The following is a 453,632-nucleotide window of genomic DNA, read 5'->3' as shown; positions in this document are numbered from 1 at the left end:
TGTCGTGAAGGTCCTCGTCCGGGTCCAGAACGACCTCTTCGACGTGGGCGCGGATCTGTCGACTCCGGTGGTCGAGGACCCCAAGTACCCGCCGCTTCGCGTCGAGCAGTCGTACATCGACAAGCTCGAGTCGGACTGCGACCGCTTCCTGGAGGAGGTGGAGAAGCTGCGGAGCTTCATCCTGCCGGGGGGTACGCCGGGAGCGGCGCTGCTGCATCAGGCGTGCACGGTGGTGCGGCGGGCGGAGCGTTCGACGTGGGCGGCGTTCGAGGTCCACGGCGAGGTGATGAACCCGCTGACGGCGACGTACCTGAACCGCCTGTCCGACCTGCTGTTCATCCTGGCCAGGGTGGCCAACAAGGAGGTCGGGGACGTGCTGTGGGTGCCGGGCGGCGAGCGGTAGGGACTCGGTGCGGGTGGGGGGGGGAGCCGCGCGCAGCGCCCCGCACCCGCACTCCACCCGCAGCCCGCCTACCCCACCCGTTCCCGCTCCCCCGCCGGCTCCCGCTTCGGGAAGACCGTGTACATCGCCGCGATGACCGCGTTGATGCCGATCACGAAGAGCATCTTCTGCTGCCACATCCGCAGGGACCCGATGTCGCCGCCCCCGCCGACGTACCAGATCGCCGCCTGCAGCAGCCCGATCGCGATCCCCGCCGCCAGCATCCACTGCCCCGCCACCTTCCACTCGTGCACCGCGCGAGCCGTCCCGTACTTCGGCGGCCGCACCGGCGCCGGCCCGCCCGCGAAGCGGTGGGCGACCCGGACGTCGACCCACTTGATGGTGCGGTGGCCGAGCGCGACGGTGAAGCCGATGTAGACGGCGGCCAGGCCGTGCTTCCAGTCCGGCTCCGCGCCGTTCTTCAGGTCGACGGCCGTGACGACGAGCAGCACGACCTCCAGCATCGGCTCCATGAGCAGTACGGCCGCCCCGGCGCGCGGCATCTTCGCCAGGTAGCGCAGGGCCAGTCCCCCGGCCAGCAGGATCCAGAAGCCGACTTCGCAGATGATGACCAGCGTGACGATCACGGTTCACTCTCCTCCCGTTACGCTCCCACCCTCCCGTCCGCGAGGCCCCGAATCGTCGTCGCCAGTGACGAACCCGCACTGCATCCTTCGATGTAGCCCCGGGTCACCCCGCACGAGGACGACGAGCCGGTCCGCACCGTGTTGGATGGTGCCGTGACCCGCTTCCCCCGCCCGCACCGCGACGGCGTCCTCCTCGCGGTGATCGGCCTGCTCGGCGGAGTCCTGCTGTGGGGCCTCGGGCTGCACACCACCGCCGTCCGCGACCTCATGCCGTCCTGGGTGACCCTCGTGCCCCTCACGGTGATGGCCGGCCTGGAGCTGCTGCGCAGGTCGTGCCCGAGTACGGCCCTGCTCGTCGGTACGGCCGCCCTGGTCGCGGACCAGTTCACCCACGGCAACCTGGCGACCGTTCTCATGTACACGGACCTGATGTACGCCGCCGTGGTGTACGGCACCCCCGGAGCCGCCCGCCGTATCCCCGTCATCACCGGCCTGATCACCGTGACCATGACGATCGCCGCCCTCGCCTGGCTCCGCCGCCCGGAAGCCCTGCTCATCGGCGTCGTCACCGGCCTGGTCTCCTTCGGCCCCGCGCTCACCGGCGCCACGCTGCGCAACCACCGTCAGGCAGCGGTGGCGGCCAGACTGCGCGCCGAGCAGACAGCGCTGCTGGCCGAGATCGACCGCAGCCAGGCCGTCATGGCCGAGCGCTCGCGGATGGCGCGCGAGCTGCACGACATGGTCGCCAACCACCTCTCCGCCATCGCCATCCACTCCACGGCCGCCCTGTCCATCGACAAGCCCAGGGCGTCGGCCGACGCCCTGGCCGTCATCCGCGAGAACAGCGTCCAGGGCCTGTCCGAGATGCGCAGGCTCATCGGTCTGCTCCGGGACACCGGCGGCGACCAGGAGCCGCCCGTGGCCCCCGTACTCGACGGGCTCGACGCCCTCGTGGCCCAGGTCCGCAGGGTCGGCGCCGACAGCGGACTCGTCTTCGCCCTCGACGACGCCCGCGAACCGGGCGGCCGCCTTCCGGCGCCGGTCGAGATGGCCGCGTACCGGATCGTCCAGGAGTCCCTCACCAACGCGCTCAAGCACGCCTCCCCAGGCCCGGTCACCGTGTCGCTCGCGCACACCGACCACACACTGACGGTCGAGGTGACCAGCCCGTACGGCGAACGGCCCGGCCCCCGCGCGCCCGGCTCGGGTGCGGGCCTGGTGGGGATGCGGGAGCGGGTGACGCTGCTCGACGGGGCGCTGGAGGCGGGTCCCGTCACCGCGGCGGACGGCACGAAGATCTGGCAGGTACGGGCGCAGCTGCCCGCAGAGGACGATACGGAGCTGTCCGCATGACGATTCGCGTGCTGGTCGCGGAGGACCAGTCGGCCGTACGGGCGGGCCTGGTGCTCATCCTGAACAGCGCCCCGGACATCGAGGTGGCCGGGGAGGCCCCGGACGGCGAGGCGGCGGTCGCCATGGCGCGCGAGCTGCGACCCGATCTGGTGCTGATGGACGTACAGATGCCGCGCCTGGACGGGGTGTCGGCGACCCGGCAGGTGGTGGCGGAGCAGCTCGCCGACGTCCTGGTGCTGACGACGTTCGATCTCGACGAGTACGTCTTCGGGGCGCTGCGCGCGGGGGCGGCCGGCTTCCTGCTGAAGAACACCGACGCGAAGGACCTGATCGAGGCGGTACGGACCGTGGCGCGCGGCGAGGGCCTGATCGCGCCTGCCGTCACCCGCCGGCTGATCGCGGAGTTCGCCTCGCCCGCGCCCGTACGGTCCGTGAACGCGCCCGCTCCCGAGGCGCTGGATTCGCTGACCCGTCGCGAGCGCGAGGTGCTGTCGTGTCTCGGCGAGGGGCTGTCGAACGCGGAGATCGCCCGGCGTCTGACCATGGCCGAGGCCACGGTGAAGACCCATGTGAGCCGTCTGCTGGGGAAGCTGGAGCTGCGCAGCCGGGTGCAAGCCGCCGTGCTCGCCCAGGAGTTGGGGATCTGACCGCACGGGTCCATGGGGTGACCACCGACCACCCTCCGCTGGTCCAGACCTCTTGACGATTGGTCCAGACCTTCCTACGCTCACCGCACCGCAGTGGTGAGCGTGTCATGTCAAAAAGTGCTCGCCAGGCGGCGCAGGTCCCATCCCCGTTCACCGCCGGACCTCTCTCTTGGGAGCACCCTTGAGTACAACAAACCCCCTGCGCACCCGCTTCAGAACCAGAGCGGCAGCCGGTCTCACCGCGCTGATCGTCCCGCTCGCCGCCATGGTCGGCCTGGCCTCGCCCGCGCAGGCCGCCACCTCCGCGACCGCCTCCTACACGAAGGCCTCCGACTGGGGCACCGGCTTCGAGGGCAAGTGGACGGTGAAGAACACCGGCACCACCACCCTCAGCACCTGGACCGTGGAGTGGGACTTCCCGGCCGGTACGTCCGTCACGTCCGCCTGGGACGCCGACGTCACCAACTCGGGCAACCACTGGACCGCCAAGAACAAGTCCTGGGGCGGCAACCTGGCCCCCGGCGCCAGCGTCTCCTTCGGCTTCAACGGGACCGGCACCGGCTCCCCCAGCGGCTGCAAGCTCAACGGCGGTTCCTGCGACGGCGGTTCCGTGCCCGGCGACACCCCGCCCACCGCACCCGGCACCCCCTCCGCGGGCACCATCACCGACACGTCGGTGAAGCTCTCGTGGACCGCGGCCACCGACGACAAGGGCGTCAAGAACTACGACGTGCTGCGTGACGGCGCCAAGGTCGCGACGGTCACCACTGCGTCGTACACGGACACCGGACTCAGCGCGGGTACGGACTACTCGTACTCCGTCCAGGCCCGTGACACCGCCGACCAGACGGGTCCGGTCAGTGGCGCCCGCGCGGTCAAGACCACCGGCGGCGGCACCGACCCGGGTCCCGGCCCCGGCGACCAGGTCAAGCTGGGCTACTTCACCGAGTGGGGCATCTACGGACGCAACTACCACGTGAAGAACCTGGACACCTCGGGCTCCGCCGCCAAGATCACGCACATCAACTACTCGTTCGGCAACGTCCAGGGTGGCAAGTGCACCATGGGCGACAGCTTCGCGGCGATGGACAAGGCCTACACCGCCGACCAGAGCGTCGACGGCAAGGCCGACACCTGGGACCAGCCGCTGCGCGGCAACTTCAACCAGCTGCGCAAGCTCAAGGCGAAGTACCCGCACATCAAGGTGCTGTGGTCGTTCGGCGGCTGGACCTGGTCCGGCGGCTTCACCGAGGCCGTCAAGAACCCGGCCGCGTTCGCCGACTCCTGCTACAAGCTGGTGGAGGACCCGCGCTGGGCCGACGTCTTCGACGGCATCGACCTGGACTGGGAGTACCCGAACGCCTGCGGACTGTCCTGCGACACGAGCGGCCCGGCCGCGTTCAAGAACATGATGCAGGCCATGCGCGGCAAGTTCGGTACGAACAACCTGGTCACCGCCGCGATCACCGCCGATGCCTCGGCCGGCGGCAAGATCGACGCCACCGACTACGCCGGAGCCGCCGCGTACTCCGACTGGTACAACGTGATGACGTACGACTTCTTCGGCGCCTGGGCGGCCAAGGGCCCGACGGCCCCGCACTCCCCGCTGACCTCGTACGCCGGCATCCCGCAGGCCGGTTTCAACTCGGCCGAGGCCATCGCCAAGCTCAAGGCCCAGGGCGTCCCCGCGAAGAAGCTGCTGCTCGGCATCGGCTTCTACGGGCGCGGCTGGACCGGCGTGACGCAGAAGGAGCCGGGCGGCACCGCGACCGGCGCCGCGACCGGTACGTACGAGTCGGGCATCGAGGACTACAAGGTCCTCAAGACCAAGTGTCCGGCGAACGGCACGGTCGCCGGCACGGCTTACGCGCACTGCGGCACCGACTGGTGGAGCTACGACACCCCCACCACCATCGGCTCGAAGATGAGCTGGGCGAAGGGGCAAGGCCTGGGAGGCGCCTTCTTCTGGGAGTTCAGCGGTGACACCGCCAACGGCGAGCTGGTGACCGCTATCAACAACGGCCTGAAGTAATAAAGGCCTGAAGCAGTCGGGGGGACGGTCCTGGACCCGTCCCCCCGACTGCTTCTTACGTCTGTGCGGCTACGCCACGTTGACGCGCTGGCCAGGAGGCGCGGCCTCCAGCCAGGCGAGGAAACCGGTGAGAGCGTCCTCGCTCATCGCCAGCTCCAGGCGCGTACCGCGGTGCGAGCAGCCGAGGATGCAGGCGTCGGACAGCAGCGCCAGCTCTTCCTCACCCTCGGGGACGCGGCGCGAGAGCACCTCGATCGCCGAGCGTTCGAGGACGCGGCGCGGACGGGGGGCGTACGAGAAGACGCGGAACCAGTCGATGCGGTCGCCGCTGTAGCGGGCGACGCCGTAGACCCATCCCTTGCCGGAGCGGTCGGGCTCCTCGGGGATGTTCCAGCGCAGACTGCAGTCGAAGGTGCCGCCGGAGCGCTGGATCAGCCGCCGGCGCAGTCCGAAGACGAACAGCCCCACCAGTACCAGCGCGACTACCGAGCCGCTCACGAGCAGAGCGAGGAACATCTCCACCGACCTCCTCGCATCATCCAGTGCCAGTACCAGTAAGAGAACAGAAGTTCCCGATGTATCGCTTCAGCCGCGACCCGCCCTGGAGAGTCCAGTACGGGCCGCGGCTGAGGTCAAAACTCGTTGTTGCGGAACTCAGTGTCCCGCAACCGCGCGCAGTCGGACGTCGGCGCGGCGCTCGGCGGCGGCATCCGCCTCCGACTTCGCCCGCTCCAGCGCCCGCTCGGCACGTGCGGCGTCGATCTCGTCAGCCAGCTCGGCGATCTCTGCGAGCAGAGACAGCTTGTTGTCGGCGAACGAGATGAACCCGCCGTGCACCGCGGCGACGACAGTGCCGCCGTCGCTCGTACGGATCGTCACCGGGCCCGACTCCAGCACACCCAGCAGCGGCTGGTGACCGGGCATGACGCCGATGTCGCCGGACGTGGTGCGCGCGACGACCAGGGTGGCCTCGCCGGACCAGACGTTACGGTCCGCCGCGACCAGCTCGACGTGCAGCTCAGCAGCCAAGGTGGCTCCTCGGGTCACCACCCGGCGGTTGTGCCGGGTGTTGGGTCAATTCTAGGGGGCGTACGGAGAGGGGCGGGACGTACCCGCCCCTCTCCCACGAGTCGCGTGAGTCACTTCGGCCCACACGGCTCACTGCGTTCAGGAGACGCCGAGCTCCTTGGCCTTGGCCTTGAGGTCGTCAATGCCACCGCACATGAAGAACGCCTGCTCGGGGAAGTGGTCGTAGTCACCGTCGCAGATCGCGTTGAACGCGGCGATCGACTCGTCGAGCGGAACGTCCGAACCGTCCAGGCCGGTGAACTGCTTGGCGGCGTGGGTGTTCTGCGACAGGAAGCGCTCGACGCGACGGGCACGGTGGACAACAAGCTTGTCCTCCTCGCCCAGCTCGTCGATACCGAGGATCGCGATGATGTCCTGGAGGTCCTTGTACTTCTGCAGGATTCCCTTGACGCGGCTGGCCGCGTCGTAGTGGTCCTGCGTGATGTAGCGCGGGTCCAGGATGCGGGACGTCGAGTCCAGCGGGTCGACCGCCGGGTAGATGCCCTTCTCCGAGATCGGACGCGACAGAACGGTCGTCGCGTCCAGGTGGGCGAAGGTGGTCGCCGGCGCCGGGTCGGTCAGGTCGTCCGCGGGGACGTAGATCGCCTGCATCGAGGTGATCGAGTGACCACGCGTCGAGGTGATGCGCTCCTGGAGCACACCCATCTCGTCAGCCAGGGTCGGCTGGTAACCCACTGCGGACGGCATGCGGCCGAGCAGCGTGGAGACCTCGGAACCGGCCTGGGTGAAGCGGAAGATGTTGTCGATGAAGAGCAGCACGTCCTGCTTCTGCACATCGCGGAAGTACTCCGCCATGGTCAGGGCGGACAGGGCGACGCGCAGACGCGTGCCCGGCGGCTCGTCCATCTGGCCGAAGACCAGCGCGGTCTTGTCCAGAACACCCGAGTCGGTCATCTCGTCGATGAGGTCGTTGCCCTCACGGGTGCGCTCACCGACACCGGCGAACACCGACACACCCTCGTGCAGCTTCGCCACACGCATGATCATTTCCTGGATGAGGACCGTCTTGCCGACGCCCGCACCACCGAACAGACCGATCTTTCCACCCTTGACGTACGGGGTGAGAAGGTCGACGACCTTCAGGCCGGTCTCGAACATCTCGGTCTTGGACTCGAGCTGGTCGAAGGCCGGAGCCTTGCGGTGGATCGGCCAGCGCTCAGTGATCTGAGCCTCGGCCTCCGGGTCGTTCAGGATCTGGCCAAGGGTGTTGAACACCTTGCCCTTGGTGATGTCACCGACGGGGACGGTAATGCCCGCACCCGTGTCGGTCACCGGGGCCTGGCGGACCAGACCGTCGGTGGGCTGCATCGAGATCGCGCGGACGACGCCCTCACCGAGGTGCTGGGCGACCTCGAGGGTCAGCAGCTTGCGCGCACCCTCCTCGGCCGGGTCGTCGACCTCGACGTGCAGTGCGTTGTAGATCTCCGGCATCGCGTCGACGGGGAACTCCACGTCGACGACCGGGCCGATGACCCGGGCGACGCGGCCCGTGGCGGCGGCCGTCTCAACAGTGGTCGTCATTACTTGTCACTCCCCGCGGTCGCGTCGGCCAGAGCGCTGGCGCCACCGACGATCTCGCTGATTTCCTGGGTGATTTCGGCCTGGCGGGCCGCGTTGGCAAGCCGGGAGAGGCTCTTGATGAGATCTCCGGCGTTGTCGGTCGCCGACTTCATCGCACGACGACGGGCGGCGTGCTCGGAAGCGGCGGCCTGCAGCAGTGCGTTGTAGATACGGCTCTCGACGTAGCGCGGCAGCAGGGCGTCGAGGACGTCCTCCGCCGACGGCTCGAAGTCGAACAGCGGAAGGATCTCGCCCTTCTTGCCGTCTTCTTCTGCAGCCTTGTCGAGCGAGAGCGGCAGCATCCGGTTCTCGACCGGGTTCTGCGTCATCATCGACACGAATTCCGTGAAGACGATGTGCAGCTCGTCCACACCGCCCTCGGCCGTCTCCGTCTGGATGGCCTCGATCAGCGGTGCGGCAACCTTCTTGGCGTCCGCGTACGTCGGGCTGTCGGTGAAGCCTGTCCACGCTTCCGCGACCTTGCGCTCGCGGAACCCGTAGTAGGCCACACCCTTGCGGCCGACGATGTACGTGTCGACCTCCTTGCCCTCACCGCTGAGCCGCTCACGGAGCCGCTCCGCCGCCTTGATGGCGTTGGAGGAGTAGCCGCCGGCCAGACCGCGGTCGCTCGTGATGAGCAGAACCGCGGCGCGGGTCGGCGCCTCGACCTCGGTGGTCAGGGGGTGCTTGGTGGTGGAGCCGGTCGCCACCGCGGTCACCGCACGGGTGAGCTCGGTCGCGTACGGCATCGATGCCGCCACCCTGCGCTGCGCCTTGACGATGCGCGAGGCGGCGATCATCTCCATCGCCTTGGTGATCTTCTTGGTCGCGGTGACGGCTTGGATGCGACGCTTGTAGACCCGGAGCTGCGCTCCCATGAGTCAGGTCCCTTCCGTCGTCACTTGGAGACGTTGACGGCCGGCGCGTCCTCGCCCAGGAGCTGGCCGTCCGAGGTCTCGAACTGCTGCTTGAAGGCCTTGATGGCGTCGGCGACGGACTGCAGCGTGTCGTCCGACATCTTGCCGCCCTCGCGGATCGAGGTGAGGAGGTCCTTGCGCTCGCGGCGCAGGTAGTCCAGCAGCTCGGCCTCGAAACGGCGGATGTCCTCGACCGGTACGTCGTCCATCTTGCCGGTGGTGCCGGCCCAGACGGAGACAACCTGCTCCTCGACCGGGAACGGCGCGTACTGCGGCTGCTTCAGCAGCTCGACCATGCGCTTACCGCGCTCCAGCGACGCCTTCGAGGCCGCGTCCAGGTCGGAACCGAAGGCGGCGAACGCCTCCAGCTCGCGGTACTGGGCGAGGTCCACGCGCAGTCGGCCGGAAACCTGCTTCATGGCCTTGTGCTGGGCGGAGCCACCGACACGGGAGACCGAGATACCGACGTTCAGCGCCGGGCGCTGGCCCGCGTTGAACAGGTCGGACTCCAGGAAGCACTGGCCGTCGGTGATGGAGATGACGTTGGTCGGGATGAACGCCGAGACGTCGTTCGCGCGGGTCTCGACGATCGGCAGACCGGTCATCGAACCGGCGCCCATGTCGTCCGAGAGCTTCGCGCAGCGCTCGAGCAGACGCGAGTGCAGGTAGAAGACGTCGCCCGGGTAGGCCTCACGGCCCGGCGGACGGCGCAGCAGCAGCGACACGGAGCGGTAGGCGTCGGCCTGCTTCGACAGGTCGTCGAAGATGATCAGGACGTGCTTGCCGGCGTACATCCAGTGCTGGCCGATGGCCGAACCGGTGTACGGGGCGAGGTACTTGAAGCCGGCCGGGTCGGAAGCCGGGGCGGCGACGATCGTCGTGTACTCGAGCGCGCCCGCCTCCTCCAGCGCACCGCGAACGGACGCGATGGTGGAGCCCTTCTGGCCGATGGCGACGTAGATGCAGCGCACCTGCTTGTTCACGTCGCCCGAGCGCCAGTTGTCGCGCTGGTTGATGATCGTGTCGACGGCCAGAGCGGTCTTGCCGGTCTGACGGTCACCAATGATCAGCTGACGCTGGCCACGGCCGATCGGCACCATCGCGTCGACGGCCTTGTAGCCGGTCTGCATCGGCTCGTGGACCGACTTGCGGACCATGACGCCGGGGGCCTGCAGCTCGAGGGCGCGACGGCTTTCGGTCGCGATCTCGCCGAGACCGTCGATCGGGTTGCCGAGCGGGTCGACGACGCGGCCGAGGTAGCCCTCGCCGACGCCGACGGAGAGCACCTCACCGGTGCGCTGCACCGGCTGGCCCTCCTCGATACCGCTGAACTCGCCGAGGACGATCGCACCGATCTCCCGCTCCTCAAGGTTGAGGGCGAGACCGAGGGTGCCGTCCTCGAACTTCAGCAGCTCGTTCGCCATGGCCGAGGGAAGACCCTCGACCTTCGCGATGCCGTCGCCGGCAACGCTTACCGTTCCGACCTCCTCGCGCGAGGCCGCGTCCGGCTGGTACGACTGGACAAAGTTCTCCAGCGCGTCCCGGATCTCCTCCGGCCGGATCGTGAGCTCCGCCATCTGGGTTCCCTGCTCTCCTTGTTGGGCCCGAAGTTCTTGGGGGTCTGGGGGCCGTCCCCCAGGAATCTTCTGCAATCTCTGCACGGCCCAACCGGGCCGCTAGCGATACGTGTTCAGTTGCTGGCTGGTCAGCCGGCCATGCGGCGGGTCGCCTCTTCGAGGCGGTCCGCGATGGTCCCGTTGATGACCTCGTCGCCGATCTGTACCTGAATCCCGCCGAGGACTTCGGGGTCCACTTCGAGGTTCAGGTGCATCTGGCGCCCGTACAGCTTCGCCAGTGCGGCGCCGAGGCGCTGCTTCTGCTGGTCGGACAACGGCACCGCCGTGGTGACGACGGCGACCATGCGGTCGCGGCGCGCCGCGGCGAGCTTGGACAGGGACTCGAGTCCCGCCTCCAGGCTACGTCCACGCGGCTGTGCCACGAGACGCACCACCAGACGCTCGGTGACCTGCTGGGCCTTGCCGCCGAGCAGGCTGCGCAGCAGCTCGGTCTTGGCGGCCACCGACGCCGACCTGTCGGTCAGCGCGGAGCGCAGCCCGGTGTCGGACGCGACGATCCGGCCGAACCGGAACACCTCGTCCTCCACGTCGTCCAGGACGCCGGCCTGCTGCGCCGCGGTGAGGTCGGCGGTGTCCGCCAGCTCCTCGATCGCGTCGACCAGGTCGCGCGACCGCGACCAGCGGCTGCGGACCATGCCGGAGACCAGGTCGGCGGCTTCGCCACCCACCTGACCGCTCAGCAGTCGCGCGGCCAGCAGGGCCTTCGCCTCGCCGGCCTGCGCCGGGTCGGTCAGGACCCGACGCAGCGACACCTCGCGGTCGAGCAGCGCGGTGACGGCGGCCAGCTCGCCCGCGAGCTTCGCCGCGTCGACCGACGAGTTGTCGGTCAGCGCGTCGAGACGCTCACGTGCGGCAGCCAGTGCCTCGCGGCTCGCTCCGTTCATCGGGCGGCCTCGGCCTTCTCCTCGAGCTCGCTGAGGAAACGGTCGATGGTGCGGCTCTGCCGGGCGTGGTCCTCGAGGGACTCGCCGACGAGCTTGCCGGCCAGGTCGGTGGCGAGCTTGCCGACGTCCTGGCGCAGCGACAGTGCGGCCTGCTTGCGGTCGGCCTCGATCTGGGCGTGGCCTGCGGCGATGATTTCCTCGCGCTGGCGCTGACCCTCTGCGCGAAGTTCTTCCTTCAGCACAGTGCCCTGTTCCAGCGCCTCCTGGCGCAGGCGGGCGGCCTCGTGGCGGGCCTCGGCGAGCTGAGCCTTGTACTGCTCAAGCACGCTCTGGGCCTCGGTCTGAGCTGCATCGGCCTTCTCGATACCGCCCTCGATCGCCTCACGGCGCTCATCCAGAACCTTGTTGATGTTCGGGAGAAGCTTCTTGGCAAGGAAACCGAAGACGATGAAGAAAGCGATCAGGCCGATGACGATCTCGGGGACCGCCGGGAGGAGGGGGTTCTGGGTCTCCCCCTCTTGCGCCAGCTCTAGCAGAGCGATCACTTCATTGCCTTTCGTCGAATCGGGCAGTTGGAATGCCGCGATTAGTCGACCGGGTAGACGAACGGCATGACGAGACCGATGAGGGCAAGCGCCTCACAGAGAACGAAGCCGAGGATCTGGTTCGCACGGATCAGACCGGCCGCCTCGGGCTGGCGGGCCAGCGCCTGGGTGCCGTTTCCGAAGATGATGCCGACGCCGACGCCGGGGCCGATGGCGGCGAGGCCGTAGCCGATCGCACCGAGGTTGCCCGTGATGTTGACGGCGGCGAGGGTCTGGAGAGCGGACATGCCGTTTCTTCCTTCTCTTTCAGAACCGGTGGGGGTTGGCCACCGGACGACTATCGGGGGTGGGGCCGGCTGGTCAGTGGTGCTCGGCGAGAGCGCCCTGGATGTAGTTGCAGGCCAGGAGGATGAAGACGTAGGCCTGCAGCGCCTGGATGAACAGCTCGAAGGCGGTCAGCAGGATGACCATCACGAAGGAGATACCGGCGTAGGCGATGCCGATGCCGTTGAGCAGGTACCAGCTCGCGATGGTGAAGATCAGCAGCAGTACGTGACCGGCGAACATGTTCGCGAACAGTCGCACCGCGTGCGTGAACGGCCGGATCAGCAGGTTCGAGAAGAGCTCGATCAGCATGACGACCGGCAGGACCGGGCCGAGCGACTTGTCGTAACCGGCGATGTTCTTCCAGCCGCCGACGAAGCCGTGACGCTTGAAGGTCACGCTGACCCAGAGGACGTACACGATCAGAGCCAGCGCCACCGGGAACCCGATGATCGACGGCACCGGGAACTGGGCCACCGGAACAATGGCCCAGATATTCATGATCCAGATGAAGAAGAACATCGCGACCATGAGCGGGACGTACTTTTCGCCCTCGCGCTTACCGAGGGTCTCGTAGACGACGCCGCGGCGGACGAAGTCATAACCCGCCTCGGCCACCATCTGGAGCTTTCCGGGAACCAGCTTCGGCTTGTTGAAGGCCGCCCAGAAGAAGCCGACGACGAGGATTGTGCTCAGCGCCGCCAGCAGCATCGGCTTGTTGAACTCGATGCCGCCGGCGGTGAAGATCGGCTCGAACAGAAAGGAGTGCAGGCCAGGAGCCGGGAAGCCGCACCCATCGAAGATGTGGCAATCGGTCTCGAAGGCGAGCACCGTCGTCGGGTCAGCACTCACCGCGGGCTCCTTCAGCGTGGCGCATAGGTACGGCAACCTCGTTGTGTCGGCGCGGCAAGCAGCCGCTGGTCGGCACTGGACTGGTGTTACGGATGTGGGGGCGGCTCAGGCACAGAGCCTCGCGATTGAGCAGGCGTCAGCTCGGATGCCCGCGCCCGCAGTGCCGCAGTTGGCACCGGACGATAGCAGGATCTCGAACGCGCGCTTATCCCGGCCCTACCCCTCACGTCGACGGCCCCGAGTTTCCGGGCTTCTTGCCCTTGGACGCGTCCGGATCGACGTACAGGATCTTGGCCTTCATGTGTGCACGGATCTGGGCCGCGACCCAAACAACAGTCGCGACGATCAGCGTGATGGCGAAGGCCCTCGGATTAAACAGTGTCGTGTTCTTGAACACGGCAACAAAGATGAAGAGCAGCAGCAACTGTGCCGTATAGAGCATCAGCCCCATGGCCTGGAACAGGTGCGGCAAAGATTTGGCAGTGCGTTCCAGGACGAGAAGTCCAATGCCCATGAAGAGGATTACGACCAGCGTTCCGACGACTGCCCCGACCGCTCCCTTGCCGCCCGCGACCACAGCGCTGACCGCGACGGCGACGGCGCCGGCGGCAGCGGTGGGCAGGGCGACAGGAAGAAGGGTCCGGGCGTCATTGGACGGCATGGCGGTAACTCCGCTTGCTGGTGGGGGCAGTAGGGGTCGTCATGGACGAGCGTATGTCGGGACCGAGGTGTCACCTCACGTCCAAAGGGCCGTCGCACTGCGGCCCTTCGGCTCTGTCGCCGGGTCTCGTGAACGGTATCACAAACTATTTGATGAGGTCTTTACCAAGAGGTGTGCCAACTGTCACACATGAGAGTGACGGCGCCCGTCTGTGCGCGACACGGCGACACTATGTCTGGTATTGGGATCTCGCGCGGCAAATCGTCAGCGCGGCGTTCCGGCCTTACGCCGCTCGGGGAACCGCGATCGGGGCCCGATGGCTGTCGCCCCGTTGACGCCCGCCGGCACGGGGGTGCGCTCCTGCGGCTCATCTGCCGCCCCGGCGGTCCCGGCCGTCTCACCGGCCTCGTCCGTCCCGCCGCCTTCGGAGAAGGCCCTGCTGCTCCGGCGGTAGCGCGGCGGGATGAAGGACTCGGCCCAGCGCGGAGCACGCGGCGTGAAGCGCGGCAGGAGCAGGAGCACCAGGCCCACCGCGCTGAGTACGACGATGCCGAGCACGATCCACATGCTCGCCGAGTGCACGGAGTACGCGACGGCGCCGAAGGCGATCAGGGCCGACCAGAAGTACATGATCAGCACGGCCCTGCTGTGCGAGTGGCCGATCTCCAGGAGCCGGTGGTGCAGGTGCCCGCGGTCCGCCGCGAACGGCGACTTGCCCTGCCAGGTACGCCGCACGATCGCCAGCAGCAGGTCCGCGACCGGGATCGCGATGATCGTCAGCGGCAGCAGCAGCGGGATGAAGACCGGCAGCATCGCGTGGGTGACCTCACGCGTGCTGCTGCCCGGGAAGAGCTTCATCGCGTCCGGGTCCACCTGACCGGTGACCGAGACGGCGCCCGCCGCCAGCACCAGGCCGATCAGCATGGAGCCGGAGTCGCCCATGAAGATTCTGGCCGGATGCATGTTGTGCGGCAGGAACCCCAGGCACATGCCCATCAGGATCGCGGCGAAGAGCGTGGCAGGTGCGGCCTCCTCGATGCCGTACCCGTACCAGATCCGGTAGGCGTACATGAAGAACGCCGCCGACGCGATGCAGACCATGCCCGCGGCCAGGCCGTCGAGGCCGTCGACGAAGTTCACCGCGTTGATGGTGATCACAACGAGCGCCACGGTCAGCAGGTTGCCCTGCCAGGCGGTCACGGAGACCTGCCCGACGCCGGGGACGGGGAGCCACAGGATCGTCAGACCCTGCATGACCATGACGCCGGCGGCGATGAACTGACCGCCCAGCTTGATCAGGGCGTCGATCTCGAACTTGTCGTCCAGCACGCCGATGAGCCAGATCACCGCGGCGCCCGACAGCAGCGCGCGCGGCTCGTTCGACAGCTCGAAGACGCTGTTGAGGTTCTGCAGGTGGTCCGCGACCAGCAGGCCGGCGCACAGACCACCGAACATCGCGATGCCACCGAGCCGCGGTGTCGGCTCCCGGTGCACGTCGCGGGCTCGGATTTCTGGCATCGCTCCGGTCGCGATGGCGAACTTCCGCACCGGTCCGGTCAGCAGATAAGTCACCGCCGCCGTGACGCAGAGCGTCAGCAGGTATTCACGCACGGGCTGCCCCACAGGTATCGCCGGCCATCTCAGCCCCACACCCTAGCTTTGCGACCACATGCTCCAGGACATTCGGGTACCGGTTGATGGTTGCACGACTCGCTGTCAGGCGGGATACGGCGGAAAACTGCCGGCCAGATCGTGTACTTCCGTTGCGGCTTTCCTGCCCTCCCCCCGCAGAGTCAGCGAGAAAAGTTCCGAAATGCGCGCCATCTCCGGCTCGCGCATGCCCTGGGTGGTCACGGCCGCGGTCCCCAGGCGGATGCCGCGCTCGTCACCGTACGGGAGGGCGCAGCAGTCGAGCACCAGGCCGGCCGCGGCGAGCAGCCCGCGGGCCGTGCGGCCCTCCACACCCAGCGGGGCGGGGTCCGCGGTGATCAGGTGGGTGTCGGTGCCGCCCGTCGTGACGGCGAAGCCCTCCGCCGCCAGTGTGTCGGCGAGTGCGCGCGCGTTGCTGACGACCTGGTGGGTGTACGTCGAGAAGGCGGGCGTCGCCGCCTCGCCGAAGGCGACCGCCTTGGCGGCCACCGAGTGCATCTGGGCGCCGCCCTGGGTGAAGGGGAAGACGGCCCGGTCGATGCGCTCGGCGAGCTCGGCGCCGCACAGCAGCATTCCGCCGCGCGGACCGCGCAGCACCTTGTGGGTGGTGGCGCAGACGACGTCGGCGTACGGGACGGGACTGGGAGCCGCTCCCCCGGCGACCAGGCCGATGGGGTGCGCGGCGTCCGCGATGAGGTAGGCGCCGGCCTCGTCGGCGATCTCGCGGAAGGCCGCGTAGTCCGGGTGCCTCGGGTAGGCGATGGAGCCGACGACGATGGCTCTGGGGCGGTGTGTACGGGCGAGGAGACGCACCTGGTCGTAGTCGATCAGACCGGACTCGTGGTCGACGCCGTAGCCGATGAAGTCGAACCAGCGGCCCGAGAAATTGGCCGGGGAGCCGTGGGTGAGATGTCCCCCGTACGGGAGTCCCATGGCCAGGACCTTGTCCCCGGGGCGCAGCAGCGCGGCGTACGCCGCCAGGACGGCGGCGGAGCCGGAGTGCGGCTGGACGTTGGCGTGCTCGGCGCCGAACAGGGCGGCGGCGCGGTCGATGGCGATGCGCTCGGCCACGTCGACGAGCTCGCAGCCGCCGTGGTGGCGGGCTCCGGGGTATCCCTCGGCGTACTTGTTGGCGAGCGGGGAGCCGAGGGCCGCGAGGACGGCGGGCGAGCAGAAGTTCTCGGCCGCGATCAGCTGGAGGCCGGCGGCCTCGCGGCCCATCTCGCCGAGGATGACGTCGGCGATCTCTGGATCCTGGCGGCTCAGTGCTGCGAAGCCCGCCCCGAGTACGGCGTGCTCCTGCTGAACGGGTGCGACGGTGACCGGCATGGCTGGCTCCGGGCCTGGCGAAGGGGTGCGGCCCCTCCAATGTAGGCCGCCCCCGGTCGCACTGCCCGCCGTACGACGCGCGTTCTTTCCGCGCCGGGCCGCCCGGGGGGACACAGAGCGGTCGCGTCGGGACGGTCCGGCCGGACCGTGGAGGAGGGAAAAGTCCCTCAGGTGCGGGCCGATGTCCCCGTGAGCGCCGTGACGACCGGGTCCAGCGCCGTGTTGATCTCGTCGCCGATCGAGCGGAAGAAGGTGATGGGCGCGCCGTACGGGTCGTACACCTCGTCGGCCTCGACGCTCGGGGCGAGCAGCCAGCCCCTGAGGGCCGCGGCGGCCCGTACAAGGGCGCGTGCGCGCTCCACGACGCCGTCCTGGAGGGGATCGGGCAGGGTGGCCGGGTCGATCGCCCGTACGAGCCGCGTGAACTCCTTCAGCGTGAAGGTGCGCAGGCCGGCCGAGTGCCCCATGGAGATGACCTGCGCGCGGTGGTCGCGCGTCGCGGTCAGCACGAGGTCCGCGCGGATGACGTGCTCGTCGAGCAGTTCGCGCCCGGTGAAGCCCGCCGCGTCCGCGCCGAAGTCGGCGAGCACGGCGGCGGCGTTGGCCTCCATGGGCGCGCCCTCGTGCCCCCAGGTGCCCGCGCTCTCCACGACGAGGCCCCGGGTGAGCGGGTCGCCCAGGCGGTCGCTGAGGGCATGGCGGGTCAGCCGCTCGGTGATCGGCGAGCGGCAGACGTTGCCGGTGCTGACGTGGAGGATTCGGAAGGTGTTCCCGGATATACCTTCGGCTGTGCCACGCCCGTCAAGGGCGGTCAACTGGCCACCTCGAGGTCGGGTACGACCTTGCGCAGCTCCTCGGCGTCGAGGGCGCCGGCCCGCAGCAGGACGGGGACCTTCCCGGTGACGTCGACGATCGACGACGGGACGATGCCGGGCGTCGGACCTCCGTCGAGGTACACGGAGACGGAGTCGCCGAGCATCTCCTGGGCGGCGTCGCAGTCCTCGGGCGCCGGGTGTCCCGTGAGGTTGGCGCTGGAGACGGCCATCGGGCCGAACTCGGTGAGCAGCTCGATCGCGACGGGGTGCAGCGGCATGCGGACGGCGACCGTGCCGCGCGTCTCGCCCAGGTCCCACTGGAGGGACGGCTGGTGGCGCGCGACGAGGGTCAGGGCGCCGGGCCAGAACGCGTCGACCAGCTCCCAGGCCTGCTCGGAAAAGTCGGTGACCAGGCCGTGCAGGGTGTTCGGGGAACCGATGAGGACGGGCGTGGGCATGTTGCGGCCCCGGCCCTTGGCCTCCAGGAGGTCGCCGACGGCCTCGGCGCTGAAGGCGTCGGCCCCGATGCCGTAGACGGTGTCGGTCGGCAGGACGACCAGCTCGCCACGACGGACGGCGGCCGCGGCTTCGCGAAGACCGGTCTTGCGGTCGGTCGCGTCGTTGCAGTCGTATCGCCGTGCCATTTAACGGGCCTCCTCGTGCGGGAACTGGTTTCTGCGGCCGGCGGTCACGGCATGGCCTTGCGGGCGGTCGCGAAGCGGGGCCGGTTGTTCAGGTCGGGGTGGTCGGCCGCGTCGGCCCAGCCCCGCTCCTCGGTGAAGATCCACGGCACCTGGCCGCCCTGGGTGTCGGCGTGCTCGATGACGACGACGCCGCCGGGACGCAGGAGCCGGTGGGCGGTGCGCTCGATGTGGCGGATCAGGTCGAGGCCGTCCTCGCCGGAGAAGAGGGCCATCTCCGGGTCGTGGTCGCGGGCCTCGGGGGCGACGTACTCCCACTCGGTGAGCGGGATGTACGGCGGGTTGGAGACGACCAGGTCGACCTGGCCGTCGAGCTCCGGGAGCGCGTCCCTGGCGTCGCCCTGGTGGATCGTGACGCGCGACCCCTCGGCGTTCTTACGGGTCCACCTGATGGCGTCGTCGGACAGCTCGACGCCGTGCACGCGCGAGCGCGGCACCTCCTGCGCCATGGCGAGCGCGATGGCGCCGGAGCCGGTGCACAGGTCGACGATGAGCGGCTCGACGACGTCCATGGCGCGTACGGCGTCTATCGCCCAGCCGACGACCGATTCGGTCTCGGGGCGCGGGACGAATACGCCGGGGCCCACCTGAAGCTCCAGGAAGCGGAAGAAAGCGCGTCCGGTGATGTGCTGCAGCGGTTCGCGCGCCTCGCGGCGCGCGATCGTCTCCCAGTAGCGGGCGTCGAAGTCGGCGTCCTTGACGTTGTGCAGCTCTCCCCGCTTGACGCCGTGCACGAACGCGGCGAGCTCCTCCGCGTCGAACCGCGGTGAGGGCACGCCGGCGTCGGCCAGCCGCTGGGTGGCCTGGGCCACCTCGGCGAGCAGCAGATTCATCCCGGTCCTCCGACTTGCAGGGGGCTTTGCTGGCTTTACTGGGCTGCCGCGAGCTTGGCGGCGGAGTCGGCGTCGACGCACGCCTGGATCACTGCGTCCAGGTCGCCGTCGAGTACCTGGTCCAAGTTGTACGCCTTGAAGCCCACGCGGTGGTCCGAGATCCGGTTTTCCGGGAAGTTGTACGTACGGATCTTCTCCGAGCGGTCAACCGTGCGGACCTGGCTGCGGCGTACGTCGGAGGCTTCCTGCTCGGCGGCCTCCTGGGCCGCGGCGAGCAGCCGCGAGCGCAGGATGCGCATGGCCTGCTCCTTGTTCTGGAGCTGGCTCTTCTCGTTCTGGCAGGAGGCGACGACGCCGGTCGGCAGGTGCGTGATGCGGACCGCGGAGTCGGTGGTGTTGACGGACTGGCCGCCGGGGCCCGACGAGCGGTAGACGTCGATGCGCAGGTCGTTCGCGTGGATCTCGACGTCGACCTCCTCGGCCTCGGGCGTGACGAGGACGCCGGCGGCGGAGGTGTGGATACGGCCCTGGGACTCGGTGGAGGGAACGCGCTGCACGCGGTGCACACCGCCCTCGTATTTCATCCGCGCCCAGACGCCCTGGCCGGGCTCGGTCGCGCCGTTGCCGCCCTTGGTCTTCACCGCGACCTGGACGTCCTTGTAGCCGCCCAGCTCGGACTCGGTGGCGTCGATGATCTCGGTCTTCCAGCCGACGCGCTCGGCGTACCGCAGGTACATGCGCAGCAGGTCGCCGGCGAACAGGGCCGACTCGTCGCCGCCCGCGCCCGCCTTGACCTCGAGGATGACGTCCTTGTCGTCGCTGGGGTCGCGCGGGACGAGGAGCAGCCGCAGCTTCTCGGTGAGCTCGGTCTGCTGCTTCTCCAGCAGCTTGAGCTCGGCGGCGAAGTCCGGGTCGTCGTGCGCGAATTCGCGCGCCGTCCCGATGTCCTCGTTGGTCTGCTTCCAGGCCTTGTACGTCCCGATGATCGGGGTCAGTTCGGCGTAGCGCTTGTTCAGCTTGCGCGCGTTCGCCTGGTCGGCGTGGACCGAGGGATCGGCCAGCTTCTTCTCGAGATCGGCATGCTCGCCGATCAGATCCTCGACCGCCTCGAACATCTTCGGGCTCCTGGGTAGCGAAAAACGAGTGGGAAGTGCGGACTGTGCGTCACGACAAAGCGCCGGTCCTCCCCACCCCTGTACGGAGCGGCCGAGGACCGGCGCAATGGCTCGCTACTTCGCGGCGGCAGCCTTGCCGAAGCGGGCCTCGAAGCGGGCCACGCGGCCACCGGTGTCGAGGATCTTCTGCTTGCCCGTGTAGAACGGGTGGCACTCGGAGCAGACCTCGGCGCGGACGGTGCCGCTGGAGATCGTGCTACGGGTGGTGAACGTCGCGCCACAGGTGCAGCTGACCTGGGTCTCGACGTACTCGGGGTGGATTTCGCGCTTCAAGGTGTCTCCTAGTTTCGGGAGGGCGCCGGGTCGCACGCGCGGATTGCGCATACGTGAACCGGGGCCGACGTACCAGTCTGCCAGCACTGGCCGCATCTCCCAAAACCGGGGACGGGCCGGAACTATTCCCCGGCCGCTACCGGCTCCGTACGACCTTGCCCGCGTCGCCCTGGTCGCCCGCCGAGCCCTTGGTCGCGGAGACCGGCACGGGCTTGTCCTGGCGCAGCGCGGCCCAGACCTGCCGGGACCGGCGCTGGAGCGGGAGGACGCGGTTGGGGTCGGCCGGGTCGTACCGCACGGGCAGGGTCACCATCTTCATGTCGCCCGGGCCGATGCCCTTGAGGCCGCCCGCGAAGCTCACCAGTTCGTTGACCGAGGCGAGGTCGGAGTCGGTGGTGACGGCCCTGGTGGCGCTGTCGGCCAGGCCGAACAGCTTCTTGGGGCTGGTGAACACGCCGACGTCCTTGACCTGGTTGATCAGTGCCTTCATGAAGGCCTGCTGGAGCTGGATGCGGCCGAGATCGCTGCCGTCGCCGACGCTCTTGCGGGTCCGTACGAGACCGAGCGACTTCTCGCCGTCGAGGGTGTGCGTGCCGGGCTTCAGGTGGAGGTGGCTCTTGCCGTCGTCGATGGCCTGTGTGGTGGTGATCTCCACCCCGCCCAGATCGTCGATGAGCTTCTTGAACCCGGTGAAGTCGACCTCGACGTAGTGGTCCATGCGGATGCCGGACATCTTCTCGACGGTCTTGACCGCGCAGGCCGGACCGCCCACCTCGTACGCCGTGTTGAACATCTGGTGCCCGGCGCCGGGGACGGTCCCGCCGCCGCTGTCCGAGGCGCACTTGGGGCGGTCGATCAGGGTGTCGCGCGGTATCGAGACAACGCTGGCCTTCTTGCGGCCCTCGTACACGTGCATGACCATCGCGGTGTCGGAGCGGGCGCCGCCCTCGTCCTCGCCGTACTTCGCGTTGTCGCCCGAGCGGGAGTCGGAGCCGAGCACGAGGATGTCCAGCGAGCCGTTGTCGACGTCGTCGGGGCGGTCGGTGCCCAGCTGGGTGTTGATGTCAACGCCCTTGAGATTGCCGTTGAGTTTGAAGTACACGTAACCGAGTCCGGTGCCGCCCAGCAGCACCACGCCCGCCGCGGCCCACGCGGTGACGGTCAGGGCCCTGGGGCGGCTGCTGGGCTCCGGTGCCTTCCGGCGTCTGCCGGTGCCCCGTATTCGGCTGCTCCTGCTCTGCTGCTCGGCCATGCTCTCCCCAGCGCTCGTTGGTTCCCGGTACCCCCTGCCGTGGTGATCAGGCACGGTATGTCGGCACTTACGACACTTGCGTCAGACGACGGATCACCGTGAAGGGTTGCACAACGCCCTGTGGCCCCTGCTGGGGGCAGGGACCACAGGGCGCGGGTGAACGATCCTGGAGAGAGGGACCAAAGTCCCTCCTCACGAGGGATTTCAGCCGAAGATGTTGTACTGCTGCCAGCCTGTGCCGATCTTGATGCGTGTGGCGAAGATCTCCGACGAGGCCTTGCCGGTGCCCGGGTAGAGGTACATCGTGCCGCCGGGCGTACGGGCCATGTAGTCGGCCTTGCCGTCACCGGTGACGTCACCGGCCGCGTCGAAGGCGTTGTAGCCGCTCCACGTACGGACCTTCAGCTTGGCGGCGAAGGCGCCGGTGCCGGCCTTGCCCGTCCCCTTGTAGAGGAACATCTCCGACGTGCTGCTCTTGCGGGCGATCAGGTCGGTCTTGCCGTCGCCGGTGAAGTCACCGTTGCCGCGCACCGAGTTGAACTGGGTCCAGCCGGTGCTGACCTTGACGCGGGGCGAGAAGGTGCCGTCGCCCTTGCCCGGGTAGATCCACAGGACGCCCGCGGAGTCGACGGACAGCAGGTCCGGCAGGGCGTCGCCGGTGACGTCACCGGGGACGACGATCTGCCTCCTGGAGCTCCAGCCGGACGAGATCTTCGTGTCGGCCCACTGCTGGGTGGACGGCACGTAGTGCGACCACCAGACGTCACCGGACGTGGTCCGGATGACGCGGTCCTCGAAGCCGTCCCGGTTGAGGTCGGTCTGGAGGACGACGTTGGTGCCGCTGTAGTCGCCCTGGTTGACGCGCTCGGCGAACGAGGTGCCCTTGGAGGCGTACGAGTACAGCGTGCCGCCGGAGCTGCGGCGGGCGAGGACGTCGGACCGGTGGTCACGGGTCAGGTTGCCGTCGTCGACGCGCGGGACGACGGATCCGGCGTACGAGCTGACCTTGGAGTAGACGCTGTACGCGCCCTTCTTCACGCAGTCCTCGATGCCCCACGAGACGACGCCGACGATCTTTCCGCCGACGACCAGGGGGCCGCCCGAGTCGCCGTTGCAGGCGGTCGCCGTGCCCCTGTCCTGGCCACTGGCGGGCTTGCCCGCGCAGACCATGTGGCCCTTGATGAACAGGTCGCCGAGCTCCCAGTCCGCGCACGTGGCGTCGGAGTTGAGGGGCAGGTCCGCCTTGCGCAGCGTCTGCGAGATCTCGTCGTTCGTGGACGTGGTGCGGCCCCAGCCGTAGACCGTGGCGACCGTGCCGGCCCGGTACGACGTGGTGTCGTCCGACTTCGTGATGTTGATCGGCTTGGCCTTGACCGGGGAGGTCAGGGTCAGGACCGCGATGTCGTTGTCGAGCGTGTAGTCGCTGTACTTCGGGTGGTTCCACTGGCGCGACACGGCCGACTTGGTGCCGCCGGACGCCAGCTTCTCGGTGCCGGTGACGACGACGCCCTTGCTCTTCCAGTCGACACCCTTGACGCAGTGCGCCGCGGTGAGGATCTTCGTCGGCGCGATGACGGCGCCGCCGCAGAAGAAGGAGTTGCTGCCGTCGTTGTAGAAGAGCTGGGCCACCCACGGGGCCGAGGTGATGGCCGTTTCCGTACCACCGATGACCATCGGTTCGATCGAGCCGCCCGAGGACAGCCTGTCCGCCTTGGGCGGCTGCTCGGCCTGCTTGACCGCGGCCGCGAGGCGCGCTTCCAGCTCCGCCTGGGAGGGCGAGGTGACGGCCGGCTTGCTCGTGGGCGTGGGAAGCGGCGACGCGGCGTTGGCCGGGGCCATCAGCATCACACCGGCGACCGCTGCCGCGATCGTGGCGGCTGCCGCCGGCACGGCTATGCGTATACGTCGACGGTGTTTGCCGCCCTGCTTGCCAGAGATCACTCGGGACTCCTGATTCAGATGTACATGAAGGCGCCCCAAATGGATCCCCCCACCTGCGGCCGAACGATCGTACGACCGACTCCCGTACATCCGCAGTCACTTGTGACCAACCAGTGAACACAACTTGGCAACACCTTTGCACTGACCGGGTTTAGAGCCACCGGACGCGACAAAACCGCCCCGCCACTTTCGTGACGGGGCGGCTCAGTCGGTGCTGTTGGTGCTATTTGGTGCTGCGGCGGTCAGTCGCTGCCGTTGCCCGAAGGAGTCGTCTTCGCGATCTGCATCAGGAACTCGGCGTTCGACTTCGTCTGCTTCATCTTGTCCAGCAGAAGCTCGATCGCCTGCTGCGAGTCGAGCGCGTGCAGCACCCGGCGCAGCTTCCAGACGATGGCGAGCTCTTCCGCGTTGAGGAGGATCTCCTCCTTGCGGGTGCCGGACGGGTCGACGTCGACAGCCGGGAAGATGCGCTTGTCGGCGAGCTTCCGGTCGAGCTTGAGCTCCATGTTGCCGGTGCCCTTGAACTCCTCGAAGATCACCTCGTCCATGCGCGAGCCGGTCTCGACCAGCGCGGTGGCCAGGATGGTCAGCGACCCGCCGTCCTCGATGTTGCGCGCCGCACCGAAGAAGCGCTTCGGCGGGTACAGCGCGGTCGAGTCGACACCACCGGACAGGATGCGTCCGGAGGCGGGGGCCGCGAGGTTGTACGCACGGCCCAGACGGGTGATCGAGTCCAGCAGGACGACCACGTCGTGACCCAGCTCGACGAGACGCTTGGCGCGCTCGATGGCCAGCTCGGCGACGGTGGTGTGGTCCTCGGCCGGGCGGTCGAAGGTCGAGGAGATGACCTCGCCCTTCACCGACCGCTGCATGTCGGTGACCTCTTCCGGACGCTCGTCGACCAGGACGACCATCAGGTGGCACTCGGGGTTGTTGACGGTGATCGCGTTCGCGATCGCCTGCATGATCATGGTCTTACCGGTCTTCGGCGGAGCCACGATCAGGCCGCGCTGGCCCTTGCCGATCGGCGCGACGAGGTCGATGATCCGGGTCGTCAGCACGCCCGGGTCGGTCTCGAGACGCAGTCGGTCCTGCGGGTACAGCGGCGTCAGCTTGTTGAACTCCGGGCGGCCACGGCCGGATTCGGCCGCCATGCCGTTCGCGGAGTCGAGGCGGACGAGCGCGTTGAACTTCTCGCGGCGCTCACCGTCCTTGGGCTGGCGGACGGCGCCGGTGACGTGGTCACCCTTGCGCAGGCCGTTCTTGCGGACCTGGGCCAGCGACACGTACACGTCGTTCGGGCCGGGCAGGTAGCCCGACGTACGAATGAACGCGTAGTTGTCGAGGATGTCCAGGATGCCCGCGACGGGGATCAGGACGTCGTCGTCGGAGACCGGCGGCGCGTCGCTGCCGAACTCTTCACGGCCACGGCGGCCACGGCGGTCGCGGTAGCGGCCGCGGCGGCCACGACGGCCACCCTCGAAGTCGTCGTCGTCCTGGGGGCCGGCGTTCTGGCCGCCCTGGCCCTGGCCCTGGCCACCCTGGCGCTGACGCTGGCCCTGGTCGTCGCCCTTGCCGCGGTCACGACGGTCACCGCGGTCCTGGCGGTCGCCACGCGCGCCGTCACCACGGTCGCCGCGGTCACCGCGCTCGCCGCGGTCACGCTGGCCGCGCTCGCGGCGGTCGCCGCGCTGACCGCGCTCCTGCCGGTCGCCCCGACGGCCCTCGGCGGTGTCGACGGCGGCCTCGGCCTTGGCCTCGGGCTGCGCCTCGGTCCGCGTCTCGGTCTTGGTGTCGGCCTTGGGCTCGGCCTTCACCTCGGTGGCGACAGCAGTGTCGGGGCTGCCCGCCTGGGCCGTGGCGCGGCGCCGGCGGCGCTCGCCGGCCGGCTGGTCGTCACTGGCCGGCTGGCCGGGAATCTCGATCTGCTGCTGGGCAACGGCCTTCTCCGCGGCGGGCGCGGCGGCCGGGGCCGCGGCGGTGTCGTCACCCGTACGGGCCTTGGAGGTGGCGCGGCGCTTCGGCTTGGTCTCGGCGGCGGTGCCGGCCGTGTCGGCGCTCTTCGCCGGGGCGGAGCCGCCGGCCTGCGCTTCCTTGATGACCTCGATCAGCTGGCTCTTGCGCATACGCGCGGTGCCCCTGATGCCGAGGCCGGACGCGACCTGCTGCAGCTCGGCCAGGACCATGCCGTCGAGGCCGGTGCCGGAGCGGCGGCGCCGTGCGGCACTACCAGTGGCAGCACCTGCGGCGGACGCGGTGTTGTCGACATTCTTGTCGGCAGTCACGCCCATCAGATCGGTGGTGTCGCTCACGAAGGGTCCTTCCCTGGAGCGGACGTCGGCCTGTCTGGCTCGGCGACCGGTTGTGCTGTCCGACTGCGGTCTTGGTAAACCGTGCCGGGGCGGTGGTCCGCCGGGATACGGCGGAAAGAAAATGTGCAACGTGCTGGGGGTCCGGCTCTTGCATGTGCCGGTTCCGGAGCGTGCTCGAAACTGCTCAGGCAGGCTGCTCAGGCAGTTGGGGAGGCTCCCGGAAGAATGGTGGTCCCGAACGGGGACACGATGCACCGCGCCACGAGGACGCCGGGTGCAGACTTGAGATTAACACTACCGGATCCAACAAATATTCCCCCTCTCGTTCACCGGCAATCGTGTGTCACTGCGCCCCGAGGGGCAGGACACTCGCTCCCGCGGCGTCGAGAGCCAGCCGGTTGGCCGCCCACCCCTCGCCCGCCAGCTGTGCGACCTTGTCGGCCGCACTGTCCTCGACCAGCGCGAGGACCGTGGGGCCCGCGCCGGAGATGACCGCGGGGACGCCGTCCGCGCGCAGTCGGTTGACCAGGGCCAGGCTCTCCGGCATCGCCGGGGCGCGGTAGTCCTGGTGGAGACGGTCCTCGGTCGCCGCGAGCAGCAGCTCGGGACGCCTGGTCAGCGCCTCCACGAGCAGGGCGGCGCGGCCCGCGTTGGCAGCGGCGTCCACATGGGGGACGGTGCGCGGCAGCAGTCCGCGGGCGGTCTCGGTGAGCACCGGCTTTCCGGGCACGAAGACCACCGGAACGATGGAATTCGCTGGATCCATCCTGATCGCCCTGGCCGCCCCCCCGTCGGTCCAGGCGAGTGTGAAGCCGCCGAGCAGGCAGGCGGCGACGTTGTCGGGGTGGCCCTCGATCTCGGTCGCCAGCTCGAGCAGCGCGGCCTCGTCGAGCCGGGCGTCGCCGCCTATGGTCACGGCGCGCGCGGCGACGATGCCGGCGCAGATGGCGGCGGAGGAGGAGCCGAGGCCGCGGCCGTGCGGGATGCGGTTGGCGCAGACGACCTCGAGGCCGCGCGGCTGTCCGCCGAGCAGGTCGAAGGCCGTGCGCAGCGACCGTACGAGCAGGTGACTCTCGTCGCGAGGCAGCGTCTCGGCGCCCTCACCTGCGATGTCGACATGCAGCCCGGAGTCGGCGACCCGGACGACGACGTCGTCGTACAGCCCCAGCGACAGGCCCAGGGCATCGAAGCCGGGACCAAGATTTGCGCTGGTGGCGGGGACGCGCACCCTTACGGCGGCGGCGCGGAACGCGGGACCGGCCATCGCTCGACGACTCTCCTTGTGGGACTGCGAAATTTGGGGACTGCGACATTTTGCAGGACGTACGAACACCCGAAGGCCATGACGGCAACAGCACCGCGGCATATGCGGCGGGGCGGGTTCAGTACAGCCTATCGAAGGAAGGTTCTGTGACGACATAGGGCGCACAGGAGGCGCACGATGCGTGTCGCGGGCCATCCTGTGCGCCTATGTCTGGTCTTACGGGGCCTTACGGGGCTTTACGCCGCCTGCCGGCCCCCGCCGGGCGCCCCTACGCGAGGCCGAGGCGCTCCGCGGCCGTGGCGGCGTCCACCGGCACCGTGACCGGCTGCGGCGCTCCGGCCACCGCCCAGTCCGGGTCCTTGAGGCCGTTTCCGGTCACCGTGCACACGATCTTCTGGCCCGGGTCGACCTTGCCCTCGTCGGCCGCCTTGAGCAGGCCGGCGACGCTGGCCGCCGACGCGGGCTCCACGAAGACGCCTTCCTGGGCCGCCAACAGGCGGTAGGCGGACAGAATTTGGCGGTCCGTCACCTCGTCGATGAAGCCGCCCGACTCGTCCCGCGCGGCCAGGGCGTACTGCCAGGAAGCAGGGTTGCCAATGCGAATCGCGGTGGCGACGGTGTGCGGGTCCTTGACGACCTCGCCGCGCACGATCGGCGCCGACCCGGAGGCCTGAAAGCCCCACATGCGGGGGGTGCGCGAGGAGATCTCGTCGGCCGCGTACTCGCGGTAGCCGCGCCAGTACGCCGTGATGTTGCCGGCGTTGCCCACGGGAAGCACGTGAATGTCCGGGGCATCACCGAGGCGGTCGACGATCTCGAACGCGGCGGTCTTCTGGCCCTCGATGCGGACCGGGTTGACCGAATTGACCAGCGCCACCGGGTAGTTGTCGGAGAGGCTGCGGGCGAGCGTCAGGCAGTCGTCGAAGTTTCCGTCGACCTGGAGGATCTTGGCGCCGTGCACGAGCGCCTGGCCCATCTTGCCGAGCGCGATCTTGCCCTGCGGCACGAGGACGGCGCAGACCATCCCGGCACGTACCGCGTAGGCGGCGGCCGAGGCCGACGTGTTGCCGGTGGAGGCGCAGATGACGGCCTTCGCGCCCTCCTCCTTGGCACGGGTGATCGCCATGGTCATGCCGCGGTCCTTGAAGGACCCGGTCGGGTTGGCGCCCTCGACCTTGAGGTACACCTCGCAGCCCGTGCGCTCGGAGAGGACCTGCGCCAGTACGAGCGGCGTGCCACCCTCGCCGAGCGTGACGACGGGCGTCGTCTGCGTCACCGGAAGACGGTCCCGGTACTCCTCGATGATGCCGCGCCACTGGTGGGTGCCGATGCTGGTCATTGGGTCCTTACTCCCCTTCAACACGCATGATGCTGGCGACACCGCGCACGGTGTCGAGCTTGCGCAGCGCCTCGACGGTCCCCGAAAGGGCGGCGTCGGGCGCGCGGTGGGTGACGACGACGAGGGATGCCTCGCCGACTCCGTCCTGCCGGCTCTGCTGGCGCACGGTGTCGATGGAGACTCCGTGCTCGGCGAAGACCGTCGCGACCTGGGCGAGAACACCCGGTTTGTCGGCCACATCGAGGCTGATGTGGTACCGCGTGACGACCTCCCCCATGGAGCTGACAGGAAGCTGGGTGTACGCGGACTCGCCGGGTCCGGTGGTCTCGGCGACCAGGTTCCGGCAGACGGCCACGAGGTCGCCGAGTACGGCGGAGGCGGTCGGAGCGCCGCCGGCGCCCGGACCGTAGAACATCAGCTGCCCGGCCGCCTCGGCCTCGATGAAGACCGCGTTGTACGCCTCGCGGACCGAGGCCAGCGGGTGGGTCAGCGGGATCATCGCCGGGTGCACGCGCGCGGTGACGGACTTGCCGTCGGCGGCGCGCTCGCAAATGGCGAGCAGCTTGACCGTGCAGCCCATGCGCTTGGCGGAGGCGATGTCCGCCGCGGTGACCTCGGTCAGACCCTCACGGTGTACGTCGCCGATCCGCACCCGGGTGTGGAAGGCGATCCCGGCCAGGATGGCGGCTTTCGCGGCGGCGTCGAAGCCCTCGACGTCGGCGGTGGGGTCGGCCTCGGCGTACCCGAGGGCGGTGGCCTCGTCGAGCGCCTCGGAGTAACCGGCTCCGCTCGTGTCCATCTTGTCGAGGATGAAGTTCGTCGTGCCGTTGACGATACCGAGCACCCGGTTGACCTTGTCCCCGGCGAGGGACTCGCGCAGCGGCCGTACCAGCGGAATCGCACCCGCCACAGCGGCCTCGTAGTACAGATCCCGCCCGTGCTCCTCGGCGGCGGCGTGCAGGGCGGCGCCGTCCTCGGCGAGGAGCGCCTTGTTCGCGGAGACGACGGAGGCGCCGTGCTCGAACGCCGTGGTGATCAGGGTGCGGGCCGGTTCGATGCCGCCGATGACCTCGATGACGACGTCGATGTCGCCCCGTTTGACCAGGGCGGTGGCGTCGGTCGTGACCAGAGCGGGGTCGATGCCCTCGCGGACCTTGGAGGGTCGCCGTACGGCGACCCCGGCCAGCTCGACCGGGGCCCCGATGCGGGCGGCGAGGTCGTCGGCGTGCGTCGTCATGATGCGCGCCACCTCTGAGCCGACCACACCACAGCCCAGCAGCGCCACCTTCAGCGGACGCGTACGCATCATCCGACCTCGTTTCTTTCTTGCTTGAGTGTGAACCAGTCTCACTCACCGGACGGGAGTTTCTGCCCCCGGTCCAGATTGCGAGACGTCTATTTCATCAGCCGACATCGAGACGCAGGAGATCTTCCTCCGTCTCCCGCCGGACAATCACGCGTGCCTCACCATCATTCACGGCCACGACGGGCGGGCGCAGCGAGTGGTTGTAGTTGCTGGCCATGGAGCGGCAGTAAGCGCCGGTCGCGGGCACGGCGATGAGGTCACCGGGCGCCAGGTCGGCGGGCAGGAAGGCGTCGCGCACCACGATGTCACCGCTCTCGCAGTGCTTGCCGACGACGCGGACGAGCATCGGCTCGGCGTCCGAGGTCCGCGACACGAGCGCCACGCTGTACTCGGCGTCGTACAGGGCGGTGCGGATGTTGTCCGACATGCCGCCGTCCACGCTCACGTACGTCCGCAGACCCTCCAGCGGCTTGATCGTGCCGACCTCGTAGAGCGTGAAGGCCGTGGGGCCGACGATGGCGCGTCCGGGCTCGACGGAGATACGGGGCGTGGTGAGCCCGGCGGACTCGCACTCGCGGGTGACGATCTCGGTGAGCGCCTTGGCGATCTCGTGTGGCTCGCTCGGGTCGTCCTCGGAGGTGTACGCGATGCCGAGGCCGCCGCCGAGGTCGATCTCGGGCAGCTCGACGCCGTGCTCGTCACGTACCTCGGCGAGCAGCTGCACCACGCGCCGCGCGGACACCTCGAAGCCGGCCATGTCGAAGATCTGCGAGCCGATGTGCGAGTGGATGCCGATGAGCTCGAGCCCGTCGAGCCGCAGGGCCCGTCGTACCGCTTCCGCGGCCTGTCCGTCCGCGAGCGCGATCCCGAACTTCTGGTCCTCGTGGGCGGTGGCGATGAACTCGTGCGTGTGGGCCTCTACCCCTACGGTCACGCGAATCTGAACGCGCTGCCGCTTGCCCATGCTCTGCGCGATGTGGGCGACGCGGACGATCTCCTGGAAGGAGTCGAGGACGATCCGCCCGACGCCGAGGCGTACGGCCCTTTCGATCTCCTCGACCGACTTGTTGTTGCCGTGGAAGGCGATGCGCTCGGCGGGCATGCCGGCGTCGAGCGCGGTGGTCAGCTCCCCACCGGAGCAGACGTCGAGGTTGAGCCCTTCCTCCCGCAGCCAGCGGACGACGGCCCGGGACAGGAACGCCTTGCCGGCGTAGAACACGTCGGCGTCCGGCCCGAACGCGTCGGCCCAGGCCCGGCAGCGGGCGCGGAAGTCGGTCTCGTCGAGGAAGTAGGCGGGGGTGCCGAACTCCTCTGCCAGGCGGCTCACTTCGATGCCGCCGACAGTGACGACACCGGCGTCGTCCCGCCGGACGGTCCGCGCCCAGACCTTCTCGTCGAGAAGGTTGAGGTCGGCGGCCGGAGCGGTGTAGTGGCCCTCGGGGTAGACATCGGCGTGACGGGGCCCGGCGGGGTGTGCGGAACGGCTCATGGTCCTTCTGTCTCTCTCACAGATGTTCGGGTGCGCTGATGCCGAGCAAGGACAGGCCGCCGGCGAGCACCGTTGCGGTGGCCTCGGCGAGGGCCAGCCGGGAACGGTGGGCGACCGAGGGTTTCTCGTCGCCGAGAGGCAGGACGGGGTGTGTGTCGTGGAAGCGGAAGAAGCCCTCCGCGACCATGTCCAGGTGCCGGGCGAGCCGGTCGGGCGCGCGATGGCGGGCGGCGGCTTCGAGCACGGCGGGGTAGTCGGCGAGGAGGCGCGGCAGGACGGCGTCATGCCGCTCGTGTCCCGCGGCACCGTCGTGTCCCTCGCGTCGCTGACGTCCCTCGCATCCCTCGCGTCGCTGGCGTCCCTCGCATCCCTGGCATCCCTCGCATCCCTGGCATCCCTCGCGTCGCTGACGTCCTTCGTCGCCCTTGTCTCCCTCGACCCACTCCGGCGCGAAGCCGAGCCGGGAGGCGTTGCGCACGAGGGCACGGGCGCGGGCGTGGGCGTACCGGACCCGGAAGAGGGGGTTGGCCTCGCGCTGCACGAGGAGGCCTTCGGGGGCGGGGGTGGCGGTGGGCCAGATCAGCCACCAGGTGGCGGCGTCGTGCCCGAGGCGGGCGACAAGGGGGGCATGGCGCGCGTCGTCGGCGTCGTCCGCGTCGTCCGCGTCGTCGCTCATGTCCGGCGCTTCCGCCATTCCGGCGGCTCCTGTCACAACCGTGACTCCGGCGACTCCCGTGACTCCCGTGACTCCCGTGACTCCCGCACGAACGACGCTCCCACCCATCGCGTGCGCCAGACGGGCGACGGCGTCGGCGAGGGGCCCGCGCCCGACCCGGACGAGGTCGCCCGTGAGCGCGTCTCCGTGCCCGTACCTGTGCCCCTGGGCGAGGACGGTTCGTACAACGGAGGCCTGCGCGTCCTGCGCCAGTGTGAAATTCAGGAATCCGGGCCCGGTGACCTCGACGTCGACGATCGCTCTCTCGTCGAGGAGCCGGGCGCGGAGGATCTCGGCGACCTCGCGGGCGGGGCGGCCGGCGGGGCCGGCGAGCTTGAGGGCGACGCTGGTGGCGTAGTCGCCACGGCCGCCGGGCCGCGGCCGCTCGACGACTGCGCGCTCCGGCACCGGCGCCCGCAGCACGTCCTCGTCCACGGCGCGACGCACGGCGCGCAGCACGGAACGGGAGAGCTCTGCGGGGGTCACGGGACAAGCGTATGGGAGGAGGGGGGTCGCAACGCGAACCGGTTTCGCTATGCGGGCACTACAGGCGGCACTGACTCACCTCGGCCACCGGAGGCAGGGCGCCGGGGCGGGGGGCCGGTGGCGGGCCTGGGGCATGGCCCGGGGCTCAGCCGACCGTACGCCCCGCCCGCCCGGCTTCATGTCTGCCGTCGGCGGACGGCGGGCCCTCCTGGTGCATCAACTGCCGTACGAGCTTGACCAGCTCGGTGGGCTCGAAGGGCTTGGAGAGGAAGGCGTCGACGCCTGCGGCGAGGCCGCTCTCCACCTCGTGCTGGGTGCAGGCACTGATGATCGCGAGGGGCAGATGACTGGTGCGGGGATCGTCCCGGAGGCGGGCGGCCGTAAGCAGCCCGTCGAGTCGCGGCATGACGACGTCCAGCGTCACGACATCGGGGCAGACCCGGTGAACGATGTCCAGTGCCTCGGCACCGTCGGCCGCGGTCACCACCTCGAAGCCCTCCAGCTCGAGGTTGACCCTGATCAGCTGCCGGATGACCTTGTTGTCGTCCACAACAAGCACGCGGCCGGACACGCCTGGCACAACTCGAGAGTAGGTCGCCCCCCACCACCGCGTCCGGCTTTTGCCGACTTCCACCCCGGGAGGGGGACGGCGACGACGACGGCCGCCACGTCTTACGTCCCGAGGGCGGCCAACCCGACTGAGCACGCGGCGCGCGAGGCACGGCCGCTCACCCGACGGACCTGGTGCGGCACCGCACCCGGGCTCACAAAACCTGTTCATGGACACCCGCCCGGAGCTGGTAGTGTTCAACCCGTCGCCGCTTAACCACGGCGGTACGCCCCCGTAGCTCAGGGGATAGAGCAACGGCCTCCGGAGCCGTGTGCGCAGGTTCGAATCCTGCCGGGGGCACTTCGCAGGAAGTGCCCAAAGACCCCGCCATCAGCACTTTCGCTGAGAACGGGGTCTTCGCGTATGCGCAGCCGTAAGCCACCCGAAGTAGCCGTTATGACGAGCCCTGTGGACTCTTCGTGGACGGGTTGAGGGGCGTCCTCAGCCAGTGGCCTTGGCGATGATGCGGTCCATCTCCTCCCGGCCGAAGGCCCGCAGGGTCGTGGTACGGACGTTGCCCAACCCGCCGACCTGCAGGAGTATCGCCGTGGCGGTCTCGTCGTCGGGCGCCTCCACGACGGCCACGAGGTCGTACGAACCGACGGTCCAGTAGATGTTCAGGAGCTTCGCCCCGAGCTTCTGTGCCGCTGCGGCGAAGGCCTCGGCACGCTGCGGGGTGTCCTTGTAGCCTCGGATCCCCTGATCGGTCCAGTTCAGCAACGTGACATACGTCGGCATGGCCTTTCACCCCTTATGGAAGAAGACGCAACACATCGTGGGTCGATTCTGGACATCGTCCGCGTAATGCGCACATGAAGCGCACCAGACGAGTGATGCCAGCGGCCAGCGACCGCACTCCCTCCAGCACGCGTTGTACGCGTGGCTGACGCGCAGGAGGTACGCCGAAGACCCCGCCCTCAGCGTTGTTTTGGTGAGGGCGGGGTCTTCGGGTGCCGTGGGGGTATGAGCCGGCCCCGGCCTGGCCTTGCGGGGGGTTGAAGGCCGGCCGGGGCCGGGTTCTGGGGGTCGCCCGGGGGAGGGGCGGCGCCCAGCTCGGGTGGGTGGGGCTCCCCGCAACCCCGTGGTGGGGAGGGATGCGAAGGGGTGTGCCACCCAGGTCTGGGGGGTCTGGTTCGCCTGGCCGTCTGTGGTCAGCGTGCCTGTCCGCCGGGGGTGTTGGGGTGGGCGGTTACCGGGTGCCCGTGCACTGCCAGTGGTCCGCCGCGTCTTCCGGCATGGACCAGAGCGCTGTCTCGCAGCCGCAGTAGCAGTGCGGTCCGGTGGTGGAGGGGCCCGTCTGCGAGGGCGTGGTGGTGGTCGTGGTCATGGCTTCGCCTTTCGGGTGGTGGGGACTGGGCTTCAGGCCGCGGCGTAGGGAGCGGCCGGCTGGGGGCCACTGCCTTCGCGCGCCGCGATCCACTTGTCGTGCAGCCACATCTGGGTGGCGCGCCGGTTCGCCGCCCCGTCCCACCGGATGTCCCGTTCGTACGTGACGATCTCGCCGTTCCCGTCGACGATCATCCAGGTGTACAGGCCGTTCTTGTGGTGGGTCTTCACCTTGGCGCCGGAGACCGTGTGTGCGGCGCCCGCCTTGTCGCGGATCTCTTCGTCGTGCTTGTCCACCCACTGGACCGACAGGCCGTCCGCGTGGTCCGGAGCGAAACCCTTCAGCCAGTTGAACGCCGTCTCCTGCGCCTTGTCCTCGGCGGGGACCGGCGTCCTGGCGCCGGCCACCGTCATCCGCGTGTAGCCGTACAGCGTGCCCTTCGCGTCGACGACGGTGGTGATGTGCTCGCCGCCGAGTTCGCGGGTGGTGTCCTGCTCGTAGCGGACCACGGTGACGGACCGGTCCTCGTGGTACTCGTCGCGGATCTGGGCCGGGTGCCAGCCCGCCGGGATCGAGAGGCCCGCCTGTTCCAGGGCCGCCTGCGACTGCTTCGTGGCGGCCTTGGCCTTGTCGCTGCCCTTGGCTACCGGCTTCACGTTCTTCTCCTTCGGGGCGGTCGAGTAGGTGGTGGTGGGAGTGGCGGCTGCCGGGCTCGGGTCGCTGTCGTCGGCCGTCACCAGCACCGCCGTGCCGAGTACGCAGGCTCCGCCGAGGGCCAGAGCCGCCGTGAGGATGCGGTATCGCATGGCTTGATCGCTCCTTCCGTGAAATGCGCCTGGTGGTGCGGATCAGGGGGTCAGCGGCGTACGCGGTGGCCCAGGGCGGCCAGCAGCGCGCCCGTGCCCAGCACCCCGGCGATCACCGTGAACACGGTCGAGTAGTCACCCGCGGCCGTCGCGAGCTGCGGTCCCACGCTGGCGCCGATGAACAGGGCGAAGGTGTAGAGGGCGACCGCCGCGCCCCGCGCCGGACCCGCCTGGGAGCCGATGGCCTCGACCAGCGCGGGCGCCGTCACCGAGATTCCGAAGACGAAGACGAACAGCAGCGCGGCCAGCAGTACGACGTTGATGTCGCCCCCGCTCGAGAGCAGCGCCGATCCCGCGCTCACCACGGCGGCGAGCAGCAGTGCGCCGACCACCCGGTTCACGGCCGGCAGCCGTACGAGGAACGGCGTGACCAGCGGCACGAGAACCATGGCGGGGAGCGAACTGGCGCGCAGCAGGAGCATCGTGTCCGGGTTGCCGGCGAGGCTGTCGGGGCCGGCCACCTGCAGGCCCGTGTACACCGCGACGAAGCCGCACAGCAGCGTGACCGTGGTCAGGAGGAGAAGGGCGAGGGACGGCTTGGTGAGGAGTCGCGCCATCGCCCGGTAGGCGTCGAGGGAGGAGCCGGTGGCCGAGATTCGGTCCTCGTCCAGCACGGCGCGCAGCAGCAGGGCGCCGCCGATCATGCCGAGCGCGCAGATGAGGAAGACCGTCCGCCAGCCGGCCGCGTCGGCGACCGACTGCGAGTACACCTGGCCGAGCACGCCCGCGGAGAGGAACGAGCTGGTCAGCCAGGTCATGGCGGCCACGCGTCGGCTCGGTTCGATGCGCTCGGCGATGTACGCGAAGGCGGGCGGCGCGAAGGTGGCCGCGCTCAGTCCCTGTACGACGCGGATGGTGCAGCCCACCGCCAGGTTCGGCGCGGCGGCGACGGCGGCCGTGGTGAGCGCGGTGAGGAACAGGCCGAGGACGATCAGCTTCCGGCGTCCGAAGCGGTCCGAGAGCGGGCCGGAGAAGAGGAATCCGGCGGCGTACCCGAAACCGAAGGCGGTCGTGGTCCAGCCCGCGGCGGCCGCGGTCGTGGACCACGAGTCGGCGAGCAGGCCGAGGACGGGCAGGACGGTGTAGAGCTGGCCGACGATCAGGACGCCCACCGCGCACAGGGCCGGCACGGTCCTCACGAAGGACGCGGGCTCGGGCGCTGCACCGGGTGCGGCACCGGATGCGGGCTCGGGTCGGGGCGAGGGCGTGGCCCTGGCCGGCTTGGTCTCGCGGAGCGGCTTCGCCGCAGGCGTGACGGTCGAGTCGGTGGTCATGGCGACATAAAACCAACCAACCAGTTGGATGTCAACGAGTCCCAACTACTTGGTTGGGTAATCTGGGCCCATGGCTAGAGACACAGCAGTGACGAAGCAGAAGCTTTTGGGGGCGGCTCGCCAGGAGTTCGCAGCCCTGGGCGTGGCGGGGGCCCGGGTCGACCGCATCGCCGAGCTCGCCGGGGTCAACAAGGAGCGGGTCTACGGCCACTTCGGCAGCAAGGAGGGCCTGTTCGCGGCCACGGTCGGCGCCGCCATGGACGAGCTCACCGAAGCCGTGGGCAAGCCCGGCGACGACGTCGCGCAGTGGGTGGGTTCGGTGTACGACTTCCACCGCGAGCGGCCGGAGCTGCTGCGGCTGCTCCTGTGGGAGGCCCTGCACCAGCGCGAGCCGGCGGTCTCCGGCGAGAAGGACCGCGCGGAGCGTTACGCGCTGAAGGTGGACGCGCTGGCCGACCGGCTGGGCATCGCGTCGGGACCGGAGGCCGCCGTGATGCTGCTGTCGCTGATCGGACTGGCCGCCTGGCCTAGCGCCGTACCCCAGCTGACGCGCCTCATCGTCGGATCGCGCGTCGAGGAAGGGGACTTGGGGTCGGTCGTCCGCGCGTGCGTGGTCGAGCTGGCCGGGCGGGTGGCGGTCAGCGGCGCGGGCCGCGAGCAGGCGCCGGGCGGAAGCAGAGCCGCCTCAGAATCGGTGAAGTAGCAACCAACTTACTAGCATTCGCAAAGCGTGTGGCGTGGGTCACCCTGAGGGAGGTTGTCAACCAACTAGATGTTTGGCAGTGTTCAACCTGTCGCGGGGCTGAAGGAAATGGCCTCGCGGCGGGGGAACGCGTAAGCATATCGCCGGGGGGAAATATGTATTTCTTGTGTACTGAGTGTTGCCGTCACCGACGTATTGGCGCGTTGATTCACCGCCCGCCCAGGTCATAGACCCTCGCTGTGGTCATAGACCGCCGGTGACCTCTCAAATCGTACACATCATCTCTCTCCGGCACGAACTCGCCGCGCAGTAATCGGAGTTGACCACTCCGTTTACTCGCGATTTCGGCGAGTCCGGAAAGACCGGCGAGTTCCCAGGCCGACGCACGTACGGGCCCATTGACGCGCCCACGATCTCGCGCGGCCAACTCCTCATCACCCTGATCACCTTCATCACCCTCTGCTCACCTTCGTGCGCCGGCCGTGCCGTGCCGCAACGCATCCGCACGGCCGGAATCACCCGAATCCTTCGGAGGACCCATGTCCGAGCACCTTCTGAAAAGCGTCTGCATCGTCGGGGACCGCTTCAGCTCCTTCGCCAAGCACGAGGCCGTACGCACCGTCAGCGGCTTCGTGTCCGCCGTGACCTCCGGCGTGTACGACGATCTCGCGACCCCGCTCCTGCTCTGGGAGGGGCAGGGCGTCGACGACTTCGACCGCGAGTACGTACGGACCGCGCTCGAGAGAGCCGGCCTGTCCCGCAAGATCCTCACCCAGCCCAACAGCCCCGTCGTAGTACCGCGGGCCGAAGCGCACAAGAACCGCGAGGTCAACGTCCTGCTCGCCGGTCTCCAGCAGCAGGGCGAGGACACCTACCGCGCCACGCTCCGGCTGCACTCCGACAACGAGCTGCTGCTCGACCACCAGACCGGTGAGCACGTCCAGGGCATGGTCGCCATCGAGGCGTTCCGCCAGATGTTCATCGCCTTCTGCGAGAAGTTCGTCGCCGCGCAGTGGCCGGAACTCCGCCACTACTACATCTGGCACGGCATGGACATCAGCTTCGACAGCTTCCTGTTCCCGCTCGACGCGGACATCACCTGCACGGTCGTCGAGTCCGAGACCAGCGACCCGGCGCGCCTGAAGTTCACCGTCGACCTGGAACTGCACCAGGCGGGCAGCCGCGCGGCGCACTCCCGCATCAAGTTCACCGCGTACGACGCCGACCGCCTCGGCCCCAAGGAACACCGCCTGGCCGCCACCGCGGTGGCGAACGTACTCAACGGCGCGGCGCCCGAGCCGGCCGCCGCCCGCACGGCCTGACAGGCACGGCCGGACCATCACGGCCCGACCCGCACGGCCTGCCCGCCCGACCCGCACGGCCCCGAAGAACGGAAGTCCACCATGAGTTCGACCACCCTCAGACGAAGCGAAGAGCAGAGCACCGCCCCGGCGCACAGCCGCAGCGGACTGCTCCTGCTCACCGTGGTGCTACTGGCCGGCGTCACCGCCTGGCTGACGCTCATCGCGATCAACAACATCACCGACTTCGGTACGAACAAGGCGCTGCTCCAGGCCACCATGAACATGAAGGCACTCGTCGACGACCCGGTCCGCGGCAACGGCCTTGAGGCGCGTGCGCTGCCCAACAGCCTCGCCGCCCCGGCGCTCATCGCCGTGATCGTCTACCAGCTCGGCACGGTCGCCATGATGTGGCGGGCGGTCGCCACCGGCATACGCGTGCTGCGCTCCCCCTCGCTCGGCCTCTTCGCGTACGTACGCCAGGTCAACCACTCCCTCGTGCCGTTCCTGCTGCTCTTCGCCGGCTTCCTCATCAGCGGGCTGTACTTCGGGTACTGGCTGCACCTCGGCCCTGTACAGCAGGTGCACTTCACCCTGCTGATGATCGGAACCCTGGTCGCGCTGCTCACCAATCTGATGCCCGTCGCCTCGCGCGCCCTGGAGCAGGAGCAGTCGCGATGACCGCACTGATCAGCACCGGGGCCTGGGTGCCCGAGCGGGTGGTGACCAACGCGGAGAGCGTCGCGCAGACGGGCGGTCCGAGCGAGTGGATCACCCGCAAGACGGGGGTCGTCGAGCGCCGCTGGGCCGACCCGGGCACGACCACCGCGGACGCCGCCGTCGCGGCCGGGCGTCAGGCCCTCGAGCGGGCCGGCATCGAGCCCGAGCAACTCGGCCTCATCGTGCTGGCCACCTCGACGCCCGACCGGCCGCAGCCGCCCACCGCGACCGCGGTGCAGGCAGCGCTCGGTGCGACCGGAGCGGCCGCGCTCGACGTCAACGGTGTGTGCACGGGCTTCCTGTTCGCGCTGGCCACCGCCCGCGGCATGCTCGCCACCGGTGACGCCGGCAGGTACGCCCTGGTCATCGGGGCCGACATCTACTCGCGCATCCTGGACCGGACCGACCACCGCACGGTGGTCCTGTTCGGCGACGGCGCCGGCGCGGCCGTCATCGGCCCGGACCCGGACAGCGGGCGCGGGGCGGTCCTCGCGACCCAGCTGCGCAGCCACGGTCAGCTGGGGCACCTGATCCACATGGAGCCCGGCGACGCCTTCCGCATGGACGGCGGCGGAGTGCGCGACTTCGTGATGTCCGAAGTCCCCCTCGCGGTCAAGGGCTTCCTCGCCGACCACGATGTGGACGGTCGGCAGGTACGCCATCTTGTCGCGCACCAGGCGAACGGCGTGATGCTCGACGCGCTCGTGCCGTCGCTGGGGCTCGCCGAGGACGTCACGGTCCATCGCACCATCGACCGCTACGGAAACACGGCGTCGGCCTCGGTGCCGATCACCCTGGACCACGCATTGCGCCAGGACGCCATCCCCGAGGGCGAGTTGGTCCTGCTGCTCGCCTTCGGCGGGGGCATGGCCACCGGCGCGGCGCTCATGCGGCGCTGATCGAGCGAAAGTAGCGAAAGAATGAATGCTTACCGCCTTTTCGAAGACAGGTCGACAAACCTTTTCTTCGAGCGCGGCTACGGTGCGCGGACAAGCATTGAACGCTTTCTCGAAACCTTCGGCGACACCGCTTTACGCCCGGGTCCCGGATCGCGGACACGCCTTCGCGTCGTGCCGCGGCCCGGGCCCCAGCTCGGACCACAGCAAACGGACCACAGCAAACGTTGCAACAGTAAATTTATTCCATGTGAAAGGAGAGTGCGGCGATGCCCACTCCCCCGTACCTGGTCTTCGCCGACGTGGACGAGACCCTCATCAACTGCAAGAGCATGTTCGAGTTCCTGAGGTTCCAGCTGGTGGCCGAGCACGGCCCGTACGGCGCCACCGAGTACGCCCGCATCCGGGCCGAGCTCCAGCAGAAGGCGGACGAGGGCGTCCCGCGCGAGGAGATCAACCGGCAGTACTACTCCCTGTTCGCCGGCGATTCCGTCGCGGAGACCCACGATCTCGGGGCCCGCTGGTACGCCGAACGGAACGCGGCCGGACTCTTCATCGAGAGCACGCGTGAAGCCCTGCGCGCGCACCGGGCCGCGGGGGCGGAGATCGTCCTGGTCTCCGGGTCGTTCGCGGCCGTACTCACTCCCGTGACGGAGGAGGTCGGGGCCCATCACCTGCTGTGCACCCGTCCCCTGGTCAGCGGCGGCCGCTACACGGGCGAGGTCGAGAAGCCGATGATCGGAGCCGCGAAGGCGGACGCCGTGCGCGAGCTGCTGGAGGCGCGCCCGTGGATCGATCCGGCGGACTGCTACGGGTACGGCGACCACGCGTCCGACCTGCCGATGCTCGACTGCGTGGGCCACCCTGTGGCCGTGGGCAACGATCCCGCGATGATTGCGTACATCGCCGAGCGCCGTACGGCCGCTCTCCGACCGGTATAGCCGCTACAGCCGCTCGTCGGTCAGACGGTGCAGCAGATACAGCAGGCGCGGCCGGCACGGCCCGCGGTGAAGGCCCTGCCGGCGATCAGGAGCGCAGGAACGTGAGCACCGCCAGCACCCGGCGGTGCGTTTCGTCGGCCGGCGGCAGGTCCAGTTTGGCGAGGATGCTGCCGATGCGCTTGCCCACCGCCGCCTCGGACACCACCAGTTGACGGGCGACCGCCGCGTTGGACCTGCCCTCCGCCACCAGCGCCGGCACCTCGCGTTCGCGGGGTGTCAGGCGCTCCAGGGGGTCGCGGCGGCGGCGCAGGAGCTGGCGCACCACCTCCGGGTCGACGACCGTGCCGCCGACGGCGACCTCCTGAAGGGCCGTCGCGAACTCCTCGACCTGGCCGACCCGGTCCTTGAGCAAGTAGCCGATGCCGGTGCCGTCGCCGGAGTCGAGCAGCTCGGAGGCGTACGTGCGCTGGACGTACTGACTGAGCACCAGGACCGGCGGCGACGGCTGCGCCTCGCGGAGCTTCACGGCCGCGTGCAGGCCCTCGTCCTGGAAGCCCGGCGGCATCCGTACGTCGGTGACCACGATGTCCGGGGTGTGGTCGGCGACCGCCGCCAGCAGCGCGTCCGCAGGTAGCCGGGCCGGGCGAGGGCCTGCCACGCGTTGATCGGTCGCATGGCCCCCACCGTAGAAGCCGGGGCGGGCCGTACCCAGCCCACCAGACGGAGGGCTGGGGTATGGCCGGCCCTACCCTCGGTCTCCGTCAGGCGGTGCGGGTGGCCGGGTCGCTCACGCCGGACGCGCCGGTTTCCACATGGCCCGCGAAACGGCGCAGGAAGGTGGTGTTCGTGTCGGAGACGACGGACACGTCGTACCAGCGCTTGGTGGCGCGCAGGTCCACCGTGTGCGTCACCGTGGCGCCCGCGCGCACCGTGAACGTCTGCGGCCGGCCGCCGTAGGCGTTGGCGACGGTGAGGTGAGCGTCCTTGCCTGTGGGGTTGGTCAGCGTCAGGTCGAGGTTTCCGGTGGTCGCGTTGTGGCGGGCCGTCGCCTCGGGGCACGCGGTCCTGTCGGGGCTCTTGAAGGCGCGCAGGAAGCCGTTCGGGCCGTGGACCGTGAGGTGGTGGGTGCCCTTGGAGTACGCCGAGTTCCAGGTGTCGGAGATCTTCTTGCCGGCCTCGGCGGTGTACGTCCACGGGGCGTCGGTGCGGTTGGCCGACGTGACGTAGAACTGCGCCCCGGCCGCCGCGCCCGGGCTGAAGGTCAGGGCGATCCGGCCGTCGCCGGTATTGACTGCGCCGTCCACGTACGGGGCGTACGGCAGCGCACGGGCCGGGCGCGCGCCCGGCTCCTGCTTGGGCAGGCTGCCGACGGCGGGCGGGGTGGGCCGGTAGTCGGGGTGGCGCTCGTGGTCCGGCGGCTCGTACGCGGCGGTGTCGGGCAGCTCGGCGGGCTGCGCGTCGGGAGCGGCGAAGTCGAAGGCCGAGGTGAGGTCGCCGCAGATGGCGCGCCGCCACGGGGAGATGTTGGGCTCGTTCACACCGAAGCGGCGTTCCATGAACCGGATGATCGAGGTGTGGTCGAAGACCTCGGAGCAGACGTAACCGCCGGTGCTCCAGGGGGAGACGACGAGCATCGGGACGCGCGGGCCGAGGCCGTAGTTGCCCGCCGCGTACGACGTGCCGCCCGCGTAGAGCTCGGTGGCGGTGTCGACGGTGGACTTGCCCTGCGCGGCGGAGGCCGGCGGGTACGGCGGCACGACGTGGTCGAAGAAGCCGTCGTTCTCGTCGTACGTGATGAACAGGGCCGTCCTGCTCCACACCTCGGGGTTGGACGTCAGCGCGTCCAGCACCTGGGCGATGTACCAGGCGCCGTAGTTCGAGGGGAAGTTGGAGTGCTCGGTGAAGGCTTCCGGAGCCGCGATCCAGGAGATCTGCGGGAGGTTGCCGGCCTGCACGTCGGCCTTGAGGTCGTCGAAGTAGCCGTCCCCGTTCTTGACGCTGGTTCCGGTGCGGGCCTTGTCGTACAGCGGGTCGCCGGGCTTGGCGTTGCGGTACTGGTTGAAGTAGAGGAGCGAGTTGTCGCCGTAGTTGCCCCGGTAGGCGTCGCTTATCCAGCCCCAGTGACCGGCGGCGTCCAGGCCGTCCCCGGTGTCCTGGTAGATCTTCCAGGACACCCCGGCCTTCTCCAGCCGCTCCGGGTACGTCGTCCAGCCGTACCCCGACTCCTCGTTGCCGAGGACGGGGCCGCCGCCTGCGCCGTCGTTGCCGGTGTGACCCGTCCACATGTAGTAGCGGTTCGGGTCGGTGGCTCCGATGAACGAGCAGTGGTACGCGTCGCAGACGGTGAACCTGTCGGCGAGGGCGTAGTGGAAGGGGATGTCCTCACGCGTCAGGTACGCCATCGTCGTCGGCGTCTTCGCGGGCACCCACTGGTCGTACTTGCCCTTGTTGATCGCCTTGTGGCCGCCCGCCCAGTCGTGGTTCAGGCCCTGGAGGAACTGCATGCCCAGGTCGTCGGCCGTCGGGTGGAACGGCAGTGTCTCCTTCTTGTTGGCGTCCGCCTGGTGCCAGACCGGCTTCCCGCTGGGCAGCGTCACCGGGCGCGGGTCTCCGAAGCCCCGTACGCCCTTCATCGCGCCGAAGTAGTGGTCGAAGGAGCGATTCTCCTGCATCAGGACGACGATGTGGTCGACGTCCTGGATCGTTCCGGAGACGCGGTTGGCGGGGATGGCGGCCGCTCGGTCGATGCTGCTCGACAGGGCTGCGAAGCCCGCGGTCGCTCCGGCGATCTGGAGGAAGCGGCGCCTATTGAGTTCTGGCATGAGTGTGGGGCCTCTTGGGGTGTGAGGAGTCAGAAGCGATCAGAATGTTCCAAGAGGACCCGCTGGAAAGGAAGAGGTGGTGACGGCACTGTGAAAAGTCGCGGTATACGTCGCCAACGCGGGTGCGGGGGGCGGAGGAACGCTGACGGCGGTCCGCTGTCAGGCTGACGTGCGCTTCCTCTGAGCCGCCTTCTTGGCGGTGGCCTTCTTCGCCGTGGACGCCCGCGCCTGCTTCTCCCCGGCGGACTGCTTCCGCGCCGAGGTGGTCTTCTTGGTCTCCGCGCCCTTCTTCGGCGACGCCGTCTTCCTCGCCGCAGCCGCCTTCTTCGCCGCAGTCGCCTTCTTCGCGGCCGGCCTCTTCTTCGCATCCGCGGCGGACGCCGCCGCCTTGCCCCTGTCCTTGCCCCTCGCCATCTGCGTGACCTCGGCGACCGCTTCGCCCCCGCCCTCACTCTCGCCCTCGCCGCGCGACTCCTTCGCCGCCCGCACGCTCTTCTCCAGCGCCGCCATCAGGTCGATCACCCGGCCGCCACCCGCCGTCGGCGCCGACTCCACCGGGAGCTCGCCACCGGAGGCCTTGGCGGCGATCATCTCCTCGACCGCCTCGCGGTAGTCGTCGTGGAGCGATTCGAGATCCACGTCCCCCAGGGTGTTCATCAGGGCGTCGGCCAGGTCGAGTTCGGCGTCGCGGACCGTCACGTTCGTCTCCGGTGCGACGCCCTCGGGTTCGCGTACCTCGTCGGGCCAGAGCAGACCGTGCATCACGATGGCGTCGTCCACGACGCGCAACATGCCGAGCCGCTCACGGCCGCGCAGCGCGAACTTGGCGACGGCCACCTTGTCGCTGCGCTTGAGTGCCTCGCGCAGCAGGACGTACGGCTTTGCGGCGGGCACACCGCTCGCGGACAGGTAGTACGCCGCGTCCATCTGGAGGGGGTCGATCCGGTCCGCCGGCACGAAGGCGACGATCTCGATCGTCTTGGCCGTGGGCAGCGGGAGCGCGGCCAGGTCGTCGTCCGTGATCGGCATGATCCCGCCGCCCGGTTCCTCGTACCCCTTGCCGATCTCGGACGCCGGGATCTCCTCGCCGTCGAGCTCGCAGACCTTCCGGTAGCGGATCCGGCCGCCGTCGGCGGTGTGGATCTGGCGGAACGAGATCGAGTGGTGCTCGGTGGCGTTCACCAGCTTGATCGGGATGCTGACCAGGCCGAAGGAGATGGCGCCGTTCCAGATGGATCGCACGTTTCGCCCCCTTGAGAAGCACTTATTGATGAATACGTGGGATTCTCATCGTATGTCGCCTATCACAGAGGTGGAGGGGCGGCGCCTGGCGCTCAGCAATCTGGACAAGGTCCTCTATCCCGCCACCGGGACCACCAAGGGCGAGGTGCTGCACTACTACGCCACGATCGCGGAGGCGTTCCTCCCCCATCTGCGCGACCGGCCCATCTCGTTCCTGCGGTATCCGGACGGTCCCGACGGGCAGCTGTTCTTCACCAAGAATCCGCCGCAGGGTACGCCCGACTGGGTGCGGACGGTGGAGGTGTCGCGCACCGAGGGCCAGCTGGCGCGGCAGGTCGTCATCCAGGACCTGCCGACGCTGATGTGGGCGGCGAACCTGGTGGTGGAGTTCCATACGCCGCAATGGCTCGACCCCGAGCCCGGCATCGCCGACCGGCTGGTCCTCGACCTAGACCCCGGCGCGCCGGCGAGCGTCGCCGAGTGCTGCGAGGTCGCGCTGTGGCTGCGGGAGCGGCTGGCGGCGGACGGCATCGAGTCGTACGCGAAGACCTCCGGCTCCAAGGGGCTGCATCTGCTGGCGGCGCTGGAGCCGACCCCTTCCGCGGAGGTGTCGGCGTACGCGAAGGGGCTCGCGCTGGAGGCGCAGGAGGCCCTCGGGGAGCTGGTCGTGCACCGGATGACGCGTGCGCTGCGCCCCGGGAAGGTCTTCGTCGACTTCAGCCAGAACGCCGCCGCGAAGACGACCGCGGCGCCGTACACCCTCCGGGCGAGGACGGAGCCGACCGTGTCGGCGCCCGTGACCTGGGACGAGGTGGAGAAGGGGCGGTCGGGGCCCGCGCGGCTCGTCTTCCGGGCGGCGGACATCGGCGTACGGCTGGAGCGGCACGGCGACCTGCTCGGCCCGCTGGTCGATCCGGACCACGCCCATCCGCTGCCGGCGGGGTGAACGCCGTGGTCTCGGTCGTACCGCCCGTCGACGTCATGCGGCCCCGGGCGGCCGCGGAGATCCCGGCGGCAGACGGGATGGCGGGCGGGGTGCAGTACAGCATCAAGCTGGACGGGTTCCGGTGCGTGGCGTTCGCGCGCGGCGGCCGGGGCGCGGCCGCGCCCGTCCTCCAGTCCCGCTCCGGGCGGAACATGGCGCTCGACTTCCCGGACATCGCGGCCGCGATCGGCGCGCTGCCCGCGGGGCTCGTGCTCGACGGGGAGGTGTGCGCGTGGGCGGGCGGGGCGTTCGACTTCGTGCAGCTGATGCGGCCGCACGCCGCACGGGTGGCGGACGGGGTCGTGGTGGCGTACGTCGCCTTCGACGTCCTGGCCGTGCCGGGCCGCGACGTACGCGAACTGCCGCTGGAGCAGCGGTGGGAGCTGCTCACCGCCGCGCTGGAGGAGGCGGGTCCGCAGGTGCAGCGGGTACTGGCGACGACCGACCGCGAGCAGGCGCTGGTCTGGTACGAGGCGCTGGTGGACCAGGGGGTGGAGGGGCTGGTGTGCAAGGGCCTGGCGTCGCGCTACCGGCCCCGGGACGCCAAGTACTGGGTGAAGGTGCGACATTCGGACACGCGTGACGCGGCTGTCGTCGGCTACACGGGCCCGGCGCGGAACCCCCGGGCGCTGGTGCTGGTGCTCCCGGGCGACGCGGACCCGCTGCTGTCGAGCCCGCTGGGGCCGGCGGTGCGGGCGCAGGCGGCGGAGGCCCTGGTCGGGGTGGCGGACGAGGGCGAGGAGCGGATCGTCGCGATCGGGCTCGGCGACGTGCCGTACCGGCGGGTGGGCGCGGGCCTGCTGGCCGAGGTACGCCAGAATGTCGGCCGTCACGCGACCTCCACGGTCCAGCGCCTGCGCTACGGCGACCGCTGAGCGGGACCCGGCCCCGGGCGGCGGGGGCGGTGCTCCTTCCCGGCCCGCTTGGTGCAGACTCGACAACAGGGCACGCGCTGATCACGGCACGGCACGGCATGGAGGGGACCATCCCATGATCATCTTTGGCAGCAAGAGCTACCTCTACCAACTGGCCATACTCACCCTGGTGTGCGGGCACTGCGGCAATCCCGCCGCACACACGCTCAAGAAGCGCGTCAGCAAGTTCACGCTGTTCTTCGTCCCGCTGTTCCCGTTCTCCACGAAGTACACGACCCAGTGCACCTTCTGCGGCGCCGAGCAGCAGGTGGGCAGGGAGCAGGCGGAGCAGCTGGAGGCCGCGCAGGCGCAGGGCGGCGGCCAGACGCACCTGCAGGCGCCCCAGCACGGACAGAATCCGTATCAGCGCTGAGCCGCCCCTGCCGCACAGCGCTAGAAATGCCACTTTCCTGCACATAAGGTCTACGGGACGACCGCACGACCTCGGCCCCGCTGAGAGGGGAGCCTTGAGCGCGCACCGCCCCGCCCGCGCGGCACTGCTGCTCCTGACCGCCGCCGCGCTGTCGGCACTGCCGGCACTGTCCGGCTGCGCCGACGCGGGCGAACTCGAGAGCGCCGGGCCCACGCCCACGGCCATCGGCCCCACCCGCCTGTGGCCCGACCGGCCGCCCGCCACGGTCCCTCCGGTGGACTACGGCGAGGGCGAGACGGAGACGGTCCGCGGGATCAAGGTGCCGGGCGACAACGTGCGGGAGGTGCAGCCGGTGGCGGTCGCACAGGCCGAGCAGGCCGCGCATCCCGACGCCCTCAGCGGGCCCGACGGCATGTACGAGGAGACGGCCCGCCGGCTCCGGGAGTGCGACACGCGACCGAAGTCGTGCCCCGTGCTCAAGGCGTACTACCGGGACCTCACCGGCGACGACAAGGATGAACTGATCATCGGCGTCTCCATGCCGAAGGGGCAGCTCGCGGTGCGCTGCTACCTGGCCGAGAAGGGCCGGCTGACCCGCGTCATGGGCACCAGCGACGCCGTGATCGGCGTCGCACTGGCGGGCCGCGACCTGATCATCCGGGCGCCGTCGAACCTGCCGGGATACGAGTTCAGGACAGCCTGGTCCTGGGACGACCACCAGCACGCCATGCTCCCCACCCGCGACGAGATCCTGCGGGTGGACAAGGAGAGCGGCGAGACACTGCCGTCCCACTCGCACACGACCGTCCCCACCCCCACAGCGGCGGCCACCGCACCCGGCGGCCGCCCATGAGGCCCAAGCTGCCCGCCTGGACCGCGCGCCTCACCTGGAAGGCCGCGGCCTTCATCACCGTGATGTGCTGCGCGCTCGCGGCGCTCCTCGGCGCGCTCGTGCACGTCTCCGTGACGCACCAGACGCTCAACCAGGCCCGCGAGAAGGCGCTCACCCGACTGGAGGAGGCCACGCGGGCGTACGAGGCCGGCGATCCGCTGCCACCGGACACCGGCGTCGACCCGGAGGGACTGCCCGCCTCACTGCGCGACCTCGCCCTGTCCGGCCGGCACGGCACGCTCGTCAGCGAGCACGACGGCCACCCCACCATGTGGGCGGCGGCGCCGGCCGACCGGCGCGCCATGGCCGCCGAGATCGACTACAGCCAGGGCGCCGGTACGATCATGGGCCTGGACCGGGCCATCGTAGGTTCGTCCCTGCTCGCCATCTCCGCGACGCTGGTCGTCGGCGTCTTCGCCGTCACCCGCGTGACGCGCCGCCTGCACCAGACCGCCGGTGTGGCGCGCCGGATCAGCGCGGGCGACCTCGACGCCCGCGTCAACGACCCGCGTACCAGATCTCGTTCGCGACCCCAGGACGAAGTGGCCACCGTCGCGGGCGCCCTGGACGCGATGGCCTCCACCCTGCAGAAGAAGCTGCAGAGCGAGCAGCGTTTCACCGCCGATGTGGCCCACGAACTGCGTACCCCGCTGACCGGCCTGCACGCGGCCGCGGAACTGCTGCCGCCCGGCCGGCCGACGCAGCTCGTCCAGGACCGGGTACGGGCGATGCGGCTGCTGACCGAGGATCTGCTGGAGATCTCCCGGCTCGACGCGGGCAGTGAGCAGATCAGCCCGGACGTGCACCGCGTCGGCCCGCTCGCCGAGCGCGTGGCGCGCGGTCCGGTGCGCGGGCCCGGGACGCCGACGGAGGTGCGGATCGTACGGGACGCCTTCGTGGAGACCGACCGGCGGCGGCTGGAGCGGGTGCTGGGCAACCTGATCGGCAACGCCCACCAGCACGGCCTCGAACCGGTCGTACTGACCGTGGACGGGCCCGTGGTGACGGTGCGCGATCACGGCGAGGGCTTTCCCGAGTACCTCGTCGAGCACGGCCCGCAGCGCTTCAGGACCGAGCCGCGCACCGGAGCCAAGGGGCACGGTCTGGGCCTGACGATCGCCGTGGGCCAGGCGGCGGCCATCGGCGCGGAACTCACGTTCACGAACGCGGCGGACGGCGGGGCGCTCGCGACGCTGAGGCTGCCCGAAATCGCCGAAGACCCGGCGGATCCGACCGCCCCGGCGGACTCGGCGGCCCCCGACAGGCAGAACCGGCCCGGCCCCCTGCACACAGAGTGACGGATTGCGATCAGCGAGTGTCGAAATTAGTGTGAATCGGGCGAGTCGAGGGCCGGTTCGTTACTGACCGGAATCCCTCGCCGCCCTTCGCCGCGCGGCGAAGGCCTCTCACCCTGTCAGGAGCCAACATGCCCCTGCTCTCCCGGTCTCCGCTCTCCAGGCTCGGCCTGTCCGTCGCCGCAGGCGCCGTCGCCGCCCTGACCGCCGCGGGCCCCGCGCTCGCCGCAGCGGACCCCGCGAAGCCCAGCGCCGAGCGTTCCCACTCGTACAAGGGGCGCGTCATAGCCAAGTCGGGCCTGCTGCTGCGCGACAAGCCCACCCGCAGCAGCCGGGTCATCGGCAGCAAGCCGTACGGCGCGATCGTCCACATCTTCTGCAAGACCCGCGGCGGCAACGTGCTGGGCAACGACCGCTGGTACCTGCTGACCAACGGCACCTGGGCCTGGGGCTCGGCGCACTACATCTCGAACATCGGCGCCGCCCCGCGCTGGTGCTGACGCACCCGTAGCGCCGGCTGTCGGTGCGGCCCATCCACGGCCCGCTCACGGCCCGCTCGCGCCCGGAGAGTTCGGCCCCACGCCGCTCGAACTCCTCGGGCGTGAGCAGACATATACGGAGATACAGCCCGCTCGCTTGCTACGTTGCCTGACATGACCGCAACGACGGTGGACGCTCCCCCGCCCGACGTACGCCTCCCCCGGCGGCGCGGCGTCGAACTCTCGCTCCTCGTCGGCGCCGTCCTCATCGCCGTGTACGGCTACATCGACGTGGGCCTCACCAAGAACGACGCCGTACCCCCCGACGCCGCCGGCTACGGCGCCGGCCTCGGCGTGCTCGCGCTCCTCGCCCACCTCGCCGTCCGCTTCCGCGCCCCGTACGCCGACCCGCTGCTCCTGCCCATCGCGGTCCTCCTCAACGGCCTCGGCCTGGTGCTCATCTTCCGCCTCGACCTGGAGACGCCGAGAGACCAGGCCGCGCCCACCCAGCTCGTCTGGTCCACCCTCGGTGTCGCGCTCTTCATCGGCGTCGTGATCCTCCTCCGTGACCACCGCCTGCTCCAGCGGTACGCCTACATCTCGGTCGCCGTCGCCCTCGCCCTGATGACCGTGCCGATCTTCTTCCCCGCCGTGAACGGCGCGAAGATCTGGATCCGCGTCGGCGGCTTCTCCTTCCAGCCGGGCGAGTTCGCGAAGATCCTGCTCGCCGTCTTCTTCGCCGCCTACCTCGCGGCGAACCGCAACGCCCTCGCGTACACCGGCCGCAAGATCTGGAAGCTCCAGCTCCCCACCGGCCGCGTGCTCGGCCCGATCGTGGCGATCTGGCTGCTCAGTGTCGGCGTACTCGTCCTGGAGCGCGACCTCGGCACCTCGCTGCTCTTCTTCGGACTCTTCGTCATCCTGCTGTACGTCGCGACGGGCCGCACCGGCTGGATCGCCGTCGGCCTGCTCCTCGCGGCGGTCGGCGCCTTCGTCGTCGGCTCGCTCGAACCGCACGTCCACAGCCGCGTCCAGGACTGGCTGCACCCCTTCGCCTCCATCGACGCCGGCCGGGGCCCCGGCCAGCTCGCCCAGTCGCTCTTCGCCTTCGCCGCCGGCGGCATGCTCGGCGCCGGGCTCGGGGCCGGCGAGTCCATCCTGATCGGCTTCGCCGCCAAGTCGGACTTCATCCTGGCGACGGCGGGCGAGGAGCTGGGCCTGTCCGGACTCACGGCGATCTTCCTGCTGTACGCCCTGCTCGTCGCCCGCGGCTACCGGGCGGGCCTCGCGCTGCGCGACCCCTTCGGGCGGCTGCTCGCCATCGGCCTCGCCTCGATCCTCGCCCTCCAGGTGTTCGTCATCGCGGGCGGCGTGATGGGTCTGATCCCGCTGACCGGCATGGCGATGCCCTTCCTCGCGCAGGGCGGCTCGTCCGTCGTCACCAACTGGATCATCGTGGCGCTGCTGATCCGGGTCAGCGACTCGGCCCGCCGGCCCCAGCCCGAGCACGTCGAGACCGGCATCATCGCCCCCGTCGTGGAGGACGACCAGTGATCCGCTACATCCGCCGCGCGGCCGGATTCTGCCTGCTGCTGCTCGTCGCGCTGCTGCTGAACACCGCCCGCATCCAGATCTTCCAGGCAGAGGCGCTGGACGACAACCCCGCCAACCGCCGTCAGACCATCGCCCGTTACGCACAGAAGCGGGGCAACATCGTCGTCGACGGGAAGCCGGTCACCGGGTCCCGGGACAGCGGTGAGCAGTTGCGGTATGAAAGAACGTATCCGCACGGGCCGTTGTACGCGCCCGTCACCGGCTACGCCTCCCAGACGTACGGCACGACCCTCCTCGAGAACGCCGAGGACGACATCCTCTCCGGCACCGACTCGATGCTCGCCCCGCTCCCCCTGTGGAACGAGGTCACCCGCTCACGGCAGCCCGGCGGCAACGTCGTCACCACCATCGAGGGCGCGGTCCAGCGGGCGGCGTACAACGGGCTCGACGGCAGGAAGGGCGCCGTCGCGGCGGTCCAGCCGACGTCGGGGAAGATCCTGGCGCTGGTCAGCAGCCCGTCGTACGACCCGGAGGAGCTGTCGGGCACCGGGAAGCGGGTCACGGACGCGTGGGCGCGGCTGAACGGCTCACCGAGCCGGCCGATGCTCAACCGGGCCATCCGGCAGACGTACCCGCCGGGGTCCACCTTCAAGATCGTGACGGCGGCCGCGGCGCTCGACACCGAGGTGGTGACGGACATCGGCGCGCCGACGAAGACGCCCGACCCGTACGTCCTGCCCGGCACCAGCACCACACTTCCCAACGAGGCGAGCGGCTGCCGCAACGCGTCGCTGGAGTACGCGATCCGGGTCTCGTGCAACACGGTGATGGCGAACCTGGGCGTCCGGGTGGGACTGGCCGGAATGCTCGACACGGTGCAGAAGTTCGGGTTCAACGACGACGGGCTGAAGATCCCGCCCGGTGTCTCCAGGAGCAACTTCGACACCACCATGACCGCCGACCAGCTGGCGCTCTCCTCCATCGGCCAGTACGACACCCGGGCGACGCCGCTCCAGATGGCGATGGTCGCCGCGGCGGTCGCCAACGGCGGCGAGCTCAAGTCCCCGTACCTGGTGGACCGGACGACCCGGTCGGACGGTGATGTCGTGGCGCAGAACAGCCAGAAGTCCCTGCACCAGGCGATGAATCCGGCCACCGCCACCCAGCTCCAGCAGATGATGGTCGACGTCGTGCGGAACGGGACCGGCACGAACGCCGCGATTCCCGGCGTCAGGGTCGGCGGCAAGACGGGCACGGCGCAGCACGGCGTCGACAACACGGGGACGCCGTACGCCTGGTTCATCTCCTGGGCGCACGAGGACGGCGACGGCCAGCCGGCGGTCGCGGTGGCGGTAGTCGTGGAGGACGCGTCGGCGGACCGCGCCGACATCAGCGGCGGCGGCAGCGCAGCGCCGATCGCGCGGGCGGTGATGCGTGCGGCGCTGGACGACTCAGCGCGTGGGCGTCTCGGTCCGCGAAACGGCCCGGGGGCGCCGACCGTACGCGTCTATCGCGCGGCCCATGCCTACTGACTCGGCAGCCGCTCCCGCGTACGAACTCGCCCAAGTGAACATCTCCCGCCTGAAGTTCCCGCTGGACTCGCCGGAGCTCAAGGACTTCGTGGACGCGCTGGACCCGGTGAACGCGGTGGCCGACAGCGCGGACGGGTTCATATGGCGGCTGCAGAGCGACGCGGGCAACGCGACGGACGTGCAGATCTTCGGGGACGAGTGGCTGATCGTGAACATGACGGTGTGGCGCGACACCGACGCGCTGACCGCGTTCATGTACCAGGGACAGCACCGGGAGCTGCTCACCAGGCGCCACGAGTGGTTCGAGCGCGTCACGGAAATGAAGACGGCGCTGTGGTGGGTGGAGGCGGGCTGCCGCCCGGCGGTGGCCGACGCCGAGAAGGCGCTCCTGCGCCTGCGCGAGCACGGCCGACGCCGGAGGCCTTCACGTTGCGTACGACGTTCCCGGCCCCCGGCGGCGCCGCGTGATCAGCCGATCGGCTGCCGGGCCTCTTCGCGCACCTTGAGGGTGGTCTCGGCCACCTTGCCGAGGTCGACGGACTCGGGGTCCTGCTTCGAGGTCTCGGGGGTGACGACGGCGACCGAGGCGCCCGTGTTCTCGTCCGCCCAGGCGCACATCGGCATGGTGACCGTGCTGCCGTTCTGCGTCGAGGTCAGCACCTGGCAGGTCACCGTGATGCCGGAGCCGGCCGGAGTGATGTCCTTGGCGGGGACGGCCAGGCTCGCGCCCTGTCCGTCCTCGGCGCCAGCCATCATCTTCTCGCGGGCGCTCTCCGGGTCCTTGAACTGGCCGTACATGCCCGAGATGACCAGGACGCTGAGCTCGGTCGGCGAGCCGGACGTGTACTGGCCGACGGCCGGCCGGGGGTTACGGACCTTCGAGTCGTACGTCCCGGCCAGGGCCTCCTTGCCCTTGGTCTGCGACAGGTCCTGGGCCAGCTTGAAGTCGCCGTCCAGCATGGTCTGCGGAACCGTCAGCTTGTACTCGGCCTTGGGGAAGCCGGCTCCACTGGCCACGGATCCGGCCTCGGAGACCAGGCTCACCGCGAACCCGACGGCGGCCAGGCCCACCACGGACGCGGCGACGATCCCGATCACCATGCCGGTCCGCTTCTTGGGCGGCGGCGGTCCCATGGGCGGCTGCCCCCAGGCGCCCTGGCCGGGGTGCTGCTGCGGCGGGTAGGGCTGGCCCGGGTACGGCTGCTGCTGCGGGAACTGCTGCGACTGCGGGGCCTGCTGGGGGTACTGCTGGCCGTACGGATTCGGCGGCTGCGGGGGCCCGTACGGGCCGGGGGGCTGCTGGGGCGGCGGCATGGTCATGCCCGGAACGCTACTTCACGCACCCGGCCGGAAACCGCCCAGGCCCCCCGAGGTCCCCGGCGCCTCCGCCCGCCCGGTCCTCGCGAAGGCCGCTGCTGGCACGCGCAGTTGCGTGCCCCATGCAGGCGGATGTCAGGCCGCGCCCTCCGCGATCGCCCTCTCGATCTCCGCCACCCGCTCCGCGTCCTCCGCCTCGAAGCGCTGCCTGTCGAGGGCCTCCGCGATCTCCTCGTCCTCGGTCATGAGGAGGTCCAGGTTGGAGTCGCCCATCTCGAAGACGCCCATGTCGAGGTACGCCTTCTGCAGCCGCTCGCCCCACAGACCGATGTCCTTGACGCACGGGACGATGCGGCTGAAGAGGAGCTTGCGGAAGAGGTGCAGGAACTCGGACTGCTCCGTGTACTCCTCGGCCTCCTTCTTCGACACACCGAAGTTCTCCAGCACCTCGACGCCGCGCAGCCGGTCGCGCATCAGGTAGCAGCCCTCGATGACGAACTCCTCACGCTCCCGGAGTTCCGCGTCGGACAGCTGCTTGTAGTAGTCGCGCAGAGCCATCCTGCCGAAGGCGACGTGCCTGGCCTCGTCCTGCATGACGTACGCGAGGATCTGCTTGGGCAGCGGCTTGTCCGTGGTGTCGCGGATCATGCCGAAGGCGGCGAGCGCCAGGCCCTCGATGAGCACCTGCATGCCCAGGTACGGCATGTCCCAGCGGGAATCGCGCAGGGTGTCGCCCAGCAGCCCCTGGAGGCTGTCGTTGACCGGGTAGAGCATCCCGACCTTCTCGTGCAGGAAACGGCTGTAGATCTCCGCGTGCCTGGCCTCGTCCATGGTCTGGGTGGCGGAGTACAGCTTCGCGTCGAGGTCGGGGACGGACTCGACGATCCGCGCCGCGCACACCATCGCGCCCTGCTCGCCGTGCAGGAACTGGCTGAACTGCCAGGAGGAGTAGTGCCGGCGCAGATCGCCCTTGTCCCTGTCGGTCATCTTCGCCCAGTGGCGGGTGCCATAGAGGTTGAGCGCCTCGTCGGGGGTGCCGAGCGGGTCGTACGGGTCGACCTCGATGCCCCAGTCGATGCGGGTCGCGCCGTCCCACTGCTTGTCCTTGCCCTTCTGGTAGAGCGCGAGGAGACGTGCGCGCCCTTCGTCGTACTCCCAGCTGAAGCGCGCCGCACCGGAAGCCGGCACCTGCCACAGCGGGTCCGACGGGGCCTTGGTGTAGAGCTCGTGCGTCGACACTGACGCCTCCTTGCCTCATATCCCGTGACACACCGGACAGTTGGCAGACTCACACGTTGATAGACGGCGGGTCAACAAGCGCGTCAACAAGTCGTGCGCGAGGGGTTGACCGCCTTGCTGACAAGCAGTCTCATAAGACCTGAACGCAGCCGTGACCCCCGGTAACCCAGCCCGTGAGGTGCCCCCCGCCATGACGACAGTGACCGAACGCGACGTACTCAGGGACGCACTCGGCCTCCTCAAGGACCGTGAGCAGGTCGCCGAGCGCCTGCTGGAGTCGTCCGCCAAGCACTCCTTCGACCCTGAGACGGAACTCGACTGGGCCGCACCGGTCGAGGAAGGCAAGTGGTTCTGGCCGCCCGAGCTCGTATCGCTCTACGACACTCCCCTGTGGCGGAGGATGTCCGAGGAGCAGCGCATGGACCTGGCCAGGCACGAGGCCGCGTCGCTCGCCTCCCTCGGCATCTGGTTCGAGATCATCCTGATGCAGCTGCTGGTCCGGCACATCTACGACAAGTCCGTGACCAGCAATCACGTGCGTTACGCGCTCACCGAGATCGCCGACGAGTGCCGCCACTCGATGATGTTCGCCAAGATGATCCAGAAGGGCGGCGCCCCCTCGTACCCGGTGCCGCGGCTCTACCACAACCTCGCGCGCGTCCTGAAGACCGTCTCGACGACGCCGGGGTCCTTCGCGGCCACCCTGCTCGGCGAGGAGATCCTCGACTGGATGCAGCGGCTGACGTTCCCGGACGAGCGCGTCCAGACCCTCGTGCGCGGCGTGACCCGCATCCACGTCGTCGAGGAGGCCCGCCATGTCCGGTACGCCCGTGAGGAGCTGCGCCGCCAGATGGTGACGGCGCCGGCCTGGGAGCGCGAACTGACCCGGGTGAGCTGCGGCGAGGCCGCGCGCGTCTTCTCGACGTGCTTCGTCAACCCGAAGGTGTACGAGAACGTCGGCCTCGACCGGCGCGAGGCCGTCGCCCAGGTGAAGGCGAGCGGCCACCGCACGGAGGTCATGCAGAACGGCGCGAAGCGGCTCACCGACTTCCTGGACGACATCGGCGTGCTCCAGGGCGTCGGCCGCAGGCTCTGGAAGAGCTCGGGACTCCTCGCGTAAACGGTCAAATGTGGGGCTACGCTGCCGACATGACCCCGGCAGCGACCACACCCGCGTACCGCAGGCTCAGCGTCGAGGAGCGTCGCAGTCAGCTCCTCGACGCCGCCCTGTCGCTCTTCGCTCACCGGGCCCCCGAGGACGTCTCGCTGGACGACGTGGCGGAGGCGGCCGGGGTGTCGCGACCGCTCGTGTACCGCTATTTCCCCGGCGGCAAGCAGCAGTTGTACGAGGCCGCGCTCGGCTCCGCCGCCGACGAGCTCAAGCTGTGCTTCGCCGAGCCGCAGACCGGACCCCTCACCCGGCGCCTCACCCGCGCCCTCGACCGCTACCTGGCGTTCGTCGACGAGCACGACGCCGGATTCAGCGCGCTGCTCCAGGGCGGCAGCGTCGCCGAGACCTCGCGTACGACCGCTACCGTCGACGGGGTGCGGCGGGCCGCGGCCGAGCAGATCCTGACGCATCTCGGAGTCGCGGGGACGGCCGGGCCCCGGCTGCGGATGATGGTGCGCACCTGGATCACGGCCGTCGAAGCGGCCTCCCTCATCTGGCTGGACGAGGACAAGCAGCCGCCGGCCGGCGAGCTGCGGGACTGGCTCGTCGACCACTTCATCGCGCTGCTGACCGTGACGGCGGCGACGGACGCGCAGACGGCGGACGTCACGCGGGCGGCGCTGACGACCGAGACGGCGGACGGCCCGGCGGGGGTACTGGCGCGGCGGGTGATCCCGGTGATCGCCGAGGCGGCGCACCTCCTGTGACCTCCGGCCCTGCGAGACTGGCCGGGTGAGAAGCGAGAACACGCCCTTCGAGGGCGGCCCCCTGGACGGGCGGGTGCTGCCGGTCCTCGTCGGGCCGACCGGACACCCGCCGAAGTGGTACGAGGTGCCCGTGCCGGACGACGACGGCGGGCCGCCGACCGTGCACGCCTACCTGCGCGTTCCCGCCGGGTACAGCAAGCGCCTCGGACTCCAGCGGGGCTGGAAGTACGCGTACGCGCCGGACGGGCGTGAGCGCCACCGGCTCCGGTGGCCCTGGTCGAAACCGGACAGCACCCCATAAGATCGGCGGTTGTGCCGGACGTGGCCGCTGTGACCGGAGGAGCGGCCACGGCACGGTGACCACGGTTACCACAGGGGGTGCGCCTTGGAGGCGCTGCGTCAGGACGATCCACGCCGAATCGGGCCGTACGCCCTGCTGTTGCGCCTGCGCGAGACCGCGAGCGCCGTGCAGTACGTGGCGCACGCTCCCGACGGTGCGACGGCCGTGGTCGCGGTGGCCCGGCCGGAGCTGGCCGGCCTGCCGGCGTTCCGCCGCCGGTTCCAGGCGGAGGCACAGACTGCCGAACGGCTGGCCGGTGGCTGGGTGCAGGCACCGCTCGACTCCCGCGCCGACGCCGCCGAACCGTGGACGGCGACCGCGTACGTCCCCGCGCTCACCCTGGCCGAGGCGGTCGCGCTGGCCGGGCCGTTGCCGGAGCGGGCCGTACGCGTCCTGGGCGCCGCGCTCGCCGAGACCCTGTCCCGGGTGCACGCCACCGGCGCCGTGCTCCACGGCCTCGCCGCCGAGACCGTGCTGCTGGCCTCCGACGGGCCGCGCCTGACGGCGTTCGGCGCGCTGGGCGCTGCTGCGGCGGCCGAAGCGGGCCCCGGCGGCCAGTTGTCCGTACGCCTCGGATACCTCACCCCGGAGCAGCTGGCGGGCCAGGAGCCCGGCCCCGCGTCCGACATCTTCGTCCTCGGCCTGCTCCTGGCGTACGCGGCGACCGGGGCGACCCCGTGGGCGGCGGGCCCGCAGGACGGCGCCGCCGACCGCATCGCGCACGCGGAGCCGGAACTCGCGGCCGTGCCCGGTGAGTTGCGTACGCTGATCGCCCGCTGCCTGGCCAAGTCCCCGGCGGACCGCCCGGCCCCGGGCGCCCTGGCGGCGGAACTGGCCCTGGAGGGCGCTGCGGCCCTGGCGCGCCCCGGCTGGCTCCCGCACCCCGTGACCACCGCCCTCGCCACCCAGGCGTCCCAGGCGTCCTGGGCCCGGGCGGAGCAGCCCGCGGAACCACTCCTGCCACCGAACCCGGCGCCGACGCCGGGCCCGCCCGGCCCGGCGGCCGGCATCGGTGCGGGGGCGGGCGCCCCCGCGGAAGCCGGCCGGGTAGCCGGTGGTGCGCGGAATGGGCGGGCACTGGAGCCGACGGGGCTTCAGGACAGTGCGATGCCCGGCAGCGGTCGCGACGCCGGGGCGGACGTTTCCGGTGGGCTGACCAGGCGCCTCGTGGCGCGACGCGGGGCGGACGCCCCCACAGAGGACCTCAGCGGCGTGACCCGGCGCCTGGTGGCGCGACGCGACGCGGGCACGCTCCCCGGAGCCCCCGACGCCGGGCAGCCCGCCGGAGCGGCGCGAAGCACCGGAGGCGTAGGCGGAGGCGTACTCGTCCCCGCTCCGCCCCTGTCGCACCCCGTCGGCGCGCTCACCCTGCCGCCGGCCACCGTGGGCCCCCACGCCCCCGGCTCCGCCCCAGCGCAGCTCCCCGGGCCCGCGCCGATGCCATCCACCGCGCCCGCACCCGCCGCCCGCACCCGCACCCCCGGCGGCCTCGCCGACCGGATCGGCGGGATCAGCAGGCGCGGCCTGTTGGCCGGGATCGCGGCGGGCGCCGCCGGTCTTGTGGTGGGCGGGGGCGGAGTGCTGGCCCTCTCCGACGGCGAGGACGACGCGCCCCCGCCCCGGGCCGACGACCCCAAGCCCGCCGCCCGCCGCAAGCCGCTGCCCGGCGTCGCCCCCGATCCGCTCTGGCACTACCAGCACCCCGTCGCGCTCGCGGCCGGCGGGCCGCCCGCCCGCCTCTGGCGCGAACAGGTGCTCCTGGTTCCCGGCGAGGAACTGACGACCGGGCTGGACCTGCGTACCGGCCGCCCGCTCTGGGAGCAGAAGGCCGCCGGTACGAAGTACGGCCCGGAGGCGGCCGACGGAACGCACTGCTTCGTCGTCACCGCCACCGACTTCGTCTGGCTGGCGGCGAAGGACGGGCAGGTCGAGCACCGTACGCCGTACACCCCCATCCTGACGAGGGGCCAGAACAACACCCGGGCCACCCTGGGCGGGAGGGTGACCGCGGACGGTCCCGTCGTCTGGTTCTCCGGAAGGGTCGAGACCCTCGGCGGGAAGAAGAACAAGGTGACGCGTACGCGTACCTACCTCCTCGCGTACGACATGGCCGCGCGCAAGGAACTGTGGCGCACGGAGATGCCGAACGGCCGCCCCGGCCCCGTTCCCCGCTACGAGGCCGTCGGCCTCCGCCCCGGCAGCCTGCTCGTCCGCCAGGACACCGACTCCCTCACCGCGGACCAGAAGAAGAAGGCGAAGGGCAAGTCGGCCTTCATCCTCGTCGACCGCAGGACCGGCAAGACTCTGTGGCGCAAGTTCTTCCCCGGCGTCCGCCCCGACGCGGGCACCACCGACGACCCCGCAGGCCGGCTCTACGCGGCGGTGGACGGCGGCCTGCAGGCGTACGACACCCGCAACGGCAAGAGGCTCTGGCGGGCCAAGGACACGTCGGGCCCCGCCGACGACGCCCCCTTCGGCTTCGGCCGCGGCGTCCTGGGCGGCAGGACGCTGTACGTCCCGAGCGGCGACAACGACGTGTACGCCGTCGACACGGCATCCGGCGCCCGGCAGTGGAAACGCGCCACGGAGTACCCGGGCCGGGCCACCCCCCGGATCTCGCTCAGCGGCAGCGGCCGCACCGTCCTGGCGCTCAACGACACGCAGGCCACCGCGATCGACGCACGCGACGGCCGACGGCTGTGGAAGTTCCAGGACTCCGGCGTCACGGCCCCGGGCGCGGAGGACGCCTGGGCCTCGTACCGGGCGCAGACCCTCGCCGGCAAGGCGGTGCTGTGGCGCGGCCGCAACTTCTACGGGCTGCCCCTCGCCTGAGGCCGGATCCGGCGGGCCGGGCGGAGCGAGCGGTGCGGGGAGCCACGCCGGGCGCTCCGCTCATTACCCCTGGGCGGGTGACGGTGTTCGCCCATCCCGCCCAGTCACCCGCTCGTGGCCTCGACGCCGCCGCGCATCATCACCTAGGGGCCGGACCGCCCGGCCGCGAACCGGAGGTGATGACGTGTCAGGCAGACTTTCCCAGTCCGTCTGTACGGTGGCACTGGCCGCCGCCACAGTGCTCACTGCACTGCCGGCCCCAGCGAGCGCGGCGGTACCGGGCGCTCCCATCCCGCGGCCTCCCTCCCCAGCGTCTCCCGCGCCCGCGCCGCCCGCGCGAGGCGAGGCGACCGTCGCGGAGCTGCTGACGGAGCTCCAGAAGCTGTACCAGCGGGCCGAAGAGGCCAGCGAGACGTACAAGGCGACCGAGGAGTCCGTCAAGGAGCAGCTGGGCGAGGTCAAGAAGGTGACCTCCAGTCTCTCCAGGGCCCGGATCGCGCTGGCCGAGAGCCGGGGCGCGGCAGGCCGGCTGGCGCGCGAGCAGTACCAGGGGCGGACCGGTCTCTCCCCCTACCTGCGGCTGCTGCTGGCGCGGGACCCGCAGCACGCGCTGACGCAGGGCCACGTACTCCAGCGGGCGTCAGAGGACCGGGCGGCGACGATCGCGCGGCTGGAGAGCGGGGAGCGGCGGGCGGACGAGCTCGCGACCCGGGAGCGGTCGGCGCTCGACAAGCGGCAGACGCTCGCCAGGAAGCAGAAGAAGCAGCGCGACGCGGTACGGACGCGGCTCGGCGAGGTCGAGACGCTGCTGGCGTCGCTGACCGAGGAGCAGCTCGCCGATCTGGCCCGGCTGGAGGAGCGCAGGACCGGCGCGGCGCAGCGCGACCTGCTCGCCTCGGGGGCGCTCGGCAGCCCCGGGTCGGCCGCGACGCGCGCGCCTTCACGGCTGGGCGGGCGGGCGCTGGCATACGCCGTGCGGCAGATCGGGAAGCCGTACGTGTGGGGCGCGGAGGGGCCGGGGTCCTTCGACTGCTCGGGGCTCACGTCGCAGGCATGGGCGCACGCGGGGCGGGAGATCCCGCGCACGAGCCAGGAACAGTGGCGGCAGTTGCCGAAGGTGGCGTTGCCGGATCTGCGCCCCGGTGACCTGGTGATCTACTTCCCCAAGGCGACGCACGTGGCGATCTACCTGGGCAAGGGGCAGGTCGTGCAGGCGCCGCGCCCCGGGGCCCGGGTGAAGGTCTCCCCGATCGCGGCGAACCCCGTTCTGGGCGCGGTCCGCCCGGACCCGCAACTGAAGCCGCTGGCGTCGTACACCCCACCGAAGCTTCCGCGCGGCGCGGCGGCGGGGGAGGACAGGGGGTACGGGGAGGAGTCGGCGCCGGGGACCCGACCCTGACGAGCGCGTCCTCCCCCACCGGCCGGGCACGTGTGGAGCCCGGTCGGCGAGGGCGTCGGGGTTCGGGGGAACAGCGTCGCAGGCACCGCACACCGCACCCGCAGAGCTACGCTCCGGCGACCGAGGACACGCAGGCGTTCGTCTTCTCCGGGTCGGAGCAGTAGGCCCGCAAGTCAACGAACTCTCTACCTGCAACTCTCCTCAACGGGCGTGCTCTGGCGAAGCCTTGGGCCGTCTGTGGGCCGTCGATACGGCCAGTTCAGTACCCGTAGCTCAGGAGCAGTCCGAGCAACAGGGCGCGCGGACCGGGTCGATACGGCAGCGAGGGAGCTGCCAGCTGAACGCACTCCCCCATGGTGCGTCGAGCGCCACCAAGCCAGTCATGGACCCCGGCAAGCGGTCGCAGGGAAGCTGGAGAACTCCAAACCGAAAGGCTGACTATGCGACGAAAGCTGGCGAATTCACTGGCCTTATTGGCCACCGCGACCGCACTGGTGACGACTCTTTCGACGCCCACTCAAGCGTCGCCCTACCGCGACTGCCGGTACCCGTACGTGTGCCTGTACAACGGCGCCTACTACAACGGCAGCAAGCTCGTGCAGTACAGGGACGCCTACTACCAAACCCTTCCAAATAATCGGAAGGACAAAGCAGACTCCGCCGTCAATACGCGCAACGACGACTCGGTTTGGCTGATCGACACCCGCAGCCGCAACAGTCGCTATCTCTGCATCCCGGCAAATACGCAGGTCAACCTTGGAGACTACGCCCTCAATGGAAAGGGTACTTGGGCCAATGACGTCGACGCCATCCGCATCTGGAACGACAACGGCTTGTGTAGCGGAACGCGACACGTCACCCAGGGGATCATCCGTTGAGGCCAAGCAGCTCCCGAGCCGTCCTGCGAGCCGAACACTTGTAAGGGCGTGACGCCAGTCGGCAGTCTCGTGGTGGGGGCTCGCTCAGCGCGCACCCACCAATGACCCTCTGGCACCCGAACCGTCAAGCCGTCTTTTGACCCCTGTCGTGAACGGTCGCGATCGCCGTGCGCGTCCGCTCCTGGCTGCCTGGCATGAGGTGAGCGTAGATCCGTAGCGTCAAGGCCGCGTTGCTCGGCGCGGGGCGTGCTCGGGGGTGGGTAGAAAGACCGTCGTGGCTGGGGCGGTCCGCTCCACGGCTTTAGGCAGCCACGCTGGGGCGAGCCTCTGAGATCATGGCCCCGATTCGGGCTATTGCGGGCAGGCTGGGTGCTACCCGAATCGCGGCCAGCGTAAGGGGCCAAGCTAGAGCCTTCGATGTCATGGAGGCCACGAACCAGCGGCGGGAGTTTGCAACGTTCCCGCCGGGCCTACACCCGTAGTCCGAGCGCTCCGATAGCGGTCACCACACCCATGCCGCCACGGATCCTGCTTGCACAACAGCGGCATACTGCAACCACGGCAACCACCACCGCCCAGTAGCGTCCCTCCGGCGCCTCCTAGCGACCCGTATGGCCGTCGCTGACCGATCCGGCTAGGGCCTGTCGTCCGGATGAGCCCGGCAAGATCCGGACGACAGGCCCCCAGGTCCCTCAGACGCGGTCCTGGAAGACGGTGTACCAGGGGTACGTCCCCACCACGGCGCCGTCGGCCGTCACGGCCTCCAGGGTGTAGAAGTACGTATTCCCCTTCGTCGCCGTGGCGTCCTCCCACGTCCGGGCGTCCGCCGGGAGCAGTCCGTCGTGCTGGGGCTCGTACGCCTTGGTCGTCGGGTTCCACCGGCTCACGCGGTAGCCGGTGACCGTGGCGCAGCGGGCCGTGTCGGTGCACTGCCAGTCGACGGACGGACGAGTGGCCGTCCGGTTGTGGCCCAGACTGCCGAGGCTCCAGTCCCGGGTGACGGTCACGGACGGCCGGACGTCGAGCTCGGTGGCCTCGACCACGGTGACCTTCGGGTCGCTCGGGTGCAGCGTGTTGCCCCAGTGGTCCTTGGCCATCACCGCGTACACGTGCGTCTCGCCGTCCGGCAGGTTGCCGCAGAGGATCGCGAGCCAGTTGCTCGTGCCCTCCGAGCAGGTGTCGGGGCCGAGCCACTTGACCGTGCCATCGGCCTGCCGGACGCCCTTCCACACCACGTACTCGTCGATGTCGTCCTCGGGCGAGGCGGCCCAGCTCACCAGCATGCCGTCGTTGCGCGGGGTGACCTTCACGCCGGTGACCGGGCCGGGCGCCACGGTGTCGCCGGTGCGGACGACGACCGGCGCGGAGTACGCCGACTCGTTGCCGTACGGGTCCACCGCCGTGACGGCGTACGTCACGTACGTGTTCGCGGGCATGTCCACGTCGTAGCACTTGCCGCCGTTGCTCGCCTCGTCGCTCTCCTCCGCGACGCAGGTCACCTGGGTGCGCGCGGTCGGGTCGAACGTCTTGCCGGGCGAGCGGTACACGCGGTAGTGCCCGCCGTTGTCCCAGTCCTCGGAGAAACCGTCGGGCTGGCTCCAGTGCACGTTGGTGTAGCCGGGACGGGCGCCGGCCGTGACGCCGGTCGGAGACTTCGGTGGCATCCGGTCGACGCCGTCGCTGGTGACCGTCGCGTACGCCCCCGGGTTGCCGGCTGCGTCGAGGGCCCGGACCCGGTAGTACGTGTTCGTGTTCACGGCGCCGCTGGTCCGGTACGACGTCGTGGTCGTCGTGCCGCGCAGCTCGAACGGTCCGGCAGCCGCGGACGAGGCGTACACCTCGTACTTCGCCGTGTCGGCGACTCCCTGCCAGGTCAGGGTGTCCCACCACCCGTCGCCGGTGGCGACCGTGAGTCCGGTGGGGGCGGCCGGCCCGGTGCGGTCGACGGTCGTCGCCGTCACGTCCGGGCTGCCGGTGGACTCGCGGCCGACCTTGTCGACGGCACGGACCTCGTACAGGAAGGTCTGGCCCGTGGCGGGCGTCGCGTCCACGAAGGACGGGGAGGTGAGCGGCGACGCGCCGCTGACCTTCGCCCACGAGGTGGTGCTCAGCCGGCGGTACACGCGGTAACCGGCGAGGTCCATCTCCTTGTTCGCGGCCCAGCGCAAGGTGGTCTTCGAGGTGTCTCGGCTGTACGCGGCGGTGAGGCCGGCCGGGGCGAGCGGCTTGACCGTGTCGACGGCGGCCTCGGTGCGCGGGGTGTACGTGAAGGCGGCGTTGGCGACGCCGGTCCAGGCGACGTAGTCCACGCGGATCGTGTGCTTACCGGCCGACAGGCTCAGGTCGACGGTCTTGCGGGCGGTGGTGGAGACGTTCTTCCACAGGTCGACCGTCCGCTCTCCGTCGACGTAGACGCGCATGCCGTCCTGCGTGGCGGCGGAGAGCCGGAACGGGCCGCCGGAGCCGAAGTCCCGGGTGAGGGACCAGCGAACGGAGAAGTTGTCCTTGGGCAGCGTGACACCGGCCGGGTCGCCGGACCCGTAGTTCTCGCTGATGGCGGTGTCGCAGGCGGTGAGCTTCGGCGTGCCGCTGAAGGTGGAGTTGCCGAAGTACTGCGCCTTCCAGACGGGAGAGGTGCAGGTGACCGCCGCGGAGGCGGGGGCGGCGGTGATCAGGCCGCCGGTGGTGGCGAGCACGGCCGTCGCGGCCAGCGCGGACAGCCGGGTACGAGTCATCACAGAGAAAAGGGCCCCTTTCGGACCAAGGCGGATCACGTGAAAAGTCAGACGCCTGTGTGACTCGTGAGTCGGGGGCAGGGTTGTCCCCGACTCCCGCACGTTTTTTCGGGCAACGTCCCGACCGCTCACCCGTAGCGGCGCGGCGTCCAGGCGACACGCCTAGAGCTACGGATCGAAAGGCTGGCAGGCGGGGGTTCCCCCCAGCGGCCCGTCCGACGGTGTTTAGGGGTGACATGGCCCGATCCTGCCCCCGAGTGGGCAGCGTCGTCGTGTTTCGGCCGTGCACTGCCCGTCGTTGGTTGCTGGTTTCACCTGCCGTGCTGTCTCCGGTCTCGTCTGACGCCAGCACCCCCTTTCGTCCCGACTGGTTCGCGCTCTACGCATGTGCCGTCACACCGCCGACCCTCACGGTATGGGGGCTTTCAACGAGGGACCGCGGCGATTAGGGGGCGGCCAGACGCGTTGCCCGTTCTGCGGGATGCTGGCGGATCGGATGGCGACACTGGAGCAGGATTGGGTGTTATTGGAGCCGGACATGATGCCGCTGGCACACACGGTGCCAGCAGAGCACCGGTGGATCGTCCTGGCAGATGGCCGAGTGACGGTGTACGGGGTTTGTCCGCCGGATCCGTCGCAGCGGTGTCGGATCGAGCATCGCTTGGCGTGCCCGGCTCGGTCGCTGCCGGATCTGTGGCCGTGGTTGACGACGCTGCGGGAGGAGAATGCGCGGCGGGCGGCCCGGCAGACAGGTCCAGAGCCGCCAAAACCGCCGGAGGAGTGGCCGGACGCCGGGTAGGTCGACGCTTAGCCGAGGCAGCCGCGCTGGTGGCGTCAGCAACATGGACGCATGTGTGCGGTCAAAAGCAGGCTGCTGCGCTGCGGATGGTTCCGACCCCTGGCTTGGGCCGCAGATTGCTGGGGCAGTCGGTTGAACCTACAAGGCGGATGTCGACGGTCCGGAACCAACCGCGCCCCACCAGCGCAAAGACCCCCAGCCGATCAAGGCTGGGGGTCTTTGTCATCAGGCCTGACATCAACAGCGGCAGTCACTCACGGCCGGGCCTTCTGTGGGCCGTCCGAGGCCGGCCGACAACAGCCAACAACGACCAATGACGACTACCCCGCCGCTGGTCAGCGGCCGTCAGGCGCCGGCCACCGACGCCAGGTAAGCGTTCGTCTTCTCCGGGTCGTAGAAGAAGTTCTCGAAGTCCGCCGGGTCGTTGAAGCCGTTCGCGAAGCGGTCGGCCACCGGCTGGAGGCCGCCCGCCGCGCCGATCAGGTTCAGGACGTGCTCCGGTGGAACGCCCAGCATCGCGTTCGTCCACTTGGTGACGTGCTGCGCGGTGTCCCAGTACTGGTCGAACGCCGACTGCATCCAGGCCTCGTCGAACGGCTGGTCACCACGCGCCGTGATCGACGAGAGGTACGACGCGGCGCACTTCGACGCGGAGTTGGAGCCCTGCCCCGTGATCGGGTCGTTCGCGACGACCACGTCGGCGACACCCAGGACGAGTCCGCCGGACGGCAGCCGGCCGATCGGGTTGCGGACCGTCGGGGCGTACCGGCCCGCGAGCGTCGCGTTGGCGTCGGTCAGTTCGACCTTCGTCGCGCGCGCGTACTCCCACGGCAGGAACTTCTCCATCAGCTCCAGCGTGAGGGACAGGTGCTCGGAGGGGTCCTTCACCCCCTTGAACGCGTCCACGGGACCGCCGGGGACGCCCTCCCAGAAGAGGATGTCCGCGCGACCCGAGGTGGTGAGGGTCGGCATGACGAACAGCTCGCCGACACCCGGCACCAGGTTGCAGCGGACCGCGTCGAACTCCGGGTGCTCGGGGCGCGGGCCGAGCCCGTGGACGTACGCCACGGCGAGTGCGCGCTGCGGCGCGTCGTACGGGGAACGGGACGCGTCGCGGCCGAACATCGAGACCAGCTCGCCCTTGCCCGCCGACACCATGACGAGGTCGTACGTACGGGAGAAGTAGTCGAGGTCGGAAACGGCCGCCCCGTGGATGACGAGCTGCCCGCCGCGCTGCGCGAACGTCTCCATCCAGCCGGCCATCTTCACGCGCTGGTCGACGGACTGGGCGTAACCGTCCAGCTTTCCGACCCAGTCGACGGCCCGGGAGGAGTCCGGCGCGGCGACGGAGACGCCGAGGCCCTCGATCTTCGGAGCCTGCGACTCCCAGAAGTTGATCTGGAGGTCGCGCTCGTGCTGGAGGGCGGTGTGGAACATGCACTGCGTCGACATGACCCGGCCCGACCGGATCTCGTCCGCCGTGCGGTTGGACATCAGGGTGACCTCGTACCCGCGGGTCTGGAGTCCGAGGGCGAGCTGGAGACCGGACTGACCGGCTCCGACTATGAGTATCTTCCGCATGGCGGGGTTCTCCGTTGAGTAGCTGTTCGGGGGTACGGCGCTTCGGCGCTATTCGGGCGTGACGGCGAGCGCGTGGCCGACGAGGGCGAGCAGCGAGTCGACCACCGTGATCCGCTTGCGCGCGTCCATGATCACAACCGGTACGTGCGGCGGCACGGTCAGGGCTTCCCTGACATCCTCGGCCTCGTACGACGCCGTTCCCTCGAAGTGGTTGACGGCGACGATGTACGGCAGCCCGCAGCTCTCGAAGTAGTCGAGCGCGGGGAAGCAGTCGGACAGGCGGCGCGTGTCGGCCATGACGACCGCGCCGATCGCGCCGCGCACCAGGTCGTCCCACATGAACCAGAACCGCTGCTGACCGGGCGTTCCGAAGACGTACAGCACCAGGTCGTCGTCGAGGGTGACGCGGCCGAAGTCCATCGCGACCGTCGTGGTCGTCTTGTCCGGCGTCGCGGAGAGATCGTCGGTGTCCTCACTCGCGGCGGTCATCACCGCCTCGGTCTTGAGCGGGGTGATCTCGGAGACCGATCCGACGAACGTGGTCTTGCCGACACCGAAGCCGCCCGCGACCACGATCTTGGTGGCTATCGGGGCCCGGGTCCGGTCGGTCTGCCAGTCCCGTGCGCCCTCGTCCGCCTGCGGCGGCAGAGCCGTCGGGGGAGCCTGGGGCTGGGCCGGGACCGACAGCGTGTGGCTGGTGGCGCGGGCATGGAAGGTCTCGGTCTCAGAGACGACGGAGTCCACTCAGCACCCTTTCGAGCAGCGCGCGGTTCGGCTGGCCGGGCGCGTGCCCGGTCCCGTACACACGGATCTTTCCCTGGTCGGCCAAGTCGCTGAGCAGCACGCGGACCACGCCCAGCGGCATCTTCAGCAGTGCGGAGATCTCCGCGACCGTACGCATCCGGCGGCACAGCTCGACGATCGCCCGCATCTCCGGCATGACGCGCGTCTGGAGGCCGCCGTTGGTCAGCTCGCGCCGTTCCTCGGACGCTTCGATCGCCGCCACGAAGGTCTCGACGAGCAGGACGTGCGTGAAGCGGGTGCGACCGCCGGTGAGCGAGTACGGGCGTACGCGGGCGGGCCTGCGGCCGTCGCCCCGTACCGGAAGTTTGGCGGTGGTGGACGGCGTCACAGGGCGCTCTCCAACGATTTGCGCAGCTCACTGCGGAGTTCGGGGGTGAGGACGTGGCCGGCGCGGCCGACGAAGAGCGCCATGTGGTACGCCACGACGCTCATGTCGCAGTCCGGCGAGCCGTGCACGCCGAGCAGCGAGCCGTCGCTGATCGCCATGACGAAGACGCTGCCCGACTCCATCGCGATCATCGTCTGCTTGACGCCGCCGCCGTCCATCAGTTTCGCCGCGCCCTGGGTGAGGCTGGCGAGTCCCGAGACGATGGTCGCCAGGTCGGCGCTCGAACCTTTCGGACCGTCCTGGCGGACGGCGGGGGCGGCCGGTCCGACGTTCTGTTCCGGGTCGGAGGACAGGAGGAGTAGCCCGTCGGACGACACGACGGCCACCGAGAGGAGTCCCGGCACCTCGTCGACCAGATTGCTCAACAGCCAATGGAGATTACGGGCTTCGCTACTCAGCCCGAACGTGCTGGACGCAGTCAACTGCGTGCCTCCTCAACTGTGTCCCCCTTGGTTTCTGTCTCTTTGTCGCTGGCTTCGTTCGTACGGTCTCCGTGTCCTGAGATCTCTGCCTCGACATCGCGACGGCCCTTGATCGCGCCCTGGTGGAAGCCGCCGAGCCGACGCCGCAGGGCGTCCGCGTCGACGCTGCCGGAGCGCTCCTTGGGCTCGGCCGGGCCGGACTTGACGACCTTGGGGGTGCGCTTGGGCAGCCCCTTGTCGGTGACCGGCTCGACCTTTGTCCTGGCCGGGGCGGGTGCGGGGGCCGGGACGGGAGCGGTCGCCGCGGTGGCGTCGCCGGTGCCGGCGTCCACCTCCAAGTCCACCTCCGTGTCGGCGTCCATCTCGCCCTCGGGCGCGGCGGACTGCTTGGGCAGCCGCATCGTCCAGGTCGGTTCGTCGACCGGACCGTCGACCGGACCGTCGATCGGGGCCACGGTGTCCGCGTTCCCGTCGGCGGCGCGTTCATGTGTGTCGGGGCCGATGGCGTACGGGCCGGGAGCGGACGCGGCGTTGGCGGGCAGCTCGGTGCCGCCGTCGGCCGACTGTGTGATTTCGGACGATTCGGCGCCGCCGGCCGGCTCGGTCACGTCGGCAGTCGGCTCGGCATCTTCCGCCGGCTCGGCCTCGTCAGCCGGTGCCGCGTCCGCCACCGACTCGGTCGCGTCCTCCGTCGGCGCGGTGGCGGCCGGTGCCTCGGTGGCGGCCGGTGCCTCGGCGACCGTCTCCGCTTCCGACTGCTCCGCGTCCTCCAGGATCGTCCGCTCGGCCGCCTCCACCAGCGGGTCCTTCAGCCCCTCCCGCAGCGGGTCGCCGAGTACCGCACGCCCCTGCAGTGTGTTGGAGTTGGCCTCCGCGACCGATCCGGGCAGGTTCAGCGTGGGCGCGTCGCCGGCCACCGGCACAGCGGGCGGCGCCGCCATCGGCGGTGCGTCGGGCAGTAGGGCGTCGGGCAGTACGACGACCGCGGCCACGCCGCCCTGCTTCTGCTCGCGCAGCGTGACGCGGACGCCGTGGCGGGCCGCCAGCAGCGCCGCCACGTGCAGGCCGATGCCGCCGTCGGCGCCGTCTCCCGGCTCGTACGAACCGGGGTCGGCGAGGCGCTCGTTCAGGTCGGTGAGCCGGTCCGGCGCCACGCCGATGCCCGCGTCCTGGACGGAGAGCATGACCTCGCCGCTTTCCAGGAGCCATCCGGAGAGCTCGACCTTGGCGTCGGGCGGGGAGAACGAGGTGGCGTTCTCCAGGAGTTCCGCGAGCAGGTGGCTGAGGTCGTTGGCGGCGAAGCCCGCGATCTGGGCGTGCGGCGGGATCGACTGGATGGCCACCCGCTCGTACCGCTCGATCTCACTCACGGCGGCGCGCAGTACGTCGACGAGCGGCACCGGGCCCTGCTGCCCCTGCCCGTGCTCCGTACCGGCCAGGACGAGCAGGTTCTCGCCGTGGCGGCGCATCACGGTCGCCATGTGGTCGAGCTTGAAGAGCGTCGCCAGGCGCTCCGGGTCCTGCTCGCGCTCCTCCAGGCTCTCGATGACGCCGAGCTGGCGCTCGACGACGCCCAGGGTGCGCAGCGAGAGGTTGACGAAGGTGGAGTGGACGGTGTGACGCATCCGCTCCAACTGCGCCGCGGCCTCGGCGACCTGCTCCTGGAGTTCGGCGCGCTGGGTGGCGAGGGTCTCGCGCTGGCCGATCAGGTGCGTACGGTCACCGGCGAGCTTCTCCGCGCGGGCGCCAACCTCGCCGAGCCTGGCGTGCAGCGTGTTGAGGGAGCGTACGACCTGGGCGAACTCGTCGTTGCGGCCGTTGAAGCGGACCGGCTCGACCGCCTCGCCCCCGGGCTCCGGTTCGGCGGCCAGCCGCGCGGCGCCGAGGCGCAGCACGGCGAGCGGGCGGGTGAGCGTACGGGCGACGGCTGTGCTGACGCCGACGGCGACGAGCAGGCAGACACCGGCCAGGGCGATCCGGATCTCCAGCGCGGTGACGTCGTCGTCGCGCAGCTGGGAGAGCCGGTTGACCTGCGCCGAACCGAGGGAGGACTCGACGCCGCGCATGAGGTCGATACGGGCCGACAGGGCGGCCTCGGCCTTCGCGCGGTCGGTGGCGAGCTCGCCGTCGGAGAGCTGGGGCTGGTCGGTGAGGCGCGCGAGGAACTGCTCGGCGGTCTTGACCTCGGGGCCGGTGACGGTGGTCTTGAGGGACTCGCGGGCGGCGTGGCCGGCGGCCTGGTCGAAGTCGCCGAGGGCGGCGAGCTCGCGTACGCGCGACTGCTGGGCGGCGGCGCTGAGCGCGTTGCGGGTGCGCACGCTCTCGGAGTCCGGGTCCTCCTCGACGGGAACCAGGAGTCCGGTGACGGGGTCGACGCGGCTGCCGGTGTTCTCGCGCGGCACGGAGAGCGCGGCGAGCAGCAGCCCGCGGGTGGCGGCGGCCTGCTCGACGGCCTGCCCGAGCGAGGCGGGCGCGCGGGTGGCCTCGGCGGCTCGCGGGGGCGTCTTGTCGGCGAGCTCGTCGGCGAGGTCCTGGAGCTTCTCGATCGCGCCGGTGTACGCCTTGTGGGCCTCCAGCGCGGTGCCTTCGCCGGTGAGGGCGTCGCGGCGGATTCCGGGGATCCTGGCCAGGTCGCGGCGCAGGCCGGCCGGGGCCGCGAGCTCGATCTCGTCCATCTGCCGGTCGACGCGGGCGCTGCGGCTCTCGGAGAGGCCTTGGCTCTTGCCCTTACCACCGTCTCCGCTGCCTCCCGCGTTCCCGCCACCGCGTCCGGCCGCGATGAACGCGGTGACGTCGTCGCGTTCGTCGGCGAGGGAGTGGGCGAGCGTGACGGCCTGCCGGTTCAGTTCGGCGAGGGTTACCAGGCGCTGGGACTCGGAGAGTTCGGAAGAGGCGCTGAGGATGGCGGGCGTACCGGCGGCGAGGACGGTGACGCCGACGAGGGCCACGCCGGCGACCAGCCGACTGCGTACCCGTACGGTGCGTTCGGTCCGCTCGCCAATACCGCTGTCGCCACGAGGCCGCTTTTTCTGCACCGGTGCTCGCATTCTTGCTTGACTCGTCTGCTCACGTGGCCGAGGTGACGACTGTTCACACAAGAGCGCCCCCACCCCAGGAATGGCTTCGAACCATTCCAGTGCTTTTGGGAAGAAGGCTCGCATCACCGCGCTCCGCCACCTGAACGAGTGAACATCAATCGGGAGTTGGCGAACAACTCCCGAGGCGCTTCGCCTCACGAACGCACGGAGTGCCGGTTGGAACTTCAGCCCGGCCTTTGGCAGTATGCGCCCCCGCAGTTTCGCGGAGTGCCCCATTCCGCCCATAAACCCGCACCTCATCTGCTGGTACGGGCCAATTGGGCGCCACGGCAAAGCCGCCGGGCGGCACCGCGGCACCTCATGCAGACTTGGCCGCATGCGCTTCGAACTGGCCACGGCCCCCGGCGACCCCGAACGCCCCAACGAGGACTGGGCGTCCGTCGCCCTGCCTGCCGCCGGGCAGGGCGGGGCGCTGGTCCTGCTGGACGGCGTGACCCCTCCGGCGAGCGACTACGGGTGCGTTCACCCGGTCCCCTGGTTCACCGCGCGGCTCGGCGGCGCGCTGCTCGAATTGTCCGCTTCGCGGGGCGATTTGTCGCTCACCGAGATCCTCGCGGAGGCAATTCGCCGCACCGCCGACGCCCACCGCGACAGCTGTGACCTTTCTCACGTGCGCACGCCTCAGGCGACGGTGATCCTGGCGCGCTGGGGGGCGGAAGAGATCGAACACCTGGTGCTGTCGGACTCGGCGCTGCTGCTGGAGTGCCCGGACGGCACGGTGCGCCCCGTGCTCGACGACCGCCTCGACCGCGTCCCCCCGGAGATCCTGGCGTCGCTCACCGCGACCGATGCCCTGCGGAACACGGAGGGCGGCTTCTTCACGGCGGCCGCCGATCCGGCGGTGGCGGAGCGGGCGGTGACGGGGGTGACGGCCCGGGCGGAGGTACGGGCGCTTGCGGCGCTCAGCGACGGGGCGTCGCGGTGGGTGGACATGTTCGGGGAGGGGAACTGGGCGGAGTGCGTGGGCGTACTGCGCAAGGAAGGCGCGCAGGCCTTGATCGACCGCGTGCGGGCGCTGGAGGAGGGCGACACGGCGGCCTCGCCGCTGGTACGGCGGTGGAAGCGGCACGACGATGCGGCGGTGGTGTACGCGGAGCTGTGAGCGGTGCGGGATGGAGCCGTGAGTCCGTGGGCGGAGCCGTGAGTGGAATGGGGCTTCGCCCCGGGTCCCGCTCCCTCACGGGACGCACGCCCGAAGGCGGCCCGGGAAGCCCCGGGGCCGTGGACCTCCCCCTTCACCCACGCCCCCTCACCCCTCCGCCCGCGCATTCAACTGGTGCAGCAGCCGCGCCAGTTCCGCCACCTCCGCCCGGTCCCATCCCGCCAGCTTGCGTACGTACCGGGCTCGCCGCGCATCCCGTACCCGCCGGAAGCGGGCCCGCCCCTCCTCGGTGAGCGCGACCAGCGAGGCCCGGCCGTCGGCCGGGTCCGGCTCGCGGGTGACCAGGCCGAGGTCCTCGAGGGCCCGCAACTGCCGGCTCATCGTCGCCTTGCCCACGCCGAACCACGCGGCCAGGTCCGTGGCCCGCTGCCGGTCCGCCTCGTCGAGCCGTACGAGCAGCCCGTACGCCGCCGGCTCCAGCTCGGGGTGGACTTCGCGGGCCATGTCGCCGGAGGAAGCACGGGCCCGGCGCAGAAAGACGGCCAATTCGCGTTCCAGCGCGAGGAATTCGTGGTCCACACCACTCGCCTCCGACACGCGCCCCTCATCCGCTCTTCCGCTTCCGTGCACGTCAGAACTCATTTGCGCGCTTTCCTCACCCTGAAGTTTTCTTTCACCAGTGGCCATTGCCGCAGCTCTGTCAGTATTTCGCAGGAGTAGACCAACGGCGGTACCCAGCCCCCCTTCCTCAGCCCCGGTCTACGTGCGTAGCTTCCTTGATGACATGCCCACGCCAGTGGCCTTGTCGACAGGTCTCACCCGGGCCTGTTTCCGCATCCCCCACCGATGCCTTTCGGAGGCACGCAATGTCCGTGCACAGATCCGGAACGGCCCGCCGCCCGCACACCGCGGCGGCCGGGATTCTCTTCTCCGTCCTCTCCGCTCTCGCCCTCCTCCTCACCCTCCCCGGCGCGGCCACCGCCACCGACGCCCCAGCCACTACCGCCGCCGCCGAGAAGCCCGAGCGCGGTTCTGCCCACATGGGCATCGGGGTCGTCAAGCACGACGGCCAGGGCGGCCTGCCGCGCGACACCCGCGTCACGCAGACCGAAGGCGTGGACGTCAGCAGTCACCAGGGCAACGTCAATTGGTCCTCCCTGTGGACCAGCGGCGTCAAGTGGGCCTACGTGAAGGCCACCGAGGGGAACTACTACAAAAACCCGTACTTCGGGCAGCAGTACACCGGCTCGTACAACGTCGGCATGATCCGCGGCGCCTACCACTTCGCGACGCCCAACGACTCCAGCGGCGCCAACCAGGCCAACTACTTCGTCGACAACGGCGGCGGCTGGTCGCGCGACGGCAGGACGCTGCCGGGCGCGCTCGACATCGAGTGGAACCCGTACGGCGCGCAGTGCTACGGCAAGACGCAGAGCGGGATGGTCGCCTGGATCCGCGACTTCCTCACCACGTACAAGGCCCGCACCGGCCGCGACGCCGTCATCTACACGGCGACCAGCTGGTGGAAGGACTGCACCGGCAACTACGGCGGCTTCGGCTCCGTCAACCCGCTGTGGATCGCCCGCTACAACACGACCGTGGGCGAGCTTCCGGCCGGCTGGGGGGTACAGACCATGTGGCAGTACACCTCCACCGGACCCATCGTCGGCGACCACAACAAGTTCAACGGCGCCCTGGACCGCGTACAGGCCCTGGCCTACGGCTGACCGGCAGGCCGCTCCCGCGCCCGGTTCCCCGGTGAGCCCGGTCCCGCGTCCACCGGGGAACCTGGCGCGGTGGCGGAGCGCGTGCACCAGTGCCCTGGGGCCCCGGTGCCGCGAGTGCACCCGTGCCCTGAGTGAGTGCCCTGGGGCCCCGAGGCCCTGAGTGAGTAGTGCCCTGGTGCCGCGAGTGCGATTGCCCTCAGGCCCCGTCCCCCGGCAACCGGGCGACCGCCCCGACGACGCCCAGCAGGGACGAGCCGTCCGCCAGCGGATGCGTCGTCGCGGTGGCGATGAACCCCGCGTCGCTGAGGTGCGTGAGCAGCAGGCCCTTCACCTTGGCGACCTGCGCCGCGTCCGGGGGGTCGTAACAGAGCACCAGACTGCCCGTCGGCCGGAGCAGCCGGGCGACGGCCTCCAGCTCGCTGGTGGCCGGTCCGGTCCAGAAGACGTTGACGTCGACCGCGAGGATCTTGTCGAAGTGGCCGAGCGCGACGGGATCGGCGTCGGCCAGAGCCATGTGGATGAACCGGGCCCGGCCCGCGGCCACGGCCTCCGCGTTGCGCTCGCCGGCGGCCGCCACGGCCACGTCGGAGCGGTCCAGTGCCACGAGCTCGCCGCGCGGCAGGCTCTCCAGGATCAGCCCGGCGGCGGCACCGCGCCCGCAGCCGATCTCCAGTACGCGGTCGTCGGGGCGTATGTCGAGAAGACCGACGGCCACCGTGAGCCGCTCCGGTACGCCCATGCCGCCACCTCGCCCTCGCTGTAGCTCTCCCCCGCCGTTCCCGCCCTACCTCCGTTGTATCCGATTACCTGCCCTTTCGCGCGGAAGCCCCGCGCCGCGCCGGGCAGGCGGAGGCCCCCGCCCCCCTCGGACGAGAGGAACAGGGGGCCTGCCACGGCCGGGCCACCGGCGGCGTCCGTCACGCCGCCGCCGGCACCCGTACCTCTGCGCGAGCCAGCGCGATCTCCAGGACCTGACGGACGTCCGTGACCGGGTGGATCTCCAGCTTGTCGAGGATCTCCGCCGGTACGTCGTCCAGGTCGGCCTCGTTCCGCTTCGGGATCACGACCGTCGTCGTACCCGCCCGGTGCGCGGCAAGCAGCTTCTGCTTCAGACCGCCGATCGGCAGGACGCGCCCGGTCAGGGACACCTCGCCCGTCATGGCCACGTCCGTACGGACCAGCCGCCCGGACAGCAGCGACGCCAGGGCCGTCGTCATCGTGATGCCCGCACTCGGACCGTCCTTGGGCACCGCGCCCGCCGGGAAGTGGATGTGTACGCCCCGGTCCTTCAGGTCGGCGACCGGCAGCTCCAGTTCCGCGCCGTGCGAGCGGAGGAAGGAGAGCGCGATCTGGGCGGACTCCTTCATGACGTCACCGAGCTGGCCCGTGAGCGTCAGCCCCGCACCGCCCGTCTCCTCGTCCGCGAGCGACGCCTCGACGAAGAGCACGTCACCGCCCGCACCCGTGACCGCGAGCCCCGTGGCCACGCCCGGCACCGCCGTACGGCGCTCCGAGGGGTCCTGGGCCGACTCGGGCACGTGGTGTGGCCGGCCGATCAGGGTGCGGAGGTCACCGTCCGTGATCGTGAGCGGGAGCTTCTGCTCGCCGAGCTCGTGCCGGGCCGCCACCTTGCGCAGGAGGCGGGCCACCGAGCGCTCCAGGTTCCGTACGCCCGCCTCTCGGGTGTACTCGCCCGCCAGCTTGCGCAGCGCGGACTCGTCGAGGGTGACCTCGCCCGGCTCCAGGCCGGCCCGCTCCAGCTGGCGCGGCAGCAGGTGGTCACGGGCGATGACGACCTTCTCGTCCTCCGTGTAGCCGTCGAGCCTGACCAGCTCCATACGGTCGAGCAGCGCCTCCGGGATGGCTTCAAGGACGTTGGCGGTGGCGAGGAAGACCACGTCGGAGAGGTCGAGCTCGACCTCCAGGTAGTGGTCCCGGAACGTGTGGTTCTGCGCGGGGTCGAGCACTTCGAGCAGCGCCGCGGCCGGATCGCCTCGGAAGTCGGACCCCACCTTCTCGATCTCGTCGAGAAGGACGACGGGGTTCATCGACCCGGCTTCCTTGATGGCGCGCACGATCCGCCCCGGAAGAGCCCCGACGTACGTACGGCGGTGTCCGCGGATCTCCGCCTCGTCGCGTACGCCGCCGAGCGCGACCCGTACGAACTTGCGGCCCATCGCGTGCGCGACGGACTCGCCGAGCGACGTCTTACCGACGCCGGGCGGGCCGACGAGGGCCAGCACCGCGCCCCCGCGACGGCCGCCGACGACACCGAGACCGCGGTCGGCCCGGCGCTTGCGCACCGCGAGGTACTCGGTGATGCGCTCCTTCACGTCCTCCAGACCGGCGTGCTCGGCGTCCAGGACAGCCTTGGCGCCACGGATGTCGTACTGGTCCTCGGTCCGCTCGGACCACGGCAGCTCGAGGACGGTGTCCAGCCACGTCCGGATCCAGGACCCCTCGGGGGACTGGTCGGAGGACCGCTCCAGCTTGTCGACCTCCTTGAGGGCGGCCTCGCGCACCTTCTCGGGGAGGTCGGCGGCCTCGACGCGGGTGCGGTAGTCGTCGGACTCGTCCTCGCCGTCCTGGCCGTTGATCTCACGCAGTTCCTTGCGCACGGCGTCGAGCTGGCGGCGCAGCAGGAACTCACGCTGCTGCTTGTCGACACCTTCCTGCACGTCCTTGGCGATGGACTCGGCGACGTCCTGCTCGGCCAGGTGCTCGCTCAGCCACTTCACGGCGAGCTTGAGGCGGACCACCGGGTCGGCGGTCTCGAGCAGCTCGACCTTCTGGGTGGTGGTGAGGAACGGCGAGTAGCCGGAGTTGTCGGCGAGGGCGGAGACGCCGTCGATCTGCTGGACGCGGTCGACGACCTGCCAGGCGCCGCGCTTCTTCAGCCAGCTGGTGGCGAGTGCCTTGTACTCCTTGACCAGCTCGGTGACCGCCCCGGGAAGGGGGTCGGGCAGCGTCTCGTCGACACCGGCGCCCTCGACCCACAGCGCGGCACCGGGCCCGGTCGTCCCGGCACCGATCTGGACGCGGCTGCGGCCGCGGATCAGGGCGCCGGGGTCGCCGTCGGAGAGCCGCCCGACCTGCTCGACGGTGCCCAGCACGCCAGTCGCGGCGTACGTGCCGTCGATACGCGGAACGAGAAGCACCTGTGGCTTGTTGCCACTGGAACGGGCGGCGGCCTGCGCGGCCTCCACCGCGGCGCGTACGTCGGTATCGGAAAGGTCCAGGGGCACCACCATTCCCGGCAGCACGACCTCGTCGTCGAGCGGCAACACGGGCAGGGTGAGCGGGTTGGACGTCGATGCCATGATCTCCCCTTCGGCAGTGAACTTGAGCTATGCCGACTCAATGCTTGGGGCCTCCTGGATGTTCCCGGCCGGGTTCACGTTCGCTGTGAGCGATCAACGATCGCCGCGAACCGGGATGAGGTAATAACCTCTGGCGCAAGTCATCTATTACCTGGGGGCAGGATGCCGAACGACACGTCGTCCATGCGCAGCGCGTCAGTGAGCAGCACGTCGACGTGCAGCGGATCCTTCGATTCCACCGCCGACGCGATCCGCGCGTGGGTCGAGGGATGGGTCGTGTCGCGCGGTGCGGCGGACCCCGTGCAGCAGCCCTGGGGCCTCACGGTCGACGTGGGGCTCCCCCACCACGCCACCCGGCACGTGATGACCGACGCCGACGAGGAGACGGTCCGCAAGCTGGCCGAGGTGTACGCCGCGCCGGCCGTCTCGCTCAAGGTGTTCCTGGAGCCGGAGACCGTGGCGCCGTGGCTCGGCCCGGAATGGAAGTCCGACGGCCCGGGCTGGCTCATGACGACACGGCTGGGGCGCCGGTCTGGGCGGGGGTCGGAGTGGCCGCCGGACTGCGGGTCGGGGTGGGGGTCGGGACGGGTGTCGGGACGGGTGTCGGACTGGGTAGCCCCCGGAGCCCCCGAGGGCTACTCGCTCAAGTCCTGGCGGAGGGGCGGCGTGACCCGCCTCCTCGTCCTCGCCCCCGACGGCGGATTCGCGGCGCGCGGCCAGGTCTCCCCGACCGGCAGGACCGCAGTGGTGGACCAGGTGGAGACGGCCCCGGCGCACCGGCGCAGGGGCTTGGGGGCTCTGGTGATGCGCACGCTCCAGGAGGCGGCGTACGAACAGGGCGCCTCGGTGGGGGTGCTGGGCGCGACGACGGAGGGACGGGGGCTGTACGAGTCGCTGGGGTGGCAGGTGTACGCCCCGTTGGTCGGCGTAACGTACGCGGCCCACGCGCGTCAGGGGTGAGCCAGAGGGAGGTCGCGAGCCAGTACGCAACCGGCCTGTCCGGCGGCAGCCGCGCCGCTCACCCCGGCGGACTCAGGAACGAGTGGGAGCTGAGCCTCTCCGGTGGGGCGTAGCGCACGGCCGCGGCGGCCGAGCAGTACGCGTACAGCGCGCGCAACGTGGCTCGGCCACCCCGACGGGGGAGCCCCGCGTTCCGGTTCCTGCACGTGCGCTTGCGGGCGGAGGTGCACGCCCGGGCGACATAGCGCCACCCGGACAGTCACTTCGGGCCGGAGGGCGTGGGCGCTTCGGGCCGGAGGGCGTGGGCGCGATCGACGCGTTCGGGCCCGTACCCACGGCTTGGCCGACGACCGGCGCAACGATTCTCCCGATCGTTGATTCCCTGCCTGGCGCGCCCGTTCAGGGCCGCGCGCTCGCGGCACGTACATCGAGGCGCAGGTGCACGGCGACAGGCGACATCGAATCGGCGCGCGACGCGGCCGTTGGCGGCAAGGGTCTGCCGTTCGTACGCCCGAGAGGGCATGCTCAATGCCGAGGTACTCGGCCACGCGGCGGCTTCCGTCGTACGGGAGCCGGAGGGCCTGGACGGAGTGGGGTACGCAAGAGGAGGTGCTCCAGTACGTCAAGCAGCTGTGGCAGGTACTGGTGCGGTACGGAGGGGAGCTGGGCGACGCATGAGACGCGGCGGAATCGCCGGGGCGGTGGCCGGCGGGGCACTGGTGGCGGGGCTGCTGGTGACGGGATGCGGGGGCGGAGGGGCTACGCCGACGCCGGAGGACACGAGGCGGGCCGACTCGGCGCTGTCGAAGTCGCCGACTGGGGCAACGGGCACGAAGGAACCAGGGCTGCCGACGGGTTCGAAGGAGTCGAAGGGGTCGAAGGGGTCGAGGAAGCCGACGGACCTGGCGGACCCGACGAACCGAGTGGACCCGACGAACCCCCCGACGAAACCGGCGGACCCGACGAACCCGACGAACCCGGCCGACCAGCGGCTCGTGACGGCCACCGTGAGCGGGGGAATCGACGGCCGGCACGAGAGCGTGCTGGTCAGCGCGGACGGTTCGTACACGACGATGTCGGGCGCCAAGCAGGTGGCCGAGGGCAAAATGAAGCCCGCCGAACTCACCCGACTCCGCAAGGCCCTGGCCGAGTCCGACTTCCCGAACCTGCCCCGCCTCAACATGAGCAGCCAGCCGATACCGGACGGCCTCACCACCGCTGTCGTCCACCAGGGCCACGAGGTGGTGACGGACGGTTCAAGACCGGTGCCCGCCCTGGACAGAATCATCGCCGCCCTACCCCTGCCGTAGGGCCTCCTGCGATCGACAGGGGCCAGCGACTGCGACCGGCACTGACGCCTGTGAACCACGCGTTGCTGCTGGGGGTTTCGGGTCGTCCCTGGGCGCTCGAGTGTCGGTGGGCCGGGGTGGCGCGTCAAGGGCGCTCCTGCGTCGCGTCGCTGCGCGATGGGCCTGCGGCCCACCCTTGACCCACCACCCCGGCCCACCGCTAACGCTTATACGGGGACGGCCCAAAGAAAAACGCCCTGCACGGCAGGTGGGGGAGCGGCTCGGGTGGGATTGGTGACTGTCGGGTGTGTGGGTGGGGCGCACTCTCCTTCGGGAGCGGCTCGGCCCCTGGCTCGGCGGGTGCGGCGACGGTTGTTGGTGCGGCATCGGCATTCCTCCGCACACGCGCACCCTGGCCGGTGGGCGGCTGACTGGGCAGGCTGACCTGCGGACTCATGGCGATGCGGGTGGTGCGCGGCAGTTGAATGGGGGGACTCGTGCCGGTTCGGCGTCCGCCCCCGCCGGTGGCCGGTCGGGCCACAAGCACGTGGCCGGGCTTGGTGGGTGGAAGGGAGCCCGGGGGCTTTGTGGTCCTGCCGACGGCTCGGACCGATGTGATCCGACCGGACGGCTTCCGGATGGTGGGGCTTTCGGCGGCCTCGGTGGGCCCGGTGGGGCCGGTGGGGTGGTTGGAGGTGCCCGTCCCCGGCGGATGCGACGAACCCGGCAGAAGACGAACAAGCACGCCCACTTTGCCCCTTTTTCGGCGCATCGGAAGGCTGCGAGGGCGCGTCACGTGCCGGGTTAGTCGCATAGCAACCACTCGGCGTGGGCTTGGCGTGAACCGGACCCGACATGTGATGCCTGCCGACACCACACCAGCCCCACCGGCCCCTCCGCGCTCGACAAGCTGGCGGGAAGGGTGAGTTGGCGTGGCCTGGCAGGGCCCACTGTCGCCGTTGGTGCGCCTCGGTCGCTCCCGCACCCGGGTCCGGGACGTCGGAATGCGACTAACCCGGCACTCGGTGATCCGTAACGGCCCTCCAGCCCCACCAACCACAGCCGTATCGATTCCTGCCACCGCGGGAGTGTTTCCACCCACGGCAGCCGCAAGAGACCCGTGCGGACAACCAAGTGGCGTGACTGGTGTGAGTCGTGTGGCCTACGAGACGACGGCGCTGCGCCCTGCAGCCGACCGCGCATCCGTACGGTGATCCCCGCCGTGCGGAATCGGTGCCTCACCCCCCACCCACACCAGCAACCAGCTTGCAGCCCAACCGACCACCCGTCGGGGTGGACGCTGTGCCCACCCGAGTCGCCCCATTCAACTCTCGCGCTCTACCCGCACACCGGCCGCTCGCAGGTCGGCCCACCCACCCAGGCCGTCCACCGGCCCGGGTGCGCGTGTGCGGAGGAATGGGGGTCTCGCACCAACGACCGTTCCCGCACCCGCTGAGCCAGGGGCCGAGCCGCCCCCGAAACAGAGCGCGCCCCACTCACCGAGCCCGCCACCCGGCAACGCACCAGCAACCACTCCCCGAGCCTGACCCGTGGGCTCCCCCCGGGGCCGCCCCCCTCAAGCATTGCGGCGGAGGTTCGGCGGTCAAGGGTGGAGCGAAGCGCAATCGCCGCAGGCGACGCGACGTAGGAGCGCCCTTGAGGGCCGGGCCTCCGACGCCACCCTTAGCCAAGGCGGCCCCCACCCCAGAAGCAACCGCAGCCCCAGGACCATCGAAGCCCCCCATACATCCCCGGCCTGTCAGCCCGACCTCCCCTCACCCACATTCCGCATCATTCGGCGCAGCACCCTTACCGTCGTGGCGTAGTCCGCATCGTCGATGCCTGTATGGATTCTGGCGCGCAAGGCCGGTACGTGCTCCTTGACCCGGGCGTGGGCCACCTCGCCCGCCTCGGTGATCGTCAGGCGGCTGGTCGCGTCCCGGGTGAGCAGGCCGCGTACGACCATGTCCTCGGTATCCGTTGCGAGGTCGTCCTGTGGCGCGAGGTACTCCCGCATCGATTCGTTCAGTTCCTCAACCGTCCGGCCCGTACCGTCCTCGGACAGGTCATTGACCGAAAGGTGGCGCAGCGTCCAGTACTGGGGCTGAGATAGGCCCAGCTCCGCCAGCTCACCTCGTATGAAAGCCAGCACCTCCTCGTGCGCCACATGTGTCCAGTAGGCGATCGGCTGCTGAGCCAGTTCGGCCTCGGAAAGCGTCTCCGAAAGCCCCTCGGAAGGTGCCCTTACTGGTGCCTTGGAAGTCATAGCCGCATCCTCAGGTCGATGTGGTGTCGGTGTCGGTGTGGTGTCGGAACGGACAGGGCCGAAGCCGAAGCCGAAGCCGAAGCCGAAGCCGAAGCTACGACCTCAACTCCGCTTGAGGTCAATGACCGTCACCGCCCCACCCCCACCTCGCACGCCCCACCCCCACCTCGCACCCCCACCGCAACGCCTCCCCACCCGTGAACCATTCGCGCCACCCCCAGCGATAAAGAGAACGTGAGACTGATGCGCCCTTCGGGGGGAGACCGGAACGACGGCGACGACGCAGCCCTCCTGTGTGCCGTGGCCCAGGGTGACTCGCACGCGCTGGCCACGCTCTACGACCGGCACGCGGGGTGGCTCCACGCCCGGCTGACCCGACGCTGTTCGGACCCCGAGACCGTACGAGAAGTCCTCCAGGACACCTTCGTCACGGCCTGGCGGTCCGCCGGATCGCACCGGGGCCGGGAAGCCGGCGGGTGGCTGTGGGTGATCGCCGCGCGTCGTCTGGTCGATGCCCGGCGGGCTCAGGTGCGCGCGGAACGGGCCGACCGCGCCGAGTTCCCGCCTGCCGTGGCCGCACCTTCGGCCGAGGAACGGGTCCTGGCCGGACTGGAGTACGGGGACGTCGGCACCGCACTCGGCCGGATCTCCCCCGAACTGCGCGACGTCCTGCGCGCAACGGTCGTCGACGGGCTGACCACCCGCGAGACCGCCCGCCTCCTCAACCTGCCGGAGGGGACGGTGAAGACCCGGGCGATGCGCGCCCGGCGCGAGCTGCGCGAGGCGTTGGCGGACCTGGCCGCCGTCGCGGCGAGGGCAGCAAAGGTCGATGTGACCGAAGTGGTCTGCGGTGAAGAGCCGTTGGGAGGCACAGCATGACGGCACAACGGCGGACGCCGAAGCGCGACGCACGAAGGGCGGCAGGGAATCCTGTGCGGCACTCGGCGTGGCAGGCGGCTTGGCACGTGGACGACGCCCTCGCCGAGCGGTACGCCGATGGAATCGTCGCCGAGACCGACGCGTGGTCCCTCGAAAAGCACGTCGAGACCTGCGGGCAGTGCGCCCGCCGGGTGTCCGCAGCGGTACGGGCAAGCTCGGCCGGCCCCTCGCTGGCGTCCGTCCGGGAGGCAGTACTCGCCGCTGCCACGCCGATGGCGCAGAGGGGTGAGTCTGCCCAGAGGGCAGAGATTACCCAGCGGCCGGATGCGGCCCAGAGGGCAGAGATTACCCACCGGGAGGACACTGCCCACCAGGCGGATACGGCCCAGCAGGCGCAGAAGGTGCCGACAGCACCCGCCAGGCCCGCGCGAAGCGTCGGGGGGCGCTTCGCGCCGGGCGTGTGGGGGGCCGGGCCCGCCTTGCGGGGGGCCTGGGTGGTGGCCGTCGTCCTCGTCGCGGCCGGGGCTGTCGGGCTGGCGTACGGCGCCGGGTTCGGCGGGGCCCGACCGCTGCTCCTCGCGCTGGCGCCGCTGCTGCCGCTGGCCGGGGTCGCCGTCTCGTACGGCAGGCATGCCGATCCGATGTACGAGATCAGCGCCTCCACTCCGTCCGGCGGCCTGCGGCTCCTCCTGATCCGGACAGCCGCCGTGCTCGGCGTCAGCCTCCCGGTGCTGACCGCGGCCGGGGCCGTCCTGCCCACCGACCACGGCGTTCCCGGGGCGGCCGCCTGGCTCCTTCCTGGGCTCGCACTGACCCTCGGCGCACTGGTGCTCGGGTCGTACGTCGGGTGCCGGGCCGCCACCGGAGTCGTCAGCGGCGCGTGGATGCTGGCCGTCGCGCTGCCCGTGGTGACCGCGCCGGGGGGCAGCGGCTTCTGGCTGCCGGGCGACCTGGGGGCCCTTCCCCTCGCGCCCTACTTCGACGGGCCTCTGGCCCAGGGCTGCTGGGCCGCCGCCGCCGCTCTCTGCGCGGGGCTGCTCGCCCTGCGCCGTACCGCCTTCGACCGACTGGAGTTCTCTTGAGCGCCACCGCCTCGCCCAGCACCGTCCCGACCGACCCCCCTCCCGCCCCCTCCGTCTCCATAACCCGGCTGACCGTCCGGCACCGCAGGACCACCGCACTCGACGCCGTCGACCTGGACTTCGGTACCGGAGTGCACGGGTTGCTCGGGCCGAACGGTGCGGGCAAGACCTCGCTCATCCGGGTACTGGCCACGGTCGCCGCCCCGACCAAGGGCAAGGTCGAACTGCTGGGCAACGACATGTCGGGGCACCGTGAGCGCTCCGCCGTGCGGCGGCGGCTCGGGTATCTCCCGCAGGAGTTCGGCTACTACCCCGGCTTCACCGTGCGTGAGTTCGTCGCGTACGTGGCGTGGCTGAAGGACATGCCTGCCTCCGCCACCCCCGGGGCGGTGGAGCGGGCCGTCGAACGGGTCGGACTGTCGGACCGTATCGACGCGAAAGTGAAGTCGCTGTCGGGCGGCATGGTACGGCGGGTCGGTATCGCGCAGGCCATCGTCAACGAGCCGGACATCCTGCTGCTCGACGAGCCGACCGCCGGTCTCGATCCGGAGCAGCGTGTCGAATTCAGAGCACTGCTCCGGGAATTGGGCACCGCTTCCACCGTGATCGTCTCCACCCACCTGGTGGAGGACGTGACGGCGGCCTGCACCGCCGTCACGCTCATCGAAAGAGGCCAGATCGCCTACCGGGGCGCACCGGAACAACTGGCGGGGCTGGCGACCGGCGACGACGATCCCGCCCTGGGCGACAACCCGATCGAACGGGGCTACACCGCCGCCCTGCGCACCCACCGCGCGGCGCACCCGGCGACGACGGCCGAGGCGGGAGCGACCCGATGACCAGCAAGACCCACACCGAGACCCACACCGACACCGGCACCAACATTGAGGCCGCCACCACTCCCACCCCCAGCACCACTTCCCACCGCCCCGTCCAGCCCGCCCGTCGACCCGCACGTCTGCCCATCCCCCTGCGTGCCGAGCTGCGGCGCGGTATGGCGCCGTGGCTGGGAGTCGCCGTCGCGGTGACCCTGGTCGTTCCCATGCTCTCCAAGGCAGCCCAGTGGCAAGGCAGCTGGGGCGAGACACAGGGCCAGCTGCACTCCGCTTCCGCTCTGCTCGCCGGCCCGCTCGCCGCCGCCGCCGGCTGCTGGCAGGGCGGCCGCGAGCGCCGGCGGGGAACCATCGAGCTGCGCGGCACCACCGTCCGTACGCCGCTCGCCCAGTCCCTGCTCTGCCTCGCGCCCCTCGTGCTGTGGATCCTGGCCGGATACGTCGCCGCCGCGGCCGCCGTCTTCCTCGCCACCTGGCCGTACTCCCCTGTCGGCAGCCCGCTCGTGTCGTTCGCGGCGACCGATGCCACGTGGATCGGGACGGCCGCCACCCTGGGATTCGTCGCCGGACGGCTGATCCCCTGGCGGCTGGCAGCGCCTGTCGTCGCGGCGTTCATGTACGTCACTGTCGGGTTCCCCTCGTACGTCGACTCCAACATCCAGTACCTCAGCCCGGCCTCGTCGACGGACGCCGACACGTACCTCCCCGTCTGGTGGCACGGCCCGGTCATGATCGTGTGGCTGGGCGGTCCGGGTTTCGCCGCGCTGCTCGCGTACGCCGCACGCCGCCGCTCCACGGCGCTGCTGCCACTGGCCGGTGCGCTCGCCGCCGCCGGCCTCATCACGCACACGGGCTCCGGCATTTGGCAGAAGGCCCCGGCCGTGACCCGCGCGATGTGCAGCACCACGGTTCCAAGAATCTGCGTGAGCGGCCTCGACGGCGTACGGCTTCCCGACGTCAGCCGAGCCCTGGCCGGAGTCGTCTCCCGGTTGGAGGGCGTCGACGGGGCGCCGGTCGCCTACCTGGACCAGCACCAGAATCCGAAGGCGGCGGAGGGCGAGGCCACGCTGCCGTACGTGACGCGGGGGTGGGGCGTGGTGCGCAACCGTCTGACCGATCCCGACGACTACGCCCACCAGACCGTCATGTCGATGCTGTGGCGGACCTGCGACGGCAAGGCGTACGCGAAGGACAAGGCCGGCGCCGAACGCGTGGACCTGACCGACGAAGCCGTCCGGAACTGGCTGGCGCCTCTCGGCCACTCCCCCGACCGCCCCGCCGCCAACTTCGGCCCCAACAGCGCGCCCGACGCCACCGCCCGACTCGCCGCGATGGGCGAGGAACAGCGCAGGCAGTGGCTCGGCCGCTACCTGGCGACCCACAAGAGCTGCACGCCGAGCGAGGTGCCCGTCCTGTGAGCACCACCAAGCCGACGACCGCCACCGCACAACCCGCGACCACGACCACCACCGAGCCCACAACCACCGCCGCACAACCCGCGACCGCCGCCACGCGCGTCCTGTCCGCCGCGTACCACCGCCTCCCCTACGCCCGTTCCCGCGTCGTCCCCCTCACCCTCGCCTCGGTCGTGGGCATCGCGGCGGTGGCCGCCTGGGCCGCCGACTGGCTGGAGGACCGGCCGTACTTCGACCACACCGCCCGCGTCCCGGTCCTGGCACTCGCGCCGCTGCTGGTGACCGCAGCGGTCGGCGCCGGCCTGCACTCGCACTCCGAGGAGCTGGACCGCACCGCCGTACGTCCCTGGTGGCCGCGCCGCCTCGTGCATCTGCTCGCGCTCACAGCACTCGCCACCGTGCTGCTCGCCCTCGCCGTGCCCGGCCACCCGGAGGAGTTCGGCGCGCCCGCAATGGTGCGCAACGCACTGGGCGCGACCGGGGTGACCGCCGCCGGTGCCGCGCTGCTCGGGGCGCGGCTGAGCTGGCTGCCGATGACGGTGTACGGCGGCGCGGTGTACCTGGCGGCGCCGCGCACGCCCGGCGGCGCGGCCGCCGTATGGGCGTGGTCGATGCAGCCGGGGCCGCAAGGGGCCGCCTGGGTGGTGGCGAGTGCGGCGTTCGTGGCGGGAGTGGCGCTCTATGTGCGCCGAGGGGCGCGCCCCGAGGGCCGGCGCGGCTGACCGGCGCGGCGGACCTGGACGGTACGCCGAAACCTCACCGGAAGGTTTGTTCACGGCCTGCCACGACGCCAGGATGGCCTCCGAAGACAGAAGGAAGCAGCACCGAACCGTCACCCGGAGGTTCCCATGGCCATCCAGGCTCCGTACGCCATCACTGTCGACCGGCGCGAGGGCCCGTACGGCGAAGTCGTTCTGCGGGAGCGCGGGGCGCACTTCGAGATCATCGCCAACGGCTGCTTCCTGATGGACACGTCCGACGGCCGCTCCGAGCGCCTCCTCGTCGACGCTGCCCTCGACGCGCTACCGGCCACCTACGGGACCGACGGGCCCGCCCACCCCGCCCCCTCCCTCCTCATCGGCGGCCTCGGCGTCGGCTTCTCGCTCGCCCGCGCCGCCGCGCAGTCACGCTGGGGGCGGATCGTCGTCATCGAGCGTGAGCAGGCGATCATCGACTGGCACCGTGAGGGACCCCTGTCGCTTATCTCGGGCGACTCGCTCGCCGATCCGCGATGCGAGATCATTCACACCGACCTGGTGGATTACGTCCGGGAAAACCGGATCGGGAGCGTTGGTACGCACCAGGACACGTACGACGCGCTCTGCCTCGACATCGACAACGGACCCGACTGGACCGTCACCGACGACAACGCCAATCTCTACTCTCCGCAGGGACTTGCGGGGTGCATGAGACGGCTGAGACCAGGGGGAATCCTCGCCGTCTGGTCGGCCAAGCCGTCCCCGGCGTTCGAGGACGCGTTGCGGAATGCCGGATTCAACTTGGTTCGGACGGAAGAGATCCAAGTTGCCCGGGGCGTTCCTGACGTGGTCCATCTCGCAGTTCGCCCTGCGTAGCCGGGACGCTGTCAGTGCATCTACGCTGCTGCCCTACACGTGGGAACTAGCAGAGAACTCCCAGGGGCGGGGCAATGGAGCAGACACACACCAGCCACAACGGCCTCGCGGCCACTCCGGGCGCTCAGCGCCGGGTGCTGGTCGTCGAGGACGACGCGACCATCGTCGACGCCATTGCTGCGCGACTTCGCGCCGAGGGCTTCCAGGTGCAGACGGCGGTCGACGGTCCGGCGGCGGTGGACGCCGCCGAGGCGTGGCAACCCGACCTGATGGTTCTGGACATCATGCTGCCGGGCTTCGACGGGCTCGAGGTCTGCCGCCGCGTGCAGGCCCAGCGGCCCGTGCCGGTCCTGATGCTGACGGCACGCGACGACGAGACCGACATGCTGGTCGGGCTCGGCGTCGGCGCCGACGACTACATGACCAAGCCGTTCTCCATGCGCGAGCTCGCGGCCCGGGTGCACGTCCTGCTGCGCCGCGTCGAGCGGGCGACGCTCGCCGCCTCGACGCCGCGCAGCGGCATCCTGCGCCTGGGCGAACTGGAGATCGACCACGCACAGCGCCGCGTGCGGGTGCGGGGCGACGACGTGCACCTGACGCCGACCGAGTTCGACCTGCTGGTGTGCCTGGCGAACACACCGCGCGCCGTGCTCTCGCGCGAGCAGCTGCTCGCCGAGGTGTGGGACTGGGCGGACGCGTCGGGCACCAGGACCGTCGACAGCCACATCAAGGCGCTGCGCCGCAAGATCGGCGCGGAGCGGATCCGTACGGTGCACGGCGTGGGCTACGCGCTGGAGACCCCACCCGCATGACCGGGCCGGCGAGCCGCCCGGGAAGCAGGCCGGGGAACAGACCAGGGAACAGGCTGTGGGACAGGCTGTGGAGCAGGCCGGAGAACCGGCCCGGAACCAGGCTGCGGCCGTTCTCGATCAAGACCAAGCTCGGCACGCTCGTCGTCGTCTCGGTCTTCATCACCACCGGTCTGATCCTGGTGGCGCTCCGCACCAAGACGGAGCTGCGCTTCATCACGGTCTTCTCGGTCATCGCCTCGATGCTGATCACCCAGTTCGTGGCGCACGGCCTGACCTCCCCGCTCGACGAGATGACCACGGTGGCGAAGTCCATCGCGCACGGCGACTACACCCGGCGGGTGCGCGGCGCGGGCCGCCGCGACGAGCTGGGTGAGCTGGCCGCCACGATCAACCGCATGGCGGACGATCTCGAGGCCGTGGACCGGCACCGCAAGGAATTGGTCGCCAATGTCTCCCATGAGCTGAGAACCCCCATCGCGGGCCTCAGAGCGGTACTGGAGAACGTCGTGGACGGTGTGTCCGCCGCGGACCCCGAGACGATGCGCACGGCGCTCAAACAGACCGAGCGCCTCGGCCGGCTGGTCGAGACGCTGCTGGACCTCTCCCGCCTCGACAACGGCGTCGTACCGCTGAAGGCCCATCGCTTCGAGGTCTGGCCGTACCTCTCCGGCGTGCTGAAGGAGGTCAATGTGATCGCCTCGCAGCGCGGTCTTGCCTCCGGGTCCGGCAGTCACACGCGGACGGACGTACACCTGCACCTGGATGTCTCGCCGCCCGAGCTGACCGCGCACGCGGACATCGAGCGGCTGCACCAGGTCGTCGCCAATCTCCTCGACAACGCGGTCAAGCACAGCCCGCCGCACGGCCGCGTCACCGTGCGTGCCCGGCGCGGGCCGCAGCCGGAGAGCCTGGACCTGGAGGTGCTGGACGAAGGGCCCGGCATACCGGAGTCCGAGTGGCACCGCGTCTTCGAGCGTTTCAACCGCGGCAGCCTGCCGGCCCCGCACGGTCCAGGCAGTGACGGCGGTACGGGCCTGGGCCTCGCGATCGCGCGCTGGGCGGTGGATCTGCACGGCGGGAGGATCGGTGTGGCCGAATCCGCGCGCGGATGCCGGATACAGGTCACTCTTCCGGGAAGCCCGCGGCCCGTCGGTTGACGTAGGGTCGAACCGGAAGGGCACGTTCTGCGTGTCTGTCCATGGGGGTGCGGTCCAAAGTGGGCCGTAACCACGGTCCGTCCTACCCGGACCACAGCGGATTACACCGGAACCACGCTTGTTTCCCGCCATTCCGTGCGACGAAACCAGCTCTCCGATGTGACTTACGCGACGGAAGGCCCGCCCGGCCTGCACCTCTCGGCCGGGGAGGCGTAGCCTTTATTTCCGCTGTCCATCACCTTGCGAAGCGGAAGAGGGCGGTTAACGCCGTGTCGTCTCAGTCCCCCAGTAGCCCGAGCGTCTCGACCGACCAAGACGGGCAAGGGAAGAACCCTGCCGCTGCCTTCGGTCCCAATGAGTGGCTCGTCGACGAGATCTACCAGCAGTACCTCCAGGACCCGAATTCGGTCGACCGCGCCTGGTGGGACTTCTTCGCCGACTACAAGCCCGGATCCACCCCGGCGGCGGAGAAGTCCGCCACCCCCGAAGCCGAAGACGTGACCGGGGCCGCCGCACAGCCGGCCCAGGCCACCCCGGCACCCGCCGCGCCCGCCGCACCGGCGACGCCCGCGGCCACCCAGCCGGCCCCCGCCGCGGCGAAGCCCGCGGCGCAGGCCCCCGCCAAGGCCGCACCGGCCGCGGCACCCGCCGCCAAGCCCGCCTCCACCCCCGCACCGGCCGCCGCACAGCAGGCCGGCGCGAAGGCGAAGGCCGAGCCCAAGGCGGAGCCCGCCAAGGAGGCCCCGGCGGGCCCCGAGTACGTGACGCTGCGCGGCCCGTCCGCGGCCGTCGCCAAGAACATGAACGCCTCGCTGGAGCTGCCCACGGCCACGTCCGTGCGCGCCGTCCCGGTGAAGCTGCTGTTCGACAACCGCATCGTCATCAACAACCACCTCAAGCGCGCCCGGGGCGGGAAGGTCTCCTTCACGCACCTCATCGGGTTCGCGATGGTGCAGGCTCTCAAGGCCATGCCGTCGATGAACTACTCCTTCGCGGAGAAGGACGGCAAGCCGACCCTGGTCAAGCCCCCGCACGTCAACCTGGGCCTGGCCATCGACCTGGTCAAGCCCAACGGTGACCGCCAGCTCGTCGTCGCGGCCATCAAGAAGGCCGAGACGCTCAACTTCTTCGAGTTCTGGCAGGCGTACGAGGACATCGTCCGCCGCGCCCGCGCGAACAAGCTGACGATGGACGACTTCACCGGCGTCACCGCGTCGCTGACGAACCCCGGCGGCATCGGCACCGTCCACTCCGTGCCCCGCCTGATGCCCGGACAGGGCCTCATCATGGGCGTCGGCGCGATGGACTACCCGGCCGAGTTCCAGGGCACCTCGCAGGACACCCTGAACAAGCTGGGCATCTCCAAGGTCATGACCCTGACCTCGACGTACGACCACCGGGTCATCCAGGGCGCCGCCTCCGGCGAGTTCCTGCGGATCCTCGCCAACATGCTCCTCGGCGAGAACGGCTTCTACGACGACATCTTCGAGGCGCTGCGGATCCCGTACGAGCCGGTCCGCTGGCTCCGGGACATCGACGTCTCCCACGACGACGACGTCACCAAGGCCGCCCGTGTCTTCGAGCTGATCCACTCCTACCGGGTCCGCGGCCACGTCATGGCCGACACCGACCCACTGGAGTACAAGCAGCGCAAGCACCCCGACCTGGACATCAACGAGCACGGCCTCACGCTCTGGGACCTGGAGCGCGAGTTCGCCGTCGGCGGTTTCGCCGGCAAGTCGATGATGAAGCTGCGCGACATCCTCGGTGTGCTCCGCGACTCGTACGTCCGGACCGTCGGCGTCGAGTTCATGCACATCCAGGACCCGAAGCAGCGCAAGTGGATCCAGGACCGTGTGGAGCGTCCGCACGCGAAGCCGGAGCGCGAGGAGCAGCTGCGCATCCTGCGCCGCCTGAACGCCGCCGAGGCCTTCGAGACGTTCCTCCAGACGAAGTACGTCGGCCAGAAGCGCTTCTCCCTGGAGGGCGGCGAGTCCGTCATCCCGCTGCTCGACGCGGTCATCGACTCCGCCGCCGAGTCGCGCCTGGACGAGGTCGTCATCGGCATGGCCCACCGCGGCCGCCTGAACGTGCTCGCGAACATCGTGGGCAAGTCGTACGCCCAGATCTTCCGGGAGTTCGAGGGCAACCTCGACCCGAAGTCGATGCACGGCTCCGGCGACGTCAAGTACCACCTGGGCGCCGAGGGCACCTTCACCGGCCTGGACGGCGAGCAGATCAAGGTCTCGCTCGTCGCGAACCCCTCGCACCTGGAGGCGGTCGACCCGGTCCTGGAGGGTGTCGCCCGCGCCAAGCAGGACGTCATCAACAAGGGCGGTACGGACTTCACGGTCCTGCCCGTCGCGCTCCACGGTGACGCGGCCTTCGCCGGCCAGGGTGTCGTCGCCGAGACGCTGAACATGTCGCAGCTGCGGGGCTACCGCACCGGCGGCACGGTCCACATCGTCATCAACAACCAGGTCGGCTTCACCGCCGCCCCGGAGTCGTCGCGTTCCTCGATGTACGCGACCGACGTGGCCCGCATGATCGAGGCGCCGATCTTCCACGTGAACGGCGACGACCCGGAGGCCGTGGTCCGCGTCGCGCGGCTCGCCTTCGAGTTCCGCCAGGCGTTCAACAAGGACGTCGTGATCGACCTCATCTGCTACCGCCGCCGCGGTCACAACGAGGGCGACAACCCGCAGTTCACCAACCCGCAGATGTACACGCTGATCGACGTGAAGCGCTCGGTGCGCAAGCTCTACACCGAGTCGCTCATCGGTCGCGGCGACATCACGCTGGAAGAGGCGGAACAGGCGCTCCAGGACTTCCAGGGCCAGCTGGAGAAGGTCTTCGCGGAGGTCCGCGAGGCCACTTCGCACCCGGCTCCGGCCCACACCCCGGAGGTCCAGGCCGAGTTCCCGGTGGCCCTCGCCACGGCGGTCTCCCAGGAGGTCGTCAAGCGGATCGCCGAGTCCCAGGTCAACATCCCCGACCGGATCACCGTCCACCCCCGCCTGATGCCGCAGATGCAGCGCCGCGCGGCCTCGGTGGAGGACGGGACGATCGACTGGGGCATGGGCGAGACCCTCGCCATCGGCTCGCTGCTGATGGAGGGCGTCCCGGTCCGGCTGTCCGGTCAGGACACCCGCCGCGGTACGTTCGGCCAGCGCCACGCGGTGCTCGTCGACCAGAACACCGGCGAGGACTACACCCCGCTCCAGTACCTCTCCGAGGAGCAGGCGCGCTACAACGTCTACGACTCGCTGCTCTCCGAGTACGCGTGCATGGGCTTCGAGTACGGCTACTCGCTCGCCCGGCCCGAGTCGCTGGTCATGTGGGAGGCCCAGTTCGGTGACTTCGTCAACGGCGCGCAGACCGTCGTCGACGAGTTCATCTCCTCCGCCGAGCAGAAGTGGGGCCAGACGTCCGGCGTCACGCTCCTGCTTCCGCACGGTTACGAGGGCCAGGGCCCGGACCACTCGTCGGCCCGTCCCGAGCGCTTCCTCCAGATGTGCGCCCAGGACAACATGACGGTCGCCATGCCGACCCTGCCGTCGAACTACTTCCACCTGCTGCGCTGGCAGGTCCACAACCCGCACCACAAGCCGCTCATCGTCTTCACCCCGAAGTCGATGCTGCGTCTGAAGGCTGCGTCGTCGAAGGCGGAGGAGTTCACCAACGGCGGCTTCCGCCCGGTGATCGGCGACTCGACCGTGGACGCGGCGGCCGTCCGCAAGGTCGTCTTCTGCGCTGGCAAGGTCTACTACGACCTGGAGGCCGAGCGTCAGAAGCGCGGCACGACGGACACCGCGATCATCCGCCTCGAGCGCCTGTACCCGCTGCCGGGCAAGGAGCTCCAGGAGGAGATCGCGAAGTACCCGAACGCCGAGAAGTACCTGTGGACGCAGGAGGAGCCGGCGAACCAGGGTGCGTGGCCGTTCATCGCGCTCAACCTGATCGACCACCTCGACCTGGCGGTCGGCGCCGACATCCCGCACGGCGAGCGGCTGCGGCGCATCTCGCGCCCGCACGGCTCGTCGCCGGCGGTCGGCTCGGCCAAGCGCCACCAGGCGGAGCAGCAGCAGCTGCTGAACGAGGTCTTCGAGGCCTGATCAGCGCCTGTACGCCCCGGAGGGCCCGGCACCGCAGCGATGCGGTGCCGGGCCCTCCGGCGTACGACGGAAGCGGACGGGGACAGTGCCGGCTCAGCCGAGGTACGCCTCGAAGTCCCAGTACGGGCGGGTCCGCTGGCGTGCGGAGAGCGTGTGCGGGTGCTGGGCGCCGAGGGTGCGGGTGAGGGTCAGCAGGGCGTCCGCCTCGACCTTGTCCGCCTCCTCGTGCTCGCGCAGGGCCCGCAGATCGGCGGCGAGCGCGGTCTGGCAGGACAGGGTGAGCGGGTGTTCGTCGCCGAGTACCTGCCGGGACCTGCGCAGGGTGTCCCGGCTGAGGTCGGCGGCGTCCGAGACCCTGCCGTTGAAGTTGCGGCCGCCGGAGGCGTTGAGGGCGCAGCCCAGTACCCAGGGGTGGTCGCCCCCGAGGGTCGCGGTCAGGCCCGCGAGCGCGGACTCGAACATGGACATGGCCTCGCTCCGGTCACCGGCCGCCTGCATCACCAGGCCGGTGTTGGCGAGCATGCCGGTGGCGACGGGGTGGGCGGGGCCGAGGAGCGCCCGGTAGCCCGCTTCCGCCTCGGCGATCAGGTCCTTGGCCTTGGCCAGGTCGCCGTGTTCGCGCTGGAAGTTTCCGTAGTCGTTGATGAACGACAGCGTGTTGTGGTGGGTCCGGCTGTGCACCTGCTCCAGCTGTTCCATCAGGCTGTCCATCAGCGGACCGATGTCCTGCTGGAAGCCGCCCTCGCGGCGCCGGGCAAGCGCCAGGTGCACGCGGGCGGCGAGGGTCTGCGGGTGCAGCGGGCCGAGAACCTGCACATGGAGCCGCACGACGGGCTCCTGCCGGGCCACCGAATCGCGGTACTGGCCCAGCAGCCGCAGTCCGTGGGCGACCGCGTTCCCCGAGTTGAGCGTGGTGATGTGACGGGCGCGCAGAACGGTCTCGCGCCGGCTGAGGGTCTCCAGGTCGAGTTCGTACGCTTCCCGGTAGCGGCCCAGCAGGCGCAGGCCGACGCTGAGGTTGTGCCGGGCGTTGATGGAGGTCAGCTCGTTCTCGCCGAGCAGTCTTTCCGCGTCCTCCAGCACCCGCCACTGCAGTTCCAGGGCTTCGCTGTACCGGCCGAGCCGCCGCAGGCTGCTGGCGAGGGCGCCGTTGACACTGAGTTCGCCGAGTTCGTTCGGGGGCTCCGCCGTCCGCAGCCGCTCCCGCAGCGCGCGTTCGAGTTCGTACGCCTCCCGGAACCGGCCGGAGGAACGCAGCAGGTTGCCCTGCTGGATGGTCAGGTCCAGCATGTGCTGGGCCAGCGGGTCCATGAAGGCGGTCCAGTGCGTCCGGATCTTCTCGGCGAGCCGGTTGCCGGCCGTGGACTCGCCACTGCGGACGCAGTAGCGGAGGCAGTTCAGTACGGCGGCCTGGACCCTGCTGTTGGAGCTGCTGAGCGCCCCCGACGGTTCCAGGTGGGGCAGCAGCTCGGCGTACCGGGGCCACTGCCGGCTGTCGAGCGGGTTGCCGGGGTCCGCCTCGGCCAGCAGCGTACGGACGGCTTTGCGGTGGGTGTCACGGCGCTCGTCGCCGGTGAGCCGGGACACGATGTCGTGGACGAGCCGGTGCATGTGCACGGACTCCTGGTGCGGGCCCATTTCGGCGTTGACGGGACCGCGGCTCTCGCGGGTGAGCACCGAGTAGTTGACCAGGGTGTCGAGGGCCCGGGTCCAGGCGGGCAGGTCGGTGCTCATCCACCGCAGGTCCTCGGGCAGGTCGGCCTGCGGGTAGGCGCGCGCCAGACCGAGGGGGATGCGGCCGGGGGCGAAGGAGGCGCACAGGCTGAGCACCTCGACGGCCTGCGGCTGGGTGCGCCTGAGCCGGTTGATGAGGATCGACCAGGAGGTGAGCGAGGAGTGCGGGAAGCCGTCGCCCGCGGGCTCCTCGACGGTGGACAGCTTGCCCTCCCGGACCATGCGCAGGTACTCGGGAACTTCCATCCGGGACTCGCCCAGCCAGGAGGCGGCCTGCACGAGCGGCAGGGGGACGTCGCCGAATTCGGCGGCGACTTCGTCGGCCTGCACCGACGTCACGTGCGGGGCGCGGCGCATCAGATACCCGGTGGACTCGGCCCGGTCGAAACTGGGGACTTCCAGTACGTCGGTGTAGTCGCTCCAGCCCCTGTTCCGAGAGGTCACGATGACGTGTCCGGGGCCGTGCGGCAGCAGGACGTTCGCCCCCTCCGTGTCGTCCCAGCCGTCGAAGATGACGAGCCACCGGCCGTACGGTTCACCGCGCCGCAGCGATTCGCGCACGGCGCGGATGCGCTCACCCGGTTCGCTGCCGCTGTGCAGGCCCAGCTCGACGGCGAGCTCTCCGAAACGGTCGCGCTGGATGTTGCGGTCGTCGGAGTTGACCCACCAGATGACGTCGTAGTCGGTACTGAATCGGTGGGCGTACTCGGCGGCGAGCTGCGTCTTGCCGATGCCGGACATCCCGAGGAGCGTGCAGGCGGAGTTGCCGCGTTCGGCCTCGGTCAGGCGTTCCTGGAGTTCGGTGAGCAGGTCGTCGCGTCCGGTGAAACGGCCGTTGCGGCGCGGCACTTCGCCCCAGATCTCGGGGGGTGTGTTCGGGAAGCGTGAGCCGGTGACCGGGGGGCGGCGGCCGGAGGTGCGCCGGAAGTCGATGCCGAGCCTGCCGAGCAGGCGTTCCTCGGCTTCCTGCTCGCCCGCGCTCCACAGGCTGACCGGTTCGAGTACGGCGGTGGCGGGCGGCAACTGGCGGTTGGTGAGGTTGACGGCCGCGAAGCGTTCGGCGTTCGCGGCGACGTAACCCCTCAGGACGTCGTTCCACTCGCCGGGGGCTCGGGGGCCCAGCTCGAAGAACCAGTCGTTGAGGACGAGCAGGACGCGCCCGGTGGACAGCAGCAGGTCGCCCAGCGACTCCTCCAGCGGTACCTCGCGGGGCGGGTCCCAGCGCTGGAGAGTGACCCGCTGGCCGTGGGCTTCCAGGCGCTGCCCGATCCAGTTCGCCCAGGGCCGGTGGTAGCCGGGAAAGACCACGAGGAAGTGTTCCGGCCCGTCCTGGCCACCACGGTCCGCCGCACCGGCCCCGCCCGAGCGCCGCTGATCCACCATCTGTACGTCTCCCTGTCTTACGCTGCCAGTTCCCGCCGACCGACTGTTACGACCCATCGGCACAGTGTCACCCGAAGGCCTGTCGAGCCGCATCCAGGCTCGCGTGATGGTCTTGCATCTCCTGCGCGAACTGCCTGCCGGCAATGGTCAGTTCATCGGATTCGAGCAGGAGCAACAACGCTTGTGCCACTTGTCCGCGATGCTGCCCGAACTGTTCGGCGGCCCGGCGCCGCCACGCCGCCGGAGCATCGGGGCCGGTGGCCGCGCGCCGCCACAGATCGGTGAGCGCCAGATGGGCGTACGCGCCCTGGAACACGCTCGGCAGCGGTCGGGGATCAGGGCGCCAGCCGACCCGGTGCAGTCCCCCGCCGCCCGGCCGGTACAGCGGTACTCGTTCGTGGAGCGCCGCCAGCTTGGTGTGGTGTGTCTCGTGGACCAGTACCTCGGCCAGCTCCTGGGGTCCGGCCGGCAGAGACGTCAGCACGCTGCCGGGTGCGGCGCGCAGCGTGGCACTCATCGGGCGGTGCCCGTCGTACGCGCCCCGTCCTGGGGAGAGGGGCACCACGACACGCTGTACGCCGAGTATCTCGGCGGCCCGCTCCGGGTCCGTGCCCTCGATCAGCGCGAGCGCCTGCCGCCACAACCGCGCCCAGGGCCTGCGGGCGACGGCAGTCCGGTCCGCGGCGGGCAGGGTGACAGCGCCGGCGCCGGCCGTGGGGACCCGGTAGGGGTCGAGGTCGTCCAGGACCGCGGTGCCGCCGGGCAGCGTGCGCAGCCCGGACCATCCGGGGCCGCCGCCGAGAGGCCGGTGCGGGCCACCGCCGGTGCGCCGCAGCAGGAAGGCGCCGCCGCGGCCGCCGTCGATCCGTACGGTCCGGCCGCGCGCATGGAGTTCGGCCCGGTGGGCGGAGCATCGCAGGGTTCCCAGGCCCGGCAGGCTGAGCAGACCCGTGGGAGCGTCGAGGGTGAGGCGCAGGTCGCAGCCGGCGTGTACGGCGGCGGTGGCCGCTATGCCGCCGAAGTGGGACAGGTGCCGGTCCAGGGCCGGCCCTTCGGGGGCCGTGAGGGCCCCGGCCAGCCAGGCACCGGTCAGCGGATAGTCGACGGCGGCTCGAACGGCTGCGGGGTCGCGCCGTTCCGCGTACTCCAGCAGTGCCCAGTGCCGGCGGAAGCGTTCACGCGCGGTCGGGTCGACGGAGGGGCGCTGCCGTTCGAGGCGCGCCAGCAGGGACTTGAGGAGCAGGAGCCGCCGTGCGTGCAGCCCCGCCCGCAGGGCCGAGGTGCCCACTGGGTCAGGCCTGGTGCGGGCCAGTTGAGAGAAAAGAACGGAAGGTAAAGGGGCCACGGTCACTTCGGTCCCCCTTCGCCGGCACGCACACCGTGGCGGCTGCCGGGACCAGTTGGCCGTGCCACCCATCTGACCGGAAAGCGCCGCTGTTCAGCGGCGTCCGGGTTCATCGGTCGCCCACCACGCCTCGGCGAGGTCTCCCGACCGCCCGAGCACTTGATCGATGGCCTCGGTGAGTCCCGGATCATCCATGGTCCGCAAAGTCCGCAGGTCGACGTGGGTGAGATCGGGCACGGGCGGCGGCCGTCCGGCGTCCTGGCCCTGGCCGGCAACCACGGTGTTCCTGTGCGACACGCCCGACTCCCTCCTGCCGGCACCCGTCCCGCACGGCCGCAGCGGCTGCCCAGTTCTTCCCGACACCAGTGAAACAGAAACATGTTCGACTGCACTCCGGTCAACCGGCCTTCACCCCGGTGAACGGCCACCAGGGAGGCGCCAATCGCCGCCGGTCAGGGTCGGTCAGTGGTTGATCGTCCGCCGTGGCAGCGGCCCCTGGGGCCGCCTCTTCGAGACGGGCGAGGCGCTCCCGGGGGACCCCCGCCTCCCGCCAGTCCACCTCGACCAGTGACGCCGTCAGCCGCTGCCAGCGCTCGTGTGCGCGCTCGAAGGCGCGGTGGGCGGCTTCGGTACGACCCATGAACTCCAGCGTGCAGCCCTGCGCGTACAGCGCCCTGGCCGCCGTGACCGAGCCCGGCCGCTCCCCGTGCGCGGCGTCGGCGTCGCGCTGCGCGCTCTCGTACGCCTGGAGGGCGTCCGACAGCAACGTCGCGGCCGACACGTGGGCAAGTTCGAGCCGCACCCGGCCGAGCACCAGCCACGCCTCGCCCCGCACGCCGGTGTCCGTCAGCCGCTTGGCGGCCTCCTCCAGCAGGTGGCGGCCCTCGTAGAGGTCGGGGAGGAACCCGATCCGCTGGAAGCGGAGTGCCAGCGCGCTGCCGAGCAGGAGGTGCAGCCTGCTGCGGGACGGCGACCGGGCGGGCATCCCGGCGAGCGCCTCGCGCAGGACGCTCTCCGCCCGGCCCACGGTGTCCTCGCCTGCCGTCCCCGGCTCGGCGGCGGCCCGGCGCAGCAGTGACTCGCCCCATTCGGTGAGGAGTTCGCAACGCCGCGCGCTGTCGGGCGGTGCGATGCCCGAGGCGGTTTCGTACGCCTCGTCGGCAGCGGCGTGGTCACCGGCCGTGTCGTGCAGCCGGGCCTGGGCGGTGAGGCAGCGCAGGCGCAGGGCCGGGTCCTCGCCGGCGTGCCGGGCGGCGCGGGTCAGGACCTCGGCGGTGCCGGCGTGCGGGGCGCCCGCCGCGCGCAGGGCTTCGGCGAGGTCGAGGAGGGCGGGGCAGCGGAGGCTGTCGGGGGCGTCTTCGGCGTCCAGCGAGTCACATCCCATGCGGAGTTCACGTACCGCCTCCTCGGCCCGGTGCTGGGCCAGCAGCAGGCGCCCCCGGCGCAGGTGCAGCGCCCTGCGGGACGCGGCGGGCCAGTCGGAGGTGTCGCCGGCGAGCGCGTCCAGGCCGGCGGCGAGGTGGTGTGCGTCGCGCGTCTCGCGCCACAGGGCGTGGTGCGCGGCGGCGAGTTCCAAGGCGGCGTCGGCCCGGCCCGGACCGCCCTGGGGCGCGCGGTCGCGGGCTTCGGCGAGCGTCCGGGCCGCGCGTCGCAGCAGTTCGCGCCCCTGCTCGGTGCCGCGCACGGCCGGTGCCCCTGCTTCCGCGAGCAGGACCCGCCCCAGCACCAGTCCGGCCCGCCCCGCACCGGGCCCGCTCGCGGGCGTATCGCCCGCGTCCGGGCCACCGGGGGCCGGGCCGTCGGTGCGCAGGGCCGCCATCACGCGTTCGATCACGCCGTCATTGCGCAGCGCCGCTTCCGCGCGTTCGCGGGCACGGCGCAGCAGGGACGGGTCTGCCTGGGAGCGCCACTGGCCCAGGAGGCGTTCGGCTTCGGCCAGCGGGACGGGGGTGATCAGGTCGGGCTGGTAGAAGCGCAGGACCCGGGCGGGGATCTCCGCGAACAGCTCGGGCTCGGCGGCGGGGCCGTCGTCCTCGCCGTCCGTGCCCTGCTGCTCCCACGGGAGGTCGGGCGCAGCCGCCGCGCCGCGCTCGGAGAGCCTGGCCGCGGCGAGCGCCGAGAAGTTGCGCGCGCCCTTGCCGAAGTGGCGTTCGACGTACGAGGAGCAGTGCTTGAGCACCAGCGCCGCCGCGTCCTGGCCCAGCGAGTTCAGCAGCAGCTCCTGCACCCCGTCCGCGTAGACGTAGCAGGGCGACCCGGAATCCGAGTCCGTCCCCGGCAGCTGCCTGAGCAGCCCGCCGAGCAGGACCTCGGCGAGTTCCATCGGGCCGGTGTCGGGCAGCATCGCCCGCTGTACGAGCTGCATCACGGGCAGGGTCAGCGGCGCCGCCGCCAGGTGGACGGCGAGGCGGACACCGCCGGGCGACGCGTTCGCCCGGAAGGCGCGCAGCAGTTCGTCGGCGCTGCGGTCGGGCGCCGGCACGCGCCGGGCGGCAGGCGGGACGAGGTCCGGTGCGGGCGCGGCCGGCTCGTGGGCACCGGCCCAGGCCGCCCAGCCGCGCACGGTACTGCCGCCGTGGTCGGACAGCAGCCGCGCCCAGGACGCGAACGCCTCGGGTGTCGGAGGGAGTACGGGCACGGCCCTGGCCGTCGCCTCCAACGGCTCCCACGGCTCCTCGTCGGGCACGAAGGCCGTACGCCCGCCGGAACCCGCCGCCCGCACCAGCAGCCCCGGCTCGGCGGGCAGCGCGGTACGGGCCCACAGGCGCGGCGGCAGCGGCTGCACGACGGCCAGCGGGGAGCTCCGTGGCCACTGACGCATGAGCCGCTGCGCCCGGCCCTGCTGCCACAGCGGGCCGACGCAGTCGCTGACGACAAGGGTGAGCCTGCGGCCCGTCGGGTCGTGGAACTGGTCGGCGGGGCGCAGCCGCGTGTGCCCGCCGGGGCCGGTGGTGGTGCCGATGAGGGGTGCGCCGCCGTCCCCCGCGTCGTACAGCTGGTGGACCTGTACATCGCGGAAGACGCCGGACTGCTGGCAGGCCTGTCGCAGTTCCTCGACCATCCGCTCCCATACGGCCATCGCGGGCCCGGTGTCCATGAGCAGCTGGATGTCCACACGGCGGCGGTCGGAGGGGCGCAGCACGGGGCACAGGACGCCGGACTTGGCGCTGCGCTCGGCCGTGGCCTCCTCGTCGAGGCGCCCGTCGGCCGCCGGACGCACGGCGGTGGGGGTGTAGTGCCGCAGCGGGCGCAGGGCGCGTTGCAGGCCGAGGAGCCCGGGCAGCGCGGCGGCCGCCGGGGCGCGTACGGGGAACGCTGAGCCGGTGCTCGCGGAGCCGGTCGCCGTGCGGCGCCTGCGGCCGCCGGGCGCGTAGAGCGATACGGGGCCGGGGGCCGGGGGCGGGCCGGGCACGGCGAATTCCGGCGCGTCGTCGCCGGGGTGCGCTCCGTCCGGCGCGGGGTGGGCCGACCGCCCGCCGCGGCCGGTGTCCTCCGCCGCTTCCGCGGGGTCGCCGGAGGAGCCCGTCGGCGTGCGGCACGACGGAAGCCACTGAGCCAGCCAGACGGCGTCCGCGACCTCCTCGGCCGTCGGGTCGAGGCCGTTACTCCTCAGCCTGCCGACAAGTTCCCCCAGGTCCATCCGGCACTCACCTCGGGCGGTCGAGTGGTCGCATGAGCATTTCGGCGATGCGCTCACGCGTGACGCGCTCCGCGCGAGGGGCGTGCTGGGTGAGGTAGAGGGCGTTGAGCAGCTGGTCGGCGGCGATGATCTCGCCGGGTTCCCGTCCGAGGAACCGCTCGATCAGGTCCCGTCCCTCGGTCGCCGCGTTGCTGCCGAGGTGCGCCTCGACCATGGCGGTGAGCTGCTCCTCGCCGGGCGGTTCGAGCTCCAGCTGGATGCAGCGGCGCAGCAGCGCGGCGGGGAAGTCCCGTTCGCCGTTGGAGGTGAGGACAATGAACGGGAAGGTGGTGCAGCGGACCCGGCCGCCGCGCACCGGCACCTTGCGGCCGTCGTCGGTCAGGACGTCGACAACCGGCTCGCGGTCGGCGATGCGCTCCAGCTCGGGGATGGCGAACTCGCCCTCCTCCAGGGCGTTCAGCAGGTCGTTCGGCAGGTCGAGGTCGCTCTTGTCGAGCTCGTCGACGAGCAGGACGCGCGGCAGGTCGGACGGCAGCAGCGCGGTGCCGAGCGGTCCGAGGCGCACGTATGAACCGATGGCCGAGGATACTGGGGCCGCCGAGGGGCCCGCCGCCGCGCCCTGCGCCCGCTCCAGTTGTACGTCCTGGAGGCGGCCGATGGCGTCGTAGCGGTAGAGCCCGTCCTGGAGAGCGGAACGGCTGACGATGGGCCAGCGCAGGACGCGTCCGAGGCCCAGTTCGTGGGCGACGGCCTGCGCGAGAGTGGATTTCCCGGTGCCCGGGTTGCCCGTCACCAGCAGCGGCCGGCGCAGATAGAGGGCCGCGTTGACCGCGTCGACCTCCGCGGGCCTGGGGTGATGGTTCTCCACCAGGCGGCGCTGGACGCCGAGCCTGCGGGCGGCGCTCGGGTCGGTGGCCGAGGGGTCGGTAGCGTCGGCGTCCGAGCCCACCGCGGCGAAATCACGCCATGGAGGCGGGCCGGGTAACCGCCGCACTCCGTCGTGCGGCAGTCCGGCGCCGCGGTAGATCCGCCAGTCTGTCACTGAGATTCACCTCGCGGGTGGGTGGGGACGGAGCCGGCCCGGCGGCCCGGGGGGCTGACGTTACCGTTCAAGTCCTGCTCTGCCGAGCCCGGTTGAGGTCCGGTTCCCAGGATCTGGCCACGCGTCCGGGACGTCTCCTGACGGGCCGTCATGAGCCGGGCCCCGTCAGCGGCGGCGCCTGGAGGGGCACACCGTCGTACGGCGGACGGTCGGGCGGATCGAAGAGTACGGCGACGGAGGCCGCCCAGGCCGCTTCCGACGCCGTGTCGGGTGTCGCGTCGGGGTCCATCGAAATGATGCGCAGGGAACGTATGTGCCGGTGCAGGTTCTCCACCCCGTCGGCACGCCCCAGCAGTTCGTCGGCGCGCGCGTGGAACTCCTGGCAGTCGCTGTGCTCCTGGCCGCAACGGCGCCACAGCGCGAGCGGGTGCCCGGCGGCGAGCGCGGCGGCCATGGCGTCCAGCCCGTCGCCGCTGCCGACCGGTCCGCAGTACACCGGCACGGTGCCGTCCTCTGCGTCGGACAGCCGGGCGTACGCCGCCCTGCGGGACTCCCGGCGGGCACCGGGTCCGTGTCCGGAGGCGGGGACCTCGCCCCGCAGCGGCACGACGGCGAGCGGTCCCCGGACGGCGGCCTTCCAGCGGCGACGCCATTCGGGGCTCGCGGGGCGGTCGCGGCGTCTGCGGTCCCGTATGACGACGATACGGCGCTCCCCCAGCGCCATGCTGTGCTCGTCGAAGAGGTCGTCCTCGGGCGAGAGCCGCCAGGTGTCGAGGGGCTCGTCGAACAGCTCACGCGGCAACAGCGCCTCGACCGCCGCGAGATGCTCCCCGCTGTCGCCCCGGCGCAGGGCATCGGCGAGCGGTTCGCGCAGGGTCTCCCGGAGTTCGGCACGGGGTACGCCCCGGTCGTCGCCGGAGAGCGGGCTGACGGTGCGCCCCTCGTAGAGGAGCTTGACGCGCCAGGGATAGCGGTCGCCGTAGTGCACCGGGTCGATCTCCACGAGGACGTCGGCGCGGGCCTGCCCGGCGGGGCGTTCCCGTACGAACTGGAACGCGAACTCCGGCGCGGGCTCGGCCGCCGCTTCCCGGATGTCCAGCACCTGGGCGATCTCCTCGCGAATCGCCTGGTGCGCGGACTCGCCCTGCGTGGTGATCCACTCGGTGAGCTCGGTGAGGGCGGCGCGCCTCGGGCCGTCGGGCCGGTCCGGGCCCTGCCCGGCGAGGTGCCTGACGACCTTGGCGGCGTACAGCAGCACCGCGTCGACGTCCAGGTCGTGTCCGCTCTCCCGGCCGCGCAGGTCGTGCAGCAGTCCGACGCCGTCGCGCCAGGTGCGCGGGTCGTGCTCGATGGGTGACTGGTAATCACTGTGCAGGACACGGCGCTTGACGTCGTCGACGAGGACCATGACCTCGCCGGGCCCGGTGGGCGGCGGCAGTTCGGCGAAGCGGCCGAAGAGGTGGGCGCGCGCGGCGGGCAGGAAGCCGGGGGCTCCCTTGCGCAGGTCGGCCTGCGCCCGGGTCCAGCCGCCGCCTGCGGCCGCCGTGCTGCGGAAGCGGCGCAGGTGGTGCCGGTCGTGCTCGCGCAGCACCGCGTGCAGGATCTCGCCGCCCCTCAGGTCGTGCAGTTCGCGCAGAGCCGTGATGGGTACGGCCGCCCCCTCGTGCTCCCCGCGCCCCTTGTTCATGCCGATGACGGCGCCGTGCTTGAGGTCGACGACGGGGCCGCCCGAGCAGCCCTCGACGGGCAGGCTGCCGCGCAGCAGCAGCGCCTTGCCGTCGGTGGCGTGGGCCGTGCCGACTCCGTGCCGGATGCCCAGGTCGCCGGTCTCCCGGGACCAGCCGTGCAGGCTTACGTCGGCGGGGATGGCCGGGAGCCGCTCGCCGAGCCAGACGCAGGCGGCGTCCTGCGCGTCCGGGACGCGGACCAGGGCGATGTCGGGGAACTCCCAGCGGTACGGCGGTTCTCCGGGGTCGGCGGGCCGTGGCTTGGCGAGGACCACTTCACCCGTGGTCGAACCGCCCTGCCAGGTGATGCCGACTGCGCGCTCGCCCCTCCACACCGCGGCCTCCCCCTTTCCCACGACATGGGCGCAGGTAAGCACCCAGCCGGGGGCGATGAAGAATCCACTGCCCCAGTAGTGAGTGCCGTGCGGGTCATACCCGCCTCCGGGCGCGGCAATGCGTACGAGCGAGGGGCGCACGATCTCGTCGAAGGCGTTCACGACGCGCTCATACCGTGCCGGGGGCCGACGGTCCGGGCCCGGGTGCCGGACGCGCGGCGGGGTCCGCGACCGGTTGCGCCCCCGGATCCGCGGGGGGTCCCACGGGGGGTTCCGCGACCGGTTCGGTCCACGTCAGGGAGACGGAGACGGAGGCCTTGCCCCCACCGTCGGCAAGTACCCCGATGACTTTGCCGGACTGGGCGGACAGCTCGATGCCGAAGGTCACCGCGACCTCGACGGGGGCGGCCGGGTTCAGCCCGGCGCGCAGCGACCGCACCACGCCCTGGACGACGTCGGTGAGTCCGCCCGCCATGGAGACGACCCGGTCGCCGATGCCGGTGTCCCGGTAGCCGCCGCCCCGGTCGAGCTCCTGTGCCTCGCTGACACGTGCCCAGACGACGGTCCCGTCGTCGAGCCGAACCTGTGCGATCCCATTGGCCACAGCGTCCCCCGCTCCCCCATGCGATGAATGGTGAAGGTTAATCGCTGCTGGGTACGAGCGCGAGGGACTCAGGGATCAGTGCATATCCTGGCTGGGAACAACCGCTGTCCACCCCTGTCCGACCCCCTGTGCATCCCCACGGAGCAACACCTTGTACTTCACCGATCGCGGCATCGAGGAGCTGGAGAAGCGGCGCGGCGAGGAGGAAGTCACCTTCGAGTGGCTCGCCGAGCAGCTGCGTACGTTCGTCGACCTCAACCCGGACTTCGAGGTTCCGGTCGAGCGCCTCGCGACCTGGCTGGCCCGCCTGGACGACGAGGACGACGAGGAGTAGAGGAGCAGCGGCCTCCGGAAGAGGCGCACCACGGGCGCACCGCCACGGCCGCGCGCCGTCCCGGCCCCGGGCGCGCATCCGGGCGCACGCGGTCTCAGCCCCCGCCACGCGTCCGGTCGGCCGTACGCCGCCTCAGCGCCGGTCGGCCGTACCCAGTCTCAGCCCCGGTCGGTCCTCCGCAGCCTCAGCCACGGGCGCGCATCCGGTCGTACACAAGCCCCAGCGAACCCTGCGCGACCAGCACCCCGCCCGCGAACGCCCAGCCGCCGCTGCGTCGGCGCAGGCCCCACAGGGCGAGCGAGACACCGGCCGCCAGCTGGGCCGCGCTCAGCAGGCGGGCTCTGGGACCGCGGAGCCAGGGCCCGGCGGGGCCGCTCTCGACCACGTCGAGTTCCGCGCGTACGGCGTCGCGCCAGCCGGACCATTCGACCGGCTCGGTGCCCGGCCGTACTCGCGCCGCCTCCCGCAGCCGGTCGGCCGGTTCGCCGGGGGTCAGGCCCGCGGGGAGTGCGAGGCCGAGGCGGGACAGTACCGCGACCAGGCCGAGCAGCCGGGCCCGGCCGTCCGCGTCGGCGTCGGGGCGGGTGAGCGCCGTCAGGGCCTCCATGTCCAGTACGGGGTCGAGGCCCAGCCGCGCCGCGAAGGTGCGCATCGCCTCGTCCTCCCCCAACGGCGTCCCGTCCGTCAGCCATTCGTAGCCGACCTGGCGCCGGAAGCCCGAAGCGAGTGTGAAGCCGGCCCGGTCGGCGTCCCACCAGAGGGCGAGAACCGGCCAGGTGACGCCGACGGCGAGGGCCGTGGCCCAGCCCGCCAGGACCCGGTCGACCGGTTCGCCGCCGGCCAGCCAGGGTTTTCCCTCGGGGACGACGACGCTCCAGCGCTCCGTGGCACGTGAACCCGGAGAGGAGCCGGGGTGGAGGGCCGAGCCGGACCCGGGGCCGCCGTCGCCGTCGGCCGGCGCCAGGAGCAGCCTCTCGCGCAGGAGGTGGGCCGCGGGCCGGACCGCCTCGGGTTCGGCCCCGCACAGCAGCAGTGCCCCCACGGGTCCGGATCCGGATGTCGCGTTCATGCCCTCACGCTAGGCCACTTTGCCCCGATATGGCATGTGTGAGTGGGCCGCCCGCGCCACCACCTCCCCTTGACTTCGGTCGACCGCGATATATCGTGTTTGCCAGTAGACGCGATATGTTGCGTCGGGCAGGCCAGATCGGGGAGGACATATGACAGAGCCGACATGGGCGGTCGCCGAGCCGCGGAAGCTCACCTTCGAGGACCCGGTGACGGCGCTCGACGTGCGCATCGTCAACGGAACGGTGAACGTCGTCGGCATCGAGGAGGGCCCGGCCCGTCTCGAAGTCTCCGCGATCGACGGACCGCCGCTGACCGTGACCCACGAGGACGGCACGCTCACCGTCACCTACGAGGACCTGCCCTGGAAGGGCTTCCTCAAGTGGCTCGACCGCAAGGGCCCGCAGCGCAGCGCGGTCGTCTCCCTCGCGGTGCCCGCCGGCTCGTCCGTGACGGTCGGCGTGATCGGCGCCGGCGCCGTCGTCTCGGGGATCGACGGACGCACGGACGTACGCGGCATCACCGGCGACATCACCCTCGTCGGTCTCTCCGGCGCCGTGCGCGCCGACACCGTCGCGGGCAGCGTGGAGGCACAGGGCGTCACCGGCGACCTCCGCTTCCACTCCGTCTCCGGCGACCTCACGGTAGTCGACGGCTCGGGATCGTCCGTACGGGCCGACTCGGTGAGCGGCGACATGGCCGTGGACGTGGACCCGGCCGGAAAGCCCACCGACATCTCTCTCACCTCGGTCTCGGGCGAGGTCGCCATCCGCCTGCCGCACCCGGCCGACGCGACCGTCGAGGCGAACACCGCGAGCGGCGCGGTCTCCAACGCCTTCGAGGACCTGCGGGTCAGCGGTCAGTGGGGAGCGAAGCGGATCACGGGCAAGCTCGGGACCGGCAGCGGCCGGCTCCGCGCGACGACCGTCTCCGGTTCGATCGCCCTGCTGCGCCGCCCGCCGGTCGGCGACGACCTGTACGACGCGGACACTCCGGCCGACAAGAAGGTGCTCTGACATGCCTCCCGTCTTCGCCCACGGCCGTCTGCGCCTGTACCTCCTCAAGCTGCTCGACGAGGCTCCGCGCCACGGTTACGAAGTGATCCGCCTCCTGGAGGAGCGTTTCCAGGGTCTGTACGCCCCGTCCGCCGGCACCGTCTATCCGCGCCTCGCCAAGCTGGAGGCCGAGGGCCTGGTCACCCATGCCACCGAGGGCGGCCGCAAGGTCTACTCGATCACCGACGCGGGCCGCGCCGAACTGGCGGGTCGCGGCGGCGAACTGGCCGACCTGGAGTTGGAGATCCGCGAGTCCGTCTCCGAGCTGGCCGCCGAGATCCGCGACGACGTACGCGGCGCGGCCGGCAACCTGCGCCGCGAGATGCGGGCCGCGGCGAGCGAGACGCGCCACAGGGCCGCGCCGGGCGCCGGCACCGCGTCGAAGCCCGAGGGAGGGGACTGGGAGGGCGCGTTCGGCGACAGCGAGGCGTGGCAGGCGGCGAAGGAGGAGCTGCGCAAGGCGAAGCAGGAGTGGAAGGAGCAGGCGCGCCGCGCGAAGGACGAGAGCCGCCGCGCCCGGGAGGACGCACACGAGGCACGCCGCCAGGCCAAGGAGGCTCAGGAGAAGGCGCAGGAGAAGGCGCGCGAGCAGATGCAGCGGATCGCGCAGCAGGTGCAGGAGCAGGTGCAGGACCAGTTCGCGCGGGGCGACTGGCCGAAGGGGGTGCGGGACGGTCTCGCCGAGATCACCAAGCAGTTCGGCTTCTTCGGGCGCCAGCCGCAGCCGGCCGAGGCCCCCGGCGCGAAGCAGGCGGCGGAGCCGGCCGAGGTGGAGCTGGAGCGTACGGACGCACCCCCGGAACCCGAGTGGGCCAGGGAGCCCGCGTCCGGCGACCCGGCGCGCGACCTGGACCGCCTGCTGGACCGCTTCCGCGACGGCGTCCGCGACGCTGCCCGCGACCACGGCGTAACGGAGGCCGAGCTCCGCGAGGCGCGCCGGCACCTGTCCACGGCGGCGGCCCACATCGGCGCGCTGCTGCGCGGGCCGAAGGCGTAGGGCGCGCCAGGGGACGTGGGCACGCCCTCGGGGCGTTGGCACCGCCCCGGGACCAGGCACGGCCCCGGAACGTAGGCGCCGTCCGGAGGCGTCCTCGTTCGCCGGACGGGACGCGGATTAGCCGGCCCGGACCCGGCCGGGCCGGCTCGGGCCGTCCGGCGAACGGGGGGCGTCGGGTCGACGCCCCCCGCTTCCGGATCAGCCCGCCCTCACTCCCCTTCGAAGCCCTCGCCGAACAGCGCGCGCTCGCACGCCGCGTACGTCGCCCCGTGCTCCGCCAGTACGTCGGCGACCGCCCCCGGCTGCGCGGTAAGGGCCAGCAGCAGGTGCCCGTCGCCGATGTGCCGGTCGCCGCGGCCGAGCGCCACCCGCAGGGACTTCTCCAGTACGGACTTCGCCTGCGGCGTGAAGGGACGGTGCGCCGTCAGCAGTCCGCGCCTGACGCCGGGGCCGGACTGCATGGCGCCCTCACCGTGCGTCTCCTCGACCTTCGAGACGATCCGGGTGACGTCGATGCCGATTCCGGCGAGCGCTTCCTGGTCGGCCTTCGACAGGCCACCCCGGCGCCGCGCGTCGGCCAGCGCCTGCTCGACCGCTTCCCGGCGCCCGGCGATGCCCAGCGAGGCGAAGGCGAACGACGAGCGGGTGCCGTCCTGGTCCAGCAGGGCCAGCAGCAGATGCTCGTCCGTGACCGAGTCCGCGCCCGCCCGTTCCGCCTGGACGACGGCGCCCTTCACCACACCCCGGGCACTCTTCGTGAACCGCTCGAACATCAACGCCTCCCGTGCTTCTTGTGGACGGCCTGCCGACTGACTCCCAGCTCGGCCGCGATCTCCTGCCACGACCAGCCCTTGGCGCGGGCACTTCTCACCTGCACGGCTTCGAGCTGCTCCAGCAGCCGCCGCAGTGCGACAACCGCGCGCAGTCCGACCCGCGGGTCCTGGTCACCCGCGCGCTGCGCGAGATCCGTTGCATCGGTCATGCGTGTCAACCTACATTGACACCCCGACGACCGTCAACCGTAATTGACACAGAGACGCGTGCGCCCGGCCGGGCATGGATCCGGCCGTCCAGCACCCACGCCGCCCCGGTCACCCGTACCCGCCAGTCGCGGGCGCGGGACGGCAGCGAGAGCTCGGTGACGCCGGGCCCGGAAGCGGCGTACGAGAGGCGGTAGGTCCGCGTCGCCGGGTCGTACGACTGTGAGCGAATCCGGCCCGCGACGGCGGATGCGTACGGTGACGCCGTCTGCTCCTTGTTCGTACGGAACTTCCCCGCCGCGTCCACCGCGCAGTAGCCACCTCCGTAGCACCACACATAGCCCGCCCAGCCGGAGCTGTAGCGGTTCAACGACGCCAGGGCCTCGCGGTAGAAGCGCCCCATGTTGGGGAGGGAGTTGTTGAGCGGTCCCCACTCCCCCACGACCACCGGCACGCGGTACTTCTCCGGATACGCCGTGACGGCGGCCTCGTACGACTCGATCCAGCCGGCCGCCGGGTCGTAGTCCGCGCCCGCCTCCATCGCGGTGTTGTAGAAGTGCGGGGCGTACACGGCCTTCGGGTCCTTGATCTTTCCGAGTCCGGTCGGCACCCCCTCGCCCACGATCGGCGTCGGCTCCACGAACACCCAGGTGTCGCGGTCGACCGAACGGACGGCGTCGGCCAGGCGGTTGTGCATCGGCGTGATCTGGTCGCGCTCGATGCGGCGGGCGGCGGTGGGCAGGTCCTCGCCCTCCTTCAGCTCACCCATGGGCTCATTGATCAGGTCGTACCCGAGCACGGCCGGATGGTCCCCGAACCGGCCGGCGAGCACCCGCCACATGGCGGCCTGGGCTCGTTGGAGGTCCCGGTCCTCGTAGAGGTGCGTGAAGGCGCGCTGCACGGCCGGCTGGAAGTACTCCGAGAACCAGTCGTCGGGGTTCGGCGTGAACGGCAGCCCGTCGGTGCGCGTCGCCCACTCCGGGATGCCCCGGTGCCCGAAGGCCGGGCCGAAGACATCCTGGTGGGCGTCGATCAGCACGTGGATGCCGTACTTCTCGGCCCAGTCCAGGATCCGCTCGATCCTGCGGAGGTACGCCGCGCTGTACTGCCCGCGCCGGGGCTCCAGGTCGTCCCAGAAGACGAGCAGCCGGGCGAAGTTGAAGCCGCGGGCGCGCAGATCGCGGAAGTGCTTCTCGGTGATGGCGGACAGCGCCTGGTCACCGCGGTTCGTCTTGTCCTCGACGTTCCAGCCGCGCAGGGTCAGGACGCGGCCGCGGTCGTCGGTGAGCCGGGGGATCGCGGCACCGCCGCCGGCTTCACCACCGGCGGCTTCGCTCGTACCGGCGGCGGGAGCCAGGCCCCCGGCCGCCAGTACGACCGTACAGACGAGACCGCCAATGCCTCTGAACGTTCGCACGGACACCCCTCCAGCACGTGGTCGCGTACCGGAGAGGCAATCAGCAGAACTGACGGTCCATCAAGAGGTCGTCAGCACGATCTTTCCGAAGAGGTCGCCGCCCGCCATCCGCTCGAAGCCCTCACGGGCCCGGTCCAGCGGCAGCACCTCGTCGACGACCGGGCGTACGCCCGTCGTCGCGCAGAAGGACAGCAGGTCCTCCAGCTCGTCCTTGGAGCCCATCGTCGAGCCGACGACCTTGAGCTCCAGGAAGAAGATCCGGTTCAGTTCGGCGGACGGCGGGTTCGGGCCGCTCGTCGCGCCCGAGATGACGAGCGTGCCGCCGGGCCGCAGCGACTTCACCGAGTGCGACCAGGTGGCGGCGCCGACGGTCTCGATCACCGCGTCGACCCGCTGCGGCAGCCGCGCGCCCGGCTCGAAAGCCTCCACAGCGCCCAGCTCGACCGCCCGCTTTCGCTTGGCCTCGTCGCGACTGGTGGCGTACACCCTGAGACCGGCCGCTTTGCCGAGCACGATCGCGGCGGTCGCGACGCCGCCGCCGGCACCCTGGACGAGGACGCTGTCGCCGGGGCGGACGCCCGCGTTGGTGAAGAGCATCCGGTACGCCGTGAGCCAGGCGGTCGGCAGGCACGCGGCCTCCGCGAACGAGAGCTCCCTGGGCTTCGGCAGCACGTTCCACGCCGGGACGGTGACCTGCTCGGCGAAGGTGCCCTGGTACTTCTCGGTCAGGATCGACCGCTTCTCCCGGGGCCCCACACCGTGGCCGGTCTCGCCGATCACGGAGTGCACGACGACCTCGTTGCCGTCGGCGTCGATCCCGGCGGCGTCGCAGCCGAGGATCATGGGCAGCGCTTCCTCACCGAGGCCGACGCCGCGCAGCGACCACAGGTCGTGGTGGTTGAGCGAGGCGGCCTTGACGGTGACGGTGGTCCAGCCGGGTTTTACCTCGGGCACGGGCCGCTCACCCAGCTCGAGGCCGTTCAGCGGCTGGTCACGGTCGATGCGGGCGGCGTAGGCAGCGAACATGACCATGACGATAGGGCGGGTGGATGCGTGGCGGAACCACGCACGGGTGTGACACGCGTCGCTCACACGAGCGGGGGCGAGCGCCGACGCCGGGAACAGCGCCACGGCAAGCCGCACCCGGCCCACACCGCCCCGGCCCTCGCCGCGCAAACGCAAGGGCCGCGCCGCCCCCTCGTGGAGGACGCGGCGCGGCCCGTACAGGCGAAGCCGGAGCGCTACCGCCGCGCCACACCCTCCGCGCGCGCCGCCGCGGCCACCGCCGCGGTGACGGCCGGGGCGACCCGCTCGTCGAACGGCGACGGGATCACGTAGTCCGCGGCCAGCGCGTCGCCGACGACATCCGCCAGCGCGTTCGCCGCCGCGATCTTCATGCCCTCGGTGATACGGGTGGCCCGCACCTGAAGGGCGCCCGCGAAGATCCCCGGGAACGCCAGCACGTTGTTGATCTGGTTCGGGTAGTCGCTGCGCCCGGTAGCGACGACCGCCGCGTACTTGTGCGCGACATCCGGGTGGACCTCGGGGTTCGGGTTGGCCATGGCGAACACGAACGAGCCCGGCGCCATCGACGCCACCGCCGGCTCCGGCACCGTACCGCCGGACACGCCGATGAAGACGTCGGCACCGACCAGCGCGGTCTCCAGCGAGCCGCTCAGTCCGGCGCGGTTCGTGATCTCGGCCAGCTCGCGCTTGACGTCCGTCAGGTCCTCGCGGTCCCGGCTGACAATGCCCTTGCGGTCGGCCACCGCCACGTCGCCGAGCCCGGCCGCCAGCAGGAACTTCGCGATGGCGACCCCGGCCGCACCCGCGCCCGAGATCACGGCACGCAGGTCGCCGAGCGTACGGCCGGTGAGCCTGGCGGCATTGCGCAGCGCGGCCAGGGTGACCACCGCCGTGCCGTGCTGGTCGTCGTGGAAGACCGGAATGTCCAGCTCCTCCTGGAGCCGGCGCTCGATCTCGAAGCAACGCGGCGCCGAGATGTCCTCGAGGTTCACGCCGCCGAAGGACGGTGCGAGCCGCACGACGGTCTCGATGATCTCGTCCGTGTCGGTCGTCGCGAGCGCGATCGGCACCGCGTCGACGCCGCCGAACTGCTTGAAGAGGATCGCCTTGCCCTCCATGACGGGGAGCGAGGCCTCGGGACCGATGTCGCCGAGTCCGAGGACCGCCGTACCGTCCGTCACGACGGCCACGACGTTCGACTTCCAGGTGTAGTCGTTGACCAGATCGGGCTGCTCCGCGATCGCGGAGCACACCTTGGCGACGCCCGGCGTGTACGCGAGGGACAGGTCGTCCTTGTCGCGCACCGGCACGGTCGCCTGGATGGCCATCTTGCCGCCGCGGTGCAGGGCGAAGGCCGGATCGAAGGGCTCCTCATGAGCCCCTTCTGCACTGTTCTCCGTAGTGCTGTCGCTGCGAGGATTGACGATCTCCGCTGCCATTAGTTTTACCCCTTAAGTCTTCATCAGTTGAGGGTGGCCGCTCCTGGTTGAGGAGGGGTGGGCGGGCACCGCGTCCGTTCCCTGTACTGGGCGGTTGGCCCGCCCTCACAGGGAGGAGGTACGTACGCGCGGGCGCGCCGCACACGCGCCCTGAGCCCCGGATGAGGGGTGTAACCGTCTTTTCTACCTGATGGGCGGCATCGCCGACGAGCCCGTATCACCTCGGTGACACGACTCATGCACGCATGTAAGGACAAGTCCGTTTCGCGGCATGATTCGGTACCAATTGGCAGGACGAGCCGGAGATTTTCCGGCCGAAACGGCAGTGCTCAACAGAAGGTCCGGCCATGTAGTACCGGCCTGTTGAGATTCGGGGGTCACCCGTTACCCGATTTTGACATGACTGGAGCCCTGAATGGGCTAGTCCGAATGGCAAGATGCCGTAATCACACGAGGTCGCGATACTCGAAGTAGTGTGCCCGGCCTCCCAGGCCACTCCCTTTTCCCGCCGGAGGAACCAACCATGACCGCACGCACCACCCGTCGTACGACCGCCACCAAGTCCAGGACAGCCGCGGTCGGCGCGATCGCGGTCGCCGGTGCTCTGCTGCTCGCCGGTTGCGGCGACCAGACCGGCTCGGGCTCGGGCACCAAGGAGACCGAGGGCACGAAGTCGTCCAGCGCCCCGCTGTTCGACGAGCTGCCCAAGAAGTACCAGGACGCAGGGAAGATCAAGGTCGGCACGGACGCCGCGTACGCCCCGATGGAGTACGAGGAGGGCGGCAAGATCGTCGGCATCGACCCCGACATCGCCGCGGCCCTCGGCAAGGAGCTCGGCGTCGAGTTCGAGTTCACCAGCGGTACCTTCGACGGCCTGATCACGTCGCTGAACACCGGCCGCCAGGACATCGTCATGTCGGCCATGAGCGACACCAAGGCCCGCCAGGAGGGCCTGGACGACAAGGGCAAGAAGGCCGGCAAGGGCGTCGACTTCGTCGACTACTTCAACTCGGGCGTCTCCCTGCTGGTCAAGAAGGGCAACCCGGAGAACATCAAGTCCCTGGACGACCTCTGTGGCAAGAAGGTCGCCGTCCAGCGCGGCACGATCTACGAGGACACCTTCAAGGACCAGGCCAAGAAGTGCGGCGACAAGAAGCTTGAGATCGCGTCGTTCGACACCGACGCCGAGGCGCAGACCCGCGTGAAGATCGGCGGCGCCGTGGCCGACCTCAACGACTACCCGGTCGCGGCCCACATCGCGAAGACCGCGGGTGGCGGCAATGACTTCGAGGTCGCCGGCGGCCAGATCGGTGCCGGACCGTTCGGCATCGCGGTCAACAAGGACAACACGGAGCTCCGTGACGCGCTCAAGGCGGCCCTGGACGCGATCATCAAGAACGGTGAGTACGAGAAGGTCCTGGAGAAGTGGGACGTCAAGAACAGCGCCGTCACCGAGGCGACCGTCAACGCCGGCAAGTAAATCCCGGCGTTCCTCGCCCCGAGCTTCACTGAAGGGCAGTCACTGTGACTGACAAGTTCGACAAGGCGCCCGCCGAAGAGCCCCCCGAGGACTCCCCGGTCGCCAAGGAGGCAGCCACCGCTGCCACCGCTCCCCCCGAGCAGATCAAGGCCATCCCGGTACGGCACTGGGGCCGCTGGGTCTCCGGCGTGATCGTGATCGCGCTGCTCGGCATGCTGATCTACGCGTTCTCCCAGGGCAACGTGCAGTGGGGCACCGTCGGGGACTTCATCTTCGACGAGCGGATCCTGGAAGGCATGGGCCGCACGCTGCTGATCAGCGTGCTGTCGATGATCATCGGCCTGGTCCTGGGCATCGTCTTCGCGGTCATGCGACTGTCGAAGAACCCCGTCACCGGGGCGGTTGCCTGGCTCTACATCTGGTTCTTCCGCGGCACTCCGGTCTTCGTTCAGCTGCTGCTGTGGTTCAACCTCGCCTTGATCTTCCCGATCCTGAACATCGGGTTCTACAAGGACGAGATGGTCGACGTCATGACTCCGTTCATGGTCGCCCTGCTGGGCCTCGGCCTGAACGAGGGCGCGTACATGGCGGAGATCGTCCGGGCCGGCATCCAGTCGGTCGACGAGGGCCAGACCGAGGCGTCGCACGCCCTGGGCATGAACAACAGCAAGACCATGCGGCGCGTGGTGCTGCCGCAGGCGATGCGGGTCATCGTGCCTCCGACCGGCAACGAGTTCATCAACCTGCTCAAGACGTCGTCGCTGGTCGCGGTCGTGACGTACGTGGACCTGACGCGAGCAGCGCAGAACATCGGCTCCACCTCGTTCGCCGTGATGGAGATGCTGCTCGTGGCCTCCGTCTGGTACCTGGTGCTGACCAGCATCTTCAGCGTCGGCCAGTACTACCTGGAGCGCCGCTACGCACGTGGTTCGCTGCGCCAGCTGCCGCCGACCCCGTTCCAGAAGATCAAGGCGAACCTGCTTTCCCTCAACAGCCCCAGGGGGGTCTCCTCATGACCGCCATGGTCAAGGCCGAGGGCGTACACAAGTCCTACGGCGCCGCGCACATCCTCAAGGGCATCGACCTGGAGGTCGCCCCGCGTGAGGTGTTCTGTCTCGTCGGCCCGTCCGGCTCCGGCAAGTCCACCTTCCTGCGGTGCATCAACCACCTGGAGCAGATCAACTCCGGCCGGCTCTCGGTCGACGGCCGCCTCGTGGGCTACCGCGAGAAGGGCGACAAGCTCTACGAGCTGAAGGACCGCGAGGTCGCGGCGCACCGCCGGGACATCGGCATGGTCTTCCAGCGCTTCAACCTCTTCCCGCACATGACGGCGCTCGAGAACGTCATGGAGGCCCCGATCCAGGTCAAGGGCGAGGCGAAGGCGGTGGCCCGCGCGCGGGCCGAGCGCCTGCTGGACCGCGTCGGCCTGGCCGACAAGTCCAAGAACTACCCGTCACAGCTCTCCGGCGGTCAGCAGCAGCGTGTGGCGATCGCCCGCGCGCTGGCCATGGAGCCGAAGCTGATGCTCTTCGACGAGCCGACGTCGGCGCTCGACCCCGAGCTGGTGGGCGACGTCCTCGACGTGATGCGCGGTCTCGCCGAGGACGGCATGACGATGATCGTCGTCACGCACGAGATGGGCTTCGCCCGTGAGGTCGGCGACGCGCTGGTCTTCATGGACGACGGCGTGGTGGTCGAGGCGGGCAATCCGCGCGACGTACTGACGAACCCGCAGCACGACCGCACGAAGGCGTTCCTGTCGAAGGTTCTCTAGCGGTAGTGCGAGAGGCGGTACGGACCCCCGGGTCCGTACCGCCTCTCTCGTTTTCCTGCCTTCGCCTACTTCACGGCCAGTACCAGCGCGTCCGAGGGCGAGCGCCACACGGCCCGCGCCTCCCCGAACCCGCCGGCCTCGCGCAGCGTCCGCGCGTGCCACTCCGCGCTCGGGGTGTCGCCGTCCGCGTGCTCGCCGTAGATCTCGAAGCGCCTGGCGGTCGGTTCCGCGAGTACGGGGTCCTTGGCGGCCAGGGCCCACCAGTCGGCCCAGTCGACCGCGCCCCCGGCCCTGGCGCGGTCCATCCGGACGTGGCGGAGGGCGCGTTCGGCCGCGTTGATGCGCGGGGTGTCCTCGTCCTTCATGTGGTCGGCGTTCATGAAGACGCCGTCGGCGCGCACGAGGCCGCCCACCTGCTTGTACAGGGTGGTGAGGGGGTCGGTGTGCAGCCAGTGCAGCGCGGTGGCGGTGAGGACGGCGTCGTACGTCCCGTACGGCAGCTCGCGGGTCCACTGCGGGTCCTTCAGGTCGGCCGTCACGAAGGCGACCCGCTCGTCCCCGTCGAAGTACCCGCGCGCGATGGCGAGGAGCGCCGGGTCGAGGTCGACGCCGGTACTGGTGGCCTTCGGGAACCGCTTGAGCAGTCGGTCCGTAATACTTCCCGTACCGCACGCCAGATCCAGCACCCGCGGCTCGGGGCCGACCAGCGCCTCGACCATGTCCAGCATCACCCGGAACCGCTCCTCGCGGTCCGGCATGTACCACTCCTGCTGGCGGTCCCAGCTCTGCTGCCAGGCCGCCCAGTCCGTCCCCGACGTCGCCCCCGTGCCGGTCTCCGCCATCAGAACTCCTCAGCCCCGTTCCGTAATACCCTCGAACCACAACCAGCCATTACCCAGACTCTAGACCGCCCCCGTAAGGACTACAAGTGGAACTGGCCTATTACTCGGACTACGCCGTGCGCCTGGTCAACAGCGAGGAGCCGGCCCGCAACAAGGACACCCTCACGTCGGTGGAAGCGGTCAGGGGCCTCTTCGGCGTCAACGCGTCGGCGGCACGTCGCGCCACCGACGCGGACGTCACCCGCTTCCGGTCCGTACGGGCCCGCCTGCGCGCGATCTTCGAGGCGGCGGACGGGGGCGACGAGACCCTCGCCGTCGACCTGCTGAACTCGCTGCTGATGGAGTTCCCGGTGAGCCCGCAGATCTCCGGCCACGAGATGCGCAAGGAGGACGGGCGTCCCGACTGGCACATGCACCTCGCCGACCACCCGTCCAACGCGACCGCGGGCTACGCCGCCATCGCCTCGATGGGCCTGGCCTTCCACCTCACCGAGCACGGCGCGGACCGCCTGGGCCTGTGCCAGGCAGCACCGTGCCGCAACGCCTACCTCGACACCTCGACCAACCGCTCGCGCCGCTACTGCTCCGACCGCTGCGCGACCCGCGCCAACGTGGCCGCCTACCGGGCGCGCAAGCGCCTGGAGACGGACCGGTCGGCGAACACGGGCCGTACGGCGGACACCAGCCAGGAGAGCACTACCCCGGCCGACCGCTGACGCCCGGCCCGTATCGGGCGGTACCGAGCCCGGACCCGTCCCAGCACGAGCTCGGACGGCACCGCCCCGAAGGCCCGGCTGTCCACGGCCTCGGCGTCCGCGTTGTCGCCGAGCACCCACCAGCCGCCGTCCCGGCGGTCCACCAGCCGCTTCACGATGAGCAGATCCTGCTGGAGGGGGTGGCGCAGTACGGCCACATCACCCACCCTCAGCTCCGCCCCGTAGTGCACGAGCAGTTGATCGCGGTGCCGGAGCGTCGGCACCATGGAAAGACCTGTCACCTCGGCGACCCCGAACATCGCTGTCGGATCCCGCCCTTGATCCACCATCCGGCACCTCCCGGTCCGATCCTCCACCAGTCCCATACTCACCCTGGACTTTTGACCTAAGCCCATGGGGGCACCCGCGAAAACACGTCTCTCACGGAGTAATGTCCCACCTGAGAAGACGATCACGAGGAAGGAAGCTCTTACATGCTCTCCCGCCTGTTTGCCCCCAAGGTCAAGGTCAGCGCTCACTGCGACCTGCCCTGCGGCGTGTACGACCCGGCCCAGGCCCGCATCGAGGCCGAGTCGGTCAAGGCCACGCAGGAAAAGATGCAGGCCAACGACGACGCGCACTTCCAGGCGCGCGCCACGGTCATCAAGGAGCAGCGCGCGGAGCTCGCCAAGCACCACGTTTCGGTGCTGTGGAGCGACTACTTCAAGCCCCCGCACTTCGAGAAGTACCCGGAGCTGCACCAGCTCGTCAACGACGCTCTCAAGGCGCTCAGCGCGGCGAAGGCCTCCACCGACCCGGCGACGGGACAGAAGGCTCTCGACTACATCGCCCAGATCGACAAGATCTTCTGGGAGACCAAGAAGGCCTGATCCTGGCTCGGGCACGCCTGACCCGCACACCGGGTCACCCCGCCCACCTGTCCGCACCCGGTCCGCAGGCCGCCCACCACGGCGTCCATGACGGAGCGGGTGCGGTCTTCTTTTCCCGCCCCCGCCCCCGCTCCCGCGACAGCGCGACTGCGCGACTGCGCGACTCAGAAGAGGAGCTGGAGAGGTCTACGGCCGTGTCGCTGCAGGGCGAACGGGCGTGGCGCTTCCCGGGCGGAGACAGGCCCGGAGACTCGGACGACCCGTACGGGTGATCCGTGGGGGCTCTGCGGCGTGTCCGGGTGACAGATGTCGCTAGTACTGGTCCGTCCGTACGAGATGGAGGGATCCGTATGCGCAAGCTCCGCTTCCTTTTGCCGGCACTCCTTGCCGCCGTCACCGTTGTCGCCGGGACGGCGCCGGGCGCCGGCGCCGCGCCCGGTGACACGGTCAGCACGACGGTCGAGAAAGCCATCGAGAACCTGCCGATAGCCGCCGAGGACAACGCCGGGTACAACGCGGGGAAGTTCACGCACTGGACCGATCCGGATCAGGACGGGTGCGACACACGGGCCGAGGTCATCATCGCGGAGGCGACCACACCACCCACCATCGACGGGCGGTGCACCATCACGGGGGGCGCGTGGCACTCGTACTACGACAAGCGGGACCACACCGGCGCCGGGGCGCTCGACGTCGACCATCTGGTGCCGCTGGCCGAGGCGTGGCGCAGCGGTGCGTCGGCCTGGAGCGCCGAGGAGCGGCAGCGGTACGCGAACGACATGGCCGACCCGAGGGTGCTCGCCGCCGTGACGGCGGCCGAGAAGCGGCGCAAGGGGGACCGGGACCCGGCGCGGTGGGAGCCGTCCGACGACAGTGCGGACTGCCGGTACATCGCCGAGTGGGCTGCGGTGAAGGGGCGTTGGAAGCTGTCCGTGGACGCGGCCGAGCTGGCCGCGCTGCAGAACATGGTGGTGGAGTGCCAGACGGAGGAGATCACTTACGAGCTGGCACTCTGACGCGGGGCCGCTGACGCCTGGTCTCTGGCGCCGGGGGTCTCCGAGGCGAGAGCGGCGACGTCCGGGCCCTGACGTCCGGGCGGCGTCGTGCGGCCGTGACGTCCGGGCCGTGACGCGACGGCGGTGACGTGCGCGGCGCTAACCGGCCAAGTGCCGGTAGGTGTCCGGGTTCTCGCGGAGGAAGTCGGCGAAGGACGTGGCCGGGCGGCCGGTGAGGCGGGGCACCGCGTCGGAGACCTCCTCCATCTCGCCGTTCGCGAAGGCCTCGTACGAGGACACCCAGCCCTCGACCTGCCACGGTTCGGCGTTGTACACCGCCCGTGAGGCGTACGCCTCCTCACGCGTCTCCGGTACGTAGCTGACCGCGCGGCCCGTGGCCCGGCTCAGCTCCTCCGCGATCTCGGCGAGCGACAGGGCCTCGGGGCCGGTCAGGTCGTACGTGGCGCCGTCGTGACCGTCGAGGTCCTCCAGCTCGGCGAGGAGTACGGCGGCTGCCGCGTCCGCGATGTCCTCGTGTGCGACGGCCGACACCCGCCCTTCGCCGCCCGGCCCGCGGATCACGCCGTCCTTGCCGGCCATGGCGGGGAATTCGGCCTGGTAGAAGCTGTCCCGCAGGAAGGTGTGGCGCACGCCGGTGGAGCGGATGTACTGCTCGGTGTGCCAGTGGTCGCGGCAGAAGGTGAACGTCGCGTCGGGCGCCGCACCCAGCAAGGACACGTACACGATGCGACCCACACCCGCCGCGACGGCCGCGTCGACGGCGGTCTTGTGCTGACGCACGCGGTCGGGGTTCTCGTGCGCGGAGACGAGGAAGAGCGTTCCGGCGCCGTCCACCGCGGTCCGCATCGCCTCCGCGTCACCGTAGGAGGCGGGTGGCGCCTTGACGGCCCCCGGCAGGCCGGGCAGGCGGGCGGGGTCGCGGCCGAGGAGGAGCTGGGAGACGCCCGCGCCGGCGAGACGGCGTGCGACACGTCCGCCGATCCGGCCGCTCGCTCCGGTGACGGCGATTGCTGGGGTCATGTCGGGTGTCCTTTGCTGCTGCGTCGTACATCGCTGTCGGGCGGCGGTGGGACCGCCCCCTACAGCCTCAATGGACCGCGGCACGTGAGCATTCCTTCGTACGGCCATTGGCACCATCGCGGCGGACGATCACCACGGCGGCCAGGCCGGCCACCAGACCGGCCGCGGTCTGCGGGCCGAAGGGCTCGCCGAACATCAGCGCTGCCCAGACCGCGGTGACCGGCGCCATCAGGAACATCAGCGTGTTGACCGCGGTGACTCCGGAACGCCGCAGGACGAGCCAGTAGAGGCCGTACCCGCCGAAGGTCGCGAGCACCACGAGCCAGCCGATCGCCAGCCAGAACGACGGTTCGGCGGGCGGCAGCGCCGCTCCCCGGGCCGCGGCGAGTGCGGTGAAGACGACGGCGCTGGTGGCGCAGTGGACGGTCATCGCGACCGAGGGCGCGACCGCTGCGTGGGAACGGCCGTCCAGGAACGTCGCAGCCACCAGGGAGAGCATGCCGAGGAACGGTACGGCGTACGCCCATGGAGCGACACCTTCGGCGGCTCCCGCGTCGGCCAGCGTGACGACCGCGACGCCGGTCACTCCGAGGCACAGGCCCAGCCACTGCCGGGCGGAGACGTACTGGCGCAGGAGCGGGCCCGCGAGCGCTCCCGCGACGAGCGGCTGGGTGCCGTCGATCAGGGCGGTGGTGCCGCTGGATACGCCGAGCTGGATCGCGTAGTAGACCGTCAGCAGGTAGCCGCTCTGGGAGAGCGCGCCGACCGCCGCCTGGCGGAGCAGGTCGCGGGCGGTCATGCCGCGCCACGCGGCTCGGGTGAGGGTGGCGGAGACGACGGCCAGGACGAGCGCGAGCGGCAGGAAGCGCCACATCAGGATCGTCACCGCGTCGGCGCTCCCCGCACCGAGCTTCGCCCCGATGAAGCCGGAGCTCCAGCAGAGCACGAATGCGGCGGAGAGCAGGACGTTCATGCGGGGCCACCACCCGGCGGGCTCGGGTATACAGATCGGTCACGTATACAGGTCGGTCTACTTTCCTCCTCGCTACTATACAGATCGGTATAGTGGAAGGCATGAGCAGCAGCGCCGCGCAGCCCCGTCGCATCACCATGACCCCCGGCGCGCAGCGCGCCCTGGACGCCGCTTCGCGGCTCTTCTACGAGCGCGGCATCCACGCGGTGGGCGTTGACCTGATCGCCGCGGAGGCGGGCGTCACGAAGAAGACGCTCTACGACCGCTTCGGCTCCAAGGATCAGATCGTCGTGGAGTACCTGGCGGCGCGCGACGAGCGGTGGCGAGCCTTCCTTGCCGAAAGGCTGAAGTCCGAGCAGGGGCCGGAGCAAAGGATCGTGGCCGTATTCGACGCCTCGCGCGCGTGGATGGAGGAGAACAGCCCCCGGGGTTGCAGCATGGTCAACGCCCACGCCGAGATCAGCGATCCCGCGCATCCGGCGTACGCGATCATCACCGGCCAGAAGAAGTGGATGCTCGCGCTCTTCACCGACCTCGCCAGGGGCGTGGCCCCGGGCAGGGGTGGCCCGGCCCGGCTCGGGCGCACGCTCATGCTGCTCCACGAAGGGGCGCTCGTCGCGCACGGCCTCAACATCTTCAAAGACGCGATCGCCCGAGCCGGAGAGGAGGCGCGCCGCCTCGTGGAGGCCGCCAGGACAGGCAGGGCAGAGGGTTCAGCCGAGCCCGCGTAGACCCCGACCTCTCCCCCACCCCCGCCCCCGCTCCCCCCGGCCCCTCACGCCACCGCGCTTCCCGACAGCAGCGGACTCTCGTTGCGCAGCAGCCATTGCCGGTATCCGGGCGCCCGCATCGCCGCGTCGCGGTACGCCGCCTCCAGATCGGCGTACACCGCCGCCGCCTCGGTGAAGCCCGGCCGCCACACGAGCAGCAGCCGTACGGCCAGCGGGTCGCCCCGCAGCGGCCTGATCGCCATGTCGTCGCGCGGCCCGGACGTCGGCTGGCAGGGCGCGACGGCCTCGCCCATCACGATCAGGGACGTGGCGGTGTGGTAATCCCCGCGCAGGACGGGCGGATCGAGACCGGCCGTGGCGAAGACACGCTGCACTCCGTCCCATTCGCCGTCCACCGTGGGGTCGACCATCCACCGGTCGGCGGCCAGGTCGGTCAGCTCCACCACGGCCCGGCCGGCCGCCGGATGGTCCCGTGACATCGCGATGAACTGCGGCTCCCGCCCGACCAGTACGCGCTGCTCCAGACCGGCCGGCACCCGCAGTGCGGACCCTTCCACCTCGTGCACGAAGGCGACATCGAGCTGTCCGGCGGCGAGCAGCCGCAGCAGTGTATGGGCCGATACGTCGACATGCAGCGAGGTATCGGCCTCCGGCAGCCGCGTACGGAGTCTGCGCAGCCACCCGCCGATGACGCGGCTGGCCGTGGATCCGATACGCAGATGCGGGCCTTCCGGGGAACGGGCCGCGGCCGCTCTCGTGTCGGCCACGAGCGCGCTCATCTGCTCGACGAGCGGACGCGCCCTGCTGAGCACCGCACGCCCCAGCGGCGTCGGCCGGCAGCCGGTCCGCTCGCGCGAGAACAGCTCCGCGCCCAGTGCGTTCTCGATGCGGCGGAGCTGAGTGGTCAACGAGGGCTGGCTCATTCCGAGCGTACGAGCGGCTTTGTGCAGGCTGCCGGTGTCGGCGATGGCGCACAACGCACGAAGGTGCCTGACCTCGAGCTCCATGCCCTGACCCTAAGGCGGGTCCCCTGAGCCACACCAGACGCCATAAGCACAGGAATCACCTCTGCTTCGGCGCCAGTTGGCCGAGGTGATGCGTTCGCACTATCACCGTTTGGCATCATGCGCGGCCGACCTGTGAGCCACGACACTCTCCCTACCCAACCCGTTTGACATGAACGGAACGAGTAGGAGCCCCCCACATGAACATGCGGCACCCCAGAACCCTCCTCACCGCCGCCCTCGGCCTCGGCCTCGCCGCCGCGACCCTCGGCGCCGTACCGGCGGCGGCGGCGCCCTCGGTCTCGTCCGACTCGTACGTCACGTACGAGAAGTCCAAGGAGAACGCCGCCGCCAACAAGGCCTTCTTCGACGCCGTCAAGAAGTCGGTCGCCGAGAAGCGCGCCGCCAACCCCGACGCCCTGGCTGTCACAGTCGTCTACTCCGCGGCGAGCGCGCCGAGCTTCCGCACCCAGATAGCCAGGAGCACCCAGATCTGGAACAGCTCCGTCAGCAACGTGAAGCTTCAGGAAGGCTCCAACCCGGACTTCGTCTACCGCGAGGGCAACGACCCGCGCGGCTCGTACGCCAGCACTGACGGCCACGGCAGCGGGTACATCTTCCTGGACTACCGCCAGAACCAGCAGTACAACTCCACCCGCGTCACCTCCCACGAGACCGGCCACGTCCTGGGCCTGCCCGACCACTACTCGGGCCCGTGCAGCGAGCTGATGTCCGGCGGCGGTCCCGGCACGTCCTGCCAGAACGCCACCCCCGACCAGCGTGAGCGCAACCGCGTCAACCAGCTCTGGCAGAACGGCTTCGCCCCGGCCGACGCCTCCTGACCGTCCCGGCTCCCGGATGCCCCGTACACGTTCAGCCGGTCCCCCGCCGACGCCCAGGGGAGCGGCCTTGCGAGTACGGGGCATCGTCCTGCCGGAACGCGAAGAGCGGACCTGGCGGATCGACGGCGACCGCTACCGTGCCGCCTCGGCGGCCGCCGGCGCCGCGACCTCCCGTACGTACGGGAACGCGCCGCGGTACCCCGTCCCCGGCCCCTGGGCCGGCCGGCGCTCGAAGTCAGCACAGGCCCACGTCTCCTGCACGAACCCGGACCGCAGGTCCCACAGTTCGAACAGCTCGCGCTTGCCCTCGGCCGCCCGGTACTTCTCCTTGGCCCCCCGGAAGCAGGCCAGACTGCCGAACAGCCCGCCTCCCGCCGGGTGGTAGTCCGAGAAGGCGCAGGAGATGCAGGCCCGCAGGTACGCGCCCGGCGGCAGCCGCCGCTGGATCACCGTCAGCGCGTGCTCGAAGTCGTGCTCCGCACGCTCCGACTCGTACGCCGCGCCGTCGAAGTGCAGGGTCAGGGCCAGGTGTTCGCGGTCGATGCCGCCGGAGGGAAGCGGCCTTCCCAGCGTGAGCAGGCAGCTGAGAGTGGCCCGGTGGACCCGCCCGTCGGCGTACACCGGCATCGGGATGTCCCACTCGAGTACGCAGTCGCACAGCGAACCGCCCGCCAGCGCGAACCCTGTCCCCCCGGACAGAGGTCCCGCCACCGGGTCCAGCGCGTCGAAGCTGTCGCCCTCGAAGTCGACGCCCCTGATGCGGGTGCGCAGCCGCTGTCCGTCCGCCGCGAAATGAACGGCGACGGAACCCTCACGGTCGCGGTACCAGCCGGCCCATGGCTCTCCTGTCATGATCGGGACTTTAGCCCGTTCGGGCGCACGGCCCCGAACAGCCCTGGCAACAGCGCTTCTTGCGGTACGTCGGCACGATCAGCCCGCCCGCCCGAAACCACTCGCAGGTCGTCAGCCCACCGGCTCGCGCCACATGGGCCACATGTGCGGGCCGTCGGGCAGGTCGACCGTACGGCCGGTGAAGCCGAATCCGAGCCGTTCGTACAGCTTGCTGCTGCGCTCGCTGCTCGCCTCCAGATAGGCCGGTACGCCGTCGCGGTCGCACCGGTCGAGGACCGGCCGGATCAACGCCGTCCCGAGCCCCTCCCCCTGGCGGTCCGGGGAGACGGCGATGAGCAGCAGGTACTCGTGCGCCCGGTCGTGCGGGTGAGCCTCGCCGGTCAGCCGGCCGATGAGCTCCGCACGTTCGTTGTCCGGGTCCGCGATCTCCCTCATCCGTGCGGGAGCGTCGTCCTCCTCGTCCGGCAGCCCGGCCGGAACCTGGAGCCACAGGGCCGTGGCCGATCCGTCCTCGGTCATGTCGACCCGGCCCTCGCGCAGGGCCACGTCGAGGAAGACGCCCAGGAACGTGCCGTGCACACGGAGGCGGTGCGCCCGGTCGGGGAAGACCCAGCTGCTCACCGGGTCGTCGATGAAGGCCGCGTCCAGCAGCCGCACGAGCGCCTCACGGTCGCTCTCCCCCGCCTGTCGTATCTCCACGCCCACGGTCCGGCCCTCTTCTCTCCAGGATCACGATCGCCGTCTGAACTGACGTGACTGATCCTAGAGTTGACGCTCCGGAAGGCGGCGGGCGCCCGGGTGGTTCCCGGACGCCCGCCGTCGGTGCTCCCCCGGTCAGCGTGTTCTGCGGGTGACGAACTCGGCAAGCGAGAGCAGGTCGCCCGCCGCCGCCAGGTCGGGCACCGCCCGGGACAGGTGCTGCACGGCCCGGGCCATCCGGTCCGCCGCGTGCGTCTGCGCCCAGTCCCTGCCGCCCGCCCGGTCGACGGCGTCGGCCGCGCGCCGGACGGCTGCCCCGTCCAGCGGCCCCGCGTACAGGCCGGCCAGCTCGGCGGCGGCCTCGCCGTCCGAGGTCAGCGCCGCCACCACCGGGAGTGACTTCTTGTGGGCCGCGAGGTCGGCGCCCGCCGGTTTACCCGTGTGGGCCGGGTCGCCCCAGATCCCGATGAGGTCGTCGATGAGCTGGAACGCGAGCCCCGCCTCCCTCCCGAAGGCGTCCATGGCCGCGACCTCCTCCTCGTCCGCGCCCGCGTAGAGCGCGCCGAGCGCGCACGCGCAGCCGAGCAGGGCTCCGGTCTTCGCCTCGGCCATGGTGAGGCACTCGTCCAGCGACACCTCCCTCGGTCCGCGCCGTTCGAACGCGCAGTCCGCCTGCTGTCCGGCGCACAGCTCGATGACGCAGGCGGCGAGCCGCGCCGACGCCCTGGCCGCCGCCGGGTGCGGGTCCTCGGCGAGCAGCCCCAGCGCGAGGGCGCACATGGCGTCCCCGGCGACGATCGCGTCCGGTACGCCGAAGACCGTCCAGGCGGTGGGCCGGTTCCTGCGGGTCGGGTCCTCGTCGATGACGTCGTCGTGGAGCAGCGTGAAATTGTGGGCGAGCTCCACCGCCGCCGCCGCCCGTACGGCCCGGCCAGGGTCCCCGCCGAGCGCCTGCGTGGCGGCGAGCACCAGGGCGGGCCTGATCGACTTGCCCGCCTGTCCCGCGGCCGGGGCGCCGTCGGCCTGTTCCCAGCCGAAGTGGTACATCGCGATCCGGCGTATGGATGCGGGCAGACTCTCCACGCCCGTGCGCAGTTGGGGGTCGACGCTGCTGCGGGTCCGTTCCAGGAAAGCCGCCGCCTCGTGCCTTTCCGTAGCGGCCGCTTCCGCTCTGGTCATGGTCACGGTCACTTCCTCCAGCAGTGCTTGTACGGTGCCCCCGTCAGGGACCACGGACCGCCTGGGCGAGTGCCGGCTCTCAGCGCCACCTGCCGATCTCGACGTTCTCCAGGACCCCGAGCGCGTCCGGCACCAGTACGGCCGCCGAGTAGTACGCCGTGACCAGGTACCGGATGATCGCCTGCTCGTCGATGCCCATGAAGCGCACCGACAGGCTCGGCTCGATCTCGTCCGGGATGCCGCTCTGCTGGAGCCCGACGACGCCCTGTTCGGCCTCGCCCGTACGCATGCAGATGATCGAGGTCGTACGGGCGTCGCTCACCGGGATCTTGTTGCAGGGGAAGATCGGGACGCCGCGCCAGGAAGGCACCCGGCTGCCGCCGATCTCGATGCTCTCCGGGTACAGGCCGCGCTTGTTGCACTCGCGCCCGAAGGCGGCGATGGCGCGCGGGTGGGCGAGGAAGAGCTTGGATCCGCGCCGCCGTGACAGCAGCTCGTCCATGTCGTCCGGGCTGGGCACGCCGTCGTGCGGCTGGAAGCGCTGTCCGTAGTCGCAGTTGTGGAGCAGCCCGAACTCACGATGGTTGATGAGTTCGTCCTCCTGGCGCTCGCGCAGCGCCTCGACGGTGAGCCGCAACTGCTGCTCGGTCTGGTTCATCGGCTGGTTGTAGAGGTCCGCGACCCGGCTGTGGACCTTCAGCACGGTCTGCGCGACGCTCAGTTCGTACTCGCGCGGCGCCGCGTCGTAGTCCACGTACGTGTGCGGAACGACGGCCTCGCCGACGTGGCCGGCGGAGAGGTCGATGGGCGCCTCGCCGTACTTGTTGGTGCGCTGGCGGGGCAGCGACCGCACCCGCGTGAGGTGGTCGCGCAGCGACTCCGCCCGGTCGGCGAGCGTCAGCACGTCCTGCCGGGACAGGGTCAGTACGGTGCAGGCGGTCTGCGCACGGGCCGTGTACCCCCAAGTGGCGTTCTCCTCGACGAGGGCCTGGTCGCCGAGGTACGCGCCGTCCGCGAGGACGCCGAGCACCGCCTCGTCGTCGTAGGGACCGTCGCCCACCTTCTCGATACGGCCGTGGGCCAACAGGAAGACCGTTTCCGCAGCTTCGCCGGCGGTCGCCAGTACTTCTCCGGCCGCGTACTCCCGCTGGTTGCACCGCTGCGCGAGCTCGCCGAGCACGGCCTCGTCCGCGAAGGTGCGCAGGGCGGGGAGTTCGCAGAGCTCGTTGGGGATGACCTGGACGTTCTCCCCGGTCTGTACGAAGGTCACCCGCCCGTCGCCTACGGAGTAACTGAGCCGGCGGTTCACCCGGTACGTACCGCCCTGGACCTGGACCCATGGCAGCATCCGCAGCAGCCACCGGGAGGTGATCTCCTGCATCTGCGGGGCGGACTTGGTGGTGGTGGCCAAGTTCCGCGCGGCGGCCGTACCGAGACTCTGCTGCGGTTTTGCCTGCTCTTCGCGGATCTCGGAACCTGCCTCGACCGACATCTGACTCCCTCTCGATCATGTGCTGACCTGCGCCGAAGAGCCTTGCAGGCCGGAGAGTCACCGCGCCATTACACAAAAGAGTGTGACTAGATCACCGGTGGCGGGGCACATCGCGCGCCTCCGAGGCGACGGGCCCGCGCGAGAAGTGACCGAATCGGCTCGCACGCCGTCCGAACGGATAGCCGTGGCAGCGGAGTTCGGGTACAAGCAGCGGTACGAGATGATGCGCGACTCACCTAAGGAGGCGGCCATGGCCTCACCCATGTCCGCGAGCAGATTCCTCGACGTACTGAGAGACGAGGGCATCGACGTCGTCGAGGTCGGCGACTGGCCTACGCACAACCGCAACCACAAGGGCCCGTGGGGCCCTGTCCACGGCGTGATGATCCACCACACGGTCACCTCAGGCACCGCCAACACCGTCCGTATCTGCCGCGACGGCTATCCGGGACTCCCCGGTCCGCTCTGCCACGGCGTGATCGCCAAGAGCGGCTCCATCCATCTGGTCGGGTACGGGCGCGCCAACCACGCGGGCCTGGGTGACGACGACGTACTGCGCGCCGTCATCGCGGAGACGGCTCTGCCGCCCGACAACGAAGCCAACACCGACGGAAACCGGCACTTCTACGGCTTCGAGTGCGAGAACCTCGGCGACGGCGACGATCCGTGGCCCGCGGCGCAGCTCGAAGCCATCGAGCGGGCGGCCGCCGCCGTCTGCCGGCACCACGGGTGGAACTCCCGTTCGGTCATCGGCCACCTCGAGTGGCAGCCGGGGAAAATAGATCCCCGTGGCTTCTCGATGAATACGATGCGCGCGCGGATCCACGAACGTCTCACGTGATGCCTGTGGCGCCCGTGGCGACAATGGGTCCATGACCCCCGAAGCGCTCGACCTCTCCCGCCTGCGTCCGCGGCTGCCGTCGCCGCTGTGGCAGGCCGAGGACGAGCGCTTCAGCCGTCGCGGCGTACGGCTGCTGCTCAAGCGCGACGATCTGATCCACCCGGACCTGCCGGGCAACAAATGGCGCAAGCTGGAGTTGAATCTGCGGGCGGCCGCGGGACGCGCGGTGCTGACGTTCGGCGGCGCGTACTCCAACCACCTGCGGGCGACGGCCGCGGCCGGACGGCTGCTGGGCTTCCCGACGATCGGCGTCGTACGGGGCGACGAGCTCGCGGGCCGGCCCCTCAACCCCTCGCTCGCGCGGTGTGCGGCGGACGGCATGCGGCTGCACTTCGTGGACCGGGCGACGTACCGGGCGAAGGCGGAGCCGGAGACCCTCGCCGCCCTCGTGGCCGAGGCCACCACGACCGCCGCCACTGAGCGGAGAGGCGCCGCCCAAAGCGAGAATCCGGCCCGCCCGGAGAGCGTCTACGTCGTTCCCGAGGGCGGCAGCAACGCGCTCGCCGTACAGGGGTGCGTCGCACTGGGGCGGGAGTTGCGCGGGACAGCGGATGTCATCGGGGTCGCCTGCGGCACCGGCGGCACCATCGCCGGGCTGGCGGCCGGACTGGGGCCCGGGCAGCGCGCCATCGGATTCCCGGTGCTCAAGGGCGGCTTCCTGGGCGAAGGGATACGAGCCCTCCAGCACGCCGCCTTCGACGCCCCGGCCGGCGACTGGACGCTGGACGACCGCTTCCACTGCGGCGGATACGCCCGTACCACCCCGGAACTCGATGCGTTCGCCGCGGACTTCGAGGACCGGCACGGACTGCCCGTGGAACGGCTCTACGTCGCGAAGATGCTGCACGGGCTGACCACCCTCGCGACCGAGGGCGCCTTCCCGCCCGGGACCACCGTCGCGGCGGTCGTCACGGGCCACCCGGACACTGCTCGGCCCGACTCCGCTCAGCCCGACTCCGCGCGGTAGGCCGCCGCCTCCTCCAGGTCCAGCCTGCGCATCAGGCTGCGCAGCATCTCGTCGTCGATGCGCCGCTGGTCCCGCAGCTCGACGAAGACCGTCCGTTCCGCGGCGATCATTTCCCTGGCAAGGCGCCGGTACGTGTCGTCCGCCGATTCCCCGGTCTCCTCGTTGACCGCGCCGAGCCGTTCCCAGACGGCGTTGCGGCGCCTCTCGAGAACGGTCCGAAGCCGGTCCGCGAGCGGCTGCGGCAGCGCGTTCCGCGGATCGGCGAGCAGCTCCTGCAGCCGCGCCTCGGCGGCCGCCGAAGCCTCGCTCTGCGCCTGCGCCTCGGCGAGCGTCTCGGCGTACTCGTCGCGCTTGGGCACCTTCAGCAGGCGGATCAGCGGTGCGAGGGTCAGCCCCTGTACGACGAGTGTGGCGATCACCGTCGTGAACGTGAGGAAGAGGACCAGGTTCCGGGCGGGGAACGGCTCGCCGTGCTCGACGGTCAGCGGGATCGAGAACGCGATCGCGAGGGACACGACACCGCGCATCCCGGCCCACCCGACGATCACGGGTGACGTCCAGGTGACGCCCGGTTCCCGTTCCCGGATGCGTTCCGACAGGAGGCGCGGCAGGTACGTCGCCGGGAAGACCCACACGAAGCGCACCACCACGACCGCCAGGAACACCGCGAACGCGTACCAGACGGCCTGAGCGCCCCCATAGGGACCGAGTCCGCGCAGTACGTAGGGCAGCTGGAGCCCGATCAGCGCGAACACGACCGACTCGAGGATGAAGGACACCATCCGCCACACGGCGTGTTCCTGGATCCTGGTGGCGAAGTCGACCTGCCAGGAGCGGTGCCCCAGATAGAGGGCGACGACCACGACGGCGAGCACCCCGGAGGCGTGTACGTACTCGGCCGCGGCGTACGCCACGAAGGGGATCAGCAGCGACAGCGTGTTCTGGAGCAGCGCCTCCTTGAGGTGCGTGCGCAGCCAGTGCAGCGGCACCATCAGCAGCAGGCCGACGCCCACGCCGCCGATCGACGCCACGGCGAATTCCCCGATCCCGCCGGCCCAGCTGGCGCCCTCGCCGGCCGCGGCCGCCAGAGCGACCTTGAACGCGGTGATGGCGGTGGCGTCGTTCACCAGGGACTCGCCCTGGAGGATCGCGGTGATGCGCGGGGGCAGTCCGACCCGGCGCGCGATGGCCGTCGCGGCGACCGCGTCGGGCGGCGCGATGACGGCGCCCAGGACCAGCGCGGACGTCAGCGTGAGCCCGGGAACGACGAGATACGCGAAGTAGCCGACGATCACGGTCGCGAAGAGCACGTAACCGACCGACAGGAAGGCTACGGGTCTGATGTTCGCCCGCAGATCGAGGTACGAGCTGTCCACGGCGGCCGTGTACAGGAGCGGAGGCAGCAGCAGCGGCAGCACGATGTCCGGGTTCAGCGTGTAGTCCGGCACGCCCGGGACGTACGTCGCCGCGAGCCCCGCGGCGACGAGCAGCAGCGGCGCGGGTACGGGTGTTCTGCGGGCCGCCCCCGCGATCACCGCGCTTCCCGCGATGAGGACCAGCAGTGGCAATGCGTCCATCGGTTCCGGCCCGCCCAATCCGCCTGTACGTCGTAACCTGGCCATCATGAACGAGTGCCTCCATGTCGGCGGACTGCCGCACCCCGAGCCGGTCCCGCTGAGCGACACCTGCCCGGAATGCCTGGCGGTCGGGAGCCACCCCGTACAGCTGCGCCTGTGTCTGGAATGCGGCCACGTGGGGTGCTGCGACTCGTCCCCGTACCGGCACGCGTCCGCGCATGCCAAAGAGGCGGGCCATCCGGTGGTGCGCAGCTTCGAACCCGGGGACAACTGGCGCTGGTGCTACGAGGACGGTTCGATCGTCTGACGTGTGGGTACGTCAACCCGGCGCCGGTCGTTTCCAATTGGGCACCGCACACCCCTAGCCACTGTGCGTACTCATGTGCTTACCATGAGTGACAGGCCGGGGTGGGGGCCCGGCGACAGGGCAGAATGGATCGCGATAGCGTCACCGGCGAACGACGTAACGACGTACCGCGTGGCTTCGGGGGGCGCTGCCTCCCGGACCCCCGAAAGAGCTTGTGCCACCTTGGAGGTGAGGGTGTCCCAGATCGCAGGCGAGCCCGGGACCCAGGACTTCGTGGAAGTCCGGCTGCCCGCTGCAGGTGCCTATCTGTCCGTGCTGCGTACGGCCACGGCCGGACTCGCGGCGCGCTTGGACTTCACCCTCGACGAGATCGAGGATCTGCGCATCGCGGTCGACGAGGCCTGCGCGATCCTGCTCCAGCAGGCCGTGCCCGGTTCCGTCCTCAGCTGTGTCTTCCGGCTCGTCGAGGACTCACTCGACGTCACGGTCTCTGCCCCCACCACGGACGGACGCGCACCTGAGCGCGACACCTTCGCCTGGACGGTGCTCTCGGCACTCGCGGGCAAGGTCGATTCGACGGTCGCCGAGGACCGTACGGTCACCATCAGCCTGTACAAACAGCGCGGCGCGGGACCCGGGCCGGCGTGAGGAACGGGGACGGGCCGGTGCGCAACGAGGAGCTCAGCCCACAGGCGCCGACGGGAGGGCGCGCGGTCCCGGCCGGGCCGGCGCCCGCACCCTCGGGCATCCCTGAGCAGCAGGCCCGGCCCCACCCGGTCGACGGACCGGTGGACGGCGGGCCGGTGGCCGACGTACCGGCGGACGGCCTGGTGGGCACGGTGGCGGCGGAGCAGGCAGAGCGGGCGGGCCATATGAGCGAGCACGGACAGCACCCCACGGAGCACGAGCACGGGCGCCACGATCCGCACGACCGCAGTGCTGCGCGCGCCCTGTTCATCGAGTTGCGCAAGCTGCCGGACGGGTCGGCCGAGAAGGCGGAGCTGCGCAACCGGCTGGTGCGCATGCACCTGCCCCTGGTCGAGCACCTGGCCCGCCGCTTCCGCAACCGCGGCGAGCCGCTCGACGACCTCACCCAGGTCGCCACGATCGGCCTGATCAAGTCGGTGGACCGGTTCGATCCGGAGCGGGGCGTCGAGTTCTCGACGTACGCCACCCCGACTGTCGTCGGCGAGATCAAGCGGCACTTCCGCGACAAGGGCTGGGCCGTCCGCGTTCCCCGCCGCCTCCAGGAGCTGCGGCTGTCGCTCACGACGGCCACGGCCGAGCTCTCCCAGCAGCACGGCCGGTCGCCGACCGTGCACGAGCTTGCCGAGCGCCTGGGCATCTCCGAGGAAGAGGTCCTGGAGGGCCTGGAGTCCGCCAACGCGTACAGCACGCTGTCGCTGGACGTGCCGGACACCGACGACGAGTCCCCGGCGGTCGCGGACACGCTGGGCTCCGAGGACGAGGCGCTGGAAGGTGTCGAGTACCGGGAGTCACTGAAGCCACTCCTGGAGGACCTTCCGCCGCGCGAGAAGCGGATTCTGCTGCTGCGCTTCTTCGGAAACATGACGCAGTCGCAGATCGCCACGGAGGTCGGCATCTCCCAGATGCACGTCTCGCGGCTGCTGGCGCGCACGCTGGCCCAGCTCCGCGAAAAGCTTCTGGTCGAGGAGTAGGTCACACACCGGCACGGACCCTGCGGTGACCCGCGGCGCTGTCGCTACGCGTCGCGGGGACCGCGGATGCCCAGCGCCCGGTTCGTCTCGGGGTTGACCAGCAGGACCAGCGACGCCACGGCCACCACCGCGAGGACGATGCCGGCCGGGATCAGCAGGAAGCCCTCGGAGCGCAGCAGGGTCCAGGCCACCGGCAGCGCCATGATCTGCGTGATGATCGCGGGCCCGCGGCTCCACGCGCGGCACTTGAGCAGGCCCCGCGCGGCCAGCAGCGGCAGCAGCGCAAGGACAATCAGTGTCAGGCCGCCCATCTCCGCCTGCTCGGGCTTGTCGGGGCTGCCGAGCAGCCCCATCACGAGCATGTACGCGCCACCGGCAACCAGGGCCAGCCCCTCCAGCGCGGCGAGCCCCGCTGCGGCGGTCAGCCGGTTGGGGCGGGGTTCGGCGGCGGGTCCGGGAGTCTGCTCATTGCTCACCCCTGCAGCGTAACCGTCTGCCCCGGCGGACCAGGTCTGGGCCAGGTACCGCCAAGTAGGTAGTCTGGCGCCCATGCGTGCACTCCTCGTGGTCAATCCGGCAGCTACCACCACCAGCGCACGCACCCGCGATGTCCTGATCCATGCCCTCGCCAGCGAGATGAAGCTGGAAGTCGTGACGACCGAGTACCGCGGGCACGCCCGCGATCTGGGCCGGCGGGCGGCGGAGAGCAAGGACATAGAGCTGGTCGTGGCGCTCGGCGGCGACGGCACGGTCAACGAGGTCGTCAACGGTCTCCTCCACGAGGGCCCGGACCCGGACAGGCTGCCGCGCCTCGCCGTGGTTCCGGGCGGTTCCACCAATGTCTTCGCCCGCGCCCTGGGTATCCCCAATGACGCGGTCGAGGCGACCGGCGCCATTCTGGACGCGCTGAGCACACGCAGTGAACGAACGGTCGGTCTCGGTCTGGCGGCGGGTACCCCGGGCACGGAGGACGAATCAGTTCCCTCCCGCTGGTTCACGTTCTGCGCGGGATTCGGCTTCGACGCCGGAGTGATCGGCAGAGTCGAACAGCAGCGGGAGCGCGGAAAACGCTCGACGCACGCTCTCTACGTGCGTCAGGTGGTACGCCAGTTCCTGACGGAACCGCACCGTCTGCAAGGGCTGATCACCCTGGAGCGCCCCGGTCACGACCCGGTCGAAGATCTTGTGCTGTCCATAGTCTGCAACACCTCCCCGTGGACCTACCTGGGCAATCGCCCGATGTACGCGTCCCCGGAGGCCTCCTTCGACAAGGCCCTGGACGTGCTCGGCCTGAGCAAGCTGTCCACCCCCGCCGTGGCCCGTTACGCGACCCAATTGCTGACGTCGTCGCCCGAGCGCGGGCCGCACGGTAAGCATGCGGTGACATTGCACGACCTGACCGACTTCACCTTGCATTCGAAGGCCCCACTGCCCTTCCAGATGGACGGTGACCACCTCGGACTGCGTACTAGCGTGACGTTCACAGGCGTACGCCGTGCACTGCGTGTGATTGTGTGAGCGGAAGGCGCAAAAGTCCTTTAACTCGAACGTACGGGCTGGGTTACACCCCATAGAAGTACGGCTGTGACCTACCCGACACCGAGGAATCAAAAAAAACTTTCCGGAAGGGGTTGTATCCGCTGCCGAGGTTTGCGAATCTCTACATGGCGATCGGGACGGCCCGCAACACCAGCCTCCGCTGAAAGCCAGAACCCCTCCTCACACACAGGACCCACACCAGGCGACTGGCAGTCGGCCCTTCACCTGCGGGGGGATTCGTGAAAGCGTTCACATTCACAAGCAACGTGCTTGTAATACCTAGGAGAGGTAGCAGCCATGGACTGGCGTCACAACGCCGTTTGTCGTGAGGAAGACCCGGAGCTGTTCTTCCCCATCGGCAACACCGGTCCTGCGCTGCTGCAGATCGAGGAAGCCAAGGCCGTCTGCCGCCGCTGCCCCGTCATGGAGCAGTGCCTGCAGTGGGCGCTCGAGTCCGGCCAGGACTCCGGCGTCTGGGGTGGCCTCAGCGAGGACGAGCGCCGCGCGATGAAGCGCCGCGCCGCCCGCAACCGGGCGCGTAACGCGACCGCCTGAACCACCACCCCGCACGAGCCTGAGCTTGGCGGCGCGTACAGCGCGTACGCACCACCCGCCCCCGAGCCGCAGCGCGCAGTACCCCCGATGCGCATAGCAACGTGAGCTTTGAGCCCCGGACCGTACCCTCGGTCCGGGGCTCGCCGCTTTTGCGCCCCGTCCGGAACCATCTGAGTTACTTAGAGTTACTCGGTTACTTGTCGGCGCGTACGGGAACATCGAGTACGACCCGGGTGCCGCACTCGGGGCCGGGGACCATGTCGAAGGTCCCGCCCAACTCGCCCTCCACCAGCGTCCGTACGATCTGCAGCCCCAGGTTGCCGGTCCGCTTCGGGTCGAATCCCTCGGGCAGTCCGCGGCCGTCGTCCTGAACGGTGATCAGAAGCCGGGCGTCCTTGCGGTCGCCGCCGCGCACGGCCGCCACCTCGACCGAACCATGCTCCGCCGGCGCGAAGGCGTGCTCCAGCGCGTTCTGCAGGACCTCTGTCAGGACCATGGCCAGCGGCGTCGCGACCTCGGCGTCGAGTATGCCGAAGCGGCCGGTACGACGGCAGTTGACCTTTCCGGGCGAGATCTCGGCGACCATCGCGATCACCCGGTCGGCGATCTCGTCGAACTCGACGCGCTCGTCGAGGTTCTGCGAGAGCGTCTCGTGGACGATCGCGATCGAGCCGACCCGGCGCACTGCCTCGTTGAGCGCCTCGCGGCCCTTCTCCGAATCCATCCGCCGCGCCTGGAGCCGCAGCAGCGCCGCCACCGTCTGGAGGTTGTTCTTCACCCGGTGGTGGATTTCCCGGATGGTCGCGTCCTTGGTGATCAACTCACGCTCACGGCGGCGCAGTTCCGTCACGTCGCGGCACAGTACGAGCGAACCGATCCGGGTGCCCTTCGGCTTCAGCGGGATCGCGCGCAGCTGGATGACCCCGCTGTTGCCCTCGACCTCGGTCTCGCGCGGGGCGTAGCCGCTGGCCAGCTTGACCAGGGCTTCGTCCACCGGACCGCGGGACGGGGCGAGTTCGGCGGTGGCCTGGCCGAGGTGGTGCCCGACGAGGTCGGAGGCGAGGCCGAGCCGGTGGTAGGCGGAGAGCGCGTTCGGCGACGCGTACTGGACGATGCCGTCCGCGTCGAGCCGGATCAGCCCGTCGCCGGCGCGCGGCGAGGCGTCCATGTCGACCTGCTGGGCGGGGAAGGGGAAGGACCCGGCGGCGATCATCTGGGCCAGGTCGGAGGCGCTCTGGAGGTACGTCAGCTCCAGGCGGCTGGGGGTGCGTACGGTCAGCAGGTTCGTGTTGCGCGCGATGACGCCGAGTACGCGGCCCTCACGGCGTACGGGAATCGACTCGACCCGGACCGGGACCTCCTCGCGCCACTCGGGGTCGCCCTCGCGCACGATCCGGCCCTCGTCGAGGGCGGCGTCGAGGAGCGGGCGGCGGCCTCGCGGTACGAGGTGACCGACCATGTCGTCCTGGTAGGAGGTGGGGCCCGTGTTGGGCCGCATCTGCGCGACGGAGACGTAGCGGGTTCCGTCGAGGGTGGGCACCCACAGGACGAGGTCGGCGAAGGAGAGGTCGGAGAGCAGCTGCCACTCCGAGACCAGCAGGTGCAGCCACTCGAGGTCGGTTTCACTCAGAGCGGTGTGCTGGCGGACGAGGTCGTTCATGGAGGGCACGTGTGCGAGCGTACCCGCAGCTCCGGCAACCCCATGGCCGCGGCGCCTGGGAGGGACCCTCAGCCCTCCCGGCACCGCAGCCCGGAGCTACTCCGGCCATGCGGGTGTGCGGTCCCGCGCGGCCGACGGAGGCCACAGCGCAGTCAGGGCAGAGAGCGCCGGTGCCTCGATCCGCCCTCCTGTGCGGGGAGGGAGGAAGCTTTACCAGTACATTGTGGACTAGACCATTACGTTGTGTCTATGGCCGTACCCTGTCAGATTAGCGGTCACCTGGCTCAGCAGGCCAGGCGCGCATGGCCTGCTGGGCCACCGCCTCCAGTTCCTCCCTGGTCGCGCCGTCGCGCGCCTGCTGTGACATCCCCTGGAACACGGCGCCGCTGAAGCGCGCGAGACCGCGGGCGTCGGCGTTCCGCGGCAGCTCGCCCGCGTCGATGTCGGCGCTGACGAGAGCCTCGATCGCGGCGAGGTTGGCATTGCGCCGGTCGCGCAGCGCGGCTTCGACCTCCGGCGTCGCGCAATTGACCGCCGAGAAGACGACCAGACAGCCGCGCGGGTGCGTGGGGTCGGTGAACTCGGTGGCCGCCTCGTGGAGCATCCGGGCGATGCCGGCACGGGCGGTGGACTCCTCGCGCAGGGCGCGCGACGCGAACGCGCCGTGCCTCTCGCCGTACGCGCTCACGACCTCCGCGAACAGTGCCTTCTTGTCGCCGAAGGCGGCGTAGAGGCTGGGCGCCCCGATCCCCATGGCACGGGTGAGGTCGGCGACGGACGTCGTCTCGTAACCGTGCTCCCAGAAGGCCAGCGTCGCCTGCCGCAGGGCCGCTTCGCGGTCGAAGGAGCGTGGCCGGCCGCGCTGTTTGGTCGCCATGTTCTCAATTCTATAGCGGTCGTTAGCTTATCTGCTACGGTTCTTTCTGTAGCGACCACTAGAGAAATGGGGGGCGTCGCCATGAGCACGCTCACGGGCAAGACGGCACTGGTCACGGGCGGCAGCCGGGGCATCGGACGGGGCATCGCGCTTCGCCTGGGCCGGGACGGGGCGCGGGTCGCCGTGCACTACGGCAGTAACGAGGTGGCTGCCAAGGAGACCGTGGCCGCGATCGAGGCGGCGGGCGGCTCTGCGTTCACGATCGGCGCGGAGCTGGGGGTCGAGGGGGACGCGGCGGCACTGTGGGCCGAGTTCGACCGCCAGTCCCCCGACGGGCTGGACATCCTGGTCAACAACGCGGGCATCGGGGCGTCGAAGGGGTTCGCCGAGATCGGGGAGCCGGAGTACGACCGGGTGTTCGCGGTCAACACGAAGGCGCCGTTCTTCGTGACGCGGCTCGCGGCGGACCGGCTGCGAGACGGCGGGCGGATCGTCAACATCTCGACCGGCCTGTCGCGCGCGGCCGTCATGCCCGACCTCATCGCGTACGCCATGAGCAAGGGCGGGCTGGACGTGTTCACGCGGTACCTGTCCAAGGTGCTGGGCCCCCGAGGCATCACGGTGAACGCGGTGGCGCCCGGCATCGTCGACACGGACATCAACGCGGACTGGCTGCGTACGAGCGACGAGGCGTGGGCGGGGGCGGCGGCGATGTCGGCGCTGGGGCGGGTCGGGGAGCCCTCCGACATCGCGGACGTCGTGGCGTTCCTGGCGTCCGACGACGCCCGCTGGATCACCGGCCAGTGGCTGGACACCACGGGCGGCTCACTGGCCTGAGCGCCGGCAGGGCGTCAGTGGGTCTCCGTGACCTTCGCCAGGGCGCGCGGGGCGTCGGGGTCCTGCCCCCTGGCGATCGTCACCTCGTACGCCAGGAGCTGGAGCGGCAGGATCTCCAGGACCGGCTGGAGCTCCTCGGGGACGCCCTCCAGGGAGAGGACGAACCCCGCCGAGGCCGCGTCCACCTGCGCCTTGGGGCCGATCACCACAAGGTCGGCGCCGCGGCCGCGCAGGCGGTCGAGGACCGGCTGGAGCGCCTCGCCGCCCCGGCCGGCCGTGACGACGGCGATGACCGGGGAGATGTTGTCGACCATGGCGAGCGGGCCGTGCAGCAGGTCGGCGCCCGAGTAGGAGAGAGCCGGGATGTAGCTCGTCTCCATGAGCTTGAGCGCCGCCTCCTTGGCCGTCGGATAGCCGTAACCGCGCGAGGTGATGACCATGCGCTCGGCGAACCGGTAGCGGCCGGCGAGCTGCCTGACCTCCACCCGGCGCGCCAGGATCTCCGCGGCGAGGTCCGGCAGGACCGCTGCCGCCGAACCGTCGCCGCCGCGCAGTCCGTCGGCGAAGAGGTAGAGGGCGAGCAGGGACGCGGTGTACGTCTTCGTGGCCGGAAGGGCCTTCTCCGCGCCCGCCAGGATGTCGATGTGGTACTCGCTGACCGCCGCCAGCGGCGAGTCCGCGTTGTTGGTCACGGCGAGCGTGATCGCGCCGGCCTCGCGGGCCGCCCTGGTGGACGCGACGAGGTCGGGTGAGCCGCCCGACTGGCTGACGGTGACGACCAGGACGTCCCTGAGGTCGGGGCGGGCGCCGTACGCCGTCGTGGTCGACATGGAGGTCAGTCCGCACGGCAGGCCGAGCTGGATCTCCAGCAGGTACTTCGCGTAGAGGGCCGCGTTGTCCGAGGTGCCGCGGGCGGCGAGCAGCACGAAGCGCGGGCTTCTGGCGGCGACGGCCCGCGCGGTCTCGCGGATCCGCGGTGCGCCGGTTTCGAGGATGCGGCGCAGGACCGAGGGCTGCTCGGCGATTTCGGCGGACATGATCCTGCCCGGCTGTTCGACCATGCTCGGTGCCTCCAAAAAGGTGACGATCGGCGCCTCTCAGTCGACCATGGAAATGCGGGCATCCGCATGGTGAAGACCACCCGGCAGACGGCTCCCCCTCTGCTAGATTGGTCTATACCACAAGCGGCTCCCCCTCTCAGATCGGCAGGCTCAGCGTGGAAGTTGTCATCGTTCCGGACGCCAAAGCGGGCGGCGAGCTCATCGCGGCGGCCATCGGCCGGCTGCTGAGCCACAAGCCCGACGCGCTGCTCGGCGTGGCCACCGGTTCGTCCCCGCTTCCCATCTACGAGGCACTGACGACCAAGGTCCGCGCGGGCGAAGCCGACGCGTCGCGCGCGCGGATATGCCAGCTCGACGAGTACGTCGGCCTGCCGCCGGGACACCCCGAGTCGTACCGCTCCGTCGTGCTGCGCGAGGTCGTCGAGCCGCTCGGCCTGACCGAGGCGTCCTTCATGGGCCCCGACGGGTCCGCCGAGGACATCCAGGCCGCGTGCGAGGCGTACGACCGCGCTCTCGGCGAGGCCGGCGGCGTGGATCTCCAGCTGCTCGGGATCGGCACCGACGGGCACATCGGCTTCAACGAGCCCTGCTCCTCGCTCGCCTCCCGCACCCGCATCAAGACGCTGACCGAGCAGACCCGCGTCGACAACGCGCGCTTCTTCGGCAACGACATCGACCAGGTGCCCCACCACGTCATCACCCAGGGCATCGGCACCATCCTGGAAGCCCGCCACCTGGTGCTGCTCGCCACCGGTGAGGGCAAGGCGGAGGCCGTGGCACAGACCGTCGAGGGACCGGTGGCGGCGCTGGTTCCGGCATCGGCGCTCCAGCTGCACCCGCACGCGACGGTCGTCGTCGACGAGGCGGCGGCGTCCAAGCTGAAGCTCGCCGACTACTTCCGCGCGACGTACGCGGCAAAGCCGTCCTGGCAGGGGCTGTAGGACTCCTCGGCCTGCCCGGCCGCCCGGCCTGTCTGCCGTACGACGAAGTGCCGAGGTCCCCCCGGACCTCGGCACTTCGTCGTATCCCGGCCGGTGGGCGTCAAACGCCGGCGATAACCTCTGCGGCGGCCAGACCGCACACCCGCGCGGCGCCGTGCGTCGCGATGTACAGAGCCCCGCGCGGCTGCGCCTGCGGGACGCCCATCTCCACCACGACCGTGTCGGGCCGGGCGGCGGTCAGTGCCTCCAGCGCGACCGCCATCCACGGGTGGCGGTGGGCGTCGCGCACGACGGCGACGATCCGGCGGTCCCCCGCGGCCCCGATCACCTGATCCGGCGCGCAGTTCTCGCTGCCGTACATGCCCGTCGCGGTGTCCGGCAGCAGGCGCGCCAGCTCGGGGGCCACGCCCCACGGCGTCTCGTCGCCCACGGCGATGTTCGCCACCGGCGAGAAGGAAGCGACGTACGGAGCGGAAGTGACGGGCTCGAACCCGGCGCTCCGCGTGATCCGCAGCGCCCGCCGCGCGGCCACCAGGCCGATCTCGGTACGCGGGCCCGTGCCGGCGCCGGGCGCGGTCCCCTCCTGTGAAGCCGCGCCCGGCCCCGGGGCCCCCCGGGCCCCCCTGGTCTCCCGCGTCCAGCCCGCGAGCGCGCGTACGCGCGCGGCCGCGTCGGCCAGCCGCTCCTCCGGCAGCACGCCGTCCCGTACCGCCGCGACCAGCGCGTCGCGCAGCCGCAGTACGGTCTCGTCGTCCGCCAGTCCGCCCCCGACGCAGATCGCGTCGGCGCCGGCGGCGATCGCCATGACGCTGCCGCGCTCGATGCCGTACGTCGCGGAGATGGCCTGCATCTCCATGCCGTCGGTGATGATCAGCCCGTCGTAGCCGAGCTCCTCACGCAGCAGACCGGTGAGAATCTGCGGGCTCAGAGTGGCCGGACGGGACGGGTCGAGCGCAGGAAGCAGGATATGCGCGCTCATGACAGATTTGGAGCCCGCCGCGATCGCGGACCGGAAAGGCACCAGCTCACGGGCGTGCAATGTGTCCAAGTCCACGTCGATCGTGGGCAGCGCGTGGTGCGAGTCGACGGCGGTGTCGCCGTGGCCCGGGAAGTGCTTGGTGCAGGCGGCGACTCCGGAGGCCTGGAGACCTTCGACGTACGCCGCCGTGTGCCGGGCCACGAGCTGCGGGTCGGCTCCGAAGGAACGTACGCCGATGACAGGATTCCCCGGGTTGGAGTTGACGTCGGCGGACGGCGCCCAGTTCAGGTTGACGCCGCATTCGGCCAGCCTGCGGCCGAGTTCGCGGGCGACGTCCCGGGTGAGCGCGGCGTCGTCGACAGCGCCGAGTGCGAGGTTGCCGGGGAATGAGGAGCCGTGCCGGACCTCCAGGCGGGTGACATCGCCGCCCTCCTCGTCGATCGCGACGAGCACGTCGTCCCGCTCGGCGCGCAACTGCGTGGTGAGTGCGGCGAGTTGCTCCGGGGAGGCGATGTTGCGGCCGAACAGGCCGACCGAGGTCAGGCCCTCACCGACGCGGCGCAGCAGCCAGTCGGGGGCGGTGGCGCCCTCGAAGCCGGGCTGGAGCACCGCCAGGGCGTCGCGGGTCAGTGTGTCCGTACGGCTTACGAGTGTCGTCATCGCGGCGTTATCCCTTCACTGCGCCGGCCGTCAGACCTGCGGCCATCTTGCGCTGGACGAGGAGGAAGAGGATCACGATGGGGACGGCCATCATCGTGGCGCCGGCCATCATCGGGGCGTACTCGGTTCCGTGCTTGGTGGTGAAGTTGCCGAGCCAGACCGTGGCGGTCTGGTTCTGCTGGCTCATCAGCATCAGCGCGTACAGGTACTCGTTCCACGCCTGGATGAATCCGTAGACGGAGGTGGCCACCATTCCGGGGGCGAGCAGCGGGAAGACGACCCGGACGAACGCCCCGGAGCGGGTGCACCCGTCGACCATGGCCGCCTCCTCCAGCTCCTTGGGGATGTTCACGATGAAGCCGCGCAGCGTCCACACGGTGAAGGGGAGGACGAAGGTCAGGTACGTGATGATCAAACCGGTGATCTTGTCGTACTGACCGAGCTCGTTCAGGAGCAGGAAGACCGGAATGATCATGGCGACGAGCGGGACCATCTGGACCGCGAGGATCCCGACGATCACGATCTTGCGGCCGCGGAAGGCGAACCGTGAAATGGCGAGCGCGGCGAGCATGCCGACCACGATGCCGATGACGACCACGACGGAGGAGACGGCGAGGCTGCGCCCGACCGGGCCCCAGAAGTCGGCGACGTCGAACGCCCGCCTGAAGTTCTCCAGCGTGAACGGGCTGGGGAAGAACCGGGGGTTCGGGTCGATCGCGTCCTTGGCGGGCTTGAACGCTGTGTTGAGCATCCAGTAGACCGGGAAGCCCATGACGACGAAGACCAGGAGGCCGAGGGCGTTCCAGCCGGCCTTGCCCTTCCCGCCCTTGCGTGGACGGCCCTTGGGGCGCGGGACGGCGGCGGGAGCCGCGGTGGTCGAGGTCACTCCACCTCTCCGATCTTGAGCATCTGACGCATGTAGACGGCGACCACGCCGAGCAGCAGCAACACGGTGACCAGGGCGATCGCGGAGCCGCCGGAGTAGTCGTTGACGACGAAAGCCTTCTGGTACGAGTACGTGGTGAGCAGCTGGAACTCGGCTTCCGGGTTGCCACCCCGCATCACGAAGACCTGCGGGAAGACGCCCATGTCCCAGATGACCGAGAGGGTCGTCAGCATGACGATGATGGGCTTGAGGATCGGCAGGGTGACCCAGCGGAAGACGCCCCAGGCGCCGGCACCGTCGAGCCGGGCGGCCTCTTCCATCTCCTTGGGGACCTGGGTGAGACCGGCGCTCAACGTGATCACGACGAAGGGCACGGCGCCCCACACCACCAGCAGGGTGATGACGGCGAGGCCCTGCGGGCCGCTGGCGAACCAGTTGTGGCCGGCCATCTCGACTCCGGGCAGCTTGCTCAGCAGCCAGTTGAGCACGCCGTAGTCGGTGTCGAAGATCCACTTGAAGATGGCGGTGGCTACGATGATGGGCATGCCCCAGCTCGCCACCAGTGCGATGCTGATGAGCGCCTTCACCCAGCCGGACACCCGCTGCATGAGCAGGGCGATCACCATGCCGAGCACCATGGTCAGGATGACGGCGCCGGCGGTGAAGACGATCGTCCGTACGACGACAGCCCAGAACTCGCCGTCACCCAGGATGGCGGTGAAGTTCTTCAGGCCGACCCACTCGGCCTCCTTGAAGCCCCACAGCTCCGACTTGCCGAAGCTCTGGAACGACAGCGTCACGAGCCGTACCAGCGGATAGCCCATGACGAGCACGATGACCAGCAGACAGGGAGCGAGCAGCGCCCACGGCACGGCGGCTCCGCCGGTGGACGGTTTTCTGGCGGATTTTCCCGGTACTCCCGCCCCGGTCCGCGGTGATGGCGACGGCCGCGTCGGCGGCACCTTGGCGGTGGTTGTCTCTGCGGCACTCATCGCGCGCTCCTCACAGCTCCCTCTCCTGCTGCGGGCGGGCAGGGCCGCCGCCGGAAGCGGCGAAGCCCTGCCCGCTCGAAGGTCACTTGGTGTTGATGACCTTGTCGATCTTGGCGTCGGCGGCCTGCGCGGCGGCCTCGACCGACTTCTTGCCGGTGCCGATCTCCTGGAGCATTGTCTGGAGGATCTTGGCCTTCTCGACCTGACCCCAGCCGGGAGCGGTGGGAACGAACCAGCTGGACGCGGCGGCGGTGGCCGGGACAGCGGTCGCCGGGTCCGACTTCAGGGGCTCCAGGTCCGACTTGTTGTTGGGGAGGTTGCCCTTGCCGATGAGGCCCTTCTGGCCCTTGGCGCCGGTGAACGCGTTGATCCACTCACCCGCGACGGCCTGGGCGTCGGATTTGACCGGAACGGCCAGGTCGGAGCCACCGAGGAAGACCGGGAGGTTCTTGCCGGACGGGCCGGGCATCACGAAGCTCTCGATCTTGTCGGCCAGCTTGCCGACCTTGTCGTTCTTCGGGTCGGCTGCGGTCCCGCCCTCCCAGGCGGCGGCGAACATCGTCGCGGCCTTGCCCTGGCCGAAGACGACCGGGCGGTCGGCCTCGTCCTTGGTCTTGTCGGCGTGCATATACGTGTCGAGGATCTTCTTGTACTCGCCCAGGCCCTTGAGGGACTCCGCCGAGGACAGGTTGGACTTCCACTGGTCGCCGCTCTGCTCGGCGATGGAGCCGCCGGCGTCGTAGACGAACGACATGGCCGCGTACCAGTCGGGCGAGGGCTGGTACCAGGCGCTGAACTTGTCGCCCTTCTTCTTCTGGATCTTGTCCAGGGCGGAGGTGAGCTCCTTGTACGTCTTCGGCGCGGCCTTGACGCCCGCGTCGGCGGCGATGTCCTTGCGCCACGTGGCCACCCGGCCGCCGGCGTAGTACGGCACGCCGTAGGTCTTGCCCTCATAGGTGACGGACAGCTTCAGCCCGTCCAGCCAGTCGCCCGACTTGTCGAACTTCGACGGGTCGACCTCGGCGAAGGCGCCGGTGGACATGTAGCCGACCATTTCGGAGTTGCCCATCTCGACAACGTCCGGAGCCTTGTCGGTGGCGAGTACGGCGTCGAGCTTGGCGTTCTTGTCCGGCCAGCCGTAGTACTCGTGCTTGATCTTGATGCCCGGGTACTTCTTGACGATCGTGTCGTCGGCCGCCTTGACCAGTTCGGGCCAGTTGTTCTGCGCGTCGACCGTGAGCCAGACCGTGAGCTCCTTGGGCTTCGCCTCGTCGCCCCCGCCCGCGCTGTCCGAGCCGCCGCATGCGGCAATGCTGACCATCATGCCCGCGACGCCTATCGCCGCGATGAGCTTGCGCTTCACGCCACCCTCCTCAGGGATGCCTGCAACCCCCCTGCCCACCGCGAAGACTTACGACAAGTACTGCCCGGGGGTGGGACCTTGGTCTTTAATGGTTTAGACCAGTACCGGGAGCTTGGCCTAGACCTTTAGGGGTGTCAAGGGTGTATAAGAAGGGCTCTCGCGTCCGTTATCGGACCGACACCTGAGCAAGGGCGGCTACCTGCGACAAGGCCGTGCCACCATGTGAGCCGCGACAGTCGGAGGAGCCGGTGACGGCAGCAGCACAGAAGTCGGGAAGGCGGGTCATGGCCACGGACGGGGGCGGCACGGAGGCCGAGGGTACGGCGGCGGCAACGACGCGCACCGCGCGCGTGCCTAAGTACTACCGGCTCAAGCGGCATTTGCTGGACATGACGGAGACCCTCCCGCCCGGGACCCCGGTCCCGCCGGAGCGGACTCTGGCCGCCGAGTTCGACACCTCACGCACGACGGTGCGCCAGGCGCTCCAGGAGCTGGTCGTCGAGGGCCGCCTGGAGAGGATCCAGGGCAAGGGCACGTTCGTGGCCAAGCCCAAGGTCTCGCAGGCGCTGCAACTCACCTCGTACACCGAGGACATGCGGGCCCAGGGGCTCGAGCCCACCTCCCAGCTCCTGGACATCGGTTACGTCACCGCCGACGACACCCTCGCCGGCCTGCTCGACATCGCGGCGGGCGGCCGGGTCCTGCGGATCGAGCGCCTGCGGCTGGCGAGCGGCGAGCCGATGGCGATCGAGACGACACACCTGTCGGCGAAGCGCTTCCCGGCGCTGCGCCGCTCGCTCGTCAAGTACACCTCCCTCTACACGGCACTGGCGGAGGTGTACGACGTCCGCCTCGCCGAGGCCGAGGAGACCATCGAGACATCGCTGGCCACCCCGCGCGAGGCGGGGCTGCTCGGTACGGACGTCGGCCTGCCGATGCTGATGCTTTCCCGGCACTCGATCGACGGGAACGGCGAGCCGGTGGAGTGGGTGCGGTCGGTCTACCGCGGCGACCGCTACAAATTCGTGGCGAACCTCAAGCGGCCGACGGACTGACGAGCTCTGGTACGGCCCTGACCTGCGATGGTCGGGCCGTGTCCGTACCGATATGCGGACAGGGGGTTACGGACGGCGGTCACAGGACCTAGATTTCGCGCACGTTACGAGAAAGATCGCGCGAGGGGACGGACCGTCATGCCGGAGCCGCAGTCGACAACGCCAGCCCAGGGACAACGGGCTCTGTCCCCGAAGTCCATCGCCGTGTGGGGCGCCGTTGCCCTCATCGGCGCCATCGCCTGGGCCGTACTCGCCCTCTCACGCGGTGAAGAGGTCTCCGCTGCCTGGATGCTGGCGGCGGCTCTCGGCTCGTACGCCATCGCGTACCGCTTCTACTCGCGGTTCATCGCCAACCGCGTGCTGAAGGTCGACAAGAACCGGGCCACTCCCGCCGAGCGGCTCGACAACGGTGTCGACTTCCACCCGACCGACCGCCGTGTCCTGTTCGGGCACCACTTCGCCGCCATCGCGGGCGCGGGGCCGCTGGTCGGTCCCGTACTCGCCGCGCAGATGGGCTACTTGCCCGGCACGATCTGGATCATCGTCGGTGTCATCCTCGCCGGCGCCGTCCAGGACATGGTGACGCTCTTCTTCTCCACCCGCCGCGACGGCCGATCGCTCGGCCAGATGGCGCGGGACGAGATAGGACCGTTCGGCGGCGCGGCCGCCCTGGTCGCTGTCTTCGCCATCATGATCATCCTGCTCGCGGTACTCGCCCTGGTCATCGTGAACGCGCTCGCCCACTCGCCGTGGGGCGTCTTCTCCATCGGCATGACCATCCCGATCGCCCTGTTCATGGGCGTCTACCTGCGCGTCCTGCGTCCCGGCCGGGTCAGCGAGGTCTCCGTCATCGGCGTCGCGCTGCTGCTGCTCGCGATCGTCTCGGGCGGCTGGGTCGCGGAGTCCTCGTGGGCGGACACCTTCACGCTGGAGCCGGGCACGCTCGTCATCTGGATGATCGTGTACGGCTTCCTCGCCTCGGTCCTCCCCGTGTGGCTGCTGCTGGCCCCGCGCGACTACCTGTCCACCTTCATGAAGGTCGGCACGATCGGGCTGCTCGCGGTCGGCGTGTTCATCGCCCTGCCGACGATGAAGATGCCCGCGGTCACCGACTTCGCGACCAGCGGCACCGGACCGGTCTTCGCCGGCTCGATGTTCCCGTTCGTCTTCATCACCATCGCCTGCGGCGCGCTCTCCGGCTTCCACTCCCTGGTCTCCTCCGGCACCACGCCGAAGATGGTCCAGAAGGAGACGCAGATCCGGATGATCGGTTACGGCGCGATGCTGACCGAGTCGTTCGTCGCGGTGATGGCGATGATCACGGCGTGCATCATCGACCCCGGTCTGTACTTCGCCATCAACTCCCCCGTCGGCGTCGTCGGGGACAGCGTCCAGGCCGCGTCGGAAGCGGTGACGAACCTGGGCTTCTCCATCTCGCCCGAGGCGCTGGCCCAGGCCGCGAAGGACGTCGAGGAGCAGAGCCTGCTGTCGCGCACGGGTGGCGCGCCGACCTTCGCGCTCGGCATGTCGGAGATCTTCTCCGCTGTCGTCGGCGGCACCGCGATGAAGGCCTTCTGGTACCACTTCGCGATCATGTTCGAGGCGCTGTTCATCCTCACCACGGTGGACGCGGGCACCCGCGTCGGACGCTTCATGCTCCAGGACATGCTCGGCAACGTCTACAAGCCGTTCCGCCAGGTCAGCTGGAAGCCGGGCGTCTGGTTCGCCAGCGCGGTCGTCGTCGGCGGCTGGGGCTACTTCCTGTGGGTCGGCGTGCACGACCCGCTCGGCGGCATCAACCAGCTCTTCCCGCTCTTCGGCATAGCCAACCAGCTGCTCGCCGCCGTCGCGCTGGCCGTCTGCACCACGCTCCTCGTCAAGTCCGGCCGCCTCAAGTGGGCGTGGGTCACGGCGGTCCCGCTCGCCTGGGACGTGGCGGTCACACTCACGGCCAGCTGGCAGAAGATCTTCTCGGACGACGTGAAGGTCGGCTTCTTCGCGCAGCGCGACAAGTACCAGGCCGGCATCGACTCGGGCCAGGTGCTGCCGCCCGCCAAGAACATGGACCAGATGCACACCGTCGTCACCAACTCGACGGTCGACGGCGTCCTGTGCGCGCTCTTCGCGATCCTCATCGTGGTGGTGCTCGCCGACGCCGGCCGGGTCTGCCTCAAGGCGGTCCGCGACCCCGAGAGCGTGAAGCTCCACGAGGCGCCGTACGTCGAGTCCAAGCTGGTCGCCCCCGCCTCGATCATCGCGACCCAGGAGGAGAAGGCCGAGCTGGTCGCGGCAGGTGTCGGCCCGGAGGGCGGCAACCGCAAGGAGGCGGCGCCGGTCGGCACGGGAGCCTCGGAATGACGCTGACGGACGTACGCCGTGCGGCGGGCCGGATCCGCTGGTACGTCCGCGAACTGACCGGTGAGTCGGCGTACGACCGGTATGTCTCCCACGCGAGGTCCTGCGATCCCGGGGCTCCGGTCATGACCCGCCGCGAGTTCGAACGCAGCCGCACGGACGCCCGCGAGGCGGATCCCCGCGAAGGCTTCCGCTGCTGCTGACGGTTCCCACGGGCCGCCGCATCCCCTCCCGGGAAGCGGCGGCCCGTCGGCGTCAGCGCACCCACTCCTTCAGGGCCGCGGTCTCCAGGGTGATTTCGACCGGACCCGGCAGCGCCACGGGCCTGCCGAACGCGACGGTGCGCGCGTTCTCGCACCGGACGCCGTCGGGCCGGGGCCGCTCGGTGAACGCTGACATGGGGCATACCTCCTCGTGTCACGGCGCCGGCGGGGCCCTGTGACAACTGCGGCCGCTCTTCCCGCGCGACACAAGATGTGGGGGCTGCGTCATCCAACCGCCCCCACATGTATGCTCGTGCTCGCTGTCGCCGCAGGGGAATCCGGTGCGAATCCGGAACTGTCCCGCAACGGTGTGATCGGTGTGCATTCGTGCACTCCAGGAGTCCGACAACCTGCCGACGGCGTATCCGGCTCGACCGAACCGGATACCGACACGTCCGGGCCTCGCGGTTGGGCCGGTGGACGCTACGCGGTGTGCCGCCCTTCAAGGGTGACGCGTGCCCGTACGCCCCCCGCTCCCCCGTCGGCCCCGAGCCGAGCGAGGGAGAGCACCCCGTGACCATCGCGTCAGCCGATCCGGCAACTGCCACGGAGCCGACGGAGTCAACGGAGTCGTCGCAGTCGTCCGACGGACCCGGGACCGCACTGCTGCGGACCCTCACCGACCTGACCGCCGACCTCCCCGACACCGACCCGGGCAGAGTCGCCGCAGCCGCGCTGCGCGGCCGCAACGCGTCGTCGGACGCGGCCGAGCTGCGGGGTCTCGCCACCGACGCCGCCGCCGGGCTGATCTCCGAGGACCCCGCGTACTCCCGCCTCGCGGCCCGCCTCCTGACCCGCACGATCCGGGACGAGGCGGCGACGCAGGGCGTCCGTACCTTCTCCGAGTCGGTCGCCGTCGGCCACCGCGAGGGCCTCATCGCCGACCGTACGGCCGACTTCGTGACCGCCCACGCGGCCCGCCTCGACGCGCTGGTCGACCGGGACGCCGACGACCGCTTCGGCTACTTCGGCCTGCGCACGGTCTACAGCCGCTACCTCCTGCGCCACCCCATCACCCGTCAGGTCATCGAGACCCCCCAGCACTTCATGCTGCGCGTGGCGTCCGGTCTGGCCAAGGACGAGTCCCCCGCGGCCGCCGACGAGGTCGCCGCGCTGTACCGCCTGATGAGCCGCCTCGACTACCTGCCGTCGTCGCCGACGCTCTTCAACTCCGGTACGCGCCACCCGCAGATGTCGTCCTGCTACCTGCTGGACTCGCCGCTCGACGAGCTCGACTCGATCTACGGCCGCTACCACGAGGTCGCGCGCCTCTCGAAGCACGCCGGCGGCATCGGCCTCTCGTACTCCCGCATCCGCGCCCGCGGCTCCCTGATCCGCGGCACGAACGGGCACTCCAACGGCATCGTCCCGTTCCTGCGCACCCTCGACTCGTCGGTCGCCGCCGTCAACCAGGGCGGCCGGCGCAAGGGCGCCGCCTGCGTCTACCTGGAGACGTGGCACGCGGACATCGAGGAGTTCCTGGAGCTCCGCGACAACACGGGCGAGGAGGCGCGGCGTACGCACAACCTGAACCTCGCGCACTGGATCCCCGACGAGTTCATGCGCCGCGTGGACGCGGACGCCGACTGGTCGCTGTTCTCGCCGTCCGACGTTCCCGAGCTCGTCGACCTGTGGGGCGACGCGTTCGACCAGGCGTACCGCAAGGCGGAGGCGGACGGCCTGGCCCGTACGACGATTCCCGCGCGGCAGCTGTACGGCCGGATGATGCGCACCCTGGCGCAGACCGGCAACGGCTGGATGACGTTCAAGGACGCGTCGAACCGTACGGCGAACCAGACGGCGGAGCCCGGCTCTGTGGTCCACTCCTCGAACCTGTGCACCGAGATCCTCGAGGTCACGAACGACGGCGAGACGGCTGTCTGCAACCTCGGTTCTGTGAACCTCGGTTCGTTCGTTCTCGGGAACGGCGACATCGACTGGGAGCGGCTGGACGAGACCGTCCGTACGGCCGTCACCTTCCTCGACCGCGTCGTCGACATCAACTTCTACCCGACCGACCAGGCCGGGCGCTCCAACTCCAAGTGGCGTCCGGTCGGCCTGGGCGCGATGGGTCTGCAGGACGTCTTCTTCAAGCTGCGCCTGCCCTTCGACTCCCCCGAGGCCCTCGCCCTCTCCACGAAGATCGCCGAGCGCATCATGCTGGCGGCGTACGAGGCGTCGTGCGACCTCGCCGAGATCAGCGGCCCGCTCCCCGCCTGGGAGCAGACCCGCGCGGCGCGCGGCGTCCTGCACCCCGACCACTACGGCGTCGAGGTCACCTGGCCGGAGCGGTGGGACGCGCTGCGTGCCCGCATCGCGAAGACCGGGATGCGCAACTCCCTCCTCCTCGCGATCGCGCCGACCGCGACCATCGCGTCGATCGCGGGCGTGTACGAGTGCATCGAGCCGCAGGTGTCCAACCTCTTCAAGCGCGAGACGCTCAGCGGTGAATTCCTCCAGGTCAACGCTTACTTGGTGGAGGACCTGAAGAAGCTCGGCGTGTGGGACGCCCAGTCCCGCGAGGCGCTGCGCGAAGCGAGCGGCTCGGTGCAGGGCTTCAGCTGGATCCCCGAGGAGGTACGGGCTCTCTACCGCACCGCGTGGGAGATCCCGCAGCGCGGACTGATCGACATGGCGGCCGCCCGTACGCCGTACCTGGACCAGTCGCAGTCGCTCAACCTCTTCCTGGAGACGCCGACCATCGGGAAGCTCTCCTCGATGTACGCGTACGCGTGGAAGAAGGGGCTGAAGACGACGTACTACCTGCGCTCGCGCCCCGCGACCCGTATCGCCCGCGCGGCGGGCTCCGGCGCGGCGGCCGCGGCCCCCATCCCCGTACAGCAGGTCACGACCCCGGCCGCTCCCGACGCGGACGCGATCGCCTGCTCCCTTGAGAACCCCGAGTCCTGCGAGGCCTGCCAGTAATGTCGACCAAATCCGAGAAGAACCTGCTCGACCCGGGCTTCGAGCTGACCCTGCGCCCCATGCGCTATCCGGACTTCTACGAGCGCTACCGGGACGCGATCAAGAACACGTGGACGGTGGAGGAGGTCGACCTCCACTCGGACGTCGCCGACCTCGCCAAGCTCTCGCCCGGTGAGCAGCACATGATCGGCCGGCTGGTCGCGTTCTTCGCGACGGGCGACTCGATCGTCTCGAACAACCTGGTGCTGACGCTCTACAAGCACATCAACTCCCCCGAGGCGCGGCTGTATCTCTCGCGGCAGCTCTTCGAGGAGGCCGTGCACGTCCAGTTCTACTTGACGCTGCTCGACACCTACCTGCCCGACCCGGACGACCGCGCGGCGGCGTTCGACGCGGTGGAGGAAATCCCCTCGATCCGCGAGAAGGCGCAGTTCTGCTTCAAGTGGATGGACTCGGTCGAGAAGATCGACCGGCTGGAGACGAAGGCCGACCGCCGCCGCTTCCTGCTGAACCTGATCTGCTTCGCGGCGTGCATCGAGGGCCTGTTCTTCTACGGCGCGTTCGCGTACGTCTACTGGTTCCGCTCGCGGGGCCTGCTGCACGGCCTTGCGACCGGGACGAACTGGGTCTTCCGGGACGAGACCATGCACATGAACTTCGCGTTCGAGGTCGTGGACACCGTCCGCAAGGAGGAGCCGGAGCTCTTCGACGACGCCCTCCAGCAGCAGGTCACGGACATGCTGAAGGAGGCCGTCGAGGCGGAGCTCCAGTTCGGCCGCGACCTGTGCGGTGAGGGCCTGCCCGGCATGAACACCGAGTCGATGCGCGAGTACCTCCAGTGCGTCGCCGACCAGCGCCTGGAGCGCCTCGGCTTCCCGCCGGTGTACGGCTCGCAGAACCCGTTCTCCTTCATGGAGCTCCAGGGCGTCCAGGAGCTGACGAACTTCTTCGAGCGCCGCCCGTCGGCGTACCAGGTCGCGGTGGAGGGCTCGGTCGCCTTCGACGACGACTTCTAGACGCCGTCAGACCGCGAACGGGCGGTCGCGCCTGGCGTCGTGGAGGATCGTGCCCCACCAGAGCAGCTGGTCGGGCATGACCTTCGCGGCGCCGTTCGGCTCCTCGGGGTTCTTCAGGTCGCCGTCGGGGCTGAAGAGCTCGTAGTAGCGGGGGAACGAGACGTAGTCGCGGACCGTGTGGGCGTGCAGCTCGTTGAAGACCTGGCGGAGCTGCACGATGGCCAGGAGGCCGCCGCTGCCGCCGCTGCAGCCGACGAACCCGATCGGCTTGGCTCCACACGTGTAGTGCCGGTCGGTAACTCCTCCCCGCCCCGAAGGGGCCGGGCTTCTCGCTGGGCCTGGTTGCCGTTGCGACGGACCAGCCCGGCCCGTAACACGTTGAGTGCTCCAACTGTGTCGGCATGCGCGGTCCCCAAGTGGTCACCAGCCCCAAGAGCGCCAGATCCCTGCCCGCCGACGACGACCAGCGGCCGATCGTTCACCTGCCGGCCGACGACAGCACGTCCGCCGCGACGGACCGCCTCACCGGCCGCCGGCCGGGCGCGCTGCGGGCGGTCTCGGGCCGAGGTGACCGGTGGGGGTTCTCGGCCTCGCGGAGCTGCCGGTCGATCCGGCGGTCCCTGGCGTGGCCGATGAAGGACGGGAGCGTGAGGAGGGTGAAGACGACGATGACCGCGAGGTAGTTCAAGAAGGTGTCCATGCGTCCACTCTGGTCTTCGGAGCCGGAAAAAGTCAGTGGCAGGACTGTCATGGAACAGCGAATTACTGCCACACTGCGGGCATGCTGAAAAACGTTGCCGTGGCACTGGTCGACGGCGTGAACCCCTTCGAACTCGGCGTCATCTGCGAGGTGTTCGGGATCGACCGCAGCGATCAGGGGCTGCCGGTGTACGACTTCGCGGTCTGCGCCGCCGAGCCGGGCCCGATCGCCGCCCGTTCCGGGGCCTTCTCCATCGCCGTGCCGTACGGTCTCGACCGGCTGGACGGCGCCGACCTCATCGCCATCCCGGCCGACCAGCACTGCGAGGCCCGCACCTACCCCGAGCCGCTGCTCGACGCCCTGCGCCGGGCCGTCGAGCGGGGGGCGCGCGTACTGAGCGTCTGCTCGGGCGCGTTCGTGCTCGGGGCCGCCGGGCTGCTGGACGGGCGCCGATGCACAACCCACTGGCGGCACTCCGCGGAGCTGGCCCGCCGCCACCCGCAGGCCAAGGTCGAGCCCGACGTGCTGTACGTCGACGAGGGCGCGGTCATCACGTCGGCCGGGACCGCCGCCGGGATCGACGCCTGCCTGCATCTCGTCCGCCAGGAGCACGGTTCCGAGGTCGCCAACACCATCGCCCGCCGCATGGTCGTCCCGCCGCACCGCGACGGCGGCCAGGCACAGTACATCGAGCGTCCGCTGACGCACGTACGCTGCGACACGGTGGGCGGGGTGCTGGCCTGGATGGAGCGGCACCTGGACCAGGAGATGACCGTGGAGCAGCTGGCGGACCGGGCCCACATGTCACCCCGGACGTTCGCGCGGCGCTTCCTCCAGGAGACGGGTACGACGCCGTACCGGTGGCTGCTGCGCCAGCGCGTACTGCTCGCCCAGGAGTTGCTGGAGGCGACGGACGACACAGTGGACGCGATCGCGGGCCGCGCGGGGTTCGGGAACGCGGCGGCGCTGCGTCATCAGTTCGTACGGTCACTGGGGACGACTCCGAACGCGTACCGCCGCACCTTCCGGGGGCCGGCGCTGGCCGCGTAGGGCAGCGGCCGGTCCCCGGAAGGCCGGGGGCTCACGTCAGGAGACGCCGCAGCTGGACGCGGACCAGAAGCGGCTCGCGCGGTGGTCGAGGTGGGTGTGGTCGCTGTGGCCGGGGTAGCCCGGGCCGAGGATGCCGTTGAATCCGTGGTTACGGGCCTGCTTGGCCAGGGTGCACAGGGAGTGCGGGCCGGCGCCGAGGTCGGCGGCGTCGCCGTAGAGGTGACGGCTGCCGCTGGCACCGCCGACCGCGTCGTTGCACGCGTACGAGCGGAAGCCGCTGGTGACGGTGATGGGCCGGTCGCCCAGTGCGTGCCGCAGTGCCTCCAGCTTCCACATCGTGCGCAGGGCATTGGACTTGGCGGTGGCCGCACTCACCGCGCCGCCCGCCCAGGTGCTGTTGCAGTCGTTGAGTTCGGCGTAGCCGAAGTGGACGGGCGTGCAGTCGTCGTCCTGGAGGGCGTAGAGCTTGGTGAAGGTGGCGCTTCCCGCGACGCCGTCGGCGGTGAGCCCGTACGCCGACTGGAACCGCTTGACGGCGGCGGTGGTCGCGGGGCCGTACTCGCCGTCGATCGCGAGCACCGCGCCGTAGCCGGGGTAGCCGCCGAGCCGTATCTGGAGCTGGGTGACGTCGGCGCCGGTGGTGCCCTGGGAGAGGGTGCGGGACCAGGTGTAGCAGCCGTCGGCCTGCGCGGTGCCGGCGGTGGCGACCGTACCGGCCAGCACTGCCACCATGAGCATGACAAGACAGAGGCTGGATCTCAGCGTGCGTCGGAGCATGGGACCTCCATACCGAGGAGCGGAGGAGCGGGGCACGCCCGAGACTGACGCGCTCGTCGACGCGCGTCAACAGGGCGACTGCCAGGGTCATTTGTCGGACCAATGGCAGTCGCCCGGCCGCCCGCCGCGCGACGGCGGAGAAGATCAGTCGTTCGGGACGGTCTCGTACCGCGCCGTGCCCTCGGCCATCTGCTTCAGCGCGTCCTTGCGGTCGCGCTTGGACAGGCGGTCGATGTACAAGTAGCCGTACAGGTGGTCCGTCTCGTGCTGAAGGCACCGCGCGAAGTAGCCCGTGCCGCGCACCTTGACCGGGTTGCCCCGGGCGTCCTGGCCGTGGACCACCGCGTAGTCGGGGCGGGCCAGTTCGGCGTACGCCGTCGGGACGGACAGGCAGCCCTCGTTGGACTCGTCGAGCTGGCGCTGGTCCTGCGGAAGCTCCTGCAGGACCGGGTTGCAGACCACACCGACGTGGCGCACGCCGTCGTCGTCCGGGCAGTCGTAGACGAAGACCTTGAGGTCGACGCCGATCTGGTTGGCGGCCAGGCCGACACCCTCGGCCGCGCGCTGGCTGGCGAACATGTCGTCGATCAGCGCGGCGAGCTTGTCGTCGAACTCCGTGACGTCCTTGCACTCCTTGCGGAGGACCGGGTTCCCGACGACGGTGATGGGGCGGGCGGTGCCGCGCTCGCGGTACGCCTGCTCGCGCTCCTCGGTGTTCTCCGTGTCCACGACGAACCCGTCGTTGATGACCTGCTGGTCCGTCGCCTGCTGGTCCGTCTCCTGCTGCGCCATGTCCGCCGTACGCCTTCCTCAAAACCCAAGAACCCTGAAATGCCGAATCCGATGCCCGTACAGCCTACGGGCAGGTTTCGGGAGACTTCTCAGCAGACTTCTTCGAGGTCCCGCCACTCACGGCTGTCGGGGTTGTCGGCGACCCACCCGTCGAGCAGCCCGCGCACCAGTCCGGCGGGCGCCGCGATGCCGCACTCGCGCTCCGGCAGCCACAGCTCACCGGCGCCGGCGGTGCGGTGTCCGAGCGGCCCAGGGTGACCGGGCTCGCTGTGGTCGTGCGGGTCGAGGTGCTCGCCGTCGCCCTCGTCGCTGGGCATCTGCGACTCGGAACAGGACCGGCAGAGCAGCCGTACGGAGGACGACCAGTCCTCGGCGGCGAACCCCGCGTCGGCGGCCAGCCGCTCCAGGGCGTCCCGGTCGGCCTCGGTGGCGGCCTCCAGGAGCACCACCCAGGTCGGCACCGGTGAAGGCGCCCACAGCTCGATCTCGTCGAACACGGGGAAGGACGGGCCGGCGGCGGTGACGCGCTCGCCGTGCGGTACGCCGTCGTGCAGGACGACCTCGCCCCAGCGCCGCCCGGAGGAAGGCAGCGGGATCGAGAGCACCTCGATCCGGGCCGGGTCGAGCCTGCGGCCCCACACCACTTCGGCCTCACCCTCGGGCGACAGGCGGACGGCGGCACTGCCCAGCCCCATGCCGTGCGGCTCGCCGCTCTCGGTGGGCTCGCCGGGCACCTTCAGGCCGTACGCCTGCCAGGCACGGCGGGCCAGCGGCCAGTCCTGGAGCGCGGTGGCCGCGATACCGACGTTCCACCAGTCCGGTGCGCCGGTCTCCCGGTCGAGGAGCGCGACGGCGCGCAGGCCCGCGGAGCGCGCCTGCTCCCAGTCGTGCCGGAACTTGTGCAGCAGCGCGAGGTTGAACCAGGACTCGGACAACCAGGGTTCGAGGTCCGCCGCGCGTGTCAGCAGCGCTCCCGCGTCCTCGTACCGACCGTCACCGATCAGCGTGAACGCGCGGTCGGTGGCCTGCCGCCACGAGGCGGATGGCCGATGCCGTACCTTCCCGAAGATCTTCACGATTCCCGCCTGTCCCGCCTGCCGGTCGCTGAAGGTCAGTCCCCCCGGACGCCCTCTTGTTCCTCTTCTTCGCATCCAACCATGCCGGGTCGGAGGGCCGCTCATTACCCATGGGTTACCCAGGTGGGGACGGGGTCAGACCGCCCCGGGACAGGACGCGCGCCAGGGATTCCACAACCTCGGGCTGATAGTCGCGGCCGGTGCCCAGACGCAGCTGTTCCAGGGCGCTGAGCGGCCCGCCCAGTCCACCTCCGCTTTCCCCCGACAGATCGTCGTATGCGTTGACGGCGCGGACGATACGGGCGGAAAGCGGCTGCTCCCGGTAGGGGTCGGCCTGCCGCTCCACGACGACCGCGACCTCCGCCGGAACTCCGGTCTGGCGTACGACGGCTCCCCCCAGGAGAGCGATACGGCGCTGTTCGGCGGCCGGGAGAGAGGCGGTGGCCCCGGCCGGGACGGGATCGAGGAGGGAGAGCTGTCCGATGTCGTGCATCAGCGCGGCGTACTCCAGGACGGTCAGGTCCGGCTCGGAAAGCCCCAGCTCACGCCCCACGGCGCGGCTGAGCAGGGCGACGCGGCGGGCGTGGCCCTGGGGGGTGTAGCCGGCGATCTCGGTGGCGCGGGCGAGCGAGGTGATGGTCTGGCGGTACGTCGTACGGACGGCGGCGTACCGGCGGAAGGACAGCTGGGTGAGCAGCAGGGGTACGCAGAAGACGGGAAGCGCCCAGAGCCCGGCGACGGCGACACCGAGTGCGATGACGGCCCCGGTGGCGCAGACGGCCGACCCGATCCCCACCAGCGCCCGCATCTCGTCGCGCAGAAGCGGCCCGTAGGGGTAGCCGGTACGGGCGCGGGCCATGACGGCGGTGAGGACGGCGTCGCACAGGGCGGTGAGGACGAGCAGGAGCGCGAGGCACAGCGCGTGGTACGGACCGTGGCCGACCCACTTGCCCCACTGCCCCGAGTTGAAGAGCGGCTGGAAGCACGCAGCGGCGAAGGCGACGGTGAGGACACGGCGGACGACGTGGTCGAGTGCCGGCCCGTGCCCCGCGGCGATGTGCGGCACGGCGCCGACGAGGGCGGCCGCCATGACGACGGCCACAACCTGCAGAACGCCGTGGGTGGTGGGCTGCCCGGCGGTCTGGCCGAGCAGGGCGTACGCGAGGGCCCCGGCGGCTCCGAGCGGCGCGGGTTCGCGCTCGGCGGGCAGGGCGGAAGGGCCGCCCCGTCCGCCCCAGCGGGAGAGCTCACCGACGGCGATGAGCGCGCCGAAGGCGAGGGCGATGCCGGGCTCGGTGATGCCGTACCACAGGGTGTTGCCGAGCGCGTAGACGGTGAGGACGGCTGCGGCGCCGTACACGAGCCCGACGGCGTATCCGCGCCTGTGCCCCCTCACGCGGCACGCCCCGCACGCGGAGGGGCGACTCCCCCGGCTCCCCGGGCACCGCTTGCCCCGGTCTCAGCCCCTCCGGCGCTTGAGGACCGGGGCCCGGGACAGAGCTCGGGTCCGCTGAGGGGCGGGGCGGGGAAAAGCTCCGCAGGACACCCCCAGGGCCCGGCGGCCCGGACGACGCTCACCGGGGCCGGCCCGGGTCGTGCCGCGCCGCGGCGACGGCCGGCGCGACCGCCCCCTCGCTCGCGCCGGAGCCCCCGCACGCCTCACTCCCGCGCGGTGGCGGGACGTTTCCTCTCGGGTCGGACTGTTCGTCCGAGGTGACCCGATGGTGCCAGCCCTGCCGGGCCAGCGCCCGCGTCAGCGCCTCCACCATCCGCGGATCGAACTGCGTCCCCGCGCACCGGTCGAGTTCCCGCAGTGCCGTCGCCACCGGCCGCGCCCGCTGGTACGACCGCGTCGACGTCATCGCGTCGAACGCGTCCGCGACGGCGACCACCCGGGCGAATTCCGGGATCTGGCCGCCCGCCAGACCGTACGGATAGCCGCTTCCGTCGAGCCGCTCGTGGTGGTGCAGGATCGCCGCCCGCGCCTCCCCGAGGAAGCCGATGCCCCGCACCATCTCGTGCCCGTACTCCGGATGCAGCTCGATGACGCGGCGCTCGTCGGGGGTGAGCGGCCCGTCCTTGCGGAGCAGCCGCGTCGGGACCCCGAGCTTGCCGACGTCGTGCAGGATGCCGGCGAAGCGCAGGACCTCGATGCGGTCCTCGTCCATGCCCAGCTCGCGCGCGATCATCACGGACGCGCGGCCGACCCGTTCGCTGTGCCCGCGCGTGTACCGGTCCTTGATGTCCACCGCCTGCACGAGGGCGCGGATCGTAGCCTGGTGCGCGGCCCGTTCGCGGTGGTACTGCGCGAAGACCCAGCAGGAGATGTACATCGGCAGCAGCACGAAGAGCGCGGCCGCCGGCCCGTACGCACTGCGCCAGAGCACGGCCGTCATCAGCCCGGCCAGCCCCTGCACACAGAGCGGCGCGACGGACCGCAGCAGCAGCCCGCGCCAGGCCGTACGCGCGGGCAGCCGCTCGGCGATGGCCAGGATGCCGCCGTCGAGGGCGGTCAGCACCAGGCAGAAGGCGAGGACGGCGGCCCCGGCGGGCAGCAGGACGTACGGAAAATCGGGTGCGGCAGCCGAAGTCCCCGCCCCGCCTCCCAGCGACGCACCGCCGTCCACCACCGTGCACACGTGCGCCGCGGACCACGCGGCGAGCGCCAGCTGCGCCGCCCGCCAGAACCGCCGCACCGCGCGCGGCCGCCGCTCGACGTGGCCGACGAGGGCCCCCGGTACCGCCACGAGCGCTGCTGCCGCCGGCGGCAGCAGCAGTACGGCGGCGAGCAGCACCGGGAAGAAGGAGCCCGCGCCGACCCGCACCGCGCTCACGAGGAACGGCCGCCGCCCGAGCAGCTCGCAGGCGGCGTGCAGCGCGGCGAGCAGCGCGGCCGTCCGCCAGGGAGTGCCGGCGCCCGGCCGCAGGGAGGGTAGCGCACAGCAGGCGGCCGCGAGCAGCGCGCACACGATGTACGCGCGCGCCGCCACCGAAAGGGCTCTCACCAGTGTCGCTCCTGTTGTCCCGGTTCCCGGTTCGCCCGCCACAATTCGTGCGTCAGGCTAGCGAGTTGGGCGCGTCCGGATACGGCGAAGCGGCCGATTAGCACCTTCGAGTGATAATCGGCCGACTTCGTGACAAGCGGTGAGAAGAGTGGAGGCTATGCCTCGTTCGCGGTCGCCGGCAGGTCGGCGTCCCCCGTGGCCGTGACGTCCTGCTCGGGCACGGCCTGGCCCGACCGGATCAGGTCAATACGCCCCATGACCTTGGACCGCAGGTCGGCCGGTACGTCGTCACTGCCGCAGCAGCGCTTCACCAACTTCTTCACGGCCTGCTCGAGACCGTACTTCTCCAGGCACGGTGAGCACTCCTCGAAGTGCACCTCGAACTTGGTGCAGTCGCTGTCGGGCATCTCGTGGTCGAGGAACTCGTAGAGATGATCCAGGACCTCTGAGCAGTCAGTCTCGTGCGGCTCTCCGCAGCTCATGAGCCCGAACCTTTCCCGTCGTTCGACTCTCCGGCACCCGCCGGAACCAGCCCGCGGTCACGCGCGTAATCCTCGAGCATGCCACGCAGTTGCCGGCGGCCCCGGTGCAGCCGGGACATCACCGTACCGATGGGTGTACCCATGATGTCCGCGATCTCCTTGTACGCAAAGCCCTCTACATCCGCGAGGTAGACCGCGATGCGGAACTCCTCGGGGATTGCCTGCAGCGCCGACTTGACGTCCGAGTCGGGCAGGTGGTCGAGCGCCTGCGACTCGGCGGAGCGCAGACCGGTCGACATGTGCGACTCGGCGCGCGCGAGCTGCCAGTCCTCGATCTCCTCGGCGCCACTGCGCTGAGGCTCGCGCTGCTTCTTCCGGTACGTATTGATGAAGGTGTTCGTCAGAATGCGGTAAAGCCACGCCTTCAGATTCGTACCTTCACGGAACTGGTGGAAGGACCCGTATGCCTTGGCATAGGTCTCCTGCACCAGGTCCTCCGCGTCGGCCGGATTGCGCGTCATGCGCAGCGCGGCCGAGTACATCTGGTCGAGGAAGCCCAGCGCGTCGCGCTCGAAACGCGCGTTGCGCTCGACGGTGCTCTCCTCCGCCGCCTGGCCGTCGTCGGTCCCTGTGTCGGTCCCAGTGACCGGACCCACCTCCTCCAACGCCGTGGCGGGGCCGAATGCGGACCCGCTCGAATCGGAGGATAGACGACGATCCTGCCCGGCCGCCGCCCGACGGGGGGCGGTCTTGGCCGCACTGAGCACCGTCCACTCCAGGTCAGCGGTGTTCGAGCGGCTCGGGCAGATGGTCGATCCCATGCGACGGACTCCCTCTCCACGTACGTGCGGTGTATGTCGACGCACGCAATAACAGAGGTGTCGCGCTCATCATTCCCGCAGCCCGTCGATCCAGTTCCCGACAGCGTCCGTGATCGTGACGACGACCTCTTCCGCGGTGATTCCGGCCTTCTTCGGTACGGCGAACCCGTGGTCCCCGTACGCCACCTCCACGAGGTCGTATTCCCCGGCGGGGAATTCGTCCGGTTTCCCGAAGGGATCGTTTCCGCCCTGTACGACCAGCGTGGGGACCCCGGCGCCCAGCAGCTCCTGTGCCCGGGACTTCTCGGGCCGGCCGGGCGGGTGCAGCGGGAAGCTCAGCGCGAGTACGGCGTGCGCGCCCAGGTCCACGGCCGTACGGCACGCGACGCGCGCCCCGGCGCTGCGCCCGCCGGACACCACCGGCAGTCCGGGCCCGAGCAGGGTCGGCCAGAGCCCCCGCCACCCGGCGTCGAGCGTCTTGGGCGCGGGCGCGACCTTCTTCCCCGCCACCCGCCAGGGCTGCTCCACCAGGGCGACGGTCACCCCGCGCGCGGGCAGCGCGGCCGCGAGCCCCTGGAGGTCGCGCGCCCCGATCCCGCCGCCGGCGCCGTGGCTCACGGCCAGGACGGTCCAGGGCGCCTCTGCCTCGGCCCAGGTGATGCGCGCCCGGCCGACCTCTGTCTCCACCGTCTCACTGTGTGTCACGCACCCATCGTGCGCCTGCGGCGCCGTGTCCTCAAACACCGCACGCGCGCCGCACCGGTCGCCTCAGAACAACGTCTCCACCTCGGGCGCCGCCAGCTCCTCCAGCAGCTCCGGCCCGTTGTTGCGCACGTTGCTCACCGCCGTGGTCACCGGGTACGCCCGCATCAGCCCGCCCGGCGGCGGGGCCAGCAGCTCCCGCAGGCCGTCGATGTCCGAACGGGCCGGGTCCAGCCACGCGTCCCACCGGTCCGGCGTCAGCATCAGCGGCATCCGGGGGTGGATGTCGGCCAGCGACCCCGGGCCGATGGCCGGCGCGACCGCCAGCGGGCCCTTCTCGGCCTCGGTGGTGATGACGGAGCACGTCACCCACCACGCCTGTGAATGGTCGTCGGGCAGCGTCCGGTCGCGCCAGAACTCGTACAGCCCGGCCATCGCCATGACCGACCCGTCCGCCAGTGTCACGAAGTACGGCTGCTTGCGCGGCCGCTTCTTCTTCCCCTGCTCCTCCAGCTGCCGCTCGTCGGCGCCGGTGACCCACTCGTAGTAACCGTCGGCCGGGATGAGGCAGCGCCGCGAGACGAACGGCTGCCGGAACGACGGCTTCTCGTGCACCGTCTCCGCCCGCGCGTTGATCATCCGCGCCGCCCCCTCGGGCGACTTCGACCAGGAGGGCACGAGCCCCCACTTCAGCTTCCTCAGCTGCCGAACCGGGCGCGGGTCCCGCGCGTCCTTCACAGGACGCTCCAGCACGACGTGGACCTCCTTCGTGGGCGCCACGTTCCAGTCGGGGGCGAGCGCCTCCTTCGGCTCCCACTTCCCCACATCGAACAGCCCGACGAGATCCTCGGGCCGCCGGCTCGCTGCATACCGTCCGCACATAAGTGCCAGACTGCCACGACTGCCCAGACCGCAAGGAGCCGCCCGGAAAATGGACACCACTCAGCTCGGCGACCTGTGGGACCGCATCTTCGGTACGCAGCCCGATCCCGACCAGTGGCTCGTGATCGCAGCGGCCCTCGCCGCACTCGCCGTCGTCGTCCCGCACGCCGTCTGGCGGGTGGCACGCAATGCCATCACCATCGCCCACGAGGGCGGCCACGGCCTGATCGCCCTGCTCACGGGCCGCAGCCTGGACGGTATACGTCTGCACTCCGACACCAGCGGCCTGACCGTCAGCCGGGGCAGGCCGACCGGCATCGGCATGATCCTCACGGCCGCCGCCGGGTACACCGCCCCCTCACTCCTGGGCCTCGGCGGAGCATGGTTGCTCGCCGCGAACCACATCACGCTCTTCCTCTGGATCGCGACGGCCCTGCTGCTCGCGATGCTGGCGATGATCCGCAACGCGTACGGCGCCCTCACCGTGATCGTCACCGGCGCCGCCTTCCTCCTGATCTCGTGGCTGACGACGCCGGAGGTGCAGGCCGCCTTCGCCTACGCCGCCGTCTGGTTCATGCTCATCGGCGGCGTCCGCCCGGCCTTCGAGCTCCAGGCCAAGCGCCGGCACGGCGGCGCCCCCGACTCGGACGCCGACCAGCTGTCGCGGCTCACGAACGTCCCGGCCGTGCTGTGGCTGCTGTTCTTCCACACGGTGTCGGTCTGCGCGCTGCTGGGCGGCGGCCGCTGGCTGCTCGGGCTGTAGCCGGCGGCCGGCGACGACGTACCCCTCAGCGGCCGTCACGACGCGTCAACCCGATAGCACCCCTGAGTTACGTCCCGGTTTCGGCGTATTTGATCAAGATCCGGGTCCGCCGCGAGCCACTAAAGTGATGGCCATGACCGAAAGCTCCGTGCACCCCGCCCTCTGGCCCGCCCCGCGCGCGGGCGAAGCCGTCGACGCAACCGTCACCGTGCCCGGATCAAAATCGGTCACCAACCGCGCTCTCGTCCTGGCCGCCCTCGCCGCCGAACCCGGATGGCTGCGCCGCCCGCTGCGTTCCCGCGACACGCTGCTGATGGCCGACGCCCTGCGGATGATGGGCGTCGGCATCGAGGAGACCGTGTCGTCCAGCTCGTCGGCCACGGGCGAACTCAACGGTTCCGGCGAGGCCTGGCGCGTGATCCCGGCGGGTCTGCACGGACCGGCGACAGTGGACGTCGGCAACGCCGGCACGGTGATGCGCTTCCTGCCGCCCGTCGCTGCGCTCGCCGACGGCGAGATCCGTTTCGACGGCGACCCTCGTTCGTACGAACGCCCGCTCGGCGCCGTCATCGAAGCGCTGCGCACCCTGGGCGCCCGTATCGACGACGACAGCCGCGGCGCGCTCCCGCTGACCGTGCACGGCGGCGGAGCGCTGGACGGCGGAGCGGTCGACATCGACGCGTCCTCGTCCTCACAGTTCGTGAGCGCGCTCCTGCTGTCCGGCCCGCGCTTCAACCAGGGGGTGGAGGTGCGTCACACCGGCGCCACTCTCCCGTCCATGCCGCACATCCTGATGACCGTCGACATGCTGCGCGCGGTCGGCGCCCAGGTGGACACCCCCGAGTCCGGCGGTGAGCCCAACGTCTGGCGGGTCTCCCCCGGCGCCCTGCTCGGCCGCGACCTGACCATCGAGCCCGACCTCTCCAACGCCCAGCCGTTCCTCGCCGCCGCCCTGATCACCGGAGGCCGTGTCACGATCCCCGACTGGCCGGAGCGCACCACCCAGCCGGGCGACGCGCTGCGCGAGATCTTCACCGAGATGGGCGGTTCCTGCGAGCTCACCGAGCGCGGCCTGACCTTCACGGGCACCGGCACCGTCCACGGCATCGACGTGGACCTGGGTGACGTGGGCGAGCTGACCCCGGGCATCGCGGCGGTCGCGGCCCTGGCCGACTCCGAGTCCGTCCTGCGGGGCGTCGCACATCTGCGCCTGCACGAGACCGACCGGCTGGCCGCGCTCACCCGGGAGATCAACGCGCTCGGCGGCGATGTCACCGAGACCGAGGACGGCCTGCGCATCCGGCCGCGCCGCCTGCACGGCGGGACCTTCCACACGTACCACGACCACCGCATGGCGACCGCGGGCGCGATCATCGGCCTCGCCGTCAAGGACGTGCAGATCGAGAACGTGGCGACCACGGCCAAGACGCTGCCCGACTTCCCGCAGATGTGGACCGGAATGCTCGACGGAAACTGACGGGGCCTGACGACATGCGCCGCTACGGCAAGAACCCCGACGAGGACGACATCCGCGTCCGCCCCAACCGCAAGGGCAACCGGCCTCGCACCCACACCCGCCCCAAGCACGAGGACGCCGTCGAAGGCTTCGTCCTGACCGTCGACCGGGGCCGCATCACCTGCCTCGTCGAGGACCGTACGGTCATCGCGATGAAGGCCCGCGAGCTGGGCCGCAAGTCCGTCGTCGTGGGCGACCGCGTCGCCATCGTCGGCGACCTCACGGGTGACAAGGACACGCTGGCCCGCATCGTGCGGGTCGAGCCGCGCGCCTCGGTGCTGCGCCGCACCGCCGACGACGACGACCCGTTCGAGCGGGTGGTCGTGGCCAACGCCGACCAGCTGGCGATCGTCACCGCCCTGGCCGACCCCGAGCCGCGCCCGCGCATGATCGACCGCTGCCTGGTGGCGGCGTACGACGCCGGGCTCGAACCCCTCCTCGTACTGACCAAATCGGACCTGGCACCGGCGGACGCCCTCCTGAGCGCCTACCGTCCCCTCGGCGTCCCGTACCTCGTGACCAGCCGCGAGGACCTGGCGAACGGGGCCGCGACCGAGCTGGTGCGCAAGCACCTGGAGAACAAGGTCACGGCTTTCGTGGGCCACTCCGGCGTGGGCAAGACGACGCTGGTCAACACGCTCGTACCGGAGGACCGCTGGCGTACGACGGGTGTGGTCAACGCGGTCACCGGCCGCGGCCGGCACACCACCACATCGGCGCTCGCGCTGCCGCTCACCGGCGTGAGCGGCTGGGTGATCGATACGCCGGGCGTGCGTTCCTTCGGGCTGCACCACGTGGACCCGTCGCGCGTCATCCTCGCCTTCCCGGACCTGGAGCCGGGGACGGAGGGCTGCCCGCGCGGGTGCAGCCACGACGAGGCGGAGTGCGCGCTGGACCAGTGGGTGGCCGACGGTCACGCCGATCCGGCCCGGCTGGACTCCCTGCGCCGGCTGCTGGCCACCCGGGAGCGTCGCGAGGGCGACTGACCGCGCCGCGTTTACGGTTCCTCGCTCCTGGTAAGTGCATAATCGCACCAAGTCAGCCGAAGCAGTCACCGACACGGGAGGAAACCGACCATGGCGTGGCTGCTCGTGGTGGTGGCAGGACTGCTCGAAACCGGTTTCGCCGTGTGCCTGAAGCTGTCCCACGGCTTCAGCCGGCTGTGGCCGACGGTCGCCTTCTGCGCCTTCGCGCTGGGCAGCTTCGGCCTGCTGACGCTGGCGCTGAGGAAGCTCGACGTGGGACCGGCGTACGCGGTGTGGACCGGCATCGGCGCGGCGGGCACCGCGATCTACGGCATGGTCTTCCTCGGCGATGTGGTCTCGACGCTGAAGCTGATCTCGATCTCGCTGGTGATCATCGGCGTCATCGGGCTCCAGCTCTCGGGCTCGGCCCACTGAGTCCCGTCCCGCCGGGTCCCGTCCCACCGGGTGAGGCTCCACCGGGTCCGGCTCCACCGGTGCCCGCCACGCCGAGAGCCGTCCGCAGCAGCCGCGCCAAGCCGTCCCCCGACGCCGTGGGTGCGACGACGTACGAGAGCGCGAGGCGGACAGCCAGCTCGCAGCGGTACGCGATGTCCGCGGCCGCCTCCTTCGTACGCCCCGTCCCGAGCGCGGCGAGCGCCCTGCCCCGTACGGCCGCGACCAGGTCGGCAGGCCCCGGCGAACCGGCGTCGGCGCGGCGCTGGGCGGGCACCGGGGACACCGCGACGCCGAGCACGTACCTGACGGGGCGCGGCGCGGGCAGGCGCTCGCCCCAGCAGCCGGTCAGCAGGGCGCGTACGAGCGGGTTCGTGCGGGCGGCCCCGGCGGTCCACTCCGCGACGGCCACGAGCCGGTCCTCGACGCCCGCGGGCCGGGCGGCCGCCCGGTCGGAGGTCCGGCCGGCTGCCCGCGCGGCCGCCGGGTCGGCCGCTCCGCCCCCCAGCGCCCGCTCGACGCCCGCCAGATATCCGTCGGCCTCGCGGCGCACCAGCGCGCGGGCGAGGCCGTCCTTGCTGCCGAACTCGTTGTAGAGGGTCTGCCGCGACACGCGCGCCGCCGCGGCCACGTCGACCATCCGCACCGCGGACCACGGACGGGCCGCGAGCGCGGTGAGGGCGGCGTCCAGCAGGGCCTCTCGCGCTGTGGGCATCGTCGCCTCCCCGGCCGCACGCCTCCGGTTTCAGAGTTGACGCGCCGTCGGGCGCTGTCAATGGCCCGCGCGCCGCACCGTCCGGACGGGGGACCGCGCCAGACTGTCCGGACGGTGCACCGCGCCCGGTGTCCGGACGGTGGACCGCGCCCGCACAGCGAGACCGTGTGGTTCGCCCACAACACGGTCGATACTGTTCAGTCATGCCCGACTATCACGATGATCTGCGCTTTGCCCATGTCCTCGCGGACGCCGCGGACGCCACGACGATGGAGCGCTTCAAGGCTCTGGATCTCAAGGTCGAGACCAAACCGGACATGACACCGGTGACGGAGGCCGACAAGGCCGCAGAGGAGCTGATCCGCAGCCACCTGCACCGTGGCAGGCCGCGTGACGCCGTTCTGGGCGAGGAGTACGGGCTCCAGGGCACGGGGCCGCGCCGCTGGGTGGTCGACCCGATCGACGGCACGAAGAACTACGTGCGCGGCGTGCCGGTCTGGGCGACGCTGATCTCGCTCATGGAGGCCGGGGAGCACGGCTTCCAGCCCGTGATGGGCGTCGTGTCCGCGCCGGCGCTGGGCCGCCGCTGGTGGGCGGCGAAGGGCGCCGGGGCGTACACCGGGCGCAGCCTCACCTCGGCGACCCGCATCCACGTCTCCAAGGTCGACGAGATCGCCAACGCGTCCTTCGCGTACTCCTCGCTCAGCGGCTGGGAGGAGCAGGGCCGGCTCGACGGCTTCCTGGACCTGACCCGCGACTGCTGGCGCACGCGCGGATACGGCGACTTCTGGCCGTACATGATGGTCGCCGAGGGCTCGGTGGACATCTGCGCCGAGCCGGAGCTGTCGCTCTGGGACATGGCCGCGAACGCGATCATCGTCCAGGAGGCGGGCGGTGTCTTCACCAGCCTCGATGGAGTGACAGGACCGCACGGGGGCAATGCCGCCGCGTCGAACGGCCTGCTCCACGAAGAGATGCTGAGTTACCTCCGCGCCTAGGGACCTTCGCCCCCGCGCCCGGGAAACCGGCGCGCGGGGGCGTGTGATCGCCGGGCACATCCTCCCGCGCCCTCTTGTTGCCTTCCCTCCCGGCTGTCACTCTGTGAGTCCCCCCACTTGTGAACTTGTGAATCGGTTCTCGTATCTCTCGACACCCGCTTCACCAAGGAGGTGGCTCCGTCCATGCTCGTCCGTGACGCCATGAGCACGGTGGTCCTCACCATCGGCCCCGCCCACACACTCCGCCAGGCAGCCCGTCTGATGGCGGAGCGCCGCGTCGGGGCGGCCGTCGTCCTCGACACCGACGCCGGCGGACTCGGCATTCTCACCGAACGCGACATCCTCATCTCCGTCGGGTCGGGTCAGGACCCCGACCTCGAGACGGCCGGCACCCACACCACCACCGACGTCGTCTACGCGGCGCCCTCCTGGACGCTGGAGGACGCCGCCGACGCCATGGCGCACGGCGGCTTCCGGCATCTGATCGTGCTGGACGGAGACGGCCCCGTCGGCGTCGTCTCCGTACGCGACATCATCCGCTGCTGGGCACCTGGCCGCAGGCAGCTCCGCTCGCAACCGGGCGCGCTGGTGGGCTGAGCGCGAAAGAGGGCCGGACTCCCCTCGGGGAATCCGGCCCTCTGCCTACGACAAGCGGTCCGTACTAGCCGCGCAGGGCCTGGACCGCGGCTTCCAGCCGCTTGCCGAAGTCACCGTCGGCCTGACGGAAGTTGCTCACCGCGCGCTCCGCGATGTCGTCGCGCGACACCTTGGCGATGAACTGCGCCAGGTTGTCGACGAGACGGCCCCTCTCGTCCTCGGACATCAGGCGGTAGAGGTTGCCCGCCTGGACGAAGTCGTTGTCCTCGGAGTGGTCCGGGGCCTCGTGGTTGCCCGTGGCGCCGGTGACCGGGACCGGCTCCCACAGCGGCCTGCCCGTCTGCGCGGGGCCGCCGAAGCTGTTGGGCTCGTAGTTCTTGGTGCCCTTGTGGCGGCCGTCGTACAGGTAGCCGTCACGGGAGTTCGTCCGCGCCTCGGTGGCGTGCGGACGGTTCACCGGCAGGTGGTCGGCGTTGATGCCGACGCGGTAGCGGTGGGCGTCGCCGTACGCGAAGAGGCGGCCCTGGAGCATCTTGTCGGGGGACGGGCCGATGCCCGGCACGAAGTGCGCGGGGCTGAAGATCGACTGCTCGACCTCGGCGAAGATGTTCTCCGGGTTGCGGTTGAGCTCCAGCTTGCCGATCTCGATCGGCGGGTAGTCCGCGTGCGGCCAGACCTTGGTCAGGTCGAACGGGTTGAAGCGGTACGTCGCCGCCTCGGCCGCCGGCATGATCTGCACCTGCACGGTCCAGGACGGGAACTCACCGCGCTCGATGGCCTCGCGCAGGTCGCGCTGGTGCGAGTCCGGGTCGACGCCGGAAAGGCGGTTGGCCTCGTCGGTGGTGAGGTTCTTGATGCCCTGGTCGGTCTTGAAGTGGTACTTGACCCAGAAGACCTCGCCGGCCTCGTTGTTCCACTGGTACGTGTGCGAGCCGTACCCGTTCATGTGACGCAGCGTCGCGGGTATGCCGCGGTCACCGAACAGCCAGGTCACCTGGTGCGTCGACTCGGGGCTCAGGCCCCAGAAGTCCCACACGTTGTCGGCTTCCTGCGAGCCGGTGTACGGGTCGCGCTTCTGGGTGTGGATGAAATCGGGGAACTTGATGGCGTCCTTGATGAAGAAGACGGGCGTGTTGTTCCCGACAAGGTCGTAGTTCCCCTCCTCCGTGTAGAACTTCAGCGCGAAGCCGCGGGGGTCGCGCACGGCGTCCGCGGAGCCGAGGTTGCCCGCGACCGTCGAGAAGCGCAGGAAGGTCTCGGTCTGCTTGCCGACCTCGGAGAGGAACTTCGCCCGCGTCCACTGCGAGACGTCGCGGGTCAGCGTGAAGGTGCCGTACGCACCGGCGCCGCGCGCGTGGACGATGCGCTCCGGGATGCGCTCGCGGTTGAAGTGCGCGAGCTTCTCAAGCAGCGCCTGGTCCTGGACCAGAACGGGGCCGCCGACGCCAGCGGTCTCGCTGTTCTGGTTGTCGGCGACCGGCGCGCCGGCCTCCGTGGTGAGCGGTCCCTGCGTCACGTGCGCCTCCTGCGTCATACCTGCAAGTCCTGTCCCTTGGCGTTTGCCGCTCTCGATCCTACAATGGACATTGTCTAAGTCAAGCAATCATCCAAAGTCACACCTGTTCGGGACCTGGTCCCCCCACTGTTAGGCTGGTCCCATGAGTGACCTGTTGGAACGACTGCGCGGACGCGGCTGGCGTATGACCGCTCAGCGGCGCGTCGTGGCCGAAGTCCTCGACGGGGACCACATCCACCTGACCGCCGACGAGGTGCACGCGCGCGCCGTGGCGAAGCTGCCCGAGATCTCCCGGGCTACCGTCTACAACACGCTCGGTGAGATGGTGTCCCTCGGCGAGGTGCTCGAGGTGTCCACGGACCGCCGGGCGAAGCGGTACGACCCGAACGCGCACCGCCCGCACCAGCACCTGGTCTGCGCGCGATGCGGCGCCATACGCGACGTACACCCGGTCGGCAATCCGCTCACGGACCTGCCGGACTCCGAGCGTTTCGGCTTCACGATCTCGGACGTAGAGGTGACCTACCGGGGCACGTGCCCCAACTGCGCCTCCGCCTGACACACAGCGGTACGGAGAAGCGAAGGGCCCGGCACCAGATCCTGGTGCCGGGCCCTTCGGCTTCCTCACGCGTGCGCGAGTCCGTCTGCGTGTGCCGTGTCGGTATGCCTGTGTCCGTACACGACGAAGGCCCGGATCTCTTTCGAGATCCGGGCCTTCGGCTACTTCATCAGTAGCGGGGACAGGATTTGAACCTGCGACCTCTGGGTTATGAGCCCAGCGAGCTACCGAGCTGCTCCACCCCGCGTCGGTAAACACGACTCTACGTCGCACCGCCGACCAGCGCAAATCCGTTCCCCTGCGCAGTGGTGACCACTGGCGAAACGATCCGCCAGCAGCCGTGGCCAGGCCCGTCTACGCCGTGAGCTCCTGGTGCAGCGCCTCGCGCAGCCGCGCCGCGCGCTCGGCGACCTCGGCGGGCCCGAGCTCCACGGCCCGCGCGCACCACCGCTCGCCCTCGTCCAGCTCGCCGTGGCGGGCGGCGAGCAGCGCGAGGCGCAGCGCGGCGCGGCCGTGGCCCGCGTGCGCGGCGCGGGACCACCACAGGGCGGCCTCGGGCTCGCTGCCCTCGCGGGCCAGCAGCAGCCCGAGGTTGAAGGCACCGTTGCGGCTGCCGGCCTCGGCCGCCTCCCGGTACCAGCGTGCGGCGCCCTCCAGGTCGCCGCGCCCCGCGGCGAGCATGCCGACGCGCACCTGGGCGCGGCGGTGGCCCTGCTCGGCGGCCCGCTCGTACCACTCCTCGCACTCGGTCTTCTCGTTCAGCGTCTCGCCGAGCCCGGGCGCGCTCGGCGGGGGCTGCCTGCGGTCGAGCAGCGTCGCGAGGCGGAACGCCGCCTCGGCGCTGCCGCTGCCCGCGGCGCAGCGCAGGTGCCGCTCGGCGTCCTGCTCCTCGCCGTCGCGCAGCAGGGCGATGCCGACCTGGAGCGCGGCCTCCGTGTGACCGGCGGCGGCGGCGCGCTCGTACCAGACGAAGGCCGTACGGTCGTCGTCGCGACCCGCGTAGAGGATGCCAAGGTTGAAGGCGGCATCGACGCTGCCCGCCTCGGCGGCCTTGGAGAACCACGGCTCGGCGCCGGCCGCGTCGCCGCCCTGGAGCAGCAGGATGGCGAGCGCGTTGGCGGCCTCGCGGTGGCCGGCGTAGGCGGCGCGGCGGTACCACTGGTCGGCCTGGGCGTTGCGGCCCTGGGCGGCGCAGAGCAGCCCGAGATTGTAGGCCCCGTTCACGTCCCCGGCGTCCAGGGCGGCGCGGTACCACCGCTCGGCGGTCTGCTGCTCGCCCCGGGCGGCATGCAGGGCGCCCAGCGCGTTGGCGGCGTTGCCGTCGCCGTCCTGGGCGGCGCGCAGCCACCACACGGCGGCGCTCTCCTCGTCACCGGCGTCGCGCAGCAGGAAGCCCAGCGCGCACGCGGCGCGAGCCTCGCCGTCCTTGGCGGAGGTCAGGTACCAGCGCCCGGCCTCCTTGAGCTCGCCGCGCTCCTCGAGGATGGCGCCGAGGTGCAGGGCGGCACGGCGGTGCCCCCGCGCGGCAGCCTGCCGGTACCACTGCTCGGCCTCCACGGCAGGGGGCAGCTCACCCGCACCGATCCCCGCATGCCGCGTACCGGTACCGAACGGCCCGGCGCCGGTACGACGGCTCCCGCCACCGGCGGCGTGGCGGGTGCCGGTGGCCGGGTCCCCCCCGGGCTCCCCGGAACCGGAACCCGGCCCAGGCCCCTGCGCCGCCCGGCCGGCGTCGGCGGCCGCGTCCGTGCCGGTGCGTCCCGTACCGGTGGCCGGGCCCGTGCCTGCCTCGGATCGGGTCCCCACGTACCCGTAACCGGGGTAGCGGGTGCCCGAGGGGCCGAGACCGGCGCCGGCACCCGCGCCCGTGTCCGTGTCCGTGTGGAAGTCGGCGCCCGGGCCTACCCCGGGGCCGGGGTGCCGGGTCCCCGTACCGAGGTCGAGGTAGCCGCCGCCCCTGCCGGTACCCGTACCGGTGTCGGAGCCCCCGCCCGTCCCCGCGCCGGGTCCGGCCGTCCCCGCGTTACGGGCCGCTTTCGGGCCTCCCGCGCCCGTACGCCGCAGGCGCGCGTCGGTGCTCACCGGCGGGACGCCGGAGCCGGTCGCGCCGGCGTGCGCCTCGGCGGCGGCGCGGCGGTCCAGCGTGCGGGCCAGGCGGTACGCCGCTTCCCGGTGCCCCTGCTCGGCGGCAGCGCGCAGCCACCGCTCGGCGCCCACGTCGCTGCGGTGTTCCAGGAGGTCGGCGAGGGCGTACGCCCCCAGCGCGTGCCCCTGCTCGGCGGACTGGCGCAGCCAGTACTCCGCGGCGGGCTCGTCGCCCCGCTCGCGGTAGTGGCGGCCCAGCGCGTGTGCGGCGGCCGCGGACCCGGCCACGGCGGCGATGCGCCACCAGCCGGCCGCCTCGTCGGCATAGCCGCGCTGGTGGAGGAGTACGCCCAGGTTGTTCGCGGCGGCGCGGTCGCCGTCGGCGGTCGCGGCGCGCAGGTGCGGCTCGGCGCCATCGAGGTCGCCCCGGCGCAGCAGGAGCGAACCGAGCACGCTCATGGACTCCGTGTCGCCGCTCTCGGCGGCGCTCCGGTGTCGCGCCTCGGACTCGGCCTCGGCGGTATCCACGGTGTCAACAGCGTGCTCTGGATGTCGCTGCACAAACCGCCCTGTCTCCAACAGAGTTGCCCTGTCCCCCATAAAAACCATCGTCGCACCACCCGCAACCCGCGTACACCTGGTATACCGCAGCCAGTGAGGTCACTTCAGCGTTTTGTCGACATGCCCACAGAGAGACACTCCAAACGCCAAATCCCCAACTCCCCCCATCAGAAGGACGCTTCGTACAGGCGCGCGAGAGCTCCGGACACACACAACGAGGGCCCGGATCTCTTTCGAGATCCGGGCCCTCGTCTTCTTCTTCAGTAGCGGGGACAGGATTTGAACCTGCGACCTCTGGGTTATGAGCCCAGCGAGCTACCGAGCTGCTCCACCCCGCGCCGTTGTGTTCAAACAGTACCACGGCGCGGGGACGTCCCAGCTCAGCTGCCCTTCTGGTCGCCCTTCCCGTCCTGCTCGGCGGGCTTCTCGGGCTTCTCGCCCTCGGCCCCCGGGCTGGCCGGCGCCTCGGTCTTCTCCTCGGCGTCGGCGGCCCGCTGCAGCGCGTCCTGGAGCTTCTCCTGCGCCTTGCCGTACGCGGTCCAGTCCTGCTTCTTCAGCGCCTCCTCGCCCTCGTCGTACGCCTTCTGGGCGTCCTCGATGGCCTTCTGCAGCGACTCGTCGCCCTCGGACGGGGGCTGGGTCGTGTCACCGTCGCCATCACCCGGCGGCGGTGGCGTTTCGCCCTCCTCGCCGAAGACGGCGTTCAGCGCCTCGCCGAGCGTGTTCTTGAAGACGGTCTCCCTGCCGTACGAGACGGCGACCTTCTTCAGCAGCGGATAGGCGTTGTTTCCCTGGGCGTACACCGGCTCGACGTACAGGAAGCCGTCGTTCAGCGGGATCGTCAGCAGGTTGCCGTACTCGATGTCCGAGTTGGCGCCCTTCATGTTCCTGACGAACTCGGCGACCTCGGCATTGCTGTTGAGCCGGTTCTGCACCTGCTGCGGACCCGGGACGTCGCCCGTGACTCTCAGGAGCCTTATCGTGCCGTAGTCCTTGCTCGACGCGTCGGCGTCGACCGCCATGAACGCACCCAGGTTGGGGCGCCCGTTGGGCGTGAAGGTCGTCGTCAGCGAGAACTTCCGGTCCCGCTCCTCCGGCATCTTCAGGCTCAGGTAGTACGGCGGTACGGAGCTCTTCTCGCCCGTCGTCGGGTCGTCCGGCACCTGCCACGCGTCACTGCCGCTGTAGAACTGCGACGGGCTCTCGACGTGGTAGCGGGTGAGCAGCTCGCGCTGCACCTTGAAGAGGTCCTGCGGGTAGCGCAGGTGATCCATCAGGTCGGGCGCGATGTCGCCCCGCGGCTTCACCGTGTCCGGGAACGCCTTCATCCAGGTCTTGAGGACCGGGTCCTCGGTGTCCCACTGGTACAGCTTGACCGTGCCGTCGTAGGCGTCGACGGTGGCCTTCACCGAGTTGCGGATGTAGTTGACCTGGTTCTGCTGGGCGACCACCGCGCGCTGGCTGTCGGTCTGCGACAGCGAGTCGGCCGTCGTGTCCCCCAGCGTCGTGCGCGAGGCGTAGGGGTAGCCGTTGGTGGTCGTGTACGCGTCGACGATCCACTGGACGCGTCCGCCGACCACCGCCGGGTAGGCGTCGCCGTCGATCGACAGCCAGGGTGCGACCGCCTCGACGCGCTCCTTGGGCGTGCGGTTGTAGAGGATCCGCGAGCCGTCGCCGATGGCCCCCGAGTAGAGGATCTGCGGCTCGCTGAAGGCCACGGCGTACGCGGCGCGGTTCAGCGGGTTCGACAGATTGACGCCGCTCTTGCCCGTGTAGCTGGTGGTCGTGGTGGGCTCGCCGTTCTTCTCGTAGTCGAGCTCCTTCTGCGGGCCGCCCACGATCGAGTACTGCTGGGTCTTCTCGCCGTAGTAGATCCGCTGCTCGTACGTCCCGAGGGTGCCCTCGGTCGGCAGGCCGGACTCGGTGAAGTCCGGTGCGCCCTCGGTGTCCGGCTTGACCGCCGTGCCCTTGGCCGCGACCACGCCGTATCCGTGGGTGTACGTGAAGTGGTCGTTGATCCAGTTGCGCTTGGGGATGCCCTTGAGGTCGAGCTCGCGCAGACCGACGACCGTGTCCTGGCCCTTGTACCGGTCCACGTCCAGCGTCGTCGGGAACTGGTAGTACTTGCGCTCCTGCTGGAGCTGGTCGAAGGTCGGCGGAACGACGTTCGGGTCGATCAGCCGGTAGCTCGCCGCCGAATCGGCGTCCTTGCGCAGCTGCGAGTTGTCCTTGCTGTCGCCCACGCCCTGGTAGTCGTCCACCTTGGCGTCGTCGATGCCGTACGCCTTGCGCGTCGCGTCGATGTTCTTCTTGATGTACGGCGCTTCCTTGGCCTGCTCGTTCGGCTGGACCTGGAACTTCTGCACGATCGCCGGGTAGAGCCCGCCGATGAGGATCGCCGAGAGCACCATCAGGCCGAAGCCGATCACGGGCAGCTGCCAGGTGCGGCGCCACAGCGTCGCGAAGAACAGCAGCGCGCAGATGACCGCGATGCAGAAGAGGATCGTCTTCGCCGGCAGGTAGGCGTTCGCGTCGACGTACCGCAGACCCGCCCAGTTGCCCGTGGCCTTGAAGTCACTGGACTTCACAGCGAGGCCGTACCGGTCGAGCCAGTACGCGACGGCCTTGAGCGCCACGAAGATGCCGAGCAGCACGGACAGGTGGCCGGTCGCTGCGGCCGTGGCCCTGCCGCCCGGGCTGGTGATCCGCAGGCCGCCGTACAGGTAGTGCACCATCGCGGCGGCGATCAGGGAGAGCACCGCGGCCGCGAAGCCGAAGCCGAGCAGGAAGCGGTACCAGGGGAGGTCGAACGCGAAGAACGACACGTCCAGCTGGAACTGGGGGTCCTTCTGGCCGAAGGACACACCGTTGACCCACATGAGCCAGGTACGCCACTGCCCGGAGGCGGAGGCGCCGGCGATCAGCCCGACCAGGGCGGTGACCGCGACGAGCACCCACTTCTTGTACGGGGCGATGCCCATCCGGTAGCGGTCCAGGTTCTGCTGCTCGAGCGACATCGCGCTCAGCGGCGGCCTGAGCCGGTGCGCGAGCCAGATGTTCACGCCGACGGCCAGGGCCATCAGCAGCCCGAAGACGGTGAAGAGCCCGACCTTGGTCCACAGGGTGGTGGTGAAAACGGACGAATATCTGACCGAGCGGTACCAGAGCCAGTCCGTCCAGAACCCGGCGAACATGACGAAAGCCATGGCCAGGACGGCCAGGACGCCCAATGTCATGAGCAGGGTACGGACACGCCGGGACGGGCGGCCGACTCTGATCCGTGGCCCTGTCGGGCCTCCGCCGCGGTCCGGCATCTGGAAAGCCAAGGTGCGCACCTCGAAAGTTCGCTGTCGTAGAAGCAGGCTCCGCGATCGTAGAGCCCACTCATGCAACTTACTGAAGCTTTACTCAGTTCCCGCTTTGGGGTCCGAAGGAGGCAGGATGTCGACCATGTCCAACGTTTCCCCCTCCGGGCCCCCCATGGCCACGAGCCCGCTCACCCGCGCCGTGCTCGAAATCGACGAATACACCTCCGGCCTCGGCTGGGACCAGCCCGCCCGGCTGTTCGCCCTCGTCGACACCGCCCAGCTGCGTGCTCAGGAGCCGGGCCTCGCCGCCCAGCTCGGTCTCGCCGAGGGTGAGCCGGCTGCCACGCTCACGCCCATCGAGCAGGAAGAGATCCCGTCGGGCACCGCGCTCGACGAGTTCCTCGCCACGATCGCCTGGCCCGACGCGGTGGCCGGCTGCGCGCTGACGGTGGAGCGGCTGATGCTTCCGCCGTCCGCCGAGGCGTCCGTACCCGAGGGCCTCAACGAGGCCCAGCTGGCGAAGTGGGTCGCGAAGCACCCCGACCGTCAGGAGGTCCGCATGACGGTGGCCGTGCTGCGCAACGGCGTACGCGAGTCCGCGCTGCGGCTGCGGGAGAAGGACTCCCCGACCGAGGTGCTCACCGGAGCGATGCTTGTTCCGGGTCTCGCCGAGGCCCTGGCCGCGACCTTCGAGGCGTAGCCACCGCAACGCCCTGTGGGGGCACGGCCGCCGCTTGCCGGTGGTCGTGCCCGTCGTGCGCCGTCAGCCCGTCGTGCACTGCGGCAGGCCGGCCGTGTCCCCCTCGCGGATCTTCTCCAGCGACTTCTTCGCGTCGTCGATCGTCTCGACCTCCACCAGGGTGAGGCCGTCGGGAATGTCGGCGGCCGCGGAGGCGCAGTTCTCGGCGGGCGTCAGGAAGTACTGGGCGCCCGCGTTGCGCGCGCCGACGGTCTTCATCTCGATGCCGCCGATCGGGCCGACCTTGCCGGCCTCGTCGATCGTGCCGGTGCCCGCCACGAACTTTCCGCCGGTCAGCGGACCGGGCGTGAGCTTGTCGACGATGCCGAGCGAGAACATCAGGCCCGCGCTGGGGCCGCCGACGTCCGCCAGCTTGATGTCGATGCTGAACGGGAAGGTGTGGTCCGGACCCGCCTGGATGCCGACGATGGCTCGGTCGTCGTCGTCGGCCTTCTCCGTGGTGATCGCGATGTCCTTGGTGCCCACCGGCTCCTTGCCGGCCTTCTCCGCCGCGGCCGCGTCCTGGGCGGGGACGATCGTGAAGACGACCTTCTCCGTGGGCTTGTGCTTGGTGACGAGCTTGGCGACGTCCGCGGGGTCCTTGACCGCCGCACCGTCCACGGCCTTGATGACATCGCCCGCGTGCAGCTTGCCCTCGGCAGGGCTGTTCTTGAGAACGGTCGACACCACGACCCGGGTCTGCACCGGGATGCCCAGGGCCCGCAGAGCGGCGGTCTTCGCGCTCTCCTGGGACTGGCTGAACTCCTCGGCATTCTCCTGCGTCGACTGCTCTTCCGTCTTGCCGTCCGGATAGAGGGTGTCGTGCGGAACCACCACACTGTCGTGCGCCAGCCAGCCGTAGACCGCCTCGACGAGGTTCATCTTGTAGTCCGCGCCGGTGACTCTGACCGTCGTCATATTGAGATGGCCGCTCGCGGGGTACGTCTTGCGACCGGAGATCTGCAGTACCGGCTCGCCCTTGGCCTCGCCCAGAGTGTTCACCGTCGGACCGGGAGACATCTCCGAGTACGGGACTGTGATGAATACGCCCGCGCACAGCAGCGCGATCAGGATGAGGGTGGAGGCGAGCATCGTCGCTGTGCGGCGTGGCATGGAACGACAGTACGGGACGGGTCTGTCAGTACACCGCTGGGGCCGGTCCGTACGGGGCCTGTGGGCTCGGACGTACGGTCGGATCCGCTTCACGCGTCGTCAGACGGCACCGGTGCCGGAGTGGGACTTCTCCATCGCCTCACGGAACCGCGCGTAGCCGGCGAGTTCGGAGACGTCGCCGGCCGTTCGATTTCTGGCTGCCCAGCTTCCCCATATCGCAGCACCAAGTGCAGCGAACAGCGGAATCAGCAACCACGCGAGTGCCGCCATCCCGACCTCCCGACCCCTAGGGACCGACCGCATTCGGCCGATCAGCAGATTAGCCACCGGTGCGTCCAACGCTCACGGCAGGGGCCCGGTTACGCAAATCGGGGCGGCTGGGCGTCACCCAGGTTTCAGGGAAGATCACTCAGCATGCGCCGACCCACTCCTCCGTCCCGTCGGAGAAGGTCTGGTGCTTCCAGATAGGCACTTCGTGCTTGAGATCGTCGATCAGCCTGCGGCAGGCCTCGAAAGCCTCGCCCCGGTGCGGGCAGGAGACCGCCACGACGACCGCGAGGTCGCCGACCTCCAGGTCACCCACCCGGTGGACGGCCGCCAGGGCGCGTACGGGGAAATCCGCGGCGACCTTTTCGGCCACACGGCGTAGCTCGTCCTCGGCGGACGGGTGACAGGAGTAGCCGAGCTTGTCCACGTCGGCACCCCCGTCGTGATTGCGCACGGTGCCGACGAACAGCGCCGTGCCGCCCGCGGCGCCGTCCCCGACGGCTCTGAAGATCTCGTCGACCGAGAGCGGGGTGTCGCGGATCGCCAGCAGCCGGATGGGGTCCTGTGCCGCCTGCTCGCCCGGGTGGGAGTACGTGCCTGCCATGCTGCCCATCGTGCCGTACCGCACTGACATTGCGGAATAGCGCTTTCGACCGGCTGTACGGACCCCGGGTATGGAGGGTCCTACATGCGGCCCCTGGCCTTGCGTACGCGGCGTACCAGCGCGGCCGTGCCCAGCAGCGCGACCGTGGCGCCCGCGGCGCCCGCCGCCGTGGCGTCCTTGCGGCCGAGGCGGCGGCCCGCGACGGTGTGCCGGCCCGCGACCTCCTCCAGCAGTTCGGTGAGTACCTCCTCGTTGGTCCACTGAGGCCGCCAGCCCGCCTCGTGGAGCCTGCTCACGCTCACCACCCACGGGTGCATCGTGTACGCGAGGTCCCCGGCCGGAGACGGCGTGAGGCCGATCCGGTGCAGCCGGGCGGCGGCGCCCAGGGCGACCGCGGACGGCAGCTCCATGCGGCGGATGCCGCTGAGCTCCTCGACCTCCTCCTGCTCCAGCCAGCCGTCGCAGCCGACCGCCAGCTCGCCGTCGACCTTCTCCAGCGCGGCGTACTCCAGCGCGCCGACCAGGTCCTCGACGTGGCAGAACTGCCAGGTGGGGCGGGAGCCGGCGACGACCAGGAGGCGGGGCGACTCGAAGTACCGGGTGAGCGCGGTGTCCGTTCCGCCGACCAGGACGGCGGGGCGGACCACGGTGACGTTCAGACCGGGGTGCGCGCGGGGCGCCCGGCGGCCGAGGCGTTCGATTTCCAGGAGGTCGCCGACACCAGCCGCCTCGGCGGTGGCGCGCAGCTCCGCGTCCTCCGAGAGCGGGATGTCGTTGTCGGGCAGGGCGCCGTAGACCATCGCGGACGTGCACAGCACGACCCGGTGGACCCCGGCGGCCGCGGCGGCGGTGAGCACCGTCTGGGTGCCCCGCACGTTGTACGCCGTACGGGCGGCGGGGTCCGACTCGAGGTCGAGGTCGAGCGCGAGGTGCACCACGACGTCGGCGCCCCGCAGCTTCTCCGCGATGGCCGGGTCGCGTACGTCCAGGATGTGCCACTGCGCCTCGGCCACATCGCCGCGGCGCTCGTCGATGGCGACGACCTGTTTGATCTCCTCGGACTCGGCAAGGCGCCGGGTGAGCAGCGCGCCGATGCCCGACGCGGCACCCGTGACCGCGACGACGGGACCGCGGGCTGTCGGGGTTGAGTCGTTTCGCCTCTGGCGAACTTCAGCGCTCTGTGATGCGCGAACCTGCGGATCTGGGGAACTCACCGGGCGTCTCCAGCGGTTGTCTTCAGTACGTACACGCCTTGGCGCGTACGTACCAGGTGGCGTCCATCCTGCCGCAGGCAGAGTCCCGGCGAAGCACCGAGCCCTTCCCGGGCTTCGGTGTCTACGCTGGGTGGAGATGTCGGGCAGCTGCCGCCGGCCTGAGCCGGTGGCCTTACGAGCCGAGGAAACCCGTGAGTGACACCCCATTCGGATTCGGCCTTCCGCCGGAGGAGCCGGAGGACGGCGACGATGGCAAGAAGAAGGGCAGCGAGGGCGGTGGCCAGGGTGGCCAGGGTCCGGCGAACCCGTTCAGCGGGTTCGGCGGTCTGCCCGGCGGCTCGGGCGGCGCGGCCGGAGACAATCCGTTCGCCGCGATGTTCGGTTCGCTGAACCCGAACGACCTGGGCGCGGCCTTCCAGCAGCTCGGGCAGATGCTCAGCTACGAGGGCGGTCCCGTGAACTGGGACATGGCCAAGGACATCGCCCGCCAGACGGTCGCGCAGGGCACCGCCGACGGCAGCAAGGACTCCAGCGTGAGTCCCGGTGAGCGGTCCGCGGTCGAGGAGGCGGTGCGTCTGGCCGATCTGTGGCTGGACGGCGTGACCTCGCTGCCCTCCGGCGCGGCCACGGCGGTGGCGTGGAGCCGCGCGGAGTGGGTCGAGGCGACTCTGCCCGCGTGGAAGCAGCTGGTGGACCCGGTCGCCGAGCGCGTCGGGGCGGCCATGGGCGACGTACTGCCCGAGGAGATGCAGGCCATGGCGGGCCCGCTGCTCGGGATGATGCGGTCCATGGGCGGTGCGATGTTCGGCCAGCAGATCGGGCAGGCCGTGGGCGTGCTGGCGGGCGAGGTGGTCGGCTCGACCGACATCGGCCTGCCGCTGGGCCCGGCCGGCAAGGCCGCGCTGCTGCCGCTGAACATCGAGGCGTTCGGCAAGGACCTGGGCGTCGAGAAGAACGAGGTGCGGCTGTATCTGGCACTGCGCGAGGCCGCTCACCAGCGGCTTTTCGCCCATGTGCCGTGGCTGCGCTCGCATCTGTTCGGCGCGGTGGAGGGATACGCCCGCGGCATCCAGGTCGACACCTCGAAGCTGGAGGACGTGGTCGGCCAGCTCGACCCGTCGCACCCGGAGCAGCTCCAGGAGGCGCTCCAGCAGGGCATGTTCCAGCCGGAGGACACCCCGGCCCAGAAGGCCGCTCTGGCCCGTCTGGAGACGGCGCTGGCGCTCGTCGAGGGCTGGGTGGACGCCGTGGTGCACGAGGCGGCCAAGCCCCGGCTCACGTCGGCGGACGCGTTGCGCGAGACGCTGCGCAGGCGCCGCGCCTCCGGCGGTCCGGCAGAGCAGACTTTCGCCACGCTGATCGGCCTCGAGCTGCGTCCGCGTCGGCTGCGGGACGCGGCGCGGCTGTGGGCCTCGCTCACGGACGCGCGCGGCCTCGACGGCCGCGACGCCCTGTGGGAGCACCCGGACATGCTCCCGACGGCGGAGGACCTGGACGACCCGGACGGGTTCGTGCACCGGGAGCAGATGGACTTCTCCGAGCTCGACAAGATGCTCGGTGAGGCGGCCGGCGGCAGCGGGCAGAAGCCGGACCTGAAGAAGGACACGGACGGCGAGGACAACGACGACGCAGAGGGCGACAGCGACAAGTGACCCTGCACGACGACGCGCTCCTCGTACTGAAGCGCTACGAAGACCAGGAGGAAGTGCGCCGGACGTACCTGGATCACCTGTCGGCGCATCCGGACGGGATGTGGAAGGCCTGCGAGGCCGGACATCTCACAGCGAGTGCGCTGGTCGTCGATCCGGAACGCGGGCGCGTGCTGCTGACGCTGCACAAGAAGCTGAACATGTGGCTCCAGATGGGCGGCCACTGCGAGCCGGGTGACACCACGCTCGAGGACGCGGCGCTGCGCGAGGCCACGGAGGAGTCCGGCATCCCGGGGCTGACGCTGCTGCCCGTCGGCCCGGTGCGGCTGGACCGGCACCCGATTCCTGCGCCCTGCAACTGGCACCTCGACGTGCAGTACGCGGCGCTGGCGCCGGGTGGTGCGGTGGAGGCGATCAGCGAGGAGTCGCTGGACCTGCGCTGGTTCGCGTACGACGAGGTGGCGGGCGTGGCCGACGAGTCGGTCGTACGGCTGATGGAACGGACCCGCGCGGCGCTGTAGACGGACGTAGGCGCACAGGTAGGTAGGGGGCGGACTCCCTGGAGCCCGCCCCTTACCTATGCCTTTCGGGTGGCGATCAGTTCCAGGCGTTGTTCTGGTTCTGGCCACGGGCGCCCTGCTGGCCCGCGCCGAACTGCGCGGCGATGCCCTGTCCCAGCTGTGCGTCCTGCGGCGGCATCACCTCGCTCGGCTGCACGAGCGCGAAGCCCTGCCCGAGGAAGCTGAGTTCCCAGCCCTCGCCGGTGTTGCCACGCCGCCGACGCACGTTCGACGAGTGCGTCTGGGCCTGCATCTGCACTCGCAGGGAGCTGGACCAGGCGACGATCGCGTCGGCGTCGGCGTTGACGTACTTCTCCGGCGTGACCTGAAGCATCAGCGGCTGGCCCGAGGTCATCAGCGCGACCTTGCCCTGCCCGGTGATGTTGAGCTGGTACTTGCCCGTGCCGGAGATGCCGTACTGGCTGTCCACGGCGATGACCTCGGTGTGGAGTGCGGAGTCCAGCGCCAGGACGTAGGCGCTGTCCACGGTCATGCCCTCGCGGTCGACGTCCACGAGGTGGACGTACTGCGCGAGATTGGCGAGGTAGACGGTGCCCTGCCCGGAGCAGCGCATCAGGTCGAGGCCCTCACCGGTATTGGCACGGGCGCGCCGCTGGCCGTGCGACTGGTACTCGCCGTCGAAATCGATGAGCCCCTGGTACGCGACCATGGCGCCCTTGCGCGCGAGGATGTCGTCGTGGCCGGTCAGCGAGACCCGCAGGAGTTGCGGGTTCTGCACCGTGTACCGGTCCTGGGACTGCTGTTCGGTGTGACTGAAAAGCGGGCTCTGCATGGTGTGTTCTCGCTCCCCCTCAGCCCCGGACCCGCAGGCGGTCGGTGCTGTCCTCGCTCGGCTGTACGACGACGATTCCCTCGCCGGAGAAGGCCATCTGGTACGCCTCTCCGCTGCCCCGCCCGACGAGGGCGGACGCCTTGAAGCTGCGCTTGCCCTTCACCTTGAGGTTCGGGGACCAGGCGACAAGGGCGTCGGGGTCGACGTACGTCTCGTCCTCGCCGCGGCCGCACTCGACGACGATCGGCGTACCGCGCGAGGTCAGGGCGACCCATCCGGTGCCCGCGATCTCGACGTTCCACAGGCCCTGTCCGGCGAACTTCGCCATGCCCTTGACCTTCTCCACGCCCCACTGGAGGTGCGCGTCGAAGGCCAGCACGTTGCTGCCGTTGACCGAGAGCGAGTCGTTGTTGAGATTGATGACGACGACGTCCGCGCCGTAGTCGGCCAGGTAGAGGAGACCGTCACCAGCGCACTTCATGACGGGCGCGCCCTCGCCGGTGACCCACTGGGACGCGATCTGGCGTACGGCGGGCGGGTTCGGCTCGTACTGGATGAAGCCCTCGTACGCCACCATCGAGCCGGTGCGCGCGTAGAGGTCCTGGCCGGTCGCCATGGCGACCTTGAGCATCGAGCGCCCGTGGTTCTCCATACGGGCCGCGATCGGGGTCGGGGCGAAGCCCGCGAGTTGCTGATTCATGACGGGCTCCCTCAGACCTCGTAGGGCTGGACGACGATGAAGTTTCCGGGCGCTCCCCGGAACTGCAGGTTGACGGTCTCTCCGCTGTGGCCCGGGTAGGCGTTGCGGCGCAGCCGCACCTGGCTGGAAAGGATCACCTGGGACGCGGACGACCAGGCGACGACGGCGTTGGCGTCGGCGAACGTGGTCGGCGTGACCGGCAGGACGACCGGGATGCCGTTCGTCTTCACGACGACCGTGCCCGTTCCCTGGAACTGCATGGTGAACAGGGCACCGCCGGGGATGCCGTGGCCCTCGATGCGGCGGACCTCGTACTGCAGCGACTCGTCGAACGCGAGAACGTTCTCGGCGGAGACGCAGATGCCGTCGCCCTGGAGCTCGATGGGATGCAGGTTCGCGCCGTTCTCCGCCAGGAAGACCTGGCCCCGCCCGGAGCAGCGCATCAACTGCATCTCCTGGCCGGTCGCGTTGCCCACGATGCGGCCGGTGAAGCCGGCGCCCTTGTGGCTGAAGTCGACCTTGCCCTGATACATCACCATGCTGCCCTGGCGGGCGAGAATCGGCGTACCGCCCATGCCGAGTTCGACGCGCATGAGCTGCTGGTTCTGCGGGGTCCAGCGCTGGCCGGTGGCTGCCTCGCGGTACGGCTGGAGGGCCGCCTCGAGGCCACCGCCGCCCTGCGGGGCGCCCTGGGGCACGCCCGGCGGCATGCCCTGGGGCTGGCCGTAGGGGGCGGGCTGGCCGTAACCGGCCGGCTGGGCCTGGCCGGGGACCTGCCCCGGCACCTGTCCGGGGACCTGCCCGAACTGCGGCGGCTGTCCGTACGGCGACGGAGTCATCGGCGGTACGGCGCCACCCTGCGGCGGCATCGCCATCGGCGCCGCGACGGTCGGTGCCACGTGCATCTGCGGGGCGGGGTGCTGCTGCTGGGCAGGCTGCGGCGGCGGGGCGAAGCCCTGCGCCGGGGCCGGGGCGGGCGCGGGGGCCGGCGGCGCGGTGGGTGCGCCGAAGGACGGTGCGGGCTGCGCTGCCTGGGGCGGCGGGGCGAAGGCGGGGGTCGCGCCCTCCGGTTGCGCGGCCGACTGCTCCTCGGCCACCTCGCCGCCGAAGTTCTTCAGCAGGGCGTCGAGCCCGCCGTCGAAGCCCTGGCCGACAGCGGCGAACCGCCACACGTCCTTGAGGTAGAAGTCGCCCAGCATCACGGCGCGCTCGGTGGTGAATTCCGAACCCGTGAAGGCGTACCTGACGACCTCTTCGCCACCCGCGACGATCCGGATGTATCCGGGCCCCACCTGCGACATCTGCCCCGCGCCGTCGATCGTCGCGGTGAAGGAGAGCCGGTGGATGTTCGCCGGGATGCGGTCCAGCGTGACGCGGAACGACTCGGTGTCACCCGACTGCGTGCCGAGGAGCTGGATCGACTCCTCGGGCGACTTCGGCTGATTGAAGAAGATGAAATACCGGTCGTCCGAGAGCTGCTCGTTGGCGTCGAGCCCGAAGCAGCTGATGTCGAAGGTCAGTCCGGGCGCCGCGATCTGCACACCTACGTACAGATCCGTACCCGCTGTGAGGTCACTGATCTTGGCCTTGTGGCCGCGTTGAAATTCCCTGGCCATGCGTAACGACCGTCCCCCATCCCGAGGTGAATGCGTCGCGTCAGGCTAACCTGCGAATGCCGACATCCGGCCAAGCCGGTACACACTCGGTACAGAATCACCGAACGTCACTCGGTGCGTGCGCCCGGAAGGTGCGGCAACCGCTCGGCGGCGACCACTCCTTCGAGGTAGCCGCGGGCGCGCTCGGTGCGCGGGTACGCCTCCAGGAGCCGCCAGAAGCGGGGGCCGTGGCCCGGTACGAGCAGGTGGGCGAGCTCGTGCACGAGCACGTAGTCGACGACGTACTCGGGCATGCCCTGGAGACGGTGCGAAAGGCGGATGCTGCCTTCGGCCGGGGTGCAGGATCCCCAGCGGGTGTTCTGGTTCGTCACCCAGCGCACGGAGACGGGGCACGCCCTGCCGTCGAAGTACTGGACGGACAGCCGGCGGGCGCGCTCGGCGAGCTCGGCGTCACCGAAGACGCGCTTGTTCTCCTGAGCCGCGAGCTTGTCGAGCATCACGGTCACCCAGCGCTGCTCCTCTGCCTCCGACATCCGGTCGGGGATGAGCACAATCGTGCGGTCGCCCTCCCGGTACGCGGAGACCGTCCTGCTGCGACGGGCGCTTCTGCGGACCTCGACAGCGCTCGACCGCGCACCGCGGGGCGGCTGAGGTGTCGCACTGTGCAGAGGGTCGACGGGCACGCCACGACGTTACCCGCTGTCAGTGGCGGAAGTCCCACCTCCGGATGGTTCGAACGCGATCCACTCCCGGGAGTGCGGCATTTGAACAACCGGTACGACTTGTACGACGAATGCACAGCACCTGTGGACAACTTTCGTCACCCTTTGACCGCGCCGTGCATTCTGAGGTCCGAGAGCGGATCGTGCGACTGACCGACGGGGGACGGCGATATGCATCCGATGGTGAAGCCCGCGCTGCGGCGCGCATGGCGGGACCGGCAGACCGTGCAATTCGGCATGACGCTCACGCACGCGGTCACCGTGGGCCCGGTGGATACGGCGACGGGCAGCTTCCTCGGCCTTCTCGACGGGACCCGCGGCCTTCCGCTGCTGCGGGAGGAGGCACGGGCGATGGGGTTGCCCGACGGGCGGGTGGACGACCTCGTGGCCAGGCTGACGGCGGCGGGCCTGATCGACGATGCGACGGCGGGCGGCGCGGGGGCGGACGAACTGCGGGGGCGCGCCGAAGTGTTCGACCGGCTGCGCCCCGACCTGGCCTCTCTTTCGGTGGTCCACTGCGAACCGGGCGGCGGGGCACGGCGCTTGGCGGCGCGGCGGGCGATGCGGGTCCAGGTGCGGGGCGCCGGGCGGGTCGGCGCGACAATCGCGTCGGTGCTGGCCGCCGGGGGCGTGGGGCGGGTCGAAGTGCTGGACGGCGGGTGTACGGAGCCCTGGGACATCGCGCCGGGTGGGCTGGGCGCGGAGTCGGTGGGCGGCCGACGGGATGTGGCGGCACGGCAGCTGGTGCGGTCGGCGGCGCCCGGCCGGCCCCCTCGTGCGACGGAGAACGCGGAAGCGGCGGGGCCCGTGGCCGGGGGCGAGCCGGGCCTTTCGCTGGTGATCGTGGCCCCCCGGGACGGGGCCGCCGCGTACGCGCCCGATCCCCTGGCCGCGGAGCCGTGGCTGCGTTCGGGAACTCCCCATCTTTATGCGGGGGTCGCCGAGGCGACGGGGGTGGTGGGGCCGCTGGTGCTGCCGGGCGGAAGTGCGTGTGCGGGCTGCATGGCGCTGGGGTGGGCGGACCGGGACCCGGGGTGGCTGCGGATGCTGGCGCAGTGGCGCTCCGGCCGGGGCGGGCCCGTACCGGCCTGCGACATCGGCCTGGCGACCTCGGTGGCGGGACTGGCGGCGGCGCACGCTCTCTCCTTCCTGGACGGTGAGCTGCCCGCCACCACGGGGGTCCGCTGGGAGGTCTCGATGCCGCTCCTCGACTGGCGGCAGGAACGGATGTCACCTCACCACGACTGCCCCTGCGGGGCTGGTGGGCAGACTCGGGGGGAGTGCGCCTCGGGCGCTGGGGAGCCACAGGACACAATGGCCGGGTGACCGTCGCAGGCGGCCACGGGTGTCTGGGATTTGGAGGGGCGCATGTCTGATCTTCCCCGGAAGGCGGTCACCCGTACCGCCAAGCTGGCGGCACTGCCACTGGGCTTCGCCGGTCGAGCCACCTGGGGCCTGGGCAAGCGAATCGGCGGCAAGTCGGCCGAAATAGTGGGCCGCGAGCTTCAACAACGTACGGCCGACCAGCTGTTCAAGGTCCTCGGCGAGTTGAAAGGGGGCGCTATGAAGCTGGGGCAGGCCCTGTCCGTCTTCGAGTCCGCGCTCCCTGAAGAGGTGGCCGGCCCGTACCGGGCGGCGCTGACGAAGCTCCAGGAAGCCGCGCCGCCGATGCCGACCCGCACGGTGCACGCGGTGCTGGAGCAGCGGCTCGGAGAGCAATGGCGCGAGCTGTTCCAGGAGTTCGAGGACAAGCCGTCGGCGGCGGCCTCGATCGGCCAGGTGCACCGGGCCGTGTGGCACGACGGGCGCGAGGTGGCCGTCAAGGTGCAGTACCCGGGAGCCGGGGAAGCCCTGCTCTCCGACCTGAACCAACTGAGCCGGTTCGCCCGGCTGCTCGGCCCGCTGGTGCCGGGGATGGACATCAAGCCGCTCATCACCGAGCTGCGCGACCGGGTGTCGGAGGAGCTGGACTACGAACTGGAGGCGGCTGCCCAGCGGCAGCACGCGGAGCAGTTCGCGGACGACCCGGACGTGGTCGTGCCCGACGTCGTGCACCAGAGCGATCAGGTGCTGGTCACCGAGTGGATCGACGGCATACCCATGGCCGACGTGATCGCGGACGGGACACCGGAACAGCGGAACCGGGCGGGGCAGCTGCTGGCCCGCTTCCTCTTCTCCGGGCCGGCCCGCACGGGCCTGCTGCACGCGGACCCGCACCCGGGCAACTTCCGGCTGATCCCGCTGGCGGCGGACGCGGAACTCGAGGACGGTGAGGAAGGTGAGGGCCATAGGGACGGGGCAGTCGGGCAATGGCGGCTCGGGGTCCTCGATTTCGGCACCGTGGACCGGCTGCCCGGCGGGCTGCCCGACACGATCGGCGCCTCACTGCGGATGACGATCGACGGTGAGGCCGAGGGGGTGTACGAGCTGCTCCGCGAGGAGGGCTTCGTGAAGGATTCCATCGATCTCGCCCCGGACGCGGTCCTGGACTATCTGCTGCCGATCATCGAGCCCGCACAGGCGGACGAGTTCACGTTCACCCGGGGCTGGATGCGCCAACAGGCGGCGCGGATCGCCGACATCCGCTCCCCCGCACACCAGTTGGGCAAGCAGCTCAATCTGCCCCCCTCCTACCTGCTGATCCACCGTGTGACCTTGAGCACCATCGGAGTGCTTTGCCAGCTGGGTGCGACCGTACGGATGCGTCAGGAACTCGAGGAGTGGCTGCCCGGCTTCGTCGCCGAAGGAGAAGAGGACGGCGCGGCGGCCGGGGCGTGAGCGAGCCGTTCACCACCAGGGCGAATCGAGCCGGCCCTCGATCGCTCTGAGGTTGGCGCGCGCGCACTCGTCGCAGAAGTAGTGACGGCGGCCGTTCTCCACGGAGCAGGTCCAGGTCGGTGGTGTGTTCTCGGAGGGCTTGCCGCAGCGGGAGCACACGATGGTCTCGTCACCCGGCTCTGCGGGGTCAGGAGGCTGCTCGGGAGTCCGGGGGTCCTCCCCGGGAGAACTCAGCACTCCGTGACGATATCCCCGACGGGGGCGCGGCGGTCGGTACAACGCACCTCGGGGGCCGGTCTGTTCGGACCGGCCCCCGAGGAGGGCTTCACCTGCTATGGCCTGCTGGGGCCGCTGGGTGCCTGCCTGTTACTGCATGACCGCCATGGCCAGGGCGCGGCGGGCGCGCAGGGAGACGCGCTCGGCGCGCCGCTGCATCCGCCGGGCGGCGACCAGGCGCACGGCCTGGTGTTCCGCCTCGGCTTCCCGCCTGCGTTCTTGCATATGGGCCCGGGCCAGGGCTTCTGGGATGAGTTGCATCTCGCGGTTCCTGTTCTGACGCGAGTCGTTCGCGCCGGTGATCGTGACGTCATGGGTAGCGGAGCCGAAGGGCTCGCTGGGGGAAGAGGTCATTGGGGCCTGCTTCTTGGGATCGTGCGTATGGGGTCGGTCGATGGTGCCGGTGACGTTCATGCCGCGACCGGGTTCTTGCGCGGGCGGCCACGCGGCCGCTTGCGGGCAACGACGACACCCTGGACGAACAGCTCGCCGCCCCAGACGCCCCAAGGCTCGCGGCGCTCCTTCGCACCGGCGAGGCAGGCCTCGACCAGCGGGCAGGTGCGGCAGAGCGACTTGGCGTACTCGACATCGGCCGGGGACTCGGCGAAGAAGACTTCCGGGTCGTACGAACGGCAGGGGACGGGCACGCCGAGGTTCTCGATGGCGTCGTCGAGCGCGGAGAGCGCGGTGAGGGGGGCCGGGGCAGTCAAGGTGAAGTCCTCCGTGAGACCGGGCGGGGTGATCGTTTGGGAAGGCGGTACGGACGGGGCGTGCGTTTCGAGTTGCACGGTGGTTGTTTCCTCGTCGAGTCGTTCCGGCCGGTCGGCCGGGTGGCGGTTGCTGTCCCGAGGCCCCTCCGCTCTGTTTCTCCCGTTCGGGAAAAACAGAAGGGCCGCGGATCCCTGGTGGGGTTCCGCGGCCCTGGAGGCGCCTGCCTGATCCTGGATCAGGCTGGATCACTCCAGGGTTCGAGCCCACGGAAGGCCCACATCGTGTGGTGCTGCGTCGTCTGCTTCTTGGATCCGGCACCGGCTGCCGCAAAGGCATAGGCCTTCGCCTGTGCCGCTGCTACTGCTGCTTCCGGTGCCTTGGTCGGTCGCTCATTGCGCGCCAGGACCAGGACGGGGAGGCTCGCGAGAGACGCCGGGCGGACGGCAGCAATGCCGGACACACCGGTGCCACGGAGCGAGGAGCCGAGCGGGCAGGTGGCGACGACCGAGCGATCGGTCATTTTGGTGAAGTTCATGAAGCTGGTCACTGGGCTCGCCTCCTCTCGGCGTCTCGGGGACCTGGTGGCACGAGGCCGGTCCCTACGTATTCGGATAAGTACAGCACGGAATCAGGGCTTCAGAGAAGTCGCTGTTCCCGTGGTTAAGAACCTATGGGGATTCCCCGGGCATGCGCAAACTATTTTTTCGACGAGTTTGTATCAGTCTTCCTCGTCGGCCCCTCCAAGGTCCTGACCTGCGCAGAGGGCCAACACATCGGCTCCGAAACGCTCCAGCTTGCGCGCGCCGACCCCAGAGATGACCGCCAGCTCGCCCGGCTCGCCCGGCGCTGCCTCGGCGATCGCCATCAACGTCTTGTCGGTGAAGACGCAGTACGCCGGCTGGCCGAGAAGCTGCGCCTGGCCGGCCCGCCAGTCGCGCAGCCGTTCGTACAGCGCCTCGTCCATGTCGGACGGGCAGTCGTCGCAGCGCATGAGCTTCACCTCACCTGCGTCGGTGAGGGTCTTCCCGCACACCCGGCACAGGGCCGAGCTGCGGCGCCTGCGTTTCGCGGCACCGCCCGTGCCCACGTCGGCGCCGCCTACGCCGGCGCCGCCCGTGCCGGTGACGCCCGTGCCGGTGACGCTGCCGCCGCGCAGGACGCCGCCGCGGCCGCCGGAGGCGGAGGAGCCGGGGCGCAGCCCGTTCAGGAAGCGGCTCGGGCCCCGGGAGGCGCGGCCGCCCGGGGAGCGGGACAGCGCCCAGGACAGGCCCAGGTGCACGCGGGCCCGTGTGACGCCGACGTACAGCAGGCGCCGCTCCTCCTCGACCTGCTCGTCGGTCTTGGCGTAGGTGATCGGCATCATGCCCTCGGTGAGACCGACCAGGAACACGGCGTCCCACTCCAGGCCCTTCGCGGAGTGCAGCGAGGCCAGGGTGACGCCCTGGACGGTGGGCGCGTGCTGGGTCGCCGCGCGCTCGTCCAGTTCGGTCACGAGGTCGGAGAGCGTCGCGGTGGGCCTGGTCTTCGCGAAGTCCTCGGCAAGGCGGACCAGCGCGGCCAGCGACTCCCACTGGTCACGCACCGCGCCGGATCCGGCCGGGGGGTTCGTGGTCCAGCCGTTGCCGCTGAGGACGGCGCGGGTCTGCGAGGGCAGGTCCACGACGTCGTCGAGCAGCGGATCGTTGTTCCCGAAGCGGGCGGCGCTGCGCAGACCGTTGATGGCCTTGCGCACCTCCTGGCGCTCGAAGAACCGCTCCGCGCCGCGCAGCTGGTAGGGCACCCCGGCGTCGGCCAGCGCCTGTTCGTAGACCTCGGACTGGGCGTTGATGCGGTACAGCACGGCGATCTCGCCGGCCGGGACGCCCGCCGCGACGAGGTCGCGGATGCGCCGGGCCGTGCCCTCGGCCTCGGCGGGCTCGTCCGCGTACTCCGTGTAGACGGGCTCGGGGCCCGGCTCCCGCTGGGAGACCAGCTCCAGGCGGTGCTCGGCTGCCCGGCCGCGCGCCTGACCGAGCAGACCGTTGGCCAGGTGGACGACCTGCGGCGTCGAGCGGTAGTCGCGGACCAGCTTCACCACGGTCGCGTCCGCGTACTTGGTGCGGAAGTCCAGCAGGTAGTCGGGGGTGGCGCCGGTGAAGGAGTAGATCGTCTGGCTGGCGTCGCCGACGACGCAGAGGTTCGACCGGTCCCCCAGCCACAGTTCGAGCAGCCGCTGCTGGAGTGGGCTGACGTCCTGGTACTCGTCCACCACGAAGTGCTGGTACTGACTGCGCACGTGGTCGGCGATGTCGTGCCGGTCCTGGAGGATGCCGACTGTGAGCAGCAGCACATCCTCAAAGTCGATCATGGATCGGTCGCGCTTGAGCTGCTCGTACATCGCGTAGATCTGGGAGATCTCCGCCGCGTCCCTCGGAGCGTCCCGGCCCGCCTTGGCGGCCACGGCCGGATAGTCGCCGGGGACGGTCTGCGTGACCTTCGCCCACTCGATCTCACCCGTCACGTCCCGCAGCTCGTTGCGGTCGAGGCGGACCCGGCAGCGGGCGGCCGCCTCGGCGACCAGCTGGATCTTGCGCTCGACGAGCCGGGGCAGATCGCCACCGACTGCTTTCGGCCAGAAGTACTGGAGCTGGCGGAGCGCCGCGGAGTGGAAGGTCCGCGCCTGGACGCCGCCCGCGCCGAGCTGACGGAGCCGACCGCGCATCTCCCCCGCGGCCCGGTTCGTGAACGTGACGGCCAGCACGCTGGCGGGCTGCAGAATCCCGGCGCGCACGCCGTATGCGATGCGGTGCGTGATGGCGCGCGTCTTGCCCGTGCCGGCTCCCGCCAGCACGCACACCGGACCGCTCAGGGCCGTCGCGACCTGGCGCTGCTCGGGGTCGAGGCCTTCGAGCACCGCGTCCGCCGAGTCGGGGACCTGCGGGAAAAGAGAGGAGTGCGTTGCTGCTGTCACCCCGCCATGCTGCCAGGTCGGGCGAGGTGGGTGCGGCGCTTGTCCACAGGGCCCGGGCACTCGTCGTACTAATGCGGGAATGGCGGTCGGGTCCCGTACGTTCGACTCACTGGAATTTCGACGCACCGGGGACACGGACCCCAGCGACCCAGAGGAGCACATTCGACATGCAGGGCACAGTGACGATGTACAGCACGACGTGGTGCGGCTACTGCCGTCGGCTCAAGAGCCAGATGGACCGTGAGGGCATCGCGTACACCGAGATCAACATCGAGCTGGACCCTGAGTCGGCGGCCTTCGTCGAGAAGGCGAATGGCGGAAACCAGACGGTCCCGACCGTCCTCGTGGTCCCCGCGTCGGGTTCGCAGTCGGTCATGACCAACCCGAGCCTCGCCCAGGTCAAGCAGGCGCTGGCCGTCTGAGACGCGTACTCGCGCAAGTACACGCGTACGCGCGCAAATACGTACCGAACGCATACGGAAGGGCCCCCGGGCAGCAGCGCGGGGGCCCTTCCGTATGCGTGTGGGCGGGTGCGGGTGCGGGCTTACGGATTCAGCGGCTTCGGCAGGGGCTTGCCGTACCAGATCTCCACCAGGCGGGCCGCGATCGAGATGCCCGACGGGGGAAGGATCTCGCCGGACTCGATGGCGGCGCGCAGGTCGTCCCTGGAGAACCAGCGCGCTTCCTCGATCTCCTCGCCGTCCACGTTGATCTCCGACGACGTGGCGCGGGCCATGAAGCCCAGCATCAGGCTGGACGGGAACGGCCAGGGCTGGCTGGCGACGTACTCGACACGGCCGACGGTGACGCCCGCCTCCTCGAAGACCTCACGCGCCACCGACTCCTCGATCGTCTCGCCGGGCTCCACGAAGCCGGCGAGCGTCGAGAAACGGCCTTCCGGCCAGTGCACCTGACGGCCGAGAAGCGCGCGGTCCTCCACATCCGTGACCAGCATGATCACGGCGGGGTCGGTGCGCGGGTAGTGCTCCGCGCCGCACGCCTGGCAGCGGCGGATGTGCCCGGCGGCCGCGATGACGGTGCGCTCGCCGCAGCGCGAACAGAAACGGTGCAGCCGCTGCCAGTTCTCCAGGGCCACCGCGTGCACCATCAGGCCCGCGTCGCGCGGGTCGAGCAGGAGCCCGGCCTCGCGCAGACCGGCGGGCCGCGCGGACTGGTCCATGCGGCCCGGCAGCGAGTCCTTCTGGAGCGCGAAGTAGCTGACGCCGTCCTCGTCCGTACCGAGGAAGTAGCGGTGCGTCTCGGTGACCGGGGCCTCGAAGGCCTGGGTCATCACGAGCTCGGTGCGCCCGTCCGGGGTGTCGTCGATCAGAGCCTGTCCGCCCGAGACCACGAAGACACGGGTCGTCGGGTGGCTCCACGCCGCGGCCAGCCATGCCTCGTCGAGGCGGTGGTGCGCGGCCCGGTCGATGCCGCTCGGGGCGGTGAGCCCGATCGGCCGCTCCATGGTGTCCGCGGAGAGCGCGGTGTCCGTGCCGTCCGTACTGCCCGTGCCGGCCTCACCGCCGGTGCTTTCGGCGGTCAGGTCCGTGTGGTCGGTCGAGGTGCTCACAGGTGCTTCCAACTCCCCCTGGTGGATTCGGACGTGTTCAGGTTCAGGAGGCGCGCCAGTGCGCCGCGAGATCGCCCCACAGGTACGCGGTCGTTTCGACGCCCTTGAAGAGAAGATCGAGCTCGACCTTCTCGTTGGGGGCGTGCCAGCCGTCGGACGGTACGGAGATACCCAGGAAGAGCACTGGTGCACCGAGTACGTCCTGGAGGTCGGCCGCCGGTCCCGAGCCGCCCTCGCGCGTGAAGAGGATCTTCCGGCCGAAGGCGCGGCCCATGGCCCGTACGACGGACTGGAGGGCGGGATGGTCCAGCGGCGTCAGACACGGGCGGGTGGCGGAGGCGAACGTGATCGCATGGCGGATGCCGGCCGGGACGCGGGATGCGATCCATTCGCGTACGGCCGGCTCGATCTTGTCGGGGTCCTGGCCCGCAACCAGGCGGAACGACAGCTTCAGGTGCGCGGATGACGGGACGATCGTCTTGCCGCCGGGGCCCTGGTAGCCGCCGCCGATGCCGTTGACCTCGGCGGTCGGGCGGGCCCAGACGCGCTCAAGGGTGGTGTGGCCCGCCTCGCCGAGCGTGGCACGCGACTTGGCCGTACGGAGCCATACGGCCTCGTCGAAGGGGAGCGCGGCGAACAGCTCGCGCTCGCGGTCCGTGAGCTCGACGATGCCGTCGTAGAAACCGGGGATCGTGACGTGCTCGTTCTCGTCGTGCAGAGCCGCGACGAGGCGGCCGGCGACGGTGGCCGGGTTGGGGACGGCGCCGCCGAAGGATCCTGAGTGGATGTCCTGGTCGGGTCCGTACAGCTCGATCTCGCAGTCGGCGACGCCACGCATGCCGGTGCACACGGTCGGGGTGTCCTCGGACCACATGCCGGTGTCGGAGACGATCACCGCGTCGGCGGCGAGGCGCTCCGCGCGCTCCTCGACGAGCGCGCGGAAGTGCGGGGAGCCGGACTCCTCCTCGCCCTCGATGAGGAACTTGAGGTTGACGGCGGGGGCGGTGCGGCCGGTGGCGGCGAGGTGGGCGCGTACGCCCAGGGTGTGGAAGAACACCTGCCCCTTGTCGTCGGCGGCGCCGCGGGCGTAGAGCCTGCCGTCGACGATCTCCGGCTCGAAGGGACCGGTGTGCCAGCCGTCCTCGCGCGCGGCCGGCTGCACGTCGTGGTGCCCGTAGACGAGGACCGTGGGCGCGTCCGGGTCGCCGCTCGGCCACTCGGCGAACACCGCCGGAGCCCCGTCGGTGGGCCAGATCTCGGTGACCGGGAAGCCGGTCTCGCCGAGCTTCGCGGACAGCCACTCGGCGCTGCGCCGTACGTCGGCGGCGTGGTCCGGCTGCGCCGACACGGACGGGATGCGCAGCCACTCCGCGAGGTCGCCGAGGAAGGCCGCGCGGTGCGTGTCGATGTACGTACGGACGACGCTGTCCGGGGTGTCGCTCATGCTCACGAGCCTATCCGGCCGCCGGACCGGGCTCGTCCATCAGGATCCGTTCGAGCTCGGCGCGGCCGGGGAGGCGTGCCGGGCGCGCGATCTCGCCGGTGCGGACGTAGAGGAACGCGGCGCCCACCGAGTCGAGGGGCAGGTCGTACTGCTCGGCCCAGGCGAGGCGGTAGACGGCGAGCTGGAGGGGGTCGGCGGTGCGGGTGCGGCTGGTCTTCCAGTCGACGATCTCGTACGCGCCGGTGTCCTCGTCGCGGTACACCGCGTCCATACGGCCCCTGATCACGCGGCCCGCGAGGGTGAGGTGGAACGGGGCCTCGACACGGAAGGGCGTGCGGCGGGCATAGGGGGTGCGCTCGAACGCCTCCTTGAGCGCGGCCAGGTCGCGCTCGTCCGCGATCTCGGCCTCGGTCTCGTCGCCGCCGGGCAGCTCGTCCGGGCCGAGCATGGGCAGCGGCAGCTCCTCGAAACGCGATTCCACCCACGCGTGGAAGCGGGTTCCGCGGCGGGCGGCGGGCTGGGGCGGGCGCGGCATGGGGCGGGCGAGTTCATGGGCGAAGCCGTCGGGGTCGGCGGCGAGGCGCAGGAGCTGGGAGGCGGTGAGGGACGGCGGCACGGGAACGTCGCGAGTGCCGGCGCGGGCGCGGCGGAGCTCACCGGCGAGGGCGTCGAGGTCCCGGTCCCAGGAGGCCACGGCGCGGGCCTCTTCGGGGGTGAGGGCGGCGTTCCCCCCGGCGTCGGCCCGGGGGAACGACCGGTCGTCGGGGCGCCTTGGCCCTCCAGGCGCGCGGGGCCCGCCGGTCCCGGTGGCCGTGGCCGCCGACTCGGCCGGGCCCGTGGTGTGCGCCGGGTGCGGTCGGGCGGATGCGCTCTCGTGGCCGGGGGCCCCGGGGGCGGACTGGGCATGCTGCGGTACGCCTCCGGGCCGCTCCACGCGCGCGTGGGTGCGGGGTGCGGGTACGGCGCCGGGTCGCAACGTGGTCCAGGTGTCCCAGTCCGCCGCCGGGTCGGCGTCGAAGTCCGCGTCGAAGTCGCTTTCGTAATCCGCCCCGAAGGGCTCGTCCACGGGCTCGTCCACGGGCGCGTCGACGGGCGCGTCGACGAGATCGCCGAAGTCGGCGGCCGGCTCGGCCTCCGCATCGGCGGGGGCGGTCGCCAGGGCCGCCAAGTGAGCCATGACCGTCTCCGCCGCCCGGCGTCGCCGCGCCATCGACGTGGGGTCCAGCGGCAGCGGCCAGGCGCGGTCCGCCGCCGACTCGCGCAGGGACGGGTTCTCCTCGCCCTCCGCCGGCTCGTCCGCCCACGCCTCGATCTCGCCGAAACCGGCCGCGCAGTGGTCGTACAGCGCCCGCAGGAAGCCGGAGGGGCCGCGCGGCTTCTTCTGCGTCGGGCCCCACCAGTGCCCCGAGCCGAGGAGCAGTGAGCGCGGGCGCGTGAACGTGACGTAGCCGAGGCGCAGCTCCTCCGTGTGCTGGTGGGCCTTCATCGCGTCCTTGAAGACCTTGACGCCCTTGGCATCCCAGTCACCCACGTCAGGGAGCGTCTTCGCGTCGCCGCGCAGCGCGTGCGGCAGCACCTTCGCCTGGGACGTCCACGAGTCGCGGGACTGCTCGCTCGGGAAGTGGCCCGTGACCAGACCCGGCGCCGCGACGACGTCCCACTCCAGGCCCTTGGACTTGTGGGCGGTGAGGACCTTGACGGTGTTCTCGCCGCCGGGCAGGGCGTTGTCGAGCCCCTTCTCGTACTGCGCGGCCGTCCGCAGGAACGCGAGGAAGGCCAGCAGGTTCGCCTCTCCGTCGAGCGCGGCGAAGCCCGCCGCCGTGTCCAGGAAGTTGCTCAGCGTCTCGCGTCGGCGGGCGGCCAGGGCGTGCGGCGAGGCGGACAGTTCCACTTCGAGGCCGGTCGTGGCGAGCACCCGGTGGAGTACGTCCATGAGCGGGTCCGCGAGCGAGCGGCGCAGGTCGCGCAGCTCGGCCGCGAGGCGGGCGAAGCGGACCCGGGCGTCCGCCGAGAACGGCAGGCCGTCGTCCGGACCCCCGCCGGACTCCAGGAACGTGTCGAGCGCGTCCGCCAGGGAGATGACCTCCGCCGGGTCCACGCCCTCGACCGCCTCGGCCAGCCTCCCGTCCGGGTCGGCTTGCGCGTCGGCGCCCGGCGCCCGGTGGACGAGCAGCCGCGCCCGGCGCCCGAGCAGCGCCAGATCACGGGGGCCGATACGCCAACGCGGTCCGGTGAGGATGCGTACGAGCGAGGCATTGGCACCCGGGTCCTGGAGGACCTCGCAGACCGCGACGAGGTCCGCGACCTCGGGGAGGTGCAGCAGGCCGGAGAGGCCCACCACCTCGACCGGTACGTCGCGGGCCACCAGCGCGCCCTGGATCTCGGCGAAGTCGCCCGCCGTGCGGCACAGGACGGCGATGTCGCCGGGCTCCTTGCCCGTACGGACGAGGTGGGCTATCGAGTCGGCCAGCCACGCGATCTCCTCCGCGTGGGTGGGCAGCAGTGCGCAGCGCACGATGCCGTCGCGTTCCGCGCCCGGTGCCGGGCGCAGGGCCTCCACGCCCTCGTGCATGGCGCGCAGCGGGACGGCGAGGCCGTTGGCGAGGTCGAGGAGGCGGCCGCCGCTGCGGCGGTTCTCGCTGAGCGAGAAGCGGGCGGCGGGGCTGCCGTCGGCGTACGGGAAGTGGGCGGGGAAGTCGTCGAGATTGGCGACGGACGCGCCGCGCCAGCCGTAGATCGCCTGGCAGGGGTCACCCACCGCCGTCACCGCGTGCCCGGTGCCGCCGCCGAACAGCCCCGAAAGGAGGAGGCGCTGGGCGACGGACGTGTCCTGGTACTCGTCGAGCAGGACGACCCGGAATTCCTCCCGCAGGATCCGGCCGGCCTCCTCGCTGGTGAGCGCGAGCTCGGCGGAGAGCGCGATCTGGTCACCGAAGTCGAGGAGGTCGCGGCTGCGCTTCGCTTCGCGGTAGCGGGTGGTGAGGCTCAGCAGTTCGAGCCGGGCGGCGGCAGCCTCGGGGACCTTGCGCAGGTCGGCGTTGGAGAGCTTGACGGACGCGAGGGAGTTCAGGAGATCGGTGTCGTACGTCGCGAGGCGGGCCGGCTCCACGAGGTGCTCGGCCAGCTCCGCGTCGAGCGCCAGCAGGTCGCTGACCAGGGACGGGAACGACTTCGTGAGCGCCGGGTACGGTCCCGGCGCCTCGCGCAGCACGCGCGCGGCGAGCTGGTAGCGGGTGGCGTCGGCGAGGAGACGGGCGGTCGGTTCGAGGCCGATGCGCAGGCCGTGCTCGGCGAGGAGCTGCCCGGCGAAGGCGTGGTACGTCGAGATCCTGGGCTCGCCGGGAGGGTTGTCGGGGTCGATGACGTCGGGGTCGGTCACCCCGGCGCGCACCAGCGCCTTGCGGACGCGCTCGGCGAGCTCACCGGCCGCCTTGTTGGTGAACGTGAGGCCCAGCACCTGCTCGGGCGCCACCTGGCCCGTGCCGACCAGCCACACCACGCGCGCGGCCATGACCGTCGTCTTGCCCGAACCGGCTCCGGCCACGATGACCTGTGGGGCAGGCGGTGCGGTGATGCACGCCATCTGCTCCGGGGTGAAGGGGATGCCGAGGAGCTCTTTGAGCTGCTCGGGGTCGGTGATTCGGGCTGACACCCCAGAGAGGCTATCGGGCCCCACTGACAACGACGGTCCGTGACGACGGCACTACGACGGCAGGCGGTACGGAGCAAGCGCTTCGGAGGCAGGCGGCACGGCGCCGAGGCGCTTTCCCCGCACCGTCCTACTCGACGATGTGACGCCCCTCAGGCTGCGCGCTGCACGCGGCGCGGAACGCGCAGTGCGTGCAGTGCTGTCCGGTCGCCGGGCTGAAGCGTTCGTCGAGTACGCGGCCGGCGGCGGTGGCGAGCAGGTCGCCGACCCATTCCCCGGCGAGCGGCTCCTGCGCCTGGATCTTGGGGAGTGCCTCTCCGCCGTCCTTCTTCGCGGCCGCCTGGCGCAGCTGTACGAGTTCGGCGCCGCCGGCTTCGGGGCGCGTTCCGCTGAAGGCCTCGTCCACCGCGCCTTCCCGTACAGCCAGCTGGTAGACGGCGAGCTGCGGGTGACGGGCCACCTCGTCCCGGGTGGGCGCCGCCTTCCCGGTCTTGAAGTCGACGACGTACGCCCGTCCTTCGGCGTCCGTCTCGACGCGGTCCATGGAGCCGCGGATGCGCACCTCGTACTCGCCGCCCGCCTCCAGGGTCACGTCGAAGTCGTGCTCGGTGGCGACCGGCGTACGGCCCCCACGGTCCATGACGTGCCACTGAAGGAAGCGCTCGAGCGCCACGCGCGCGTGCTCCTTCTCCTGCTGCGACTTCCAGGGGGCGTCGAAGGCGAGCGCGTCCCAGACGGAGTCGAGGCGTTCCATGAGTACGGCGAGATCGGCGGGCGTACGGCCGGAGGCGACCTCGTCGGCGAGGACGTGCACGACGTTGCCGAAGCCCTGGGCGGCGGTCGCGGGCGCGTCCGCCTTTACCTCGCGTCCGAGGAACCACTGGAGGGAGCACGTGTTCGCGAGCTGGTCCAGTGCGCTTCCCGAGAGCGCCACGGGCTGGTCCCTGTCGCGCAGGGGGACTGCGCTGTGCGTCGGGTCGTACAGGCCCCACCAGCGGTAGGGGTGCGCGTTGGGGACCAGCGGCTGGCCGTCCTCGTCCGCGAGCGCTGCAAGACGGGCCAGCCTGCGGGCGGCGGCGTCGCGCAGCGCGGGCGCAGCCGCCGGGTCGACCGTGGTGGCGCGCAGTTCGGCCACGAGTGCGGACACGGCGAGGGGACGGCGGGGGCGGCCGGTGACGTCCTTGGGCTCGGCGCCGAGCTCGGTGAGGAAGCGGGAGGGCTGGTCGCCGTCGTCGGCGGGGGCCTTGACGGCGGTGACGACGAGCCGGTCGCGGGCGCGGGTCGCAGCGACGTAGAAGAGCCTGCGTTCCTCGGCCAGGAGGGCGCCGGGGGTGAGCGGCTCGGCGAGGCCGTCGCGGCCGATCCGGTCCGCTTCGAGGAGCGAACCGCGCCGTCGCAGGTCCGGCCACAGGCCCTCCTGTACGCCCGCCACGACGACGAGGCGCCACTCCAGGCCCTTCGACCGGTGCGCGGTCATCAGGCGTACGGCGTCGGGCCGTACGGCGCGCTTGCTGAGGGTGTCTGCGGCGATGTCCTGGGCGTCGAGCTCTTCCAGGAAGTTCAGGGCGCCGCGGCCGCCGGAGCGTTCCTCGGCACGGGCCGCGGTGTCGAAGAGCGCGCACACGGCGTCGAGGTCGCGGTCGGCGTTGCGGCCGGCCGCGCCGCCGCGCAGGGCGGCGCGTTCGAGCCGGCCCGGCCAGGACGTGCCGTTCCACAGCTCCCAGAGCGCCTCTTCGGCGGTGCCGCCGGCTTCGAGGAGGGTGCGGGCCTCGAGCAGGAGCGCGCCGAGGCGCTGGGCACCGCGTGCGTACGCCGGGTCGTGGGCCGCCAGGCGCTCGGGTTCGGCGACGGCGCGGGCGAGCAGCTCGTCGGAGGGCGGCGGGAGGCGGTTCCCGGCGGCACGCTCCTCGTCGCGCAGGGCGCGGCCGAGACGGCGCAGGTCGGCGGTGTCCATACCGGCGAGCGGCGAGGCGAGCAGCTCGGCGGCGACCTCGGTGCTGAGCCAGGTGGTGGCCCCGGTGCCTCCGGAAGCGTCGGCTTCGTGCGGAGCGACCGACGTGTCCACCGCTCCGGCGCCAGCGCTGTCACCGCCCCCGCCGAACACGTCCTGCCCCTCCGGCGCTCCGCCCCCTTGGCCGTCGGCAGACGGCGCCCGCCCGTCGTCCCGGGCGTCACCTCCCGCGCGGGCGTCACCTCCCGCGCGGTCGGCATCGTCCGCCGGGTGCGCCGGCGCCGTGAGTGCCGCCTCGGCCACCGCCCGCAGGGCCGTGAGCAGCGGGGTCACCGCCGGCTCGTGGCGCAGGGCCAGGTCGTCGCCGTCGATCTCCAGGGGGACGCCGGCGGACGTCAGAGCGCGGCGTACGGCGGGGATGGTGCGGCCGCCGGCTCGGACCAGTACCGCCATCTCGTTCCACGGCACGCCCTCCTCCAGGTGGGCGCGGCGCAGGATGTCCGCGATGTTGTCGAGCTCCGTGCCCGCCGTCGGGTACGTGAAGACGTCCGTGCGGCCCCCTTCACGCACCGCGGCCAGGTCGCGGTGCGCCCGTACCTTCTCGGCCGGCAGGCGCGTCAGCGGCATCCGGCGGGTGAGCAGACGGGTGGCCTCAAGGAGGCCGGCTCCCGAGCGGCGGGAGGTCGTCAGCACCTCCACCGGAGAAGGGCTGCCGTCCGTTCCGCGGAACGTGTCCGGGAAGTCGAGGATGCCGCCGACGTCCGCTCCGCGGAACGCGTAGATCGACTGGTCCGGGTCGCCGAAGGCCACCAGGGTGCGGCCCGATCCGGCGAGCGCGCGCAGGAGGCGGACCTGCGCCGGGTCCGTGTCCTGGTACTCGTCCACGAAGACCGCGTCGTACTGGGCGCTGAGCCGGCCGGTGAGTTCCGCCTGCTCGGCGAGCAGCACCGCGCGGTGGACCAGTTCGGCGTAGTCGAGGACGCCCTGCATGTCGAGTACGTCGAGGTACTCGGCCAGGAAGGCCGCCGCGGCCTTCCAGTCGGGCCGCCCGGTACGCGCCGCGAAGACGCCGAGGGAGTCGGGGCCTAGCCCCAGCTCCCTGCTGCGCGCGAGCACCGCGCGGACCTCGTCGGCGAAACCGCGCGTGGTGAGGCAGGCGCGCAGTTCGTCCGGCCAGTGGACGGGGGAGGGCCGGCCGTCCCGCTCCAGGTCCACGTGGCCCGCCAGCAGGTCACGTACGGCGACGTCCTGTTCGGGGCCGGACAGGAGCCGCAGCGGTTCGCTGAAGAGGTCGCTGTCCTGGTGCGCGCGGACCAGGGCGTAGCAGAAGGAGTGAAATGTGGTCGCCTGCGGCCCGTACGCGCCGCCGAGCCGCAGCGCCATCCGGTCGCGCAGCTCCACCGCCGCTTTGCGGCTGAAGGTGAGCACCAGGATGCGTTCGGGATCGGCTCCGTTGGCCACGCGCGCGGCGACCGATTCGACCAGGGTCGTCGTCTTGCCGGTGCCCGGCCCGGCGAGGACCAGCAGCGGGCCGCCGGCGTGGTCAACCACCGCACGCTGTCGTGCGTCCAGAAGAGGAGGGTCCACCGGGCCCGGCCGGGTGCGCACGAGTCGGTACGCGCCCGGAGTCCGCTGCCGCGCCCGACGGTGCGGCGGATTCCATGCGGGCCCTGGGGAACCTGCGGAATCTGGGGATGGGGAGGAGCTCACGTGGGTCGCCGGTCCTGGTGGGTGTACGGGTTTGCCTGCCGTCCCGCGCGGGACGCGGTGGATGCGGGATGAGCGGTGTGCGCGTACCGCGTGCCGACGACGCTACGCCAGTGGCCGACGGGGACGCAGCGAGTCCGCCTCCGGGGCCGCCCGGCGCCCCGCACGGTCCTGGCTTTTCCCACTTCGGCTCCGCATGCAGGAAGCTGTCAGGTGTGAGTCGTGTGAGTTTGTGCACTTCCGCCGGAGTCGGCCGTGCCGCCGTCCCACCGCGCCCGCCGCATGTCCAGGCGCGGCACGTGGGTCCCGGACTGCCGGGAGGCCGTCCGCAGCGGCGTGCCCTCTTCGCGGTAGTGCCCCAGTGCCCGCAGTTCGTGGCCGGGCAGGAGTACGCCGTCGGAACGCACCACGCGCCACCAGGGCGCCCCGCCGCCGTACAGCGCCATGACGCGTCCCACCTGGCGTGGGCCGCCCTCCTCGAGCCACTCGGCGACGTCCCCGTACGTCATCACACGGCCGGGTGGAATCGTCTCCGCCACCTCCAGCACGCGCTCGGCGTACTCGGGGAGTTCGGGGACTTCCGGTGCGTCGCTCATCCGATCCATCCTGCACCACGCCACCGACAGTCGGTGCTGCTCCGTGGGGCGTACCCAAAACACCGCACGCCCCCGCAATGCACCCTGATGCCCCCCTCTGTCATCCGGTCATGCCACCATCATCCGGGCGGTGACAGGTGATACGAGATCAAGAAGAAACGACGAAGGAGCAGGGCGTGCAGCCTCCCCCGGCGGTGAGCACCCCTGGGGCCGAGTCGCACCCTGACGCACGCGAGAGACCCACGGAGAACATGGACAGCGGGCCCGAAGGAAGCCACATCGACCGGGTCTCCGGCGACGAACCGCTGCTCTCCGCGCGCGTCCACCGCCCCTCCGACCTGGTGCGACTGCTCGTCGGCGTGCTCGGCATCATCTGTGTACTCGCCATCGCGGCCTTCGCGCACGGCACCGCCTCCGGGCTCGAACAGGACATCAGCAAGGGCACCGGGCAGACCCCCGACGTCTTCATCAAACTGGCCGGTCTGATCTCCAGCATCGCCGTATTGATCCTCCCGGTCGCCTTCGCGATCGAGCGGCTGGTCAAGCGTGACGGCCTGCGGATCGCGGACGGCGTACTCGCCGCCGTGCTCGCGCACGGTGTGGCGCTCGCCACCGACCTCTGGGTCTCCGAGGCCGCGCCGGACACGATCAGGGAAGCGCTCACACAGGCGACGGCGAACGGCGAACTTACCGATCCCGTGCACGGCTACCTCGCGCCCGTCATCGCCTACATGACAGCCGTCGGCATGGCCCGCAGGCCGCGCTGGCGCGTGGCGCTGTGGGCGGTACTGCTGCTCAATTCGTTCGCCGTACTGGTGGGCCGCCAGACCACGCCGTTCTCGATCATCGTGACCGTGCTGATCGGCTGGACGGTCGCGTACGGCACGCTGTACGCCGTCGGATCGCCGAACGTACGGCCCACCGGTCAGACGCTCCTCGCAGGCCTGCGGCACGTCGGCTTCCGCCCCGTGACGGCGATGCGCGCCGAGGACGTGCCCGACTCGGCCGAGCAGGGCGACCGCGGCCGGCGCTATCTCGTCACCCTGGAGGACGGCCCGCCCCTCGACGTCACGGTCGTCGACCGCGAGCAGCAGGCGCAGGGGTTCTTCTACCGCGTGTGGCGTCAGGTGACCCTGCGGGGCATCACGCAGCGCCGTTCGATCCAGTCGCTGCGCCAGGCCCTGGAGCAGGAGGCGCTCCTCGCGTACGCCGCCATCGCCGCCGGGGCCAACGCGCCGAAGCTGATCGCCACGTCCGAGCTCGGCCCCGACGCCGTGATGCTCGTGTACGAGCACCTGGGCGGCCGCTCGCTGGACTCGCTGCCCGACGAGGAGATCACCGACGAACTGCTGCGCGGCGCCTGGCGTCAGGTCAAGGCCCTGCAGTCGCGGCGGATCGCGCACCGCAGGCTGGTCGGCGACGCGATCCTGGTGGATCGTTCCGGCAGAGTGATCCTGACCGACCTGCGCGGGGGCGAGATCGCCGCCGGCGACGTGGTCCTGCGGATGGACGTCGCCCAGCTCCTGACCACGCTCGGCCTGCGGGCGGGCGCGGAGCGGGCCGTGGCAGCCGCCGTGGAGGTGCTGGGCCCCGACGCGGTCGCCGACAGCCTTCCGCTGCTCCAGCCGATCGCGCTGAGCCGCTCCACGCGCGCGACGCTGCGCAAGCTGGCGCGCGAGCGCTCGCAGCGGGAGCGAGAGGCCGTGATCGAGGCTTCGCAGGCTGCCAAGGCGGCGGAGGCGGCCGAGCCGGGCGCCGACGAGGCGGCGGCAGCCGGTGGCCGCAAGGACGTACGGGCCGAGAAGAAGGCCGAGAAGGGGGCCATAGAGGAGGCGCTGGAGCAGGCGCGTGAAGAGGACCTGCTGACGCAGATCCGTCACCAGGTGCTGCTCATCCGTCCGCAGGCACTGGTCGAGCCGGCCCGCCTCGAACGCATCCGGCCGCGCACCCTCGTCAGTGTCATCGCCGGCGCGTTCGTCGCGTACTTCCTGGTCTCGACGCTGATGGCCAACGACGTCAGCGACGCGATCGCGACGGCGGACTGGCGCTGGGCCGGGGTGGCCGTGCTGTTCTCCGCGCTGAGTTATCCGGCCGCGGCGATGAGCCTGCTGGGCTTCGTGCCCGAGAAGGTGTCCTTCTGGCGCACCGTCAAGGCGCAGGTGGCCGGATCCTTCGTGAAGCTGGTCGCGCCGGCGGCGATCGGAGGCGTGGCGCTCAACACGCGCTTCCTCCAGCGCGCCGGGGTACGCCCCGGGCTCGCCGTGGCGAGTGTGGGCGCCTCCCAGCTCTTCGGTCTCGCCAGCCACATCACGCTGCTGATGATCTTCGGCTATGTGACGGGCACCGAACGGACCCCGACGCTCTCCCCGTCGCGGACGGTGATCGCCGGCCTGCTGACGGCGGCGGTGCTGGCGCTGGTGGTGACAGCCGTGCCGATCCTGCGCCGGTTCGTGGTGACACGGGTGCGGTCGTTGTTCGCGGGCGTGGTACCGCGCATGCTCGACGTACTGCAGCGGCCGCAGAAGCTGATCACCGGCATCGGCGGGATGCTGCTGCTGACCGCGGCGTTCGTGATGTGCCTGGACGCTTCGATCCGCGCCTTCGACAGTGAGGTCCAGCTGAGCTACGCCACGATCGCGGTGGTCTTCCTGACGGCGAATGCGCTGGGTTCCGCCGTGCCGACACCCGGCGGTGTCGGCGCGGTCGAGGGCGCACTCATCGCCGCGCTGTCACTCGCGGGGCTGAGCGGTGCTGTCGCGACGTCTGCCGTGCTGCTGTACCGACTGCTGACGTTCTGGCTGCCGGTGCTGCCGGGGTGGCTTTGCTTCAACCACCTGACGCGCAAGGGCCAGCTCTAGGGGACCGCGTTCGGCGTGCGGTTCGTACGAGACCTGTTGTACGTACCGTTCCTCGGTACGCCCGTACGCCGTCCCGAATGGCGCTTCCCGGGGCGCACGCTCCGGCCGCCCGTCGCACGATGGACGTATGCCGACTTCCGCCGCCCTGCGTGCCACGGCCGTCTTCGCCGCCACCGCCGTTCTCGTGTCCCTCGCGGGCTGTTCCGACAACGGCGACAAGGGCAAGGACGGAAGCGGCGACTCCGGCCTCGCCGCCCAGAAGCTCGACTGGACGGACTGCCCCGCCCCGTCCGCGGCGGAGGGCGGCGGCGCCTCCCCCTCCGCTCTCCCCGGCGGCACCACCTGGCAGTGCGCCTTCATGGACGTACCGCGCGACTACGCGAAGCCCGACGGCGACATGATCGAGCTGGCGCTCATCCGCGCGAGGGCCCGTGACCCGGAGAACCGCATCGGCTCCCTCGTCTTCAACTTCGGCGGGCCCGGCGGCTCGGGCGTGACCGGCCTGCCCTCGCTGGCCGCGGACTACGAGCGGCTGCGCTCCCGCTACGACCTGGTCAGCTTCGACCCGCGCGGCGTCGGCCGCAGCGTGGGCGTCCAGTGCAAGGACGACGAGGAGCTCGACGAGTACTACGCCCAGGACAGCACTCCGGACGACGCCGCCGAGGAGAAGACCCTCACCGAAGGCCTCGCGCAGTACGCCTCAGCCTGCGAGGACAACTCGGGCGAGGAGCTGCCGCACGTCGGCACCACCAACGCCGCCCGCGACATGGACCTCATGCGCCAGGCCCTCGGCGACGACAAGCTGCACTACTTCGGCATCTCGTACGGCACCGAACTGGGCGGCGTCTACGCCCACTTGTTCCCGAAGAGGGTCGGCAGGGCGGTCTTCGACGCGGTCGTCGACCCCACCCAGACCTCGGAGCAGGGGTCGCTCGGCCAGGCCAAGGGCTTCCAGCTCGCCCTCGACAACTTCGCCAAGGACTGCGTCGAGCGCGGCGACGAGTGCGCGCTGCCCGGCAACAGTGTGAAGGAGATCGAGGACTTCATCGTCGACCTCCTCGAGCGGCTCGACAAGAAGCCCGTCAAGGGCATCGGCGACCGGGAGCTGACACAGACCCACGCCACCAACGGCATCGCCCAGACCCTCTATTCGCCGGAGTACTGGACGTACCTGGAGCAGGGCCTCGACGACGCCGACGGTGGCAACGGCGAACTGCTGCTCAGCCTTTCCGACTCCATGAACGGCCGGAACCCGGACGGTACGTACAGCAACATCGGCGCCGCCAACGCGGCGATCAACTGCGTGGACTACAAGACCCGATTCGACATGGCACAGACCAGGGCGAAGCTCCCCGGGTTCCGCGAGGTCTCGCCCGTCTTCGGCGACTTCCTGGGCTGGGGGCTGATGGGCTGCTCCGAGTGGCCGGTGGACGGCCAGTGGGACACCCCTGATGTGAGCGCGCCCGGCTCGGCCCCCATCCTCGTCATCGGCAACACCGGCGACCCCGCGACGCCCTACGCGGGCGCGAAGAGGATGGCCCAGGAGCTCGGCAAAGGCGTCGGCATCGAGCTGACCTACAAGGGCGAGGGCCACGGCGCGTACAACAGCGGCGACAAGTGTGTGCAGGCGGCGGTGGACGCCTACCTGCTGCGGGGCGAGGTCCCGGCCAACGGGACCGTGTGCCCGTAGGCGCCTGCCGGCCGGCTCCCGGCAGGTCTGTCGGCAGCGCTGCCGGTCGGCCGACCTGTCGGTGGTGCTCGGGGATCTCGACAGGGCTCTCGGCGGGGCTCCCGGCAGGGCTCTCCGTCGGGCTGTCGGGGCGGGTGTCAGTGGGGCCGCCTAGGATGACGAATCTGTATTCGAGTCCTGGGTGCTGGTGGGGGGCCACGATGGCGAATCTTGTACGGGCAGGCACCCTGGCCGCCGCCGCGTTCCTCACGGCGGCAACAGTCACCGGCTGCGGCAGCGGTTCCGCGGGCGGCGACAGGCCCACGTCGTCACCCACCGCCCCCGCGTCCGCCACACCCGAACACCGGGCCCCCGGCCGGGACGGCAGCGACCAGGCCAAGCGGCCCGTCCTGCCCGCGGCGCTCACCGGCCAGGGGCTCGACTGGAAGCGGTGCTCCGCGCCCCTCGGGGCCGGCGGCGGCGCCCAGCCGCCCGGCAGCGCCTGGCAGTGCGCCACCCTCACCGCGCCGCTGGACTACCGCGAGCCGGACGGCGAGACGATCGGCATCGCACTGATCCGCTCGAAGGCGACCGACGGCGACCGGCGCATCGGGTCCCTCCTGTTCAACTTCGGCGGGCCCGGCGGCTCGGGCGTGGCGTCGATGCCCGGCCACGCCCCGAGCTTCACGGCCCTGCACACCCGCTACGACCTGGTCAGCTTCGACCCGCGCGGTGTCGCGGCCAGCTCCGCCGTCGTCTGTCGCAGCGACCAGCAGACCGAGGCGTCCTTCCGGCTGGACTTCACGCCCGACACCCCCGCCGAGGAAAAGGCCTACCTCGACGACTCGGCCGCCTTCGGCGCGGGCTGCGCCGAGCGCTCCGGCAAGGTCCTGCCGCACGTCGCGACGAGCAGCGCCGCCCGCGACATGGACCTGATCCGCCAGGTCCTCGGCGACCGGAAGCTGAACTACTTCGGCTTCTCCTACGGCACGGAGCTGGGCGGGACGTACGCCCACCTCTTCCCGGAGCGGGCCGGGCGCATGGCGCTGGACGCGGTCGTCGACCCGTCCGCGGACTTCGTCCGTCACTCGCGCAACCAGGCGATGGGTTTCCAGCGCGCCCTGGACCACTACTTCAGGAGTACGGGCACGACCGCCGAGGCCGGCACAGCCCGTGTCGTACGGCTCCTCGACCGGCTGGACAAGAAGCCCCTGACGGCCGGTACGGACCGTCCGCTCACCCAGAGCCTCGCGGTCACCGGCATACTGTCCCAGCTCTACAGCGAGGACAGCAGACCGACGCTCACCAAGGCCCTGCGCGAGGCGGAGAACGGCGACGGCAGGACGCTGCTGCGGCTCGCCGACTCGTACAACAACCGCGACGGGAGCGGGCACTACGGCACGGATCAGCACGCCCAGCGGGCCATCCACTGCGCCGACGCCCGGGGGCGCGTGAGCGGCGACGAGGTCAGGGCGACGCATCTGGCCGACTTCCGTAAGGTCTCTCCCGCCTTCGGCCCCTACCTCGCGTGGGACCTGGCCGGCTGGTGCGCCTCCTGGCCGGTCGAGGGCGAGCACGTGACGCCCGAGGTCGGCGCGCGGGGCGCGGACCCTCTCCTGGTGATCGGCGGCAAGGGCGACTCGGCCACGCCGTACGAGGGCTCGGTGCGGATGGTCGAGGAGCTGGGCGAAGGCGTGGGTGTGCAGATCACGTACGAGGGCGAGGGCCACGGGGCGTACCTCACGGGCAACGGCTGCATAGCGCGCGCCGTGGACCGCTACTTCCTGAACGGCAAGGTCCCGGCGAACAACACCACCTGCTCCTAGCAGCCGGACAGCGCTGCCTCCGGCGTGTACGCGGCGCAGGCCCGCGCGCCACTGTCACAGTGACCGTAAATACCGAATGTCGGATTTGCGCGAATCAGGGAGAGTGGTCGTGGCACACGTACACGTGATCCTCAATCAGAAGGGCGGCGTGGGTAAATCCACGCTCGCCGTCAACCTCGCCGCAGTCACAGCCGACGTGCTCGGCGCCGGGTCCCAGGGTGAACGGCCGCCCGTCGTCGCCGTGTCGATCGACCCGCAGGGATCCGCCGTGTGGTGGTCGGAACGGGTCGGCGACGGCCTGCCGTTCGACTTCGTGCAGGCGCACGACGACCTCCCCGGTCTCGCCGCGCTCTCCCGTATCCCCTCCGCCCAGCACGTCTTCGTCGACACCCCCGGCTGGCTCGACCTCGCGGAGACCGACGGCGACGATCCGCTCGGGAAGGGGGGCGCCGCCGACGCGCTGCGCGCCGTCCTCGACAGCGCGCACGACGTGATCGTGCCGATCGAGCCCGAACCGCTCGGCTTCCAGCCCACCCAGCGCACCATCGAGCGCGTCGTGAAGCCGCGCGGACTGCCGTTCCGGGTGGTCATCAACAACTGGGACCCCCGCGACGGCAAGGCGGACCTCGACCAGACCCGGGCGTTCGTCGAGGCGCAGGGCTGGCCGCTCGCGCGCACCGTCGTACGCCACTACAAGCTGCACACCCGCGCGTCGGCGGACGGCCTCGTCGTCACGCAGTACGGCGCCAACCGCGTCGCCCTCCAGGCCCGCGAGGACTTCTTCCGCCTCGCCCTGGAGGTCGGCCTGGCGGTGATCCCGGCCCCGGCGAGGCCCAGGCGTACCCGGGCCGCCAAGAAGGCGGGGGTGCGCTGATGGGCCGCCGCACCGACCTCGCCACCCTGCTCGCACCGGGCGGCGAGCCCGCGCCGCCGGCCGGGCGGGACACGTACCCGCTGACCGTCCCCGTCACGGACCTCGCCGAGAATCCCGACAACCCGCGCCACGAACTGCGCGACCTGGACGGCCTGGCGGAGACGCTGCGCGAACGCGGAGTACTCCAGTCCCTCGGGGTCGTCTCCCGAGGCACCTTCCTCGCCGCGCATCCGCAGCACGAGGCGGCCGTCGGCGACGCCCCGTACGTCGTCCTGCACGGCCACCGCAGGCTCGCCGCCGCCAAGCTCGCCGGACTGCGCGAGGTGCCGGTTCTCGTACGCGAGGACGCGACGCGCACCGACGAGGACGCGCTGATCGAGAACGTCCAGCGCGACGACCTCACCGAGCTGGAGCAGGCCCAGGCCCTCCAGGGGCTGATCACCTCGTACGGCTACTCCCAACGGCAGGTGGCGGCCCGGATCGGCAAGACCCAGGGGTTCGTCTCCCAGCGGCTCTCGCTGATGAGGCTTCGCGGGGATCTCCAGGAGGCGCTGGCCGACGGCCGGGTCTCCGTCGAGGACGCACGGCGGATCGCTCGGCTGCCGCGCGACGAACAGCGGCTGCCCGGCCCCGCGCAGGACGCGCCCGCACCCGTGCCCAAGGCACGGCGGCGCGATTACGGCGTAATCACCCTCGACAGCCGCAGTACGCCGGAGGAGCTGGTCGAGGTGCTGCGCCGCAATCTGGCACCCGCCGCGCTCGAAAGGGTGGCCGAGCTGCTGGCCTCGGACCGCTGACCGGACGGCGAGGCGTACGTCGTCGGCACACGCGAAGGGGCCGCCCCGCACACATGACGTGCGGGGCGGCCCCTTCGTACGTACAACAGGACCGGCAACAGGGCCGGGAGACAGCCGGGCCTAGTAGATCGGCTTCTCCGGCTCGATCTGGTTGACCCAACCGATGACTCCGCCACCGACGTGCACCGCGTCCGCGAAGCCCGCGGACTTCAGCACCGCGAGGACCTCCGCGCTGCGGACACCCGTCTTGCAGTGCAGGACGATGCGCTTGTCCTGGGGCAGGTCCTGGAGGGCGCTGCCCATCAGGAACTCGTTCTTCGGGACCAGCCGCGCGCCGGGGATCGAGACGATCTCGTACTCGTTGATCTCACGGACGTCGATGATCTCGATCTTCTCGTCCGCGTCGATCCACTCCTTGAGCTGCTTGGGAGTGATCGTCGAGCCGAGCGCCGCCTCCTGCGCCTCCTCGGACACGACGCCGCAGAAGGCCTCGTAGTCGATGAGCTCGGTGACGGTCGGGTTCTCGCCGCAGACCGCGCAGTCGGGGTCCTTGCGGACCTTGACCTGGCGGTACTGCATCTCCAGAGCGTCGTAGATCATCAGTCGGCCGACCAGCGGCTCGCCGATGCCGGCGAGGAGCTTGATCGCCTCGTTGACCTGGATCGACCCGATGGACGCGCAGAGCACGCCCAGCACGCCGCCCTCGGCGCAGGACGGGACCATGCCCGGCGGCGGGGGCTCCGGGTAGAGGCAGCGGTAGCAGGGGCCGTGCTCGGACCAGAACACGGACGCCTGGCCGTCGAAGCGGTAGATCGAACCCCAGACGTACGGCTTGTTGAGCAGCACGCACGCGTCGTTGACCAGGTAGCGGGTCGCGAAGTTGTCGGTGCCGTCGACGATCAGGTCGTACTGGGAGAAGATCTCCATCACGTTCTCGGCTTCGAGCCGCTCTTCGTGAAGGACCACATTCACGTAGGGGTTGATGCCGAGGACCGAGTCGCGGGCGGACTCTGCCTTGGAGCGGCCGATGTCGGCCTGGCTGTGGATGATCTGGCGCTGCAGGTTCGACTCGTCGACCTCGTCGAACTCCACGATGCCGAGCGTGCCGACGCCGGCCGCGGCGAGGTACATGAGCGCGGGCGAACCCAGGCCGCCGGCGCCCACGGCGAGCACCTTGGCGTTCTTCAGCCGCTTCTGCCCGTCCATCCCGACATCCGGGATGATCAGGTGGCGGGAGTACCTGCGAACCTCGTCAACAGTGAGCTCGGCAGCGGGCTCGACCAGGGGTGGCAGCGACACGGGGACTCCGTAGGTCGGTCAATCAGTACGGTTGTTCTCCGCGTAACACTGCCACGCCCCTCCTCATTCCGAGACACCCGGTCCGATCCGCGAGACGATTTCGTCCCAGTACCCGGGCAGTGTCTCGAATGGGTCGGATTGTCCGTCACCGCCGCAGAGGTCTCCGGAGTCGCTGTAGTCGCTGCCGACGGTCCGGTCCGTCATGAAGACCGTCCCGGCGCCCTGCCAGCGGGCGATACGGACGGCCTCCTCCAGATGGGTCCGCGGCAGCCCGTGCACCAGGTGACAGAAGCGCTCCGGCGGGTGGTCCGCCGTCCATTCCGCCACCTGTGACCAGCGGTAGTCCGTCCACGGCCCCGAGAACGTCACCAGCTGCCCGGCGAGCTCCGCGTAGCCGGGATACGGGTGCGTGCCGTGGCCGAGGACCAGGTGTCCGCCGCCCTCGGCCAGCCCGGACACCGTCTTGGTCACGCGCCGCACCCCGGGCAGGTCCGTCCGGTCGCTGGGACAGCGGTCCAGATAGAAGCCGTCGACGCGGTACCAGTCGCGGAACCGGTGCGCGTCGGAGACCAGCTCGCCGAAGGACCGCCCCCCGTACGCCATGTCGAGCCGCCCGAGGACCCGCACCCCGGTGTTGCGGAGACGGCCCGCGGCCTCCAGGCAGTGCGGGTCGGGGCGGTCGCCCGGACCGTTGGACACGTTGAGCGCGACCCAGTGCAGCGGCGTACCCGGGCGGGTGAGTTCGCCCCATTCGACCGGGGCGACGAGCGGGTGGGCGTAGCCGGGGACACCGAGGCCCATGCGGTCGGCGGCGGTCGCGGCCTGTTGCCGCCGGGGCCTGGTCAGATGCGGCATGCCGCCTCCATCCAGATGTCGGCGAGCGACTCCTCCAGGTTGATCCGGGGCCGCCAGCCGAGCCGGTCGCGCGCGGTGCGCACATCGGCCTGCTGCCAGCTTCCGCAGCCGTCCGGGTAGGGGTACGGCGCCCCCATGTGCTCCGGGGACATCTCGCCGCGCGGCGCGCCCACCGAGGAGAGCACGCTGCCCACTCCCCCGTTGCGCGCCGCCGCTGCCGCGCTGCCCGGGACGTAACCGGAAGGCGCGTCGAGTTCGTGCAGGGCGCCGCCGTAGCCCGCGACCCTGGCCAGGACCGCGGCGGCGTCCCGCAGCCGGACCGCGCGACCGGTGCCGATGTTGACGGCGCCCTGCGCGGCGGAGAGCGAGGCGGCATGCACGGCGCGCGCCACGTCGCGTACGTCGACGAAGTCGCGCTGTACGCCGAGACCGCTGAGCTTCAGTTCCCCGTCCCCGGACTGCATGGCACGGCGCATCGCCTCGGCGAGCCTGCCGAGCGGCGAGCCCGCGGGCGTACCGGGACCCACCGGTGAGAACACCCGGAGCACGACGGCGTCGAGCCCCGAGCCGAGCACCAGCTCGGTGGCGGCGAGCTTGCTGACGCCGTACGGGCCGCCGGGGCGCGGCACGGCGTCCTCGGCGGTGGACGATCCCGGCTGCGAGGGCCCGTACTCGGCGGCGCACCCCAGCTGTACGAGCCGCGCTCCACAGCCGCTGCGGCGCAGCGCCTCGCAGACGGTCGCGACAGCGACGGTGTTGTGCCGGGTCAGCTCGCGGGCGCCGCCGCGGGTGGCGCCGGCGCAGTTGATGACGACTCCGGGGTGTACGGCGTCCAGGAAGCGGGTCAGCGCCCCCGGACTGCCGGTGGCGAGGTCGAACCGTACGTCGGCGTCGTCGCCCCGCCCGAGGGCGGTGAGCTGCACGGCCGGGTCGGCGAGCAGCCGGTCGGCGACGAAGCGGCCGAGATATCCGTTGGCTCCCAGCAGCAGCACCCTCATCGCGCGTCCCCTCGGTGCCGACCGGCTGAAGTTGGGGGTTGGGGGGTCATGGTCACGTTCTCCTTCGGGGATGTTGCGGTGAGTGCTGCGGTGTACGCCCGCGGCGTCGGCTCCGCGGGAGGCTGTGGCGGATCGGTGCGGTCAGTGGCGGCCTTCGGGCCGGGGACGGACGTCCGGTCCGTGGCGGCCGTCGGGCCCGGGCCGGCCGCTCGGTCCCTGACGGCCGTCGGGGCGCTGCGGCTCCGGGTCGGCGGTCACGGTCCGGCCGGCGTGCGCCGACGTCCGGGAGAGGGCCGCGGTGGCATGGACGAGCAGGGCGAGCGCGGCCACGGCGCAGGCGACGGCGGGGACGGCGCCCGCGCCGCCCGCGTCGACGAGGCGCTCGACGGGCCGGGCGAGGGGGTCACAACCCGGCAGGCGGGCGGCGAGTACGGCCGCGAGGGCGGTCGCCTGCAAGGTGGCCGCGGTGGCGAGCCCGGCGGAGGCGGGCCGGGGGAAGCCGTGGACGGTCAGCAGCCGGGCGACGAACAGCAGCGCGCCGAGGGCGACACCGGCCGCCAGGCCGGCCCGGCCGTTGCCGCCGGTCACGCTTGCCACCGCGAGCTGGAGGCAGAGGAGCGCGCCCACGAAAAGGCCCGTGACGGCGAGCAGCAGCGGCCGTAACGACGCCCCGAACTCCTCGGTGCCACGGCTCGCGACGAGTTTGCGCCGCGCCTGTACGGCGAGGACGTGCGCGCACCAGGCGGCGGGCCCCAAGGCTGCGGCGAGGGCCACGAGCGGAGTGGTCTCCATCGGCCAGGGTCCGTCGGGGCCCCCGGCGATGAGCGCGTCGAGCAGGCCGTCGCCGAGGACGGCGTACCCGAGCAGCCAGCACACCCACAGGCGTGCGGCGGGCGCCGTGCGCCCCTCGGCGCGCAGGGGCCCGTGGCGCAGGCACAGGGCGAGGGCGACAGCCACGACCAGCACCCCGGTCGCGGCGACCGCCAACCACACGCGCCCGGAGGTGAGTTCGAGCCCGGTGGCCGTGAGAGCGCACGCGGCTCCGGGCAGCAGCGCGTACGCGACCCAGCCGGCGCGCGCGGGAGCTTCGCGCTCGGGCTCCTGCCCTGCGCTGTCTCCGGCGCGCGGCACGCGTGCGTACAGTTCCTCGGCGAGCCCGAACACGTCCCGGTGCCGGAAACGGGCGGCGGTCCGGTCGGTCACCCCGTGCGCTTCGAGCCCCGCGGCGATCTCCAGCGGATCGACGGCCCGCTCGCACAGATCGCGATGGCGGTGCATGAGCGCCCGCACCGGATCGGCGGGCCCACGGCGCGGCGGCGCGGCGGCGCGACCGGCAGCGGCGGCCACGGACCCGGCCGCCAGTGCCTGCGCGTCACCCTCACTGCCACCGTCCCACCCGCCGGGGCTCGCGGGCGTACGGGTCCCGTCCCACGCGTCCCCGCCGGGGGCGGCCGGCATCCGGGATGCGCTCATCGGCGTACCTCCTGCGCTGACGGACGTGGTTACGGCTCCGACGGCGGCCGGTGCGCTCACAGCCGGCGCGCTCACAGCCGGCGCGGTGGCGAGGGGTGCGGTGGCGGTCGCCGCCGGGGCCGTCGTCGTCGCCGGGGGTCTCGCGGGGTCCTGCCCGCGGCGGCGCTCAGACATCGCGCTCCCCCAGCCCCGGTCCTGCACCCGCGCCCACGCGTTGCGAAGGGTCCGCGGCGTCCGCCCAGCCCGGGGCCGACGCCCCGCCGCCGGCCCACCGCCCCGGCACGTGCGCTTCCGCCGGGTGGGCGAAGAGCAGGGGTTCGCCGTCCGCGCCCACCGGCTCCCGCCGCACCGGGCAGTGCGAGATCAGCTCCAGGTAAATGCCTCGAAATGCCGCCAGGTTCTGCTCGACAGTGAAGAGTTCGAGCGCACGTGCGCGTGCCGCCGCTCCCAGCCGCTCCCGCCGCTGCGGATCGCGCATCAGCGCCCCGCAGGCGTCGGCCAGGGCGCGGGGATTGCGGGGCGGGACCACCAGGCCCGTACCACCGATGACTTCGACGACCGCGCCGACATCCGTCGAGACCGTGGCGCGCCCGCAGAACATCGCCTCGACGAGGCTGACCGGGAAGCCCTCGACGACGCTGGAGAGGACGACCACGCTGCCCGCCGCGTACGCGGCGGCGAGGTCCGGTACCTCGGGCCCGCCGATCTCCTCGAAGGAGACGGGGTTGTCACCGACGGCGTGCGCGTCGGCCGCCTCGTCGGGGAACAGCTGGGTGGCCAGCGCCTCGCAGTGCGCGAGATACGCGGCGGCCTCCGCACCCTGCCCGTGCCGACTGTGAACGATCCGCAGCCGCGCCTGCGGCTCCGCCTTTCGCACTTCGGCGAAGGCGTGCAGCAGCGAGATGAGGTCCTTCGCCGGCTCCACGCGCCCGACCCAGACCAGCGTGCTCGGGTCGCCGCCGTCGCCCCCCTCCCCGAGCGCCGCGAAGCACTCGGACTCCATGCCGGGGTAGACGGTGCGCAGTTTCGCGCGGTCGGCGCCGCACCGTTCCTGCCACCGCCTGGCGTGCGTGTTGCCCGGTGTGATGAGGGAGGCCCGGTCGTACACCTCGGCGGCGAGCTTGCCGTGGAAGGAGGCGAGCAGCGTCCGTACCGGCGCGCTCCGGGCCGTGTCGCCCGCCGCGAGGTAGCGCGCCCGCAGCTGTACGCCGTATTCGGTGACCAGCAGCGGAACGCCGAAGAAGCGTTTGGCCAGCAACCCCGGCAGGGCGGCGGACCCGCCCGACGCCGCGTGGCACAGATCGACGGCGCCGAGGCTCTCGTCGTCGTACCAGTCCAGCGAGAGGGGCCGCAGAGCGCGCTCGAGCAGGTCGGCGAACTCGAGGTAGTCGGGGACCTTGGCGGCGTGTACGGCACGGTTGGCGCCCGGCGCGCGGCAGGCGGCTTCGAGGGCGCGCACGGCGACTTCGGAGCGCAGGGCGGCGTGCAGCCCGCCGTGCTCCCCGGCCAGCTCCGCGAGTCCGTAGAGCCCGGCGGCGAAACGCCGGCCGGCGTCCTCTTCGTCCGGCGCACAGACGGCGTCGACCAGCTCCCGGTAGTGCCCGGCGAAGCGGCGCCGTTCGCGCCGGCCGTAGGTGCTGCCGTCGTCCTCCGGCGCCCACAGCGGCGCGGTACGCACCCGCTGCACCTGCGGCGGCAGGGGGATCCAGCCTTCCGCTTCCTGCCGGGCGCTGCGGCTCAGGGCGTAGATGTCGAACGCGTGCTGCGCGAGCCCGCGCACGAGCCGGTCGCACCAGAGCCTGGATTCACCTGTCGCATACGGGTAGCCACCCTCCGTGAGCAGTCCGATCCGCACGAGCACACCCCCGATCTCCCTTGTGGGCGGCCGCCGTTGGTCCGGCGACTCGCAGCGGGACCGACCGTATGCGGACATGCCGGTGACGCGACGGACGGTTGTCCATCGCGCCACCAAAAGGGGTGAACACGCGTAACTTTCGCCCCGCCGTAGCGTTCTGTCGCGCTAAGGGGCCTTTCGATTACGGGGCGTCAGGCTGTGGCCGGCGCGCAGCGGAGGCTCAACTGCCGGGGAACACCCAGGGGTTGGGCCTGCACTTGACGCCGTCGATGTCGAGCGACTTCGTCTGCTGCTGCATGATGGGCGCGAGTTCGCCCGGCGTCTCGCAATTCTCGTGACCGTGCCCGAGCCGGTGGCCGATCTCATGGTTGATGAGCATCTGCCGGTAGGCGAACATCTTGTCCTTGCCGAACGTATCGGCCCCCTGCGCCCACCGGAACGCGTTGATCATCACGCGCTCGGTCGCCGCCGAATCGCACGAGACGTTTCCGGAGAGCGTTTCGAGGCCGGACTTCGCACACCACACACCGGTGGTGCCCGGACTCGCGAGCGTGACGACGAAATCGGGCCGGCCCGAGGAAATCCGCTCGAACGTCATGGCCCCGTTGTGCGCCCAGCTCCGGTCGTCGTTGAGGGTCTCCTGCACGGCACGGGCGAAGAGAGCGCCGTCGAGGCCGAGTCCCTTCTCGACGTCCACCCGGTAGGAGTACTTCTGCCCCTTGCCCGGCGCCTTGTCGAACCCGCCGATCGCCTGGAAGTCGCCTCCGCCTTTCAGCTTCGGGTCGATCGGGTAGGTCCTGGCCATCTGCTGCGCGTACGTCGCCGGGGCATCTGCCACCCCCCGGGACGGCGTCGGCCGGGCGTCCGAACGCGAGGCGTCGCTCTCACGGGTGTTCCTGTCCCCGGTGGCCGGGGCCGCGACGGGGTCCTGCTCGCCCTGGGCGACCTGCCCGGCCACCACCACGGCGAGCACGGTGGTCACCGCGGCCGCGGCGATCCCGGTGAAGGCCCGCCCCTTGGCGCCCTTGGCGGGCGCGGCGTCGTATGCGTCGTGGGGATCGTCGTCGTGGCCGGCGTCAGCGGCGGAGGCCGTGGCAGCGGTCTCGTCCCGGCCGGTGACCGGGCCGTACGGATCGCCTTCCGGCGGAGTCCCGGACGGCGCGTCGAAGGCCTCGACGAACTCCTGCCGCGGTCCCGGAATCCGGGCTCCGGCCGCCGCGTAACGCGCCTGGGTCTGGGGCTGCGTGTGGCCCTGGGGCCGCATTCCCGGCGGGCCCTGTTGCGGTCCCGGCGGGCCCGGCGGCCGTCCCTGCGGCCCGCGCGGAGCACCCTGCCAGTCGCCGTACCTGCCGCCGGGCGCCGCACCCCAGCCGCCGCCCGACTCCCGCTGCTCGGGATGCCCGCCGCGCACTTGCGGCACCCCGTGAGCCGGAGTGCCGCCGTACTGCTGATGCCGCTGCTGCGGCCGCTGGGGCGCGGGCGCCGGCGCGGCGTCGTACCCCGCGTCTCTCACCCGTCCGCGCCGTCCGTCCCCCGCGTCCGGACCTGCCGCGGCTGCCTCACCGGTGCCCGGTATGGCGGGTTTCTCGGCAGTCCCCTTGGGTGCGGGGCCTCGGCGACTATGACGTCCCACGCGCCGGATCAGCTCCTACCGCTGTCATTGATCAGTTCCCGGACAGCGCTGGCGACCGCCTCCGGATATTCCATCATCGCCACGTGCCCGGCGTCGGGCATGGTCAGCAGCCGCGCATCGCGGAACGACGCGGCCGCCCTGCGCGCCATACGGTACGACACGAGCTGATCCCGCCCTCCGTACACCAGCAGCGTCGGCGCGAGCACCCGCTCCGCCTGCCGCCACAGACCGTGCTGTCCGCCCAGTGTGTACGCGTCGACGATGCCTCGCGCCGAGCGCGTCATCGCGTCCCAGAAGTACGGCAGTTCCAGCCGCCGCTCCATCTCCTGCACGGCGTGCTCGAAGGCCTCGGGCGTGATCGCCTCGGGATCGCCGTAACAGAGCGCCATCACCCCGCGCGTGCGCTGCTCCGCGGTCCAGTCCTTGCTGAGCCGGGCGAACAGCGAGGCGACTCCCGGCAGTGCGAGCAGTCCGGTCGGCACCGCCGTGCGCTGCACCCGGAGTTCGGGGAGAGCGGGCGAGACGAGCGTGAGCGTGCGCACCAGGTCGGGCCTGACGGCCGCGATGCGCGTGGCGACGGCGCCGCCCAGCGAGTTGCCGAAGAGGTGGACGGGGCCGCGGCCGCCCGCGTCGAGCAGCCGGATGCACGCGCGCGCCTGGCCGCTGACCGAGTAGTTGCCGTCGTCGGGCGGCGGGGAGTCGCCGAAGCCGGGCAGGTCGACCGCCTCGCCGTCGACGTGGTCGGCGAGCAGCGGCATCAGGGCCGACCAGTTCTGCGAGGACCCGCCGAGCCCGTGCACGTACAGCGCGGCCGGCAGGCCGGTGCGTGCCGGGGGCCGCGTGCGTAGGTTCAGCGTCAGTCCCGGCAGGGTGACGGAGCGCAGCTTCTCCCCGTCGGCGACCCGCACGGCGCTGACCCGCGGCACCGCGGTGGCGGCGGCGAGGCTGGACCCGGGCAGCTCGGTCGAAGGCATGCGGCAATGTTACGAGACGATCACGCACTGAATCGTGTGTTCGCCGTCACAGATCTACCCTCGGAGCAAAGGGCGTACGCGCCGCCCCGTGCTTCCTCCCGAAAGGCAACCAGATGTCTGTCGATCCGACCGACCCGGAGACCTTCGCAGACGTGGGGTCCTCCGACGAACCCGACGAGCTCGACGACGACGCCTCCGAGGCGGACGCCGCCGAGCAGCGCACGGAGTGGCAGCAGACGCACGACGACCGTCCGACCGGCATCGACACCGGGGAGGCTGCCGACGGGGACGCCGCCGAGCAGGCCCGCGTGGTCACCGTCGACGAGGACGACTATCGCTGACGGGGTCGGCCGAAGTCCCTGCTCAGCACCTGATCAGCATGTGATCGGTCCTTCCGCGGCCGTCCGGTCCGTGAAATTCTCCGTCCGCACCGCGCACACCCGGGTTACCCAAAAGTACGATGGCGGGCGCGGCGCACACGGCGCACGGAATGGCCGTGCTGTTGAAAGGCCGCGACACTGAAAGACATGGGAGGCGGCGTGACAGCCACCGAGCAGACAGAGGCGGCACGCCCACGCGGCACACGCCTGCCCCGCCGAGCCCGACGCAATCAACTTCTGGGCGCGGCGCAGGAGGTCTTTGTCGCGCAGGGGTACCACTCGGCGGCGATGGACGACATCGCCGAGCGAGCCGGTGTGAGCAAGCCGGTCCTGTATCAGCACTTCCCGGGAAAGCTGGAGCTCTACCTGGCCCTCCTGGACCAGCACTGCGAGTCGCTGCTCCAGGCGGTACGCACCGCCCTCGCCTCGACCACGGACAACAAGCTGCGCGTGGCCGCGACGATGGACGCCTATTTCGCGTACGTCCAGGACGAGGGCGGCGCGTTCCGCCTGGTCTTCGAGTCGGACCTGACGAACGAGCCCGCCGTGCGCGAGCGCGTCGACCGTGTCTCGCTCCAGTGCGCGGAGGCGATCAGTGAGGTCATCGCCGAGGACACCGGCCTGTCCAAGGACGAGTCGATGCTGCTGGCCGTCGGCCTCGGCGGCGTGTCCCAGGTCGTCGCCCGTTACTGGCTCTCCAGTGGCAGCACGATCCCGCGCGACACCGCGGTGCAGCTGCTGACATCGCTCGCCTGGCGCGGCATCGCGGGCTTCCCGCTGCACGGCAGCGAGCACTGACGTGGGAGTGAAGCGGTCCGTGCCGGTGCGTGTACGGGAAGTGTTCCCGATGCGTGTTCGCTTCTGGCGTGCGGCGTCGGAGCGTTGCGTGTCGCCTCACCGGGCTAATGTGTGCTGCGTACGGCGCGACGACCGCGCACCGCAGCACTGACCGTCGGAGGGACATAGCCGTGGAGGTCAAGATCGGCGTGCAGCACGCGCCCCGGGAGATCGTTCTGGAGAGCGGGCAGTCCGCCGAGGAGGTCGAGCGCGCGGTATCCGACGCGCTGGCCGGCAAGGCGCAGCTGCTCAGCCTCAAGGACGACAAGGGCCGTACGGTCCTCGTTCCCGCTGACCGGATCGCCTACGTGGAGATCGGCGAGCCGGCGACGCGCAGGGTGGGCTTCGGCGCGCTGTAGGCGTCGGCACCACACAGCACCACAGACGGAACCGGCCCGGTGGGACATCCCACCGGGCCGGTTCCGTCTGTTCGCATCCCCTCGTACGCCGGCCTCGTCGCCGGACCGGAGGAGGGGAGGGTTGCCTTCCGCTGGGCGGGGGTAGTACGGGCTACGACCGATTCGCACCCTGGCTGCACGGGAGGAAACCACGTGATCCTGGAAGCTCTCGGCTCCATCGCCCTCGGCTTCGCCCTGGCCTGGGCGGCTGCCCACCGGCTCGGGGACCGGCTGCCCTCACGGCGTGTCGTACTGGCCGCGGGGCCGCTCGGGGCCCTGTTCGGCGCGTACGTCACCCACTCCGCACTCGGCCCGGGTCATGTCGTGGCGACGCTGATCGGCGCGGTGGCGGTGGGAGCGGTTCTGCTGTCGCTCCTCATCCGCCCCAGGGGCCGCATCCGTCGTTCGGCGGCGGCGTAGCGTCCGTCCGCGGCGTTACGCCGCCAGGCCGAGCGCCGCCATGCGCTTGGTGTGGGCCTCGGTGATCCGCGAGAACATCCGTCCCACCTCCGCCAGGTCGAACCCGTCGGCGACGCCGCCCACGAGCATCGTGGAGAGCGCGTCACGGTCCGCCACGACCCGCTGCGCCTGCGAGAGCGCCTCGCCCATCAGCCTGCGCGCCCACAGCGCGAGCCGGCCGCCGCAGCGCGGGTCGGCCTCGATCGCGGCACGTACCTTCTCCACCGCGAAGTTCCCGTGGCCCGTGTCGTCGAGCACGGCGAGCACCAGTGCGCGGGTGTCCGAGTCGAGCCGTTCCGCGACCTCGCGGTAGAAGTCGCTGGCGATCGAGTCACCGACGTACGCCTTGACCAGTCCCTCGAGCCAGTCGGAGGGCGCGGTCTGGCGGTGGAAGTCGTCGAGGGCCTTCGCGAAGGGCTCCATCGCGGCTGTCGGCTCCTCGTCGATCGCGGTCAGCCGGTCGCGCAGCCGCTCGAAGTGGTGGAACTCCGCCGACGCCATCTTCGCCAGCTCCGCCTTGTCGGCGAGCGTCGGGGCGAGCTTGGCGTCCTCGGCGAGGCGCTCGAAGGCCGCCAGCTCTCCGTACGCGAGTGCGCCCAGCAGGTCCACGACCGCGGCGTGGTAGTTCGGCTCGGTGGACGCCGTGGCCCAGTCCTGGGCGGCGATACCGGTGCGGGGTGTCTCTTCGGGTGAAATGGCGTTGTCAGGCGTCTCCATGAACCGCACAATAGCCCGCTCTCCCCGGGGCGGAAGGGCCTGGTCAGCCACTGCTGTCACCCCGATCCGGGAAATCGTACCGACACACCTGCGCGATTCCGGGGTACAGTGGTAAAGCGCTAGCAGAGTGCCCAGGGCATTTCGCGGGCGCAATTGAATGAGGATGCCCGGTCGGTGGCCCGATCGGCTCCGACCCGACAGCCCTCCACGCGGGGCGTACCAAGGCGTACGACCGCAAGATGAGGGGCCCCCTCAGCGACACGAGCGCTTGAGCGACGGCACGTGGTCCCGCGCCTCCCGGCCCTAATTCCGGCCGGACGAAACCAGGCACGGTACGACCCCCTTCGTTCGCGTGGCGTCGCGTCTCACAGAAGAGGCAGCACCCTGACTACGTTCCGAGACCTCGGGATCCTTTCCGAGACCGCCGAGGCCCTTGAGGCCGTCGGCATCACGTCCCCCTTTCCCATCCAGGAGATGACGCTCCCCGTCGCGCTCTCCGGCAGCGACGTCATCGGCCAGGCCAAGACCGGCACCGGCAAGACGCTCGGCTTCGGCCTTCCGCTGCTCGAGCGCGTGACCGTCCCCGCGGACGTCGAGGCGGGCCGGGCGGCGCCCGAGAAGCTGACCGAGGCTCCGCAGGCGCTCGTCGTCGTACCGACGCGTGAGCTGTGCCAGCAGGTCACCAACGACCTGCTGACCGCCGGCAAGGTCCGCAACGTCCGTGTGCTCGCCATTTACGGCGGCCGTGCGTACGAACCGCAGGTCGAGGCGCTCAAGAAGGGCGTCGACATCGTCGTCGGTACACCCGGGCGTCTGCTGGACCTCGCCGGCCAGAAGAAGCTCGACCTCTCCCATGTGCGTTCGCTCGTCCTCGACGAGGCCGACGAGATGCTCGACCTGGGCTTCCTGCCCGACGTCGAGAAGATCATGAAGATGCTTCCGGCCAAGCGTCAGACGATGCTGTTCTCGGCGACCATGCCGGGCGCCGTCATCGGCCTCGCCCGCAAGTACATGTCGCAGCCGACGCACATCAGCGCCACGTCGCCCGACGACGAGGGCGCGACCGTCGCGAACATCACGCAGCACGTCTTCCGCGCGCACAACATGGACAAGCCGGAGCTCGTCTCCCGCATCCTCCAGGCTGACGGCCGCGGTCTCGCGATGATCTTCTGCCGTACGAAGCGGACCGCCGCCGACATCGCCGAGCAGCTCGAGAAGCGCGGCTTCGCCTCCGGCGCGGTCCACGGCGACCTCGGCCAGGGCGCGCGTGAGCAGGCGCTGCGCGCGTTCCGCAACGGCAAGGTCGACGTGCTCGTCTGCACCGACGTCGCCGCCCGCGGCATCGACGTCGAGGGTGTGACGCACGTCATCAACTACCAGTCCCCCGAGGACGAGAAGACGTACCTGCACCGCGTGGGCCGCACCGGCCGCGCGGGCGCGAAGGGCATCGCCGTCACGCTGGTCGACTGGGACGACATCCCGCGCTGGAAGCTCATCAACAAGGCGCTGGACCTGCCGTTCGACGAGCCGGAGGAGACGTACTCCACGTCTGCTCACCTGTACGAGATCCTGAGCATCCCGGCCGGTACGAAGGGCATACTGCCCCGGGCCGACCGGACCCGCGCGGGTCTGCGCGCGGAGCAGGTCGAGGACCTGGGCGAGACGGGCGGCCGCGGGCGCAAGTCCGCACCGGCCGCCGCCGCGCCGGCCGTCACCGAGGAGCGTGCGCCGCGTACGCCGCGTCAGCGTCGTCGTACGCGCAACGGCGCGCCGGTGTCGGCGGACGAGGCGACGGCGGTCTCCGCCGGCCCCTCGGCCACCGGGGCGCCGGAGTCCCCTGCGGCTCCCGAGGCTCCCGCCGAGGCCCGTACCCCCCGCCGTCGTCGCCGCACCCGTGTGACGGAGGCCGCGGTGGAGACGCTGGAGGCTCCGGTCCCCGCCCCCGCGGCGGAGCCCGAGGCCCCGAAGAAGCCCCGCCGCCGTACCCGCGCCGCCGTGGCAGAGACGGTGGAGACGGTCGAGGCAACGGTCCCCGCCCCGGCGGAGGAGCCCGAGGCCCCCAAGCGGACGCGCCGCCGCACCCGCACCGCCGACGCCACGGCCGAGACGGTCGCAGCGGTCGAAACAACCGAGGCACCGGCCCCCGCCCCCGCGGCGGAGCCCGAGGCGCCGAAGCGCACCCGCCGCACCCGCGCCCGTACCGCCGACGCCGTCGCCGCTGTCGAAACGGTCGAGGCGCCGGCCCCCGCAGCGGAGCCCGAGGCTCCCAAGCGGACCCGCCGCCGCACCCGCACCGCCGACGCCGCGGTCGAGACCGCCGAGGCCACGGTCCCCGCCCCCGTGGCGGAGCCCGAGGCCGCCCCCGAGAAGGCGCCCCGTCGCCGTACGCGCGCCGCGAAGCCGGCCGAGGCCGTCGCGTCCGCCGAGGCGGAGGCCGCTCCGGTGAAGGCTCCGCGCCGCCGCACCCGCGCGGCCGCTGCCGCTCAGCCGGAGAGCTGAGCGAGCGAGGCTGAGCAGCCGGCGTCGCCGATGGCCCGGTCCCCCTTCGCGGGGGCCGGGCCATCGGCGCGTAGCCTCGTCGCATGAGCCGGCCGCCCACGTTCACCCCGCCCCCCGGTACCCGCGCGCTGTCCCTGCGCACGTCGCGCGGCGTATTCGCCGCACTCGAAGCGGAACCCCGGGGCACGCGGCCCAGGGGCACCGCGCTGCTGCTGCCCGGGTACACCGGGAGCAAGGAAGACTTCATCGCGATGCTGGTGCCGCTCGCGGAAGCGGGCTACCGGGTCGTCGCGGTCGACGGACGAGGCCAGTACGAGTCCGAGGGACCGGAGAGCCAAGAGGCCTACAGCCAGGGCGAGTTGGCGCTCGACATCCTCGCTCAGGCCCGGGCCGCCGGCACGCCGGTGCATCTCGTCGGGCACTCGCTCGGCGGCCAGATCTCCCGCGCGGCCGTACTCCTCGACGCTTCGCCGTTCACGTCGCTGACCCTCATGTCGTCCGGCCCCGCGGAGGTTTCTCCCGCCCAGCAGCAGAAGATCTCCCTACTGACGGAAGCCCTCGGCGCCATGACCATGGATCAGGTGTGGGAGGCCATGCGGGCGCTCGATCCGCCGGAGGAGACCGACCTCGACGGCGCCGGCCTGCGTGCCCGCTGGCTGCGGCACAACCCCGCCCAGCTCGTCGCCACCGGGCGGCAGTTGACGGGCGAGCCGGACCGTGTGGACGAACTCGCCGCAGTGGGGCTGCCGGTGCATGTGATCTCGGGCGCCTCCGACGACACCTGGCCCGTGCCGCTGATCGACGAGATGGCCGGGCGGCTCGGCGCGTACCGGACGGTGATCGAGGGCGCCCAGCACTCGCCGAACACCGACCGCCCCGAGGAGACCGCGAAGGCGCTGGCGGGCTTCTGGGACGCCCTTTAGCACCGCGCGGGCACCGTACTCCAAGGCGGGAGAGAGCTGACTAGTACTGCGCCTGAAGGTGTTGCCAGAAGCCGTCCCGCAGCGCCCGCCGCAGGTCCGCGTGACCGCGCAGGGACCGCTGGAGGAGCCGCTCGGCCTCCACCAGGAGCTCCTGGTCCACCGATCCCGGCAGGTAGGGGTGGCCCGGCAGCAGGTCGGCCAGCGACTCCCGGCCCCGCGCGCCCAGCCAGGCGGCCGCGATCTGCGCTCCGATGAAGCGGACGTCCTCGCGGCTCGGCCGTGGGGTGCCCTCGTTCTCGTACGTCGTCACCGGGCGCCGCGTGACGTACGGCTTGCAGAATTCGAGGTCGAACGTGCGCTGGCTGTCGACCTCCCACAGGAGCGGCTCGGCCTGGTTGCGCCCCTCCCCCGCCTCGATCCCCCACAGGTGGACGCGTGCACCGTAGCCCTGCGCCGCCTCGACCGCCGAGACGAGGTCCTCGTCGCCGCCGACCAGCGCCGCGTCGCTGATGGCGCGGTGGCGGGCCAGCGATTCCAGGTCCGTACGGATCAGGGAGTCGACGCCCTTCTGCTGGTTGTTGGCGTTGAGGTTGCCCAGGCGGACCTTGACGTCGGGCAGCTCGGCGATCGACTGCTGCTCGGTGGTGTGGATGCGGCGCCTGGCCCCGTCGTACCAGTACACGCGCAGCAGCCTGCTGTCCGCGAAGATCGTGCGGGCCTTGTCGATGAAGGCCTCGATGATCCCTTCCGCGTCGAGGTCGAAGGACCTGCGGTCCTCGGTCCCGGTCACGAGCAGTCCGGCCGCCGCGTAGACATAGCCGGCGTCGACGAAGATCGCGTGGGTGGAAGGGGTCTTCGCCACCTCGGCAAGCATGCGCTGGAGCAGCTCGTTGGTGCGCTCCAGGCGGGCGGTGACCCTGGCGAGTTCAGAGGGGCCCGAAGGCTGTGCGTCGTCCATACGGCTCTCATTGTCCGTGGCGTGACCGAGCGCGCACAACCGGTCCGGCTACCAGCGAGTATTTAGAGAGCCGAAAGTTTTCTTTAGCGTAGGGAATGACTGTGGTGGGCACATCGTTGTAACCCATAGAGAACGCGAGGCGCCTAGCCTCGCGTTCCCATACATAGTTCTCCAGCAGGAGGATCAGACGAAGGGAGAAGCCTTGCGCTTCGAAATCATGCGCCTGGACGACGTCGACGGTTCCGCCGTTGACAGCACCGTCGTGGACGCCGCCTCCGTCAACCGGATCGTGCAGCAGGCCGCCTCAGTCGGCCAGCGCATCTACATCCGCCCGGCCGAGACCTCGGCTTCATAACACTCAGTAGAGGTTTGTTTTGAGGTAGGCGCCCCCGTGCACCGCGTACGGGGGCGCTCGTGCGTCCGGTCCCGGCTCAGCTGCCCTGGATCACCTGGGTGACCCCGTTGATGATCTGCTGCACCGCGATCGCGGACAGCATCATGCCCGCGAGGCGCGTCACCAGGACCACGCCGCCGTCCTTGATGACGCGGATGATCAACAGTGAGTAGCGCATGGTGAGCCACAGGACCACGTGCATGACGACGATCGCCGCCCAGACCGAGACCTGCGCTTTCGCGCTGCCGGCGTGCTGGACGGCCAGGATGACCGAGACGATCGCGCCGGGGCCCGCGAGCAGCGGCATCCCGAGCGGTACGAGCGCGACGTTGACGTCCTTGGTCTGCGTCGGCTCGTCTGTCTTGCCGGTGAGCAGGTCGAGTGCGATCAGAAGCAGCAGCAGACCGCCCGCGATCATCAGCGCGGGCACGGACACATGCAGGTAGTCGAGGATCTGCTGGCCGAGCACGCCGAATACGGCGATCACGCCGAAGGCGACGGCGACGGCCTGCCAGGCCATCCTGCGCTGCACCTTGGCAGGCCGGCCCGAAGTGAGGGCAAGAAAGATCGGGGTGATCCCAGGAGGGTCCATAATCACAAAAAGCGTGAGAAAGAGGGATCCGAAAACGGCAAAGTCGAGCACAGTGAAGCCTTGCGAGAAGAGGGTCTTACGAGGAAGGGGTGACCGGGAAAGCGGAGCCGCGCAGGCGGAGTTACGGCCGAGGGCTTCCGCCCGCGCCCGGCACGGGGAACGCGCCGGTCGCGCGCCGCGTGATCTCGCCGTAGATCTCGGGGTCCGTGGTGAACTCCCCGAGCCGTACGGTCTTCCGGCTGCCGTGGTAGTCGCTGGACCCGGTGGCCAGCAGCCCGAGATCTGCGGCGAGAGCGCGCAGGCGCGCGCGGGTCGGCTCGTCGTGGTCCATGTGGTCGATCTCGATCCCGTCGAGACCCGCGGCGGCCAGTGCGGCTATCGCGCTCTCGGGAACGGTGTCGCCGCGCTTGGCGGCGCCCGGGTGCGCGAAGACGGTGACTCCGCCGGCCGCCTTGACCAGGCGGATCGCGTCGAAGGGGTCGAGCTCGTGCTTCTCGACGTACGCGCGGCCGCCGTTGGCCAGCCAGTCGGGCACAAAGGCGTCGGAGACGGTCTCGACGACGCCGAGCTCCATCAGCGCGGACGCGATGTGCGGGCGGCCGACCGAGCCGTCTCCGGCGATACGGGCCACCCGGTCCCACTCGATCGGTACGCCCAGCTCCTGGAGCTTGCCGACCATGCCCTGCGCGCGGGGCACCCGGTCGTCCCGTACCAGCTCGCGCTCGCGCGCCAGCTCGGGCTCGTCCGGATCGAAGAGGTAGGCCAGCATGTGCAGCCCGATGCCGTCGAGGCGGCAGGAGAGCTCGGCTCCGGTGACGAGGGTCAGACCCGTCGGGAGCGCCCCGATCGCCTCCGCGTGCCCGCGCGTGGAGTCGTGGTCGGTGAGGGCCACGACGTCGAGTCCGGCGGCCGCCGCGTTGCGCACCAGCTCGGCGGGGGTGTCCGTGCCGTCCGAAGCCGTGGAGTGGGTGTGCAGGTCGATGCGCACGACGCTTGGCTCCGGGGCTCGGCGGGACGGGGGGACCGGTCAAGGATAGCCGGGAATCGAACACCCCCGGATCGGCCCACGCCCACCGCGGGGACCGGGGCCCCGGGTCGGACGCGGCCGGTCAGGTCAGCAGTCGCGGGGACAGCGCCCCGCACGGCACGAGGTCCACTTCCGCGCCCGCCTCGCGCAGGTCGGTCAGTATCAGCTCGTCGTACATCATCAGGCCCGACTGCTCCGGCCAGACGATCGCCCACAGCCACAGCCCGCACGCCTCGCCCGCGAAGACGGCGCGGTCGTCGGGGACGCCGGAGAGGTGCCACAGCGGGGTGGGCCGTCCGGCCGCGAGCAGTTTGACCTGCGGCGGCTTGTCCATGCTCATGTACGCACCGGGATCGGGACCCTCCACACCCGCGTAGCGCGCGCCGAGGCCGACTCCGAGCTCCTCCGCGACGAGCAATATTTCGCCGAGACCGCCGAGCGGTCCCGGGCCCGAGCAGGCGACGGCCGTGGCACGTGAGCCACTTCGGTCGTCACCCGCACAGGTCACCCCCGTGAACAGCCAGCCGACCGGCAGCGGCCACGGCATCCACACCGGCACCTTGGCGCGCTTCACCGCGACGGTGAGGGCCTCGACGCTGGGTGGGATCACTGGCTGCTGCGGGTGCACCGTCCCGTGCACGTCGCACTGCCAGGAGTCGGCAAAAAGACCGGGCGCCCTGACCCGGCCACCGCACTTCGGGCAACTGGGTTCGCCCCTCATAGGGCCCAACGGTCCTCCCCGGCCGTCCTCGCGTCAAGGACGATCACCCGTCCGGAGCGCGCCCTCGCCGGGGAAAACTAGATGCAACTTGCAATTATTGGAGCCTCTCGCTCACTCTATGCATGTTGCAACGATCTGGCGGAGGGTAGGCGACTACGCCTTCTTCACGGTGCTGGCCTTCACGCCGTTCGTGCTGAACATGACGCCGTACAGGTCGGGCGCGGTCTTCTTCGCCTGGGGCCTGCTGCCCGCCGTCTTCTCGGTGCTTGTCGCACCACGCCTGCGGAGGCGCTTCGGCTCGCTCAAGGCACTCGGCGGCTCCCTGCTGATGCTCGCCGCCGACCTGCTGATCCTCGGGTACGGCGACCACGCCGTGGCGGTCTCCGCCACCATCGCCTCCGGCGCGTTCATCGGCATGAACAACACCGTCTACACGAAACTGGCCCTGGGTGTGTCGGACGCGCCCCGGCCGGTGGCGAGCGCCGGCTACAACTTCGTCCGCTGGTTCGCGGCGGCCGCCGCACCCTTCCTGGCCCCCAAGATCGAGGAGTGGAGCGACATCCACGTCCCGTTCGTGGTGGCAGCCGTGACCGCCGTCGCCGCGGCCGCCGTCGTACGGGCCCGGCGCACGTCCCTGGTCCACGACGCACAGGAACTCGAGCCCGCGCACGCCACCGGCGACGGGGTCGCGGTCTTCACCAACTGACCGGCGCCGCCCGTCAGTCGAGAGGCACGGACGTGCGCAGCGGGTCGCGCAGGTCCGTGCCGTGGGACAGCCAGCGCTCCTGGAGCTCCTGGGCTCCCTTGACCCGCTTCCACGCCGCCTCGTTCGGCGTCATGGGCAGCAGGGGCAGGAAGCGCACCGGGTCCATCGGGGCGTCCAGCTCCAGGTCCTCGACCAGGCCGCCGGACTCCGCGACCAGTACGGAACTGAAGGGTGCCCCCGGCCACAGCGGCCCACCGAGGTCCAGCGAGGCCCCCGGAGCCACGATCACGCCCTCGACCTGCGGGGACGCCGCGAGGACCGCGAGCGGGCGCAGCACCTTGTCGGTGTCGGCGAGACCGGCCCGTACCGAGAGCACGAGCTCGGCGCGCGGGCCCTTCACCGGGTCGGCGAGGACGGCGGTCGGGTCGGCCATCGGCTGGGCCGACATACCGAGGGTGGCGTAGCGGATGACGTCGCCGTCCACAAAGCGCAGCACCTCCATACGGTCCGTACCGAGGAACGTGACAGCGGCGCGCGCGTCCGGTTCACCCAGTGTCGTACGCAAACGGGCTTCGACCAGCGCAAGAACATCTCCCATGCCGCGAGCATAAGTCGCGTACGGAACGGGCAAAGGGAGAGCCTTGACACAACAGTGGGCTGATACTCTTGGCCGCTGGTCAGGGCAGCACGCAGAAGCGTGGCTTTCGAGCCCCGACATCACGTCATCCCCCAAGGGGGACCGGCCGGAGGAGGTGGGGCTGCGGTGGATCGAAGTCGTCCCGGCAGTACCAACCGCTCTTCCACACCGTCAGTGTTCCCCGGGGCCTGAAGCCCTTCGTACCCGGCCGCCAACCGGTGAAACCTTCGGGGCCCACGGCACTTCGCGCGACGGAAGAGCACTTCGTTTTTGCCTGATCCGTGTCTGAGCGAACGCCGTCACCGCGTCCTTGCGGTGCCGCCCGCTTTGCCGACGTACGGCCGCCCCGACGCCGTGGCCCGCACGTCTCCATTCCGGGCAGTGCCATGCCTCGCAGACGGCTTCTCCGTGAAGGAGCCCGCCATGTCGATGATCCGTGACCTGCGCGCAGCGGTCCGTCCGTCCCTGCGCAAGAGCAGCACCGTCTACAGCAGTTACGACACCACCCGTGACCCGTCCGCGAGCAGCGCGGTCGTCGACTGTGCGGTCTACCGTGACGGTCGCCGGGTGAAGGACACCGAGTGCCTCACGCCGCACGAGGCGATGACACGGGTGCGGGAGGGCGGCGGCTTCGCCTGGATCGGCCTGCACGAGCCGACCGAGGCCGAATTCGCCGGTATCGCGGCCGAGTTCGGGCTGCACCCGCTGGCCGTGGAGGACGCCGTACACGCGCATCAGCGGCCCAAGCTGGAGCGGTACGACGACACCCTCTTCACCGTCTTCAAGACGATCCACTACGTCGACCACACCGAACTCACCGCCACCAGTGAGGTCGTGGAGACCGGTGAGGTGATGTGCTTCACCGGCAAGGACTTCGTCATCACCGTGCGGCACGGCGGCAAGGGGTCGCTGCGCGCGCTGCGCCACCGGCTCCAGGACGATCCGGAACTGCTGGCCAAAGGGCCTTCAGCGGTGCTGCACTCGATCTCCGACCATGTCGTCGACGGGTACATCGCGGTGGCGGCCGCCGTGCAGGACGACATCGACGAGGTCGAGATCGATGTCTTCTCCGCGCCGGCCAAAGGGAGCCCCCGGGGCTCCGACGCCGGGCGGATCTACCAGCTCAAGCGGGAGGTGCTGGAGTTCAAGCGGGCCGTCGCGCCGCTGCTGCGGCCGATGCAGCAGCTCAGCGAGCGGCCGATGCGGCTCGTCGACCCGGACATCCAGAAGTACTTCCGCGACGTCGCCGACCACCTCGCGCGCGTGCACGAGGAGGTCGTCGGCTTCGACGAGCTGCTGAACTCGATCCTCCAGGCCAACCTCGCGCAGGCGACCGTCGCCCAGAACGAGGACATGCGAAAGATCACGTCCTGGGCGGCGATCGTGGCCGTACCGACCATGATCTGCGGTGTCTACGGCATGAACTTCGATCACATGCCGGAGCTGCACTGGCGGTACGGCTATCCGCTGGTCCTCGGCTCCATCGTGGTGGTGTGTGTCTCCATCCACCGCACGCTCAAGCGGAACGGCTGGCTCTGACGACGAGCGCGAGGCCGGCCAGGATCACCAGCAGGGCGGGGTAGGCGGCCACCGGCGGCTGCTGCCCCAACCAGAGCGCGGCGATCAATGCGGCGCCGGGGGTCTCCAGGAGTATCGCCGTCGAGGTGACGGAGGGGCCCAGGGTGCTGACGACGCGGTTGAGGAGCGAGTGGCCGAGGAGCTGGGCGGCGGCGGTGAGCGCGGCGAGCTGGAGCCAGGTGGTGGCGTCGTAGCCGCCGAGGTCGGCGCCGGCCACCAGGCACGTCGCCAGCAGGATGAGCGCCGTCGTCGAGTAACAGATGTAGGTGTACGCGGTCGTGCTCACCGTCCGCCGCACCTCGGCCCCGAGCAGGACGTACCCGGCGGCCGCCACCCCGCCGCCGAGCGCGAGCGCGTCGCCGGCGAGTGCGCGGGGCGAGAGGGTCATGTCGACGCCCGTCAGGATGACGACGCCGACGACGGCGAGCACGGTGCCGGCCCACACCATGCGGGGCGGCCGGTGGCCTCGCATCCGCAGCAGGATCGTCGTCCAGATGGGCGTGGTCGTGCACAGCGCGGTGGAGGACGCCACTGACGTCATGCGGAGGCTGGGCAGCCAGAGCCCGAAGTGCAGGGCCAGCAGGGCCCCGGCGGCGACGGCGAGCAGCAGCGGCCTGCGCGCCATGCGGCGGAGTTCGGCGCGGTGCTTGAGCAGCACCACGGGGCTCAGTACGCCGACGGCCATGGCGTTGCGCCAGAACGCGATGGCGAGCGCGGGGGCGGCGGTCGCGGCGATGAGCGGAGCCGAGAACGACACGCTGGCGACGGCTACGCCGAGGAGGACGAGGTCGACGCGGGGGGCGCTGTGGAGGCCGGGGGGCGGCGGGGTGGGCGCGGGGGTTCTGATGCCGTCGGGGCGGCGGGCTGTTGCGGGCACGAGGGACACGGTAAGGGGCTTGATGCGGTTACGGAACTGTCCGGGTGTTGGCCGTCCCAGAGGCGGGGCCGCGAGTCCTGCGGAGCTTTCCTCCGCGGGCGGGGTGGGGAAAGGCCTCGCAGGGCACGGGGCCTAGGCTGGCAGGCATGACGCAGACCTTGCTCGACCAGGCCCTCGTCGAGGAGGCCACCAAGAAGTCCGGCCTCATCTGGGTACGAGGCACCGGTCCCGCCCGCTCCCTCTGGCACGTCTGGCACGACGGCGCCGCGTACGTCGTGGGGGACGGCCCCGGCGAGCAGCCGTTCCCGGGACTGACCGACGGCGCCGACGCCGAAGTCACCGTGCGCAGCAAGGACAAGGGCGGCCGGCTCGTGGCCTGGACGGCGACCGTCACCGAGCACCCGGCCGGTTCCGACGCCTGGGAGGCCGCGGTCGCCGAGCTCAAGGGCAAGCGCCTGAACGCGCCCGACGCCGAGCAGATGACCGAGCGCTGGGCCCGCGAGTGCCGCGTACTGCGCCTGGAGCCGCAGCGCGCGACCACCGACCTGCCGGACGGCTCGCTCGCCGCCAGGCCCCTGCCGACCGGCGCCACGACCCGGCTGCCCGTCCCGGCTGCACTCCCCCGCCTCCTCATGAAGCGGAAGAAGAAGAGGGGCCAGGAGGAGAGGACGGGCTAGGACGCGTCCGACGTCTTCGGCAGCTGGCCGCCGTAGTCGACCGTCTCGTCCTTGTCCGGCGCCTCGAGCCCGAACTCCTCGTCCCAGTCGGCCAGCCGCACCACGCCCGCCCCGCCCGCACGCTCCAGCTTCACCGGATACGGCGTGCCGAGCAGCGACACGGCGAGGGTCCCGCCGACGCCCTTGCCACCGGTGACCTCGATCGTGCGGACACCGTCGACCTTCAGGCGCTCACCCTTGCTCAGCTTGCCGTGCAGCCCGAGCAGGCCGTCGAGCAGGACGTCCATGTCCGTGAAGCCGCGCAGCTGGTCGTACGCCGGGTCGTCGTCCGGGACCTTGACGTACTTGTCCTCCAGCTTGCCCGCGGCCGCCTCGTCGGACTCGTCGGACTCGGACGGCTGCCCCGCCCCGTGGCCCCAGAAGTCCGCGCCCGCCTTCATGAAGAGCTCGTCGTCGATGCGCAGCAGCTCGAACGTGCTGCCCTTGGACGTCACGGAGCCCGTGCCGCCGTCCTCCTTCAGGCGCATGTCCAGTTTGTACGAGCGCCCCTTGCTGACGACGGTGCCGGAGAGCCGTACCGACTCCGCGTCGCGCGCCGCCTTCCGCGCCTTGGCCTCGATGGCCGGCGCCGAGAGTCTGCCCACCCCGTTGGTCCCCTTGTCCGGGTCCTGCGGTTCCTCACCACAGGCGGTGAGCGCCGCGGTCAGCCCGACGCACACGACGCCGAGTAGGGCAGCCCGGCGGGCTCGGGCGGCCGGGGGAAATGCAGTCACAAGCGCACTGCCTCTCATGCGGGTGTCCGGGGTGGCAGCAGGCAGCGTACCCGTGCCGTCTACGCCGTCCGGCAGAGAGCCGTCCGGACGCCCCGTTGGAGCGGCACCGACCGGCACGGGCTAGCCTGAACCCGTTATCGGCCCCGTTTTGTCCACAAAGGGAGGCGCACTCCATGGCATCAGGCGCCCCCCGGGTCTTCGTCTCGCACCTCGCGGGCATCGCCGTCTTCGACCCGAACGGTGACCAGGTCGGCCGGGTGCGCGATCTGGTGGCGATGCTGCGCGTCGGCAGCAGGCCGCCGCGGCTGCTCGGCATGGTCGTCGAGGTGGTGAGCCGACGCCGGATCTTCCTGCCCATGACGCGCGTGACGGGCGTGGAGTCCGGTCAGGTCATCACGACGGGCGTGGTCAACATGCGCCGCTTCGAGCAGCGCCCGACCGAACGCCTGGTCCTCGGCGAACTTCTCGACCGCCGGGTCCGTCTGGTCGAGAACGGCGAGGAGGTCACGGTCCTCGACGTGTCGATCGCGCAGCTGCCCGCCCGCCGCGACTGGGAGATCGACAAGGTCTTCGTCCGCAAGGGCAAGGGCGGCGCGCTGCGGCGGCGCGGGGAGACGCTGACCGTCGAGTGGTCCGCCGTCACCGGCTTCTCGCTGGAGGAGCACGGACAGGGCGCGGAGAGCCTCCTGGCCACGTTCGAGCAGCTGCGCCCCGCCGATCTCGCCAACGCCCTGCACCACCTGACGCCCAAGCGCCGCGCCGAGGTGGCCGCCGCACTCGACGACGACCGGCTCGCCGACGTACTGGAAGAGCTGCCCGACGACGACCAGGTGGAGATCCTTGGCAAGCTCAAGGAGGAACGCGCGGCCGACGTCCTGGAGGCGATGGATCCGGACGACGCCGCCGACCTGCTGTCCGAGCTGCCCGAGGAGGACAAGGAGCGGCTGCTGATGCTGATGCGGCCGGACGACGCGGCCGACGTACGGCGTCTCCTCGCGTACGAGGAGCGGACGGCCGGCGGTCTGATGACGACCGAGCCGATCGTGCTGCGGCCCGACGCGACGGTCGCGGACGCCCTGGCGCGCGTACGGCAGCAGGACCTCTCCCCCGCGCTGGCCGCTCAGGTGTACGTCTGCCGGCCGCCGGACGAGACGCCGACGGGCAAGTATCTCGGCACGGTGCATTTCCAGCGGATGCTGCGGGAGCCGCCGGGCACCCTGGTCGGCTCCGTCGTGGAGTCCGATCTGCCGCCGCTGTCGCCGGGCACGCCGCTGCCCGCGGTGACGAGTTACCTCGCGGCGTACAACATGGTCGCCGCCCCGGTCGTGGACGAGAGCGGTTCGCTGCTCGGCGCGGTCACCGTCGACGACGTACTCGACCACCTGCTGCCCGACGACTGGCGCGAGACGGAATTCCACGAGCCGCCGCCGCAGACGCCGGGGGTTGCCCAGGGCGGGGAGGCCGTCCGTGGGCGCTGACAAGAGCGGCGAGCCGAGGGAGCGCGGCCGGACCGCCACGGGCTCGAGCGCGCTGCCGCGCGCGTCCCGCGTGCGGCTGGACCAGCCGCGCCCCGCACGCAAGCGGCTGCTGCCGGAGTACGACCCGGAGGCCTTCGGCCGGTTCTCGGAACGGATCGCGCGCTTCCTGGGCACGGGCCGGTTCCTCGTCTGGATGACCCTGACCATCGCCCTGTGGGTCGTCTGGAACATCTTCGCGCCCCCCGCCCTGCGCTGGGACGAGTACCCGTTCATCTTCCTGACGCTGATGCTCTCCCTCCAGGCGTCGTACGCCGCCCCGCTGATCCTCCTCGCGCAGAACCGCCAGGACGACCGGGACCGGGTCACCCACGAGCAGGACCGCAAGCAGAACGAGCGGTCCATCGCGGACACCGAGTACCTCACACGGGAGATCGCCGCGCTGCGGATGGGCCTCGGCGAGGTCGCCACCCGCGACTGGATCCGCTCCGAATTCTTGGACCTGGTCAAGGAGCTGGAGGAGCGGCGCTCCCTATTCCCGCCGGAGCCCGCTTCCGAGAGTGACGAAGCCGACCGCTGAGAGGGCTTTCCCGGGGCGGCGGTACGCGCCGTACCATCACGGTATGGCTATGGAAGACGCGGTGCGCGAAGCACTGGCGACGGTGAACGACCCCGAGATCCACAAACCGATCACTGAACTCGGCATGGTCAAATCGGTCGAGATCGGGGCGGACGGTGCGGTTGCCGTCACGGTCTATCTCACCGTCTCCGGCTGCCCGATGCGCGAGACCATCACCACCAACGTGCGCGAGGCGGTCGAGCGCGTCGAGGGTGTGACAAGCGTCTCCGTCGAGCTCGACGTGATGAGCGACGAGCAGCGCAAGGAACTGGCGGGCGCCCTGCGCGGCGGCACTGCCGAGCGCGAGGTGCCGTTCGCCCAGCCCGGATCGCTGACCCGGGTCTACGCGGTGGCGTCCGGCAAGGGCGGCGTCGGCAAGTCCTCGGTGACGGTCAACCTGGCCGCCGCGATGGCGGCGGACGGCCTGAAGGTCGGCGTCGTCGACGCGGACATCTACGGGCACAGCGTGCCGCGCATGCTGGGCGTGGACGGCAGGCCCACCCAGGTCGAGAACATGATCATGCCGCCGTCGGCGCACGGTGTGAAGGTCATCTCGATCGGGATGTTCACCCCCGGGAACGCGCCCGTGGTGTGGCGCGGTCCGATGCTCCACCGGGCGCTCCAGCAGTTCCTCGCGGACGTGTACTGGGGCGACCTGGACGTGCTGCTGCTCGACCTGCCGCCGGGCACCGGTGACATCGCGATCTCGGTGGCGCAGCTCGTGCCGAACGCCGAGATCCTGGTCGTGACGACGCCTCAGCAGGCCGCGGCCGAGGTCGCGGAGCGGGCCGGTTCCATCGCCGTACAGACCCACCAGAAGATCGTCGGTGTCGTCGAGAACATGTCGGGCCTGCCGTGCCCGCACTGCGACGAGATGGTCGACGTCTTCGGCACCGGCGGTGGCCAGAAGGTCGCCGAGGGACTGACGAAGACGACGGGCGCGAACGTGCCGGTGCTGGGCTCCATCCCCATCGACGTACGGCTGCGGGAGGGCGGCGACGAGGGCAAGCCCGTCGTGCTGACCGACCCGGACTCGGCGGCCGGTGCGGCGCTGCGCACGATCGCGGGCAAGCTGGGCGGCCGCGCGCGCGGCCTGTCGGGCATGTCGCTGGGCATCACCCCGCGCAACAAGTTCTGACGCGTCCCCGGGCCGTTCCGGGTACCCCGAAGGGGGGCGCCGCTCCGCGTGGGCGGCGCCCCCTTCGTCGTACGTACCACCGGCGCCGGTCAGTCCTGGTCGTACGTCGTGATGTCCTTGATCACCGAGAAGCCCAGGCCGTACGCGCTCATCCCCCGCCCGTACGCCCCGAGGATCACGCCGCCCTCCCCGGCCCCGGCCAGTACCCAGCCGTACTCGGACTCGCGGTAGTGGAACGGCGTCGGTACGCCGTCGACCGGAAGTGACAGCGACGACCAGGCCGGACCGGACAGGTCGTCGGCCAGCTCGAAGGCCGTCTCGGTCTGCTGGTCCAGCCAGTCGTCGCGCAGCGAGTGGTCCAGCTGGGCGGGCCAGGTGCACAAGAGCAGGCCAGAACCGGCCAGCCAGGCGGCGGAGGAGACCGACGTGGCCTCCAGCACGCCCTTACCGTCCCCACTGTGCCGCACCGGGCTGCTGGCGACGGTGACGACCACCGCGAAGCGCTCCTTCTCCTGGGTTTCGTCGGTGGCGGGCCTTATGGACGGCTCTTCGCCGTGGCCCGTGGAACCGTGCTGCACCGTGCCGTCCGCGGCCGTGCCGACCTGCATCAGCCAGCGGGGCCCGGTGAACGCGTCATCCAGTCCGTACCAGGGGAAGGGCGCGCGCAGATAGCCGTCGACCGTACGCCGGGCTGCTGGCACCCCCTCCGCTGTGGACGTGCTGGGCGTCAGGGGTGCTCCCTGCGCTCCGACCCGACTCGTGGTCTCCATCTATCCGGCCGCCTCCTTGTTCCGTGGCGTCCGGACACGGCCCGCCCCCCTCGGGCGTCCTCACATCCGGACAGATGGAGGATAGCCACCTTGGTGCGGCTCGTCGGGAAGGGCGGGATTCAGGTGGCGTCGGCGTCGAACGGCGGGCGCTCGCTCTGAGCGGGCGTTTCGCGCTTCTTGAGCAGGTCGGGAGTGTCGGTGGAATCCTTCGACAGGTTCGCCTTGCCGGCCGAACCGTTCGCGGAGCCGGCCGACCCTCCGCTGTCGCGTCCGTGCACGGCGTCCGCGACCTCGGCCATCTCGCTCTTGAGGTCGAAGCTGCTGCGGATCTCCTTGAGACCGAGGTCGTCGTTGTCCATCAGCTGCTTGCGGACGAAGGTCTTGGGGTTCAGGTCCTCGAAGTCGAAGTCCTTGAACTCGGGGCCCAGCTCGGAGCGGATGTCCTGCTTGGCGCTCTCGGAGAACTCACGGAGCTTGCGGATCATCGCCGAGGCGTCCTGGATGAGCTTCGGCAGCTTCTCCGGCCCGAAGACAAGCACGGCCAGCACCACGAGCGTCACCAGCTCGAGTGCGCCTATGTCACTGAACACCTTGTTGCTCCTTGGGTTCTCCGCGCCCGCAGGTCGGGTGGGCCTCCCCCCGCCGCAGGCAGAGGACCGGTCCGGGCCCGGTCCACGGTACCCGCCCAATCTGTCCGGACGGTACCTTCACGTAACACTCATGTGGACGTCCGCGCGCCCGTCCGTGCGCCCTTGCCTCAGTTGCCGTCCGCGGAGCCGAGTGTCACCGGGACCGTCCGCTCCTTGCCCGCGCGCACCACGGTCAGTTCCAGCCGGTCGCCGGGGCGGTGGGCGCGGATCTTGACGATCAGCTCCTGCCCGTTGTGCACCTTCTGGCCGTTGACCTCGGTGATGATGTCGCGGGGCCGGATCCCGGCGCGGGCGCCGGGGCCACCGGGCGTCACAGAGGGCCCGTCGGCGCCCTTGGTGCCGACGCGGGCGCCGTCGCCCGCGTACTTCATGTCCAGCGTGACGCCGATGACGGGGTGCGTCGCCTTCCCGGTGTTGATCAGCTCCTCGGCGACGCGCTTGCCCTGGTTGATCGGGATCGCGAAGCCCAGGCCTATGCTGCCGCCCTGGCTGCCTTCGAGGCCCGCGCTGTTGTCGGCGGCGCGGATGGCGCTGTTGATGCCGATGACGTGGGCCTGGGCGTCCACCAGGGGGCCACCGGAGTTGCCCGGGTTTATCGGGGCGTCGGTCTGGAGCGCGTTCACATAGCTGACGTCGCTGCCGTCGCCCTTCTCGCCGCCCGCGGTGATCGGGCGCTCCTTGGCGCTGATGATCCCGGAGGTGACCGTGTTCTGGAGGTCGAACGGCGCGCCGATGGCCACCACCGGGTCACCCACCTGGACGTTCTCCGAGTTGCCCAGGGGCAGCGGCTTGAGCCCGTCGACCCCCAGGACCCGGACGACCGCCAGGTCGTAGCCGCTGTCCTTGCCGACGAGCTTCGCCTTCGCGGTCTGGCCGCCGCTGAAGGTGATGTTGATGGTGCCGTCGGCTCCGGCGGGCTCCACGACGTGGTCGTTGGTGAGGATGTGGCCCTTGGCGTCGAGTACGAATCCGGTGCCCGTGCCCTGCTCGCCGGCGCCGCTGACGTGCAGCGTCACGACGCTGGGCAGGGCGCTGGCCGCGATGCCCGCCACGCTGTCGGGGGCGCGGCCCTTGCCGTCCACCTGCTGCGCCTGGGGCAGTTCGACACGGGAGACGCCGCCGTTGCGTTCGACGTACGCCCCAACGCCGCCCCCGACACCGCCGGCGACCAGTGCGATGAGCAGCGCCCCGACGAGCGTCGTGCCCCGACGGCCCTTCCCCGGCCGTCCGCCGCCCGCCGGGTCACCGGGGTGGGTGAGCGGCTGCTGGGGGGCGCCCCAGGGGTCGTACTGGAGCCAGTGGGAGGGCTGGAGGGGCTGGGTGTGTGGCTGAGGCTGGTGGTGCGTGTGAGTGTGGGGCTGGGAGTGCGGCTGGGGCTGGTGGTGCCGCGACGGCGCCATGGGGACACCGGCCCCGTTCGTCGCGGGCGCTCCGGGCGCTCCCGGTGGCACGAACGTGCCCTGCGGCGGGGTCGGCACCGGACGCTGCACGGGTGGCGCGGGCGCCCAGGGCCCCGGGCCGCCGTAGGGCGGCGTGGCGTACGGATCGGGCGCGTGGAGGGGCTGCGGACGCGACTGCGGGCCGGGCTCGGCGGCCAGGCGCGGCTCGGTGCCGGATGCCACGGTCCCCGGCTCGCCGGCTTCGTCCGCCCGGGGCCCGGCCGCGGAGGCTGCGGCCGGGAGGACCACTTGCTGTGCCGGCTCCGGCTCCGGATTCCCGTCGACCGGTGCGGGACGGCTCCACCACTTCGCCTTCGGCCCGGTGGGCTTGCCCTCGTCCATGTTCTCCCCGCAACCCCACGAGCACGCCCGCAGGGCCGTGCCACTTCGTTGTCCGTGCCCCCTTCGGGGCACCCCTCCCAGGATTCAACCAGTCTCAGGGGGAAACGGGCAGCCCGGGCGGCAACGGAGTGGCCGGCTGAAGCGGCGCCGGCGCCACGGTCACCGGCGGGTGATGGCCGGCGTCGTAGGCGAGCGACAGGGCCGAAGCCGACCGGCGTACCAGCGGCAGCGGGACCTCACCGGTGAGCGCGGGCGCCGAGAACGGCTGCGTCAGGGAGTGCCCCTGGGCGCCGCCCTGTCCCGTCCCAGCTCCGAAGAGCCGAGACGGCACGGCGGTGTTCGTACCGGTGCTGGTTCCCGCGCCGGCGCCGACCGCGAGGAGGCCGTTGCCGGTGGTGCGTCGGCGGGTGTTCTCCGTGGCGGCGCCGCTCGGGCTCGCCGCGCGCAGCGGCGTGACGTTGTTGCCCGAGTTGCCGCCCCTCGTGGTGGTCTCACCAGCGGAGCCGACCGGCATGGCGCCGCCGAGCGCGAACGCGGCGAGCGACACGGCGCTCGCCGCCGCGAAGGCCAGCCGCCTCGTGCGTCCGCCCGACCGCTCCGCCTCCGCTTTGCCCACGTCGTGGATCCGGAAGCCGCGCCCGGACCCGGAAAGCACGCCGGCATGCCCGGCGGCCGGGACGTAACCGAAGTCGAACGTGGTGCCCGGCCTGCCGGGTCTCGCTCGCGGAGTGTCGGTGCCGAAGACTCCGTGTCCGAAGCCGCCCTGCCCGAACGGCCCCGCGTCGTCGCCGTCGTCGCCTCCGGGGCCGCCTCCGGGCAGCCCTTGGAGCCGGGCGAGCAGCCCTTCGGAGGGCGGCGGGGGCGCCGTCGTGGAGAAGACGCTCTTCAGGCGGCGCTGGGCGTCGGCCTCTGCCCTGCACTTGGCGCAGGTCGCCAGGTGGGACAGGACTCGCTCGCGGACATCATGACTCAGCTCGCCGTCCACCAGGGCGGCCAGCCGGTCACCCAGGTGCTGCTCGGCGGAGGTCGGTCGGGTGCCACTCACTCGGCTCCGCCCTCTCCGCCCACAGCGGCCACACCGGTGCCCACGCTCGCGAGCGAGCGCTGCTCGGCACGTGCTTCGGGAGACCGGTGCTGCAACGCCTTGCGCAGGTGGGAGCGGCCGCGGTGGATCCGGCTGCGTACGGTCCCGAGCTTGACGCCCAGCGTCGCGGCGATCTCCTCGTACGAGAGTCCCTCGATGTCACAGAGCACGACCGCCGCACGGAACTCGGGCGCGAGCGTGTCCAGCGCCTGCTGCACGTCCGCGTCGAAGTGGGTGTCGTTGAAGACCTGCTGCGGGGACGGCTCACGGCTCGGCAGCCGCTCGGCGGCGTCGTCACCGAGCGCGTCGAAGCGGATGCGCTGCTTGCGGCGGACCATGTCCAGGAACAGGTTCGTTGTGATGCGGTGCAGCCAGCCCTCGAACGTGCCGGGCGTGTACGTCGACAGTGAGCGGAAGACGCGGACGAAGACCTCCTGGGTGAGGTCCTCGGCGTCGTGCTGATTGCCGGTCAGGCGGTAGGCGAGGCGGTAGACACGACCACTGTGCGTGCTGACGATCTCCTCCCAGCTGGGAGGAGTCCACGCCTGAGATTCCGCATCTGAGGCGAACGTCGCGGTCTGTGCGGAGTACGTGGAAGGCGTGCGGTCAGCAATGTCGGTCACGGATTTCGGCTCACCCGCCGACCTGAGAAGGCGCCGCAGCACTCCTCCCCGATCCACAGGCGCAGCCGCACCTCCCCTATCGGCTCTGGTGGTGTCCAGTGGAGCCCCTACCATAGCCACCTCGCCCGTTAGCTCCGGATAAGCATCTTTACGTGAATTTGGAACCCGCATGCGGTCCTGATCCATGTCTCCCCCTGTCCTCTTTCAACGCCCGGTCCCATCTGCGGGTTCCCGACGTCAGCGGATACAGTCACGGGTGCGCCAACTACGGGGACAGGAGAGGGCCATTACCGCCAACCGGCAGACGAACTGGGCGTTCGCCGACGCCTATGTCGCCGAGGACGAAGCCCTGCACTGGGCGCGCGATCGGGCCCGGGAGGCAGGAGTCCGCGCGGTGTCACCCGGGACAGGTGCCGCGCTGCGGCTGCTCGCTGCCACGGCGGACGCCAAGGCGGTGGCCGAAATCGGTACGGGTACGGGCGTTTCCGGCATCTATCTGCTCAATGGGATGCGACCCGACGGCGTACTGACCACCGTGGACCCGGAACCGGAGTGGCAGCAGTTCGCCCGCGAGGCGTTCCGCGCGGCCGGCTACGCGGCGAACCGCTCGCGCTTCATCCCCGGGCACGCTCTCGACGTACTTCCGCGCCTCGCGGACGGCGGGTACGACCTCGTCTTCTGCGACGGCGACCGCCTCGAGTCCATGGACTACCTCGCTGAATCGTTGCGCCTGTTGCGGCCCGGTGGAATCGTCGTGTTCGAAGGCGTCTTCGCGGACGGCCGCACCGTCGACTCCGCCGCACAGCCCGCGGAGGTCCTGCGCCTGCGCGAGCTGCTGCGCGAGGTCCGCGAGAGCCACCGGCTCGTCCCTACGCTGCTCCCGGTGGGCGACGGCCTGCTCTGTGCCGTAAGCCGCAGCTGAGCCGGTCCGCGCCCACCCAGTCCCGCCCGCAGCGCCACCACGCCCCGCCCCGCCCACAGCGCTGGGCGAACAGCCCCCGGACATAGCACTGCCCCGGCACGCTTGCGGCGTACCGGGGCAGTGAAAAGTTCGGGCGCTTCCGCGTCAGCCGACGACCTTCTTCAGAGCGTCGCCGAGCGCATCGGCCTCATCCGGAGTCAGCTCGACGACAAGTCGTCCGCCGCCTTCGAGCGGAACGCGCATGACGATGCCCCGCCCCTCCTTGGTCACCTCGAGCGGGCCGTCGCCCGTTCGCGGCTTCATGGCCGCCATGCTCGTTCCCCTTCCTGAAACCAGCTCATCGCAGCCGACAACCCAGGTGTCACCGGCATCGAACACATTGCTTCCAGGTCATTATCCCGCATCGCAGGACCCAATGACCAACATCGCTCGGCATCGCTTGTGCAACGCGCTCTCTCAAAACCACTCAATTCGGCGGTCCGCCTGCGATACTTCGCCGCCGCGGGGCATCCAGCGACCTCACATTGTTAGACGCAGGTCACATGTGCAGCCCCGGTGATCTCCGCCATGCTGAGCAGGACATGCCTGCCCGAGCCGCAAAAGGGGACACAACGATGGCCGACACCGTGCTCTACGAGGTGACCGACGGACTCGCGACGATCACGATCAATCGTCCCGACGCCATGAACGCCATGAACACCGAGGCCAAGGTCGCCCTGAGGGACGCGGTGCAGGCCGCGGCCGCCGATCCGGCCGTACGGGCCGTCCTGCTCACGGCCACCGGCCGGGCGTTCTGCGTGGGCCAGGACCTCAAGGAGCACATCGAGTCGCTCGCCGCCGACCGCGAGACCGGCTCCGGGCAGACCATGAGCACGGTGCGCGAGCACTACAACCCCATCGTGCGGGCCCTGACCGAGATGCCGAAGCCCGTCGTCGCCGGGGTCAACGGCGTCGCCGCGGGCGCCGGCGCGGGCTTCGCGCTGGCCGCCGACTACCGGGTCGTCGCCGACACGGCCGCCTTCAACACCTCATTCGCCGGGGTCGCGCTGACCGCCGACTCGGGCGTCTCGTGGACGCTGCCGCGCCTGATCGGCCAGAGCCGCGCCGCCGACCTGCTGCTTTTCCCGCGCTCGATCTCCGCACAGGAGGCGTTCGACCTGGGCATCGCCAACAAGCTGGTGCCCGCCGCAGACCTGGCCGCCGAGGCGGCGGCCGTCGCCCGCGCCCTGGCCGGGGGCCCCACGCTCGCGTACGCCGCGCTCAAGGAGTCCCTGGCGTACGGCGCGGGACACAGCCTGAGCGAGACCCTCGAAAAGGAGGACGAGCTCCAGGCGAGGGCGGGCGCGTCGGAGGACCACTCCATCGCGGTCCAGGCGTTCATCGCCAAGGAGAAGCCGAAGTACCTCGGCCGCTAGGCCGGGGCCGGCCGGCCGCGCGCCACGCATTCCGCGAGGTGGTCGTCGACCAGACCGCACGCCTGCATCAGGGCGTAGGCCGTCGTCGGTCCGACGAAACGTATGCCGCGCTTCTTGAGCGCCTTGGACAGCGCGACGGACTCGGGAGTGATCGCGGGAACGTCCGAGATCGTCCGCGGGGCCGGGCGCGTCGCGGGGTCCGGGGCGTACGACCAGATCAGGGTGTCCAGCTCGTCGGCCTGCCAGCCGGCGAGCGTCCTGGCGTTGGCGAGGGTCGCCGCGATCTTGGCGCGATTACGGATGATCCCGGGATCGGCGAGCAGGCGCGCCGCGTCCTCGTCGGTGAAGGCGGCCACCGACGCGATCTTGAAATCGGCGAAGGCGGTACGGAAGCCCTCGCGGCGGCGCAGGATCGTCAGCCAGGACAGTCCGGACTGGAACGCCTCCAGGCAGAGGCGTTCGTACAGCGCGTCGTCGCCGTGGACCGGGCGGCCCCATTCCCCGTCGTGGTACGCCACGTACTCCTCGGTGGCCAGGCCCCACGGGCAGCGCAGGCCGCCGTCCGGGCCCGGCTCGGCTCCGCCGATCATGACTGCGGCTCCTCGCCCGGTGTGTCGTCGAACGGGCGGTCCTTGAAGAGATCCGCGCCGCCGACCGCTCTGGCCTGGACGCCTGCCAGTACGGCTTCGAGCTCGGCGATCCGCGCGTCGCGTTCGGCGAGCTCGGCGCCGAGGCGGCCGAGCACGTCGTCGACGTCGCCCATCCGGTAACCGCGGGGAGCCAGCGGCAGGCGCAGCGCCTCGACGTCGGCGCGGCCCACCGGCCGCGTGACGGGCAGCGGGTCCACCAGCTGTTCGGGCGCCGCTTCCGGCAGCACCCCGCCGCTGTCGTCGCCTCCGCCGACCACGGCGAGCGTGACCGCGGCGACCACGACCACCATCGCCACCACCAAGAACAAGAACACGAGCGTCTCCCCGGGCCACGCGCAAAGCGGAAACTGTCCAGTCCCGATCGTGCCATGCGGCACTGACAGTTAAGGTCGCAGGCGACCGACGCAAGGAGGAAACACGGTGCTCAGGCTGGGACGGCGCGAGTTCGGAGCGCACGAGCCGGTGATCATGGCGATCGTGAACCGGACCCCTGATTCGTTCTACGACCAGGGTGCGACGTTCCACGACGAGCCCGCGCTCGCCCGCGTCGAGCAGGCGGTCGCGGAGGGCGCCGCCATCATCGACGTCGGCGGCGTGAAGGCCGGCCCGGGCGAAGAGGTGAGCGCCGCCGAGGAGGCGCGGCGCACAGTCGGCTTCGTGGCCGAGGTGCGCAGGCGGCACCCGGACGTGGTGATCAGCGTCGACACCTGGCGGCACGAGGTGGGCGAGGCGGTCTGCGAGGCGGGGGCGGACCTGCTGAACGACGCGTGGGGCGGCGTGGACCCCCGGCTGGCCGAGGTGGCGGCCCGTTACGACGTGGGCCTGGTGTGTACGCACGCGGGCGGCGCGGAGCCGCGTACGCGGCCGCACCGGATCGCGTACGACGACGTGATGGCGGACATCCTCGCCGTGACCCTCGGGCTGGCGGAGCGCGCGGAGAAGCTGGGCGTACGGCGCGACGCGATCCTGATCGACCCGGGGCACGACTTCGGGAAGAACACCCGGCACAGCCTCGAGGCGACGCGGCGGCTCGGCGAGATGGTGGAGACGGGGCGGCCGGTGCTGGTCTCGCTGTCCAACAAGGACTTCGTCGGCGAGACGCTCGACCGGCCGGTGAAGGAACGGGTCGTCGGGACGCTGGCCACGACGGCGGTCTCGGCGTGGCTGGGGGCGCAGGTCTACCGGGTGCACGAGGTGGCGGAGACGCGGCAGGTACTGGACATGGTGGCGTCCATCGCGGGCCACCGCCCGCCGGCGGTGGCCCGGCGGGGTCTGGCCTGAGGAACGCGGGGAGCCGGGAGTGGCGGGCCACGCTGCGCGGGGCTTCCCCCCGACCCGCCCCTCCCGCCCGGGGCGGCTGCCCCGGACCCGGTCCGCGGACGCCGGAGGGGCAGGAAGGGCGGGGAGAGGCCCCGCGCGGCGAACCGGTTACCTCTCCGACTCCTTCGACACCAGCGCCACCGCTTCCTCCACGCTGTCCGTCACGTGGAACAGCAGCAGGTCCCTCTCCGACGCCTTGCCCTGTGCGATCACCGTGTCGCGCAGCCAGTCGACCAGGCCGCCCCAGTACGCCGTACCGAAGAGCACGATCGGGAAGCGCGTGACCTTGCGGGTCTGGACCAGGGTGAGGGCCTCGAAGAGTTCGTCCAGGGTGCCGAGGCCGCCCGGCAGGACCACGAACCCGTGCGCGTACTTCACGAACATGATCTTGCGCACGAAGAAGTAGCGGAAGTTGACGCCGATGTCGACGTGCGGGTTGATGCCCTGCTCGTAGGGCAGCTCGATCCCGAGGCCGACCGAGATGCCCCGGGCGTCCCGCGCCCCCTTGTTCGCCGCCTCCATCGCGCCCGGACCGCCGCCCGTGATCACCGCGAACCCGGCTTCGGCCAGCGCCCTGCCGAGCTCCACGCCCGTCTCGTAGTCGGGCGTTCCGACCGCGGTGCGGGCGGAGCCGAACACGCTGATGGCGGGCGGCAGTTCGGCGAGTGCGCCGAAGCCGTCCACCAGCTCGGCCTGCATCCGCATGACCCGCCACGGGTCGGTGTGGACCCACCCGGTGTCGCCTTCGGAGTCCAGCAGTCGCTGATCGGTCGTGCCCGGCTGGATCTGGTCGCCCCGGCGCACCACAGGCCCCAGACGCTGCTCTTCCGGTACCCGCTCCCCTTCAGGAATCGTCATGCCGTACTCCCTCCGCTGCCGAACATTGTCCGGTCAGCGTAGGTCCCCAGACGTGACGAACGGTGAAATTCAGGCAGTCAGCCAGGCGCGAAGTCGCTCCTCGCAGTGCGTGATCCGCTCGACGGCCACGTGCTCGTCGCGCTTGTGCGCGAAAAGGGCGTCCCCCGGCCCGTAGTTGACCGCGGGCACGCCGAGCGCGCTGAAGCGCGAGACGTCGGTCCAGCCGAACTTGGGCTGCGCGGTGCCGCCCACCGCCGCCATGAACGCCGCGGCGGCGGGATGCGAAAGACCGGGCAGGGCCGCCCCCGAGTGATCGTCCACGACGAATTCCGCGATGGCGCAGCCCGCGAAGACCTCACGTACGTGCGCGAGCGCCTCTTCCTCGCTGCGGTCGGGCGCGTAGCGGAAGTTGACCGTCACCGTGCACGCGTCCGGGATGACGTTGCCCGCGACACCGCCCTCGATCGCGACGGCGTTGAGGCCTTCGCGGTACTCCAGTCCGTCGATCACGGGCCGCCGGGGCTCGTACGCCGCCAGCGTGGCCAGGATCGGCGCCGCCGCATGAATGGCGTTGGACCCCATCCAGCCGCGCGCGGAGTGCGCCCGCTCCCCCGCCGTGCGCAGCAGCACCCGCAGGGTGCCCTGGCAGCCGCCCTCGACCTGCGCGTCGGACGGTTCGAGGAGGACCGCGAAGTCGCCCGCCAGCCAGTCCGGGTGGGCGTCGGCGACGTGCCCGAGGCCGTTGAGGTGCGCGGCGACCTCTTCGTTGTCGTAGAAGACGAAGGTCAGGTCTCGGTTGGGTTCGGGGACGGTCGCGGCGATCCGGAGCTGGACGGCGACCCCGGACTTCATGTCGCTCGTACCGCAGCCCCACAGGACGCCGTTCTCGTCGAGCCTGGACGGCACGTTGTCCGCGATCGGGACGGTGTCGATGTGCCCGGCCAGGATGACCCGCTCGGCGCGCCCCAGGTTCGTACGGGCCACCACGTTGTTGCCGTACCGGTCGACGGTGAGGTGCGGCAGCGCGCGCAGCGCCTCCTCGACGGCGTCGGCGAGGGCCTTCTCGCTGCCGCTCACCGACGGGAAGTCGACGAGCCGGGCGGTCAGCGCGGGGGCGTCCTGGGTGAGGTCAAGCGGAGTTTCGGCCATGCCCCCGAGCCTAACGGGCGCTGGCCGGAGCCCGCCGGGTCGTCCCCCGGGAAGCGCGGAAACGGCCTCCAGTACCTTAGGCAGCGTGCCTGAGTCCACCGCTTCCGTAACTCGCGCCCGCGTCCTGCGCATCACGGCGGGTGTCGCCGTGCTGCTCGCGCTGGCCGGGTATCTGGTGGCGCAGTACGTGACCGGCGGCGCGGGCGCACCGCGCTGCACCGTGCGCTCCGCCGAGGGCGACGGTGCGACGTACGAACTCAGCCCCGAGCAGGCCGTCAACGCCGCGACGATCTCGGCCGTCGGCACCTCGCGCGGGCTGCCGGAGCGTGCCGTGACGATCGCGCTCGCGACCGCGCTCCAGGAGTCGGCGCTGCGCAACATCAAGTACGGCGACCGCGACTCGCTCGGCCTCTTCCAGCAGCGCCCCTCGCAGGGCTGGGGCACGCAGAAGCAGATCCTCGACCCCGGTTACTCGGCCGAGAAGTTCTACGAGCACCTGGAGAAGGTCCCCGGTTACTCGCGGCTGCCGCTGACCGTCGCCGCCCAGCGCGTCCAGCGCAGCGGCTTCCCGCAGGCGTACGCGAAGCACGAGCCGGACGCGGCGCTGCTGGCCGCCGCCCTCACCGGGCGGGCACCCGCGTCGCTGACCTGTTCGGCGCCCCGGGACGCGCAGCCGGGCAAGCCGGCCGATGTACGGGCGGCGCTGATACGGGACTTCGGACCGGACGTACTGCCCAAGGCGCAGACCGGAGGATCCCGGGACAAAGCGGGCGCCGGGGTCGCGGCGGGCACAGCCGGCGCCGCCGCGAAGCTCAGCAGCACCCCGGCGACCGTGACCGTGCCCGTCCCCGCAGAGGCGGCAGGCGCCGGCGGGACCGTCGGCGACCGGCGCGGCTGGGAGCTCGCGCACTGGGCCGTCGCCCACGCCGCGGCGCTCCACATCGAAGAGGTCGCCTACGCGGGCCGCGTATGGACCACCGGTAATTCCGGAATGGCATGGCAGTCCGGTAACGCGCGGAACGGCTCCGGAGAGGTCCGGATCACCACCGCGCAGTAGTGCGGACGATCACCCGAAAGCGGTAAGGGGAGCCGTCGGCAACGGGGTGCGCACGCACCTGCGGGCCCTCACCCCTTCCTTGCCCAATTCCCTGGCGAACAAAGGGAACCGCCCCTCGGGCACCCCCTCTCGGCGAGCGCCATTTGCCCGGGTTCATCCGGAGCCGATTATGCGACGCATTGCAAACTCTTTACCTCGGCGCACCGCAACCAATCCCGCCCCTCGAGCGGTTGTCACGGCGTCTGATCGTCACAGACCGTCTCCATCACACGTCGTCTCTCCCGTCTAAGGAGCACCATGTCTCTCCCCCTGACCCGTCGGATCGCCCGCGCCGCACTGCTCATCGCGGCCGGCGCAGCCCCCGTGGTCGGTGCGGTCGGCTCCGCGAGCGCCGCTGACCTCCCCGCCGCCCCCAACCTGGGTGGCCTGACCGCCCTGGACGGCGCCGGTCTCGCCGAGTCCGTCGACAGCGCGGCGCAGAAGAGCTCCAAGACAGCAGGTGACACCGGCGGCAAGGCCGTCAAGAAGGCTGTCCCGGCCGCCGGCAAGACCGTCGGCAAGGCCGGCAAGACCGCCGCTCCCGTCGCGCAGAAGGCAGCCGGAAGCGTCGGCGAGGTACTCGGCGACACCACCTCGACCGCGACCGGCGAGGGCCTGCCGGTCGGCGCCAAGCTGCCCACCGGCAGCGCCCTGCCGACCAGCCAGCTGCCGACCTCGGGCCTGCCGCTCGGCTAGTCCGTACACAAGCAGAAGGGGCCCCGGGGAGGACGAACTCCCCGGGGCCCCTTCGCGCATGCCGTGGGCCGTGCCGCCGACCGTGGGCCGTCCAGCCGTCCGTCAGCCGCCGAGGCGCTTGACCGCCGCCGCGACGCGCTCGTCGGTGGCCGTGAAGGCCACGCGTACGAAACGGTCTCCGGCCGGCCCGTAGAAGTCGCCCGGGGCCGCCAGGATGCCCATCTCCGCCAGGTACCCGACCGTGTCCCAGCACGGCTCGTCACGCGTCACCCACAGGTACAGGCTCGCCTCGCTGTGCTCGATGCGGAAGCCGTGCGCCTCCAGCGCGCCGCGCAGCGCCGCCCGGCGGGCCGCGTACCGCTCCCGCTGCTCCGCCACGTGGGTGTCGTCGCCGAGCGCCGCGACCGTCGCCGCCTGGACCGGCGCCGGTGTCATCATGCCGCCGTGCTTGCGGATCTGCAGCAGGTCGCCGAGAACGCCCGCGTCGCCCGCCAGGAAGGCCGCGCGGTAGCCGGCGAGGTTGGAGCGCTTGGAGAGCGAGTGGACCGCGACGAGCCCCTCGTACGTACCGCCGCACACATCGGGGTGCAGTACGGAGACGGGCTCGGCCTCCCAGCCCAGTTCCAGGTAGCACTCGTCGCTGAAGACCAGCACGCCGTGCTCGCGCGCCCACGCCACGATCCGGGTCAGCTCGTCCTTGGCCAGGACGCGGCCCGTCGGGTTGGAGGGTGAGTTGAGCCAGAGCAGCTTGACGCGGGCGGGGTCGAGGTCCGCCACCGGGTCGTCGTACGCGACCGGTTCGGCGCGCGCCAGCCGGGCGCCCACCTCGTACGTCGGGTACGCGAGCCGGGGGTAAGCCACCTGGTCCCCGGCGCCCAGACCCAGCTGCGTCGGCAGCCAGGCCACCAGCTCCTTCGACCCGACGACCGGCAGGACGTTGGTGTGCGCCGCACCGCGTGCCCCGAGGCGCCGCTCCACCCACTCCGTGAGCGCGTCCCGCAGCGCCACCGTGCCCCACACCGTCGGATAGCCCGGGGAGTCCGCCGCCGCGACGAGGGCCCGCCGGATCAGCTCCGGGACCGGGTCGACGGGGGTGCCGACGGACAGGTCCACGATGCCGTCCGGGTGGGCGGCCGCCGTCGCCTTGTACGGCTCCAGCTTGTCCCAGGGGAAGGTGGGCAGGCGGTCAGTGACTGCGGACACGGTGGATCGCTTTCTCGTGCTCGTTCGGGCGCGGGCTCTCGCGCCGGCTCTGGAAACGCCTCGGTCCCGTACGGCGAGCAGGCCGTACGGGACCGGGGCGGCGCACTTGCCTCGTCGCTTACTGGTTCTGCGGCGGGAGCGCTGCGATGAAGGGGTGGTCGCGCTCGATCAGACCGAGCTTGGAAGCACCACCGGGCGAGCCGAGCTCGTCGAAGAACTCGACGTTCGCCTTGTAGTAGTCCTTCCACTCCTCCGGGGTGTCGTCCTCGTAGAAGATGGCCTCGACCGGGCAGACCGGCTCACAGGCACCACAGTCGACGCATTCGTCCGGGTGGATGTACAAGGACCTGGAGCCCTCGTAGATGCAGTCGACCGGGCACTCCTCGATGCACGCCTTGTCCTTGACGTCGACACAAGGCTGCGCGATGACGTAGGTCACGCTGTCGTTCCTCCTCGATAGGGCGCGGCGGGCCGATCTGCGGCTCCGTCCACGTGGCGCGCGGGAGCGCGGCGTCGTCGATGCCCGCCTCTAGTATCTCCGTTCCCGGGCACGATCCGAACAGGAGGGGCGGACAGAGCTGTGGAATTCACTACCGGCGGACGACTTGAGGTCCGTATTTCGCCTGATGACGTGGGCAAACGTGTATCAGTCAGGCGCCTCGACGAGGCCGGAGCGCCGGGAGGGAAGTTCACTGACACGGTTGGTGTTCTCACATCCTGGGACGGTGGTGTGCTCTCCATCACACGACGCGACGGCGCGTCCGTCCGGATCGCGGAATCCGCGCTGGTCGCGGGCAAGGTAGTGCCCGCCGCCCCGGCCCGGCGGCGCGGCCCCGCAGCGACCTTCGAGGAGCTCGCGCGGGTCTGCGCACGCGCCTGGCAGCCCGTCGAGAGCGAGCCGCTCGGCGAGTGGCTGCTGCGCGCCGCCGGCGGGTTCACCCGGCGCGCCAACTCAGCCCTGCCGCTCGGTGATCCCGGCATGCCGGTCGGCGCGGCGCTGGAACGCGTATGCGAGTGGTACGCCGCCCGGGGGCTGCCCGCGTACGTCCAGGTCTCCACCGGAGCCGAGGGCACGCAGGAGCGTCTCGCCGCCGAGCTGGAGCGCTACGGGTGGTCCCTCGACGTCACCGCCCAGGTACGGATCGCCCCGCTCGCCCCGGTCGGGGATCTGGACGCGGACGTCTCGCGGGTCCGGCTGGACCGGCGCTGCGACGCGGGCTGGCTCGCGCGGTACCAGCGGTTCCAGGAGCCGGGGCCGCACGTGCTGAGGGTCCTGGAGAGCGGGCCCTCGGTGTGGTTCGCGTCCGTCCCCGGCGAGGGCGAGACGCCCGCCGCGATCGGGCGCTGCGTCGTCGACGGGCGGTGGGCCGGCTTCATGGCGGTCGAGGTCGATCCGGCGTACCGGCGCCAGGGGCTCGCCACCGCCGTGATGACGGCGCTCGCGCGGCAGGCGCTGGACGAGGGCGCGTCGGCCGCGTGGCTCCAGGTCGAGGCCGACAATGACGGCGCGCGGGCGCTGTACGACGACATGGGCTTCGCCACCCACCACAGCTACCACCACTTCCGACCGGCCTAGGCGGGTACGAAACACGTATGCGACGAGCCACCGAATCCGAACGGCGCCAGCGGTTCGCCGAGGAGGCCCGCTCCGAGCGGCCGGACCTCGCGCTGCTGTGCCTGCTGGTGGGCGCGGAGGCGGATGCCTCGCTGGACGAGGCCGGGATGGACGCGGCCGAGATCGAACTCGACAGGCTGGCGGGTCTGCTCCCGTTCCGCCCCGCCGGGGCGCGGGCGTGGGCGTCCGCCGTGGCAGAGGTGCTGGGGGCGCGGTGCGGGTTCGGGGGCACTCCGGCGGACTACCAGCGGCTGGAGTCCTCGCTGCTGCACAAGGTGCTGCGGCGGCGGCGCGGGCTGCCGATCCTGTTGTCGGTGGTGTGGATCGAGGTGGCGCGGCGGGCGGGGGCGCCGGTGTACGGGGTCGCTCTGCCGGGGCACTTCGTCGTGGGCTTCGGCCCCCGGGACGAGCAGGTGCTGGTCGACCCGTTCGACGGGGGGCGGCTGCTGACGGGGGCGGACGCGGAGCTGCTGGTGGCGGGGGCGACGGGGGAACCGCTCGACCCGTCGATGCTGGCGGCGGCGGATCCGCTGGAGATCGTGCTGCGGATCCTGAACAACATCCGCGCGTGGGCGTCGGCCCGCCCGGAGCGTACGGACGTCCAGCTGTGGGCGGTGGAGCTGTCACTGCTGCTGCCGGCACATGCGGCGCGGCTGCGGTTCGAGCGGGCGCAGCTGCTGGTGCAGCGGGGGGATTTTCTGGGCGGGGCGGCGGAGATGGAGGCGTACGCGGACGTCGTCGCGGCGGTGGACCCCACGTCGGCGGAAACGATCCGGCGCCGGGCGCGGGCGGCTCGGGCCCGGCTGAACTGAGGGCGGGGCACGCTCCTGCGTCCGGCGCCGCGGCTTTCGTGCCGGGGGCGTGCCGCTCCGGGGGCCACATTCGGGACCGCATGAGTCAGCCGCCCAGCAGCTTCTCCTTGTACGACGCCCACTCCCTGCGCACACATCACGCTCTACGTCCCGAACACCGCCCCCTGCGCCGGTGGGCGGAGGGGGCGGGTCGTTCGCTGTGCGGCCCGAGTGCTGCGGCCGTCGCACGTCAGCTCGGGTTGAGGCTGATCTCCTGGACGCGCTCCGCCGGGGTCTTGCCCAGGAGCGCGGTGCGCATCGCGAAGGCGACGTCGTCCGCGGTGACCGGGTGCTTCTTGCCGTCGCCCTTGGTGATCTGAACGCCGTTGAACACACCCTCCAGCAGCTGCTCGATCGCCGGCTTGTTGTAGACCTCCACCAGGCGGCCGTCGATCGGCTTCATGGAGAGGATCTTCGGCAGGGACTTCGCCGGGCCGAACTGGATCGCCTTGCCGCCCGCCTTGATCGTGATCAGGCCGGACATCGCGGGCTGTGCGAATTCCTTCATCGCCCGGTCGAGTTCCGCCTTGCCGATCGTCGGTTCCTTCGTGACGACCGGGAGCTCGACGGTGTTCGGCTTGCCGGTCTCCACCTGGGCGCGGTACGCGTCCTTGACCCGGACCATCGAGCGGGCGACGTCGAGCTGCTTGCCTGCCTTGCCCGGTACGGCGACCGCCTCGCCGGGGACGAACTTGATCGTGCCCTCGCCTGCCGTGCCCGACGTACCCGCCAGGTCGGCCAGCGCGACGCTCAGTTTCTCCTCGTCGACCGGGATCACCGGCTCGGCGACGCGCTCGCCGCCGAAGAGGGAGCCGATCACGGAGACGGGGTTGTAGTCGCTGCCCGCGGCGCCGCGCACCGTTTCCTGGCTGTTCAGGGTCAGGCCGGCGTTGGACGGCGGGAGCTGCGACCGCTTGCCGTCCACGGTGAGCTGGAGCGGCGTGGTGGCGCGCTTGCCGAGGGCGGCCTCGAGCTTGCCGACCGCTTCCTCCTTGGTGCCGCCGCCGATGTCGACGCCGAGGACAGTGGTGCCCTTCGGTACGTCGGAGTGGTTCATCAGGAGACCCGCTCCGTACGCCACACCGGCCACGGCCACGACGCCCACGGCCACCAGGACCAGCTTCGAGCGGCCCTTCTTGGCGGGGGCGGGGGCGGAAGCGGCGGCGGGCGGTGGTGTCGTCTGCGCGGCGGGGCCAGTGGGGTCGCCGGGGAGGTGCGATCCGAGGTCCGGGGCGAAGCGCGCGTCGGCCTGCGGCGGGGCGAACGGCGAGTGCCGGTCGGCCGGCTGGACGACGGGGATGCCGCTGGTCAGCGTGTCACCCGAGACGTTTCCGCCCGAGGGAGGTCCCGTGATCGGGTTCTGCGGGGTCAGCACCGCCGTGTCGTCGCTCATGCGCGGCGGGCCCGAGACCGGAGGAGTGGCCCCACCCGCCGGGGAGCCGGGACCGGGGAACGGCGGGCCGCCGATGGACGGGCCGGGGAACGAACCGCTGCCGGTGACCGGGCCGGTGGTCGGACCCGAGGGACCCACGGGTCCCAAGTGGCCGGTGGGGCCGGGGGGACCGGCCGGGCGCGTGCCCGGGGCGCTGCCGTTCGCGGCGGGGGCACCGGGCGCACCGCCGGGGCTGCGGCGCGGCAGAGGCGCGGTGGCGCCCTGCCGCTGTGGCTCCTCCGGCGTGAAGTACGGGAGGTCGGGGCGCTGCCCGCCGCCCTGTGCCGGGGCCGGCGAGGCGGGGGCGGCCGGCGCGGCGGGCCCGGCCTTGCGCGGCGCGAACCAGTCGCTGGCCGGCGGCTTGTCCTCACCCGAGGCCGGGCCGGAACCGGGGACGGAGCCCTGGCCGGAACCCGGCTCGTCGCGCGACGCCGCCGGCGCGGTGTCCCGCGACGGCTCGGGCGGGCGCGGCGTGCTGCCCGTGCGCTCGCCGTTCGTGGGCGAGGAGGGCGGCTCCACGTCGCCCATGGGCGTACGCATGACGACCGGCGGGATCGGCCGCGACCCGGGGATGTTGATCCGGATGCGGGTGGTCAGCGTGGTCTCGGTTTTCGGCTCGTCCGGTTCCACCTGTCCGGCGGGATCGGCGCTGCCCTCCGGACCGCCCTGCCCGGGGTGCGACGACGGATACTGGCGGGATCCGTACGGCGGCGTACCCGAGGGGTACGCGGCTCCGCCACGCCCCTGGGGGCCGGAGGACGAACTGTCAGTTTCACGACTCAAGGCAGGTTCTCCCGGTTAGCTCCGCTCGCCCGCTCTTACCTGGTACTGCGGGCGGCTCGGCGGCGCGCACCACCATACTGGCCGCGGCCGACAGGCGCCCCGCGCCCTTGGCAGCAGGCTTGCGACGGCCGTGCGGACGCGGCCGATTCACGGACTCAAGTGGTGCGTCATTTGCCAAGTCGGGCGCCCGCCGTGCCCCGTTGCGGCAGTTGCAGGATCGTGGCGCAGATCACAGCAACCGCCATTCCGCCGAGCATGTAGGCGTACGAGACGGAGCTGCCGCCGATGAGCAGGTCGCCCTCGGGGCGGCTGACGGTCAGAAGGACGATGGCCACGAGCCATCCCGCGGCGGACGCGCCGACTCCGGACCTGGTCCCCGTGACGTACATGCCGCCGTAGAAGACACCCGCCGCGGCCAGCAGCCCGAGCAGCAGGCCGCCGGGGAACCACGCGGCGTGGACGAGGACGCCCGCCGCGCCGGTGACCGCGCCCAGCAGGGCGAGGAGGGCGTAGGCGCCGATACGGGCTGGGGTCAGGGTCATGAGGTCACTCCCGCGAAGAGGTCGGTTTCGCGGCTGCCGACGGCGCGTTCGCCTCGTACCAACTCGTAGTACTCGGTGGTCAGGACGGGCTGCGCCAGGTTGTTGGAGAGGGCGAAGAACTCGCCCTCCACCGCGATCTGCGTGGCGTGGGCGCGCATCGCGGCCGTCTTGACGCCGGCGTACTCCGTGCCGTCGATCTCGGTGGTGATCACCGCGTCGTCGACCACTCCGGGAATGTCGTCCACTGCCCCGGCGGCGGGGAAGCTCACGGTGGCCGCGCTCAGGCGGGCGAAGCCGTCCTCGGCGTAACCGCGCGGGACGCGGTTCCAGTAGATCTTGGCGAGGGTGTGCGGCGCGCCGAGGTCCGGGCGGAAGTCCGCCTCGGCCGCCAGGTCCGCGGCGCGCATGGCGACGCGGTGGGCCTGGATGTGGTCCGGGTGCCCGTAGCCGCCGTCCGGGTCGTAGGTGACGAGGACCTGCGGGCGTACGGAACGGATCACCTCGACCAAGTACGCCGCCGCCTCGTCCACCGGCGCGGCCCAGAAGGCGCCTTCGCGGTGGTTCTGCGGGGCGCCCATCATCCCGGAGTCGCGGAACCGGCCGGGACCGCCGAGGAAGCGGTGGTCGGTGACCCCCAGCCCCTTCATCGCGGCGGCCAGTTCGGCGACGCGGTGGGCGCCGAGGGTGTCGTCGCGGTCGGCGGCCAGGTGCGCGAGAGCGGGCGGGATGACCTCGCCCTCCTCGCCGAGGGTGCAGGTCACCAAGGTGACCCCGGCGCCCTCGGCGGCGTACTTGGCCATGGTGGCCCCGTTGTTGATCGACTCGTCGTCGGGGTGCGCGTGCACCAGAAGCAGACGACGGGCTGGGTGGTCCGTCATGGGGACCACCCTACGAGGCGCCGCTCAGAACTTGATGCCCCCGATCATCCCGGCCACGTTCGTGGTCAGTTCGTTGATCGTGGGTGCGATCGACGAGCTGGCGAGGTAGAAGCCGAGCAGGACGCAGACCACCGCATGTCCGGCTTTGAGACCCGATTTCCGGACCATCAGGATGACGATGATCGCCAACAGCACTACCGCCGAAATCGAGAGTGCCACGGCGGTTCACCTCCACTTACTCGGGTCGAAAACGGGCATGCGGACAGCCGCCAGCAGGTTCATACCCACCAAGCGCTACGGATCATAACTATCCGTGTGTACGCATTGATCGGTGCACGGCAGCACGAGGGGCGCATGCCGGGGCGGCCGGGGCGGTAGCTTCGGGCATATGACGTCGAATCAGCTCTCCTTCCCCCGGCAGCACGCGAGGACACAGCGCTTCACCCTGGGCGCGCCCCGCGCGTTCACGGTGTCGCCGGACGGGACGCGTGTGGTGTTCCTCCGCTCCTCCTCCGGCACCGACCGGGCCAACGGACTCTGGGTGCTCGACCTGGAGGGGGGCGCGCAGGAGCGCATCGCTGCGGACCCCGGGGAGCTGCTCGGCGGGGCGGCCGAGCAGCTGTCGGCGCAGGAGAGGGCGCGGCGCGAGCGCAGCCGGGAGGGGTCCGCCGGCATTGTGTCGTACGCCGTGGACGCGGCCGTCGAGCTGGCCGCGTTCGCGCTGTCGGGACGGCTCTTCGCGGCCGAGCTGCGGGCCGGCACGGCGCGCGAACTGCCCGCCACGGGGCCGGTTCTCGACCCCCGCCCTTCGCCGGACGGGCTGCACGTGGCGTACGTCGCCGGGGGCGCCCTGCGGGTGACCGGCGCCGAGGGCGACGGTGACCGGGTGATCGCCGGGCCGGAGGACGAGAACACGACGTACGGCCTGGCGGAGTTCGTCGCGGCCGAGGAGATGGGCCGCTCGCGCGGCTTCTGGTGGTCACCGGAGTCCGACCGGCTGCTGGTCGCCCGCGCCGACGACGCACCCGTGACGCGCTGGTGGATCTCGGACCCGGCCCGCCCGGAGCGCGAGCCCGCTCGGGTCGCGTACCCCGCGGCGGGAACGCCCAATGCCGAGGTGCGGCTCTTCCTGTACGGGCTGGACGGCGGCGAGCGTACGGAGGTGATGTGGGACCGGGCCCGCCATCCGTATCTGGCGCGGGTCCACTGGTCGGACGCCGGCGCGCCGCTGCTGCTCGTGCAGTCGCGGGACCAGCGCAGCGAGCTGCATCTGGCGGTGGACACCGGGACGGGTGCGACGCGGACCGTGCACGTGGACGAGGACGCGGTGTGGCTCGATCTTTTCGACGGGGTGCCGGCCTGGGCGCCGGACGGACGGCTCGTACGGATCGCGGACGAGGGCGGCGCGCGGGTGCTCACCGTCGGGGACCGGGCGCTGACCGGACCGCAGTTGCAGGTGCGGGCGGTGCTGGACGTGTCGGACAGTGATGTGCTGATCGCCGCTTCGGCGGGGGCGGAGGCCGCCGCTCCGGAGACCGGCGAGGTGCACGTCTACCGGGTCAACGAGCTGGGCGTCGAGCGGCTTTCGGAGGGGCCCGGGGTGCATTCCGCGGTGCGGTCGGGCGGAGTGACCGTGCTGGCTTCGGCGCGTGTGGAGAGCAGCGGCGCGGTGGTTCAGGTGTTGCGCGACGGCAAGCGCGAGGCGGTGGTGGCGTCGTACGCCGAGGAGCCGGTGCTGCGGGCGCGGGTACGGCTCGTGGAAGGGGGCGCGCGGCGGATTCCGTGCGCCGTCCTGCTCCCCGCGGGTTACGAGGAGGGGGATGGTCCGCTTCCGGTCCTGATGGACCCGTACGGAGGACCGCACGCGCGGCGCGCTGTTGCCGCCCACAACGCCCACCTCACCTCCCAGTGGTTCGCCGACCAGGGCTTCGCGGTGGTCGTCGCCGACGGGCGGGGGACGCCCGGGCACTCCCCCGGCTGGGAGAAGGCCGTCAGGGACGCGTTCACGCTGTCGCTGGACGACCAGGTCGAGGCGCTGCACGCGCTGGCCGAGGACTTTCCGCTGGACCTCGGGCGGGTCGCGATCCGCGGCTGGTCGTACGGCGGGTACCTGGCCGCGCTCGCGGTGCTGCGCCGCCCCGATGTCTTCCACGCGGGGATCGCGGGCGCGCCCGTGACCGACTGGCGGCTGTACGACACGCACTACACGGAGCGCTACCTCGGGGATCCGGGCGTACAGCCACAGGTGTACGCCGCGAACTCGCTCGTCACCGACGACGGGTTGTCGCAGCCGGCCGACGAGCACCGGCCACTGATGATCATTCACGGTCTGGCGGACGACAACGTGGTGATGGCGCACTCGCTTCGGCTGTCGTCGGCGCTGCTGGCGGCGGGGCGGCCGCATGAGGTGCTGCCGTTGTCGGGAGTGACGCACATGACGCCCCAGGAGGAGATCGCGGAGAACCTGCTGCTGCTCCAGGTGGACTTCCTGCGGCGCTCGCTGGGACAGGTGTAACCCTGCCACCGGCGCAGGCACCCGGCCGGGGACGACATGGCGCGCTCCCGGCCGGGCAACGGCACCCGCACGGCCGTACGCTGTTCAGGATGGCGCGTTCGTATATCGGAGTTGCGTCAGTCAAGTTGCTTGCGTGTTAACGAAATTGATCGGCATTTATGGTGGCATGTCGCCCACCTCCCCGCCCCGTCAAGCACGCACCCAACTCGATCTGCACAACCTTCGCTCAAGATGCGAAGGAACGTCACTTCCATCCCGGCCGGGCCCTTGACTCGCGCAGACCCGCATTGCCACAGTCCGCTCATCTTCGATGTGTTCCATCGATGGGGGCGTGACGCGATGACGAGTGCATCCCGGGCTGGTGCGAAGGAAGTTGACGCCCCGTCCCACCTCGCCGGGCGCTCTCCGGGCCGGCTCATGTGGCGGCGTTTCAAGCGCGACAGAGCGGGTGTCGTCTCCGCGTACGTCGTGATCTTCTTCTTCGCCGCGGCGCTGCTCGCGCCGGTCATTTCCCGGCTGTACGGAAAGAATCCGTACACCACCTACGGAATCGAGCGCCCCGGCCTCCTCAACGAATTCTTCTATCCGACGAAACCGAACGGCGGCATCGACGGAGAATTCTGGTTCGGCCTCGAACCCGGCCTCGGTCGCGATGTGTTCACGCAGCTTTTCTACGGGATGCGTACATCCCTGATGATCGCCACCGCCACGACGATCCTGTGCGTGGTCACCGGCATTCTGGTCGGCGTCACCGCCGGCTACCTGGGCGGCAGGACCGACTACTTCCTGGGCCGCTTCATCGACCTGCTGCTCGCCTTCCCCTCCCAGCTGTCGTTCGTCGCGTTCACGCCCGTCGTGTACGCCCTCTTCGTCAGCCCCGAGAAGGAGACGCCCACCTATCTGCGCGTCATCACGCTGATCATCGTGATGTGGACGCTCGGCTGGATGGGGCTCGCCCGCATCCTGCGCGGTCAGGTGCTCTCGCTGCGCGAGCGGGAGTTCGTGGAAGCCGCGAAGGTGACCGGTGCCTCGCCCTGGCGGATCATCCGCAAGGAGCTGCTGCCGAATCTGTGGACCCCGCTGCTCGTCCAGTCGACGCTGATGTTGCCGACGTTCGTGACGGTCGAGGCCGGACTGTCCTTCCTCGGCGTGGGAATCATCGAGCCGACGCCCGACTGGGGCCGGATGTTCGCCGCGGGCGCCCGCCACTACGAGAACGACATCACCTACATGTTCTTCCCCGGCATCGCGATGGTGATCTTCGTCGTCGCCTTCAACCTGCTCGGGGACTCCGTCCGGGACGCCTTCGACCCCAAGACGAAGCGCTGACCGCTGTACGTACGGCATCGGCACCACAGGGCAACGACGGACAGGCAGGTGCGACATTCCATGAGGACGTCCATGAGGAACAGAGGGCGGCTGGGGGCCGTGGGTCTCGCTGTGGGAGCACTCGTGCTCTCGGCGTGCAGCAGCGGTGGCGGGGGCGGAGGAGGCGGCAACGGCGACGGGCCGCCCAAGGGCCGCGACAAGAACAGGGCCGAGAACTATTCGCTCGGCACGAAGGCCGACTCCACCGGCCCCGCGCCGGAGGTGGCCGGCGCCAAGAAGGGCGGGACGGTCAACGTCCTCCAGCGTGACGCCTTCACGCACCTCGACCCGGCGCAGATCTACTACGCCGACCAGCTGACCGCGCAGATGCTCTACAACCGTTCGCTGACCTCGTACAAGGTCGACGAGAATGGCCAGGTAAAGCTGGTCGGAGACCTCGCCACCGACACCGGCAAGGTCTCCGACGGCGGCAAGACCTGGACGTACACGCTCAAGGACAACCTGAAGTTCGAGGACGGTACGCCGATCACCTCGGCCGATGTACGCCAGGCCGTCGAGCGGCTGTACGCGCCCTGGGCGACGGACGGGCCGCTCTACATCCCACAGTGGCTCTCCGGCGAGGGTCAGGAGTTCCGCAAGGCGCTCCCGGACGGCCCGTACAAGGGCAAGCACCTGCCCGCGAGCGTGCTGGACACGCCGGACGAGAAGACGATCGTCTTCCACTTCCAGCAGCCGCACGCGGACACGCCGTACGCCGTCGCCATGCCAAACGTCGGCGCCGTGCCGGCCAAGGGCGGCAAGGACACCGGGAAGAAGTACGACACGCACCCGGTGTCGTCCGGCCCGTACAAGATCGAGACGCTCAAGGCGGGCAAGCAGCTCACGCTGGTGCGCAACGAGAACTGGGACGCGAAGAGCGACCCGATCCGTCACCAGTACCCGGACAGGTTCGACATCCGCTTCGGCGTGCAGGAGCCCGACTCCGGGCGCCGGCTGCTGGCCGACCGGGGCAGCGACAAGAACGCGATGTCGTTCACCAACGCGGTCACGATCGAGGTCGGGCCGTCGGTGAAGAACAACGCGGACACCACGTCGCGGACGTTCAACGAGGTTCAGCCGTACGTCGACTACATGGCCGTCAACATGCGGCGCATCAAGGACAAGAAGGTCCGCGAGGCGCTCGCGTACGCGCTGCCCAACGGCCAGATCCTCGGCCAGTTCGGCGGCTCCAACGCCGGTCAGGTCGCGGGCAATCTGATGGCTCCCTCACTGGCGGGCTGGAAGGACAGCGACCCCTTCGGCAAGAAGGCCAAGCCGAACGGCGACCCGGTCAAGGCCAAGGCGCTGCTGAAGGAGGCGGGCAAGGAGGGGCGGGAGATCGTCTACGCCTACCCCAACACCACCGAGTACCAGAAGGTCTCGGTCGTGGTCGCCCAGGCGCTGGAGAAGGCCGGGTTCACCGTGCAGAAGAAGGAGATCGACTCCAACAACTACTCCACCGAGATCTCGAAGATCAACAAGAAGATCGACATCCACCGCGCCTCCTGGGGCGCCGACTGGCCGGTCGGCTCCACCGTCGTACCCCCGCTCTTCGACGGGCGCGGCGTGGCGGACGGCGGCCAGAACTACTGGCTGCTCGAGGACGCCGGGATCGACGCGGAGATCGACCGGATCAAGGCGATCCCGGACGTGAAGACGGCGTCCGGGGAGTGGGTCGAGCTGTCGGAGAAGATCCTCACCGAACATGTCCCGGCCGTGCCGATCTTCTACAACCGCCAGTGGTCCATCTGGGGCTCGGGCATCGGCGGCGTGAAGTACCACTCCGTGTACGGGACGGCGGACCCGACCGGCGTCTTCGTCAAGTAGCGCGACCAGCCCGTACGCATCCGCCCGCCGCACTGTCCGCCGCAGGCCGCACCCCGGGGCCTGCGGCGGGCGCCCGGCGCCCGTACCGGAAGACCTGCGACGCCATGCTTCGATTCCTCGTACGCCGCTCCCTCGGGGCACTCGTCATCATCTTTCTGATCTGCGCCGTCACCTTCTTCCTGTTCTTCGCGCTGCCGTCCGAGCCGGCCCTGCTGGCCTGCGGGAAGAACTGCAGCGACCCGGTGCTCATCGAGCAGATCAACCGGAATCTCGGGCTCGACGAGCCCGTCCCCGTGCAGTTCTGGCATTACGTCGTGGGCATCTTCGCGGGCCGCGACATGGAGGTCGGCACCTGCCCGGCGCCCTGCCTCGGCTACTCCTTCAACGACTCGCAGCCGGTCTGGGAGACGATCCTCGACCGCTACCCGACCACTCTTTCCCTGGCCTTCGGCGGCGCGGCCGTCTTCCTGGTCACCGGCGTCGCCATCGGCATGATCGCCGCCGCCCGCCGGGGCACGGCCACCGACAAGTTCTTCAGCTCGCTGTCGCTGATCGGCAACTCGCTCCAGATCTACTTCATCGGCGTCATCGCGATGTGGCTGTTCGTCGACACCTGGGGGGTCTTCGACCGGCCCGAGTACTTCCCGTTCACCGAGAACCCCGCCAAGTGGTTCGGGGGGATGCTGCTGCCGTGGCTGGTGCTGTCGATCATCTTCATCGCCAACTACAGCCGCATGACCCGCTCACAGATGATCGAGCAGCTGAACGAGGAGCATGTGCGGACCGCGAGGGCGAAGGGAATGAGCGGGCGGACCGTCTTCTTCCGGTACGCCTGGAGGGGCGCCATCGCCCCCATCATCACCATCGTCGGAATCGACCTGGGCTCTCTCTTCGGCGGCGCGATGATCACGGAGTTCACCTTCACGCTGCACGGCCTCGGGCGCCTCGCGGTCAACTCCGTCACCGAGAACGATCTGCCCATGCTGATGGGCGTGATGCTCTTCAGCTGCACCGCGATCGTCATCGCCAACATCATCGTGGACGCTCTCTACGCGTACATCGACCCGCGTGTGCGGCTGTCCTAGGAGACGGGGAACGACGACGTGACGACACTCGCCAGGACCGAGGGCACACCGGACGGCGCGGCACCGGGCCGCGCGTTTCTTTCCGTACGCGATCTGTACGTCCATTTCTCCACCGAGGACGGCGTCGTCAAGGCCGTCGACGGACTCTCCTTCGACCTGGGGCGCGGCCGCACGCTCGGTGTCGTCGGGGAGTCGGGCTCGGGAAAGTCCGTCACCAGTCTGTCCGTTCTCGGACTGCACGATCCGACGCACACCGAGACGCGCGGCGAAATCCTGCTCGACGGGCAGGAGATGACCGGCGCGGGCGAGAAGACGCTGGAGAAGCTGCGTGGCAACAAGGTCGCGATGATCTTCCAGGACTCACTGACCGCGCTGTCGCCGTACTACACGATCGGCCGCCAGATCTCCGAGCCGTACCGCAAACACACCGGAGCGTCCCGCAGGCAGGCGTGGGCGCGGGCCGTCGAGATGCTGGGGAGGGTCGGCATTCCGCAGCCGAAACTGCGGGCGCACGACTTTCCGCACCAGTTCAGCGGCGGCATGCGCCAGCGCGCGATGATCGCGATGGCGCTGGTGTGCGACCCCGAACTGCTGATCGCGGACGAGCCGACGACCGCGCTGGACGTGACCGTACAGGCGCAGATCCTCGACCTGCTGCGCGATCTCCAGCGGGAATTCGGATCGGCGATCATCCTCATCACGCACGACCTGGGCGTGGTCGCGAACACCGCCGACGAGCTGCTGGTGATGTACGCCGGGCGGGCGGTGGAGCGCGGGAGCGTGCGGGAGGTGCTGCGGGAGCCGCAGCATCCGTACACCTGGGGGCTGCTGACCTCCATGCCGCGCCTGGAGTCCGACGTCGGCGAGGCGCTGACACCGATCCCGGGCGCCCCGCCGAGCCTGCTGGCGACGCCCACGGGGTGCCCGTTCCATCCGCGCTGCGGATATCCGGCGGAGGTGGGCGGGACGCGGTGCGCGGACGAGCGGCCGCTGCTCGGAGCGGGGCGCGGCGCGGCCTGTCATCTGAGCGCCGGGCAGAAGCGGTCCGTGTACATCGACCAGATCAAGCCCCGGCTGGGTTAGGGAGAGTGACGAGACATGGCGACGCCCGAGGGCTCCGTTCCCGCTCCGCGCCACGACGCCGCTCCTGCGGCGGCCGGTGAGGCGCTGCTCTCCGCCGAGGGGCTGACCAAGCACTTCCCGATCCTGGGTGGCTTTCCCTTCCGGCGGAGGGTCGGCGCCGTACAGGCGGTCGACGGCATCGACCTGACCGTGCACGCCGGCGAGAGCTTCGGCCTGGTCGGCGAATCGGGGTGCGGGAAGTCGACGACCGGGCGGCTGCTGACGCGGCTCCTGGAGCCGACGGCGGGCCGCATCACCTACCGGGGCCGGGACATCACGCACGCCGGCCGCAAGCAGCTCGCGCCGATCCGTTCCGAGATCCAGATGATCTTCCAGGACCCGTACTCCTCGCTGAATTCGCGGCAGACGGTCGGCGCGATCATCACGGGCCCGATGGAGATCAACGGCCTCAATCCGCCGGGCGGACGGGAGCGGCGGGTGCGGGAGCTGCTGGAGACCGTCGGGCTCAACCCCGAGCACTACAACCGCTTCCCGCACGAGTTCTCCGGCGGCCAGCGCCAGCGCATCGGTGTGGCGCGGGCGCTGGCGCTCGAACCGAAGCTGATCGTGGCCGACGAACCCGTCTCGGCGCTGGACGTCTCGATCCAGGCGCAGGTCGTCAACCTGCTCCAGCAGCTCCAGCGGGAGCTGGGCATCGCGTTCCTCTTCATCGCGCACGACCTGGCGGTGGTACGGCACTTCTCGCAGCGCGTGGCGGTGATGTACCTCGGCAAGGTGGTGGAGGCCGGCGAGCGGGACGCGATCTACGACCGGCCGCGTCACCCGTACACGCACGCGCTGCTGTCCGCCGTGCCGGAGGCGGCGCTGACGGACGCGGACGAGGAGGGCGGGGGGCGCGAGCGCATCCGGCTGGCGGGGGACGTGCCGTCACCCGTCTCGCCGCCGTCGGGGTGCCGGTTCCGTACGCGGTGCTGGAAGGCGCGGGAGCGGTGCGCGCAGTCGGAGCCGCCGCTGGTGCGGATCGCGGGCAACGCGGCGGGGCACCTGACGGCGTGCCACTTCCCGGAGGAGCCGACGACGGCTGCTGACGCGCGCGAGGAGGCGGTGATCCTGGACCCGGCACTGCGGGAGCTGGAGGGGCGGTAGGGGGGCGCGGTGGGGCGCACCTGCGGAGCTACGGCCCCTCCCACCCCGCCTCCACCGGCACCACGTGCTTCTCCTCCGCGAAGTGGCACGCCGAGTCGTGCGCCGCCGGTGACGTCTCGCCCCGGAACGCCGCCGGCACCGCCAGCAGCGGCACCTCCAGCGCGCACCGGTCCTCCGCCTTCCGGCACCGCGTGCGGAACCGGCAGCCGGAGGGGACGTTCGCCGGCGACGGGACGTCACCGGTCAGCAGGATCCGCTCCCGGTGCTCGCGCGCCGTCGGGTCGGGCACGGGCACGGCGGAGAGCAGCGCCTGCGTGTAGGGGTGCGTGGGGTGGTCGTAGATCTCGGCGTTTCTGCCGATCTCGACGATCCGCCCCAGGTACATCACCCCCACCCGGTCGGAGATGTGCCGCACGATCGACAGGTCGTGCGCGATGAAGACGTAGCTCAGGCCGAACTCGTTCTGGAGCTTGCCCAGCAGGTTGATCACCTGCGCCTGGACGGACACGTCCAGCGCCGACACCGGCTCGTCGGCCACGATGATCTCCGGCTGGAGCGCCAGCCCCCGCGCGATGCCGATGCGCTGCCGCTGCCCGCCGCTGAACTGGTGGGGATAGCGGTTGATGTACTCCGGGTTGAGCCCGACCACGTCCAGCAGGTCCTGGACCCGCCGCCGCCGGTTGCCCTTCGGCGCCACCTCGGAATGGATCTCGTACGGCTCACCGATGATGTCGCCCACCGTCATACGGGGATTGAGCGAGGTGTACGGGTCCTGGAACACCATCTGGATGTTGCGCCGCACCGCCTTCAGCGCCCGCCCCGAGAGCCTGGTGATGTCCTCGCCCTTGTAAAGGATCACCCCGGCCGTCGGCTGCTCCAGATGGACGAGCAGCCTGGCGAGTGTCGACTTGCCGCAGCCCGACTCCCCCACGATGCCGAGCGTCTCCCCCGCCGCCAGGCCGAGGTCGACGCCGTCGACCGCCCTGACCGCCCCGACCTGCCTCTTGAAGACGATGCCCTGCGTGAGCGGATAGTGCTTGTGCAGCCCCCGTACTTCGAGGATCGCCTCGCCGCGCCCGCCCGGCTCAGCCATGGAGCGTCTCCTGCCAGAAGTGGCACGCGCTGCCGCGCCCGTCCGGTACGTCGTGCAGCGGCGGCACATCCGTCCGGCACACGTCACGGGCCAGCGGGCAGCGCGGGTGGAAGGCACAGCCGGGCGGGATGTGCGTGAGGTTCGGTGGCAGGCCCTTGATGGCGTACAGCTCCTGGCCCTTCTGGTCGAGGCGCGGGATCGATTCGAGCAGGCCCTTGGTGTACGGGTGGGCGGGCGCCTTGTAGAGGTCGTGCACCGGCGCGGTCTCCACGATCCGGCCCGCGTACATGACCGCGATCTTGTCGGCGACGTCCGCGACGACACCCAGGTCGTGGGTGATGAGGATCAGCCCCATGTCGAGCTCGCGCTGCAACTCCGCGAGCAGGTCCATGACCTGCGCCTGTACGGTCACGTCCAGCGCGGTCGTCGGCTCGTCCGCGATGATCAGCGAAGGTTCCAGGGCCAGCGCCATCGCGATCATGATGCGCTGGCGCATGCCGCCGGAGAACTGGTGCGGGTACTGGCCGACCCGCTCCCGGGCCGCCGGGATGCGCACCCGGTCCATCAGCTCGACGGCCTTGGTCTTCGCGTTCTTCCTGGACATGCCCCGGTGGACGACGAACATCTCGCCCAGCTGTTCGCCCACGCCGAGGACGGGGTTGAGGGAGGACAGCGCGTCCTGGAAGATCATGGCCATTTCCCGGCCCCTGACCTTCCGCCGCTCGTCCTCCTTCAGCTGCAGCAGATCGCGGCCCTGGAAAATGATTTCGCCGCCCGCGATCTTCCCCGGCGGCATGTCGAGGATGCCCATGATCGCCTGCGCGGTGACGGACTTCCCGGAACCCGACTCGCCCAGCACGGCGAGCGTCTCGCCCTCGGCGACCGAGTAGTCGACGCCGTTGACGGCCTTGGCGACCCCGTCGCGGGTACGGAATTCCACGTGCAGGTCGCGCACTTCGAGCAGCACCGGGGCCGCGGGAGACGCGGTGGGCGTGGCTGGCGTGGCGGTCATCGGCGGTGGCTCCTCAGCGCAGCTTGGGGTCCAGGGCGTCGCGCACCGCGTCGCCGAGCATGATGAAGGCGAGCACCGTGATCGCGAGCGCGCCCGCCGGCCAGAGCAGCATGTGCGGGGCGTTGCGGACGTACGGCGAGGCGGCGGAGAGGTCGATGCCCCAGGACACGGTCGGCGGCTTCAGGCCGACGCCGAGGTACGAGAGGGTCGCCTCCAGGGAGATGTACGTACCGAGGGCGATGGTCGCCACGACGATGACCGGGGCGACGGCGTTGGGCGTGACGTGCCGCAGCAGCATCCGCGCGTTGCTCGCGCCGAGCGCGCGCGCCGCCTGCACGTAGTCGTTCTGCTTGGCGGTGATGACCGAGCCGCGGGCGATGCGGGCGATCTGCGGCCACCCGAGCAGCACGATGAAGCCGATCACCGGCCAGACGGTGGTGCTCGTGATGACGGACAGGAAGACGAGGCCGCCGAGAACGACCGGGATGCCGAAGAAGACATCGGTGATCCGTGACAGGAGCGCGTCCCAGCCGCCGCCGAAGAAGCCGGCGAGGCCGCCGAGGACGCTGCCGAGCAGGGCGACCCCGAGGGTGGCGCAGACGCCGACGGTCACCGAGGTCCTGGCGCCGTAGACGGTCCGCGTGTAGACGTCGCAGCCCTGGCCGTCGAAGCCGAACGGGTGGCCGGGCTGGGAGCCCTGCTGTGCCTTGCCCAGGTCGCACTGGAGCGGGTTGCCGCTGGCGATGAGGGAGGGCCAGAGCGAGATGACGACGAGAAAGGCGATGACGAGCCCGGAGACGATGAAGACGGGGTTGCGGCGCAGATCCCGCCAGGCGTCGGACCACAGGCTGCGCGGCTTGCCGGCGGGCCCGGTGCCCAGCGGGCCGTCGCCGGGCGCCTTCTCCAGCGTCTCGCCCTCGTCCATGGCGAAGTCCGTCGCGACCCCGGCCCCGCCCGCCGAGACCGCAGCGTCGGGTTCGTAGTAGGGCTCAGGCATACCGGATCCTCGGGTCGAGTACCGCGTACAGGATGTCGACGAAGAGGTTCGCCAGCAGGAAGGCCAGGACCAGGACGGTCACGAAGCCGACGACCGTCTGGGAACTCTGGCGCAGGATGCCCTGGTAGAGCTGGTAGCCGACGCCGTGGATGTTGAAGATCCGCTCGGTGACGATCGCGCCGCCCATCAGGGCGCCCACGTCCGTACCGATGAACGTGACGACGGGGATCAGCGAGTTGCGCAGCAGGTGGCGCAGGACGACGCGGCGCCTGGGGAGTCCCTTGGCAACGGCTGTGCGGACGTAGTCGGCGCGGGAGTTCTCGGCGACGGAGGTCCTGGTGAGGCGGGTGACGTACGCCAGTGAGACGGAGGCCAGGACCAGGCCGGGGATCAGCAGTTCGTCGACCGTGGCGTCGGACGAGACGGCCGGCTTGATGATCCCCCACTGCACGCCGAGCAGCAGTTGGAGCAGCAGTCCGGTGACGAAGGTCGGGATCGAGATGACCACGAGGGTCAGGAGCAGTACGCCGGTGTCGACGGGCCGGCCGCGGCGCAGGCCGGTGAGTACGCCCAGGCTGATGCCGATGACGATCTCGAAGACGATCGCGACGATGGTCAGCCGGATGGTGACGGGGAAGGCGCTCGCCATCAGTTCGGTGACCTCTTGGCCGTTGAAGGCGGTCCCGAAGTCGCCGGTGAAGACGTTGCCCATGTACGTCAGGTATTGCTGCCACCCGGGCTTGTCGAGGCCGAACTCCGCGCGGAGCCGGGCGGCGGTGGCGGGGTCGCACTCCCGGTCGCCGCAGAGCCCCGCGACGGGGTCGCCCATGACGTTGACCATCAGGAAGATCAGCAGGGTGGCGCCGAAGAAGACCGGGATCATCTGCAGTAGACGCCGGATCACATAACGTCCCATGGAGGGCTCCTCAGAAGGGGGCGCCTACGCCTGGCCCGGTGTCAGTTGACCGTGATCTCGTTGTAGACGGGGACGCTGAAGGGGTTCAGGGCCACGTTGGAGATCCGGTCGGAGTAGCCCGCGCTGCCGTTCTGGTACCAGAGCGGGATGGCGGCCATCTCGTCGCGTACGACCCTCTCGGCGTCCTGGAACTTCTCGACCGCCTTTGCCGGATCGGACTCGGCGTTGGCCTCGTCGACGAGCTTGTCGAACTCCTCGTTGGTCCACTTGCCGTCGTTGGACGAGGCGTTCGTGTAATAGAGCGGCTGGAGGAAGTTCTGGATCAGCGGATAGTCCATCTGCCAGCCGGCCCGGAACGGGCCCGGCATCTTGCGGTCGGTGATCTGGCTGCGGAAGTCGGCGAACGTGCCTACGGGGTTGCCGGTGCAGGCCCGGTCGTTGCCCAGCGCGTTGTTGATGCTGTTGCAGACAGCGTCGACCCACTCCCTGTGGGAGCCTGTGTCCGCGTTGAACGTGATCTTCAGCGTGCCGCCCGGAATGCCGCCGCCCTCGGCGACGAGCTTCTTCGCCTCGGCCGCGTTGAATTCGCACGCCTCGCCGCACAGCGTGTCGTCGAAACCGCCCTCCTTCTTGAGGACCGGGGAGGTCGAGTCCTTGGCGGGGGTGCGGGTCTTCTGGAAGATCGTGTCGGTGATCTGCTGCCGGTTGATGGCCATCGACAGGCCCTTGCGGACCTTCTCCATGCCGTCGGCGTTCCAGCGCTCGTCGTAGAAGGGGAAGGCGAGGGTCTGGATGATGCCGGCCGGGGCGTTGATGTAGCGGTCGCCGAGGTCGGCCTGGACGTTCTTGAGCTGGGAGGCCGGTACGTCGTCGACCAGGTCGAGGTTGCCTGCAGTGAGGTCGGTGTAAGCGGTGTTGTTGTCGGTGTAGACCTTGAGGTCCACCCCGCCGTTCCGCGCCTTGTCCGGGCCGGGGTACTCCTCCCACTTGCGCATGCTCAGCTGCGAGCCCTTGGCGTACGACTCGACGGTGTACGGCCCGTTGCCGACGGGCTTGGCCACCCAGGCGTCGTGGTCGTCGAAGAAGGTTTTGGGGAGGGGGGCGAAGGCGGCGTAACCGAGGGTCTCGGGCCAGGTGGAGAACTTCTGCGTGAGCTTGACGGTGAAGGTCTTGTCGTCCTTGACCCGCAGGCCGGAGAGGGTTTCGGCGGTGGCGTCGCCCTTCTCGGGGTGGACCTTGTCGTAGCCCTCGATGTAGCCGAAGAAGTAGGCGTTGCGCTGGTTGTTCTTCAGGTGCGCGCCGTAGTTCCAGGCGTCGACGAAGGACTTGGCGGTGACCTTCTCGCCGTTGCTGAACGTCCAGCCGTCCTTGATGGTGACGGTGAAGTTCTGCGAGTCCGTGGTGTCGATCTTCTCGGCCAGCCAGTCCTTGGCCTCGCCGGTCTTCGGGTCGTACTGCTTGAGGCCGCGGAAGAGCATGGAAAGGACCTTGCCGCCCTGCACCTCGTTGGTGTTCGCGGGCTCCAGCGGGTTCTGCGGATCGCCCCAGGACGAACTGACCACCCCGTACGCGCCGCCACCGCCGTTGTCACCGCCACCGCAGGCTGTCGCCGCGAGGGCGACGGCCACGGCACATGCCGTCCACTTGGCGAACGTGGCTCCGCGCATGGAGTCCCTCCTAGGGGTCTGCAAGGTCTCAGACAGCAGTCATACCACCCAGAGAGGGACATATCGCTCTTCGACGGGCCCGTACGCACGGACGCGAAACGAAGGCGCCCCGGGCCGTAATGGCCCGGGGCGCCCCGGTGTACGTACGGGCTCAAGCAGCCCGGAAAGCTAGGACGCGTGTACGACGTCCTTCTCCTCGGCGAAGTGGCACGCCGACTCGTGCGCGGCCGGGGTGTCCGAGGACTTGAAGCGCTCGGGGACCGCCAGCAGCGGCATCTCCTCCGCGCACTTGTCCTGCGCCTTCCAGCAGCGCGTACGGAAACGGCAGCCGGACGGCGGGTTCGCCGGCGACGGGACGTCACCGGTGAGGATGATCCGCTCGCGGCCCTCGCGGGCATCCGGGTCGGGGACCGGGACCGCCGACAGCAGCGCCTGGGTGTAGGGGTGTGTCGGGTGATCGTAGATCTGCGCGTCCGTACCGATCTCGGCCATCTTGCCGAGATACATGACGCCCACGCGGTCCGAGATGTGCCGGACGATCGACAGGTCGTGCGCGATGAAGAGGTAGGACAGGTTGAACTCGTCCTGGAGCTTCTCCATCAGGTTGATGACCTGCGCCTGGACGGACACGTCCAGCGCCGACACCGGCTCGTCGCAGATGATGATCTCCGGCTGGAGAGCCAGACCGCGGGCGATGCCGATGCGCTGGCGCTGACCGCCGGAGAACTGGTGCGGGTACCGGTTGATGTACTCCGGGTTCAGGCCCACGACGTCCAGGAGCTCCTGGACCTTGCGGCGCCGGTCGCCCTTGGGCGCGACCTCCGGGTGGATGTCGTACGGCTCACCGATGATGTCGCCCACCGTCATACGGGGGTTGAGCGACGTGTACGGGTCCTGGAACACCATCTGGATGTTGCGGCGGACCGCCTTCAGCGCGCGCCCGGACAGCTTGGTGATGTCCTGGCCCTTGTAGAAGACCTCGCCGGCCGTCGCCGTCTCCAGCGTCATCAGCAGCTTCGCGACCGTGGACTTGCCACAGCCGGACTCGCCCACGATGCCGAGCGTCTCGCCCTGGTACAGGTCGAAGGAGATTCCGTCGACGGCCTTGACCGCGCCGATCTGCTTCTTGAACAGGATGCCCTGGGTCAGCGGGAAGTGCTTGACCAGGTTGCGCACCTGGAGGATCGGCTCCCCCCGCTCGACCGGGGCCTCGATCGCGGCGACCGCCTCCTGGGTGGTGGAGGCGTCGACGGTCTCGACCGCGGTGACGTTGGGGGTCGCGTCCACGGCAGCCTCGTCGTTCTTCTTCAGCTCAGCCATGGATCTGCTCCTTCCAGAAGTGGCACGCGCTGCCGCGGCCGGGCAACGCGCTGCCGTCCTGCTCGCTGACGTCCGCCAGCAGGGGGACGTCAGTACGGCAGATGTCCTGCGCCTTCGGGCAGCGCGGGTTGAATGCGCAACCGGCGGGAACCTTCAGCAGGTTGGGCGGCAGGCCCTTGATCGCGTAGAGCTCCTGGCCCTTCTGGTCCAGGCGCGGGATCGAGTCCAGCAGACCACGGGTGTACGGGTGCGCGGGGCGCTTGTACAGCTCGTGGACCGGGGCGGTCTCGACGATCCGGCCCGCGTACATCACGGCGATCTTGTCGGCGACGTCGGCCACCACACCCAGGTCGTGGGTGATGAGGATCAGGCCCATGTTGTACTCGCGCTGTAGCTCCGCGAGCAGGTCCATGACCTGGGCCTGGACAGTCACGTCCAGAGCCGTCGTGGGCTCGTCCGCGATGATCAGGTCCGGCTCGAGAGCCAGTGCCATCGCGATCATGATGCGCTGGCGCATGCCGCCGGAGAACTGGTGCGGGTAGTCGTTGACCCGCTCCTTCGCCGCCGGGATGCGCACCCGGTCCATCAGCGCGATGGCCTTGGCCTTCGCGTCCTTCTTGGACAGGCCCTGGTGCACCCGGAACATCTCCGCGAGCTGGTAGCCCACGGTGAGCACCGGGTTGAGGGACGACAGCGCGTCCTGGAAGATCATCGCGATCTTCTGGCCGCGGATCTTGCGCCGCTCCTCGTACCCCATGGTCAGCATGTCCTGGCCGCGGAAGAGGATCTCTCCCTGCGGGATGCGGCCGGGCGGCATGTCGAGGATGCCCATGATGGCCTGCGCCGTCACGGACTTGCCGGAGCCGGACTCGCCGAGGACGGCGAGGGTCTCGCCGGCGGCGACGCTGTAGCTGACACCGTTGACGGCCTTGACGATGCCGTCGCGGGTCTTGAACTCCACGTGCAGGTCGCGGACGTCGAGCAGCGGTGCGCTGTTGTCCGTCGTGCCGCGGGGGGCGGGAACATCCGCCGTCTTGTCGATGATGGTCATGTACGTACGCCTCCCTCAGCGCAGCTTGGGGTCGAGGGCGTTGCGTACCGCATCGCCGAGCATGATGAAGGCCAGGACAGTGATCGACACCATGATCGACGGCAGGACCAGAACATACGGCGCGTTGCGCAGCTGCTCGGCGCCCGACGAGATGTCGACACCCCACGAGACGGTCGGCTCGGCGAGACCGATGCCCAGGAAGGACAGCGTGGCCTCGGCCGAGATGTAACCGCCGAGCGCGATGGTGGCGACCACGATCACCGGGGCCACCGCGTTGGGGAGGATGTGGCGGAGCAGGATGCGGGAGGTGGAGGCGCCGAGCGCCTTCGCCGCCATCACGTAGTCGGCCTGCTTGATGGTGATGACCGAGCCGCGGGCGACCCGGGCGATCTGGGTCCAGCCGAGGAAGGCGAGGGCCAGGATCACGACGTACAGGGCGCGGTCCTCGAACGAGGTCAGCACCACCATCGCGCCGAGGATGAACGGCACACCGAAGAAGATGTCGGTGACGCGCGACAGGAGCGTGTCGATCCAGCCGCCGAAGTAGCCGGCGAGCATGCCGACGACGCCGCCCAGGAGGGTCACGAGGACCGTCACGACGACGCCGACCGAGATCGAGGCGCGGGCGCCGTAGATCACGCGGGCGTAGATGGAGCGGCCCTGGCCGTCGTAACCGAGCCAGTCCTCGGCGAAGACGTTGCCCCAGTTGGGTTTCTGGAGGTAGTGCTTGGCGAGGTCCGCGTAGCGCGGGTCCGCGCTGGTGAACATGCCCGGCGCGACGGCCATGGCGAGCAGCAGCACGATGAGGACCGCGGAGATCACGAACAGCGGGTTGCGCCGCAGGTCGTGCCAGGCGTCGGACCACAGGCTGCGCGGCTTCTCGGCCTTGGAGACGTTCGCGGCCTTGGCCTGGGCGTCGACGGCGTCCAGTGCCTCGTCCTTGACGGTGGCTTCGAGTGCGTCAGGCATAACGGATCCTCGGGTCCAGGACCGCGTAGAGCAGGTCGACGATCAGGCTGGCGACGAGATACACGACGACGATCAGCGTGACGATGCCCACGACCGTCGAGCCCTCGCGGTGCCTCAGTGCGTCGAAGACGGCGTTGCCGACGCCCTTGACGTTGAAGATGCCCTCGGTGACGACGGCGCCGCCGAGCAGGGCGCCGAGGTCGGTACCGAGGAAAGTGACCACGGGGATCAGGGAGTTGCGCATCAGGTGCACACCGATGATGCGGCGCTTCGGCAGGCCCTTGGCCACCGCCGTGCGCATGTAGTCGGAGCGGAGGTTCTCCGCGACCGACGTACGGGTGAGACGTGCGACGTAGGCGAGGGACAGTGAGCCCAGTACCACCGCGGGAAGCAGCAGTTCGTCGGCAGGAGCCGCTTCGCTGACGTTCGGCTCGACCCAGCCCAGTTGGAACGCGAAGAAGTACTGGAGCAGGTAGCCCAGTACGAAGGAGGGGATCGAGATCAGGAGCAGCGTCAGCACGAGCAGCCCGCGGTCCCGGAACGTGTCGGCCTTCAGACCGGCGAAGATGCCGATGGAGATGCCGACGAGCACGGTGAACGTGAAGGCGAACAGGGCCAGTCGGATCGTGATCGGGAATGCGTCCGAGATGATGTCGGCGACAGGCCGGCCGCTGGCGATCTGAGTACCGAAGTCGCCCTGGAACAGATTGCCCAGGTAGTTCACGTACTGGTGCCAGAGGGGAAGGTCGAGCCCGAGGTCCTTCTTCATCTGTGCGATCTGTGACGGGTCAACGGTCTGCTCGCCGGCGAGCGCGCGCACGGGATCGCCGGGCAGCGCGTACATCATGGCGAAGACCAGCAAGGTTGACCCGATGAAGACCGGGATCATCTGGAGCAGTCGCCGCGCGACATAACGCCCCATGTTTGCCTCCGTGTGGATAACTGCGGCACGGGGGCCGCTCCCTTTTGGTCAGGGAGCGGCCCCCGGGCCTACCGCCAATGCGGTGGCGGGTAATGGCCGAGTGGGGTTGGCCCGCAGGCTGGTTACTTGTTGACGGTCACGCCGGTGATCTCGAAGTCACCGTGGAAGTCGACCTTGACGTTGTCGACTGCCTTGGAGTGGCCACCGTTGATGCGGTACTGCCACAGCGGGATGGCAGGCATCTTCTCCAGCAGGAGCTTCTCGGCGTCCTGGTAGAGCTTGACCGACTCTTCCAGGGACTTGGCGTTGTCGCCCTTCTTGAACGCGGCGTCGATCTCCTTGTCGGAGAAGCGGCCGTTGTTCGCCTCGGCGGTGCTGCCGTACAGCTCGCGCATGAAGTTGACGTTCACCGGGTAGTCCGCCACCCAGCCACCGCGGTAGAAGCCCTTGACCTGGTCGTTGTCACGGGCTTCCAGGTCGGTCTGGAAGTCGGGCTTGGCGTCCGGCACGCAGTCGACACCCGTGGAGTTACGGATGGACTCGCAGACGGCCGTGATCCACTCCTTGTGGCCACCGTCGGCGTTGTACTGGATCGTCACCTTGTTGCCGGGAACGCCGCCACCCTCGGTGACGAGCTTCTTCGCCTGCTTCGGGTCGAACTTGAACACGTCCGTGTCGAGCTGCTGGTTGCCCTGGACACCGATGGGCGTGAAGCTCGTGGCAGGCGTACGCGTTTTGTTGAGCACCGTGTCGGTGATCGTCTTGCGGTCGATCGCCATCGACAGACCCTGCAGGACCTTCGGGTTGATGTCCTTGAAGGTCTTGCTGTAGAAGGTCGGGACGAGCGACTGGATCGCCGCGTACTCCTGGTCGATCGCGCGGTCGCCGAGGTCCTGCTTGTACTTCGGCAGGTCCTTCGGGCCGACCTGGCGGATCATGTCCAGGTTGCCGGAGATCAGGTCCTGGTACGCGGCCTCGACGGTCGCGTAGTTCTTGAACAGGACACCCTTGTTCTGGGCCTTGTTCGGGCCCTGGTAGTCAGGGTTGGCCTTGACCTGGATGAGCTTCTTGTGGTCCCACTTCTCGAAGACGTAGGGGCCGTTGCCGACGGGCTTCTGGCCGAACGCCTTCGGGTCGGCGTAGAACGACTTGGGCAGCGGGGCCCAGGTCGTGTAGCCGAGCTTGTACTCGAAGTACGGGACCGGCTTCGACAGCTCGATCGTGAACGTGGTGTCGTCCACGGCCTTCAGGCCGGACATCTTGTCGCCCTTGGGCTCACCCTTGGCCGGGTGAACGTCCTCGTAGCCCTTGATGTCCTCGAACCAGAACGCGTTCTGCTGCTTGTTCTTGGTGTTGGCGTACCAGTTCCAGGCGTTGATGTACGACTCGGAAGTGACAGCCTCGCCGTTGTGGAACTTCCAGCCCTTCTTGAGCTTGACCGTCCACGTCTTCGAGTCCTTCGTCTCGATCGACTCGGCGTTCGTGTAAACGATGCCGCCCTTGGAGTCGAAGTCGAGCAGCTGCGTGAACAGCGACTGGATGACGTAGCTGCCGAGCGACTCGTTCGTGTCGGCCGGAATCAGCGGCTTCTGCGGCTCGCCGATGTCGATCGACACGTAACCGGCGGGCTTGCCCTTTTCCTTGGCATCCGTGTCGCCGCTGTCCGAGCCACCGCACGCCGTTGCCGACAGAGCCACGACTATCGCACCTGCGACCCACTTGGCGCTCTTGGCACCGCGCATGGGTTCCTCCTCATGAGTCCACTGATCACTACAAGAGGGGTACGCAGACGTCGCCGACACCCCTGACGGCGATGAGTCGCATGTACCCCGAGTGTGCTCGTGAGTCGGCACTCCCCACAGTGCGTGACCCATTGACCCGAGCTCAATGGAGCCAACTATTAAGTAACCCCGACCCGTAAACCACACTTAAAGGGTCTCGTTTTGACAACATCGACCGGGCGCACCTGCCCGAAATCCGGACAAAGCGATCACAGACAGACACGTGCGAAACGGACTGTTAACGCAGCTTCCGGAGAGCGACGCCCGATATCCGGACGCACCCCTCCGTAAATGCGCTTGACGGGGAAGATCCCAAGTGTCACCCACGCCAGCGGCCCTGACACACCGAAGGCCGGTTTCCGACGCCCTGAGGGCGTCGGAAACCGGCCTTCGGGCCGGACTGGGTCAGCGCTTGGCGCGCGAAGCCGTACGGCCGCGCTCCTTCTGGTCCAGGACGACCTTGCGGATACGCACGGTCTCCGGGGTCACCTCGATGCACTCGTCGTCGCGGCAGAACTCCAGCGACTGCTCCAGCGACAGCTTGCGCGGCGGCACCACGTTCTCCGTGTTGTCCGCGGAAGCCGCACGCATGTTGGTGAGCTTCTTCTCCTTGGTGATGTTCACGTCCATGTCGTCGGAACGCGAGTTCTCACCAATGATCATGCCCTCGTAGACCTCGGTGCCGGCGTCGAGGAAGATGACACCGCGCTCCTGGAGGTTGATCATCGCGAAGGGGGTCACCGTGCCCGAACGGTCCGCCACCAGCGAGCCGTTGTTACGGGTGCGCAGCTCGCCGAACCACGGCTCGTGGCCCTCGAAGATGGAGTGCGCGATGCCCGTACCGCGGGTCTGCGTCAGGAACTCCGTACGGAAGCCGATGAGACCGCGCGACGGGACGATCCACTCCATGCGGATCCAGCCCGAACCGTGGTTCGTCATCGTCTCCATGCGGCCCTTGCGGGTCGCCATCAGCTGCGTGATGGCGCCGAGGTGCTCCTCGGGGGAGTCGATCGTCATGCGCTCGATCGGCTCGAACTTCTTGCCGTCGACCATCTTCACGACGACCTCGGGCTTGCCGACGGTCAGCTCGAAGCCCTCGCGGCGCATCTGCTCGACCAGGATCGCCAGCGCGAGCTCACCTCGGCCCTGGACCTCCCAGGCGTCGGGACGCTCGGTGTCGAGGACGCGGAGCGAGACGTTACCGATGAGCTCCTTGTCCAGGCGGTCCTTCACCTGGCGGGCGGTGACCTTGTGGCCCTTGCCGCCCTTGCCGACCAGCGGCGAGGTGTTCGTACCGATGGTCATGGAGATCGCCGGCTCGTCGACCGTGATGAGCGGCAGCGCGATCGGGTTCTCGGGGTCGGCGAGGGTCTCACCGATCATGATGTCCGGAATACCGGCGATCGCGCAGATGTCGCCCGGGCCCGCCTTCTCGGCCGGCTTGCGGGTGAGCGCCTCGGTCATCAGCAGCTCGGTGATGCGGACATTGGACATCGAGCCGTCACGCTTGATCCACGTGACGGTCTGGCCCTTGCGCAGCTCGCCCTGCTCGACGCGGCACAGCGCGATACGGCCGAGGAAGTTGTCGGCGTCGAGGTTGGTGACGTGGGCCTGCAGCGGGGCGGCGTCGTCGTACTCGGGGGCCGGAACGTGCGACAGGATCGTGTCGAAGAACGGCTGGAGGTTCTCGCTGTCGGCCGGGACGGTGCCGTCCTCCGGCTTGGTCAGCGAGGCGACGCCGTCACGGGCGCAGGCGTAGACGATCGGGAACTCGATCTGGTCCTCGTCCGCGTCCAGGTCCAGGAACAGGTCGTAGGTCTCGTTGACGACCTCGTCGATCCGGGAGTCGGGACGGTCCGTCTTGTTGATGCAGAGGATGACGGGCATCCGGGCCTGGAGAGCCTTGCGGAGCACGAAGCGCGTCTGCGGCAGCGGGCCCTCGGAGGCGTCGACCAGCAGGACGACCGCGTCGACCATCGACAGGCCGCGCTCGACCTCACCACCGAAGTCGGCGTGGCCGGGGGTGTCGATGATGTTGATGGTGATGACGTCGCCGCCATCCTTGGGGTGGTACTTGACGGCCGTGTTCTTGGCCAGGATCGTGATGCCCTTCTCACGCTCCAGGTCGTTCGAGTCCATCATGCGGTCGTCGAGGCTCTCAGCGGCGTGCGCGGCGAAGGCGCCGGCCTGCTTGAGCATGGCGTCGACCAGCGTGGTCTTGCCGTGGTCGACGTGGGCGACGATGGCTACGTTACGGATGTCGTGGCGCGTGGGCATGGGTGAGTTGCGCTTCTCTCGATCGTGGGATCGGGCGTCGTATTCGGTTCGTTTCCTCATACGCCCGCCGGGCGGTCGCGCCACGGCTACCCCCCATGGTACGGGGAGTGAGCCGCGCGGGCTTCCCGGGCGATCGTTACCGGCCCCGCACAAGGGCTCCGGGGGTCCGGCGGAGCTGTGGCGGGGGCGAAATTCGGGCCGTGTTCTGGGGGTGGGGGTGCGGAGCTGTGCCGGGTCAAGGGGCACACAGCACCTTGCCCGCCGAGGCACCGGCGGGCAAGGGACTTGAGCCAATCCTGAGGGTTCCGACCTGCTAGTTCTTTGCTCGCTCGGCGTTTTCGGCCCTCTTGAAGCCGATGTCCTGATAGCGGGGGGCGGCGAAGCTGAAGGCGCCGGCGTTGGCGAGGCCCGGTTTGACCGCCACCAGCTCGGGGCGCTGGAAGAGCGGGATGGACCCGGCCGCGGCCCAGATCCGGGCGTCGGCCCGTCTCACCAGGTCGCGGGCCGCTCCCTCGTCCAGCTCCGTCATGGCCTGGTCGAAGAGCTGGTCGATGTGGTCCGTGCCGACCCGCGTGTAGTTCTGCTCGACCACAAGCGACCCGTCGGCGGCCGGCTCCGGCTTGGCGAAGATCGGACGGGCGTCGGTGGCCGGGTAGGCGGTGGCCGGCCAGGAGTAGAGGGCGAGGTCGTAGTCGCCGGAGGCGATGTGGTCCTTGAAGTAGCTGTCGTCGGAGACCTTGACCATCTCGGCCCGTACGCCGACGCGCTCCAGCATCCTCGAGATCTTCTCCCCGACGGTACGCAGCGACTCGGAGCCGGGGCCCGACGGGAGCACGAACCGCAAGGTCAGCGCCTTGCCGTCCTTGGCGAGCGGCCCTCGGGCGGCGCCGGGAGCGGCGGGGGCGGCCGTTCCGAGTGGGGCGTAGGCGCCGGCGGCGCCGCCCTTCTTCTTGCCGTCCGCGCTGCCCTTGGCGCGGGCGTCACCGGCGGTGTCCTTCGCCTTGATGAAACGTGCCTGCATGCGCAGCGCCCGGCCCTGGAGCGCCGCGGCGGGCGCCGGGGCCAGGACGTACGTACCGGATTCGGAGCCGTAGGAGCCGCCGGGCTTGCTGTCGCTCTCGTCACCGACGATGTACATGCCCTCGTCGGCTTCCCTTTCCGTACTCTTCTCCTTCTTTTCCGCCGCGCTGCCCGCCTTCGCGCCGGCCGGCTTCTGGCCCTTCACCGCGCCGCCCGGCGTCCAGCCCGCGTCCGCGAGCAGCGCCTGCGCGGCCTGGGTGTCCTGGTTGCCGAGGGCGCCGCTGCTGTCGGCGTACGCCTCCTGGCCGGCCAGCGCGAGGTGGCTGCCGAGGGGGTGGGCGGGCAGACCGAGCGGCTTCAGTACGGCCTCGGCGAGCTCGCGGCGGTCGATGGCGCGGGCCACCGCCCGGCGTACACGGTCGTCGGTGAGCGGCCCGGAGGTGCCGTTCAGCGCGAGCTGCGTGTAGGCGGGCTCGAGCGACTTGCGGATGACGAAGCCGCGCAGTGCGGTCTGCTCGTCGGCGTACTTCTCGATCGCCTCGCGCGACTTCTTGCGGGCCTCCAGCTCGGCGGCGGCCGGCTCCTCGGCCGAGCCGTGGGCGACGGCCCAGGATCTGAGCGCGGAGGCGGGTGTGACAGCGGCGCCGGGACCGTGGTTCAGCTGCTGCCCCTTGGCCCCCGCGTCCCTGTCGGCGAGGGCGACGCGGTCGGCCGTGCTGCGGCCGATGTCGGCGATGTCGAGCTCACCGGCGGCGAGCGCGGCGGTCCGCTTGTCGCGCGCCACCGTGCGGAAGACGAGCGTGTCGAGCTTCGAGGGCTGCCCCCACCAGCGGGGGTTCCGTTCGAGCGTGGCCCTGCCGCCCGCGCGGTCCAGCTCCTTGAGCGTGAACGGTCCCGCGGTCGCCTTGAGCTTGGCGCGGGCCCCGTCGTTGAAGGAGTTCGCGGTGCCCATCACGTCCTTGGGGTAGAGCGGCGTGAAGAGCGAGCGCCAGTCCGCGTAGGGCTTGGCGAAGGTGACCCGGACCTCCAGGTCGTTGGCGCCGCGCTCGATCTTCTCGATGCGCTCGTAGCCGGCGTTGCGCGCGGTCCAGAACGCCGTGTCCCTGCCGTTGAGGGCGCGCCACTGCGCCAGGAAGTCCGGCGCCCCGATCTCCCTGCCGTCGCTCCACACCGCCTGCTGGTTCAGCTTGTAGAGCACGACCTGCTTGGGCTCGCGCTCGACGATCTCGGCCGACTCGAGGTAGTCGGCGTTGCGCTGCGGGCGACCGCGCTGGTCGAGCGTGAAGAGGGAGGGGAGCACGGCGCTCGCGATGCGCGTGGTGGAGGCGTCGGCGTCGGCCTGGAAGGCGTTCAGGGTGGCGGGCGTCGTGTCGACGGCCCAGCGGACCGTCCCGCCGTCGGCGACCTGCTCGCGCCCGGCCGGGGCGATGTCCTGGGGGACCGTCACCCCCTGCGCCTCGCCGTCGCCCGACGTGCAGCCCGCCAGGGCGGGCAGCCCCAGCACACCGGCGGTGACGAGTGCGAGACAGCGGGCCGCCCGCGCTCGCTGGTGCCTGCGGTGGCTTGCCGGGGCTGCCTCCCCGCGTGGGACGCCGACGTGGGACATGGCTGGTACCTCCAGGGCCGGCCCGGCTCATCCCCCGTCGGAATGAGCCCGGTTTTTCACATTTGGCGGCATATGATGGTGATCACATCTATTACCCCCCAACTGAAAAGGACCCCGCGCGTGAGCCGTCGGCGACACGGCGGCGAACGCTCCGAACCCCACCCGTGCGGCCCAACAGAGGGGGCGCACGGAGGGTCGCGCGCCGAGAATCGCTGCACATCCCTTCACAAGTGGGGACGTGACGCGCGACACTCGCAGGCGCATGAGCGTTACCACGCGCCACCGTGGAAATGAGGGCACCACATGTCCCTGCAAGACGACCTGGCAGCTGTCCAGCGCTGCCTCGACACCTTGGTCCAGTCGGTGGAACGGCTGGAGCAGCAGGTCGGCGGCGGCAGCCTGGAGATCAGGCGGGTACGCACCGACACCGGCCACCTGCGCGAGAGCCTGGCCCTGCTGAGCGAGGCCGCTCCCACGCTGCGCCACCCCGAGCCGCGTCCCGACCTGGTGGCCATCCCGGACGACCCGTACAACAGCGCGCTGTGGACCGACTCGGACGACGAGGGCCTCGGCGCGAGCGACCGGCGCGCGCCCTGACGGCCGCGTCGCAGCGGCACGCCCCCGTCCTGTCCCGACTGCCCGCTCCATACGGAGTCATCGTTGGCCACTGGCACAGAACCCCAGCCCCGCACGGGCGTCCACGGCGTTCATGACGCCTCACGCGCCGCGATCACCGCCCGGCATCTGCGTACGGACCGCTGGTGGCTGACGCCCGCGGCGACCGCTGCCGGGCTGCTCGCCTTCATCGTCTACTCGACCTGGCGGGCCTTCGCGAACGCCGACTACTACGCGGCGCCCTACGTCTCGCCGTTCTACTCGCCGTGCCTGGCGGAGAACTGCGTACCGATGAAGGGCGGCCCCAACTGGGAGATCTTCGGCAGCTGGTGGGGCCTGTCCCCCGCCCTGCTCATCCTGATCTTCCCGCTCGGCTTCCGGCTGACCTGCTACTACTACCGCAAGGCCTACTACCGGGGCTTCTGGGCCTCGCCCCCGGCCTGCGCGGTCGCCGAGCCGCACAAGACGTACAGCGGCGAGACCCGCTTCCCGCTGATCCTGCAGAACATCCACCGGTACTTCTTCTACGCCGCCGTCCCCGTCGCCGGGATCCTCACGTACGACACCGTGCTCGCCTTCCGCGACGAGCACTACGCGTGGGGCCACATGGGGCTCGGCACCCTGGTCTTCCTGGTCAACATCGTGCTGATCTGGGCGTACACCTTCTCCTGCCACTCCTGCCGGCACATCGTCGGCGGCAGGCTCAAGCACTTCTCCAAGCACCCGGTGCGCTACCGGCTGTGGGGCTGGGTCGGCAGACTCAACGCCCGCCACATGCAGCTCGCCTGGGCCTCGCTGATCAGCGTTGCCCTCGCCGACTTCTACGTCTACCTGGTGGCGTCCGGTGCCTTCGACGACCCGCGGCTGTTCTAGACGACCGATTGACCGGCTGAAAGGTGCCTGATGACGCAGCTCGAACGGCAGGGGTGGGACGTCGTCGTGGTCGGCGCGGGCGGCGCCGGGCTGCGCGCCGCCATCGAGGCTCGGGAGCAGGGGGCCCGTACGGCGGTCATCTGCAAATCGCTCTTCGGCAAGGCGCACACGGTGATGGCCGAGGGCGGCATCGCCGCGTCCATGGGCAACGTGAACTCCGGCGACAACTGGCAGGTCCACTTCCGCGACACCATGCGCGGCGGCAAGTTCCTCAACCAGTGGCGGATGGCGGAGCTGCACGCGCGCGAGGCGCCCGACCGGGTGTGGGAGCTGGAGACCTGGGGCGCCCTGTTCGACCGTACGCCGGACGGGAAGATCTCGCAGCGCAACTTCGGCGGGCACGAGTACCCCCGTCTCGCGCATGTCGGCGACCGGACCGGCCTCGAGCTGATCCGCACGCTCCAGCAGAAGATCGTCTCGCTCCAGCAGGAGGACTTCCGCGAATTCGGCGACTACGAGGCCCGGCTGAAGGTCTTCCAGGAGTGCACGGTCACCCGGGTTTTGAAGGACGAGGAGGAGCGGGTCGCGGGGACCTTCTGCTACGAGCGCGAGTCCGGCCGCTTCTTCGTCCTGGAGGCACCGGCCGTGATCCTGGCGACCGGAGGCATCGGCAAGTCCTTCAAGGTGACGTCGAACTCGTGGGAGTACACGGGCGACGGGCACGCCCTCGCGCTGCTCGCGGGCGCGCCGCTGCTCAACATGGAGTTCGTGCAGTTCCACCCGACGGGCATGGTCTGGCCGCCTTCGGTGAAGGGCATCCTCGTCACCGAGTCGGTGCGCGGCGACGGCGGCGTACTGCGCAATTCCGACGGCAAGCGCTTCATGTTCGACTACATCCCCGATGTCTTCAAGGAGAAGTACGCGCAGTCGGAGGAGGAGGGCGACCGCTGGTACGAGGACCCGGACAACAACCGGCGTCCCCCCGAGCTGCTCCCCCGCGACGAGGTCGCGCGCGCCATCAACTCCGAGGTGAAGGCGGGGCGCGGCTCCCCGCACGGCGGCGTCTTCCTCGACGTGTCGACGCGCATGCCGGCCGAGACGATCCGGCGCAGGCTGCCGTCGATGTACCACCAGTTCAAGGAGCTGGCGGACGTCGACATCACCGCCGAGGCGATGGAGGTCGGCCCGACCTGCCACTACGTGATGGGCGGCATCGCCGTCGATTCCGACACAGCCGCCACCCGCACCGTCCCGGGGCTGTACGCAGCGGGCGAGGTGGCCGGCGGCATGCACGGTTCCAACCGGCTCGGCGGCAACTCGCTCTCCGACCTGCTGGTCTTCGGCCGCAGGGCCGGTCTGCACGCCGCGCAGTACGCGATCGGGTTCGGGGAGGGCACCGCACGTCCGCGGCCGGACGCCGACCAGGTGGACGCGGCGGCCGCCGAGGCGTTGCGCCCCTTCAGCGCGGAGGGACCCGAGCCGGGTGAGGCCGAGGGGCGCCCGCCCGAGAACCCGTACACCCTGCACCAGGAACTCCAGCAGACGATGAACGACCTGGTCGGCATCATCCGGCGCGATCCGGAGATGAAGCAGGCCCTGCAGAAGCTGGCCGGGCTGCGGGTACGCGCCCGCCGGGCCGGGGTCGAGGGCCATCGCCAGTTCAACCCGGGCTGGCACCTCGCGCTGGACCTGCGGAACATGCTGCTGGTCAGCGAGTGCATCGCACGGGCGGCACTGGAACGTACCGAGAGCCGCGGCGGTCACACCCGCGAGGACTGTCCGGCCATGGAGCGGGAATGGCGCCGGGTGAACCTGCTCTGCCGGCTGACGGACCCGTCCGGCGGCCTGGGGCTCGCCGATCCGGCGCAGGGCCAGATCTCGCTCGTACGGGAGACCACCGAGCCCATCCGTCCCGACCTGCTCGGCCTCTTCGAGAAGGAAGAGCTGGTCAAGTACCTCGCCGAAGAGGAGCTCCACTGATGAGCAGCTACACAGCGGCCTTCAGGGTCTGGCGCGGCGACGCGGACGGCGGGGCCCTGGAGGACTTCAAGGTCGAGGTGAACGACGGCGAGGTCGTCCTCGACATCATCCACCGCCTCCAGGCCACCCAGGCATCGGATCTGGCGGTGCGCTGGAACTGCAAGGCGGGCAAGTGCGGTTCGTGCAGCGCGGAGATCAACGGGCGGCCGAGGCTGCTGTGCATGACCCGGATGTCGGTCTTCTCGCGCGAGGAGACGATCACCGTCACGCCGCTGCGGGCGTTTCCCGTCGTACGCGATCTGGTGACGGACGTGTCCTTCAACTACGCGAAGGCGCGGGAGGTGCCCGCCTTCGTGCCGCCTCCGGGGGTCGCGGCGGGTGACTACCGGATGCAGCAGATCGACGTGGAGCGCTCGCAGGAGTTCCGCAAGTGCATCGAGTGCTTCCTGTGCCAGGACACCTGCCATGTGGTGCGCGACCACGAGGAGAACAAGGCGTCCTTCGCGGGGCCGCGGTTCCTGATGCGGATCGCAGAGCTGGACATGCATCCGCTGGACGCGGCGGCCGGGGCGGGCCTCGACCGCAGGAAGACCGCGCAGGACGAGCACGGGCTCGGCTACTGCAACATCACCAAGTGCTGTACGGAGGTCTGCCCGGAGAACATCAAAATCACGGACAACGCTCTGATCCCCTTGAAGGAAAGGGCGGTCGACCGCAAGTACGACCCGTTGGTCTGGCTGGGCGACAAGATTTTCCGGCGCACGGAATAGAGATCGCGCGGCTCGCGCTACATCCGTCGTACACACACGTACACGGACGAGACGGCGGGGAATTGACGCATGTGGAACGGTGACGCACTCGATCTGGACGCCTACCTGGCACACCTGGGGTACGAGGGGGACCGCTCCCCCACCCTGGAGACGCTGCGCGAACTGCACCGCGCGCATGTGCTGAACGTGCGCTGGGAGAACCTGGAGGCGGTCCTGCGCGGGGGCGTCCCGCTCGACCTCGCCTCGCTCCAGAGCAAGATGATCGGCAACCCGCGCGGCGGCTACTGCTTCGAACACGCCTCGCTGTACGCCGCGGCCCTGGAGCGGCTCGGCTTCACGTTCTTCGCGGTGCTGGGGCGGATCAGGATGGGCTCGCCCAAGATGCTGCCGACCACGCACGCGATGATGATCGTGGAGATCGACGGGCGACGGTGGCTGAGTGACGTCGGCTTCGGGGCGAGCCCGCTGGAGCCGATCGAGCTGATCGAGTCGGCCGACGGGACCGAGACCTCGGACGGCGTCTGGGCGTACCGGCTGCGGCGCGGCGAGGTCACGCCGGGCGCGCAGGGGTGGACGCTCTACCAGCCGGCGGACACAGGCGCGGCCGAGGGCGACGACACCGGTGACGGGTGGATGGAGCGGCACACCTTCACTCTCGATCCGCAGTACCCGGTGGACTTCGGGATGGCGAACCACTTCATCGCAACGAGTTCGCACTCCCCGTTCAGCTACCGGCCCTTCATCCAGCGCGTACACCCGGACCGGCTGCACATCCTGGACAACCGCACCCTGACCACGGTCAGGCCGGGCGTGGGCGGGAAGCCGGACGCGCGGGAAGTGCGGGAGCTGGAGCCGCAGGAGGTACCGAAGGTCCTGTCGGACGTCTTCGGAATCGACCTGACCCCGGACGACACCGCCCTGCTCCTGACGAAGCTGGTCTGACCGCCTGGGCTCCGCCCCGGGCTCCGCTCCTCACCGCCGGACGGGCTGAACAATGAGCCCGTCCGGCGGTGGGGGCACGGCGCCCGTGCGGCGGGTGAGGGCGGCGCCCGTCCGCAGCGAGGCACGGCGCCCGTCCGGTCGCGGGCCACCCATCGCGGACATAGCCTCACAAACGTGACGCGAACCGCCACCGCCCGGGTCCTCCTCAGCACACTGCTGGCCGCGTCGTGCCTAGCCGTGCCCGCCGCCCGGGACGCCCGCGCCGACGACCCCATCGGCCTGTCCCGCGACGGCCAGATCACCGACAAAGTGGGCGCGCTCGGCGACCGTACGAACGACGTCGAGGCCGCACTGGACCGGCTCTACGACACGCGCCGCATCCAGCTCTTCGTCGCCTACGTCCGTGACTTCTCCGGGAGGTCCGCGCAGAGCTGGGCCGACGACACCGCCCAGCGCAACGGCCTCGGCCGCGACGACGCGCTGCTCGCCGTCGCCACCCACGACCGGCAGTACGCCTACTCCGTCGACCAGGACTCCCGCCTCACCGACGCCGAACTCGACGACGTAGCCAGTACCGCAGTCGAACCCGCACTGCGGGAGAACGACTGGGCGGGCGCGGCGATCGGCGCGGCGAACGGCTACGCCGCCGTGCTCGCCGGGCAGCCCGTCCCGGTCCCCACCATCACCCCGGGCCCCGCCGACCCGGGCGGGGGCCCGGACGACGGCGTGAGCGGCGCCGGTGACCTGGTGCTGCCCGTGGTCGTGGTCGGCGCGGCCGGTGCGCTGGCGGCGTACACGTACGCCCGGCGCAGAAGGCGGTCGAGCACCCGAACCACCCCCGCGCAGGCGCCCGGGGAAGTCCGGGAACCGCAGACCCCGCTGCCCGAGCTCGACGCTCAGGCCAGGCGGGAACTCGTCGCGGCGGACGACGCGATCCACACCAGCGACGAGGAACTGGGCTTCGCCTCCGCCCAGTTCGGTGAGGAGTCGGCTCGCCCCTTCGCCGAGGCGCTCGCATACGCCAGGAACGAACTGGTCGTCGCCTTCCGGCTGCGCCAGCAGCTCGACGACGCCCTGCCCGAAGACGACGCCACGCGCCGCCGCATGCTCGACGAGATCATCGCCCGCTGCACCGAGGCCAACCGCCGGCTCGACGCCGAGTCGGACTCCTTCGACCAGCTGCGGGCGCTGGAGCAGAACGCCCCACAGGCGCTCGCCACCGCCGAAGCCGCCTTCCGCGACCTCGTCGGCCGTACGAGCACGGCCGAGGCCATGCTGACCGCCATGCGGCAGCGGTACGCCGACTCCGCCGCCGCGCCCGTCACCGGCCACGCCGGGCAGGCCAAGGACCGGCTGGCCTTCGCGACCACCAGCCTCACCGAGGCCCGGCAGGCCGTCGACGCGGGCGACACCGGCAAGGCTGCCGTGTTCGTACGGGCAGCCGAAGGCGCCGTCGGCCAGGCCGCCACGCTCGTCGACGCCGTCGACCGCCGCGCCCGCGAGCTCGCCGAGGCGGCGGGCAAGCTCCTCGGGGCGCTGACCGAGACCGAGACCGACCTCGCCGACGCGCGCGGGCTCCTGGAGGGCGGGGGCGCGACGGCGGACCTCCAGGGGCGCATCGCCCGCGCCGAGTCGGTCGTCGCCGACGTACAGCGGGAGAAGCAGTCGGGGAGGTACGACCCGATCGACGCCCTGCGCCGCGTCGAGGAGGCCGACGCGGTACTGGACGAGGCTCTCGCGGGGGCGCGCGAGCGCGAGACGGCGGGACGGCGGGCCCGCGCGCTGCTCGACCAGGCCACGCTCACCGCCCGCTCGGCGATCGGCGCGGCAGCCGACTACATCACGACGAACCGGGGCGCGGTCGGCAGCCAGGCCCGCACCCGCCTCGCGGAGGCGCAGCGCCACCTCGAACGGTCGGCGGCGGTCGCGGCGTCCGACGCGCCGGGCGCGCTCGCCGAGGCCCAGCAGGCGGACGCGATGGCCCGGCAGGCGCAGAGCCTGGCCGAAGACGACGTACGCGGGTACACCGACCGGCTCGGCGATGACGGCGGCGGCTTCGGAGGCTTCGGCGGCGGGATCGCGGGCGGAGCCGGCGCGGGCGGCGGCCTGAACGGCGCCGTGCTCGGCGGCATCCTCCTCGGCGAGCTCCTCGGCGGCGGCCGGAGCCGCGGAGGCTTCGCAGGCGGCGGGGGCGGCGGCTTCGGACGCGGCCCCGGCAGCTTCGGCGGCGGCGGGACGCGGGGGCGCCGAGGCGGCGGCGGCCGGTTCTGACCCGTACCGACAGGCCCGTACCCCCGACTCCACACGCCACGCCCCACACCCCACGGAGACCAAGGAGACGCGCATGACGAAGCAGACCGTCCTCGGCCGCGTGACCCAGCTCGCGAGGGCCAACATCAACGCCCTCCTCGACCAGGCCGAGGACCCGCAGAAGATGCTGGACCAGCTGATCCGCGACTACACCGGCAACATCGCGGAGGCCGAGGAGGCCGTCGCCTCCACCATCGGCAATCTGCGGCTGCTGGAGCTCGACCACAAGGAGGATGTCGAGTCGGCCAGGGAGTGGGGCATCAAGGCGCTCGCCGCCAGCCGGAAGGCCGACGAACTGCGCGAGGCCGGGCCTGCGGCGGAGGCGGACCGGTTCGACAACCTCGCGAAGGTCGCCCTCCAGCGCCAGCTTCAGTCCGAGAAGGAGGCCGACGCGGCCGAGCCGGTCATCGCGATGCAGACGGAAGTCGTCGACAAGCTCAAGGCCGGCCTGGTCCAGATGAGGACCAAGCTCACCGAACTGACCTCCAAGCGCGACGAACTGGTGGCCCGCGCCAAGTCCGCCGAGGCGCAGAACCGGATGATGGACGCCGTGAAGAACATCGACGTCCTGGACCCGACCAGCGAGCTGAGCCGCTTCGAGGAAAAAGTGCGCCGCGAGGAGGCGAGGGCCCTGGGCAAGCAGGAGCTGGCCGCCTCCTCGCTGGACGCCCAGTTCGAGCAGCTGGACAGCCTGGGCGACGCCGCGGAGATCGAGGCCAGGCTGGCCGCCATGAAGACCCGGTGACCGGTGTCAGAACAGGCTCAGCAGCTGATCGACGGTGAGCTCGCTCTTGTCCGCCTTCCCCGTCGGCAGCGCGAGTTCGAACCAGACCGTCTTTCCGCGCGGTGTACGCCGCGATCCCCACGCGGCGCTGAGCAGCCCCACCAGCTGGAGCCCGCGCCCGCCCTCGTCGGTGTCGCGGGCCCGGCGGCGCCGCGGCTGCACGAGCCCCGCGTCCCACACCTCGCACACGAGCGTGCGGTCGAGCAGCAGCCGGAGCCTGATGTCGCCCTCGCCGTACCGCAACGCGTTGGTGACGAGCTCGCTGACGAGCAACTCCGTGGTGTCCACCAGGTCTTCGAGCCCCCAGGTGACGAGCTGCGCCCGCGCCAGTTCCCGCGCCCGGCCCACCGAGCGCGGCTCGCGCGGCAGCGACCAGTCGCCGACCGACTCGGCGGGCATGCCCTGGATGCGGGCCATGAGCAGGGCGATGTCGTCCTCGCCGTGCCGGGTGTCGAGGGTGTTCAGTACGTGGTCGCAGACGTCTTCCAGAGGACGTACGGGATCGGCGAGCGCGGCGCGGAACGCCAGCAGCCCTTCCTCCAGGGGATGATCCCGTGACTCGACGAGGCCGTCGGTGTAGAGCGCGAGCAGCGCACCCTCCGGCACCTCGACCTCGACCTCCTCGAAGGGCTCCCCGCCGACTCCGAGCGGCATGCCCGGCGGCACGTCGAGCAGCAGCGCCTCCTCGCCCGGCTCGACGAGGACGGGCGGCAGGTGTCCGGCGTTGGCGAACGTACACCGGCGGGTGACCGGGTCGTAGACGGCGTACACGCAGGTCGCGAGGTAGACCTCGGACAGGTCGGCCTCCCGCGCCTTGTGGGCGGCGCGGGAGGCGTGCTGCGCGCCGCTGGGTGTGCCGAGGCCGCGGGCGATCTCGTCGAGGGCGGAGAGGACTTCGGCGGGTTCGAGGTCGAGCAGCGCCAGGGTCCTTACCGCCGTACGCAGTTCGCCCATGGCGACGGCCGCGCGCAGGCCGCGTCCCATGACGTCGCCGACGACCAGGGCCGTGCGGTGGCCCGGCAGTTCGATGACGTCGAACCAGTCGCCCCCCACCTCGGTCGCCGTGTTGCCCGGCAGGTAGCGGCAGGCGATGTCGAGCCCGGCGGCCTCGGGGTCGCCGGGTGGCAGCAGGCTGCGCTGGAGGATCAGTGCTCGCTCGTGTTCGCGCCGGTAGAGACGGGCGTTGTCGATGCAGACGGCGGCGCGGGCGGCGAGCTCGGTGGCGAGAGCCCAGTCGCGCTCCCCGAAGGGCTCGCTGCCCTTCGTACGGGAGAACTGGGCGAGGCCCACGACGGTGTCGTGGGCGACCATCGGCACGGCGAGCGTGGTGTGGACGAGGCTCCCGTCCTCGCCGGGTACGGCCTGGACGCGGGCGGTGCGCAGGGCGCTCGCACAGGGCGAGTTGAAGGGATAGCGGTGTACGGCGCCCACTTCGGTCGGCCCGGGGTCGTCGCCGTCGGCAACGCATGCCGGTGCGGACAGCGGGCCTTCGGAGACGGCGCTGGCGAAGGCGACGCGGCGGAGCTCCGCGCTGCCGTCGGCCCGGCCCGGCGGGGCCTCGTCCCCGGCCAGGAGACCTTGGTAGAGGTCGACGGACGCGAGGTCGCAGAAGCCGGGGACCGCCACGTCGAGGAGTTCGCGGGCGGTGGTCTCCAGGTCGAGGGAGTTGCCTATGCGGGCGCCCGCCTCGTTCAGCAGGGCGAGGTTGCGGCGGGCGTCGGCGGCCTCGCGGGCGGCGACATGACGGCGGGTCACGTCAGTGGCGAGCCCGGCGACGCCGATGGGGCGGCCGGCTCCGCTGTGCACCCGGTAGAGGTTGACCGACCAGTGCCTGCGTTCCGTCTCGCCGGGGGCGGTGCCGACGATCTGCATGTCGGTGACGGCCTCGCCGGTCTCCAGGACACGCTCCAGGGCGGCGGTCATGCGGTCCGCCTCGGTGCGGCTGAGGTAGTCGTGCACGGTGCGGCCGCGGTGGTCCTCCACGGCACCGCCGAAGACGGTCGCGAAGCGCTTGTTGGCGCGCTGAACGGTGAAGTCCGTGCCGAACAACAGGAAGCCGAAAGGAGATTGGCCGAAAATGGCCTGCGAGGCAGCAAGATCGGTCTCTATCCGGCGTACGGCGCGTACGTCGACGACCAGGCAGAGCGCGGCCTGCTCACCGTCGGCCGTGACACCGGGCATCACGTAGATCTCCGCGACGCCGTGCGCCCGCGCCGCGCCGCCTTCGCGGTCGGGCATCCGGAACGGGACGAGGCCCGTCCACTCCTTGCCGTCGAGGATCTCGGAGAGCCGGTTGCGGCCGCGTACGCGCAGCTCGGGGGGCATGAACGCCTCGACCGGATCCTTGCCGACGACTTCGGCCGCGGGCAGGCCGAACAGCTCCTCGGCCCGCCTGCTCCACTGCTCGACCAGCCCGCCCGGGCCGACCGAGAAGGACGCGACTCTTATGTAGTCGTAGATCGAGCCGGGCGGGCTGTTCTGCCACATCACTTCGCCCGCTGCCGCTGATATCTCGTTCACGCGACCGTCCCCTCCAGCTCAACGCACCGGACCGGTCCTTCCCGCAGTATTCAGCACTACGGTCACAAGCGGCACGGCGTTCACGATCACAGCACGGTCTCGTTCCATTTCGGCCGGGGAAGGAGCCGCGAGGTGATCGTTGTCCCTTCACTCTTCTAACCAGGGAGAGCCAGCTCGAACCACACCGTCTTGCCCGTTGTGCCTCGGCGCGTACCCCAACGCTGGGCGGAACAGGCCACGAGCTGCAAACCGCGTCCTCCCTCGTCATCGGCGTCCGCGACCCGTTCCAGGGGCGGATCCGGAAGGGGGTCCGAGACCTCGACCACCAGTACGGGGCGCGCACCCGGGGTGTGGGCGTCGCCGCCGGGACGCAGGAGACGGACTCCGATCGGGCCGGAGGCGTACCGCAAGGAATTGGTCACCAGCTCACTGACCAGCAGTACCGTGACATCGCCGACGGTGTCGAGCAGGCCCCAGGCGCGCAGCGCGTCGCGGACCGCATGGCGGGCACTGCGGGCGGCGTCGGGCTCGGCAGGGAACGTCCACTCGGCGCAGTCGCCGTCGGTGTCGATCACGCCGACCACATCCCAGATCCCAGATCCCAGATCATCCGCAGACCCGCGTCCTATTTCGGGGGGTTAATCAGCACATACCCGATATAGGGCACTGGCTATCGCAGAGCCGCAAGCACTGTGCCGCGAACGGCGTACGGGGGTGGTCACGCACGCCCTGCGCCGACGGACCTCGCCAGGGCGCGTCAGGCCTGCGCGGCGGGCCCAGGCATGGCACTCAGGCGGCGTACCGCGTCGGCCACGGCAGGGCGGTCCTGCGGGAGCCAGTCCACGGCGTCCGCCTCGTCCGGACGGAGCCAGCGCAGGGCGTCGTGGTCCTGGAGGGGGGCAGGGGTGCCGGACAGCAGCCGGGCGGTCCATACGTGGAGGACATAGCCGGGCTTCAGCGGCCACTCGCCGGGGATGCGCTCCAGCACGTCCGTCTCGACGCCCAGTTCCTCGCGCAGTTCGCGCACGAGCGCCTGCTGCGGGGTCTCGCCGTGCTCCACCTTGCCGCCGGGCAGCTCCCAGCGGCCGGCCAGCTCGGGCGGGGCGCTGCGGCGGGCGGCCAGCAGCCGGCCCTCGTCGAACAGGGCGGCACCCACCACCACGACACGATCAGTCATGGCCGGAGCCTACGTCGTACGGAAGGGCCGGCCGCACGGCACCTGTGCGCCCCCCTGGGCACCTACTGGACGCTCTGGCCGATCCGCTCGACCCAGTAGAGCTGCTTGTGGCCGCGGTCGTCGAGGCTGTCTGCGATCTTCTGCGCCTCGGCCCTCGTCGCGTACCGGCCGACGCGATAGCGGTTGCCGTTGTCGTCCTGCCGTATGACCAGCCAGGGGAGCACAGCGCCGCTGTCGTTCATTGCGCGCCTCCGTCCGCCGGTGCACTCGCCTCTAAGGATCTCCAGGAAACCGCAATCCGCATATGCCCGAGCGTACGCCTGACCTTTACTCAGCGGATACGCTTTTACACAAAGAGGTACGCATCCAGCCAAGGCGAAGGGGGCGCACCCCGAAGAGTGCGCCCCTCTCCCCTTTCTCCGCGTCCCCGTGGCCCCGTGACGCCGTGGCCCTGCGCCCCCGTGCCCCTCCTTGGCCCCTTGACCGCCCACCCCTCACGCAGGGCCGCATCGCGCCCGCGCATCGGTCACTTCACGGGCAGGTGGTACGTGATCCGGTACCGGTCGGCGGGGACCACCACATCCGCCGTCTCGACCGCCATCCCCGACGCGTAGTACGTCCGCTCGATGACCAGCACCGCATGACCCGGCACGCCGCCGAGCCGCAGCAGCTCCTCCGCGAGTCCGGGACGCGCGCCGACCTCCTCGATGACGTTGTCCACGACGGTGCCGATGGCCGCCATCCGCTCGACGACGCCGCAGCCGGCCAGCGGTCCCTCCTCGGGGAGCATCACCGGCGTACGCCCCGTCACGGCCAGGGGCTCCCATGAGGTGGAGAGCATCATCGCCTCGCCCGCGTCCCTGAAGACGTACCGCGTGCGCATCACCCGGTCACCCTCCTGGATGCCGAGCCGCTTGGCGATGGAAGAAGTCGCTTCCTCCTGCTCGCTGCTGGACTCCCAGGTGCCGCGCGCACCGACCTCCGACTGCTCCTGACGGAACGGCGTCGAGGGCACGGTGCCCCGGTAGCCCCCGCGGGACACACGGCGCGGAACGGGCTGCTCCCGTACGTACGTACCGGACCCGGAGCGGCCTTCGACGAGGCCCTCCGCCATCAGGACCTTGCGGGCCTCCAGCGCCACGGTGTCGGAGACGCCGTACTCCTGGCGGATGCGCGCCTGCGAGGGGAGCCGGGTGTGGGGTGGCAGGGAACCGTCGACGATCTTCTGCCGTAGATCGCCCGCGACGCGCAAGTAGGCCGGCTGCTCACCGAATGTCACTGGCCACTCCCATCAGGTTGACACACAGCAACAGCGTGGCAACCGTGGGTTGTTGGCCGCAAGCGCAGGCCAAAGTTTCACCCGAAGTGATGACTTGTCTTTACGCAGGGGCTTACTGGGGTATAAAAGCCGGACCCCCGCACCGAGAGCCGTACAGCTTCGACCTTTCCTCCGCCTGCCGCACCCGCGTCCGACGACTCACTGTCAGGGTGCCGGCGTGCGGGCGCACGGCAGGGGGCGACCGCCGAAGCGACCGCCCCCACTCACGTGTTCGGTTGAACGTCAGCGCCGTCAGCGCCGTCAGCGCTTCAGCGCTTCAGCGCTCGGAACTGCGGCGCGTCAGAACTGCAGCGCCCACGAGTCGATCTTCCCCGTGTCGTACGCCGCGTTGTCGTTGACCCGCAGCTTCCATGTGCCGTTGGCGACCTCCGAGGAGGCGTTGACCGTGTACGTGGTGATCAGGTTGTCGCTGCTGCCGCCCGTGCCGTAGCCCTTGAGGGTGTAGGCCGTGCCGTCGGGGGCGATCAGGTCGACCTTGAGGTCACCGATGTACGTGTGCTTGATGTCGACCGGCACGCTCAGCGTCGCCGGCGCGTTGCCGGTGACTCCGCTGACAGTGACGGGCGACTCGGTCGTGGCGTTGTCGCTGATCGCGTAGTCGGTGAGGTTCTCGAACCGCTTGCCGGTGGGCGGCGGGGTGTCGCCCGTGCCGACGTACAGCAGCCGGTTCGGCGAGCCGGTGCCCGGACTCGTCACGACGCCCGTGGTGGCGGCCGAGGTCAGCGCGCTGGAGACCTGGGCCGGGGTGGCGGTCTTGTTGGCCGCCAGGTACAGGGCGGCGGCGCCCGCGACGTGCGGGGAGGCCATCGACGTACCGGAGATGGAGTTCGTCGCCGTGTCGCTGGTGTTCCAGGACGAGGTGATCGACGAGCCCGGCGCGAAGATGTCGAGGATGCTGCCGTAGTTGGAGTAGCTCGCCTTGGCGTCGGTGCTGGTGGTGGCGCCGACCGTGATCGCCTCGGCCACCCTGGCGGGCGACTTGGTGGAGGCGTCCGTGCTCTCGTTGCCCGCCGCGACCGCGTAGGTGACGCCGGAGGCTATGGAGTTGCGTACGGCCGTGTCGAGGGCGGTGTCGACGCCGCCGCCGAGGCTCATGTTCGCGACGGCCGGCTTGACGGCGTTGCGCGTCACCCAGTCGATGCCCGCGACGACCTGCGCGGTCGTCCCCGACCCCTGATTGTTGAGCACGCGGACGCCGACGACCTTGGCCTTCTTGGCGACACCGTACGCACCGCCCGCGACCGTACCGGCGACGTGCGTGCCGTGGCCGTGGCCGTCCTGCGCGGTGTTGTCGTTGTCGATGGCGTCGTAGCCGTAGGAGGCGCGGCCGCCGAAGTCGCTGTGCGTGATGCGAACGCCGGTGTCGATGACGTACGCCGTGACACCCTCACCGGCGGAATCCGGGTAGGTGTAGCTCTGGTTCAGCGGAAGGGCCTTCTGGTCGATACGGTCCAGGCCCCAGGACGGCGGGTTGGGCTGGGTCGCGTCAATGGTGAAGGTGCGGTTCTGTACGACCGAGTCGACGGCCGGGTCGGCGGCGAACTTCTTCGCCTGCGCCTCGGACAGCTCGACGGCGTACCCGTTGAGGGCTGCGGTGTACGTCTTCTTGATCTTGGCGCCGTACTCCTTCGCCAGCGCCTTGCCCTCCGCCGATCCGGCGTCGGCCGCCGCGTCGTCGAGGGTCACGATGTAGCTGTTCGCGATGGTTCCGGGGGCTCCGGCGTTCTGGATCCGTCCCTCGGCGGCGTCGGCCGCGTTGGCGGGGAGGGCGGAGACCGCGCCGAGCGCGAGGGCTACGACGGCGGTGGCACTGGCTGCGACAACTCTTCGCCGGGAATTACGCATCACGGACATGTGAGGGGTCCTCCTCATTGGCGGTGCGCTGGTGGGGGGCTGTGCGACCGTTCGACAGGGGCATGACAAACAAACGCTTCGGAGTCCGCGTCGTTTCCCGCACCTTGCTGCCAGGCGAAAGATTGGCGCATCCATAGGAATCCCACAAGAGTCAATTCGGACCCGCAATATGCCTGCCACACAGCCTTCATGAGCGTCCGCCGAGGACGCCGCTGCATAGGCTTCCCGCATGACGATCACGAAGGCTTCGACACCTCCGGCGGCCTCGCCGGCGTCCATGACGTACCGCTGCCCGGCCGACGGGTCCCGCGCGCCCGTCGAATCCCTCGCCTGGCACTGCCCCACCTGCGGCGGTCCCTGGGATCTCGATTTCACACCTTCGTCGCCCGTACCGCTCAAGTCCCTCGGGGCGCGGGTGAATTCACTGTGGCGTTACGAGGAGGCGCTGCCGCTCGCGGGCCCGGCGGCCGGCCTCACGTTGGGGGAAGGACGCACTCCGCTCGTAAGCCTCACGGGCTCCATTTCGGCCAAACTCGACTTTCTGATGCCGACGCTCTCCTTCAAGGACCGCGGCGCGGTCATGCTCGCGGAGCTCGCCCGCCGTCTCGGCACCGGCCGGGTGGCCCGGGTCGTCGCGGACAGCAGCGGCAACGCGGGCACGGCGATCGCGGCGTACTGCGCACGGGCCGGGCTGCCCTGCAGGGTGTACGTCCCCGAGGCGACCTCCCCCAAGAAGACCGAGCAGATCCGCGCCCACGGCGCTCACGTCACTCTGGTACCCGGTGACCGCGAGGCCGCGGCGGTGGCCGCCCGGGCCGCGGCCGACGAGCCCGGGACCTTCTACGCGAGCCACGTCTACAACCCCTACTTCCTGCACGGCACCAAGACCTACCTCTACGAACTGTGGGAGGACCTCGGCGGCCGCCTCCCCGACAAGATCGTGGTCCCCGTCGGCAACGGCACACTGCTGCTGGGCGCTTCGCTCGCCATCTCAGAGCTGCGGGCCCAGGGACTCGTCGACAGCCGCCCCGCACTGATCGCCGTGCAGGCGCAGGCGGTGTCACCCCTGGCGGCGGCGTTCCACGCGGGCGCGGAGGACCTGCCCGGCGACACGCCGCCGCCCCCGACGGCGCCCACTCTTGCCGAGGGCATCGCCATCCCGCGCCCGCCCCGCGCCCCGCAGATCCTGCGCGCGGTACGGGAGTCGGGCGGCACCTTCCTTACCGTGACGGAGGACCAGATCCGCGCCGCGCAACTGGACCTGGCGGCACGCGGCCTGTTCGTCGAGTCGACCGGAGTGGCCTGCTGGGCCGCGATGAGCGCACACCCGCCGCAGGAGGGCAGCACCGCGGTGGTCCCCCTGTGCGGCGCGGGCGCGAAGACGGGGCTCGCGGCCCCGTAGGGAAGCAGGGCGTGACGAGGCGGCCGGCTAGCCGATCGACGTATCGCCGAACGACACCAGCAGCTTGCGCAGCGAGTCCGCGAGGCGGTCGCTCTCCTCGCGCCCCAGTTCGCCGAGCATGCGGGCCTCGTTGGCGAGGTGGGCCGCCATGTACGCGCGGGTGACCTCGTGGCCGTGTTCGGTGAGGCGGATCCTCACGGTGCGCCGGTCGCCGCCGCTCTCCTCGCGGACGCGCTCCACCAGCCCCTTTGCCTCCATGCGGTCGATGCGGTTGGTGATCGCGCCGGACGTCACCATGGCGGCCTTGAGGAGTGCGCCGGCCGGGAGGGCGTACGGCGGACCCGAGCGCTGCAGCGTGGTGAGGACGTCCACTTCGCCCAGTTCCAGGCCTCGTTGGGCCGCGAAGGTCCTGAACTCCTTGTCCAGTACGCGCCCGAGCCGCTGGAGCCGCCCGAGGACCTGCACGGGCCAGAGGTCTTCCTCCAGGTCCGGGCGCTCCGCGGTCCACTGGCCGATGATCGCGTCCACCGCGTCGCTCATCCCAGATTCCTTTCGACGCACGTAATCTCAACGTTAAGAGACTTGACGTTGAGAGGCATGGCTTGCTTTTATCTCAACGTTGAGATTATCAAGCCTGAACAACTGGAGCTTCCATGCCCGAGCCCGCCGTCGCGCAAGCCGCCGCAGCACAGCCCGCCGCCGCTCCGCGCAGCCCTTCCCCGGCACGCCGGGTCCCGGCCCTGTGGCTCGCACTGCTCGCCACACCCGTCGCCGCCGGCGCCAACAGCCCCGTCCTGATCCTCCCGGACATGGCCGGCTCGTTCGGGGTCCGACCGGCGTCGGTCACCTGGCTCGTCACGGCGTTCGCGTGGGCCATGGCGGTCGGCACCCCGCTGATGGCGAGCCTGCTGCGCCGCCGCGGCCTGCGCACCACGCTGCGCGTGAGTACCGTCCTGGTGCTGGCCGGGACCCTGCTCGTCACCCTCGCCCCCTGGATGGCGCTTGCCCTGCCGGGCAGGGCGGCGCAGGCGGTGGGCGGCGCGGGTCTCGTCACCTCGGCCATGAGCCTGGCGGGTTCGGTCCGCCGCATGGGCGTCATCACCGCCGGCTTCGGCGTGCTCGGCGCGCTCGGCCCGCTGCTCGGCTCGCTGCTCGCCGACGCGTTCTCCTGGCGCGTGTCGCTCGCGGTCTCCGTACTCGCCCTGCTCGCCCTCCCCGCCGTGACTCGCGGCGCCCCGCGTACGGCGCCCCTCCCCACCGCCCCGTTCGACACCCGCGGCGCATCGCTCCTGGTGGCTCTGGCGACCGCCCTCGTGTTCGTCCCGCACCACCCGCTGCCGGGGGCCGGCGCGGCGCTCGCGGCGGCTGCCCTCCTGGCCGTCCACGTCCGCGCCCGCCCCGACGGCTTCGTCCCCGCCGCGCTGCTGCGCACCCCCGCCTTCCTCCTGGCCGCACTCCTGGCCTGCGCCCTGGCGACGTCGTACTTCACGCTGCTCTTCGCGGTCCCGCAGTTCCTCGCCGCCCGTACGGACTGGTCCACCGCCACCATCGGCACCGGGCAGCTCCTCGCCCTCCTCGCCGGCTCCTTCCTCTCCCTCGGCCTCGCCGCCGTCTCCGCCCGGCTGGGCAAGCGCCGGGTCCTGACGGTCCTGATCACCCTGGGTGCGCTGGCGCCGGTGACCGCCGCCGTGAGCCCCTGGGCGCCGCTGCTGCTCCTCGTGGCGGCGATGGCCGTCTTCACCACCACGGCGGGCAACGCCACCCTGGCGGTGTACGCGACCCAGGCCGCCCCCGACTCCCAACGCCCGACGGTGATCGGACTGTTCAACCTCTGCTACCAGCTCGGCGGCGCCTTCGGCCCGGCGATCGCGGCGCTGATCACGCTCACCTGACCGGCGCCCTCCCCCACGGCGGGGCCGACGGAAGCAGGCGCGTCATTCATCCGCTTTGTGGGAAAATGGTACGGACATGCCACCGCGCTCCATCAGGAGGTGGACCATGGGTCAGGCACGTGAGGTCATGGACCGGCTCACCGAGGCGCTCACCACGGGCACGGACCTCAAATCCGCCATGGAGTGCTTCGCGGAGGACGCGGTCGCCATCACCCCGGACGGGGAAATCCGGGGCCGCGAGAACATCGGCGAGTACTGGCGCCAGATGACCGACGCGATCCCGGACAGCACGTACGAGTCGGTGTACGCGCACGAGTCGGGCAACACGGCGATCGACGAGGGTTTCTTCACCGGCAGGAACACCGGCCCGCTGGTTCTGCCCTCCGGCGAGAGCCTGGAGCCGACCCACAGGGAGGTTCGCGTGCGCGGGTGCGACATCGCGACGGTCGAGGACGGCAAGATCGTCAGTTACCGGCTCTACTTCGACCAGCTGGACTTCCTGGGCCAGCTCGGTCTCCTGCCGAACGCACCGGTCTGAGCACGCCCCGCGCCCCCCGCCCCCTCGGCCTCACCTCACCGGGCCCGCTTGCGGGCCACGTAGTAGACATTGACGATGTCGCCCTCCACCTCACGCACGTCGACATCGTCGAACCCGGCTTCGCCGAGCATCTGCAGGGCGCGCTGCTTGCCCCACACCGTGCCGAGGCCCGCGCCGCCCTCGCCGAGCGAGACGGTCATGCAGTAGAAGACCGAGAAGGTGTAAAGGGTGGGGCCGAGCGGGAGGTCGAGGTTCTCCTCCAGATTGCTGGAGGCGGCGATGTCGCCCATCAGGAACACCCCGTCGTCCCGCAGCGCACCGGCCACGGCCGCCAGAGCGCGCTCCGGCCGCGCCAGGTCGTGGATCACGTCGAAGGCCGTGATCAGGTCGTACGTCCCGGCGATCTCGGCCGTGTCGGACACGACGAACCTGGCGTTGTCGAGCGCGAGCAGCTCCGCCTCCTCCCGCGCCGCGGCGATACCCGTGTCGGAGATGTCCACCCCGAGGAACTGGCTGGCGGGGAAGGCCCGCGCCAGCAGATTCACGGCGTGCCCCTGCCCGGTGCCGATGTCGAGGCCGTCGATTCCTTCGCTCAGCCGCTCCGGGAGGCCCGGCACCAGCGGGATGATCCGGTCGACGAGCGCCGCGTCGTACACCCGCGCCGTCTCCTGCGCCTGGAGTTCCTGGAAGCGCGGATACGCCGAGTACGGGACGCCACCGCCCCGGCGGAACGCGTCGAGCACCTTGTCCTCGACGGCGCCCAGCATCGCCAGGTCCTGCATGAAGGAGGCGAGGTTGTCGGGCCCGGCGGCCCGCACGAGGGAGGCGGCGTGCTCGGGCGGCAGCCGGTAGGTGGCGCGAGCCGGGTCGTACTCGATGAAGCGGCCCACGGTCATCCCGCCGAGCCACTCCCGTACGTACCGCTCGTCGAGGCGGGTGGCCTCGGCGATCTGCGCGCTGGTGGACGGCGGCAGACCGGCCATGACGTCGAAGAGCCCCGTCCGGTATCCGAGGCTGCACAGATACGCGAGACAGGAGTCGTTGAGCACCTGAAGCATCCGCTCCGCGAACTGCTCCTGCCGTACCGGGTCGAGCGTCTGCTCAGTCATGGCCGTGTCCCTCCGGAGCGGTCCGCGGGCCGGAACCGGCTCCGCTGTCCATGCTCCGCCGGTTGGACCACGGTCTCCACTCGGAGCGCTCGGGAGCTCGCGGAGTCACCCGAACGCCCCGGCCACCTTGATTCCCCCGTTCCGCAGCCGTCGCATGGATCTCAGGACGCGAGCCCACCCGGGGCTCGCCCGTGCCGGGCGGAACTCCTCCACAGGCGGACCGCCGGGCCGTGGGAAAGGGCGCCATGTACGTTCGCACCATCTACGCGACAGGTGATCCCGCCAAGCTCGACGGCGTGGCCGACACACTCAGCACCGAAGGGCACAGACTGGTGTCGGAGCAGCCCGGCTACCGGGGAATGGGTCTGTTCGTCGACCGCGAGATCGGGAAGCTCGTGGTGGGGTCCTGGTGGGAGGACGAGGCGAGCCGGCAGGCCAGCGACGAGCGCCTGCGGGAGCGGCGCGCCGAGATGGTGGCGCCGTTCGCGCGGACGGTGGCGATCGACAACTGGGAGGCGGCGGTGGTCAGCCGCCCCGACACGGTCGAGCCGGGAATGTGGTTCCGGCTGGTCCGCCTGGAGTTCGAGCCGGCGGACGCCGACCGGCTGGTGGAGACGTTCCGCGACACCGCGCTGCCCAAGCTCCGGAACATCACCGGATTCTCGGGTTCATCCCTGCTCATCGACCGCCCCCAGGGCCGGGCCACCGTGGGCGCCTTCTACGCCGACCGCGACGCGCTGGTGGCATCGCGCAGCGCCGTAGCGGCGGTACGGGAGGAGGCCACCTCGCAGGCGCGCGTGATCACCAGGAGCGTCGAGGAACTGGAAGTGGTCCTCGTCCATGTGGTCCGCCCGTCCTGACGGCCCCGGACGGACGGAGGCCAGCCTGCACCACGTGGGCGACATGGGCGGGACTACCGCTATTCGGGAGTGTTTTAACCGAATCGCACGTACTCGTCCGTACATAGTGCGGGCATGACACGCACCCCCTTCCCTGCGCGCCTGCGCACTCGGGCGCGCACCCGCAGGGCCCTCCTCTGCGCCGCCGTCCTCGCCGTCACGCTCCAGACCACCGCCGCCGCCCCCACGTTCGCCGGGGATCGTGACGGCCAGGGCGACCGCGACTGCGTGAAGACCCAGGGGCCCCTCGGCGGCGAGGCCCGCCAGATCCGGGGCATCGCCCGTAAGGCCAAGGACGAACTCCACCTGAAGTCCGTGGAGCTGAAGGTCACCGTCGACGGACACGAGGTCCTCACCGACGCGTTCGGCGAGTCCATGACCAACGTCCCGGCCGAGCCGGACATGCACTTCCGCGCCGGTTCCGTGGCCTTCGCCTACATCGCCACGACCCTCCTTCAGCTGGCCGAAGAGGGGCACGTCCGTCTCGACGACACCGTCGAGCGCTGGCTGCCCGATCTGCCCCACGCCAACAAGATCACCCTGCGCATGCTGGGCAGCAACACCACCGGCCTCCACGACTACGTCACCGACCCGGCCTTCCTGGCCGTACTGGAGGCACACCCGTTCAGCCAGTGGACTCCGAAGGAGCTGGTCGGGTACCCCCTCAAGCACCCGTTCTGGCACAAGCCGGGCACCAACTGGAGCGACTCGCACGCGAACTACGTGCTCCTGATCGCCGCGTTGGAGAAGATCACCGGCACCCCGATCGACGAACTGCTGAAGCAGCGGGTCACGGGTCCGCTGGATCTGCGCAACACTCAGAACAACTTCACCCCCGACATCCCGCGTCCGGTCCTGCACGCCTTCACCTCCGAGCGCGGCCTCTACGAGGAATCCACCTTCTGGAACCCGTCGTGGACCACCGCGCCGGGGGCGGTCATCACCACCCACATCTGTGACCTGGCCCGCTCGGCGCAGGCCATCGGCAGCGGCGAACTCCTCTCGCCACGCTCCTACCGCACCCTGCTCAACCCGGGCACGGTCGGCCTCGGCGGCGCGACCAAGACCTGTCCCGCCACGATCTGCCTGAAGCAGACCGAGGCCAAGCACTTCGGTTTCGGCGTCATCGTGGTCAACGGCTGGATCCTCCAGAACCCGTCGTTCTCGGGCTACGCGGCGATCCAGGCGTACCTCCCGTCCGAGCGCCTCGCCATCGCGGTCTCCGCCACCAAGACCGCGGACACACCCGAGGGCAACATGGCCGAGCAGGTCGCCGAGCGCATCGCGGCCGCGCTCGCACCCGACACCCCGCTGGTGATCAGCTGACGCACGCGATCTCCCGCATCACACATCACACCCCGCTGCCCGCGAAGCACACATCCGGCGGCGGGCACGGCGACGGGGCCGGACCCGAACGGGTCCGGCCCCGTCTGCCCGGCACTCTTCGTATCGCCGCACCGGGGGGCGGTGCAGTGGGCCGCTACACGTTGAAGCGGAACGTTCATGGGATCTCCTACTTCCCAGTGTTCCCAAGGGTTTCTGCCCCTCGAAGGGGCCCAGGGTCAGCACCAAGTCAGCACCGCGTCGATCAGTCAGCACGTCATGCCGCAAGCGCCTTCGCCGAGGCCGACGCCTGACGGGGGACGGACGGGCGCAGCGCCTCCTGCATGACATCACGGCAGCGGTCCCATGCCTCGGGCACCAGGTGCCCGTACGTGTCGACAGTCGTCTTGATGTTGCGGTGACCGAGCCACCGGCTCACCTCGTGGATCGGGACGCCGTTCGCCAACGCCGTCGAGGCGCAAAAGTGCCGCAGCGAGTGCGGCGTGTACTTCGGCTTCCCGTCCGGCGTCGTCACACCGGCCGCCTTCAGCGCCTTCCGCCAGTGGTAGCCGTACGTCGAGGCCGTGGGCATCTTGCCCTTGCCGCGCTCACGAGGGGCGAACAAGACTTCCAGGCCATCGAGCTCGACCGTCCCCCAGCGCTTGAGGTGCAGCCCTATCTCCTGGTCGAGGAAGGTCGGCGTGGGTACGTCTCGGAACTCCTCCGCCGTGCGGTGCTTGAGCGGCACGAAGCGGGTGACGCAGTCGCCCTGGTTCGCCTTGGCGCTGATCTGGCGACGCAGCCGGAGGAAGCCGTCGCGCTGACAGTCGGCCGAGAAGCCGAGGGCCTCGCTGATGCGCAGGCCCGCGCCCGCCTGGAGCCATACGGTGAGCCGGTACTGATCGGACATGGCCGCGGCGATGGCGTACACCTCGGCCAGCGTCGGGATCTCGTCCGAGTCGACCGCAGCGCCTGCCGTCTTGAGCGGCGGCACCTCGTCGCACGGGCTGTCAGGTATCCGGCGCTCCTTCACGGCCGCCGTCATCATGCTGCGCAGGATGTTCAGGCGGTCGTTGACCGTCGCGGCCGTCAGTCCTCGGCCCGTCATCGCGGCCTGGAGCTTCTTCACGTCCGCGACCGTAAGGCCGGCAAGGGTTCGGGAACCCAGCTCAGGTATCAGGTGGTTGGAGAGGAAGCCCTGGTAGTTGCGTCGCGTGGATTCGTTCACCTGGTGCTGCTCCAGCCACTCCTCGGCCCACTTCCGCAGCGAGATCTGCCCGAGCTGGGGGTCGATGTAGACACCCTGGCGCTTGTCGTTCTCCGCCTTGACGCCGAAGCTCTCGGCTTCCCTCTTCGTGGGGAACGACTTCTCCCGCTGTCGCGCGCTCCGCCCTCCCGGCTCCCGGTACCGGACCGTCCACCGGTGCCCGCACCGGGTCTTGTTCCGGCAGTCACACTTCTTCAGTACCTGCGCCACGCTCCAGCCTCTCCAGAATCTTGGTCGCCGCCTCCGTGAGGCGCCCGCCCGCCTTGCCCTCGACCTTGGTCAGGAAGCCCCGTTGCCGGGCAGCACGCAGATGCCCCTTCAGCGTGGGTTGCTTCGTCCCCGTCCACGTCTCCATCTCCTGCAGCGGAGCGCGCCGCCCGGCGTCGACGAAGTGGACGTAGAGGTTCGAAAGGACCGCCAGGTACTCGTCCGACACGCCTTTCGGGAGCGTCGCCAGGTCACGGCGAAACTCCTCGATCTTTCGATCCTGCATCTCGCTCAGCGTGCTCCGCGCAACGCGAGCGAAGGGCGCGAAGGCTGCCGCCTCCTGCGCCGCTGCCGCGAAATCAATCTTGCGTAGGACCGTTGTAGAGATACCGCGCGCAACCTCCTGAGCATCGGCGCCTTCACGAGCTTCGATCTGCACGGAACGGGGACCGCTCGCTTCCCCGTCCAGCGGCCAGTGCATGACGATCCGCCAGGGACCGACATCCTGTGCCGTCTCGACGAAGTGCTCGCCCTCCATGTGGGGCGTTGTCTCGTTCATGAGCGCAACAGTACGAGGAAGCGCCGTACTCGACAAGTCCGGATGTGTCAGAACCGGACTTGACTGAGCCTGAGTGATGAATCAGGATGCTCCACGACACCTCAGAGCTGCATCCCAAGGAGCCGCCCCTTGCAGAACAACCCACTGGTGAGCGTCAACGAGCTGGCCGAGTACCTGAGCGTTAAGCCCGCGTGGATCTACAACAACCACCGCGCGCTCGGCATCCCGTCGCGGAAGGTCGGCGGCAGCCTGCGCTTCCGTCTGTCCGAGGTCGACCGCTGGATCGACCGGGAGTGCCCTGCCTCAGCCTGACCCGCACTCCTTCACCTGCACCTGACCGAAAGGAGGTCACATGATCCCGCCGCCCGGCGGGAGGACACCGGCGCGCCTGAGCGCCGCACACGAAAGGACGGCCACCCAGCATGGGAGCCATCAAGACCACGGGGCGACAGCTCCACCAGATCGAGCGCGTCCCGTACGAGGACGCCTTCCTCATCGGCGATCTCCTCACGACCCGCATCACGGTGCTATCGGGTGAGCCGAAGGCCGGCAAGACGCTGCTCGCTGCGGGCATGGGCACAGCACTGATCAATGGCGAGCAGGAATTCCTCGGACAGCCCGTACTCCGCAAGATCGACCATGTCGTGTTCGGCCTGACGGACGACGGTGCGCCTGAGGAACTGAAGGAGCGCCTGCACGGCGCCGTACCCAGGGACTCCGTGACTGTGTTTCCGGTCGAAGACCTGGGCGATCCCGACTACTGGCCCGGCATCGTGGATGACCTCATCGCCCTCAAGCCCGGCCTGTTCGTCCTGGACAACATCATCGGCGCGCTGGCCCCCGGCGAAGACATCTCGTCCCCCGTCACGGCACAGCGCATCATGCGCAGCCTGAAGCCGATCAGCGAAGCCGGCATCCCCACGCTCCTCGTGACCCATACCCCCAAGGGCTCGGGGGAAGGCATGACCGTCGCCTCGTCGCCCATCGGAGGCCGCGCCATCGCCGCGGGTGCCCGTGCCGTCGTCGCCCTGCGCAACTCCGGGAAGCACGGACGTCGGATACACACCGCCATCAACCGCGCCACGGAGGACTTGGACCTGCGCGTTACCGTGCGCCCGGCCAGCGAGTCCAGCGAAGTGCCGATCTGGGAGCGCGTCGACACGAAGCCGCAGCGCGAGCCACGCATCCAGACAGCGGCTCCATGGCAAGAGCTCCTCGCCCAGCAGATCATCAAGGAACAGCCGGAAGAGACGTCCATCGCCGGAGTCGCCCACCGCTACGCCGCCTCCGCCGGCAAGGCCGTCAGCACCCTCCGGGCGGAGCTCCCGAAGCTCGTCGTCCACAACGGCGAGGAATGGGCAGCGGCGTAGTGAGCTGCTGATGATGACGCCTCCCCCTTATAGAGACATCATCATCAGCACCCACCTCGCTCCGCTCGGCAAGCCTCGCTCCATACATGACTTGCGTACTTACGTAAGTACGTCAGGCTCTCTGAACTCTGGCGGCCTCCGGCCGACCAGCACGCAGGCCGCTGGGGACTACGAAGGCCCGAAGCCTCGATGGCTCTCAGGCCAAGCAGCGGCTCCCGAAAGAGCCGCTGAAAGAGCAAGACGCCTTGCGTAACTACGCGAGAACGTCTAGCGGCGAAGCCGCGAGCCTATGCAGCGGCGAAGAGCAAGTACGAGAAGCGGTGAAGCAGTTCAACCAGGAAGCGGCCTGTCGGCCGTTCTTCAAGAGGACGGCTCGCCAGGCTCAGCTTCCCCTTCCGCGCTGGCCTCTTCGCCGCTGCCTTCCTCGGGCCGCAGGGGCGGCCCCCTCATCTGGAGACGTTCAAGCTCACGCCTTGCTCTAGATCTTCGACCTTGCCAGTCCGCCACTGCGTACAACGTCGATCTACCCCAAGACACCCCTCACGGGGTGACGGCAACTCCGACCGAATCGCTGTCCCCCGACCTCGCCGCGGGGACTGTGCCGTCGTTCACCAGGTCCACGACCGTATCGGCGTGCTCCCTGATCAGATAGTCCATGGCGTGCTCCGTCGAGGACTGGTACTCAAGCTGCTCGCTGTAGAAACGGAGCCGCTCCTGGGCGTCCTCGATGATCTCGCCCCAGGTGCGTACCCAGATCCGGAACGTCGGCTGCTCAACAGCGCATCCGGGGACCCGGCCTGACTGATGGGCGAGTTGCCGGAGACTGTCGTCCATGGCGTTACCGACGAGCCAGAAGTCCCAGGTCACCTTCGGATCCCGGAACCTGTCGTCGCTCATGACCGCTTGCGCATAGCTGTTGATCTGCGAGAACTCGGTCATACCAAGCACGACACTCGACCTCTTGAGTTCCACCACGAGATGGTGACGCTCTCCCTTCCGCTGCCGGGCGGCACGGGACAGCATCAGGTCGATGATGCCCTTGCTCCCGTCCTCTCTCAGGACGGGGTCCGGAGCCGGCGCATCCCGACCGAGAAGGCGGCAATGCTGCCTGAGCACCTCGTTCAGACTGCGGTCACTGACGTGAAGACCGTACTCCTCGCCGAAGATCCAGCATTCGTTTTCCAGAATTCGGTGCAGCTCCGTGCGCTCCTTGACCCGCCCCTTGGCCACGGGCTCGAAAACAAGGTGCTCCAGAGCCGACAGGAAGTCGAGACGTCCGGTCGTCGCCGTCGACGCCTTGATCAGGGCAGACAGCGGCGTACGGTCCAACAGTCGGCTGAGTTCCGTCTGCTCCTGCTTGGAGAGCGCGAAGAGCTCCTCGGCGATGCGCAGCACCTCGCCCGGCTCATGGGTCAGGACCGAGCGCAGAAGCGCGAAGGACACCTTCTGTGCCCTCTTGCTCGCCGGCAGGTGCCGGACGACCGCGGTGGCCACTGCATCGAAGGTCTCGCGTTCCGCACGCTCTTGGTCGTTGGCAGGCTCACCGGTATACGGGTAGAAACCTTCCGCGCGCCACGAGTCGACGAGTTCTTGACGACGCTCGTCGGCCCGGGAACGGAAGTGCTCACGCATCCGCTCCCGAGCTTCGGCCAGCACCTCGGCAGCGGGCCCTTCCGGTGTCCAATCGGCAAAGGCGAGGTCGCCGACCGAATCGTCCTCGAACCCCGACCAGGACAGGTACGCCGTGAAGTGGAAGCCCGGAGCCTGGATCTCCGGCTTCAGCTGCGCCAAGGACATACCTCGGCCGTCGCAAAGGATCAGGGCGCGGGAGTACGGACGCGACCATTCGATGATTTTCCTGACGGAGCGGCCACCTCGTACGTGTCGACGTGAACCTGCTCTGAAGCCGGGTCCAGCCGCGTCCCGTCGTAGGTGATGCAGATGTCCGGGTACGCCTCCAGATGAAGGGCGAAGGCGGCGGTCAGTGCGGTCCGGGCGGCGTCCTCGGTCAGCTTCTGGAGATCCTCGCCGCCGAACGCCTCGAAGGCAGTCCCTGTCACTTCGGCCGTCGGTTCTGGATCACTGACATCGAACTCATCCATAGAGCTGCGATCGGACTCGATGACGACACGACGACGGCTCCCTCGCACCCCGCTCACGCTGGTCCAGCGCACCTCACTGCCGAGAGCAAACGCCCGAACCCGGCCACGACCGTTCTTCCCGTGCAGCATGCGCTTCTTGACCTCGCTGGCCTGCGCCCGCTTCTTCCACGACGTACCGATCTGCTCGAAGTAGTCGCCGCACTTCTCCGCGTCGATACCGGTTCCATCGTCGATCACGGCAACTCGGTCGACGCCACCGAAGTCGTTGCGCTCAAGCTCCACGGTGACGTGTTCGGCATCCGCATCGAGCGAGTTCCAGATCAGCTCCTCGATGGCTCCAACGGGATGACGCAGCCGAGCAAGCTCCTCGACGTGGCCCCGCCCTACGGTCAACCGAAGCTTCGCCATGGGGTCCAGCACCTTCCTCGTCATCGTCATCTAATGGATTTCAGGAGGAAGCGGGACGCTTCCCTCATCATTAACTCGGATACCTGATAAACGTCACTCAAAGTCTTCCAGCGGCGGAAGTACGTCCACCGTCTCTGCGCCCTCCAGAACGGGTGCCGGACTGTTGCCGCAGTGGAGGCCCCGTCCATGCCCGAGCAACTCCAGCCGCACTCAACGTCCCGCCCACAGCTCGTCAGAGAGCGGTGCCGCGTTCAAGCCATCGCGGCGGCTGCGCCAGTCCGGCAGCAAGGCATCCATCAACTCGACAAAGCGCTGGCCATGCCCCCGTTCGAGATAGTGGACCATCTCGTGCACGACGACGTACTCAAGGCACTCTGGATGCTTCTTGGCCAGTTCGGAGTTGAACCACAGACGGCGAGTCTCCCGGTTGCAGGAGCCCCACTTGGTCTTCATCCGCCGGATGCCCCACCACGGCACCGAAACCCCGAGCTTCGACTCCCAGCGCTCGATGAGAGCAGGGATAGCCTGCCGGAGTTGCTCGCGGCACCACCGGTCGAGTAGTTCGCGGCGGCGCTCCTCACTCGTACCGATAGGCACGTACAGCAGCATCCGGTCGCCGTCGATTTCAACGTGCGGGCGCCCGGGTCGCTCAATAACCTTCAGGCGACGTCGCACGCCCCAGACGTAGTGGGACTCGCCACTGACCATCTCACGCACCGACTGCCGTTGGGCTGAACGCAGTTGGTCCTGCTGGCGCTTGATCCATGGCAACCGCTGGATGACGGCCAGGCGAACCTGATCATCATCCAGCTGCTGAGGGGCAGCTACACGAACACGACCTATGGGGGGGTAGACACCGATGTGCAGGTTCTTGATGTCCTTGTAGATCACCTGGACATCGATGCCCCGAACAGCAAGGTGGGAGCTAGTGGTACTCATGCCGTGCTTTCACCAGTTCGAAGAGCTCGTCAAGCCGATCGAAGTCATCGGGCAGTGTTCGCTTGAGCGCGTTGCGGACCCGCCGCTCCCTCAACGGGTTCCCCACCCACGCGTGCGGCTTGGAGTGAAGCACCGTCGTGTCGACCTCGACAGCCAGCCGCTCGTCGGGAAGGAAGAAGTCAACCAGCGCCCGCTGCGCCCCGTTATTGGCCCAGGCAGGGTACTTGTAGGCGTCGCCTGATTCTCCGCTGCCGAGCTGCGCGGCAGCCTCCAGGAGTTTGGCGAGGTAGTCCTGGTACTCGATCGCGCCCTTGCGCCGTTCCTCGATTATGGCGTCGAGCAGCTCGGACATCTTGTCGAAGTACTTCGGGTTCGTGGCATGCTCTTCAACGATCAGCTTGCGCATGTTGTTGGCGACCGTCTCGGCGACCGCTTCGGGACTGTTCTTGATTCCCTTCGGCAGCTTGTCGAGGGCTCCGGCGCCGAGTTCGACGATGAGCTGGACGAGCCCGGTCTCCTCGAAGTCGGACACGGTCTCGGACGCATCTGCCTGGATGTAGGTATCCAGGAGGAACCGCATGCCAGCCTCGTACTGCTTGAAGTCGACGTCTTCGCCGGCTCCGAGCTTCACCTCATCGCGGACAGCGGTGTAGTGCCGAATCTCAGCCCGGATGTCCTCAATCTCCTGGCTGGTGTACCCGGCTGCTCCCATGTCGTTGGCCAAGTTGGCGAAGGCCCGCGTGACCGCGGCTACGGCCTTGTAGAGCTCGACTCGTTTGGGCTCGTTGGCCTTGAGTTGCTCGGCATTGCCCGGCTCTGCCGCACAGAAGTACTGCTGGTACTGGAGCGTGTTCCGGGGTTGCGCGACCGCCTCGCAGAGCGCGCGGATTCGTTCCAGCGCCTCATCGAGAGCCTCTTTCGCCTTATCGATCCGATCGGTCAGCAGGCCCTCGATGTCCTGCGGGTCGTACCCATCAAGTGCACCAGAGGTGTAGTCGGTGATGGCGCCCTGAAGAGAGTTGAACAGGTCCCGGTAGTCGACGATGCCGCCGAATTCCTTGTCGTCCCCGTCGAGGCGGTTGACCCGGCAGATCGCCTGGAACAGGCCGTGGTCACTCATCTTCTTGTCGATGTAGAGGTACGTCGCGCTCGGGGCGTCGAACCCGGTCAGGAGCTTGTCGACCACGATGAGCAAGCGCATGCGGCCCGGCTCCTCGACGAACTGCCGCTTGACCTCCTTCTCGAACTGCTCGACCTTTGTCATGGCAACGTCTTCGGACTCTCCGAAGTGGTCGGCGAGCATCCTGCGATAGATGTCGTACTGGCGGAGCTTCTCCGTCTGGCCTGCGCCGGAGTCCTCCTTGGAGATGTCGCCGGGACGCGGGGCGTAACTTGTGACGATGGCGCACTTCCCCCGGAAGCCTGCGTTGCAGAACAGCTCGTAGAACTTGCACGCCTGGTAGATGCTCTCGCCTACGAGCATCGCGTTGCCCCGCCCGTCCATCAGGCGGGGCTTGGTCTCCATGTCGAGAAGGATGTCCTGCACGATCTGCTTCGCCCGGGGCTCGGAGGAGACGACCTTCTGCATCGTGCCCCAGCGCTTCTTCAGCTCCGCCTTGGACAGGTCGGTCATGCCTCTGGTCTTGGCCTCGAACCACTTGTCCACCTGCGCCGGCGACGTGAGGTGCTGGTCGATGGAGCGGGGCTCGTAGCGCAGATCAAGTACAACGCCGTCCTCGACGGCCTCGTCGAACTTGTACGTGTGGATGAACGACCCGAAGGTCTCCATGCTGGTGGCCTTGTCCGCCTTGAGCAGCGGCGTTCCCGTGAACCCGATGAACATGGCGCCCGGCAGCAGGTCCTTCATCGCGTCGTGCATTTTGCCGGACTGGGTGCGGTGGGCCTCATCGACGAAAACGAAGAGGTTTCCCTTAGCCTTGAAGCCCTTGGGGACCCTGGCCTTGAGCTCTTTGATGAACGCGTTGCTCGCCTCGGTTCCGTCCCCACCATCCGCTGAGCTAACGAACTTGTGGACAAGAGAGCAGATGAGCCACTCGGCGGATTTGTTCAGAGTGTCCAGAAGATCCACGCCACTACTGGTGCGATAGATCTGCTCGTTGACGCCGTTGAACACCTTCTCGATCTGCTCGTCCAGCTCGGTGCGGTCGGTGATCAACAGGACTCGTGCATCCTTCTGATGCTCCCGGATCCACTTCGCCAACCACACCATCGTGAGTGACTTCCCCGAGCCCTGGGTGTGCCAGATGATGCCGCCCTCACGTCGACCGATACGTTCCTGCGCGGCCTTGACGCCGAAGTACTGGTTGTGACGACATGCCTTGCGGACACCAGAGTCGAAGACGGTGAAGTCATGGATCAGCTCAAGCAGCCGCTCCTTGCCGCACATCTGGAGTAGCGCTCGGTCCAACGGCTCCTCGACGTCGGAGGGCTCCTTCCACTGCAACCAGTACTTCTCAGGCGTGTCGATGACGCCGTAGCGCAGGCCCTCCACGTCGTTGCCGGCGAGCACAATCTGGACGGTGGAGAAGAACGACCGGATGAACTCAGGCTTCTGATTCCCGATGGTCTGCCGGATGCCCTCGCTCACGGCGACCCGGGAGCGCTTGAGTTCCAAGGTCACCAGAGCCAGGCCGTTGACGTAGAGCACGATGTCGGGCCGCTTCGTCTGTTTCCCGACAACCGTCACCTCCTCCACGACGACGAAGTCATTGGCCTGTGGAGCGTTCCAGTCGATGAGCCAGACTGATTTGTACTGCTCACTGGCGCCCGGCTTCACCTTGACCCCGTAGCGCAGCAACTCATAGACGGCGCGGTTTGCCTCGTACAAGTCACGGCCGCCACCGAGCGCGGCAGCCTTCTTGAGCTGTTCAATCGCTTTAGTGACGAGCCCTCTGTCGTAGCCGCGGGCCTGGAGGTTTGACTCCAACAGCTCGACCTCAATGTTCGAGTTGCCAGTGCGGCGCTCCCAGTTGCCGAGGTAGCGGTAGGTCAACTGCTCCTTGAACAACCGGACAATCCGCTTCTGGGCCTCGCGCTCAACCTGCCCGACGTCACTCATTCGTCGTTCCCCTCTGGGCAGATAGGCGTGTCCGCCCCATGAGCAGCTCCTGCATCATGCCTTGCTTGAGATCCAGCGCCTTGGCGAGTCGACAGTGCAACACGGCAATCTCACTGTCAATGTCATCGAGCACCGAAGCAATCGCATGCCGCTCTAGGCGATCACTTGGCCACGCGATGGTAAAAGAACGGACTTCATTCGAGTTTACCGCAGTGAAAGTACTCCCCTGTTGGATATTTTCCCATCTCGACTCGGCATACACGAGGGCATGGAAGATAAATCGATTATCAGGTCCAGCGGTGACTGAACAGACGCCACGACCAAGGCATACATCGCGAGATGCGGTCGCCACATATCCAACTGGCGCCCTCACCGTGAGAATAATGTCATCTCTTTGACACCGCTTCGTTGGGTTCGTTGTCCATAGGCGATCGACAGTACGCCGATTTTTAATATCAGCGTTTCCTTGAACAAGCGGAAGCCCCCGCCGCTCCCTGTTGTATGACGAACCAAGCGGAGATTGCCCCATGTTGACAATGGCGACGTCACCCAGCGCAGCCTCTTGCCATCGGCCTGCAAAACCCGTCAATCTAGTCCGGCCCGTAAGGAGCTGCTGCATGAGCCCATCCTTGACTGCCTGCTTCTTAGCAATAACCCGTTCTAGAGAGGCAGTCAATCCATCGACATCAATAAGCACCTGAGAAATCAGACGCTGCTCTTCAAGATCAGGGAGCGGGACCGTGAGCTGCCGAAAATAATCGAGTCCGATGGTCTTGATCGTACTGCCGTTAGAAATCCGCTCAAACTCAGCCTTCATTGACTGAAAGTAGTAATAGAGAAACCAGTTATCGAGTCGAGGGCCGCAATTCCAGGCCATGAAGTGCTGACTTACGGCCATGTCACCCTGAAGAACGGCACTCTTCCCAATGCCAGCATCTCGGAGCAGAACTACCGAGCCCGAAGGGTGCATCACTGCTGAAGAATTAGCCAAGCCCGCACTCGTGATACTCTCGGTCGTTTCCGAAATCACCCCCCGGTCCAACCTGGATGTATCTTTGAGCGATACCCAAGGGATGTTTCCGTTCCAGTATTCTGCACGCTTCTTATTGGGAGTGTGTCCGCTCCCCCGCGTGGCAACTACATCAAGGGATACCCTGCCCCACCGGGGACCTCGCGCACGGGAACTACCACTAATAGCATTCACGCTTCAACCCCCAGCTTGGACAGATGCTGCGCAATCTTGGATTCGAGATTCTCCAACTCGACTGCGAGTGCACCAACAGTCTGCGCATAGCGGTCGCCAAGCTGCTGGATTCGGGTCACCAGGACGAGCGTTAGGGCCTCAGCTTCGGAGGTAACGCGCGCTGTGACCGTGAACCGCCACTTAGCATCCAGCACAAGCGCCTGCACATCCCTCTCGGTGAGGTCACCGTACTTCTTCAGCGTGGCAAGACTGAGCGCAGCTTCCGCCTCCTTGGCCGCCTTCTTCGCTACCGCCTCCGCGTTGTAGAGCTTGATCAGATGCGACAGAGCGGCCACTTCGTCTGCATCTGTATTCTCATGTCGCGCCTTCTTCAGCCGGGCCGCGGCGAGCGCCTTATTGATCTTTTCGTCATCCATCGCTTCCGCCAGGAGCCCGCCGTCGACAGCATGCTCATCGACGTACTCCTCGACCAGGCGACTCGCCTCCTCCCATACCGACATGAGCTCATCGACCTCAGCACGTTCCTTGGCGAAGTAGCGCTCAACGATCAGATTCGGCGGGAGGAGGTCCATCTTGTACTTCTCAGCGCTGCGCCCTGCACCCACCACGAGGTCTGGGGTCTCGGAGAGCTTTCGGTCCTTGTCCACCACGATCTTGCGTGGCTTGGCGGCTTCAAGCCAGCCGTCGTTCATGACCATGAAGACGTCATCGTGCATGACGTCGTGCCAGTACGTCATGAGCTGTTCGTAGATGTCGTACTCGTCCAGCAAAGACACCGGTTTGAATCGGGCCAGCAGGTCGTCACCGAGGATCGCGATGAGGTCATTTGGCCGAGTGGCCTCGTCGATCCCTTCAAGCTTCTTGCGATGGGCGGCGAACCACTCAGTGGTGAGCTCCCGGGCCTCTTCGGTGAACTTCTGAAACTCGGGCGAGTCAAGGATCGCCTGTTGAACCTGGCGGACGTCGATGGTCAGGTCGCTGTAGCCAGGACGGTTCAGCTGGAACAGCTGAGATCGCAACTGCGGGAAGGCATCCCAGTAGCCGCTGAGCGCGTCGAGGTCGCGGTCGGGGATGCCACCGTGCAGGTGTGCGTGGAGGTCTTGGATGTCCTCGGGCTCGGAGGAGTCGATGTAGCGCGGGATGTTGAGGTTGTAGTCGTTCCTCGGATCGGCGATCTCCGACAGCGGAACCATGCGCGAGTAGCGGTCGATCGTGGTCTGCCGCGTGAAGACGTCCACGATCCTGTGGATGTCCTGGCTGCGGAGACGGTTCTTGTTGCCATCCTTGATGAAGCCCTTGGACGCGTCGATCATGAAGACGCCGGTGCGGCCGACGGCGTTCTCCTTGTCCAGAACGATGATGCAGGCAGGGATACCAGTCCCGTAGAAGAGGTTCGCGGGGAGGCCGATGATGCCCTTGATGAACCCCTGCTTCAGCAGGCGTTGGCGGATGTCGGCTTCGGCATGGCCGCGGAAGAGCACGCCATGCGGGAGGATGATCGCCGCCTTACCCGTGCTCTTGAGCGACTTGAGGATGTGCAGCAAGAAGGCATAGTCACCGTTCTTCTCCGGCGGCCGGCCGTACTCGAAGCGGCCGTACTCCTGCTCCAAGCCGTTGCTCCAGGACTTGATCGAGAACGGCGGGTTGGCCACGGCGAAGTCGAACGTTTGGAGAGCGTTGCCGCTGGTGAACTGAGGGCTGGTGATGGTGTCGCCCTTGAGGATCTCGGCATCCTCGTTCCCGTGCAGGATCATGTTCATCTTGGACAGCGCCCACGTGGCGTTGTCCTTCTCCTGGCCGTAGATCGTGATGCCGCGTGAAGTCTCGGCAGCGACCTTCAGGAGAAGTGAACCGGAGCCGCAGGTCGGGTCGTAGACCGTCTGGTCCTGGCGGGTGTCCTTCGTGATGCCGACGACCTTGGCCAGGACACGGGATACTTCGGCAGGGGTGTAGAACTGGCCTTTGCTCTTGCCGGACTCCGTGGCGAAGTGACGCATCAGGTACTCATAAGCGTCGCCGAGGAGGTCGTCACCCTCGGCTCGGGAGCCTCGGAAGTCCAGGTCGCTGAAGATCGTGACGAGCTTGGAGAGGCGGTCCTGCATCTCCTTGCCCTTGCCGAGCTTCTCCTCGTCATTGAAGTCAGCGAGGTCGATGATGTTCCGCAGATCATTCGCCTCGGCAAGCCGACTGATGATCTTGTTGAAGCGGTCGCCGATCTCCTTGTCGCCCTTGGCCGCCACCATGTCGTCGAAGGAGCCACCGGGCAGGACGTCGATGAGACTGTCGGGGTCCGCCTTCGCCTTATCGGAGACGTACTTAACGAAGAGCAGCGTCAGGATGTAGTCCTTGTACTGGCCGGCGTCCATCCCGCCGCGCAGCTCGTCGCAGCTCTTCCAGAGTGAGCTGTAGAGGTCTGTCTTCTTGAGGGCCAAGGCTCTTCTTCCCGGTACGTCATGGCGGTCGCGCGGGCCGCCAACCCTGATGCCTGCGGCGTGATGCACGTCGCGCGGCCGTCTCCAGCCGTCGATGTGAGTTCCACACAAGCGGCGGCCGAGTCCACGCGGGAAGCGTAGTAGAGAATGGGGCGGGGCTGCCTTGTACGGGAAGAGACACCTCGCATCGTCTCCGAGCAGAGCCGCCCGGCGAGCGGCCCACAGAGCGAAGGCGGCAACGGATGTGGCGCTCAGGAGACCGCCCCTGGACCTAGCGAACCTTGGCAGGGCGATGTCGGGAATCGCCTGACAGCTGAGGTCTGGATCCGGTAGCTCTACTCGGGTGGACGACTTCCCAGAGAGCTCAGAGGTCAACGACCAGGCCGCTACCGGGCCTGACGAAACCCCGCGCAGGGGTAGCGCTGCAAAGAGGCGCGTTGCCGGAGTCGTGCGGGCCGGAAAGACCCTTCTCAAGAACGAGGCATTGGTCTCCGCGGTCTTCGTCGGGACGCTTGCCTTGCTGGAGATTCTCGCCGATGGGCGGGGCGACGACGAAGGCATCGAGCTGCCTCCTGTCGCTGTAGCCGAGGACGCCGATACGGCCCCCGCTCTTACGGCCGAGGGTTCGAAACGGAAGGGTCCCGAACCGCATCAGGTGAAGGGTGCCCTCGTGGACCTCGGCGATCGTCAGGCTAGTACGACGGCGCAGGAGAACTACCGCCGCGCTGGAGGAGGTGACTTGCCCCCTGGAAAGACCTATCGGAAACCACACTCCCGTGGCGGCCCCGAGCCCGAAGACTTCGGCCTGAGTGTGTGAGCTAGCTCTGCTAGCCGCAGCATTCCTATGCAGTGCCGAAGGCGGTGCTGCGAGGTGCCTCGCAGCCGCTGAGCTGCATATATCTATCGTCTTAACGCTGCGTGTGGGTGTGTCTTGTCGCCCCTGGAACCGTGGCAGATTCCGAGCTGCTAAGACACAGCGGCCAAGAAGCACACGGCCAAGGGGTCATACCCCACCCCCTTCGCCTCCTCCTCACTCCCTGCCTACGCCTCTACCATCCAGCTCATGATCAAGCTGTCATGGGCGCTGATAGTCCAGCACGTGGACGAGTGGACCGGGGACGACATCGCGCGGGGAGCGGACATCCTTGAAACCAGAGTGGGGGCTGCGGTCGATGCCAGCGGCATGAAGCCGGAGACCGTGCAGCAATGGCGGGCCGACTTCCTCGCGCCCGTGGTCGCCTCCCTGCGCACCGAGGGGGCCATCGCTCTCGCGCGGGGTGAGTCGTGGAGCAAGGCCGCCGGACCGTTCCTGGCGTGCGCCTCTTCCGTCACCCCGCCCTCACCACCAGGGCGAACGACGTACACACACGCCTGAATCCCTGGTGGCCGCTGCGTCCCGTATGCGCCATGCACTCGATGTCCACGGCCGCCCCGTCCTCCGATGGGCGCGCCGTCCACTCGCAACGGAGACACTCGGCCTCGAACGTCACGTCGGTGTCCGGGTGCTGGGTGATCCGATGCGTCACATACCGCAGCACGGCGCGGGTCATTATTCGCCCCCGTGCACGTCGCGCAGGTGCGCCCGCAGGGTCACATTCATGTCCGAGACCTTGGAGTAGTCCCCGACCGACCCCGCGTTGACCCGCTGCACCGCGAAGCCAAGACAGTCCCGGCAGCCCGCGACGGGCTCCGGGCGTACCGGTGGCAGGGACAGCGCCACCGTCTCGGACATCGTCGTCTGTGCTTCGTACGTATCGCGCATCTCGTACGCCTCCCCGCCTCGGTTCTCCGATGCCACGGCATCATTCCCGCAGGCAGGGACGTCATCGAGGTTCAGTCACGTCCTGGACTAAAGATCAGCTTCGGAAGGCCGCGGCCCAGTCCGCAAGGCGGTCCCGTGCGTCCTCACCGAAGAGCGCCCGCTCCTCGTACCCGGCGAACTCGTCGAGGTACATCCGGATGTCCCGTGGGTCGCGGAAGACCATGACCCCGGTGGTCGTCTCCACCGTCGCCAAGCGCTCGTCGTACACGGTGAACGTGTTCAGCGGGCAGCCCGGCAGCCGGTTGTTCAGGGGCAGCACGCCGAGGCGCAGGTTCGGCAGGTGCGTGAGCGACGCCAGCCGGTCCAGTTGCACGGCCATCGCGTCCGGAGGGACGAAGGGGGAGCGCGCAGCTTGTTCGGTGACGAGGAATGTGAACTGCTTGCGGCGGTCGTAGAGAACGTCCTGCCGCTCCAGTTTCTTCGCCACTGCACGGCTGTGGTCACCGGGGATGTGCTCCAGGCTGGCCCGGATGTACTCCGGGGTCGACAGCAGGGCCGTGAGCATGGACAGGAGGAAGAACCGGAAGTGGGCCGAGGACGCTTCCAGACTTGCCAGTTCGAGCTGCTTCTTGTCCAGGCCCTTGCGACGCATCGAGCGCGCGTCCTGCCACTCCGTCGCGGCGATACGGGCCAACGCCGACACCTCGGCCACCAGCGCCGGCGGGGCCTCCAGAGCGGTGAGCAGACGCTCTATGTCCACCAGCGTGGGGCGCACCTTGCCGTTCTCGATGCGGCTCACCTTCGACTGCGACATGTTGCAGCGCGCGGCAAGCCGGTCCCCGGAGAGACCGGCCTGCTTGCGCAGCTTCCGCAGCGTGGCGGCGAGTTCCTGAGCGGACTGGCCGAGCTGCTCGGGCTCGAACGTCACGCAGTCACGTACTCCAGGAACGGAACCGACTCAGCGAGCGCGATGCGCTGGTGCTCCAGGAACGGGGCGGGATCACCTTCGTACAGCTCCCGCTCGATCTGCGTCCCGTCGTCGGCGTACTTCATCAGGACGACCGTGGAGCGGTCGAACATCCAGAAGTCGTCGACACCTGCCAGGGGGTTGGTCCGGTCCGTGACGTCGAGGATGCGGATGTCCTCCCCGACCGGAGCCTGATGGCGGTAGTACCGCTCGAACTCGAAGCGCAGGTAGTCCGAGAGCGGACGCGTCACCACATGGACGCGGCCGATCGTCCCGCCGGTCTCGCGGTGCCTGCGGATCAGCGCCGTCCAGTCGTCCTCGTACGGGCCGGGGAACCGCTCCCCCGCGAGGAACCGGGAGAACTCGTCCGCCTCCTGTGGGACGCGGTAGACGGGGCGTGTCTCCAGCCGCCACGCCTCACTCGTGAACTCGCTGAACTTCGCCTGCCACTTCTCACCAGCCAAGAGCACGGACTGCCTCCCGCAACACGCTCTCCGGAATCTCCACCAGGCCCTCCCCCTGCGGGGGCGTGAAGCCGTCGAACAAGTCGCCCTGCACGACGATGCTCCCCTTCTCGGTGCGGTACACGTTCGGGCAGTCACCCTGTCCGCACGCCCCGCTTCCGCTGCCGTTCTTGTCGTCTCCGCCCGTCAGCCGGGTCAATCCAGTGCGCTCGGACACGTGAACCCCCAAGTCCGCGGCCCTCTGCCGGAGCCGTCCAGAACGACGGTACGGACGCCATGCACGGCCGTCTATGCACTCTCGTGACTATGCGCGTTCTTGCATAAAGAGGGCCCGCGAGCGGGCCGCTGAGGACTTCGGCCCTCCGCCTCTCGCCAGGGATGTCCCGGCGCCCTCGCTGCCCCTTCGAAAGCCCAGGTCATCACCGACCCAGCCCCCTCCCCAGAGTCAGCACCAAGTCAGCACACGACCCGGAAAAGGGCTGAATCCACCGGAGAAAACAGGAAGGGGCCAGATCCGAAGATCTGGCCCCTGACCTGGGGTTTCCTACCCTAACCAGCCACTTCGGCCGATCAAGGAATCAGGCACTACACGTTGAAGCGGAACTCCACCACGTCGCCGTCCTGCATGACGTAGTCCTTGCCCTCCATGCGGGCCTTGCCCTTCGCGCGGGCCTCGGCGACCGAGCCGGTCTCGACCAGGTCGGCGAAGGAGATGACCTCGGCCTTGATGAAGCCCTTCTGGAAGTCGGTGTGGATCACACCGGCCGCCTCGGGAGCCGTCGCGCCCTTCTTGATGGTCCAGGCGCGGGTCTCCTTCGGGCCTGCCGTCAGGTAGGTCTGGAGGCCCAGGGTGTCGAAGCCGACGCGGCCGAGGGTGGCGAGGCCGGGCTCTTCCTGGCCCATGGACTGGAGAAGCTCCAGCGCCTCCTCGTCGTCGAGCTCGATCAGCTCGGACTCGATCTTGGCGTTGAGGAAGATCGCCTCGGCGGGGGCGACGAGCGCGCGCTGCTCGTTCTTGAAGTCCTCGTCGACCAGCTCGTCCTCGTCGACGTTGAAGACGTAGAGGAAGGGCTTGGTGGTGAGGAGGTGGAGCTCGTGGAGGAGCTGCCCCTTCTCCGTACCGGCCGTGATGCCCGCCGCGAAGAGGGTCGTGCCCGCCTCGAGGATCTTCTGGGCCTCCTCGACCGCCGCCAGGACCGCGACCTTCTCCTTCTGGAGGCGGGACTCCTTCGTCAGACGCGGGACCGCCTTCTCGACCGACTGGAGGTCCGCGAGGATCAGCTCGGTGTTGATCGTCTCGATGTCGTCCTTCGGCGAGACCTTGCCGTCGACGTGTACGACGTTCTCGTCCTTGAAGGCACGGATGACCTGGCAGATCGCGTCGGACTCGCGGATGTTCGCCAGGAACTTGTTGCCCAGGCCCTCACCCTCCGAGGCACCGCGGACGATGCCGGCGATGTCGACGAAGTCGACGGTGGCGGGGAGGATCTTCTGGGAGCTGAAGATCCCGGCGAGCTTGGCGAGGCGGGGGTCCGGGACGCCGACGACGCCGACGTTCGGCTCGATGGTGGCGAACGGGTAGTTGGCCGCCAGCACGTCGTTCTTGGTCAGGGCGTTGAACAGGGTCGACTTGCCGACATTCGGCAGGCCGACGATTCCGATCGTGAGCGACACGTTGGCGACTTCCTGGAGTGAGGACTGGCCCGGGAGTGGACCGATCCCCCAGTTTACGGGCGGGCGGAGTGGGGCCGACGACGGGAACCTGGCGGGGGTCCGCAGGGAGCCCGGCGGGCCCCCTGCGGAGGCCTCCGATCGGCCACGTGGCATCGAACGCAGGGCCAAGGTCGGCCAAAGGGCGTGTCCTGCGCCTGATTCCTCCCTCCCCGCGACCTACGTTGTCCGGGTGGAGCAACACAGGGCACGTCCCCCTCGTCCCCAGCAGCGGTCGCAGACCCCCCTGCTCCCGTCGGGCGGGTCCGCCGACGCCGCCGTCTACCGGGTGACGGCAAGACCGGCACGTGCGGTCCCGCCCGTCGTGCTGGCCCTGCGACGGCTGCCCAATCCCCGGCTGACCGGGCTGGGCAGCGGGCTGTTCGCCTCCGCCGTGATGCTGGTGCTCGGCTGTCTCGACCGGTTCCTGTTCGACGGTTCGCCGATCGTGTACGGACTGCTGTTCCTGCCGGTCAGCGCCCTGACCGCACTGTGGGTGCGGCCCGCCGACCTGGTCACTGCGCCGATCGCCGTCCCCATCGCCTTCGCCGTCGGTCTGGTGCCGATCGCCGGGGGCGCCGCCGGGTTCGGCAGCCAGATCATGGCGGTGGTCACGGCGCTCGCCGTACACGCGGGCTGGCTGTACGGCGGCACACTCGTCGCCGGTCTCATCGCGACCGTACGCAAGGTGCGGCTGATGACGCGGCGCCGGGCGGCCCACGCCGCCGCACAGGCCGCCGCCCAGCGCGCGGCCAGACGCGGAACCCCCGACCCGGTGGAGTAGGCCGCCCGCGCACCCCGGTGACGCGCCGCTAGGAGGCGGCGCGCGCCGCCATCGCCGCGCCCACGATCCCCGCGTTGTTCTGCAGCTGGGCGGGGACCATCTCCGCGCGGATGCCCTTGATCAGCGGCAGGAACTTCTCCGCCTTGCGGCTCACCCCGCCGCCGATGATGAAGAGCTCCGGCGAGAACAGCATCTCGACGTGCGCCAGATACTTGTGCACCCGGTGCGCCCAGTGCTCCCAGCTCAGGTCCTCGTCCTCCTTGGCCTTCGTGGAGGCGTGCTTCTCGGCGTCGTGGCCGTTCAGCTCAAGGTGGCCCAGCTCGGTGTTGGGCACGAGGTGGCCGTCGATGAAGAGCGCACTGCCGATGCCCGTACCGAACGTCAGCAGGAAGACCGTTCCCTTGCGGCCCGCCCCCGCGCCGAACGTCATCTCGGCGACGCCGGCCGCGTCGGCGTCGTTGAGCACGGTGACCGGCAGGCCGAGGCGGTCACCGAGCAGGGCGCGCGCGTCGACGTCGACCCAGCCCTTGTCGACGTTCGCCGCGGTACGCGTGACGCCGTCGGTGACCACACCGGGGAAGGTGATGCCGACCGGCCCCGACCAGCCGAAATTGCCGACGACCTCCCGCACACACGCGGCCACGTCGTCGGGCGTGGCCGGCTGCGGGGTCAGTACCTTGTGCCGCGGTTCCGCCAGGTCGCCTCGCTCCAGGTTCACGGGAGCGCCTTTGATGCCGGATCCGCCGATGTCCACTCCGAACACGTTCATGGACTCAACGTTACGGTGTGCCACCGACAGTGGTGTCGGAGATCGTGCCGGAAATCACTTGCCGGAGAGGCGGGCCGCTTCCGCGCGCAGGTCCCGGCGCAGCTCCTTGGGCAGCGAGAAGGTGATCGACTCGTCGGCGGTCTTCACGGTCTCCACGTCGCCGTAGCCGCGCTCGGCCAGCCACTCCAGTACGCCGTCGACCAGCACGTCCGGGACCGAGGCACCGGAGGTCAGACCGACCGTCGTGACGCCTTCCAGCCACGCCTCGTCGATCTCGTCGGCGAAGTCCACCAGGTGCGCGGCGGGGGCTCCGGCATCGAGGGCGACCTCGACCATGCGGATCGAGTTGGAGGAGTTCTTGGAGCCCACGACGATGACGAGCTGCGCGTCCTCGGCCAGCTTCTTCACCGCGATCTGACGGTTCTGCGTGGCGTAGCAGATGTCGTCGCTGGGAGGCGAGAGCAGGTTCGGGAACTTCTGCTTCAGGGCGTCGACCGTCTCCATCGTCTCGTCGACCGAGAGCGTGGTCTGGGAGAGCCAGACGACCTTCGACTCGTCGCGCACGGAGACATGGGCGACGTCCTCGGGACCGTCGACCAGGGTGATGTGGTCGGGGGCCTCGCCGGAGGTGCCGATGACTTCCTCGTGGCCCTCGTGGCCGATCAGGAGGATGTCGTAGTCCTCCTTGGCGAAGCGGACGGCTTCCTTGTGGACCTTGGTGACCAGCGGGCAGGTCGCGTCGATCGTCGCGAGCTTCCGCTCTGCGGCCTCCTCGTGCACGGTCGGCGCGACGCCGTGCGCGGAGAACATGACGATCGAGCCCTCGGGGACCTCCGCCGTCACGTCCACGAAGATCGCGCCCTTCTTCTCCAGGGTCTGCACGACGTACTTGTTGTGGACGATCTCGTGCCGGACGTAGATCGGCGCCCCGTACTGCTCCAGGGCCTTCTCCACGGCGATCACGGCACGGTCCACGCCCGCGCAGTAGCCACGAGGAGCGGCGAGAAGGACACGACGGGCGGCGGTAGCAGTCATGCCCACCATCGTAAGGCCGCGCCACGAAGGCCGGGGGACGCGGGAGACCACCTCGGTGATCAAGACTGGACGCCTGGTTCTAACGTACGGAGGCGCGATGACCGTGACCGCGAAGCAGACGGAGGTGCTGCGGCGGAGTCTCGGATTCCGCGATCTCGTCGTCTACGGGCTGCTCTTCATCGCCCCCATGGCGCCCGTCGGCGTCTTCGGGACGCTCGACGCCAAGTCGCACGGGGCGGTGGCACTCGTCTATGTCGTGGCGACGGTCGCGATGGCGTTCACCGCGTTCAGTTACGCCCAGATGGTGCGGGTCGCCCCCCAGGCGGGCTCGGTCTTCGCGTACGCCCGCAAGGCGCTCGGCGAGGGTCCCGGGTTCATCGCCGGGTGGATGGCGATGCTCGACTACGTGCTGATCCCCGCGGTCGCCTACCTCTTCTCGGGAATCGCGATGCACGCGCTCGTGCCGGCCGTTTCGCAGTGGGTGTGGACGGCGCTCGCGGTGGTGGTGACGACGGGGCTGAACATGCGGGGCGTACGGGCGGCCGCGCGGGTGGGCTTCGCGGTGCTGGCCATGGAGATCGTCGTGCTGCTGGTGTTCATGGTGGCCGCGGTCGTGGTGCTCGTGCAGGACGGGGCACGGCGCGGCTGGCTGTCGCCGCTGTCCGGCGACGGTTCCGCGGGCGGCTTCTCCCTCGCGGCGGTCGTGGGCGCCGTGTCGGTGGCGGTGCTGTCGTACCTCGGGTTCGACACAATCGCCTCGTTCGCGGAGGAGGTGACGGGCGGTTCGGCGAGGGTGGCGCGGGCGGTGCTGTTCTGCCTGGCGCTGGCGGGCATGCTGTTCGTGGCGCAGACGTATCTGGCGGCGCTGCTCCAGCCGGTGTCGGCCGCGGAGCTCGCCGCCGATCCGGGGAAGCAGGGGACGGCGTTCTACGACGCGCTCGACACCTCGGTCGGGACCTGGCTGGGTGATCTGGTGGCGGTGAGCAAGGCGGTCGGCGCGGCGTTCGCGGCGCTGGCGGGGCAGGCGGCGGCCGGGCGGCTGCTGTTCGCCATGGCCAGGGAGCGGCGGCTGCCGCGTGTACTGGCGAAGGTCGACTCCGCCTCGGGCGTGCCCCGGCTCGCGCTGGGGGTGGCGGCCGTGGTGACGCTGGTGGCGGCGGTGTGGGCGTCGCGGCGGGACGACGGGCTGGACCACCTGGTGTCGGTGGTCGACATCGGTGCCCTGACGGCGTTCGTGCTGCTGCACGTGTCGGTGGTGAGCTGGTTCGCCGTGCGGCGGATGGAGGGGCCGCCGGTGTGGTGGCGGCACGTGCTGCTGCCGGTGCTGGGGGCCGCGGTGGCGGTCGCGGTGATCGTGGAGGCGTCGGCGGCGGCGCAGGCCGTGGGCGCGCTGTGGCTGGTGGCGGGGCTGGCCGTGGTGGCCGTGCAACGGGGGCGCCGGACCGGTCCCGGTGTCGGTGCCGGAGGCTAGCCTGCGTACATGGCTCTGAATACGTCCGCGGACGCCCCGCTGCCGGTCGGTCAGGTCTCGCGCCTCATCGGCGGGTGGATCGACCGGCTCGGCGCGGTGTGGGTCGAGGGACAGATCACGCAGATCTCGCGCAGGCCCGGTGCCGGGGTCGTCTTTCTGACGCTGCGCGACCCCTCGCACGACATCTCGGTGGGCGTGACGTGCTTCCGGCAGGTCTTCGACCCGATCGCGGACGTGGTGGCGGAGGGCGCGCGCGTCGTGGTGCACGCGAAGCCCGAGTGGTACGCGCCGCGCGGGCAGCTGTCGCTGCGGGCGACGGAGATGAGGCCGGTGGGGATCGGCGAGCTGCTCGCCAGGCTGGAGCAGCTGAAGAAGGCGCTGGCAGGCGAGGGGCTGTTCGCGCTCGACCGCAAGCGGCCGCTGCCGTTCCTGCCGCAGCGCATCGGGCTGGTGACGGGCCGGGCGTCGGCGGCCGAGCGCGACGTACTGGAGAACGCGCGCCGGCGTTGGCCGGCCGTCCGTTTCGAGGTGCGGAACGTGGCGGTGCAGGGCGTGAGCGCGGTGGCTCAGGTCGTCCAGGCGGTCAAGGAGCTGGACGAGCTGCCGGAGGTCGACGTGATCATCGTGGCGCGGGGCGGCGGCAGCGTCGAGGATCTGCTGCCGTTCTCGGACGAGCAGCTCGTACGGACCGTGTTCGGTTGCCGTACGCCGGTGGTGTCGGCGATCGGGCACGAACCGGACTCGCCGCTGCTCGACCTGGTGGCGGACCTGAGGGCGTCGACGCCGACGGACGCGGCGAAGAAGGTCGTGCCGGATGTGGGCGAGGAGCTGGACCGGGTCCAGCTGCTGCGCGACCGGGCGCTGCGGACCGTGCGGGGCCTGCTGGACCGGGAGGAGCGCGGGCTGGCGCACGCGCTGGCCAGGCCCGTGATGGAGCGGCCGCACCGGATGGTGGAGGACCGCGAGGCCGAGGTCGACGCCCTGGTGGCGCGCAGCCGGCGCACGCTGGGGCACCTGCTGGACCGCGCGGACTCTGAGCTGTCGCACACCCGGGCGCGCGTGGTGGCGCTCTCGCCCGCCGCGACGCTGGAGCGGGGGTACGCGGTGCTTCAGCGGGGCGACGGCGCCGTGGTCCGCTCCCCGGGCGAGGTGGCGGCCGGCGACGAGCTGCGGGCGCGAGTGGCCGAGGGCGAGTTCGCCGTGCGGGTCGCGGAGTGACCGCGCCCCGGAGCTCGTCCGGGGCATTTCGGGGGTGTTGTTCGTACTCACACATAGGGTGGATCACATGGCACAGACGGACGAAGCGGCGACGACCCCCGGGTACGAGCAGGCCCGGGACGAGCTGATCGACGTCGTACGGCGCCTCGAAGCGGGCGGTACGACGCTGGAGGAGTCGCTCGCGCTCTGGGAGCGCGGCGAGGAGCTGGCGAAGGTCTGCCGGCGGTGGCTGGAGGGGGCCAGGGCCCGCCTGGACGCCTCGCTGGCCGACGAGAGCTGAGGGCGGGACAGAAGCGGAATCGCTGTGAAGCGGGTCACCGTGAGCCGATTTTAGTTGAAACTTAACCTAATTTGACTTACGGTGAGGTCACAGCTTGATCCCCCTGCACCCCCTGCACGTCCGGAAGGTAAGCCGCATGTCTCTCGTACTTGACCCCGCCGCCCAGGACCTCCTCTTCCGCGAGGCCCGCACCGCGAACACGTTCACCGACGAGCCGGTGACCGAGGAGCAGGTCCAGGCGATCTACGACCTGGTCAAGTTCGGCCCGACCGCGTTCAACCAGTCGCCGCTGCGTGTCGTCCTCGTCCGCTCCCCCGAGGCCCGCGAGCGTCTCGTGGCGCACATGGCAGAGGGCAACCGGCCGAAGACCGCCTCCGCCCCGCTGGTCGCGATCCTCGCCGCCGACAACGAGTTCCACGAGGAGCTCCCGGCCCTGCTGCCGCACTTCCCGCAGGCCAAGGACATGTTCTTCTCCGAGCGCCCCGCCCGTGAGGCCGCCGCCGGTCTGAACGCCGCCCTCCAGGCCGCGTACTTCATCGTCGGCGTCCGCGCCGCCGGTCTGGCCGCGGGCCCGATGACCGGCTTCGACTTCGCCGGCGTCCAGAAGGAGTTCCTGGACGACGACCACACCCCGCTGATGGTCGTCAACATCGGCAAGCCGGGCGACGACGCGTGGTTCCCCCGCTCCCCGCGCCTGACCTACGACGAGGTCATCTCGACCGTCTGAGCACGCCGGTCACTCACGACGAAGCCGCCGCACCCCGAGGGGTCCGGCGGCTTCGTCGTACACGCGTCACGCGTCAGGACTTCTTCGATTCCAGCGCCTCGGCCATTTGCGTCAGCCGCTCCTGCGACGCCGTCCCCGTGATCACCGTCGTCGCGCCCTTTTCCGCGCGCACCAGCGCGTCGTACTTCGGGCCCTCCCAGCGCTGCCAGCTCTCCGAGCCGACCCGCACGGTCTTCCCGGTCTTCGTCGCCTGCTGACTGACCTTGTGGACGAACTTCTCGGCGGGCCCGCTCGACTGCTCGACCGCGATGTACTCCCGCTCCGGGTCGAGGAAGCCCAGATGCCAGGCGTCGCCGTCCTGCCGGTCGTACGAGACCGAGGTCGGCTTCCACGTCTCCGGGAGCCCCACGGGGGCTGCCACCGGGTACGGGGCCGCGCGCCGGGCCGTGATGAGCTCGACCCGGTAGTCGACCGGCTTCACCGGGTCCGCCGAGTCGTCGTGCGGGACCAGCGCGTACACGCCCGCGACGACGACACCGATCGCCGCCATCGACAGGACCATGTCCCGGACCGTCTGCTTGCCTTTCATACCTGCCACGCCCCCCATGCTCCCCCATGCCCGACGACGGCCCGCGCCTGGGGCATCTCATCCCGATATGCCGCTCATACGTGCCCCCCTCTGCTCATTTTGTCGACGTACCGATAGAGTCGGCAGCACCCTCTTTACTCCGGCCGTCGCCGTACAGAAAGGTGCGCTCCGATGACCGAGCACCATCTTCCGTCTCAGCTCGAGGTCTCGCCCGAGGCCCCCGACCGCAACCTGGCCCTGGAGCTCGTCCGGGTCACCGAGGCCGCCGCCATGGCCGCCGGGCGGTGGGTCGGCCGCGGCGACAAGATCGGCGCGGACGGCGCAGCGGTGAAGGCCATGCGGACGCTCGTCTCGACCGTATCGATGAACGGCGTGGTCGTCATCGGTGAGGGCGAGAAGGACGAGGCCCCGATGCTCTTCAACGGGGAACGTGTGGGCGACGGCACCGGCGCGGAGGTCGACATCGCGGTCGACCCGATCGACGGCACCACCCTCAACGCCAAGGGCATGCCGAACGCCATCGCCGTGCTCGCCGCCGCCGACCGCGGCACCATGTTCGACCCGTCCGCGGTCTTCTACATGGAGAAGCTGGTCACCGGCCCCGAGGCCGCCGACTTCGTCGACATCAACGCCCCTGTCTCGGTCAACATCCGCCGGGTCGCCAGGGCCAAGAACTCGATGCCCGAGGACGTCACCGTGATGATCCTCGACCGCCCCCGCCACGAGGGCATCGTCAAGGAGATCCGCGAGACGGGCGCCCGGATCAAGTTCATCTCGGACGGCGATGTCGCGGGCTCGGTCATGGCCGTGCGCGAAGGCACCGGCGTCGACCTGCTCATGGGCATCGGCGGTACGCCCGAGGGCATCATCTCGGCCTGCGCGATCAAGTGCCTCGGCGGCACGATCCAGGGCAAGCTGTGGCCCAAGGACGAGGCCGAGCGCCAGAAGGCACTCGACGCGGGTCACGACCTCGACCGCGTACTGCACACGAACGACCTCGTCAGCGGCGACAACGTGTTCTTCGTCGCCACCGGCATCACGGACGGCGAGCTGCTGCGCGGCGTCCGCTACCGCTCGGAGACCGCCACCACCCAGTCCCTGGTGATGCGCTCCAAGTCGGGCACGATCCGGCAGATCGACTCGACGCACCGCCTCTCGAAGCTGCGCGCCTACAGCGCCATCGACTTCGACCGCGCGAAGTAGGAACCCCCGTACGGCGAAGTGTCCGTACGCACGAGAAAGGGGCGGCCCCGGCAGTGCGGCGGGGGCGCCCCTTTTCTCATGCCCTGATGCCTCTCACGTCCTGGTCCTGCTCATGTCGGGGTCAGCCCGCGGCGGCGATCCTGCCCGCCTGAGCTGCCTGGCCCAGCTCCATCTCACGCCGCCTGCGCCGCGCGAGGACCACCCGCCGCTCGGCAGCGGTCAGGCCGCCCCACACGCCGTACGGTTCGGGCTGGAGCAGCGCGTGTTCCCGGCACTCGACCATGACGGGACACCGCGCGCAGACGCGCTTCGCGGCTTCCTCCCGGGCCAGCCTCGCGGCCGTCGGCTCCTTCGACGGGGCAAAGAACAACCCGGCTTCGTCCCGGCGGCACACCGCCTCCGTGTGCCATGGGCCGGCCTGATCCCGGGCCGGCGCGCGCTGCGACGGAACGGCGGCGACCTGCAGGGACTGATGCGGCGGATGCAGCACGGTCTACTCCTGACGACGGCTTCGGGAGCGAGCAGCGATGCAGCACTCCCTACCCGCTGTGCGCACGCCTATGCACAGGGTTTCGAACCGTCTCGGCCCGTGTCAGTGTCCGAGGTGTTTGCGCATGCGACCGTGCAGGTCCGCGATGCGCTTCCCGCGCTTGGGCTTGGCCTCGATGTTGCCGAACACCGAGTAGCCGTTGACCACGACGACCGGCGCCTCGGGATCGGCGGCTTCGAGGGTGTCGACCTCGAAGTTTCCGAAGATCCCGGTTCCGCCGCCGCGCAGCGAGATGTTCTCGGGGACGCGCACCTCGACGTTGCCGAAGAGCGAGGTCACGTTGATCACGGTCAGCCGCTGGCCGAAAAGCGCCTCGGTGAGGTCGATCTCGACACTGCCGAACAGCGCGAAGGCGTTCGTCCTGCCGCCGATCCGCCAGCGGCCCCTGCGCGTCGAGCTGCTGAAGACGGCGATCAGATTCTCCGCGGCGGCGGGCGGTGAGGGATCGGCCGGTTCGTACGCCGCCGAGGCCGGCGCGCGCCGGACAGTGCCGCCCGGGACGGGCAAGTCCCGCACCAGCGGCTCCAGTTCGGCGACGGTCTTCGCACGGTAGACCGCGTCGATGCGGTCGGAGTGCTCCTCGGCGGTCAGCCTGCCCTCCGCCATGCCGTCGCGCAGGATGTCCGCGATCCGGTCGCGGTCCGCGTCCGACGCGCGAAGAGCGGGCTCGGCGGGAGCGACGGGCTGCGGCTGCTGGGAGTGCTTCTCGAGGTCCACCGACCCAGCGTACCCAAACGCGATAGATCGCGACTAGTGCGTACGTCCGCCAACTGAGCCTTACCTCACAGACCCGGCGCTCCGCGGGCGTCTTACGCTGGTGGACGGGCTGCGCCAATGGAGGCCAGTTGCCGTCTGCCGAGTTGAGGAATGGCCGAAATGCCAGAGTTTGCGTACTCCGATCTGCTCCCCCTGGGAGAGGACACCACGCCGTATCGCCTGGTGACCGCCGAGGGTGTCTCCACCTTCGAGGCCGACGGCCGTACGTTCCTCAAGGTCGATCCCGAGGCACTGCGCACTCTGGCCGCCGAGGCGATGCACGACATCTCGCACTACCTGCGGCCCGCGCACCTCGCCCAGCTGCGCCGGATCATCGACGACCCCGAGGCGTCCTCGAACGACAAGTTCGTGGCCCTGGACCTGCTGAAGAACGCGAACATCGCGGCGGCGGGCGTCCTGCCCATGTGCCAGGACACCGGCACGGCGATCGTCATGGGCAAGCGCGGCCAGAACGTCCTGACGGAGGGCGGCGACGAGGAAGCCCTCTCGCACGGCATCTTCGACGCCTACACCAAGCTCAACCTGCGCTACTCGCAGATGGCCCCGCTGAACATGTGGGAGGAGAAGAACACCGGCTCGAACCTGCCCGCGCAGATCGAGCTGTACGCGACCGACGGCGGCGCGTACAAGTTCCTCTTCATGGCGAAGGGCGGCGGCTCCGCCAACAAGTCCTTCCTCTACCAGGAGACGAAGGCGGTCCTCAACGAGGCCTCCATGATGAAGTTCCTGGAGGAGAAGATCCGCTCGCTGGGTACGGCAGCCTGCCCGCCGTACCACCTCGCGATCGTCGTCGGCGGTACGTCGGCCGAGTTCGCGCTCAAGACGGCGAAGTACGCCTCCGCGCACTACCTGGACGAGCTGCCCTCCGAGGGCTCGCCGACCGGCCACGGCTTCCGCGACAAGGAGCTCGAGGAGAAGGTCTTCGAGCTGACGCAGAAGATCGGCATCGGCGCGCAGTTCGGCGGCAAGTACTTCTGCCACGACGTGCGCGTGGTGCGCCTGCCGCGCCACGGCGCCTCGCTGCCGGTCGCGATCGCCGTGTCCTGCTCGGCCGACCGCCAGGCGGTCGCGAAGATCACCGCCGAGGGCGTCTTCCTGGAGCAGCTGGAGAAGGACCCGGCGCGCTTCCTCCCGGACACCACCGACGAGCACCTGGACGAGGCCGGTGACGTCGTCGAGATCGACCTGAACCGGCCGATGGACGAGGTGCTGGCCGAGCTGACGAAGTACCCGGTCAAGACCCGCCTCTCCCTCACCGGCCCGCTCGTGGTCGCGCGCGACATCGCGCACGCCAAGATCAAGGAGCGGCTGGACGCGGGCGAGGAGATGCCGCAGTACCTGAAGGACCACCCGGTGTACTACGCCGGTCCGGCCAAGACCCCCGAGGGGTACGCGTCCGGATCCTTCGGCCCGACGACGGCCGGCCGCATGGACTCCTACGTCGAGCAGTTCCAGGCGGCGGGCGGCTCGAAGGTCATGCTGGCCAAGGGCAACCGGTCGAAGCAGGTGACGGACGCCTGCGGTACGCACGGCGGCTTCTACCTGGGTTCCATCGGCGGCCCCGCGGCCCGGCTCGCGCAGGACTGCATCAAGAAGGTCGAGGTCGTCGAGTACGAGGAGCTCGGCATGGAGGCGGTCTGGCGGATCGAGGTGGAGGACTTCCCCGCGTTCATCGTGGTCGACGACAAGGGCAACGACTTCTTCACCGAGCCGGCCCCGGCCCCGACGTTCACCTCCATCCCGGTGCGCGGTCCCGGCCTGGCGTAGGCGGCACCTCCGCGCACGGGCGCCGGACGGGCTCCCTGTCGAGCCCGTCCGGCGCTGTCCGCAGGCCGCCTACGCGAAGCGCTGGCCGGCCGCCCCCGTGCAGGGCTGGAGCCGCAGCGGGTCCTTCGCCGCCGCGAGCGTCACGCACAGGCCCGTCGACGCCGCCGGGCGGATCGTCGACCCGTCCCGCACGAACTGCTGGTTCGCCGCGCCGGAGCAGTTCCAGAGGATCAGCCCCGTGCCCGCCTCGTACTTCGCGCCGGGCACGTCGAGGCACCGGTCGTGGGTCAGTTCCGTACGGAGCGACTTCTGGGCGGTGTCGTACCACCAGCCCTGGTTCCGGCCGCCGTGGCAGTCCCAGCCGCCCACCGCCGTCCCGTTGCGCGTCGTCGACCCGGGCACGTCGACGCACGTCCCCGTCCCCGCGTTCCTCAGCGGCTTGTACGCGTCGTCCCATGCCCCCGCGAAGAGCACGGGCTTCCCCGTACTCGCCGGGTCCCCGCAACTCGCTTCACGCAGCGAGGAGTTGTAGACCTGGGTGAGGCAGGACGCGAAGGCCGCGTGGCCGCGGATGTTGGGGTGGAAGGACTGGCGGACGGAGTTCGAGTCCGGCAGGCCCGGCTTGGAGAGGTCGATGTACAGGCCCCGCGCCCAGGCGTCGTCCATGCACACCTCGTGGCCGTGGAAGAGGCGGGAGTTGTCGAGATAGACGGACCCCGTGTTCGCCGCCGCCGTGCGCATCCCGCGCTCGAACGCCGGGACCGCGGTGTTGCGGCCCCACGTCGCGTCGGAGTCGTACCCCACGCAGCCGCCGGGGATCTTGCCGGGGAAGTTCGGGTTGTCCCTGAAGTCGGGACCGATGGGGCTCGGATAGCCCATCACGACCATCTTGTAGTCGCCGTCGGCGTACCCGGCGCCGCGCATGACCGACCGCAGGTCCCGGACCGTCTGCTCGACCTTGGGCACCAGCCCGTCGACGCGCGCCTGCCAGCCGGGAGCGTACTTCGGCTCGCACGTGCCCTGGATCGTCAGCCAGCGCGTGACGCAGTCCGTCATCACCGGGCCGAACTGGAGGTCGTCATTGGCCCCGGCGACCAGCAGGACCATCTTGATGCGGGTGTTGCGGGCCTTGACGGCCAGATTGTCGCTCTGCACCAGCTCGTCGGCGTACTGCTTGCTCCCGCCGATCTTGATGTTTCCGGTGTACGCGCCCGAGCACGAGACGTTGTACGTGACGTCGGCCGGGATGCCGGTGCGATGGATCGCCGCGTCCGGCGAGCGGTGGCACCAGTTGTCCGGGCCGTTGGTACCGGGTTCGTAGGTGCCGACGCCCTCGCCCGAGATCTCGCTGTCGCCGAGCGAGATCAGCCCGGTCTTGCGCTGGTCCATGGGACGCTCGGCCGGATCGCCGTAGAGCTTGGTGGCCTCGGCGGCGCGGACGGCCTCCAGTCCGGCCGGAAGGGGGGTGGATGCCGACGCGGCGTTGTCGGCCGCGGCGGCGGGGGCCGTCGCCACCAGTCCGCCGCCCATGGCAGCCGCCAGTGCGGCGGCTGCCGCGACCGTAGAGCGAAGTCTGAGCCGTGTGCGCTGCATTGCGCCTCCCCGGTTTGTTGTTACCCCCGGTATTTACTGGCCGGTAGGCGACTTGGGAATACGCAGAACAAGACAAGTGCTCAACTTTCTGAGGAGGTACGTGATCATGACGAGCGACGACCACCGGGACGAGTACCGGATCGAGCACGACTCGATGGGTGAAGTACGGGTGCCGGCCCACGCCAAGTGGCGCGCCCAGACCCAGCGGGCCGTGGAGAACTTCCCCGTGTCCGGTCAGCGCCTGGAGCGCGCCCACATCGAGGCCCTGGCCCGCATCAAGGCGGCTGCCGCCCTGGTCAACGCCGAACTCGGCGTACTGGACAAGGACATCGCGCAGGCGGTCCGCGACGCGGCCGGGGAGGTCGCACAGGGGCGCTGGGACGAGCACTTCCCCGTCGACGTCTTCCAGACCGGTTCCGGCACGTCCTCCAACATGAACATGAACGAGGTCGTCGCCACGCTCGCCACCGAGCGCCTCGGCAGCCCGGTCCATCCCAACGACCATGTCAATGCCTCGCAGTCGTCCAATGACGTGTTTCCGTCGTCCATCCACATCGCGGCGACCGCCGCCGTGACGGGCGATCTGGTCCCGGCGCTCGACCACCTCGCGGCCGCCCTGGAGCGCAAGTCCGCCGAGTTCGCGGATGTCGTCAAGTCCGGACGTACGCACCTGATGGACGCCACGCCCGTCACCCTCGGCCAGGAGTTCGGCGGCTACGCGGCGGCCGTCAGGTACGGCGTCGAGCGCCTGCGGGCCTCCCTCCCCCGCCTGGCGGAACTCCCCCTCGGCGGTACGGCGGTGGGCACCGGCATCAACACCCCGCCCGGCTTCTCGGCCGCCGTCATCGCCGAGGTCGCCCGCAGTACGGGGCTGCCGCTCACCGAGGCCCGCGACCACTTCGAGGCGCAGGGCGCGCGGGACGGACTCGTCGAGACGTCCGGTCAGCTCCGTACGATCGCGGTCTCCCTCACCAAGATCTCCAACGACCTGCGCTGGATGGCCTCCGGACCGCGTACCGGATTGGCCGAGATCAGCCTTCCCGACCTCCAGCCGGGCTCGTCGATCATGCCCGGCAAGGTGAATCCGGTCATTCCCGAGGCCGTACTGATGGTCGCGGCACAGGTGACGGGCAACGACACGACGGTCGCCGTGGCGGGGGCCGCGGGCAACTTCGAGCTCAACGTCATGCTCCCGGTGATGGCCAAGAACCTTCTGGAGTCGGTGCGGCTGCTCGCCAACGCCTCGCGGCTGCTGGCCGACCGTACGATCGACGGCATCACGGCCCATGTCGAACGGGCCCGCGAGTACGCCGAGTCGTCGCCGTCGGTCGTCACCCCGCTCAACAAGTACATCGGGTACGAAGAGGCCGCGAAGGTCGCCAAGAAGTCACTCGCCGAGCGCCGGACCATCCGCGAAGTCGTCCTGGAGGCCGGGTACGTCGAGCGCGGCGACCTCACCGAGCAGCAGCTCGACGAGGCACTGGACGTACTGCGCATGACACGCCCGTGACGCACACCGGTGACGCACACCCATGACGCACCCGTGACCTCGGTCGCAGCAGTCGGCACACCGTGCTCCTAAGATCTGCTCATGACAGATACGGCGGGCGGTGCGGGCAGGGCGCGTTGGGCGCCGGGGGACCACATCCTCTGGCGCTATCGCGGCAATGCCTCCGACCGGATTCACATCTGCCGTCCCGTCACCGTCGTCCGCGACACCGACGACCTGCTCGCGGTGTGGATGGCGCCGGGCACCCAGTGTGTCCGGCCGGTGCTCGCGGACGGTACACCGGTGCACGAGGAGCCGCTGGCCACCCGGTACACGGCGCCGCGGACCACGACCACCTCGCGGTGGTGGGGCACGGGTGTGCTGAAACTGGCGCGGCCGGGTGACCCCTGGTCGGTGTGGCTGTTCTGGGAACGGGGCTGGCGGTTCAAGAACTGGTACGTGAACCTGGAGGAGCCGCACGCCCGCTGGTCGGGCGGCGTCGACTCCGAGGACCACTTCCTGGACATCTCGGTGCACCCGGACCGCGCCTGGTGCTGGCTCGACGAGGACGAGTTCGAACAGGCCCGCCGGGTGGGGCTGCTGAGCGACACCCAGGCCCGGCGGGTACGGGACGCGGGGCGGGCGGCGGTCGGCCTGATCACCGCGTGGGGCGCCCCGTTCCGTGACGGCTGGGAGAACTGGCGCCCCGATCCGAGGTGGGCCGTGCCGCGGTTGCCCGATGACTGGGACCGCACTCCTGTTCACATGGCTCCGTGAGACCCTTGAAACGCCCCCATGGGTCAAACGTAGGATCGCCTTCCGCAACACTGAGCGCACTGAGCGCACCAATGCCGTCAGCAACTGACGGGCCCGGAGCAGGACCTGACCGTATGTCACCACAGGGGGGTGGAGCCGTGCCGGAGAGCAAGTCCGCCGGGTTCTGGTCCCACCGTCCTGTCGAGGCCGCCCGCAGAGCGGGTATATCGCCACACAAAGCGATTGCATCGCACAAGCTCCCCGGACGGACGGAACCCCACGCGTGACGGAGCACCAGTCCACCTCGCACGAAGGCCGGCAGCCCCTGGTTGCCAGGCCGCACGAGCGCACCCGGCCGCGACAGGAGGAGGCACCGCCGGCCGTGCCCAGCCCCGCACCCGCGCCCACGCCGGCCACCGGCGGCGGAAGCACGGAGCCGGTGGGGGCGGCCAGGAGTGAGGGAGACCGGTTGCGGTTCGTGGGCGCGGCGACGCGGCGGATCGCCCGGGGCATCGATCTCGACGAGATCGTGCTCGGCCTGTGCCGGGCGTCCGTGCCGACGTTCACCGACGCGATCCTCGTGTACCTGCGCGACCCGCTTCCGGTCGGCGACGAGCGCCCCGCTGTCCCGTTCATGCTGCGCCTGCGCCGCACCGACCGGCTGCGTTTAGCGGACGACGGGGCCGAGGAGATCGACCTCCAGGCCGAGCCGCTGCCCGCGCCGCAACTGTGCGAGGTGCGCAGCGGGGGCGCTCTGGCCGAGGTCCTCAGAGGCGTACGCCCGGTGTTCGGCGACTCCGCGTCCGCGCGGGTGGCCCTGCCCGAGCTGCTCGGCGACGCCATGGGCCTGCCCGGCGGGCGCCGGGCGATCCTCGCGCCGCTGCGCGGCCGGCGCCGGGTGATCGGCGCCGCCGTGTTCCTGCGACGCCCGGAACGCCCCGCCTTCGAGGCGAATGACCTCCTGGTCGCCGCGCAGTTGGCCACGCACACCGCGCTCGGCATCGACAAGGCCGTGCTGTACGGGCGCGAGGCGTACATCGCCGACGAGCTCCAGCGCACCATGCTGCCCGACTCGCTGCCGCAGCCGACCGGCGTCAAGCTCGCCTCCCGCTACCTGCCGGCCGCCGAGACGGCCCGCGTCGGCGGCGACTGGTACGACGCGATCCCGCTGCCGGGCAGCCGCGTGGCGCTGGTCGTCGGTGACGTCATGGGGCACTCCATGACGTCCGCCGCGATCATGGGCCAGCTGCGGACGACGGCGCAGACCCTCGCGGGTCTCGACCTGCCGCCGCAGGAGGTCCTGCACCACCTCGACGAGCAGGCGCAGCGGCTCGGCTCCGACCGCATGGCGACCTGCCTGTACTGCGTCTACGACCCGGTCTCGCACCGCATCACCATCGCCAACGCGGGGCACCCGCCGCCCGTTCTGCTGCACCTGGGCGGCCGCGCCGAGGTGCTCAGGGTGCCGCCGGGCGCACCCATCGGCGTCGGCGGCGTCGACTTCGAGGCCGTCGAGCTGGACGCCCCGGCGGGCGCCACGCTGCTGCTCTACACCGACGGCCTGGTCGAGTCGCGCCTGCGGGACGTGTGGACGGGCATCGAGCAGCTGCGGGAACGGCTCGCCGCCACCGCCCAGCTGACCGGCCCGGACCACTCCCCGCCGCTGGAGGCCCTGTGCGACGACGTACTCGACATGCTCGGGCCCGGTGACCGGGACGACGACATCGCGCTGCTCGCGGCCCGCTTCGACGGGATCGCGCCGAGCGATGTCGCGTACTGGTTCCTGGAGCCGGAGGAGCAGGCGCCCGGCCGGGCCCGCAGGTTGGCGCGGCGCGCCCTGGCCCGCTGGGGTCTGGAGGAGCTGAGCGACTCGGTGGAACTGCTCGTCAGCGAGGTGGTGACGAACGCGGTCCGGTACGCCGAGCGGCCCGTGACGCTGCGGCTGCTGCGTACGGACGTCCTGCGCTGCGAGGTCGGCGACGACTCGCCGCAGTTGCCCAGACAGCGGCGGGCGCGGGACACGGACGAGGGCGGGCGCGGGCTGTTCCTGGTGAACCGGCTGGCGAGACGCTGGGGGGCCACTCGGCTGTCGTCCGGCAAGGTGGTCTGGTTCGAACTGGCCACGCGCCCGTAATCGCTCGGTACGTACGACTGCGGCGGACACCCCGGGTGTCCGCCGCAGTCGTCTGTTCGCCGGCCGTTCGCGGCTGTCAGCGGCTCTTCGCCGCCTGTTCCGCCGCGCCCGTCAGGGGCGGGGCGGCCTGAGGTCGCCGCTGGTGTCCCCGTCCGCACCGCCGTCGGCGCCGCCGTCGGCCCCTCCGTCGGCTCCCCCGTCGGAGCCGCCGTCCGCGCCCCCGTCGGAGCCCTCGGTGTCACCGCCCGGGTCCGGCGGGCCGATCGTGATCGGCGGCGGCGACGTCGGAGGCGTCGTGGACGGCGACGTCGGCGGTGTGGTGGACGGCGTCGTCGGCGGCGTGCTCGGCGTCGTGGGTGTCTTGCTCGGGGTCGTCGAGGGCTTGCTCGGCGTGGTGGTCGGGTCCGGTGTGTCGGACGGCGGCGGCACGAAGGCGTCTTCCCGGTCGATCTCCAGGTCGAAGTCGGCGTCCGACCCGCCACCGAGGGCGCCGAGCGTGTAGTCCCGCCAGATCTTGGCGGGGAAGCCGCCGCCGCTGGCGCGGCCGGCGTTGGCCGTACCGGTCAGGGAGACCTGCTTGCCGCCGTTGGGGGACTCGCCGAACAGGGCTACGGCAGTGGACAGTTCGGGGGTGTAGCCCACGAACCACGCGGACCGGTTCTTCTCCGAGGTGCCGGTCTTGCCCGCCGCGTTGTAGTTGGGGCTGCTCGCCTGGAGGCCCGTACCGCTCCTCACGACGCCGGTGAGCACCTTGGTCACGCTGTCCGCCGTCGAGCGGTCGATGACCTGCTCGGTGACCGGCTCGGGCAGGTCGACCCTGCCGCCGGGGCGGTCCTTGTGCTCGGCGGACTTCACGATGGTCGGCGTGACCTTCTTGCCGTGGTTGTCGAGCGTCGCGTAGACGCTCGCCATGTCCATCGTGCTGGCGCCCATCACGCCGAGGGACATGGCGGGACGCTCGTCGAAGCCGCCCTTGTCCTGCATGCCCATGCGGAGCGCGGTCTCCTTCACGCGCGGCGCGCCGACGTCCACGAGCATCTGCGCGAAGACGGAGTTGACCGAATTCTGCATGGCCTGCTGGACGGAGATGGGGCCGAAGCTCCTGCCCAGGTCGTTCTGCGGGGCGAAGGGGGTGGCGCTGCCCTTGACGGGGCGCTTGCTCGTGCCGTCGTAGATCGTGCTGGGCGTGATCGGCTCGTCGTCCTGCGTCTTGGAGTTGCTCTCCAGGGCTGCGGCGAGAACGACCGGCTTGAAGGTCGAGGCCGGCTGGTAGTCGGACCGCGTGGCGTTGGAGAAATAGTGCTTGGTGGCGTCCACGCCCCCGTACATCGCGACGACCTTGCCGGTCTTCGGATCCACCGAGGTCGCGCCGGCCTGGAGGGTCGCGTCGACCTTGTTCTTCTCGCGGTCGAGCTTGGACTCCAGCTGCTCCTTGACGGCCCGCTCCAGCGCCTCCTGGCGCTTCTTGTCGATGTTGAGGGTGATCGTCCACCCGCCCGCGTCGAAGTCTGCCTCGCTGACGCCCTGCTTCTTCAGTTCCGTCTTCGCGGCCTCGACCATGTATCCGGTCTGGCCCTCCATACCGGAGGCGGCCTTGGGCTTCTGCGGTACGTCGAACTCCATGGCGTCGCGCTCCGCCCGGTCCAGCTCGTTCATCTCGATCATGTTGTCGAGTACGTAGTTCCAGCGCTCCTTGACCAGCTTCTTGCTGGTGGGGCTCGCGACCGCCCAGTCGTACTGGCTGGGGGCCTGGAGGAGCGCCGCGAGGTACGCGCCCTGCTCGACCTCCAGCTTCTCGGCGTCGACGCCGTAGTAGGCCTGGGCCGCGGCCTGGATGCCGTACGCCCCGCGCCCGAAGTAGCTGGTGTTGAGATACCCGGCCAGGATTTGCGGCTTGCTCTGCTTCCGGTCCACCTTGATCGAGATCACAAGCTCCCTGAGCTTGCGGGTGACGGTCTGGTCCTGGGTCAGGTAGTAGTTCTTGACGTACTGCTGGGTGATCGTCGAGCCACCCTGCTTGCCCTTGCCCGTCACGGTGTTGAGCAGACCGCGGGCCGTGCCCTTGAAGTCGACGCCGGAGTCCTTGTAGAAGTTCTGGTTCTCGGCGGCGACGAAGGCGGTCTGGACATCCTTGGGGATCTTGGCGAGCGGGAGGATCTCGCGGTTGATCTCTCCGGAGCGGGCCATGATCTTGCCGTTGCTGTACTTGTAGACGTTGCTCTGGAGCCTGGCCTCGGCGTTGGCGGCCGGTACGGGCACCCATATGTAGAGCGCCACGAAGACACCCATCAGGAGCAGGCAAAGCCCGAAGAAGGTGCCCAGCATCTTCTTCCAGGTGAAGAAGCGGCGTATGCCACCCGCCTTCTTCGCCCGGCGCGCACCGCGCTTCCGGTTCTGTCGCGCTTCTGCTCGGCCCATTACTCCGTAACTCCACTCATCGAGCCCCCGGATGTCAGCTCAGAAAGCTAACACCGCACCTGCGGACAAAGGGCTGCCGATCCGGTCTTTTCCGTACGTGAGAATCAGCACCCGTCTCTCTGGAACCGACTCACGAGAGGGCCCCAGGGTTGCGAGCGCCCTCGTACGGGTTTGCGGGCTGTCCGCACCGAGCAAAAAAGTGATATCACTTTGCTAAGCGCGCAGAACCGCGATCACAGTGCACGAAACGGGGGGACCACCATGTCCGCGACCACCACGTCCACACCCACCGACCTGCCCGAGATGCCCGCACCACGGGTACGCGAGACGGCGGCACACAGCATCGGCGGCGGCCTCGCGCTGCTGCTCGGCCTGGTGGGCCTGCTCGCCGCGGCGGGTCTGATCGCCACCGGCGCCACTCTGACCTCGGCCGGACCGAAGGCCGGCCTGATCGCCGCCGGGATCCTCGTGGCGCTCGCCGCCGTCTTCGCGATGTCGGGCCTCAACATGGTCGCGCCGGGCGAGGCCCGCGTCGTCCAGCTCTTCGGGCGCTACCGCGGGACCATCCGCACCGACGGGCTGCGCTGGGTCAACCCGCTGACCACGCGCGAGAAGATCTCGACCCGGATCAGGAACCACGAGACCGCGGTCCTCAAGGTCAACGACGCCTACGGCAACCCGATCGAGCTGGCCGCGGTCGTGGTCTGGAAGGTGGAGGACACCGCGCAGGCCACGTTCGAGGTCGACGACTTCCTCGAGTTCGTCGCCACGCAGACCGAGGCGGCCGTGCGCCACATCGCGATCGAGTACCCGTACGACGCCCACGACGAGGACGGCCTGTCGCTGCGCGGCAACGCCGAGGAGATCACCGAGAAGCTCGCGGTCGAGCTGCACGCACGGGTCGAGGCGGCCGGGGTCCACATCATCGAGTCCCGCTTCACCCACCTCGCGTACGCACCGGAGATCGCCTCGGCGATGCTGCAGCGCCAGCAGGCGGGAGCGGTCGTCGCCGCCCGCAAGCAGATCGTCGAGGGCGCGGTCGGCATGGTGGAGATGGCGCTCACCCGGATCGCCGAGCAGGACATCGTCGAGCTCGATTCCGAGCGCAAGGCGGCGATGGTGAGCAACCTGATGGTGGTGCTGTGCGGCGACCGGGCCGCGCAGCCGGTCCTCAACACCGGCACTCTTTACCAGTGACGGACGAGGTCCCGCAGCGGAAGCGGCCGCAGCAGCAGCGCAAGCAGGTGCTGCTGCGGCTGGATCCGGCCGTGCACGACGCGCTGGCGCGGTGGGCGTCGGACGAGCTGCGCAGCGCGAACGCGCAGATCGAGTTCCTGCTGCGGCGGGCCCTGTCGGAAACCGGCCGCCTCCCGGGCACCGCGGGCCCGATCCCCCGCCGGGGACGCCCCCCCAAGACGCCGGACGCGGATCCGGAACCCCGGGAGGAGTAGGGCGGCCTTGTGGGGGGGGCTGCTCCCCGACCGCAGTGCCTCAGAAGTGCAGTCCCGAGCCGGGCCTCCGTGCGGCTCGGGATTTGCCGCGTACCCAGAGAGCCGGGGGACGTGGGGAACAGCCCCGCCGCAGACGTCCACGCGCGCTTCACGGCGACTATGCACTCCATGTATACCCACTGTGTATAGTGCTCCGCATGTCAATCGGCCACACCCTCCTCGGGCTCCTGGAGTCCGGCCCCCGGCACGGCTACGACCTCAAGCGCGCCTTCGACGACAAGTTCGGCCACGACCGCCCCCTGCACTACGGGCAGGTCTACTCGACCATGTCCCGCCTCCTCAAGAACGGCCTCGTCGAGATCGACGGCGTGGAGTCCGAAGGCGGCCCCGAGCGCAAGCGCTACGCCATCACCGAAGCCGGCATCACCGACGTCGAACAGTGGCTCGCCCAGCCGGAGAAGCCCGAGCCGTACCTCCAGTCGACGCTCTACACCAAGGTCGTCCTCGCCCTCCTCACCGGGCGCAGCGCCGCCGGCCTCCTCGACGTACAGCGCGCCGAGCATCTGCGCCTGATGCGGGTCCTCACCGAGCGCAAGCGCCGGGGCGATCTCGCGGACCAGCTCATCTGTGACCACGCCCTCTTCCATCTGGAAGCCGACCTGCGCTGGCTGGAACTCGCCGCCGCGCGCCTCGACAAGCTCGCCTCGGAGGTACGTGCATGACTCCCGCCGGTTCCCTGCTGGTCGCCCACGACCTGCACAAGGCGTACGGGCCCACCCCCGCCCTCGACGGTGCCCACTTCTCGATCCACCCCGGCGAGGTCGTCGCCGTCATGGGCCCGTCGGGCTCGGGCAAGTCCACGCTGCTGCACTGCCTGGCCGGGATAGTCACCCCGGACTCCGGGACCATCACGTACAACGGCCGCGAACTGTCCGCCATGCCGGACCGCGAACGCAGCGCCCTTCGCCGCGGCGAGTTCGGGTTCGTGTTCCAGTTCGGCCAGCTCGTCCCCGAGCTGACCTGCGTCGAGAACGTCGCGCTGCCGCTGCGCCTGAGCGGCGCCAAGCGCAAGGAGGCCGAACGCGAGGCGCTGAAGTGGATGGCCCGGCTGGAGGTCGACGACCTCGGCCGCAAGCGGCCGGGCGAGGTCTCCGGCGGCCAGGGCCAGCGCGTCGCCGTCGCCCGCTCGCTCGTCTCCGCCCCCCGCGTCCTGTTCGCCGACGAGCCAACGGGCGCACTCGACTCCCTCAACGGCGAGCGGGTGATGCAGCTGCTCACCGAGGCCGCCCGGTCCGCGAACACCGCCGTCGTGCTCGTCACGCACGAGGCGCGCGTCGCCGCGTACTCCGACCGCGAGATCGTCGTACGCGACGGAAAGTCCCGGAGCCTGGAGTACGCCGCGTGACTCTCCTCGACGAGCGGAGCGAGACCCTCGTGCTCCCCGCATCCGCCCCCACCGGCCTCGCCTCCTGGGCGCGTGACCTGGGCCTGGGCATCAGGTTCGCCGCTTCCGGCGGGCGTGAGGGCTGGGTCCGTACGATCCTGACCGCCGTCGGCGTCGGCCTCGGCGTGGCCCTGCTGTTCGGCGCCGCGTCCGTGCCGTCGGTCATCGACAGCCGCAACGAGCGCCAAGAGGCACGCACGACCGTCGAGGTGCAGACCCCCTTGCCCAAGGCCTCCGACACCACGGTGCTGTGGGCCGACACCAGTACCGAGTTCCGCGACAAGATCATCGCAGGTGCCTCCCTGCGGGCGGACGGCGCGCACCCCGTCCGGCCGCCCGGCGTCGACAGGCTCCCGGGCCCCGGTGAGATGGTCGTCTCCCCCGCCCTGAAGGAACTGCTCGGCTCACCGGAGGGCAAGCTCCTCGCCGAGCGCCTGGACCACCGCGTGGTCGGGACGATCGCCGACTCCGGCCTGTCCTCTCCCAGCGAGCTCCTCCACTACGTCGGCAGTTCCACCCTCACCACCGACCACGGTGCACGCAGGACCGCGGGGTACGGCGGGCGCGTCCAGGACGAGCCCCTGAGCCCGGTCCTCGTCGTCGCGATCATCCTGATGTGCGTGGTGCTGCTGATGCCGGTGGCCATCTTCATCGCCACCGCCGTGCGGTTCGGCGGGGAGCGGCGCGACCGCCGGCTGGCCGCGCTGCGCCTGGTGGGCGCCGACATCCGTACGACCCGCCGGATCGCCGCCGGTGAGGCGCTGTTCGGTTCGCTGCTCGGGCTGGTCGTCGCCACCGGAGTCTTCCTGGTGGGCCGACGGCTGCTGGGCGGCGTGCAGGTGTGGCGGTTCAACGCCTTCCCCGCCGACATCACGCCGGTCCCCGCGCTCGCCGCGCTGATCGCGCTGGCCGTGCCGGCCTCGGCCGTAGCGGTCACGCTTGTGGCGCTGCGCTCGGTCGCGATCGAGCCGCTGGGCGTCGTGCGCAGCAACCGCGCACGGGGCCGCCGTCTGTGGTGGCGGCTGCTGCCGCCGGTGGCGGGCATCGCGGTGCTGGCCATGACCGGCACCGTCGACGAGGAGACGCAGGCGGTCGATCCCTACCCCATCGCGGGCGGCGCGGTCCTGGTGCTCGTGGGCCTTGTCCTGCTGCTGCCGTGGCTGGTCGAAGCGGTGGTGAACCGGCTGAACGGAGGGCCGGTGCCGTGGCAACTGGCCACGCGCCGACTCCAGTTGAGCAGCGGCCCGGCCGCCCGTACGGTCAGTGGCATCACGGTCGCCGTCGCGGGCGCCATCGCTCTGCAGATGCTGTTCGCCGGGATCGACAACGACTTCGAACGGGCAACGGGCCAGGACCCCACGCGGGCACAGGTCAGTGTCACGGCCGAGGTCGCCAACGGCGAGCTGGCCCACCGGATGATCAGTGATTTCCGGCAGACCAGGGGCGTGAAGAGCGTCATCGGCACGGTCGAGACCTACGTGACCCGGCCGGGGAAGGTCGCCAAGGAGGAGATCCCGCCGACCAGCCTGCTGACCGTCGGCGACTGCGCGACCCTGCGCGAGCTGGCCCGGATCACCTCGTGCGAGGACGGCGACACGTTCGTCGTCCACTCCGGCGACGCGGAGCAGAACGACTGGGTGGACAAGACGGCCCGCATCGGCAAGGCGGTCAACCTCAACCCCTCCTCCGACGACGACGGCTCGAAGCCCGTGCTGTGGACCTTGCCGGAGTCGACGCGCACGGTTGTCGCGCGGCGCGACCCCATGGGCCAGTTCCGTGAGGGCATCTACGCGACGCCGGGTGCCGTGGACGTGGCCACGCTTCCGGCGGCGACGACCGGAGCCCAGGTCAAGATCGACGAGGGGCTGCCCGACGCGGTGGAGTACGTGCGCAACACCGCCGCCCGGATCGATCCCACCATGCGGGTGTTCACCCTGCGGGCCGTCGAGCGCGACCGGCAGTACGCGAGCGTCCAGACCGGCCTGCAGGTCGGTGCGACCGCGACCATGGCCCTGATCGCCGCGAGCATGCTCGTCTCGCAGCTGGAGCAACTGCGGGAGCGCCGACGCCTGTTGTCGGTCCTGGTGGCCTTCGGAACGCGCCGTGCGACGCTCGCCTGGTCCGTACTGTGGCAGACGGCGGTGCCGGTCGCACTCGGCCTCACGGCCGCCGTCGCCGGCGGGCTGGCGCTGGGGGCGGCGATGCTGGGCCTGATCGCGAAGCCGGTGAGCGACTGGTGGGCGTTCGTGCCGTTCGCCGGGGCGGGAGCGGCCCTGATCCTGACGGTGACGCTGCTGAGCCTGCCGCCACTGTGGCGCCTGATGCGCCCGGAAGGCCTGCGCACGGAGTAGGCGTCACGCCCCGGGCCTGCTCCCGCCCCGCCCCCTTCCCCCTGCGACACTTCGCGGCTCCGCCGCGTGGGAAGGGGCTTGGTGGGGAACAGGCCCGGGGCGGGGTGGCGAGCAGGCCCCGCGCAGTGGCCAGGGCCCGCCCCTCCCTCATCCCGCGCCCGCCACCACCCGCACGGGCAACCGCCTCATCGCCTCCCGCAGCGCCTGCGCGAACGTTTCGAACTCGCTCTGGCGCGCCGCGCCCGTCCGCATCGCCAGCGCGACCCGGCGCGACGGGGCCGGATCGGCGAAGTACCCGGTCACGAGCTGGTCGTTACGGTCCGTCTCCACCCTGACCGCCGTGCGCGGCAGCAGCGTCACGCCGAGCCCGCCGGCCACCAGCTGCACCAGCGTGGACAGACCCGCCGCCGTGGTCGTGACGGGCGCACCCTCCGTTCGGCCCGCCTCCCGGCAGATGTCGAGCGCCTGGTCCCGCAGGCAGTGCCCCTCGTCGAGCAGCAGCAGATGCAGCTCCTTGAGCGCCTCGCGCGGAATGTCCTCCCGGCCGCCCAGCCAGTGCTCGCGCGGTGTGACCAGCACGAAGTCCTCGTCGAAGAGGGGGAGTTCGGCCACCCCCGGCACTCCCAGCGGCACCGCGAGCAGGAGCAGATCGAGCCGCCCCGCCGCCAGCCCCTCCAGCAGCGACGAGGTCTGCTCCTCGTGCACCTGGAGGTCCAGGTCCGGATACCGCTCGTGTACGAGCGTGAGCACCGTCGGCAGCAGATACGGCGCCACCGTGGGAATCACCCCGAGCCTGAGCACCCCGGTGAAGGGCGCCCGTACCGCCTCCGCCTCCTCCATCAGCTCGCCCACCGCGTCCAGCACGGCCCTCGCCCGCACCGCGAGCCGCTCCCCCGCCGGAGACAGCAGCACCTTGCGCGTCGTACGCTCGACGAGCTGCACTCCCAGCGCGTCCTCCAGCGCGGAGACCGCCCCCGACAGCGCCGGCTGGCTCATGCCGATCGCGGCGGCCGCGTCCCTGAAGTGCAGGTACTCCGCGACGGCGGCGAACGCACGCAGCTGCGCGAGGCTGGGCTGCTTGGCCCTGGCGCCGCCCGCGCCGTTCCCATTACTACTGGCCACTGATAACCACCTCCGATCGGATCAAGCCAGTCTAGCTATTTCTGCGATCAATGCTTCCTGTGTCACTGTGGGGATCCGTCCAACCCCCAGGAAACTCCCGTAACGGGATTTCCCCTCTCTGCAAGGAGCGCGCGTGCTCACTGTTGGTGACCAGTTCCCCACGTACGACCTCACCGCCTGTGTCTCCCTGGAGACCGGCAACGAGTTCGAGCAGATCAACCACAAGTCCTACGAGGGCAAGTGGCGCGTCGTGTTCGCGTGGCCCAAGGACTTCACCTTCGTCTGCCCCACCGAGATCGCCGCCTTCGGCAAGCTGAACGACGAGTTCGCCGACCGCGACGCGCAGATCCTCGGCTTCTCCGGTGACTCCGAGTTCGTGCACCACGCCTGGCGCAAGGACCACCCGGACCTGACCGACCTGCCCTTCCCGATGCTGGCCGACTCGAAGCACGAGCTCATGCGTGACCTCGGCATCGAGGGCGAGGACGGCTTCGCGCAGCGCGCCGTCTTCATCGTCGACCCGAACAACGAGATCCAGTTCACGATGGTGACCGCCGGTTCCGTGGGCCGTAACCCCAAGGAGGTCCTCCGGGTCCTCGACGCGCTCCAGACCGACGAGCTGTGCCCGTGCAACTGGACCAAGGGCGAGAACACCCTCGACCCCGTCGCCCTGCTGGCCGGTGAGTGACCCATGGCCCTCGACGAGCTGAAGTCCGCCGTACCGGACTACGCCAAGGACCTGCGCCTGAACCTCGGCTCGGTCATCGGCAACAGCGACCTCCCGCAGCAGCAGCTGTGGGGCACGGTCCTGGCCTGCGCGATCGCCTCGCGGTCGCCGCAGGTGCTGCGTGAGCTGGAGCCGGAGGCGAAGGCCAACCTCAAGCCCGAGGCGTACCAGGCCGCCAAGTCCGCCGCCGCGGTCATGGCGATGAACAACGTCTTCTACCGCACGCGCCACCTGCTCTCCGACCCGGAGTACGGGAACCTGCGCGCCGGCCTGCGGATGAACGTCATCGGCAACCCGGGCGTCGAGAAGGTCGACTTCGAGCTGTGGTCGCTCGCGGTCTCCGCGATCAACGGCTGCGGCCAGTGCCTCGACTCGCACGAGCAGGTGCTGCGCAAGGCGGGTGTCGAGCGCGACACCATCCAGGAGGCGTTCAAGATCGCCGCCGTGATCCAGGCCGTCGGCGTGACGCTCGACTCCGAAGCCGTCATGGCCGCCGAGTAGTCGTCAGCAGTACGTAAGTGAGGGGCCCCGCGGACAGAACGTCCGCGGGGCCCCTCGCGCGTCAGCCCTCGCCCTGACCGCTGTCCAGGTCCTTGCTCTTGCCCTTGAACACGGCCATCAGATCCCGCGTGTCCTCGACCATGAGGGGCGGCAGCGCGGACAGGTCCGGACGGGAGAGCTCGGGGTCCGGCTGCCCGTCGTAGTAGTCCTCGTCGTAGCTGAGGTCGGAACTGACCGTGAGCGAGAACACCGCTCCCCCGTCCAGGACCCTGAGGCGCGGATCCTCGTCCTCCCCCATCCCGGTCAGGAACGCCTGCTCGCCGAGCGCGGGGACCTCCTCCGGCCTCGGCGGCAGCCCGTCGATCCAGCTGGGCTGGTTGACCAGCGCCTCGAACTCCGGCTGCGGGTCGGCCTCCTTGTGCAGGTCGAGCACCAGCTCCACCTCGTACTGCACAGAGACCCCTTCCTCGGCGGCTTTCCCCCTGGGCTCGAAGTGGTAACTACAGGTGATCTTGTCCAGCGCGCGGTGCTCGTCGAGCAGTTCGCCCGGATCACCGGCCCGCTTCCCGAGATCCATCCCCAGGGCGCTCAGCCCGACCTTCGCGCACAGGCCCTCGCTCACCCGGTACCCGCGCGTATCGACGGCGCCGTTCGGCCCGTAGGCGTACAAGCCACCCGCCCACACCACCGAAGCGGCCGCCGCGCCACCCACGGCCCACAGCCACGGTCTGCGGCCGCGCGGCGTCCCGGGACGGTCCTCGCTCGTCGCGTTCTCGGGCTCGGGCCAGGCCGGAAAGTCCCCCACCATTTCCGGTTCGGAGATCATTCGGGCGCCGCCGCCATCTCGCCCTGCGCCGGCGCCGCGGCCGACCGGGCCTCCGGAGCGGCGTGCAGAGCCGCCTCCATGCTGTACGCCCGCAAGTAGCCGACGACCGTATTGGTCACCGCCACCAGCGGCACCGCCACCACCGCCCCGCCGATACCGGCGACCAGTCCGCCCGCCGCCACCGCGAGGACGACGGCCAGCGGATGCACCCGTACCGCGCGGCCGAGGATGAACGGCTGCAGCACATGGCCCTCGATCTGCTGCACGGCCAGTACGACGACCAGGACCATCAGCGCCGTGAAAACGCCCTGGGTCACGAGCGCCACCACCACTGCCAGCGCGCCCGACATCACCGCGCCGACGAGCGGGATGAAGGCGAACAGGAAGATGAAGACCGCGAGGGGCACGGCCATCGGTACGTCGAGGAACCAGATCCCGAGGCCGATGAAGATCGCGTCGATCAGCGCGACGATCACCGTGCCCCGCACGTACGCGGTGAGCGTGCGCCACGCGCGCGGCCCCGCGCCCGCGACACCCGGCCGGGCCTGCGCCGGCACCAGCTTGAGCGTCCACTGCCAGATGCGCTTGCCGTCGTACAGCAGGAAGAGCGTCGAGAACATAGCGAGCAGCATGCCGGTGAGGAACTCAACCATCACCGTGACGCCCTGAAGGCCCGCCGAGGTGATCTCCTCGGTGTTGGTGCCCACCGCGTCGCTCAGGTTCTTGGCGACGTCGTTGATCTGATCCTCGGTCACATGGAACGGGCTGTTGAGGAGCCAGCGCTTGAGCTCCTCGATGCCGTCCTTGAGGCGGTCGGAGAGATTGTCGAGGTTCTCCATGACCTGCCACACAACGAACCAGCCGACCAGCCCCATGATGACGAAGCCGAGGATCGCGGTGACGGCGGTGGCGAGACCGCGCGGAAGTCCTATGTTCCGGAGCCGCGCGACGGTGGGCTGGAGCATCGCGGTGACGAGCAGGGCCGCGACGAAGGCGAGGACCACCAGCTGTACGGCGCTGATGACCTTCATCAGTACCCAGAGCGTGCCCGCCAGTACGAGCAGCCGCCAGCCGGCCTCGGCCGCGACGCGCATCCCCCACGGGACGGCGGCGACGGGGTCGGGTCTCGCCGCGACGGCGGGGGCGTAGGCGGGTGGCGCGGGGACGTGATCGAGCCCGGAGCCCGAGTCGTACGGCGCCGCTCCGCCGGGATCGGCGGCATCGGCGGCTTCCGCCTCGGCCTCGGCCTGGGCGCGGCGCTCGTTCAACCGCTCGCCCATCCTGGTCAGCCTGGCGCCCGTACGGCCGAGCCATCCCAGCTGTGGCTGCGACTGCGGCTGCGGCTGTGGCTGTGTTGACATGTCGCTCTCTCTTCTCCCCGTCGCGCAATCGCTCCCCCCGGGGAGACACCGGCCCCCGACGGTACACGCGCAGAGCCCCTCACCGAAGGACGGTGAAGGGCTCTGCGAAGTTGAGCGACCGCTGGTACTAGTACCAGTGGTTGGCCTGCCAGAACGACCAGGCGCCGCAGGGGCTGCCGTAGCGCTCGTCCATGTAGTTCAGGCCCCACTTGATCTGGGTGGCCGGGTTGGTCTGCCAGTCGGCGCCCGCAGAGGACATCTTGGAGCCGGGCAGTGCCTGCACGAGACCGTAGGCACCGGACGAGGGGTTGCTCGCCTGGTAGTTCCACGTGGACTCGTGGTTCACGATGTTGCTGAAGCACTGGAACTGGTCGCCGGGGACCATCTGCCGCGCCATCGCCTGAACCTCGGCGACGGTGTACGAGCTCTTGGCGGAGAAGCTGGACGCGTCACGCGTCGCGGAGCGGCTGGCGGCGGCCTGCTCCTCCTCTTCCCGCTCCTTGGCGTCGGCTTCGGCCTTCGCCTTGGCCTCGGCCTCCGCTTCGGCCTTCGCCTCGGCGGCTTCCTTCTTGGACTTGGCGTCCTTGGCGGCCTGAAGGCGGGCCGATTCCTCCGCGGACTTCTTCGCGGTCACGTCGGCGGCGTAGGCCTGTGCGTCGGCCTGCTGCGTCAGGGACGCGGTCTGTACCTGGGCCTGCTGGCCGGCAGGGATGTCTGCGAGGAGCGTCGTGTCGGCTGCGGTCGCCTCGAAGTTGTCGTTCGAGGGCTGAGTGTCGCCCGAGGCGACGCCCACAACGGCGCCGACAGTGGTGACCGCGGTAGCCGAAGCCACGGCGAATCCCCGGACCGAAATCCGGCTCACACGGTTTCCTTCCAGCAGTGCCCGCTCGGGTGACCTCGCGGACGCAATCGTGCCCCTGGCACTGGCCTCCCCTATCGCTAGGTCACAGAGGCGCGGACCCGGTGGGCAACTCCTTTGAGGGAGCGCCGCGTAGTGACTCGGGCGGCATACGGCGACAGCTGTTGAGTTGTGTGGTGCTGCATCTCTGAAGATGCGGGTGTGCCGTATGCGGGGCCTGACGGAAGCAAGACTCTGCCGGAAGCCGACGCCGGGAAGCAATTCCCTGTTGCGTGTGAAAGCTCACACGCCGTTTACACCAGGAGTTTTACTGAAACTTGAGCGCAGCAAGACGCCGCCCGGCTAGGATCCTGCGTTCTGCCGGACGGCGCCAACTGCCTTTTCCCCCTTATGCGATCAGAGGGGTCAGAGGGGTCACACGGGCCAGAGGACTCAGAGGTGCACGTCCTCCAGCATTTCGGTCACCAGCGCGGCGATCTGCGAGCGCTCCGAGCGGGTGAGAGTGACATGCGCGAAGAGCGGATGGCCCTTCAACTTCTCGACGACGGCGACCACTCCGTCGTACCGGCCGACCCTCAGGTTGTCGCGCTGCGCGACATCGTGCGTCAGCACCACCCGTGAATTCGCCCCGATCCTGGACAGAACGGTCAACAGGACGTTCCGCTCCAGCGACTGGGCCTCGTCCACGATCACGAACGCGTCGTGCAGCGAGCGGCCCCGGATGTGCGTGAGCGGCAGCACCTCGAGCATGCCGCGCCCCAGCACTTCCTCGATGACCTCACGGCCCGCCACGGCCGACAGGGTGTCGAAGACCGCCTGAGCCCAGGGGCTCATCTTCTCGGACTCCGAGCCCGGCAGGTAGCCGAGCTCCTGGCCGCCCACCGCGTACAGCGGCCGGAAGACCATCACCTTCTTGTGCTGCCGGCGCTCCAGCACGGCTTCGAGCCCCGCGCAGAGTGCCAGCGCCGACTTGCCCGTACCGGCCCGGCCGCCCATCGAGACGATCCCGACGTCCGGGTCGAGGAGCAGGTCCAGCGCTATCCGCTGCTCGGCGCTGCGCCCGTGGATGCCGAAGGCCTCCCGGTCGCCGCGTACGAGCCTGACCATCCCGTCGGCGGTCACCCGGCCCAGCGCCTTGCCACGCTCGGACTGGATCACCAGACCCGTATGTACGGGAAGGTCGGCCGCGGACGGTTCGTACACCGTCTCCTCGGTGTAGAGCAGATCCACCTGCTCGGCCGAGAGCGGCAGTTCCGCCATCCCGGTCCAGCCGGAGTCGGTGATGGCGAGCTCGGCGCGGTACTCCTCGGCGAGCAGGCCGACCGAGGATGCCTTGATCCTCAGCGGCAGGTCTTTCGACACGACTGTTACGTCGAACCCCTCGGCCTGGAGGTTGCGTGCCACCGCCAGGATCCGTGAGTCGTTGTCCCCCAATCGATAGCCGGCCGGAAGCACGCCGGGATCGGAGTGGTTGAGCTCGACACGGAGCGTTCCGCCCAGTTCACCCATCGGGATGGGGGCGTCGAGGCGTCCGTACCGCACCCGGCAGTCGTCGAGCAGGCGCAGAGCCTGCCGGGCGAAGTAGCCGAGTTCCGGATGGTGCCTCTTGGCCTCCAACTCCGTGACCACGACGATCGGGAGCACGACTTCGTGCTCGTCGAACCGGGACATGGCGTTCGGGTCGGCCAGCAGGACGCTGGTGTCGAGAACGTAAGTGCGCCTGTCGGGCATGCGGCGCTTTGTGCTGGTCACCACGGAAGGACGTACCCCCTCGGCTGAGGTCGGGGTGCGACGGCGTCGCGAGCGGTGGGACCGGGCTCTGGCCACGATGCGCGGGCCGAGCTCCGGCCCTCCGCTTCGTCCACGCTCTGGGCGTGGTCGTCCTGGTGCAAAGGGCCTCCCGGGCGAGCGGACTTGCCGCTCACTGAGATACGACGTCCGTGGACCGGGCGTCGACCTGGAAGGGGTATTCCCTCGAACACCCGCCGCCATGCCATGGCATATGACACGTCGTGAACCGGGAACCGTTCCGGGGCCGGTGGTGTGCTCGCGAGGAGGCGGATCAGCCCCGCCCCACGCCGGGCCCCGGACCTGCCTCAGGACCCGTAGCGCCGGTGGCGGGCCGCGTAGTCACGCAGGGCACGCAGGAAGTCGACCTTGCGGAAGGCCGGCCAGAAGACTTCACAGAAGTAGTACTCCGAGTGGGCGCTCTGCCAGAGCATGAAGCCCGAGAGCCGCTGCTCGCCACTCGTACGGATCACGAGGTCCGGGTCCGGCTGGCCGCGTGTGTAGAGGTGCTCCGAGATGTGCTCGACGTCGACGATCTCGGCGACCTCCTCCAGGGAGGTGCCCTTCCGCGCGTGCTCCAGCAGGAGCGAGCGGACGGCGTCCGCGATCTCCTGGCGGCCGCCGTAGCCCACGGCGACGTTGACGAGTATCCCGTCGTTGCCGACCGTGGCCTGCTCGGCCTCCTTGAGCACCGACTGGGTACGGGCGGGCAGCACGTCCAGCGTCCCCACGTGGTGCACGCGCCAGCGGCCGTCGGCGGCGAGGTCACGGACCGCGCCCTCGATGATCCCGAGCAGCGGCGTCAGCTCCGCCTCGGCACGGTCCAGATTCTCGGTGGAAAGCATCCAGAGCGTGACGACCTCGACGTCCGTCTCGGCACACCAGCCGAGCAGCTCCTGGATCTTGCTGGCGCCCGCCTTGTGGCCCTGTTCGGTGGTGCCGCCGGAGGCCTTGGCCCAGCGCCGGTTGCCGTCGAGGATCACGCCGATGTGCTTGGGCACCTGGTCGTGATCGAGGCGGCCTTCCACCCGGCGTGCGTAGAGCCTGTACACCAGGTCGCGCAGGTTCACTGGGTCTCACCTCATGGCATCGTGCGGGTTCGGTACGTCCCCCGGGACCATGCGGCACGTGCGGCTCCCCCAGCCGGACACGTTCAGTCCCGAAGCCGCCACACTACTGCGCAGGCGCATCGGCGGCCCAACCCGGTCTGTCACAAGTCCGTGATAAGGAGGTGAATGTGAATGATTCCCCTTTGTACCTCGCCGCCGGTGACCGCTACGACTCCATGGAGTACCGGCGCACCGGCCGCAGCGGGCTGAAGCTGCCCGCCGTCTCGCTCGGCCTGTGGCACAACTTCGGCGACGACCGCGCGCTCGACACGCAGCGCGCGATTCTGCGCCGCGCGTTCGACCTCGGTGTGACGCATTTCGACCTGGCGAACAACTACGGACCGCCGGCCGGCTCCGCCGAGCTGAACTTCGGAAAGATCTTCGCGCAGGACTTCACTTCCTACCGCGACGAGCTGATCATCTCCACCAAGGCCGGCTATCTGATGCACCCCGGCCCGTACGGCGAGTGGGGCTCGCGCAAGTACCTGCTGTCCTCGCTCGACGCCTCGCTGACCCGGATGGGCCTCGACCACGTCGACATCTTCTACTCCCACCGCTTCGACCCGGAGACCCCGCTCGAGGAGACGATGGGCGCGCTGGCGACGGCGGTGCGGCAGGGCAAGGCGCTGTACGCCGGCGTGTCGTCGTACAACGCGGAGCAGACGACGGAGGCGGCCGGGCTGCTGCGGGAGATGGGCGTACCGGCGCTGATCCACCAGCCCTCGTACTCGATGATCAACCGCTGGACCGAGGACGACGGCCTGCTGGACACCCTGGAGGAGGCCGGAATGGGCTGCATCTCGTTCGTGCCGCTCGCGCAGGGCCTGCTCACCGGCAAGTACCTGAACGGCATCCCGGAGGGCTCGCGCGCCACCCAGGGCAAGTCGCTCGACCCCGGTCTGCTGTCGGACGAGGTCGTACGCCGCCTCAACGGCCTGAACGACATCGCGCGGCGGCGCGGACAGTCGCTCGCCCAGCTGGCGCTCAAGTGGGTGCTGCGCGACCCGCGCATGACGTCGGCGCTGATCGGCGCGTCGAGCGTGCGGCAGCTGGAGGAGAACGTCGCGGCGCTGGGCGGGCCCGCGCTGTCCGACGAGGAGCTGAAGGAGATCGACACCTTCGCGGTCGACACCGAGGGCACGAACATCTGGGCCGGGCGGGGCTGACGGCGTCCGCGCCGACCGGGGCTGACGCGTCCGCGCCGGGCGGGCGGGGCTGACGGTGCGGGTGTGGCGGCTGGGCCTGTCGGGCTCCGAGGCACAAAAAACGGGCCGGTCCGTGGGGGGGATACGGACCGGCCCGAGGGGGGGTTTCCACCATAACCCTTCGTGAGGGATGCTCGCGCCCGCGCCGTGCCGAAAGTCCCCCGGGATTTTTCCGGGCCGGTCGGTACGAGGGCCGTGAGGCCAGTCCGCACTAGGGAAAATACGCTTCTGCGGACCACCGCCCGTCCCCCCGAAGAGCTAATCGGGCGAGGGGAGCGGACTTGACGCTCCGCTTACGCGACGTCGCGCTGCTTGGCGGCGAGGATCTGTTCCATGTGCTGATTGGCCCAGGCGCCGAGCGGGCCGAGGGCCGCGTTGAGACCCTCCCCCATCTCGGTGAGCGAGTACTCGACGCGCGGCGGCACCTCCCGGTACACCTCGCGGTGGACGATGCCGTCCGCCTCCAGCTCGCGCAGCTGCTGAATCAGCATCTTCTCGCTGACACCGGGCACCTGGCGCTTGAGCTGACCGAAGCGCAGGGTGCCCTCGTGGTGCAGCGCCCAGAGGATCAGGGCCTTCCACTTGCCACCCACCACGTCCATCGCGGCGTCGAGACCGCAGACGTAAGGTCCGGTGCCCTTGCTCACTGCCGACTCCTCTGGTCCGTACCGGCTCCGCCTGTCACCGGTTTCCGATGGTCACCGGTTTTCGGATGTCACCGGTTTCGAACGTCACCGACTGTACGGGAGCGGGCGTTGGCGCAGCAGGGTCACTCCGTCGCGGGCGGCGACGAGCTCGTAGCCGTACTGCCTCTGGGCGGCGGCCAGTTCGGCCAGCTCGCGGTCGAGCGGGTACGGCCAGTGGCCCGGCGGCAGCGGCCACGACTCCGCCGGCCTGCGGTCGTGGATGATCCAGTCCGCGGTGGGCCGCGGCGGCTTGCCGGAGGCGTCGTACAGCTTCCCGGGGATCGGATAGCCGGGGAACAGCACGACGGTGCAGCGCGAAGTGAGCTGGGGCGCGAGGCGGTTGGAGGCGGCGACGGTGGCTCCGTCGGGGATGCTCCGCAGCAGGTCGCGGGCCGTCTCCAGGTGGGCGGTGGTGCGCCAGGTGGCGCGCTGGGCGATCAGCGCCAGGGGGAAGGAGGGCAGCAGTACGCACGTGACCGTCACGGTGGCGGCCAGCGCAGCCCGCAGGTGACGGCGGGCGAGGGGGGCGTTGGTGCGGGCGTACGGGGTGAGGGCGTCGATGAGGGCGGCGAAGACGACGGGCATCAGGACCGCGCTGTAGTGGAACGCCGTGCCCCAGTGGTAGTCGTGCTGCGACAACATGCGCCAGCCGAGGGTCGGCACCGCGATCAGGACGAGCGGCGAGCGCAGCGCGACGAACCCCGTGACGGCGAGGACGAGAAGGACGGTGACGGCCTTGGTGTCGGGGCGCAGGGCGTCGAGAGGCGCGAGGGCGAGGCTGGCGAGGAGGGACCCGCGGTCGCCCTGGACGTACTCCCCGTAGGCGTACGTCCCGGGGGAGCTGAAGGCGGGCAGCAGGACCTGCGTGGTGAAGACGGTGCCGGCCAGACCGGCGCAGGCCGTGGCGATGCCGAGGGCGCGCGGCCCCTTGAGCGCGACGTACGCGCCGACGGCGGCCAGGGTCAGCCCCAGGTCCTCCTTGACCAGGAGGAGGGGCAGGCCCCAGGCCACGGCGAGGTGCCAGCGCGCGTTGCCGGCGGCGGCGAGGGAGAAGGCGAGGAGAGGGACGGCGAAGGCGGCCTCGTGGAAGTCGAAGGCGACGGTCGAGGCAATGCCCCAGCTGGCCCCGTACCCGAAGGCGACAACATGCCCTGCGCCGCGGCCCAGGGCGCGGGTGGCCCAGCGGGCGAGGGGGACGACGGCGAGGGCGAGGAGGGCTGCCTGGGCGAGGAGGAGGCAGTACGGGGAGGGCCAGAGGCGGTAGAGGGGCCCGAGGACGGCGAGCGCGGGGTGGAAGTGGTCGCCGAGGAGGTTGAACCCCTCCCCCTTCAGGGGGGCGACGGGCGCATGGAATTGGGAGTAGGCGCGTACGGCCTGCTCGAAGATGCCGAGGTCGTAGCCGGTGCTCCTGAGGAGAGCGTGACGCCGCCCGGATACGGCCGCGTACAGCACGAAGAGCCCTGCGGCCCAGGCCCACCAGAGGGGGAGACGGCGGGTCAGGCGCTCCCCGGCGGGAGCGGTCCGGGCGACGGCGCCATCGAGCACCGCCTTCCCGGCTACGCCGACCACCACCCCACCGCTGTCACTTTTTGTCCGCATACGCCCGAATCCTAGGCGGCGGGACACGGTTCGGCCGGGTCCTCGAACGCTGGGCGGGCCGGAATTACCGACGCAGCGGCAGAGCTTCGCCCGGCGGCGCGTCCGACGGACGCGACGCGGCGCGGCGCGTCGGGCGGAGGCGGCGGCGTCGGGCGGAGGCGGCGCAGCGCGCGGGCGGCCGCCCGCACCCGGTCCTTGCTGCTACCGCCCAGGAGTGGCTCACGCCCGCGGCCGGGCGGCGCGTCGGGCTGGGCCGGGCCGGGCGAGGTGAACGCGTCCGGCCGGGCGGGCTGGGCGAAACCGTGTGCCTTGCCCGCGCAGCGACCCGGCCAGGCCCGCTCGACCGCGCACCGGGCACCGGGCACCGGGCCTGCGCTACTGAACGCCCAGGCCCGACGCCACCCACGCACCCGGCCCGCGCAGCGACCGCCCAGGCCGGTTCAGTAGCGCAGGCCCGCCGCGATCCCGCCCGCGTCGGTCAGGGACTCGTCCGGCACGAAGATGACCTCGCCGTCCGCGGACAGCACCGTCTCCACCACGGAGTCGATGATGTCCTCCTCCGCACCCTCAACGTCCGTCTCCCCCGGCTCCAGCAGGGTGAGCGCGGCTCGTTCCGCTCCCTCCACCGTGTCCGGCCTGGCCGTGACACGAAGGCTCTCCTCGACGACGAGCAACGCCACCCGGCCCTCACCCGCCGCCTGCCACACGTCCTGCACGCTCGCCGAGTAGCGCTTGCCGCTGCGCGCCTCGTCGAGTTCTCGCATCGCCCGAGCCGTGTCGGCCTCCGCGAGCGCCCGGCGGGCTGGGGCCAGCTGGGCGGACATCTCCGCCGGCGTGGAGTTCAGCAGCCCGCCCACCTCCAGGTCGGTGGCGAGCGCCTGGCCGTGGCTGCTGATCTCGCGGAACGTCGCGATGTGCTTCCGCAGGCCGACCAGCACGACCGGCAGCCCGGTCCCCTGGAGCACCGCCGTGAGCTTCCGGTCCGCCTCCGCGAGCATGTTGCGGAAGTCCTGCTCCGCCCAGCGGCCGCCGTCACGGCTGGGTGCCCCGTCGCGCTCGGCGCCCGACGTGATGACCGGGTAGCCCGAATCGCGATCCTCGGTCACCTCCTCGCCGCGCCCACGCCACAGCCGTACCTCACCGGTACTGAGCACGAGGACGAGGTACGGCCGCTCCCGCGCCGCCAGGGCGACGAGGTTGCGGGTGAGGTACGTCGTATTGATCACGATGCGCTCGGGCACCGACCCGCCGATGAGGAAGCTCCGGTGCTCCTCGGGCGAGGCGTAGACGACGAGTCCGTCGCCGAAGTACTCCGGGTCGAGCGTGTCGGCGGCTGCGGCCAGCTGCTCTGCCACCGCGGCCCCTTGTGCCTTTGTGACCTCGGGGTCGTCGGCGAGGCGCTTCTCGGCCTCGCCGAGAAGGTTGCGCAGGCGGATGTGGTCCTGCTGGCTCTCCGGCCAGTGCCGGTGCGTGGGCAGTGTGACCGACACCGCCGGGTACGGGCGGGGCTTGCGCAGTTCGGCGAGCAGTTCCGGGGTGGGGCGGGTCGGCTGCGTCATTCGGGCACTCCTGGCTGCGGCTGCGGCTGTGGATCGCGGGCAGGCGGCTTCCCGTGCCGCCCGTCCGTGCGTGCATGCGTGCGTGCTTGCTTGCGTGCAATGCGCGCTATCTGCGCTTTGTTCGCATTCCCATAAATTGAGCGAGCTACGTGCGTCTCATGGCAACTTCTCACGATTGCGTGGTTGGCGCGCGCTCTCAGACGGCTGAAGCGGCGAGTCCACCCAGCAGCAGCCCCGCCAGCGTCCCAGTGATCATGAAAGGGCCGAACGGGATCGCGGTCCTGCGCCCGGCGCGCCGCAGGATCACCAGCCCGACGCCGTACAGCGCACCGAACAGGAACCCGGCGAAGGCCCCGGTGAAGAACAGCGGCCATCCGTACCAGCCGAGGGCGGTTCCCAGAGCGACGGCCAGCTTGACGTCGCCGAAGCCCATGCCGTTGGGGTTGATGAGGAAGAGGAGAAGGTAGCCGCCACCGAGGGCGACCCCGCCGAGCAGAGAGGCCGGCCACGAACCGCCGTCGCCCGGCAGCAGCGCGGCCAGCCCGAGCAGGGCCGCGGTCGCGGCGGCGAGCGGCAGCGTCAGTACGTCGGGCAGCCGGTGCACGCGCCGGTCCACGACCGCCAGGAGCACCCCGAACGGCGCCAGCAGCAGCCACACCCCGAGCTCGGGCCGCGCCCCGGTCGCGGCGGCGAGCAGCGCGCACGCAAGGCCGGTGACGGCGGCGGGGCGGACGGTGCGCGCGTACGGCGCGGGGGCGGGCCGGTGCTGCGGTACGCCGTGCGGAGTACGTACCGACGCGGCCACACCCACCGCCGCCGCGCACCCCGCGCAGCGCCCGGTGCCGAGCCAGCCGCGCGCGGGCCCGGTGAACGGATGCCCGGCGGGGCATGCCGAGCGCCACGCCTCCTCCGGCTCGACGGCGAGCCGGTAGGCGGCGCGGGGCACGAGCAGTCCGGCGGCGGCGCCCCAGAGGGCGGCGGCCACGATCAGCGAGACGTACACGCCTCGGAGCCTAGGGCGGGGGGAGGGGCTGAGTCATGGGCCCGTGGGCCCAGTGGGGAGGGGTGGGGGGCCCAGAGGGGTGGGGGCCCAGAGGGGTGGGGGGATGAGGGGTGGGTGATGGGGGTGGTGCGTAGTGGGTGGTGGGGGCGCGAGCGGGAGCGGGAGCGGGGGCGGGGCTACCGTCGAGGGATGGGGCAATGGGTGGACGGGGTGGGGGCGTTGACGGTGGAGGGCGAAGGGGGAGCGCCTGTAAGGCCGCTCGTACCGCCGCCTGGGTCGCTGCTCGCAACGCCGCCTGGGTCGCTGCCTGCGCCGTCGGCCTCGCAGCCGCCCGCACAGCCGAGTACATCGCCGCCCGCAGAGCCGACTGCGCAGCCGCTTGGGCCGCCGCCTGTGCCACTGGTCGTACCGATCGAAATCGCGGCGTCCGCGCGGGCGCGTACGCGGGGGCTGCTGGGCCGGGACGGGATCGCGGGGGCGCTGCTGCTGAGCCCGGCGAGCAGCGTGCACACGTTCGGGATGCGGTTCGCGATTGATGTGGCGTACCTGGACCGCAGGTTGCGGGTGATCGCCGTACGGAAGATGCGCCCGGGCCGACTGGGCCTGCCCCGGTGGCGGGCACGGCATGTGCTGGAGGCGGAGGCGGGCGCGATGGAGGGGTGGGGGGTGCGGGCGGGTGCGCGGGTGAAGGTGCGCGGGTGAGGGGTACGCGGGTGAGGGTACGTGGGTGAGGGGTACGCGGACGCGGGTGAGGCGCGTGCAAGCCGGGCCGCCGGCGGGGAGCGGTGCGCCGTAGCGTGCGCCCGGCGGTCCCTTCCGTACGGGGGCGGGGCTGACGCAGCGGCCACACCTCGCACCCCAGAGGCTTCGCAGGCCCGGCTACTCCGGCCCGTACGGCACGTCCTCGGCCATGCGCGGGTCGTAGTACGTGACCCGCCACGCCGTCCCCAGCTGCCGCGCCAGCTCGCGCGCCAGCTGCGCGCCGCGCTCGGCGAACGCCGCCTCGTCGCGTGCGCTCGGAAAGCCCGAGGCGACGGGGTCGTCGCGGTTCAGCGTGGCGTCGTACGCGTCGCCCCAGCGCTCCAGCTCCCCTGCGAGCCCCGGGTCGACGGGCAGCTCTCCGGGCGCGACGTTGTTGCTGACACCGTCGCTGCCGCGGACCCACACCGGGTGGCAGTCGTAGTCGGCTGCCAGCCGCACCTGCCGTACGGCCTCTGATCCCGCTCCCACTTCAGCCCCCACTCCACGTCCTGCTGCTGTGCTCATACCGTCACCCGCCATTTGCCGCTCGTCCGCTATCCCGCGCTCTTCGGATTGGCGCCGACGACGAACCCGTTGTTCCCCACCGTCACCGCCACCCTTCGCTTCTGCCCCTTGAACTCGACCTCGTAGATCGGCCGCCCGTCCCCCTTGCCCTGCGTGCCGACCTTCTTTCCCTTGGTCGCAGCCTGCATCACAAGGTCGGGGATGTCCTCCCGGGCGATTCCGCTCCGTTCGAAATCATCGGCGTGCTCTTCGATGATGTGCTTGAGGCCGGCCCGCGAGTTGCCCTCCTCCAGGAACACAATCTTTCCATCGGCGTTGCGCTCGGCCCTGATGACTTTCTCCGGGTCGAACTTGACCCCCGTCTCCGACATTTCGTCCAGGAGTTCCTTGTCCACACAGTCGTTGTTGTGGACGAGCGCGTTCTGGCCTCCGATACCGACGTAGTACGTGTGGATTCCGGCGACTGTGAGGTCATGAGTGGTCTGGCGCCGGGTGTGGTGCGAGACCGCGATGACGGGTAGGGCGGAGCCGTCGGGGGCGCGGAGCATCGCGCCCGGCCTGATCTCGCCGGCATCGGCCCATCGGTGCGTCGCGTGCTGGCCGCCGCCGGTCAGCCAGAAGGGGTGCGTGTCGGTGGCGGTGACGGCGCGGGGCCCGGCGGGGGTCCGGACGGTCAGGCGGGTGAAGTCCTTGTCGTCGTACGTCGTGATGGTGTTCGTGACGCGGCGAGTGGTCGTCACCCCGCTGACGGGATCAGTCACGGTGACGCGGTCGCCGACGCGTACGGTCTCGATGGGAATGCGGGTGCCGTCGGCGAGGAGCACCGGGGTCCCGGGCAGGAAGCTGTGCGCCGCCGCGCAGGTGATGGGCCGGTTGTCGGGCTGATCCGGCTTGTTGGGCTGGTCGGGTTTCTTCGCGTCGAGCTTGCGCTGCGCGTCGTCGAGTTTGTCCTGGGCTTCCTTGACGCGCTTGCGGTTCTTGACCAGGCCGGTGAGGCCGTCGTACAGATCGTCGCCGTGCTTTTTCAGCTTCCGTACGAGCTCGGCGGCCTTCTTCCACTTCCACGGCGCGCCGTACTTCGCCGCCAGCTTGCCGACGGCTCCGCCGATCAGGCTGGTCAGAACGTTGATGAGCGTGTCCGTGCAGGCTCCGGCGTCGCCCTTGGTGACGCAGTCGACGGCATCGGTGATGCCGAGCTCCTCGGCGAGGATCTTGCCGAGTTCCTTTGCCGCTTGTTGGGCCTTCTCGGAGTCGCTCTGCTCGGCGTTCTTGGCGTCCTGGAGCTCTTTGAGGGCCTTCTCGTAGGCGAGCTGCTCGGGCGACTTGGTGCCGTCCTCGTCGGCTACGGGCTGGCCGCCGTCGTCACCCTGCCCGTCGCCGCGCCCGTCACCCTGCCCGCCCGCGTCACCCTGCCCACCGCCGTCGTCGTGGGCCCGGGGGTCGCCTCCGCCGCCGCCCCCGCAGTCACCACCGCCGGTGACGCGGCACACGGCCGCACCCACCTGCTGGGAGATCGTCTGCCCGAGCCCGGTGGCGACGAGCGCGGCGACGATGGCGGCGACGACCAGCACCAGTCCGGCGTACTCCAGCGTCGTCTGCCCCGACTGCGCCTTGCGCAGCCCCAACAGGCGTGCACCGGTGCGTGGTTGACGTTGACGGCTACTTCTGCGGGGTCGGCCGAAGTGGAGTGCCATGCCCGAGACCGTACGGAACGCCGTGTTGACGGGCATGGGCCCAGGGGCCCATCGCGGGCTCAAATTCGGGGCGGGGCAGCGGGACGGAACGGCCGGACGACCGGACGACCGGAGACTTCAGCAGATGGACATCAGGGGAGCTTGGCTGCCTGCGCTGTGGCGAGCCGGGCAGGGATCTCGGGCGTCTTCGCGTCGACGAAGTTGGCGGTGTAGAAGATGACGACCGTCGAACCGATCCGTACGAGCTGGAATACGAGCGGCACCTTGGCGCCCTCGAAGGACCCGGTGACCTGGTATGCGATGGCTTCCTGACCGGCGTTGGGCGCGGGCAGGTCCTTCACCTCGGTGTAGGTGGAGGGACCGTCGCCGCCCGTGGTCCTAAAACCGTCGGCGCATGCCCCGACGGCTTTGCTGACGCCTCGGAGGACCTGCACCGCGCCGCCCTTGGGGTACGAGGTGAGGATTTCGGTGACGACCGTTTGATCGTTCTTGCCCTCCTCCGACTCGTCCATGAGCGTGCGCTGGACGGTGGCGGAGGGGGAGGGCTGTGGGGCGCCGTTGATAACGGCGGCGAGTGCTTGGCACTCGGGCTGCTCGGCGCGCTCGGTACCGGTTGCGTCGCCGCCCTGCATCGGCGCAACGGCGAAGTCCGGGACGTCGCCGCTCACCAGGGCGACCTGCGTCAGCTCGGCTCTGTTCAGGGTCTCGCCGGTGCTGCTGACGGGTTTGCCGTCGCCCGAGGCTGAGGCGGCCGGCTGGGCCTTCGCCCCACTGTTCTTGCCATCGGCATCGGCATCAGCACCAGCACCAGCACCAGCGGACGCTCCGTCGCCGCATGCTGCCGTGAGGCACAGAACAACCGCTGCCGCGATGGCGGTTGCCGCTGTGCGGGCCGAACACAACCGACGTACCGGACGTACTGAACGTGCCTTCACGTCTCACCGCTCCCGTGCGTACGGCCAATGAACGCACGCACGGTAACAACGATCCGGCCGGACGCGCCTGGGCCCAGGGACCCAATTGCACAGCAGGCTCATGCGAGAGGAGCATCGGACAGCGCGTGACCGACGGCAGGTAGCGACGTCTGTCCGCCGCCCTCCGAAAGTCAGCCGACAGCCGACACCCGTAGTTATCCACAGGGGTCGCGGGACCAGAGCCCGACTGGGACGCTCAACAACATGACTAGCACCTCGGGGGAACAGGTTTCGTTGACCGCACTGGCCCGGCGCCAGCACGGCGTACTGCTGACGCGCCAGGCCACGGACATCGGCTGGACGCCGTCCCGTGTCAACCGCCTGCTGAGGCGGGACGGCTGGACCCAGGTCCGCCGTGGAAGCTGGGCCGAACCCGGCCTGGTGGTCGACAGGATGGTGCGGTTACGGGCGATTCAGCTGGCGCACCCCCGGCTGGTCGCGAGCCATCGAACGGCGGCGCGGCTGCACGAGATCGAGCTGCCGTGGACGGGGGCGGCTGAGGAGCGCGAGCTGGAGTTCACGACCTCTGCGAACACGTCGATCGCGTTGCCGCCGCAGGCCCGCGTGCACCGGGCGTCGTTGCCCGAAGGGGCCACCGCGTACGTCTCGGGCATCCGCGTCACGGCGGTCACCCGCACGCTTGCGGACCTGCTGCGGTCGAGCCCGAGGGAGGAGGCGCTGATCGCCGTCGAGTCCGCGGTGTCCATCCGCCCGCAGGCGACTGATCCGCAGGTGAACCGCCCCGCGTTCACACACCTGGGAGCGATCGGCGCCGCTCTGGAAGCCGGCCCTCGGCGCGGGTTACGGGCAGGGCGCGCCTGGCTCGGGCTCGCGGACCGGAGGAGCGGTTCACCGGCCGAGACGATCGCCCGCCTGCGCATACACGACGCGGGGTTGCACCCTGAGCCCCAGGCACAGGTCAGACCGGTGGGCGGCCGGCGCCTGTCGGTCGACTTCCTGTTCCGGGCGGAGGGAGTGGCAGCAGAGATCGAGGGCTACGCGTACCACGGCGACCGAGCGGCTCACCATCGAGACGTCCGCCGCTTCAACGCACTCGCTCTGTGCGAACTCGTCCGGAGAACACTGCGCTTCACGGCGATGGACGTCTACCGCCACCCGGAAGCCATGATCGAGGAGATCCACAGCGCACTGGCGCTGGGGAGGGGTGGTGGGAGCGGGGGCGGGGCTGCGGGTCGGGGTGAGCATAGGAGCCGGGGTAAATGAGAGGCACTGTGATTGCTGCTGGGGGTTTCGGGCCGTCCCTGGGCGCTCGAGTGTCGGTGGGCCGGGGTGGCGCGTCAAGGGCGCTCCTGCGTCGCGTCGCTGCGCGATGGGCCTGCGGCCCACCCTTGACCCACCACCCCGGCCCACCGCTAACGCTCATACGGGGACGGCCCAAAGAAAAACGCCCTGCACGGCAGGTGGGGCAGCGGCTCGGGTGGGATTGGTGACTGTCGGGCGAGTGGGTGGGGCGCACTCTCCTTCGGGGGCGGCTCGGCCCCTGGCTCGGCGGGTGCGGCGACGGTTGTTGGTGCGAGACCCTATTCCTCCGCACACGCGCACCCAGCCCGGTGGGCGGCTGACTGGGCAGGTTGACCTGCGGACTCATGGCGATGCGGGTGGTGCGCGGCAGTTGAATGGGGGGACTCGTGCCGGTGTGGCGTCCGCCCCCGCCGGTGGCCGGTCGGGCCACAAGCACATGGTCGGGCTTGGTGGGTGGAAGGGGGGCATCCAGGGGCTCTGTGATCCTGCCGACGGCTAGGACCGATGTGATCCGACCGAACGGACCTGTTTGGTGGGGCACTTCGAAGTTCCCAGTCGGGCCGGTGGGGTGGATTGAGGTGCCCGTTCCCGGCGGATGCGACGAAACCGGCAGAAGACGAAGAAGCGTGCCCGTTTCGCACCACTTTCAGAGCATTTTGGGATTGCGAGGCGTGACATGTGCGGGGTTAGTCGCACACCAACCACTCAGCCTGGGGTTGGCGTGAACCGAACCCGACATGTGACGCCTGTCGCCACCACTCCACCCCACCGGCCCCTCCGCGCTCGACAAGTGGGCGGAAGAGGTGAGTTGGCACGGCCCGGCAGGACCCACTGTCACTGTTGGTGCGCCTCGGTCGCTCCCGCGCCCGGGTCCGGGACGTCGGAATGCGACTAACCCGGCACTCGGTGATCCGTAACGGCCCTCCAGCCCCACCAACCACAGCCGTATCGATTCCTGCCACCGCGGGAGTGTTTCCACCCACGGCAGCCGCAAGAGACCCGTGCGGACAACCAGATGGAGTGACTGGTGTGAGCTATGTGGTGCCGACGGGACGACGAGTGGGCCGGGCCCCCGCGAAGCCCTCCGGGCCGCACCAACCCACCGAACTTCGACGCTCAACAGTTGCGGCTTGACTCTCGCCGACGCTGGGCCCTGCGACGGCCGCACGTCACCACACTGATTCCGGCGCCGTGCGGCATCGGTGTCTCACCACCCACCCACACCAGCAACCAGCTTGCAGCCCAACCGACCACCCGTCGGGGTGGACGCTGTGCCCACCCGAGTCCCCCCATTCAACCGTCGCGCCTACCTGAGCGGCGGGCGGCTCGCGGGTCGGCCCATCCGACCGACTGGTCACCGGCCCGGGTGCGCGTGTGCGTAGGAATGCGGGTGTCGCACCAACGACCGTCCCCGCACCCGCCGAACCAGGGGCCGAGCCGCCCCCGAAACAGAGCGCGCCCCACTCACCGAGCCCGCCACCCGGCAACGCACCAGCAACCACTCCCCGAGCTTGACCCGTGGGCTCCCCCCCCGGGGCCGCCCCCCTCAAGCATTGCGGCGGAGGTTCGGCGGTCAAGGGTGGAGCGAAGCGCAATCGCCGCAGGCGACGCGACAAAGGAGCGCCCTTGACGGCCGGACCTCCGACGCCACCCTTAGCCAAGGCGGCCCCCACCCCAGAAGCAACCGCAGCCCCAGGACCGCCGAAGCACCCGCCGCCTTGCCCTGCCCAACTCTGCGAGCCAAACTTCGCCTCGGCCCGGACCCGACCCCTCCCCCAACCCACCCCGCACCGGCCCACCCCGCACCGCACCAGGACCTGTCGGCCGCGTCGGTGAGCACGCCGCCGACGACGGAACGGGCACCGCACAGAAGCGGCCCCGCAGGCGGCACACCCGTTGCCACTGTCGGCCCCCACGACGTTGGCGACGGCCGAGTTCCGCGCCATCGACAGCGACCGAATCGGCACCGTCCCCGCCGAAGCCGACCTCGGGTCCCGTCAGTACGGTCGGCCCCGCCACGGGCCACCAGCCGAATGCCAGCCGACCATTAACCGGTCTCAACCGGTCTCAACCGGTCTCAACTGGTTTCAACTGACCTCCACCGAGCCACCGAGCCACAGCCGACCCTTTCCAGCCCGCTCCCCCATTCCCCCCGCCGTTACGCTGGCGGGCGCACACCCAGCAGCTGCGGTCGCTTGGCCGTACGTCCGTCGCCCGAGGACCGACCGCGCAGGCGCCGCCCCAGCCAGGGGCCCAGGTGGGCGGCAGCCCAGCGGAGTTCGGCCTGCGCCGCCCGTCTGCCGGTGAGGGCGGGGTACGGCGGCAGCGGATGAGTCCACGCGTCGTCGGCGCCGGGGAGCTGGACGGCGCAGGCCGCGGCAGCCGCGAACCGTTCGTGGCCGAGGGAACTGAGATGCAGCCGGTCCGCCGTCCAGATGCGCGCGTCGGCGGCGAAAGCGTATTCGGCGGTTTCGACGACCACGACACCGTGGCGGGCGGCCGCCGCGCGAATGCCCGCGTTGAGGGCGTGCACGCGGCTACTCAGCGGTCTGGCCAGCGGGACGATCCTCCCGATGTCGGGGAAAGTAACCGTCACCACGCGCGCCCCAGCTGCGGTCAAGGCGGCGAACATCGCCTCCAGATGACCGACCACCCCACCGGCGTCGAACTTGGGCCGCATCAGATCGTTGACCCCGGCTACGACCGACGCGAGGTCGGGGCGCAGCGCCAGGGACGGCGCCAACTGCTCGGTGTGGACCTGGCCGGCGAGGCGTCCCCGTACGGCCAGGTTGGCGTACTCCAGCTGCGGGTTGGCCGCCGCCAGGTGCTCGGCGAAGCGGTCCGCCCAGCCTCGCAGGCCGGTGATGTCGTCCCCGTCGCCGAGGCCTTCGGTCTGGCTGTCACCCAGGGCGACGTACCGCTCGTACGGCGCGTACGCCCCGTGCGGCTCACACGGCACACTCTCATCGCTCGTCATGGCCTGCCCGCCTCTCGAGCAGGACGGCTGCGACGCGCAGTGCCCACTCCCGGTTCTCCTGCTCCAGCGCCAGACCGCGCAGGCACGTGAGGTACGGGCCGATCCGCTCGCCCCGGCGCAGGTACTCCGCCTCGTCCAGCTCGCCGCGCATCTTGCGCAGTACCTTGCCGAAGAGTTCGATCTTGGCCTCGGCGACCGCCGCCCGCTGCTCCAGCTGTTCGATCAGCGGGCCCGTGTCGACCGCGTCGGATGCCTGGACCTTCACCAACAGGTCGTCGCGGATGAACGACGGTTTCGGCGCGGCGGCGGTGAAGGCTTCGAGCTCGGCGAGACCGGCTTCGGTGACGCGGAAGAGGCGCTTGTTGGGCCGTGTCTCCTGGACCACTTCCCGGCCTGCGACCAGGCCTTCCTTCTCCAGTTTGGCCAGCTCGGCGTACAGCTGCTGGGGCAGGGCGTGCCAGAAGTTCGCGACGCCGATGTCGAACGCCTTGGCCAGCTGGTACCCGCTGTACTCACCACGTCCGCCTCCGTCGCTGCCGTCACCTTCCAGCAGCGCGGCCAGTACCGCGTGTCGCAAGGCCATCGATGCGGCCCCTTCCTTTTGGTGGTGCGCTCCCGCATCATCATAGTCAAGAAAGTGACTACTCAGAACGATGACTATGGAGAGGGATGGGTTATGGGGACCGAGACCCACGGCACCGTCGGCACGGCCGACACCACTGCCACCGCCACCGCCGCCACCGCCGCCGCCGCCGGCACTGTCGAACGCTTCCGGGTCGCCGTGGAGAAAGAGGACCTCGGTGCGCTGGACGGGCTGTTCACGGAGGACGTCCGCCTATACAGCCCGGTGAAGTTCCAACCGTTCGAGGGCAAGCCGATGGTGATGGGGCTCTTCGGCGTCCTGCTGCGCACCTTCGAGGACTTCCGTTACGTCGGTGAGTACGACGGCGCGGCCGAGACGAGCACCGACGGCAGCGAGGCTCCCTCGGCGGTCCTGCTCTTCCGTAGCGTCGTGAACGGGAAGGCGATCCACGGCATCGACCTGCTGCACTTCGACGAGGCAGGCTTGATCAAGGAGTTCACTGTGATGGTCCGCCCACAGTCGGCGGTGCACGCGCTGGGAGAGGCAGTCCTGGCCGGACTGGTGGCCGACGGCCTCGCACCGGCTCCTCCGGAGAGCTGAGCAGACGGGGGCGGGGACGAGGGACGCGCGTCGGCTGCGGGACGCACGACGGCCGGGCCGCAGGGGATGCAAGCAAGCACCCTGGGGCCCGGCCGGCGAACGGGGATCAGCTCTGGCTTTCGGCGGCGGCTTCTCCACGCGGGAACGAGACCTCGACGCGGCGGTTCTTCTTGCGGCCTTCTTCCGAGTCGTTGTCGGCGATCGGATAGTCCTCGCTGTATCCGCGGATCTCGAACGTGATGGTGGAGTCGAGCGACTTGTTCAGCTCCTGCTGCACGGCGTCCGCGCGCTTCTTGGACAGCACCTTGCCGTGCTCGTACGAGCCGAGGTCGTCGGTGAAGCCGAAGACCCGGATCTTGGTTGCCTTCTGGGCGATGATCTCGTCGGCGATGGCTTTGATACGGGACGCGGCCTCGCCGTTGAGCTTCGCGCTGTCCTTGCCGAAGAGCACCTCGGCCTGGAGGGCGAACTTCACGTCGGAGTTGGTGTCCTCGCGCCGCTCCTCGCCGCCGAGGTCTTCGACGACGGACTTGATGTCGATTACGCGAGCGGGAGCGAGGGTCGCCCCGTCGCCGAGCTTGAGACCCGGTGAGTTGGAGTCGACGCTGGGAGGTGGCGACGTGGTGGTGCTGCCGGGGGGTGCGCTTGGAGAAGGCTCCGCGTGGGCGCTCGTGGTGGCGAAGCAAGCGACGAGCAACGCCGCAGTGACGGGTACCGAGGCCAGGCTGGCAGGCCGACCGGGCGAGAAGCTACGCGACATGGGGTTACTCGCCATCGGTGATCTCAATGGATGCGACTGGCATGTCAGCGATTTGGAAGTCGACCTTCGTAGTCTCGGCCGGCGGAGCTGGGAACTGAGCGAACCAGGTCTTCTCCTCGTTCTCCTTAAACGCTCCGGAGAATTGCGTGCAGAGGCAACGCCCGTCCGTGTCACGGAGGATGAGGTACTTCTTCTTACCTACCCTGTCCACTAGGGTGGCGCCTGCCATGGAGCTCCCATTGTTGGACAGTTCCCTCTCGTCCCCCCTCCACGAGTTTGGAACCCAGCTTCCCCCCTTTCCGTTTCTCAACTTTCCGTTGACTGTCAGGAATCCACCCTCGTCCCGCACTGCTGAATTAACGATGAGAGTGGTGTTGTCGTCGCCACCCGTGACTTCAGCCAACACGGTGTCAGGCGCTGGAGGCTTGGCCTCACTCTCCTTGGGCTCCTTCTCACCCGACTTTCCCTTGTCGGTCGGAGTGGAAGATGACGCCCCCCCGCTGGACTTGTCATCACTTCCGTCTCCACCGCAACCGGCCACCGTGAGGACCAAGCCAGTCGTGATCGCCACCGCGGTCAGTGCCCTGCGGGCCTTCATGGTGTGCCGCACGCTCATCAGTAACTCTTCTTTCTCTTACGTCGCTCGTTACTCGGCCAGGTGGACTGAGAACAGATCATTCGGATAGGGCAAGTCGACTTCGACGAAGTCTTTCGGGTCGATCTCCCAGTGCCCGCTGCCCTCGCAGTCGATCTCGATGAGCTTTGAAAGGTCGCTGCCGGGTGTGATTTCACAGCGCGGCCCGATCACGGCAGTGGCGTCGGCCTTGGCGTGAGTGTTCTCGGTGTCAGGGATGATCGAGTCACCCACCGTGAAGTTCGTCTCGATCTCTGCCTTGAAGGCAGGATTTCCATTGACGTCGGTCTCGGTCAGGGCCAGAAGGTCCGAGTCGTTCTCATCGGCCAACTGCTGTGCTGCGACCTGTCCGTTGCCCACAAATCCCTTGCCGGCGAGCCAGTCGGCCAGGTCATCCGGTGAGTCCAGAGAGCCGATGAGACCATCGGTCAATTCGTCCCGCACATCCTGAGCAGCAGCGAGAGCGGCCGCATCTGCGGCCGACTGTCCACCGTTCCGGGCTACAGCGGCCTGAGCAAACGCAAAGTACGCGAACGCAAGAAAGAGCAGACCCCCCACCACCACGACGTACATGGGAAGGGTCTGCCCTCGGTCCTGCCGAATACCAGAGATCATCAGCCGCCGGTGATGTCCTCCACCGCGTCGCTGATGGCCTCCGAGATCGTGTCGTCCAAGTCCAGCTCCCGCACCGCCACCACGATCAGCGCGATCACCACGACCAAGCCGGCGTACTCCACGACGCTCGCGCCCTCGTCCGCTCGCTTCTGCATGCGGGACACGACCGTGTTGCGCCAGCTGTTGATCGCGAGCTGGGCCTTCGTCGCGGTCTTGAGCGTGAGGTTCTTCGACATGGGGTACCTCTCCGGGTTCGGCCGACGTGTGGGTCGTCTCGCCGGTACCGGCTTCCTCCTGGCCGGTGCCGCCTGCGACACGAGCAACGTACGTCGGGGCAGGCGTCCCGTCGGAGGGTCCGTGGGCCCAACTCTGGGCCCAAAAGCCGGCTTGGGCCCGCGTCGGCGCTGTCGTCGTCCGCTCAGCCATGGCTCGTCGTCCCCCTCGCCGATCCCAGCCACAGCGCGATCGCCTCGCTCCTGCTCGCGCTGTGAAGTTTCGCGAAGATGCGGTTGATGTGGTTCTTGACGGTCTTCTCGCTGATGAAGCAGGTGGCGGCGATCTGCTGGTTGCTCATGCCTGAAGCGATCAGGTCCATGACCTCCACCTCCCTCGTACTCAGCCCGAAATCCTGCACGTTCCGCGCCCTCTGGGCCTGCCGGCCCTCCTGCGACTGCTGCCGATCCGTTGAATACTGTGCCATGCCTGATTGCAGGTGCGAAGAGTTTTCGCCGAGTCGACCCGAATCCGAGACACCTGGCCCGCCATTGGCCTCTCGCGATGCATGTGCAGTCGCATCGTGCGTCGCCGCGTGGCCAGGGATCCGACTCGCGCCCGTGTACGGCCGGCCCGTGGCGTACACCGTGCCGAGCCCCTCCGGAAGCTCCGGTCCCGGCCCGGTCGGGGCGCCACCGCCGCGCATGTGGGCCAGCAACGCGTCCTGGGCCGACGCCGAGAAGTGGGCCCGGCCGTCCTTGATGTCCCGTACAGCGCCCACCAGTTGCTCGGCGGTGAACTCGCCGTGTACCAGGTAGCCGCCCGCACCGAGCCGCAACGCCTCGCGCACGATCTCGCTCTCGCGGCTGTACGTCAGCATCATCACCGGCGCCACCTGCACCAGGTACGGCAGCGCCGAGATGCCGTCGACGCCCGGCATGCGCACATCCAGCAGTACGACATCCGGGCGGTAGTGCTGGGCGGCGGCGAGGGCCTGGCGGCCGTCGGCCGCCTCCGCGACGACCTGTACGTCGTCCCGGCCGCCGAGCAGGACGGTGAGGCCCGCCCGTACGACCGGATTGTCGTCGGCGACGACCACGCGCAAGAGGGACGGCGGGCCGAAGGGGTCGGGGGAGGGATCGGGGAATGCCGCCGCCGGCGGGGGAACGCGGACCCCGGCGGGGGTGTGTTCCGAGCGGGGTTCGATCGTGTGCGACGACGTGTGCTGGGACACGTGGGACGGCGACGACACGGACTGGCGGGGCCCGGAGCTGTACGAGCTTTCGTCCGGCATGGTGCGGCCTCCTCTCGGGAGAGTGAGTGGCTAGGGGTGGTGGACGGGGGGCGGTCGATTCAGTTCGAGAGCGGTATCGGCGGTGGCGGTGGCGGTGGTGGAGGTGATGACGGTGGAGCAGCCGGTGTTAGCGGTGGAAGCGGCGGCAGTGCCGGTAAAGACGAGCGCGCTTGCGGGCCGGGCGCGCCCGCCGGTACCAGCGCCGCCACCGGCAGTTCCAGGCGTACCTCGGTGCCCCCCGCGCTGCGGCCCCGTCCGATGCGGATACGAGCGCCGATGCCCGCCGCCCGCTCGACCATCCCGACCAGCCCGAAGTGGCCGGCCTTGCGGAGGTCGTCGAGGCTGATGCCGGCGGGCAGGCCGCGGCCGTCGTCGAGCACGCTTATGCGCAGCACTCCACCGGCCAGCCCGTACTCCACCGTCACGCGGGAGGCGTGAGCGTGGCGGTGGCTGTTCTCCATGGCCTCCGTGGCGATCGTCAGGAGGTGGCGCGCGATCGCATGGGGAACGGTCGGCACACCGACCGGCGCGGGAGCGGCAGCTCCAGGTACTGGCACAGCCCCCTCCTGCCCGCCTCCCACCACATGGAACTGCGTCCCGATCCCCGTCCGCTGTCCGAAGTCCGCGAGTCGCGCCGCCAGTTCGTCGGCGACCACCACTCCCCCGGTGTCGTAGTCCGCCTGCCTGCGCAGGTCGGAGAGGATCTCGCGGGACTCCGCCGCCGCCCGCCGCGCCGAGCGCGCGACCATGCCTGCCTGGTGCTTGACGGTCAGTGGGTCCATACGGTCGGCGGACTGTTCCAGGCCCTCCGCCGCCATGGCGACACCGTGCAGGGTCTTGGCGACCGAGTCGTGCATCTCCCGGGCCAGCCGCGCCCGCTCCCCCTCCACCGCGTCCGTCACCGCGAGCCGGGCGTTGGCCTCGGAGAGAGCCTGCGTCGCTGCCCCGAAGCGGAACATCAAATTCCGCAACGTCACGCCGATGATTCCCGCCGCCACGCAGAATCCGCTTATCAGCAGCGTGCTGGCCGGGCTCGCCATCCGTTCCGCCCACGCCGAGTAGGCCGCCACCAGCAGCAGGATCTGGATGGCGGTGAAGATGCCCGCGCCCCGCCAGCCGTACAGCAGGCCGGCGAGCAGCGGCGTACACACAGTGGCGTAGCCGAGGGCCGAGTCGGGGGAGGCCGTCAGCAGGAGGACGGACCCGAAGACCACGTCCACGCCCATCAGCGTGCGGTACTTGATGAGCAGCGGGCCGAAGACCTCCCAGTCACGCAGCATCGCGTACGAACCCACGAAGCTGAACACCACGGCCCCGCCCACCAGCCAGCCGCCGAACTGCCCCCCGGCCCGCGCGAGCGCGAAGGGTGCGCCGAGCGCGATCATGGCCAGGCGGAAGCCGAAGACCTGGCGGCACAGGGCCTGCAGGGCGTTGATCTGGATGGGGATACTCGGCGCGGGTACGTCGTCGGCGAGGGCGGATGCCGGGGCCGCCTCCGGCTCGGCCACGCCGCCCTGGAGCGCCGTACCGCCGGACGGAAACCGGAGCCCGCGCCCGAGCCGGATCGTAGGAAGCGACGCCATGGCCGTCAGCCTCCGAAGACCGAGCCGAAGTCGGTTTCCGACCCCAGGAACATGTTGGTGACGATGAGCAGCAGCGTCGCCGGGACCATGAACGCGAGCGTGACGACCGTCGTCTTGGGGATCGCCTTGGCGGCGCGGCGCCGGGAGTTCTGGGCGTCGGTGCGGCGCATGTCGTTGGCGATCTGGATCAGGGTGTCGGCGATCGGCGCGCCGAGTTCCTCACCCTGCTGGAGCGCCGTGACGAACTGGGAGACCTGTTCGGATTCGTTGCGTCTGCGCAGCTCGTCGAAGGCCTGGCGCCGGCTGACGCCCATGTCCATCTGGCGCAGGGTGATGCGCAGTTCGTCGGCCCAAGGGCCTTCGTACTTCTCCGAGACGCGGTCCAGCGCCTGCCGGAAGCCGAGGCCCGCGCTGACGACGACGGCGAGTACGTCGAGAAAGTCGGGCAGGGTCCGCTCGATGACGTCCTTGCGCTCACGGATGGCCTGCCAGATGGTGACGTCCGCCGCGAACCACCCGTAGGCGATGCAGAAGACGCCGAAGAGCGGCAGGTCCTTCAGCAGCAGCACGAGGGCCGAGAATCCGCCGAAGAGTCCGTACACGGCGCGGCGGGCGGCGTACCGGTCGACGGTGAGGCCGCCGGGATTTCCGGCCATGTCGATCTTGCGGCGCTTTCTGTCGACCGCCCTCGGGCCCATGACGCGCAGCACGGTCGGGGCGAAGCGCATGCCGAGGCGGTCGACCGCCGATTCGGTGCCGGAGACGCGCGAGGCGCCGATCTCCAGGGCTACGGCCAGGTCCCCGGGGATCTTGGCTTCGGCGCGGTACATCCTGATGCCCTGGAACACGCCCGCGACGCTCAGTCCGACCACCAGCGCGAGAAGCAGTGCCATGCCGGATACCTCCTTTTCAGCTCGTACGGGCGATTCGAATGTCAGCTGGTCGGGCGGGCTCAGACGTCGATCTTGCCCAGGCGGCGCATCACTATGAAGCCGAGCGCGTAGAGCCCTATGGCCACGATCACGATGATCTGGCCGACGGGGCTGCTGGTCATCCGGGCCATGGATCCGGGCGTGACGGAGTTGAGCATGATCATCGCGCCGAGGCCGAGGAGCGGGATCGTGTACGCGGTGGCATTGACCTCCGAGAGCATGGTGCGGACCTCGCGCCGCGTCTCCTTGCGCTCCTCCAGCGTCTCGGTGAGGTTGCGGAGCGATCCGACGACCGTGCCGCCCGCCCGGTTGGAGAGCACCAGGGTCGTGACGAGGACGACGAGTTCGCGCGAGGGCAGGCGTTCGGCCAGCTCCCCCAGCGCGTCGTCGATGGACCGGCCGACCGCCAGCTGGTTCGCCACGCCCGCCAGTTCCTCGCCCGCCGGCGCCTCCAGCTCTTCGGCCGCCATGCTCAGCGCGGTACGCAGGGCGAGCCCGGCGGCCGTCGCGTTCGCGAGTATCCGGGACAGGTCGGGGAGCTGGTTGATGAACGCCTCAATCCGCTTCTGTCGCTGCCAGTTGAGGAACGCGCTGCCTCCCCACAGGGCGACCAGACCGGCGACGGGTCCGAAGAAGGGCGCCAGTACCGAGGAGGCGATCAGCCAGAGGGCGGCCACGCCGACGACGACGTAGACGAAGAACTCGCCCGCTGTCAGGTCCAGTCCGGTGGCCGAGAGCCGCGTATGGATCCTCTTGCCGAGCGCGGTCTTCCGCAGCCGCCGGTCGACACCCCTGAAGCGCCGCTGCCGGCCCACGGCGTGCGGGCCCGTGATGGCCAGGCGGTCGACGAGGGCGGCGCGCTGGGCCTTGCCCGAGACGTACGTGTGCAGCCCGGCGATGCCGAGAGCGCCGCAGAGCAGCGTGCTGCCGATCGCCAGCATTGCGGGATTGTTCATGGCGTACCTACTGGGCCTCTCGCACGTAGAGCGGACTGAGCGGGTCGTCGAGGTCCGTCACCCCGAACGCGGGTGGGATCGGCTCGTTCGCGAGGTGGAGCCGGTCCGCGATGCGGCGCGGCAGGCCGAGGTGCTCGAAGCGGCCGTGGACGACGCGGTCCGCGCTCATCGGCTGGGCGACGAAGCGCGAGACGGTGGCGATCTGGAACCGCTCCCGGCCGTGGGACACGAGAATCGCGATCTCGCTGATCTTGCGGGAGCCGTCGGCCATGCGCGAGAGCTGCACTATGACGTCGACGGCGCTGTTGATCTGGTCCCTGAGCGCCTCGAAGGGGATCTCGACCTCCGACATCGAACCGAGCGTCTGGAGGCGCATCAGCGCGTCCTCGGCGCTGTTGGAGTGGACGGTGGCGAGCGAACCGTCGTGGCCGGTCGACATCGCCTGGAGCATGTCGAGCGTCTCGCCGCCGCGCACCTCACCGACGATGATGCGGTCGGGGCGCATGCGCAGGGAGTTGCGTACGAGATCGCGGATCGTGATCTGGCCCTTCCCCTCGACGTTGGGCGGCCGGGTCTCCAGGCGGATGACGTGCGCCTGCTGGAGCTGGAGCTCGGCCGCGTCCTCGACGGTGATGATGCGCTCGTGGTCGGGGATGAGACCGGAGAGGGCGTTGAGGAGCGTGGTCTTCCCCGAGCCCGTACCGCCGGACACGATGACGTTGAAGCGGGCCCGCACGAGAGCCGACAGCAGCATCAGCATCTGCTCGTCGAGCGTGCCGAGGCTGATGAGTTCCTGGAGGCGGTACGCACGCGGGAAGCGGCGGATCGTGAGCGTCGGGCCGGTCAGGGACAGCGGCGGGATGATGACGTTGACGCGCTCGCCGGAGGGCAGGCGGGCGTCGACCATCGGGTTCGACTCGTCGACGCGGCGGTTGACGGTCGAGACGATGCGCTCGATGGTCTGCATCAGCTGCTCGTTGGAGGCGAAGCGCATGGGCAGCTGCTCGACGCGCCCGGCGCGCTCGACGAAGATCGAGTCGGGGCCGTTCACCATGATCTCGGTGATGGACGCGTCCTCGAGGAGCGGTTCGAGTACGCCGAGGCCGAGAGCCTCGTCGACGACACGGCGGATGAGCTGGGAGCGCTCGGCGGTGGAGAGGACGGGCCCCTCGCGGCTGATGATGTGGGCGAGGACGCGCTCCAGCCGGGCCCGCCGCTCGCCCGCCGCGAGCGAGGACATCTCCGCGAGGTCGATCTCCTCGAGCAGCTTGGTCCGGTAGGTGGCGACCAGGTGGCCGTCCTCCCGTCCTCCGGCGTGCTCGTCGGGGGCGGTGATGCGTGCCCGCAGACTCATGTGCGTGACTCCTCGCTCGTGCGGATCTTTCGTACGGGGCGGAGGGTTTACTGCTCGTCCTGGTCGGCCGGCATCGTCACCGCCTCTTCGACGTCCCCGAAGTCCGCAATGCCCGGCACGACCGAGGGGATCGCCACCCTCGCGGTCGCGGTGACGTTGCCGGTGAAGGTGATCTCGGTACCGTCGGCCAGCCAGTCGCTGATGGCCGCCCTTCCGGTGGCCGCTCCCTGGCCCCGCAGCTCCTCCTGGGCCTCCGTACGGGCCGCCGCCCGCGCCGCGGTACCGGCCTGGGAGGCGGCGTAACCGACGATGCCGAGCTGGATGGCGGCCATGGCGACCAGGAGCAGGACGGGGAGGAACCCGGCGAACTCGAGGATGGCTGCGCCCCGGTCGTGGTCCGGGCCGGTGATCCGGCGGCGTAAGAGTGTCATTGCCCGTCCCCTTCGAGGGCGGCGCCCGCACTGCCGTCGACCTCCCAGGGGAAGTATCCGGCTCCGGGGAAGAGGACCGGGGTGCTGAGTTCGACGCGCGCCTTCCACAGGTTGCCCTCCTCGTTGCAGACGATCCCGGCACCGTCCTGCCACGACGACGGCAGGTGCTCCTCGGCGGCCGCCTCGCACGCCGCCTGTCCGCCCTCACCCCTCGTCGCGGCCGCGGTGGCCGCCCGCGCCCCTTCGTCCGCCGCGTTGCCCGCCAGCGAGAACGTGTAGCCGAACAGGACCGCCTGCCACATCGCGACCATCACGAAGATGATCAGAGGCGCCATGCCGGCGAGCTCGACCGTGACGGCCCCGCGGTCCCGGTCCTTGCCCCGCCCCCGGAACCCGACCGCCCCCCGGTCGCTCCGCAGCAGCTTCCCGCCGCCCTTGCCTGCCGCGCCCGCCGCCGGCTTCACCAGCCCCAGCTCGCCGGCCAGTGCCCACAGCGCCTGCCTGACGGTGCCGCGGCTGTCGAGGTCCTGCATGCGGCCCGCGTCCGTCGCCGCCTGGAGCTCCTTGAAGTTGGCCGGGATCGCGGCGCGCGCGACCTTCGTGCCCGTGATCCGCTCCACCAGTGGCGGCTGGATCTCCGTGTTGCGGTTGTGCCGGTTGACGACGGTGATCGTCTCCTCCGCCTTGCGGATCTGGAGGCGGTCCCACATCCGCACCATGCGTTTGGCCGCCCGGACCGCCACCACGTCCGGCGTGACGACCAGCACCGCTTGGTCGGCCATCTCGATCGCTGCCGCGTTGGCGCTGTTCATCTGCGTACCGCAGTCGACGACCACGACGTCGTAGCGGTTGCGCAGCGCACTCACCACCTGCCGTGCCACCCGGTCGGTGACCTCCTCGCCCCGCTCGCCCTCGGCGGGTGCCAGCACCAGGCTGACGCCGGTGGGGTGGGAGAAGACGGCGTCCTGCAGTACGCGGGGCGAGATGTCGGCGATGCCGGCCAGGTCGACGATCGAGCGGCGGAACTGGACGTCCAGGTAAGACGCCACGTCCCCCGACTGGAGGTCCAGGTCGACCAACGCGACCGTGCGCCCGGACGCCTTCGCCGCGAGGGCGAGCTGTACGGCGACGACCGTGGCCCCGGTGCCGCCCTTCGCGCCCGTCACCGTCACCACCGTGCCGCCGGGCCCGGCGAAGACGTCGGGCCCCGTGCCCAGATGGCGGCGTACGCCGGTGGACCAGGAGGCGGCGCCCTGCACGCGGGCCGCCAGTTCCTCGTAACCGAGCGGCAGTCCGACCAGGCCGCGCGCACCGGAGTCCATGGCGGCCGTGAAGAGCGCGGGCCCGGTGTCGGCGGTGATGAGGACGACGCCGACCGCCGGGAAGCGGAGGGCGACCTCTCTGATCAGCTCCAGTGCGGGCACCGGACCGATGCGCTCGTGGACGAGCACCACTTCGGGCAGCTCGTCGAGCGATTCGCCCGCGAGCCGCGCGAGGGTGTCGAGGAGCGACGTCGAGTCGGTGACGGGCCCGGCGGGTTCCGCGTCGGGGAGCTGGCTGAGGAGGGTGGTGATGGCGCGGGCGGCGTCAGGATCGCCGACCGCCGGGAGGATACGAGTCGTCATACGCCGGTCCTCACTTGTCCCCGTCGAGAGTGTACTCACGGTCGCGCGGCGAAATCGTGGTGTCGCTGCCGTCGGCCACCAGGGCCAGTCGCACGTGCTCGGCGAAGGACTCTGCGTACGCCACGCGCTGGGCATCGAGCGTGTTCAGAGCGAAGGTGATCGGTACGGCGTCCGTGGCCCGGCGGCTGCGGTCGTTCTTGCCCGGTTCCAGGGCGGTGATCTTGCCTACGTCGAGCACGCGGGCACCGGAGACGATGACCTGGGACTTGTTCGGCTGCCCCTCGTCCTCGCCCTCGAACGTGGCGTAGATGTTCACGCTCGAACCCGGGTTGATCTTGCCCGCGACCCCGGTGGCCGCGTCGATCATGATCGCGATTTCCTGCTCCCCCGATCCGAGTTCGGGTTTCTTCACGATCATGTCGCTCTGCAGCAGCGAGCCCTTCTGCAGCTGGGTCACCGCGATCTTGCCGCGTACCTCGGAAATATCGGTCACGGCATTGGCGGAAAGCCACCGCTTCGGCATCGAGATCTTCTCGAACTGACCCGCGTCGAGCTGTTTGTACGGCGCCACGTCGTTCTTGAGCCGGTACGCCGCGACTTCCGGGCCCACCTTGGAGTTCACATCGCTGATCACCGAGAGCACGCCGGCGAACGCCCCGAAGGCGCAGAGGACCGACAGGAGCAGCAGAATGACGCCGCGGCGCTGACGTGAGTTCATGGAGTGGGGCTACCTCGATCAGGAACGTCGGTTCAACGGACATTGAGCGGGGTGGTGCGGCGCGTGCAGGAAAGCGGTGGAACGGTGGGACGGTGAAGCGGCGGGACGGTTAAGCGGTGGAACGGTGAAGCGGTGGAACGGTGAAGCGGCGGAGCAGCGGAACAGTTGTGCGGCCTGAGGGATCCTGAGGGATATCGTGCCCCGCACGGCGTTAGGACGACCCTTGGTTCAGGACACCGGCCACGCGGGATTGGTTCTCGGGCGGGGTGAGGGGGGCCGAACAGAACCCGCAACGGTCACCGATGAGTTCGACGCCGCACCAGTTGCATTTCTCCCGGCGTACGGACGCGACCAGTTGGTAGAGCACCGAAATGTCCGGCAGGAAGGCAGCGAATTCGATCATCTTCGCCGTACCCCACCAGCGCGGGGAATCGGCGGGCAGCCCGGTTTCCCGCACTCCGGAGACCTGCCAGGCTGGAGCGAGCGTTCCGGTGACCCATTCGGAGACCAGGGTCCCTTTCCCGACCAGCAATTGGGTGGCGAATCCGGGTCCGGCGAGCCCGGCCCCGGAGCCGTCGACCGGACCCGTCCCGCTGTTGCTGATTTTGATCAACTGTGGGTTCGGGTTGGCCAGTACGCCGAACTGCGTACCCGGCATCCACGACTTCGCGTGCGACTTGAGGCTGACCGGAACGCGATCGAGTTTTGTCACGGAGTTGAGGAGCGCGCCCGCGTAGATGTAATGGGACAGAAGCCTGGCCGCCGACGCGACGACGCCCGCGCTGAAGTCGCAGATCGACAACTGCCGGAGCTGGCGTACGAGTACGGCGATTCCCAGCGGCGGCAGGTCGAGCTTGAGCAACGCCAGGCGGTCGGTCTCCAGCATCGAGCGGATGGTGTGGAGGCGGCGTTCGTGGGCGGCCGGAATGGAGGCGGGATAGACGGCGACGACGTACCCGTACCGTTCCAGCATGACGTTCATGTCGACGAGCGCGGCTTCGAGCGGCTGGGCGTCCGGCGCCTGGAGCAGGGCGGCGGTCGGAGTCTGCTGATCGGTGGGCGGCAACACCAAGTCGGCGCTGGTGACTGCGATCGCGGTCGGCACGTTGGTTTCCCCGTTCACTCCGTACGCCGCTGATCCCGGCGCCCGCAGATCGATACTGCTCCGTCGTGCTGCACGAGCACTTTATCCACGGCCTACGTGGCGGAGAACAGTTTTCCTTTTTCTCGTACGAGTGCACTGCGTGGCGGGGGCAAGCAAGTTGAGCGGAGGCTGCGGCGACCGCTGACCACGGGTTGCTTCTGGGGGTTTCGGGTCGTCCCTGGGCGCTCGAGTGTCGGTGGGCCGGGGTGGCGCGTCAAGGGCGCTCCTGCGTCGCGTCGCTGCGCGATGGGCCTGCGGCCCACCCTTGACCCGCCACCCCGGCCCACCGCTAACGCTTATACGGGGACGGCCCAAAGAAAAACGCCCTGCACGGCAGGTGGGGGAGCGGCTCGGGTGGGATTGGTGACTGTCGGGTGTGTGGGTGGGGCGCGCTCTCCTTCGGGGGTGGTTCGGCCCCGGGTTCGGCGGGTGCGGGAACGGTTGTTGGTGCGGCATCCGCATTCCTCCGCACACGCGCACCCTGGCCGGTGGGTGGCTGACTGGGCAGGTTGACCTGCGGACTCATGGCGATGCGGGTGGTGCGCGGCAGTTGAATGGGGGGACTCGTGCCGGTTCGGCGTCCGCCCCCGCCGGTGGCCGGTCGGGCCACAAGCACGTGGCCGGGCTTGGTGGGTGGAAGGGAGCCCGGGGGCTTTGTGGTCCTGCCGACGGCTCGGACCGATGTGATCCGGCCGGACGGCTTCCGGATGGTGGGGCTTTCAGCGGCCTCGGTGGGGCCGGTGGGGTGGTTGGAGGTGCCCGTCCCGGCGGATGCGACGAACCCGGCAGAAGACGAACAAGCACGCCCACTTTGCCCCTTTTTCGGCGCATCGGAAGGCTGCGAGGGCGCGTCACGTGCCGGGTTAGTCGCATAGCAACCACTCGGCGTGGGCTTGGCGTGAACCGGACCCGACACGTGATGCCTGCTGACACCACACCGGCCCCACTGGTCCCTCCGTGCTCGACAAATCGGAGGGAAGGGCGAGTTGGCTGGGCTTGGCGGGGCCCACATACGGCGTTGGTGCGGTTCGCTCGCTCCGGCGAGCGGTCCGGGAGGCCGGAATGCGATTAACCCCGGCACTTGGCGGTCCTCAGTGGCTCTCCAGTCCCACCGGCCACAGCCGTATCGTTTCCTGCCATCAAGGGAGCCTTTCCACCCACGGCGGAAGCATGGCCCGTGTGCGGAGAGCCAGGTGGCGTGACTGGTGTGAGCCGTGTGCCTGACGGGACGACGAGTGGGCCCCTGCGGCGGCCGCACACGCGACATCGATTACGGCGACGCCGTGCGGCATCGGTGCCTCACCACCCACCCACACCAGCAACCAGCTTGCAGCTCAACCGATCACCGGTGGGGGCGGACGCCACACCCGCCCGAGTCGCCCCATTCAACTCTCGCCCCCCACCCGCACACCCACCGGTCCGCAGGTCGCCGATCGCGATCGGCCGTCCACCGGCCCGGGCGCGCGTGTGCGGAGGAATGCGGGTGTCGCACCAACCACCGTCCCCGCACCCGCCGAACCAGGGGCCGCACCGCCCCCGAAACAGAGCGCGCCCCACCCACACACCCGCCGCCCGGCAATGCACCACCAGCCACTTGCCGAGCTTGACCCGTGGGCTCCCCCCCGGGGCCGCCCCCCTTAAGCATTGCGGCGGAGGTTCGGCGGTCAAGGGTGGAGCGAAGCGCAATCGCCGCAGGCGACGCGACGTAGGAGCGCCCTTGAGGGCCGGGCCTCCGACGCCACCCTTAGCCAAGGCGGCCCCCACGCCAGAAGCAACCGCAGCCCCAGGACCGCCGAAGCACCCGCCGCCTTCCGCCGCAGGCGCGCAGCCCCCGGCGCCAGACAGGCGGATGCCCCGCGCGCCACTCAAGTGCCCCTGTCGCCAGAGGTCTTGACAAGTCAATTGGTCTGAACCATTTTAACGACCAACAACAAACGGTGGCCACCGTCCCAGCGACTCCTCCCCACACTCCCCCACCGGAGGCAGCAAGTGGACCGCCCAGCAATTCCCCAGCCCGCAGATCCCCACCCCGCAGATCCCCACCCGCCATATCCCCGCCCCGCAGATCCCCACCCCGCACTTTCCAGCCCAACGCTCAACGCCCCCGCGCTCCCCCGCCAGGCACTCAACCGCCCCACCCTCTCCCGCCCCGCCCTCACCACCGCCCTGGCCGCCGCTCTCCTCGTCACCGCCGGTCTGGCCGCGCCCGCCGCTCAGGCCGCCGACCTGAACGTTGCCAAGAACGCCGGCTTCGAGTCCGGGCTCAGCAACTGGGCCTGCTCCGCAGGCAGCGGCGCCACCGTCTCTTCCCCCACCCACGGTGGCGCCGCTGCCCTCAAAGCCACCCCCGCCGGGCAGGACAACGCCCGCTGTTCGCAGACCGTCACCGTCAAGCCCGGTGCGACGTACACGCTCAGCGCCTGGGTACAGGGCGGGTACGCCTACCTCGGCGCCAGCGGCACCGGTACCACCGACGTCTCCACCTGGACGCCCGACTCGTCCGGCTGGAAGCAGCTCACCACCAGCTTCAAGGCCGGCCCCTCCACCACCTCCGTGACGGTCTACACCCACGGCTGGTACGGCCAGAGCGCCTACTACGTCGACGACGTCTCCGTCTTCGGCCCCGACGGCGGCGGAGGCACCGACCCCGAGCCGGGCATACCGGCCGCCCCCTCCGGGCTGGCGGTCGGGACCACGACCTCGTCCTCCGTCGCGCTCTCCTGGTCCGGCGTCAGTGGCGCCACCGGTTACAACGTCTACCGCGGCGGTACGAAGGTCCAGTCCGTCACCGGGACCTCGGCGACCGTCTCGGGGCTGGCCGCGGACACGGCGTACGACTTCCAGATCACCGCGACCAACTCCGCCGGCGAGTCCCCCAAGTCCGCCGCCGTCAGCGGCCGGACCGCCCCTGGCGGCGGCGACCCCGGTCCCGGGCCCGCCGTGCCCAAGCACGCGCTGACCGGTTACTGGCAGAACTTCAACAACGGCGCGACCGTCCAGAAGCTCCGCGACGTACAGGCGCAGTACGACATCATCGCCGTCTCCTTCGCCGACTCGACCGCCACGCCCGGCCAGATCGTCTTCAACCTCGACCCCGCCGTCGGTTACACCAGCACCGCCGACTTCAAGGCCGACATCGCCGCCAAGAAGGCCGCCGGGAAGTCGGTGATCATTTCGGTGGGCGGGGAGAAGGGCAACGTCACGATCAACAGTGACGCGTCCGCGACCGCCTTCGCCAACAGCGCCCATGCGCTCATGCAGGAGTACGGCTTCAGCGGCGTCGACATCGACCTCGAACACGGGATCAATTCGACGTACCTGACCAAGGCGCTGCGCCAGCTGTCCGCGAAGACCGGCTCAGGGCTCGTCCTCACCATGGCGCCGCAGACCATCGACATGCAGTCGACCGGCAGCGAGTACTTCAAGACAGCGCTCGCCGTGAAGGACATCCTGACCGTCGTCAACATGCAGTACTACAACAGCGGCTCCATGCTCGGCTGCGACGGCAAGGTCTACTCGCAGGGGTCCGTCGACTTCCTCACCGCGCTCGCCTGCATCCAGCTGGAGGGCGGCCTCGCGCCGAGCCAGGTCGGCATCGGCGTACCGGCCTCCACCCGGGGTGCCGGCAGTGGATACGTCTCCCCGTCGGTCGTCAACAACGCCCTCGACTGTCTGGCCCGTGGCACCAACTGCGGTTCGTTCAAGCCCGCCAAGACCTACCCCGGTCTGCGCGGCGCCATGACCTGGTCCACGAACTGGGACGCGACGGCCGGGAACGCCTGGTCGAACGCCGTGGGGCCGCACGTGCACAACCTCCCGTAGTGCCTGGAGCCGATGGCCCCCGGCCGTGCAGCGCCGCCGCTCCCCCGGCGGCGCTGCACGCGTCCGTACCCGTCGCCCCCTACCAGGGGATCTCCCGCACCTGCTGGACGCACAGCACGATGAACAGCAGCCCCGAGGCCACCAGCATCACGTTGCTGAGCAGGCCGTTGCGCCACTCCGTCGGCGTACGGGAGGAGTTGAGCAGCCACACCAGCGTCAGCGCCAGGAACGGCATGAAGAACGCGCCGAGCACGCCGTACACCACCACCAGGCCGAAGGGCTGGTCCAGCCACAGCAGCGCCATCGGCGGGAACGTCAGCCACAGCACGTACGCACGGAACGGCAGCGAGCGTTCCTTCACACCGGCGGCGAACTCCTCCACCGTGCCCACGTCGACCGGGGCGCCCTTGCGGTCGCGCTGGAGGCGGTCGCGCTGGAGGCGCTCGACGAAGTCGGCGAACATCAGGCTCACGCCGTGCCAGACGCCGATGAGGGACGAGAACGACGTGGCGAAGAAGCCGACGAGGAACAGCTTGGCGGTGACGGCGCCGTACCGGTCCTCCAGGATCTTGCCGAGGTCGATCAGGCCGCGGTCGCCCTTGGTGAGGGCGAGCTGGGAGGAGTGCAGCAGCTCCGCGCCGACGATCAGCATGGCGACCACGAAGATGCCGGTGGTGAGGTAGGCGACCCGGTTGTCGAGGCGCATCACCTTCATCCAGCCGGAGTTCGTCCAGCCCTTGGCGTTCACCCAGTAGCCGTACGCCGCCATGGTGATGGTGCCGCCGACGCCGCCGATCAGGCCGAGCGTGTAGAGGAGCGAGCCGTCCGGGAGTACGGGAAGCAGGCCGGCGAAGGACGCGCCGACGTCGGGGCCGACGCGGAGCGCGACGTACACGACGACCACGAACATCACGCCGACCAGCACCGTCATGACTTTCTCGAAGACGGCGTACTGGTTGAACCAGACGAAGACCAGCCCGACCAGGCCCGTCACGATCGCCCACACCTTGAGGCTCGGCCCGTCGGGGAAGAGCGCGACGATGGGGAGGGCGGACGACGACATGGCCGTCGCGCCGTAGACGAAGCCCCAGACGACGACGTAGATGGCGAAGTACACGGTGGTCCACTGACCCAGGCTGCGCCAGCCCTCGAAGAGGGTGCGTCCGGTGGCGAGGTGCCAGCGGCCGGCGGCTTCGGCCAGTGAGATCTTGACGACGCAGCCGATGACGGCGGCCCACATCAGCGTGTAGCCGAACTTACTGCCCGCGATCAGTGTCGCGACGAGGTCACCGGCTCCGACACCCGTCGCCGCGACGACGATGCCGGGGCCGATGTATTTCCAACTGGACTTGCGTGGCTGGGAGATGGCCTCTCCGGTGTCGCTCTCTGTCGTGCCTGTCATCTCGGCGTCCTCCCACTCGTCCCCGATGGTGATCCAGATCACCAAAGCGGCACAGGGGTGATCGCGCAAGAGGGGCGCCCGAGGGCGGCGGGGTGCGCCGCATGGCCGAACCCCGCTCTTGACCCGTTCATGCCATGCCCGCACCATGTGGGCCAGCACTCCCGCACGACATGCGTCGCACACCCCCACACTCCCCACCCAGGAGACAGCATGCGACTTCGCATACGCGGAAGAGGGTCAGCCAAGTCCGCCACCCTCGCGGGCCTCGCGGCCCTCGTGGCACTCGCCGTGGCGGCGCCACTCACCGCGAGCGCGACCCCGGCAGGGGCGGGCGCCGACCGGACCCCGGCCGCCACAGCGGAAGAAGTGATCAGGCAGTACGAGATCCACGGTCCGGCCACCGCCGCCGCCCGTACCGCCGTCGCGGCCACCGGAGTCTCGGTGGACGAGGCCGACGACCACTCCGTCGTCGTCAGCGCCAACGCCGCACAGGTCAAGCGGCTGAAGGCGCTCGGATACGCCCCGAAGGCGCTGCCCGCGCCGCCCGCGCGCACCAACGGTCTGGCCGTCGCGCCCATGGACTTCCCGCCCGCCGACTCGCGCTATCACAACTACGCCGAGATGAACGCGGAGATCAACCAGCGCCTCCAGCAGTACCCGAACCTCATGAGCAAGCGCGTCATCGGCAAGTCGTACCAGGGCCGCGACCTCATCGCCATCAAGATCAGCGACAACGTGGCGACCGACGAGAACGAGCCCGAGGTCCTCTTCACCCACCACCAGCACGCCCGCGAGCACCTGACCGTCGAGATGGCGCTCTACCTGCTGCGCGAGCTGGGCGCCGGATACGGCTCCGACTCCCGGATCACCAACGTCGTGAACAACCGCGAGATCTGGATCGTGCCGGACCTCAACCCGGACGGCGGCGAGTACGACATCGCCTCCGGCTCGTACCGCAGCTGGCGCAAGAACCGGCAGCCCAACTCCGGTTCTTCGTACGTCGGTACGGACATGAACCGCAACTGGGACTTCAAGTGGGGCTGCTGCGGCGGTTCCTCGGGCTCGTTCAGCTCCGAGACGTACCGGGGCCGGGCCCCCGAGTCCGCACCCGAGGTGAAGGTCGTGGCGGACTTCGTCCGTTCGCGGGTCGTCGGCGGGAAGCAGCAGATCAAGGCGGGCATCGACTTCCACACGTACAGCGAACTGGTGCTCTGGCCGTTCGGCTACACGAACGCGGACACGGCGCCCGGCATGACCCAGGACGACCGCAACGCCTTCGCCGCCGTCGGCCAGAAGATGGCCGCGAGCAACGGCTACACCCCGGAGCAGTCGAGCGACCTCTACATCACGGACGGGTCGATCGACGACTGGCTGTGGGGCAATCAGAAGATCTTCGGGTACACCTTCGAGATGTACCCGAGCGGCTTCGGCGGCGGCGGCTTCTACCCGCCCGACGAGGTGATCGAGCGCGAGACGAGCCGCAACCGCGACGCGGTGCTGCAACTGCTGGAGAACTCCGACTGCATGTACCGGTCGATCGGCAAGGAGCAGCAGTACTGCGCCGGAAGCTGAGGCGTTGATACGGCGGAGGGGTGTCCGGGGACGTCCGGGGCACCCCTTCAGCCGCGCGTACGCACGCGCGTCGCCCCCACGCTCCTAGTGGCCCCGGCCCGCGAGGTAGTAGCCGAGTACGGGGGCGAGTTCGGCGAACCACTCCTGGAGCTTCGCCTGGTTGCGGGCAGCTACCACGCCTTCGTAGAACCGGCCGTCGGGGAGCGCGACGGCGAGCATGAGGACTTCGCCGCCGGGTCCCGGCTTGTAGTGCACGGTCTGGATGTCGCGCCAGGGAAAGTCGATGGTGGCGCCGTTGCTTTCGAGCGAGACGCCTTCGGCGTCGACCACGACCGCGTTACGGCGGTCCGTGGCCAGGAACTCGGGGCCCGCGGGCATCGGCGCCGCGTAGGCCCCGGGCGGAGGAGGCACGGGCGACGGCGCGGGCGCGAAGGCGGGCGGCGGCGGCCCGAAGCCTTGCTGGGGCTGAGGCGGGAGTTGCGACGGGGGCTGGTGCTGCGGCGGGTACTGGTGCTGCGGCTGGTTCCGGTACTGCGACTGCCCGTAAGGGCCCGGTGCCGCGCCGCCCGGGTGTCCGGTCTGTTCCACTGTCGTCAGCCCCTTCGCTGTCACACGTTCCGGGCCCAGTATCGCCGACCGGTGAAAGGGCGCCCCGGGACGGACGGGTCCCGGGACGCCCTCTGCTCCACACCGTACGGCTAGATCACCAGGCTCAGGAGCGCCGCGACCGCGAAGCCGGCGACCGACAGGATTGACTCGAGCACCGTCCAGGACTTCAGCGTGTCCCGCTCCGAGATGCCGAAGTACTTGGAGACGATCCAGAACCCGCCGTCGTTGACGTGCGAGGCGAAGATCGAACCGGCCGATATCGCCATGATGACCAGGGCCAGGAAGGCCTGCGAGTGGTCGCCGTTCTCGACGAGCGGGAGCACGATGCCCGCCGTGGTGACGATCGCGACCGTCGCCGAGCCCTGCGCGACGCGCAGCACCAGCGAGATCAGGTACGCGAGGACGATGACCGGCAGACCCACGTCGTTGAAGGTGTCGGAGAGTGCCTGGGCCACGCCGCTCGCCTTGAGGACCGCGCCGAAGATGCCGCCAGCGCCGACGACCAGCAGGATGTTTCCGACGGGCTTGAGGGACGAAGTCGAGACCTGCTCCAGGGACTTGCGGGACCAGCCGCGCCGGATGCCGAGCAGGTAGTACGCCATCAGCAGGGCGATCGTCAGGGCGACGAAGGGGTTGCCGAAGAACTCGACGACCGAGCGGAGCGTGGAGGGGTCCAGCGCGATGGAGGAGAACGTCGCCGCGAGGATGAGGACCAGCGGTGTACCGATGATGGTCAGGACCGTGGCGAGCGAGACGGGCTGCTCCTGCGGGCTGCGGCCCGCGGCGGTCTGCTCGGCGACGACGGCGGCCTTGGCGTCCTCGGCGGCCTCGACCATGTCGTGCGGGACGTCGACGAAGACGCGCTTCCCGATCCAGGCCGCGTACGCCCAGGCCGCGAGCACGGCGGGGATGCCGCAGACGATGCCCATGAGGATGACCCAGCCGAGCGAGACGTGGAAGAGGCCGGCCGCGGCGACCGGTCCCGGGTGCGGGGGCAGGAACGCGTGGGTCATGGAGAGGCCGGCGAGCAGCGGCATCGCGTACAGCAGGATCGACTTGCCGGAGCGCTTGGCGGCGGCGTACACGATCGGCGCGAGGACGAAGATGCCGACGTCGAAGAAGACCGGGATGCCGAAGATGAGGCCGGTGAGACCCATGGCGAGCGGGGCGCGCTTCTCGCCGAAGAGACCGAGGAGCCGGGAGGACAACACCTCCGCGCCGCCGCTCACTTCGAGTATCGCGCCGAGCATCGTGCCGAGGCCGATGATGATCGCGACGTGTCCGAGGATGCCGCCCATGCCGGACTCGATGACGGAGACGACGGCGGACTTCTGGACCGTGCCGAAGAGTTCGGTGACGGAGAGGCCCGCGCCGAGGCCGACGACGATGGAGACGGCGAGCAGCGCGACGAACGGCTGGAGCCTGACCTTGATGATCAGGAGGAGCAGCAGGGCGATGCCGAGGGCCGCGACGGTCAGCAGACCGGCCGTGCCGCCGATGAGGGTGAGCAGACCTCCGGTGTGGGGTGGGGTCTCCGCGGGAACGGGGGCGGCGGCAGCGAGCAGGGACATGAGGAGGACCTCGTAATTCCATGGGGCTTTCGGGGCAGGGGGTATCGCGGCGCGGCGCCCGGGCGGTGGGCGCCGCGCCGTGATGACGTACGGCGTGCGGGTGGGGGAAGCGGAGGGAGGTGGCGCGCGTCAGCTCAGCACGGCGAGCGCGTCGATCTCGATGAGGAGGCCGGCCGGGAGACCGACGTAGACGGTCGTACGGGCGGCGGGGGCCTCCCTGAGGCCCTGCTCCTCGAAGTACGCGTTGTAGATCTCGTTCATCTCGGCGAAGTGGCCGGTGTCGGTGAGGTAGACGCGCATCATCATCACGTCGTCCCAGCTCGCGCCGCCCTCCTCCAGGATCGCCTTGACGTTGGCGAAGGTCTGGAGGGTCTGCTCGCGCAGGGTCGGGCCCGCGGGGGTGGGTGCCTGGCCCTCGACGGCCGGCAGGAAGCCGACCTGGCCGGCGACCTGGAGGATGTTGCCCTTGCGGACGCCGTGGGAGAACCTGGCGGGCGGGGCGGTGTGGGTGGACGGGGTGATCGCGGTCTTCTCGCTCATGCGCTTGCTTCCTTCGGGGGCGTGTTTCCTGAGTACTCCCTGCTGATGGCGTCGGCGGTGCGGCGCAACAGCGGCAGGAGGGTGAGGAGTTCCTCGGCGGTGACGACGACGTTCGGCGCTGACACCGACATGGCGGCGACGACCCGGCCGTCCGCACCGCGGATGGGGGCCCCGATGCAGTTGATGGACTCCTCGTGGCCGCCGAGGTCGGTGGCCCAGCCCTGTTCGCGTACGAGCGCCAGTTCCTTGAGGAAGGCTCCGGCGTTCGGTGTCGAACGGGACGTGTAGGTGGGGTAGTCGAGCTTCTCCGCGATGGCGCGGCGCTCGGCCTCCGGGAGGTCGGCGAGCAGCAGTTTCGCCACGGCGGCGACGGTGATCGCGACGGGCTTGCCGATGCGCGAGTACATACGGACCGGGTAGCGGCTCTCGACCTTGTCGATGTAGAGCACCTCGACCTCGGTCTCCTCGTACACGGCGAGGTGGACGGTGTGCCCGCACTCGTTGTTGAGCGCGGCGAGGTGCGGGTGCGCGATCTCGCGTACGTCGAGGTTCTCGACGGCCTCCTGGGCGAGCGCGAAGAGGCGGGCACCGAGGCGGTAGCGCTGGTCCTGCTGCCGGTAGACGAGGCCGTGCTCGTGGAGGGTACGCAGGAGGCGCAGCGCGGTGGACTTGTGGACGCCGAGGCGTTCGGCGACCTGCCCGAGGTCGGCGGGTCCCTGCGCGAGCAGCGGCAGGATGCTCAGCGCGCGGTCGACGGTCTGGCTCATGGCGTACGTACCTCCTGGTCGGCGGCGCCCGTCCAGCCGGGGCCGAGACGAAGTCTCCCCCAGGCGTCGGTGTCCAGGGCGGCGAGGCGGTCGGCGTGTGCGCGGGACGGCGGCGTACCGAGGTCGCCGGGGACGGTGAGCGCGGCGGCGGCCATGAGGTGACCGTGCCGGGCCCGGTCCCGTACGGGCAGGCCGCGCAGGGTCGCGGAGAGGAACCCGGCGGCGAAGGCGTCCCCGGCGCCGACGGGGGCGACCACGTCCACGCGGAGGGCGGGGACGGTGGTGATGGTGTCGGGGGCCTCGGGGGCGCCGGGGCCGGAGCCGCTGTCCCCGGGGGGCCGGGTGAAGACCGTCGCGCCCGCCGCGCCCTGCTTGACGACCAGGATCTCCGGCTCCGGCAGGGTGCGGCGGATCTCGGCCGCGCCCCGGACACCCCAGGCCGTCTCCGCCTCGTCCTCGCCGACGAAGACCAGGTCCGCACCGCGCGCGAGGTCGAGCAGGACCCGGGGGCCCTCCGCTCCGCGCCACAGGTGCGCGCGGTGGTTGACGTCGAAGGAGACCAGGGGCCGGCCGGGACGGCGGGCGGTCAGCGTACGCATCAGGGCCAGGCAGTCGGCGGACAGCGCGGCCGTGATCCCGGACAGGTGCAGTACGCGGCCGGTGGCCAGGTCGTCGAGCGGCATGTTCCGGGGGGACATCGCGGAGGCCGCCGACCCGGCGCGGTAGTAGACGACCTCGAAGCCTTCGGCGTCGCGGTCGGTCGCCGTACGGAAGTAGATGCCGGTGGGGCGGTGCGGGTCGCGCTGGACGGCGGAGGTGTCGACGCCATAGGCGGCGACGGCCGCCACGAGATGGTCGCCGAACCCGTCGGCGCCCACCCGCCCCACCCACCGCGCGCGGTGCCCGGCGGCGGCAAGGGCGCAGGCGACGTTGGACTCGGCGCCGCCGATGCCGCGGCCGAAGGACGGTACGTCGGCGAGGCGACCGGGCCGGGAGGGCAGGAACGTCACCATGGACTCGCCGAGGCAGACCACATCCACCGCTGCGGCGTCTCCATTGCGTTCTGCTGCTTCGTCCGCGGGCGCGGTCACGATCGAGCTCCTCACCACTGACTCACCGAGGCTCGCCGTCTGGCTCACCATTGACCCTGCATCGGCTCGGATGTTAGACAGCGTTCAGCGATATACGCAATGGTCGTTGCATATGTTGCAACTGTACTCATGAGGAGGCTTTCATGGCCGTAAGCAACCCGGTCGGACGACCCGCGGCGCTCGCCGCACTCGCGGACGAGCGCGTGGACCACCGCTTCAAGGCGCTTCCGCCGGACGCCGAGGGGCTGACGGTCGGGGAGCTCGCCGCCGAGCGCCGCAACCTCTTCACGGGCGGCTTCACCACCCCCGTGCTCGCGCTCTCCGCCGAATCGGTGGAACACAACCTCGCACTCCTGGAGACGTACGCGGAGCGCCACGGCCTCGCCTTCGCGCCGCACGGCAAGACGTCGATGTCCCCGCAGCTCTTCGCGCGCCAGCTGGAGCGCGGGGCGTGGGGCATCACCGCGGCCGTGCCGCACCAGGCTCGTGTGTACCGGGCGTACGGCATCCAGCGGATCTTCCTCGCCAACGAGGTCGTCGACGCGGCGGCGCTGCGCTGGCTGGCCGCCGAACTGGACGCCGACCCGGACTTCCGGTTCATCTGTTACGTCGACTCCGTGCGCGGCGTTCAGCTGATGGACGAGGCGCTGCGGGCGGCCGCCGCCTCGCGCCCGGTGGACGTGGTCGTCGAGCTCGGCGCCGGCGTGGGGGCCCGTACCGGCGCCCGGACGGCCGCCGACTGCGCGGCGGTCGCGGACGCCGTGGCGGCCACGACGACGCTGCGGCTGGTGGGCGTGGCCGGGTACGAGGGCGAGGTCCCGCAGGCGGACGGCGACAAGGTGCGTGCGTGGGTGCGTGAACTGGTCGCCCTCGCGGCGGACTTCGACAAGGCGGGCCGGTTCGCTTCCGCGGCGGCCGCGGAGATCGTGATCAGTGCGGGTGGCAGTGCGTGGTTCGACGCGGTGGCGGACGTGTTCGCGGAGATCCCCGAGCTCTCGCTGCCGGTACTCAAGCTGCTGCGGTCCGGCGCGTACGTCTCGCACGACGACGGCCACTACCGCCACCTCACCCCCTTCAACCGGGTGCCGGACGAGGGCGCGCTCCAGCCCGCGTTCCGCCTCTGGGCGCAGGTCGTCTCCCGGCCCGACGCGGAGCAGGCCTTCGTCAACGCGGGCAAGCGCGACGCGGCGTACGACCTGGACCTGCCGGAGGCGCAGGCGGTACGGGACGCCGGCACCGGTGAGGTGCGGCCGGCGGCAGGCATCACGGTCACCGGGCTTTCGGACCAGCACGGGTGGGTGCGAACGGGGCCGGAGGCGCGACTGGAGGTGGGCGACTGGCTCGGTCTGGGGCTGTCCCACCCCTGCACGTCCTTCGACAAGTGGCAGCTGATCCCCCTCGTCGAGGCGGACGGCACCGTCACGGACTACCTCCGCACGTTCTTCTAGCCCCGGGCGGGGGGAGCGGGGCCCGCCCCAGGACCCCGCTCCTCACACACCGGACGGGCTGAAGTCGCCCAGGGGGCGAAGCCGGCCCGTCCGGCGTCTGCCGCCAGCCACGCAGAGAGGCAAGCAACAGCCATGGACCTCGTCATTCGGGACGTACGCGTCATCGACGGCACCGGCGGTGCCTCCTACCGGGCCGACGTCGGCCTGAACGGCGGCCGCATCGCCGAGATCCGGCGGGACGGCGACAGCGGCCCGCGCCCCGGCGGCCGCCGCACGCTGCGAGCGGACGGCCTCGCCCTCTCCCCCGGCTTCATCGACATGCACGCCCACAGCGACCTCGCCCTCCTCCGCGACCCCGACCACAGCGCCAAGGCAGCCCAGGGCGTGACCCTCGAAGTCCTCGGCCAGGACGGGCTGTCCTACGCGCCGGTCGACGACCGCACCCTCGCCGAGGTCCGCAGGGCCATCACCGGCTGGAACGGTGGTGCGCCCGGGGACACGAGCATCGATTTCGACTGGCGGACCGTCGGCGAGTACCTCGACCGGCTCGACCGCCAGGGCATCGCCGTCAACGCCGCGTACCTCGTCCCGCAGGGCACGGTCCGCATGTACGCGACCGGCTGGGACGACCGCCCGGCGACCCCCGCCGAGCTCACCCGCATGAAGCAACTCGTCGCCGAGGGCCTGGAGCAGGGCGCCGTCGGCATGTCGTCGGGCCTGACCTACACCCCCGGCATGTACGCCGACGACGCCGAACTCACCGAACTGTGCCGCGTCGTGGCGCGCTACGACGGCTACTACTGCCCCCACCACCGTTCGTACGGCGCAGGAGCCCTCGCCGCGTACGAGGAGATGGTGACCCTCACCCGCAACGCCGGCTGCGCCCTCCATCTCGCGCACGCCACCATGAACTTCGGGGTCAACAAGGGCAAGGCGCCCGACCTCCTCGGCCTCCTCGACACGGCGCTCGACGAGGGCGCGGACATCTCCCTCGACACGTACCCCTACACGCCCGGCTGCACGACGCTGGTCGCGATGCTGCCGAGCTGGGCGAGCGAAGGCGGCCCCGAGTCGACCCTGGCGCGGCTGCGCGACGACGTGAGCGCCGAGAAGATCCGCCACCACATGGAGGTCATCGGCGCGGACGGCTGCCACGGCGTCCCCATCGAGTGGGACACGATCGAGATCTCGGGCGTCAGTGACCCCGGCCTCGCGAGCTGCGTGGGCAAGACGATCGCCGAGTCCGCCGCCCGGCGCGGCGAGGCACCCTGGGTCACCGCCCGTCGCCTGCTGATCAACGACAACCTCGGCTCGACGATCCTTCAGCACGTCGGGCACGAGGAGAACGTCCGCGCGATCATGCGCCACCGCGTCCACACGGGCGGCAGCGACGGCATCCTGCAGGGCTACAAGCCGCACCCGCGCGCGTACGGGACCTTCCCCCACTACCTGGGCCACTACGCCCGCGACCTGGGAGTCCTCTCCCTGGAGGAGTGCGTCGCGCACCTCACCTCCCGCCCGGCGGCCCGCCTGCGGCTGCCGGACCGGGGGATCGTACGGGAGGGCTACCGCGCCGACCTCGTGCTCTTCGACCCGGACACGGTCGCCGCGGGTTCCACGTTCGAGGCCCCGCGCACGCTGCCGACCGGCATCCCGCACGTCCTCGTCGACGGCCGGTTCGTGATCGAGGACGGCAGACGGACCGACGTCCTCGCGGGGCGATCGGTCCGGCGTACGCCCTGACCGGCGGGCACGGCTACCGCGCCGACGTGGTCCTTTTCGACCCGTCGGCGTTCCGCCCGTCCGCGCTCAACCCGTCGGAGTCCAGCCCCTCCGCGTCCGGCCCGTCCGTGCTCGCGCCGACCTCCGCCCGCTCGTCGCCGCGCGCGCTCCCGGCCGGCGTCCCGTACGTCCGCATCGCCGGCAACTTCACCGCTGGGGAGGACCGTTCATCCCGCTGCTGCCTGCGCAGCAGCACCGCGCCCAGCACGCACACGGCGCCCGCGATCCAGAAGCCGTACGCCGGGGTGCTGCCCCTGGGGTGCGTCTCGTAGACCAGGGCGGCGGACAGCACCGTCAGGATGCGGCCGAGCCTGCCGTTCCAGGCGGTGGCGGAGATCGCCGCCATGCCCCAGAGCAGGTACCACGGCTGCACCATCGGCGAGAGGGCGACCAGGGCCAACAGGGCCACGCCCAGGGCGTGGACGGGGTGCAGGGGCGGGTCGCCGCGCCAGGGACGCACGCTGCGGAAGGTCGCGAGGGCGGCGTAACCGATGACGGCGAGGGCGAGAGCCAGGCCGAGCGTCTGGAAGGCGCTCTTCACCGGCTCCGGGTCCCAGCCGAACAGCAGGCGCGTCAGCTCGCCGATGCCGAGGCCGATGTCGCTGGAGGCCGACAGGGCGGTGTGGATGGTCCCGGCGACGCTCTGCGTCCTGAGCCATCCGAAGCCGGTGCCACTGAGCAGGGTGGCGGCCGCGGCAACGGCCCCGGCCACCAGGGCGGGCACGGCGAACGCTTTGACGACGCGCCACGGGAGCGGCCCGGAGGTCCGCCGTACGACGATTGCGCCGATGAAGAGCAGGGCGACGGCGGCCGGTGACTTGACGGTCATCGCCAGGGAGACGACCGCGCTGCCGAGGATCCAGCGGCCGCGCAGTGCGCAGACCACGCCCGTCAGCATGAGGCCGATCATCAGGCCGTCGTTGTGCATGCCGCCCACGACGTGGATCAGCAGCAGCGGATTGAGGGCTCCCAGCCAGAGCGCGCCGGTCTCACTGGCGCCGCGTGCGCGGGCGAGGTGGAGGGTCGCCCCGACGATCAGGGCGAGTGCGGCCAGGGCGACGAGCCGCATCCCGAACACGGCGGGGACGACCTGGCCGCCCGTGGCGAGCACCACCCACTTCGCCAGGACGAGGAAGACGGGTCCGTACGGAGCCGGGGTGTCGGTCCAGTGCGCGCCGCCGCTGGCCGCGGCGTCGGCTCCGAGTTCGTCCGGGCCGAGCACAGAGGGGCCGTACGTATAGACGTCGTGGCCTTCGACGACCATCGCGCCCTGGGCTATGTAGCTGTACACGTCGGCGCTGTGGAGCGGCGGAGCCAGTACGAGCGGCGCGGTCCACCAGACGAGCGTGACCACCATTTCGCGCACCCCGCCGGCCGCGCCACGGGCGACCAGCCGCCCGTACCGCCACCAGGCCACGACCAGCAGCGTCAGGCCGATGTACGCCAGGACGGCCGCCGCCACGGTCGTCGCGGACCCGTGGGGGACCCATATCCCCCATGGGTCGCGAGCCGGCAGCCGCCCCGCGGCGACGCCGCCCACGGCTGCCGCGGCCGATCCGGCGGCACCCAGCCGGCGGTACCCGACAGCACTCAGCGTCCACATGACCGATCAACTTATCCGAGTAGTCCGAACAGCCGGTGGGCACGCCCGCGCACTACGGCTTGGGCAGCCGGCAGCCCTTCCGGTCCAGGTCGATCTTGCTGTCGTGCGCGACGCAGCGCACGATCCCGTACGTCTGCTGCGCGTAGCGGCTCCCGTTTCGGACCGTCACCTCGCCGCGCCGGTCGACCTCGCACGGGTTGTTGAGGGTGCAGCGCTCGCCGCTCTCGTTGGCCGTGTTGTTGACGGCGACGACCTTGCCGGTCCTGGTGTCGATCACGGGCGAGCCGGACGTACCGCCGATGGTCCGGCAGTCGGCGGAGGAGGTGTAGCGGACCGAGTCCTTCCAAGTCCACACGCCCTCCTTCAGCCGGTGCACGAAGCCGTCCACGCCGCAGCTGTAGATCCTCTTCCAGTAACCCGAGACGACCTTGACGGACCTTCCCTTCACGGGGTGGGTGGCGTTGAGCTCCAGGGCCTTGATGCCGTACTGGCCGCGGATCTGCGCGTAGGTGCTGGTGAGTTCGTACAGGGAGACGTCCGTGTCGGTCATCGTCGCGTACGCGACCTTGCTCGCCTTGAGCGTGCCGAGCGAGCCGCCCTTGGTGTCGAGCAGGCTGAAGGTACGGGCCGACGGCCGGTCGACGATCACCTCGCCCGCGCCCGGGAATCCGGTCTCCAGGCAGTGCCCGTTGGACAGGACGAGCGCCGGGTCGTCCGGCTGGGAGTGCGGCATGCGCACCACCGAGCCGGAACAGTTGCTGAGCGCCACCGTCCCGGCGAAGTCGACGACGACGGGCTTGTACCTGGCACGGGACGCCGTCGCGGACGCGGAATCGGTCACGGATCCGGACGCGGTCGCGGATCCGGACGCGGAATCAGTCCCGGCCAGGGCAACCGCGGGTGCGGCACCCGCGCCCAGGAGCGCCAACGAGAGCAGCGCACCCACCAGACGCTTCTTCATTCGAATCCCCCTCCGAAGGCAATTTGTCATGTGCATTCTTGGGGGACGCGCATGTCCCGAGCAAGAGGTCCGACATGCTGCCGTGCTCAGCTGGAGGCAACTCTCATGAACGACATCTTCGAGACGCGGCGCGGTCCGGTCCTCGGCCATCGCCTCGTACCCGACGTCGTCGCAGTCCTCGGCGTCCCTTACGCCGCCACGCCGTTCGGCGCCGACCGGTTCCTCGCACCGCGCCCCGCGCCCGCCTGGGCGGGCGTCCGGGACTGCGCCGGCTTCGGTCCGGTCGCGCCGCAGTCGGCCGAGCTGCCGGGCGCACCGGCCTGGTCGCCGGGCGACGAGGACATCCTCACCGTGAACATCTGGACCCCGGCGCCGGTGGCGGCTCCGGAGGACGGTCCGCTGCCCGTCCTCGTCTGGATCCACGGCGGTGCGTACACCTTCGGCTCCTCCGCCCAGCCCGACTACGACGGAACCGCTCTGGCGCGCGCCGGGCTCGTCGTCGTCACCCTCAACTACCGGCTCGGTTTCGAGGGGTTCGGCCATGTACCCGCCGACGGCGGCACCTCGTACCCGGACAACCGTGGCCTGCTCGACCAGGTCGCCGCCCTGCGCTGGGTCCGCGACAACATCGCGGCCTTCGGCGGCGACCCCCGTAACGTCACGGTCGCCGGACAGTCCTCCGGGGCGGCCTCGATCGCCTGCCTGATGGTGATGGACCGCGCCCGCGGCCTGTTCCGGCGGGCCATCACCCACAGCGTCGCCCGGCCCTGCTACTCGCTCGAACTCGCAGCGGCCACCACCCGCGAGGTCGCCGCCGCGGCGGGCTGCCCCGCCACCGCCGAGGGCCTGAAGTCCGCAAGCCCGAAGGCACTGGTCGACGCCTCCGACCAGGTGGTGGGCACCTACCGTACGAACCCGGCTTCCGGGTACCGCCACTACGACCCCGTGATCTACGCCCCGGTCGTCGACGGCGGCATCCTGCCCACGGACCCGCTCACGGGAGTGGCCGCCGGCGTTGCCCGCGATGTGGAACTGCTGATCTGCCACACGACGGAGGAGTACTGGCTCCTGGACGCCGTCGGCAGCAGCGCCAAGGTGACCACCGGCCGCCAACTGGCTTCCTTCGCAGCGGACTTCGGCCTGCCCGACGAACTGGTGACCGGCTACCGCGCCCTGATGCCGCAGGCGCCTGTGCTCGACGTCTACCTCGCGATCTTCGGTGACCTGCTGTTCGGCGAGTACAGCAGCCGTCTCGCCGAGCGGCACGCCGGGGCGGGCGGCCGCGCGTTCATGTCCCGCTTCGCCCGTCGACGCCGTAACGGGCCGGAGGGCTTGGTCCGCGCCTGGCACTGCGCGGACATCCCCTTCGCGTTCGGGAACCTCGGCAACGACTCGCTGTCGTTCCTCATCGGCGGCCCGCCCGACGCGGCGGACCACCGGCTCTCACGCGCCATGCTGCGGGCGTGGGCCGGCTTCGCGGCCGACGGTGACCCGGGCTGGCCGCCGGTCGGTGACTCCACCGGCCCGGTCAAGATCTGGAACACCGAGGACGGGCTGCCCCATGAGGATCCGGCCGGCATCCGGGCGCTCTGGAGCAAGGTCGAGTTTCCAGCCATGCGGCCCTGCCCTGAGAGAACGGGGGCCTGAGACAGGGCGGCTCCGAGACCGGGCGCCTCTGAGACCGCGAGGCCCCGGGACGGCTGCCACAGCCACCCCGGGGCCTCCCACTACGGCTTGGGGAGCGTGCAGCCGGGGCGGGTCAGGTCGACCTTGCTGCCGGCGCCGATGCAGGCGACGAAGCCGTACGTCTGCTGGCCGTAGTTGATGCCCTTGCGCACGGTCACGTTGCCGCTCTCGTCGACCTCGCACGGGTTGTTGTCCGTGCAGCGCGCGCCGTCCTCGTTACCGGTGTTGTTCACGGCCACGACCTTGCCGGTGGCCGTGTCGATCACCGGGGATCCGGAAGTGCCACCGATGGTCTTGCACGCGGAGGTGTAGCGGACCGAGTCCTTCCAGGTCCACGCGCCCTCCTTCAGCCGGTACGCGAAGCCGTCGATGTTGCAGCTGTAGATCCGCTTCCAGTAGCCGGAGACGACCTTGATGGCCGTGCCCTGCACCGGGTGCGTGGCGCTCAGCTCCAGGGCCTTGATGCCATAGCCGTTCTGGATCTGGGCGTAAGTGCTGGTCAGCTGGTACAGCGACGCGTCGGTGTCGGTCATCGTCGCGTACGCGATCTTGCTCGCCCTGAGCGTCGCCACCTTGGTGCCCGCGGAGTTGAGCAGGCCGAAGGTGCGGGAGGAGGGCTGGTCGACCACGACCCGGCCCGGCGCCGGGAAGCCGCTCTCCAGGCAGTGCCCGTTGGACAGGACGAGTGCCGGGTCGCCCGGCTGCGAGGCGGGCGTGCGCACAACAGAGCCGGAACAGTTGCTGAGCGCCACCGTTCCGGCGAAGTCGACGGCCTTGACGGCCGGCTGGGGCCGGGTCTGCTGCGGGCTGGCCTGCTGGGGGCTGGTACGAGTCTCCGCGGCCGCCGGCGCCGCTCCCGCTCCGAAGAGCAGCAGGGCGAAGAGCGCGCCGACGAGAGGCTTCTTCATGTGGGGGTCCCCTCTTGAACGACCTGTGTGACCGGAGTGCGACGTCCGGTTTTGTCATGCGCATTGTTGAGGGATTCCACATGCTGGACAAGACCGCGATCAGAATCGGTTCACAGCGGCGCGTTCACCCGGGTGGAGCGGCCGTGCAGGACCACCGCCCCCGCCACCGCCGCGGCCAGCACCACCAGCGCGGCCAGGGCCGGTATCAGGACCACCACGGCGCCCGCCGCCAGGCAGCCCACGCCGCCCGCGATCAAGATGACCGGCCTGGGGCCGCCGGTACGCACCAGGATGGCCGCGGCCGCGAGCAGGAACATGCCGACACCGCCGGTCAGCGCCCAGGCCACCACCCCGTGCAGCGGCTCGGAGAGGGCGTAGTGCTTGCTGTCGGCCACCTGGTGCAGGGCCTTCTTCATGCCCAGCGCGGCGAGCACCACCCCGGCCACGAGCGGCAGGTGCAGGAAGGTGTAGACGTCGCGGGCCAGCCGGGTCCGTTCATCGCCTTCCAGCGCCGCCAGCCGGTGCTCCGCCGCCTCGCCGATCAGCCGGAAGTACAGGCGCCACAGTCCGGTGACCACCAGCAGGCCCGCGACGGCGGCGGTCAGCACCACAGCGGTGACGGGGTAGCCGGACACCCCGACGCCGATCGCGACGATCGACTCCCCCAGAGCGATGATCACGATCAGGCCGTAGCGCTCGGCGAAGTGCCCCGGCGAGACGACGCGCCAGCCCGACGCACCGGTGACATAGATACCGACGTAGTCGATCACCACCGCGCCGAGCCACACCAGCAGCTGCCAGAGGCCCGTGAGGGCGCTGCCTATCAGGAGCAGTACGAACGGCGGCCCCACCGACAGCAGCGCCGTACGGCGCAGGGTGGCGTGCAGGACCCGGTCGTCGGGGTGGGCAATGCGGTACGAGACCAGGTGCAGCAGCCGTACCGCGCCGTAACAGAGAACGAAGACCAGGGGCGCGGGGAGACCGCCGGGCCGTTCACCGAAGACCTCGGGGACGGTGAGCGAGACGACCAGCATCACCGCCATCACGGCGACCAGTACGGCGAACAGCGCCCCCGAGTCGGCCCGCACCACATTGCCGAGCCAGGCGAAGCAGCACCAGCACCACCACAGGAGCGCCAGCACCACCATCCCGCCGAGCACCCGCTGGGCCGACGCGTCGGCGGCCATCAGTGCCGTGACCTGCGTGATCGCGTACACGAACACCAGGTCGAAGAACAGCTCGGCAGGCGTCACCCTGTGTCCGTCCTCCGCGGCGATCATCCGGGAACGTTCACTGCCTGTGGCCACACGCGCTCCTCAAAAGTCCAGTCAACTGCGGTGCCATGGCTGCCGTTTGGGCGGTGAGCGGACCATGGGCCGGGCGCAATCCTTATCCGCCGGGCGGCCGCCGGTCCAGCGATTCCGCAGCCCGGCCCGTACGCCGCACCGGCCGACGCCCCCGCACGTTCTCCGAGGGGGCTTTTACAGCGGCTCGCAGGCCTTCCGGGATGGGGCACGACACCCACGTGGCCAAAAACACGAAGCGGGTCCCGTTATGCACCCGTAAGGTGGCCAGCATGCAGGTGATCCAGTCGACGAAGCTCGCAAACGTCTGTTACGAAATCCGCGGCCCCGTGCTCGAGGAGGCGATGCGGCTCGAAGCGGCGGGTCACCGCATCCTCAAGCTCAACACCGGCAACCCGGCGGCGTTCGGTTTCGAGTGCCCGCCCGAGATCCTGGAGGACATCCTCCGCAATCTCGCCGGCGCGCACGGCTACGGGGACGCGAAGGGGCTGCTGGCGGCGCGCCGCGCGGTCATGCAGCACTACCAGACCAAGGGCATCGACCTCGACGTCGAGGACATCTACCTGGGCAACGGCGTCTCCGAGCTGATCCAGATGTCGATGCAGGCACTGCTCGACGACGGCGACGAGGTGCTCGTCCCCGCGCCGGACTACCCGCTGTGGACCGCGTCCGTCTCACTGGCGGGCGGCACGGCCGTGCACTACCGCTGCGACGAACAGGCCGACTGGATGCCTGACCTCGCCGACATCGAGCGCAAGATCACGGACCGCACCAAGGCCATCGTCATCATCAACCCGAACAATCCGACGGGTGCGGTGTACGACGACGAGATGCTGCGCGGGCTGACCGAGGTCGCCCGCCGCCACAACCTGATCATCTGCTCCGACGAGATCTACGACCGGATCCTGTACGACGGCGCCACGCACACCCCGACCGCCGCCATCGCGCCCGACCTGCTGACTCTCACCTTCAACGGTCTGTCGAAGAACTACCGCGTCGCCGGCTACCGCAGCGGCTGGCTGGCGGTCTGCGGCCCGAAGGCGCACGCCTCGTCGTACATCGAGGGGCTCACGATCCTCGCCAATATGCGCCTGTGCGCCAATATGCCGTCGCAGCACGCGGTGGCGACGGCGCTCGGCGGGCGGCAGTCGATCGAGGACCTGGTACTGCCGGGCGGCCGGATCCTGGAGCAGCGGAACACGGCGTACGAGCTGCTCACCCAGATCCCGGGCGTCACCTGCGTGAAGCCGAAGGGCGCGCTGTACCTCTTCCCGCGCCTCGACCCGAAGGTCTACAAGATCAAGGACGACCGGGAGATGGTCCTCGACCTGCTGCGCTCCGAGAAGATCATGGTCGTGCACGGTACGGGCTTCAACTGGCCGGAGCCCGATCACTTCCGCATCGTGACACTCCCTGCGGTGGAAGAGCTCGCGGACGCGGTGACGCGTATCGGCACATTCCTGGATGGGTACGGGCAGCGATAGACGGCGGGGAATCACCCGCGCCCTCGGCGCGACTCGGCTCAACTTTAGACAGAATCTAATGTAGGCTGGTCTCCTGACCCTGTAGGAGGCCATCCCATGTACGAGCCGATCCGCAACAAGTCGGTCCATCGCATGGCCGCCGACCGGGCCGACTTCCCGCACCGTTCCCGCGAGGAGGAGCTGGACATCCAGCTCGCCGGACACCTGGCGGCCCTCCTCGCGGTCACCGACGAGCTGGGGCTCGGCGCCGCGGCCGACCGTATCGCCACCCAGGTGGCCCGGCTGCGCGGCGCCCCGCCGGCCAGACACGCCGGCCTCACCCACGCGGCCCCGATCGCACTCCACCGCCGCGCCCACGAGCTCGCGGGACGCGCCCTGGTCGTCGCCGCCTCGCGCGCCGACACGGCGGTCGCGATCCTCGCCGCCGAGCGCATGGACGCCCACGCGGCCGCGCTCGAAGAACTCCGCCTCGTCGGAGCCCACTGACGGCCCCGGCCCGCGTGCCGCTGCGGCGCACGGGCCGGGTGCCACTGATGCACCGCCCCACCGGACTCACCGCCCCACCGGACTCGCCGGCTTCCTCCTCGCCGAATCGTCGGCAGACGCTGCGACTTGACGGACCGTCAGTCCGGGGCCTGTGAGGAGCGTTGCCGACGGAGCGGCAACAGCCGTCGTCATCACATGAGCAACCCTTCACGGCGCCCAGCCACTTCCGGGAGGGCAGCGCCGGTTCAAGCGCAAAAGACCAGCCCCCGAAGCCGTGAGGGGGCTTCGGGGGCTGTGCCGCGACGGGCCAGTGACCCCACAGGTCAGGGCGGATGCCAGGAAGGCCCGGCCGCGGAGTTCAGTGGAGCGAGGAGGGGATCAGCCCAGGCGCTCGACAAGCGCGCGGTACTCGTCCCACAGCTCCTTCGGGGCGTGGTCGCCGAAGGTGTTGAGGTGCTCGGGGACCAGGGCGGCCTCCTCGCGCCAGACCTCCTTGTCGACCGTGAGCAGGAAGTCCAGGTCCTCTTCGGAGAGGTCCAGGCCCTTGGTGTCCAGGGAGCCCTTGGCCGGCAGGATGCCGATGGGGGTCTCGACGCCCTCGGCCTTGCCCTCCAGGCGCTCGACGATCCACTTGAGCACGCGGCTGTTCTCACCGAAGCCGGGCCACACGAACTTGCCCGCGTCGTTCTTGCGGAACCAGTTGACGTAGTAGATCTTCGGGAGCTTGGCCTGGTCCTTGTCGGCACCGACCTTGACCCAGTGGCCCATGTAGTCGCCCATGTTGTAGCCGCAGAACGGCAGCATGGCGAACGGGTCGCGGCGCAGCTCGCCGACCTTGCCCTCGGCGGCGGCGGTCTTCTCGGAGGCGACGTTCGCACCGAGGAAGACGCCGTGCTGCCAGTTGAAGGACTCGGTCACCAGCGGCACGGCGGTGGCGCGGCGGCCACCGAAGAGGATCGCCGAGATCGGTACGCCCTTGGGGTCCTCCCACTCGGGCGCGATGATCGGGCACTGGCCGGCCGGGACGGTGAAGCGGGCGTTCGGGTGGGCGGCGGGGGTGCCGGACTCGGGGGTCCAGTCGTTGCCCTTCCAGTCCGTGAGGTGCGCGGGCGCCTCCTCGGTCATGCCCTCCCACCACACGTCGTTGTCGTCGGTGAGCGCGACGTTCGTGAAGACGGAGTTGCCCCACATGGTCTTCATGGCGTTGGCGTTGGTGTGCTCGCCGGTGCCGGGCGCGACGCCGAAGAACCCGGCCTCGGGGTTGATCGCGTAAAGCTGGCCGTCCTCACCGAACCGCATCCAGGCGATGTCGTCGCCGATGGTCTCGACGGTCCAGCCGGAGATCGTGGGCTCCAGCATGGCGAGGTTGGTCTTGCCACAGGCGGACGGGAAGGCGGCAGCGACGTACTTCGACTCGCCCTTCGGCGGTGTCAGCTTGAGGATCAGCATGTGCTCGGCCAGCCAGCCCTCGTCGCGCGCCATGACGGACGCGATGCGCAGGGCGTAGCACTTCTTGCCGAGCAGGGCGTTGCCGCCGTAACCCGAGCCGTAGGACCAGATCTCGCGGTCCTCGGGGAAGTGCGAGATGTACTTCGTGGAGTTGCACGGCCACGGCACGTCGGCCTCGCCCTCGGCGAGCGGTGCGCCGAGGGTGTGGACGGCCTTGACGAAGAAGCCGTCGGTGCCGAGTTCGTCGAGGACGGCCTGACCCATCCGGGTCATGGTGCGCATCGAGACGGCTACGTACGCCGAGTCGGTGATCTCGACGCCGATGGCGGAGAGCGGCGAGCCGACCGGGCCCATGCAGAACGGCACGACGTACATCGTGCGGCCGCGCATCGAGCCGCGGAAGACACCCTTCTCGCCGGCGAAGATCTCCCGCATCTCGGCGGGGGCCTTCCAGTGGTTGGTCGGGCCCGCGTCCTCCTCCTTCTCGGAGCAGATGAAGGTGCGGTCCTCCACGCGGGCGACGTCGCTCGGGTCGGAGGCGGCGTAGTAGGAGTTCGGGCGCTTGACCGGGTCCAGCTTCTTGAACGTGCCCCTGGCGACGAGCTCCTCTGCGAGCCTCTCGTACTCGGCCTCCGAGCCGTCGCACCAGACCACCTGGTCCGGCTCGGTGAGGGCTGCGATCTCATCGACCCAGGAGATCAGCTCCTGGTGGTTCGTCGGAAGGGTGGTGGGAGCCGCGTTGTCGCGCGCCACGGTTGCTCCTAAGTGAGGGTGTTTTCAGGTGTATGCCCCGTGGGGGCCGCGACCCGGATGCTTCACGACGATGGTTCGTTGGCGCTCATCCGGTGCCGACCGCACTCATCTGATGATCCGTGCCGCGCGCCCATATGTCCAGGGGGCCTCTCACGTGAGCATCACCACTCATTTCACCCCTACCTGGTCGTAACCTACGGTGGCGTAGGTAGGATTGCGCGTATGACGTCCGCCCAGTCCGATCAGCGCGCGAACCCAGACGGCCCCGGACAGGGGCCCGTCGAGATCGAGCTTCCGAGCCCCGTCAAACCGAAGTTGCGCGGCTGGCTGCACGCCGGGATGTTCCCCGCCGTGTTCGTCGCCGGTCTGACGCTCATCACCCTCACGGACTCCACACGCGCCCGGGTGGCCTGCGGGATCTACATGCTGACCGCCTGCCTGCTCTTCGGCGTCAGCGCGGTCTACCACCGGGGCACCTGGGGTCCGCGCGGCGAGGCCGTCCTGCGCAGACTCGACCACGCCAACATCTTCCTGATCATCGCCGGCACCTACACCCCTCTGACGGTGCTGCTGCTGCCCGACTCCACCGGCCGCACCCTGCTGTGGGCGGTCTGGGCGGCGGCACTCGCGGGGATCGCCTTCCGGGTCTTCTGGGTCGGCGCCCCGCGCTGGCTCTACACCCCCTGCTACATCGCGATGGGCTGGGCAGCGGTCTTCTTCCTCCCCGACTTCATGCGCGCGGGCGGCATCGCCGTACTCGTCCTGGTGATCGTCGGCGGGCTGCTCTACAGCGCCGGAGGCGTGATCTACGGCCTCAAGCGCCCCAACCCCTCACCGCGGTGGTTCGGGTTCCACGAGGTGTTCCACTCGCTGACCCTGGCCGCGTTCATCGCGCACTATGTGGGCATCTCGCTGGTGGCCTATTCGGAGTGACGGCCCGCTCCCGCATCCGGGTCCGCTCCCGTCCGGACCTTTCACCCGCTCCACCCCCGGTGGCCGTGGCCTCGATGCCACGGCCACCTGCCATGCCGCGACCGCGACCACGGCCAGCACCACCCCGAACACGGCGACCCCGCCGCCCACCAGGAAACCCACCACGCACAACGCCGCCACCACGACGGCCGACCCGTTGACGAATACCCGCATCCCGGCTGCCCCCTTCCGTACTTCCCGTACTTCCCCTCCGCACATGCGTGCGCTTTCACGGACCGTTCATTTACCCCACACACATCGTGACACGCCCCACTGACAGTCGCCCCGAGGGCCGGAGGCCGTCGGGGCCGATGCCCGACAATGGCGGGCATGGCCGCCGACACCCCGCACCCCCTCGCCGACACCGCCCCGCCCCGCCGCCCGGGCCTGCGCGAGCGCAAGAAGCTCAAGACGAGGATCGCGATCCGCACCGCGACCTACCGGCTGATCGCCGAGCAGGGGTACGAGGCCACCACCGTCGAGCAGATCGCCGAAGCCGCCGAGGTCTCGCCGTCGACCGTTTTCCGTTACTTCCCGGCCAAGGAAGACATCGTCATCACCGACGAGTACGACCCGCTGATGGAGTCGGCCCTGCGCGCCCGCCCGGCCGACGAGCCCCTCGTCGAGTCCCTGCGCACCGTCGTGACCCAGGCCCTGCGGCACTCCCTCGCCCACGAGCCCGAGGAGATGCTCCTGCGCTCGCAGTTGCTGACCGACGTGCCCGCCGTGCGCGCCCGCATGATGGAGAGCATGTCCGTGACCGGCCGCATGCTGTGCGAGGTCGTGGCCGAGCGGACGGGGCGGCGCGCGGACGACCTCGAAGTGCGGGTCGTCTCGATGGGGTTCGTCGCCGCCCTGATGGAGACAACCGTGTACTGGGCCGAGCACGGCAGACAGGACGACCTGATCGCCCTCGTCGACCGCACGCTGGACACCCTCAACGCCGGCTTCCGGCTCTGAGGGTGTCAGGCTGCCCGCCCCTCGACGAGCGCCGACCGTGCGCGACCGCGGTGGCCCGGACCGCCTGAGGTCCGGGCCACCGAGGTCGGTCGGTGCAAGAGAGCGGACGAACGCTCACCGCTTGCGGAAGTCTCCCTTCCCGCAGGCCTTCCCGTCCTTGTTCCGGTCCAGACCGTGCCGGTCGCGCCGCACGTCCAGCACGCCGTACCCCTTCGACTTCAGCCACTCGCACCGGTCGGCCGCCGGCACCTTCTTCGGGAACTTCCACGGCACGCAGGTGCTGACCTCGCCGTACGCGTGGTCGCAGCCGTCATACCCCTCGGGCATCCGCACGCCCGACTTCGACTTCGGCTTCCCGTGATCCGCGTGCCCCGGCGCCTTCGGCGCCGCGAGCTCGTCGGCGTAACTCTGCACGCGCTCCGCCGCGACCTGCCCCTGCGGGCCGATCCGCACCCACTTCGACACCGAGGGCACGCCCTTCGCGTCGACGACCGACAGCATGTACCAGCCGGGCGGCGCCAGGTTGGGGTTGCTGGTGAGGCTGAGGTCGATGGTGTTCCCGTTGACCGTCATGGGCAGGTCGACGAGGCGCTGGTTCGGGTCGGACGAATGGGTGACGGCGGCCGGGCGGATGAGGGAGGCCTTCACCACCGGCCTGTCGACGGTGATGCGCTGCGCCGAGCCGTACGCCCAGTTCTGCGAGGCCACCGAAGTGATCTTCGGGCGGGCGCCCTTGAAGAAGTACGGCGGCTTGTAGATCGACACCCGCTGCTCGAACGAGCCGTCGCCCGGGTTGTCGCCGACGCTCAGGACCCGGCCGTCGGGCAGCAGGGTGGACGAGGAGTGGTACGTACGCGGCACCGGGTCGGCGGCGAGCCCGGGCTCGAACCTATTGGTCACCGGGTCGTACATCGACGCCTCGAAGACCGGGTCCTCGCGGTACGTGTGCAGAGCGCCGCCCGTCTCCAGGACCTTGCCGTCCGGCAGGATCACGGCCGACAGGTAGACCTTGCCCTCGGCTCCCTTCTGGAACGTGCCGTCCTTGTACTTGCCCTGCGGCAGGTCGGGCCCGGCGACGTACTCCGGGGAAGCGGCCTTCATGTCGATCAGGTCCACCAGCCGGTGCGCGTCCGGCGAGACGGTGTGATTGCCGCCGCCGGCCGTCAGAACCTTCTGGTCCTGGGCGGGCGGCAGCAGCAGGGACGCCGACTGGTCGCGCTCGTCCTTCTTCCTCAGCCCGGGTACGTCGGTGATGGTGCCCTTCTCGTAGTCGTAGACGGAGGATCCGGTGCCGGGCAGGCCGACCCCGAAGGTGTGGCTGCCGCTGTAGAAGAGGCGCCCGTCCTGGAGAAGGATCATCGCCGGGTACAGCCCCCAGAACGACCAGGCCTGCTTGGCCTCGCCCATCGGCAGCCACTTGTTCTGGGCGTAACTGAAGTGCTCGTTGACGACGGTTCCGGCGGCGTCCTCGCCCAGCCCCCCGAGCGAGACCACGTCACCGTTGCCCATCGCGGTCGCCGACGGATACCAGTGACCCGCCAGCGTGTCGTTGACCTTGAGGTACTTGTTGAGCTTCGGGTCGAAGACGTAACTGGTCTTCAGCCCCTTGTAGCCGACCGTCCCGTCCGCCGACGCGTAGTCCTTGTTCCCGCCGACCACCAGCACCCGTCCGTCCGGAAGCTGGACGTGCCCGGCGCAGAAGAAGTCCGCGGGCGTCGGGATGCCGGTGTACCTGCCGGTCACCGGGTCGAACACCGACGACTTGAAGGTGCCGGCGGCGAAGGCGTCACGGTCGTTGCCGGAGCCCGCGATCAGCAGCACCTTTCCGGTGTGCAGCAGTACGGAATGGATGGCCCGCACCGGCGAAGGCGCGGTCTGCACGGTCCACTGGCCCTTGCACTCCGGGCCCTTGCCCTCACACGGGTCGACGGGCGGCTCGGGCACGACGGTCGCGTCGACCATCGCGTAGTCGTCGGTGGTGAGCGAGCCGACACCGTAGAGGGCCGCGCCCCAGGTGATCTGGTCGGTGTTCGGGGGAACGACCGGGGTACGGACCTCGGTACGGGCGTACGTCCCGCTCTCGGGCAGGGTGTTGAGGTCGGTCCAGAAGACCCAGCCCGCCGTCTTGTCGTGCCGGAAGAGCGTCATGGACACATCGGGCGACGTCGACTTGTACCAGAGGGACAGGTCGTACTGATGCCCCTCGGTGACCTTGGGCGCGCACTCGTTCTCCAGCATCATCGCCTTGCGGTCGCCGTCGGCGCGGCGGGTGAGGTCGATGCGCAGGGCGCGGGCTCCGGCGTGCGCGTCGTCCGTCACCGTGTAGGTGAAGTCGTTGTCACCCCAGCCGGACTTCTCGAAACACTCGGGGAACTCCCCCTGCGCGTCGAGCGTTTCCAGACCGGGATTGGCTATCAGGTTCGGTGCGGCGCTGGCGGGCGGGGCGTCGAGCGGCGCCAGGCCGAAGCCCGCGGCGAGCAGGGCGAACGCGGTGAGGAAAAGGCGCTTTCTGCCGCGCCCGGGTCTGCGTGTGTTCCTTGTGCTGGTGTACGGGGTCATCCCTCCCCCTTCTGGAGCTTGTTGGGCCCGTCGACCTTGAGAATGTCGATCCGGCCGTCCCCCTCCCCGAAGCTCGCGACCGGTTCACTGTGCTTGAACAGGTCGCGCAGCGTGGGCAGATTGTGCTGTTCACCGCGCAGGGCCGGTGTGGACACGACGTAATCGATGTCCTTCCAGCCGCGCGGCAGCGTCTTGGCGACCGCGGGGTCCTGGTCGAGCTTGTAGTGCCAGATGGCGCCGGTGCCCGGCCGGTATCCGGCCTCGACGGCGTCCAGCCACAGCACGCCGTCGGTGACGACACGCGTCCGTTCACGGTCGGCGACCGGTGCCTCGCGGAGCCAGCGGGACGCCGCGTGGTAGACGCCGTTGTCGTCGCCGAGCACAGTGGCCCGGTCCTCTCGGTACCAGTGCGGGGCGACGAACACCGCGGCCACGGCCAGCACGGCGGTCACCGCCGCCGGGCGCATCGCGCGGTGCCGGGACGGGACCAGGGCGATCACCGCGCACACCAGCCCGGTCACGGTGAGCGCGAGGAAGGGCAGCAGCTGGGCGACGTACATCTGCGGCAGATAGCCGCCGGGGCGCAGCGCGACCAGGGCCAGCACCAGGACGGCGAGGGCGACGGGCCGCAGGCGGCGTACGGCGAGGCCTACGACTGCTGCGGCGCAGCCGGCCGCCAGCAGATAGGGGTCGCGCGAGAACCAGTCCAGGATCAGGGTGTTGGCGTCGGTCCCGTCCTCGAAGACGGAGCCGCTGCCCTCGCGCCCGCCCAGCTGGAACTTGAGCGTGCCGATGAGCGAGACGTGGCCCGCTCCCGGCACCAGCTCGCCCTTGAGCGTCGCGTACAGCGGATAGAAGAGGCCGGTGAGGACCAGGCCCGACCCGAAGCCGGCGAAGGAGAACTTCCGCGTCCTGGGGTGACTGCCGTGCCAGAGCGTCACGAGGACGACGGGCAGCAGGACCGCGATCGTCTCCTTGGACAGGATCGCGAGGGCGAAGGCGCCGCCCGCGGCGATGTGGTGCCACAGGTGGCGGCGCGGGGAGAGGGCGAGTGCGAACGCGGCCAGCGCCCAGACGACGGCGAAGTTGTCGAGGTATATCTGCCGGTGCAGGGTCACCGCGAGCGGCGAGAGCCCGTACAACAGCATCGCGAACGCGGCGGCCGGGCGGCCCAGGCCGATGCGGCGGCCCACGACGAAGACGAGGGCGGCGCCGGCGGCGACCACGGGCAGCATCGCGATGCGGCCCTGGACGAACGTCGGCAGGTCGGGAAAGAGCCAGGCGGGCAGCCAGGCGAGGCCGGCGAGCTGTATCCAGCCGAACGGCGGATGGTCGTACCAATAGGTGTAGTGGGCGAGTTCACCGTTGCGCACGGCCCATGCCTGGGCCAGGTAGGTGCCCTCGTCGTCATTCGGGAACGGGAAATTGCCGATGTTCCACGCACGTACGGCAACGATCAGAATCAATAGCGGAGCCACCCAGAGGAAATCTCTGAGAAACGTTGCTCTGTCCGGCGGTTCCGGAGCTTTCCGAGATGTGTACGCGGCGTGACGAGGTCGTAATTCCGGACTGTTCCGGGTATTGGCGCGCAGCACAGCATTACTCATGCAGATCCCCCCACCCTGAAGACCCCCTGGCCTGCAGCTCCCCGGAATCCGACCCCCCGGACCCGGGCATGCCGCAGCAGCATGGCACACACCGGGCATGCCACATAAGAAGAATCTGACATTCCGTTTGTGGTGGCGGCGTGTTGCCTATGCGTCGTTGCCGCGCAAAACAATCACCTGCTAGCTTCCCCGGCGGGGAGAGAAATAACGGAACACCGAGGAAGACCTAGGGGGGAATTCATGGTCTCCGCCGTCCTTTTATTGGACTCGCTCATACTCATGGCCACCGCCGGCGTCACGCTCTGGTGGATGGTCCACGCCTGGCGCACCCCGGAAACGCTGGAAGCCACCGCCTTCGCCGAACCCGACGGACACCACGGGGTGACGTTCTCGCTGCTCGTCCCGGCCCGGCACGAAGAGACCGTGCTCAGGCACACCGTCGAGAACATGCTGAAGATCGACCATCCCAGCTTCGAGATCGTGCTGATCGTCGGCCACGACGACCCCGGCACCGCGGCCATCGCCCACCAACTGGCCGCCGAACACCCGCACATGGTGCAGACCGTCGTGGACCATCACGAGGCCAAGAACAAGCCGCGCGCCCTCAACACCGCGCTGCCCTACGCCAAGGGCGACGTCGTCGGCGTCTTCGACGCGGAGGACGTCGTCCACCCCGAGCTGCTCAGCCACGTCGACTTCGCGTTCCGCCGCGACGACGCGGACGTGGTCCAGGGCGGCGTACAGCTCGTCAACTTCGACACCAGCTGGTACAGCCTGCGCAACTGCCTGGAGTACTTCTTCTGGTTCCGCAGCCGCCTGCACCTGCACGCCCGCAAGGGCTTCATCCCACTCGGCGGCAACACCGTCTTCGTCCGGTCCGCGCTGCTGCGCGAGACCGGCGGCTGGGACGGCGACTGCCTCGCCGAGGACTGCGACCTGGGCGTACGCCTCTCCTCACGCGGCGCCAAGGTCGTCGTCGCGTACCACGCCGCGCTCGTCACCCGCGAGGAGACACCCGACACGCTCCTCGCCCTCTACAAGCAGCGCACCCGCTGGAACCAGGGCTTCCTGCAGGTCCTGCGCAAGGGCGAGTGGCGCGGCCTCCCGGGCTGGCGCCAGCGCCTCCTCGCCCGCTACACCCTCTCCACGCCCTTCCTCCAGGCCGCCACCGGCGTCATGATCCCGCTCGGTCTGCTGCTCGCCTGGGTCGGCGGCGTGTCCCTGCCCATCGCGCTCGTCGCCTGGCTGCCGATGGTCCCCATCGCCGCGATGATGGTCTTCGAGGCCGTCGCGCTGCACGACTTCGGCCGCGAGTACGGATTCCGCATCGGCCCGTGGCAGTACGTGAAGCTGACAATCGGAGGCCCCGTGTACGCCGTCGTACTCGCCGCGGCCGCGCTGCGCGCCGTCTGGCGCGAATACACCGGGCGCAGGGACTGGGAACTGACGTCCCACATCGGCGCCCACCTCGAGCCCCAACAGGAGGCACGGTGACGGCGGACCCACTCGACCTGCCGCTCGGCACGCCGCTCGACGTGTCCATCGTCGTACCGACCTTCAACGAGGCCGACAACATCCACGAGCTGCTGCACCGGATCGGCGCGGCCGTCGCCTCGGCAGGCATCACCGCCGAGGTGATCTTCGCGGACGACTCGACGGACCACACGTGCGAGGTCATCGAGGACGCCGCGGACTCCACTCCGCTTCCCGTCATCCTGCACCACAGGGCGACGCCCACCGGCGGCCTCGGCGGCGCGGTCGTCGAAGGCATCGCCCGTTCCACCGCCCCCTGGATCGTCGTGATCGACGCCGACCTCCAGCACCCGCCGGAGCTCGTGCCCGCACTCGTCGCCCGGGGCGAGTCGACCGGCGCGGAACTCGTCGTAGCCAGCCGGTACGCCGCGGGCGGCAGCCGGTCCGGCCTCGCGGGCGGCTACCGGATGCTGGTGTCCGGCGCGTCCACCGTTCTCGCGAAGTCCCTCTTCCCCCGGGCACTGCGCGGCCTGACCGACCCCATGAGCGGCTTCTTCGCGATCCGCCGGGAAGCGGTGGACCGGGCCGCCACCGGGGAGGACGGCCTCCAGCCCCTCGGCTACAAGATCCTCCTCGAACTGGCGGTACGGTGCCGGCCGCACGCGATCGCCGAGGTGGCGTACTCCTTCGGGGAGCGGCACGCGGGCGAGTCCAAGTCGACCGCGAAGGAGGGCCTGCGCTTCCTGCGCCACCTCGTGACGCTGCGCACCGCCGATCCGCGGGCGCGGGTCGCGGTCTTCGGCCTGATCGGGCTCTCCGGGTTCGTCCCGAACCTGGCACTGCTGTGGCTGCTCAACGGGCCGGGCGGCATGCACTACGCCCCCGCCGAAATCATCGCCAACCAGGCCGGGCTCCTCTGGAACTTCGTCCTGGTCGACTCGCTCCTCTACCGCCTGCGACGGGGCCACCACCGCAGGTCGGTACGCCTGCTCACCTTCGCGGCGGTGGGCAACGCGGACCTCGTCGCACGCCTTCCGCTGGCGGCACTGTTCATCACCTGGGGCGGCCTCGCCCCTGTCCCCGCGACGGCGCTCAGCATGGTCGTGGTCTTCGCGGGCCGCTTCCTGCTGGTCGACGGCTGGCTCTACCGCCGGCGCGGCGAGCGCGCCCCGGCCGAACCGGTCCGGATCGAGACCCCGCTTCCCGATCCCACGCCGTGAGGTGGGGCGGGGGCGGGCGGGGGTTCCTTCTCCCCTGCCCGCCCCCGCCCCCGCTCGTCAAACGCCGCAGGGGCTGGAAGGCGCGGTGACATCCAGCCGGTCCGGCGTTTGAGGCCCGGGGCCCGCAGCGGGGGACCTGCGCGGGGGCGGCACCGGGGCCGTGCAGCAGGGGACCATCACCGGGCCATCAGCGCGGCCGTACGGCAGGGGGCCCGCGCCGGGCCCGCAGCGCGACCGCTCAGCGGACGGAAAGAGCGGCCGGGGCCGGCAGCAAAGGCCGCCGGGCTAGTCGGCAGCCTCGCCCAGCCGCTCCCGCAGCACCCCCGGATCCGACGTCGGCGCATCGCACACGAAGTGCCGGCACACATACGCCCCCGCCCCCCGGTCCGCCAGCAGCGGGAACTCGTCACTGCCCACTTCACCCGCAGCGACCACCGCCCCCGGCGCCCCGCTCAGCAACGCCACCCGGTGCAGTTCCTTCGTCAGCGCATCGTCACCCGCACCCACCACCGCGACCTCGCGCGGCCCGTCGAGCGCCGCCTCGGCGACCGCCAGTCCCCACCCGATGAACCGCGGCGCCCGCGGACCGAGCGTCTTCACGACACCCAACGCTCGCTCGGCAGCATTCCGGTGCGCCTCGGACCCCGTGTGCGCGGCGTACGACAGCAGCGCCCCCGCCGCGGCCGTCCACCCCGAAGGCGTCGCGTTGTCCGTCGGGTCCTGCGGCCGCCGGATCAGCTTCTCGGCGTCGTGAGCCGTGTCGTACAGCGTCCCGCCCTCACCCACGAACTGGTCGAGGACGATGTCCAGCAGGAACCCCGAGAACTCCAGCCACACGCCCTCCCCCGACACCGCCGCGAGCGCGAGGAACCCCTCCGCCACATCGGCGTAGTCCTCCAGCACCCCCGCATTCGCCCCCACCTGCCCGTCCTTGGACGTCCGGGCCAGCCTCGCTCCCTCGCCCATGTGCACCCGCACCAGCAGGTCGGCGGCCTCGGTGGCCCGCTCGACCAGATCCGGCCGGTCGAAGTACGCCCCTGTCTCGGCCAGCGCGGCAATCGCCAGCCCGTTCCACGCGGCCACGATCTTGTCGTCCCGCCCGGGACGCTCCCGCTCCGCGCGCGCCGTGAGAAGCCGGGCCCGTACGTCGGCGACCCGCGCCGCATCGGCCACGCCTTCCCCCACCGGGAGCTGAAGGACGGACGCCCCCTCCTCGAACGTCCCCTCCTCCGTCACCCCGAAGAGCCGCGCGGCGAACTCCGCGTCCTGCTCCCCGAGCACCTCACGAAGCTGCTCCGGCGTCCATACGTAGTACGCGCCCTCGATGTGCCTGCCGGTGCCGTCGTCGCTGTCCGCATCGAGCGCAGACGCGAATCCGCCTTCGTGCGTACGGAGTTCGCTCACCAGGAAATCGGCGGTCTCCAGCGCCACCCGCCGCGCGAGCTCCGAACCGGTCGCCCTCCACAGATGCGCGTACGCACGACAGAGAAGCGCATTGTCGTACAACATCTTCTCGAAGTGCGGCACGACCCATTCACGGTCGACCGAATACCGCGCGAACCCACCCGCGAGCTGGTCGTACATTCCTCCGCGCGCCATCGCCTCACAGGTGTCCGCGGCCATGTGCAGGGCCCCCTCGGACCCCGTACGCGCGTAATGCCGCAGCAGGAACTCCAACACCATGGACGGCGGGAACTTCGGCGCCCCGCCGAATCCCGCGCGCGTCGCGTCGTAATCCCGCGTCAGCGCGAGCAACGCCTGCGCCAGCTCCTCCTCCCCCGGCAGCTCGGGCTCCCCGTACGCGAGCGCGCGCCCGCTCAGATCCCGGACGATCTTCCCGGCGACCTCGGCGACCTCCTCCCGCCGACCGGTCCAGGCGGCACTGACCCCCTCGAGAACCTGCCGGAAGGACGGCATGCCGTGCCGGGGCTCGGGCGGGAAGTACGTACCGAAGTAGAAAGGCGCGGCGTCGGCGGTCAGGAACACGGTCATCGGCCAGCCCCCCTGCCCGGTGGCGGCCTGCACGGCCTCCATGTAGACGGCGTCCACATCCGGCCGCTCCTCGCGGTCGACCTTGACGTTGACGAAGTGCTCGTTGAGGTACGCGGCGGTCGGCTCGTCCTCGAAGGATTCGTGAGCCATGACGTGACACCAATGGCAACTGCTGTACCCGACGCTGAGCAGCACCGGCACGCCACGCCTGTGCGCCTCCTCGAACGCGCCGGCCGACCAGGGCCACCAGTCGACGGGGTTGTCGGCGTGCTGGAGGAGGTAGGGGGACGTCTCATGGGCCAGTCGGTTCGGCATACCTCCATCCTGCACGACCCCTCCCGGATCGCCGGTCACTCTCGCGCTGACGCGCGTCAAGCAGGACACTTGTCCCGCACACGTTGCTCTCGGAGGGGGACGCACATGCGGGACAGCCACCGGGCGGAAGCCGAGCGGCTGTTGGTACGGGCCGTCGAGGAGCAGGCGCGGCGGTCGGGTGGGCGGGTCGATGCCAATGCGCTGCTCGTGCGGGGACGGGCCTCGATGGAGACGATGGCAGCGGGGGCGGCGGAGGAGTACGCCGCGTACGTCAGGGCGCTGGACGAGGCGCAGGCCGGGCAGCAGTCGCTGGCGGAACGGTTCAGCGGTGCGCATCTGGCAACTCCCGGGCTGGTCGCGTTCGTTGCCGCCCTCGCCGCTTTCGGCGCCGACATGGCTCTTGGTACGGGTTCCGGCACCGCACTCGCCGCCGGAGCGGTCGTCGCGGTCGCCGGGGCCGCCGCCACCGTCGCCAAGGTCACCGCCTCGCACTGGCCCGCCGCTCACCGGCAGGCCGGTGCGCTGGCCCAGCCCGGTGGGCCCGAGCAGTTGCGGCTGCAGTGGCTGACGGCGCTGGAAGTGCGGGGGATACGGCCGTTCCTGGACCAGCAGCATGTCCTGCTGGCCGCGACCCGTGGTGCCACGGCGAACAAGGCCACTGTCGTCGGGCAGCTGCGCGGGGCCGACCGCAGCCAGGCGGCGCGCAGGCGGTCCGTACTGGAGCAGTCCTTCGGGCATCTGCCGGAGCCGGAGGGGCCGTTCGCGGGGCGGCGGACCGCGATGGGGCAGATCGCGCAGTGGGTGCACGCGGCGCGGGCGAGCACCGAGACGCGGCCGACGGTCGTGGTGCTGCACGGTGCGCCCGGTTCGGGGCGCACGACGCTGGCGTTGCGGGCGGCGCATCACCTCAGGGACCAGTTCCGGGGCGCGTGCGTGGTGGATCTGCGCGGCGACACGGCGGGCGAGACGCCGCTGTCGACGCGGGAGGCCCTGTTGCATCTCCTCAACCGGCTCGGCGCGCCACGCGAGCAGCTGCTTTTCCGGGAGCGGTCGTCGCAGGAGCAGCAGTTGCGCAGGCTGACCGAGCTGTATCACCAGCATCTGACGGGTCTGCCGGTGACGGTGGTGCTCGATGACGCCTCGGACGCGGCGCAGGTGCGCACGCTCGTGCCGGAGCGCTCGGACAGTCTGGTGCTCGTGACCGCGCGGCAGCCGCTCGATCTGCCGGCCGACATCCCGGCGTGGGTGCATCAGCTGCCGGTGGAGGTGCTGGATTCCGTGGGCGCGGAGGAGCTGTTGCGGGAGGTGGCGGAGGAGAAGGAGGGACCGTACGACGCGGAGGCGGCGGACCGGATCGCCGAGCTGTGCGACGGGTTGCCGCTGGCACTGCGCGTCGCGGGGTCGTCCCTGGGGGCGCGTACGCCGCGTGCGCTGGCGACGGATCTGGCGGCGTACGGTCCGGTCGACGCGGTGGAGCGCGCGTTGCGGCTGCGCTACACCGACCAGCCGGACGCGGCCCGTCGCCTGCTGCGCCGCCTCGCGCTCGCCGGCCGGGCGAGTCTGGGCGCGGCGGCGGCAGCGGCGCTGCTGGCGACCGACGAGCACGAGGCTCAGCGGTTGCTGTCGGCGCTGGCGCGCGCCGGGCTCATCGAGCATGTGCGGGGCAGCCGCTATCGCCTGCACGATCTTGTGCGGGCCTTCGCGCAGGCGCGGCTGCTCGACGAGGAGGAGCCGGCGGACCGGGGGGCGGCGCAGGAGCGGCTGATCCGTAATTACGGTGAGCTGGCCGACTCGGTGATCCGTCTGGTCGACGGCAAGACGTCGACCAGGGCCGGCCATTTCGGAGCTCACGGCTTCACTTCGCTGGATGCCGCCCTGCGGTGGCTGGACGACGAGTCGAGCTTCATCACGGCGGCTCTGCGGCAGGCGGAGGGGGTGGATCAGCAGGCGGTGCTGAATCTGCTGGGCGCGCTGTGCGACTACTGCCTGCTGCGCGGTGACCTCTACCGCCTGGGTGAGATCAGCGAGCTGACGCAGGCCGTCGACCAGGGGTTGCTGGTGCGGTCGGTCCAGTGGCGTACGGGCATCGCGGCCCGCCAGCTCGGTGAGCTCGACAAGGCGCGTACGACCTTGTCGTCGGTCGTCGATCTGTACTTCGAGGCCCAGCACGAGGCCGGCGCGGCCCGCGCCCTGTGTTCGCTGGGCATCACGCTTCATCACCAGGGCAATCTGACGGAGGCGGGGGCGAAGCTGGGCGAGGCGCTGGCGCTCCAGGCGTCGGACGAGCTGGCGGCCGACCGGGCCTGGACTCTGCACGCGCTGGCCGCGGTGGAGCGCGACCGGGCGAACCTCGCCGACGCCGTCAGCCACCTCGACACCGCTCTGGTGCTGCATCGCGAGAGCGAGAGCCTGCACGGGCAGGCGTGGGCGCACTTCCAGCTCGGGCAGGTGTGCCTGCGGATGGGCGACGTACCGGGGGCTGAGGTCCAGCTGCGCGAGGCGCTCGATCTGTGCGGGCGTACGCGCGACGGGCGCGGCGAGGCATGGGCGCTGACGCAGCTGGCCCGGGCGCGGCTGGTGGACGGCGACCCGTCGGCGGCCGTCGACGCGTTGCGCCAGGCGTTGTCCCGGCACCGTGAGGCGGAGGACGCGCGGGGTGAGGCGTGGACGCTCTATTACCTCGGGCAGGCGCTGGAGGAGCGGGGCGACGCCGACCAGGCGGTGCGTGAGCTGGAGCGGGCGCGCGGGATGTTCTCGCGGATGCGGGATGTGTACGGGCTGGCCTGCGCGCGGCACCACTCGGGGCGGGTCACGCGCGACCAGCGTGCGGCGCAGACCGGGAATCTACGCAATTCCGGCTTCGCGCGTCAGTTGCTGGTGGACGCGCGAGCGGACTTCCACCGCATCGGGGTGGCGCACGGCGAGGCGTGGACGTGCCTGGAGCTGGCCATTGTGGACGCGGGCAACAATCGCCCGGCGCAGGCGCTGGAGCTGTGCGACGAGGCGGTACGCCTCTTCACCTCGTACGACGACCATCGCGGCGCGGACTGGGCCCGCTTCCTGCGCTGTACGTTGCTGCCGTTCGGTTCGCCGGGGGGCTCGGAGATCGGCACGGCGGTGGCCCAGGAGGAGCTTTCCCAGCTGGTCCGGGCGGGCCATCCGACGCGCGACGGCAAGCTCGAGGACTGCGCGGAGGCGTACGGGCTGGTGCTGGAGCGGGGCGTGGATCTGGCGGAGGGGTGGCAGGCGTGGCGGCTCGGCATGGTGCCGAATCGGCATGCGCGGGAGGTCATGGGGGTGCCGGTGGGGGTGGCGCGGGGCTGAGCCCCGGGGTTCCGTCCCCCGCTTTCCGACCCGGGACCGGGCTTCTCCCGGACCCCGCTCCTCGAACGCCGGAGGGGCTGGATGTGGTCGCGGCGACCATCCAGCCCGTCCGGCGCTTGAGGCCACACCGGACGACCGCGAGCAGGGGCAGGGGCAGGGGCAGGGGAGAACGAGTCCCGATGGGATCACGCCCGCCCCATGCCCCCCGGACCCTAGGCGTCCTTGGGTCGCTCCCCCGCCGGGTCCCCCGAAGCGGGGGCCGGGGCCTGAGCCTGGGCCGGCGCCGAGCCGGGAGCGGACGCGGTCGCCTTCTCCCGCTCCGCCGCCGGATCCGGCGCCTCTTCGAAGTTGACCTTGCCCATGTGGCGGTTCATCGACTTCATCAGCATCCACACGCCGACAGCCAGCGCCGCGAACACCAGGAACCCGAGAACACCCGGGGTCACCTTGTCCTTGTCGAACTTGTCCGCGGCGAGCGGCACGAACTGCGTCATTGCCAGGGTTACGTTCACATCAGGCATTGTCGCGGATGCCCGCAAACAGGTCGCTCTCGGGGAGGGACGTATCGACGAGGGACTTGGCCAGCTCGTACTCCTCCGTCGGCCAGACCTCCCGCTGGACGTCCATCGGGACGCGGAACCAGCCGCCGTCGGGGTCGATCTGCGTGGCGTGCGCGATGAGCGCCTTGTCGCGGATCTCGAAGAAATCGGCGCACGGAACGTACGTGGTCAGCGTCCGTTCCGCCCGCTGGAACTCCTTCCAGCGCTCCAGCCACTCGCCGTACGGCGACTCCATGCCGCGCTCGACGAGCGCCTCGTGGAGCGCGACGGTGCGCGGCCTGTTGAAGCCCTGGTTGTAGTAGAGCTTCTGCGGCTGGTAGGCCGGGCCGAACTCCGCCTCCGAGAACTTCTCGGTGTCGGCCGCCCCCTCGAAAGCCACCATCGTGATCTTGTGGGTCATGATGTGGTCGGGGTGCGGATAGCCCCCGTTCTCGTCGTACGTCGTGATGACCTGCGGACGGAACGCGCGGATGGACTTCACCAGCCGTCCCGCCGCCACGTCGATGTCCTCCAGCGCGAAGCAGCCCTGCGGCAGCGGCGGCAGCGGGTCGCCCTCGGGGAGGCCCGAGTCGACGAAGCCGAGCCATTCCTGGCGGACGCCGAGGATCTCGCGGGCCTCGTCCATCTCCTTCTTGCGGACCTCGTGGATGTGGTCCTCGATGTACTTGTCGCCCTGGAGCTTCGGATTGAGGATGGAACCGCGCTCGCCCCCCGTGCAGGTCACGACCAGCACGTCCACCCCCTCGGACACATACTTGGCCATGGTCGCCGCACCCTTGCTCGACTCGTCGTCGGGGTGGGCGTGAACGGCCATCAGTCGCAGCTGCTCAGTCAAGACTCGATCCTCAGTGATTCGGCGCAATAAGCGGCTTCTATAGTGACCGAATCGGGGGGCGGAAAATTCCGGATGCCCCGACCCAGGAGGAACGATCATGACCGCGGTGCGCCAGGACCTTCCCGAGGGCCGCTACGGCCGCTCGGCGGACGAGCGCGCGGACCGCAAGCTCAAGATCGTGGGCGCCGTGCTGGGCGCCGCGCTCCTCGCGATGACGGCCTGGTTCGGTTACGACTACATCGCCGGCCAGAAGATCAGCGCCGAGGTGATCAAGTTCGACACCGTCTCGGACTCCGAGGTGAAGGTCCACCTCGAGGTACGCAAGAAGGCGGACGCGACCGGAACCTGCACTCTGCGCTCGCTCGCGGAGGACGGCACCGAGGTGGGTCGCAGGGACGTGCGGATCGACAAGTCGGGCTCCGGGCGCTTCGACGAGATCTACTCGGTCCGTACGACGGCCAGGGCGACCAGCACCGAGCTGACAGGCTGCACCGCGGACCTGGGTTCTACCGGCTGACCTGCGGTGATCCGTCTCCGCCCATTTTTCTCCTCCCCCTTTTCCGCCTGAATTGTTAGGCTCGTGGTTTCGCCCGCCCCTGGAGGCACATCCTTCTGGGTAGGGCGATGCTTGCTTTGTATTCCAAGTACCGACGAGGAGCACCTGTGACCCAGACCAGCGAGAGCGTCACCTGGCTGACCCAGGAGGCGTACGACCAGCTCAAGGCCGAGCTGGAGTACCTGTCGGGTCCCGCACGCACGGAGATCGCCGGCAAGATCGCGGCTGCCCGCGAAGAGGGGGACCTGCGCGAGAACGGCGGGTACCACGCGGCCAAGGAGGAGCAGGGCAAGCAGGAGCTCCGTGTGCGCCAGCTGACCCAGCTCCTGGAGAACGCGAAGGTCGGTGAGGCCCCCACGACCAGCGGTGTCGTGGCCCCCGGCACGGTCGTCAAGATCGCCTTCGACGGCGACGAGGACGACACGATGACGTTCCTGCTCGCCTCCCGCGAGTACGCCAGCTCCGAGATCGAGACCTATTCGCCGCAGTCGCCGCTGGGCACCGGCGTGATGGGCAAGAAGGTCGGCGAGGACGCGCAGTACGAGATGCCGAACGGCAAGAAGGCTTCGGTGAAGATCCTCGAAGCCACGCCGTACCAGGGCTGAGCGGGACAGAGCGACAAGCAGGACAGCAGGAGGCCCCCGGCCGTTTTCGCGGCCGGGGGCCTCCTGCTGTCCCACTTGTGCCCGGTTCTGCCGGGTCGCGCCGGGTCGTCCCCCCGCGGTCGGTCAGACCGAGGCCGAGCGGTACTTGCGTACCGCCAGCGTCCTGAAGACCACGATGATCACGAGCGACCAGAGCAGTGAGGCGAGGACCGGGTTCTGCATGGGCCAGGCGTCGGACTGGACGACGCCGGGGTTCCCGAACAGCTCGCGGCAGGCCTGCACGGTGGCGCTGAAGGGGTTCCACTCGGCGACCGGGCGGATCCAGGAGGCCATCATCGTCGGGTCCACGAACGCGTTCGAGACGAACGTGACGGGGAACAGCCAGATGAGGCCGCCGGAGGTGGCCGCTTCCGGTGTACGGACCGACAGGCCGATGAGCGCCCCGATCCAGGAGAACGCGTACCCCAGGAAGAGCAGCAGGCCGAAGGCCCCGAGCGCCTTGAGGATGCCTTCGTGGATCCGCCAGCCGACCAGCAGGCCGACGACGGCGAGGACCACGACGGTCAGCGCCGTCTGCACCAGGTCGGCGAGGGTGCGGCCGGTGAGGACCGCGCCGCGGGCCATGGGCAGGGAGCGGAAGCGGTCGACGAGGCCCTTGTGCATGTCGTCGGCGATACCGGCGCCCGCGCCGGCCGTGGCGAAGGTGACGGTCTGGGCGAAGATGCCCGCCATCAGGAACTCGCGGTAGGTGGCGGGGTCGAGGCTGCCTCCGACGCTCATGGAGCCGCCGAAGACGTAGCTGAACAGCACGACGAACATCACGGGCTGGATCAGCCCGAAGATGATCATCTCTGGAATCCTTGCCATCCGGATCAGATTCCGCTTGGCGATGACCAGGGAATCGGTGACCGACTGGGAGAGACCGCCGCGCGGCTGTGGAGCCCGGGTGCCGGGTGCGGTGTCCGTTACGGCGCTCACTTCGCGGCCTCCGCTTCTTCCTCGGCGGCCTCGGCCGCGTGACCGGTCAGGGAGATGAAGACGTCGTCGAGGGTGGGCCTGCGCAGCCCGATGTCGTCGATCTCGACCCCTCGGATGTCCAGTTCGCGGATGACCTCGGCGAGCAGCTTGGCGCCGCCGGTGACGGGGACGGTGATCTTGCGGGTGTGCCGCTCGGTCTTGCTCGCGCCCTTGCCGAAGGTGCGCAGTACCTCGTCGGCCGTGGCGAGGTGCTCGGGGTCGTGCACGACGACCTCGATGCGCTCACCGCCCGTCCGGGCCTTGAGCTGGTCGGAGGTCCCGCGCGCGATGACCTTGCCGTGGTCGATGACGCAGATGTCGTGGGCCAGGTGGTCGGCCTCTTCGAGGTACTGGGTGGTGAGCAGCAGCGTCGTGCCGCCCGAGACGAGCTCCTGGATGACCTCCCACAGCTGCTGGCGGTTGCGGGGGTCGAGTCCGGTGGTCGGCTCGTCCATGAACATCACGGGCGGGCTGACGACGAGGGCGGCGGCGAGGTCGAGGCGCCGGCGCATGCCGCCGGAGTAGGTCTTGGCCGTACGGTCGGCGGCGTCGGCGAGGTTGAAGCGCTCCAGCAGCTCTTCGGCCCGCGCCTTCGAGGCCTTGGCGGACATCTGGTAGAGCCTGCCGACCATCTGGAGGTTCTCACGCCCGGTGAGGTACTCGTCGACGGCGGCGAACTGGCCGGACAGCCCTATGGACCGGCGTACTTCGTTCGGGTGCTTGAGGACGTCGATGCCGGCCACGACCGCCTTGCCGCTGTCGGGCTGGAGCAGTGTGGTCAGCACGCGCACGGCGGTGGTCTTGCCGGCCCCGTTCGGGCCGAGGAGACCGAGGACCGTGCCTTCCGGCACGTCGAGGTCCACACCGTCGAGAGCCTTTACGTCGCCGAAGGTTTTCACCAGGCCTTCGGCGTAGATGGCGCCTGGCATAAGGGGTCCCCCAGAGTTGGGTGAATTCCTGCGCGAATCTTAGATTTGCCGGGCTTGCCCTGCTTGGCGAAGCTGGAGCGCGAGGTCTACACCGTAACGCGATACATCGCGTCGCGGGGAGGGGTTTGACGAACCCTTGCAAGAACCCTTGCAAGAACCCTCACGACATGACGGTGTACCCGCCTTCGCGCAGTGCCGACCGCACCTCCGCGCAGTGTTCGGGGCCCTTCGTCTCCAGGTGCAGCTCCACTTCGACCTCCGTGAGGCCGAGTCGCGGATCGGTCCGTACGTGACCCACGTCGAGAACGTTGGCGTCCACCACCGACAACACCCCCAGCATCGACGCCAGGGCGCCCGGACGGTCGGTCAGGCGCAGCCGCAGCGACAGATACCGGCCCGCCGCCGCCATGCCGTGCCGCAGGATGCGCTGCATCAGCAGCGGATCGACATTGCCGCCCGACAGCACCGCGACCACCGGCCCCTCGAAGCTCTCCGGCTTGCTCAGCAGCGCCGCGACCGGGCTGGCGCCGGCCGGCTCGACGACCATCTTGGCCCGCTCCAGGCAGAGCAGCAGCGCACTGGACAGCTCGTCCTCGGTGACCGTCACGACCCCGTCGAGCAGCTGGTTGATGACCGCGAAAGGTACGTCGCCGGGCCGCCCCACCTTGATGCCGTCCGCCATCGTCTGCATCGTGTCGATCGACACGGGCCGCCCGGCCGCCAGCGACGGCGGGTAGCACGCCGCGTTCTGTGCCTGGACGCCGATGATCCGCACGTCGGGCCGCAGCGCCTTGACGGCGATCGCGATACCGGCGGCCAGCCCGCCGCCGCCCACCCCGACGACGATCGTCCGTACCTCCGGGCACTGCTCCAGGATCTCCAGGCCCAGCGTGCCCTGCCCCGCGACGATGTCGGGGTGGTCGAAGGGGTGGATGAAGGCCGCGCCCGTCGTGTCGGCGTACTCCTGCGCGGCGGCCAGCGTCTCGTCGACCACCTGGCCGTGCATGCGCACCTCGGCGCCGTACTCGCGCGTGGCCGCGACCTTCGGCAGGGGCGCTCCGAGCGGCATGAAGACCGTGGAGCGCACGCCGAGCAGGGTGGAGGCGAGCGCGACGCCCTGGGCGTGGTTGCCGGCGCTGGCGGCGACGACGCCCGCCGCGCGCTGCTCGGGGGAGAGCCCGGCGATCCGTACGTACGCGCCGCGCAGCTTGAACGATCCGGTCCGCTGGAGGTTCTCGCACTTGAGGTGGACCGGGGACCCGACCAGCTTCGACAGATACCGGCTGCCTTCCATCGCCGTGCTCCTCGCCACCCCGGAGAGCATCTTCTGCGCCCCGCGGATGTCGTCGAGGATGAGGTTGCGGAAAGGGTCGGACGTACGGAAGCTCATGACCGCAAGTCTGGCAGCCCGGTGCCCGGGCGGCCGCCGGGGCCGGTGCTCCCCACCGTTTCTCGCAGCGCCGGTACGCACCCGCTGCCACCCGCGTACTCTGTCCCCCACCACACCGACCACCGCACGAAGAGAGCCCCCAGCCATGCCCACTTCCCAGGACATGACGACTGATCCGGACACTGGCCTCCTCGATGCCCTCCAGCACCAGGTGGCCGTCTTCGCCCGCCGCGCCGAGCAGACCAGGCTCGGCGGCGTGGGCCAGGTCCGCAACTCCATGGACCGCGCGGCCTATCTGCTGCTCAACCGGCTCGACCAGGAAGGCCCGATGGGCGTCAAGGCGCTGGCCGCGGGCATGGGGATCGACTCGTCGACCGTGACCAGGCAGGTCGCGCCGCTCGTCGACACGGGTCTCGTCAAGCGCACTTCGCACCCGGAGGACGGCCGCGCGGTCGTGCTCCAGCTCTCACCGCGCGGCCAGGCGCGGCTCGACGAGGTGCGCTCGTCACGGCGCGAACTCATGGCGCAGGTGACGGACGGCTGGAGCCAGGAGGAGCGCGACGCGTTCTGCACGCTCCTCACGCGCTTCAACTCCGCGCTGTCGGCCCGCCAGAGCGCGGCCGGGGCCGAGGGTGGAGCGGAGGCGGGCACGGGTGACGCGGCGGCCGGCTCCGAGGTGACTCCGACCTCTTGACCGGGGGCATGATCCTGGCCTGATATGAGGTCGTGCGAGAGCGGCAGGCGGTCCGGCATCGCCGCAGGGCCCGTGAGTTCGAGGCGTTCGTCGCGGGCGCGGCGGGACGGCTGCTGCATGCCGCGACCCTGCTGACGGCGGAGCCGCCGGACGACAACGCGCATGCGCAGCGGCTGCTGACGGCCGCGCTCGCCCGTACGTACGCGGACTGGGAGCGGCTTCGCGGCGAGGACCCGTACGACCACACCCGCCAGGAGCTGGCCGCCCGTTTCGCGCGCAGCGCGTGGCGCTACCACCAGCAGGGCCGGCTCTGCGTGCCTCACCACGGCAGGGCCGTCGCCGGGGGCGGGGTGCTGGAGCGGCTGACACCGCAGGAGCGGCTGATTCTGGTCCTGCGGCTGTACGAGGGCGTCGCCGAGGAGCAGGCCGCCGCGCAGCTCGGGCTCCCGGCGGACCGGGTCAGGGCGATCTGTACCCGCGCGACGGCCGCGATGCGGAGCAGGCCGCCGGCGGCGGCCGCCCCCGTTCTTCCGGCGGTGACGCCATGAGCTTCCCCGACCGCAAGCAGGACGAGGTTCGGCGGATGCTGGAGGGCGCGCACCCACCGGTCCCGGCGGACCTGGGCCCGCGCGCCGCCGGTCGCGGCGCCCGCCTGCTGCGCCGCCGGATGCTGGCACGGCGGCTGATGTGGCTGTTGCTCGGGCTGGCGGTGGTGGCGTTCACGGTGTGGGCGGTACTGGAGCAGCCCTGGGTGACCCCACCGTCGGAGGTCGCACCACCCCTGGAGGGCTGGTAGCCCGTAATCCCTGGCGCCCCGTCCCCCGGCATCTCCAGCCCCTCCGGCGCTTGAGGAGCGGGGTCCGGGGCAGTGGCCCCGGTTCGGGGAAGGGGGCGGGTCGGAGAGAGCGCCGCAGGCAACCCGTACGCCCCCTCCCCGCCCCGGCCCCCGCGCCGCCCCCCGGGCCGCAGGGCGGCTCCTGACCGGGGGGCGGCGCGGGACGACGGCCGGGTCAGCCCAGCATCTGCTTCAGGTCGGCCAGCAGGTCGTCGCCCGACTCGATGCCCACCGACAGCCGCACCAGGTCCCCGGGAACCTCCAGCGCGGAGCCCGCCGCCGACGCGTGCGTCATCCGCCCCGGGTGCTCGATCAGGGACTCGACACCGCCCAGCGACTCACCCAGTGTGAAGAGCTTCGCGCGGTTGCAGACCTCGACCGCCGCCTCCTCGCCGCCCTCGACGCGGAACGACACCATGCCGCCGAACGCCTTCATCTGCTTGGCAGCGGTCTCGTGCCCCGGGTGCTCCGGCAGCCCCGGGTACAGGACCTGCGTGACGCGCGGGTGCCGCGTCAGCATGTCCGCGACGCGCGTGGCGTTCTCGCTGTGGCGGTCCATCCGCACCGCGAGCGTCTTGATGCCGCGCAGCACGAGCCACGCGTCGAAGGGCCCGGCGACCGCGCCCATCGCGTTCTGGTGGTACGTCAGCTCCTCGCCCAGCGCCGCGTCGTTGACGATCAGCGCGCCGCCGACCACGTCCGAGTGGCCGCCCATGTACTTCGTCGTCGAGTGCACGACGACATCCGCGCCGAGCGCGAGCGGCTGCTGGAGGTACGGGCTCGCGAAGGTGTTGTCGACGACCAGGCGCACACCGGCCGCCCGCGCGATGCCCGCGAGCGCCTGGATGTCGCTGATGCCGAGGAGCGGGTTCGAAGGGGTCTCGACCCAGATGACCTTGGTCTGCGGGGTGAGGGCGGCCCTTACCGCCGCCGGGTCGGAGGTGTCGGCCACCGAGAAGGTCACGCCCCACCGCGAGACGACCTTGGCGAAGAGGCGGAAGGTGCCGCCGTACGCGTCGTTCGGGATGACCACGTGGTCACCGGGGCTCAGCAGTGTCCGCAGCAGGCAGTCCTCCGCCGCCAGACCGGACGCGAAGGCCAGCCCGAGGCTGCCGCCTTCCAGCGCCGCCAGGTTCTCCTCCAGGGCGGTGCGTGTCGGGTTGGCGCTGCGGCTGTACTCATAGCCGCCGCGCAGTCCGCCCACGCCGTCCTGCTTGTACGTGGACACCTGATAGATCGGCGGTACGACCGCGCCCGTGAGGGGGTCGGCGGTGTTTCCGGCGTGGATCGCGAGAGTCTCGAAACTGTGCTGATCGCTCATGGGAAACGAGCGTAGTTCGTCGGCGCACCGGCCCCGTTCTCATCCCACCCCATCCGGCCATGCCGCCGGCGGCGTCCGGGACAATGGAGGCATGGAGATTCTCTGGTTCCTGATCGCGCTGTGCATGCTGGCGGCGGTCGTCGGCCCCATCGTGCTGCGCAGGCGCGCCGGCGGCATCCGCCTGGTCGCGCCCGGCTCCCCCGACGCCGCCGACCCGGCCGCCTACGGCTTCGTACGCCAGGAGCTGCTCGACGTCCGGATGCCGGGCCCGGACCAGGATCTGGAAGACGTACTCGAAGTGGTGCAGCGCTCCCAGGACTGGCGGGCCGCCGCCCAGCTGCTGGCCGGAACGCCCAGGGAGGGCGAGGTGCGCTGGCAGCGCGTGCAGGCGTTCGCCGGGGCCGCGTCGCTGGAACTGGCGCAGCTGCCCGGCGAAGGCGGGCGCTGGCTGCGGGCATGGCGCGCGGAGTCGCCGAAGGACGCGGGCGGTGCGCAGGTGCACGCCGAGTTCCTGGTGCAGCAGGCGTGGCGTACGTCTACGCCCGGCACGGACGATTTCCGGATCATCCTGGAGGAGGCCCGTACGGTGTGCCGCGAGGCGGCGCTGCTGGCGCCGGGCGACCCCGTTCCGTACATCACCGAGCTGGCCGCGGCGCGCGGACTCGCGTACCCCGAGCCTGAGTTCGACCAGCTGTGGGCGAAGATCCTGGACCGCGCGCCGGACCACATGGGCGCGCACCTCGCGGCCCTGAGCTACCGCAGCGAGAACTGGCACGGCTCACGCCAGGCCGCCGACACCTTCGCGACCGCTGCCGCCGCCCGTGCTCCCCAGGGCTCGCTGCTCGCGGCGCTGCCCCTGTTCGCGGTGTACGAGCATCTGCCCGAGGTCAATCTGGTACGCGGCTTCTACCAGAGCGCGGTCGTGACGAAGGCGATGGAGGGCGCGCTGTACGCGGTGCACGCCGCGCGCCCCGACGACCCGATGCTGGCGCACGTACGGCACCTGCTGGTCCTCTTCCTCGTACGCGCCGAACGCTGGTCGGAGGCGATGAACCAGCTGCGGCACGTGGACGGGCACGTCGGCGCGCTGCCCTGGACGCACAGCCCCGACCCGGCGGCCGACTACGCGGTGTACCGGGCGCTGGCGGTCGCCGGCTACGAGGCGAACGGCGGCAGCCCGGCGACGCTGCCGGGCTGACACGCCGAGGGGCGGCGCGGGAGGAGTGTCGGGGAGGGCGGCGCGGCAGGGGTGCGGGGGGGGAGGTGCCCGCGTGCGCGACGAGCGGCGGCCCGATCCACACCGACCTGCGCGCATTGGGCACTGAAGGCGCAGGTCAGCCAGGCGCAGGCGCTCAGCGGCGACGACCCGTGCCCGTACGCCGTGGAGCTGCCGCTCGCGGTGGGGCTCGGCTATCCGCACGCCGAGGTCGAGCGCATCTGGGCCGAGATCGAGAAGCGCGACCCGTCCCACGTGGACGCCCAGGTCTCGGCGCTCCAGTACTGGCGCGCGAAGTGGCGCGGTTCGCACGAAATGGCCGAGGAATTCGGGCGCGCGGCGGCCCTCGAGGGCGTGCCGGGCTCCCTGCTGACGTACATATCGCTGTACGCGTACTGCGAGCACGAGCAGGGCGAACGGGACGTGGACCCGGACGAGTTCTACAAGGCCCCGCACATCGTGGCGGCGGTGGACGCGGCGCTCGTCGACGTGGCCGCGGCTCCTGAGGGGCGGCAGACGATCCGGGTCCGTCACATGCTGGCGTGGACGCTGTACTGGCAGGACCGGTACGAGGAGGCCGTCGAGCAGTTCCGCCACATCGACGGCTGGATCGGCGAGACCCCGTGGGACTATGCCGCCGACCCGGTGAAGCGCTACACGGACGCCCGCGACTACTGCGCGGCGAGGGTGCTCGAAGCCCGCGGCTGACGGGGGCGGGGGGAGCGGGGAGCGGGGGTGGAATCCTCCGCCCTCTTCCTGCGTTGACCCTAGGCGCAGACCGTCCAGGAGGAGATCCGCATGATGTTCGGCCGTACCCCCCAGCTCCCCACCCCGGAGCAGGCCCTGAAGGGCCGCTCGACCCCTGAATTCGAGGTTCCCTCCCGGCACACGGTCCTCGGCAACCCGCTCGTGGGCCCGTACCCCGACGGCCTGGAGATCGCCGACTTCGGCATGGGCTGTTTCTGGGGCGCGGAGCGCAAGTTCTGGCAGACGGAGGGCGTCTGGACGACGCTCGTCGGCTACCAGGGCGGCTACACCGAGAACCCGGCGTACGAGGAGGCCTGCTCGGGCCTGACGGGTCACACGGAGGCGGTGCGTGTCGTCTTCGACCCGTCGGTCGTCTCGTACGAGCAGTTGCTGAAGGTCTTCTGGGAGAACCACAACCCGACCCAGGGCTTCCGCCAGGGCAACGACGTGGGCACGCAGTACCGCTCGGCGGTCTACACCCACTCCCCCGCCCAGGCGGCAGCGGCGGAGGCGTCCCGCGAGGCGTACCAGAAGGTCCTCACGTACTCCGGCCACGGGACGATCACCACGGAGATCCTCCCGGCGGACAGCCGACCGTTCTGGCCGGCGGAGCCGTACCACCAGCAGTACCTCGACAAGAATCCGGCGGGTTACTGCGGCATCGGCGGGACCGGCGTCTCGTGCCCGATCGGCGTGGCGCGAGCCGAAGGGTGAGCTCCGGCTTCAGCCCAGCGCTGCTGGCGGGGCTGTGGCGGGAACGTCGGCCGGCGGGTCCGCCCATCGCCCACACGTTCCGCAGTGCGTACGCGGACCGCTGGGTGCGCTTCCACAGCCTCCCGGACTCGAAGCGCTACCCGGAGTCCGAGGACGAGTACGCGATCGTGCTGGACCGGTACAACACGGTCCTCGACGAACTGTTCGCGGGGACGGACGTGTTCGTGGTGACCATGGACTGGTCGGACACGCCGACCGGGCCCGCCGGGTACCCGACGCCGCGAGAGACACTGCACCCCGACGGCATCCGCTGGTGGACCGAGTCGGAACGGGACGAGCCCGATGCGGAGTCCTGCACCCACACACGTCTGTACGCCGACCGGCGCCCGTGGGAGCGCGGCTGCGTCGATGAGCTGTTGCGCGCCGTCGCGGACGAGGCGGTCGTCGAGGTGTTCTTCACCGATACGGAACTTCGACGCATCCACCACCCGTACGACGGCGGCGCGGACGTAGTCCTCACCACGTCTGCGGAGCGATCCCGGCTGCGCGACCGGCACGCCGACTGGCTCTCCAGCCATCCGGGCGGTCTTTGAGGGAGCGTGTGGACAGTTGATGCGAACGATTGCCTACCGAGTGCTCGGCCCGGGCTGGGGAATCGCGATCGACCTCACGGCCGCCTCGGCCCCGGTGGCGGCGCCGCCGGTCGGCGGCGACCGGATCAGCGCCCGCATATGGCTGGACACCGGGCCGGTCCTGAACCACCCGCCCTCCGACCGCTCGGGGCTGCGCCTCACGCCGGACGAAGTCGGCTGGCTGCGGCGCGGATTGGGGGCGGTGGCGGCAGAGACGGAAGGCATCCTGCCGCCACGGGTACTCACTCTGCTGACGGTCCATCGCGTGTTGTTCCCCGAGGCGGGCTTCCAGGCGGAGGGCCTGGCCGGGGCGATGATGGCGTGGTGCCGGGAGGAGTTCGGCCTTGGGCCCGAACCGGTCGGCACCGTCTCGTTCGATCGCGCTGCGAACCGATTCCTGTACGGGTGGGAGGAACACCACCCCGGCCGGCGGGCGGCACACGTACGCACGGTGCAGCCCACCCGGGACCTGCTCGGCCGCCCCTTGCCCCCACATCTGCGCCCGCGCCCAGGAGGATGAGGGATGCGGCATAGGCGAGCTGGCGGAACGTGTCGTCAGCGACGACGGCCCGGGGCTCCGAGGCCGGAGTCGGAGACGTGAGCGAACAGGATCCGCGACCAACCACGGGTTCTTGCAGGGGGTTTCGGGCCGTCCCTGAGCGCTCGAGTGTCGGTGGGCCGGGGCGCCGCCCACGCCTGTACGGGAATGGCCCGAAGGAAACGCCCAGCACGGCAGGCGCGGGAGCGGCGCGGGTCGGTTCGGTGGCTGTCGGGTGAGTGGCTGGGGTGCGGTCCCTGTCGGGGGCGGCGCCCCTCCCCCCGACCCCGACCTCCGAGCCCGCCCCCGTCGCGCCCATGCGCGTGCGCGCCAATGCGACTGGTAGACAGCAACCATGACTTACTACGCAGACCTGACGCCCTACACCTACGACACCGACCAGATGACGCATGAACAACCCGACGCCGCCCGGGACTTCCGTGGGCTTCCGCAGGTGAATGTCGGCTGGCTCGCGCGGGTCAGGCCGTACACCAAGGGCGACACTCCGCCCGGCCTGGCGGAAACGCTCAAGGCCATGCAGCACACCCACCGCGTCCAGCAGACCCGTGGGTACCACTTCTGCCCCTGGTGCGCCGCGAGGCTGCTCGGCCTCCTCGGCGCGCGGGACAACTGTCCGCGCGGCAGTGCCGAGATACGCGTCATCGGCGAGGGCGTCGTCTACGCCGCGCCAGAGCTGATCACCCACTATGTCGAGGCCCACGACTACGCGCCCCCGGCCGAGTTCGTCCGAGCGGTCCTGGCCTCCAGAAGTTGACCCGCCCCCTTATTCGGTGGCGGGCATCAGCGCCGGACGCGACGATCAGCAAATGCCCAGCATCTTTCTGGAGACGGACCGGCTCGTACTTCGGCCGTTCTGTGATCCTGAGGACAACGACGCCGGCAACGGCGCCCACGACGACCTCAACAACGGTCCCGGACGCGACCCCGGCAGTGACATCTGCCGCGACCCCCGCAGTGACATCGAACGGCTCGTCGCCCTCGACAGCGACCCCGAAGTCATGCGCTTCCTCAACGGCGGCCGGCCCACCTCCCGCACCTTCGTCGTCGAGCGCGTCCTGCCGCAGCTGATGCGCGACTATCCCTGCATCGGCACCCGCGGCTTCTGGGCCGCCGAGGAAAAGGCCACCGGAGCGTTCCTCGGATGGTTCGAGTTCCGGCCGCTGGCCGACGACAGCGCCGATGTCGTCGAGCTCGGGTACCGGCTCGCCCGGGCCGCCTGGGGGCGCGGTTACGCCACGGAAGGGGCCCGCGCCCTGATCGACAAGGGGTTCACCGATCTCGGCGTGCAGCGCGTCAAGGCAGACACCATGTACGTCAACTCCCGTTCCCGGCGCGTGATGGCGAAGGCGGGACTCCGCTTCGTACGCCGCTGGTACGGGGAGTGGCCCGACAGCATCGACGGCTGGGAGCAGGGGGAGGTCGAGTACGCCCTGGACCGCAGCCAGTGGCAGGGGGACCCCAGCGGCGCGAACCACACCTCGGACCGAGTCCGGTAATTCTCCCGCTCGTGCACATACTGTGATCCTGACCAGGGATTATTACGTCCCGTGTTCACGAACCTCATCCCCGTCGTCGGCCTCGCCGGTCTCGCCTGGGCCCTCGTCCATGTCACCCGCCTCGCCCTCCGCAACCACCGGGCCAAGCGCTTCGACGCCGCCGCCTACGGTCTCGTCCCGCGCGACGAGCTCGACAGCCGTCGTTCCGGTCCGCCCCGCGACGAGCCCGCTCTGCACCTCGCCGTCGAGGCCGCCTGCCAGGGCGACTGGGAGCCCGCCTCCGGCCTGCTGGCCTCAGCCACGGACGACGAGGACTGGGAAACGCGCTGGCGGCTCGTCGGAGTCTTCGCGGACGTCGCCGTGGAGGACGAGCGCTGGCTGCGGATCTGGCGCGCCGAGCGGCCGCGGGACGCGGACGCCGTCGTCGTGCACGCCCACTCCCTCCTCCTGCGCGCCTGGGCGGCGCGTGGTGTGAAGTACGCCGGGCAGACCTCGGACGAACAGATGGCGCTCTTCGCCGAGCTGCTGCCGACGGCGATGTACGCCGCCCGGGAAGCGGCCGCGCTCGCCCCGCGCGACCCCTCGCCGTGGATCACGATGGTCGCCGCCGCGCGTGGGCTCGGGCTCCCGCACGACGAGTTCCGCCGGCTGTGGGGCGAGGTCACGGCCCGTGCGCCGCGGCATTACGACGCCCACTGGCAGGCACTCCAGTACTGGTGCCAGAAGTGGTACGGCTCGCACAAGCTGATGTTCAAGTTCGCCAAGGAAGCGGCGGAGTCCGCGCCGGCCGGCTCCCTGCTCTCGGGCATCTATCTGCACGCCGTGCACGAGGCCGTACTTCAGGACGGCGACCAGGCCTACCGCACCTGGGTCACGAAGGCGGTGCTCGCCCGCGTGCAGGCCGATCTGGAGCAGGCGGTCCCCGACGATCACCGGCTGCCCGGGATACGGCACCTGCTCGCCGCCACGCTGGTGAAGACCGGGCGTTACGCCGAGGCCCTGGCGCAGTTCCGGCTGATCGGCGGCTGGTGCGGAGCCGCTCCGTGGACCGACGCGAACGACCCCGCGGTGGTCTTCGACCACGCCCGTGGCCTCGCCGCCCTGGGATCCGGCCGCCCGTAGCGAGCGGGCACACGGGTGATGCCCCGCCGACCGACGCCGGCGGGGCACACGGGCACTGCGCCGGCGGCGGACGCCGGCGTCACCCCGCCTGCTGCCGCATCCTCGCCGCCGTGTCGGCAGCGTCGTAACCGGGGGCGACTCCTTCGGCCAGGATCACGTCACCGGTGATGTGCCGTGTACGCAGGGGGATGATCTCCTGGTAGGCCTCGGAGTCGTACCAGGCGCGCGCCTTCTCGATGTCCGGGAAGCCTATGACGACCAGGTATCCGGGCCACTCCCCCTCGCGGACCTCCACCTCTGTCCCATGGACGAGGAAGTGGCCCGCGAAGGGGTCGAGGGTGGCCTGGATCCGCTCCATGTACGCGAAGACGTCGTCGTGCTGGGCGGCGGCGCGCAGGTGGCCGATGGCGTAGGCGCTCATAATGTGTTCCTCCCAGGGGAAGTGACTGGACCGGTTGACGAGCCGATCAGCTGGTGAGCCGACGGGCTGGTGACTCACATCCTTCCGGCGAGCGCCCCTGTCGTCGATTACCGCTCAGGTAATGCGGGGCCGGTCGTCGGCCGCGGGGCTGTCCGGCCGCGGGCCCTCCCGCCGCCGACGCCGGACAGCACGGGGCCCGTCAGCCGTACGCCCGCCCGTCGTCAGATCGTCGCCGCGTCGATCACGAAGCGGTAGCGCACATCACTCGCCAGGACCCGCTCGTACGCCTCGTTGATCTGGTCCGCGCTGATGAGCTCGATCTCCGAGCCCAGGCCGTGACGCGCGCAGAAATCGAGCATCTCCTGCGTCTCGGCGATACCGCCGATCATCGAGCCGGCCAGCGTCTTGTTGCCGCCGATCAGCGAGAACATGTTGAGGGAGTTGGGCTCCTCGGGTGCGCCCACGTTCACGAACGTCCCGCCCACCTTCAGCAGGCCCAGGTACGCGTCCATGTCGAGCGGCGCCGAGACCGTCGAGACGATCAGGTCGAAGGAGCCGGCCAGCTCCTCGAAGGTCTTCGGGTCGCTGGTCGCGTAGTAGTGGTCGGCGCCGAGCCGCAGCCCGTCCTCCTTCTTGCGGAGGCTCTGGCTCAGTACGGTCACCTCGGCACCCAGCGCGTCCGCGATCTTGACGCCCATGTGCCCGAGCCCGCCCAGGCCGAGGATCGCGACCTTCTTGCCGGGGCCCGCCTTCCAGTGGTTGAGCGGGGAGTAGAGGGTGATGCCCGCGCACAGCAGCGGCGCTGCGACGTCCAGCGAAAGGCCCTCGGGGATGCGGACGGCGTAGCTCTCGTCGACGACAAGGTGGGTGGAGTAGCCGCCGTACGTCGGCTCGCCGTTCTTGTCGACAGCGTTGTACGTGCCCGTCGCGCCCTTGGCGCAGTGCTGCTCCTGGCCGGCGAGGCAGGCCTCGCACTCACGGCAGGAGTCGACGAGGCAGCCCACGCCGACGCGGTCGCCGACCGCGTACTTGCTGACTCCGGCGCCGGTCTCGGTGACGATGCCGGCGATCTCGTGGCCGGGGACCATCGGGTAGATGCCCTCGCCCCAGCCGTCACGGACCTGGTGGATGTCGGAGTGACAGATGCCCGCGTACTTGATCTCGATCAGCACGTCGTGCTCGCCGACCGGGCGGCGCGGCACGGAGATCTTCTCCAGCGGTGCCTTGGCGGAGGGAGCCGCGTACGCGGAGACGGACGAGACGGAGGACACGGACGGGACAGAGGTAGAAGTGGTCATGCTCGAAAGCCTGCCTGAGCTGCGGACATCCACCCAGCCCTCTGTTGAGCGTACGTCCGCTGTGCGTACCACTGGCGGGGACAGGATCACCTTCGTACCCAGGGCAACGAGAGGTAATACTTGGCTTTCATGGACCAGCGCGCCGAACTGAGTGAGTTCCTCCGCTCCCGCCGTGCGCGGCTCAAGCCCGAGGACGTCGGCCTGCCCGACTTCGGCAGGCACCGCCGCGTCCCCGGTCTGCGCCGCGAGGAGCTTGCGCAGCTCGCCGGGGTCTCCGTCGCGTACTACACGCGCCTGGAGCAGGGAAACGGCCGCAACGTGTCCATGGGCGTACTCGACGCGATCGCCCGCGCCCTGCGACTGTCCGACGCCGAGCGCGACCACCTGACCCATCTCGCCAAGCCGTCGCCGAAGCGGAAGCGTCCTGTGCGGCCGCAGCGTCTGCGGCCCGGGATGCAGCACCTGATGGACGCCATGGACGGGGTGCCGGCGTACGTCATGGGGCGGCGCACCGACGTCCTCGGCTGCAACCGCATGGCGCGCTCACTGTTCGGCGACATCACCGCGCTGCCCGTGGAGGAGCGCAACATCGCCCGTCTCCTCTTCCTGGACGACGACTACCGGAACGTGTACGTCGACTGGGAGTTCAAGGCGTGCGAGGTCGTGAGCTACCTGCGGCTGGACGCGGGCTGCCATCCGGACGATCCGCTGCTGTCCGCGCTGGTCGGCGAGCTGTCGGTGAAAAACGAGGTGTTCAGGAGTCTGTGGGCCGCGCATCATGTGAAGGACAAGGGCCACGGGAGCAAGCGCCTGCACCACCCCCTGGTCGGTGAACTGACCCTGGCGTACGAGACGCTGACGCTGGCCGACGATCCCGAGCAGCACCTGATCACCTTCCACGCGGAGCCGGGCTCGCCCTCGCAGGCATCCCTGCACCTGCTGGCGAGCTGGGGGACGGACATGAACATGGAGATACGCGGATGAGCGGCACGACGCACGACGAGACCGTGACCCTGCGCCGGGCGGCCGGTTCCGACGATGCCGCCGCCGTGTCCGAGGTGTGGCTGCGGTCGTACGACGCCGCGCTGCCCACGGTGAAGCGGGCGCACAGCGACGACGGGGTGCGGGACTTCTTCCGGTACGTCGTCGTGCCGGAGCAGGAGACGTGGGTGGCGGAGAGCGGCGGCGCCGTGGTCGGGATGATGGCGCTGGAGCCCGGCTGCATCGAGCAGCTGTACCTGGCGCCGGAGCACCGGGGGCGCGGGATCGGCGACCGTTTCGTACAGCTCGCGAAGGAACAGTCGCCCGGCGGCCTGGAGCTGTGGACCTTCCAGGTCAACGAGCCCGCGCACCGCTTCTACGAGCGGCACGGCTTCCGCGAGGCCGAGCGGACGGACGGCTCGCGCAACGAGGAGCGCGAGCCGGACGTCCGCTACGTGTGGGCGCCGGAGAGCTGAACCGGCCCGCCAGGCCCGGCCCTCAGGGCTGGTACGGCGGCGCCACGCCCCAGCCCCACCGCGGTACCGGCGCCCGGCGCGGCGGGGTGGCTCCCGGCTGGGAGTTGGTGAGGGCGATCCGGGTGCCCCATTCGACGTACGCGACGAAGGCGGACCGGAATTCGGGGTCGTCCGGCAGGCCCGTCTCGTCCGCCGCGTCCAGCAGCAGGGACACCCAGCGGCGGCGCTGCTCCTCGGTGATGGCCTTGTCGAGGTGGTGGGCGAGCATGGCGGGGTAGCCGCCGTGCTCGTCGGTGTAGCGGGCGGGTCCGCCGAAGACCTCGCCGAGCCAGAGCGCGACATGGGCGGGGCGGTCGGGCGACATGCCCGCGAAGACGGGGGCGAGGATTTCGTCCTTGCGTACGTGCGTGTAGAAGGTCTCGGTGAGCCGCTTGAGGGCTTCGGCGCCGCCCGCCCAGGTGTAGAGGGACGGTACGGACCCGCCGGCGCCGTGCACGCCGGTGGGAGCGTAGTGCCGCATCTCCTCGATCTGCTCGATGTACGGGCGGATCTCGGCGAGGAAGGCCTTGAACTGCTCGCTGCCGCGGAACCCTTCGAGGTGGTCGCGGGTCGAGGTCCAGACGATCCGCAGGATGTAGTTCGCGGACTCCTCCTCGCAGCGGGCGAGTTCGTACTCGACGCACTGCGGCGACCGGGCGAGCTGCACGGATGCGCGGGCGTACGCCGCCTCGAACTCGGCGGCACGGTCGTCGGGGATGCGGTAGCGGATGTATTCGACGGTCATGATCTCTTCCCCCTGAAAGACGTGTCAGACGTGTCGGATCGCGCGTGTCGGATCGCGCGTCAGATCTTGGCCTGGAAGATTCCGCTGGCGCGCTCGCGCGCGTAGCCGAGTGCGTCGTTGACGGTGAGCATCGGGCCGTTCTCGTCGGCGACCGTGGTGCCGATCCACCGTACATGCGGCTGCTGCCGGGCCAGTGTCCGGAGCATCCGCAGCTTGACCGCGCGGCCGAGTCCACGGCCCCGGTGGGCGGGGACGACCACGGTGTCGTACTGGAGCGCGCGGATGTCCGACGGGTCGCGCAGTACGAGTTCGGTGTACGCGGCGATGGTCTCGGTGCCGCTGCGCGTGTCGACGGCGGCGACGGTCAGTATGAGGCCGCCCCGGTCGTGGATGACCTGCGCGGCGGCGCGCACCTTGTCGGCGTCCCAGAGCGGCGGCGCCTCGTCCATGTCGCCGCTGGGGGCGTCCTCCATGGCGCCGTGGGCGAGGGCCGACGCGTCGGCGAGGTGGTCGGGGACGACGCCTTCCCAGGCGGCGAAGGTGTAGCCGTCGGGAAGCTCGCCGTCCGGGCGCGGCAGGGACGTGTCCTGTACGTACCAGGTGATCGGCAGTACGTTCTCGAAGCCGCGCGCGTCGGCGAACTTCTCACCCTCGCCGCCGACTTCGAGTTCGGTGGCGACGGAGGTGCGCCCGTCGGCGGCCAGTTCGGCCTGTACGGCCTCCCACAGCGCGCCGCCGACGCCCCGCCGCCGGGCTTCGGGGCGTACCGCCAGGATGTCGAGGAACGCGGTGTGCTCGTTGCCGGGGTCCGTGTGGAGGAGCAGCGAGGCGACGCCTTCGTACGACCCGTCGGGCGCGGTGACGGCGAAGCGTGCCACGCGGCCGCGCGCCGAGGGCACTTGGAGCTTGCCCGCGGTCTCGGCCCTGCCCGGCGGCGGGATGTCGGCGGGCAGGTCGTGGGTGTGGGCGGCGGTGACGACGGTGTGCCAGGCGTCCACGTCGGCACCGGCGGGAGGAGTGTGCAGGGTTTCCACAGTGATCGGCATGCGTAGGAACGTACGCGCGGACCCGGAGGTCCGCACGCGAGTTCTACGGATGTGCGGTCCTGGTCACCCCGCGGCTGCCGACCGCGTCAGGAGGCCGTCGCGTTCTCGGTCACCGTGACGCGCCCCTTGCGGATCGTGGCGAGGCGCGGTGCGCGGCGGGCGATGGCGCTGTCGTGGGTGACCATCACGAACGTCAGCCCGTGCTCCTTCCAGAGCCCTTCGAGCAGCTCCATGATCTCGTCCCGCATCGACTCGTCGAGGTTGCCGGTGGGCTCGTCGGCGAGCAGCACCTTGGGTCGCTTGACGAGCGCACGGGCGATCGCGACGCGCTGCTGCTGCCCGCCGGACATCTCGCCGGGCAGGTGGCCGAGGCGTTCGCCGAGGCCTACGGAGTGCAGCGCCTCCCCTGCCCGTTCGCGTCGGTCCGCCGCCTTGAGGCCCAGCGGTACGAGCGCCGTCTCGACGTTCTCCTGGGCGGTGAGGGTGGGGATGAGGTTGAAGCTCTGGAAGACGAATCCGATGCTCTCGGCACGGACCTTGGTGAGCCGGGCCTCCGGCAGCGCCGCCAGGTCGACGCCGTCGAGTTCGACGCTGCCCGCCGTCGGCCGGTCGAGGCCGCCGAGCATCTGGAGGAGGGTGGACTTGCCGCCGCCGGTGGGGCCCTGGATGACGAGCCGGCCGCCGTCCTCGATGGTCAGGTCGACGCCCGCGAGCGCGTCGATGGTTTCCCTGCCGCGCCGGTAGCGCTTGGTGACGCCTCTGAGCTGGTACATGGGTGGGGTCAACTCCTGCGGTACGAGAAGGGGTTCTGGACGTCAGGCGACGCGGCGCAGCGCGTCGGCCGGGCGGAGCCTGGAGGCGCGCCAGCCGCCGAATCCGCCCGCGATGAGCCCGCCCGCGACGGCGAGTGCCACGGCGAGCCCGATGGTGGTGACGGAGACGGGCGCGGTGAGCGCGATTTCGACGGCCTTGCCGGTGGCCTGCCGGACCGGGCCGCCCATGCCACCGGGCCCTGTCACCGTCGCGGCGGCCCCGCCGCCACCGCCGCCCGCGCCGCCGAGCTGCGCGGTGAGGGTGGGGCTGATCGCGGTGACGAGGTAGGCGCCGCCCACACCCACGGCGATTCCGAGGGCGCCGCCGAGCAGACCGTTGGCCAGGGCTTCGCCGACGACCTGGCGGGTGACGCGGCCGCTCTTCCAGCCGAGCGCCTTGAGCGTGCCGAACTCTTGTACGCGGCGGCTGACCGCCGACGAGGTGAGTAGCCCGGCCACCAGGAAGGCGGCGGCCAGTACGACGATGGACAGCCACTTTCCGACGCTGGTGGCGAGGTCGGACGCGGTGGAGAGGGAGCCGGAGACGGTGCTGGCGAGGTCGGCGGAGGTGGTGACGGTCGTGCCCGGGATGTTCTTCTGCACGGCCGTCTTGACGCCGTCGATGCGCTGCGAGTCCGCAGCCCTCACGTAGACGGTGGTGACCTTGTTCTTGACGTCGGCCAGGGTCTGGGCCTGCTGGAGGGGGACGTACACGTTGGCGGCGGCGTCACCGCTGTCGGCCGTGGCGAGGCCGATGATCTTGTACTTCGTACCGGAGACGGTGACGGTCTTGCCGGTCCCCAGCTTCTTCTCCTTCGCGTACGCGCTGTCGACGACGGCGACCTTGGCGTCCGTCTCGGCTTCGGTGAAGGTGCGCCCCGAGGTGATCCTGGAGGAGGTGAGCGGGCCGAGCGCGGGCTCGGTGACGTCGGTTCCGTACACGGAGAAGGAGTCGACGCCGAAGGCGGCGCCGCCACCGCGCACCGCGCCGCCACCACCGGCACCCCCGCCCGGGCTGCCCGGCGCGGCGGGCTGCGCCTTCTCGACCTCGCCGCGCTTGAACTGGCCGCTGACCTTGAGGACCTGGAGGCTGAGGCCGCCGACGGCGTCCGCGACGCCGTCCTGCTCGGAGACCTTGTCGACGGTGGAGGACGCCAGGGTCTGGAAGCCCTGCACCATCACCCGGTCGCTGCTCTGCTCCTTGTCGTCGCCGCTGTCCTTGGCGTCGAACTCGAAGCGCGGTCCACGGCTGGTGTCGTTCTCGCCGGGCGGCGCGGCGGCCTTGGTGACCGTTATGTCGGTCCCCAGTCCGTACAGCGATTCCAGGACCTTGCCCTGGGCGCGGCCCATGCCGGCGGAGACCGAACTGACCACGATGACCAGCGCGATGCCCAGCGCGAGCCCAGAGGCGACGACGAACGCCGCCTTTCTGCGGCGGCGCAGTTCGCGCCGGAGGTAGGTGAAGAACATGGCGCGAAGCTATGGGCGGCTCGTGATGGCTGGATAAGGCCGGTCTGAGAGCCGCATGAGAAGCCGGGAACGCCGACGGCGGCGGGCGCCACCCCGAATCGGGG

At 70.3% G+C, this 453,632-nt stretch carries 407 protein-coding genes, 3 tRNA genes, 4 pseudogenes and 1 riboswitch (1 of these 415 running past the window's edge); of the genes and pseudogenes, 174 read left to right on the top strand and 240 right to left on the bottom strand.

Translation table 11 applies throughout. The features are described 5' to 3' along the window. Positions 1-403, top strand: partial view of a cob(I)yrinic acid a,c-diamide adenosyltransferase gene (locus tag ACWIHY_RS05380; RefSeq protein ID WP_454374258.1) — the 3' portion only. It extends 170 nt beyond the left edge of the window; only the last 403 of its 573 coding nucleotides appear in the window; the start codon falls outside the window, past its left edge; it ends in the stop codon at positions 401-403. Positions 404-471: 68 nt separating this feature from the next. Here ACWIHY_RS05380 and ACWIHY_RS05375 read toward each other — a convergent pair whose 3' ends face one another. Next, positions 472-1,029: a hypothetical protein gene (locus tag ACWIHY_RS05375; RefSeq protein WP_454374257.1), complete on the bottom strand. Its 558-nt coding sequence runs from the start codon at positions 1,027-1,029 to the stop codon at positions 472-474. A gap of 153 nt (positions 1,030-1,182) precedes the next feature. On the opposite strand from ACWIHY_RS05375, the gene ACWIHY_RS05370 reads away from it, so the two are divergent. From ACWIHY_RS05370 to ACWIHY_RS05360, 3 genes are all read left to right on the top strand, one after another. Then, entirely contained in the window at positions 1,183-2,382 is a 1,200-nt protein-coding gene (locus ACWIHY_RS05370; RefSeq protein WP_454374256.1) for a sensor histidine kinase, read from the top strand. Further along, entirely contained in the window at positions 2,379-3,029 is a 651-nt protein-coding gene (locus ACWIHY_RS05365) for a response regulator (RefSeq protein ID WP_454374255.1), read from the top strand. The genes ACWIHY_RS05370 and ACWIHY_RS05365 overlap by 4 nt, the downstream gene beginning before the upstream one ends. Positions 3,030-3,210: 181 nt before the next feature. Then, positions 3,211-5,061, top strand: a complete 1,851-nt coding sequence (locus ACWIHY_RS05360) for a glycosyl hydrolase family 18 protein (RefSeq protein ID WP_454374254.1) — start codon at positions 3,211-3,213, stop codon at positions 5,059-5,061. 69 nt (positions 5,062-5,130) lie between these two features. On the opposite strand, the gene ACWIHY_RS05355 is transcribed toward ACWIHY_RS05360, so the two are convergent. The 26 genes from ACWIHY_RS05355 to ACWIHY_RS05230 all read right to left on the bottom strand — a co-directional run bounded on the left by ACWIHY_RS05355 (position 5,131) and on the right by ACWIHY_RS05230 (position 33,044). After that, positions 5,131-5,577 (bottom strand): DUF2550 domain-containing protein, encoded by a 447-nt coding sequence (locus ACWIHY_RS05355; RefSeq protein ID WP_454374253.1) that lies wholly within the window; start codon positions 5,575-5,577, stop codon positions 5,131-5,133. Between the two features lie 138 nt (positions 5,578-5,715). After that, positions 5,716-6,090 carry a F0F1 ATP synthase subunit epsilon gene (locus ACWIHY_RS05350; RefSeq protein WP_355262423.1) on the bottom strand — a complete coding sequence of 125 codons (375 nt, stop codon included), beginning with the start codon at positions 6,088-6,090 and terminating at the stop codon, positions 5,716-5,718. Between the two features lie 138 nt (positions 6,091-6,228). After that, on the bottom strand, positions 6,229-7,671 hold the full coding sequence (atpD, locus tag ACWIHY_RS05345; RefSeq protein WP_454374252.1) for a F0F1 ATP synthase subunit beta: 1,443 nt from the start codon (positions 7,669-7,671) through the stop codon (positions 6,229-6,231). Continuing rightward, the gene (locus ACWIHY_RS05340; RefSeq protein WP_454374251.1) at positions 7,671-8,588 is read right to left on the bottom strand and encodes a F0F1 ATP synthase subunit gamma; all 918 of its coding nucleotides are present in this window, start codon (positions 8,586-8,588) and stop codon (positions 7,671-7,673) included. Before ACWIHY_RS05340 ends, atpD begins: the two co-directional genes overlap by 1 nt. A 20-nt stretch (positions 8,589-8,608) precedes the next feature. Further along, on the bottom strand, positions 8,609-10,204 hold the full coding sequence (gene atpA / locus ACWIHY_RS05335) for a F0F1 ATP synthase subunit alpha (protein ID WP_454374250.1): 1,596 nt from the start codon (positions 10,202-10,204) through the stop codon (positions 8,609-8,611). A 128-nt stretch (positions 10,205-10,332) separates the two neighbouring features. Next, complete coding sequence (locus tag ACWIHY_RS05330; RefSeq protein ID WP_454374249.1) at positions 10,333-11,148, bottom strand: F0F1 ATP synthase subunit delta; 816 nt, start codon at positions 11,146-11,148, stop codon at positions 10,333-10,335. Further along, positions 11,145-11,690 (bottom strand): F0F1 ATP synthase subunit B, encoded by a 546-nt coding sequence (locus ACWIHY_RS05325; protein WP_454374423.1) that lies wholly within the window; start codon positions 11,688-11,690, stop codon positions 11,145-11,147. The genes ACWIHY_RS05330 and ACWIHY_RS05325 overlap by 4 nt, the downstream gene beginning before the upstream one ends. Before the next feature lie 44 nt (positions 11,691-11,734). Next, complete coding sequence (locus tag ACWIHY_RS05320) at positions 11,735-11,980, bottom strand: ATP synthase subunit c family protein (RefSeq protein WP_138894101.1); 246 nt, start codon at positions 11,978-11,980, stop codon at positions 11,735-11,737. 73 nt (positions 11,981-12,053) lie between these two features. Then, positions 12,054-12,869: a F0F1 ATP synthase subunit A gene (atpB, locus tag ACWIHY_RS05315; RefSeq protein WP_454374248.1), complete on the bottom strand. Its 816-nt coding sequence runs from the start codon at positions 12,867-12,869 to the stop codon at positions 12,054-12,056. A gap of 223 nt (positions 12,870-13,092) precedes the next feature. Beyond that, positions 13,093-13,530: a hypothetical protein gene (locus tag ACWIHY_RS05310; protein WP_454374247.1), complete on the bottom strand. Its 438-nt coding sequence runs from the start codon at positions 13,528-13,530 to the stop codon at positions 13,093-13,095. Between the two features lie 264 nt (positions 13,531-13,794). Continuing rightward, complete coding sequence (locus tag ACWIHY_RS05305) at positions 13,795-15,141, bottom strand: MraY family glycosyltransferase (RefSeq protein WP_454374246.1); 1,347 nt, start codon at positions 15,139-15,141, stop codon at positions 13,795-13,797. Positions 15,142-15,246: 105 nt separating this feature from the next. Further along, positions 15,247-16,509: a serine hydroxymethyltransferase gene (locus tag ACWIHY_RS05300; protein WP_454374245.1), complete on the bottom strand. Its 1,263-nt coding sequence runs from the start codon at positions 16,507-16,509 to the stop codon at positions 15,247-15,249. Between the two features lie 167 nt (positions 16,510-16,676). After that, positions 16,677-17,324: an arsenate reductase/protein-tyrosine-phosphatase family protein gene (locus ACWIHY_RS05295; RefSeq protein WP_454374244.1), complete on the bottom strand. Its 648-nt coding sequence runs from the start codon at positions 17,322-17,324 to the stop codon at positions 16,677-16,679. After that, the gene (locus ACWIHY_RS05290) at positions 17,321-17,968 is read right to left on the bottom strand and encodes an L-threonylcarbamoyladenylate synthase (protein WP_138894107.1); all 648 of its coding nucleotides are present in this window, start codon (positions 17,966-17,968) and stop codon (positions 17,321-17,323) included. Before ACWIHY_RS05290 ends, ACWIHY_RS05295 begins: the two co-directional genes overlap by 4 nt. A 44-nt stretch (positions 17,969-18,012) precedes the next feature. Further along, complete coding sequence (gene prmC, locus ACWIHY_RS05285; protein ID WP_454374243.1) at positions 18,013-18,858, bottom strand: peptide chain release factor N(5)-glutamine methyltransferase; 846 nt, start codon at positions 18,856-18,858, stop codon at positions 18,013-18,015. Between the two features lie 35 nt (positions 18,859-18,893). Continuing rightward, entirely contained in the window at positions 18,894-19,973 is a 1,080-nt protein-coding gene (gene prfA / locus ACWIHY_RS05280; protein WP_454374242.1) for a peptide chain release factor 1, read from the bottom strand. Positions 19,974-20,087: 114 nt separating this feature from the next. Beyond that, positions 20,088-20,306: a 50S ribosomal protein L31 gene (gene rpmE, locus ACWIHY_RS05275; protein ID WP_069926921.1), complete on the bottom strand. Its 219-nt coding sequence runs from the start codon at positions 20,304-20,306 to the stop codon at positions 20,088-20,090. Between the two features lie 136 nt (positions 20,307-20,442). Beyond that, positions 20,443-21,558: an LCP family protein gene (locus tag ACWIHY_RS05270; RefSeq protein WP_454374241.1), complete on the bottom strand. Its 1,116-nt coding sequence runs from the start codon at positions 21,556-21,558 to the stop codon at positions 20,443-20,445. 204 nt (positions 21,559-21,762) lie between these two features. Continuing rightward, on the bottom strand, positions 21,763-23,496 hold the full coding sequence (locus ACWIHY_RS05265) for a trypsin-like serine protease (protein ID WP_454374422.1): 1,734 nt from the start codon (positions 23,494-23,496) through the stop codon (positions 21,763-21,765). 245 nt (positions 23,497-23,741) lie between these two features. After that, positions 23,742-25,811 carry a transcription termination factor Rho gene (gene rho, locus ACWIHY_RS05260; RefSeq protein WP_454374240.1) on the bottom strand — a complete coding sequence of 690 codons (2,070 nt, stop codon included), beginning with the start codon at positions 25,809-25,811 and terminating at the stop codon, positions 23,742-23,744. Positions 25,812-26,154: 343 nt separating this feature from the next. Further along, positions 26,155-27,075, bottom strand: a complete 921-nt coding sequence (thrB, locus tag ACWIHY_RS05255) for a homoserine kinase (RefSeq protein WP_454374239.1) — start codon at positions 27,073-27,075, stop codon at positions 26,155-26,157. Positions 27,076-27,343: 268 nt separating this feature from the next. Next, the gene (gene thrC / locus ACWIHY_RS05250) at positions 27,344-28,414 is read right to left on the bottom strand and encodes a threonine synthase (RefSeq protein ID WP_454374238.1); all 1,071 of its coding nucleotides are present in this window, start codon (positions 28,412-28,414) and stop codon (positions 27,344-27,346) included. A 7-nt stretch (positions 28,415-28,421) separates the two neighbouring features. Continuing rightward, the gene (locus ACWIHY_RS05245) at positions 28,422-29,723 is read right to left on the bottom strand and encodes a homoserine dehydrogenase (RefSeq protein WP_454374237.1); all 1,302 of its coding nucleotides are present in this window, start codon (positions 29,721-29,723) and stop codon (positions 28,422-28,424) included. Positions 29,724-29,817: 94 nt separating this feature from the next. Next, positions 29,818-31,209, bottom strand: a complete 1,392-nt coding sequence (gene lysA, locus ACWIHY_RS05240; protein WP_454374236.1) for a diaminopimelate decarboxylase — start codon at positions 31,207-31,209, stop codon at positions 29,818-29,820. A gap of 16 nt (positions 31,210-31,225) precedes the next feature. After that, the gene (gene nrtL / locus ACWIHY_RS05235; protein ID WP_454374235.1) at positions 31,226-32,410 is read right to left on the bottom strand and encodes an ArgS-related anticodon-binding protein NrtL; all 1,185 of its coding nucleotides are present in this window, start codon (positions 32,408-32,410) and stop codon (positions 31,226-31,228) included. 145 nt (positions 32,411-32,555) lie between these two features. Next, complete coding sequence (locus ACWIHY_RS05230; RefSeq protein WP_454374234.1) at positions 32,556-33,044, bottom strand: response regulator; 489 nt, start codon at positions 33,042-33,044, stop codon at positions 32,556-32,558. A 204-nt stretch (positions 33,045-33,248) separates the two neighbouring features. On the opposite strand from ACWIHY_RS05230, the gene ACWIHY_RS05225 reads away from it, so the two are divergent. Continuing rightward, positions 33,249-33,320 (top strand) — tRNA-Arg (locus ACWIHY_RS05225). Positions 33,321-33,461: 141 nt separating this feature from the next. Here the strand turns inward: ACWIHY_RS05225 and ACWIHY_RS05220 are convergent. The 4 genes from ACWIHY_RS05220 to ACWIHY_RS05205 all read right to left on the bottom strand — a co-directional run bounded on the left by ACWIHY_RS05220 (position 33,462) and on the right by ACWIHY_RS05205 (position 36,487). Next, positions 33,462-33,758 carry a GYD domain-containing protein gene (locus tag ACWIHY_RS05220; RefSeq protein WP_454374233.1) on the bottom strand — a complete coding sequence of 99 codons (297 nt, stop codon included), beginning with the start codon at positions 33,756-33,758 and terminating at the stop codon, positions 33,462-33,464. Positions 33,759-34,209: 451 nt separating this feature from the next. After that, on the bottom strand, positions 34,210-34,347 hold the full coding sequence (locus ACWIHY_RS05215) for a hypothetical protein (RefSeq protein WP_454374232.1): 138 nt from the start codon (positions 34,345-34,347) through the stop codon (positions 34,210-34,212). A gap of 32 nt (positions 34,348-34,379) precedes the next feature. Further along, positions 34,380-35,153 (bottom strand): hypothetical protein, encoded by a 774-nt coding sequence (locus ACWIHY_RS05210; protein WP_454374231.1) that lies wholly within the window; start codon positions 35,151-35,153, stop codon positions 34,380-34,382. Between the two features lie 50 nt (positions 35,154-35,203). Beyond that, on the bottom strand, positions 35,204-36,487 hold the full coding sequence (locus ACWIHY_RS05205; RefSeq protein WP_454374230.1) for an MFS transporter: 1,284 nt from the start codon (positions 36,485-36,487) through the stop codon (positions 35,204-35,206). A gap of 88 nt (positions 36,488-36,575) precedes the next feature. On the opposite strand from ACWIHY_RS05205, the gene ACWIHY_RS05200 reads away from it, so the two are divergent. From ACWIHY_RS05200 to ACWIHY_RS05180, 5 genes are all read left to right on the top strand, one after another. After that, positions 36,576-37,190 (top strand): TetR/AcrR family transcriptional regulator, encoded by a 615-nt coding sequence (locus ACWIHY_RS05200; RefSeq protein WP_454374229.1) that lies wholly within the window; start codon positions 36,576-36,578, stop codon positions 37,188-37,190. 539 nt (positions 37,191-37,729) lie between these two features. Continuing rightward, on the top strand, positions 37,730-38,512 hold the full coding sequence (locus ACWIHY_RS05195) for an AfsA-related hotdog domain-containing protein (RefSeq protein WP_454374228.1): 783 nt from the start codon (positions 37,730-37,732) through the stop codon (positions 38,510-38,512). A gap of 81 nt (positions 38,513-38,593) precedes the next feature. Beyond that, on the top strand, positions 38,594-39,172 hold the full coding sequence (locus ACWIHY_RS05190; protein WP_454374227.1) for a DUF2165 family protein: 579 nt from the start codon (positions 38,594-38,596) through the stop codon (positions 39,170-39,172). After that, complete coding sequence (locus ACWIHY_RS05185; protein WP_454374225.1) at positions 39,169-40,110, top strand: 3-oxoacyl-ACP synthase III family protein; 942 nt, start codon at positions 39,169-39,171, stop codon at positions 40,108-40,110. Before ACWIHY_RS05190 ends, ACWIHY_RS05185 begins: the two co-directional genes overlap by 4 nt. A 266-nt stretch (positions 40,111-40,376) precedes the next feature. Next, positions 40,377-41,048: an HAD family hydrolase gene (locus ACWIHY_RS05180; RefSeq protein WP_454374224.1), complete on the top strand. Its 672-nt coding sequence runs from the start codon at positions 40,377-40,379 to the stop codon at positions 41,046-41,048. An 85-nt stretch (positions 41,049-41,133) separates the two neighbouring features. Here the strand turns inward: ACWIHY_RS05180 and ACWIHY_RS05175 are convergent, their stop codons facing one another. The 3 genes from ACWIHY_RS05175 to ku form a co-directional block, all read right to left on the bottom strand. Next, a complete protein-coding gene (locus ACWIHY_RS05175) occupies positions 41,134-41,706 on the bottom strand; it encodes a response regulator (protein WP_454374223.1) in 573 nt (190 codons plus the stop codon). A gap of 103 nt (positions 41,707-41,809) precedes the next feature. After that, complete coding sequence (locus ACWIHY_RS05170; protein WP_454374222.1) at positions 41,810-43,870, bottom strand: phosphocholine-specific phospholipase C; 2,061 nt, start codon at positions 43,868-43,870, stop codon at positions 41,810-41,812. A 159-nt stretch (positions 43,871-44,029) separates the two neighbouring features. After that, the gene (gene ku / locus ACWIHY_RS05165) at positions 44,030-45,112 is read right to left on the bottom strand and encodes a non-homologous end joining protein Ku (protein WP_454374221.1); all 1,083 of its coding nucleotides are present in this window, start codon (positions 45,110-45,112) and stop codon (positions 44,030-44,032) included. A 52-nt stretch (positions 45,113-45,164) separates the two neighbouring features. On the opposite strand from ku, the gene ligD reads away from it, so the two are divergent. From ligD to ACWIHY_RS05120, 9 genes and pseudogenes are all read left to right on the top strand, one after another. Then, positions 45,165-46,058 carry a non-homologous end-joining DNA ligase gene (gene ligD / locus ACWIHY_RS05160; protein ID WP_454374220.1) on the top strand — a complete coding sequence of 298 codons (894 nt, stop codon included), beginning with the start codon at positions 45,165-45,167 and terminating at the stop codon, positions 46,056-46,058. Beyond that, the gene (locus tag ACWIHY_RS05155; RefSeq protein WP_454374219.1) at positions 46,055-46,972 is read left to right on the top strand and encodes an ATP-dependent DNA ligase; all 918 of its coding nucleotides are present in this window, start codon (positions 46,055-46,057) and stop codon (positions 46,970-46,972) included. The genes ligD and ACWIHY_RS05155 overlap by 4 nt, the downstream gene beginning before the upstream one ends. Before the next feature lie 115 nt (positions 46,973-47,087). After that, a complete protein-coding gene (locus ACWIHY_RS05150; RefSeq protein WP_454374218.1) occupies positions 47,088-47,384 on the top strand; it encodes a zinc-ribbon domain-containing protein in 297 nt (98 codons plus the stop codon). Positions 47,385-47,478: 94 nt separating this feature from the next. Beyond that, positions 47,479-48,237 carry a hypothetical protein gene (locus ACWIHY_RS05145; protein WP_454374217.1) on the top strand — a complete coding sequence of 253 codons (759 nt, stop codon included), beginning with the start codon at positions 47,479-47,481 and terminating at the stop codon, positions 48,235-48,237. After that, positions 48,234-49,574: an ATP-binding protein gene (locus ACWIHY_RS05140; RefSeq protein WP_454374216.1), complete on the top strand. Its 1,341-nt coding sequence runs from the start codon at positions 48,234-48,236 to the stop codon at positions 49,572-49,574. The genes ACWIHY_RS05145 and ACWIHY_RS05140 overlap by 4 nt, the downstream gene beginning before the upstream one ends. A gap of 128 nt (positions 49,575-49,702) precedes the next feature. Beyond that, positions 49,703-50,071, top strand: coding sequence for an SH3 domain-containing protein (locus ACWIHY_RS05135; protein WP_454374215.1), 369 nt, complete (start codon positions 49,703-49,705; stop codon positions 50,069-50,071). Between the two features lie 153 nt (positions 50,072-50,224). Next, on the top strand, positions 50,225-51,604 hold the full coding sequence (locus ACWIHY_RS05130) for an FtsW/RodA/SpoVE family cell cycle protein (RefSeq protein WP_454374214.1): 1,380 nt from the start codon (positions 50,225-50,227) through the stop codon (positions 51,602-51,604). Further along, positions 51,601-53,055, top strand: a pseudogene (locus tag ACWIHY_RS05125) (penicillin-binding transpeptidase domain-containing protein); the annotation flags it as partial. The gene ACWIHY_RS05130 and the pseudogene ACWIHY_RS05125, both read left to right, overlap by 4 nt. Positions 53,056-53,125: 70 nt before the next feature. Further along, a pseudogene (locus tag ACWIHY_RS05120) lies at positions 53,126-53,604 on the top strand (DUF3291 domain-containing protein). Here the strand turns inward: ACWIHY_RS05120 and ACWIHY_RS05115 are convergent. Together ACWIHY_RS05115 and ACWIHY_RS05110 are read right to left on the bottom strand one after the other, a co-directional pair. Continuing rightward, a complete protein-coding gene (locus ACWIHY_RS05115) occupies positions 53,605-54,456 on the bottom strand; it encodes a hypothetical protein (RefSeq protein WP_454374213.1) in 852 nt (283 codons plus the stop codon). It abuts the pseudogene before it with no gap. Between the two features lie 132 nt (positions 54,457-54,588). Next, positions 54,589-55,692, bottom strand: a complete 1,104-nt coding sequence (locus ACWIHY_RS05110) for a ferritin-like domain-containing protein (RefSeq protein WP_454374212.1) — start codon at positions 55,690-55,692, stop codon at positions 54,589-54,591. A 190-nt stretch (positions 55,693-55,882) separates the two neighbouring features. Between ACWIHY_RS05110 and ACWIHY_RS05105 the strand changes: the two genes are divergently transcribed. The 6 genes from ACWIHY_RS05105 (at position 55,883) to ACWIHY_RS05080 (ending at position 63,019) form a co-directional block, all read left to right on the top strand. Continuing rightward, the gene (locus tag ACWIHY_RS05105) at positions 55,883-56,812 is read left to right on the top strand and encodes an AurF N-oxygenase family protein (protein ID WP_454374211.1); all 930 of its coding nucleotides are present in this window, start codon (positions 55,883-55,885) and stop codon (positions 56,810-56,812) included. A gap of 29 nt (positions 56,813-56,841) precedes the next feature. Then, positions 56,842-57,570: a TetR/AcrR family transcriptional regulator gene (locus ACWIHY_RS05100; protein ID WP_454374210.1), complete on the top strand. Its 729-nt coding sequence runs from the start codon at positions 56,842-56,844 to the stop codon at positions 57,568-57,570. A gap of 25 nt (positions 57,571-57,595) precedes the next feature. Then, entirely contained in the window at positions 57,596-57,871 is a 276-nt protein-coding gene (locus ACWIHY_RS05095) for a hypothetical protein (RefSeq protein WP_454374209.1), read from the top strand. 84 nt (positions 57,872-57,955) lie between these two features. Continuing rightward, a complete protein-coding gene (locus tag ACWIHY_RS05090; RefSeq protein WP_454374208.1) occupies positions 57,956-60,742 on the top strand; it encodes an outer membrane protein assembly factor BamB family protein in 2,787 nt (928 codons plus the stop codon). A gap of 184 nt (positions 60,743-60,926) precedes the next feature. Continuing rightward, complete coding sequence (locus tag ACWIHY_RS05085; RefSeq protein ID WP_454374207.1) at positions 60,927-62,141, top strand: NlpC/P60 family protein; 1,215 nt, start codon at positions 60,927-60,929, stop codon at positions 62,139-62,141. A 473-nt stretch (positions 62,142-62,614) separates the two neighbouring features. Continuing rightward, the gene (locus ACWIHY_RS05080; RefSeq protein WP_454374206.1) at positions 62,615-63,019 is read left to right on the top strand and encodes a peptidase inhibitor family I36 protein; all 405 of its coding nucleotides are present in this window, start codon (positions 62,615-62,617) and stop codon (positions 63,017-63,019) included. 692 nt (positions 63,020-63,711) lie between these two features. On the opposite strand, the gene ACWIHY_RS05075 is transcribed toward ACWIHY_RS05080, so the two are convergent. Continuing rightward, on the bottom strand, positions 63,712-65,754 hold the full coding sequence (locus ACWIHY_RS05075) for a PA14 domain-containing protein (RefSeq protein WP_454374205.1): 2,043 nt from the start codon (positions 65,752-65,754) through the stop codon (positions 63,712-63,714). A gap of 385 nt (positions 65,755-66,139) precedes the next feature. Here ACWIHY_RS05075 and ACWIHY_RS05070 point away from each other — a divergent pair, with 385 nt between their 5' ends. After that, positions 66,140-66,553: a DUF6083 domain-containing protein gene (locus ACWIHY_RS05070; RefSeq protein WP_454374204.1), complete on the top strand. Its 414-nt coding sequence runs from the start codon at positions 66,140-66,142 to the stop codon at positions 66,551-66,553. Positions 66,554-66,898: 345 nt separating this feature from the next. Here ACWIHY_RS05070 and ACWIHY_RS05065 read toward each other — a convergent pair whose 3' ends face one another. From ACWIHY_RS05065 to ACWIHY_RS05045, 5 genes are read right to left on the bottom strand one after another with little or no spacing between them, the layout of a single operon-like run. Further along, positions 66,899-68,134: a styrene monooxygenase/indole monooxygenase family protein gene (locus tag ACWIHY_RS05065; protein ID WP_454374203.1), complete on the bottom strand. Its 1,236-nt coding sequence runs from the start codon at positions 68,132-68,134 to the stop codon at positions 66,899-66,901. Positions 68,135-68,182: 48 nt separating this feature from the next. Continuing rightward, on the bottom strand, positions 68,183-68,878 hold the full coding sequence (locus ACWIHY_RS05060) for a GTP-binding protein (RefSeq protein ID WP_454374202.1): 696 nt from the start codon (positions 68,876-68,878) through the stop codon (positions 68,183-68,185). Next, complete coding sequence (locus ACWIHY_RS05055; RefSeq protein WP_214971774.1) at positions 68,859-69,266, bottom strand: DUF742 domain-containing protein; 408 nt, start codon at positions 69,264-69,266, stop codon at positions 68,859-68,861. The genes ACWIHY_RS05060 and ACWIHY_RS05055 overlap by 20 nt, the downstream gene beginning before the upstream one ends. Next, entirely contained in the window at positions 69,263-69,748 is a 486-nt protein-coding gene (locus tag ACWIHY_RS05050; RefSeq protein ID WP_454374201.1) for a roadblock/LC7 domain-containing protein, read from the bottom strand. Before ACWIHY_RS05050 ends, ACWIHY_RS05055 begins: the two co-directional genes overlap by 4 nt. After that, positions 69,745-72,783, bottom strand: coding sequence for a sensor histidine kinase (locus tag ACWIHY_RS05045; RefSeq protein ID WP_454374200.1), 3,039 nt, complete (start codon positions 72,781-72,783; stop codon positions 69,745-69,747). Before ACWIHY_RS05045 ends, ACWIHY_RS05050 begins: the two co-directional genes overlap by 4 nt. A gap of 379 nt (positions 72,784-73,162) precedes the next feature. Here ACWIHY_RS05045 and ACWIHY_RS05040 point away from each other — a divergent pair, with 379 nt between their 5' ends. After that, positions 73,163-73,948: a hypothetical protein gene (locus tag ACWIHY_RS05040; RefSeq protein WP_454374199.1), complete on the top strand. Its 786-nt coding sequence runs from the start codon at positions 73,163-73,165 to the stop codon at positions 73,946-73,948. 147 nt (positions 73,949-74,095) lie between these two features. On the opposite strand, the gene ACWIHY_RS05035 is transcribed toward ACWIHY_RS05040, so the two are convergent. Next, entirely contained in the window at positions 74,096-74,590 is a 495-nt protein-coding gene (locus tag ACWIHY_RS05035; RefSeq protein WP_454374198.1) for a MarR family winged helix-turn-helix transcriptional regulator, read from the bottom strand. Between the two features lie 224 nt (positions 74,591-74,814). On the opposite strand from ACWIHY_RS05035, the gene ACWIHY_RS05030 reads away from it, so the two are divergent. After that, positions 74,815-75,675, top strand: a complete 861-nt coding sequence (locus tag ACWIHY_RS05030) for a lysozyme (RefSeq protein ID WP_454374197.1) — start codon at positions 74,815-74,817, stop codon at positions 75,673-75,675. A 196-nt stretch (positions 75,676-75,871) separates the two neighbouring features. Here the strand turns inward: ACWIHY_RS05030 and ACWIHY_RS05025 are convergent, their stop codons facing one another. Continuing rightward, on the bottom strand, positions 75,872-76,414 hold the full coding sequence (locus tag ACWIHY_RS05025) for an SAM-dependent methyltransferase (RefSeq protein ID WP_454374196.1): 543 nt from the start codon (positions 76,412-76,414) through the stop codon (positions 75,872-75,874). A gap of 178 nt (positions 76,415-76,592) precedes the next feature. Beyond that, complete coding sequence (gene lon / locus ACWIHY_RS05020) at positions 76,593-78,995, bottom strand: endopeptidase La (RefSeq protein ID WP_454374194.1); 2,403 nt, start codon at positions 78,993-78,995, stop codon at positions 76,593-76,595. Positions 78,996-79,157: 162 nt separating this feature from the next. On the opposite strand from lon, the gene ACWIHY_RS05015 reads away from it, so the two are divergent. From ACWIHY_RS05015 to ACWIHY_RS05005, 3 genes are all read left to right on the top strand, one after another. Then, positions 79,158-79,955, top strand: a complete 798-nt coding sequence (locus ACWIHY_RS05015) for a GNAT family N-acetyltransferase (RefSeq protein WP_454374193.1) — start codon at positions 79,158-79,160, stop codon at positions 79,953-79,955. A gap of 528 nt (positions 79,956-80,483) precedes the next feature. Then, complete coding sequence (locus ACWIHY_RS05010; protein ID WP_454374192.1) at positions 80,484-80,633, top strand: hypothetical protein; 150 nt, start codon at positions 80,484-80,486, stop codon at positions 80,631-80,633. Beyond that, positions 80,630-81,265 (top strand): hypothetical protein, encoded by a 636-nt coding sequence (locus ACWIHY_RS05005; RefSeq protein WP_454374191.1) that lies wholly within the window; start codon positions 80,630-80,632, stop codon positions 81,263-81,265. Before ACWIHY_RS05010 ends, ACWIHY_RS05005 begins: the two co-directional genes overlap by 4 nt. Positions 81,266-83,003: 1,738 nt before the next feature. Here ACWIHY_RS05005 and ACWIHY_RS05000 read toward each other — a convergent pair. Then, entirely contained in the window at positions 83,004-83,510 is a 507-nt protein-coding gene (locus ACWIHY_RS05000; protein ID WP_454374190.1) for a MarR family transcriptional regulator, read from the bottom strand. 243 nt (positions 83,511-83,753) lie between these two features. Between ACWIHY_RS05000 and ACWIHY_RS04995 the strand changes: the two genes are divergently transcribed. The 9 genes from ACWIHY_RS04995 (at position 83,754) to ACWIHY_RS04955 (ending at position 95,377) form a co-directional block, all read left to right on the top strand. Next, positions 83,754-84,389 carry an RNA polymerase sigma factor gene (locus ACWIHY_RS04995; protein ID WP_454374189.1) on the top strand — a complete coding sequence of 212 codons (636 nt, stop codon included), beginning with the start codon at positions 83,754-83,756 and terminating at the stop codon, positions 84,387-84,389. Between the two features lie 86 nt (positions 84,390-84,475). After that, on the top strand, positions 84,476-85,471 hold the full coding sequence (locus ACWIHY_RS04990; RefSeq protein ID WP_454374188.1) for a zf-HC2 domain-containing protein: 996 nt from the start codon (positions 84,476-84,478) through the stop codon (positions 85,469-85,471). 59 nt (positions 85,472-85,530) lie between these two features. Further along, positions 85,531-86,310, top strand: a complete 780-nt coding sequence (locus tag ACWIHY_RS04985; RefSeq protein WP_454374421.1) for an ABC transporter ATP-binding protein — start codon at positions 85,531-85,533, stop codon at positions 86,308-86,310. Continuing rightward, positions 86,307-87,722 carry a hypothetical protein gene (locus tag ACWIHY_RS04980; protein ID WP_454374187.1) on the top strand — a complete coding sequence of 472 codons (1,416 nt, stop codon included), beginning with the start codon at positions 86,307-86,309 and terminating at the stop codon, positions 87,720-87,722. The genes ACWIHY_RS04985 and ACWIHY_RS04980 overlap by 4 nt, the downstream gene beginning before the upstream one ends. A 101-nt stretch (positions 87,723-87,823) precedes the next feature. After that, complete coding sequence (locus tag ACWIHY_RS04975) at positions 87,824-88,441, top strand: hypothetical protein (protein WP_454374420.1); 618 nt, start codon at positions 87,824-87,826, stop codon at positions 88,439-88,441. A gap of 126 nt (positions 88,442-88,567) precedes the next feature. Next, complete coding sequence (locus ACWIHY_RS04970; RefSeq protein WP_454374186.1) at positions 88,568-89,293, top strand: spermidine synthase; 726 nt, start codon at positions 88,568-88,570, stop codon at positions 89,291-89,293. A 74-nt stretch (positions 89,294-89,367) separates the two neighbouring features. Continuing rightward, positions 89,368-90,105, top strand: coding sequence for a response regulator transcription factor (locus ACWIHY_RS04965; protein ID WP_069926973.1), 738 nt, complete (start codon positions 89,368-89,370; stop codon positions 90,103-90,105). Next, complete coding sequence (locus tag ACWIHY_RS04960) at positions 90,102-91,262, top strand: HAMP domain-containing sensor histidine kinase (protein ID WP_454374185.1); 1,161 nt, start codon at positions 90,102-90,104, stop codon at positions 91,260-91,262. The genes ACWIHY_RS04965 and ACWIHY_RS04960 overlap by 4 nt, the downstream gene beginning before the upstream one ends. Positions 91,263-91,531: 269 nt before the next feature. Next, the gene (locus ACWIHY_RS04955) at positions 91,532-95,377 is read left to right on the top strand and encodes a multifunctional oxoglutarate decarboxylase/oxoglutarate dehydrogenase thiamine pyrophosphate-binding subunit/dihydrolipoyllysine-residue succinyltransferase subunit (RefSeq protein WP_454374184.1); all 3,846 of its coding nucleotides are present in this window, start codon (positions 91,532-91,534) and stop codon (positions 95,375-95,377) included. A gap of 93 nt (positions 95,378-95,470) precedes the next feature. Here ACWIHY_RS04955 and fxsT read toward each other — a convergent pair whose 3' ends face one another. The 7 genes from fxsT to ACWIHY_RS04920 form a co-directional block, all read right to left on the bottom strand. Continuing rightward, positions 95,471-98,494, bottom strand: coding sequence for an FxSxx-COOH system tetratricopeptide repeat protein (gene fxsT / locus ACWIHY_RS04950; RefSeq protein ID WP_454374183.1), 3,024 nt, complete (start codon positions 98,492-98,494; stop codon positions 95,471-95,473). Between the two features lie 67 nt (positions 98,495-98,561). Further along, entirely contained in the window at positions 98,562-99,782 is a 1,221-nt protein-coding gene (locus tag ACWIHY_RS04945; protein ID WP_454374182.1) for an aKG-HExxH-type peptide beta-hydroxylase, read from the bottom strand. Between the two features lie 150 nt (positions 99,783-99,932). After that, positions 99,933-100,136 (bottom strand): FxSxx-COOH cyclophane-containing RiPP peptide, encoded by a 204-nt coding sequence (gene fxsA, locus ACWIHY_RS04940; protein WP_454374181.1) that lies wholly within the window; start codon positions 100,134-100,136, stop codon positions 99,933-99,935. Between the two features lie 100 nt (positions 100,137-100,236). Continuing rightward, the gene (locus ACWIHY_RS04935; protein ID WP_454374180.1) at positions 100,237-103,479 is read right to left on the bottom strand and encodes an SAV_2336 N-terminal domain-related protein; all 3,243 of its coding nucleotides are present in this window, start codon (positions 103,477-103,479) and stop codon (positions 100,237-100,239) included. A gap of 7 nt (positions 103,480-103,486) precedes the next feature. Continuing rightward, complete coding sequence (locus tag ACWIHY_RS04930) at positions 103,487-104,521, bottom strand: AAA family ATPase (protein WP_454374179.1); 1,035 nt, start codon at positions 104,519-104,521, stop codon at positions 103,487-103,489. Positions 104,522-104,669: 148 nt separating this feature from the next. Continuing rightward, on the bottom strand, positions 104,670-106,745 hold the full coding sequence (locus ACWIHY_RS04925; protein ID WP_454374178.1) for a VMAP-C domain-containing protein: 2,076 nt from the start codon (positions 106,743-106,745) through the stop codon (positions 104,670-104,672). A gap of 7 nt (positions 106,746-106,752) precedes the next feature. Continuing rightward, the gene (locus ACWIHY_RS04920; protein ID WP_454374177.1) at positions 106,753-107,187 is read right to left on the bottom strand and encodes a CU044_2847 family protein; all 435 of its coding nucleotides are present in this window, start codon (positions 107,185-107,187) and stop codon (positions 106,753-106,755) included. A gap of 151 nt (positions 107,188-107,338) precedes the next feature. On the opposite strand from ACWIHY_RS04920, the gene ACWIHY_RS04915 reads away from it, so the two are divergent. Further along, positions 107,339-107,521 carry a DUF6104 family protein gene (locus ACWIHY_RS04915; RefSeq protein WP_005312030.1) on the top strand — a complete coding sequence of 61 codons (183 nt, stop codon included), beginning with the start codon at positions 107,339-107,341 and terminating at the stop codon, positions 107,519-107,521. 184 nt (positions 107,522-107,705) lie between these two features. Here the strand turns inward: ACWIHY_RS04915 and ACWIHY_RS04910 are convergent, their stop codons facing one another. Further along, positions 107,706-108,590: a hypothetical protein gene (locus ACWIHY_RS04910; protein ID WP_454374176.1), complete on the bottom strand. Its 885-nt coding sequence runs from the start codon at positions 108,588-108,590 to the stop codon at positions 107,706-107,708. A 151-nt stretch (positions 108,591-108,741) separates the two neighbouring features. Between ACWIHY_RS04910 and ACWIHY_RS04905 the strand changes: the two genes are divergently transcribed. Both ACWIHY_RS04905 and ACWIHY_RS04900 read left to right on the top strand, forming a co-directional pair. After that, complete coding sequence (locus ACWIHY_RS04905) at positions 108,742-109,605, top strand: DUF4097 family beta strand repeat-containing protein (RefSeq protein WP_454374175.1); 864 nt, start codon at positions 108,742-108,744, stop codon at positions 109,603-109,605. 1 nt (position 109,606) lies between these two features. Beyond that, on the top strand, positions 109,607-110,641 hold the full coding sequence (locus ACWIHY_RS04900; RefSeq protein WP_454374174.1) for a helix-turn-helix transcriptional regulator: 1,035 nt from the start codon (positions 109,607-109,609) through the stop codon (positions 110,639-110,641). A 209-nt stretch (positions 110,642-110,850) separates the two neighbouring features. Here the strand turns inward: ACWIHY_RS04900 and ACWIHY_RS04895 are convergent, their stop codons facing one another. The 5 genes from ACWIHY_RS04895 to ACWIHY_RS04875 form a co-directional block, all read right to left on the bottom strand. Further along, a complete protein-coding gene (locus tag ACWIHY_RS04895) occupies positions 110,851-111,414 on the bottom strand; it encodes a Clp protease N-terminal domain-containing protein (protein WP_454374173.1) in 564 nt (187 codons plus the stop codon). Continuing rightward, positions 111,414-111,623, bottom strand: a complete 210-nt coding sequence (locus tag ACWIHY_RS04890) for a helix-turn-helix domain-containing protein (RefSeq protein WP_454374172.1) — start codon at positions 111,621-111,623, stop codon at positions 111,414-111,416. Before ACWIHY_RS04890 ends, ACWIHY_RS04895 begins: the two co-directional genes overlap by 1 nt. Positions 111,624-111,628: 5 nt before the next feature. After that, positions 111,629-113,038 carry a cellulase family glycosylhydrolase gene (locus ACWIHY_RS04885; protein WP_454374171.1) on the bottom strand — a complete coding sequence of 470 codons (1,410 nt, stop codon included), beginning with the start codon at positions 113,036-113,038 and terminating at the stop codon, positions 111,629-111,631. A 60-nt stretch (positions 113,039-113,098) separates the two neighbouring features. After that, positions 113,099-114,070 (bottom strand): zinc-binding dehydrogenase, encoded by a 972-nt coding sequence (locus tag ACWIHY_RS04880; RefSeq protein ID WP_454374170.1) that lies wholly within the window; start codon positions 114,068-114,070, stop codon positions 113,099-113,101. A 209-nt stretch (positions 114,071-114,279) separates the two neighbouring features. Beyond that, positions 114,280-115,503, bottom strand: coding sequence for an NAD(P)-dependent malic enzyme (locus tag ACWIHY_RS04875; protein WP_454374169.1), 1,224 nt, complete (start codon positions 115,501-115,503; stop codon positions 114,280-114,282). A gap of 523 nt (positions 115,504-116,026) precedes the next feature. Here ACWIHY_RS04875 and ACWIHY_RS04870 point away from each other — a divergent pair. Genes ACWIHY_RS04870 through ACWIHY_RS04860 form a run of 3 tightly spaced genes read left to right on the top strand, consistent with a single transcriptional unit; the run spans position 116,027 to position 118,757 of the window. After that, complete coding sequence (locus ACWIHY_RS04870; RefSeq protein WP_454374168.1) at positions 116,027-116,983, top strand: ABC transporter substrate-binding protein; 957 nt, start codon at positions 116,027-116,029, stop codon at positions 116,981-116,983. A gap of 44 nt (positions 116,984-117,027) precedes the next feature. Next, entirely contained in the window at positions 117,028-117,999 is a 972-nt protein-coding gene (locus ACWIHY_RS04865; protein ID WP_454374167.1) for an amino acid ABC transporter permease, read from the top strand. 5 nt (positions 118,000-118,004) lie between these two features. Then, entirely contained in the window at positions 118,005-118,757 is a 753-nt protein-coding gene (locus ACWIHY_RS04860) for an amino acid ABC transporter ATP-binding protein (RefSeq protein WP_454374419.1), read from the top strand. Between the two features lie 65 nt (positions 118,758-118,822). Here the strand turns inward: ACWIHY_RS04860 and ACWIHY_RS04855 are convergent, their stop codons facing one another. Beyond that, positions 118,823-119,599 (bottom strand): class I SAM-dependent methyltransferase, encoded by a 777-nt coding sequence (locus ACWIHY_RS04855; RefSeq protein ID WP_454374166.1) that lies wholly within the window; start codon positions 119,597-119,599, stop codon positions 118,823-118,825. Between the two features lie 86 nt (positions 119,600-119,685). Between ACWIHY_RS04855 and ACWIHY_RS04850 the strand changes: the two genes are divergently transcribed. Further along, complete coding sequence (locus ACWIHY_RS04850; protein ID WP_454374165.1) at positions 119,686-120,315, top strand: CGNR zinc finger domain-containing protein; 630 nt, start codon at positions 119,686-119,688, stop codon at positions 120,313-120,315. On the opposite strand, the gene sodX is transcribed toward ACWIHY_RS04850, so the two are convergent. Next, positions 120,219-120,644: a nickel-type superoxide dismutase maturation protease gene (sodX, locus tag ACWIHY_RS04845; RefSeq protein WP_454374164.1), complete on the bottom strand. Its 426-nt coding sequence runs from the start codon at positions 120,642-120,644 to the stop codon at positions 120,219-120,221. The two genes, ACWIHY_RS04850 and sodX, sit on opposite strands and share 97 nt — an antisense overlap. A 144-nt stretch (positions 120,645-120,788) precedes the next feature. Here sodX and sodN point away from each other — a divergent pair, with 144 nt between their 5' ends. Together sodN and ACWIHY_RS04835 are read left to right on the top strand one after the other, a co-directional pair. After that, positions 120,789-121,184 (top strand): superoxide dismutase, Ni, encoded by a 396-nt coding sequence (gene sodN / locus ACWIHY_RS04840; RefSeq protein ID WP_069926993.1) that lies wholly within the window; start codon positions 120,789-120,791, stop codon positions 121,182-121,184. A gap of 350 nt (positions 121,185-121,534) precedes the next feature. After that, positions 121,535-122,200 (top strand): HNH endonuclease family protein, encoded by a 666-nt coding sequence (locus tag ACWIHY_RS04835; RefSeq protein ID WP_454374163.1) that lies wholly within the window; start codon positions 121,535-121,537, stop codon positions 122,198-122,200. A 138-nt stretch (positions 122,201-122,338) separates the two neighbouring features. Here ACWIHY_RS04835 and ACWIHY_RS04830 read toward each other — a convergent pair whose 3' ends face one another. Together ACWIHY_RS04830 and ACWIHY_RS04825 are read right to left on the bottom strand one after the other, a co-directional pair. Further along, positions 122,339-123,220, bottom strand: a complete 882-nt coding sequence (locus ACWIHY_RS04830) for an NAD(P)H-binding protein (protein WP_454374162.1) — start codon at positions 123,218-123,220, stop codon at positions 122,339-122,341. Positions 123,221-123,287: 67 nt separating this feature from the next. Then, the gene (locus ACWIHY_RS04825; protein ID WP_454374161.1) at positions 123,288-124,193 is read right to left on the bottom strand and encodes a DMT family transporter; all 906 of its coding nucleotides are present in this window, start codon (positions 124,191-124,193) and stop codon (positions 123,288-123,290) included. A 101-nt stretch (positions 124,194-124,294) separates the two neighbouring features. On the opposite strand from ACWIHY_RS04825, the gene ACWIHY_RS04820 reads away from it, so the two are divergent. Next, on the top strand, positions 124,295-124,924 hold the full coding sequence (locus ACWIHY_RS04820; protein WP_454374160.1) for a TetR/AcrR family transcriptional regulator: 630 nt from the start codon (positions 124,295-124,297) through the stop codon (positions 124,922-124,924). Positions 124,925-124,968: 44 nt separating this feature from the next. Here the strand turns inward: ACWIHY_RS04820 and ACWIHY_RS04815 are convergent, their stop codons facing one another. Next, entirely contained in the window at positions 124,969-125,931 is a 963-nt protein-coding gene (locus ACWIHY_RS04815; protein WP_454374159.1) for a LysR family transcriptional regulator, read from the bottom strand. A gap of 203 nt (positions 125,932-126,134) precedes the next feature. Here ACWIHY_RS04815 and snpA point away from each other — a divergent pair, with 203 nt between their 5' ends. Then, positions 126,135-126,770, top strand: a complete 636-nt coding sequence (gene snpA / locus ACWIHY_RS04810; protein WP_454374418.1) for a snapalysin — start codon at positions 126,135-126,137, stop codon at positions 126,768-126,770. A 132-nt stretch (positions 126,771-126,902) separates the two neighbouring features. Here snpA and ACWIHY_RS04805 read toward each other — a convergent pair whose 3' ends face one another. From ACWIHY_RS04805 to ACWIHY_RS04790, 4 genes are all read right to left on the bottom strand, one after another. After that, positions 126,903-127,622 (bottom strand): DUF6304 family protein, encoded by a 720-nt coding sequence (locus tag ACWIHY_RS04805; protein WP_454374158.1) that lies wholly within the window; start codon positions 127,620-127,622, stop codon positions 126,903-126,905. Between the two features lie 111 nt (positions 127,623-127,733). Further along, the gene (locus tag ACWIHY_RS04800) at positions 127,734-128,327 is read right to left on the bottom strand and encodes a GNAT family N-acetyltransferase (RefSeq protein WP_454374157.1); all 594 of its coding nucleotides are present in this window, start codon (positions 128,325-128,327) and stop codon (positions 127,734-127,736) included. A 129-nt stretch (positions 128,328-128,456) separates the two neighbouring features. Further along, complete coding sequence (locus tag ACWIHY_RS04795; protein ID WP_454374417.1) at positions 128,457-129,500, bottom strand: family 2 encapsulin nanocompartment cargo protein polyprenyl transferase; 1,044 nt, start codon at positions 129,498-129,500, stop codon at positions 128,457-128,459. Between the two features lie 79 nt (positions 129,501-129,579). After that, a complete protein-coding gene (locus ACWIHY_RS04790; protein WP_454374156.1) occupies positions 129,580-130,992 on the bottom strand; it encodes a family 2B encapsulin nanocompartment shell protein in 1,413 nt (470 codons plus the stop codon). Between the two features lie 250 nt (positions 130,993-131,242). Between ACWIHY_RS04790 and ACWIHY_RS04785 the strand changes: the two genes are divergently transcribed. Both ACWIHY_RS04785 and ACWIHY_RS04780 read left to right on the top strand, forming a co-directional pair. Next, complete coding sequence (locus ACWIHY_RS04785) at positions 131,243-131,833, top strand: N-acetylmuramoyl-L-alanine amidase (RefSeq protein WP_454374155.1); 591 nt, start codon at positions 131,243-131,245, stop codon at positions 131,831-131,833. A gap of 31 nt (positions 131,834-131,864) precedes the next feature. After that, a complete protein-coding gene (locus tag ACWIHY_RS04780) occupies positions 131,865-132,860 on the top strand; it encodes a 1-aminocyclopropane-1-carboxylate deaminase/D-cysteine desulfhydrase (RefSeq protein ID WP_454374154.1) in 996 nt (331 codons plus the stop codon). Here the strand turns inward: ACWIHY_RS04780 and ACWIHY_RS04775 are convergent. Further along, the gene (locus ACWIHY_RS04775) at positions 132,839-134,437 is read right to left on the bottom strand and encodes a Na+/H+ antiporter (protein ID WP_454374153.1); all 1,599 of its coding nucleotides are present in this window, start codon (positions 134,435-134,437) and stop codon (positions 132,839-132,841) included. The genes ACWIHY_RS04780 and ACWIHY_RS04775 overlap by 22 nt on opposite strands. Before the next feature lie 46 nt (positions 134,438-134,483). Between ACWIHY_RS04775 and ACWIHY_RS04770 the strand changes: the two genes are divergently transcribed. From ACWIHY_RS04770 to ACWIHY_RS04760, 3 genes are all read left to right on the top strand, one after another. Beyond that, positions 134,484-134,744, top strand: coding sequence for a UBP-type zinc finger domain-containing protein (locus ACWIHY_RS04770; RefSeq protein ID WP_454374152.1), 261 nt, complete (start codon positions 134,484-134,486; stop codon positions 134,742-134,744). A gap of 234 nt (positions 134,745-134,978) precedes the next feature. Continuing rightward, complete coding sequence (locus ACWIHY_RS04765) at positions 134,979-135,392, top strand: ATP-binding protein (protein ID WP_028811722.1); 414 nt, start codon at positions 134,979-134,981, stop codon at positions 135,390-135,392. Beyond that, positions 135,389-136,423 carry an RNA polymerase sigma factor SigF gene (locus ACWIHY_RS04760; RefSeq protein ID WP_454374151.1) on the top strand — a complete coding sequence of 345 codons (1,035 nt, stop codon included), beginning with the start codon at positions 135,389-135,391 and terminating at the stop codon, positions 136,421-136,423. Before ACWIHY_RS04765 ends, ACWIHY_RS04760 begins: the two co-directional genes overlap by 4 nt. A gap of 44 nt (positions 136,424-136,467) precedes the next feature. On the opposite strand, the gene ACWIHY_RS04755 is transcribed toward ACWIHY_RS04760, so the two are convergent. Beyond that, a complete protein-coding gene (locus ACWIHY_RS04755; RefSeq protein ID WP_454374150.1) occupies positions 136,468-136,899 on the bottom strand; it encodes a hypothetical protein in 432 nt (143 codons plus the stop codon). Between the two features lie 73 nt (positions 136,900-136,972). On the opposite strand from ACWIHY_RS04755, the gene ACWIHY_RS04750 reads away from it, so the two are divergent. Both ACWIHY_RS04750 and ACWIHY_RS04745 read left to right on the top strand, forming a co-directional pair. Further along, a complete protein-coding gene (locus tag ACWIHY_RS04750; RefSeq protein ID WP_454374149.1) occupies positions 136,973-137,941 on the top strand; it encodes a diacylglycerol/lipid kinase family protein in 969 nt (322 codons plus the stop codon). Positions 137,942-138,259: 318 nt separating this feature from the next. Beyond that, on the top strand, positions 138,260-138,517 hold the full coding sequence (locus ACWIHY_RS04745; protein ID WP_004937597.1) for a WhiB family transcriptional regulator: 258 nt from the start codon (positions 138,260-138,262) through the stop codon (positions 138,515-138,517). Positions 138,518-138,710: 193 nt separating this feature from the next. On the opposite strand, the gene ACWIHY_RS04740 is transcribed toward ACWIHY_RS04745, so the two are convergent. Next, the gene (locus ACWIHY_RS04740; protein WP_454374148.1) at positions 138,711-140,186 is read right to left on the bottom strand and encodes a sensor histidine kinase; all 1,476 of its coding nucleotides are present in this window, start codon (positions 140,184-140,186) and stop codon (positions 138,711-138,713) included. 259 nt (positions 140,187-140,445) lie between these two features. Continuing rightward, positions 140,446-141,054, bottom strand: a complete 609-nt coding sequence (locus tag ACWIHY_RS04735; protein WP_454374147.1) for a TetR/AcrR family transcriptional regulator — start codon at positions 141,052-141,054, stop codon at positions 140,446-140,448. Positions 141,055-141,135: 81 nt separating this feature from the next. Between ACWIHY_RS04735 and ACWIHY_RS04730 the strand changes: the two genes are divergently transcribed. Then, complete coding sequence (locus ACWIHY_RS04730; RefSeq protein ID WP_454374146.1) at positions 141,136-141,891, top strand: SDR family oxidoreductase; 756 nt, start codon at positions 141,136-141,138, stop codon at positions 141,889-141,891. Positions 141,892-141,905: 14 nt separating this feature from the next. Here the strand turns inward: ACWIHY_RS04730 and ACWIHY_RS04725 are convergent, their stop codons facing one another. Next, positions 141,906-142,952: an SIS domain-containing protein gene (locus ACWIHY_RS04725; RefSeq protein WP_454374145.1), complete on the bottom strand. Its 1,047-nt coding sequence runs from the start codon at positions 142,950-142,952 to the stop codon at positions 141,906-141,908. A 155-nt stretch (positions 142,953-143,107) separates the two neighbouring features. Between ACWIHY_RS04725 and nagB the strand changes: the two genes are divergently transcribed. Beyond that, on the top strand, positions 143,108-143,893 hold the full coding sequence (nagB, locus tag ACWIHY_RS04720; protein WP_454374144.1) for a glucosamine-6-phosphate deaminase: 786 nt from the start codon (positions 143,108-143,110) through the stop codon (positions 143,891-143,893). Positions 143,894-143,993: 100 nt separating this feature from the next. Here nagB and ACWIHY_RS04715 read toward each other — a convergent pair whose 3' ends face one another. From ACWIHY_RS04715 to ACWIHY_RS04700, 4 genes are all read right to left on the bottom strand, one after another. Then, complete coding sequence (locus ACWIHY_RS04715) at positions 143,994-145,532, bottom strand: glycoside hydrolase family 3 protein (RefSeq protein WP_454374143.1); 1,539 nt, start codon at positions 145,530-145,532, stop codon at positions 143,994-143,996. Positions 145,533-145,539: 7 nt separating this feature from the next. Next, positions 145,540-146,418: a carbohydrate ABC transporter permease gene (locus ACWIHY_RS04710; protein ID WP_454374142.1), complete on the bottom strand. Its 879-nt coding sequence runs from the start codon at positions 146,416-146,418 to the stop codon at positions 145,540-145,542. Then, on the bottom strand, positions 146,415-147,410 hold the full coding sequence (locus ACWIHY_RS04705; protein ID WP_454374141.1) for a carbohydrate ABC transporter permease: 996 nt from the start codon (positions 147,408-147,410) through the stop codon (positions 146,415-146,417). The genes ACWIHY_RS04710 and ACWIHY_RS04705 overlap by 4 nt, the downstream gene beginning before the upstream one ends. Before the next feature lie 82 nt (positions 147,411-147,492). Beyond that, positions 147,493-148,773, bottom strand: coding sequence for an extracellular solute-binding protein (locus ACWIHY_RS04700; RefSeq protein ID WP_454374140.1), 1,281 nt, complete (start codon positions 148,771-148,773; stop codon positions 147,493-147,495). A gap of 284 nt (positions 148,774-149,057) precedes the next feature. Between ACWIHY_RS04700 and ACWIHY_RS04695 the strand changes: the two genes are divergently transcribed. The 3 genes from ACWIHY_RS04695 (at position 149,058) to ACWIHY_RS04685 (ending at position 152,386) form a co-directional block, all read left to right on the top strand. After that, positions 149,058-149,828, top strand: coding sequence for a GntR family transcriptional regulator (locus ACWIHY_RS04695; protein WP_454374416.1), 771 nt, complete (start codon positions 149,058-149,060; stop codon positions 149,826-149,828). 138 nt (positions 149,829-149,966) lie between these two features. Continuing rightward, on the top strand, positions 149,967-152,186 hold the full coding sequence (locus ACWIHY_RS04690; RefSeq protein ID WP_454374139.1) for a carbon starvation CstA family protein: 2,220 nt from the start codon (positions 149,967-149,969) through the stop codon (positions 152,184-152,186). Continuing rightward, complete coding sequence (locus ACWIHY_RS04685) at positions 152,183-152,386, top strand: YbdD/YjiX family protein (protein WP_454374138.1); 204 nt, start codon at positions 152,183-152,185, stop codon at positions 152,384-152,386. The genes ACWIHY_RS04690 and ACWIHY_RS04685 overlap by 4 nt, the downstream gene beginning before the upstream one ends. Positions 152,387-152,438: 52 nt before the next feature. Here the strand turns inward: ACWIHY_RS04685 and ACWIHY_RS04680 are convergent, their stop codons facing one another. After that, a complete protein-coding gene (locus ACWIHY_RS04680; protein WP_454374137.1) occupies positions 152,439-152,582 on the bottom strand; it encodes a hypothetical protein in 144 nt (47 codons plus the stop codon). Between the two features lie 136 nt (positions 152,583-152,718). Beyond that, a riboswitch (cobalamin riboswitch) is annotated at positions 152,719-152,790 on the top strand. 169 nt (positions 152,791-152,959) lie between these two features. Here ACWIHY_RS04680 and ACWIHY_RS04675 point away from each other — a divergent pair. After that, on the top strand, positions 152,960-155,371 hold the full coding sequence (locus ACWIHY_RS04675) for a ribonucleoside-diphosphate reductase subunit alpha (protein ID WP_454374136.1): 2,412 nt from the start codon (positions 152,960-152,962) through the stop codon (positions 155,369-155,371). Next, entirely contained in the window at positions 155,371-156,387 is a 1,017-nt protein-coding gene (locus tag ACWIHY_RS04670) for a ribonucleotide-diphosphate reductase subunit beta (protein WP_454374135.1), read from the top strand. Before ACWIHY_RS04675 ends, ACWIHY_RS04670 begins: the two co-directional genes overlap by 1 nt. A gap of 6 nt (positions 156,388-156,393) precedes the next feature. Here ACWIHY_RS04670 and ACWIHY_RS04665 read toward each other — a convergent pair whose 3' ends face one another. Both ACWIHY_RS04665 and ACWIHY_RS04660 read right to left on the bottom strand, forming a co-directional pair. Further along, entirely contained in the window at positions 156,394-156,651 is a 258-nt protein-coding gene (locus tag ACWIHY_RS04665; RefSeq protein ID WP_454374415.1) for an NADPH-dependent FMN reductase, read from the bottom strand. Between the two features lie 214 nt (positions 156,652-156,865). Beyond that, positions 156,866-157,087 (bottom strand): hypothetical protein, encoded by a 222-nt coding sequence (locus tag ACWIHY_RS04660; RefSeq protein ID WP_454374134.1) that lies wholly within the window; start codon positions 157,085-157,087, stop codon positions 156,866-156,868. An 81-nt stretch (positions 157,088-157,168) separates the two neighbouring features. Here ACWIHY_RS04660 and ACWIHY_RS04655 point away from each other — a divergent pair, with 81 nt between their 5' ends. Next, complete coding sequence (locus tag ACWIHY_RS04655; protein WP_454374133.1) at positions 157,169-158,137, top strand: helix-turn-helix domain-containing protein; 969 nt, start codon at positions 157,169-157,171, stop codon at positions 158,135-158,137. 36 nt (positions 158,138-158,173) lie between these two features. Here ACWIHY_RS04655 and ACWIHY_RS04650 read toward each other — a convergent pair whose 3' ends face one another. From ACWIHY_RS04650 to ACWIHY_RS04610, 9 genes are all read right to left on the bottom strand, one after another. Further along, positions 158,174-158,914 carry a D-Ala-D-Ala carboxypeptidase family metallohydrolase gene (locus ACWIHY_RS04650; protein WP_454374132.1) on the bottom strand — a complete coding sequence of 247 codons (741 nt, stop codon included), beginning with the start codon at positions 158,912-158,914 and terminating at the stop codon, positions 158,174-158,176. A 144-nt stretch (positions 158,915-159,058) separates the two neighbouring features. Continuing rightward, the gene (gene def / locus ACWIHY_RS04645; protein WP_454374131.1) at positions 159,059-159,706 is read right to left on the bottom strand and encodes a peptide deformylase; all 648 of its coding nucleotides are present in this window, start codon (positions 159,704-159,706) and stop codon (positions 159,059-159,061) included. 89 nt (positions 159,707-159,795) lie between these two features. Next, positions 159,796-160,782, bottom strand: a complete 987-nt coding sequence (locus tag ACWIHY_RS04640; protein ID WP_454374130.1) for a tetratricopeptide repeat protein — start codon at positions 160,780-160,782, stop codon at positions 159,796-159,798. A gap of 115 nt (positions 160,783-160,897) precedes the next feature. Next, positions 160,898-162,178: an HD-GYP domain-containing protein gene (locus ACWIHY_RS04635; RefSeq protein ID WP_454374129.1), complete on the bottom strand. Its 1,281-nt coding sequence runs from the start codon at positions 162,176-162,178 to the stop codon at positions 160,898-160,900. A gap of 178 nt (positions 162,179-162,356) precedes the next feature. Continuing rightward, positions 162,357-163,787: an HD-GYP domain-containing protein gene (locus tag ACWIHY_RS04630; RefSeq protein WP_454374128.1), complete on the bottom strand. Its 1,431-nt coding sequence runs from the start codon at positions 163,785-163,787 to the stop codon at positions 162,357-162,359. A 155-nt stretch (positions 163,788-163,942) separates the two neighbouring features. After that, a complete protein-coding gene (gene rsrA, locus ACWIHY_RS04625) occupies positions 163,943-164,269 on the bottom strand; it encodes a mycothiol system anti-sigma-R factor (RefSeq protein ID WP_454374127.1) in 327 nt (108 codons plus the stop codon). Further along, entirely contained in the window at positions 164,266-164,925 is a 660-nt protein-coding gene (locus ACWIHY_RS04620; RefSeq protein ID WP_454374414.1) for a sigma-70 family RNA polymerase sigma factor, read from the bottom strand. Before ACWIHY_RS04620 ends, rsrA begins: the two co-directional genes overlap by 4 nt. A gap of 234 nt (positions 164,926-165,159) precedes the next feature. Further along, complete coding sequence (locus ACWIHY_RS04615; RefSeq protein ID WP_454374126.1) at positions 165,160-165,795, bottom strand: alpha/beta hydrolase family protein; 636 nt, start codon at positions 165,793-165,795, stop codon at positions 165,160-165,162. Between the two features lie 63 nt (positions 165,796-165,858). Then, a complete protein-coding gene (locus ACWIHY_RS04610) occupies positions 165,859-166,674 on the bottom strand; it encodes an SOS response-associated peptidase (protein WP_454374125.1) in 816 nt (271 codons plus the stop codon). Between the two features lie 49 nt (positions 166,675-166,723). On the opposite strand from ACWIHY_RS04610, the gene ACWIHY_RS04605 reads away from it, so the two are divergent. The 4 genes from ACWIHY_RS04605 to ACWIHY_RS04590 all read left to right on the top strand — a co-directional run bounded on the left by ACWIHY_RS04605 (position 166,724) and on the right by ACWIHY_RS04590 (position 170,353). Next, positions 166,724-167,437, top strand: coding sequence for a M50 family metallopeptidase (locus tag ACWIHY_RS04605; RefSeq protein WP_454374124.1), 714 nt, complete (start codon positions 166,724-166,726; stop codon positions 167,435-167,437). Between the two features lie 133 nt (positions 167,438-167,570). Then, positions 167,571-168,914, top strand: a complete 1,344-nt coding sequence (gene aroA, locus ACWIHY_RS04600) for a 3-phosphoshikimate 1-carboxyvinyltransferase (protein WP_454374123.1) — start codon at positions 167,571-167,573, stop codon at positions 168,912-168,914. A 14-nt stretch (positions 168,915-168,928) separates the two neighbouring features. Next, positions 168,929-169,939 (top strand): ribosome small subunit-dependent GTPase A, encoded by a 1,011-nt coding sequence (rsgA, locus tag ACWIHY_RS04595; RefSeq protein WP_454374122.1) that lies wholly within the window; start codon positions 168,929-168,931, stop codon positions 169,937-169,939. A 90-nt stretch (positions 169,940-170,029) separates the two neighbouring features. Continuing rightward, positions 170,030-170,353, top strand: a complete 324-nt coding sequence (locus tag ACWIHY_RS04590) for a DMT family transporter (protein WP_454374121.1) — start codon at positions 170,030-170,032, stop codon at positions 170,351-170,353. On the opposite strand, the gene ACWIHY_RS04585 is transcribed toward ACWIHY_RS04590, so the two are convergent. Next, on the bottom strand, positions 170,319-171,086 hold the full coding sequence (locus tag ACWIHY_RS04585; RefSeq protein WP_454374120.1) for a TetR/AcrR family transcriptional regulator: 768 nt from the start codon (positions 171,084-171,086) through the stop codon (positions 170,319-170,321). The genes ACWIHY_RS04590 and ACWIHY_RS04585 overlap by 35 nt on opposite strands. Positions 171,087-171,289: 203 nt before the next feature. Between ACWIHY_RS04585 and hisN the strand changes: the two genes are divergently transcribed. Together hisN and ACWIHY_RS04575 are read left to right on the top strand one after the other, a co-directional pair. After that, the gene (gene hisN / locus ACWIHY_RS04580) at positions 171,290-172,084 is read left to right on the top strand and encodes a histidinol-phosphatase (RefSeq protein WP_454374119.1); all 795 of its coding nucleotides are present in this window, start codon (positions 171,290-171,292) and stop codon (positions 172,082-172,084) included. Positions 172,085-172,267: 183 nt separating this feature from the next. Next, positions 172,268-172,681 carry a CBS domain-containing protein gene (locus tag ACWIHY_RS04575; RefSeq protein WP_454374118.1) on the top strand — a complete coding sequence of 138 codons (414 nt, stop codon included), beginning with the start codon at positions 172,268-172,270 and terminating at the stop codon, positions 172,679-172,681. Between the two features lie 64 nt (positions 172,682-172,745). Here the strand turns inward: ACWIHY_RS04575 and ACWIHY_RS04570 are convergent, their stop codons facing one another. Further along, positions 172,746-174,215 (bottom strand): catalase, encoded by a 1,470-nt coding sequence (locus tag ACWIHY_RS04570; RefSeq protein ID WP_454374117.1) that lies wholly within the window; start codon positions 174,213-174,215, stop codon positions 172,746-172,748. A gap of 124 nt (positions 174,216-174,339) precedes the next feature. Here ACWIHY_RS04570 and ACWIHY_RS04565 point away from each other — a divergent pair, with 124 nt between their 5' ends. Further along, the gene (locus ACWIHY_RS04565) at positions 174,340-174,756 is read left to right on the top strand and encodes a Fur family transcriptional regulator (protein WP_454374116.1); all 417 of its coding nucleotides are present in this window, start codon (positions 174,340-174,342) and stop codon (positions 174,754-174,756) included. A 173-nt stretch (positions 174,757-174,929) separates the two neighbouring features. On the opposite strand, the gene ACWIHY_RS04560 is transcribed toward ACWIHY_RS04565, so the two are convergent. From ACWIHY_RS04560 to ACWIHY_RS04545, 4 genes are all read right to left on the bottom strand, one after another. Further along, positions 174,930-175,003, bottom strand: a tRNA-Met gene (locus tag ACWIHY_RS04560). Between the two features lie 107 nt (positions 175,004-175,110). Beyond that, a complete protein-coding gene (locus ACWIHY_RS04555) occupies positions 175,111-177,450 on the bottom strand; it encodes a sel1 repeat family protein (protein WP_454374115.1) in 2,340 nt (779 codons plus the stop codon). 216 nt (positions 177,451-177,666) lie between these two features. Then, positions 177,667-177,740 (bottom strand) — tRNA-Met (locus tag ACWIHY_RS04550). 42 nt (positions 177,741-177,782) lie between these two features. Continuing rightward, on the bottom strand, positions 177,783-180,716 hold the full coding sequence (locus ACWIHY_RS04545) for a UPF0182 family membrane protein (protein ID WP_454374413.1): 2,934 nt from the start codon (positions 180,714-180,716) through the stop codon (positions 177,783-177,785). A gap of 136 nt (positions 180,717-180,852) precedes the next feature. Between ACWIHY_RS04545 and ACWIHY_RS04540 the strand changes: the two genes are divergently transcribed. After that, positions 180,853-181,410: a PPA1309 family protein gene (locus ACWIHY_RS04540; protein ID WP_454374412.1), complete on the top strand. Its 558-nt coding sequence runs from the start codon at positions 180,853-180,855 to the stop codon at positions 181,408-181,410. Positions 181,411-181,473: 63 nt separating this feature from the next. On the opposite strand, the gene ACWIHY_RS04535 is transcribed toward ACWIHY_RS04540, so the two are convergent. The 4 genes from ACWIHY_RS04535 to ACWIHY_RS04520 all read right to left on the bottom strand — a co-directional run bounded on the left by ACWIHY_RS04535 (position 181,474) and on the right by ACWIHY_RS04520 (position 184,647). Beyond that, positions 181,474-182,562 carry a YlbL family protein gene (locus ACWIHY_RS04535; protein ID WP_454374114.1) on the bottom strand — a complete coding sequence of 363 codons (1,089 nt, stop codon included), beginning with the start codon at positions 182,560-182,562 and terminating at the stop codon, positions 181,474-181,476. A 99-nt stretch (positions 182,563-182,661) separates the two neighbouring features. Further along, on the bottom strand, positions 182,662-182,832 hold the full coding sequence (locus ACWIHY_RS04530; protein ID WP_454374113.1) for a hypothetical protein: 171 nt from the start codon (positions 182,830-182,832) through the stop codon (positions 182,662-182,664). A gap of 139 nt (positions 182,833-182,971) precedes the next feature. Continuing rightward, a complete protein-coding gene (locus tag ACWIHY_RS04525; protein ID WP_454374112.1) occupies positions 182,972-183,433 on the bottom strand; it encodes a molybdenum cofactor biosynthesis protein MoaE in 462 nt (153 codons plus the stop codon). An 80-nt stretch (positions 183,434-183,513) separates the two neighbouring features. Then, a complete protein-coding gene (locus tag ACWIHY_RS04520) occupies positions 183,514-184,647 on the bottom strand; it encodes an SDR family oxidoreductase (protein WP_454374111.1) in 1,134 nt (377 codons plus the stop codon). 191 nt (positions 184,648-184,838) lie between these two features. Here ACWIHY_RS04520 and ACWIHY_RS04515 point away from each other — a divergent pair, with 191 nt between their 5' ends. Both ACWIHY_RS04515 and ACWIHY_RS04510 read left to right on the top strand, forming a co-directional pair. Then, positions 184,839-186,299: a zinc-dependent metalloprotease gene (locus ACWIHY_RS04515; protein ID WP_454374110.1), complete on the top strand. Its 1,461-nt coding sequence runs from the start codon at positions 184,839-184,841 to the stop codon at positions 186,297-186,299. Further along, positions 186,296-186,817 carry an NUDIX hydrolase gene (locus ACWIHY_RS04510; RefSeq protein WP_454374109.1) on the top strand — a complete coding sequence of 174 codons (522 nt, stop codon included), beginning with the start codon at positions 186,296-186,298 and terminating at the stop codon, positions 186,815-186,817. The genes ACWIHY_RS04515 and ACWIHY_RS04510 overlap by 4 nt, the downstream gene beginning before the upstream one ends. A gap of 76 nt (positions 186,818-186,893) precedes the next feature. Here the strand turns inward: ACWIHY_RS04510 and ACWIHY_RS04505 are convergent, their stop codons facing one another. The 4 genes from ACWIHY_RS04505 to ACWIHY_RS04490 all read right to left on the bottom strand — a co-directional run bounded on the left by ACWIHY_RS04505 (position 186,894) and on the right by ACWIHY_RS04490 (position 190,648). Then, positions 186,894-187,649 (bottom strand): AIM24 family protein, encoded by a 756-nt coding sequence (locus ACWIHY_RS04505; protein ID WP_454374108.1) that lies wholly within the window; start codon positions 187,647-187,649, stop codon positions 186,894-186,896. 19 nt (positions 187,650-187,668) lie between these two features. Next, positions 187,669-188,349, bottom strand: coding sequence for an AIM24 family protein (locus ACWIHY_RS04500; RefSeq protein WP_454374107.1), 681 nt, complete (start codon positions 188,347-188,349; stop codon positions 187,669-187,671). Between the two features lie 11 nt (positions 188,350-188,360). Further along, the gene (locus ACWIHY_RS04495) at positions 188,361-189,965 is read right to left on the bottom strand and encodes a TerD family protein (RefSeq protein ID WP_454374106.1); all 1,605 of its coding nucleotides are present in this window, start codon (positions 189,963-189,965) and stop codon (positions 188,361-188,363) included. 107 nt (positions 189,966-190,072) lie between these two features. After that, positions 190,073-190,648, bottom strand: coding sequence for a SprT-like domain-containing protein (locus ACWIHY_RS04490; RefSeq protein WP_454374105.1), 576 nt, complete (start codon positions 190,646-190,648; stop codon positions 190,073-190,075). 210 nt (positions 190,649-190,858) lie between these two features. Here ACWIHY_RS04490 and ACWIHY_RS04485 point away from each other — a divergent pair, with 210 nt between their 5' ends. After that, the gene (locus ACWIHY_RS04485) at positions 190,859-192,013 is read left to right on the top strand and encodes a ThiF family adenylyltransferase (protein WP_454374104.1); all 1,155 of its coding nucleotides are present in this window, start codon (positions 190,859-190,861) and stop codon (positions 192,011-192,013) included. A gap of 42 nt (positions 192,014-192,055) precedes the next feature. After that, positions 192,056-193,465 carry an ABC1 kinase family protein gene (locus ACWIHY_RS04480; RefSeq protein WP_454374103.1) on the top strand — a complete coding sequence of 470 codons (1,410 nt, stop codon included), beginning with the start codon at positions 192,056-192,058 and terminating at the stop codon, positions 193,463-193,465. 9 nt (positions 193,466-193,474) lie between these two features. Here ACWIHY_RS04480 and ACWIHY_RS04475 read toward each other — a convergent pair whose 3' ends face one another. The 5 genes from ACWIHY_RS04475 to ACWIHY_RS04455 all read right to left on the bottom strand — a co-directional run bounded on the left by ACWIHY_RS04475 (position 193,475) and on the right by ACWIHY_RS04455 (position 197,402). Further along, entirely contained in the window at positions 193,475-193,702 is a 228-nt protein-coding gene (locus ACWIHY_RS04475) for a hypothetical protein (RefSeq protein ID WP_454374102.1), read from the bottom strand. Positions 193,703-193,831: 129 nt separating this feature from the next. Beyond that, entirely contained in the window at positions 193,832-194,155 is a 324-nt protein-coding gene (locus ACWIHY_RS04470) for a hypothetical protein (protein WP_028811771.1), read from the bottom strand. Next, positions 194,152-194,529, bottom strand: coding sequence for a WhiB family transcriptional regulator (locus ACWIHY_RS04465; RefSeq protein ID WP_454374101.1), 378 nt, complete (start codon positions 194,527-194,529; stop codon positions 194,152-194,154). The genes ACWIHY_RS04470 and ACWIHY_RS04465 overlap by 4 nt, the downstream gene beginning before the upstream one ends. 158 nt (positions 194,530-194,687) lie before the next feature. After that, on the bottom strand, positions 194,688-194,987 hold the full coding sequence (locus ACWIHY_RS04460) for a hypothetical protein (RefSeq protein ID WP_454374411.1): 300 nt from the start codon (positions 194,985-194,987) through the stop codon (positions 194,688-194,690). Between the two features lie 183 nt (positions 194,988-195,170). Then, a complete protein-coding gene (locus ACWIHY_RS04455) occupies positions 195,171-197,402 on the bottom strand; it encodes an ATP-dependent DNA helicase UvrD2 (RefSeq protein ID WP_454374100.1) in 2,232 nt (743 codons plus the stop codon). Positions 197,403-197,569: 167 nt separating this feature from the next. Here ACWIHY_RS04455 and ACWIHY_RS04450 point away from each other — a divergent pair, with 167 nt between their 5' ends. Next, positions 197,570-197,824: a mycoredoxin gene (locus ACWIHY_RS04450; RefSeq protein WP_454374099.1), complete on the top strand. Its 255-nt coding sequence runs from the start codon at positions 197,570-197,572 to the stop codon at positions 197,822-197,824. Between the two features lie 122 nt (positions 197,825-197,946). On the opposite strand, the gene nudC is transcribed toward ACWIHY_RS04450, so the two are convergent. The 5 genes from nudC to ACWIHY_RS04425 form a co-directional block, all read right to left on the bottom strand. Next, a complete protein-coding gene (nudC, locus tag ACWIHY_RS04445) occupies positions 197,947-198,867 on the bottom strand; it encodes an NAD(+) diphosphatase (protein ID WP_454374410.1) in 921 nt (306 codons plus the stop codon). 148 nt (positions 198,868-199,015) lie between these two features. Continuing rightward, positions 199,016-200,416, bottom strand: a complete 1,401-nt coding sequence (locus ACWIHY_RS04440; protein WP_454374098.1) for a dipeptidase — start codon at positions 200,414-200,416, stop codon at positions 199,016-199,018. Between the two features lie 10 nt (positions 200,417-200,426). Further along, complete coding sequence (locus ACWIHY_RS04435) at positions 200,427-204,068, bottom strand: UvrD-helicase domain-containing protein (RefSeq protein ID WP_454374097.1); 3,642 nt, start codon at positions 204,066-204,068, stop codon at positions 200,427-200,429. A 127-nt stretch (positions 204,069-204,195) separates the two neighbouring features. Next, complete coding sequence (locus ACWIHY_RS04430) at positions 204,196-207,624, bottom strand: ATP-dependent helicase (RefSeq protein WP_454374096.1); 3,429 nt, start codon at positions 207,622-207,624, stop codon at positions 204,196-204,198. Positions 207,625-207,932: 308 nt separating this feature from the next. Beyond that, complete coding sequence (locus tag ACWIHY_RS04425; RefSeq protein ID WP_454374095.1) at positions 207,933-208,328, bottom strand: MGMT family protein; 396 nt, start codon at positions 208,326-208,328, stop codon at positions 207,933-207,935. A gap of 167 nt (positions 208,329-208,495) precedes the next feature. Here ACWIHY_RS04425 and ACWIHY_RS04420 point away from each other — a divergent pair, with 167 nt between their 5' ends. From ACWIHY_RS04420 to ACWIHY_RS04400, 5 genes are all read left to right on the top strand, one after another. Next, positions 208,496-211,177 (top strand): lysylphosphatidylglycerol synthase transmembrane domain-containing protein, encoded by a 2,682-nt coding sequence (locus ACWIHY_RS04420; protein WP_454374094.1) that lies wholly within the window; start codon positions 208,496-208,498, stop codon positions 211,175-211,177. A 127-nt stretch (positions 211,178-211,304) separates the two neighbouring features. After that, positions 211,305-212,867 carry an alpha/beta hydrolase gene (locus ACWIHY_RS04415; protein WP_454374093.1) on the top strand — a complete coding sequence of 521 codons (1,563 nt, stop codon included), beginning with the start codon at positions 211,305-211,307 and terminating at the stop codon, positions 212,865-212,867. A 200-nt stretch (positions 212,868-213,067) separates the two neighbouring features. After that, the gene (locus tag ACWIHY_RS04410) at positions 213,068-214,672 is read left to right on the top strand and encodes an alpha/beta hydrolase (protein ID WP_454374092.1); all 1,605 of its coding nucleotides are present in this window, start codon (positions 213,068-213,070) and stop codon (positions 214,670-214,672) included. 109 nt (positions 214,673-214,781) lie between these two features. Next, positions 214,782-215,546 carry a nucleotide-binding protein gene (locus tag ACWIHY_RS04405; RefSeq protein WP_454374091.1) on the top strand — a complete coding sequence of 255 codons (765 nt, stop codon included), beginning with the start codon at positions 214,782-214,784 and terminating at the stop codon, positions 215,544-215,546. Continuing rightward, positions 215,546-216,343 (top strand): ParB/RepB/Spo0J family partition protein, encoded by a 798-nt coding sequence (locus ACWIHY_RS04400; protein WP_454374090.1) that lies wholly within the window; start codon positions 215,546-215,548, stop codon positions 216,341-216,343. The genes ACWIHY_RS04405 and ACWIHY_RS04400 overlap by 1 nt, the downstream gene beginning before the upstream one ends. A 120-nt stretch (positions 216,344-216,463) precedes the next feature. Here the strand turns inward: ACWIHY_RS04400 and moeZ are convergent, their stop codons facing one another. The 7 genes from moeZ to ACWIHY_RS04365 all read right to left on the bottom strand — a co-directional run bounded on the left by moeZ (position 216,464) and on the right by ACWIHY_RS04365 (position 225,430). Beyond that, on the bottom strand, positions 216,464-217,642 hold the full coding sequence (gene moeZ, locus ACWIHY_RS04395; protein ID WP_454374089.1) for an adenylyltransferase/sulfurtransferase MoeZ: 1,179 nt from the start codon (positions 217,640-217,642) through the stop codon (positions 216,464-216,466). Positions 217,643-217,705: 63 nt separating this feature from the next. Beyond that, positions 217,706-218,497 carry a spherulation-specific family 4 protein gene (locus ACWIHY_RS04390; protein ID WP_454374088.1) on the bottom strand — a complete coding sequence of 264 codons (792 nt, stop codon included), beginning with the start codon at positions 218,495-218,497 and terminating at the stop codon, positions 217,706-217,708. Next, entirely contained in the window at positions 218,485-219,495 is a 1,011-nt protein-coding gene (locus ACWIHY_RS04385; RefSeq protein WP_454374087.1) for an NAD-dependent epimerase/dehydratase family protein, read from the bottom strand. The genes ACWIHY_RS04390 and ACWIHY_RS04385 overlap by 13 nt, the downstream gene beginning before the upstream one ends. A 141-nt stretch (positions 219,496-219,636) precedes the next feature. Then, positions 219,637-220,968 (bottom strand): hypothetical protein, encoded by a 1,332-nt coding sequence (locus ACWIHY_RS04380; RefSeq protein ID WP_454374086.1) that lies wholly within the window; start codon positions 220,966-220,968, stop codon positions 219,637-219,639. A gap of 166 nt (positions 220,969-221,134) precedes the next feature. Continuing rightward, positions 221,135-222,823, bottom strand: a complete 1,689-nt coding sequence (locus ACWIHY_RS04375) for a DUF3492 domain-containing protein (protein WP_454374409.1) — start codon at positions 222,821-222,823, stop codon at positions 221,135-221,137. A 220-nt stretch (positions 222,824-223,043) separates the two neighbouring features. Then, complete coding sequence (locus ACWIHY_RS04370; protein ID WP_454374085.1) at positions 223,044-224,456, bottom strand: DUF3152 domain-containing protein; 1,413 nt, start codon at positions 224,454-224,456, stop codon at positions 223,044-223,046. Positions 224,457-224,464: 8 nt separating this feature from the next. Further along, positions 224,465-225,430, bottom strand: a complete 966-nt coding sequence (locus tag ACWIHY_RS04365; RefSeq protein WP_454374084.1) for an alpha/beta fold hydrolase — start codon at positions 225,428-225,430, stop codon at positions 224,465-224,467. A 113-nt stretch (positions 225,431-225,543) separates the two neighbouring features. Here ACWIHY_RS04365 and ACWIHY_RS04360 point away from each other — a divergent pair, with 113 nt between their 5' ends. The 4 genes from ACWIHY_RS04360 (at position 225,544) to ACWIHY_RS04345 (ending at position 227,465) form a co-directional block, all read left to right on the top strand. After that, positions 225,544-225,771: a hypothetical protein gene (locus ACWIHY_RS04360; protein ID WP_454374083.1), complete on the top strand. Its 228-nt coding sequence runs from the start codon at positions 225,544-225,546 to the stop codon at positions 225,769-225,771. A 198-nt stretch (positions 225,772-225,969) separates the two neighbouring features. Then, on the top strand, positions 225,970-226,608 hold the full coding sequence (locus ACWIHY_RS04355) for a TetR/AcrR family transcriptional regulator (protein WP_069930470.1): 639 nt from the start codon (positions 225,970-225,972) through the stop codon (positions 226,606-226,608). A gap of 170 nt (positions 226,609-226,778) precedes the next feature. Beyond that, on the top strand, positions 226,779-227,006 hold the full coding sequence (locus ACWIHY_RS04350; RefSeq protein WP_189715631.1) for a DUF3107 domain-containing protein: 228 nt from the start codon (positions 226,779-226,781) through the stop codon (positions 227,004-227,006). A 192-nt stretch (positions 227,007-227,198) separates the two neighbouring features. Next, positions 227,199-227,465: a hypothetical protein gene (locus ACWIHY_RS04345; protein WP_454374082.1), complete on the top strand. Its 267-nt coding sequence runs from the start codon at positions 227,199-227,201 to the stop codon at positions 227,463-227,465. A 15-nt stretch (positions 227,466-227,480) separates the two neighbouring features. On the opposite strand, the gene ACWIHY_RS04340 is transcribed toward ACWIHY_RS04345, so the two are convergent. Beyond that, positions 227,481-228,221, bottom strand: a complete 741-nt coding sequence (locus tag ACWIHY_RS04340; protein WP_454374081.1) for a ferritin-like fold-containing protein — start codon at positions 228,219-228,221, stop codon at positions 227,481-227,483. Positions 228,222-228,695: 474 nt separating this feature from the next. Here ACWIHY_RS04340 and ACWIHY_RS04335 point away from each other — a divergent pair, with 474 nt between their 5' ends. Both ACWIHY_RS04335 and ACWIHY_RS04330 read left to right on the top strand, forming a co-directional pair. Continuing rightward, positions 228,696-230,720, top strand: a complete 2,025-nt coding sequence (locus ACWIHY_RS04335) for a DEAD/DEAH box helicase (protein WP_454374080.1) — start codon at positions 228,696-228,698, stop codon at positions 230,718-230,720. A gap of 83 nt (positions 230,721-230,803) precedes the next feature. After that, the gene (locus tag ACWIHY_RS04330) at positions 230,804-231,643 is read left to right on the top strand and encodes an alpha/beta fold hydrolase (RefSeq protein ID WP_454374079.1); all 840 of its coding nucleotides are present in this window, start codon (positions 230,804-230,806) and stop codon (positions 231,641-231,643) included. Positions 231,644-231,683: 40 nt separating this feature from the next. On the opposite strand, the gene ACWIHY_RS04325 is transcribed toward ACWIHY_RS04330, so the two are convergent. Further along, positions 231,684-232,601: an NYN domain-containing protein gene (locus ACWIHY_RS04325; RefSeq protein ID WP_454374078.1), complete on the bottom strand. Its 918-nt coding sequence runs from the start codon at positions 232,599-232,601 to the stop codon at positions 231,684-231,686. 202 nt (positions 232,602-232,803) lie between these two features. Here ACWIHY_RS04325 and ACWIHY_RS04320 point away from each other — a divergent pair, with 202 nt between their 5' ends. After that, complete coding sequence (locus ACWIHY_RS04320; protein WP_093799180.1) at positions 232,804-232,956, top strand: hypothetical protein; 153 nt, start codon at positions 232,804-232,806, stop codon at positions 232,954-232,956. Between the two features lie 76 nt (positions 232,957-233,032). Here the strand turns inward: ACWIHY_RS04320 and ACWIHY_RS04315 are convergent, their stop codons facing one another. From ACWIHY_RS04315 to ACWIHY_RS04305, 3 genes are all read right to left on the bottom strand, one after another. After that, entirely contained in the window at positions 233,033-233,638 is a 606-nt protein-coding gene (locus tag ACWIHY_RS04315) for a MarC family protein (protein WP_454374077.1), read from the bottom strand. A gap of 70 nt (positions 233,639-233,708) precedes the next feature. After that, positions 233,709-234,575: a PHP domain-containing protein gene (locus tag ACWIHY_RS04310; RefSeq protein WP_454374076.1), complete on the bottom strand. Its 867-nt coding sequence runs from the start codon at positions 234,573-234,575 to the stop codon at positions 233,709-233,711. A gap of 121 nt (positions 234,576-234,696) precedes the next feature. Continuing rightward, a complete protein-coding gene (locus tag ACWIHY_RS04305) occupies positions 234,697-235,335 on the bottom strand; it encodes a DUF6758 family protein (RefSeq protein ID WP_454374075.1) in 639 nt (212 codons plus the stop codon). 151 nt (positions 235,336-235,486) lie between these two features. Here ACWIHY_RS04305 and ACWIHY_RS04300 point away from each other — a divergent pair. Next, positions 235,487-236,041: pseudogene (locus ACWIHY_RS04300) on the top strand (MFS transporter); the annotation flags it as partial. A 13-nt stretch (positions 236,042-236,054) separates the two neighbouring features. On the opposite strand, the gene ACWIHY_RS04295 reads toward ACWIHY_RS04300, so the two are convergent. Beyond that, entirely contained in the window at positions 236,055-236,639 is a 585-nt protein-coding gene (locus tag ACWIHY_RS04295; RefSeq protein WP_454374074.1) for a suppressor of fused domain protein, read from the bottom strand. Positions 236,640-237,101: 462 nt separating this feature from the next. On the opposite strand from ACWIHY_RS04295, the gene ACWIHY_RS04290 reads away from it, so the two are divergent. Next, on the top strand, positions 237,102-238,217 hold the full coding sequence (locus ACWIHY_RS04290; protein ID WP_454374073.1) for a magnesium and cobalt transport protein CorA: 1,116 nt from the start codon (positions 237,102-237,104) through the stop codon (positions 238,215-238,217). On the opposite strand, the gene ACWIHY_RS04285 is transcribed toward ACWIHY_RS04290, so the two are convergent. Then, positions 238,195-239,103, bottom strand: coding sequence for a DMT family transporter (locus ACWIHY_RS04285; RefSeq protein ID WP_454374408.1), 909 nt, complete (start codon positions 239,101-239,103; stop codon positions 238,195-238,197). The two genes, ACWIHY_RS04290 and ACWIHY_RS04285, sit on opposite strands and share 23 nt — an antisense overlap. A 176-nt stretch (positions 239,104-239,279) precedes the next feature. On the opposite strand from ACWIHY_RS04285, the gene ACWIHY_RS04280 reads away from it, so the two are divergent. Continuing rightward, positions 239,280-239,810, top strand: a complete 531-nt coding sequence (locus ACWIHY_RS04280) for a hypothetical protein (protein WP_454374072.1) — start codon at positions 239,280-239,282, stop codon at positions 239,808-239,810. Here ACWIHY_RS04280 and ACWIHY_RS04275 read toward each other — a convergent pair. Next, entirely contained in the window at positions 239,807-240,583 is a 777-nt protein-coding gene (locus tag ACWIHY_RS04275; protein WP_454374071.1) for a hypothetical protein, read from the bottom strand. The genes ACWIHY_RS04280 and ACWIHY_RS04275 overlap by 4 nt on opposite strands. A gap of 173 nt (positions 240,584-240,756) precedes the next feature. On the opposite strand from ACWIHY_RS04275, the gene ACWIHY_RS04270 reads away from it, so the two are divergent. From ACWIHY_RS04270 to ACWIHY_RS04260, 3 genes are read left to right on the top strand one after another with little or no spacing between them, the layout of a single operon-like run. Next, positions 240,757-242,061, top strand: a complete 1,305-nt coding sequence (locus ACWIHY_RS04270; protein WP_454374070.1) for a magnesium transporter MgtE N-terminal domain-containing protein — start codon at positions 240,757-240,759, stop codon at positions 242,059-242,061. Further along, complete coding sequence (locus tag ACWIHY_RS04265) at positions 242,051-242,638, top strand: DUF1003 domain-containing protein (RefSeq protein WP_454374069.1); 588 nt, start codon at positions 242,051-242,053, stop codon at positions 242,636-242,638. The genes ACWIHY_RS04270 and ACWIHY_RS04265 overlap by 11 nt, the downstream gene beginning before the upstream one ends. Positions 242,639-242,681: 43 nt before the next feature. Beyond that, positions 242,682-243,815, top strand: a complete 1,134-nt coding sequence (locus ACWIHY_RS04260) for an Mrp/NBP35 family ATP-binding protein (protein ID WP_454374068.1) — start codon at positions 242,682-242,684, stop codon at positions 243,813-243,815. Between the two features lie 89 nt (positions 243,816-243,904). On the opposite strand, the gene ACWIHY_RS04255 is transcribed toward ACWIHY_RS04260, so the two are convergent. The 5 genes from ACWIHY_RS04255 to sigE form a co-directional block, all read right to left on the bottom strand. Further along, entirely contained in the window at positions 243,905-244,585 is a 681-nt protein-coding gene (locus tag ACWIHY_RS04255; protein WP_454374067.1) for a hypothetical protein, read from the bottom strand. A gap of 119 nt (positions 244,586-244,704) precedes the next feature. Then, the gene (locus tag ACWIHY_RS04250; RefSeq protein ID WP_454374066.1) at positions 244,705-245,175 is read right to left on the bottom strand and encodes a sec-independent translocase; all 471 of its coding nucleotides are present in this window, start codon (positions 245,173-245,175) and stop codon (positions 244,705-244,707) included. Positions 245,176-245,342: 167 nt separating this feature from the next. Further along, a complete protein-coding gene (locus tag ACWIHY_RS04245) occupies positions 245,343-247,016 on the bottom strand; it encodes a trypsin-like peptidase domain-containing protein (protein WP_454374065.1) in 1,674 nt (557 codons plus the stop codon). Positions 247,017-247,110: 94 nt separating this feature from the next. Beyond that, positions 247,111-248,061 (bottom strand): anti-sigma factor family protein, encoded by a 951-nt coding sequence (locus ACWIHY_RS04240; protein WP_454374064.1) that lies wholly within the window; start codon positions 248,059-248,061, stop codon positions 247,111-247,113. After that, on the bottom strand, positions 248,058-248,837 hold the full coding sequence (gene sigE, locus ACWIHY_RS04235) for an RNA polymerase sigma factor SigE (RefSeq protein ID WP_454374063.1): 780 nt from the start codon (positions 248,835-248,837) through the stop codon (positions 248,058-248,060). The genes ACWIHY_RS04240 and sigE overlap by 4 nt, the downstream gene beginning before the upstream one ends. Before the next feature lie 142 nt (positions 248,838-248,979). On the opposite strand from sigE, the gene ACWIHY_RS04230 reads away from it, so the two are divergent. Continuing rightward, on the top strand, positions 248,980-249,645 hold the full coding sequence (locus tag ACWIHY_RS04230; protein ID WP_454374062.1) for an O-methyltransferase: 666 nt from the start codon (positions 248,980-248,982) through the stop codon (positions 249,643-249,645). Positions 249,646-249,789: 144 nt separating this feature from the next. On the opposite strand, the gene ACWIHY_RS04225 is transcribed toward ACWIHY_RS04230, so the two are convergent. Next, a complete protein-coding gene (locus ACWIHY_RS04225; protein WP_003966491.1) occupies positions 249,790-249,957 on the bottom strand; it encodes a DUF3117 domain-containing protein in 168 nt (55 codons plus the stop codon). Between the two features lie 302 nt (positions 249,958-250,259). Between ACWIHY_RS04225 and chcB the strand changes: the two genes are divergently transcribed. Next, the gene (gene chcB, locus ACWIHY_RS04220; RefSeq protein ID WP_454374061.1) at positions 250,260-251,060 is read left to right on the top strand and encodes a 2-cyclohexenylcarbonyl CoA isomerase; all 801 of its coding nucleotides are present in this window, start codon (positions 250,260-250,262) and stop codon (positions 251,058-251,060) included. Here the strand turns inward: chcB and ACWIHY_RS04215 are convergent. Then, positions 251,057-251,650 carry a DNA-3-methyladenine glycosylase I gene (locus ACWIHY_RS04215; RefSeq protein WP_454374060.1) on the bottom strand — a complete coding sequence of 198 codons (594 nt, stop codon included), beginning with the start codon at positions 251,648-251,650 and terminating at the stop codon, positions 251,057-251,059. The genes chcB and ACWIHY_RS04215 overlap by 4 nt on opposite strands. Continuing rightward, entirely contained in the window at positions 251,647-252,024 is a 378-nt protein-coding gene (locus tag ACWIHY_RS04210; RefSeq protein WP_454374059.1) for a hypothetical protein, read from the bottom strand. Before ACWIHY_RS04210 ends, ACWIHY_RS04215 begins: the two co-directional genes overlap by 4 nt. A gap of 106 nt (positions 252,025-252,130) precedes the next feature. Between ACWIHY_RS04210 and folP the strand changes: the two genes are divergently transcribed. Further along, positions 252,131-252,991, top strand: a complete 861-nt coding sequence (folP, locus tag ACWIHY_RS04205) for a dihydropteroate synthase (RefSeq protein WP_454374058.1) — start codon at positions 252,131-252,133, stop codon at positions 252,989-252,991. A 147-nt stretch (positions 252,992-253,138) separates the two neighbouring features. Here the strand turns inward: folP and ACWIHY_RS04200 are convergent, their stop codons facing one another. Both ACWIHY_RS04200 and dapE read right to left on the bottom strand, forming a co-directional pair. After that, complete coding sequence (locus ACWIHY_RS04200) at positions 253,139-253,888, bottom strand: LOG family protein (RefSeq protein ID WP_454374057.1); 750 nt, start codon at positions 253,886-253,888, stop codon at positions 253,139-253,141. A 69-nt stretch (positions 253,889-253,957) separates the two neighbouring features. Further along, entirely contained in the window at positions 253,958-255,037 is a 1,080-nt protein-coding gene (dapE, locus tag ACWIHY_RS04195; RefSeq protein ID WP_454374056.1) for a succinyl-diaminopimelate desuccinylase, read from the bottom strand. 85 nt (positions 255,038-255,122) lie between these two features. Here dapE and ACWIHY_RS04190 point away from each other — a divergent pair, with 85 nt between their 5' ends. Together ACWIHY_RS04190 and ACWIHY_RS04185 are read left to right on the top strand one after the other, a co-directional pair. Continuing rightward, entirely contained in the window at positions 255,123-256,094 is a 972-nt protein-coding gene (locus tag ACWIHY_RS04190; RefSeq protein ID WP_454374055.1) for a heavy metal transporter, read from the top strand. Between the two features lie 297 nt (positions 256,095-256,391). Next, the gene (locus ACWIHY_RS04185) at positions 256,392-256,829 is read left to right on the top strand and encodes an ATP-binding protein (RefSeq protein ID WP_454374054.1); all 438 of its coding nucleotides are present in this window, start codon (positions 256,392-256,394) and stop codon (positions 256,827-256,829) included. Between the two features lie 102 nt (positions 256,830-256,931). Here ACWIHY_RS04185 and dapC read toward each other — a convergent pair whose 3' ends face one another. Both dapC and fdxA read right to left on the bottom strand, forming a co-directional pair. Further along, positions 256,932-258,032, bottom strand: a complete 1,101-nt coding sequence (gene dapC, locus ACWIHY_RS04180; RefSeq protein ID WP_454374053.1) for a succinyldiaminopimelate transaminase — start codon at positions 258,030-258,032, stop codon at positions 256,932-256,934. A 118-nt stretch (positions 258,033-258,150) separates the two neighbouring features. Further along, entirely contained in the window at positions 258,151-258,471 is a 321-nt protein-coding gene (gene fdxA, locus ACWIHY_RS04175) for a ferredoxin (protein ID WP_018089397.1), read from the bottom strand. Positions 258,472-258,612: 141 nt separating this feature from the next. Here fdxA and ACWIHY_RS04170 point away from each other — a divergent pair, with 141 nt between their 5' ends. After that, entirely contained in the window at positions 258,613-259,608 is a 996-nt protein-coding gene (locus ACWIHY_RS04170; protein WP_454374052.1) for a GNAT family N-acetyltransferase, read from the top strand. 17 nt (positions 259,609-259,625) lie between these two features. Next, positions 259,626-260,459: a transglutaminase-like domain-containing protein gene (locus tag ACWIHY_RS04165; protein WP_454374051.1), complete on the top strand. Its 834-nt coding sequence runs from the start codon at positions 259,626-259,628 to the stop codon at positions 260,457-260,459. 229 nt (positions 260,460-260,688) lie between these two features. Here the strand turns inward: ACWIHY_RS04165 and ACWIHY_RS04160 are convergent, their stop codons facing one another. The 4 genes from ACWIHY_RS04160 to ACWIHY_RS04145 all read right to left on the bottom strand — a co-directional run bounded on the left by ACWIHY_RS04160 (position 260,689) and on the right by ACWIHY_RS04145 (position 264,352). Then, positions 260,689-262,713, bottom strand: a complete 2,025-nt coding sequence (locus ACWIHY_RS04160) for a hypothetical protein (RefSeq protein WP_454374050.1) — start codon at positions 262,711-262,713, stop codon at positions 260,689-260,691. Positions 262,714-262,880: 167 nt separating this feature from the next. Beyond that, positions 262,881-263,255: a DUF6113 family protein gene (locus ACWIHY_RS04155; RefSeq protein WP_454374049.1), complete on the bottom strand. Its 375-nt coding sequence runs from the start codon at positions 263,253-263,255 to the stop codon at positions 262,881-262,883. After that, entirely contained in the window at positions 263,252-264,133 is an 882-nt protein-coding gene (gene mshB, locus ACWIHY_RS04150; RefSeq protein WP_454374048.1) for an N-acetyl-1-D-myo-inositol-2-amino-2-deoxy-alpha-D-glucopyranoside deacetylase, read from the bottom strand. Before mshB ends, ACWIHY_RS04155 begins: the two co-directional genes overlap by 4 nt. Before the next feature lie 24 nt (positions 264,134-264,157). Continuing rightward, positions 264,158-264,352 (bottom strand): hypothetical protein, encoded by a 195-nt coding sequence (locus ACWIHY_RS04145; RefSeq protein ID WP_138896464.1) that lies wholly within the window; start codon positions 264,350-264,352, stop codon positions 264,158-264,160. Positions 264,353-264,521: 169 nt separating this feature from the next. Here ACWIHY_RS04145 and ACWIHY_RS04140 point away from each other — a divergent pair, with 169 nt between their 5' ends. The 6 genes from ACWIHY_RS04140 (at position 264,522) to ACWIHY_RS04115 (ending at position 273,157) form a co-directional block, all read left to right on the top strand. Next, on the top strand, positions 264,522-266,648 hold the full coding sequence (locus tag ACWIHY_RS04140) for a prolyl oligopeptidase family serine peptidase (RefSeq protein WP_454374047.1): 2,127 nt from the start codon (positions 264,522-264,524) through the stop codon (positions 266,646-266,648). 339 nt (positions 266,649-266,987) lie between these two features. After that, a complete protein-coding gene (locus ACWIHY_RS04135; RefSeq protein ID WP_454374045.1) occupies positions 266,988-267,977 on the top strand; it encodes an ABC transporter permease in 990 nt (329 codons plus the stop codon). A 72-nt stretch (positions 267,978-268,049) separates the two neighbouring features. Continuing rightward, on the top strand, positions 268,050-269,843 hold the full coding sequence (locus tag ACWIHY_RS04130) for an ABC transporter substrate-binding protein (RefSeq protein WP_454374044.1): 1,794 nt from the start codon (positions 268,050-268,052) through the stop codon (positions 269,841-269,843). A gap of 104 nt (positions 269,844-269,947) precedes the next feature. Continuing rightward, positions 269,948-270,928 (top strand): ABC transporter permease, encoded by a 981-nt coding sequence (locus ACWIHY_RS04125; RefSeq protein ID WP_454374043.1) that lies wholly within the window; start codon positions 269,948-269,950, stop codon positions 270,926-270,928. Between the two features lie 18 nt (positions 270,929-270,946). Beyond that, complete coding sequence (locus tag ACWIHY_RS04120) at positions 270,947-272,011, top strand: ABC transporter ATP-binding protein (protein ID WP_454374042.1); 1,065 nt, start codon at positions 270,947-270,949, stop codon at positions 272,009-272,011. A 15-nt stretch (positions 272,012-272,026) separates the two neighbouring features. Then, on the top strand, positions 272,027-273,157 hold the full coding sequence (locus ACWIHY_RS04115) for an ABC transporter ATP-binding protein (protein WP_454374041.1): 1,131 nt from the start codon (positions 272,027-272,029) through the stop codon (positions 273,155-273,157). A 28-nt stretch (positions 273,158-273,185) separates the two neighbouring features. On the opposite strand, the gene ACWIHY_RS04110 is transcribed toward ACWIHY_RS04115, so the two are convergent. The 12 genes from ACWIHY_RS04110 to ACWIHY_RS04055 form a co-directional block, all read right to left on the bottom strand. Then, positions 273,186-274,250, bottom strand: a complete 1,065-nt coding sequence (locus ACWIHY_RS04110; protein WP_454374039.1) for an ABC transporter ATP-binding protein — start codon at positions 274,248-274,250, stop codon at positions 273,186-273,188. Then, positions 274,243-275,217 (bottom strand): ABC transporter ATP-binding protein, encoded by a 975-nt coding sequence (locus tag ACWIHY_RS04105; protein ID WP_454374407.1) that lies wholly within the window; start codon positions 275,215-275,217, stop codon positions 274,243-274,245. Before ACWIHY_RS04105 ends, ACWIHY_RS04110 begins: the two co-directional genes overlap by 8 nt. Before the next feature lie 58 nt (positions 275,218-275,275). Further along, positions 275,276-276,259 (bottom strand): ABC transporter permease, encoded by a 984-nt coding sequence (locus ACWIHY_RS04100; protein WP_454374038.1) that lies wholly within the window; start codon positions 276,257-276,259, stop codon positions 275,276-275,278. After that, positions 276,252-277,175 carry an ABC transporter permease gene (locus ACWIHY_RS04095; RefSeq protein WP_454374037.1) on the bottom strand — a complete coding sequence of 308 codons (924 nt, stop codon included), beginning with the start codon at positions 277,173-277,175 and terminating at the stop codon, positions 276,252-276,254. Before ACWIHY_RS04095 ends, ACWIHY_RS04100 begins: the two co-directional genes overlap by 8 nt. A gap of 41 nt (positions 277,176-277,216) precedes the next feature. Beyond that, positions 277,217-278,842 carry a peptide ABC transporter substrate-binding protein gene (locus ACWIHY_RS04090; protein WP_454374036.1) on the bottom strand — a complete coding sequence of 542 codons (1,626 nt, stop codon included), beginning with the start codon at positions 278,840-278,842 and terminating at the stop codon, positions 277,217-277,219. Between the two features lie 168 nt (positions 278,843-279,010). Further along, complete coding sequence (locus ACWIHY_RS04085; protein ID WP_454374035.1) at positions 279,011-280,162, bottom strand: ABC transporter ATP-binding protein; 1,152 nt, start codon at positions 280,160-280,162, stop codon at positions 279,011-279,013. Continuing rightward, positions 280,155-281,213 (bottom strand): ABC transporter ATP-binding protein, encoded by a 1,059-nt coding sequence (locus ACWIHY_RS04080; RefSeq protein ID WP_454374034.1) that lies wholly within the window; start codon positions 281,211-281,213, stop codon positions 280,155-280,157. The genes ACWIHY_RS04085 and ACWIHY_RS04080 overlap by 8 nt, the downstream gene beginning before the upstream one ends. A 15-nt stretch (positions 281,214-281,228) precedes the next feature. After that, positions 281,229-282,182 (bottom strand): ABC transporter permease, encoded by a 954-nt coding sequence (locus ACWIHY_RS04075; protein WP_454374033.1) that lies wholly within the window; start codon positions 282,180-282,182, stop codon positions 281,229-281,231. Continuing rightward, the gene (locus tag ACWIHY_RS04070) at positions 282,175-283,104 is read right to left on the bottom strand and encodes an ABC transporter permease (RefSeq protein WP_454374032.1); all 930 of its coding nucleotides are present in this window, start codon (positions 283,102-283,104) and stop codon (positions 282,175-282,177) included. The genes ACWIHY_RS04075 and ACWIHY_RS04070 overlap by 8 nt, the downstream gene beginning before the upstream one ends. A 122-nt stretch (positions 283,105-283,226) precedes the next feature. Then, positions 283,227-284,846: a peptide ABC transporter substrate-binding protein gene (locus tag ACWIHY_RS04065; protein ID WP_454374031.1), complete on the bottom strand. Its 1,620-nt coding sequence runs from the start codon at positions 284,844-284,846 to the stop codon at positions 283,227-283,229. 444 nt (positions 284,847-285,290) lie between these two features. Continuing rightward, entirely contained in the window at positions 285,291-287,162 is a 1,872-nt protein-coding gene (gene typA / locus ACWIHY_RS04060; RefSeq protein WP_454374030.1) for a translational GTPase TypA, read from the bottom strand. Positions 287,163-287,475: 313 nt separating this feature from the next. Next, positions 287,476-289,788: an ABC transporter family substrate-binding protein gene (locus tag ACWIHY_RS04055; RefSeq protein ID WP_454374029.1), complete on the bottom strand. Its 2,313-nt coding sequence runs from the start codon at positions 289,786-289,788 to the stop codon at positions 287,476-287,478. A 303-nt stretch (positions 289,789-290,091) separates the two neighbouring features. Between ACWIHY_RS04055 and ACWIHY_RS04050 the strand changes: the two genes are divergently transcribed. The 7 genes from ACWIHY_RS04050 to ACWIHY_RS04020 all read left to right on the top strand — a co-directional run bounded on the left by ACWIHY_RS04050 (position 290,092) and on the right by ACWIHY_RS04020 (position 298,023). Continuing rightward, a complete protein-coding gene (locus tag ACWIHY_RS04050; protein WP_454374027.1) occupies positions 290,092-290,385 on the top strand; it encodes a hypothetical protein in 294 nt (97 codons plus the stop codon). A gap of 63 nt (positions 290,386-290,448) precedes the next feature. Further along, positions 290,449-291,276, top strand: a complete 828-nt coding sequence (locus tag ACWIHY_RS04045) for a hypothetical protein (protein WP_454374026.1) — start codon at positions 290,449-290,451, stop codon at positions 291,274-291,276. Between the two features lie 30 nt (positions 291,277-291,306). Beyond that, positions 291,307-293,256 (top strand): fumarate reductase/succinate dehydrogenase flavoprotein subunit, encoded by a 1,950-nt coding sequence (locus ACWIHY_RS04040; RefSeq protein WP_454374025.1) that lies wholly within the window; start codon positions 291,307-291,309, stop codon positions 293,254-293,256. Next, positions 293,256-294,026: a succinate dehydrogenase/fumarate reductase iron-sulfur subunit gene (locus ACWIHY_RS04035; RefSeq protein ID WP_454374024.1), complete on the top strand. Its 771-nt coding sequence runs from the start codon at positions 293,256-293,258 to the stop codon at positions 294,024-294,026. Before ACWIHY_RS04040 ends, ACWIHY_RS04035 begins: the two co-directional genes overlap by 1 nt. A gap of 69 nt (positions 294,027-294,095) precedes the next feature. Continuing rightward, positions 294,096-294,968 (top strand): arylamine N-acetyltransferase family protein, encoded by an 873-nt coding sequence (locus ACWIHY_RS04030; protein WP_454374023.1) that lies wholly within the window; start codon positions 294,096-294,098, stop codon positions 294,966-294,968. Positions 294,969-295,142: 174 nt separating this feature from the next. Continuing rightward, complete coding sequence (locus ACWIHY_RS04025) at positions 295,143-297,239, top strand: TPM domain-containing protein (protein WP_454374022.1); 2,097 nt, start codon at positions 295,143-295,145, stop codon at positions 297,237-297,239. A 73-nt stretch (positions 297,240-297,312) separates the two neighbouring features. After that, positions 297,313-298,023 (top strand): PspA/IM30 family protein, encoded by a 711-nt coding sequence (locus ACWIHY_RS04020; protein WP_454374021.1) that lies wholly within the window; start codon positions 297,313-297,315, stop codon positions 298,021-298,023. Between the two features lie 6 nt (positions 298,024-298,029). Here the strand turns inward: ACWIHY_RS04020 and ACWIHY_RS04015 are convergent, their stop codons facing one another. From ACWIHY_RS04015 to ACWIHY_RS03990, 6 genes are all read right to left on the bottom strand, one after another. After that, entirely contained in the window at positions 298,030-300,549 is a 2,520-nt protein-coding gene (locus ACWIHY_RS04015) for a SpoIIE family protein phosphatase (RefSeq protein WP_454374406.1), read from the bottom strand. A 188-nt stretch (positions 300,550-300,737) separates the two neighbouring features. Then, positions 300,738-301,166 (bottom strand): ATP-binding protein, encoded by a 429-nt coding sequence (locus ACWIHY_RS04010; protein WP_454374020.1) that lies wholly within the window; start codon positions 301,164-301,166, stop codon positions 300,738-300,740. 173 nt (positions 301,167-301,339) lie between these two features. After that, positions 301,340-301,759: a (deoxy)nucleoside triphosphate pyrophosphohydrolase gene (locus ACWIHY_RS04005; RefSeq protein WP_454374019.1), complete on the bottom strand. Its 420-nt coding sequence runs from the start codon at positions 301,757-301,759 to the stop codon at positions 301,340-301,342. A gap of 62 nt (positions 301,760-301,821) precedes the next feature. Continuing rightward, a complete protein-coding gene (locus ACWIHY_RS04000) occupies positions 301,822-302,001 on the bottom strand; it encodes an SPOR domain-containing protein (protein ID WP_454374018.1) in 180 nt (59 codons plus the stop codon). A gap of 284 nt (positions 302,002-302,285) precedes the next feature. After that, positions 302,286-303,038: a GntR family transcriptional regulator gene (locus ACWIHY_RS03995; protein WP_454374017.1), complete on the bottom strand. Its 753-nt coding sequence runs from the start codon at positions 303,036-303,038 to the stop codon at positions 302,286-302,288. Between the two features lie 339 nt (positions 303,039-303,377). Beyond that, positions 303,378-304,952, bottom strand: coding sequence for a S8 family peptidase (locus ACWIHY_RS03990; RefSeq protein WP_454374016.1), 1,575 nt, complete (start codon positions 304,950-304,952; stop codon positions 303,378-303,380). A gap of 229 nt (positions 304,953-305,181) precedes the next feature. On the opposite strand from ACWIHY_RS03990, the gene ACWIHY_RS03985 reads away from it, so the two are divergent. Beyond that, positions 305,182-306,354 carry a threonine synthase gene (locus ACWIHY_RS03985; protein WP_454374015.1) on the top strand — a complete coding sequence of 391 codons (1,173 nt, stop codon included), beginning with the start codon at positions 305,182-305,184 and terminating at the stop codon, positions 306,352-306,354. A gap of 27 nt (positions 306,355-306,381) precedes the next feature. Here the strand turns inward: ACWIHY_RS03985 and ACWIHY_RS03980 are convergent, their stop codons facing one another. Next, positions 306,382-306,894, bottom strand: coding sequence for a MarR family winged helix-turn-helix transcriptional regulator (locus ACWIHY_RS03980; RefSeq protein WP_454374014.1), 513 nt, complete (start codon positions 306,892-306,894; stop codon positions 306,382-306,384). 113 nt (positions 306,895-307,007) lie between these two features. Between ACWIHY_RS03980 and ACWIHY_RS03975 the strand changes: the two genes are divergently transcribed. Further along, on the top strand, positions 307,008-308,246 hold the full coding sequence (locus ACWIHY_RS03975; protein WP_454374013.1) for an MFS transporter: 1,239 nt from the start codon (positions 307,008-307,010) through the stop codon (positions 308,244-308,246). A 106-nt stretch (positions 308,247-308,352) separates the two neighbouring features. Continuing rightward, positions 308,353-308,784, top strand: coding sequence for a nuclear transport factor 2 family protein (locus ACWIHY_RS03970; RefSeq protein ID WP_454374012.1), 432 nt, complete (start codon positions 308,353-308,355; stop codon positions 308,782-308,784). A 35-nt stretch (positions 308,785-308,819) separates the two neighbouring features. Here the strand turns inward: ACWIHY_RS03970 and ACWIHY_RS03965 are convergent, their stop codons facing one another. Then, a complete protein-coding gene (locus tag ACWIHY_RS03965) occupies positions 308,820-309,893 on the bottom strand; it encodes a class I SAM-dependent methyltransferase (protein WP_454374011.1) in 1,074 nt (357 codons plus the stop codon). Positions 309,894-310,138: 245 nt separating this feature from the next. On the opposite strand from ACWIHY_RS03965, the gene ACWIHY_RS03960 reads away from it, so the two are divergent. Together ACWIHY_RS03960 and ACWIHY_RS03955 are read left to right on the top strand one after the other, a co-directional pair. Then, on the top strand, positions 310,139-310,753 hold the full coding sequence (locus ACWIHY_RS03960; protein WP_454374010.1) for an antibiotic biosynthesis monooxygenase: 615 nt from the start codon (positions 310,139-310,141) through the stop codon (positions 310,751-310,753). Positions 310,754-310,867: 114 nt separating this feature from the next. After that, positions 310,868-312,118 (top strand): serine hydrolase domain-containing protein, encoded by a 1,251-nt coding sequence (locus tag ACWIHY_RS03955; protein ID WP_454374009.1) that lies wholly within the window; start codon positions 310,868-310,870, stop codon positions 312,116-312,118. A gap of 274 nt (positions 312,119-312,392) precedes the next feature. Here the strand turns inward: ACWIHY_RS03955 and ACWIHY_RS03950 are convergent, their stop codons facing one another. Beyond that, positions 312,393-313,592: a tyrosine-type recombinase/integrase gene (locus ACWIHY_RS03950; protein ID WP_454374008.1), complete on the bottom strand. Its 1,200-nt coding sequence runs from the start codon at positions 313,590-313,592 to the stop codon at positions 312,393-312,395. Further along, entirely contained in the window at positions 313,567-314,148 is a 582-nt protein-coding gene (locus tag ACWIHY_RS03945) for a hypothetical protein (RefSeq protein WP_454374007.1), read from the bottom strand. Before ACWIHY_RS03945 ends, ACWIHY_RS03950 begins: the two co-directional genes overlap by 26 nt. Before the next feature lie 129 nt (positions 314,149-314,277). On the opposite strand from ACWIHY_RS03945, the gene ACWIHY_RS03940 reads away from it, so the two are divergent. Continuing rightward, a complete protein-coding gene (locus ACWIHY_RS03940; RefSeq protein ID WP_454374006.1) occupies positions 314,278-314,460 on the top strand; it encodes a helix-turn-helix domain-containing protein in 183 nt (60 codons plus the stop codon). A 110-nt stretch (positions 314,461-314,570) separates the two neighbouring features. Beyond that, positions 314,571-315,518 carry an AAA family ATPase gene (locus ACWIHY_RS03935; protein ID WP_454374005.1) on the top strand — a complete coding sequence of 316 codons (948 nt, stop codon included), beginning with the start codon at positions 314,571-314,573 and terminating at the stop codon, positions 315,516-315,518. 540 nt (positions 315,519-316,058) lie between these two features. Here ACWIHY_RS03935 and ACWIHY_RS03930 read toward each other — a convergent pair. From ACWIHY_RS03930 to ACWIHY_RS03905, 6 genes are all read right to left on the bottom strand, one after another. Beyond that, entirely contained in the window at positions 316,059-317,309 is a 1,251-nt protein-coding gene (locus ACWIHY_RS03930) for a hypothetical protein (protein ID WP_454374004.1), read from the bottom strand. Between the two features lie 26 nt (positions 317,310-317,335). After that, entirely contained in the window at positions 317,336-318,028 is a 693-nt protein-coding gene (locus ACWIHY_RS03925) for an ATP-binding protein (protein ID WP_454374003.1), read from the bottom strand. A gap of 210 nt (positions 318,029-318,238) precedes the next feature. Continuing rightward, complete coding sequence (locus tag ACWIHY_RS03920) at positions 318,239-318,919, bottom strand: M48 family metallopeptidase (RefSeq protein ID WP_454374002.1); 681 nt, start codon at positions 318,917-318,919, stop codon at positions 318,239-318,241. A gap of 34 nt (positions 318,920-318,953) precedes the next feature. Further along, positions 318,954-322,046 (bottom strand): type I restriction endonuclease subunit R, encoded by a 3,093-nt coding sequence (locus ACWIHY_RS03915; RefSeq protein ID WP_454374001.1) that lies wholly within the window; start codon positions 322,044-322,046, stop codon positions 318,954-318,956. After that, the gene (locus ACWIHY_RS03910) at positions 322,039-323,250 is read right to left on the bottom strand and encodes a restriction endonuclease subunit S (protein WP_454374000.1); all 1,212 of its coding nucleotides are present in this window, start codon (positions 323,248-323,250) and stop codon (positions 322,039-322,041) included. The genes ACWIHY_RS03915 and ACWIHY_RS03910 overlap by 8 nt, the downstream gene beginning before the upstream one ends. Beyond that, positions 323,247-325,682, bottom strand: coding sequence for a type I restriction-modification system subunit M (locus tag ACWIHY_RS03905; RefSeq protein WP_454373999.1), 2,436 nt, complete (start codon positions 325,680-325,682; stop codon positions 323,247-323,249). The genes ACWIHY_RS03910 and ACWIHY_RS03905 overlap by 4 nt, the downstream gene beginning before the upstream one ends. A gap of 343 nt (positions 325,683-326,025) precedes the next feature. Between ACWIHY_RS03905 and ACWIHY_RS03900 the strand changes: the two genes are divergently transcribed. Both ACWIHY_RS03900 and ACWIHY_RS03895 read left to right on the top strand, forming a co-directional pair. After that, positions 326,026-326,499, top strand: coding sequence for a hypothetical protein (locus ACWIHY_RS03900; protein ID WP_454373998.1), 474 nt, complete (start codon positions 326,026-326,028; stop codon positions 326,497-326,499). A 246-nt stretch (positions 326,500-326,745) separates the two neighbouring features. Beyond that, positions 326,746-327,057: a hypothetical protein gene (locus ACWIHY_RS03895; protein WP_454373997.1), complete on the top strand. Its 312-nt coding sequence runs from the start codon at positions 326,746-326,748 to the stop codon at positions 327,055-327,057. Here ACWIHY_RS03895 and ACWIHY_RS03890 read toward each other — a convergent pair. The 6 genes from ACWIHY_RS03890 to ychF all read right to left on the bottom strand — a co-directional run bounded on the left by ACWIHY_RS03890 (position 327,011) and on the right by ychF (position 330,549). Further along, positions 327,011-327,232 carry a DUF7848 domain-containing protein gene (locus ACWIHY_RS03890; RefSeq protein ID WP_454373996.1) on the bottom strand — a complete coding sequence of 74 codons (222 nt, stop codon included), beginning with the start codon at positions 327,230-327,232 and terminating at the stop codon, positions 327,011-327,013. The genes ACWIHY_RS03895 and ACWIHY_RS03890 overlap by 47 nt on opposite strands. After that, a complete protein-coding gene (locus tag ACWIHY_RS03885) occupies positions 327,232-327,480 on the bottom strand; it encodes a hypothetical protein (RefSeq protein ID WP_454373995.1) in 249 nt (82 codons plus the stop codon). Before ACWIHY_RS03885 ends, ACWIHY_RS03890 begins: the two co-directional genes overlap by 1 nt. A gap of 58 nt (positions 327,481-327,538) precedes the next feature. Beyond that, positions 327,539-328,372 (bottom strand): helix-turn-helix domain-containing protein, encoded by an 834-nt coding sequence (locus tag ACWIHY_RS03880; protein WP_454373994.1) that lies wholly within the window; start codon positions 328,370-328,372, stop codon positions 327,539-327,541. Continuing rightward, positions 328,369-328,881, bottom strand: coding sequence for a DUF6879 family protein (locus ACWIHY_RS03875; protein ID WP_454373993.1), 513 nt, complete (start codon positions 328,879-328,881; stop codon positions 328,369-328,371). The genes ACWIHY_RS03880 and ACWIHY_RS03875 overlap by 4 nt, the downstream gene beginning before the upstream one ends. Beyond that, the gene (locus tag ACWIHY_RS03870) at positions 328,865-329,092 is read right to left on the bottom strand and encodes a hypothetical protein (RefSeq protein WP_454373992.1); all 228 of its coding nucleotides are present in this window, start codon (positions 329,090-329,092) and stop codon (positions 328,865-328,867) included. Before ACWIHY_RS03870 ends, ACWIHY_RS03875 begins: the two co-directional genes overlap by 17 nt. 368 nt (positions 329,093-329,460) lie before the next feature. Next, positions 329,461-330,549, bottom strand: coding sequence for a redox-regulated ATPase YchF (gene ychF / locus ACWIHY_RS03865; RefSeq protein WP_454373991.1), 1,089 nt, complete (start codon positions 330,547-330,549; stop codon positions 329,461-329,463). Positions 330,550-330,778: 229 nt separating this feature from the next. On the opposite strand from ychF, the gene ACWIHY_RS03860 reads away from it, so the two are divergent. Beyond that, positions 330,779-331,369, top strand: coding sequence for a DUF6542 domain-containing protein (locus ACWIHY_RS03860; RefSeq protein WP_454373990.1), 591 nt, complete (start codon positions 330,779-330,781; stop codon positions 331,367-331,369). Positions 331,370-331,397: 28 nt separating this feature from the next. Here ACWIHY_RS03860 and ppgK read toward each other — a convergent pair whose 3' ends face one another. Both ppgK and ACWIHY_RS03850 read right to left on the bottom strand, forming a co-directional pair. Further along, on the bottom strand, positions 331,398-332,138 hold the full coding sequence (ppgK, locus tag ACWIHY_RS03855; RefSeq protein ID WP_454373989.1) for a polyphosphate--glucose phosphotransferase: 741 nt from the start codon (positions 332,136-332,138) through the stop codon (positions 331,398-331,400). Positions 332,139-332,192: 54 nt separating this feature from the next. Then, entirely contained in the window at positions 332,193-333,182 is a 990-nt protein-coding gene (locus tag ACWIHY_RS03850; RefSeq protein ID WP_454373988.1) for a 4-hydroxy-3-methylbut-2-enyl diphosphate reductase, read from the bottom strand. Between the two features lie 88 nt (positions 333,183-333,270). Between ACWIHY_RS03850 and ACWIHY_RS03845 the strand changes: the two genes are divergently transcribed. From ACWIHY_RS03845 to ACWIHY_RS03830, 4 genes are all read left to right on the top strand, one after another. Next, positions 333,271-334,644, top strand: a complete 1,374-nt coding sequence (locus ACWIHY_RS03845) for an APC family permease (protein ID WP_454373987.1) — start codon at positions 333,271-333,273, stop codon at positions 334,642-334,644. A 9-nt stretch (positions 334,645-334,653) separates the two neighbouring features. Next, on the top strand, positions 334,654-335,862 hold the full coding sequence (gene xseA, locus ACWIHY_RS03840) for an exodeoxyribonuclease VII large subunit (protein WP_454373986.1): 1,209 nt from the start codon (positions 334,654-334,656) through the stop codon (positions 335,860-335,862). Between the two features lie 67 nt (positions 335,863-335,929). Next, positions 335,930-336,142 carry an exodeoxyribonuclease VII small subunit gene (locus ACWIHY_RS03835; RefSeq protein ID WP_454373985.1) on the top strand — a complete coding sequence of 71 codons (213 nt, stop codon included), beginning with the start codon at positions 335,930-335,932 and terminating at the stop codon, positions 336,140-336,142. A gap of 136 nt (positions 336,143-336,278) precedes the next feature. After that, a complete protein-coding gene (locus ACWIHY_RS03830) occupies positions 336,279-336,869 on the top strand; it encodes a malonic semialdehyde reductase (protein WP_454373984.1) in 591 nt (196 codons plus the stop codon). 73 nt (positions 336,870-336,942) lie between these two features. On the opposite strand, the gene ACWIHY_RS03825 is transcribed toward ACWIHY_RS03830, so the two are convergent. Further along, positions 336,943-337,467, bottom strand: coding sequence for a DUF4245 domain-containing protein (locus tag ACWIHY_RS03825; RefSeq protein WP_454373983.1), 525 nt, complete (start codon positions 337,465-337,467; stop codon positions 336,943-336,945). A 162-nt stretch (positions 337,468-337,629) separates the two neighbouring features. Between ACWIHY_RS03825 and glpX the strand changes: the two genes are divergently transcribed. Next, complete coding sequence (gene glpX / locus ACWIHY_RS03820; protein WP_454373982.1) at positions 337,630-338,661, top strand: class II fructose-bisphosphatase; 1,032 nt, start codon at positions 337,630-337,632, stop codon at positions 338,659-338,661. 121 nt (positions 338,662-338,782) lie between these two features. Here the strand turns inward: glpX and ACWIHY_RS03815 are convergent, their stop codons facing one another. After that, entirely contained in the window at positions 338,783-339,151 is a 369-nt protein-coding gene (locus ACWIHY_RS03815) for a WhiB family transcriptional regulator (RefSeq protein ID WP_454373981.1), read from the bottom strand. 102 nt (positions 339,152-339,253) lie between these two features. Then, on the bottom strand, positions 339,254-339,928 hold the full coding sequence (locus ACWIHY_RS03810; RefSeq protein ID WP_454373980.1) for a DUF1707 SHOCT-like domain-containing protein: 675 nt from the start codon (positions 339,926-339,928) through the stop codon (positions 339,254-339,256). A gap of 150 nt (positions 339,929-340,078) precedes the next feature. Here ACWIHY_RS03810 and ACWIHY_RS03805 point away from each other — a divergent pair, with 150 nt between their 5' ends. Then, positions 340,079-341,755: a fumarate hydratase gene (locus tag ACWIHY_RS03805; protein ID WP_454373979.1), complete on the top strand. Its 1,677-nt coding sequence runs from the start codon at positions 340,079-340,081 to the stop codon at positions 341,753-341,755. Between the two features lie 69 nt (positions 341,756-341,824). Here the strand turns inward: ACWIHY_RS03805 and ACWIHY_RS03800 are convergent, their stop codons facing one another. Next, positions 341,825-343,348 (bottom strand): ricin-type beta-trefoil lectin domain protein, encoded by a 1,524-nt coding sequence (locus ACWIHY_RS03800; protein ID WP_454373978.1) that lies wholly within the window; start codon positions 343,346-343,348, stop codon positions 341,825-341,827. A 106-nt stretch (positions 343,349-343,454) separates the two neighbouring features. Here ACWIHY_RS03800 and ACWIHY_RS03795 point away from each other — a divergent pair, with 106 nt between their 5' ends. From ACWIHY_RS03795 to ACWIHY_RS03785, 3 genes are all read left to right on the top strand, one after another. Next, positions 343,455-344,858 (top strand): class II fumarate hydratase, encoded by a 1,404-nt coding sequence (locus ACWIHY_RS03795; protein WP_454373977.1) that lies wholly within the window; start codon positions 343,455-343,457, stop codon positions 344,856-344,858. Positions 344,859-344,939: 81 nt separating this feature from the next. Beyond that, entirely contained in the window at positions 344,940-345,614 is a 675-nt protein-coding gene (gene fomD, locus ACWIHY_RS03790; protein WP_454373976.1) for a cytidylyl-2-hydroxypropylphosphonate hydrolase, read from the top strand. Positions 345,615-345,876: 262 nt separating this feature from the next. Next, positions 345,877-347,727 (top strand): SpoIIE family protein phosphatase, encoded by a 1,851-nt coding sequence (locus tag ACWIHY_RS03785; RefSeq protein ID WP_454373975.1) that lies wholly within the window; start codon positions 345,877-345,879, stop codon positions 347,725-347,727. Between the two features lie 111 nt (positions 347,728-347,838). Here ACWIHY_RS03785 and ACWIHY_RS03780 read toward each other — a convergent pair whose 3' ends face one another. Beyond that, positions 347,839-350,145: a transglycosylase domain-containing protein gene (locus ACWIHY_RS03780; RefSeq protein WP_454373974.1), complete on the bottom strand. Its 2,307-nt coding sequence runs from the start codon at positions 350,143-350,145 to the stop codon at positions 347,839-347,841. Between the two features lie 261 nt (positions 350,146-350,406). Between ACWIHY_RS03780 and ACWIHY_RS03775 the strand changes: the two genes are divergently transcribed. The 5 genes from ACWIHY_RS03775 (at position 350,407) to ACWIHY_RS03755 (ending at position 355,391) form a co-directional block, all read left to right on the top strand. Next, entirely contained in the window at positions 350,407-351,342 is a 936-nt protein-coding gene (locus ACWIHY_RS03775; protein ID WP_454373973.1) for an SPFH domain-containing protein, read from the top strand. Then, positions 351,339-351,596 carry a hypothetical protein gene (locus ACWIHY_RS03770; RefSeq protein WP_454373972.1) on the top strand — a complete coding sequence of 86 codons (258 nt, stop codon included), beginning with the start codon at positions 351,339-351,341 and terminating at the stop codon, positions 351,594-351,596. Before ACWIHY_RS03775 ends, ACWIHY_RS03770 begins: the two co-directional genes overlap by 4 nt. Before the next feature lie 197 nt (positions 351,597-351,793). After that, positions 351,794-352,318 (top strand): PadR family transcriptional regulator, encoded by a 525-nt coding sequence (locus ACWIHY_RS03765; protein ID WP_454373971.1) that lies wholly within the window; start codon positions 351,794-351,796, stop codon positions 352,316-352,318. Next, positions 352,315-353,001, top strand: coding sequence for an ABC transporter ATP-binding protein (locus ACWIHY_RS03760; protein WP_454373970.1), 687 nt, complete (start codon positions 352,315-352,317; stop codon positions 352,999-353,001). The genes ACWIHY_RS03765 and ACWIHY_RS03760 overlap by 4 nt, the downstream gene beginning before the upstream one ends. Continuing rightward, positions 352,998-355,391 carry an ABC transporter permease gene (locus tag ACWIHY_RS03755; RefSeq protein ID WP_454373969.1) on the top strand — a complete coding sequence of 798 codons (2,394 nt, stop codon included), beginning with the start codon at positions 352,998-353,000 and terminating at the stop codon, positions 355,389-355,391. The genes ACWIHY_RS03760 and ACWIHY_RS03755 overlap by 4 nt, the downstream gene beginning before the upstream one ends. Positions 355,392-355,538: 147 nt before the next feature. Here the strand turns inward: ACWIHY_RS03755 and ACWIHY_RS03750 are convergent, their stop codons facing one another. Continuing rightward, positions 355,539-356,513, bottom strand: coding sequence for a hydrogen peroxide-inducible genes activator (locus ACWIHY_RS03750; RefSeq protein ID WP_454373968.1), 975 nt, complete (start codon positions 356,511-356,513; stop codon positions 355,539-355,541). A gap of 133 nt (positions 356,514-356,646) precedes the next feature. Here ACWIHY_RS03750 and ACWIHY_RS03745 point away from each other — a divergent pair, with 133 nt between their 5' ends. Next, positions 356,647-357,201, top strand: a complete 555-nt coding sequence (locus tag ACWIHY_RS03745) for a peroxiredoxin (protein WP_454373967.1) — start codon at positions 356,647-356,649, stop codon at positions 357,199-357,201. Between the two features lie 3 nt (positions 357,202-357,204). Further along, entirely contained in the window at positions 357,205-357,741 is a 537-nt protein-coding gene (locus ACWIHY_RS03740; protein WP_454373966.1) for an alkyl hydroperoxide reductase, read from the top strand. Positions 357,742-357,802: 61 nt separating this feature from the next. Here ACWIHY_RS03740 and ACWIHY_RS03735 read toward each other — a convergent pair whose 3' ends face one another. The 5 genes from ACWIHY_RS03735 to ACWIHY_RS03715 form a co-directional block, all read right to left on the bottom strand. Further along, on the bottom strand, positions 357,803-358,567 hold the full coding sequence (locus ACWIHY_RS03735) for a hypothetical protein (protein WP_454373965.1): 765 nt from the start codon (positions 358,565-358,567) through the stop codon (positions 357,803-357,805). Then, positions 358,564-359,928: an AI-2E family transporter gene (locus ACWIHY_RS03730; protein WP_454373964.1), complete on the bottom strand. Its 1,365-nt coding sequence runs from the start codon at positions 359,926-359,928 to the stop codon at positions 358,564-358,566. The genes ACWIHY_RS03735 and ACWIHY_RS03730 overlap by 4 nt, the downstream gene beginning before the upstream one ends. Positions 359,929-360,055: 127 nt before the next feature. Continuing rightward, positions 360,056-360,790 carry an aggregation-promoting factor C-terminal-like domain-containing protein gene (locus ACWIHY_RS03725; RefSeq protein WP_454373963.1) on the bottom strand — a complete coding sequence of 245 codons (735 nt, stop codon included), beginning with the start codon at positions 360,788-360,790 and terminating at the stop codon, positions 360,056-360,058. Positions 360,791-361,219: 429 nt separating this feature from the next. Further along, complete coding sequence (locus tag ACWIHY_RS03720; RefSeq protein ID WP_454373962.1) at positions 361,220-362,542, bottom strand: PhoH family protein; 1,323 nt, start codon at positions 362,540-362,542, stop codon at positions 361,220-361,222. Between the two features lie 341 nt (positions 362,543-362,883). Next, positions 362,884-363,645, bottom strand: a complete 762-nt coding sequence (locus ACWIHY_RS03715) for an isoprenyl transferase (RefSeq protein WP_454373961.1) — start codon at positions 363,643-363,645, stop codon at positions 362,884-362,886. 167 nt (positions 363,646-363,812) lie between these two features. Here ACWIHY_RS03715 and mgrA point away from each other — a divergent pair, with 167 nt between their 5' ends. Then, the gene (gene mgrA / locus ACWIHY_RS03710) at positions 363,813-364,850 is read left to right on the top strand and encodes an L-glyceraldehyde 3-phosphate reductase (protein WP_454373960.1); all 1,038 of its coding nucleotides are present in this window, start codon (positions 363,813-363,815) and stop codon (positions 364,848-364,850) included. A 332-nt stretch (positions 364,851-365,182) separates the two neighbouring features. On the opposite strand, the gene ACWIHY_RS03705 is transcribed toward mgrA, so the two are convergent. The 5 genes from ACWIHY_RS03705 to ACWIHY_RS03685 form a co-directional block, all read right to left on the bottom strand. Further along, positions 365,183-365,491, bottom strand: a complete 309-nt coding sequence (locus tag ACWIHY_RS03705) for a winged helix-turn-helix transcriptional regulator (protein ID WP_454374405.1) — start codon at positions 365,489-365,491, stop codon at positions 365,183-365,185. A 129-nt stretch (positions 365,492-365,620) separates the two neighbouring features. Continuing rightward, complete coding sequence (locus tag ACWIHY_RS03700; protein WP_454373959.1) at positions 365,621-367,174, bottom strand: DUF2079 domain-containing protein; 1,554 nt, start codon at positions 367,172-367,174, stop codon at positions 365,621-365,623. 11 nt (positions 367,175-367,185) lie between these two features. Continuing rightward, positions 367,186-367,539 (bottom strand): hypothetical protein, encoded by a 354-nt coding sequence (locus ACWIHY_RS03695; RefSeq protein WP_454373958.1) that lies wholly within the window; start codon positions 367,537-367,539, stop codon positions 367,186-367,188. A gap of 75 nt (positions 367,540-367,614) precedes the next feature. Next, positions 367,615-368,733: a baeRF3 domain-containing protein gene (locus ACWIHY_RS03690; RefSeq protein WP_454373957.1), complete on the bottom strand. Its 1,119-nt coding sequence runs from the start codon at positions 368,731-368,733 to the stop codon at positions 367,615-367,617. Positions 368,734-368,929: 196 nt separating this feature from the next. Beyond that, entirely contained in the window at positions 368,930-369,736 is an 807-nt protein-coding gene (locus ACWIHY_RS03685) for a prepilin peptidase (protein WP_454373956.1), read from the bottom strand. A gap of 393 nt (positions 369,737-370,129) precedes the next feature. Here ACWIHY_RS03685 and ACWIHY_RS03680 point away from each other — a divergent pair, with 393 nt between their 5' ends. Then, positions 370,130-370,438 (top strand): DUF192 domain-containing protein, encoded by a 309-nt coding sequence (locus ACWIHY_RS03680; RefSeq protein ID WP_454373955.1) that lies wholly within the window; start codon positions 370,130-370,132, stop codon positions 370,436-370,438. 177 nt (positions 370,439-370,615) lie between these two features. Here ACWIHY_RS03680 and ACWIHY_RS03675 read toward each other — a convergent pair whose 3' ends face one another. The 3 genes from ACWIHY_RS03675 to ACWIHY_RS03665 all read right to left on the bottom strand — a co-directional run bounded on the left by ACWIHY_RS03675 (position 370,616) and on the right by ACWIHY_RS03665 (position 373,364). Beyond that, positions 370,616-370,966, bottom strand: a complete 351-nt coding sequence (locus tag ACWIHY_RS03675) for a hypothetical protein (protein ID WP_454373954.1) — start codon at positions 370,964-370,966, stop codon at positions 370,616-370,618. Between the two features lie 65 nt (positions 370,967-371,031). After that, a complete protein-coding gene (locus tag ACWIHY_RS03670; RefSeq protein ID WP_454373953.1) occupies positions 371,032-372,732 on the bottom strand; it encodes a polymorphic toxin-type HINT domain-containing protein in 1,701 nt (566 codons plus the stop codon). 95 nt (positions 372,733-372,827) lie between these two features. Continuing rightward, positions 372,828-373,364: a hypothetical protein gene (locus ACWIHY_RS03665; protein WP_454373952.1), complete on the bottom strand. Its 537-nt coding sequence runs from the start codon at positions 373,362-373,364 to the stop codon at positions 372,828-372,830. 510 nt (positions 373,365-373,874) lie between these two features. On the opposite strand from ACWIHY_RS03665, the gene ACWIHY_RS03660 reads away from it, so the two are divergent. Continuing rightward, positions 373,875-374,894 (top strand): type IV toxin-antitoxin system AbiEi family antitoxin domain-containing protein, encoded by a 1,020-nt coding sequence (locus ACWIHY_RS03660; RefSeq protein ID WP_454373951.1) that lies wholly within the window; start codon positions 373,875-373,877, stop codon positions 374,892-374,894. 2,197 nt (positions 374,895-377,091) lie between these two features. On the opposite strand, the gene ACWIHY_RS03655 is transcribed toward ACWIHY_RS03660, so the two are convergent. Continuing rightward, positions 377,092-377,910, bottom strand: coding sequence for an SGNH/GDSL hydrolase family protein (locus tag ACWIHY_RS03655; protein WP_454373950.1), 819 nt, complete (start codon positions 377,908-377,910; stop codon positions 377,092-377,094). Continuing rightward, on the bottom strand, positions 377,897-378,493 hold the full coding sequence (locus ACWIHY_RS03650; RefSeq protein WP_454373949.1) for a PadR family transcriptional regulator: 597 nt from the start codon (positions 378,491-378,493) through the stop codon (positions 377,897-377,899). The genes ACWIHY_RS03655 and ACWIHY_RS03650 overlap by 14 nt, the downstream gene beginning before the upstream one ends. 93 nt (positions 378,494-378,586) lie before the next feature. On the opposite strand from ACWIHY_RS03650, the gene ACWIHY_RS03645 reads away from it, so the two are divergent. Then, positions 378,587-379,093, top strand: coding sequence for a nuclear transport factor 2 family protein (locus tag ACWIHY_RS03645; protein ID WP_454373948.1), 507 nt, complete (start codon positions 378,587-378,589; stop codon positions 379,091-379,093). 106 nt (positions 379,094-379,199) lie between these two features. Here the strand turns inward: ACWIHY_RS03645 and ACWIHY_RS03640 are convergent, their stop codons facing one another. The 13 genes from ACWIHY_RS03640 to ACWIHY_RS03580 all read right to left on the bottom strand — a co-directional run bounded on the left by ACWIHY_RS03640 (position 379,200) and on the right by ACWIHY_RS03580 (position 391,313). After that, positions 379,200-379,853, bottom strand: coding sequence for an OmpA family protein (locus ACWIHY_RS03640; RefSeq protein ID WP_454373947.1), 654 nt, complete (start codon positions 379,851-379,853; stop codon positions 379,200-379,202). Between the two features lie 4 nt (positions 379,854-379,857). Continuing rightward, positions 379,858-380,469, bottom strand: coding sequence for a hypothetical protein (locus ACWIHY_RS03635; RefSeq protein ID WP_454373946.1), 612 nt, complete (start codon positions 380,467-380,469; stop codon positions 379,858-379,860). Positions 380,470-380,499: 30 nt separating this feature from the next. Continuing rightward, positions 380,500-381,102 (bottom strand): pilus assembly protein TadG-related protein, encoded by a 603-nt coding sequence (locus ACWIHY_RS03630; protein WP_454373945.1) that lies wholly within the window; start codon positions 381,100-381,102, stop codon positions 380,500-380,502. After that, positions 381,102-381,338: a hypothetical protein gene (locus ACWIHY_RS03625; RefSeq protein ID WP_454373944.1), complete on the bottom strand. Its 237-nt coding sequence runs from the start codon at positions 381,336-381,338 to the stop codon at positions 381,102-381,104. The genes ACWIHY_RS03630 and ACWIHY_RS03625 overlap by 1 nt, the downstream gene beginning before the upstream one ends. Before the next feature lie 182 nt (positions 381,339-381,520). Next, complete coding sequence (locus ACWIHY_RS03620) at positions 381,521-382,609, bottom strand: response regulator (RefSeq protein ID WP_454373943.1); 1,089 nt, start codon at positions 382,607-382,609, stop codon at positions 381,521-381,523. 59 nt (positions 382,610-382,668) lie between these two features. Then, positions 382,669-384,192, bottom strand: a complete 1,524-nt coding sequence (locus ACWIHY_RS03615; protein ID WP_454373942.1) for a sensor histidine kinase — start codon at positions 384,190-384,192, stop codon at positions 382,669-382,671. Positions 384,193-384,197: 5 nt separating this feature from the next. Continuing rightward, positions 384,198-385,085, bottom strand: a complete 888-nt coding sequence (locus tag ACWIHY_RS03610) for a DUF5936 domain-containing protein (RefSeq protein ID WP_454373941.1) — start codon at positions 385,083-385,085, stop codon at positions 384,198-384,200. A 59-nt stretch (positions 385,086-385,144) separates the two neighbouring features. Further along, positions 385,145-386,080, bottom strand: coding sequence for a type II secretion system F family protein (locus tag ACWIHY_RS03605; protein WP_454373940.1), 936 nt, complete (start codon positions 386,078-386,080; stop codon positions 385,145-385,147). Between the two features lie 7 nt (positions 386,081-386,087). Continuing rightward, positions 386,088-387,434 carry a CpaF family protein gene (locus ACWIHY_RS03600; RefSeq protein ID WP_454373939.1) on the bottom strand — a complete coding sequence of 449 codons (1,347 nt, stop codon included), beginning with the start codon at positions 387,432-387,434 and terminating at the stop codon, positions 386,088-386,090. A gap of 47 nt (positions 387,435-387,481) precedes the next feature. Further along, the gene (locus tag ACWIHY_RS03595) at positions 387,482-387,865 is read right to left on the bottom strand and encodes a TadE family protein (protein ID WP_454373938.1); all 384 of its coding nucleotides are present in this window, start codon (positions 387,863-387,865) and stop codon (positions 387,482-387,484) included. Continuing rightward, on the bottom strand, positions 387,862-389,490 hold the full coding sequence (locus ACWIHY_RS03590) for an AAA family ATPase (RefSeq protein WP_454373937.1): 1,629 nt from the start codon (positions 389,488-389,490) through the stop codon (positions 387,862-387,864). Before ACWIHY_RS03590 ends, ACWIHY_RS03595 begins: the two co-directional genes overlap by 4 nt. Before the next feature lie 10 nt (positions 389,491-389,500). Continuing rightward, entirely contained in the window at positions 389,501-390,208 is a 708-nt protein-coding gene (cpaB, locus tag ACWIHY_RS03585; protein ID WP_454373936.1) for a Flp pilus assembly protein CpaB, read from the bottom strand. Positions 390,209-390,419: 211 nt separating this feature from the next. Then, the gene (locus tag ACWIHY_RS03580; RefSeq protein ID WP_454373935.1) at positions 390,420-391,313 is read right to left on the bottom strand and encodes a hypothetical protein; all 894 of its coding nucleotides are present in this window, start codon (positions 391,311-391,313) and stop codon (positions 390,420-390,422) included. A gap of 2,205 nt (positions 391,314-393,518) precedes the next feature. Here ACWIHY_RS03580 and ACWIHY_RS03575 point away from each other — a divergent pair. Beyond that, positions 393,519-395,174, top strand: coding sequence for a chitinase (locus tag ACWIHY_RS03575; protein ID WP_454374404.1), 1,656 nt, complete (start codon positions 393,519-393,521; stop codon positions 395,172-395,174). Positions 395,175-395,253: 79 nt separating this feature from the next. On the opposite strand, the gene ACWIHY_RS03570 is transcribed toward ACWIHY_RS03575, so the two are convergent. Beyond that, positions 395,254-396,576 (bottom strand): Nramp family divalent metal transporter, encoded by a 1,323-nt coding sequence (locus tag ACWIHY_RS03570; RefSeq protein WP_454373934.1) that lies wholly within the window; start codon positions 396,574-396,576, stop codon positions 395,254-395,256. 210 nt (positions 396,577-396,786) lie between these two features. On the opposite strand from ACWIHY_RS03570, the gene ACWIHY_RS03565 reads away from it, so the two are divergent. After that, entirely contained in the window at positions 396,787-398,148 is a 1,362-nt protein-coding gene (locus ACWIHY_RS03565) for a M14 family metallopeptidase (protein ID WP_454373933.1), read from the top strand. An 84-nt stretch (positions 398,149-398,232) separates the two neighbouring features. Here ACWIHY_RS03565 and ACWIHY_RS03560 read toward each other — a convergent pair whose 3' ends face one another. The 5 genes from ACWIHY_RS03560 to ACWIHY_RS03540 all read right to left on the bottom strand — a co-directional run bounded on the left by ACWIHY_RS03560 (position 398,233) and on the right by ACWIHY_RS03540 (position 402,777). Continuing rightward, complete coding sequence (locus tag ACWIHY_RS03560; protein WP_454373932.1) at positions 398,233-398,736, bottom strand: hypothetical protein; 504 nt, start codon at positions 398,734-398,736, stop codon at positions 398,233-398,235. Between the two features lie 110 nt (positions 398,737-398,846). Further along, on the bottom strand, positions 398,847-400,322 hold the full coding sequence (locus ACWIHY_RS03555) for a GntP family permease (protein ID WP_454374403.1): 1,476 nt from the start codon (positions 400,320-400,322) through the stop codon (positions 398,847-398,849). 135 nt (positions 400,323-400,457) lie between these two features. After that, positions 400,458-400,868, bottom strand: a complete 411-nt coding sequence (locus ACWIHY_RS03550; RefSeq protein WP_454373931.1) for a RidA family protein — start codon at positions 400,866-400,868, stop codon at positions 400,458-400,460. Further along, positions 400,865-401,635: an IclR family transcriptional regulator gene (locus ACWIHY_RS03545; RefSeq protein ID WP_454373930.1), complete on the bottom strand. Its 771-nt coding sequence runs from the start codon at positions 401,633-401,635 to the stop codon at positions 400,865-400,867. The genes ACWIHY_RS03550 and ACWIHY_RS03545 overlap by 4 nt, the downstream gene beginning before the upstream one ends. Then, positions 401,632-402,777 carry a sugar kinase gene (locus tag ACWIHY_RS03540; RefSeq protein WP_454373929.1) on the bottom strand — a complete coding sequence of 382 codons (1,146 nt, stop codon included), beginning with the start codon at positions 402,775-402,777 and terminating at the stop codon, positions 401,632-401,634. The genes ACWIHY_RS03545 and ACWIHY_RS03540 overlap by 4 nt, the downstream gene beginning before the upstream one ends. Positions 402,778-402,869: 92 nt before the next feature. Between ACWIHY_RS03540 and ACWIHY_RS03535 the strand changes: the two genes are divergently transcribed. Next, on the top strand, positions 402,870-404,174 hold the full coding sequence (locus ACWIHY_RS03535; RefSeq protein ID WP_454373928.1) for an alanine racemase: 1,305 nt from the start codon (positions 402,870-402,872) through the stop codon (positions 404,172-404,174). 66 nt (positions 404,175-404,240) lie between these two features. Continuing rightward, positions 404,241-405,917, top strand: a pseudogene (locus ACWIHY_RS03530) (N-acyl-D-amino-acid deacylase family protein); the annotation flags it as partial. A 13-nt stretch (positions 405,918-405,930) separates the two neighbouring features. Here ACWIHY_RS03530 and mptB read toward each other — a convergent pair. Further along, a complete protein-coding gene (gene mptB / locus ACWIHY_RS03525; protein ID WP_454373927.1) occupies positions 405,931-407,559 on the bottom strand; it encodes a polyprenol phosphomannose-dependent alpha 1,6 mannosyltransferase MptB in 1,629 nt (542 codons plus the stop codon). Positions 407,560-407,611: 52 nt separating this feature from the next. Continuing rightward, positions 407,612-408,520 carry a trypsin-like peptidase domain-containing protein gene (locus ACWIHY_RS03520; protein ID WP_454373926.1) on the bottom strand — a complete coding sequence of 303 codons (909 nt, stop codon included), beginning with the start codon at positions 408,518-408,520 and terminating at the stop codon, positions 407,612-407,614. A 105-nt stretch (positions 408,521-408,625) separates the two neighbouring features. Here ACWIHY_RS03520 and ACWIHY_RS03515 point away from each other — a divergent pair, with 105 nt between their 5' ends. Then, positions 408,626-410,167 (top strand): carboxylesterase/lipase family protein, encoded by a 1,542-nt coding sequence (locus ACWIHY_RS03515; protein WP_454373925.1) that lies wholly within the window; start codon positions 408,626-408,628, stop codon positions 410,165-410,167. An 80-nt stretch (positions 410,168-410,247) separates the two neighbouring features. Here ACWIHY_RS03515 and ACWIHY_RS03510 read toward each other — a convergent pair whose 3' ends face one another. Beyond that, positions 410,248-411,114 carry a S1 family peptidase gene (locus tag ACWIHY_RS03510; protein ID WP_454373924.1) on the bottom strand — a complete coding sequence of 289 codons (867 nt, stop codon included), beginning with the start codon at positions 411,112-411,114 and terminating at the stop codon, positions 410,248-410,250. Between the two features lie 110 nt (positions 411,115-411,224). After that, on the bottom strand, positions 411,225-412,421 hold the full coding sequence (locus tag ACWIHY_RS03505) for a low temperature requirement protein A (RefSeq protein ID WP_454373923.1): 1,197 nt from the start codon (positions 412,419-412,421) through the stop codon (positions 411,225-411,227). A 269-nt stretch (positions 412,422-412,690) separates the two neighbouring features. On the opposite strand from ACWIHY_RS03505, the gene ACWIHY_RS03500 reads away from it, so the two are divergent. Both ACWIHY_RS03500 and ACWIHY_RS03495 read left to right on the top strand, forming a co-directional pair. Continuing rightward, a complete protein-coding gene (locus tag ACWIHY_RS03500; RefSeq protein ID WP_454373922.1) occupies positions 412,691-413,902 on the top strand; it encodes a pyridoxal phosphate-dependent aminotransferase in 1,212 nt (403 codons plus the stop codon). 96 nt (positions 413,903-413,998) lie between these two features. Next, positions 413,999-414,388, top strand: a complete 390-nt coding sequence (locus tag ACWIHY_RS03495; protein WP_454373921.1) for an SCO4983 family protein — start codon at positions 413,999-414,001, stop codon at positions 414,386-414,388. Between the two features lie 378 nt (positions 414,389-414,766). Here ACWIHY_RS03495 and ACWIHY_RS03490 read toward each other — a convergent pair whose 3' ends face one another. Next, positions 414,767-416,590: a phosphoenolpyruvate carboxykinase (GTP) gene (locus ACWIHY_RS03490; protein WP_454373919.1), complete on the bottom strand. Its 1,824-nt coding sequence runs from the start codon at positions 416,588-416,590 to the stop codon at positions 414,767-414,769. Between the two features lie 222 nt (positions 416,591-416,812). On the opposite strand from ACWIHY_RS03490, the gene trhA reads away from it, so the two are divergent. Together trhA and ACWIHY_RS03480 are read left to right on the top strand one after the other, a co-directional pair. Next, positions 416,813-417,523: a PAQR family membrane homeostasis protein TrhA gene (trhA, locus tag ACWIHY_RS03485; RefSeq protein ID WP_454373918.1), complete on the top strand. Its 711-nt coding sequence runs from the start codon at positions 416,813-416,815 to the stop codon at positions 417,521-417,523. Between the two features lie 369 nt (positions 417,524-417,892). Continuing rightward, positions 417,893-418,522: a TetR/AcrR family transcriptional regulator gene (locus ACWIHY_RS03480; RefSeq protein ID WP_454373917.1), complete on the top strand. Its 630-nt coding sequence runs from the start codon at positions 417,893-417,895 to the stop codon at positions 418,520-418,522. 114 nt (positions 418,523-418,636) lie between these two features. Here the strand turns inward: ACWIHY_RS03480 and ACWIHY_RS03475 are convergent, their stop codons facing one another. Both ACWIHY_RS03475 and ACWIHY_RS03470 read right to left on the bottom strand, forming a co-directional pair. Continuing rightward, complete coding sequence (locus ACWIHY_RS03475; protein ID WP_454373916.1) at positions 418,637-421,081, bottom strand: galactose oxidase-like domain-containing protein; 2,445 nt, start codon at positions 421,079-421,081, stop codon at positions 418,637-418,639. Continuing rightward, the gene (locus ACWIHY_RS03470; RefSeq protein WP_454373915.1) at positions 421,078-422,547 is read right to left on the bottom strand and encodes an ArnT family glycosyltransferase; all 1,470 of its coding nucleotides are present in this window, start codon (positions 422,545-422,547) and stop codon (positions 421,078-421,080) included. The genes ACWIHY_RS03475 and ACWIHY_RS03470 overlap by 4 nt, the downstream gene beginning before the upstream one ends. Positions 422,548-422,967: 420 nt before the next feature. On the opposite strand from ACWIHY_RS03470, the gene ACWIHY_RS03465 reads away from it, so the two are divergent. After that, a complete protein-coding gene (locus ACWIHY_RS03465) occupies positions 422,968-424,182 on the top strand; it encodes a glycosyltransferase (RefSeq protein ID WP_454373914.1) in 1,215 nt (404 codons plus the stop codon). After that, positions 424,179-425,381, top strand: a complete 1,203-nt coding sequence (locus ACWIHY_RS03460) for a glycosyltransferase (protein WP_454373913.1) — start codon at positions 424,179-424,181, stop codon at positions 425,379-425,381. Before ACWIHY_RS03465 ends, ACWIHY_RS03460 begins: the two co-directional genes overlap by 4 nt. Before the next feature lie 285 nt (positions 425,382-425,666). Here the strand turns inward: ACWIHY_RS03460 and ACWIHY_RS03455 are convergent, their stop codons facing one another. Then, positions 425,667-427,688, bottom strand: coding sequence for a thioredoxin domain-containing protein (locus tag ACWIHY_RS03455; RefSeq protein WP_454373912.1), 2,022 nt, complete (start codon positions 427,686-427,688; stop codon positions 425,667-425,669). A gap of 105 nt (positions 427,689-427,793) precedes the next feature. Here ACWIHY_RS03455 and ACWIHY_RS03450 point away from each other — a divergent pair, with 105 nt between their 5' ends. Next, a complete protein-coding gene (locus ACWIHY_RS03450) occupies positions 427,794-431,012 on the top strand; it encodes a tetratricopeptide repeat protein (RefSeq protein WP_454373911.1) in 3,219 nt (1,072 codons plus the stop codon). A 212-nt stretch (positions 431,013-431,224) separates the two neighbouring features. On the opposite strand, the gene ACWIHY_RS03445 is transcribed toward ACWIHY_RS03450, so the two are convergent. Continuing rightward, positions 431,225-431,533, bottom strand: a complete 309-nt coding sequence (locus ACWIHY_RS03445; protein ID WP_454373910.1) for a hypothetical protein — start codon at positions 431,531-431,533, stop codon at positions 431,225-431,227. Then, the gene (mca, locus tag ACWIHY_RS03440) at positions 431,526-432,407 is read right to left on the bottom strand and encodes a mycothiol conjugate amidase Mca (protein ID WP_454373909.1); all 882 of its coding nucleotides are present in this window, start codon (positions 432,405-432,407) and stop codon (positions 431,526-431,528) included. Before mca ends, ACWIHY_RS03445 begins: the two co-directional genes overlap by 8 nt. Positions 432,408-432,504: 97 nt before the next feature. Between mca and ACWIHY_RS03435 the strand changes: the two genes are divergently transcribed. Together ACWIHY_RS03435 and greA are read left to right on the top strand one after the other, a co-directional pair. Beyond that, on the top strand, positions 432,505-432,924 hold the full coding sequence (locus ACWIHY_RS03435) for a DUF4307 domain-containing protein (RefSeq protein ID WP_454373908.1): 420 nt from the start codon (positions 432,505-432,507) through the stop codon (positions 432,922-432,924). A gap of 146 nt (positions 432,925-433,070) precedes the next feature. After that, on the top strand, positions 433,071-433,568 hold the full coding sequence (greA, locus tag ACWIHY_RS03430) for a transcription elongation factor GreA (RefSeq protein ID WP_454373907.1): 498 nt from the start codon (positions 433,071-433,073) through the stop codon (positions 433,566-433,568). A gap of 123 nt (positions 433,569-433,691) precedes the next feature. Here greA and ACWIHY_RS03425 read toward each other — a convergent pair whose 3' ends face one another. The 3 genes from ACWIHY_RS03425 to ilvA form a co-directional block, all read right to left on the bottom strand. After that, entirely contained in the window at positions 433,692-434,546 is an 855-nt protein-coding gene (locus ACWIHY_RS03425) for an ABC transporter permease (RefSeq protein ID WP_454373906.1), read from the bottom strand. After that, a complete protein-coding gene (locus ACWIHY_RS03420; RefSeq protein ID WP_454373905.1) occupies positions 434,543-435,514 on the bottom strand; it encodes an ATP-binding cassette domain-containing protein in 972 nt (323 codons plus the stop codon). The genes ACWIHY_RS03425 and ACWIHY_RS03420 overlap by 4 nt, the downstream gene beginning before the upstream one ends. Before the next feature lie 160 nt (positions 435,515-435,674). Further along, complete coding sequence (gene ilvA, locus ACWIHY_RS03415) at positions 435,675-436,904, bottom strand: threonine ammonia-lyase (protein ID WP_454373904.1); 1,230 nt, start codon at positions 436,902-436,904, stop codon at positions 435,675-435,677. Positions 436,905-437,049: 145 nt separating this feature from the next. On the opposite strand from ilvA, the gene ACWIHY_RS03410 reads away from it, so the two are divergent. From ACWIHY_RS03410 to ACWIHY_RS03400, 3 genes are read left to right on the top strand one after another with little or no spacing between them, the layout of a single operon-like run. Further along, on the top strand, positions 437,050-437,598 hold the full coding sequence (locus ACWIHY_RS03410; RefSeq protein WP_454373903.1) for a MarR family winged helix-turn-helix transcriptional regulator: 549 nt from the start codon (positions 437,050-437,052) through the stop codon (positions 437,596-437,598). Positions 437,599-437,630: 32 nt separating this feature from the next. Further along, positions 437,631-438,146 (top strand): sigma factor-like helix-turn-helix DNA-binding protein, encoded by a 516-nt coding sequence (locus ACWIHY_RS03405; protein ID WP_454373902.1) that lies wholly within the window; start codon positions 437,631-437,633, stop codon positions 438,144-438,146. Continuing rightward, positions 438,143-438,394 carry a hypothetical protein gene (locus ACWIHY_RS03400; RefSeq protein ID WP_454373901.1) on the top strand — a complete coding sequence of 84 codons (252 nt, stop codon included), beginning with the start codon at positions 438,143-438,145 and terminating at the stop codon, positions 438,392-438,394. The genes ACWIHY_RS03405 and ACWIHY_RS03400 overlap by 4 nt, the downstream gene beginning before the upstream one ends. Positions 438,395-438,608: 214 nt before the next feature. On the opposite strand, the gene ACWIHY_RS03395 is transcribed toward ACWIHY_RS03400, so the two are convergent. After that, positions 438,609-439,754: a cystathionine gamma-synthase gene (locus tag ACWIHY_RS03395; RefSeq protein ID WP_454373900.1), complete on the bottom strand. Its 1,146-nt coding sequence runs from the start codon at positions 439,752-439,754 to the stop codon at positions 438,609-438,611. A 91-nt stretch (positions 439,755-439,845) separates the two neighbouring features. Here ACWIHY_RS03395 and ACWIHY_RS03390 point away from each other — a divergent pair, with 91 nt between their 5' ends. The 8 genes from ACWIHY_RS03390 (at position 439,846) to ACWIHY_RS03355 (ending at position 446,240) form a co-directional block, all read left to right on the top strand. Continuing rightward, on the top strand, positions 439,846-440,952 hold the full coding sequence (locus tag ACWIHY_RS03390) for a hypothetical protein (protein WP_454373899.1): 1,107 nt from the start codon (positions 439,846-439,848) through the stop codon (positions 440,950-440,952). A gap of 183 nt (positions 440,953-441,135) precedes the next feature. Continuing rightward, on the top strand, positions 441,136-441,678 hold the full coding sequence (locus ACWIHY_RS03385; RefSeq protein ID WP_454373898.1) for a hypothetical protein: 543 nt from the start codon (positions 441,136-441,138) through the stop codon (positions 441,676-441,678). 90 nt (positions 441,679-441,768) lie between these two features. After that, positions 441,769-442,431 carry a peptide-methionine (S)-S-oxide reductase MsrA gene (gene msrA, locus ACWIHY_RS03380; RefSeq protein WP_454373897.1) on the top strand — a complete coding sequence of 221 codons (663 nt, stop codon included), beginning with the start codon at positions 441,769-441,771 and terminating at the stop codon, positions 442,429-442,431. Continuing rightward, positions 442,428-443,024 (top strand): DUF3885 domain-containing protein, encoded by a 597-nt coding sequence (locus ACWIHY_RS03375; RefSeq protein ID WP_454373896.1) that lies wholly within the window; start codon positions 442,428-442,430, stop codon positions 443,022-443,024. Before msrA ends, ACWIHY_RS03375 begins: the two co-directional genes overlap by 4 nt. A gap of 19 nt (positions 443,025-443,043) precedes the next feature. Next, complete coding sequence (locus ACWIHY_RS03370) at positions 443,044-443,583, top strand: hypothetical protein (protein WP_454373895.1); 540 nt, start codon at positions 443,044-443,046, stop codon at positions 443,581-443,583. Positions 443,584-443,956: 373 nt separating this feature from the next. Continuing rightward, a complete protein-coding gene (locus tag ACWIHY_RS03365) occupies positions 443,957-444,376 on the top strand; it encodes a DUF7919 family protein (RefSeq protein WP_454373894.1) in 420 nt (139 codons plus the stop codon). Positions 444,377-444,428: 52 nt separating this feature from the next. Next, positions 444,429-445,118 carry a GNAT family N-acetyltransferase gene (locus ACWIHY_RS03360; RefSeq protein ID WP_454373893.1) on the top strand — a complete coding sequence of 230 codons (690 nt, stop codon included), beginning with the start codon at positions 444,429-444,431 and terminating at the stop codon, positions 445,116-445,118. 51 nt (positions 445,119-445,169) lie between these two features. Beyond that, the gene (locus ACWIHY_RS03355; RefSeq protein WP_454373892.1) at positions 445,170-446,240 is read left to right on the top strand and encodes a hypothetical protein; all 1,071 of its coding nucleotides are present in this window, start codon (positions 445,170-445,172) and stop codon (positions 446,238-446,240) included. A gap of 79 nt (positions 446,241-446,319) precedes the next feature. On the opposite strand, the gene ACWIHY_RS03350 is transcribed toward ACWIHY_RS03355, so the two are convergent. Further along, a complete protein-coding gene (locus ACWIHY_RS03350; RefSeq protein ID WP_454373891.1) occupies positions 446,320-446,661 on the bottom strand; it encodes a DUF1330 domain-containing protein in 342 nt (113 codons plus the stop codon). A gap of 221 nt (positions 446,662-446,882) precedes the next feature. Next, positions 446,883-447,959: an NAD(P)-dependent alcohol dehydrogenase gene (locus ACWIHY_RS03345; protein ID WP_454373890.1), complete on the bottom strand. Its 1,077-nt coding sequence runs from the start codon at positions 447,957-447,959 to the stop codon at positions 446,883-446,885. Positions 447,960-448,088: 129 nt separating this feature from the next. Here ACWIHY_RS03345 and ACWIHY_RS03340 point away from each other — a divergent pair, with 129 nt between their 5' ends. Further along, entirely contained in the window at positions 448,089-448,943 is an 855-nt protein-coding gene (locus ACWIHY_RS03340) for a helix-turn-helix transcriptional regulator (RefSeq protein WP_454373889.1), read from the top strand. Beyond that, on the top strand, positions 448,940-449,416 hold the full coding sequence (locus tag ACWIHY_RS03335; RefSeq protein ID WP_454373888.1) for an N-acetyltransferase family protein: 477 nt from the start codon (positions 448,940-448,942) through the stop codon (positions 449,414-449,416). The genes ACWIHY_RS03340 and ACWIHY_RS03335 overlap by 4 nt, the downstream gene beginning before the upstream one ends. Before the next feature lie 22 nt (positions 449,417-449,438). Here the strand turns inward: ACWIHY_RS03335 and ACWIHY_RS03330 are convergent, their stop codons facing one another. The 4 genes from ACWIHY_RS03330 to ACWIHY_RS03315 form a co-directional block, all read right to left on the bottom strand. Continuing rightward, positions 449,439-450,200, bottom strand: a complete 762-nt coding sequence (locus tag ACWIHY_RS03330; RefSeq protein WP_454373887.1) for a globin domain-containing protein — start codon at positions 450,198-450,200, stop codon at positions 449,439-449,441. Positions 450,201-450,259: 59 nt separating this feature from the next. After that, the gene (locus ACWIHY_RS03325) at positions 450,260-451,246 is read right to left on the bottom strand and encodes a GNAT family N-acetyltransferase (RefSeq protein ID WP_454373886.1); all 987 of its coding nucleotides are present in this window, start codon (positions 451,244-451,246) and stop codon (positions 450,260-450,262) included. An 86-nt stretch (positions 451,247-451,332) separates the two neighbouring features. After that, positions 451,333-452,019 (bottom strand): ABC transporter ATP-binding protein, encoded by a 687-nt coding sequence (locus tag ACWIHY_RS03320; protein ID WP_454373885.1) that lies wholly within the window; start codon positions 452,017-452,019, stop codon positions 451,333-451,335. A 42-nt stretch (positions 452,020-452,061) separates the two neighbouring features. Then, complete coding sequence (locus ACWIHY_RS03315; RefSeq protein WP_454373884.1) at positions 452,062-453,528, bottom strand: ABC transporter permease; 1,467 nt, start codon at positions 453,526-453,528, stop codon at positions 452,062-452,064. Positions 453,529-453,632: the final 104 nt, after the last annotated feature.

The sequence above is a fragment of the Streptomyces sp. NPDC055287 genome (genome assembly GCF_053646035.1).
This window is presented reverse-complemented; position numbering and strand designations above follow the sequence as displayed.

What these genes read in the sequence shown, in the direction of transcription:
- ACWIHY_RS05365 (WP_454374255.1), top strand. Translation starts at nt 2,379, where the DNA reads ATGACGATTCGCGTGCTGGTCGCGGAGGACCAGTCGGCCGTACGGGCG.
- ACWIHY_RS05355 (WP_454374253.1), bottom strand. Translation starts at nt 5,577, where the DNA reads ATGTTCCTCGCTCTGCTCGTGAGCGGCTCGGTAGTCGCGCTGGTACTG.
- atpD (WP_454374252.1), bottom strand. Translation starts at nt 7,671, where the DNA reads ATGACGACCACTGTTGAGACGGCCGCCGCCACGGGCCGCGTCGCCCGG.
- ACWIHY_RS05340 (WP_454374251.1), bottom strand. Translation starts at nt 8,588, where the DNA reads ATGGGAGCGCAGCTCCGGGTCTACAAGCGTCGCATCCAAGCCGTCACC.
- atpA (WP_454374250.1), bottom strand. Translation starts at nt 10,204, where the DNA reads ATGGCGGAGCTCACGATCCGGCCGGAGGAGATCCGGGACGCGCTGGAG.
- ACWIHY_RS05330 (WP_454374249.1), bottom strand. Translation starts at nt 11,148, where the DNA reads ATGAACGGAGCGAGCCGCGAGGCACTGGCTGCCGCACGTGAGCGTCTC.
- ACWIHY_RS05320 (WP_138894101.1), bottom strand. Translation starts at nt 11,980, where the DNA reads ATGTCCGCTCTCCAGACCCTCGCCGCCGTCAACATCACGGGCAACCTC.
- ACWIHY_RS05310 (WP_454374247.1), bottom strand. Translation starts at nt 13,530, where the DNA reads ATGCCGTCCAATGACGCCCGGACCCTTCTTCCTGTCGCCCTGCCCACC.
- ACWIHY_RS05300 (WP_454374245.1), bottom strand. Translation starts at nt 16,509, where the DNA reads ATGCCGGTCACCGTCGCACCCGTTCAGCAGGAGCACGCCGTACTCGGG.
- ACWIHY_RS05290 (WP_138894107.1), bottom strand. Translation starts at nt 17,968, where the DNA reads ATGGCACGGCGATACGACTGCAACGACGCGACCGACCGCAAGACCGGT.
- prmC (WP_454374243.1), bottom strand. Translation starts at nt 18,858, where the DNA reads ATGAATCTGCTGCTCGCCGAGGTGGCCCAGGCCACCCAGCGGCTGGCC.
- prfA (WP_454374242.1), bottom strand. Translation starts at nt 19,973, where the DNA reads ATGTTCGAGGCGGTCGAGGATCTGATCGGCGAGCATGCCGATCTCGAG.
- ACWIHY_RS05270 (WP_454374241.1), bottom strand. Translation starts at nt 21,558, where the DNA reads ATGGCCGAGCAGCAGAGCAGGAGCAGCCGAATACGGGGCACCGGCAGA.
- thrB (WP_454374239.1), bottom strand. Translation starts at nt 27,075, where the DNA reads ATGGCCGGTCCCGCGTTCCGCGCCGCCGCCGTAAGGGTGCGCGTCCCC.
- thrC (WP_454374238.1), bottom strand. Translation starts at nt 28,414, where the DNA reads ATGACCAGCATCGGCACCCACCAGTGGCGCGGCATCATCGAGGAGTAC.
- ACWIHY_RS05245 (WP_454374237.1), bottom strand. Translation starts at nt 29,723, where the DNA reads ATGATGCGTACGCGTCCGCTGAAGGTGGCGCTGCTGGGCTGTGGTGTG.
- lysA (WP_454374236.1), bottom strand. Translation starts at nt 31,209, where the DNA reads ATGAGCCGTTCCGCACACCCCGCCGGGCCCCGTCACGCCGATGTCTAC.
- ACWIHY_RS05220 (WP_454374233.1), bottom strand. Translation starts at nt 33,758, where the DNA reads ATGCCGACGTATGTCACGTTGCTGAACTGGACCGATCAGGGGATCCGA.
- ACWIHY_RS05215 (WP_454374232.1), bottom strand. Translation starts at nt 34,347, where the DNA reads ATGACCACGACCACCACCACGCCCTCGCAGACGGGCCCCTCCACCACC.
- ACWIHY_RS05210 (WP_454374231.1), bottom strand. Translation starts at nt 35,153, where the DNA reads ATGCGATACCGCATCCTCACGGCGGCTCTGGCCCTCGGCGGAGCCTGC.
- ACWIHY_RS05205 (WP_454374230.1), bottom strand. Translation starts at nt 36,487, where the DNA reads ATGACCACCGACTCGACCGTCACGCCTGCGGCGAAGCCGCTCCGCGAG.
- ACWIHY_RS05195 (WP_454374228.1), top strand. Translation starts at nt 37,730, where the DNA reads ATGTCCGAGCACCTTCTGAAAAGCGTCTGCATCGTCGGGGACCGCTTC.
- ACWIHY_RS05190 (WP_454374227.1), top strand. Translation starts at nt 38,594, where the DNA reads ATGAGTTCGACCACCCTCAGACGAAGCGAAGAGCAGAGCACCGCCCCG.
- ACWIHY_RS05185 (WP_454374225.1), top strand. Translation starts at nt 39,169, where the DNA reads ATGACCGCACTGATCAGCACCGGGGCCTGGGTGCCCGAGCGGGTGGTG.
- ACWIHY_RS05180 (WP_454374224.1), top strand. Translation starts at nt 40,377, where the DNA reads ATGCCCACTCCCCCGTACCTGGTCTTCGCCGACGTGGACGAGACCCTC.
- ACWIHY_RS05170 (WP_454374222.1), bottom strand. Translation starts at nt 43,870, where the DNA reads ATGCCAGAACTCAATAGGCGCCGCTTCCTCCAGATCGCCGGAGCGACC.
- ligD (WP_454374220.1), top strand. Translation starts at nt 45,165, where the DNA reads ATGTCGCCTATCACAGAGGTGGAGGGGCGGCGCCTGGCGCTCAGCAAT.
- ACWIHY_RS05150 (WP_454374218.1), top strand. Translation starts at nt 47,088, where the DNA reads ATGATCATCTTTGGCAGCAAGAGCTACCTCTACCAACTGGCCATACTC.
- ACWIHY_RS05140 (WP_454374216.1), top strand. Translation starts at nt 48,234, where the DNA reads ATGAGGCCCAAGCTGCCCGCCTGGACCGCGCGCCTCACCTGGAAGGCC.
- ACWIHY_RS05135 (WP_454374215.1), top strand. Translation starts at nt 49,703, where the DNA reads ATGCCCCTGCTCTCCCGGTCTCCGCTCTCCAGGCTCGGCCTGTCCGTC.
- ACWIHY_RS05130 (WP_454374214.1), top strand. Translation starts at nt 50,225, where the DNA reads ATGACCGCAACGACGGTGGACGCTCCCCCGCCCGACGTACGCCTCCCC.
- ACWIHY_RS05115 (WP_454374213.1), bottom strand. Translation starts at nt 54,456, where the DNA reads ATGACCATGCCGCCGCCCCAGCAGCCCCCCGGCCCGTACGGGCCCCCG.
- ACWIHY_RS05105 (WP_454374211.1), top strand. Translation starts at nt 55,883, where the DNA reads ATGACGACAGTGACCGAACGCGACGTACTCAGGGACGCACTCGGCCTC.
- ACWIHY_RS05100 (WP_454374210.1), top strand. Translation starts at nt 56,842, where the DNA reads ATGACCCCGGCAGCGACCACACCCGCGTACCGCAGGCTCAGCGTCGAG.
- ACWIHY_RS05075 (WP_454374205.1), bottom strand. Translation starts at nt 65,754, where the DNA reads ATGACTCGTACCCGGCTGTCCGCGCTGGCCGCGACGGCCGTGCTCGCC.
- ACWIHY_RS05070 (WP_454374204.1), top strand. Translation starts at nt 66,140, where the DNA reads ATGTGCCGTCACACCGCCGACCCTCACGGTATGGGGGCTTTCAACGAG.
- ACWIHY_RS05065 (WP_454374203.1), bottom strand. Translation starts at nt 68,134, where the DNA reads ATGCGGAAGATACTCATAGTCGGAGCCGGTCAGTCCGGTCTCCAGCTC.
- ACWIHY_RS05040 (WP_454374199.1), top strand. Translation starts at nt 73,163, where the DNA reads ATGCGCTTCGAACTGGCCACGGCCCCCGGCGACCCCGAACGCCCCAAC.
- ACWIHY_RS05035 (WP_454374198.1), bottom strand. Translation starts at nt 74,590, where the DNA reads ATGAGTTCTGACGTGCACGGAAGCGGAAGAGCGGATGAGGGGCGCGTG.
- ACWIHY_RS05030 (WP_454374197.1), top strand. Translation starts at nt 74,815, where the DNA reads ATGTCCGTGCACAGATCCGGAACGGCCCGCCGCCCGCACACCGCGGCG.
- ACWIHY_RS05025 (WP_454374196.1), bottom strand. Translation starts at nt 76,414, where the DNA reads ATGGGCGTACCGGAGCGGCTCACGGTGGCCGTCGGTCTTCTCGACATA.
- lon (WP_454374194.1), bottom strand. Translation starts at nt 78,995, where the DNA reads ATGGCATCGACGTCCAACCCGCTCACCCTGCCCGTGTTGCCGCTCGAC.
- ACWIHY_RS05015 (WP_454374193.1), top strand. Translation starts at nt 79,158, where the DNA reads ATGCCGAACGACACGTCGTCCATGCGCAGCGCGTCAGTGAGCAGCACG.
- ACWIHY_RS05010 (WP_454374192.1), top strand. Translation starts at nt 80,484, where the DNA reads ATGCCGAGGTACTCGGCCACGCGGCGGCTTCCGTCGTACGGGAGCCGG.
- ACWIHY_RS05005 (WP_454374191.1), top strand. Translation starts at nt 80,630, where the DNA reads ATGAGACGCGGCGGAATCGCCGGGGCGGTGGCCGGCGGGGCACTGGTG.
- ACWIHY_RS05000 (WP_454374190.1), bottom strand. Translation starts at nt 83,510, where the DNA reads ATGACTTCCAAGGCACCAGTAAGGGCACCTTCCGAGGGGCTTTCGGAG.
- ACWIHY_RS04995 (WP_454374189.1), top strand. Translation starts at nt 83,754, where the DNA reads ATGCGCCCTTCGGGGGGAGACCGGAACGACGGCGACGACGCAGCCCTC.
- ACWIHY_RS04980 (WP_454374187.1), top strand. Translation starts at nt 86,307, where the DNA reads ATGACCAGCAAGACCCACACCGAGACCCACACCGACACCGGCACCAAC.
- ACWIHY_RS04970 (WP_454374186.1), top strand. Translation starts at nt 88,568, where the DNA reads ATGGCCATCCAGGCTCCGTACGCCATCACTGTCGACCGGCGCGAGGGC.
- ACWIHY_RS04965 (WP_069926973.1), top strand. Translation starts at nt 89,368, where the DNA reads ATGGAGCAGACACACACCAGCCACAACGGCCTCGCGGCCACTCCGGGC.
- ACWIHY_RS04960 (WP_454374185.1), top strand. Translation starts at nt 90,102, where the DNA reads ATGACCGGGCCGGCGAGCCGCCCGGGAAGCAGGCCGGGGAACAGACCA.
- fxsT (WP_454374183.1), bottom strand. Translation starts at nt 98,494, where the DNA reads ATGGTGGATCAGCGGCGCTCGGGCGGGGCCGGTGCGGCGGACCGTGGT.
- ACWIHY_RS04935 (WP_454374180.1), bottom strand. Translation starts at nt 103,479, where the DNA reads ATGGACCTGGGGGAACTTGTCGGCAGGCTGAGGAGTAACGGCCTCGAC.
- ACWIHY_RS04910 (WP_454374176.1), bottom strand. Translation starts at nt 108,590, where the DNA reads ATGAACGCGACATCCGGATCCGGACCCGTGGGGGCACTGCTGCTGTGC.
- ACWIHY_RS04905 (WP_454374175.1), top strand. Translation starts at nt 108,742, where the DNA reads ATGACAGAGCCGACATGGGCGGTCGCCGAGCCGCGGAAGCTCACCTTC.
- ACWIHY_RS04900 (WP_454374174.1), top strand. Translation starts at nt 109,607, where the DNA reads ATGCCTCCCGTCTTCGCCCACGGCCGTCTGCGCCTGTACCTCCTCAAG.
- ACWIHY_RS04895 (WP_454374173.1), bottom strand. Translation starts at nt 111,414, where the DNA reads ATGTTCGAGCGGTTCACGAAGAGTGCCCGGGGTGTGGTGAAGGGCGCC.
- ACWIHY_RS04890 (WP_454374172.1), bottom strand. Translation starts at nt 111,623, where the DNA reads ATGACCGATGCAACGGATCTCGCGCAGCGCGCGGGTGACCAGGACCCG.
- ACWIHY_RS04880 (WP_454374170.1), bottom strand. Translation starts at nt 114,070, where the DNA reads ATGGTCATGTTCGCTGCCTACGCCGCCCGCATCGACCGTGACCAGCCG.
- ACWIHY_RS04875 (WP_454374169.1), bottom strand. Translation starts at nt 115,503, where the DNA reads ATGGCAGCGGAGATCGTCAATCCTCGCAGCGACAGCACTACGGAGAAC.
- ACWIHY_RS04870 (WP_454374168.1), top strand. Translation starts at nt 116,027, where the DNA reads ATGACCGCACGCACCACCCGTCGTACGACCGCCACCAAGTCCAGGACA.
- ACWIHY_RS04860 (WP_454374419.1), top strand. Translation starts at nt 118,005, where the DNA reads ATGGTCAAGGCCGAGGGCGTACACAAGTCCTACGGCGCCGCGCACATC.
- ACWIHY_RS04855 (WP_454374166.1), bottom strand. Translation starts at nt 119,599, where the DNA reads ATGGCGGAGACCGGCACGGGGGCGACGTCGGGGACGGACTGGGCGGCC.
- sodX (WP_454374164.1), bottom strand. Translation starts at nt 120,644, where the DNA reads ATGGTGGATCAAGGGCGGGATCCGACAGCGATGTTCGGGGTCGCCGAG.
- sodN (WP_069926993.1), top strand. Translation starts at nt 120,789, where the DNA reads ATGCTCTCCCGCCTGTTTGCCCCCAAGGTCAAGGTCAGCGCTCACTGC.
- ACWIHY_RS04835 (WP_454374163.1), top strand. Translation starts at nt 121,535, where the DNA reads ATGCGCAAGCTCCGCTTCCTTTTGCCGGCACTCCTTGCCGCCGTCACC.
- ACWIHY_RS04830 (WP_454374162.1), bottom strand. Translation starts at nt 123,220, where the DNA reads ATGACCCCAGCAATCGCCGTCACCGGAGCGAGCGGCCGGATCGGCGGA.
- ACWIHY_RS04825 (WP_454374161.1), bottom strand. Translation starts at nt 124,193, where the DNA reads ATGAACGTCCTGCTCTCCGCCGCATTCGTGCTCTGCTGGAGCTCCGGC.
- ACWIHY_RS04820 (WP_454374160.1), top strand. Translation starts at nt 124,295, where the DNA reads ATGAGCAGCAGCGCCGCGCAGCCCCGTCGCATCACCATGACCCCCGGC.
- ACWIHY_RS04815 (WP_454374159.1), bottom strand. Translation starts at nt 125,931, where the DNA reads ATGGAGCTCGAGGTCAGGCACCTTCGTGCGTTGTGCGCCATCGCCGAC.
- snpA (WP_454374418.1), top strand. Translation starts at nt 126,135, where the DNA reads ATGCGGCACCCCAGAACCCTCCTCACCGCCGCCCTCGGCCTCGGCCTC.
- ACWIHY_RS04805 (WP_454374158.1), bottom strand. Translation starts at nt 127,622, where the DNA reads ATGACAGGAGAGCCATGGGCCGGCTGGTACCGCGACCGTGAGGGTTCC.
- ACWIHY_RS04795 (WP_454374417.1), bottom strand. Translation starts at nt 129,500, where the DNA reads ATGACCAGAGCGGAAGCGGCCGCTACGGAAAGGCACGAGGCGGCGGCT.
- ACWIHY_RS04790 (WP_454374156.1), bottom strand. Translation starts at nt 130,992, where the DNA reads ATGTCGGTCGAGGCAGGTTCCGAGATCCGCGAAGAGCAGGCAAAACCG.
- ACWIHY_RS04785 (WP_454374155.1), top strand. Translation starts at nt 131,243, where the DNA reads ATGGCCTCACCCATGTCCGCGAGCAGATTCCTCGACGTACTGAGAGAC.
- ACWIHY_RS04780 (WP_454374154.1), top strand. Translation starts at nt 131,865, where the DNA reads ATGACCCCCGAAGCGCTCGACCTCTCCCGCCTGCGTCCGCGGCTGCCG.
- ACWIHY_RS04775 (WP_454374153.1), bottom strand. Translation starts at nt 134,437, where the DNA reads ATGGACGCATTGCCACTGCTGGTCCTCATCGCGGGAAGCGCGGTGATC.
- ACWIHY_RS04770 (WP_454374152.1), top strand. Translation starts at nt 134,484, where the DNA reads ATGAACGAGTGCCTCCATGTCGGCGGACTGCCGCACCCCGAGCCGGTC.
- ACWIHY_RS04750 (WP_454374149.1), top strand. Translation starts at nt 136,973, where the DNA reads ATGCGTGCACTCCTCGTGGTCAATCCGGCAGCTACCACCACCAGCGCA.
- ACWIHY_RS04745 (WP_004937597.1), top strand. Translation starts at nt 138,260, where the DNA reads ATGGACTGGCGTCACAACGCCGTTTGTCGTGAGGAAGACCCGGAGCTG.
- ACWIHY_RS04735 (WP_454374147.1), bottom strand. Translation starts at nt 141,054, where the DNA reads ATGGCGACCAAACAGCGCGGCCGGCCACGCTCCTTCGACCGCGAAGCG.
- ACWIHY_RS04730 (WP_454374146.1), top strand. Translation starts at nt 141,136, where the DNA reads ATGAGCACGCTCACGGGCAAGACGGCACTGGTCACGGGCGGCAGCCGG.
- ACWIHY_RS04725 (WP_454374145.1), bottom strand. Translation starts at nt 142,952, where the DNA reads ATGGTCGAACAGCCGGGCAGGATCATGTCCGCCGAAATCGCCGAGCAG.
- ACWIHY_RS04715 (WP_454374143.1), bottom strand. Translation starts at nt 145,532, where the DNA reads ATGACGACACTCGTAAGCCGTACGGACACACTGACCCGCGACGCCCTG.
- ACWIHY_RS04705 (WP_454374141.1), bottom strand. Translation starts at nt 147,410, where the DNA reads ATGAGTGCCGCAGAGACAACCACCGCCAAGGTGCCGCCGACGCGGCCG.
- ACWIHY_RS04695 (WP_454374416.1), top strand. Translation starts at nt 149,058, where the DNA reads ATGGCCACGGACGGGGGCGGCACGGAGGCCGAGGGTACGGCGGCGGCA.
- ACWIHY_RS04690 (WP_454374139.1), top strand. Translation starts at nt 149,967, where the DNA reads ATGCCGGAGCCGCAGTCGACAACGCCAGCCCAGGGACAACGGGCTCTG.
- ACWIHY_RS04685 (WP_454374138.1), top strand. Translation starts at nt 152,183, where the DNA reads ATGACGCTGACGGACGTACGCCGTGCGGCGGGCCGGATCCGCTGGTAC.
- ACWIHY_RS04680 (WP_454374137.1), bottom strand. Translation starts at nt 152,582, where the DNA reads ATGTCAGCGTTCACCGAGCGGCCCCGGCCCGACGGCGTCCGGTGCGAG.
- ACWIHY_RS04670 (WP_454374135.1), top strand. Translation starts at nt 155,371, where the DNA reads ATGTCGACCAAATCCGAGAAGAACCTGCTCGACCCGGGCTTCGAGCTG.
- ACWIHY_RS04660 (WP_454374134.1), bottom strand. Translation starts at nt 157,087, where the DNA reads ATGGACACCTTCTTGAACTACCTCGCGGTCATCGTCGTCTTCACCCTC.
- ACWIHY_RS04655 (WP_454374133.1), top strand. Translation starts at nt 157,169, where the DNA reads ATGCTGAAAAACGTTGCCGTGGCACTGGTCGACGGCGTGAACCCCTTC.
- ACWIHY_RS04650 (WP_454374132.1), bottom strand. Translation starts at nt 158,914, where the DNA reads ATGCTCCGACGCACGCTGAGATCCAGCCTCTGTCTTGTCATGCTCATG.
- def (WP_454374131.1), bottom strand. Translation starts at nt 159,706, where the DNA reads ATGGCGCAGCAGGAGACGGACCAGCAGGCGACGGACCAGCAGGTCATC.
- rsrA (WP_454374127.1), bottom strand. Translation starts at nt 164,269, where the DNA reads ATGAGCTGCGGAGAGCCGCACGAGACTGACTGCTCAGAGGTCCTGGAT.
- ACWIHY_RS04610 (WP_454374125.1), bottom strand. Translation starts at nt 166,674, where the DNA reads ATGTGCGGACGGTATGCAGCGAGCCGGCGGCCCGAGGATCTCGTCGGG.
- ACWIHY_RS04605 (WP_454374124.1), top strand. Translation starts at nt 166,724, where the DNA reads ATGGACACCACTCAGCTCGGCGACCTGTGGGACCGCATCTTCGGTACG.
- aroA (WP_454374123.1), top strand. Translation starts at nt 167,571, where the DNA reads ATGACCGAAAGCTCCGTGCACCCCGCCCTCTGGCCCGCCCCGCGCGCG.
- rsgA (WP_454374122.1), top strand. Translation starts at nt 168,929, where the DNA reads ATGCGCCGCTACGGCAAGAACCCCGACGAGGACGACATCCGCGTCCGC.
- ACWIHY_RS04590 (WP_454374121.1), top strand. Translation starts at nt 170,030, where the DNA reads ATGGCGTGGCTGCTCGTGGTGGTGGCAGGACTGCTCGAAACCGGTTTC.
- ACWIHY_RS04585 (WP_454374120.1), bottom strand. Translation starts at nt 171,086, where the DNA reads ATGCCCACAGCGCGAGAGGCCCTGCTGGACGCCGCCCTCACCGCGCTC.
- hisN (WP_454374119.1), top strand. Translation starts at nt 171,290, where the DNA reads ATGCCCGACTATCACGATGATCTGCGCTTTGCCCATGTCCTCGCGGAC.
- ACWIHY_RS04575 (WP_454374118.1), top strand. Translation starts at nt 172,268, where the DNA reads ATGCTCGTCCGTGACGCCATGAGCACGGTGGTCCTCACCATCGGCCCC.
- ACWIHY_RS04570 (WP_454374117.1), bottom strand. Translation starts at nt 174,215, where the DNA reads ATGACGCAGGAGGCGCACGTGACGCAGGGACCGCTCACCACGGAGGCC.
- ACWIHY_RS04565 (WP_454374116.1), top strand. Translation starts at nt 174,340, where the DNA reads ATGAGTGACCTGTTGGAACGACTGCGCGGACGCGGCTGGCGTATGACC.
- ACWIHY_RS04555 (WP_454374115.1), bottom strand. Translation starts at nt 177,450, where the DNA reads ATGGTTTTTATGGGGGACAGGGCAACTCTGTTGGAGACAGGGCGGTTT.
- ACWIHY_RS04545 (WP_454374413.1), bottom strand. Translation starts at nt 180,716, where the DNA reads ATGCCGGACCGCGGCGGAGGCCCGACAGGGCCACGGATCAGAGTCGGC.
- ACWIHY_RS04540 (WP_454374412.1), top strand. Translation starts at nt 180,853, where the DNA reads ATGTCCAACGTTTCCCCCTCCGGGCCCCCCATGGCCACGAGCCCGCTC.
- ACWIHY_RS04535 (WP_454374114.1), bottom strand. Translation starts at nt 182,562, where the DNA reads ATGCCACGCCGCACAGCGACGATGCTCGCCTCCACCCTCATCCTGATC.
- ACWIHY_RS04530 (WP_454374113.1), bottom strand. Translation starts at nt 182,832, where the DNA reads ATGGCGGCACTCGCGTGGTTGCTGATTCCGCTGTTCGCTGCACTTGGT.
- ACWIHY_RS04525 (WP_454374112.1), bottom strand. Translation starts at nt 183,433, where the DNA reads ATGGCAGGCACGTACTCCCACCCGGGCGAGCAGGCGGCACAGGACCCC.
- ACWIHY_RS04505 (WP_454374108.1), bottom strand. Translation starts at nt 187,649, where the DNA reads ATGCAGAGCCCGCTTTTCAGTCACACCGAACAGCAGTCCCAGGACCGG.
- ACWIHY_RS04500 (WP_454374107.1), bottom strand. Translation starts at nt 188,349, where the DNA reads ATGAATCAGCAACTCGCGGGCTTCGCCCCGACCCCGATCGCGGCCCGT.
- ACWIHY_RS04495 (WP_454374106.1), bottom strand. Translation starts at nt 189,965, where the DNA reads ATGGCCAGGGAATTTCAACGCGGCCACAAGGCCAAGATCAGTGACCTC.
- ACWIHY_RS04485 (WP_454374104.1), top strand. Translation starts at nt 190,859, where the DNA reads ATGCATCCGATGGTGAAGCCCGCGCTGCGGCGCGCATGGCGGGACCGG.
- ACWIHY_RS04480 (WP_454374103.1), top strand. Translation starts at nt 192,056, where the DNA reads ATGTCTGATCTTCCCCGGAAGGCGGTCACCCGTACCGCCAAGCTGGCG.
- ACWIHY_RS04470 (WP_028811771.1), bottom strand. Translation starts at nt 194,155, where the DNA reads ATGAACGTCACCGGCACCATCGACCGACCCCATACGCACGATCCCAAG.
- ACWIHY_RS04460 (WP_454374411.1), bottom strand. Translation starts at nt 194,987, where the DNA reads ATGAACTTCACCAAAATGACCGATCGCTCGGTCGTCGCCACCTGCCCG.
- ACWIHY_RS04450 (WP_454374099.1), top strand. Translation starts at nt 197,570, where the DNA reads ATGCAGGGCACAGTGACGATGTACAGCACGACGTGGTGCGGCTACTGC.
- nudC (WP_454374410.1), bottom strand. Translation starts at nt 198,867, where the DNA reads ATGGAGCGGCCGATCGGGCTCACCGCCCCGAGCGGCATCGACCGGGCC.
- ACWIHY_RS04440 (WP_454374098.1), bottom strand. Translation starts at nt 200,416, where the DNA reads ATGAGCGACACCCCGGACAGCGTCGTCCGTACGTACATCGACACGCAC.
- ACWIHY_RS04425 (WP_454374095.1), bottom strand. Translation starts at nt 208,328, where the DNA reads ATGGATCGGATGAGCGACGCACCGGAAGTCCCCGAACTCCCCGAGTAC.
- ACWIHY_RS04415 (WP_454374093.1), top strand. Translation starts at nt 211,305, where the DNA reads ATGCCGACTTCCGCCGCCCTGCGTGCCACGGCCGTCTTCGCCGCCACC.
- ACWIHY_RS04410 (WP_454374092.1), top strand. Translation starts at nt 213,068, where the DNA reads ATGGCGAATCTTGTACGGGCAGGCACCCTGGCCGCCGCCGCGTTCCTC.
- ACWIHY_RS04400 (WP_454374090.1), top strand. Translation starts at nt 215,546, where the DNA reads ATGGGCCGCCGCACCGACCTCGCCACCCTGCTCGCACCGGGCGGCGAG.
- ACWIHY_RS04390 (WP_454374088.1), bottom strand. Translation starts at nt 218,497, where the DNA reads ATGCCGCATCTGACCAGGCCCCGGCGGCAACAGGCCGCGACCGCCGCC.
- ACWIHY_RS04385 (WP_454374087.1), bottom strand. Translation starts at nt 219,495, where the DNA reads ATGAGGGTGCTGCTGCTGGGAGCCAACGGATATCTCGGCCGCTTCGTC.
- ACWIHY_RS04380 (WP_454374086.1), bottom strand. Translation starts at nt 220,968, where the DNA reads ATGAGCGCATCCCGGATGCCGGCCGCCCCCGGCGGGGACGCGTGGGAC.
- ACWIHY_RS04365 (WP_454374084.1), bottom strand. Translation starts at nt 225,430, where the DNA reads ATGCCTTCGACCGAGCTGCCCGGGTCCAGCCTCGCCGCCGCCACCGCG.
- ACWIHY_RS04360 (WP_454374083.1), top strand. Translation starts at nt 225,544, where the DNA reads ATGTCTGTCGATCCGACCGACCCGGAGACCTTCGCAGACGTGGGGTCC.
- ACWIHY_RS04340 (WP_454374081.1), bottom strand. Translation starts at nt 228,221, where the DNA reads ATGGAGACGCCTGACAACGCCATTTCACCCGAAGAGACACCCCGCACC.
- ACWIHY_RS04335 (WP_454374080.1), top strand. Translation starts at nt 228,696, where the DNA reads ATGACGCTCCCCGTCGCGCTCTCCGGCAGCGACGTCATCGGCCAGGCC.
- ACWIHY_RS04330 (WP_454374079.1), top strand. Translation starts at nt 230,804, where the DNA reads ATGAGCCGGCCGCCCACGTTCACCCCGCCCCCCGGTACCCGCGCGCTG.
- ACWIHY_RS04325 (WP_454374078.1), bottom strand. Translation starts at nt 232,601, where the DNA reads ATGGACGACGCACAGCCTTCGGGCCCCTCTGAACTCGCCAGGGTCACC.
- ACWIHY_RS04305 (WP_454374075.1), bottom strand. Translation starts at nt 235,335, where the DNA reads ATGAGGGGCGAACCCAGTTGCCCGAAGTGCGGTGGCCGGGTCAGGGCG.
- ACWIHY_RS04295 (WP_454374074.1), bottom strand. Translation starts at nt 236,639, where the DNA reads ATGGGAGATGTTCTTGCGCTGGTCGAAGCCCGTTTGCGTACGACACTG.
- ACWIHY_RS04290 (WP_454374073.1), top strand. Translation starts at nt 237,102, where the DNA reads ATGTCGATGATCCGTGACCTGCGCGCAGCGGTCCGTCCGTCCCTGCGC.
- ACWIHY_RS04280 (WP_454374072.1), top strand. Translation starts at nt 239,280, where the DNA reads ATGACGCAGACCTTGCTCGACCAGGCCCTCGTCGAGGAGGCCACCAAG.
- ACWIHY_RS04270 (WP_454374070.1), top strand. Translation starts at nt 240,757, where the DNA reads ATGGCATCAGGCGCCCCCCGGGTCTTCGTCTCGCACCTCGCGGGCATC.
- ACWIHY_RS04260 (WP_454374068.1), top strand. Translation starts at nt 242,682, where the DNA reads ATGGCTATGGAAGACGCGGTGCGCGAAGCACTGGCGACGGTGAACGAC.
- ACWIHY_RS04255 (WP_454374067.1), bottom strand. Translation starts at nt 244,585, where the DNA reads ATGGAGACCACGAGTCGGGTCGGAGCGCAGGGAGCACCCCTGACGCCC.
- ACWIHY_RS04245 (WP_454374065.1), bottom strand. Translation starts at nt 247,016, where the DNA reads ATGGACGAGGGCAAGCCCACCGGGCCGAAGGCGAAGTGGTGGAGCCGT.
- sigE (WP_454374063.1), bottom strand. Translation starts at nt 248,837, where the DNA reads ATGGTAGGGGCTCCACTGGACACCACCAGAGCCGATAGGGGAGGTGCG.
- ACWIHY_RS04225 (WP_003966491.1), bottom strand. Translation starts at nt 249,957, where the DNA reads ATGGCGGCCATGAAGCCGCGAACGGGCGACGGCCCGCTCGAGGTGACC.
- chcB (WP_454374061.1), top strand. Translation starts at nt 250,260, where the DNA reads ATGGCCGACACCGTGCTCTACGAGGTGACCGACGGACTCGCGACGATC.
- ACWIHY_RS04215 (WP_454374060.1), bottom strand. Translation starts at nt 251,650, where the DNA reads ATGATCGGCGGAGCCGAGCCGGGCCCGGACGGCGGCCTGCGCTGCCCG.
- ACWIHY_RS04200 (WP_454374057.1), bottom strand. Translation starts at nt 253,888, where the DNA reads ATGACGATTCCTGAAGGGGAGCGGGTACCGGAAGAGCAGCGTCTGGGG.
- dapE (WP_454374056.1), bottom strand. Translation starts at nt 255,037, where the DNA reads ATGGCCGAAACTCCGCTTGACCTCACCCAGGACGCCCCCGCGCTGACC.
- ACWIHY_RS04185 (WP_454374054.1), top strand. Translation starts at nt 256,392, where the DNA reads ATGTCTCTCCCCCTGACCCGTCGGATCGCCCGCGCCGCACTGCTCATC.
- ACWIHY_RS04165 (WP_454374051.1), top strand. Translation starts at nt 259,626, where the DNA reads ATGCGACGAGCCACCGAATCCGAACGGCGCCAGCGGTTCGCCGAGGAG.
- ACWIHY_RS04155 (WP_454374049.1), bottom strand. Translation starts at nt 263,255, where the DNA reads ATGACCCTGACCCCAGCCCGTATCGGCGCCTACGCCCTCCTCGCCCTG.
- mshB (WP_454374048.1), bottom strand. Translation starts at nt 264,133, where the DNA reads ATGACGGACCACCCAGCCCGTCGTCTGCTTCTGGTGCACGCGCACCCC.
- ACWIHY_RS04140 (WP_454374047.1), top strand. Translation starts at nt 264,522, where the DNA reads ATGACGTCGAATCAGCTCTCCTTCCCCCGGCAGCACGCGAGGACACAG.
- ACWIHY_RS04135 (WP_454374045.1), top strand. Translation starts at nt 266,988, where the DNA reads ATGACGAGTGCATCCCGGGCTGGTGCGAAGGAAGTTGACGCCCCGTCC.
- ACWIHY_RS04130 (WP_454374044.1), top strand. Translation starts at nt 268,050, where the DNA reads ATGAGGAACAGAGGGCGGCTGGGGGCCGTGGGTCTCGCTGTGGGAGCA.
- ACWIHY_RS04125 (WP_454374043.1), top strand. Translation starts at nt 269,948, where the DNA reads ATGCTTCGATTCCTCGTACGCCGCTCCCTCGGGGCACTCGTCATCATC.
- ACWIHY_RS04115 (WP_454374041.1), top strand. Translation starts at nt 272,027, where the DNA reads ATGGCGACGCCCGAGGGCTCCGTTCCCGCTCCGCGCCACGACGCCGCT.
- ACWIHY_RS04110 (WP_454374039.1), bottom strand. Translation starts at nt 274,250, where the DNA reads ATGGCTGAGCCGGGCGGGCGCGGCGAGGCGATCCTCGAAGTACGGGGG.
- ACWIHY_RS04100 (WP_454374038.1), bottom strand. Translation starts at nt 276,259, where the DNA reads ATGCCTGAGCCCTACTACGAACCCGACGCTGCGGTCTCGGCGGGCGGG.
- ACWIHY_RS04095 (WP_454374037.1), bottom strand. Translation starts at nt 277,175, where the DNA reads ATGGGACGTTATGTGATCCGGCGTCTACTGCAGATGATCCCGGTCTTC.
- ACWIHY_RS04090 (WP_454374036.1), bottom strand. Translation starts at nt 278,842, where the DNA reads ATGCGCGGAGCCACGTTCGCCAAGTGGACGGCATGTGCCGTGGCCGTC.
- ACWIHY_RS04085 (WP_454374035.1), bottom strand. Translation starts at nt 280,162, where the DNA reads ATGGCTGAGCTGAAGAAGAACGACGAGGCTGCCGTGGACGCGACCCCC.
- ACWIHY_RS04080 (WP_454374034.1), bottom strand. Translation starts at nt 281,213, where the DNA reads ATGACCATCATCGACAAGACGGCGGATGTTCCCGCCCCCCGCGGCACG.
- ACWIHY_RS04075 (WP_454374033.1), bottom strand. Translation starts at nt 282,182, where the DNA reads ATGCCTGACGCACTCGAAGCCACCGTCAAGGACGAGGCACTGGACGCC.
- ACWIHY_RS04070 (WP_454374032.1), bottom strand. Translation starts at nt 283,104, where the DNA reads ATGGGGCGTTATGTCGCGCGGCGACTGCTCCAGATGATCCCGGTCTTC.
- ACWIHY_RS04065 (WP_454374031.1), bottom strand. Translation starts at nt 284,846, where the DNA reads ATGCGCGGTGCCAAGAGCGCCAAGTGGGTCGCAGGTGCGATAGTCGTG.
- typA (WP_454374030.1), bottom strand. Translation starts at nt 287,162, where the DNA reads ATGCCCACGCGCCACGACATCCGTAACGTAGCCATCGTCGCCCACGTC.
- ACWIHY_RS04055 (WP_454374029.1), bottom strand. Translation starts at nt 289,788, where the DNA reads ATGTCCCACGTCGGCGTCCCACGCGGGGAGGCAGCCCCGGCAAGCCAC.
- ACWIHY_RS04050 (WP_454374027.1), top strand. Translation starts at nt 290,092, where the DNA reads ATGTCCCTGCAAGACGACCTGGCAGCTGTCCAGCGCTGCCTCGACACC.
- ACWIHY_RS04040 (WP_454374025.1), top strand. Translation starts at nt 291,307, where the DNA reads ATGACGCAGCTCGAACGGCAGGGGTGGGACGTCGTCGTGGTCGGCGCG.
- ACWIHY_RS04035 (WP_454374024.1), top strand. Translation starts at nt 293,256, where the DNA reads ATGAGCAGCTACACAGCGGCCTTCAGGGTCTGGCGCGGCGACGCGGAC.
- ACWIHY_RS04030 (WP_454374023.1), top strand. Translation starts at nt 294,096, where the DNA reads ATGTGGAACGGTGACGCACTCGATCTGGACGCCTACCTGGCACACCTG.
- ACWIHY_RS04020 (WP_454374021.1), top strand. Translation starts at nt 297,313, where the DNA reads ATGACGAAGCAGACCGTCCTCGGCCGCGTGACCCAGCTCGCGAGGGCC.
- ACWIHY_RS04015 (WP_454374406.1), bottom strand. Translation starts at nt 300,549, where the DNA reads ATGTGGCAGAACAGCCCGCCCGGCTCGATCTACGACTACATAAGAGTC.
- ACWIHY_RS04005 (WP_454374019.1), bottom strand. Translation starts at nt 301,759, where the DNA reads ATGACTGATCGTGTCGTGGTGGTGGGTGCCGCCCTGTTCGACGAGGGC.
- ACWIHY_RS04000 (WP_454374018.1), bottom strand. Translation starts at nt 302,001, where the DNA reads ATGAACGACAGCGGCGCTGTGCTCCCCTGGCTGGTCATACGGCAGGAC.
- ACWIHY_RS03990 (WP_454374016.1), bottom strand. Translation starts at nt 304,952, where the DNA reads ATGTCCGTGATGCGTAATTCCCGGCGAAGAGTTGTCGCAGCCAGTGCC.
- ACWIHY_RS03985 (WP_454374015.1), top strand. Translation starts at nt 305,182, where the DNA reads ATGACGATCACGAAGGCTTCGACACCTCCGGCGGCCTCGCCGGCGTCC.
- ACWIHY_RS03980 (WP_454374014.1), bottom strand. Translation starts at nt 306,894, where the DNA reads ATGAGCGACGCGGTGGACGCGATCATCGGCCAGTGGACCGCGGAGCGC.
- ACWIHY_RS03975 (WP_454374013.1), top strand. Translation starts at nt 307,008, where the DNA reads ATGCCCGAGCCCGCCGTCGCGCAAGCCGCCGCAGCACAGCCCGCCGCC.
- ACWIHY_RS03970 (WP_454374012.1), top strand. Translation starts at nt 308,353, where the DNA reads ATGGGTCAGGCACGTGAGGTCATGGACCGGCTCACCGAGGCGCTCACC.
- ACWIHY_RS03965 (WP_454374011.1), bottom strand. Translation starts at nt 309,893, where the DNA reads ATGACTGAGCAGACGCTCGACCCGGTACGGCAGGAGCAGTTCGCGGAG.
- ACWIHY_RS03960 (WP_454374010.1), top strand. Translation starts at nt 310,139, where the DNA reads ATGTACGTTCGCACCATCTACGCGACAGGTGATCCCGCCAAGCTCGAC.
- ACWIHY_RS03955 (WP_454374009.1), top strand. Translation starts at nt 310,868, where the DNA reads ATGACACGCACCCCCTTCCCTGCGCGCCTGCGCACTCGGGCGCGCACC.
- ACWIHY_RS03945 (WP_454374007.1), bottom strand. Translation starts at nt 314,148, where the DNA reads ATGAACGAGACAACGCCCCACATGGAGGGCGAGCACTTCGTCGAGACG.
- ACWIHY_RS03935 (WP_454374005.1), top strand. Translation starts at nt 314,571, where the DNA reads ATGGGAGCCATCAAGACCACGGGGCGACAGCTCCACCAGATCGAGCGC.
- ACWIHY_RS03925 (WP_454374003.1), bottom strand. Translation starts at nt 318,028, where the DNA reads ATGGCGAAGCTTCGGTTGACCGTAGGGCGGGGCCACGTCGAGGAGCTT.
- ACWIHY_RS03915 (WP_454374001.1), bottom strand. Translation starts at nt 322,046, where the DNA reads ATGAGTGACGTCGGGCAGGTTGAGCGCGAGGCCCAGAAGCGGATTGTC.
- ACWIHY_RS03895 (WP_454373997.1), top strand. Translation starts at nt 326,746, where the DNA reads ATGATCAAGCTGTCATGGGCGCTGATAGTCCAGCACGTGGACGAGTGG.
- ACWIHY_RS03890 (WP_454373996.1), bottom strand. Translation starts at nt 327,232, where the DNA reads ATGACCCGCGCCGTGCTGCGGTATGTGACGCATCGGATCACCCAGCAC.
- ppgK (WP_454373989.1), bottom strand. Translation starts at nt 332,138, where the DNA reads ATGAACGTGTTCGGAGTGGACATCGGCGGATCCGGCATCAAAGGCGCT.
- ACWIHY_RS03850 (WP_454373988.1), bottom strand. Translation starts at nt 333,182, where the DNA reads ATGGTGGGCATGACTGCTACCGCCGCCCGTCGTGTCCTTCTCGCCGCT.
- ACWIHY_RS03845 (WP_454373987.1), top strand. Translation starts at nt 333,271, where the DNA reads ATGACCGTGACCGCGAAGCAGACGGAGGTGCTGCGGCGGAGTCTCGGA.
- xseA (WP_454373986.1), top strand. Translation starts at nt 334,654, where the DNA reads ATGGCTCTGAATACGTCCGCGGACGCCCCGCTGCCGGTCGGTCAGGTC.
- ACWIHY_RS03835 (WP_454373985.1), top strand. Translation starts at nt 335,930, where the DNA reads ATGGCACAGACGGACGAAGCGGCGACGACCCCCGGGTACGAGCAGGCC.
- ACWIHY_RS03830 (WP_454373984.1), top strand. Translation starts at nt 336,279, where the DNA reads ATGTCTCTCGTACTTGACCCCGCCGCCCAGGACCTCCTCTTCCGCGAG.
- glpX (WP_454373982.1), top strand. Translation starts at nt 337,630, where the DNA reads ATGACCGAGCACCATCTTCCGTCTCAGCTCGAGGTCTCGCCCGAGGCC.
- ACWIHY_RS03805 (WP_454373979.1), top strand. Translation starts at nt 340,079, where the DNA reads ATGGCCGAAATGCCAGAGTTTGCGTACTCCGATCTGCTCCCCCTGGGA.
- ACWIHY_RS03800 (WP_454373978.1), bottom strand. Translation starts at nt 343,348, where the DNA reads ATGCAGCGCACACGGCTCAGACTTCGCTCTACGGTCGCGGCAGCCGCC.
- ACWIHY_RS03795 (WP_454373977.1), top strand. Translation starts at nt 343,455, where the DNA reads ATGACGAGCGACGACCACCGGGACGAGTACCGGATCGAGCACGACTCG.
- fomD (WP_454373976.1), top strand. Translation starts at nt 344,940, where the DNA reads ATGACAGATACGGCGGGCGGTGCGGGCAGGGCGCGTTGGGCGCCGGGG.
- ACWIHY_RS03780 (WP_454373974.1), bottom strand. Translation starts at nt 350,145, where the DNA reads ATGGGCCGAGCAGAAGCGCGACAGAACCGGAAGCGCGGTGCGCGCCGG.
- ACWIHY_RS03775 (WP_454373973.1), top strand. Translation starts at nt 350,407, where the DNA reads ATGTCCGCGACCACCACGTCCACACCCACCGACCTGCCCGAGATGCCC.
- ACWIHY_RS03765 (WP_454373971.1), top strand. Translation starts at nt 351,794, where the DNA reads ATGTCAATCGGCCACACCCTCCTCGGGCTCCTGGAGTCCGGCCCCCGG.
- ACWIHY_RS03760 (WP_454373970.1), top strand. Translation starts at nt 352,315, where the DNA reads ATGACTCCCGCCGGTTCCCTGCTGGTCGCCCACGACCTGCACAAGGCG.
- ACWIHY_RS03740 (WP_454373966.1), top strand. Translation starts at nt 357,205, where the DNA reads ATGGCCCTCGACGAGCTGAAGTCCGCCGTACCGGACTACGCCAAGGAC.
- ACWIHY_RS03735 (WP_454373965.1), bottom strand. Translation starts at nt 358,567, where the DNA reads ATGATCTCCGAACCGGAAATGGTGGGGGACTTTCCGGCCTGGCCCGAG.
- ACWIHY_RS03730 (WP_454373964.1), bottom strand. Translation starts at nt 359,928, where the DNA reads ATGTCAACACAGCCACAGCCGCAGCCGCAGTCGCAGCCACAGCTGGGA.
- ACWIHY_RS03705 (WP_454374405.1), bottom strand. Translation starts at nt 365,491, where the DNA reads ATGGACGTGGTGGGTGGCAAGTGGAAGGCCCTGATCCTCTGGGCGCTG.
- ACWIHY_RS03700 (WP_454373959.1), bottom strand. Translation starts at nt 367,174, where the DNA reads ATGCGGACAAAAAGTGACAGCGGTGGGGTGGTGGTCGGCGTAGCCGGG.
- ACWIHY_RS03690 (WP_454373957.1), bottom strand. Translation starts at nt 368,733, where the DNA reads ATGACGCAGCCGACCCGCCCCACCCCGGAACTGCTCGCCGAACTGCGC.
- ACWIHY_RS03670 (WP_454373953.1), bottom strand. Translation starts at nt 372,732, where the DNA reads ATGCCCGTCAACACGGCGTTCCGTACGGTCTCGGGCATGGCACTCCAC.
- ACWIHY_RS03660 (WP_454373951.1), top strand. Translation starts at nt 373,875, where the DNA reads ATGACTAGCACCTCGGGGGAACAGGTTTCGTTGACCGCACTGGCCCGG.
- ACWIHY_RS03655 (WP_454373950.1), bottom strand. Translation starts at nt 377,910, where the DNA reads ATGACGAGCGATGAGAGTGTGCCGTGTGAGCCGCACGGGGCGTACGCG.
- ACWIHY_RS03650 (WP_454373949.1), bottom strand. Translation starts at nt 378,493, where the DNA reads ATGGCCTTGCGACACGCGGTACTGGCCGCGCTGCTGGAAGGTGACGGC.
- ACWIHY_RS03645 (WP_454373948.1), top strand. Translation starts at nt 378,587, where the DNA reads ATGGGGACCGAGACCCACGGCACCGTCGGCACGGCCGACACCACTGCC.
- ACWIHY_RS03640 (WP_454373947.1), bottom strand. Translation starts at nt 379,853, where the DNA reads ATGTCGCGTAGCTTCTCGCCCGGTCGGCCTGCCAGCCTGGCCTCGGTA.
- ACWIHY_RS03635 (WP_454373946.1), bottom strand. Translation starts at nt 380,469, where the DNA reads ATGAGCGTGCGGCACACCATGAAGGCCCGCAGGGCACTGACCGCGGTG.
- ACWIHY_RS03630 (WP_454373945.1), bottom strand. Translation starts at nt 381,102, where the DNA reads ATGATCTCTGGTATTCGGCAGGACCGAGGGCAGACCCTTCCCATGTAC.
- ACWIHY_RS03625 (WP_454373944.1), bottom strand. Translation starts at nt 381,338, where the DNA reads ATGTCGAAGAACCTCACGCTCAAGACCGCGACGAAGGCCCAGCTCGCG.
- ACWIHY_RS03620 (WP_454373943.1), bottom strand. Translation starts at nt 382,609, where the DNA reads ATGCCGGACGAAAGCTCGTACAGCTCCGGGCCCCGCCAGTCCGTGTCG.
- ACWIHY_RS03615 (WP_454373942.1), bottom strand. Translation starts at nt 384,192, where the DNA reads ATGGCGTCGCTTCCTACGATCCGGCTCGGGCGCGGGCTCCGGTTTCCG.
- ACWIHY_RS03610 (WP_454373941.1), bottom strand. Translation starts at nt 385,085, where the DNA reads ATGGCACTGCTTCTCGCGCTGGTGGTCGGACTGAGCGTCGCGGGCGTG.
- ACWIHY_RS03605 (WP_454373940.1), bottom strand. Translation starts at nt 386,080, where the DNA reads ATGAACAATCCCGCAATGCTGGCGATCGGCAGCACGCTGCTCTGCGGC.
- ACWIHY_RS03600 (WP_454373939.1), bottom strand. Translation starts at nt 387,434, where the DNA reads ATGAGTCTGCGGGCACGCATCACCGCCCCCGACGAGCACGCCGGAGGA.
- ACWIHY_RS03595 (WP_454373938.1), bottom strand. Translation starts at nt 387,865, where the DNA reads ATGACACTCTTACGCCGCCGGATCACCGGCCCGGACCACGACCGGGGC.
- ACWIHY_RS03590 (WP_454373937.1), bottom strand. Translation starts at nt 389,490, where the DNA reads ATGACGACTCGTATCCTCCCGGCGGTCGGCGATCCTGACGCCGCCCGC.
- cpaB (WP_454373936.1), bottom strand. Translation starts at nt 390,208, where the DNA reads ATGAACTCACGTCAGCGCCGCGGCGTCATTCTGCTGCTCCTGTCGGTC.
- ACWIHY_RS03570 (WP_454373934.1), bottom strand. Translation starts at nt 396,576, where the DNA reads ATGACAGGCACGACAGAGAGCGACACCGGAGAGGCCATCTCCCAGCCA.
- ACWIHY_RS03565 (WP_454373933.1), top strand. Translation starts at nt 396,787, where the DNA reads ATGCGACTTCGCATACGCGGAAGAGGGTCAGCCAAGTCCGCCACCCTC.
- ACWIHY_RS03550 (WP_454373931.1), bottom strand. Translation starts at nt 400,868, where the DNA reads ATGAGCGAGAAGACCGCGATCACCCCGTCCACCCACACCGCCCCGCCC.
- ACWIHY_RS03545 (WP_454373930.1), bottom strand. Translation starts at nt 401,635, where the DNA reads ATGAGCCAGACCGTCGACCGCGCGCTGAGCATCCTGCCGCTGCTCGCG.
- ACWIHY_RS03540 (WP_454373929.1), bottom strand. Translation starts at nt 402,777, where the DNA reads ATGGTGAGCCAGACGGCGAGCCTCGGTGAGTCAGTGGTGAGGAGCTCG.
- ACWIHY_RS03535 (WP_454373928.1), top strand. Translation starts at nt 402,870, where the DNA reads ATGGCCGTAAGCAACCCGGTCGGACGACCCGCGGCGCTCGCCGCACTC.
- mptB (WP_454373927.1), bottom strand. Translation starts at nt 407,559, where the DNA reads ATGTGGACGCTGAGTGCTGTCGGGTACCGCCGGCTGGGTGCCGCCGGA.
- ACWIHY_RS03520 (WP_454373926.1), bottom strand. Translation starts at nt 408,520, where the DNA reads ATGAAGAAGCGTCTGGTGGGTGCGCTGCTCTCGTTGGCGCTCCTGGGC.
- ACWIHY_RS03515 (WP_454373925.1), top strand. Translation starts at nt 408,626, where the DNA reads ATGAACGACATCTTCGAGACGCGGCGCGGTCCGGTCCTCGGCCATCGC.
- ACWIHY_RS03510 (WP_454373924.1), bottom strand. Translation starts at nt 411,114, where the DNA reads ATGAAGAAGCCTCTCGTCGGCGCGCTCTTCGCCCTGCTGCTCTTCGGA.
- ACWIHY_RS03500 (WP_454373922.1), top strand. Translation starts at nt 412,691, where the DNA reads ATGCAGGTGATCCAGTCGACGAAGCTCGCAAACGTCTGTTACGAAATC.
- ACWIHY_RS03495 (WP_454373921.1), top strand. Translation starts at nt 413,999, where the DNA reads ATGTACGAGCCGATCCGCAACAAGTCGGTCCATCGCATGGCCGCCGAC.
- trhA (WP_454373918.1), top strand. Translation starts at nt 416,813, where the DNA reads ATGACGTCCGCCCAGTCCGATCAGCGCGCGAACCCAGACGGCCCCGGA.
- ACWIHY_RS03480 (WP_454373917.1), top strand. Translation starts at nt 417,893, where the DNA reads ATGGCCGCCGACACCCCGCACCCCCTCGCCGACACCGCCCCGCCCCGC.
- ACWIHY_RS03475 (WP_454373916.1), bottom strand. Translation starts at nt 421,081, where the DNA reads ATGACCCCGTACACCAGCACAAGGAACACACGCAGACCCGGGCGCGGC.
- ACWIHY_RS03465 (WP_454373914.1), top strand. Translation starts at nt 422,968, where the DNA reads ATGGCCACCGCCGGCGTCACGCTCTGGTGGATGGTCCACGCCTGGCGC.
- ACWIHY_RS03455 (WP_454373912.1), bottom strand. Translation starts at nt 427,688, where the DNA reads ATGCCGAACCGACTGGCCCATGAGACGTCCCCCTACCTCCTCCAGCAC.
- ACWIHY_RS03450 (WP_454373911.1), top strand. Translation starts at nt 427,794, where the DNA reads ATGCGGGACAGCCACCGGGCGGAAGCCGAGCGGCTGTTGGTACGGGCC.
- ACWIHY_RS03445 (WP_454373910.1), bottom strand. Translation starts at nt 431,533, where the DNA reads ATGCCTGATGTGAACGTAACCCTGGCAATGACGCAGTTCGTGCCGCTC.
- ACWIHY_RS03435 (WP_454373908.1), top strand. Translation starts at nt 432,505, where the DNA reads ATGACCGCGGTGCGCCAGGACCTTCCCGAGGGCCGCTACGGCCGCTCG.
- ACWIHY_RS03420 (WP_454373905.1), bottom strand. Translation starts at nt 435,514, where the DNA reads ATGCCAGGCGCCATCTACGCCGAAGGCCTGGTGAAAACCTTCGGCGAC.
- ilvA (WP_454373904.1), bottom strand. Translation starts at nt 436,904, where the DNA reads ATGAGCTTCCGTACGTCCGACCCTTTCCGCAACCTCATCCTCGACGAC.
- ACWIHY_RS03410 (WP_454373903.1), top strand. Translation starts at nt 437,050, where the DNA reads ATGCCCACTTCCCAGGACATGACGACTGATCCGGACACTGGCCTCCTC.
- ACWIHY_RS03400 (WP_454373901.1), top strand. Translation starts at nt 438,143, where the DNA reads ATGAGCTTCCCCGACCGCAAGCAGGACGAGGTTCGGCGGATGCTGGAG.
- ACWIHY_RS03395 (WP_454373900.1), bottom strand. Translation starts at nt 439,754, where the DNA reads ATGAGCGATCAGCACAGTTTCGAGACTCTCGCGATCCACGCCGGAAAC.
- ACWIHY_RS03390 (WP_454373899.1), top strand. Translation starts at nt 439,846, where the DNA reads ATGGAGATTCTCTGGTTCCTGATCGCGCTGTGCATGCTGGCGGCGGTC.
- msrA (WP_454373897.1), top strand. Translation starts at nt 441,769, where the DNA reads ATGATGTTCGGCCGTACCCCCCAGCTCCCCACCCCGGAGCAGGCCCTG.
- ACWIHY_RS03370 (WP_454373895.1), top strand. Translation starts at nt 443,044, where the DNA reads ATGCGAACGATTGCCTACCGAGTGCTCGGCCCGGGCTGGGGAATCGCG.
- ACWIHY_RS03365 (WP_454373894.1), top strand. Translation starts at nt 443,957, where the DNA reads ATGACTTACTACGCAGACCTGACGCCCTACACCTACGACACCGACCAG.
- ACWIHY_RS03360 (WP_454373893.1), top strand. Translation starts at nt 444,429, where the DNA reads ATGCCCAGCATCTTTCTGGAGACGGACCGGCTCGTACTTCGGCCGTTC.
- ACWIHY_RS03350 (WP_454373891.1), bottom strand. Translation starts at nt 446,661, where the DNA reads ATGAGCGCCTACGCCATCGGCCACCTGCGCGCCGCCGCCCAGCACGAC.
- ACWIHY_RS03345 (WP_454373890.1), bottom strand. Translation starts at nt 447,959, where the DNA reads ATGACCACTTCTACCTCTGTCCCGTCCGTGTCCTCCGTCTCGTCCGTC.
- ACWIHY_RS03340 (WP_454373889.1), top strand. Translation starts at nt 448,089, where the DNA reads ATGGACCAGCGCGCCGAACTGAGTGAGTTCCTCCGCTCCCGCCGTGCG.
- ACWIHY_RS03335 (WP_454373888.1), top strand. Translation starts at nt 448,940, where the DNA reads ATGAGCGGCACGACGCACGACGAGACCGTGACCCTGCGCCGGGCGGCC.
- ACWIHY_RS03330 (WP_454373887.1), bottom strand. Translation starts at nt 450,200, where the DNA reads ATGACCGTCGAATACATCCGCTACCGCATCCCCGACGACCGTGCCGCC.
- ACWIHY_RS03325 (WP_454373886.1), bottom strand. Translation starts at nt 451,246, where the DNA reads ATGCCGATCACTGTGGAAACCCTGCACACTCCTCCCGCCGGTGCCGAC.
- ACWIHY_RS03320 (WP_454373885.1), bottom strand. Translation starts at nt 452,019, where the DNA reads ATGTACCAGCTCAGAGGCGTCACCAAGCGCTACCGGCGCGGCAGGGAA.
- ACWIHY_RS03315 (WP_454373884.1), bottom strand. Translation starts at nt 453,528, where the DNA reads ATGTTCTTCACCTACCTCCGGCGCGAACTGCGCCGCCGCAGAAAGGCG.